Annotated in this window: 258 protein-coding genes, 2 tRNA genes, 8 pseudogenes and 1 riboswitch (2 of these 269 running past the window's edge); of the genes and pseudogenes, 130 read left to right on the top strand and 138 right to left on the bottom strand. The window is 59.9% G+C overall.

Annotated elements, in window-relative coordinates:
- A protein-coding gene (locus tag JFT91_RS09600; RefSeq protein ID WP_053116963.1) for a CoA-acylating methylmalonate-semialdehyde dehydrogenase crosses the window boundary here: on the bottom strand, positions 1 to 1,480 show its 5' portion. 14 nt of this gene lie to the left of the window's left edge; the window shows 1,480 of its 1,494 coding nt (coding positions 1-1,480); its start codon is at positions 1,478 to 1,480; the stop codon falls past the left edge of the window.
- A gap of 77 nt (positions 1,481 to 1,557) precedes the next feature.
- On the bottom strand, positions 1,558 to 2,907 hold the full coding sequence (gene aptA, locus JFT91_RS09595; protein WP_201230559.1) for an omega-aminotransferase AptA: 1,350 nt from the start codon (positions 2,905 to 2,907) through the stop codon (positions 1,558 to 1,560).
- A 138-nt stretch (positions 2,908 to 3,045) separates the two neighbouring features.
- On the opposite strand from aptA, the gene JFT91_RS09590 reads away from it, so the two are divergent.
- The 7 genes from JFT91_RS09590 (at position 3,046) to JFT91_RS09560 (ending at position 11,022) form a co-directional block, all read left to right on the top strand.
- Positions 3,046 to 3,966 carry a LysR family transcriptional regulator gene (locus JFT91_RS09590; RefSeq protein ID WP_201232219.1) on the top strand — a complete coding sequence of 307 codons (921 nt, stop codon included), beginning with the start codon at positions 3,046 to 3,048 and terminating at the stop codon, positions 3,964 to 3,966.
- Between the two features lie 131 nt (positions 3,967 to 4,097).
- On the top strand, positions 4,098 to 5,486 hold the full coding sequence (locus JFT91_RS09585; RefSeq protein WP_201230557.1) for a uracil-xanthine permease family protein: 1,389 nt from the start codon (positions 4,098 to 4,100) through the stop codon (positions 5,484 to 5,486).
- 87 nt (positions 5,487 to 5,573) lie between these two features.
- The gene (locus tag JFT91_RS09580) at positions 5,574 to 6,224 is read left to right on the top strand and encodes a TetR/AcrR family transcriptional regulator (protein ID WP_201230555.1); all 651 of its coding nucleotides are present in this window, start codon (positions 5,574 to 5,576) and stop codon (positions 6,222 to 6,224) included.
- A 7-nt stretch (positions 6,225 to 6,231) separates the two neighbouring features.
- Positions 6,232 to 6,813 carry an IMPACT family protein gene (locus JFT91_RS09575; RefSeq protein WP_201230553.1) on the top strand — a complete coding sequence of 194 codons (582 nt, stop codon included), beginning with the start codon at positions 6,232 to 6,234 and terminating at the stop codon, positions 6,811 to 6,813.
- A gap of 615 nt (positions 6,814 to 7,428) precedes the next feature.
- The gene (locus JFT91_RS09570; protein ID WP_201232218.1) at positions 7,429 to 8,976 is read left to right on the top strand and encodes an ABC transporter ATP-binding protein; all 1,548 of its coding nucleotides are present in this window, start codon (positions 7,429 to 7,431) and stop codon (positions 8,974 to 8,976) included.
- A gap of 13 nt (positions 8,977 to 8,989) precedes the next feature.
- On the top strand, positions 8,990 to 10,096 hold the full coding sequence (locus tag JFT91_RS09565) for an ABC transporter permease (protein ID WP_201232217.1): 1,107 nt from the start codon (positions 8,990 to 8,992) through the stop codon (positions 10,094 to 10,096).
- Entirely contained in the window at positions 10,096 to 11,022 is a 927-nt protein-coding gene (locus JFT91_RS09560; RefSeq protein ID WP_201232216.1) for an ABC transporter permease, read from the top strand. Before JFT91_RS09565 ends, JFT91_RS09560 begins: the two co-directional genes overlap by 1 nt.
- Before the next feature lie 60 nt (positions 11,023 to 11,082).
- On the opposite strand, the gene JFT91_RS09555 is transcribed toward JFT91_RS09560, so the two are convergent.
- Positions 11,083 to 11,529, bottom strand: a complete 447-nt coding sequence (locus JFT91_RS09555; RefSeq protein WP_201232215.1) for a hypothetical protein — start codon at positions 11,527 to 11,529, stop codon at positions 11,083 to 11,085.
- 83 nt (positions 11,530 to 11,612) lie between these two features.
- Here JFT91_RS09555 and JFT91_RS09550 point away from each other — a divergent pair, with 83 nt between their 5' ends.
- The 3 genes from JFT91_RS09550 to JFT91_RS09540 all read left to right on the top strand — a co-directional run bounded on the left by JFT91_RS09550 (position 11,613) and on the right by JFT91_RS09540 (position 14,284).
- Positions 11,613 to 11,963 (top strand): MerR family transcriptional regulator, encoded by a 351-nt coding sequence (locus JFT91_RS09550; protein WP_201146629.1) that lies wholly within the window; start codon positions 11,613 to 11,615, stop codon positions 11,961 to 11,963.
- 22 nt (positions 11,964 to 11,985) lie between these two features.
- Entirely contained in the window at positions 11,986 to 12,669 is a 684-nt protein-coding gene (locus JFT91_RS09545) for an SDR family oxidoreductase (protein WP_201232257.1), read from the top strand.
- A 256-nt stretch (positions 12,670 to 12,925) separates the two neighbouring features.
- Positions 12,926 to 14,284, top strand: coding sequence for an 8-oxoguanine deaminase (locus tag JFT91_RS09540; protein WP_201232214.1), 1,359 nt, complete (start codon positions 12,926 to 12,928; stop codon positions 14,282 to 14,284).
- 125 nt (positions 14,285 to 14,409) lie between these two features.
- Here the strand turns inward: JFT91_RS09540 and JFT91_RS09535 are convergent, their stop codons facing one another.
- Positions 14,410 to 15,501 (bottom strand): calcium:cation antiporter, encoded by a 1,092-nt coding sequence (locus JFT91_RS09535; protein WP_201146630.1) that lies wholly within the window; start codon positions 15,499 to 15,501, stop codon positions 14,410 to 14,412.
- Between the two features lie 275 nt (positions 15,502 to 15,776).
- Between JFT91_RS09535 and JFT91_RS09530 the strand changes: the two genes are divergently transcribed.
- The 3 genes from JFT91_RS09530 to JFT91_RS09520 all read left to right on the top strand — a co-directional run bounded on the left by JFT91_RS09530 (position 15,777) and on the right by JFT91_RS09520 (position 18,994).
- The gene (locus JFT91_RS09530) at positions 15,777 to 16,850 is read left to right on the top strand and encodes a BMP family ABC transporter substrate-binding protein (protein ID WP_201230544.1); all 1,074 of its coding nucleotides are present in this window, start codon (positions 15,777 to 15,779) and stop codon (positions 16,848 to 16,850) included.
- A gap of 144 nt (positions 16,851 to 16,994) precedes the next feature.
- Positions 16,995 to 17,960, top strand: coding sequence for a 2-oxoglutarate and iron-dependent oxygenase domain-containing protein (locus tag JFT91_RS09525; protein WP_201232213.1), 966 nt, complete (start codon positions 16,995 to 16,997; stop codon positions 17,958 to 17,960).
- A gap of 80 nt (positions 17,961 to 18,040) precedes the next feature.
- Positions 18,041 to 18,994, top strand: a complete 954-nt coding sequence (locus tag JFT91_RS09520) for an adenosine deaminase (protein ID WP_201232212.1) — start codon at positions 18,041 to 18,043, stop codon at positions 18,992 to 18,994.
- A gap of 121 nt (positions 18,995 to 19,115) precedes the next feature.
- On the opposite strand, the gene JFT91_RS09515 is transcribed toward JFT91_RS09520, so the two are convergent.
- The 3 genes from JFT91_RS09515 to vimR form a co-directional block, all read right to left on the bottom strand.
- The gene (locus JFT91_RS09515; RefSeq protein WP_201232211.1) at positions 19,116 to 20,498 is read right to left on the bottom strand and encodes an MFS transporter; all 1,383 of its coding nucleotides are present in this window, start codon (positions 20,496 to 20,498) and stop codon (positions 19,116 to 19,118) included.
- Positions 20,499 to 20,616: 118 nt separating this feature from the next.
- Positions 20,617 to 21,351, bottom strand: a complete 735-nt coding sequence (locus JFT91_RS09510; protein ID WP_201230536.1) for an ArsR/SmtB family transcription factor — start codon at positions 21,349 to 21,351, stop codon at positions 20,617 to 20,619.
- Positions 21,352 to 21,667: 316 nt separating this feature from the next.
- Positions 21,668 to 22,597, bottom strand: a complete 930-nt coding sequence (gene vimR, locus JFT91_RS09505) for a transcription regulator VimR (RefSeq protein ID WP_201230534.1) — start codon at positions 22,595 to 22,597, stop codon at positions 21,668 to 21,670.
- Between the two features lie 120 nt (positions 22,598 to 22,717).
- Here vimR and JFT91_RS09500 point away from each other — a divergent pair, with 120 nt between their 5' ends.
- The 3 genes from JFT91_RS09500 (at position 22,718) to JFT91_RS09490 (ending at position 24,393) form a co-directional block, all read left to right on the top strand.
- The gene (locus JFT91_RS09500; protein ID WP_201232210.1) at positions 22,718 to 23,011 is read left to right on the top strand and encodes a putative quinol monooxygenase; all 294 of its coding nucleotides are present in this window, start codon (positions 22,718 to 22,720) and stop codon (positions 23,009 to 23,011) included.
- A gap of 32 nt (positions 23,012 to 23,043) precedes the next feature.
- Positions 23,044 to 24,057: a zinc-binding alcohol dehydrogenase family protein gene (locus tag JFT91_RS09495; protein ID WP_201232209.1), complete on the top strand. Its 1,014-nt coding sequence runs from the start codon at positions 23,044 to 23,046 to the stop codon at positions 24,055 to 24,057.
- Positions 24,058 to 24,219: 162 nt separating this feature from the next.
- A complete protein-coding gene (locus JFT91_RS09490) occupies positions 24,220 to 24,393 on the top strand; it encodes a hypothetical protein (RefSeq protein ID WP_201146633.1) in 174 nt (57 codons plus the stop codon).
- Between the two features lie 6 nt (positions 24,394 to 24,399).
- Here JFT91_RS09490 and JFT91_RS09485 read toward each other — a convergent pair whose 3' ends face one another.
- Complete coding sequence (locus JFT91_RS09485; RefSeq protein ID WP_201230530.1) at positions 24,400 to 25,602, bottom strand: multidrug effflux MFS transporter; 1,203 nt, start codon at positions 25,600 to 25,602, stop codon at positions 24,400 to 24,402.
- A gap of 173 nt (positions 25,603 to 25,775) precedes the next feature.
- Positions 25,776 to 25,973: a cation transporter gene (locus tag JFT91_RS09480; protein WP_201230528.1), complete on the bottom strand. Its 198-nt coding sequence runs from the start codon at positions 25,971 to 25,973 to the stop codon at positions 25,776 to 25,778.
- Between the two features lie 148 nt (positions 25,974 to 26,121).
- Between JFT91_RS09480 and JFT91_RS09475 the strand changes: the two genes are divergently transcribed.
- From JFT91_RS09475 to cueR, 3 genes are all read left to right on the top strand, one after another.
- Positions 26,122 to 26,505 carry a hypothetical protein gene (locus tag JFT91_RS09475; protein WP_201230526.1) on the top strand — a complete coding sequence of 128 codons (384 nt, stop codon included), beginning with the start codon at positions 26,122 to 26,124 and terminating at the stop codon, positions 26,503 to 26,505.
- 68 nt (positions 26,506 to 26,573) lie between these two features.
- Entirely contained in the window at positions 26,574 to 28,967 is a 2,394-nt protein-coding gene (locus JFT91_RS09470; protein ID WP_201232208.1) for a heavy metal translocating P-type ATPase, read from the top strand.
- Positions 28,964 to 29,377: a Cu(I)-responsive transcriptional regulator gene (gene cueR, locus JFT91_RS09465; RefSeq protein ID WP_201230522.1), complete on the top strand. Its 414-nt coding sequence runs from the start codon at positions 28,964 to 28,966 to the stop codon at positions 29,375 to 29,377. The genes JFT91_RS09470 and cueR overlap by 4 nt, the downstream gene beginning before the upstream one ends.
- On the opposite strand, the gene JFT91_RS09460 is transcribed toward cueR, so the two are convergent.
- The 3 genes from JFT91_RS09460 to JFT91_RS09450 form a co-directional block, all read right to left on the bottom strand.
- Entirely contained in the window at positions 29,331 to 30,584 is a 1,254-nt protein-coding gene (locus tag JFT91_RS09460; RefSeq protein WP_201232207.1) for an MFS transporter, read from the bottom strand. The genes cueR and JFT91_RS09460 overlap by 47 nt on opposite strands.
- A gap of 183 nt (positions 30,585 to 30,767) precedes the next feature.
- Positions 30,768 to 31,664: a PA4780 family RIO1-like protein kinase gene (locus tag JFT91_RS09455; protein ID WP_201146637.1), complete on the bottom strand. Its 897-nt coding sequence runs from the start codon at positions 31,662 to 31,664 to the stop codon at positions 30,768 to 30,770.
- Between the two features lie 340 nt (positions 31,665 to 32,004).
- Complete coding sequence (locus JFT91_RS09450; RefSeq protein WP_201232206.1) at positions 32,005 to 33,282, bottom strand: acetyl-CoA C-acetyltransferase; 1,278 nt, start codon at positions 33,280 to 33,282, stop codon at positions 32,005 to 32,007.
- Between the two features lie 174 nt (positions 33,283 to 33,456).
- Here JFT91_RS09450 and JFT91_RS09445 point away from each other — a divergent pair, with 174 nt between their 5' ends.
- The 4 genes from JFT91_RS09445 (at position 33,457) to JFT91_RS09430 (ending at position 39,568) form a co-directional block, all read left to right on the top strand.
- Positions 33,457 to 34,809 carry a 3-oxoacyl-ACP reductase gene (locus JFT91_RS09445; RefSeq protein WP_201232205.1) on the top strand — a complete coding sequence of 451 codons (1,353 nt, stop codon included), beginning with the start codon at positions 33,457 to 33,459 and terminating at the stop codon, positions 34,807 to 34,809.
- Between the two features lie 2 nt (positions 34,810 to 34,811).
- Positions 34,812 to 35,666, top strand: a complete 855-nt coding sequence (locus JFT91_RS09440; protein WP_201230515.1) for a MaoC family dehydratase — start codon at positions 34,812 to 34,814, stop codon at positions 35,664 to 35,666.
- Positions 35,667 to 36,180: 514 nt separating this feature from the next.
- On the top strand, positions 36,181 to 37,764 hold the full coding sequence (locus JFT91_RS09435; protein ID WP_201232204.1) for a collagen-like triple helix repeat-containing protein: 1,584 nt from the start codon (positions 36,181 to 36,183) through the stop codon (positions 37,762 to 37,764).
- 133 nt (positions 37,765 to 37,897) lie between these two features.
- Positions 37,898 to 39,568, top strand: coding sequence for a ShlB/FhaC/HecB family hemolysin secretion/activation protein (locus tag JFT91_RS09430; protein WP_201232203.1), 1,671 nt, complete (start codon positions 37,898 to 37,900; stop codon positions 39,566 to 39,568).
- Positions 39,569 to 39,686: 118 nt separating this feature from the next.
- Here the strand turns inward: JFT91_RS09430 and JFT91_RS09425 are convergent, their stop codons facing one another.
- The 4 genes from JFT91_RS09425 to JFT91_RS09410 form a co-directional block, all read right to left on the bottom strand.
- Positions 39,687 to 42,068: an autotransporter family protein gene (locus JFT91_RS09425; protein ID WP_201232202.1), complete on the bottom strand. Its 2,382-nt coding sequence runs from the start codon at positions 42,066 to 42,068 to the stop codon at positions 39,687 to 39,689.
- A gap of 331 nt (positions 42,069 to 42,399) precedes the next feature.
- The gene (locus JFT91_RS09420) at positions 42,400 to 42,801 is read right to left on the bottom strand and encodes a response regulator (protein ID WP_201232201.1); all 402 of its coding nucleotides are present in this window, start codon (positions 42,799 to 42,801) and stop codon (positions 42,400 to 42,402) included.
- A gap of 72 nt (positions 42,802 to 42,873) precedes the next feature.
- Positions 42,874 to 43,080, bottom strand: a complete 207-nt coding sequence (locus JFT91_RS09415; protein ID WP_201232200.1) for a Flp family type IVb pilin — start codon at positions 43,078 to 43,080, stop codon at positions 42,874 to 42,876.
- A 123-nt stretch (positions 43,081 to 43,203) separates the two neighbouring features.
- Positions 43,204 to 43,410, bottom strand: a complete 207-nt coding sequence (locus JFT91_RS09410) for a Flp family type IVb pilin (RefSeq protein WP_201232256.1) — start codon at positions 43,408 to 43,410, stop codon at positions 43,204 to 43,206.
- 354 nt (positions 43,411 to 43,764) lie between these two features.
- Between JFT91_RS09410 and cpaB the strand changes: the two genes are divergently transcribed.
- The 8 genes from cpaB to JFT91_RS09370 are packed head-to-tail and all read left to right on the top strand — an operon-like array spanning position 43,765 to position 51,222.
- Positions 43,765 to 44,703 carry a Flp pilus assembly protein CpaB gene (gene cpaB / locus JFT91_RS09405; RefSeq protein ID WP_201232199.1) on the top strand — a complete coding sequence of 313 codons (939 nt, stop codon included), beginning with the start codon at positions 43,765 to 43,767 and terminating at the stop codon, positions 44,701 to 44,703.
- Positions 44,704 to 44,723: 20 nt separating this feature from the next.
- Positions 44,724 to 45,941, top strand: coding sequence for a type II and III secretion system protein family protein (locus JFT91_RS09400; RefSeq protein ID WP_201232198.1), 1,218 nt, complete (start codon positions 44,724 to 44,726; stop codon positions 45,939 to 45,941).
- A complete protein-coding gene (locus JFT91_RS09395; RefSeq protein WP_201230496.1) occupies positions 45,938 to 47,128 on the top strand; it encodes a CpaE/TadZ family protein in 1,191 nt (396 codons plus the stop codon). The genes JFT91_RS09400 and JFT91_RS09395 overlap by 4 nt, the downstream gene beginning before the upstream one ends.
- On the top strand, positions 47,125 to 48,393 hold the full coding sequence (locus JFT91_RS09390; protein ID WP_201232197.1) for a TadA family conjugal transfer-associated ATPase: 1,269 nt from the start codon (positions 47,125 to 47,127) through the stop codon (positions 48,391 to 48,393). The genes JFT91_RS09395 and JFT91_RS09390 overlap by 4 nt, the downstream gene beginning before the upstream one ends.
- A gap of 18 nt (positions 48,394 to 48,411) precedes the next feature.
- On the top strand, positions 48,412 to 49,296 hold the full coding sequence (locus JFT91_RS09385) for a type II secretion system F family protein (protein ID WP_201232196.1): 885 nt from the start codon (positions 48,412 to 48,414) through the stop codon (positions 49,294 to 49,296).
- Position 49,297: 1 nt separating this feature from the next.
- Positions 49,298 to 50,182 (top strand): type II secretion system F family protein, encoded by an 885-nt coding sequence (locus JFT91_RS09380; protein WP_201232195.1) that lies wholly within the window; start codon positions 49,298 to 49,300, stop codon positions 50,180 to 50,182.
- A 22-nt stretch (positions 50,183 to 50,204) separates the two neighbouring features.
- A complete protein-coding gene (locus JFT91_RS09375; protein ID WP_201232194.1) occupies positions 50,205 to 50,939 on the top strand; it encodes a tetratricopeptide repeat protein in 735 nt (244 codons plus the stop codon).
- A gap of 10 nt (positions 50,940 to 50,949) precedes the next feature.
- Positions 50,950 to 51,222, top strand: a complete 273-nt coding sequence (locus JFT91_RS09370; RefSeq protein WP_201232193.1) for a DUF3613 domain-containing protein — start codon at positions 50,950 to 50,952, stop codon at positions 51,220 to 51,222.
- Between the two features lie 560 nt (positions 51,223 to 51,782).
- On the opposite strand, the gene JFT91_RS09365 is transcribed toward JFT91_RS09370, so the two are convergent.
- Positions 51,783 to 52,568: a response regulator gene (locus JFT91_RS09365; RefSeq protein ID WP_347340627.1), complete on the bottom strand. Its 786-nt coding sequence runs from the start codon at positions 52,566 to 52,568 to the stop codon at positions 51,783 to 51,785.
- Positions 52,569 to 52,674: 106 nt separating this feature from the next.
- Positions 52,675 to 53,145 carry an A24 family peptidase gene (locus JFT91_RS09360; protein WP_201232191.1) on the bottom strand — a complete coding sequence of 157 codons (471 nt, stop codon included), beginning with the start codon at positions 53,143 to 53,145 and terminating at the stop codon, positions 52,675 to 52,677.
- 75 nt (positions 53,146 to 53,220) lie between these two features.
- Between JFT91_RS09360 and JFT91_RS09355 the strand changes: the two genes are divergently transcribed.
- A complete protein-coding gene (locus JFT91_RS09355; RefSeq protein WP_201232190.1) occupies positions 53,221 to 53,682 on the top strand; it encodes a TadE/TadG family type IV pilus assembly protein in 462 nt (153 codons plus the stop codon).
- Positions 53,679 to 56,431, top strand: a pseudogene (locus JFT91_RS09350) (ATP-binding protein). Before JFT91_RS09355 ends, JFT91_RS09350 begins: the two are co-directional and overlap by 4 nt.
- Here the strand turns inward: JFT91_RS09350 and JFT91_RS09345 are convergent.
- The 5 genes from JFT91_RS09345 to JFT91_RS09325 form a co-directional block, all read right to left on the bottom strand.
- Positions 56,428 to 58,425 carry a pilus assembly protein TadG-related protein gene (locus JFT91_RS09345; protein ID WP_201232189.1) on the bottom strand — a complete coding sequence of 666 codons (1,998 nt, stop codon included), beginning with the start codon at positions 58,423 to 58,425 and terminating at the stop codon, positions 56,428 to 56,430. The pseudogene JFT91_RS09350 and the gene JFT91_RS09345 overlap by 4 nt on opposite strands.
- Positions 58,426 to 58,675: 250 nt before the next feature.
- Positions 58,676 to 59,233, bottom strand: a complete 558-nt coding sequence (locus JFT91_RS09340) for a DUF4136 domain-containing protein (protein WP_201232188.1) — start codon at positions 59,231 to 59,233, stop codon at positions 58,676 to 58,678.
- Between the two features lie 54 nt (positions 59,234 to 59,287).
- Positions 59,288 to 59,899, bottom strand: a complete 612-nt coding sequence (locus JFT91_RS09335) for a DUF4136 domain-containing protein (protein ID WP_201232187.1) — start codon at positions 59,897 to 59,899, stop codon at positions 59,288 to 59,290.
- Positions 59,900 to 59,911: 12 nt separating this feature from the next.
- Complete coding sequence (locus JFT91_RS09330) at positions 59,912 to 60,661, bottom strand: methyltransferase (RefSeq protein ID WP_201232186.1); 750 nt, start codon at positions 60,659 to 60,661, stop codon at positions 59,912 to 59,914.
- A complete protein-coding gene (locus JFT91_RS09325; protein ID WP_017336358.1) occupies positions 60,661 to 60,963 on the bottom strand; it encodes a MazG-like family protein in 303 nt (100 codons plus the stop codon). Before JFT91_RS09325 ends, JFT91_RS09330 begins: the two co-directional genes overlap by 1 nt.
- A 223-nt stretch (positions 60,964 to 61,186) precedes the next feature.
- Here JFT91_RS09325 and JFT91_RS09320 point away from each other — a divergent pair, with 223 nt between their 5' ends.
- Together JFT91_RS09320 and JFT91_RS09315 are read left to right on the top strand one after the other, a co-directional pair.
- Complete coding sequence (locus tag JFT91_RS09320; protein ID WP_201230464.1) at positions 61,187 to 61,480, top strand: hypothetical protein; 294 nt, start codon at positions 61,187 to 61,189, stop codon at positions 61,478 to 61,480.
- Positions 61,481 to 61,628: 148 nt separating this feature from the next.
- Positions 61,629 to 62,978, top strand: a complete 1,350-nt coding sequence (locus tag JFT91_RS09315; RefSeq protein WP_201232185.1) for an MATE family efflux transporter — start codon at positions 61,629 to 61,631, stop codon at positions 62,976 to 62,978.
- Here the strand turns inward: JFT91_RS09315 and JFT91_RS09310 are convergent.
- The 7 genes from JFT91_RS09310 to JFT91_RS09280 form a co-directional block, all read right to left on the bottom strand.
- Positions 62,972 to 63,847 carry an alpha/beta hydrolase gene (locus tag JFT91_RS09310; protein WP_201232184.1) on the bottom strand — a complete coding sequence of 292 codons (876 nt, stop codon included), beginning with the start codon at positions 63,845 to 63,847 and terminating at the stop codon, positions 62,972 to 62,974. The two genes, JFT91_RS09315 and JFT91_RS09310, sit on opposite strands and share 7 nt — an antisense overlap.
- An 18-nt stretch (positions 63,848 to 63,865) precedes the next feature.
- Positions 63,866 to 64,660, bottom strand: a complete 795-nt coding sequence (locus JFT91_RS09305; protein ID WP_201232183.1) for a DUF4123 domain-containing protein — start codon at positions 64,658 to 64,660, stop codon at positions 63,866 to 63,868.
- Positions 64,657 to 66,000 (bottom strand): type VI secretion system Vgr family protein, encoded by a 1,344-nt coding sequence (locus tag JFT91_RS09300; RefSeq protein WP_201232182.1) that lies wholly within the window; start codon positions 65,998 to 66,000, stop codon positions 64,657 to 64,659. Before JFT91_RS09300 ends, JFT91_RS09305 begins: the two co-directional genes overlap by 4 nt.
- Before the next feature lie 232 nt (positions 66,001 to 66,232).
- The gene (gene speA / locus JFT91_RS09295) at positions 66,233 to 68,146 is read right to left on the bottom strand and encodes an arginine decarboxylase (protein WP_034151560.1); all 1,914 of its coding nucleotides are present in this window, start codon (positions 68,144 to 68,146) and stop codon (positions 66,233 to 66,235) included.
- A 219-nt stretch (positions 68,147 to 68,365) separates the two neighbouring features.
- The gene (locus JFT91_RS09290; RefSeq protein WP_007914613.1) at positions 68,366 to 68,737 is read right to left on the bottom strand and encodes a translation initiation factor Sui1; all 372 of its coding nucleotides are present in this window, start codon (positions 68,735 to 68,737) and stop codon (positions 68,366 to 68,368) included.
- 187 nt (positions 68,738 to 68,924) lie between these two features.
- On the bottom strand, positions 68,925 to 69,482 hold the full coding sequence (locus tag JFT91_RS09285) for an NUDIX hydrolase (protein ID WP_201230454.1): 558 nt from the start codon (positions 69,480 to 69,482) through the stop codon (positions 68,925 to 68,927).
- A 3-nt stretch (positions 69,483 to 69,485) separates the two neighbouring features.
- Positions 69,486 to 70,553, bottom strand: coding sequence for a DUF2333 family protein (locus JFT91_RS09280; protein ID WP_201230452.1), 1,068 nt, complete (start codon positions 70,551 to 70,553; stop codon positions 69,486 to 69,488).
- 435 nt (positions 70,554 to 70,988) lie between these two features.
- Between JFT91_RS09280 and gcbA the strand changes: the two genes are divergently transcribed.
- The 13 genes and pseudogenes from gcbA (at position 70,989) to tspR (ending at position 87,868) form a co-directional block, all read left to right on the top strand.
- A complete protein-coding gene (gene gcbA / locus JFT91_RS09275) occupies positions 70,989 to 72,659 on the top strand; it encodes a diguanylate cyclase GcbA (protein ID WP_201232181.1) in 1,671 nt (556 codons plus the stop codon).
- A gap of 1,491 nt (positions 72,660 to 74,150) precedes the next feature.
- Positions 74,151 to 74,657 (top strand): annotated as a pseudogene (locus JFT91_RS30130) (methyl-accepting chemotaxis protein); the annotation flags it as partial.
- 241 nt (positions 74,658 to 74,898) lie between these two features.
- On the top strand, positions 74,899 to 75,351 hold the full coding sequence (gene aroQ, locus JFT91_RS09265) for a type II 3-dehydroquinate dehydratase (protein ID WP_201232179.1): 453 nt from the start codon (positions 74,899 to 74,901) through the stop codon (positions 75,349 to 75,351).
- Between the two features lie 48 nt (positions 75,352 to 75,399).
- Entirely contained in the window at positions 75,400 to 75,858 is a 459-nt protein-coding gene (gene accB, locus JFT91_RS09260) for an acetyl-CoA carboxylase biotin carboxyl carrier protein (RefSeq protein ID WP_201232178.1), read from the top strand.
- A gap of 17 nt (positions 75,859 to 75,875) precedes the next feature.
- Positions 75,876 to 77,234: an acetyl-CoA carboxylase biotin carboxylase subunit gene (accC, locus tag JFT91_RS09255; protein WP_159813513.1), complete on the top strand. Its 1,359-nt coding sequence runs from the start codon at positions 75,876 to 75,878 to the stop codon at positions 77,232 to 77,234.
- Between the two features lie 266 nt (positions 77,235 to 77,500).
- Positions 77,501 to 78,379: a 50S ribosomal protein L11 methyltransferase gene (gene prmA / locus JFT91_RS09250; RefSeq protein WP_201232177.1), complete on the top strand. Its 879-nt coding sequence runs from the start codon at positions 77,501 to 77,503 to the stop codon at positions 78,377 to 78,379.
- Between the two features lie 30 nt (positions 78,380 to 78,409).
- Positions 78,410 to 79,684, top strand: coding sequence for a DUF3426 domain-containing protein (locus JFT91_RS09245; protein WP_201232176.1), 1,275 nt, complete (start codon positions 78,410 to 78,412; stop codon positions 79,682 to 79,684).
- Positions 79,685 to 79,869: 185 nt separating this feature from the next.
- Positions 79,870 to 80,880 carry a tRNA dihydrouridine synthase DusB gene (gene dusB, locus JFT91_RS09240; RefSeq protein ID WP_201232175.1) on the top strand — a complete coding sequence of 337 codons (1,011 nt, stop codon included), beginning with the start codon at positions 79,870 to 79,872 and terminating at the stop codon, positions 80,878 to 80,880.
- On the top strand, positions 80,877 to 81,197 hold the full coding sequence (gene fis / locus JFT91_RS09235) for a DNA-binding transcriptional regulator Fis (RefSeq protein WP_002555375.1): 321 nt from the start codon (positions 80,877 to 80,879) through the stop codon (positions 81,195 to 81,197). The genes dusB and fis overlap by 4 nt, the downstream gene beginning before the upstream one ends.
- Before the next feature lie 83 nt (positions 81,198 to 81,280).
- On the top strand, positions 81,281 to 82,888 hold the full coding sequence (gene purH, locus JFT91_RS09230) for a bifunctional phosphoribosylaminoimidazolecarboxamide formyltransferase/IMP cyclohydrolase (RefSeq protein WP_201232174.1): 1,608 nt from the start codon (positions 81,281 to 81,283) through the stop codon (positions 82,886 to 82,888).
- A 146-nt stretch (positions 82,889 to 83,034) separates the two neighbouring features.
- Entirely contained in the window at positions 83,035 to 84,330 is a 1,296-nt protein-coding gene (purD, locus tag JFT91_RS09225) for a phosphoribosylamine--glycine ligase (protein WP_201232173.1), read from the top strand.
- Between the two features lie 99 nt (positions 84,331 to 84,429).
- Positions 84,430 to 87,207, top strand: coding sequence for a response regulator (locus JFT91_RS09220; RefSeq protein ID WP_201230428.1), 2,778 nt, complete (start codon positions 84,430 to 84,432; stop codon positions 87,205 to 87,207).
- A gap of 64 nt (positions 87,208 to 87,271) precedes the next feature.
- Positions 87,272 to 87,868, top strand: coding sequence for a type III secretion system genes modulator TspR (gene tspR / locus JFT91_RS09215; RefSeq protein ID WP_201230426.1), 597 nt, complete (start codon positions 87,272 to 87,274; stop codon positions 87,866 to 87,868).
- Between the two features lie 78 nt (positions 87,869 to 87,946).
- Here tspR and JFT91_RS29935 read toward each other — a convergent pair whose 3' ends face one another.
- The 8 genes and pseudogenes from JFT91_RS29935 to cobG form a co-directional block, all read right to left on the bottom strand.
- Positions 87,947 to 90,586, bottom strand: coding sequence for a TcdA/TcdB pore-forming domain-containing protein (locus JFT91_RS29935; protein ID WP_347340626.1), 2,640 nt, complete (start codon positions 90,584 to 90,586; stop codon positions 87,947 to 87,949).
- A gap of 113 nt (positions 90,587 to 90,699) precedes the next feature.
- Positions 90,700 to 94,803: pseudogene (locus JFT91_RS29930) on the bottom strand (TcdA/TcdB catalytic glycosyltransferase domain-containing protein); the annotation flags it as partial.
- Between the two features lie 484 nt (positions 94,804 to 95,287).
- A pseudogene (locus tag JFT91_RS30125) lies at positions 95,288 to 100,120 on the bottom strand (Mcf1 protease effector domain-containing protein); the annotation flags it as partial.
- Between the two features lie 22 nt (positions 100,121 to 100,142).
- Positions 100,143 to 102,344, bottom strand: coding sequence for a TcdA/TcdB catalytic glycosyltransferase domain-containing protein (locus tag JFT91_RS09200; RefSeq protein ID WP_201232171.1), 2,202 nt, complete (start codon positions 102,342 to 102,344; stop codon positions 100,143 to 100,145).
- A gap of 403 nt (positions 102,345 to 102,747) precedes the next feature.
- Positions 102,748 to 104,448, bottom strand: coding sequence for a precorrin-3B C(17)-methyltransferase (cobJ, locus tag JFT91_RS09195; protein WP_201232170.1), 1,701 nt, complete (start codon positions 104,446 to 104,448; stop codon positions 102,748 to 102,750).
- Entirely contained in the window at positions 104,448 to 105,182 is a 735-nt protein-coding gene (locus tag JFT91_RS09190) for a precorrin-2 C(20)-methyltransferase (RefSeq protein WP_370872600.1), read from the bottom strand. The genes cobJ and JFT91_RS09190 overlap by 1 nt, the downstream gene beginning before the upstream one ends.
- Positions 105,179 to 105,805: a precorrin-8X methylmutase gene (locus tag JFT91_RS09185; protein ID WP_201232169.1), complete on the bottom strand. Its 627-nt coding sequence runs from the start codon at positions 105,803 to 105,805 to the stop codon at positions 105,179 to 105,181. The genes JFT91_RS09190 and JFT91_RS09185 overlap by 4 nt, the downstream gene beginning before the upstream one ends.
- Positions 105,798 to 107,096 carry a precorrin-3B synthase gene (gene cobG, locus JFT91_RS09180; protein ID WP_277953318.1) on the bottom strand — a complete coding sequence of 433 codons (1,299 nt, stop codon included), beginning with the start codon at positions 107,094 to 107,096 and terminating at the stop codon, positions 105,798 to 105,800. Before cobG ends, JFT91_RS09185 begins: the two co-directional genes overlap by 8 nt.
- Positions 107,097 to 107,228: 132 nt before the next feature.
- On the opposite strand from cobG, the gene cbiE reads away from it, so the two are divergent.
- From cbiE to ureC, 25 genes and pseudogenes are all read left to right on the top strand, one after another.
- On the top strand, positions 107,229 to 108,440 hold the full coding sequence (gene cbiE / locus JFT91_RS09175) for a precorrin-6y C5,15-methyltransferase (decarboxylating) subunit CbiE (protein ID WP_201232167.1): 1,212 nt from the start codon (positions 107,229 to 107,231) through the stop codon (positions 108,438 to 108,440).
- Positions 108,433 to 109,529: pseudogene (locus JFT91_RS09170) on the top strand (cobalt-precorrin-5B (C(1))-methyltransferase). Before cbiE ends, JFT91_RS09170 begins: the two are co-directional and overlap by 8 nt.
- Complete coding sequence (locus tag JFT91_RS09165; protein ID WP_201232166.1) at positions 109,526 to 110,254, top strand: cobalt-precorrin-6A reductase; 729 nt, start codon at positions 109,526 to 109,528, stop codon at positions 110,252 to 110,254. Before JFT91_RS09170 ends, JFT91_RS09165 begins: the two are co-directional and overlap by 4 nt.
- A 159-nt stretch (positions 110,255 to 110,413) precedes the next feature.
- Positions 110,414 to 110,716 (top strand): type II toxin-antitoxin system RelE/ParE family toxin, encoded by a 303-nt coding sequence (locus JFT91_RS09160; protein WP_201200223.1) that lies wholly within the window; start codon positions 110,414 to 110,416, stop codon positions 110,714 to 110,716.
- Between the two features lie 3 nt (positions 110,717 to 110,719).
- A complete protein-coding gene (locus tag JFT91_RS09155) occupies positions 110,720 to 111,010 on the top strand; it encodes an addiction module antidote protein (protein WP_201200221.1) in 291 nt (96 codons plus the stop codon).
- A 97-nt stretch (positions 111,011 to 111,107) separates the two neighbouring features.
- Positions 111,108 to 111,506, top strand: a complete 399-nt coding sequence (locus tag JFT91_RS09150; RefSeq protein ID WP_201232165.1) for a DUF2946 domain-containing protein — start codon at positions 111,108 to 111,110, stop codon at positions 111,504 to 111,506.
- A gap of 48 nt (positions 111,507 to 111,554) precedes the next feature.
- Positions 111,555 to 112,034, top strand: coding sequence for a copper chaperone PCu(A)C (locus JFT91_RS09145; protein WP_201230406.1), 480 nt, complete (start codon positions 111,555 to 111,557; stop codon positions 112,032 to 112,034).
- 21 nt (positions 112,035 to 112,055) lie between these two features.
- Positions 112,056 to 112,502, top strand: coding sequence for a DUF2946 family protein (locus JFT91_RS09140; protein ID WP_201232164.1), 447 nt, complete (start codon positions 112,056 to 112,058; stop codon positions 112,500 to 112,502).
- A gap of 84 nt (positions 112,503 to 112,586) precedes the next feature.
- A complete protein-coding gene (locus tag JFT91_RS09135; protein WP_201232163.1) occupies positions 112,587 to 114,707 on the top strand; it encodes a TonB-dependent copper receptor in 2,121 nt (706 codons plus the stop codon).
- Between the two features lie 192 nt (positions 114,708 to 114,899).
- Positions 114,900 to 116,279 carry a PepSY-associated TM helix domain-containing protein gene (locus tag JFT91_RS09130; protein ID WP_201232162.1) on the top strand — a complete coding sequence of 460 codons (1,380 nt, stop codon included), beginning with the start codon at positions 114,900 to 114,902 and terminating at the stop codon, positions 116,277 to 116,279.
- Between the two features lie 149 nt (positions 116,280 to 116,428).
- Complete coding sequence (locus JFT91_RS09125) at positions 116,429 to 118,555, top strand: TonB-dependent receptor (protein ID WP_201232161.1); 2,127 nt, start codon at positions 116,429 to 116,431, stop codon at positions 118,553 to 118,555.
- A 171-nt stretch (positions 118,556 to 118,726) separates the two neighbouring features.
- Entirely contained in the window at positions 118,727 to 119,515 is a 789-nt protein-coding gene (locus JFT91_RS09120) for an ABC transporter ATP-binding protein (RefSeq protein ID WP_201232160.1), read from the top strand.
- Entirely contained in the window at positions 119,512 to 120,459 is a 948-nt protein-coding gene (locus JFT91_RS09115; RefSeq protein ID WP_201232159.1) for an ABC transporter substrate-binding protein, read from the top strand. The genes JFT91_RS09120 and JFT91_RS09115 overlap by 4 nt, the downstream gene beginning before the upstream one ends.
- The gene (locus tag JFT91_RS09110; RefSeq protein ID WP_201232158.1) at positions 120,456 to 121,466 is read left to right on the top strand and encodes a FecCD family ABC transporter permease; all 1,011 of its coding nucleotides are present in this window, start codon (positions 120,456 to 120,458) and stop codon (positions 121,464 to 121,466) included. Before JFT91_RS09115 ends, JFT91_RS09110 begins: the two co-directional genes overlap by 4 nt.
- A 227-nt stretch (positions 121,467 to 121,693) precedes the next feature.
- Positions 121,694 to 122,959, top strand: a complete 1,266-nt coding sequence (gene urtA / locus JFT91_RS09105) for an urea ABC transporter substrate-binding protein (RefSeq protein WP_201230385.1) — start codon at positions 121,694 to 121,696, stop codon at positions 122,957 to 122,959.
- A gap of 237 nt (positions 122,960 to 123,196) precedes the next feature.
- Positions 123,197 to 124,699, top strand: a complete 1,503-nt coding sequence (gene urtB / locus JFT91_RS09100; RefSeq protein ID WP_201232157.1) for an urea ABC transporter permease subunit UrtB — start codon at positions 123,197 to 123,199, stop codon at positions 124,697 to 124,699.
- Positions 124,699 to 125,778, top strand: coding sequence for an urea ABC transporter permease subunit UrtC (urtC, locus tag JFT91_RS09095; RefSeq protein ID WP_201232156.1), 1,080 nt, complete (start codon positions 124,699 to 124,701; stop codon positions 125,776 to 125,778). The genes urtB and urtC overlap by 1 nt, the downstream gene beginning before the upstream one ends.
- The gene (gene urtD, locus JFT91_RS09090) at positions 125,775 to 126,644 is read left to right on the top strand and encodes an urea ABC transporter ATP-binding protein UrtD (RefSeq protein ID WP_007918913.1); all 870 of its coding nucleotides are present in this window, start codon (positions 125,775 to 125,777) and stop codon (positions 126,642 to 126,644) included. Before urtC ends, urtD begins: the two co-directional genes overlap by 4 nt.
- Before the next feature lie 140 nt (positions 126,645 to 126,784).
- Positions 126,785 to 127,483 (top strand): urea ABC transporter ATP-binding subunit UrtE, encoded by a 699-nt coding sequence (gene urtE / locus JFT91_RS09085; RefSeq protein WP_053116875.1) that lies wholly within the window; start codon positions 126,785 to 126,787, stop codon positions 127,481 to 127,483.
- 43 nt (positions 127,484 to 127,526) lie between these two features.
- A complete protein-coding gene (locus JFT91_RS09080) occupies positions 127,527 to 128,366 on the top strand; it encodes an urease accessory protein UreD (protein WP_201232155.1) in 840 nt (279 codons plus the stop codon).
- Positions 128,367 to 128,513: 147 nt separating this feature from the next.
- The gene (gene ureA, locus JFT91_RS09075; protein ID WP_007915951.1) at positions 128,514 to 128,816 is read left to right on the top strand and encodes an urease subunit gamma; all 303 of its coding nucleotides are present in this window, start codon (positions 128,514 to 128,516) and stop codon (positions 128,814 to 128,816) included.
- Positions 128,817 to 128,825: 9 nt separating this feature from the next.
- Positions 128,826 to 129,359: a GNAT family N-acetyltransferase gene (locus JFT91_RS09070; protein ID WP_201232154.1), complete on the top strand. Its 534-nt coding sequence runs from the start codon at positions 128,826 to 128,828 to the stop codon at positions 129,357 to 129,359.
- A gap of 5 nt (positions 129,360 to 129,364) precedes the next feature.
- Positions 129,365 to 129,901, top strand: coding sequence for a GNAT family N-acetyltransferase (locus tag JFT91_RS09065; RefSeq protein ID WP_201232153.1), 537 nt, complete (start codon positions 129,365 to 129,367; stop codon positions 129,899 to 129,901).
- Positions 129,898 to 130,206 (top strand): urease subunit beta, encoded by a 309-nt coding sequence (locus tag JFT91_RS09060; protein ID WP_201230374.1) that lies wholly within the window; start codon positions 129,898 to 129,900, stop codon positions 130,204 to 130,206. The genes JFT91_RS09065 and JFT91_RS09060 overlap by 4 nt, the downstream gene beginning before the upstream one ends.
- 160 nt (positions 130,207 to 130,366) lie before the next feature.
- Positions 130,367 to 132,067 (top strand): urease subunit alpha, encoded by a 1,701-nt coding sequence (gene ureC, locus JFT91_RS09055; protein WP_201232152.1) that lies wholly within the window; start codon positions 130,367 to 130,369, stop codon positions 132,065 to 132,067.
- A 167-nt stretch (positions 132,068 to 132,234) separates the two neighbouring features.
- Here the strand turns inward: ureC and JFT91_RS09050 are convergent, their stop codons facing one another.
- Both JFT91_RS09050 and JFT91_RS09045 read right to left on the bottom strand, forming a co-directional pair.
- Positions 132,235 to 132,540 (bottom strand): chaperone modulator CbpM, encoded by a 306-nt coding sequence (locus JFT91_RS09050; RefSeq protein WP_201232151.1) that lies wholly within the window; start codon positions 132,538 to 132,540, stop codon positions 132,235 to 132,237.
- 23 nt (positions 132,541 to 132,563) lie between these two features.
- Positions 132,564 to 133,514: a DnaJ C-terminal domain-containing protein gene (locus JFT91_RS09045; protein WP_201230358.1), complete on the bottom strand. Its 951-nt coding sequence runs from the start codon at positions 133,512 to 133,514 to the stop codon at positions 132,564 to 132,566.
- A 290-nt stretch (positions 133,515 to 133,804) separates the two neighbouring features.
- Between JFT91_RS09045 and JFT91_RS09040 the strand changes: the two genes are divergently transcribed.
- Positions 133,805 to 135,079, top strand: a complete 1,275-nt coding sequence (locus JFT91_RS09040; protein ID WP_201232150.1) for an Hsp70 family protein — start codon at positions 133,805 to 133,807, stop codon at positions 135,077 to 135,079.
- Positions 135,080 to 135,222: 143 nt separating this feature from the next.
- Here the strand turns inward: JFT91_RS09040 and JFT91_RS09035 are convergent, their stop codons facing one another.
- The 3 genes from JFT91_RS09035 to JFT91_RS09025 form a co-directional block, all read right to left on the bottom strand.
- Positions 135,223 to 136,236 (bottom strand): AI-2E family transporter, encoded by a 1,014-nt coding sequence (locus tag JFT91_RS09035; RefSeq protein ID WP_201230346.1) that lies wholly within the window; start codon positions 136,234 to 136,236, stop codon positions 135,223 to 135,225.
- A gap of 203 nt (positions 136,237 to 136,439) precedes the next feature.
- The gene (locus JFT91_RS09030) at positions 136,440 to 136,745 is read right to left on the bottom strand and encodes a PsiF family protein (RefSeq protein ID WP_025111807.1); all 306 of its coding nucleotides are present in this window, start codon (positions 136,743 to 136,745) and stop codon (positions 136,440 to 136,442) included.
- Between the two features lie 63 nt (positions 136,746 to 136,808).
- Positions 136,809 to 137,603 carry an AraC family transcriptional regulator gene (locus JFT91_RS09025; RefSeq protein ID WP_201232149.1) on the bottom strand — a complete coding sequence of 265 codons (795 nt, stop codon included), beginning with the start codon at positions 137,601 to 137,603 and terminating at the stop codon, positions 136,809 to 136,811.
- A gap of 96 nt (positions 137,604 to 137,699) precedes the next feature.
- Here JFT91_RS09025 and JFT91_RS09020 point away from each other — a divergent pair, with 96 nt between their 5' ends.
- Positions 137,700 to 138,587 (top strand): DMT family transporter, encoded by an 888-nt coding sequence (locus tag JFT91_RS09020; protein WP_201232148.1) that lies wholly within the window; start codon positions 137,700 to 137,702, stop codon positions 138,585 to 138,587.
- A 122-nt stretch (positions 138,588 to 138,709) separates the two neighbouring features.
- Here the strand turns inward: JFT91_RS09020 and JFT91_RS09015 are convergent, their stop codons facing one another.
- The 3 genes from JFT91_RS09015 to JFT91_RS09005 all read right to left on the bottom strand — a co-directional run bounded on the left by JFT91_RS09015 (position 138,710) and on the right by JFT91_RS09005 (position 140,624).
- Positions 138,710 to 139,588, bottom strand: coding sequence for an esterase/lipase family protein (locus JFT91_RS09015; protein WP_201232147.1), 879 nt, complete (start codon positions 139,586 to 139,588; stop codon positions 138,710 to 138,712).
- A gap of 91 nt (positions 139,589 to 139,679) precedes the next feature.
- On the bottom strand, positions 139,680 to 139,985 hold the full coding sequence (locus JFT91_RS09010; protein ID WP_201232146.1) for a DMT family transporter: 306 nt from the start codon (positions 139,983 to 139,985) through the stop codon (positions 139,680 to 139,682).
- Positions 139,986 to 140,624: an FMN-dependent NADH-azoreductase gene (locus tag JFT91_RS09005; RefSeq protein WP_201232145.1), complete on the bottom strand. Its 639-nt coding sequence runs from the start codon at positions 140,622 to 140,624 to the stop codon at positions 139,986 to 139,988.
- A gap of 108 nt (positions 140,625 to 140,732) precedes the next feature.
- Here JFT91_RS09005 and JFT91_RS09000 point away from each other — a divergent pair.
- Positions 140,733 to 141,682, top strand: a pseudogene (locus JFT91_RS09000) (LysR substrate-binding domain-containing protein).
- 98 nt (positions 141,683 to 141,780) lie between these two features.
- The gene (locus JFT91_RS08995; RefSeq protein ID WP_201148480.1) at positions 141,781 to 142,314 is read left to right on the top strand and encodes a ferritin-like domain-containing protein; all 534 of its coding nucleotides are present in this window, start codon (positions 141,781 to 141,783) and stop codon (positions 142,312 to 142,314) included.
- Positions 142,315 to 142,407: 93 nt separating this feature from the next.
- On the opposite strand, the gene JFT91_RS08990 is transcribed toward JFT91_RS08995, so the two are convergent.
- Positions 142,408 to 144,483: an AsmA family protein gene (locus tag JFT91_RS08990; protein WP_201232143.1), complete on the bottom strand. Its 2,076-nt coding sequence runs from the start codon at positions 144,481 to 144,483 to the stop codon at positions 142,408 to 142,410.
- 385 nt (positions 144,484 to 144,868) lie between these two features.
- On the opposite strand from JFT91_RS08990, the gene JFT91_RS08985 reads away from it, so the two are divergent.
- The 7 genes and pseudogenes from JFT91_RS08985 (at position 144,869) to JFT91_RS08955 (ending at position 150,227) form a co-directional block, all read left to right on the top strand.
- Complete coding sequence (locus JFT91_RS08985; RefSeq protein WP_201232142.1) at positions 144,869 to 145,411, top strand: hypothetical protein; 543 nt, start codon at positions 144,869 to 144,871, stop codon at positions 145,409 to 145,411.
- A gap of 169 nt (positions 145,412 to 145,580) precedes the next feature.
- Positions 145,581 to 146,213 (top strand): TetR family transcriptional regulator, encoded by a 633-nt coding sequence (locus JFT91_RS08980; RefSeq protein WP_201230337.1) that lies wholly within the window; start codon positions 145,581 to 145,583, stop codon positions 146,211 to 146,213.
- Positions 146,214 to 146,512: 299 nt separating this feature from the next.
- Positions 146,513 to 147,013, top strand: a complete 501-nt coding sequence (ureE, locus tag JFT91_RS08975; RefSeq protein WP_201146872.1) for an urease accessory protein UreE — start codon at positions 146,513 to 146,515, stop codon at positions 147,011 to 147,013.
- Positions 147,010 to 147,681: pseudogene (locus tag JFT91_RS08970) on the top strand (urease accessory protein UreF); the annotation flags it as partial. The gene ureE and the pseudogene JFT91_RS08970, both read left to right, overlap by 4 nt.
- A gap of 18 nt (positions 147,682 to 147,699) precedes the next feature.
- A complete protein-coding gene (gene ureG / locus JFT91_RS08965; protein WP_071174254.1) occupies positions 147,700 to 148,314 on the top strand; it encodes an urease accessory protein UreG in 615 nt (204 codons plus the stop codon).
- 30 nt (positions 148,315 to 148,344) lie between these two features.
- Positions 148,345 to 148,917, top strand: a complete 573-nt coding sequence (locus JFT91_RS08960; protein ID WP_201232141.1) for a HupE/UreJ family protein — start codon at positions 148,345 to 148,347, stop codon at positions 148,915 to 148,917.
- Positions 148,918 to 149,093: 176 nt separating this feature from the next.
- A complete protein-coding gene (locus tag JFT91_RS08955; RefSeq protein ID WP_201232140.1) occupies positions 149,094 to 150,227 on the top strand; it encodes an AGE family epimerase/isomerase in 1,134 nt (377 codons plus the stop codon).
- A gap of 162 nt (positions 150,228 to 150,389) precedes the next feature.
- On the opposite strand, the gene JFT91_RS08950 is transcribed toward JFT91_RS08955, so the two are convergent.
- The 9 genes from JFT91_RS08950 to amaB form a co-directional block, all read right to left on the bottom strand.
- Positions 150,390 to 151,295 (bottom strand): cation diffusion facilitator family transporter, encoded by a 906-nt coding sequence (locus JFT91_RS08950; RefSeq protein ID WP_201232139.1) that lies wholly within the window; start codon positions 151,293 to 151,295, stop codon positions 150,390 to 150,392.
- 185 nt (positions 151,296 to 151,480) lie between these two features.
- The gene (locus JFT91_RS08945) at positions 151,481 to 152,245 is read right to left on the bottom strand and encodes an SDR family oxidoreductase (RefSeq protein WP_201232138.1); all 765 of its coding nucleotides are present in this window, start codon (positions 152,243 to 152,245) and stop codon (positions 151,481 to 151,483) included.
- Positions 152,246 to 153,103: 858 nt separating this feature from the next.
- Positions 153,104 to 153,820: an ABC transporter ATP-binding protein gene (locus tag JFT91_RS08940; RefSeq protein ID WP_201230326.1), complete on the bottom strand. Its 717-nt coding sequence runs from the start codon at positions 153,818 to 153,820 to the stop codon at positions 153,104 to 153,106.
- The gene (locus JFT91_RS08935; RefSeq protein ID WP_201230324.1) at positions 153,817 to 154,689 is read right to left on the bottom strand and encodes an ABC transporter ATP-binding protein; all 873 of its coding nucleotides are present in this window, start codon (positions 154,687 to 154,689) and stop codon (positions 153,817 to 153,819) included. The genes JFT91_RS08940 and JFT91_RS08935 overlap by 4 nt, the downstream gene beginning before the upstream one ends.
- Positions 154,686 to 155,987 (bottom strand): high-affinity branched-chain amino acid ABC transporter permease LivM, encoded by a 1,302-nt coding sequence (gene livM, locus JFT91_RS08930; protein WP_201232137.1) that lies wholly within the window; start codon positions 155,985 to 155,987, stop codon positions 154,686 to 154,688. Before livM ends, JFT91_RS08935 begins: the two co-directional genes overlap by 4 nt.
- Positions 155,988 to 155,990: 3 nt before the next feature.
- Entirely contained in the window at positions 155,991 to 156,905 is a 915-nt protein-coding gene (locus JFT91_RS08925) for an ABC transporter permease subunit (protein WP_201146864.1), read from the bottom strand.
- A gap of 242 nt (positions 156,906 to 157,147) precedes the next feature.
- Positions 157,148 to 158,281, bottom strand: a complete 1,134-nt coding sequence (locus JFT91_RS08920; RefSeq protein ID WP_201230312.1) for a branched-chain amino acid ABC transporter substrate-binding protein — start codon at positions 158,279 to 158,281, stop codon at positions 157,148 to 157,150.
- Between the two features lie 368 nt (positions 158,282 to 158,649).
- The gene (gene amaA / locus JFT91_RS08915) at positions 158,650 to 159,933 is read right to left on the bottom strand and encodes an L-pipecolate oxidase (RefSeq protein WP_201232136.1); all 1,284 of its coding nucleotides are present in this window, start codon (positions 159,931 to 159,933) and stop codon (positions 158,650 to 158,652) included.
- 222 nt (positions 159,934 to 160,155) lie between these two features.
- Positions 160,156 to 161,646, bottom strand: a complete 1,491-nt coding sequence (amaB, locus tag JFT91_RS08910) for an L-piperidine-6-carboxylate dehydrogenase (RefSeq protein ID WP_201232135.1) — start codon at positions 161,644 to 161,646, stop codon at positions 160,156 to 160,158.
- A gap of 165 nt (positions 161,647 to 161,811) precedes the next feature.
- Between amaB and JFT91_RS08905 the strand changes: the two genes are divergently transcribed.
- From JFT91_RS08905 to nadE, 3 genes are all read left to right on the top strand, one after another.
- Positions 161,812 to 162,711, top strand: coding sequence for a LysR family transcriptional regulator (locus JFT91_RS08905; RefSeq protein ID WP_201232134.1), 900 nt, complete (start codon positions 161,812 to 161,814; stop codon positions 162,709 to 162,711).
- Positions 162,712 to 162,931: 220 nt separating this feature from the next.
- On the top strand, positions 162,932 to 164,155 hold the full coding sequence (gene pncB / locus JFT91_RS08900) for a nicotinate phosphoribosyltransferase (protein WP_201230301.1): 1,224 nt from the start codon (positions 162,932 to 162,934) through the stop codon (positions 164,153 to 164,155).
- Between the two features lie 4 nt (positions 164,156 to 164,159).
- Positions 164,160 to 164,987 (top strand): NAD(+) synthase, encoded by an 828-nt coding sequence (gene nadE, locus JFT91_RS08895; RefSeq protein ID WP_201146858.1) that lies wholly within the window; start codon positions 164,160 to 164,162, stop codon positions 164,985 to 164,987.
- A 172-nt stretch (positions 164,988 to 165,159) separates the two neighbouring features.
- On the opposite strand, the gene azu is transcribed toward nadE, so the two are convergent.
- On the bottom strand, positions 165,160 to 165,603 hold the full coding sequence (gene azu, locus JFT91_RS08890; RefSeq protein ID WP_201230299.1) for an azurin: 444 nt from the start codon (positions 165,601 to 165,603) through the stop codon (positions 165,160 to 165,162).
- Positions 165,604 to 165,944: 341 nt separating this feature from the next.
- Here azu and JFT91_RS08885 point away from each other — a divergent pair, with 341 nt between their 5' ends.
- Positions 165,945 to 166,532 (top strand): cytokinin riboside 5'-monophosphate phosphoribohydrolase, encoded by a 588-nt coding sequence (locus JFT91_RS08885; RefSeq protein WP_201230297.1) that lies wholly within the window; start codon positions 165,945 to 165,947, stop codon positions 166,530 to 166,532.
- 68 nt (positions 166,533 to 166,600) lie between these two features.
- Positions 166,601 to 166,789: a hypothetical protein gene (locus JFT91_RS08880; protein ID WP_158836123.1), complete on the top strand. Its 189-nt coding sequence runs from the start codon at positions 166,601 to 166,603 to the stop codon at positions 166,787 to 166,789.
- A gap of 206 nt (positions 166,790 to 166,995) precedes the next feature.
- On the opposite strand, the gene JFT91_RS08875 is transcribed toward JFT91_RS08880, so the two are convergent.
- The 4 genes from JFT91_RS08875 to JFT91_RS08860 all read right to left on the bottom strand — a co-directional run bounded on the left by JFT91_RS08875 (position 166,996) and on the right by JFT91_RS08860 (position 176,342).
- On the bottom strand, positions 166,996 to 167,886 hold the full coding sequence (locus JFT91_RS08875; RefSeq protein WP_201232133.1) for a transglutaminase family protein: 891 nt from the start codon (positions 167,884 to 167,886) through the stop codon (positions 166,996 to 166,998).
- Positions 167,886 to 170,372: a circularly permuted type 2 ATP-grasp protein gene (locus JFT91_RS08870; RefSeq protein ID WP_201232132.1), complete on the bottom strand. Its 2,487-nt coding sequence runs from the start codon at positions 170,370 to 170,372 to the stop codon at positions 167,886 to 167,888. Before JFT91_RS08870 ends, JFT91_RS08875 begins: the two co-directional genes overlap by 1 nt.
- 70 nt (positions 170,373 to 170,442) lie before the next feature.
- Complete coding sequence (locus tag JFT91_RS08865) at positions 170,443 to 173,736, bottom strand: transglutaminase family protein (protein WP_201232131.1); 3,294 nt, start codon at positions 173,734 to 173,736, stop codon at positions 170,443 to 170,445.
- A gap of 293 nt (positions 173,737 to 174,029) precedes the next feature.
- A complete protein-coding gene (locus tag JFT91_RS08860; RefSeq protein WP_201232130.1) occupies positions 174,030 to 176,342 on the bottom strand; it encodes a YgiQ family radical SAM protein in 2,313 nt (770 codons plus the stop codon).
- A gap of 228 nt (positions 176,343 to 176,570) precedes the next feature.
- On the opposite strand from JFT91_RS08860, the gene JFT91_RS08855 reads away from it, so the two are divergent.
- The 4 genes from JFT91_RS08855 to JFT91_RS08840 all read left to right on the top strand — a co-directional run bounded on the left by JFT91_RS08855 (position 176,571) and on the right by JFT91_RS08840 (position 186,564).
- The gene (locus JFT91_RS08855; protein ID WP_201232129.1) at positions 176,571 to 179,168 is read left to right on the top strand and encodes a hypothetical protein; all 2,598 of its coding nucleotides are present in this window, start codon (positions 176,571 to 176,573) and stop codon (positions 179,166 to 179,168) included.
- Between the two features lie 36 nt (positions 179,169 to 179,204).
- Positions 179,205 to 181,781 (top strand): hypothetical protein, encoded by a 2,577-nt coding sequence (locus JFT91_RS08850; protein WP_201232128.1) that lies wholly within the window; start codon positions 179,205 to 179,207, stop codon positions 181,779 to 181,781.
- Positions 181,782 to 181,915: 134 nt separating this feature from the next.
- Positions 181,916 to 184,843 (top strand): leucine-rich repeat domain-containing protein, encoded by a 2,928-nt coding sequence (locus tag JFT91_RS08845; protein WP_201232127.1) that lies wholly within the window; start codon positions 181,916 to 181,918, stop codon positions 184,841 to 184,843.
- Positions 184,825 to 186,564, top strand: coding sequence for an NEL-type E3 ubiquitin ligase domain-containing protein (locus tag JFT91_RS08840; protein WP_201232126.1), 1,740 nt, complete (start codon positions 184,825 to 184,827; stop codon positions 186,562 to 186,564). Before JFT91_RS08845 ends, JFT91_RS08840 begins: the two co-directional genes overlap by 19 nt.
- A 42-nt stretch (positions 186,565 to 186,606) precedes the next feature.
- Here JFT91_RS08840 and dnaB read toward each other — a convergent pair whose 3' ends face one another.
- The 7 genes from dnaB to rnr all read right to left on the bottom strand — a co-directional run bounded on the left by dnaB (position 186,607) and on the right by rnr (position 193,902).
- Positions 186,607 to 188,004 (bottom strand): replicative DNA helicase, encoded by a 1,398-nt coding sequence (dnaB, locus tag JFT91_RS08835; protein WP_053116810.1) that lies wholly within the window; start codon positions 188,002 to 188,004, stop codon positions 186,607 to 186,609.
- Between the two features lie 120 nt (positions 188,005 to 188,124).
- Positions 188,125 to 188,571 (bottom strand): 50S ribosomal protein L9, encoded by a 447-nt coding sequence (gene rplI, locus JFT91_RS08830; RefSeq protein ID WP_008078307.1) that lies wholly within the window; start codon positions 188,569 to 188,571, stop codon positions 188,125 to 188,127.
- A gap of 19 nt (positions 188,572 to 188,590) precedes the next feature.
- On the bottom strand, positions 188,591 to 189,484 hold the full coding sequence (locus tag JFT91_RS08825; RefSeq protein ID WP_201232125.1) for a hypothetical protein: 894 nt from the start codon (positions 189,482 to 189,484) through the stop codon (positions 188,591 to 188,593).
- Between the two features lie 36 nt (positions 189,485 to 189,520).
- Entirely contained in the window at positions 189,521 to 189,751 is a 231-nt protein-coding gene (gene rpsR, locus JFT91_RS08820; protein WP_002551829.1) for a 30S ribosomal protein S18, read from the bottom strand.
- Between the two features lie 28 nt (positions 189,752 to 189,779).
- On the bottom strand, positions 189,780 to 190,202 hold the full coding sequence (gene rpsF / locus JFT91_RS08815) for a 30S ribosomal protein S6 (protein WP_003236224.1): 423 nt from the start codon (positions 190,200 to 190,202) through the stop codon (positions 189,780 to 189,782).
- 305 nt (positions 190,203 to 190,507) lie between these two features.
- On the bottom strand, positions 190,508 to 191,275 hold the full coding sequence (gene rlmB / locus JFT91_RS08810; RefSeq protein WP_201230287.1) for a 23S rRNA (guanosine(2251)-2'-O)-methyltransferase RlmB: 768 nt from the start codon (positions 191,273 to 191,275) through the stop codon (positions 190,508 to 190,510).
- Positions 191,272 to 193,902: a ribonuclease R gene (rnr, locus tag JFT91_RS08805; RefSeq protein WP_201232124.1), complete on the bottom strand. Its 2,631-nt coding sequence runs from the start codon at positions 193,900 to 193,902 to the stop codon at positions 191,272 to 191,274. Before rnr ends, rlmB begins: the two co-directional genes overlap by 4 nt.
- Positions 193,903 to 194,128: 226 nt before the next feature.
- Here rnr and JFT91_RS08800 point away from each other — a divergent pair.
- From JFT91_RS08800 to JFT91_RS08785, 4 genes are all read left to right on the top strand, one after another.
- A tRNA-Leu gene (locus tag JFT91_RS08800) sits at positions 194,129 to 194,215 on the top strand.
- Positions 194,216 to 194,396: 181 nt separating this feature from the next.
- Positions 194,397 to 194,483, top strand: a tRNA-Leu gene (locus JFT91_RS08795).
- A 286-nt stretch (positions 194,484 to 194,769) separates the two neighbouring features.
- Positions 194,770 to 195,780 (top strand): extracellular solute-binding protein, encoded by a 1,011-nt coding sequence (locus JFT91_RS08790; protein ID WP_201230283.1) that lies wholly within the window; start codon positions 194,770 to 194,772, stop codon positions 195,778 to 195,780.
- Entirely contained in the window at positions 195,780 to 197,345 is a 1,566-nt protein-coding gene (locus JFT91_RS08785; protein ID WP_201232123.1) for an ABC transporter permease, read from the top strand. The genes JFT91_RS08790 and JFT91_RS08785 overlap by 1 nt, the downstream gene beginning before the upstream one ends.
- Positions 197,346 to 197,436: 91 nt before the next feature.
- Here the strand turns inward: JFT91_RS08785 and JFT91_RS08780 are convergent, their stop codons facing one another.
- The 12 genes from JFT91_RS08780 to JFT91_RS08725 all read right to left on the bottom strand — a co-directional run bounded on the left by JFT91_RS08780 (position 197,437) and on the right by JFT91_RS08725 (position 212,436).
- Positions 197,437 to 199,371 carry a methyl-accepting chemotaxis protein gene (locus tag JFT91_RS08780; RefSeq protein ID WP_201230279.1) on the bottom strand — a complete coding sequence of 645 codons (1,935 nt, stop codon included), beginning with the start codon at positions 199,369 to 199,371 and terminating at the stop codon, positions 197,437 to 197,439.
- A gap of 139 nt (positions 199,372 to 199,510) precedes the next feature.
- Positions 199,511 to 200,800, bottom strand: coding sequence for an adenylosuccinate synthase (locus JFT91_RS08775; RefSeq protein ID WP_201148326.1), 1,290 nt, complete (start codon positions 200,798 to 200,800; stop codon positions 199,511 to 199,513).
- A gap of 54 nt (positions 200,801 to 200,854) precedes the next feature.
- Complete coding sequence (locus tag JFT91_RS08770; protein WP_201232122.1) at positions 200,855 to 202,042, bottom strand: ATP phosphoribosyltransferase regulatory subunit; 1,188 nt, start codon at positions 202,040 to 202,042, stop codon at positions 200,855 to 200,857.
- A gap of 313 nt (positions 202,043 to 202,355) precedes the next feature.
- On the bottom strand, positions 202,356 to 203,225 hold the full coding sequence (gene hflC, locus JFT91_RS08765; protein ID WP_008078329.1) for a protease modulator HflC: 870 nt from the start codon (positions 203,223 to 203,225) through the stop codon (positions 202,356 to 202,358).
- Positions 203,225 to 204,394: an FtsH protease activity modulator HflK gene (gene hflK / locus JFT91_RS08760; RefSeq protein ID WP_201230275.1), complete on the bottom strand. Its 1,170-nt coding sequence runs from the start codon at positions 204,392 to 204,394 to the stop codon at positions 203,225 to 203,227. The genes hflC and hflK overlap by 1 nt, the downstream gene beginning before the upstream one ends.
- Before the next feature lie 96 nt (positions 204,395 to 204,490).
- Positions 204,491 to 205,792, bottom strand: a complete 1,302-nt coding sequence (gene hflX / locus JFT91_RS08755; protein ID WP_201232121.1) for a ribosome rescue GTPase HflX — start codon at positions 205,790 to 205,792, stop codon at positions 204,491 to 204,493.
- 12 nt (positions 205,793 to 205,804) lie between these two features.
- The gene (hfq, locus tag JFT91_RS08750) at positions 205,805 to 206,065 is read right to left on the bottom strand and encodes an RNA chaperone Hfq (protein WP_007902656.1); all 261 of its coding nucleotides are present in this window, start codon (positions 206,063 to 206,065) and stop codon (positions 205,805 to 205,807) included.
- Positions 206,066 to 206,160: 95 nt separating this feature from the next.
- The gene (gene miaA / locus JFT91_RS08745) at positions 206,161 to 207,132 is read right to left on the bottom strand and encodes a tRNA (adenosine(37)-N6)-dimethylallyltransferase MiaA (RefSeq protein WP_201148322.1); all 972 of its coding nucleotides are present in this window, start codon (positions 207,130 to 207,132) and stop codon (positions 206,161 to 206,163) included.
- Positions 207,132 to 209,033 carry a DNA mismatch repair endonuclease MutL gene (mutL, locus tag JFT91_RS08740; protein ID WP_201232255.1) on the bottom strand — a complete coding sequence of 634 codons (1,902 nt, stop codon included), beginning with the start codon at positions 209,031 to 209,033 and terminating at the stop codon, positions 207,132 to 207,134. The genes miaA and mutL overlap by 1 nt, the downstream gene beginning before the upstream one ends.
- Positions 209,034 to 209,041: 8 nt before the next feature.
- The gene (locus JFT91_RS08735; protein ID WP_518524863.1) at positions 209,042 to 210,427 is read right to left on the bottom strand and encodes an N-acetylmuramoyl-L-alanine amidase; all 1,386 of its coding nucleotides are present in this window, start codon (positions 210,425 to 210,427) and stop codon (positions 209,042 to 209,044) included.
- A gap of 51 nt (positions 210,428 to 210,478) precedes the next feature.
- Positions 210,479 to 210,949 carry a tRNA (adenosine(37)-N6)-threonylcarbamoyltransferase complex ATPase subunit type 1 TsaE gene (gene tsaE / locus JFT91_RS08730; protein WP_007967425.1) on the bottom strand — a complete coding sequence of 157 codons (471 nt, stop codon included), beginning with the start codon at positions 210,947 to 210,949 and terminating at the stop codon, positions 210,479 to 210,481.
- On the bottom strand, positions 210,937 to 212,436 hold the full coding sequence (locus tag JFT91_RS08725; RefSeq protein ID WP_201232120.1) for an NAD(P)H-hydrate dehydratase: 1,500 nt from the start codon (positions 212,434 to 212,436) through the stop codon (positions 210,937 to 210,939). Before JFT91_RS08725 ends, tsaE begins: the two co-directional genes overlap by 13 nt.
- Before the next feature lie 63 nt (positions 212,437 to 212,499).
- Here JFT91_RS08725 and queG point away from each other — a divergent pair, with 63 nt between their 5' ends.
- A complete protein-coding gene (gene queG / locus JFT91_RS08720) occupies positions 212,500 to 213,573 on the top strand; it encodes a tRNA epoxyqueuosine(34) reductase QueG (protein ID WP_201232119.1) in 1,074 nt (357 codons plus the stop codon).
- Positions 213,574 to 213,765: 192 nt separating this feature from the next.
- On the opposite strand, the gene JFT91_RS08715 is transcribed toward queG, so the two are convergent.
- The 8 genes from JFT91_RS08715 to orn form a co-directional block, all read right to left on the bottom strand.
- Complete coding sequence (locus tag JFT91_RS08715; protein WP_201232118.1) at positions 213,766 to 216,819, bottom strand: RHS repeat domain-containing protein; 3,054 nt, start codon at positions 216,817 to 216,819, stop codon at positions 213,766 to 213,768.
- Positions 216,816 to 218,369 carry a hypothetical protein gene (locus tag JFT91_RS08710; RefSeq protein WP_201232117.1) on the bottom strand — a complete coding sequence of 518 codons (1,554 nt, stop codon included), beginning with the start codon at positions 218,367 to 218,369 and terminating at the stop codon, positions 216,816 to 216,818. The genes JFT91_RS08715 and JFT91_RS08710 overlap by 4 nt, the downstream gene beginning before the upstream one ends.
- Before the next feature lie 79 nt (positions 218,370 to 218,448).
- Complete coding sequence (locus tag JFT91_RS08705) at positions 218,449 to 219,435, bottom strand: hypothetical protein (protein ID WP_201232116.1); 987 nt, start codon at positions 219,433 to 219,435, stop codon at positions 218,449 to 218,451.
- Positions 219,436 to 219,776: 341 nt separating this feature from the next.
- The gene (locus tag JFT91_RS08700) at positions 219,777 to 220,376 is read right to left on the bottom strand and encodes a leucine-rich repeat domain-containing protein (RefSeq protein ID WP_201232115.1); all 600 of its coding nucleotides are present in this window, start codon (positions 220,374 to 220,376) and stop codon (positions 219,777 to 219,779) included.
- 11 nt (positions 220,377 to 220,387) lie between these two features.
- Entirely contained in the window at positions 220,388 to 222,094 is a 1,707-nt protein-coding gene (locus tag JFT91_RS08695; protein WP_201232114.1) for a DUF6543 domain-containing protein, read from the bottom strand.
- Positions 222,095 to 222,758: 664 nt separating this feature from the next.
- Positions 222,759 to 223,526 carry a hypothetical protein gene (locus JFT91_RS08690; RefSeq protein WP_201232113.1) on the bottom strand — a complete coding sequence of 256 codons (768 nt, stop codon included), beginning with the start codon at positions 223,524 to 223,526 and terminating at the stop codon, positions 222,759 to 222,761.
- 179 nt (positions 223,527 to 223,705) lie between these two features.
- Complete coding sequence (locus tag JFT91_RS08685) at positions 223,706 to 224,317, bottom strand: trimeric intracellular cation channel family protein (protein WP_038360340.1); 612 nt, start codon at positions 224,315 to 224,317, stop codon at positions 223,706 to 223,708.
- A gap of 163 nt (positions 224,318 to 224,480) precedes the next feature.
- The gene (gene orn, locus JFT91_RS08680) at positions 224,481 to 225,023 is read right to left on the bottom strand and encodes an oligoribonuclease (protein ID WP_201232112.1); all 543 of its coding nucleotides are present in this window, start codon (positions 225,021 to 225,023) and stop codon (positions 224,481 to 224,483) included.
- A gap of 107 nt (positions 225,024 to 225,130) precedes the next feature.
- Between orn and rsgA the strand changes: the two genes are divergently transcribed.
- Positions 225,131 to 226,162, top strand: coding sequence for a small ribosomal subunit biogenesis GTPase RsgA (gene rsgA, locus JFT91_RS08675; protein WP_201230259.1), 1,032 nt, complete (start codon positions 225,131 to 225,133; stop codon positions 226,160 to 226,162).
- A 169-nt stretch (positions 226,163 to 226,331) separates the two neighbouring features.
- On the opposite strand, the gene dinD is transcribed toward rsgA, so the two are convergent.
- The 4 genes from dinD to motA form a co-directional block, all read right to left on the bottom strand.
- The gene (gene dinD, locus JFT91_RS08670; protein WP_347340303.1) at positions 226,332 to 227,168 is read right to left on the bottom strand and encodes a DNA damage-inducible protein D; all 837 of its coding nucleotides are present in this window, start codon (positions 227,166 to 227,168) and stop codon (positions 226,332 to 226,334) included.
- Positions 227,169 to 227,320: 152 nt separating this feature from the next.
- Positions 227,321 to 228,454, bottom strand: a complete 1,134-nt coding sequence (locus tag JFT91_RS08665) for a sterol desaturase family protein (protein ID WP_201200113.1) — start codon at positions 228,452 to 228,454, stop codon at positions 227,321 to 227,323.
- Positions 228,455 to 228,544: 90 nt separating this feature from the next.
- Positions 228,545 to 229,621, bottom strand: coding sequence for a flagellar motor protein MotB (gene motB, locus JFT91_RS08660; RefSeq protein ID WP_201230248.1), 1,077 nt, complete (start codon positions 229,619 to 229,621; stop codon positions 228,545 to 228,547).
- A gap of 3 nt (positions 229,622 to 229,624) precedes the next feature.
- The gene (motA, locus tag JFT91_RS08655; RefSeq protein ID WP_007952169.1) at positions 229,625 to 230,476 is read right to left on the bottom strand and encodes a flagellar motor stator protein MotA; all 852 of its coding nucleotides are present in this window, start codon (positions 230,474 to 230,476) and stop codon (positions 229,625 to 229,627) included.
- 166 nt (positions 230,477 to 230,642) lie between these two features.
- Between motA and JFT91_RS08650 the strand changes: the two genes are divergently transcribed.
- The 4 genes from JFT91_RS08650 (at position 230,643) to JFT91_RS08635 (ending at position 235,823) form a co-directional block, all read left to right on the top strand.
- Positions 230,643 to 232,181, top strand: a complete 1,539-nt coding sequence (locus JFT91_RS08650; RefSeq protein ID WP_201232110.1) for an HDOD domain-containing protein — start codon at positions 230,643 to 230,645, stop codon at positions 232,179 to 232,181.
- Positions 232,182 to 232,223: 42 nt separating this feature from the next.
- Entirely contained in the window at positions 232,224 to 233,048 is an 825-nt protein-coding gene (rhdA, locus tag JFT91_RS08645) for a thiosulfate sulfurtransferase (RefSeq protein WP_201230244.1), read from the top strand.
- Between the two features lie 13 nt (positions 233,049 to 233,061).
- Complete coding sequence (gene asd, locus JFT91_RS08640) at positions 233,062 to 233,922, top strand: archaetidylserine decarboxylase (protein WP_122661074.1); 861 nt, start codon at positions 233,062 to 233,064, stop codon at positions 233,920 to 233,922.
- Between the two features lie 149 nt (positions 233,923 to 234,071).
- On the top strand, positions 234,072 to 235,823 hold the full coding sequence (locus JFT91_RS08635; RefSeq protein ID WP_242489231.1) for a cyclic-di-GMP receptor FimW-related protein: 1,752 nt from the start codon (positions 234,072 to 234,074) through the stop codon (positions 235,821 to 235,823).
- Between the two features lie 139 nt (positions 235,824 to 235,962).
- On the opposite strand, the gene serB is transcribed toward JFT91_RS08635, so the two are convergent.
- The gene (gene serB, locus JFT91_RS08630; protein WP_201232108.1) at positions 235,963 to 237,177 is read right to left on the bottom strand and encodes a phosphoserine phosphatase SerB; all 1,215 of its coding nucleotides are present in this window, start codon (positions 237,175 to 237,177) and stop codon (positions 235,963 to 235,965) included.
- 134 nt (positions 237,178 to 237,311) lie between these two features.
- On the opposite strand from serB, the gene JFT91_RS08625 reads away from it, so the two are divergent.
- Positions 237,312 to 238,826 carry an AhpA/YtjB family protein gene (locus JFT91_RS08625; RefSeq protein ID WP_201230237.1) on the top strand — a complete coding sequence of 505 codons (1,515 nt, stop codon included), beginning with the start codon at positions 237,312 to 237,314 and terminating at the stop codon, positions 238,824 to 238,826.
- A gap of 235 nt (positions 238,827 to 239,061) precedes the next feature.
- On the opposite strand, the gene JFT91_RS08620 is transcribed toward JFT91_RS08625, so the two are convergent.
- The 9 genes from JFT91_RS08620 to JFT91_RS08580 form a co-directional block, all read right to left on the bottom strand.
- Complete coding sequence (locus JFT91_RS08620; RefSeq protein WP_201230235.1) at positions 239,062 to 239,775, bottom strand: PqiC family protein; 714 nt, start codon at positions 239,773 to 239,775, stop codon at positions 239,062 to 239,064.
- Between the two features lie 177 nt (positions 239,776 to 239,952).
- Entirely contained in the window at positions 239,953 to 242,217 is a 2,265-nt protein-coding gene (parC, locus tag JFT91_RS08615; protein WP_201230227.1) for a DNA topoisomerase IV subunit A, read from the bottom strand.
- A 7-nt stretch (positions 242,218 to 242,224) separates the two neighbouring features.
- Positions 242,225 to 242,749 (bottom strand): retropepsin-like aspartic protease family protein, encoded by a 525-nt coding sequence (locus JFT91_RS08610; protein ID WP_201148307.1) that lies wholly within the window; start codon positions 242,747 to 242,749, stop codon positions 242,225 to 242,227.
- A complete protein-coding gene (locus tag JFT91_RS08605; RefSeq protein ID WP_201230217.1) occupies positions 242,746 to 243,735 on the bottom strand; it encodes an esterase-like activity of phytase family protein in 990 nt (329 codons plus the stop codon). The genes JFT91_RS08610 and JFT91_RS08605 overlap by 4 nt, the downstream gene beginning before the upstream one ends.
- Positions 243,735 to 245,642 (bottom strand): DNA topoisomerase IV subunit B, encoded by a 1,908-nt coding sequence (gene parE, locus JFT91_RS08600; RefSeq protein WP_201148305.1) that lies wholly within the window; start codon positions 245,640 to 245,642, stop codon positions 243,735 to 243,737. The genes JFT91_RS08605 and parE overlap by 1 nt, the downstream gene beginning before the upstream one ends.
- A 41-nt stretch (positions 245,643 to 245,683) precedes the next feature.
- Positions 245,684 to 246,292, bottom strand: a complete 609-nt coding sequence (locus tag JFT91_RS08595) for a YqiA/YcfP family alpha/beta fold hydrolase (RefSeq protein WP_201230215.1) — start codon at positions 246,290 to 246,292, stop codon at positions 245,684 to 245,686.
- 158 nt (positions 246,293 to 246,450) lie between these two features.
- Positions 246,451 to 247,266 carry a 3',5'-cyclic-AMP phosphodiesterase gene (gene cpdA, locus JFT91_RS08590; RefSeq protein ID WP_201232107.1) on the bottom strand — a complete coding sequence of 272 codons (816 nt, stop codon included), beginning with the start codon at positions 247,264 to 247,266 and terminating at the stop codon, positions 246,451 to 246,453.
- A gap of 99 nt (positions 247,267 to 247,365) precedes the next feature.
- Entirely contained in the window at positions 247,366 to 247,818 is a 453-nt protein-coding gene (locus JFT91_RS08585) for a DUF1249 domain-containing protein (RefSeq protein ID WP_008079245.1), read from the bottom strand.
- On the bottom strand, positions 247,809 to 248,426 hold the full coding sequence (locus JFT91_RS08580) for an NUDIX domain-containing protein (RefSeq protein ID WP_201232106.1): 618 nt from the start codon (positions 248,424 to 248,426) through the stop codon (positions 247,809 to 247,811). The genes JFT91_RS08585 and JFT91_RS08580 overlap by 10 nt, the downstream gene beginning before the upstream one ends.
- Positions 248,427 to 248,654: 228 nt before the next feature.
- Here JFT91_RS08580 and JFT91_RS08575 point away from each other — a divergent pair, with 228 nt between their 5' ends.
- A complete protein-coding gene (locus JFT91_RS08575; protein ID WP_201232105.1) occupies positions 248,655 to 249,401 on the top strand; it encodes an RsiV family protein in 747 nt (248 codons plus the stop codon).
- On the opposite strand, the gene cytX is transcribed toward JFT91_RS08575, so the two are convergent.
- Together cytX and thiC are read right to left on the bottom strand one after the other, a co-directional pair.
- Positions 249,370 to 250,662, bottom strand: a complete 1,293-nt coding sequence (gene cytX, locus JFT91_RS08570) for a putative hydroxymethylpyrimidine transporter CytX (protein ID WP_201232104.1) — start codon at positions 250,660 to 250,662, stop codon at positions 249,370 to 249,372. The genes JFT91_RS08575 and cytX overlap by 32 nt on opposite strands.
- A 214-nt stretch (positions 250,663 to 250,876) precedes the next feature.
- A complete protein-coding gene (gene thiC, locus JFT91_RS08565) occupies positions 250,877 to 252,769 on the bottom strand; it encodes a phosphomethylpyrimidine synthase ThiC (RefSeq protein WP_201232103.1) in 1,893 nt (630 codons plus the stop codon).
- A 146-nt stretch (positions 252,770 to 252,915) separates the two neighbouring features.
- A riboswitch (TPP riboswitch) is annotated at positions 252,916 to 253,021 on the bottom strand.
- Positions 253,022 to 253,227: 206 nt separating this feature from the next.
- On the opposite strand from thiC, the gene JFT91_RS08560 reads away from it, so the two are divergent.
- The gene (locus JFT91_RS08560; protein ID WP_201230204.1) at positions 253,228 to 254,661 is read left to right on the top strand and encodes a TolC family outer membrane protein; all 1,434 of its coding nucleotides are present in this window, start codon (positions 253,228 to 253,230) and stop codon (positions 254,659 to 254,661) included.
- Positions 254,662 to 254,850: 189 nt separating this feature from the next.
- On the opposite strand, the gene waaA is transcribed toward JFT91_RS08560, so the two are convergent.
- Both waaA and JFT91_RS08550 read right to left on the bottom strand, forming a co-directional pair.
- A complete protein-coding gene (gene waaA / locus JFT91_RS08555; RefSeq protein WP_201232102.1) occupies positions 254,851 to 256,125 on the bottom strand; it encodes a lipid IV(A) 3-deoxy-D-manno-octulosonic acid transferase in 1,275 nt (424 codons plus the stop codon).
- An 11-nt stretch (positions 256,126 to 256,136) separates the two neighbouring features.
- Positions 256,137 to 257,033, bottom strand: a complete 897-nt coding sequence (locus JFT91_RS08550; RefSeq protein WP_201232101.1) for a LysR family transcriptional regulator — start codon at positions 257,031 to 257,033, stop codon at positions 256,137 to 256,139.
- Positions 257,034 to 257,137: 104 nt separating this feature from the next.
- Here JFT91_RS08550 and JFT91_RS08545 point away from each other — a divergent pair, with 104 nt between their 5' ends.
- The 4 genes from JFT91_RS08545 (at position 257,138) to JFT91_RS08530 (ending at position 260,651) form a co-directional block, all read left to right on the top strand.
- Positions 257,138 to 257,470, top strand: coding sequence for a DMT family transporter (locus JFT91_RS08545; protein ID WP_201148297.1), 333 nt, complete (start codon positions 257,138 to 257,140; stop codon positions 257,468 to 257,470).
- Between the two features lie 199 nt (positions 257,471 to 257,669).
- Positions 257,670 to 258,845: an NAD(P)/FAD-dependent oxidoreductase gene (locus JFT91_RS08540; protein WP_201232100.1), complete on the top strand. Its 1,176-nt coding sequence runs from the start codon at positions 257,670 to 257,672 to the stop codon at positions 258,843 to 258,845.
- The gene (locus JFT91_RS08535) at positions 258,842 to 259,654 is read left to right on the top strand and encodes an aldo/keto reductase (protein WP_201232099.1); all 813 of its coding nucleotides are present in this window, start codon (positions 258,842 to 258,844) and stop codon (positions 259,652 to 259,654) included. The genes JFT91_RS08540 and JFT91_RS08535 overlap by 4 nt, the downstream gene beginning before the upstream one ends.
- 31 nt (positions 259,655 to 259,685) lie before the next feature.
- Positions 259,686 to 260,651, top strand: a complete 966-nt coding sequence (locus JFT91_RS08530; RefSeq protein ID WP_201232098.1) for a metal ABC transporter ATPase — start codon at positions 259,686 to 259,688, stop codon at positions 260,649 to 260,651.
- Between the two features lie 4 nt (positions 260,652 to 260,655).
- On the opposite strand, the gene JFT91_RS08525 is transcribed toward JFT91_RS08530, so the two are convergent.
- The 7 genes from JFT91_RS08525 to msbA form a co-directional block, all read right to left on the bottom strand.
- Positions 260,656 to 261,456, bottom strand: coding sequence for a hypothetical protein (locus tag JFT91_RS08525; protein WP_201232097.1), 801 nt, complete (start codon positions 261,454 to 261,456; stop codon positions 260,656 to 260,658).
- A gap of 52 nt (positions 261,457 to 261,508) precedes the next feature.
- On the bottom strand, positions 261,509 to 262,195 hold the full coding sequence (locus JFT91_RS08520; protein WP_201232096.1) for a hypothetical protein: 687 nt from the start codon (positions 262,193 to 262,195) through the stop codon (positions 261,509 to 261,511).
- A complete protein-coding gene (locus tag JFT91_RS08515; protein ID WP_201232095.1) occupies positions 262,196 to 263,170 on the bottom strand; it encodes a glycosyltransferase family protein in 975 nt (324 codons plus the stop codon).
- 130 nt (positions 263,171 to 263,300) lie between these two features.
- Positions 263,301 to 264,722, bottom strand: a complete 1,422-nt coding sequence (gene hldE, locus JFT91_RS08510; RefSeq protein WP_201232094.1) for a bifunctional D-glycero-beta-D-manno-heptose-7-phosphate kinase/D-glycero-beta-D-manno-heptose 1-phosphate adenylyltransferase HldE — start codon at positions 264,720 to 264,722, stop codon at positions 263,301 to 263,303.
- Between the two features lie 64 nt (positions 264,723 to 264,786).
- Entirely contained in the window at positions 264,787 to 266,187 is a 1,401-nt protein-coding gene (locus JFT91_RS08505) for a PIG-L deacetylase family protein (protein ID WP_201232093.1), read from the bottom strand.
- A 4-nt stretch (positions 266,188 to 266,191) separates the two neighbouring features.
- The gene (locus JFT91_RS08500) at positions 266,192 to 267,088 is read right to left on the bottom strand and encodes a GNAT family N-acetyltransferase (RefSeq protein ID WP_201232092.1); all 897 of its coding nucleotides are present in this window, start codon (positions 267,086 to 267,088) and stop codon (positions 266,192 to 266,194) included.
- Positions 267,082 to 268,902 (bottom strand): lipid A export permease/ATP-binding protein MsbA, encoded by a 1,821-nt coding sequence (gene msbA / locus JFT91_RS08495; protein WP_201232091.1) that lies wholly within the window; start codon positions 268,900 to 268,902, stop codon positions 267,082 to 267,084. Before msbA ends, JFT91_RS08500 begins: the two co-directional genes overlap by 7 nt.
- Positions 268,903 to 269,027: 125 nt before the next feature.
- On the opposite strand from msbA, the gene JFT91_RS08490 reads away from it, so the two are divergent.
- Positions 269,028 to 269,681, top strand: coding sequence for a protein kinase family protein (locus JFT91_RS08490; RefSeq protein WP_201232090.1), 654 nt, complete (start codon positions 269,028 to 269,030; stop codon positions 269,679 to 269,681).
- A 3-nt stretch (positions 269,682 to 269,684) separates the two neighbouring features.
- On the opposite strand, the gene JFT91_RS29510 is transcribed toward JFT91_RS08490, so the two are convergent.
- The 13 genes from JFT91_RS29510 to glnE form a co-directional block, all read right to left on the bottom strand.
- Positions 269,685 to 270,164 carry a hypothetical protein gene (locus tag JFT91_RS29510; protein ID WP_242489230.1) on the bottom strand — a complete coding sequence of 160 codons (480 nt, stop codon included), beginning with the start codon at positions 270,162 to 270,164 and terminating at the stop codon, positions 269,685 to 269,687.
- Positions 270,165 to 270,282: 118 nt separating this feature from the next.
- Complete coding sequence (locus tag JFT91_RS29505) at positions 270,283 to 271,143, bottom strand: hypothetical protein (protein WP_242489229.1); 861 nt, start codon at positions 271,141 to 271,143, stop codon at positions 270,283 to 270,285.
- A 54-nt stretch (positions 271,144 to 271,197) separates the two neighbouring features.
- Entirely contained in the window at positions 271,198 to 272,106 is a 909-nt protein-coding gene (locus JFT91_RS08480) for a glycosyltransferase family 2 protein (RefSeq protein ID WP_201232089.1), read from the bottom strand.
- A complete protein-coding gene (locus JFT91_RS08475; protein WP_201232088.1) occupies positions 272,099 to 273,853 on the bottom strand; it encodes a carbamoyltransferase C-terminal domain-containing protein in 1,755 nt (584 codons plus the stop codon). The genes JFT91_RS08480 and JFT91_RS08475 overlap by 8 nt, the downstream gene beginning before the upstream one ends.
- Before the next feature lie 172 nt (positions 273,854 to 274,025).
- Positions 274,026 to 274,361, bottom strand: coding sequence for a YceK/YidQ family lipoprotein (locus JFT91_RS08470; protein WP_201232254.1), 336 nt, complete (start codon positions 274,359 to 274,361; stop codon positions 274,026 to 274,028).
- A 254-nt stretch (positions 274,362 to 274,615) separates the two neighbouring features.
- Positions 274,616 to 276,067: a lipopolysaccharide kinase InaA family protein gene (locus tag JFT91_RS08465; RefSeq protein ID WP_201232087.1), complete on the bottom strand. Its 1,452-nt coding sequence runs from the start codon at positions 276,065 to 276,067 to the stop codon at positions 274,616 to 274,618.
- Entirely contained in the window at positions 276,067 to 276,819 is a 753-nt protein-coding gene (locus JFT91_RS08460) for a lipopolysaccharide kinase InaA family protein (protein ID WP_201232086.1), read from the bottom strand. The genes JFT91_RS08465 and JFT91_RS08460 overlap by 1 nt, the downstream gene beginning before the upstream one ends.
- Entirely contained in the window at positions 276,816 to 277,550 is a 735-nt protein-coding gene (locus tag JFT91_RS08455; protein ID WP_201148766.1) for a lipopolysaccharide kinase InaA family protein, read from the bottom strand. The genes JFT91_RS08460 and JFT91_RS08455 overlap by 4 nt, the downstream gene beginning before the upstream one ends.
- Positions 277,550 to 278,356: a lipopolysaccharide core heptose(I) kinase RfaP gene (rfaP, locus tag JFT91_RS08450; protein ID WP_201232085.1), complete on the bottom strand. Its 807-nt coding sequence runs from the start codon at positions 278,354 to 278,356 to the stop codon at positions 277,550 to 277,552. Before rfaP ends, JFT91_RS08455 begins: the two co-directional genes overlap by 1 nt.
- Entirely contained in the window at positions 278,356 to 279,477 is a 1,122-nt protein-coding gene (locus JFT91_RS08445) for a glycosyltransferase family 4 protein (protein ID WP_201232084.1), read from the bottom strand. The genes rfaP and JFT91_RS08445 overlap by 1 nt, the downstream gene beginning before the upstream one ends.
- Complete coding sequence (gene waaC / locus JFT91_RS08440; RefSeq protein ID WP_064117144.1) at positions 279,477 to 280,538, bottom strand: lipopolysaccharide heptosyltransferase I; 1,062 nt, start codon at positions 280,536 to 280,538, stop codon at positions 279,477 to 279,479. The genes JFT91_RS08445 and waaC overlap by 1 nt, the downstream gene beginning before the upstream one ends.
- A 1-nt stretch (position 280,539) precedes the next feature.
- Positions 280,540 to 281,574 (bottom strand): lipopolysaccharide heptosyltransferase II, encoded by a 1,035-nt coding sequence (gene waaF, locus JFT91_RS08435; RefSeq protein ID WP_201232083.1) that lies wholly within the window; start codon positions 281,572 to 281,574, stop codon positions 280,540 to 280,542.
- Between the two features lie 464 nt (positions 281,575 to 282,038).
- The gene (gene glnE / locus JFT91_RS08430) at positions 282,039 to 284,978 is read right to left on the bottom strand and encodes a bifunctional [glutamate--ammonia ligase]-adenylyl-L-tyrosine phosphorylase/[glutamate--ammonia-ligase] adenylyltransferase (protein ID WP_201232082.1); all 2,940 of its coding nucleotides are present in this window, start codon (positions 284,976 to 284,978) and stop codon (positions 282,039 to 282,041) included.
- Between the two features lie 384 nt (positions 284,979 to 285,362).
- Between glnE and aceE the strand changes: the two genes are divergently transcribed.
- The 5 genes from aceE (at position 285,363) to msrA (ending at position 295,492) form a co-directional block, all read left to right on the top strand.
- Complete coding sequence (gene aceE, locus JFT91_RS08425; protein WP_201148770.1) at positions 285,363 to 288,008, top strand: pyruvate dehydrogenase (acetyl-transferring), homodimeric type; 2,646 nt, start codon at positions 285,363 to 285,365, stop codon at positions 288,006 to 288,008.
- A gap of 11 nt (positions 288,009 to 288,019) precedes the next feature.
- Positions 288,020 to 289,981, top strand: coding sequence for a dihydrolipoyllysine-residue acetyltransferase (aceF, locus tag JFT91_RS08420; protein WP_201232081.1), 1,962 nt, complete (start codon positions 288,020 to 288,022; stop codon positions 289,979 to 289,981).
- A gap of 281 nt (positions 289,982 to 290,262) precedes the next feature.
- Positions 290,263 to 291,660, top strand: coding sequence for an alkaline phosphatase D family protein (locus tag JFT91_RS08415; protein ID WP_201232080.1), 1,398 nt, complete (start codon positions 290,263 to 290,265; stop codon positions 291,658 to 291,660).
- A 254-nt stretch (positions 291,661 to 291,914) separates the two neighbouring features.
- On the top strand, positions 291,915 to 294,611 hold the full coding sequence (locus JFT91_RS08410) for a putative bifunctional diguanylate cyclase/phosphodiesterase (RefSeq protein WP_201232079.1): 2,697 nt from the start codon (positions 291,915 to 291,917) through the stop codon (positions 294,609 to 294,611).
- Between the two features lie 215 nt (positions 294,612 to 294,826).
- Positions 294,827 to 295,492, top strand: coding sequence for a peptide-methionine (S)-S-oxide reductase MsrA (msrA, locus tag JFT91_RS08405; protein ID WP_201230170.1), 666 nt, complete (start codon positions 294,827 to 294,829; stop codon positions 295,490 to 295,492).
- Between the two features lie 128 nt (positions 295,493 to 295,620).
- Here the strand turns inward: msrA and JFT91_RS08400 are convergent, their stop codons facing one another.
- Complete coding sequence (locus tag JFT91_RS08400; RefSeq protein WP_201230168.1) at positions 295,621 to 296,460, bottom strand: 23S rRNA (adenine(2030)-N(6))-methyltransferase RlmJ; 840 nt, start codon at positions 296,458 to 296,460, stop codon at positions 295,621 to 295,623.
- A gap of 285 nt (positions 296,461 to 296,745) precedes the next feature.
- Between JFT91_RS08400 and JFT91_RS08395 the strand changes: the two genes are divergently transcribed.
- Complete coding sequence (locus tag JFT91_RS08395) at positions 296,746 to 297,162, top strand: T6SS amidase immunity protein Tai4 family protein (protein ID WP_201232078.1); 417 nt, start codon at positions 296,746 to 296,748, stop codon at positions 297,160 to 297,162.
- 99 nt (positions 297,163 to 297,261) lie between these two features.
- Here the strand turns inward: JFT91_RS08395 and JFT91_RS08390 are convergent, their stop codons facing one another.
- From JFT91_RS08390 to putP, 4 genes are all read right to left on the bottom strand, one after another.
- Positions 297,262 to 297,582 carry a hypothetical protein gene (locus JFT91_RS08390; protein ID WP_201232077.1) on the bottom strand — a complete coding sequence of 107 codons (321 nt, stop codon included), beginning with the start codon at positions 297,580 to 297,582 and terminating at the stop codon, positions 297,262 to 297,264.
- Between the two features lie 332 nt (positions 297,583 to 297,914).
- Positions 297,915 to 298,628 carry a DUF4123 domain-containing protein gene (locus JFT91_RS08385; protein ID WP_201232076.1) on the bottom strand — a complete coding sequence of 238 codons (714 nt, stop codon included), beginning with the start codon at positions 298,626 to 298,628 and terminating at the stop codon, positions 297,915 to 297,917.
- A complete protein-coding gene (locus JFT91_RS08380) occupies positions 298,618 to 300,633 on the bottom strand; it encodes a type VI secretion system Vgr family protein (protein WP_201232075.1) in 2,016 nt (671 codons plus the stop codon). The genes JFT91_RS08385 and JFT91_RS08380 overlap by 11 nt, the downstream gene beginning before the upstream one ends.
- A 351-nt stretch (positions 300,634 to 300,984) precedes the next feature.
- Entirely contained in the window at positions 300,985 to 302,469 is a 1,485-nt protein-coding gene (gene putP / locus JFT91_RS08375; protein WP_201230158.1) for a sodium/proline symporter PutP, read from the bottom strand.
- A 458-nt stretch (positions 302,470 to 302,927) separates the two neighbouring features.
- Here putP and putA point away from each other — a divergent pair, with 458 nt between their 5' ends.
- The 3 genes from putA to JFT91_RS08360 all read left to right on the top strand — a co-directional run bounded on the left by putA (position 302,928) and on the right by JFT91_RS08360 (position 309,827).
- Entirely contained in the window at positions 302,928 to 306,881 is a 3,954-nt protein-coding gene (gene putA / locus JFT91_RS08370) for a trifunctional transcriptional regulator/proline dehydrogenase/L-glutamate gamma-semialdehyde dehydrogenase (protein WP_201232074.1), read from the top strand.
- 257 nt (positions 306,882 to 307,138) lie between these two features.
- Positions 307,139 to 308,941 carry an acyl-CoA dehydrogenase gene (locus JFT91_RS08365; RefSeq protein ID WP_201232073.1) on the top strand — a complete coding sequence of 601 codons (1,803 nt, stop codon included), beginning with the start codon at positions 307,139 to 307,141 and terminating at the stop codon, positions 308,939 to 308,941.
- A 172-nt stretch (positions 308,942 to 309,113) separates the two neighbouring features.
- On the top strand, positions 309,114 to 309,827 hold the full coding sequence (locus tag JFT91_RS08360; protein WP_201232072.1) for a hypothetical protein: 714 nt from the start codon (positions 309,114 to 309,116) through the stop codon (positions 309,825 to 309,827).
- Positions 309,828 to 309,895: 68 nt separating this feature from the next.
- Here JFT91_RS08360 and JFT91_RS08355 read toward each other — a convergent pair whose 3' ends face one another.
- The 3 genes from JFT91_RS08355 to JFT91_RS08345 form a co-directional block, all read right to left on the bottom strand.
- Positions 309,896 to 311,833, bottom strand: a complete 1,938-nt coding sequence (locus JFT91_RS08355) for a methyl-accepting chemotaxis protein (protein WP_201230147.1) — start codon at positions 311,831 to 311,833, stop codon at positions 309,896 to 309,898.
- Positions 311,834 to 311,932: 99 nt separating this feature from the next.
- Positions 311,933 to 312,235 carry a cell division protein ZapA gene (locus tag JFT91_RS08350; RefSeq protein ID WP_095138056.1) on the bottom strand — a complete coding sequence of 101 codons (303 nt, stop codon included), beginning with the start codon at positions 312,233 to 312,235 and terminating at the stop codon, positions 311,933 to 311,935.
- Positions 312,232 to 312,462 (bottom strand): hypothetical protein, encoded by a 231-nt coding sequence (locus JFT91_RS08345; protein WP_201149626.1) that lies wholly within the window; start codon positions 312,460 to 312,462, stop codon positions 312,232 to 312,234. Before JFT91_RS08345 ends, JFT91_RS08350 begins: the two co-directional genes overlap by 4 nt.
- A 277-nt stretch (positions 312,463 to 312,739) precedes the next feature.
- On the opposite strand from JFT91_RS08345, the pseudogene JFT91_RS30120 reads away from it, so the two are divergent.
- The 8 genes and pseudogenes from JFT91_RS30120 to JFT91_RS08310 form a co-directional block, all read left to right on the top strand.
- A pseudogene (locus tag JFT91_RS30120) lies at positions 312,740 to 313,462 on the top strand (MCP four helix bundle domain-containing protein); the annotation flags it as partial.
- 30 nt (positions 313,463 to 313,492) lie between these two features.
- Entirely contained in the window at positions 313,493 to 314,365 is an 873-nt protein-coding gene (locus tag JFT91_RS30115; RefSeq protein WP_371042268.1) for a methyl-accepting chemotaxis protein, read from the top strand.
- Between the two features lie 297 nt (positions 314,366 to 314,662).
- Positions 314,663 to 316,405 (top strand): potassium/proton antiporter, encoded by a 1,743-nt coding sequence (locus tag JFT91_RS08335; protein ID WP_201230143.1) that lies wholly within the window; start codon positions 314,663 to 314,665, stop codon positions 316,403 to 316,405.
- Positions 316,406 to 316,439: 34 nt separating this feature from the next.
- Complete coding sequence (gene mscK, locus JFT91_RS08330; protein ID WP_201230136.1) at positions 316,440 to 319,793, top strand: mechanosensitive channel MscK; 3,354 nt, start codon at positions 316,440 to 316,442, stop codon at positions 319,791 to 319,793.
- A gap of 48 nt (positions 319,794 to 319,841) precedes the next feature.
- On the top strand, positions 319,842 to 321,305 hold the full coding sequence (gene selO, locus JFT91_RS08325) for a protein adenylyltransferase SelO (protein ID WP_201232071.1): 1,464 nt from the start codon (positions 319,842 to 319,844) through the stop codon (positions 321,303 to 321,305).
- Between the two features lie 90 nt (positions 321,306 to 321,395).
- Positions 321,396 to 322,028 carry a hypothetical protein gene (locus JFT91_RS08320; RefSeq protein WP_201232070.1) on the top strand — a complete coding sequence of 211 codons (633 nt, stop codon included), beginning with the start codon at positions 321,396 to 321,398 and terminating at the stop codon, positions 322,026 to 322,028.
- Entirely contained in the window at positions 321,992 to 322,555 is a 564-nt protein-coding gene (locus JFT91_RS08315; protein WP_201232069.1) for a hypothetical protein, read from the top strand. Before JFT91_RS08320 ends, JFT91_RS08315 begins: the two co-directional genes overlap by 37 nt.
- Complete coding sequence (locus JFT91_RS08310) at positions 322,555 to 323,079, top strand: superinfection exclusion B family protein (RefSeq protein WP_201232068.1); 525 nt, start codon at positions 322,555 to 322,557, stop codon at positions 323,077 to 323,079. Before JFT91_RS08315 ends, JFT91_RS08310 begins: the two co-directional genes overlap by 1 nt.
- 23 nt (positions 323,080 to 323,102) lie before the next feature.
- Here the strand turns inward: JFT91_RS08310 and JFT91_RS08305 are convergent, their stop codons facing one another.
- The 3 genes from JFT91_RS08305 to JFT91_RS08295 form a co-directional block, all read right to left on the bottom strand.
- Positions 323,103 to 323,297, bottom strand: coding sequence for a hypothetical protein (locus tag JFT91_RS08305; protein ID WP_201232067.1), 195 nt, complete (start codon positions 323,295 to 323,297; stop codon positions 323,103 to 323,105).
- A 17-nt stretch (positions 323,298 to 323,314) separates the two neighbouring features.
- Complete coding sequence (locus JFT91_RS08300) at positions 323,315 to 323,557, bottom strand: hypothetical protein (protein WP_201232066.1); 243 nt, start codon at positions 323,555 to 323,557, stop codon at positions 323,315 to 323,317.
- 100 nt (positions 323,558 to 323,657) lie between these two features.
- Positions 323,658 to 324,158: a helix-turn-helix domain-containing protein gene (locus JFT91_RS08295; protein ID WP_242489228.1), complete on the bottom strand. Its 501-nt coding sequence runs from the start codon at positions 324,156 to 324,158 to the stop codon at positions 323,658 to 323,660.
- 200 nt (positions 324,159 to 324,358) lie between these two features.
- Here JFT91_RS08295 and trxC point away from each other — a divergent pair, with 200 nt between their 5' ends.
- On the top strand, positions 324,359 to 324,793 hold the full coding sequence (trxC, locus tag JFT91_RS08290; protein WP_201232065.1) for a thioredoxin TrxC: 435 nt from the start codon (positions 324,359 to 324,361) through the stop codon (positions 324,791 to 324,793).
- Between the two features lie 132 nt (positions 324,794 to 324,925).
- On the opposite strand, the gene JFT91_RS08285 is transcribed toward trxC, so the two are convergent.
- The gene (locus tag JFT91_RS08285; protein WP_201232064.1) at positions 324,926 to 325,696 is read right to left on the bottom strand and encodes a ParA family protein; all 771 of its coding nucleotides are present in this window, start codon (positions 325,694 to 325,696) and stop codon (positions 324,926 to 324,928) included.
- Positions 325,697 to 326,062: 366 nt separating this feature from the next.
- Between JFT91_RS08285 and JFT91_RS08280 the strand changes: the two genes are divergently transcribed.
- A protein-coding gene (locus JFT91_RS08280; protein ID WP_201232063.1) for a beta-ketoacyl synthase chain length factor crosses the window boundary here: on the top strand, positions 326,063 to 326,320 show its 5' portion. 468 nt of this gene lie beyond the right edge of the window; 258 of the gene's 726 nt are visible here — the first part of the coding sequence; the start codon lies at positions 326,063 to 326,065; the stop codon falls past the right edge of the window.

Here is a 326,320-nt window from a genome sequence, read left to right as displayed (position 1 = left end):
AAGCGAACTGTGACGCTTCATGGCTCGCACGCTGCGGCCAACGCTGAGTGATTGCCTTGCGACGAGTGTAGAAACGCACACCATCCGGGCCGTAGGCATGCAGGTCGCCGAACAGCGAACGCTTCCAGCCGCCGAAGCTGTGATAAGCCACGGGTACCGGCAACGGCACGTTGACGCCCACCATGCCGACTTCGATCTCGTCGCAGAACAGACGCGCCGCTTCACCGTCACGGGTGAAGATGCAGGTACCGTTGCCGTATTCGTGATCGTTGATCAGTTGCATTGCCTCTTCCAGGCTGTTGACGCGAACAATGCACAGTACCGGCCCGAAGATCTCTTCTTTATAGATGCGCATCTCTGGAGTGACGTTGTCGAACAGGCAACCGCCGAGGAAGAAACCTTCTTCATGACCGGCGACGCTGAAACCACGACCGTCGACCACCAGGGTCGCGCCCGCCGCCACGCCGTCATCGACATACCCACTGACCTTGTCACGCGCCTGACCGGTCACCAGCGGCCCCATGTCCAGACCGCACGAAGTACCGGCACCGATCTTCAACGCCTGGATCTGTGGAACCAGTTTCGCCACCAACGCATCCGCAACTTGATCGCCAACACACACGGCAACCGAGATCGCCATGCAACGCTCGCCGCACGAACCGTACGCAGCGCCCATCAGTGCGCTGACTGCGTTATCCAGATCGGCATCCGGCATCAGCACCGCGTGGTTCTTCGCGCCGCCCAGCGCCTGAACGCGTTTGCCGCGCTTGGTGCCTTCGGCGTAAATGTACTCAGCAATCGGCGTCGAACCAACGAAGCTCAGTGCTTTGACTTCCGGCGCTTCGATCAGCGCGTCTACCGCAGTCTTGTCACCGTGCACCACGCTCATTACGCCTTTCGGCAGACCGGCTTCCAGCAACAACTGAGCGATCAGCAGTGTGGAGCTCGGATCACGCTCGGACGGTTTGAGGATGAAGCAGTTGCCGCAGACGATCGCCAGCGGGTACATCCACAGCGGCACCATGGCCGGGAAGTTGAACGGGGTGATACCGGCAACGATGCCCAGCGGCTGGAAGTCCGACCATGCGTCGATGTTCGGGCCGACGTTGCGGCTGTACTCACCCTTGAGGATTTCCGGGGCAGCGCAGGCGAACTCGACGTTCTCGATACCGCGTTTCAGTTCACCGGCGGCGTCTTCAAGGGTCTTGCCGTGTTCTTCGCTGATCAGTTGCGAGATGCGCGCTTCGTTCTGCTCGAGCAGTTGCTTGAAGCGGAACATCACCTGGGCACGTTTGGCCGGTGGCGTATTGCGCCAGGCCGGGAACGCAGCTTTGGCGGCGTCGATGGCTTTCTGGATGGTTTCGCGGGTGGCCAATGGCAGCTTGTGGATAGCCTGACCGGTGGACGGGTTAAACACATCAACCGCGCGACCGTTCTCGGTCACCAGTTCGCCATTGATCAAATGCGGAATAACGCTCATCGAAAACTCCTGAATTTTTGTTCAGCGGGCGCCCGTTGAGGAGTGCCCGTTTTTTTAGGTATATATAGAAGGAAAAATCAGTCGAGCTTGTTCAGCACTTCGCCGACCGCGTCGAACAGGCGATCGAGGTCTTGCGGCTTGCTGTTGAAGGTTGGGCCGAACTGCAGGGTGTCGCCGCCGAAGCGTACGTAGAACCCGGCTTTCCACAGGGCCATGCCTGCTTCGAACGGACGCACGATGGCGTCGCCGTCACGGCCGGCAATCTGGATCGCACCGGCCAGGCCGAAGTTACGGATATCGATGACGTGCTTCGAGCCTTTCAGGCCATGCAGCGCGTTTTCGAAATGCGGCGCGACTTCCGCAACGCTCTGCACCAGGTTTTCCTTTTGCAGCAGGTCGAGTGCCGCCAGGCCAGCGGCGCAAGCCACCGGGTGCGCCGAGTAGGTGTAACCGTGCGGGAATTCCACGGCGTATTCCGGCGTCGGCTGATTCATGAAGGTCTGGTAGATCTCGGAGCTCGCAATCACTGCGCCCATCGGGATCGCACCGTTTGTGACTTGCTTGGCGATGCACATCAGGTCCGGGGTGACGCCAAAGGTGTCAGCACCAAACATGTTGCCGGTACGGCCGAAACCGGTAATCACTTCGTCGAACACCAGCAGGATGCTGTGCTGATCGCAGATCTCGCGCAGACGTTTCAGGTAACCCTGTGGTGGCACCAGTACGCCAGCGGAACCGGCCATAGGTTCAACGAAGACGGCGGCGATGTTCGATGCGTCGTGCAGTTCGATCAGCTTCAGCAGCTCATCGGCCAAAGCGATACCGCCCTGCTCCGGCATGCCGCGGGAGAAGGCATTGCTCGCCAGCAGAGTGTGCGGCAGGTGATCGACATCCATCATCGACTGCCCGAACAGCTTGCGGTTGCCGTTGACGCCGCCGAGGCTGGTGCCGGCGATGTTTACGCCGTGGTAGCCACGGGCACGGCCGATCATTTTGGTTTTGGTCGCCTGGCCTTTCAGGCGCCAGTAGGCACGGACCATTTTCACCGCGGTATCAGCACACTCGGAACCGGAGTCGGTGAAGAACACGTGGTTCAGGTTGCCCGGGGTCAGCTCGGTGATTTTCTCGGCCAACTGGAACGACAGCGGGTGGCCATACTGGAAGCCCGGCGAGTAATCGAGGGTGCCCAGTTGTTTCGAGACCGCTTCCTGAATTTCCTTGCGAGTGTGCCCGGCGCCGCAAGTCCACAGACCCGACAGCGAGTCGTACACCTTGCGGCCCTTGTCATCGATCAGCCAGCTGCCTTCGGCGCCAACGATCAAACGCGGATCGCGCTGGAAGTTACGGTTGGCGGTGTACGGCATCCAGTGCGCGTCCAGCTTGAGTTGGCTGGCCAGTGGCGACTGAGCGTTTTCAGGCATATTCATCGGGCAAAACCTCGCAGGGCATAAGCGTCAGGGAGATAGAAAGCGTTGTTGCAGCTAAATTGCCACGGCGATAAAGTCGGTGAAATTCAACTCTTCTAACCTTCAGTTAGAACTTGGCTAAACAATGAGAACAATAAGATGAGCAGCCGCCGCCCCGATCCATTGGCCCAGGTCAGTGATTTTGATATTCGCTTGCTACGGATTTTTCGCAGCGTGGTGGAATGCGGAGGTTTCTCGGCGGCGGAAACGGTGCTCGGCATCGGTCGCTCGGCGATCAGCCAGCAGATGAGCGATCTGGAGCAACGCCTCGGTTTGCGTCTGTGCCAGCGTGGGCGCGCCGGGTTTTCGCTGACCGAAGAAGGCCGCGAGGTCTATCAATCGGCGCTGCAACTATTAAGTGCGTTGGAAAGTTTCCGCACCGAGGTCAACGGCCTGCATCAACATTTACGCGGCGAGCTGATCATTGGGCTGACCGACAACCTCGTCACCCTCCCCCACATGCGTATCACCCACGCCCTCGCGCAGTTAAAGGAGCGCGGGCCGGATGTGCAGATTCAGATCCGCATGATTGCGCCGAATGAAGTCGAGCAAGGCGTACTCGACGGGCGTCTGCATGTTGGCGTGGTGCCGCAGGCCAGTGCGTTGTCGGGTTTGGAATATCAGCCGTTGTACAGCGAACGTTCGCTGCTGTATTGCGCAGTCGGACATCCGCTGTTTTACGTCGATGACAAGCAACTCGATGACGAGCGCCTTAACAGTCAGGACGCGATTGCGCCGACGTTTCGGTTGCCGGCGGATATTCAGGCGCATTACCAGGCGCTCAATTGCACGGCCAGCGCTTCCGACCGTGAGGGCATGGCGTTTTTGATTCTGACCGGGCGCTATATCGGTTACCTGCCGGATCACTACGCCTGCCTTTGGGTGCAGCAGGGTCGGCTGCGTGCGCTGAAATCCCAAACACGTTTCTACGACTTGAGTCTGGCATCGGTCACGCGCAAAGGGCGGCGCCCTCATTTGGTGCTGGAAAGCTTTTTGGAAAGTCTGGCGGCGACGCGTTGAAAGCAGGATCAAAAGATCGCAGCCTCCGGCATGGCCTACATTTGCGGGGAATCCGCCGATAAAGTTGAGCAACTGGACAGCTTTTTGCAAAGCAGGATCAACCCCGATCCTTCAACAAGAAGCCCAAATCCATGCAGCCAGATTCTGAACCGTCCAGCGACCTGATCTACGGCCTCAACGACCGCCCGAAACCGCTCGCCGCGACACTCGCGGCGTTGCAACACGTGCTCGCCAGTTTCGTCGGCATCATCACCCCGCCGCTGGTGATTGGTTCGGCGCTTGGGCTGACCGCACATTTACCCTACCTGATCAGCATGGCCCTGATGGTGTCCGGCGTCGGCACCTTTATTCAGGCGCGGCGGCCGTTCGGAATTGGCGCGGGAATGATCTGCTTGCAGGGCACCAGTTTTGCCTTTCTCGGGGCAGTGTTGTCGGCAGGGTTTCTGGTCAAGCAACGCGGCGGCAGTCCGGAGGACATCTTGGCGATGATTTTCGGCGTGTGCTTTTTCGGCGCGATCGTGCAGATCGTACTCAGCCGTTTCATCGGGCAGTTGCGCAGAGTCGTTACACCGCTGGTGACCGGCATTGTCATTACCTTGATCGGCATCAGCCTGATCAAGGTCGGCATCACAGATCTGGGCGGTGGCTTCAATGCGCCGGACTTCGGAGCACCGGGTAATCTGGCGCTGGGCGTGTTTGTGTTGCTGACGATCATTCTGCTCAACCGCTCGAACACTCCGTGGGTGCGTTTGTCGGCAATCATCATCGGCCTGGTGCTCGGCAGTCTGGCGGCATGGTTCAGTGGGAAACTGGTGCCTCAGCCATTACCTGACTTGCCGCTGGTGAGTTTTCCTACGCCATTCAAGTTTGGATTCAGCTTCGACTGGACGGCTTTCCTGCCGGTCGCGCTGATTTATCTGATCAGCACCATCGAAACCGTCGGCGACCTCACCGCCAATTGCATGCTCGCTCGCCAGCCGATCAGCGGCCCTTCTTATATAAGCCGCTTGCGTGGCGGTGTATTGGGCGATGGCGTGAGCTGCATGATCGCCGCCACATTCAGCGCCTTCCCCAACACAACGTTTGCGCAAAACAACGGCGTCATCCAGTTGACCGGCGTCGCCAGCCGCTATGTCGGCTTATACATCGGCGCGATCCTGTTTTGTCTCGGCCTGTTCCCCATGATCGGTGCGGTGCTGCAGCAGATCCCGAAACCGGTGCTCGGTGGCGCCACGCTGGTGATGTTCGGCGCTGTCGCCGCAGCGGGCGTGCGGATCCTCGCGCAATCGCCACTGGACCGCCGCAGCATGTTGATCATCGCGACTTCGTTCGGCGTCGGTCTGGGTATCGCCGCGCAACCGAGCCTGCTGCACTTGCTGCCGAAACTGGTACAGAACCTGTTCGACTCGGCGATTACCAGCGGCGGGCTGACGGCAATCATCCTCTGCTTGCTGTTGCCGGAAGCAAAAACCGCAACCAGCGAAGCGCATGCGCCGCTGAACAAGATCGAACAGGCGTAACGATTTATCGTATCGGGACTTGTCGGATGACGGTGGGTGCGCTATCAACGCAATTGGTTGCACCCACAGACAAGCCCGGAAGTGCCTATGACCTTTGAAGTCCCAGCCCACGGCGGCAAACCCGCCAGCCGCATTCGTCAGAAGAACGAAGAGACCATCCTCAAAGCCGCCGAAGACGAGTTCGCCCGTCACGGGTACAAAGGCACCAGCATGAACACCATCGCCCAGAATGCCGGGTTGCCCAAGGCGAACCTGCATTACTACTTCACCAACAAGTTGGGGTTGTACGTAGCGGTACTGAGCAACATCATCGAGTTGTGGGACAGCACCTTCAACACCCTCACCGCCGAGGACGATCCCGCCGAAGCGCTGACTCGCTACATCCGCGCGAAAATGGAGTTCTCGCGCCGCCAGCCGCAAGCTTCACGAATCTTTGCGATGGAAGTAATCAGCGGCGGCGAATGCCTGACCGAGTATTTCAATCAGGATTACCGCGCCTGGTTCACCGGCCGCGCGGCGGTGTTTCAGGCCTGGATCGATGCAGGCAAAATGGATGCGGTCGATCCGGTGCATTTGATCTTCCTGTTGTGGGGCAGTACTCAGCACTACGCCGACTTCGCCACGCAAATCTGTCGCGTCAGCGGTCGCAGCAAGTTGACCAAACAGGACATGGAAGACGCCGGCAACAACCTGATCCGCATCATTCTCAAAGGCTGCGGCCTCACTCCTTCTATTTAAGACGTCTATGCCTTTCACCCTCAGCGGTTTTTGCGAGTACCGCGAAGAGATTCGCAAAAGCCGCTTTATCACCTTCGCCACGCCGATCGGCAGCCCTGCGGATGCGCAAGCGTTTTTCGACCAGCACAGCGATTTGAATGCCTCGCACAATTGCTGGGCGTGGAAGCTTGGCGATCAATATCGCAGCAATGATGACGGCGAGCCCGGCGGCACGGCTGGGCGGCCAATTCTGGCGGCGATTGAAGCGCAGGATTGCGATCAGGTCGCGGTGCTGGTAATTCGTTGGTACGGCGGGATTCAACTTGGGACTGGCGGTTTGGCCCGTGCGTATGGCGGTGGTGCGAACAAGTGTTTGCAGACGGCGGCGAAGGTTGAGTTGATCAGTCGGGTGCCGTTGAGTTGTGCTTGCGGGTTTGCCGAGTTGGCGCTGGTGAAGTTGCGGGTGGCGGATTTGGGTGGCCTGGTTGTCGAGGAAGACTTCACGGCAAACGGAGTTGAGTTGAAGTTAGCTGTGGGGGAAGCGCAGATCGATGTCTTGCAAACGCAACTTGCTGATTTGAGTCGGGGGCGGATTTTGTTGCAGCGGTGAAGCAAGGTCAAAACATCGCAGCGTGGCGCAGTTCGTCATCAGATCCCGTTATCGGAGTTCTCCCTGTAGGAGCTGCCGAAGGCTGCGATCTTTTAGGGCATCACCCATTTCGCTTATTCCATCGAGTTGCCCACATCTGCTGTGCACCCGACTGTGGATAACCTGAGCACATAACGCTGTAACCCTTCTGTCACGTGGCTTTGCGAGGTTTGTTCACTTTTCGTTCAATTCGCCCGACGAAATGTAAATTCCGCTTAAAAACAATCAGTTAACAGTGTTTATCACCATTAGAAGAAAGCATTGCAGTGCTTATGCCCGGGTTTGTCGCTTGCGCACAATAACTGTGGAGCAACCTGTGGATAACCCGTTCATGACCCGCGCAGCCGCATGTGCTGCCTAGGTCGCGAGGATTTGCTCGTTTTTTGATCAGTTACCGACGGGCAAAACTGGAGCCCGATCAACGGCTTTGCTCTGAATTGGTGCTGTGAGTCAGCATGATTTCGCCCTCAACGCTCTGGGCCAATGGCCGGGATGCAGCGGCGGCTGAGGTTCCTGACTCAATGGCCAGGAAATTGCTTTATCCACAGGCACAACTTCAAGCAAGTCGAGCCTGTCATGCTAATCGCCCCTCCCCTCCCGCGCCTGCAACTGCGCCAGATCAGCAAACGTTATCCCGGTTGTCTGGCCAACGACGCCATCGACCTGAGTATCGCGCCCGGTGAAATCCACGCCCTGCTCGGAGAGAACGGTGCGGGCAAAAGTACGTTGATGAAGATTATCTACGGCGTCACTCAGGCCGATGCCGGGGAAATATGTTGGCAAGGGCAGCGGGTCAACATCCGCAACCCGGCGCAGGCGCGACAGTTGGGCATCGGCATGGTGTTTCAGCATTTCTCGCTGTTCGAAACCCTCAGCGTGGCGCAGAACATCGCCTTGGCGATGGGTGCGGCCGCCGGTACGCCGAAACAACTGGAGCCAAAGATTCGCGAAGTGTCGCGCCGCTACGGCATGGCGCTGGAGCCGGAGCGACTTGTCCACAGCCTGTCGATCGGCGAGCGGCAACGGGTAGAGATCATTCGCTGCCTGATGCAGGACATCCGCCTGTTGATCCTCGATGAACCGACTTCGGTGCTGACGCCGCTGGAGGCTGACGAATTGTTTGTCACCCTCCGCCGCCTCGCCGCCGAAGGCTGCAGCATTCTTTTTATCAGCCACAAGCTGGGTGAAGTGCGTGCGCTGTGCCACAGCGCCACGGTTTTGCGCGGCGGAAAAGTAGCCGGGCATTGTTTGCCGGCCGAATGCTCGGATCAGCAATTGGCACAGTTGATGGTGGGCGAAGCCGCGGCGCTGATCGGCGACTATGCGAAGGCCAGCGGTGGCGCGGCGTTTTTACAGGTCGAGGGATTGAGCTGGCACAACCCGGATCCGTTTGGCTGCTCGCTGACTGACATCGACGTGGATGTACGCAGCGGTGAAATTGTCGGTATCGCCGGGGTCGCCGGCAATGGTCAGGATGAATTGCTCGCCCTGCTCAGCGGTGAGCAAACACTGCCCCGCGCGGAGGCGAAAACGATTCGCTTCGGTGATTTCGGCGTCGCCGATTTGCGCCCGGATGCGCGGCGCAAACAGGGTCTGGCGTTCGTGCCCGCCGAGCGTCTCGGTCATGGCGCGGTGCCGGAGTTGAGTCTGGCGGATAACGCTCTGCTCACCGCTTTCCAACAAGGCCTGGTCAGCCACGGTTTGATCGAACGCGGCAAAGTCGAAGCTTTCGCCCAACAGATCATTCAGCGTTTCGGGGTAAAAACCCCGGACACGCAAACCGCCGCGCGCAGCCTGTCCGGCGGCAATCTGCAGAAATTCATTCTTGGCCGCGAAATCCTCCAGCAGCCGAAACTGCTGATCGCCGCACACCCGACCTGGGGTGTAGACGTCGGCGCCGCCGCGACCATCCACCGCGCCTTGATTGCGCTGCGCGATGCTGGCGCGGCGATCCTGGTGATTTCCGAAGACCTCGACGAACTGTTCCAGATCAGCGACCGCCTCGGTGCGTTGTGCGGTGGGCGTCTGTCGGCGCTGCAAAACACCACCGACACCCAGCTCAGCGACGTCGGCAGCTGGATGGCTGGACAGTTCGACGCCCCTCAAACACACGCCACGGTTTAACGGAGTTTTCCACATGCTGCTTTCCCTCGAACCCCGTGGCCAACAATCGCGCCTGATGCTTTGGTGCTCGCCGCTGTTGGCCGCGGCGCTGACGCTGGGTTGCGGTTCGCTGCTGTTTATCGCCCTCGGCCATGATCCGCTGCAAACCTTGCACACCTTGCTGATCGCACCGGTCAGCGACTTGTATGGTGTCTCCGAACTGCTGGTCAAAGCGCTGCCGATTCTGCTCTGCGCATTGGGCTTGGCGGTGGCCTATCAGGCGCGCATCTGGAACATTGGCGCGGAAGGACAATTGCTCCTCGGTGCACTCGCCGGCAGCGCCCTGGCGGTGAACATCATCGACATGCAAAGCCGTTGGGCGCTGGTGCTGATTCTATTCACTGGCACCTTCGCCGGGGCCGCGTGGGCCGGGCTGACGGCATGGCTGCGCACGCGTTTCAACGCCAATGAAATCCTCACCAGCATCATGCTCAATTACATCGCGCTGAACCTGCTGTTGTTCTGCGTGCATGGGCCATTGAAAGACCCGGCCGGCTACAACTTTCCGGAGTCGGCGATGTTCGGCGATGCCAGTCGCCTGCCACTGCTGATGGAGGATGGTCGTGTGCACGCCGGGGTGTATTTCGCCCTGCTCGCACTGGTCGCGGTGTGGGTGCTGTTGCAGAAAAGCTTCGTCGGTTTCCAGATCAAAGTGCTCGGGCTGGACCAGCGCGCGGCGGGGTTTGTCGGTTTCCGCGAGAAGCGGTTGATCTGGCTGGCGCTGTTGATCAGCGGCGGTCTGGCGGGGCTCGCGGGTGTCTGCGAAGTCACCGGGCCGATCGGCCAATTGGTGCCGCAGGTGTCACCGGGTTACGGCTATGCGGCGATCACCGTGGCGTTTCTAGGGCGGCTGAATCCGCTCGGGATTCTGTTCTCCAGCCTATTGATGGCGTTGCTGTACATCGGTGGCGAGAGTGCACAAATGACCCTGAATCTGCCGCAGGCGATCACCCAGTTATTCCAGGGAATGATGCTGTTTTTCCTGCTGGCCTGTGACGTGCTGATCCTTTATCGGCCTCGCCTGAAATTGCGCTGGACGCGGCGCACATCAACCACCGCCGTAACCGCCGGAGCGCTGTGATGGATATCGATCTGTTGAGCAATATTTTCTACGCCATGGTGCGTTGCGGCACGCCGCTGTTGCTGGTGGCGCTGGGTGAACTGATCTGCGAAAAGAGCGGCGTGCTCAACCTCGGCCAGGAAGGGATGATGCTGTTCGGTGCAGTGATCGGTTTCATCGTCGCCCTGAACAGCGGCAACCTCTGGCTAGGCGTGCTGTTGGCAATGCTGGCCGGGATGCTCCTGTCGTCACTGTTTGCGTTGGTGGCGCTGGTGTTCAATGCCAATCAGGTGGCGACCGGGTTGGCCCTGACGATTTTTGGGGTCGGGCTTTCGACGTTTGTCGGCGCCGCCTGGGTCGGTAAACCGCTGGCGGGTTTTGAGCCATTGGCGATCCCGTATCTGAGCAAAATCCCGTTGATCGGGCGGATGCTGTTTGCCCAGGATCTGCTGGTGTACCTGTCGTTTGCGCTGTTTGCGCTGGTGGCGTGGGTGATCATCAAAAGTCGCGTCGGGCTGATCATTCAAGCAGTGGGCGAGAATCCGGATGCGGCCAGTGCGATGGGGTTGCCGGTGTTGGCTGTGCGGACGCTGGCCGTGCTTTTTGGCGGGGCAATGGCTGGGCTGGCCGGTGCCTATCTGTCACTGGCGTACACGCCGATGTGGGCCGAAAACATGACCGCCGGGCGCGGCTGGATCGCGTTGGCGCTGGTGGTGTTTGCCAGTTGGCGAGTATGGCGGTTGTTGTTGGGTGCTTATCTGTTTGGCCTCGCCAGCATCCTGCATCTGGTGGCGCAGGGGTTGGGGCTGGCGATTCCGTCGAGTTTGCTGGCGATGCTGCCGTACGTGGCGACGATTGTGGTGTTGGTGTTGTTGTCGCGCGATGCGCTGCGTACGCGGTTGTATGCGCCGGTGTCACTGGGGCAGCCTTGGCAGGCAGGGCATTAATTGTTGTTTGCGCGGGCCTCTTCGCGAGCAGGCTCGCTCCCACATTTGTCCGCGCCTGGCTCAGGAATGTGGGGTGACACCCATCTCTTGTGGGAGCGAGCCTGCTCGCGAAGACTTACTCACAGGCAACACCTGAGCAATGCCCCATGCCAGTTCGAACACGAGGAAAACCAGCAATATCAAACTGGCGCCATGGGCCAGGGCATACGCCTGCCAAGCCGCAAACAAAAACCGCGCTACCGCGTCATAGCGTCCATAAAGCGCCTGCGGATCACGAATCCGCAGCACCGCCCACACGCACACCACCGAACCCAACAGGTGCGCCATCAACATATGCACAGGCTCGAACGCCGGCAATTCGCCGGGCAGACTCAGCGTCTGGCTCAGCGCAGTCAAAAACCCGTGCAACGCGGCAAAACTCCATGGCGTGGCAAACGCCGCCGTAACGATCAAGTCATACCAGGCACTGCCGCGCACCACGTTGCGATACTGCGTTGAAGTCCACATCGTCCTTGCTCCATAAATTTGAGGAGCAACCACGGTAAAGCCTGGAGTATGCTCCAGGGTCAACAGCTGTTTTGAGATCAACCATGCGCATCGGTGAATTAGCCCAGGCCAGTGCCGTCAGCCGCGACACCCTGCGCTTCTATGAACAGCGCGGACTGATCGCGGCGCAACGCAGCGCCAACGGTTATCGCGACTATCCACCGGAGATGGTGCAACTGGTGCTCTACATCAAGACCGCCCAACGCCTGGGGTTTACCCTCGGAGAGATCGGCAACAGCGTCGCCGCGCTGTGGAATGCACCCGATCCCGACAGGGCCGTGGCCCAGTTGCTGCGCGACAAACTGCAACTGATCGAAACGCGCATGAGCGAACTCGACGCGCTGCGGCAGGAGTTGCAACTTCGGCTCGGCCAGGCCTGTCCATTGAATCCATGATCCTCATTTATCAAGGAAGCCCATCATGTCTGCAAAACACGCACTGATCATCGGCGCCTCCCGGGGCCTGGGCCTCGGTCTGGTGAAAACCCTGCTGGCCGACGGCTGGCAAGTCACTGCTACCGTGCGCAATCCGCAAAACGCCGAGGTGCTGCAAGCGCTGGGCAAAGTGCGGATCGAGAAGCTCGACATGGATGACCAGCAAGCGGTGATCGCCCTGAGCCAGCAGCTCAAGGGCGAAACCTTCGACCTGTTGTTCGTCAACGCAGGGGTCAAAGGCCCGGCAGATCAGACCCCGGGCGGCGCGACACTGGCGGAAGTCGGTCAGCTGTTTTTCACCAACGCGGTAGCACCGATCAATCTGGCGCAACGTTTTGTCGGGCAGATTCGTGACGGCAGCGGCGTGCTGGCGTTCATGAGTTCCGGGCTGGGCAGCGTGACCGTACCGGACGCGCCGGAGTTGGCGCTGTACAAGGCGAGCAAAGCTGCGCTGAACTCGATGACCAACAGCTTTATCACGCAATTGGGCGAGCAGAAGATGACGGTGTTGTCGCTGCATCCGGGTTGGGTGAAGACGGACATGGGCGGTGAAGGCGCTGACCTGGATGTGGAAACCAGCACCCGCGGGCTGGTCGATCAGGTGAATGCGTATACCGGCAAGGGCGGCCATCACTTCATCAACTACAAGGGCGAAACCATTCCCTAGTAAACGCACAAATCCCCTGTAGGAGTGAGCCTGCTCGCGATAGCGGTTTGTCAGATACAAATCATTCGACTGACACACCGCTATCGCGAGCAGGCTCACTCCTACAAGGGGATCGCGGTGTCTGGTCGGGTTGGGCTTGCCCGACACGGCAATTTGTTTGAAACTGCGCACCTCGTCCCCGCGGCGACCCTGGATCAGCAGACAGGGCATCACTGAGCTGGCAACCCTGAACCCAATTTTCAGAGGAGCCGGCAAAATGCCCGCGACCCGTACCTGGTTAAAAAATCCCCTCGCCATTTTTACGTCCAACGAGCTCGATGCCCGTGGCGGTCTTGTCGTGCAAGACGGTGCCATCGTCGAAGTCCTCGCGGCCGGTCAGCAACCGTCGTTGCCGTGCAATGAAGTGCTCGATGCCCGCGAGCATGTGATCCTGCCGGGCCTGATCAACACTCACCATCACTTCTATCAAACCCTCACCCGCGCCTGGGCGCCGGTGGTCAATCAGCCGTTGTTTCCGTGGCTGAAAACCCTGTACCCGGTGTGGGCACGCCTGACGCCGGAGAAACTCGCGCTCGCCACCAAAGTCGCTCTGGCTGAATTGCTGCTGTCGGGCTGCACCACCGCTGCCGACCATCACTACCTGTTCCCGGACGGTCTGGAAAACGCTATCGACGTGCAAGTCGAAACCGTCCGCGAATTGGGCATGCGCGCCATGCTCACCCGTGGCTCGATGAGTCTCGGCGAGAAGGACGGTGGCCTGCCGCCGCAGCAAACCGTGCAGGAGGGTCAGGTGATTCTCGACGACAGTCAGCGCCTGATTCACGAGTACCACGAGCGTGGCGATGGCGCACAAATCCAGATCGCGCTAGCGCCGTGCTCGCCGTTCTCGGTGACCCCGGAAATCATGTCCGCCAGTGCCGAGCTGGCGAACAAACTCGATGTGCGTCTGCACACCCATTTGGCCGAAACCCTCGACGAAGAAGATTTCTGCCTGCAGCGTTTCGGCCTGCGCACCGTCGATTATCTCGACAGCGTCGGCTGGCTCGGCCCGCGCACCTGGCTGGCTCACGGCATCCATTTCAACCCGGACGAAATCGCCCGCCTCGGCCAGGCCGGCACCGGTATTTGTCATTGCCCGAGTTCGAACATGCGCCTCGCTTCCGGCATCTGCCCGAGTATTGATCTGACGGATGCGGGTGCACTGTTTGGTCTGGGCGTGGATGGTTCGGCATCCAACGATGCGTCGAACATGATTCTGGAGGCGCGTCAGGCGCTGTACATCCAGCGTCTGCGTTACGGCGCCGAGAAAATCACCCCGGAGCGCGTGTTGGGCTGGGCGACCAAGGGTTCGGCGAGCTTGTTGGGCCGTACCGACATTGGTGAGATTGCCGTGGGCAAGCAGGCCGATCTGGCGTTGTTCAAGCTTGATGAGCTGCGTTTCTCCGGCAGCCATGATCCGATTTCAGCGCTGCTGTTGTGCGGTGCGGACCGTGCGGATCGGGTGATGATCGGTGGCAAGTGGCGCGTGGTTGACGGCCAGGTCGAAGGCCTTGACCTCAAAGGCCTGATCGCCGATCACAGCCAGGCAGCGCGCCAACTGATCGCCGGTACCTGATCCACCGCCGTTCAAAACTGTGGGAGCGAGCCTGCTCGCGAAGAGGGAGTGTCAGGCAACATTTTTTGTTGAATGACGCACCGCTTTCGCGAGCAGGCTCGCTCCCACATTGATTTCTGTCAGCCTCAAAGGCCCAGCAGGGACAGCATGATGAAGGTCGCAAACAGCACAAAGTGCGTCATGCCTTCGATGGCATTGGTTTCGCCGTCATTGAGGTTGATCGCGCTGACGATCAGCGTCAGAAAAATCATCACTGTCTGCACTGGCGTCATCGCCATTTGAAACGGCTGGCCAGTATACAGCGCCATCGCTTCCATCACCGGCACGGTCAGGATCACCGTCGACAGTGACGCGCCCATCGCAATGTTCACCACCGACTGCATGCGGTTGGCCAATGCTGCGCGCAAAGCAGTCAAAATCTCCGGCGCAGCGGAAATAGCCGCCACCAGAATCGCCGTGATCACGGGCGGTGCGCCTGTGCCCTCCAGGCCCAGATCCAGCGTTTTCGACATGACTTCGGCCAATGCGCCGATCACCACCACGCCAAACACCAGAATGCCGATCGACAAGCCCAGGCTGAGCGGTTTCGGTTCCTGTTCGACCGGCGCTTTCTTGCGACGTTTATCCGGGTAGCTGTAGCTGAAAAAATAACTGTGCGGGCCGACCTGCATGCGCAGAAACAGCGCGTAAAGCACCACCATCGCGCCGATGGTGAACGCTGAATAAATCTTCCAGTTGGCCTCGGGAATAAACTCCGGCACCACCATCGACACGCCCATGGCGGTGAGGATCATCACGCTGTAACTGCGCGCAGAATCGTCGTTGTAGGACTGCTCACCGTGCTTGATCCCGCCCATCAGCGCGGCGAGGCCGAGGATGCCGTTGATGTCGAGCATCACTGCGGAATAGATCGTGTCGCGCACCAGTGTGGGCGAGGCTTCGTTGCTCATCATGATCGCCAGAATCACCACTTCCACCAGCACGGCGGCGAGGGTCAGGATCATCGTGCCGTAAGGATCGCCGACTTTTTCTGCAAGCAATTCGGCGTGATGGGCGACGCGCATCGAGGCGGCGACGATGAAGGCAATCAGTACCAGACCGCCGATCAGCGCGACGATCTGGCCACTGTGCAGCAACCAGTGTTCGAGGGGATAAGCGACGCAAGCAGCAATGACTGCCAGCAGCAGAAAGCTTTCTTGCTTGAGGATCGTGAGCATGGCGGGCCTTTTTGCCGAAGAGTGCGAATGAGCTACTGACTGCGGGGCGGCGCTAACGTTTCGTTACACCTTAGCGCACCAACCGATAGCAGCTGTTTTCAGGCATGCACTTTTATTGGCCTTAACCGCCCCTTCGCGGGCAAGCCTTGCTCCTACAAACTGCGCGAACTGTAGGAGCAAGGCTTGCCCGCGAAGGCCCTCACAAGGTTTGTTGTCCTGTTGGTCAGCAATTTGCATTGACCCCGACCACACACAACAAAACGGAGCTCCAATTCATGCAAATACGTCCGCTGCACAAACTGCTGTGCGCCGCCATCGGCCTGGGGATCAGTCTGAGCGCCAGCGCTGCCGACCCGCTTAAAGTCGGTTTCGTCTACATCGGCCCGATCGGTGACCACGGCTGGACGTATCAGCATGAACAGGGGCGCAAGGCTCTCGCGGAAAAATTCGGCAGTCAGATCACCACTAACTACGTGGAAAACGTCGCCGAAGGTGCCGACGCCGAGCGGGTGATCCGCAACATGGCCAAGGACAAGTACGACCTGATCTTCACCACCTCATTCGGCTACATGAACCCGACGCTGAAAGTCGCCAAGCAGTTTCCCAAGGTGACCTTCGAACACGCCACCGGCTACAAGCAGGACAAAAACCTCGGCACCTATCTGGCGCGCACCTACGAGGGCCGTTACGTCGGCGGGTTCCTCGCGGCGAAGATGACCAAGACCAAGAAGATCGGCTACGTCGCCTCATTTCCGATCCCGGAAGTGATCCGCGACATCAACGCCATTCAACTGGCCCTGAACAAGTACAACCCTGGCACCGAGATCAAAGTGGTGTGGGTCAACTCCTGGTTCGACCCGGGCAAAGAGGCCGACGCCGCCAACGCATTGATCGATCAGGGCGTCGACGTGGTGTTCCAGCACACCGACAGCCCGGCGCCGATTCAAGCCGCCGAACGCCGAGGTGTTTACGCTGTGGGTTACGCCTCGGACATGGCGCACTTCGGGCCGAAAGCAGTGCTGACCTCCATCGTCAATGACTGGGCGCCGCACTATATTCAAGCGACGCAGAGCGTGATCGATCACACGTGGAAATCCCAGGACTACTGGGGCGGGCTGAAGGAAGGCACAGTTGAGTTGCCGATCAGCGACCTGGTACCAGCGCCGGTGAAAGCCGAGGCCGAGCAGATCATTGCCGACATCAAGAGCGGCACGTTCCAACCGTTCACCGGGCCGATCAAGGATCAGGCCGGGGTCGAAAAAATCCCCGCGGGCGTGAGTGCGACCACGGCGGAACTGGCGTCGATGAACTATTACGTGGAAGGCATGAAGGCCGAGATGCCGAAGTAATTTTCGCTAACCACACAAAACCCTTGCAGGAGCTGAGCTTGCTCGCGAAAGCGCTGTATCAGGCGAAAAATGCATCGACTGATACGACGTATTCGCGAGCAAGCTCGGCTCCTACAGGAGCGATGTACTTTTTAAGGATTGCGTATGGATCAGCTTCCGATCATCGACATCAGCCCGCTCTACTCCGACGATGAAAACGCCTGGCCCGCCGTCGCCGCGCAGATCGACCTTGCCTGCCGCGAATGGGGCTTCTTCTACATCAAGGGCCATCCGATCTCGGCGCAACGCATCGACGCCGTGCTCGATCAGACCCATCGTTTCTTCGCGCTGCCCGCAGCAGAAAAACTCAAGATCGACATCACCCAGACCCGCCACCATCGCGGCTATGGCGCCATCGCTACTGAGCAACTCGACCCGAGCAAACCCAGCGACCTGAAAGAAACCTTCGACATGGGCCTGCACCTGCCGGCCAGGCACCCCGAGGTGATGGCGGAAAAACCCTTGCGCGGGCCTAACCGGCATCCGGCGCAAGCGGGCTGGGAAACTCTGATGGAACAGCATTACCTCGACATGCAGGCCCTCGCGCAAACCCTGCTACGGGCGATGACCATTGCCCTGAACATCGAGCGCGACTTCTTCGACACACGTTTCAACGACCCCGTCAGCGTGCTGCGCATGATCCATTACCCACCGCGCCACACCGCCAGTTCCGCCGAGCAGCAAGGCGCCGGCGCGCACACCGACTACGGCTGCATCACCCTGCTCTACCAGGACAGCGCCGGCGGTTTGCAGGTCAAGAATGTGCGTGGCGAATGGATCGACGCGCCGCCCATCGACGGCACGTTCGTGGTCAACCTCGGCGACATGATGGCGCGCTGGAGCAACGACCGTTATCGCTCGACACCGCATCGGGTGATCAGCCCGCTGGGGGTGGATCGCTATTCGATGCCGTTCTTCGCCGAGCCACACCCGGACACCCGCATCGAGTGCCTGCCCGGATGTCAGGACGCACAGCATCCGGCGAAATATCCGACAACCACCTGCGCCGAATTCCTGCTGTCGCGCTTCGCCGATACCTACGCCTACCGGCGCGAGCAACAAGCGGTCTGATGGATCGCTTGGTCAGGTTTTGCCAATTGTTTCGGCGAGCATCTGTAGAATGCCGTCATTGCACCTGATGAGAAAAGAATATGTACGACTGGCTCAACGCCTTGCCCAAGGCTGAACTGCACCTGCATCTGGAAGGCTCGCTGGAGCCCGAGCTGCTGTTCGCCCTGGCCGAACGCAACAAGATCGCCCTGCCGTGGAACGACGTAGAAACCCTGCGCAAGGCTTACGCTTTCAACAACCTGCAGGAATTCCTCGACCTGTATTACCAGGGCGCCGACGTGCTGCGCACCTCGCAGGATTTCTACGACCTGACCTGGGCCTACCTGCTGCGCTGCAAGGCACAGAACGTGATTCACACCGAACCGTTCTTCGACCCGCAGACCCACACCGACCGGGGCATCCCGTTCGAAGTGGTGCTCAACGGCATCGCGGCGGCATTGAAGGATGGCGAGCAGCAACTGGGCATCACCAGCGGTTTGATCCTCAGCTTCCTGCGCCACCTGAGCGAAGCAGAAGCCGAGAAAACCCTTGATCAGGCGCTGCCGTTCCGTGACGCGTTTGTGGCTGTCGGCCTCGACAGTTCCGAGATGGGCCATCCGCCGAGCAAGTTCCAGCGCGTGTTTGATCGTGCCCGTCACGAAGGCTTCCTGACCGTTGCCCACGCTGGCGAAGAAGGCCCGCCGGAGTACATCTGGGAAGCCATCGACCTGCTGAAAATCCAGCGTATCGACCATGGCGTACGCGCCATTGAAGACGAGCGTTTGATGCAGCGGATCATCGACGAGCAGATCCCGCTGACCGTGTGCCCGCTGTCGAACACCAAGCTCTGCGTGTTCGATCACATGTCGCAGCACAATATTCTCGACATGCTCGAGCGCGGCGTGAAGGTCACGGTGAACTCCGATGACCCGGCGTACTTTGGCGGTTATGTCACCGAGAACTTCCATGCACTGTACGAGCACTTGGGCATGACCCAGGATCAGGCCAAGCGCCTGGCGCAAAACAGCCTCGATGCACGCCTGGTAAAACCATAAGCAACACCGAAGTACCCATGTGGGAGCGAGCCTGCTCGCGAAGAGGGAGTGTCAGTTAACATTTTCGTTTAATGACACTCCGCTTTCGCGAGCAGGCTCGCTCCCACAGTGGGTTTTTTGTTTAGCCTGGGATTTGGCGTTCAGTCAGCTCTTCCAGGGTTTTGCCCCGCGTCTCCATCCCGAACAGCCACACCACCGCCGCCGCAATCGCAAAGCACAGCGCCCCCAGCGCAAACACCCCGCCCTGCCCGGTAATCGGGAACACCAGCCCGGTCACCAATGGCCCGAGTAACGAACCCACGCGGCCAATCGCCGAGGCAAACCCCGAGCCGGTCGCCCGTGCCGAAGTCGGGTACAACTCTGGCGTGTAGGTGTAAAGCACCGCCCACATGCCGAACAGGAAAAACTGCATCATCAGCCCGGTGCCGATCAGCAACGCCACGTTGCCGCCAAACACCGCGCTCTGCCCATACAGAAACGCCATCACCCCGCCGCCCAGCAACGTGACGATGCACACCGGCTTACGCCCCCAGCGCTCCACAAGCCAGGCCGCCATCAGGAATCCGGGAATCCCGCCCAGCGAAATCAATACCGTGTAATACACCGACTGCGTCACGGCAAAACCCGACTGTTGCAGCAAGGCACTCAACCACGACGTCAGCCCATAGAAGCCGAGCAACGCAAAGAACCACAGACTCCAGATCATCGTCGTGCGCTGGCGGTATTGCGGCGACCAGATCTGCTTGAGCGCCGACAGGAAGTTGCCGGGTGGCGTGACCGTACGCGGCAAGCGAATCGGTTCCGGCAGCGCCGCGCCACCGAGCGACGCGCGCACCCGCGCTTCGATACCGTTCAACACCTTGTCCGCTGCCTCGTCTCGCCCGGCCTGCTCCAGCCAGCGCGGAGACTCGGGAATGAAAAAGCGGATCGCCAGGACAAACACCGCCGGCACCGCCAACACCAAAAAGATGTCGCGCCAGCCAATCAACGGCAACAGGCAATACGAGAGCACCCCAGCCGCAACAAAACCCAGCGGCCAGAAGCCGTCCATCAACGCGATATAGCGGCCACGGCGCTGGGCCGGAATCAGCTCGGAGAGCATCGACTGCGCAATCGGGAACTCCATGCCCATGCCGATCCCCAACAGGATGCGAAACAACCTCAGTGTCTCGACCGTCTGCGCCGTCGAGCACAGATAGCTGGCTACGCCCCAAAGCACGATGCTCCACTGAAACACCGGTTTGCGCCCGAAACGGTCGGCGAGCATGCCCGACAGTGATGCCCCCAGCACCATGCCGAAAAAACTCGAACTGGCGAGCAGCCCGGCCTGGGCACTGCTCAGGCCAAACTCGGCCCTAATCGAGCCAAGCAAGAAGGTCATCATCGCCAGATCCATCGAATCGAAGAAAAAGGCCAAGGCAATGATGATGAAAATGATCCGGTGATAACCACTGATCGGCAGTCGTTCCAGCCGTTCTGCTGCACTGAAGCCTTTGGTTTGCATGCCGCCCCTCCCCATCCGAAAAGTCCCCGGATCGAGTGTGCGCGATAGCGAATCGAGACTCGTGCTGGATGCGACCTGTTCGCAGTCGTGGGCGACGTGACAGTGCAGGACAAGTGCTCTACAACGCTGCTTCCAGCTCGGTCTCCTTGGCAAAACGATGGATTTCGCGTTGCCCGGTAGCCGTCAGTTGCAACGCACGGGAATCATGCGGCAAGGTCAACCAGCCGGACTGCATGAACAGCTGCAGCAACGCCGCGCCGAGGGTGCCGCCCATGTGCGGCCGTCGTTCGCTCCAGTCCGGACAGGCGCACGCCACTTGCACGTTGCGGTGGGCCAGGGCCTGGATGAACACTCCACGCTTGGCCAGTTGCGTCGAGCCCTTGAGCGTCACCACGACTCGCTGCTCGACCTGTTCGATCCAGCCGGCATCGAGCAGTCGCTGGTACAGATCGGCCGCCAGCGTGCCGCCCAGGTGGTCATCACAGAAACGCGCACGCAACAGCGACGAAGGGGCTGCCTGTGGCCTGGCCATCGGCGCGGTTCGTTTGAACACTTCGGGAATATCGCGCGGCGCGCTGGCAATGGTGGCGCTGGCCAACGCCTCGATGGCAGCCCCGACCTCGGGAGCCGAGAGACGGAAAAACCGTTTGCGGCCACGGACTTCGACTTTCAACAGGCCGCCAGTGGACAACCGCGCCAGGTGAGCACTGGCAGAGGACGGCGACAACCCCGCCAGCAGCGCCAACTCCTCGGTTTGCCGGGCCGAGCCATCCATCAATGCCCACATCATCGCGCTGCGCTTGGGGTCAGCCAGCAACGTGGCGATCTGGCTGATGCAAGGTGCATGTTCCATATATTCACTCCCTGTTGAATCGTATCGTCTACTGCTCGCAGACATCTTGACCAGTAATGAGTCGTCGGCCAAGACGCGAAATACGCCATGTACCGGGGCCGGACAGGCCACTGACGCAATCTGCTCCGGCACTGGATCGCAGCAGTTGCACACCCGTCAATCAAACCCTGGCGACTCGGCGCAAAGGTCTCCGGGCCCGAGTGTCAGTGCGGGCATGAGGCGGCCGCTAGTATAAGCGCGTTAGTCGCCGCGTCCTGCGCCGGTGCCTGCACAGGTGGTGATTGTTGCTGAGAGAAATTTCTCTTTTTACCTGCGACTAATGACCAACTCTGGAGAAAACGGGAAATTGACTACTCAATTCAGCGCATCGACTGGCGAGCATTTCCCTTAAAAGGTTCACCGGCTTACTCAATTGTGCGCGATGGGCGCACAACAAATTCAGCGGGGCGCGCTCACAAAGCAGCTCTGGCAGCAGCACTTTGAGGCGCCCGGCAAGCACATCGGCGCCGACGTCGAGCCACGACTTGTAGGCAATCCCGGCCCCCGCCACAGCCCACAGACGCACCACGTCGGCGTCATCGCTGAAACGGTCGCCGCTGACGGTCAGACCGACCTCGCGCTTGCCATCGTGAAAACTCCAGTGGTCGTGAACCCGGCTGCCGAGCATGTACAGCAGGCAATTGTGCTGAGCCAGTTGTTCGAGTTGCTGCGGTTCGCCGTGCCTGGCCAGGTACGCCGGGGATGCGCACAACACGCGCCGGTTCTGTGGAGCGATGGGCAAGGCGACCAGACTGGAGTCCTCCGGCTCGCCGTAGCGCAGAGCAATGTCCACCGGTTGGCGAAACAGGTCGGCGATGCGATCACCGAGTAACAGCCGCACGGTCAACTTTGGATGCTCGCGCTGAAACTCGTCGAGCCACGGCAGTAACAGATTGCGTCCGAAATCCGAGGGCGCGGACAGTTGCAGGATCCCGCTGACCTGATCCTGCCCGCTGGCCAGCAGGCGTCGGCCTTCATCGAGATTGCTCAGCGCCGCCCGCGCATATTCGAGGAAGCCCTCGCCCTCGGCAGTCAGGCGCAGGCTGCGTGTCGAACGGGCCAGCAAGCGCGCGCCGAGTTGCTGTTCGATGCGTTTCAACGCCGCACTGGCCACCGCCGCGGACATGTCCATCACCCGCGCCGCCGCCGACAGGCTGCCCAGATCGGCCGCGCGGACAAACAACTGCAAGTCATCGAAACGCAGCATTCTCAGCCTCGATTATCAAAAAAATATTGAAAGAGACTGCTGTTTTAGCCGGTTTTATCCGGCAGAGAAATAGCCAATCATCTCTCCCATCGAATTCATCCCGATTCTGTGGAGCCGAACATGTCCCAGCCATTCACCGCCATTGCCACCCTGATCGCCAAACCCGGCCAACAGCACATTCTCGAACACGCATTGCACGCGCTGGTTGCACCCAGCCGCGTCGAGGACGGTTGCAGTCAGTACGACTTGCATCGCGACCTAGCAGACCCGCGGGTGTTCTACGTGATTGAACACTGGGCCAGCGAAGCGATTCTGCAAACGCATAACGCCAGCGCCCATTTTCAGAACTTCCAGGCCACTGCCGGGCACTGCATCGAACACTTTGAATTGAAACGCCTGGGCGCCATCGCCTGAGCACTTCTTCTATTACCTGTACGGAGCCAACCATGAAAGCCATTGCCTATTACGCTTCCCTGCCGATCAGCGACGCAAATTCCCTGCAAGACATCGAACTGCCGGAACCGGTCGCCGGCCCGCGCGACCTGCTGGTGGAAGTCAAAGCCATCTCGGTCAACCCGGTCGACACCAAGGTGCGGCAGAACGTAGCGCCGGAAAGTGGCGCAGCGAAAGTGCTGGGCTGGGACGTCGCCGGTGTAGTCAAGGCTGTCGGCAGCGAAGTGACGCTGTTCAAGGCGGGCGATAAAGTTTTCTACGCGGGCTCCATCGCCCGTGCCGGTGGCAACAGCGAGTTGCACGTGGTCGACGAGCGCATCGTCGGCCATATGCCGAAAACCCTGGGTTTCGCCGAAGCCGCCGCGCTGCCACTGACCGCAATCACCGCGTGGGAACTGCTCTTCGAACGCCTGCAAATCCGTGAAGGCAATACAGCTGAAGGCCAGAGCCTGCTGATCGTCGGTGCTGCCGGCGGTGTCGGTTCAATTCTCACGCAACTGGCCAAGCAGTTGACCGGTCTCAAGGTGATCGGCACCGCGTCCCGCGAGCAGACCCGTGACTGGGTCAGCGAGCTGGGCGCGGATCTGGTGATCGACCATAGCCAACCGCTGAGCGAAGAACTCAAGCGCGCCGGGGTCGACCACGTGACCCACGTCGCCAGCCTGACTCAGACTGACCAGCATCTTGATCAACTGGTTGAAGCGCTGGCGCCCCAAGGCAAACTGGCGCTGATCGACGATCCGAAGTCGCTGGACGTGACCAAACTCAAGCGCAAGAGCCTGTCGCTGCACTGGGAGTTCATGTACACCCGCTCCCTCTTCGAGACGGCGGACATGATTGAGCAACACAATTTGCTTAACCGTGTCGCTGAGCTGATTGATGCGGGGACGTTGAAGACCACGGTGGGTGAGCATTTCGGTGTGATCAATGCGGCCAATCTGCGTCGGGCGCATGAGTTGCTGGAAAGTGGCAAAGCCAAGGGGAAAATTGTTTTAGAAAGTTTCTAAGATCAAACGACCGCAGCCTCCGACAGCTTCTGCAGGGGATCGCAGGGGCTGCGGGGGCTTTTTGCCGTCAGTCAGATGGCTGATCCTTGTCACAATTGCGACCGTATTCAGGACTACAATCGAAACCTCTGCGATGCGTCTTTTACACATGGGAGGTCAGCAATGAAGATCCTGATAAAAGAAGTGGCAAAGTCTCAATGGCAGGTTCGCCTCGACCAACACGCCGTGACATTCCGCAGTGAAGCCGAAGCATTGGCCTTCACCCGCACCCTTGAAGCGCGACTTTGCGCGCCCCACCAGATTCCCGAGCTCAATCAGCAGCGCGCTGCCGGCTGAGGTTTTTCAGGCCTCGGCCTGAGCTTGCGCCAGCGCTCGGGCATTTTGCAGGCGTCGAGTCAGCACAGCGACGCTCACGACCAGCACACCGCACAGGCTGATGACCATGGCCATCGGTACGGCGGTGCCATCGTGCAAGATCCCCACCAATGCCGAAGCAGCGGCGGCAACGCTGAATTGCATGCAACCGAGCAACGCTGACGCGCTGCCGGCGCGCTCGCGTTGGCCATTCATCGCACAAGCCGCCGCATTGGGACTGATGCAGCCGAGGCTGGCGACACAGATGAACAGCGGAATCAGCAAAGGCCACAGTGCCTCGGTGTGCAGGCTGCTTACCGCGAGCAGCGTCAATCCGGCGCCCAGATAGACCCAGACCGCTCGCGCCAGCAGGAAGGCCGGGCCGCGCTTGGCCAACAGCCGCGCGTTGACCTGCGCTACCAGAATGAACCCCGCCGCGTTGGTTCCGAACAACCAGCCAAAATGCTCGGCCGGCACGCCGTACAGTTTGATGAAGATGAACGGGGAGCCGGCGATATAGGCGAACATCCCGGCGATTGCGATCCCGCCCGTCAGGGCATGGCCGAGGTAGATCGGGTCTTTCAACAGACGACCATACTGACGCAGTGCCCCTGACAGCGGCTGGCGCGGCATATGCGCCGGCATACTTTCCGGCAAACCAAGTGCAACCGCGAGGCCGGCCATTGCGCTGAACCCGGTCAGCACCAAAAAGATCGACTGCCAGCCTGTGGTGTTGACCAGCAGACCGCCGAGCATCGGCGCCAGAATCGGCGCCAGGCCCATCACCAGCATCAGCTGCGAGAAGACTTTCGCCGAACCCACCGCGTCGCATTTATCGCTGACCACTGCCCGGGAAATCACCATCCCTGCGCAACCGCCCAACGCCTGGACGAAACGTGCGCCAATCAGCCATTCCAGGTTCGGTGCGTAAGCACAGGCCAGCGAGGCCAGGGTGAACAACGCCAGGCCGATCAGCAGCGGCACCCGCCGGCCGAAACGATCCGCCACCGGGCCATAAGCCAATTGGCCAATCGACAACCCGGCGAAATAAGCCGCCAGCGTCATCTGCACGTGTTTCTCGTCGGTGCCGAACGCCAGCGCCATCGACGGAAAGGCGGGTAAATAGAAATCGATCGCCAAGGGCCCGAAGGCGGTCAAGGCACCGAGAATCAGAATGGTACGGAAGTTCATCAGGCATCCAGGTAGGCAAGTCGGCAGCCCGACAGTCTAGCTGCGCCCGGACGCCTTGAACATTCCGATAGCTCGCTAACTATAAAAACAGCAAAAGATCGCAGCCTTCGGCGGCTCCTACATCTTTCCGTGTAGGCGCTGTCGCAGGCTGCGATCTCTTGCTTCGGGGGCGATCAGGCAAGTTTGACGGCGTAACCTTCTTCGCTGATGACCTCGATCACCTGCTCGGCACTCAGCGCACTTTCGACGCCGACCTCTTTCGCCGCCAGATCGATGCGCACGCTAGCCGCCGGATCTTTAGCCTGCACCGCGTTAGTGATGGCCTTGACGCAGTGACCACAAGACATGCCCTGAACATTGAACACTTGCATGGAATGACTCCTTTGAGTGAGGTTGCCGGCAGTCTCGAGCTTGCCATCATGGCAAGGTCAAGTTCTGGAATTAACTGCCGGGCTGGCAATCGGCGCCGCGCTCGGCCAAGCTGCGTGCATCAATGACCTAAATTCAGGAGATTCAGCCATGCGCTGGTCAGCTTTCAGCCTGTTTGCCTGCCTCAGCCTCTTTGCCGCCATGCCTCAGGCCAATGCGACCGGCGAGGACTACGCCGTTCTGATCATCTCGCGCGAACGCCTCGAAGTGCCGACGTCCTGCGAGATTGGCGTGTATATCCAGGATCAGTTTGCCGGGCGTCTGCTGCAGGAGCAGTCGACCTCGTTCAACCTGCAGCACGGTACGTTTTCCATACGTCTGAAGCTTGAGCCTGGTCAGGTTCCGGGGTGTCAGCCGGGCATGCTGGCACCGCCGGCGCAGGAGATCTCGCTGAAGGCCGGCGATGTGCTGAAGTACCGGATCGCAACATCGGCCAAAGGCCTGTACCTGCGACCCGCTGCCCTCGAGTATTGATTGGCGCTTGACCTTGCCCGCATGGCAAGGTTGATCCTTGTAGGCATCTACTACAGGGAGTACGACCGATGTCCGATTCCATCACGTTCGATCTGCCGATTGCCGGCATGACCTGCGCCAGTTGCGCCGGGCGTGTCGAGCGCGCCTTGAGCAAAGTCAGCGGCGCCAGTGCCGTCAGCGTCAACCTCGCCACCGAGCAGGCCCGAGTGGAAGCGCCCGGCGACAGTCTTCCGGCCTTGATGGAAGCCGTAGAGCGCGCCGGTTACAGCGTGCCGCAGCAAACGCTCGAACTGAGCATCGACGGCATGACCTGCGCGTCCTGTGTGGGTCGCGTCGAACGCGCTCTGAACAAAGTCCCCGGCGTTAAAAGCGTCAGCGTCAACCTGGCCAGCGAGCGTGCGCACCTCGAACTGCTCGGTCAGGTCGATGCGCAGGCGCTGCTCGATGCGGTGAGCAAGGCCGGCTATTCGGCCAGCGTCTGGCAAGCCGAACAGCCACACGCCGATAATCAGCAACGACGGCTGAAGCATGAGCGCTGGGCATTGATCTGCGCGATCGCTCTCTCCCTGCCCTTGGTAGCGCCGATGTTGCTGCAACCGTTCGGCATCCATTGGATGCTCCCGGCCTGGGCACAATTCGTCCTCGCCACGCCGGTGCAATTCATCTTCGGCGCACGCTTCTACGTCGCCGCGTGGAAAGCCGTACGGGCCGGGGCCGGCAACATGGACTTGCTCGTCGCCCTCGGCACCAGTGCCGGTTACGGTTTGAGTCTTTATGAGTGGGCCACCGCCGCCGGGCGCATGCCACATCTGTATTTCGAAGCGTCGGCAGTGGTCATCGCCCTGGTGTTGCTCGGTAAATACCTCGAAAGCCGCGCCAAACGCCAGACCGCCAGCGCCATCCGCGCCCTCGAAGCCTTGCGGCCGGAACGGGCAATTCAAGTGCTCGACGGCCGCGAGCAGGAGGTCGCCATCAGCGCCCTGCGCCTCAACGATCTGGTGCTGGTCAAACCCGGCGAACGCTTCCCCGTCGACGGCGAAGTGATCGAAGGCCAAAGCCACGCCGACGAAGCGCTGATCAGCGGCGAGAGCCTGCCGGTGCCGAAACAACCGGGCGACAAGGTTACCGGTGGCGCGATCAACGGCGAAGGTCGTTTGCTGGTGCGCACTCAGGCGCTGGGCGCGGAAACCGTGCTGGCGCGCATCATTCGGCTGGTCGAGGACGCACAAGCGGCGAAAGCGCCGATCCAGAAACTGGTGGATAAAGTCAGCCAGGTGTTCGTGCCGACCGTATTGGTGCTGGCCCTGGCCACCCTGATCGGCTGGTGGCTGTACGGCGCACCGCTGGAAACCGCGCTGATCAACGCTGTCGCGGTGTTGGTGATCGCCTGCCCCTGCGCCCTCGGCCTTGCCACGCCGACCGCGATCATGGCCGGTACCGGCGTGGCCGCACGTCACGGCATTCTGATCAAGGACGCCGAAGCGCTCGAGCGCGCCCATGAAGTCAGCAGCGTGGTATTCGACAAGACCGGCACGCTGACGTCCGGCACTCCTCGCATCGCCCACTTCAGTGCGGTCGATGCTGATGAAAACAACCTGCTGAGACTCGCCGGTGCCCTGCAACGTGGCAGCGAACACCCACTGGCCAAAGCGGTGCTCGATGCCGCTGCCGAGCGGGATCTGCAGGTGCCCGATATCAGTGACAGCCAATCGCTGACCGGCCGCGGCATTGCCGGCAGTCTTGATGGCCGGCGTCTGGCGCTGGGCAATCAGCGAATGCTCGAAGAAAACGGTTTGAACGCCGGCAGCCTGAGCGAATCCGCCAATGCCTGGGAGGCCGAAGGCCGCACTCTTTCATGGTTGATCGAGCAAACTCCTGAGCCGAAAGTGCTCGGTTTGTTTGCCTTCGGTGACACCTTGAAACCGGGCGCGCTGGAAGCCGTGCAGCAACTTGCCGCGCGCAACATCCACAGCCATCTGCTGACCGGAGACAACAAAGGCAGCGCCCGCGTAGTCGCTGAGGCCTTGGGCATCAGCAATGTCCACGCTGAAGTATTGCCAGCGGACAAAGCCGCCACCGTCGCCGAGCTGAAAAAAACCGGCGTGGTCGCCATGGTCGGCGACGGCATCAACGACGCCCCGGCCCTCGCCGCTGCAGACATCGGTATCGCCATGGGCGGCGGCACCGACGTCGCGATGCACGCGGCCGGTATCACCCTGATGCGCGGCGATCCACGGCTGGTGCCGGCCGCGCTGGAGATCAGCCGCAAGACCTACGCGAAGATTCGTCAGAACCTGTTCTGGGCCTTCGTCTATAACCTGATCGGCATTCCGCTGGCGGCGTTCGGCTTCCTCAACCCGGTGCTGGCCGGGGCGGCTATGGCGCTGTCGAGCGTCAGCGTAGTGAGCAATGCGCTACTGTTGAAAACCTGGAAACCCAAGGATCTGGAGGAGCACCGATGAACATCGGCGAAGCGGCCCGGCACAGTGGCCTCAGCGCAAAAATGATCCGCTATTACGAGTCGATCGGCCTGCTCAAGGCAGCCCATCGCACTGACAGCGGTTATCGGATTTACAGCGGCGATGACTTGCACACCCTGGCGTTCATCAAGCGCTCACGTGACTTGGGTTTCTCACTGGAGGAAGTCGGCAAGCTGCTGACGCTCTGGCAGGACCGGCAACGCGCCAGCGCCGATGTGAAAGCGCTGGCGCGTCAGCACATCGACGAGCTCAATCAAAAGATCCGCGAACTCGGCGAACTGCGCGACACCCTGCAAGATCTGGTCGAGCACTGCAACGGCGACCACCGCCCGGACTGCCCGATCCTCAAGGAACTGGCGTCGGGCTGCTGCGCGCAACCCGCTCGCGCTTGATGGCGAATATTTTTACCGTCAGCAATGTGCAAAGCGGAATGCCGTGGAATACCAAGACCACGGCACCCGGCGTCCACCAGGCGTAAAACGGTGCGGCGACCAGCATGCCGATGCCGAACCCGGTCATTTGCAGCAGGGTCAGAAAGCTGAAGATCGGCAAGCGCAAATGCTCCGGTTCACGTTGCAGGCGTGACATCAGGCCGACTTCGGAAAAGCCGTCACCCAATCCCGCCGGCAGGGAAAACAACAGCAATCCGTACAGGCTGTGCTGCTGGAACATCAGGATGAACCCGCAGGACATCAGCGCCACGCCGAAGAAAAACCGCCGCTCCAGATGGATGTTGTCCGAGCCTTTGAGACGACTGGCGATGCGCGCGCCGAGCAGTTTGCCACTGGCCCACACGGCGAGCATCAGGCCTAGCGTGGTGCTGGCTGAATCGGGGCTCAGCAGCTTCGAGATAATCGGGAAACCGACGTTGTGCGCCGCGCTGCCCAAGGTGTCGGCCATCGTCACCGCAAGCATCGCGGCAACCACCGGAGCACTGCGCAAGCCCTGTTTGAGCGCAGACCATTCGCCGCGTTCGGGTTCTTCGTGCAGGGTCGGTTTTTCGAAACGCAACGGCACGATCAACAGCGCCGCCAGCAAGTACGTCAGTGCGTTCAGGGCGAACACCGTTTCGAAACCAAAACCGGCCACCAGCAATCCCGAGACCAGACTGCCGCCGACCATCGCGGCCGAAGAGGCCGAGGTGATCCAGGCGTTGGCCTTGAGCAACTGCTCGGCGGGTATCAGCCGTGGTAACTGGCTGTTCAAGCCAATGGCGAACATCGAATTGCCGAAGCCCAGACCGAAGGCAATCACCGGCAGCAACAGTCCTTGCAGACTGACCGGCGTGATCAGCAGCAGGCCGAGCAAACCGGCGCGCAACAGATCGAACGCGATCAGCGGTACGCGGCCATTCCAGCGTCGGTAAAAGCGAGTGCCCACCAGACTGGCAAAAATCCCCCCGCCGACGCGACTGGCGAGGAAAATCCCGACGCTCATGGCGCTGTTGCTCAGCAGGTAGACGTAGGTGGCCAGCGCAACCATGTTGAGGAAGGCGCCGAAATCGGAAATCAGCCGAGCGGTGATGATCAAGTGGGTGTTGCGGGGGTAGTCACATTCAGTCCTTGAGTGTGCGGAGGCAGACAAGATTCCCACACACATTTCAAGAACACCACAGATCCCTGTAGGAGTGAGCCTGCTCGCGATAGCGTCGGCACCATCAACCTCTCTGTCGACTGAACCACCGCTATCGCGAGCAGGCTCACTCCTACGGGAGATTTTTGTTGTCCTTTTTAATGCGCGGGCACAAAAAACCCGGCCGAAGCCGGGTTTCTGTTTAAGCGGTTACTGCATCCACGGCGGTGGAGGCGGTTCGTCGGACTTGCCTTTCGGCTCGTCGTCCGCCGCACGGATCGCCTGTTTGCGCTCCTCATCCAGCCGCGCCGCTTCGATCTCGCGCAGCACCCCGCCAACATCGGCCAGGTCTTCCGGATCATCGAACTCGCCGGTCAGCACGCTGGCCGGGTGCAAGGTGCCGGCTTCGTACAGCGCCCACATTTCCTTGGCGTACTTGGTCTGCCTCAACTCCGGGGCGAAACGCCCGAAATAAGAAGCCATGTTGCCAACGTCTCGCTCGAGCATGCTGAACGCGTGGTTGTTGCCAGCAGCGTCGACCGCTTGCGGCAGGTCGATGATGACCGGGCCGGTCGGCGTCAGCAGCACGTTGAACTCCGAGAGGTCACCGTGCACCAGGCCGGTACACAACATCAGCACGATCTGCGAAATCAGGAACGCGTGATATTCGCGCGCCTGGTCCGGTTCGAGCACCACGTCGTTCAGACGCGGCGCAGCGTCGCCGTACTCGTCGGCCACCAGTTCCATCAACAGCACGCCGTCGAGGAAGTCATAAGGCTTGGGCACCCGCACACCCGCGCCGGCCAGACGGAACAAAGCCGCTACTTCGGCGTTCTGCCAGGCATCCTCGGTCTCTTTACGACCGAATTTTGAGCCCTTGGCCATCGCCCGCGCCTGTCGGCTGTTACGAACCTTGCGGCCTTCCTGATACTCGGCTGCCTGGCGGAAACTGCGTTTATTCGCCTCCTTGTAGACTTTTGCGCAACGTAACTGATTGCCGCAGCGCACCACATAAACAGCTGCTTCTTTGCCACTCATCAGTGGGCGCAGCACCTCGTCAACCAGACCGTCTTCGATCAGCGGTTCAATGCGTTTTGGAGTCTTCATCAGCTTTTATTGTGGGTCCTTTATTACCAAACACGCGAATGTCACTCGTTATACGGCAATCCTCGCCTCTCGGGGAGGGGTTGCCGACCTGTGAATCTGTGAATGCACACACTGTGCCGAAAATCTGACCGCGGCGAATCATAGCCGAGGCGGTGGTAAATGTTGCTGATCGGTGTTGAGGGCATTTGCGACAGAATCTGACATCCGCCTGTAAGCGTCCTTGAACATGCCCAAATAAACCTGTGGGAGCTGGCTTGCCAGCGATGGCGATATCCCGGTCAATAAAAATATTGAATCTGATGGCCTCATCGCGGGCAAGCCCGCTCCCACAGGATCCGGTTTATCTTTCGATAATGGCGGTGACGCCTTGCCCGCCTGCTGCGCAAATCGAAATCAGGCCACGGCCCTTGCCTGCCGCATCGAGCAATTTGGCCATGTTGGCGACGATCCGTCCGCCGGTTGCGGCAAACGGATGCCCTGCCGCCAGGGAACTGCCTTTGACGTTGAGTCGGCTGCGATCAATCGAACCCAAGGGCGCATCGAGTCCCAGACGGGTTTTGCAGTATTCGGGATCTTCCCAGGCTTTTAACGTACACAGCACTTGCGCGGCGAACGCCTCGTGAATTTCGTAGTAATCAAAATCCTGCAAGGTCAGGCCATTGCGGGACAGCAAGCGTGGCACCGCGTACACCGGCGCCATCAGCAAACCTTCCGCGCCGTTGACGAAATCCACCGCCGCCGCTTCGCCGTCGCGCAGGTAGGCAAGGATCGGCAGGCCACGTTCTTTCGCCCATTCCTCGCTGCCGAGCAGCACCACCGAGGCGCCATCGGTGAGCGGTGTGGAGTTGCCCGCCGTCAGTGTGCCTTTGGCGCTTTTCTCGAAGGCCGGTTTCAGCGTGGCGAGTTTTTCCAGTGTCAGATCCGGGCGCAGGTTGTTGTCGCGGGTCAGGCCGAGAAACGGCGTCATCAGATCGTTGTGCCAGCCTTCGCTGTAGGACGCAGCGAGTTTGTGGTGGCTTTCGAGGGCCAGTTGATCCTGCTCCTCGCGAGGGATGTTCCAGGTCTGTGCCATGAGCTCGCAGTGCTGGCCCATCGACAGGCCGGTGCGTGGCTCGCCGTTGCGCGGAAATTCCGGGATGAGGTGTTTGGGGCGCAATTGCAGAATGGTTTTCAGTTTGTCGCCGGTCGTCTTCGCGCGATTGGCTTGCAGTAGGATTTTGCGCAAGCCTTCGCTGACGCTGATCGGCGCATCGGAGGTGGTATCGACGCCGCCGGCAATGCCGCAATCGATCTGCCCGAGCGCAATCTTGTTGGCCACCAGCAGCGCCGCTTCCAGACCTGTGCCACAGGCTTGCTGAATGTCATACGCCGGGGTGGCCGGCGAGAGGCGCGAGCCGAGCACGCATTCACGGGTCAGGTTCATATCTCGTGACAATTTCAGCACCGCGCCTGCCACCACCTCGCCGATGCGCAGGCCGTGCAGGTTGTAACGTTCGATCAGGCCTTCGAGGGCAGCAGTGAGCATCACCTGATTGCTGGCGGTAGCGTAAGGCCCGTTGGAGCGGGCGAAAGGAATACGGTTACCGCCGATGATCGCGACGCGGCGCAGCTGACTCATGAATAACTCCTTGTTAGGTATCCAGATTTACAGACCCTGTGGGAGCTGGCTTGCCAGCTCCCACAGGGTCAGTGGTCTACTCTGCTGTTCTAGCGTAGGCCTTATTGCGTGGATCGAACGATTGATTGCCGTGGGTAGTCCACACTTTGAACCCCAACTTCTGGAGAGCGTTCCATGTCTGACCGCTATATCGACTTCGCCAACTCGTCCATCGGCCATCGTCTGGTCGGCGCACTGGGACTGCCGTCGCCGGTGCGACTGGAGCGCTGGCAGGCTGGACGCCTGCGACCGGTGGACGGCGCGCTGCTGATCGGTGGCGGGCCACTGGCCGAACGCGTCAGCGCCTTCGCCAATCGTTTGACCGATGGCATTTACCGCTACGGCGAGCAACCGGCGACGGCCACCGAATGGATTCCCGGCCACGGCCCGAAACTCAAAGCGGTGGTGTTCGATGCCAGCGAATTGCAGCACACCGACCAGCTAAAACAACTGCGCGAATTTTTTCAGCCGTTGATGAAAAATCTAGAGGCGTGCGCGCATCTGGTGATCCTTGGCCGCGCCCCGGAAACCCTGGCTGATCCGTTTGCGTCCAGTGCGCAGCGAGCACTGGAAGGATTTTCGCGCTCGTTGGCCAAGGAACTGCGCAGCGGCGGCACCCTGCAATTGATCTACGTCGGCGCCGGTGCCGAGGATCAACTGGAAGGCCCGCTGCGGTTTTTCCTTTCGCCGAAAAGTGCATTTGTATCCGGACAAGTCATCCGCCTGAGCGCGTGCGCAACGCCAGTGACTGACTGGACGCGACCGCTGGCCGGGCGCAAGGCGCTGATCACCGGTGCGGCCCGCGGTATTGGCGCATCGATCGCCGAAACCCTCGCCCGCGACGGTGCCGAAGTGATCCTGCTCGACGTACCTCCGGCAAAAACCGATCTCGACGCCCTCGCTGCACGCCTCGGCGGGCGCAGCATCACCCTCGATATCTGTGCCGAAGACGCGGGTGCACAACTGATCGAACAACTGCCCGACGGCCTCGACATTCTGGTGCACAACGCCGGAATCACCCGCGACAAAACACTGGCCAACATGACCCCGGAATTCTGGGACGCGGTATTGGCCGTCAACCTCAACGCGCCGCAAGTGCTGACCAAAGCGCTGCTCGACAGCGGTACGTTGCGTGACAACGCGCGGGTGATTTTGCTCGCCTCGATCAGCGGTATCGCCGGCAATCGCGGGCAAACCAACTACGCCGCGAGCAAGGCCGGATTGATTGGCCTGGCCCAGGCGTGGGCGCCAACCCTGCAGGAACGCGGCATCAGCATCAACGCCGTGGCGCCGGGTTTCATTGAAACCCAGATGACCGCGCACATCCCGTTCGGCCTGCGTGAAGCCGGGCGACGCATGAGTTCGCTGGGCCAGGGCGGCTTGCCGCAAGACGTCGCCGAAGCCGTTGCATGGCTGGCGCAACCGGGCACCGGCGCGTTCACCGGGCAGGCGCTGCGGGTCTGTGGACAAAGTGTTCTGGGGGCTTAGGCATGAGCATCGAATGGCACACGCTGGATCGCGAACCGAGCCTGCCCGGTCTGTACGTACGGGCAGCCACGCGACGCAAAATCACTGGCACGCAACTGCCTGACAGCGGTTTGCGCTGCTGGGTCGATGTCGATGGCAAACGCCTGGCGGCCTACCGCAAGGTCTGTGGATTTGCCGACGACGGTCTGCTGCCGCCGACTTATCCGCATATCCTCGCCTTCGCCTTGCAAATGCAATTACTCACCGCCAAGGATTTTCCCTTCCCGTTACTGGGGCTGATTCATCTGAGCAACCGCATCCGTGTCTTGCGGCCGATGGGCGCAATCAGTCGGGCGCAAGTCAGCGTGCGCGTGCACAACCTGCAGCCGCATCCGAAGGGCGCGACGTTTGACGTGCTGACCACACTGGACGATCAACTCGGGCCATTGTGGGAAGCCGAAAGCCAGATGCTCTGTCGCGGGGTCAAGCTTGAGGGTGAACCCGTCGAGCAGACGTGGGAGCCCACGCCAGCGCTGACGGAAGTGGCGCACTGGAAAGCCCCGGCAGACATTGGTCGGCAATACGCCAAGGTGTCGGGGGACTACAACCCGATTCACTTGAGCGCGGCGAGTGCCAGGTTGTTCGGCTTTCCCACGGCGATTGCCCATGGGTTGTGGAACAAGGCGCGTACTTTGGCGGCACTGGCCGATCACTTGCCCAAGGCCAACATCGAGATCGCCGTGCACTTTCGCAAACCGGTGCGGTTGCCAAGCGAGGTGACCCTGCTGGCGAGTGCGGCGGGGTCCAGTGGCGAACTGCGCCTGATCGGCGCGAATGACCTGGAACACATGGTCGGGCAGTGGCAGCCGATCGGCTGACTCCAAAGGTGGGTGGCAAACACAGCAATTGTGCGAAGGAAAACTCCGTGGCGAGGGGATTTATCCCCGTTCGGCGGCGCAGCCGTCGTAAAAGTTTTGCACCCAATGCCTCTGACCAACCCCGCTCCCAAGTTTTGGGGCGGCTTCGCCACCCATCGGGGATAAATCCCCTCACCACAAAAGCGCCCTGTCACCACAGCGTTTTCAACGCACTCGAGACTGGGGCTGACCTGTTAATTGTGTGTATATCACTTAAGTTTTTTCCGCCCTATTGCCTCGCAGTTGAAAATTCCCGGCCTTGATTTTCAAGGCTTTTTTTTGCGCCTCTATTACCTGGGTATTAGTCCTTAGGCGCTGCTTTGCGCCTTATATATAAAGGCGTTAATACCAACTTGAGAATGGTCGGAAACGCACCATCGACTGAGATTAGAGCCACGGACGAGGCATTGTCGGCGACAGATCGGCAAGCCATCGAAGGCAACGAACGTTGTGACAGGTGCAAGGAATCTCGATCATGAAAACTCAAGACGTGTGGTGCAAATCAGCAATCGCTTTGGCATTGATTCTCTCCCTCGGCCTCGCCGGTTGCAGCAGCGGCGGTGGCGGCCATCACAGCAGCTCCGGCAGTTCCTCGCCTACCAGTGGCACAAGCGGCACTGGTGGCACGGGCGGTACTGGCGGCACCGGTGATACCGCGGGTACAGGCGGAACCGGCGGTACGGGTGGTACGGGTGGTACTGGCACAACCGATCCGACCAATCCGACGAACCCTACAAATCCAACCGACCCAACCAACCCGACGAATCCAACCAATCCGACCACCACACCATTGGTGACCACTACCCTGGTGCAGGATGTCGGTAAAACCGTGGCTGGCGTCGGTGATGGCGTCGGCCAGATTGGCGACTCGCTGAGCACTGTTCCTGTGGTCGGTGGCGTGGTGCAAAGCGCGGCCAACACCGCCGGCAACGTGGTCACGACTCTTGGCGATGGTGTCGCCAATGGCATCGGCAAACTGTCAACCGATCCTAAAGGCCTGACCACCACAGTTGCCTCGGTTGGCGGCGTGGTCACGGATGTCGGCAATGGCGTGACTGACCTCAGTGGCAAACTGGTCACCGCCACCAACAGCGTTCCGGTGGTCGGCGGCGTGATCACCAAAGTGGCGCCATTGCTCGACGGTGTCGGCGCGAAAGTCACCATGCTCGGCAATACCCTCGACACCACCCTGACCAATGGCCCGACCAGCCAACTGACGGATAAAGTCGGCGCCGGTTTGGTGCCGGTGATCGCCATGGTTGAAAGCACCACCGACAAGATCGGCGATGCGACCGGTCTGGGTGATCCGCTCAAAGGAGTGATTTCGAAAGTCGGCGGTGCCGTCAACGGCCTGGGCGACAAGGTCACCGACGCTGGCAATGGTAATGCCGTGACCAACACGCTGGGCGACGCCTTGAGCAATACCGGGACAGCGGTTGGCAAGGCTGGCGGTCTGGTGTCCAACAGCAGCGGCTCCGGCACTGGCGGTGGTCTGGGTGGTGGTCTGGGTGGTGGTCTGGGCGGCGGCCTCGGTGGGACTGGTCTGCTGCAAACCGTCGGCGGCGCGGTGGTCAACGTCGGCACAGGCTTGAACGCCGGCAATACCAACGGCGTAGTGAGTGCCGGTGGCGTTACCGCAGGCGGACTGGGTAACACCGTCGCCTCGCTGAACACCGTGCTGGGCGGCTCGGGCTCACCGATTACCGCAACGACCTCGCCACTGGCCACCGTTGGCGCCACCTTGGGCGCAGGCCTGAACCCGGTCACCAGCGCGGTCACCAACGTCACGCAACAAGTCGGCGCAGCCACAGGTTTAGGCTCGCCAGTCGCCGGACTCACCGGCCAGATCGGCGGCGCGGTCAGCGGTATCGGCAACAGCATTGCCGCCACCAACAACCCGGTGACCACAGCAGTCGGTGGTCTGGTCAACAACGTCGGCGGCACCGTTGCAGCGGTCGGCGGTCTGGTCAACGGCGGTGCCAGCGGGGGCACCACCGGTGGCGGTCTGGGCGGCGTACTCGGTGGGTTGACCGGCGCTCTGGGAGGCAACAAACGCTAAATTGCACCTGGCCGATTCGACGGCCTCACCTACAGCGCCTACGCTTGGTTGAGGGCGGAAGATTCCCACGAGTCTTCCGCTTTTTTCTTAGGAAAAAACAGCCTTGAGCTGCGATCTGACCATGGAGTGTCCTATGCGCGTTATGGCGTCCCTGTTGTTCCTCAGTCTCAGTTCCGCTGCCCTCGCCGACACCCTGCCCAGCTTCCTCAATAGCAACGAAACCATTCGCAACCTGCCCGTGCCCAACTTGCCGGCCGATGCCTATCGCCCGAGCGCCGCGCCGGTGCAAGTGCCGGATGCCGGTGCGACCGCCGCGCAGCCATTGATGATGAGCACCAAGGTGAACCTGAAAACAGTGCAGATCGAAGGCGGCACCCTCTATCCGCTGACCGAACTCGCCGAGAATTACAAAGGCCTGATCGGCCGGCAAACCAGCCTCGCCGACCTGATCGAAGCCACGCGCAACATCACTCGTCGCTATCAGCAGGGCGGTTACCTGCTGTCCTACGCGTTTTTGCCGCAACAGAGTTTTGATGACGGTGTAGCGCGCGTGGTGCTGGTGGAAGGCTATGTCCGCGATATCCAGATGCAAGGCGACGTCGGCCGGGTCAAAGACCTGATCGACAAACTGGCCGCGAAAATTCAGGCCGAACGGCCGCTGACGCGCAAGACCTTCGAGCGTTACACCACCCTGATGACGCGCATTCCCGGCGTGACCATTCAGGCGCAGGTGCCGCCACCGGGCACTACCGACGGCGCGACCACGCTGGTGGCCGAAGCCAGCCGCAAGCCGTTCACCAGCTCGCTGAGCACCACTGAAGACAACCGCAACGGTACGCAGGCGCTGCTCGGAGTCAGTAGCAATTCGCAGACCTCGATGGGCGAGCAATTGTCCCTCAGCGGCCTCTTCCCACCGGGTGACGACAAAGAGCATTACTACCGTGTGGACTACAACCAGTTCCTCAACGCCGAAGGCGCGCAACTCGCCCTGTCTGCCTCACGCTACCGCGCCGATCCGGGCACCAACGTACAGCTCGACAACGGCCTGGAACTCAAACCGCATCGCGAGAATGACCGTTACTCGGTCGGTTTCACTTTCCCGCTGATCGCCGCCTCCAACGAGTTGTTGACCGCCGGTTCGCGGTTATATGCGGTCAACGACAAAACCCGCTACAACGTCGTCGGCTACCCGCTGAGCGTCGAAGAACGCACCGACATCCGCGCCCTCGCCTTCGAAAGTGACTGGCGCAAGGCTGATGCGCGGCAGCTGCGAATCCTCAGCGGCGGTGTCTATCAAGGCCTCGACAGCATGGGCGCGAAGACCAACAACAGCGCCATCGACCTGAACTTCTTCCGCGTGCGCCTTTCCGGAGTGCAGAGCGACAAGTTCTTCGATAACTGGCAAGGCGTGCTTTCGGCGGCGCTGTACTGGAGCGACGACACCTTGCCCGACAGCGAACGCGCGGTGTTCGGCGGGCAGAATTTCGGCCGTGGTTATCCCGACGATCAGGCGTCCGGCGACAAAGGCTGGGGGGTGGCGTACGAGGTCAACTACAGCTTCAACCGCGACGGCAATTGGGTGCGGATTCTGCAACCGTATGTGGTGCTGGACCGCTCGCGCAGCTGGTTCAATCAACTGCCGGTGCAAGCCAACAGTCTGTCGTCGGCGGCGATCGGTTTACGATTCGGCGATGCCAAGTACTACAACATTGCGCTGGAGGCGGCGAAGGCAATGTCCGACGAAGCACTGGACACCTTCAACCGCCGACCGCGTTACAGCATCAGCTTCAGTTATCAGTTGTAGAAGGTGCGGCGCTTGTCAGACCGTTTTCGCGAGCAAGCTCGCTCCTACATTTGAAATGCATTCCCACTGTAGGAGCGAGCCTGCTCGCGATGAACGATGACGCGGTGCCGAGGCTGGATCAGAATGCGTAGCGCACTTTCGCGGTGAAGCCGTCGGAGTCAAAACCGCTGGCGGTCACGTAATTGTACGAACCGCCGACACTCCAGGCGCCCATCCGGTAGTTGGCACCCAGCCCCAGTTCATAACTGTCACGTACCGGTGTGGTGCCACGGCTGGTGAACGAATCACCACCCAACACAAACGATGATGTGGTGCCGACCTTGTCGCCGATGAAGTCATGCCACGCCATGACCTTCGCCTCAGGTTCAAGACTGCCGGTGCCGATCGCGAACGCGGCGGCCAGACGCGCGCCCACGCCCATTTCACCCACTTCGTAACGCTGGCTGCCGACATTCAACGAGGCCGAACTGCCCTTCTCGTGATACGCGTCCATGCTCACGTTGGCGTAACGTGCGCCGACTTGCGGCTCCAACACGACATCCGGCATCAGGCGCAGGCTGTAACCGGCCAATGCACTCACACCGAACACGTCACTGTCGTAGTCACCCTTGGCACGAGTACCGGCGATATAGCGTTTGGACTCGTTATCGTTCCAGCCGACCATCAACGACGAATCGACAAACCAGTTGTCGTGTACCCAATTGCTGTACACGGTCAGCGCGTGCCCGGTCACTTTGGTTTTGCTGCCAAGGTCGGATTTCACATCGCTGTCGAGGTAGCTGTACGCCAGACCCAACGTCGTGTCGGCGTTCAACTGGCCGTCGGCACCCACAGCGATGCCGTGGCTGTCGGCGTCGTAACCGGCAACGCCACGGCGCGCGTCCTGGTTGGCATCGCTGCTCAAGGCTTGCAGCCAGACGCCCTTTTCGCTCGAGCCGGCGGCTGTGCGGGCACGACTGGAGCGATCATTGATCACCCCCGAAACCAGCGTCTGGCTGTTGGTGGTGGCGTGAAGCACCCCACGGCTGACGTCCGGGCTGAGTGCCTCGGACAACCGCGCCAGCTCGGCATCGGTGCTGGCATTGGCGAACGCCTGAAACACCGGGTCCTGCTCATCGATACGTGACATCACACTGGCAAGACGCCCCACCGCCGTTGCCGCGTTACGACTGCCGCCCGCGGCCAGCGTGTTGACCGCCAGGGTTTCATCCGACTTGGTGGTCACCACGCTGGTGATGTCATTGCCTTCGACACCGAAGCTTTTCACGTCCAGCAACGCCGAGCTGGAGCTGACCGTCAGGTTGCTGCCACCGACCAGATTGCCCGAGCTGATCAAGGTGTAACGCGTGCCACCGGGAGTGACGCGGAAGTCGCTGGAGCGAGCCAGCAAACGCAACTGCCCGCCTGGCGCGATCTCGGTAGTCCCGGTGACTTTCAAAACCGGCAGCGCCGGATTGGTGTCATTGCCCAGGTACAGCTCCAGCACCGAATTGGCTTCTTCCATGTCGAAGTCGCCGATGATCGTGGTGTGCGGTCGCACCAGGGTCAGCGTGCCTTCTTCGATGGTGACGTAACCTGACTTGATCGTCGAACCATCGAACGTTGCGTCGCCGTCGACCCGCACGCCGGCCAGCCCGAGCAGATCACCCTTGACCGTACCGCCGAAGAAGTCGAAATACGTTTGCCCATCATCAACCTGGATCGCCGCCGAACCGCCCTCGATCGAGCCGCTCAGCTGATAAATTCTGAACAGGTTGCTGCCTGCTGTCTGGTCACTGATGTGAATGCCGATGGACTCACCGGAAATCGTGCCGCTGTTGTTCAACAGTAATTTCCCGGAGCCTGATGAACTGACACCCTCCAGCACCAGAGCCTCTGCGTTGGTCCCAGAGGCGCGGATAGTGCCGGAATTGTTTATCCCGCTGTTGAGCGTGGCACCGTCGAGAAACAAACCCAGTGCATCGCTGCCACTGGCGCTGATCATGCCGGAGTTGCTGAATCCGGCAAGACTGGTTTGCACCAGCATCACTCCGGTGGACGTCGCCCCGCTGACGTCGATGCTGCCGCTATTAATCAGGTAGTTACCCAATTCGCTATTAATCACGGAGATGCCCGTTGAAGTTCCCACCCCGGTCAATCCGTGCACAGCAATCGAGCCATCGTTGATCAGCGCGAACTGAATTTTGCTTTTTACGGCCCCGGAGTCACCGAGACTGATACCGACGCCTTGGGTGGCGCCGTCAATGCGGATGCTGTCGTTGTTGCGCAACTGCATGGCTCTGAGCCCCTGGAACCGAGCGCCGAAAGTCAGGCCCGGCGCAGCCACGGGCGTGGCATTGAGGTTGCCGTGCAAATTGACCAATCCAGTGGTGTTGAGCAGATTGCTATCCAACGGGGCGCTGCTGATGTCGTAATCAATATCGGCGACAGCGGTACCCGAGTGCAAAGTGGCGGTAATGGACAGCGCCAATAACGAGCGGCGCAGGCAAGAAGTGTTCAAGCGAGATTCCCTTCCAAAACATTAAAAACAGTTTCAGCAGGGTTCATACATTCACTTTGGCATCCCTACCGGCCCACCAGCTCATCTGATCCGGGCGCGGCGCAATCTACACGAGCCATCATTTCGACACCATCGAAATGTCAACGCGATGACGTCAGATTTCAGATGCCCCATCTGCGGCAGCTTTTACGCAGAACGTGCAGGCAACATGTAATGGCTTGGCTGGAAGGACCTCATCGCTGGCAAGCCAGCTCCCACAAGGAAAAATGAGCACACCCCGACGTGGGCCGAATGTCAGGGCACGAACGGATACACACCCCCAACCAGGTCCTCACCCCACCCGAACCTTGGGAAACAAGTTATCCAACGTCTCCAGCAGCCGAACGTGATAAATCGGCTTGCGAAACAGATCCAGCACCTGCAACCGCAGCATGTCGCTGACATCCTCCATGTCGGCATGCCCGGACGTCACGATCACCGGCAGATGCTGGCGTGAAGTGTGTTCGCGCAGGCGCTTGATCAGCGACATGCCGCTTTCTTCCGGCATGCGCAGATCAGTAATCACCAGGGCGATATCGGGATGGCGAGTGAGATGGTGCAGGGCAAGTTTTACCGACGTCGCGGTATGGCAAGTGAAGCCTTCGCCCTCCAGCAACTCCGCTAACTCCAGCAGTGCGTCCTCTTCATCGTCGACGAGGAGCAACTGCTGGCGGGGCAACGAGGAAGCAGTCATGAGCAGTCCCTGAAAAACTGAAAGAGAAACCGAGTGTAGCGTGTCATTCAGCCAACGCGACGGTCGATACGATCAGGGTGTCGGAGCCGTTTGCGCCGTACCACCCAGAGACACCAGAACGCTATTGAAAATGGCGAGCACCTTGGTGCCTATCGGTGTAACGAAAACGACGACCACCACCGCCACCATCGCCACCACAATCGCGTACTCGATGGCCGAGGCCGCTTCAGTGCTCGCCAAAAACGAGCGTACGCGCGCTATCAAATATTCAAGAACCATGGAAATTCTCCTTCGTACCGGCGACTCGCCAAATACTGGAAATCCAATGACACCTCAGCAATGCCCGGGCTTGCTGTAAATCACGGCGCGCACGAGCATTGCAAAAGCAGAGCGTGGGTTCGATCAAGGCGTCGGCCGGACCTGCGCCGTTCCGTTGAGCTTGGTCAGTATCACGTTGAAAATGGCCAGGACCTTATCGCCGATAGGTGTCACAAACACCACGACAACCACGGCCACCATCGCCACGACGATCGCGTATTCGATAGCCGACGCCGCTTCGTCACTTTTGCAGAATGTCCGGGCTCTGGCCCGCAGATAGTCGAGAGTCATACGAAACATACGTCCACTCCTTCGCGCCCATGGCGCCGATGTCACACTACAGCGGCAAGGTTCCACCGTGCCATTTGAGCATTGTCAACAAACCCGCGCCCAACAACTGTAAGAACGGATTAATCACAAAGAATTAATACCCTCGCGCCGATACCTTTTTCTGCTGTTAATTGGCCAAGACTCATACTTTAGTGGGTTATTTTCCTGTCAGTAATGGCGCTTTCGCTTGGATCAGCTAGCGTGGAAATAGCGAAATAGTTACTTGTTCATAGCTGCCTGATTGCGAATTTATCTCGTTGCAAGTAACGGGTCATTGCATAAGACAGAACGCGCAGCGGGAAAGGGAGAGCCGTCATGAACAGTCGCGTCACTCTGGGCCTGGCAGCCGTCCTTTTGCTCGGAGCGATCTTCGTCGGCTACTGGGGACTGGTGCTCAGTCGCCAACCGGCTCCCGTCGCCGAGGCGCCCGCTGCTCCCTCTGCGACTGTTGAAAAAACTGTCGCGATTGCCGAAGACCAGACCCGCCAACCGGTGGTGGTATTGCTCCACGACGTACCGCCATTCACACCTCTGACAGCTGCCGATGTGACGGTGGAAAAACTGCGCAGCGCACCGGCCGGCAGCCTGAACAATGTCGATCAGGCCGTTGGCCGCACGCCGTGGCGGCACCTGAGCGCGGGCACCTGGCTCAATGACGAAAGCTTCGCTGCCGGCGGCTCGCTCGCGCGGATGATCCACAGCGATGAGCGCGCGCTCACCGTGGCCGTCGATGAAGTGATCGGCGCGGCCGGGCAATTGATTCCTGGCGATTACGTCGATGTATTGCTCTACCTGCGCCAGGACGCGAGCAACCTGCAGCAGTCGGCACAGATCGTCGTGCCAGCCATGCGCGTACTCGGCGTGGGCGATCAGTACGGCCTGACCAACGACGGCCAACCCGCCTCCCCGGCCCTGAGCGCCGACGAAAAAATCAAACAGGATCAACGCAGGATCGCCGCTCGCACCGTGGTGCTGGCGGTGCCTGAACAGCTGCTCAGCCGAATGATGCTCGCCACGCAGGTCGGCACGTTGCGTCTGGCCGTGCGCAGCAGCGAAGAACAACGACTGGCCAAATACTGGGCTGGCGAAAACCAGTCTCCGGCGCACCTCGACAATGCCAACAGCCAGCTCTTTCAGTTCACTCAACTGGCCTTGGGCGCCGCACCAAAAGTGCCGGCGAGCGGCGGTTCCGGCAACGCGCGGCCTGCGGTGGAAATCATTCGCGGCAATCAGATCACCCAACAAACCCAATGACTGAGCAAGGATTCCAGTGCATGCAGAGTCGTTTTAGGTCGACATTGAAACCTGTGCTCCGCGTCTTGTTACTGATGGGACTGTCGACGGATGCGGCGTTCGCGGCAGTCGGCAATTGCTCGGCGCTGGGGCGTCTGCCACCGGTGATCGAGATCGGCGAAGGCTTTCAACAGGATGTGCAGTCGCCGGTAGCGATCACGCGTCTGGCCGTTGGCGATCCGAAAATCGCCGACGTGCACGCCAACGGCAGTTCGTCCTTTCTGCTCACGGGTGTAGCACCCGGCGCCACCAGCCTGATGGTCTGGACCTCGTGCTCCAGCGAACCGCGCCAGAGCATGGTATTCGTACAGGGCTCGGCCACCGCCGCATTGACCAGCAACCTGCCTTCGGATGATCCAAGCCTGCCGTCACAAGTGCAGACCGATATCCGTTTCGTCGAAGTCAGCCGCACCAAACTCAAGCAAGCCACCGCATCACTGATCGGCACGCGCGGCAACTTCCTGTTCGGCTCTCCCGGCACCCTGCCGCCCATCGATGGCGTACCGCAACCGCGCCTGCCGGTGGATAACTCACTGTTCAACTTCTCATGGGTCGGCGGCAAAACCATGGCAATCATTAACGCCCTGGAAGGCAGCGGTTTCGCCTACACCCTGGCGCGGCCGAGTCTGGTGGCGTTGAGCGGGCAGAGCGCAAGCTTCCTTGCCGGCGGTGAGATTCCGATCCCGGTGCCCAGCGCCAACAGCAACAGCTACTCCATCGAATACAAGGAATTCGGCATCCGCCTGACCCTGACGCCGACCGTCGTCGGCCGTGACCGCATCGCCCTCAAGGTCGCGCCGGAAGTCAGCGAGTTGGACTACAACAACGGTGTGACCATCGGCGGCACCACCGTGCCGGCGTTCACCATCCGCCGCACCGATACCAGCATCTCGCTGGCCGATGGCGAGAGCTTCGTGATCAGCGGTTTGATCAGCACGCAAAACGCTTCCCAGGTGAACAAGTTTCCCGGGCTTGGCGACATCCCGGTGCTCGGCGCGTTTTTCCGCAACTCGTCAATCAATCGCGAAGAGCGCGAATTGCTGATGATTGTTACCCCGCACCTGGTGCAGCCGCTGGCCGTCAACGCGCCATTGCCTTCGCTGCCGGGTGAAAAACTGCGCAACTACGACCCTAACTGGTATCGCCTGTACTTCCTCGAAAACGGCAACTTCGATAAACGCAGCGGGTTATCGCAATGAGCCAGAGCCTGAGTCAGACCTTCCTTGCCATCACCCGCAACGACACCGATCTGGAGTGGTTGCAGGGTGCGCTGGCGCCGCTCGGCCAAGTGGTCAGCGCCGGTGGCGGCAGCCTTGACGAGTTGCTCGCGCTGGTCGACGTGACCTTCGCCAACCTGGTGTTCGTCGGGCTTGATCGCGATCATCTGGTGGCGCAGAGCGCGTTGATCGAAGGCGTGCTCGAAGCCAAACCGATGCTTGCCATCGTCGCCCTCGGTGACGGCATGGACAATCAACTGGTGCTGAATGCGATGCGTGCCGGCGCGCGGGATTTCGTCGCTTACGGCTCACGCTCCAGCGAGGTCGCCGGGCTGGTGCGGCGCTTGAGCAAGCGCTTGCCAGCGGTGACGCCGAACACTCAGCTCGGCGGGTTGACCGTGCTCTACGGTGTGCAAAGCAACGCCGACGGCGCACTGTTGGCCAACCACATGGCACTGGTGGTACAGAAGAGCGGCCAGCAAACCTTGTTGCTCGACTTGGGCTTGCCACGCGGGGATAGCCTGGCCTTGCTCGGCCTGGAGAGCTCATTCCATTTCGGTGACGCGTTGCGCCACTTGCGGCGGCTCGATACGACCCTGATCGACAGCGCCTTCACCAGCGCCGAAGCGGGGTTGCGCATTCTTGCTTACGCCGGCTCCGACGAGCCGCTGGAGCGCACCAGCGCCGCCGAGTTGTACATGCTGCTCAGTGCTCTGCGCCAACACTTTCAGCACATCGTCGTGAACCTCACCGGTCAGCCCGACAGCGAAGCGCTGCGCACCTTTGTCAGCCATTGCGACAAGCTGTTGTGGTACACCGACCAGAACGTGCTCGACTGCCGGCGCAACCTTGCCGTGCTCAATCTGTGGCGCGAAAAAGGCATGAAACTCGATCATGGGCGGCTGCTGGTCGACCGCTATTTGCGCAACGTCGCGCCGGATTCCGACACCTTGGGCAAGACCTTCGGCCTGGAAGTGATCGCGGTATTGGCGTTCAGTCCGGAGATCCGCCTCAACGCTAAAAATCAGGGCGTCAGCCTGTTCGAACTGGCCCCGCGCGAACCCATCAGCCAAAGCCTGCGCACCCTCGGCGAACGCCTGGCGAAACGCTCCGAGGGTCTGGCCAAACCCAAGGCCAACTGGTTCAACCGCTTGCGAGGCACTTCATGAGCAGTGAGCAGCTGTTCGGCGGCCCGCAGCGCTCCGCGCCCGGCAACACCGATCATGATGGCCTGAAACTGGTGCTGCACCGCTACATCATCGACGCCATCGAAGAGTCGGGGAAAAACCTGCTGGAAGGTTCGCGGCAGGTGCTCGCGCAATTTGTCATCGACAAGGTCGCGGAATACATCGCACGCCTGCACCTGGCGATTTCGCGTTATGAAATGGAGCGGCTGGCCGAAGAAATCGTCGACGAGCTGACCGGTTTCGGCCCATTGGAGGTGTTGCTGCGCGACAGCGCCGTCACCGAAATTCTGGTCAACGGCCCGCACCGGGTGTTCATCGAACGCGATGGCGTGCTGCACTTGAGTGACTTGCGTTTTATCGATGCGCACCACGTTGAACGGGTCATGCAACGCATCCTTGCGCCCCTCGGGCGGCGCCTCGACGAGTCTTCGCCGATGGTCGATGCGCGTCTGCCCGATGGCAGCCGGGTCAACGCGATCATCCCGCCGATCGCCCTCGACGGGCCGTGCCTGTCGATCCGAAAATTTCGCAAGGACATGCTCAAGAGCACCGACCTGATGGCGATGCAAACCATCGATCAGGCGATCTATGACTTCATTGAAGAGGCGGTGAGCAAGCGCTGCAACATTCTCATCAGCGGCGGCACCGGCACCGGCAAGACCACGCTGTTGAACATCCTCAGCCAGTTGATCAACCCCCATGAACGCTTGGTGACCATCGAAGACGTCGCCGAATTGCAACTCGGCCACCCGCACGTTGTACGCCTGGAAACCCGCCCGCCGAATGCCGAGGGCCACGGCGAAGTGAAGGCCAGCGACCTGATCCGCAACGCCCTGCGCATGCGCCCCGACCGGATCATCCTCGGTGAGATTCGCGGCGTTGAAGTGGTCGATGTGTTGACCGCAATGAACACTGGCCACGACGGATCGATGAGCACCGTGCACGCCAACAACGCGCAGGACGCCTTGTTGCGTCTGGAAACCCTGGTTGGCCTGACCGGCCGCACCATCGCCGAACGCACGCTGCGCCAGATGATCTGCGCTGCGCTGGATGTGGTGATTCAGCTGACACGCATGCCTGACGGTCGACGCTGCGTCAGCGAAGTGGTGGAAGTGGTGGGCGTGCGTGATGACGTCTACGTCACCAACACGCTGTTTCGCCTTGATCGGCGTACAGGCTTCGGCTTCCTGCGGGAGGCGGTGAATCCGGCCGGCGACAAGTTGCGCCGCGAGGCCCATCTGGGCTGACAGCAAGGAGCGCGGAGCATGCTGGGACCGATCATTCTCATCACCACTTGCCTGATCCTTCTCGGACTGTCGATCCGCCTGTTTCTGCATGGCATGCGCAAGACAGCCACAGAAAAAGTACTCAACCGACTGGCCGCCGGCCAACCGCAATTGGCCACCGAAAAACCCACGTGGGTGGGTCTGGAACGGATGTTTTTGCGTGCTGGGCTGGGCCGTCCGACCGAGCGCTTCGGATTGTGGCTGAGCGTGTGGCTGGCAGGAATGGGACTTGGTTATCTGCTGTTCGACTGGTTCGGTCTGCTGGTCATGGTGCTCGCCCCGCCGCTGGTGTTGCGGCTGTACATTGCCTTTCTGTACCGCCGTCGACTCAAGCGCATGATCGAGCAACTGCCGCAACTGCTTGACCACACCGTGCGCAGTTTGAAGTCCGGGCGCACCCTCGCCGATGCGGTGTTGGGCGGCATCGAGGCCAGCGAAGATCCGCTGAAAAATGCCATGGGCCGGGTACAGCGCAACGTGCAGTTAGGCGTGAGCCTGCCCGATGCCGCGTCGGACTTGGCGGAGTTATACGAACGTGATGAGTTTCGCCTGTTCGCCCTCGGCCTCAAGGTCAATCACCGCTACGGCGGCAACGCCAGCGAGCTGTTGGAAAACCTCATCAAGATGATCCGCGAGCGTGATCAGGCGTCGCGCCAGTTGCGCGCCATGACCGGCGAAACTCGCCTCACCGCCTGGGTCCTCGGCTCACTGCCGGTGTTGCTGGTGAGTTACTTCATGCTGACCAACCCGGGCTACATGCTGGGCATGTGGCACGACTCGGGTGGCCAGACAATGTTGATCATCGCAGCGGTGTTGCAAGTGGTCGGTTGCCTGACGCTGTGGCGCATGTTGCGGAGCGTTTGACATGGTCTATCTTGCCGCTCTGATGTTGCTGCTCGGCGCCCTGTTGCTGGCAGTCAATCACTTGCTCACCGAACGCCGCCGCGTGCGCCAGGTGAACCAGCGCCTGCAAGGTCATCTGGTGCGCGAGAGCCGCTTCGGTAACTGGTTGCGTGTCTTGGGTAACAGCCGGTTTGGCCAGCGTTCGGTGAGCATCGACAGCGAAACCCAGACACTGCTCAGCCGCCTCGGTTGGCGTCGCGCCAACGAACGCGCTCTGTACGCCGCCTGCCAGATCGGCACGCCGCTGTTGACGTTGGGGTTGGCGATCTTTTTGCAGGAAGTGTTTTTCCCGCGCGCGGCAAATGTCTGGATCATGCCGATGCTCGCCGCCGGCGCCGGTTATCTACTGCCCAAACGCCTGCTCGCCTACGCCGCCGGACGGCGGCAGAAAATCATCGCCGTGGAAATTTCGACATTCATTCCGCTGCTGCGCATCCTCTTCGAATCCGGCATGGCGGTGGAGCAGGCGCTGCGCGTACTGAGTCAAGAAGGTCAGGCGTTGTTGCCGGTGCTGACCTACGAGTTGCGCCTGATATTGAGCCGCGTCGACTCCGGCCTTGAGCTGGGCGAAGAACTCAACAAAGCCACGCAGTTGCTCAGCGTCGACGAGTTCACCGACACCTGCGTGATTCTCCAGCAGTTGTTGTACCAGGGCGGCGGGGCGATGAAGTCGCTGCTGGCACTCAAGCAACTGCTCGATGACCGGCGCCTGACGCGCCTGCAGGAATACATCTCCAAGATGTCCGCAAAAATGTCCGTCGTGATGATGCTGTTTCTCTTCCCGGCGTTATTGATTGTCCTGGCCGGCCCGGGCTTCACCGCGATTACCCGGGCATTTGCGTCCTGACCTGGCTCATGGAGAGCGTTTGATGAAAGTACTGATAGTCATGGCAAGTCTGTTGATGCTCGGCGGTTGCGCCACCGACGGCCAAGCGCCGTGGACGACGCTGCTGTCACCGACCAGTTGCAGCAAACTGACGTCGGAACAGGAACTGTCGCTGAACCTGGCCGATGACATGGCCAATGACGGCAAACTGCACGCCAGCCTCGCCAATCTGCAAAGCCTGCCGGATAACCTCGCCGATGTGCGGCTGCGCAAGGCCAAGGTTTATCGCTTGCTCGGTCGCAGTGAGGCCGAGCCGTTGTATCGCAGTTTGCTCGGCGGCTGCATGACCGCCGAAGCCGAGCACGGCCTCGGCCAACTCTACGCCGCGCGTGGCGACAACGGCCAGGCTCAGGCCCACTTGCAACGCGCCGCGCGCCTGGCGCCCACCGACGAAAAAATCCGCAACGATCTGGGCGTGGTCTACCTCAATCAACTGCGCCTCAACGACGCCCGTTTCGAGTTCCTCACCGCCATCGAACTCAAGCAGAACAACCAACTCGCGGCGGCGAACATGGTCACTTTGCTGCTCTATCAAAACAACTGGCCACAAGCCGCCGAAATCGTCAGTCGCGCCAAACTGACCCCGGAACAATTCACCGAAGCCCAGCAACGCGCGGAACAACTCAAGGCCCCCGTGAAAGCGCCAGCCAAGGATAAAACAGCAACCGACAATCAAGTCGCGGCAGTCGCCGACCCGCTGCCGTCGTCGATCAAATAAGGAGACCGCCATGAACGCCTTCAAAGGCCTGTGCTACCTGACACTCCTCAGCCTGCCCCTCAGCGCCCTCGCCATCGACGCCGGCCCGGCCTCGGCACAACAACAGGAAACCGAAGGCTGGCTGGTACTGCAAAGCCGCAACAAGGCTGCCTCTGCCAAACCCCAACCGGCCACTGCGACCGAGCGGGAGTTGGCCATGCAGCGCTGGTTGAAAAAGTACAAATACGAAATCCCGGACTTCTATGATCCGGATGCGGGCGGGAAGATCGAGACCAAGAATTAAGATTTCCTGCCACGTCACTGCAGGAATTGCCGAACCGAAAGAAAGATCAAAAGATCGCAACCTTCGGCAGCTCCTACAGTTGGAATAGCGGCGGTCAGATAGAAACTGGTCGGCTATCAGGCCGCCATCGCGAGCAGGCTCACTCCTACAGTCTGAACCGAGTCCAGCAGTCAGAGTCTGGTCGGCTGTCAGACAAAAAATCAGCATACCCCCGCACGCGGCGCATGCCGCCCCACTCAAAACAATGAGCGCAAGCTCGAGTACAGCTCTTGATCTTGCTCTACCTGCCCGTCGGCAGGCTGAGTGGAGGGGTTCATCCGGGGAAGACATCGAAAGGAGGTGCAGCGCAGCAAACCGGAGGCGATGCCCCGGATGGACCCCGGAGCGAAGGAACCCGAGCCCCGCGAGGGCCGAACGTCAGGGCAAAGCCTTTTGGTTACTTTTTCGGCGTCTGGAAAAAGTGACCCGCCGTCAGGGCGGAACCAAAAGAAGCCATCACCGCAGCAACGGATATACACCCAAAACCAAAACCCAAAACCCAAATCCCAACCACTAAAAACTCAGTGCGCCGTAACCCGCTGCCGCCCCGCCGCCCCAGGCGACAAAGCCAACGCCAACTGCGTCCGGTTATGCATATGCGTCAACCTCAAAACCTGCGAAACATAAAGCTTCACCGTGTTCTCGGTAATCCCCAACTCACAAGCAATCTGATAATTGGTCTGCCCCTTACCCACCAGACGCGCCACATCCAACTGACGTGGCGACAACTGATTAAAAATCTCCGGCATCTCCGGCATCTCCGCCTCCGCCGACTCGCCGCCCATCACATCGCGAACAACCGTCGCAGGGCTGCGCCGCACCTTATCCAGATCCTGATAAAGGTCATCAATCGACTCGGAAAGATACTGCAACTTCTGATTCAAATGCCCCAACTGCAAGTTCTTCTGCCGCTCTTGCAACGCAATCTCCTGACGCTGCACGCCTTCGAGCAACTCATCCAGATCAACCGGTTTCTGGTAATAGTCGGCAATCCCCGCGCGCAGCGCCTTGATCACGTCCTGCTTGTCGGCGCGCCCGGTGAGCATGATGGCTTCGAAAATCCGCTGTTTGCCCGCCAGCCGCTGCAGCTCCTGCACCAGTTGAATGCCGTCCATGTCCGGCATGTGCAGATCGCACAGCACCAGGCCGATGGCCGGGTCTTCACTGAATTGTTCGATCGCCTGTTTGCTCGATTCGCACGGCACGCAGCGATAGCCGCTGCTCTCGATGAACTCGCAGAGTTCTTCAACAATCAGTGGCTGATCGTCGACCACCAGCACCTTCACAGCAGACGTAAGCTTGTTCACTTGCCACTCCATGCCCAGGTCAAAGGCTGACCGTTCCTGTAATAACGCTGATTTGAAAGTAGACCCACTTTCCGACTATGTACATAGGACTAGTGGCGTGGGGCGACTAATGGATCCAAGTCAAAGTCAGGATTGTTCCGATCAGCACGAACGGTGCAAATGGCAGCTTTTTTGACTTTTCCACGGCCATAAACCGAAGATCTTCCCTAAGCCGTTGACTCATATGCAGCCAGAGTTTTGGCGCAATCACTAACCAGAAGACACTGGCGAGTGCCGCGCCGATAAACACGCCGAGCAGGTGAGTACCGTCCGTCGCAAGGCCTAAAGCTGTCATTAATTTCACATCGCCGGCACCCATTCGGCCCATGAAATAACCCGGCAGGGTCAGCGCCAGCGCAATCAGACAGGCCCAGCCGCCCTGCCCCGCGTCGGCGCCAAGCCAAGTGCTCCCGGTCCACAGCAAATAGGCCAATGCCAATGCCGCTGCACCGAAGGTCATCGCGTTGGAAATGCGTCGCTGGCGGGCATCTTGCGCCGCGCACAGGACCAGCCAAATGAAGAGGATAAAACTGTGCATCCGGTAAAAACCGTCCGTTTTTGCTGAATGATTCTATGCTGATACTACGCAGTGACTGTCAGGGTAGACGCACGCATGAAAACCGGCTCTCGGAAGTCGCAAAAAGGTGCGGTGGCGATTGAGTTCGCGCTGGTGTTCGTGATCTTTTTTGCAGTGTTTTACGGCTTGGTCAGCTACAGCTTGCCGTTCGTGATGATGCAGTCGTTCAACGAAGCCACCGCCGAAGCGATACGCCGCAGTGTCGCGGTTGATCCGACGACGCCCAACTATTCAACGGTCGTGGTCAACACCGCGAACGCCGCGCTGACCCAACGCTTGCAGTGGGTGCCCCCGGCTTTCAACCTGGTGGTTGGCGTCGACACCAGCGCGGTGTTCAGCACCGGCGGCAGCAACGGCCCCAACGGCACACTGACCGTCTCGGTGAACTACCCCGTCAGCAAGTTGAATCAGGTCATGCCGTTTCTGGTGCTGCCGGGCATCGGCACGGTACCCAACCTGCCGACCAATCTGACAGCCAAGTCGAGTCTGCAATTTTGACGGCGGGGGACAAACTCTTCGGGCGACTGCTCAAACGCGCACCGACCGCCATCCATGACTTGCCCGATCCATTGGGCACTCCCACAACCGGTTTGCACCTGCACCTGAACGACAACGGTGATGTGTTGCAAATGGCCGGTCCACTGCGGCATCTGCTGGCGCAACAGAAACCCCACGATCAGCCTTTGCCACTGAGCGACTATTTACTACCGCACAGCTCATTGACCATCGAAGGTCGACCGCAGGAGTGGCAGGGACTGTTGCTTGATCTCGATTTCCCGGGCCTCGGCAAACACACCTTGCATCTGCGCGGTTGGGTGCAGCCAATGGGCGATGGCTGGCTGTTGCAGTTGATCGACATCGCAGACCTTTTGTTCGAACGCCAGCAATCGCGCCAACGCGAAGACTGCCAGTTGATTGCCGGAAAGATCAGCGAACAACTGCGTGCTTGTAGCCTGCTGCGTTTGCCAGTAGTCGTCAGCGAACAATTACAGGTGATCGCCCAACACTGGCACATCCCCTGCCTCGCGCTGGCGTTGCTTGATGATGACGAATACGGCTGGCAGATCTATCGCCAATACCGCGCCCACGATGCGCCGAGCGTGTGGCATGACGGCCAGCGACTGGGCACGCTGCTGGACAGTTTGCACGGCTCCGCGCCCCAGCGTGTGGGCGCGCATCATGGCCTTAATGAACATTCGCGGGTGCAGAGCCTGTTCGGTAACGCCGACGGTTTCGCCGTGCCCTATAGCGATGAGCGTGGCGTGGTGGCCTGGCTGCTCTGTGGCTTTTACCCGGTGGACAGCGCCGCGTCATTGCTCGCGGAGCGTGAATGGATGGCGCTGACCGGGTCACTCGCCGGGCCATTGCTCGGTCGTCTGCGCGAACAACAGCATCACTTGCAACTGGAGCGCATCGAGTCGCTGCAAACGCTGCTGGGCACCGGTTGGTGGGAGATCCTCGCCGATGACGACAGGATTCAACTGGCGCCTGCGCTGGCGGCCGCCCTGCACCTGAGCAGCGGCAGAATCGAGCTGGAGGACTGGTTGGGACAGATCCATCCCGCCGACCGCGAAGAGCTGCGCAGTCGCTTGCAAACATTGCAACAACACGGCGAAGCGTTAACGCTGAACGTCCGTCAGTACCGGGCAGCAGCCGGACGGACGCCAATGTGGTATCGCGTGCAGGGACAAGTCACCGGCACCGGCGAGCACCGGCGACTGGTCGGTTTCATGCTCGACATCAGTGACATTCAGAACCAGCAACAACTCGCCGCCGCCGCCCACGCACGACTGGACAATCTGATCGCCAGTTCGCCAGCAGTGATTTACGTCCAGCACTACAGCGAAGGCGCTTTGATTCCGGCTTTTTCAGTGCCAGCCTGCAACCGCTGCTGGGCTGGAGCCTGGCCGATTGCGGCGACGGCGCGCTGATCGAAATGATCCATCCCGAAGATCGCGACCTGTATTTCGAGCGCACCCGCCATCTACTGCGCGAAGGCTCGGTACGTGCCCGTTATCGGCTGCGTGACAGTCGCGGCGATTATCACTGGTTGCTCGACGAAGCGAAATTGCTGCGCGACGATCTCGGCTTGCCGGTCGAGGCCGTCGGCTTGTGGCTGGACGTCACTGACGCCACCCTCGCCGCCGAGCAGGTCAAGACCAGCGAGGAGCGCTACCGGATTCTGGTGGAAGATTCCCCAGCGATGATCTGCCGTTATCGCCCGGACTTGACCCTGACCTTCGGCAACCGGCCATTGGCGATGTATCTGGAGTGCGCGCCGGAGCAATTGCCGGGGGTGAATCTGGGCAGTTGGATGTCGGACGAACAGCGTGCAGCGTTCACTCAACGCTTGGCGCAACTGACCCCGGAACTGCCGGTGAGCACCGCGGAAATCAATCTGTGCCTGCCCGGCCGTGAACATGCGTGGTGGGTCTGGTCGGATCGCGGGGTGTTCGATGAACACGGCACGCTGCTCGAAGTGCAAGCGGTGGGCCGCGACAACACCGAAGTCCGGCGCACTCAACAGCAACTGACGCAAAGCGCAAAAATGGCCACCCTCGGCGAAATGGCCACCGGTCTTGCCCATGAAATCAATCAGCCGCTGAACGTGATGCGCATGGCCATCGTCAATGTGCTCAAACGCTTGAGCAATGGCGATGTGCAGATCGACTATCTGACCGACAAGCTCAACCGCATCGACGCGCAGGTGCAACGGGCCGCGCGCGTGGTCGACCACATGCGCGTGTTCGGCCGTCGCTCGGAAATCGAACAGCAACCGTTCAATCCCCTGGACGCGATTGAAGGCACGCTGTCGCTGCTGTCTGAGGGCTTGCGCGGCAAAGGCGTGGAAGTGCGAATCAAGGACGCCGGTTTCCAGGTTCAGGTGCGCGGCTACGTCGATCAACTGGAACAGGTGCTCATCAACCTGATGGTTAACGCGCGCGATGCCCTGCTCGGCAAGCGCGAAGCCAATCGCGACTTCCAGCCATGGATCGCGGTGCACGCCGAGTGCGACGAACATGTGGTACGGCTGTGGGTCGAGGATAACGGTGGCGGCATCGATCCGCGTTTGCTGGAGCGTATTTTCGAGCCGTTTTTCACCACCAAACCGGTCGGTGTCGGCACCGGTCTGGGGCTGTCGGTGAGCTACGGCATCGTCGAAAACATGGGCGGACGCCTGAGTGTGCGCAATGGCGAGGATGGCGCGCGATTCTGCATCGAGCTGCCGATTGCGCTGATCGATTAGATCGCCAGCATCGGTTGTCCCGGTGGCCGGCAACTGAGGTTGGCGCCGACATCGACCTTGTTCAGGGTGATGCCGAGGTTGGCCAGCAAGCCGTCGAGAATCGGGTCGAGGAGTGGGCTCAGCAGATTGGTGATCAGTGGTTGCAGAATGGTCGTGACATCGCTGATCAGGCTGGCCACGCCGGTGACGATCGATCCCAGCGGATTACTGCCCTGCGGTTTATAAACAATCAGATTGATCCCTGCCAATGTGTTGGCCAGGCTGTTGACGATATTGCTCGACGGCGCGGCAGTGATAACGCTCGGCGGCAGTTTGAGGTTGGCCGGCGTGGCGAATGGCGTGCTGCTCGAATACAACAGATCCTGTGTGTTCTGCACGACACTGCTGTTGACCATGATCGCGATCCCCCCGGCACCGTATTGAACATGGGTGCTTTCGTCACAACTGCCGATCCCGAGAATCTTGTGACAGGTTACGGTGCCGAGATCGACCAGCGGCAACGGCTTGACCGTCGGCTCGGCGGCCGATGAAAACGCGTTGGTCGGGTCGATCTTGCCTACTTTCAGATCTGCAACCGAAGTGATGGTGTGGGCCGTCAGACTCTTGGTGCCCGTGGTATCAGTCGGGCAGCTGTAGTCGGTGACATAACTGATCGCGCCGCCAGCATCCAGGGCAATGTCGATTTCCGGTGAAGGCAGCAACAATGGATCAAGCTGTTGGCATCCGGCGCCGAGTAGACAGCCGACGGAGTTGAGCGTAGCGACCAGATTCAGGCTCAGCAGCGCATTCAACGTCGGCGTCAATGTACCGACCAGGCCCAGCACCGCATTGACCAGCCCGGTTACCCCATTCAGCACCGGCAGATTCACCGAGATCAGGGTGCGAATCTGCGCGGTGCGCACATAAATCCGGTCAGCCCCCGTCGGGTTGGCCTTGGCCCGCGCCGGGTCGCCGATCGCGGAAAACTGCGGCGGCTCGATGACTTTGACCCGCACCGTGACATTCGCCAGACCCAGCACGCTGATCGGCAAGGTCGCCGCCACTGCACTTTTGCTGTTGGCCAGTTGCACCACGCCTTGAATCAATTGCAGCAATTGCAGATTGGCGTCCAGACCCGCAGCAGTGGTGCCGGTCTGCAGTTGCAGAATGTCGCCGAGCTTGACCGGTGCGGCGTTGATTGCGGCTATTTGCAGTTGGCCCAGCGCGGTAATCACCGTCGCGGTGGCGCCATTGAGTTGAACCACCGTCGCGGCAGCCTGAATCAGTTGGGTCACCGTCGCCTGAGTGTTGAGCAACTGCGTGTAGTTACCGGCGGCGACGTTGAGGTTGATCGCCAGTTGGTCGAGGTATTTGAGCAGGTTGATGTCGGTATTGAGCAAGCCATCCCATCCCAGCGCGGTGAGATTGACGTTGCCGCCGAGCAGCCCCGAAAACAGCGGATTGAGGATGTTCGACTGCGCAGTATCGATGCTCGCCAAGGTGCTGCGGATGTTCAGTTGAGCGACGGTCGGCTGCGGTTTTGCAGCGACGGCGGAGGCATTCAGCGTGGTATTGAGGCTGATTGGCGTATTACTGAACAAAGCCTGTACGCCGCCGGCAAAACTGGTGATGACCGTGCGACTGGCGACCACTTTGACCGCCGCCGACTGCGTCGCATCGACCGTGAACGTGCGCAGCCCGGTGGCCGCTGTCAGCAAGGTGCCGCAGGTGGTGGCAAGGGTGTTGTTGGTGTCGACCACATAGCCATTGCGCACGGCGCTTTGCCCGGCGTAAGTGGCGGCTGTCAGCCCCGGCAAGCAATTGCCACCGCGACTGACAGCTTCCAGCGCGGAGTTATCCACCACACGCTGCAGTTTGCGTTGTTCCATGTACAGCCGACCGCTATCGACCACCAACAACATCATCACCAGCGCCAGGCCGAGGGTCAGTGCTGCCATCAGACCGATCGCGCCGCGTTGCCGGGCCGGGCCTTTGAAATGCGAACGAGGCGACATGGCGCACTCCTTTGCCGGCGCACTGCCGAGCGCTACCTCCATTGGTGGATTTGAGTGTAGACGGCGCTGAATGAGACTGCTGGCAACAAGCCAGTCCACTAGCAATGAAATGCTGACTTTGATCAACCAATGAAACTGTGGGAGCGGGCTTGCCCGCGATAACGGTGTGTCAGACACATCAGTACCAAATGTGCCGCCGTCATCGCGGGCAAGCCCGCTCCCACAGGGTTCGGGTTGATTTTACGAGCAGTTAGCGTGGCGGGTAGTTGGAGAGAATGCGGGTGACGGTTTCGCGGATGGCGTTGCTGCGATCCGCAGGATTCGGCGTGCTGCTGAGCATCTGCTCATCGCTGCCGCGCCACACCAGTTTGCCGTCCTTGCCGTCGAGCAGGTCGATCTGAATGGTCGCGACCTTGTAGGTGATGTTGCGCGTTTCGTTGTACATCGGCGCGCCCCAATAGCCGTTCCACGGGCCACCCCAACCGCCGCCATAGTTGGTCGTCACTTGCTGCTGACGATCTTCGACGATCAAGTAGGTCTGCACACTCAAATCACCCTTGGCGCCGGCAGCAGCCGGGCGCAAGCCACGCTGATCGAGTTGATCGGTGACCGCCTGGCGGATGCGTTGCTCGGTCAGGTCACTCTTGATCCGTGGATCATCCGGGCGATATTGCAGGGCGGGGTCTTTCCAGCTCCAGCTGCGATAGGCGGCAAAATCGCGGCTGGCATCGAAGTCATGATTGACCTGGTTGGCGGCGCAGGCACTGAGCAGCACGGCCATAGCCATTAAAGCGAGACGGCGGAACATGGTTTTTCTCCGGTGGAAGACATGAACCTGCTAGAGCTTCTCATTTACAGGAAGCTAACTGGGAGGATACGCCGACATGGCCTTTTCCACAGCCTCGCGAATCGAATCCGTGCGATCGATATCGCTGCCCTGGTTCGCGGTTTCGGCACTGGCACTCCACACCGGCTGACCGCTGCCGGCGTCGAACAGATCGACCTGCACCACCACAACCTGCTCCGAATACGTGCGCACGATCGGCACGCTGTTGTACATGCCGTAACCGCGTCCATATCGATCATAGCCGCCGTATCCGCCGTAGTAACCGGAATCGTCCTGCACCTGGCGCAACCGGGTTTGCAGACTCAGGTGGGCGCTGACCAGAAGGTCGGCCGGACGATTGTCGTGCAATGGGCGCAGACCGCGTTGGTCGAGGGCGTTGCTCACCGCCTCGGCCACTTGCGCCGAATCCGCCCAAGCCGTACCCGGTGGCAATTGCCCGTTGAGCCAGGCCCAACTGCGGTAGCGCCCGTAATCGCGGGGCGGCGCCGGGTAAGCGCTGCGGTCAAAGGTGTTGGCTGCCTGTGCCGGCGCGGGCGGCAAGGGCAGCGACTGCGCGACGTAGGGGTTGCTGCCCTGACACGCAGCCAAGCCCAGACAGATCAGCAATAACCCGGATTGAGCTTTCATTTCACGCTCCGATCAGATCGGCCGGCAGATCCAGTGCAAGTAACGCCCAAGCCCGGCGAAGCTTGGGTGGCGACGGTGAGCGAGCTCCATCTCAAGCAAATCCACGAGCTCGGCGCGGGCCTGGAATTCCACCGGCATGTAATCGTGGAAAACCCGTATGCCGCTCTGGGTTTCGACCTGCCACAAGCCTTCGAGTTGCGTTGCCAGTTCCCGTGGGTCAAGAGGCTGCTGCGGCGTCAGGCTCTGCTTTTCGCCGGCCATGACGTTCTTGCGCATTTTCTTGAAATGGCCCTTGAGCAGGTTGCGGTAGATCAGCGCGTCGCGGTTGTAGAACGCCAGCGACAGCCAGCCGCCGGGCTTGGTCAGTTGATGCAGCACCGGCAGGATTGCGTGAGGTTCGCCCAGCCATTCCAGCACGGCGTGGCAGATCACCAGATCATAAGGTTCGGTGAGTTGCCCGAGCAGTTCCTGCCACGGCGCCTGAATGAAGGTCGCGGTTTGCCCTGCCTCGGCGAAGCGCTGACGAGCGCCTTCGAGCATCGGCTCGGCCGGTTCGGTGAAGGTTACCTCATGCCCGCGCTCGGCCAGCCACAGCGACATGTGGCCGAGACCGCCGCCGATGTCGAGCACGCGCAATGGGCGATCTGGCAGCGCTTCGGCCAGATCGGCCTGCAACACCGCGAGACGGATCGCGCCCTTGGCGCCACCGTAGATTTTTTCCGCGAAACGGGTCGCCAACTGATCGAAATGACGGTCGCTCATCAGCTGAACCGCCGTTCGCTGTCGGCGAGTTTGCTGCGCACCACTTCATTCATGTCCAACCCCAACTCGCTGCACAGCAGTAAAAGGTACAGCACGATGTCGCCGACTTCCTGCCCGGCATGGGCGAGTTTGTCAGCGGGCAACTGGCGCGACTGGTCTTCGCTCAGCCACTGGAAGATCTCCACCAGTTCAGACATCTCGACACTGGCGGCCATGGCCAGATTTTTCGGGCTGTGAAATTGCCGCCAGTCATTGCGGTCGCGAATGGCGTGCAGGCGTTCGGTCAGTTCAACAAGGTTCATCGGGCTCTCCTGAAGGCGTATAGCTTCGGGGGGAAGTCCACCAAAGGCAAGTGTGTTGTAGGAGCTGCCGCAGGCTGCGATCTTTTGATCGTGATTTTAAAAACAACAGCAAAAGATCGCAGCCTGCGGCAGCTCCTACAGGATTACGCCATACTCCCGTCACGGAACTCGACCATGGCTGCTGCGGCCAAAGGCTCAATGCCAATTTCATCAGGATGAACACATGCAGGTAGAAAGCTTTTTCGAATGGCTCGGCCAGGCGCTCGGTTCGGTCATCCGCTTTATCGTCGACGGCCTCAGTGGTCTGTTCAACATTCTGAGCCACGCCGGCGGCAACTTTGTCGACGGGCTGGCGAAGACGCTGGGCATGGACACGTCGATCATCAGCATCATCGCGCTGATCGTCGGGCTGATGCTGCTGTGGTCGGCGATTCGGGCGTTCATGAATGCATCGATCATTGCCGGGATCATCTGGTTGCTGCTGGGGTTGTGGTTGCTGAGCTGGATCATTCATTAAAACCACAAGACCTGTAGGAGTGAGCCTGCTCGCGATAGCGGTGGTTCAGTTGAAACATCTTTGGCTGACACACCGCTATCGCGAGCAGGCTCGCTCCTACATTGGATCGCATGAATCGCTACAATCCCCGCTCCCCCAAGGAGCCCGCATGTCCAACCTGATTGCCGACTGGCGCGACCGCCCGACTCACCGCAAGGTCTGGGCGCTGGCCGCGCCGATGATCCTTTCCAATATTTCCGTGCCACTGGTGGCGCTGGTCGACAGCGCCGTCATCGGCCATTTACCGCACGCCCATCAACTGGGCGCCGTGGCGGTCGGCGCCAGCCTGTACACCTTCCTGGCCTGGGCCATGGGCTTTCTGCGCATGGGCACCACCGGGTTTGCCGCGCAAGCTGCCGGGCGCAGCGATGGGGCGGCGTTGCGGCAGATTCTGTTGCAAGGCTTGCTGCTGGCGATGGGACTGGCGCTGGTGCTCGGCACTTTGGGCGTACCGCTGAGCGGTGTCGCGCTGCACTTCATGCAGCCGTCGGCGGAGCTTGATCAGCTCACGCGGGATTTTTTTCATACGCGGCTATTTGGCCTGCCGGCAGCGCTGGCCAGTTATGCCCTGGTCGGCTGGTTCCTCGGCACGCAAAACGCCCGAGCACCGCTGGCCATTCTGTTGACCACCAACCTGATCAACATCGCGCTCAACCTATGGTTCGTCATTGGCCTGGACTGGGGCGTGGTCGGTTCGGCCCGCGCCTCGGTGATCGCCGAATGGAGTGGCGCCCTGCTTGGCCTCTATATGACCCGCAAGGCTTTGCGTGCGTATCCGGGGCACATCGTCTGGGCCGCGCTGAAAGTGTGGCAGAGCTGGCGCCCGTTGCTGGCGGTCAACCGTGACATTTTCATCCGCAGCCTCGCCCTGCAATCCGTGTTTTTCATGATCACCGTTCAGGGTGCGCGGCTCGGTGACGCGACTGTCGCCGCCAATGCCTTGCTGCTCAACGGCCTGTTGCTGACTGCCCATGCGCTGGACGGTCTGGCCCACGCGGTCGAAGCCTTGTGTGGGCATGCCATCGGCGCCCGTGACCGCCTCGCTCTGCGCCGTTCTCTGGTCGTGGCCGGTGGCTGGTCACTGATCGCCAGCCTTGGTTTTGCCGCACTGTTTCTATTCGCAGGGCACTTGTTCATCGAGATGCAGACCAACATCCAGAGCGTGCGCGACACCGCGTTCATTTACCTGCCCTATCTCGCCGTGCTGCCGCTGATTGCGGTCTGGAGTTACTTGCTCGACGGTTTGTTCATCGGCGCCACCCGCGCGCGCGAAATGCGCAACGGTATGTTGATGACCGTGGTTCTGCTGCTGCCGTTTGCCTGGGCGCTGCAAGGGCTGGGCAATCACGGCTTGTGGCTATCTTTTCTGTTGTTCATGGTTCTGCGCAGCCTCACCCTCGGCGCACAAGCGTGGTGGCTCAAGCGCAACGACGGCTGGTTCAACGGCGCGGCTCACTGAGTCGGCGTGTGTTCGATGAAGCCGACGACTTGATCGAGCACCGGAGCCAGGCGCCGCAGCGGTCGCGACAGGCTCGCCACCAGCGTCACATGACTGGGGCGCGCGTAGTACAAGTCCTGCACCGGCACTCCCGACTCGCGCAGTTTGCTCGCCAGCCCGCCAGTGTTGCGCGTCGGATTGACCAGATCATCCTTGCTCGCCGCAATCAGCAAGGCCGGCGGCGCGCCCCGGCTGACGTGGTTGATCGGCTGCGATTGCGGCGGTGAGTCCGGCCAGAAGAACACCGGACGCACATCGGGATTCTTGATCGGCAGAAAGTCATAAGGTCCGGCCAACCCGATCCAGCCACTCAGATCGTGCGGTGACATCCCGACCGCACCGAGGAGGTGCCCATCCAGCGCCAGCATCGCCGCGTTGTAGGCGCCGGAGCTATGGCCCATCAGATACACACGTTGCGGGTTGCCGGCGTATTCGCCGATGTGCGTTTTGGTCCACGCCACGGCTCGCGCACTGTCTTCGAGAAACAGCGGATAACGCACTTGCGGATACAGCCGATAATCCGCCAGCACCGCGACAATCCCCCGCGATGCCAGCGCCTCACCGACAAAGGCGTAATCTTCGCGGTCGCCGCTGTTCCAACTGCCGCCGTAGAAGAACACCACCACCGGCGCGTCCTTGAGCGCATGACGCGGCACGTAGACATCGAGTTTCTGCCGCGGCTCTTCGCCATAGGCAATGCCGACTGTCCGCTCGAACGTGTCGTCGGGGGTCAGCGCATTGAGGATTTTCACCGGAGAACAACCACCAAGCCCCAATAGCAGAACGGCACCGATCAGTGCGCCAATGCATTGCCCAAGCGTACGAGCCATAGATACCGCACCTCTGTTTCAGGGTTGATCGTTCTGCCATTGGCGCCGTACATGCTCAAGACCGGCCTGCTGGGTCAGTCCCACAGGCGGCGGCACCAGCACCGCCCACGGGTGCAGCAAGCGTAGCCACAACCAGTCATCGAGCACGTGGCGATCGCTGAAACCCAGCGCCAGCCCTTGCTGAACATGGGAGGACAGCGCTGCATACTCGGTTCCAAACGATTGGCACCAACGCCAGATATGCTGCTCCAGCAAACAGGTTTGCAGGCGCTCGCGTTGCCGCCCCGTGAGGTTTTCTTCAACCGCCAGCGGTGCGACGGCCAAACCGGGATTACGCAGTTGCTGCCAGCCCTGACTGCCGATCGCCCGATCCGCCCAGGTGCCACCGTACCAGCGCAACTGGCTGATCGGTCCGAGCCAGCGGCTCAACTCCCGGGCATCACAGGCGTCGAAAAAATAGCTCGCCGTCTGCCGGTTGTAGTAGCTGAGCAAGGCCCGATGGTTCAATCCGAACGAGACCGTGAGCATGCGCTGCAAGTGGCTCAGCAACGCCGGAGCCGATGCCTCGCTGCCGAGCAACAGCCCGCGCCAGGTATCCGGATCGCTGTGACACAACGCTGCCAACGCCAAGCTGTCGCACAGCTCGACCAGCAACGGGCCGTGTTCGCTGACTGGCTCGAACTCGGTCCCCTCGAACAGCCAGAAGCGCCGTATGCCGGGGAATGCCTGGCGTAATATCGTCAATGCCCGCGCGGCATCCGGGCCGTCGAGCAGCAGCCATTGCGCCATCGGCTCAAGCGCCGCGCCGCTCATGTTGCACCGCTCTGTTCAAGCGAAGCCATCAGCCGACAACTGCACACGGCCTCTGCGCAGCGGCTGAAACTGCCGCCGCCCGGAATCAGGCATAGCAGTAACAACGGCTCGCCAGACACCAGCAACTGCTGCAAACCTTCACTGACCAATTTGTCCGGCAGCGGTAACGGTGGATCATCGGTGATGCCCGCGACAGCAATCGGCGCTTGCAAGACGCCGCTGATCATCGGTTGATCCGGGTCGCCTTCAAAGAAGCTGACCACCACCTCGACCCCATCGCCCAGTGCCGCCAATGGCGCCTCGGCCAAGGCCGGCGCGAGCGGCAGCCAACAGTGACTCGGCGCCGCGCCCTCGCCCTGATAGAGCCAGTCGAACTGCACCGCCACCGGCCGCAAACGGTCGGGCTGCGGCTCGTCGACCGTCACCACCCAGGCCCGTTGCAGGCTGTGCATGCGCAGCCGTGACGGTGCCGGAACCGTCGCAGGCGACAGCTGCGCAGCGGCAAACAGCCGGTTGGCATAAGGCAGATCGAGGGATGGATCAACGCAATGTTCAATGCGGGTCAACAACCACTGACGATTGCACTCGGCGAACGGATGACCGACCAAGCGCAACCATTGGCCGCTGCGCAACGTGGTCAGGTCACTGCGCCCTTCGGCACGTTGCGCCTGCCGCGAATCCGCCTGCAACGTTTCTTCAAATTGCCAGTGATGCACCGAGGGGGCGACGTTATGACCATCGTGTGCATCCTGATACAGCGCGGCGCCTGCCAAGGGCAACTGCGCCTGATCATCGCCGAACACCAGGCAATGGCCATCGCTGCGGTGCTCGAAGTGATAATGAATGCCGGCGCGCGCACACAAGCGCTGCAGCAGTTGCAGATCGGACTCTCGGTACTGGGTGCAAAACGTCAGCTCTGGATAGTCGGCAACCAGTTCGAAGCGGCGCTGAGCCCCGGCGATGCCGTGCTCCTTGAGCACCTGCGCGAGAATTTGCGGCACGCTGCAGGCACTGAAAACGCGCTGACTGAAACGCAGATCGAGGCAGTTCAGTTTAGGTCCGAGTCGAGCCCGGCAGAGCCTCGAACCCTGGCCATGCTCCTGCTGGACAACGCTGTGCAGTTGCCCGTGAATACCGTTGCGCGAGGCGCCGAAATGCAAAAACACCGAGCGGTGCAACAGACCGGCCAGATCCAGCTGCGCATCCTCGATCAACACATCAATGTCGAAGGCGAAGGGCTCGCTGAGGGCCTCGCTACCGGAAAACGCCAGCACTTCAAAGGCGTCGGACAGGCCCGCTACATCGAGACGAAACGTCGGCTCGTTGACTGGATCAAACATAGGCGGATCTCTACTGGAGGGGCGACCGAGGATTCTCGCCGAGAGCCATGGCCGAGTAGAGTGCTGAAGTACAACTTAGGAAATGACCTACGAGAAAAGCAGACCATATGAGTTTGCTGACTGTGATAGCCAAGGATTTTGCGGGGAATTTAAGAGATGTCCCACCGAGTTATCCGAATTTCCCACAGCTTGCGGAGAAATTTCAGACAACCCGGCGAGATCACACCTGTTCTCAGGAAGACAGGTAAGAGGAACGGGTCAGGCCCAGACGCAAGGCATCGAGGAACTGCGTGCGCTCGCTGGCACTGATGCGGGCACTGGCGCACTTGTCGCGGTAGTGAGTCATCAGTTCTTCCGGCGACAAGTGCACGTAACGCAGCATGTCTTCGATGGTGTCGTGGGTCTCGATGCCGGCGTGGTACACGCTGCCATCGGCGTTCTGGTAGATGTTCACCGAGTCGGTGTCACCGAACAGGTTGTGCATGTCGCCGAGGATCTCCTGATAGGCACCGACCAGGAACACGCCCAGCAGGTAATCTTCGCCTTCATTCAAACCGTGCACCGGCAGGCTGGTTTCGATGCTCTGCTCGTCGACGTACTGATTGATCTTGCCGTCGGAGTCGCAGGTCAGATCCTGCAGTACCGCGCGACGCAGCGGCTCTTCGTCGAGACGGTGCAGCGGGATGATCGGCAGCACCTGATCGATTGCCCAAGTGTCCGGCAGGCTCTGGAATACCGAGAAATTGCAGATGTACTTGTCGGCCAGCTTGTCGTTGAGCTCGTCGAGCACTTGACGGTGCGAACGCTGACGCGCTTTCAGGGAGTTGTGCAGGCGACGGCACACGGCAAAGTAGCACTGCTCGGCCAACGCTTTTTCAGCCAGGGTCAGTTTGCCGTCGGCGTACTGCGCGGCCACATCGCTCATGTAGTGAGTGGCGCGCCAGTAGGTTTCGGTGACCATTTCGATGTCGGTCGGGCCGAGCAGATCAACCAGCCACTGCACGGTTTCCGGCAGCGATTCCTTGTTTTCGATCTGCGGGATTTCGTCGTTGTGCTTCTCGACGTCGGTCACCTGCACCACCAGCATGGCGTGGTGTGCAGTCAGCGAGCGGCCGCTTTCCGAGAAGATGTGCGGATGCGGCAGGGCCTGCGCGTCGCAGAATTCCTTGAGCATGCCGACCACGACACCGGCGTAATCGTCCATGTCGTAGTTGATCGAACTGGCGTTGCGCGAGTGCGTGCCGTCGTAGTCGACACCGAGACCACCACCGACGTCGATGTGATCGACCGGCAGGCCCAGATTGCGCAGCTCGCCGTAGTAACGGATCGCTTCCTTGAAGCCGTGCTGATAGTCAGCCAGGTTGGCGATCTGCGAGCCCATGTGAAAGTGCAGCAGGCGAATGCCCTGATCCAGACCGGCCGCGCGGAAGCGCTCGACCACCGACAGCAGTTGCGCCGCCGACAGACCGAATTTGGATTTCTCGCCACCGGTGTCCGCCCACTTCGACGACGCCAGCGACGACAGACGCACGCGCAGGCCGACCTGTGGCTTGACCTTCAGCGAGGCGGCTTCTTCGATCACCAGACCGACTTCGGATTCTTTCTCGATGACGATGAAGACGTTGTGGCCAAGCTTCTGGCCCATCAGCGCCAGACGGATGAACTCGCGGTCCTTGTAACCGTTGCAGACGATGGTGCCGCCCTTCGGCGCCAGTGCCAGCACGGCCAGCAGCTCAGGCTTGGAGCCGGCTTCCAGACCGATGGAAACGTCCTGGGTGGCGATGATGTTCTCGATCACCGCTTCTTGCTGGTTGACCTTGATCGGGTACAACGCGGTGTATTTGCTCTGGTATTCCAGACGCTCGATGTTCGCATCGAAAGCGCCGGTCAACTGGCGTACACGGTCTTGCAGGATGTCAGGGAAACGAACCAGCAACGGCAAGGACAAACCGCTTTTGCGCAGTTGGTCGACTTGCTCGAACAGGTCGATAGGCGAGCTGCTCGGACCGTTCGGACGAACTTCGACGCGACCGGCGTCATTGATCGCGAAATACCCGGCCCCCCAATGGCGAATCCCGTAAACACTGCGGCTGTCCGCAACTGTCCATTGGCTGCCATCGTCTTTGCGTGTGCGTCGTACGGACATCGAAGTCCCCTATAAAGAAGTCATAGTGCGTCGCCTGATCTCAGGCCGGCGCAGTCTAAAGTATGAAAATGACGGTTCGTCAGCGCGGCGGTAGACCGCGCTGACCGCGTGGAGTTTAGAAACCGGTCATGAACAGGCTCTGTGAAAACCATGGAGACGACGCCGGATCTGAAGTATCTCAGCGCCGGATCAAGCCGCAGATGGATTTCACAGAGGCTGCTAGCCGCCGGACTTCTTCGCTTTGAAACCGTGCTTGATCAGCTCAGCCAAGAGTAGCTCGACATGATCGCCCTGGATTTCGATGATCCCGTCCTTCAACGCGCCGCCGGTGCCGCAACGTTTCTTCAACGTTGTCGCCAACTCTTTGAGCGCGTCTTCAGCCAGCGGCACGCCGGTGATGGTGGTCACCGTCTTGCCGCCGCGGCCCTTGCTCTCGCGACGCACGCGGGCAATGCCGTCCCCTGCCGGGATCACGGTTTGTTTGCAGATACAGGCGTCCACCGGCTTACTGCATTCCGGGCAATGACGACCTGCGTCGGTGGAAAATACCAGGCCACCAAGGGCGGCGAAGGATGCGGCTTTTTTGGCCACCGGCAATCCTCTTGGGAGGACAAAGACTGATCGCGACCTTGGGCAAGGTCATCGACCGCGAAGCCCCACTCAGGCAGGGGCAGCGCTACTGCACCGGTTCTTCAATAAAAGCAGGCCGGTACAGCTTTAAAAGGTCGCGCAGTGTAACGGCAAAAAACCCAATTGCTAAGTGCCAATCGGCGCCAATTTATGTGTTCTTTGCGACGTCGCTTTGCTGCGCCTTGAGATAGCGCTTCAAGGCTGCCAGAGAGTCCGGGCAATAAGGCTTTTGCTCGATTTCGCGCATCACCTGTTCGACCGGAATAAAGCGTGCTTCCAGCACCTCTTCCGGTTGCAGGATCAGCGGCCCGTCCCAAATGGCGGAAAACGCCGAGCACCAGAGCCGATTGCCGGTGTCTTCGAAAAAGAAATGGTCGTGCGCAGTCAGTTCCACGCCACTCACGCCCAGCTCTTCTGCCAGTTCACGGGCCGCCGACTCGGCGTAGGTTTCGTCGGCCTGCACCATGCCGCCTGCCGCGACGTCCCAGTAGCCGGGGTAAATTGCCTTGCTCAAGGTGCGCCGATGCACGCAAAGGTCACCGGCGGAATTGAACAACATGATGTAGGTGCCACGCCCGATCAGCCCGCGTTCGCGCAGATCGGCACGCACCAGAGCGCCGAGCAGGTTGTCCTGCTCGTCGACCCAGGCAATCTGTTCGGCATCGGAGGCGGCGCGATGGGCCGCCTCTTTCACGCTATCGGACATGACTCATCCCTGATTGAGCAGTTGACGCAAATCGATCACGGCGGCGTTGGCACGGGAAATATAGTTGGCCATGACCAGCGAGTGGTTGGCCAATACGCCGAAGCCGCTACCGTTAAGAATCATAGGACTCCACACCGGTTCCTGCGAGGCTTCCAGTTCACGAATGATCTGACGCACGCTGACCGTAGCGTTCTTCTTCGCCAATACATCGGCGAAGTCGACTTCAATGGCGCGCAGCAGGTGCGACAGCGCCCAGGCCTGACCGCGTGCTTCGTAGAACACGTTGTCGATCTGCATCCACGGGGTTTCGACGATTTCTTCATCGACCTGCGGTACTTCGCCCACGGCCGGGGTTTCGGTTTTCAGCGCTGTGTTGAGTTTGACCCGGCCAACACTGGCCGACAGTCGTTGCGACAGCGAACCGAGGCGGGTCCCGACATCACCCAGCCAGTTGTTGAGGTTGTCGGCACGTGCGTAGAACAACGCGTTTTTCTGCGATGGATCAGACAAGCGTGCCTGATAACGGCTCAGCGAGTTGATGCCTTCCTGATACTCAGACTCGCTGGACGGCAGGATCCAGCTCTTGTTGTCGAAGTTGAAACGCGGTTCGGCCTTGGCCAGATCGGAGTCTTCCGCCGACTGCGATTGCGAACGGGCGAAATCTTTGCGCAAGGCGCGGGTCAGGTCACGAACCTGCACCAGCACGCCGTATTCCCAGCTTGGCGTGTTGTCCATCCACAGGCCTGGCGGGAAACGATCGTTGGAAATATAACCACCCGGCTTATCGAGCAAGGTGCCAGCGACAGTCTTCAGGGTTTCGACCGTGGTATAGCCGACGACCATCTGCTTGCCTTCTTTTTCGGCTGCCGCCTGGGCATTTTGCGCCACCGGAAACAGCGCGGGCTCCTGGCTCCAGTACCAACCGAGGCCAATGGTGACCAGCAGGTAGATGCCGATCAACGTGGCCAGCGCGCGGCTGAACAACAGCCCGCCAACATAGCTGCGGGTGGCCGACTTGGGTTCAGCGGCACGTTCAGGCGCGCTGCCCGCGCGGTTTTTCCAGTCCAGCATGGCGATATCCTTTCAGTAACTTGGGTTCAACGGTTCGACCACAACCATACAACAACGTGCCAAGGCCGGGCACCTGCGAATCGAGATAAGCCGCAAATCGCAACGGCCGTTGGTGCATCTGTCAGAACTAAGGGAATCCCTGATGTCACCTCCCCTGGCACACCGCCGCAGAGCATTGATAAGCCTCATAAAGCGCATTCACGACGATGATGACAGTGCCGCGAGAAATTCAACGGCACGCCTGCCGATTCGCCATCAGAACCCCAGCATACGGGCACTTGAGCGACGAACAGGTCAAAAACAAGACCGCCCGGTCAGAAACTGAATTGTGTCGCACTGCAGATTATTGATGTACGACACTCGTCTAAGGGAAAAGAGGTGCTAGCATAGAGCCACCAGTCGATCTCAGCATGCACCCTAACTAGTAGTCAGGATATGACCGAGCCAGAAGACCCCAGCCGTGAGCGTCTCAAGCACCATTTTGCCCAGCGGGTAATTCATCAGGCACGTCAGATTCTTGAGATATGGCAGCGCCTGCAACGCAGTGAATGGTCCACCGTCGATCTCGCCGAATTGAGCGAGGCGAACTTGCGCCTGCTGCGCTTTGCCGAGCGTTTCGAACAGCCGGAACATACCCAGCTGGCGCATCACATCAGTCAGTCGCTGGAAGCGGTGGACGCCAATCGCGGACGCCTCAGCAGCGGCCTGATCACCGACCTCAATCGTTTGATGCAGCGTTTGTCGCGCACGGGCCTGCGCCATGGCGATCAGCTCGACCAGACGTTCCTGCCGCCGCTGCGCAAACCGATCTATGTGATGTTGCAGGATCACGACCGTGCCGAACGGCTGGCCAAGCAACTGGAATTCTTCGGTCTGAGCGCGCAGGCGCTGGACAGCGTGGCAGCGTTTCGCTCATCGATGGTCGAGCGTTTGCCCGCCGCCATCGTCATGGACGTCGACTTCAGCGGTGCCGGCATCGGCCTGAAACTCGCCGCCGAAGCCCAGGTCGGTCTGGAAGAGCCGCTGCCGCTGCTGTTCTTCAGCCTGCACGAAACCGACACCCCCACCCGCCTCGCCGCCGTGCGCGCCGGTGGCCAGGAATTCCTCACCGGCACCCTCGAAGCATCGAGCCTGCTGGAGAAGATCGAAGTCCTCACCTGCGTCGCCCAGTACGAACCTTATAAAGTGTTGATCATCGACGACTCGCGTGCGCAGGCCCTGCACACCGAGCGCCTGCTCAACAGTGCCGGCATCGTCACCCGCACTCTGATCGAACCGATTCAGGCGATGGCCGAGCTGGCGGACTTCCAGCCGGACTTGATCATCCTCGACATGTACATGCCGGCGTGCACCGGCACCGAACTGGCCAAGGTAATTCGCCACAACGACCGATATGTCAGTGTGCCGATCATTTACCTGTCGGCCGAGGATGATCTGGACAAGCAGCTCGACGCGATGAGCGAAGGCGGCGACGACTTCCTGACCAAGCCGATCAAGCCGCGCCACCTGATCACCACCGTGCGCAACCGCGCCGCCCGTGCGCGCAATCTCAAGGCACGCATGGTGCGTGACAGCCTCACCGGTTTGTACAACCACACGCACATCCTGCAACTGCTCGAAGATTGCTCGTTCCGCGCCCGCCGCGAAAACAAGCCGCTGAGCTTTGCCATGCTCGACATCGACCACTTCAAACGGGTCAACGACAGTCACGGTCATCCGATGGGCGACCGAGTGATCAAAAGCCTGGCGCTGTTTCTCAAACAGCGTCTGCGCAAGACCGACTTCATCGGCCGTTATGGCGGCGAAGAGTTCGCCATCGTCATGCCCGACACCGATATAGAAGCCGCGCACAAAGTGCTCGATGAGATCCGTCAGCGCTTCGCCGAAATTCATTATCCGGCGCAGCCGCAGGACTTGTGGTGCACCTTCAGCGCTGGCGTGGTGGAAATGCACGACGACTGCGACAGCTTGATGATGGCCAGTCAGGCCGACGAAGCGCTTTATCGCGCCAAGGGCGCCGGGCGCAATCGTGTGCAGACCGCGCGCGAATCAAAGCAAAGTGCCACTTTTTCATCGGATTCCACCGAATCGGTCATAACCCTGTAACAGAACCGCAATAAATTCAGGCGCTTACCATTTCTGCCGTTGGTAGCCGTCATGCGCCTGAAGTTGCTCACCAATCTCAACACTCTGCTGCTGGTCGCCGTGTGCGTGGCACTCGGCGCCACGCTGTGGTGGTCGCAAAAAGCCCTCGAACGCCCATACCTGTTGATGGAACGGTATTTGGGGTTGTCGCAGCAATTTCAGAACGAGGTGGCGCGCAATGTCGAGGATTACCTCGCCAGCGGCGACGCCCTGCGCCTGAGCAGCGCCAGCCAGGCCATCGACGGTTTGCAGAAAGACCTCGGCGAGCTGCCGCCGGCACTGGCCGATAACCTGCGCCCGAGCCTGTCGAGCCTGGAAGAATTCAGCAAAAACGATCTGCTCGCCGCCGGCAAACTGGCCGGTGATCCGCAAGCGCTGCTGTTGCAGGCCGAGCGCGAGCTGGGCGCCAGCCTCGATCAGCTCAGCACGTATGCCAATGGCAACGCGAGCTACCTCACACCACTGCTCGCCGCCTCGCAGCATTTGGGCAAACTGTCGCTGGCCCGAGACAAACTGGTCAGCAGCGGTCGCAGCGAACTCGCCGCAGATGTCGAGCGCGAAGTGACCAATATCCGCGCGCAGGCCCAGGTGATTGATGCCCTGCCCCTGCTCGGCGTGGTCACCAGCAGTGAATCCAGCAGCGATGACTTCGCCGCAATGATGGGCATCGAGAGCAAACAGACAAGCGTCGCCGAAGATGCCGGGGTCGGCCTCAAACGCGAACTCAACAGCCTGCTCGGCCGCTATCCCGCAGAGCTGGCGCGCACCCGTGAGCAGATTCAAAAGCGCACCGAATTGAGCACCGCCACCCATCGGAAAATCACTGCCGTTCAGCAAGCCATCGCCGGACTCGAGCCTGTAGTGCGCGCTCAACACGGACAAATTCAAGGCGAAGTGCGTTTGATGCAAGGCGTGATGATCGGCCTGATTCTGTTGATCGCGCTGCTCATCGACACCTTGCAGCGCCGCCTGGCCCGTACCTTGACCAACCTCGCTCCGGCGCTGTCGACCTGGGCTGAAGGCGATTTCAGCCGCGACATTCACTTGGGCAAAACCAACCGCGAGTTGCGCGACATCGAAGCCTCGCTCAATCGCTTGCGCGCCTATCTGGTGGATCTGGTCGGGACGATTCGTGGCAATGCCGAGCAAGTGGCGGGCAGCAGCCGCACCCTCGCGCAATTGAGCAATGACCTGCACAGCGGCGCCGAGCATCAGGCGGGCGATACGGCGCTGATTCGCGATTCCCTTGGTGAACTGGAGGCGACCATTCAGCAGGTGGCCGGTGATGCGCGTCAGGCCGCAGACGCCAGCCGTCATGCAGGATTGGCGGTCGAGCATGGCCAGAGCGTAATCGGCCAGAGCCTGACCGGGTTGCATGCGCTGGTCGGCGAGGTCCAGGGCAATGCGCAGATGATCGAACATCTGGCCGAAGAGTCGGCCACCATCGGCGGCGTGTTGACCGTGATTCGCTCGATTGCCGATCAGACCAATCTACTGGCACTCAACGCCGCGATTGAAGCGGCGCGTGCCGGGGAAATGGGTCGAGGGTTTGCGGTGGTTGCAGAAGAAGTACGCTCGCTGGCACAACGCACGGCCGGCGCCACGGCGGAGATTCAAACGTTGATTGCCGGCTTGCAAAGCGCCGCCCGGCAATCGGTTGAAGGCATGCGCGCACAGGTCGAACACGCCGAAGCCACGGCCAATCAGGCGCAGGCCGCAGATGGCGCACTGGATAAAATCGTCGGCGCGATCCAGACCATTTCCGACACCGCGATCCGTATTGCCGACGTCACCGCGCAGCAAAGCGGCGCAGTCAGCGAGATCCGCGATCACAGCGAGCGGATTCATCAGTTGGGTGGGGATAACCTGGTGCGTATCGGTCGCGGGCGCGAACAGGGCGAGAACCTGCTGGTATTGGGAGGCCAACTGAATACAGCCGTACAAGCCTTCCGCGTCTGACAGAGCGCTTTCGCGAGCAGGCTCGCTCCCACAGGGGTATGCATTCCAATGTGGGAGCGAGCCTGCTCGTGAAGGCGCCAGTCCAGACACCACAAATGACCGGATCCAGATGCTCGGTCACATATTTTGCGCAATCATCGGCCATCGTGCTGGCTATTGCATAGAACTGGACAGTCACAAAGTCTTTGCGGCATAGTCGCCGGGTTCTGACGACTGCTCATTCATAACAAGGACTACGCAGATGGCAACGCTACTGGTGCTGCACGGCCCCAACCTGAACCTGCTCGGCACCCGCGAACCCGGCACTTACGGTTCAACGACCCTGGCGCAGATCAATCAGGATCTGGAACGCCGCGCCCGTGAAGCCGGCCATCATCTGCAGTATCTGCAAAGCAATGCCGAGTACGAATTGATCGACCGCATCCACGCCGCGCGCGGCGAAGGTGTGGATTTCATTCTGATCAATCCAGCAGCTTTTACGCACACAAGTGTCGCATTACGTGACGCGCTGCTGGGAGTGAGCATCCCATTCATCGAAGTGCATTTGTCCAACGTGCACAAACGCGAACCTTTCCGCCATCACTCTTACTTCTCCGACGTAGCGGTGGGAGTGATCTGCGGCCTTGGCGCCAGCGGTTACCGACTGGCCCTGGAGGCTGCACTAGAACAGCTTGAAACACCGGCAACGACTTGAAATACAAGCGTTAAGCGCCCCTGACCGACCCTTGGGAGTTGATGATTCATGGATATCCGTAAAGTTAAGAAATTGATCGAATTGCTGGAAGAGTCCGGCATCGACGAGCTCGAGATCAAGGAAGGCGAAGAGTCCGTACGCATCAGCCGTCACAGCAAGACCCCGGCTCAGCAGTACTACGCGCCGGCTCCGATGCAAGCACCGGCTGCCGCACCAGTTGCAGCTGCTCCGGTTGCTGCAGCCCCGGCTGCCGCTGCTGCTCCAGCGCTGAACGGCACTGTTGCCCGTTCGCCGATGGTCGGCACGTTCTACCGTAAATCTTCGCCAACCTCGCCGTCCTTCGTTGAAGTCGGCCAGACCGTGAAGAAAGGCGACACTCTGTGCATCGTCGAAGCCATGAAGATGATGAACCACATCGAAGCTGAAACCAGCGGTGTGATCGAGTCCATCCTCGTCGAAGACGGCCAGCCGGTTGAGTACGACCAACCGCTGTTCACCATCGTTTGAACTGCGGAGAGCCTTTGATGACTGCGAAGTTGGAAAAAGTTCTGATCGCTAACCGCGGTGAGATCGCCCTGCGGATTCTGCGTGCCTGCAAAGAGATGGGCATCAAGACCGTCGCCGTTTACTCCAAGGCCGACAAAGAGCTGATGCACCTGGGCCTGGCAGACGAATCCGTCTGCATCGGCCCGGCGTCTGCCGCTCAGTCTTACCTGCACATCCCGGCCATCATCGCTGCCGCCGAAGTGACTGGCGCTACCGCCATTCACCCAGGCTACGGTTTCCTCGCGGAAAACGCCGATTTTGCCGAGCAGGTCGAGAACTCCGGCTTCGCTTTCATCGGCCCGAAAGCCGACACCATTCGCCTGATGGGCGACAAGGTATCGGCCAAGCACGCGATGATCGAAGCCGGCGTGCCAACCGTTCCAGGTTCTGACGGCCCACTGCCGGAAGACGAAGAAACGGCGCTGCGCATCGGTCGTGAAGTCGGCTACCCGGTGATCATCAAAGCCGCTGGCGGCGGTGGTGGTCGCGGTATGCGTGTGGTGCACAAAGAAGAAGACCTGATCTCCTTCGCCAAGCTCACCCGCACCGAAGCCGGCGCGGCGTTCGGCAACCCGATGGTTTATCTGGAAAAATTCCTGACCAACCCACGTCACGTGGAAGTCCAGGTGCTTTCCGACGGCCAGGGTCATGCCATCCATCTGGGCGACCGCGACTGCTCGCTGCAACGTCGTCACCAGAAGGTTCTCGAAGAAGCGCCGGCACCGGGCATCGACGAGCAGGCGCGCCAGGAAGTTCTGGCTCGTTGCGTCAAGGCATGCATCGACATCGGTTACCGTGGCGCCGGGACTTTCGAGTTCCTGTACGAGAACGGTCGTTTCTACTTCATCGAAATGAACACCCGTGTTCAGGTGGAGCACCCGGTTTCGGAAATGGTCACCGGTATCGACATCGTCAAGGAGATGCTCAGCATCGCCGCTGGCAACAAGCTGTCGTTCACTCAGGATGATGTGGTTATCCGCGGTCACTCGCTGGAATGCCGGATCAACGCTGAAGACCCGAAAACCTTCATGCCGAGCCCGGGCACGGTCAAGCATTTCCACGCACCAGGCGGCAACGGCGTTCGCGTCGATTCGCACCTGTACAGCGGTTATGCAGTTCCGCCGAACTACGACTCGCTGATCGGCAAGCTGATCACTTACGGCGCCACCCGCGACGAAGCCATGGCACGCATGCGCAATGCCCTGGACGAAATCGTGGTTGACGGGATCAAGACCAACATCCCGCTGCACCGTGATCTGGTTCGCGATGAAGGCTTCTGCAAGGGCGGTGTGAACATTCACTACCTCGAGCACAAGCTGGCTGGCGAGAAGCACTAAGCTTCAGCCCGCACCAGACAAAGCCGCCTTCGGGCGGCTTTGTTGTTTCTGCAGATTGCATAAATCCCTGTAGGAGTGAGTCTGCTCGCGATGAGGCCGGCACATCCAATACATGTATCGACATCACCATCGCCATCGCGAGCAGGCTCACTCCTACAAGGGAATGGCGTTTCAAGTCTCTCCCACAAACCGCCTGCGCTCGCGTAAACTTGCGCGCTTCTCGCCGGCCGCTAGGCTGCAATCATATTTTTTCAAAGGTGCCCGCCATGCCTTGGCTGCAAGTACGTCTCGCCATCAGCCCGGAACAAGCCGAAACCTACGAAGACGCTTTCCTTGAAGTTGGCGCCGTGTCGGTGACCTTCATGGACGCCGAAGATCAGCCGATCTTCGAGCCGGAACTCAACACTACCCCGCTGTGGGCGCACACTCACCTGCTGGCCCTGTTCGAGGGCGGCACCGAGCCTGCACCGGTACTGGCCCATCTGGAACTGCTGACCGGCAGCCCGTTGCCCGAGCATCACAGCGAAGTCATCGAAGACCAGGATTGGGAACGCAGCTGGATGGACGGCTTCCAGCCGATGCGTTTTGGCCAGCGTCTGTGGATCGTGCCGAGCTGGCACGCCGCACCAGAACCTGATGCAGTCAACCTGCTGCTCGATCCGGGCCTGGCGTTCGGCACCGGCACTCACCCGACCACCGCCCTGTGCCTGGAATGGCTCGACGGTCAGGATCTGAAAGACTGCAACGTACTCGACTTCGGCTGCGGCTCAGGGATCCTTGCGATTGCCGCCCTGTTGCTCGGTGCCAAAGAAGCGGTCGGCACCGACATCGACGTGCAGGCACTGGAAGCCTCGCGCGACAACGCCGGGCGCAACAATATTGCCGAAGAGCTGTTCCCGCTGTACCTGCCGGAAGATCTGCCGCAGGTCAAAGCCGATGTGCTGGTCGCCAACATTCTTGCCGGGCCGCTGGTTTCGCTGGCGCCGCAACTGTCCAGCCTGGTCAAGACCGGTGGTCGTCTGGCGCTGTCGGGCATCCTTGCCGAGCAAGGTGATGAAGTCGCGGCCGCTTATGCTCAGGACTTCGATCTCGATCCGATCGCCAATCGCGATGGCTGGGTGCGCATCACCGGCCGTCGGCGCTAGAATGACCGCCTGCATAATCCGGATCGCCGCATGACCGACAGCTTCGTCACTCAGTGCCCGCATTGCCAAACCAGTTTCCGTGTCAGCCATGCTCAATTGAGCGTGGCCCGCGGGGTGGTTCGCTGCGGCTCCTGCCTGCAAGTGTTCAACGCAGCCAAACAGCTGCTTGAGCAACACGCCGGCAAGGACGCGGTGACGCCGGTTGCACCTGCCATTGTCGAGCCAACGCCGGCCGCACCGCCGCCTGTGGTGGAATCGCCCACTGTCGTCGAGCCGCCCGCGCCGCGCGCCATCAGCCAAAAGCAGTGGAGCGCCTCGGAACTGGATCTCGACAGCCTAGATCTGGACGAAGAACTCGCCCGCCTCGAACAACGGGAAATCCAGCCAACCACTGAATTCGGTCGTCCGCGCGAAGATTCCCTCAGCGCACGCCGCGACAGCCCGGAACCTGATGAAACGGTCTGGCGCGATAGCTTGTTCAGCGAACGCTCCAATGAGCTCACCGTCGAGCCCGAAGAAGACGAGCCGGAAACCGTCGACATCGAGCCGGTCAAATCCGCGCGAACCGAGCCTTCGTTGTCGCTGGAGCCGGTGGATCTCGACGATGAACCACCGATCCCGCAACTGCGCCTGCATGACCCGATCGATCCGAATGCGCGGCGTGAACGCTTCTCCGCCAGCGACGAAACCGATGACGACGATCTGCCATCGATCGAACCGTTGCGCAAAAAACGCGAGCGCGCCGAGCCCGGTGTCCGCGCCGAAGTATTGCAGGACCTGACCGACGACCCACTCCAACTGGACTGGCAGAAACGCCGTTCGCCGTGGGGGCGACGTCTGATCTGGCTGTTGTTGGTGCTGGTGGCAGCAGGCGGACTGGCCGGCCAGTACATTGCTTACCATTTCGACGAACTGGCGCGACAGGATCAGTACCGGCCATGGTTCCAGCAAATCTGCCCACAGATCGGCTGCACCGTGCCGTCCAAGGTTGATATCGCCAGGATCAAGAGCAGCAATCTGGTGGTGCGCAGCCATCCCGAGTTCAGCGGCGCACTGGTAGTCGATGCCATCATTTATAACCGCGCAACGTTCTCCCAGCCGTTTCCGTTGCTGGAGCTACGCTTTGCAGACCTCAATGGTCATTTGATCGCCAGTCGTCGCTTCAAACCCGGCGAATACCTCAGTGGCGATCTCGAAGGCCTGGCGGAAATGCCGCCGCAGACGCCAATCCACATCGCCCTGGATATTCTCGACCCAGGCCCGAAAGCGGTGAATTACAGCCTGAGTTTTCACTCGCCCGAGTGAATCGCTTCACCGCTTCTTGATTGACGGCAGTTTTCTGACTGAGCCGCGGACAACCAAACCGCCGGCGATAACAGAATAACTGTTCAGATTTTGTTCAATTCAGCCTTTATCCAGTCATCGAGAGCGGGTATCATGCCAACCCTTTTTCGAACTCTCATGATCCGGCCCCACTTCAGGGAAGTCCTATGTCGGCGGTACGCATCGGCCCATACACATTGCCGAACGGTTTGATTCTCGCCCCGATGGCGGGCGTCACCGATCAGCCCTTTCGTCAGCTGTGCAAGCGTTTGGGCGCAGGGCTTGTTGTCTCGGAAATGGTCACCAGCGACATGAGCTTGTGGAACACCCGCAAGTCGCGCATGCGCATGATCCACGAAGGCGATCCCGAGCCCCGCTCGGTACAGATTGCCGGTGGCGATGCGCAAATGCTGGCAGATGCAGCCCGGGCCAACGTTGAACTGGGCGCACAGATTATTGATATCAACATGGGTTGTCCGGCGAAGAAGGTCTGCAACAAGGCCGCCGGTTCCGCGTTGTTGAAAGATGAAGCATTGGTGACCGAGATCCTGCAAGCCGTGGTGGCGGCAGTTGATGTGCCGGTCACCTTGAAGATCCGCACCGGATGGGATCGCGATAACAAGAACGGCCTGACCGTGGCGAAGATCGCCGAGCAGGCCGGGATCACCGCGCTGGCAGTGCATGGCCGCACTCGCGCCGATCTGTACAAGGGCGAAGCCGAGTACGACACGATTGCCGCGATCAAGCAGGCGGTGTCGATCCCGGTGTTTGCCAATGGCGATATCGATTCGCCGGAAAAAGCCCGGTACGTGCTCGACGCGACCGGTGCCGATGGCCTGTTGGTAGGCCGTGCCGCCCAAGGGCGGCCATGGATTTTTCGCGAGATCGAACACTTCCTGCGTACCGGCGAGAAATTGCCGGCACCGGAGCTGATCGAGGTGGAACACATTCTGCTAGAGCATCTGGCTGCACTTCACGCCTTTTATGGGGATGTGATGGGCGTGCGAATTGCTCGAAAGCATGTGGGCTGGTATCTCGCAACCTTGCCGGGCGCCAAGGAGTTTCGCGCCCACTTCAATCGTTTGGATGGTACGGAAACACAATGCGCCAACGTTCGGGAGTTCTTCGCCGAACGTTACAAGAGCCTGACAGGGGACGAAGAAGGGGTGGCCGCATGACGATGATGACCGAGACTTTAGTGAGTGGAACAACACCCGTGAGCGACAACGTGAATTTGAAACAGCACCTCAATACGCCGAGCGAAGAAGGCCAGACCCTTCGCGGGAGTGTCGAGAAGGCGCTGCACAATTATTTCGCCCACCTTGAGGGCGCGTCCGTCACGGACGTGTACAACCTGGTGCTCTCCGAAGTCGAGGCTCCCCTGCTCGAAAGCGTGATGAACTACGTCAAGGGCAACCAGACCAAGGCCAGCGAGCTGCTCGGACTGAACCGCGGCACGCTGCGCAAGAAACTCAAGCAGTACGATCTGCTGTAAGCATTCAATCAAACCAGAAAGGCGCCCGCGTAAAAAACGGTCGCCTTTTTTGCTGACTTCCTTTGCTTTTGATGGAAATTGAGATGACCGACCAGACTACCCGCCTGCCGATCCGCCGCGCCTTGATCAGCGTTTCCGACAAGACCGGGATCCTCGAGTTCGCCAAGGAGCTTGAAGCTCTGGGCGTCGAGATCCTCTCCACCGGCGGAACGTTCAAGCTGCTGCGCGATAACGGCGTTGCCGCAGTGGAAGTCGCGGATTACACCGGTTTCGCCGAGATGATGGACGGTCGGGTGAAAACCCTGCACCCGAAAATCCACGGCGGCATCCTCGGTCGTCGCGGTATCGATGACGCCATCATGAACGAACACGGCATCAAGCCGATCGATCTGGTCGCGGTCAACCTGTACCCGTTCGAAGCCACCATCAACAAGCCAGGCTGCGACCTGCCGACCGCTATCGAGAACATCGACATCGGCGGCCCGACCATGGTTCGTTCGGCAGCAAAAAACCATAAAGACGTCGCGATCGTGGTGAATGCCAGCGATTACGCCAGCGTCCTGGAAGGTCTGAAAAACGGCGGCCTGACCTACGCTCAGCGTTTCGACCTGATGCTCAAGGCCTTCGAACACACCGCCGCTTACGACGGCATGATCGCCAACTACATGGGCACCGTGAATCAGACTGCCGAGACCCTGAGCACTGAAGGCCGCAGTGAATTCCCGCGCACTTTCAACAGCCAGTTCATCAAGGCGCAGGAAATGCGTTACGGCGAGAACCCGCACCAGAGCGCGGCGTTCTACGTTGAAGCCAAGCCTGCCGAAGTCGGCATCGCCACCGCGACTCAACTGCAGGGTAAAGAGCTGTCGTACAACAACGTGGCCGATACCGACGCCGCGCTGGAATGCGTGAAGAGCTTCGTCAAGCCAGCCTGCGTGATCGTCAAGCACGCCAACCCGTGCGGCGTGGCTGTGAGCCCGGACGCCGAAGGCGGCATCCGTCAGGCCTACGAACTGGCCTACGCCACCGACACCGAATCGGCCTTTGGCGGCATCATCGCCTTCAACCGTGAACTGGACGCCGAGACCGCCAAGGCGATCGTCGAGCGTCAATTCGTTGAAGTGATCATCGCCCCAAGCGTCAGCGAAGAGGCTCGCGCCATCGTTGCCGCCAAAGCCAATGTGCGCCTGCTGGCCTGCGGCGAGTGGTCGGCTGACCGCGCTGCTGCCTGGGACTACAAGCGCGTCAACGGCGGCCTGCTGGTTCAGAGCCGCGACATCGGCATGATCGGCAGCGAAGACCTGAAAGTGGTGACCAAGCGCGCACCGACCGAGCAGGAAATCAACGACCTGATCTTCGCCTGGAAAGTCGCCAAGTACGTTAAATCCAACGCCATCGTCTACGCCAAGAACCGTCAGACCATCGGTGTCGGCGCTGGCCAGATGAGCCGCGTGAACTCCGCCCGTATCGCCGCGATCAAGGCTGAACATGCTGGTCTGCAAGTGGCGGGTTCGGTGATGGCCTCGGACGCGTTCTTCCCGTTCCGCGACGGTCTGGACAACGCAGCCAAGGTCGGTATCACGGCAGTGATCCAGCCGGGTGGCTCGATGCGTGATGCTGAAGTGATTGCTGCTGCTGACGAGGCCGGCATCGCCATGGTCTTTACGGGCATGCGCCACTTCCGTCACTGATTCCCTGGTTCAAATGTGGGAGCGAGCCTGCTCGCGAATGCAATCTGTCAGCGACGTTGACGTTGACTGACACACCGCTTTCGCGAGCAGGCTCGCTCCCACATAAAGCGCTCCAGCAGCGCCCACAGAATTTTGAGGTTTTTGAAATGAATGTTTTGATCATTGGCAGCGGTGGCCGTGAACACGCCCTGGCCTGGAAAGTGGCTCAGGATCCGCGCGTGCAGAAGGTTTTTGTCGCGCCGGGCAACGCCGGTACTGCAATTGAAGCCAAGTGCGAGAACGTCGCCATCGACGTGCTGGCCCTTGAGCAGCTTGCAGACTTCGCCGAGAAAAACGTTTCCCTGACCATCGTTGGCCCGGAAGTGCCACTGGTGGCTGGCGTCGTCGACCTGTTCCGTTCCCGTGGCCTGGACTGCTTTGGTCCGACTGCCGGTGCTGCACAGCTGGAAGGCTCGAAAGCCTTCACCAAGGATTTCCTCGCGCGCCACAAGATCCCGACCGCCGATTACCAGAACTTCACCGAGATCGAGCCGGCCCTGGCCTATCTGCGTGAAAAAGGCGCACCAATCGTGATCAAGGCTGACGGCCTGGCGGCCGGTAAAGGCGTGATTGTTGCCATGACCCTGGAAGAAGCCGAAGACGCCGTACGCGACATGCTCGCCGGCAACGCTTTCGGCGACGCCGGTTCGCGCGTGGTCATCGAAGAATTCCTCGACGGTGAAGAAGCTTCGTTCATCGTCATGGTCGACGGCAAGAATGTGCTGCCGATGGCCACCAGCCAGGACCACAAACGCGTCGGCGACGGCGACAGCGGCCCGAACACTGGCGGCATGGGTGCTTACTCTCCTGCCCCGGTCGTCACTGCCGATGTGCATCAGCGTGTGATGGATCTGGTGATCTGGCCGACCGTGCGCGGCATGGCCGAAGAAGGCAATGTCTACACTGGCTTCCTCTACGCCGGTCTGATGATCGACAAGGCCGGCAACCCGAAAGTCATCGAGTTCAACTGCCGTTTCGGCGATCCGGAGACCCAACCGGTGATGCTGCGCCTGCAATCGAGCCTGGTGCTGTTGGTTGAAGCCGCTCTGGCTCAGGCGCTGGACAAGGTCGAAGCGCAGTGGGATCCACGGCCGAGCGTCGGCATCGTGCTGGCTGCGGGCGGTTACCCTGGCGACTACGCCAAAGGCGACGCGATCAACGGTCTGGACGCAGCGGCAGCCCTGGAAGGTAAAGTCTTCCACGCCGGCACCGCGCTGAAAGAGGGTCAGGTCGTCACTGCCGGTGGTCGCGTACTCTGCGCCACTGCCATGGGCGCAAGCGTGGGCGAAGCTCAGCAGCAAGCGTACAAGCTGGCAGCGGCCATCGACTGGGAAGGCTGTTTTTACCGCAAGGACATTGGCTACCGCGCCATTGCCCGTGAACGTGGCGAAACTCAGGAATAAGCTATTGATCAAGTTTGGCGAGGGATGCAGTCCCTCGCCGGGCTGTTCCGCCGTCGCGCATCGTTATATTCTGGCATCAACCTACGAAGGGATTTCGCCGTGCGCTGGCTCAGGATTGCCATAAGCTTCACCGTCACGTTGCTGACCTTGCTCTGCATGCTCCCGGCCCAGGCCACGCAAGGCAGTGGCTGGTCGGTATTGCTTGACGATCAGGGCAATCTGCAGCTGAGCGACATCCGCTCCACACGCTACATCAATCAATTCAGCCCCATCGACCTTGACCGCCTCACCGCAGCCGAGCCCGATGGCGCCTTGTGGCTGCGTTTCAGACTGGCACCCGGCAAGCACGAACAAGTGCTGCGCATCTTCGCCCCCGACCTGTCACAGCTCAATCTATACGTGCTCGACGGCGACAAGCTGATCGAACAGCGCAACACCGGCACCGACCAGCCCCAGGCAGAACGGCCATTGCCGAGCAGCGACTTCATGTTGCCGCTGCCGCAAAGCGACAAACCCCTCGATGTTTATCTGCGGATGGTTTCCGACCATCAGTTGCGCCCGCACGTCACCCTGCAATCGGCACTGATGAGTGCGGCGAACCATAACCAGACGCTGGTCTTCGGCCTGCTTTTCGGCTGCCTCGGCATGCTGCTGTTGCACAACCTTGTGCGCTACGCCTATTCACGCTCGCGCAGCAGCCTGTGGCTGGCGGTGTGCGAAGGCCTGCTGGGCCTCAGTCTGTTGCTGCTGCTCAACCTCGCCGGCCCCTGGCTGCCGAACTGGCATGCAATACAGACGCCGGGCGCCTACCTGGCCCTGCTGCTGACGGCCCCAGCCGGGTTGATGTTTGCCTACCGTTTCTTCGCCCCGCTTGGCCCGCACCCGCTGAACAAACTGCTGCTGGGCGATATTCTGTTCATCGTCACGTGCAGCCTGTTGCTGTTGTTCGTCAATACCCTGCCGCTGAACATCATCACTTACGCACTGGTGGCACTCGCCGGTCTGAGCATGTTGTTTGTCGCGTTCTATCACTGGCAGAAAGGCTATCGCCCGGCGCGTCTGTTCGTCGCGGCCATGGTGGTGTTCAACATTGGCACGCTGATCATTCTTCCGGCGCTGCTGGGGCTGACACTGGTGTCGCCGCAAGGCTTGATCATGGCGCTGATGGCCTTCATCTGCATCAGTGGCCTGCTGATGAGCATTGCCTTGGGTGAGCGCCAGCGCAGCATCACCGAAAGCCGTTTCAGCGTCAGCCGTGACCTCGCTGCGAGCAATGCCGAGATCAACGCCAAAGCTGAGTTCCTCGCCAAGATCAGCCATGAAATCCGCACCCCGATGAACGGCGTGCTGGGCATGACTGAACTGCTGCTGGGTACGCCGCTGTCGGTCAAACAGCGCGACTACGTGCAGACCATCCACAGCGCCGGCAACGAATTGCTGACCCTGATCAACGAGATCCTCGACATATCCAAGCTCGAGTCCGGGCAGATTGAACTGGATGACGTGCAGTTCGACCTCAACGCCCTGATCGACGATTGCCTGAGCATCTACCGGGCCAAGGCCGAGCAACAGAACGTCGAGCTGATCAGTTTCATTCAGCCACAAGTACCGCGCGTGATCAGCGGTGACCCGACGCGCCTGCGTCAGACCTTGCTGAGCCTGCTGGAAAACGCCCTGAAGAAAACCGAAGAAGGTGAAGTGCTGATCGTCGTCGCCCTCGACGAGCGCAGCGCCCAGCCGCGCCTGCGCATTGCCGTGCAGGACAGCGGTGCGCCGATGGAACAGGAAGAGCGCGATGCGCTGATGCACGCCGAACTGCACAGCAAGCACTTCCTCTCGGCCAATCGCCTGGGCGGCAACCTTGGTCTGGTGATCGCACGTCAGTTGATCCGTTTGATGCAGGGCGAATTCGGCATCAAGAGCGGAGCCAATCAGGGCAGTACTTTGTGGCTGACGCTACCGCTGGACCCTGATCGCCTGGAGCATCCAACGTCTGACCTGGACAGCCCGCTGCAAGGGGCGCGAGTGCTGGTGGTCGACGACAACGACACTTGCCGCAAAGTGTTGGTGCAGCAGTGCAGCGCCTGGGGCCTCAACGTCAGTGCCGTGCCTTCGGGCAAAGAGGCGCTGGCCCTGCTGCGTACCAAAGCGCATCTGCGTGACTACTTCGACGTAGTCTTGCTTGATCAGAACATGCCCGGCATGACCGGCATGCAGCTCGCCGCGAAGATCAAGGAAGACCCGAGCCTGAACCACGACATCCTGCTGATCATGCTCACTGGCATCAGCAACGCGCCGAGCAAGATCATCGCGCGCAACTCGGGGATCAAACGCATTCTGGCCAAACCGGTGGCGGGCTACACCCTCAAGACCACGCTGGCCGATGAGCTCAATCAGCGCAACAAAGGCCAGGTGGTGTTCCAGCCGCAAGTGGTCACCGCCGCCACAGCGGCAAAAGTGCCCAGCGACTTCCGCATTCTGGTGGCCGAGGACAACACCATTTCGACCAAAGTGATTCGCGGCATGCTCGGCAAGCTCAACCTGCAGCCGGACACCGCCAGCAACGGCGAAGAAGCCCTGCAAGCAATGAAAGCCCAGCGTTACGATCTGGTGCTGATGGACTGCGAAATGCCGATTCTCGACGGGTTCTCCGCAACCCAGCAGTTGCGCGCGTGGGAAGTCAGCAACCAGCGCACGCGTACGCCCATCGTCGCCCTGACCGCGCATATCCTCGCCGAACACAAGGAACGCGCACGCCAGGCCGGGATGGATGGGCATATGTCAAAACCGGTCGAGCTGTCGCAATTGCGTGAGTTGGTCGAGCACTGGGTCGCGCAACGCGATCAGCACAACCGCGCCTCCACCCAACCGTCCTGAGCCGACAGACTCTTTGGCGCCTGATAGACTCCCCCACGACTACCCTCGCCAGTGAGCCAGCACCATGCTCCACGTGTTGTTCAGCGTTTACCTGAAGATGCTGGTGCTCTACAGCCCGTTCTTCGTATTGTCGTGCTTCATTACCCTCACCCGCGGTTATTCGCGCAAGGAACAACGACGCCTGGCCTGGAAAGTGGCGATCGCCACGCTGGTCTCCAGCGTCTTGCTGTACCTCTTCGGGCGGGTGATTTTCGATGTCTTCGGCATTACCGTTGACGCGTTCCGTATCGGCGCCGGCAGCGTGCTGTTCATCTCGGCGCTGGGCATGGCCCAGGGCAAATCAGCGGTGCAGGCCGATAACGTGCAGCAGGACGTCACCATCGTGCCGCTGACCATTCCGATCACGGTCGGCCCCGGGACCATCGGGGCGCTATTGGTGATGGGCGTGAGCCAGCCACACTGGGACGACAAACTCACCGCGATCCTGAGCATCACGCTGGCCAGCTTCACCGTCGGTGTGGTGCTGTATCTGTCGAACCGGATCGAGAGAATTCTCGGCGATCAAGGCTTGCAGATCGTCAGCCGCTTGATGGGCCTGTTTGTCTGTGCGCTGGCCGCGCAGATCATCTTTACCGGGGTCAAAGGCTATCTGGTGCCCTGAGCCGTGACGCCTTGGCAATGACCGCACAGCAAAACGCCGCGAACGCTATCGTTCGCGGCGTTTTGCTGTCGGCCTGACTTAATCGACGCTCGCTGGCTCTGCCATCAGCGCCCGCAACGTCACGTTTTTCGTGCGCACGTTGCCGGCCTGCAAGCGCTGCACCCAGGTCGATATGGCATGGGATTGGCGGTTTTTGAATGCGAGGAAGACCTCGCCGCGCAACGTCACGTCAGCGCCACAGACATCACGGAAGATCAGGCTGTGTTCACTGTCCGGGTCAACGATCAGCAAATGATCCTCAATGATCTCGAACAGCAGTTTTTCCGGCGTATCAAAATCCCAGATCAACTTGCCCGGCACCGCCGGCACTTCACCCAGCGCATGACGGCAATCGATGATCAGCGAGTCGAGCCGCAACCAGGCGGCCTTCGACAGCTTGCAGGTAACATTGCCCTGCCCCAGCCGCAGCACCATCGTCCTGACGTCATCGGGAATCAGCGGCAGCAAATCGTCCAGCCTGTTCTGCCCCTCCACGGTCACCACGTCGGCATTGCGATGCAGGTAGTCGAACGGTCCGAGACTGTGCATGCCCGGATAAACCTGCACCGTGCCGTCCCGGGGCTCGTGCAGCAACACCTTGGTGGGCGCCTCTCTCTGTGGCGGGTTTTGCGTGCCGAACAGTGCGAAGTCAGTGGGCAGGGTTTTACCGCTTATGCGCAGCAGCCTGGCGCTTTGCGCGTCATACCATTGCAGGCTCTCAGGCAAGGACTCCACGGCGACAAAATCTTCGTGATCAACGTCGCTCAACAAGGCTTGCAGTCGCTCGACCAGAGGGCCGTCCTGCGCCGTCACCCAGTGCTGATTGACCGCGCAGGCCACCTCTGGCTGCTGATAGCGCAGTTGCAGCGACACGCCATCGCGTGTTGTGCCATATAACCCGGAGCCCTCAACACGCACTTCAGCAAATTGCCAGTCGGCCCACTCCTGGCCTGGAATCGGCAGTGCGTCCGTCTGCAACAGCTGCAAGCCGTTGCCGAAGGCGCGGTCAAGGTTCTGCGGTTCAATCAGTTCCTGGATCCAGATTGCCCCACTGGACAGGTCGAACAACCAACCGGCCTTGTTATCCGGCGTCACCCCCAGCAGACGTACTTCCTTGTCGCGCCCCAGGTCACACAACAGCAGACGGTCTTTGACAAACCAGGCATTGAGATTGCCGTCACCGGCGAAGTTGCGTAACCCGACAATCGCGAAACTGTCGACGGGATAGCGTTTGGCGACCGACGCCAGCGCCAGCCACCATTGCGAGCGATTCTTCAGCCATTGCTCACCGAGGCCGCCCAGCTGCAAATCGCCCTGGGCATTCAGATTAAAGAAGCGTCCGATGTCATCGAGTACCAGATACCCGCCCTCGACGGCCACCACCTGCGTCAGCCCTTCGGGCTCGATCCAGCGGGTCGACCATTGCGCCTGGCCTTGCAGAATGGTTCGCTGCTGGCGGCAAAGGGTCTGGTCGATTCGGTTGTAGACGAAGAACACATCAGCGTCGTCTGGCATCGGCATCAGCAGCAGATCGTTGAGGTTCCTGATCGAGTCTTTCCAGCCGCGGGCATGGCGAGCCAGCGGCTGTGGGTGGATCAGCAGTCGATCCGCGCTGCGCACCCATACCATGTCGCGCTTGTCTGCAGCGAATGCCCAACTGACCGAAACATAGGCCGCCGGCTGCCAGTCCACGACTGTGAACCCTTCCTTCTCAGGTAGCACGGGCGCGGCCAGATACTGGCCGAGCAGCAATGACCAGTCGGCCAGCGTATCGCTGGCAAACACGACGGCCTGCAACTCGCGATGCAGGTCGTAAATCACCGAACTGAGCAGCAACTGACCGTCATGGATCAGATAACTCAACTCGCGTGGACCATCGACGCCGCTGATCGTTTGCACAAAATGAACCACGCCGTGGGCATCGGCCTGGAACTTGCCAATCGTGCTGTCGCCGTCACCCAACAGTAATCGGTATCGATACTTGAGCAGGCCGCTGAGCGCATCCACTTGCCAGATGTCGTAGCTGTCCGGCACGCAGAAATACGCATAGCCACCGGCGACCAGCGCCAGCTGCGCCTCCTCGGTATCCCCGACGTCCTCGGTGCGGATGTACAGGAAGCGCTCTTCGTGGGCGTCATACCAGGCGGTAACTCGACGGGGCTGCTGCGGTGATTCGAACGGGATCAGCCAGTCATGAACCGGCGTGTAGGGCAGCAACAGACGATGCTCGCTAGCCAACGCTTTGTAATGCTGGAGCAACGCCTGCTCATCGAGTCCGGCGGGTGCACTCTCTTCGAGGATGTCCAACTGACGCTTGACCTGATCAACGTGGAACAGTTGCTGACTGGCCGTGCGGATCAGCACGGCATGAGCCCCATGACCGGACAATTTCACGTGAACATCGCCGATGTACAACTCACCTCGCTCGACGCGGATATCCGCTTCGCCGGCCCAGCCCGCCTCCAGCACCCAACGGCAACTTTTAAGACTCGGCGACTGCAACTCGACGCTGGCACCACGATTGAGCACCAGCGTGCAGGAGGCGCCGGCGCTGGAAATCCTGTACGAGACCTTGCCTTTCCAGACGCTTGGCAGCGACGGCACCACCAACGTGCGCTCGACCGCGTCCAGCTGCACCTCAAGCGTCGTTTCGCGGTAATCGGCAAACAGTCGCTGCACGATGTAATCGGAAGGAAACGAATAAAACGAAAAGCGGAACAGCCATGTACCGTCCGCCTGAATTTTTCCAGACGCCGGGCCGTATCGAATCCTTTGTCGTGGCGCCAGTTGGCAAACGGCAACGCCTTGTACTCATAGCCGTAGCAAGTCTGCGGTGTGCACGGCAGTACGATGGTCTGCTCGGCGGATGGCGTAAATGCGATCTCTCCCGGCAAGTGCAGCTGCTGGCGGATATCAATCGCCCGGGCGTAGTCGACGTCATAGTCCGGTACGCCGAAGTGATCACGTAGCGGGTACAGCTTCGGGCTGTCGAGCTGCAATTTGCCGTTGCTCAGATCGATGCGTTTGACCAACAGTGAAGGCTGCACGGTCCAGACACCCAGGGTGGCATCGAAGCGGTAGCCGACCCCGCGATAAGCCTGTTCCAGATCAGCGAAAAATTTACCGACGGCCTGCGCATCGCGAGCAATGCCGGCGAAACCCTGGGCGAGTGCCGCGACACCGACGGCAAGGCCACCCACAATCACCCCGACGCCACCGAGCACCGCCGCAGCAGTCGAGGCACCGGTCAATGCCGCAGCAACCCCCGTACCCGTCAATGCCAGGCTGGCAGAGTCAAACGCCAATTGGGTGCCGAACTGGGCCTTTTCCACATCGTCCTGAGCGGTCGCCAACTGATAGATATCAAAGCCGACGTTGGCCAGCCCCAGCACAGCGCCGACACCTTCATTGGCGGCGTGGCCCAACGCTTCGCTGACCACGGGCGCCACGGTGCGAGCGATGACCTTTTCTTCATTGAGGGCCGTGCGCACCAAGCGGATCAGCCCGACCACGTCGACCACGTTGCCATGCACCAACTGTGCATAGTTGACGTATGCGTGCAGACGCACGGCAGTGGTCAGCGTGCGCCCCTCGCCTTCGCGGCTGCGCAACGCGTTCATCAACGCCTGAATGGTGAAGCCGGCGTTGAGCGTATGAACGCTGCCGGCCTCGGTCGGATCGACCACACCCGCAGTCGACTGTGGTTTGCGCGCCAGAGTGGAAAACTGCTCGGCCAACCATGTCTTTATCCGCAGCAGCCGGTGGTCTTCGCTGAGCACTTCAACCACGTGTTCAGGCTTCGCCGGATCGATCAGGCTCAATTGATACTTGCCTTCGGCCGTGACCTCAAGCGTGTCGAACAACGGCACCAGGGTGGTTGCCGAAGGGTGCAGCTCTTGCAGGGCCGTCGTCGCCTCAGCCATTTGCTGGCCCCACCAATGGCTGTCCAGCCCCAGCAGGCTTCGCCCCAGATGCGCGTTTTCGACCAGTGACCGACCATGGGCGCTGTTCAAACGCTGGCGCAGCTTTTGTGCCGGTTGTCCCGGCAATGGGTCCGCCGTCAGCACTTTGGCCACTTCATACCCGGCCGACAGCGGCAAGGCGGCGACCCGTTCACCGTCCAGTTCGATCAGATCGAACGTCGGCCGGGTACTGGCACCGTACGCGGCATAGTATTTCGCCATGCCCATCTTCAGGAAAAAATGCTCAAGCGCCGTCTTGAACATGATGGGGTCGGTGAACTCGAAGACGCCGAAGTTAGGGTCATAAAAGTGATAGGTGCTGACCTTGTCCACCACCGTTTTTGCCACCAGCATCGAATGATTGTCAGAGTTGAGCATCAGCGTACGGGTGGTCGCGTGGTTCTCCAGCGCAGTGGTGATCTGCGCCAGATCACCCCGGCTCAAGGACGTGCCGACCTCGCCCAGTGGCGTGCCACGCATTTCTTCCAACGCTTCTACAAAGGCAATCGAATCACTCTGTTGCGGCTCGAGAATGGCCAGATAACAGCGTTCGCGCAGACGATGGGATGCCTTCTGGCCCTGGGTCAGGGCGGCGCTCATCATCAACGCCAAGGGGAAGCAGCGCCCGCCGATGGTCTCGCCGAGACCGTTGCGCATCAAATCCTGCGGTACCGGCTGGACGCTGCTGGCATTCATCTGAGCAAAGACCTGATCCACCTGTTCACCGATCTGCAAGCGATGCTCGAGGGTGGCGACCTGCTGAATCTGCGCCACATAGCGGCCCCACTGCTGCAGGGTATGCGCTTTCGTCAGCGCCCCCTTCTTCAGCTCCAGCGCACTGGTCGATGGCGTTGAAGCGTCGATGAAGTCAGCGGCCAGACCGTGAAGAAAGGCAGAATCCTTGCGTTGATAAAGATGTCGCTCGATGGCCGCGTAACGACTCGATGCGCCGAGGTCGCGAACACCGTTGGCGAGGTTATCCAGAGCACCGCTGAATGTCGCGAAGTTCTGGTTATGCAGTGAGTCCATCCCCAGCAACGCACCCAGCGCCAGGCGCTGCAACGGGGTGGTCTGGACAATGTCCAGTTCTCCATGCCCCAGCCCGGCCAGCACTTCGTCCAGCCCCAATGTCTGGACTTTTGCATCGCCGGGAAACACCGGAGGCCGTGCACTGGCAGCCTGCTGCTTGATCGACTGACGATCAGCGAAGCTCAGCGGCAGTGGTTGCTCAAAGGTGATTGCACCGTTATGCCCTTCGCGCATCGCGTTGACGAAAGGCTCTCCGAGTCCGTCGACCAGACGCTGCAAGACATCGGTGAGCAATACCGAGCGCCCTTCGATCAAGGGCCAGCCGTGTTCGAACTCGAGGGTCGAGCCCTTGAGCAATTCGCCGAGAGCACCGTTGTAGCGGGTCGCGTAATCGCCGGCGCTCCAGCTTTTCTTCTCCTGCTCCAGCCAGTCCGCCTCGTTCTCCGCGTTGTCTTTCCAGGAGTGATCCTGCTCCTCTTCGGTGGACCGGTTGACCGAGGCATAACGGCCAATGGTCGACTCTTTGTTGATCATGGCGGTCTGCGAATCGCTGAAATGCACCATGGCGTAATCGGCCATACCATCAATGACCGCACCGGGTCCGGTGAGATAAATGGTGCCCTCGCTGCCAGGACGCACGCCATCACTGAAGTAAGACCCGGCGGAAAATGCCAGATATCTTGCAGGAATCTCCTGCATATCCGGCAGTGCGTCCAGTGAACCGTAGTGTTTCTCCAGAATAGACTCGGCCAGCTTCCACCTGGCCTCACTATCGGACAATGCAATACCGCGTTGCGTAGCCAACAGCATCGTTGCATCGATCAGTTGATAGTTGAACCGAATCCGTTGCAGAACCGTTTGTAACGTGGCGGAACCGGCGTGAGCCATCAGGAACGCGTTGGTGATCTTCTGGCCTTCGGATACGGCACGCAGCATGAAGGGGCGGGCCTGCAAATCGGTCGGCGCCTGAAACACCTGACTCAGTGCAGGAGAACTTTTCGCGAATGCACGTAGCGCCGGCAAATGCTCTGGCGGAATGCGCGTCAGGTGATCTTCGGAGTTTTTACGCCCCGGCATCCAGCCAGGGTTTTCATTCAGCAACAACTGCAAGACGCCAAGGCGCGCACTCGGCTCCATTGCCTGCACATCGACACCGCCCATGTGTTCCACCAAGGGCGGCAGGTTATCGACATCGGCATAACTGCCGCTCTCGGCGTACAGCGCTTCAAGACGAACGACGTCGGAGGCTGCCGCCAGATTGCCGCGCAAGCGCATTTCACGCTGGTAGATATCCTGAAGTTGCAACGGTACTTCGCGCGCGTCCAGATCACGCAAATTGAAGCCGGCCTTGGCCATCTCCTGCAGGCTGATGCGATTGCGTTCACGGAGAGCTTCGAGCCCGTCGGGATCCTGGCCATAGGCGCGAACCAGTAAATCGATTCGCGCGTCATCGGCCGTACCGCCGTTCGCAACCGCGGCATTGATGTGGGCATACATTTGTTGCTTCAGAACAATCGCCCGTGCCTCGTACTGGTCAGCCAACTCTGTTGGTGTGAGATCGCGCCCGGCGACTTGAGCCAAGGCATCGGCCTTGGCGGCCTCAACGATCAGCTTGTTGGTTTGATGCGCCAGCAACCCATCGCCGTCGTACCAGAGATTGAGGGTGTAACCGTGCTCTGCCAGCACCTGTTTCCAGATATTGAGGTAATCGCGCTGAATGGCGCCGAGGCCGCCACCCAGCCAGGCAAAATGCAGGATTTTGGGTACAGCGGTCGCCTCGGTTTTAAGCAAGGCAATGCCCGATTGAATGCGCGATTCGAACCCTTGCACCTTGTCGTAGATTTGTCCCGCCGCCGAGGACACCGGGGTTTCGTCATCGCGGCGGACGCGCCCCTTGCCGAGCATTTGTTCTAGCGTCTGCCGGAACAACCCCAACGGTTCCGGCAATTGCGAAGAGTCTGCTGCTGCCACGCAAGCGAAGTAATAACGCAACATCGCCTCATAATTTTTGTTGCCTTTATGAACGGCTAATGCCGCTTCAAGGTCCGCCAACTTGAAAAGTTTTACGAACTCAACCTCGTGATTAACGCCTTCAACATTTCGCATACCATCTACCTCGTCAGAGAAACTCGAGAGGCCACGCTAACGATTGAAAACAGCAAACTCAAACCGCAAGAAATTCAATTGTTTTCGGCTTTCTGAAAAATCAGAAACAGCAAAATAAAGTAACTTGCATAATATAGAACCTTATATTTCATTCAGGCACCAACACCACTTCAACCTCAATAAACACTGAGCACTTGCACACACTAACTCATCATTAAAAAACAAAAAAGGCCGTGAACCCATTGTTCACGACCTTGTATTTTAAGTTTGCCTCGATATGTCAGATCTTGTTATTCAAGAGTGCCTCCAGCGTGGCAACCCCATTATTGCGCCGTTTCTGTTCCAAGGCATTCAACCAATGTTCGAGCAAAAACCTTTCGTACCGGCCATCAACATTGATGCTTATTTGCACTGGCGCCCCCGATTTGCCGTCTTCGGGTTTGACGTCACGTACAATCAGCGTGTGCGCGTTGTCCGGATCGCTGAACAGCAAGTGCCCTTCGACCAGCGACACCAGCAGACTTCGGCTGTTGGCAATGTCCAGAACCAGCGTACCGATGACCGACTCCGCAGCGTCCTCTGGCTGTCGGGTATCAAGCACAATGCAGTCCAGCCGCTGCCAGGCTGCATCCGAGATCCGATAGGTCGATGCCTGCGCACCAAAGCTCAGTACCAACTTGTCGACGCCGTCCGGCAGCAGCGCCATGACATCACCGACCACGCCGTTCATTTCCAGGGTCATCACCTCTTTTTCACGCTGGGCATAGCTGTTGCCAATCCACATTTCAGGCGTCGCGCCACGGCTGAAGATCAGATCGTCCGTCGGGTCGAAGAGCATCGCCACCGATTCGTTGCGCGTCCCCAGAAACACCGCCCATTGGCCATCCGAACGCCCGGCGACATCGAACAGACGATCCAGCTGCGGCACATAGTAGGTGTGGCGTTTGCCGACGTTTTCCACGGTCAGTACCGGCGCATGGCGCTGGCCCTGCAGGAGTATTTTCAAGCGTATCCGCAACTGCGCCGAGTTCTGCCCCGGACGATGCGACCACTGATTTTTCACACCGAGAATAAGCCCAGGCTGTTGATCCAGCAGTTGCAGATTCACCCCTTCGCGGCTGCGCCCGAGCAGGCCCTGTCCTTGGGCCGTCACCTCGGCAAACGTCCATTGCGCCCAGACCTTCTGTGCCACTGGCAAACGTTCGGGATGCCGCAGTTGCGCGCCGACAAACGCCGAATGCAAGGCATCGATCCGGATTAGCGTCTGGCGGTAGAGTTGCCCGGCCGAAACATCGAGCAGCCAGGCGGCTTGTTGATCAGGGGTCAGCCCCAGCAGCGACAGTTCCTTGCCGTGTCCGATGTCCGCGAGCAGAAGCCGCTCACCCACGCACCAGGCCGCGAGCAAGCCACTGCCAGACACATTGCGCAAACCGATGATCGGAAACGGCGCTTCTTGCGGGGTCTTCATCAGCGCGGGAAGTGCCACCAGCCAGTCCGGGTGACGGGTGAGCCAGCGCTGGCCGACACCAACGAATTTCAGCGAGGCATCGCTGCCGACTTCGAACAGTCGTCCATCCGATCGGGTGGCAATGTAACGACCGCCAAGCGAAGCGACGTCAACGACATCCGTCTCAAGCATTTCATCGATAAAGCCGCCAGGATCGTTCGGATCGCCCGCACTGCGAATCAGCGCTGTCAGGTGCTTGTCGAAAAACAGCTGGCTTGATGCGTCGGGCTGATCCCACATCAGCAGAGTTCGCTCGGCCGATCCGCTGTCATCGCGAAAGAACGCGTTGTCGTGCAAACGAATCCACACCGAATACTGGAACTCGCTGAACAGATGCACACGCCCGTTTATAAACGGAGTGGGTTTCCACGGGCTGATCGATGCCGCCATGGCGGGTGTTCCGTCATCGAAGGCTTGCTCTGGCTGCAAGCGCTCGATCCACAGGCTCCAGTCCTCTTCGTCATTGGCAAACAACCGATCGTGGCGCCAGGTTTCCCATGTGTTGATGCAGACGAGTGTCAGTGTCTGCGCAGCGATCACATAATCCATGGTCATGTTGGCGCCGAACGTCGTCCCTTTATTGATGTGTTGCGTGACCCGCAGCTGCCCGTCCGCAGCTTGCTCGACACTGCTGATCGATGAGCCGCCATCCGCGTTCATCAGCCGATAGCGGTGATTGACCGTACCGGTGACGGTGTCGACCCGCCAGATTGTTGGATAGTCAGGGTGGTAGAACCAGGCGTTTTGGCCGCTGACGCCGCCGAGTAGAAGGCCTTCGTTGACCGCCTCCGGCAGATCCCGGGCATACAGCACCCGATCATTCGCGGTGTCGAAGTAAGCCGTGGTGAACACCGGTTGTGCTGCCGGGGTAAAAGGCACCTTGAACTTGTAAAGAGGAAGGTAGGCTGCGGCCAAACGCTGCGCCTTGGCCAGTTGGCGGATCCGCGCCAGGGCTTTCGGCAGGCTGCCACGGTCTTCAAGGGTCACCCCAAAGGTACCTTTGGCTGGCTGCACGCTGTTGTCCTCGACCGTGATGGATAGCAGGCTCAAGCGCTTGCGTGGGCGATCAACCTGAAACAGCTCGCCCCCGGCCAGACTGAGAAAGTCCACACGGCCGTCCAGCCGTATGCCATCGATCAGCAAAGAATCGCCCTCAAAGCGAATCTGCGTGTCTTTGACCCACGGTGCGTTGACCGCCCATTGACCGGGCCCCGCCACCTTCAGTGCAACGGTCACCAGCCCCGGGGTCAGCCATAACTGAGACACCCCGGTCGAACGGGCCGTGATTTCGTAACTGATGAATGTTTGCCATTCCGGTGGCAGTTGCGGCACCACCAACTGGCGAACCAGTGCATCCAGCGTCACGACAATTGTGGTCGGTTGGCAGACCGGCGTGAGCTTGTAAAGAATGTGCGGAATCGGCGTATTGGCAAAGAAGTAGAAACGCCGGTTGCCCTGTTTGTCGAATTCCAGCTTGTCCACGGTGCTGTTACGCAAATGGGGGTACTGGGTTTCGATACGCGGGTTCAACAAGTTCTGGATCAACACGCCGGGGGAAATAATCGATAACAGATCCGGCGAGCTGATCTCACTCGACGTCAGCGGCTCGCGCTGCAACTCTCCAGCGCTAGGCTGGTATGGGTAGCCGGCTGTGCCAACCTGATACTCATAAGCGTAAAAGCAGGCCGGTGTGCAGGGCAGAACCACGGTGTGCAGTTCATCGGGCACGGGGCGGATCAGGCCAATGACCTGCGGCAACTCCAGCGCCTCACGGATATTGATCGCCTGGTCCAGCCGTTGCGGACGTGGGTCGATCTGCGGCAGTTCGAGACCGCCGCGAACCATCGGGTAGAACTTCTGGCTGTCGAAGCGAATCTGATTGCTGCGCAAGTCGAGGTGGGTGATCACGGCTTCTGGCTCGAAAGTCAGCACGCCATCCTTGCGCGTGTAGGCGCCTTGCCCGTAAGCGTCCTGAATCTTGCGCAGATGCGCGCCCACGGCCTGAGCCTTGTCGCTGATCTGCCCGAGGTTGCTGGCGATAGCCGTCGCCCCAATGCCGATTCCCAGCAACGGCACCGCCAGAAACGACGCCGCGGCGCCTGCGGTTCCACCGGCGGCCAAGGCGAAAACATCCAGCCCCAATGCCGCGACATCAAACGCCAGTTGCGTGCCAGTCGCGAGCGCTGCTCCTGGTTTTGCGCGACGCTCAGTCCATAGATGTCGAAACCGATATTGACCAGGGAAAATCCAAACCCGGCCACCGTCGACGCACGCCCCAACAGCCGTCCGGACAGTGACGACTGACGCAGCGCCAGCGCCTGCTCACTCGCCGCCACCTGCCGCACGAGGCTGACGATCTGTGCCGCGTCGCTCAAGACGCCATAGCCCAACTGGGCATAGTTGACGTAGACCTGCACTTGCAAGGCGATCGACAAGGCCGGTACTTGCGCGTCACCGGCCAGGTAATCGCGATGACGCATTTCCGTGATCAGGGTCTGGATCGCAAAGGCAAAACTCAGACGACTGCCGCCGTCGGCTTCGTTCGCGCCGCTGTCCCTGCCGGCCAGTGTTTTTACCAGACGCTGCAGGTGCTGCTTGATCTTGCTGAAGCGCACATCGGCGGTGATGACCTTGAGGGCGTTTTTCGGCTCGTGCGCGTCAACCAGCGTCAACGAATAACCTGCTCCGGGGGTTTTCTCGACAGTCTCCAGCAAGGGCAGGTATTCACGACCCAGTTTGTACTCGTTGCGCAAACGCACAGTGGCCTGGTCGAGTGCCTGCGCCCAGTAGCGAGCATCGAGTTGCGCAAGGCTGGCGCCCATACGTGAGTTTTCACCCAGCGAGCGCGTGCGCCCGACGGCCTGTCTTTCCCAGACCGACACGCCTTGAGCATCGGCAATCACGCCGTTTTGCAGAAAACGACCGACTTGCACGTTCGACGACAGCACCTTGTTGGCGATCCTCTCGGCATTCAACTCGGTCACGTTGAACTGCGCCGTGGCGAGCTCACCCAGACCATAAAGTCTGGCCATCGCGCCGTCGCCAGCGCTCAAGTAGCGCTCCATGCCCAGTTGCAGTTCGCGTACCCCGGCAAAACCGAAGATCGCGAAGTTGGGATCATAAAAGCGATAAACAATCTCGCCCCTGAGCAGAACCTTCGCCAGCAACAGCGCATGATCACCGGTATTGAGCAGCAGTATCGCCGGTGCGGTTTGCGCTTCCAGTGTCTGCACGATACTGTCCAGCCCATGCATGCCCTGCGGTGTGCCGACCTCGCTGGTGGCGACTTCATGCAATTCATCCAGTGCCAGCAGCAATGCCCGCGAATCGGCGTCGTCCGGCGACAGGCCGGCATTGGCCACCCGACCGATCAGCGCACGCTCGGCCGACTCACTCAGCCCCAATGCCGAGGCCATCAACAACGCCAACGGATAGCAGCGTCGACCCGGGTCGCCGTCTGTACGCATCAGCAGATCCTGCGGCATCTGCCGCGCAGACACCGCGCCAGCCTTGAAAAATACGTCACGCACCTGGCCGCTGCGCTGGAGGATTTGCGTGTGATATTCGCGTTGCGCCGTGCTGTTTATCTGGCCGATACGCTCGTGCCACTGGGTCAGCGTCAGCGCTTCATTCAACGCGAGCACCTTGAGCTCTTGCGCGGTGTGCGTGTCAGGTTGAGCAAGGCGCGCAACGCCGGTTGCGAGTACCGGTGCCTGCCGCTGATGCAAGGCGGCTTCGATGGCGCGGTAACGGGCGAATACGCCAGCCTCTGTGGTGTCCCGGGCGATATTCGACACCTCCTGCCACACCCTGGCGAAGCCCTCGGCGTCCAGACTCGTGGCGCCGAACACGCCCCCAGCATGACGCGCAACAAGGGGCTCAGGTGCTCGACACCCAGCGAGCCATGAGCAACGCGGGTGAACAGTTCGTTGAGGTTGCTGGTGGACTCGGCGCCCAGCGAAATCGGGAGGGCGCTGGCAGTTTGCGCAAGGATTTGCTGACGGCTGTCAAAGCCTATGGAAAACGCTTTATCGAAGCTGATGTCACCGCTCAGTTTGTCCTTCATCGCGCGGATGAATGGTTCACCCAGATCGTCCATCAGTTGTTGCAGCACCGCCGTCAACAATACCGGCTTGCCTTCGATCACCGGCCAGCCTTGTTTGAAGGTCAGGGTCTGTCCCTTGAGCAGGTCATCGACACTGCCGACATAACGGGATTTGAGTTTGCCGGTTTGCCACTTTTCCTGTTCTTTGGCCAGCCATTGCTCGGGATCACCGTTGACCGTCCAGCCGGTGATGTTTTCTTCCTCTGTGGATAAGTTAAAGCCTTCAGTCAATTTGAGTTCTTTGCGAACGGCTTCCCACTGATCAAGCAATAGATGCGTTTCGGTGTACTTACCGACGCCTGCACTCGCCGCAGACGGCCCGGTCAGTACAATCGTGCCGCGCGCTTCAGGGCGAATCCCGTCCGAGTAATATTGCCGAATCGCGACATCCAGAAGCCCCATGTAGCGCATGTCGGCATGGGAAAGTGTGATGCCTTGCGCGCCCCTTTCATTCAATACCGTATCGATGACTTCCCCCAGTCGACGAACATCTCCCCAATCAGCACCTGCTGCAACCATCCGGTGATCAACCTCATTGAGGCAGTCATAGTTGAACCGGATGACTTCCATAATGGACCGGGTCATGCCCGCGCCGGGATGCGCCAGCATATGAGCGTTCATTTCCCCTCTTGAAGGATCGCTGTACGCCGTACCCAATCGAATTGCGCCTTGGGGAACCCGACTGGCTGGCGGGGCAACGAATATGTCGTGAAGAGCGGGCTTGCTGCGTGCAAACGCGGTTAATGCCTCTGCATGACCTTCGGGAATGCTGCCTGTTTCGTTCTTGTAACGAAGTGGATCCCGCCCTGGCATCAACCCTGGGTTGTGATCCAGCAGCTGTTTCAATACCCAGAGTCGTTCGTTTGGATGGAAGCCTCTTATATCGACGCCGCCCAACTTCTCGGCCAGCGGCGGCAAGTAATCCATGTCGCTGTAACGCCCGCCCTCCAGATACTCGGCCTGCAATCGCACGACATCACTGGCCGCCGCGAAATTGCCGCGCATGGCAACTTCACGCTGATAGACATCCTGCAAAAAGTGCCCGGCAAACTCGTGGCGAGCGTCACGCAAACGCAGGTCCGGCCCGACCATGTTCAGGTGCGTGTCCAGACACTGCTGGCGAAAGGCTTCGAGCGTTGCGCGATCCTTGCCGTAGGCGCGCACCATCAGGTCAATCCGCGCTTCGTCCGCCCTCCCGGCCCACTGTGGCTGGTTGAGATACACAAACATCTGGTGCTTGAGGACGCGGGCGCGGTCTTCGATCATTTGCGCCAGAGCACTGGGCTTCGTGACGCGATCGCCCCCGGACTCCATCGCATGCACCCTGGCGCTGTCGAGAATGACCCGGTTCATCTCGAAGGCCAGCAGCGCATCACTGTCGTACCAGAGGTTGAACGTGTAATCCTGAGGTTTCAGCACTTCGCGCCAGATGTTCATGTAGTCGCGCTGATTGACGCCGACTTCACTGCCACCCACCCAAACGAAATGCATGATGTTCGGCACCGGTGAACTGGCCCCGGACAACAGCGCTACCGTATTGGTCAACCGCGAAACATAGTGTTCCAGCCGTGTGCTGATGCGATCGATCGAGGCTGACGCCGGCGTTTTGCGGTTACGCCGTATTGATGTCATTACTTCTTGAAAGAGCTTTGTCGCCAACAGCTTTTCATCCGGCTCGACCGCTGCGATGGATGACTGGTAGTGCTGGACAAGTGCATCGTATTCCATCGAGCTCGCAGACTTCTTCACCGCCCTGGTTATCTCTGCAAACTCTTCTGGTGAAATGAACTCGGGGTGCTCTGTCTGACTTTCGTAGTTTCCCATCACTTTCCGTCCTTGAATGAATAAACAGCCATGCGCTTTGGCGGAAAGTTATTGCGCATAGACCACGTATTCAAACGTGAAGAGATTCAAGTGATGACCTTCGAAACATCAGCCGACATTCAAACTGTGCCGTCGAATACTCCGGCGACAATTGCGCCCGATGGGTGCCTGTCGCATAAACGCAAAAGGCCGCGAACCCAGAGGTTCGCGGCCTTGTTATTTACAGCAATTGTTAACACCAGAAGTCTTGACCAGATCTCACCGCAATCGAAGTTGCTTACAAATGCACGGCAGCGGTGAGCAGCGGTCAGGTATTCGGCTTGTCTGGGTACCAGCGCGGGGTGTAGACCCAGTTGCGTCCGTCGGCACGCGGGAACGTGCAGGTGGTGGATGAACCGATCAGCACCATCGTGCGCATGTCCACTTGATCCGGGGTCAATGCCCCCAGCGTGGTGGTGCGCAATGTCTGCCCCGGCCGGCCGATGTCGCGCCCCAGTACCACCGGGGTTTGCGGTGTGCGGTGTTGGCCGACGATTTCCAGCGCGCGGCCCAATTGCCACGGCCGAGCCTTGGAGATCGGGTTGTAGAAGGCCAGCGCCAGATCTGCCTCCGCCGCCAGATCCAGGCGTTTCTCGATGATCGACCATGGCTTGAGGTTGTCCGACAGCGACATCACACAGAAGTCATGGCCCAGCGGCGCACCGGCCTGTGCGGCGGTGGCCAGGGACGCTGAAACGCCCGGGAGGATTTCCAGATCGACGCTGTGCCAGGCCGGGTCATCCGACTCGTGCAGCGCTTCCAGGACCGCCGCCGCCATGGCGAAAACGCCCGGATCACCGGACGACACCACGATCACCGAACGGCCCTCGGCCGCCAGCCTGAAGGCGTGACGGGCGCGCTGCATTTCTTCGCGGTTGTCGGTGCAATGCTGCACCTGATCGTCGCGGAACGGACCGGCCATGCGTACATAGGTTTCATAACCGAGCACGTCGGTGCAGCGCGCCAGTTCGGCTTTTACCGCCGGCACCATCAATTCGGCGGCACCGGGGCCGAGGCCGATGACGGCGAGACGCCCGCGTGGACGACCGACTTTCTCGACGTCCAGTGGCTGTTCGGTGATCGCGATTGCCATGGCATTTACCAGCACGACTTTCGCCTCTGGCACCGCAGCAATCGCCAGTGCCTCAATGCCTTCTTGTGCCGTGACAAAGCGTAACGGCACAGCCAGTTCGAGGGCTGCTTCACGCAGATTCGCCGCAGCCATTTCAGTATCAGCCGCCACCAGACAGGCCAGCGCCGGCACCGCGACGTTCGCCTGTTGCAACGCTGCGCGAACGGCATTCGGCAGGTCAACCACTGTGCTGCTCACCGCCACCGCGACACTGCGCGGATAGATTAACAACTCATTGGCACTCGCTGCTCGCTCGACACTGCCGACATGAATCGAGCGCTGCGCCTGCGGATCTTCCGGCAATTGCGCTTGCTCCAGCCACGGCGCCGCACCTTCGATACGTACGCTGTGCCCGGCCAGCAGATCGGAAACAAAGCGCTTGCCCAGTTCCAGATCCGCCAGTGCGTAGCCGCTCGGTGGATTGAGCAGGCAGGTGCCAAAACGCAATTCGCCACTGGTGGTGATCGCCGCGGCAACTTGCAGCCCTGCTGCGATTTCCCGGGCCATGACATTCACGCCACCGAGGCCACCGAGCAGTGGCACCACGGCGCTGCCGTCTTCGGCAACGGCCAGTACCGGTGGTTCGGCGCCTTTCTCCAGCAGCAGCGGCGCCAGTGTCCGAATGACAATCCCGGCAGCACACATGGCAATGATCGGCGTGTCCTGCTGATACAGCTCGCGCAGGGTCACACCGAACTCCTGATACGTGCAATCAGCACCTTCGACACGCCCGGCGAGGCCGTGGATTCGGGCTGCCGGGTACAGCTGTTGAATGCGACGGGCCGTGGCCAGGCTGCCCTGACCGAGAATGACGATGGCTGGCGTAGAAAGAGTCATCAGCCTTGCCACCGTTCGCCGGGCACAATGATCAACGAGAAATACGGCGAGGACATCGGCTCGACCTGATCCATCGGCACGATCTTCTGATTGGCCATGGTCGCGCGTTCGACGTACAGCGCGCGCTCGGCCAGGCCAAGCTCTTCCAGCACCTGACGGACTTTCGGGAAGTTGCGTCCCAGCTTCATGATGACGGCGGCGTCGGCATCGGCCAGACGGCGCTTCAATTCTTCATGGGGCAACACGCCGGAGAGCACCGACAGGCTCTGATTGCGATACACCAGCGGCGCGCCCAGCACCGAAGCGCCACCGAGCATCGAGCAGACACCCGGCACCACTTGCGCTTCATAGCGCGTGGCGAGGCGATCGTGCAGATACATGTAGGAGCCATAGAAGAACGGATCGCCTTCACAGATCACCGCGACGTCGCGCCCGGCATCCAGATGCGCGGCCACAGTTTCGGCGGCTTCATCGTAGAAATCGCTGATCACCTGCTCATACGACAGCGGTGCCGGCAGCGCTTCGGTGGTCACCGGATAGACCAGCGGCAGCAGATTCTGCGCCTCCTGCAAATGCGCTTCGATGATGCCGAACGCATTGCCTTTTTTGCCCTTGGCAACGAAGTACGCCACCACCGGCGATTCGCGCAGCAGGCGCAGGGCCTTGACGGTTATCAGTTCCGGATCACCGGGGCCGACGCCCAGGCCAATCAAACGTCCCTTTGCCTGCATCATTCGATCTCCGTCGCAAGGGCATTGACCGCAGCGGCAGCCATGGCGCTACCGCCGAGCCGGCCCTGCATGATCACAAACGGCACGCCACGGCTATCGGCGGCCAGTGCGGCTTTCGATTCGGCGGCGCCGACGAAGCCCACCGGGAAGCCGAGGATCAGTGCCGGTTTCGGGGCGCCCGCGTCGAGCATTTCCAGCAGATAGAACAGTGCGGTTGGCGCGTTGCCGATGACCACCACGCTGCCTTCCAGATGCGGACGCCACAGTTCCAGCGCGACGGCGGAACGGGTGTTACCCAACTCGCGAGCCAGCTCTGGCACGCTCTCATCGCGCAGGGTGCAGATCACTTCGTTGTTGGCCGGCAGGCGTGCGCGGGTGATGCCTTCGGAAACCATCCGCGCATCGCACAGGATCGGCGCACCGGCGGCCAGCGCATCGCGCCCGGCCTTGCCTGCACCTTCGGAGAATTGCAGACCGTCGATGGCCTCGACCATGCCGCAGGCGTGAATCACCCGCACCGCGAGTTTTTCCAGGTCGGCGGGGATGCGCGCCAGATTGGCCTCGCGGCGAATGATCGCGAAGGAGTTGCGATAGATCTCCTGACCGTCGCGGATGTAATCAAGCATCAAGGGGGCTCCGAGAGCGGGCGTCGAGCAGGGTCGCGGCCGCTTCAATAGTAAGATTGCGTGCGTGCAACGCGCCGAAACCCGGCAGCGCTGCATCGCGAAAATAGAGGTCGTAATGACCGGGACTGACGGCGAGCAACGTCGTCGGGGCACAGTGGGCGGCAGCGCACGATCGCGGGCAGCCGGACAGGTGCACGCTCTGCGGCTGCGACATCATCGTGGCGAGAAGACGCGCATCCTGTTTGGTGTCAGCCAGGCCTTTGCTGCAACCGTTGGAGCCGGTGCAGGCGATCATTCGCGACAAAGGCTCCGTGGCTTCAGTCAGCAGATTGAGTGGCTTCAGACCTTCAAGCACTTGCGCAACAGCGCTCGTTTTGACATTGACCAGCAGCAGGCTCTGCCACGGTGTGAAACGCAGGCTGCCGTCACCGAACTGCCTGGCCAATTGTGCGGCACCGCGCAGCATGCTCGGATCGAGGCGACCGAGTGGCGGCACCGCACCGATATAGACCCGATTGTTGGTGTTCTGCGGATGTACACCGATGTGCAGCGCGTCCGTTGCCGCCGTGCGCTGCCAATCACTGATCGCTTGCACCGGCAGGCGCTCGCTCAATTGCTCGAGAAACGCCAGCATCGGCAGTTCGTCGAGCAGATGGCGCATCCGCGTTTGCTCGGGTCGCGCCCGTTCGAGAAACAACTCCAGCACCGCGACCACCAGCGCATGGCCGTTTTCCAGCGCCACGGCACCGACTGCAGGATCCGTCGGGCACCCGGCCAGACCAAACGCCAACAAGGTTTCGCCGTCGCGCTCACACGCAGACAACCACACATCATGCGGGTGTTCGAGCATCGCCAGCGCTTCACCGCCATCCAGTTGCACGGCGAACTTGGCGCTCAATTCGTGGAAACGTGGATGGCTTTGCAGGGTGTCGAGGATCTGCTCGGCCAACGCGCGGGTGTCGACGCACATGTGCCGGTCGATCCCGGCAGTCGGACTGAGCATCAGGTTGCGCACATCGTCGCCCGCCGCCGTGCGTGGGCCGAGGCCGGCAGCGAGGAGGCTGTCGATCAGTGCAGCGGACTGCTCGCCGATCCCGCGGATCTGCAGGTTGGCGCGGTTGGTTGCCTCGATCGCCCCGCTGGCGAACCGTTCGGCGGCATCGGCCACCGCGTCAGCCTGATCGGCGCTGATCGCGCCGCCATTGAGCTTGATCCGACAGATGCCGCCGTCCAATGCCTGGACGATACGCAACAACCCCGGACAGGCCGAGGGGCGTAAGGCGGTGGACATCGGGCGTTCGTTCAAGGGGCTGACCGGCTGCGTGGGAAAGGCGCTTCGCGGGCGAAGGCGCGGTATTATGCCTGCTTTGTCCGGCGGCATGAAAAGACTGCCCGTCGGAACGGCGTGTTTAGAGGAATATAGATGTCACCCTGGCTGACGGTAGTGGGAATCGGTGAAGACGGCTTCAAGGGCCTGGGCAAAAACGCCCGGCGAGCCCTGATGGGCGCTTCACGGATCATCGGCGGCCAGCGCCAACTGGACCTGCTGCCGGTGTGCATTCGCGGCGAGCGGCAGCTGTGGCCGAGCCCGTTTGCCCTGACGCCGGTACTTGAACGTCGTGGCGAATCTGTCTGCGTGTTGGCCAGCGGTGATCCGATGTTCTACGGCGTCGGCGCCAGCCTTTCGCGTCAGGTGCCGAGCGACGAGATGCTGATCCTGCCCGCGCCGTCCTCCTGTTCGCTGGCCGCCGCGCGTCTCGGCTGGCCGTTGCAGGAGGTTGTGACGTTGTCATTGGTCGCCCGACCGCTGGCGGCGCTCAACGCGCAACTGTTCAGCGGCGTGCGCCTGTTGTTGCTGAGCAATGATGGGCAGAGTCCGGCCGCGGTCGCTGCGCTGCTGCGCGAACGCGGATTCGGCAACAGTCGCCTGAGCGTGCTCGAACATCTGGGCGGCAGTGCCGAGCAGCGGATCGACGGCAGCGCCAATGACTGGAACGACTCGCCGCTTGCCGACCTCAACGTCATCGCCATCGAATGCCTCGCCGACGCGAACACCCCGCGCCTGTCGCGCCTGGCCGGCCTGCCCGACTCGGCGTTCCGGCATGACGGTCAACTGACCAAACGCGATGTGCGCGCCATCACCCTCGCCCGCTTGGCGCCGACTCCAGGCGAACTGCTCTGGGACGTCGGCGCCGGCAGCGGCTCGATTGGCATCGAATGGATGCGCGCACACCCGAGTTGCCGCGCATTGGCCATCGAAGCCGACGACGGTCGCCAGCAATTGATCGAACACAACCGAGATGCCTTGGGCGTGCCCGGCCTGCAATTGATACGGGGCCGCGCGCCACAGGCACTCGCCGGACTGGAGCGTCCGGATGCGATTTTCATCGGCGGCGGCGTGACCCGTGAAGGTGTCTTCGAGACCTGCTGGGAACAACTCAAACCCGGCGGCCGACTGGTCGCCAACGCGGTGACGCTGCAAAGCGAAGTCACCCTGATGAACTGGCGCGAACGCTTCGGCGGCGAACTGACGCGCATCCACGTCGCTCAGGCGCAACCGCTTGGCGAGTTCGACACCTGGCGCCAGGCGCTGCCGATCACTCTGCTCGATCTGGTCAAACCTCTCGATGCGTGACGAAACTGCCGAACAACCCGCGCCGCTGCGCAGTGGCCTGACCACTGGCAGTTGCGCCACCGCTACCAGTCTCGCGGCTGCTCGCCTGCTGCTGAGTGGAATTGCAGCGGATGCGGTGCAGATCGTCCTGCCCAAAGGCAAACAGGTGCAGATGCGTCTGGAGTTCTGTCGCCTGACCGCTGACGGCGCCGAAGCCGGGACGATCAAGGATGCCGGTGACGACCCGGACGTGACCCACGGCGCGTTGCTTTATTCGCGCGTACAGCTCAAAGACGAGCCGGGGATTCGCTTCAATGCAGGTTCTGGCGTCGGCACCGTGACCCGACCGGGATTGGTGCTGGGCGTCGGCGAACCGGCGATCAATCCAGTGCCGCGCAAGATGATCAGCGATCACCTGAGCCTGCTCGCCGCCGAAACCGGCTATGCCGGCGGCTTCGACGTCACGGTCAACGTCGAGGGTGGCGAAGAGCTGGCGCTGAAAACCATGAACCCGCGCCTGGGCATTCTCGGCGGTCTGTCGATCCTCGGCACCAGCGGCATCGTCCGACCGTTTTCCTGCGCGGCTTACATCGCGTCGATCCATCAAGGCATCGATGTGGCGAAGACCAACGGTTATTTGCACATCGCCGCGTGCACCGGCAATGCCAGCGAGGACACCATGCGCCGGGTCTACGACCTGCCGGAAATCGCGCTGATCGAAATGGGCGATTTCGTCGGCGCAGTGCTCAAGCATTTGCGCAAAGTACCTGTGGATAAACTCAGCCTGTGCGGGGGTTCGGCAAGATCAGCAAACTGGCGGCCGGGCATATGGATCTGCACTCAAGACATTCTAGCATCGACCTGCCGCAACTGGCTGAATGGGCAGCGGCGATTGGCGCTGATGAAGCATTGCAGCAAGGCATTCGTGAGGCCAATACCAGTCAGCAGGCATTGGCCATGGCCAGTGCGGCGGGAATCGCGTTGGGTGACGAGGTCTGTCGCCACGCCCTGAATTTCGCCCGCAGCGTGGTACCGGCGCAGGTTCAGGTCGAGGTGTTTGCGATTGATCGTCAGGGCGGCATCGTCGGCCAGGCCGGAGGTTTTGCATGAAGCGAGTTTTGCTGCTCGGCGGTGTCACGGAAGCGCTGGCCATCGCCCGCACGTTGGCGCCTGAACACATTTACAGCCTGGCCGGGGTTGGCCGGGTGCCCACCGACCTGACCTGTCAGGTGCGCGTCGGCGGCTATGGCGGCGCCGAAGGTCTGGCGCAATTCATTCGTGACGAAGGCATCGATCTGCTGTTCGACGCCACCCACCCCTACGCCGCGCAAATCAGCCAGAACGCCGCCACCGCCGCGCAACTGACCAACATTCCCTGCTGGGCCTTGCGTCGCCCTGCCTGGCAGCCGCAACCCGGCGATGACTGGCGCGAAGTCAGCGATTGGGCCGAACTGATCACCGCACTCAAGCCGTTTCGCCGCCCGCTGTTCACCCTCGGTCGCGAGCCGTTGCAACACCTCGACGAAATCCCTCTGGACCAGTTCTGGACCTTGCGCGCACTGGATGTTTATCCGGGCAACGAGCGCTGCGAGGTGATCGGCGCCCGCGGGCCATTTCTGCTTGAGGATGAACGCGCGTTGTTCGAGCGACGGCAGATCGATGTGCTGATCAGCAAGAACAGCGGCAGCACCGCCACCGAGCCGAAGCTGGAAGTGGCGCGCGAACGTGCGGTACCGGTGATTGTCTTGAAGCGGCCAAGGCTGGCGGGGGTTGATCGGGAGTTTGCATCAGCGTCTGAAGTCCTTAAAGCCCTGGCGGCGTCAGATTTTTCCTGACTTCGAATTTATCTGCGAATTTGCCTGCATATTTTGAAGACGCAGCCGACTTTTCTTCACTACCCCCTCACTCCAATACTTCGATTCCTTTTATCCAGACAAGCAGGCAGCCAGGAAAAGCAGCTTGTCAGCTTGTATCCCAAGGAATACGATTCCGACATGATCGCCATTAAACGATCTCGCCTATTTTCCGAATGGCTCGACGCCTTAAAAGACATCACCGGTAAAGGTCGAATCATCTCCAGGCTTAAGGCAGCCGAACATGGCAACTTCGGCGACTGCGGGTTCGTCGGTGATACCGTTTATGAAATGCGAGTTCATTACGGCCCCGGTTACAGGATGTATTTCACACGTCGAGGTGAGGTGATTTATCTGCTGCTGATTGGGGGCGACAAATCGACACAAAAGCGAGATATCAAACGCGCCGTGCAGATGGCACATAGCATCGGTAATGAGGAGTAAGTCATGACCGAAAAATTTACCCGGTTTGACGCCGCCGAGTACCTCAAAACTCCTGAGGACATGGCGGCATATCTGGACGCTTGTTTTGACGATGACGAAGGCGATGGGGTTCTGATCCGTGCCGCGCTCAATGATATCGCTCGGGCCCAAGGCATGACTCAAGTGGCGCGAGATGCCGGCCTGGGTCGGGAAAGTCTTTACAAAGCGCTGAGCAGCACTGGCAATCCCGAATTCGCAACTATCATGAAAGTCATGAAAGCATTGGGTTTGCGATTGCATGCAGTCACGATTTGATTGATCTGCGACACCAAACCGCACGACGCTTTTTTACTTATCGGCCCTGATCAGGCTAAATAGCCGCGCCTGATCGCCCACCTAACGGATCTGTCCCATGAACCGACACCGGCTAGCATTTGCCTGGATCGCCTGCTTTGCAGTGCTGTTCAACATGCTCGCCATGCCAATGACGGGAGCGATGGCGCAAGCGGCCAATTCACCGGCCGAGCAATTGCTCTGGAGCAGTTTCTGCACCGGCAGCGGGACGAAGATGGTGGCGATCAACATCGGCACCACCGATCAAAAAGCCCCGGCCGACGACACTCATTCCAACATGCAGCATTGCTGGTGTTGCTCGGGTTCAGCGCCGCTGGTTGCGCTGCCGGGGCATTCGCCGCAGCTGTATTTCGCCCGCTACGAAAGCAATCGCAGCGTCGCGCCGATCTCGCTTCAGACGCCCACCCCGCGCCAGCAATGGCCAAGTCTCAATCCTCGCGCCTCCCCTCTGGTTTGATTTGTTCCCGCATTTGACCTGCGTTTCAAATCGTTCTGGAGAACTGCCATGTTGAACAAACTCATCGTCGTTGCCGCGCTGCTGTTGCCTGCGTGCTTTGCCAATGCCCACGAATACAAGGTCGGGGAGCTGGAAATCGCTCACCCGTGGTCACAAGAGTTGCCGCCCAACGCGCCGACGGTTGCCGCCTATTTCGTCATTCACAACGCTGGTAAAACCGCTGATCGCCTGCTCAGCGTTGATTCGCCAATCGCCCCCGAAGCGCAACTGCACGAGCACGTGATGCAGGGCGATCTGATGAAGATGCAGCAAGTGCCGAGCGTCGAAATTCCTGCCGGCGGCGAGGTAACCTTCGCGCCGATGGCTTATCACGTAATGCTGCTCAACCCCACCGATCGCAGCCTGCTCAGCGACGGCAAGCACTTCCCGCTGACGATGCATTTCGAGAAGGCCGGTGACGTCACCGTCGACGTCGCGGTGCAGAAGAAACCGCCGCACGACATGCCGGAACACGCTCACGCGCAATAACCGATCCGGTTGACGTCGCCCGTGCGCCCGTTGAGCGCCAGGCCGTCCGTGCAACGTCGTCAGGCTGAACACCTGACTCGCGGCAGCTGGGTCGCCCTGTTCGCCATGTTGATGATATTCATCGGCCCACTGATTTCTCAGTCGATGCCGATGGATCAGCACGTCTCGACATCCATGCCGATGAGCATGGACGTGTCGATGGACATGCCGGGCATGGATCACTCCGCGCATGACGCCAAACCCGTCACCGAACACTGTCCGCCGCAATCCTCGCATCACGCGCTGTGGGAAAAATGCGGCTATTGCAGCCTGCTGTTCAACTGCCCGGCGCTGACCGGTGGCGGCACCTTCGCCACGTTCAGCATCGCCCACGTCAACACGTTCACCCCGCCCTCCCCGCGCCTGGGCCACGCCCGGCAAACCTTCTTCCCCGGCGCCCGCACCCGCGCCCCGCCCATCGCAGCGTAATCACCCACCACTGATTGCACACGGTTGAGAAGACAGCTTCAGGCTGCCGGCCGTGTCGTTTACGACTGTTTGATGGAAATTGTCATGTCCAGGTTTTCTGCTGTTCCACGCTCGGGCGTTGCCCAGGCGTCCTTTGCCATGAACGAATCGCGGATTCGTTTCTCGCACGCCACCGCCGTTCTTTGCGGCGTATTGCTGTCCCCGCTGGTGCTGGCCGATGAGCACGCCGGCCACGTTGAAGAGATGAGCCCGACGGTGATTACTGCCATCGCGCCGAGCTCGCCACTGACCATCGTCACCAACCCAAAAGATCCGCGCCAACCGGTGCCGGCCAGCGACGGCGGCGATTATCTGAAAACCATTCCGGGTTTCGCGCTGGTGCGTAATGGCGGCACCAACGGCGATCCCGTGCTGCGTGGCATGTTCGGTTCACGCCTGAACATCCTCACCAACGGCGGCGTGATGCTCGGCGCCTGCCCCGGCCGGATGGACGCGCCGACCTCGTACATCTCGCCGGAAACCTACGACAAACTCACCGTGATCAAAGGACCGCAAACCGTGCTCTACGGCCCGGGGGCATCGGCCGGCACCGTGCTGTTCGACCGTGAGCCGGAAAGCTTTGGCGAACTCGGTACGCGGGTCAACGCGAGCATTCTGGCCGGTTCCCACGGTCGCTTCGACAAGGTCGTCGACGCCGCAGCCGGCGGGCCATTGGGCTACGTGCGAGTGATCGGCAACACCGCACATTCGGATGATTACCGCGACGGCAACAACGACATCGTCGCCTCGCGCTACGACAAGTGGAACGGCGACGTCGCGATTGGCTGGACCCCGGACGCCGACACCTTGATCGAACTCACCGCCGGCAAGGGCGACGGCGAAGCACGCTATGCCGGGCGTGGCATGGACGGTTCGCAGTTCCTGCGCGAAAGCCTCGGCCTGCGCCTGGAGAAGTCCAACATCAACGATGTGCTGGAGAAACTCGAGGCGCAGGTTTACTACAACTACGCCGACCACGTGATGGACAACTACACCCTGCGCACACCCTCCGGCACCGGCATGATGGCCGGGCCGATGGCCTCGAACGTCGATCGCCGTACCCTTGGCGCACGCATCAAAGCCACCTGGCGCTGGGCCGACATTCAGTTGATCACCGGCCTCGATGCGCAGACCAACGAACACCGCCAGCGCAGCGGCATGGGCATCGACACCTACAAGGATCAGCCGTATACCAAGGACGCCGACTTCCATAACTACGGCGTGTTCAGCGAAATGACCTGGTACGCCGCCGACCGTGATCGTTTGATTACCGGTGCCCGAGTGGATCGCGCTGCGGCCAAGGATTATCGGCAGACCACCGGCTCGGGAATGATGTCCCGCGCGAACCCGACGGCGGACGATACCCGCGCCGACACCCTGCCGAGCGGCTTTATCCGTTACGAGCATGATCTGGCCGACAGCCCGACCACACTCTACGCCGGCCTCGGTCACGCGCAGCGCTTCCCGGATTACTGGGAACTGTTTTCGCCCAAATCCGGCCCGGTCGGTTCGGTCAACGCGTTCGATGCGATCAAGCCGGAAAAAACCACGCAGTTCGATTTCGGCGTGAACTACAAGAGCGCTGACCTCGAAGCCTGGGCCTCGGGCTACATCGGCGTGGTGCGCGATTACATTCTGTTCGACTACACGCCGACGATGATGGGCATGAGCACCTCGCGTGCCGAGAACATCGACGCACGGATCATGGGCGGCGAACTCGGTGCCGCTTACAACCTGAGCGAGAACTGGAAAGCCGATGCAACCCTGGCCTACGCCTGGGGCAAGAACAGCAGCGACGGCAAGGCCCTGCCGCAAATGCCGCCGCTGGACGCGCGTTTCGGCCTGACTTACAGCGAGGACAACTGGAGCGCCGGCGCGCTGTGGAGGGTGGTTGCCGCGCAAAACCGTATCGACCAGAACAAGGGCAACGTGGTCGGCAAGGACTACGACAAGAGCGGCGGATTTGGCGTGTTCTCGCTCAACGGCGCCTACCGGATCAGCAAGCACTGGAAGGTCAGCAGCGGCGTCGACAATCTGTTCGGCAAGGCTTACGCCGAACACCTGAACCTGGCGGGCAACGCCGGTTTCGGCTACCCGGCCAATGACCCGCAAGCCATCAATGAACCGGGGCGCACGCTCTGGACCAAGGTCGACATGAGTTTCTAAAACACCGGGTAATTTTCCCGATGTGAACACTGCCCCTGTGGCGAGGAGCTTGCTCCCGCTGGGCGCGCAGCGGCCCTTATCTTTATCTGAAGAGCAAGGGCCTGCTGCGCAGTCCAGCGGGAGCAAGCTCCTCGCCACAGGTCAGCGTTTCAACCGACAACTAGAAGATCCAAGCCAAGCGGAGCAAACGTGATGCAAAAGCCCAAACCGAATTTCTACAACCTGGCCTGGCGTTGGCATTTTTACGCCGGCCTGTTCGTCGCCCCGTTCATGGTCATGCTGGCCCTGACCGGCATCATTTACCTGTTCAAACCGCAGCTCGATTCGCTGATGTACAGCAGCCTGCTCAACGTTCCGGCCGGTCATCTCACCATTCCGGCCGACGACTTGTTGCAACGGGTGAAAAGCGCCTACCCACAAGGCCAGGTGAAGCAATATCTGCCGCCAGTGAACGCCGAACGCAGTGCACAATTTGTCGTAGCCAACGCCGGTCACGAACTGAATGTGTTCATCGACCCGTACCACGGCGACATCCTCGGCGAGCAGGATGCCAAGCAAAACCTGCAAGCCATCGCCCGCGCCATCCACGGTGAATTGATGATCGGCACCGTCGGTGACCGCCTCATCGAAATGGCCGCCGGTTGGGGCGTGGTGCTGGTGGTATCCGGGTTGTTCCTGTGGTGGCCGCGCGGCCAGGCGGCGGGGATTCTGTGGCCACGCCTGAACAGTCGCGGGCGCGTGTTATGGCGTGATCTGCACGCCGTCACCGGGTTCTGGGGCGCGACATTGCTGCTGGTCATGTTGCTCAGTGGCATGACCTGGACCGGATTCTGGGGCAAGCAATATGCCCAGGTGTGGAACGTATTCCCGGCGGCGATGTGGGACAACGTGCCGACCTCCGACGTCGAGGCCCGCAGCCTCAACAGCGCCACCCGCCAGACCGTGCCATGGGCGATGGAAAACACGCCGATGCCGATGTCCGGCGACCATGCCGAACACATGGCCCACGGCGGCGCCAACGCAGGCCCTGCGGCGCCCGGCATCAGCCTGCAAGACGCGCAGAACATCGCTACGCAGCGCAAGGTTGAACCGGGTTACAGCATCACCCTGCCAACCACCGCCACCGGCGTGTTCACCATCGCCGTGTTCGCCGATGATCCGCGTAACGACGCCACCCTGCACGTTGATCAATACACCGGCAAAGTCCTCGCCGATGTGCGTTTTGAGCAGTACGGCAGCGTGGCTCGCGCCACCGAAATCGGCGTGATGCTCCACGAAGGCAAGATGTTCGGCACCTTCAACCAGATCGTCGTGCTGCTGATCTGCCTGATGATTCTGCTCAGCGCCGTCAGCGGCGTGTTGATCTGGTGGAAGCGTCGGCCACAGGGCAAATTCGGCGTGCCACCGCTGCGTCATGACTTGCCGAAATGGAAAACCGGCGTGGTGATCATGCTGGCGCTGGCGGTGATTTTTCCGCTGGTGGGGGCTTCGCTGGTGGTGGTGTGGTTGCTGGATCGACTGCTGCTGTCGCGCTTGGGTCGGCAACCTGAATCTGCCTCAACTTCATCATGAAGCAGGCGAGATGCGCGATTTAGACAGCTCTATAAACTGCCGGGCTTATAAGCCGGTAATTTTTAGTGTTACTGTATAACTCGAATTTGCCATTCTGCCCGCAGCCAAAAGCTGCGGGCTTTCTTTTGATGAAGCGATCCACGCCCCCGATGAACAAGTACCTCTTGTCCAGCCTCTGCCTGTTCGCCCTGAACAACAGCGCCCACGCCGAAAGCACCCCGCTGACGCTGCCCACCGGCAACATCACTGCGCCGGCCGTTGACGAGGAAACCGTCAGCCTGACCACGCCGACCAGCGCCGGGTCGCGCCTGAACCTGACGGCCATGGAAACCCCGGCCAGCGTCGAAAGCCTCAGCGGCGAGCAGGTCCGCGCCCGTGGCGATCTAAGCGTGCAGGACGCCGTATCGCGCAGCACCGGCATTAGTCGCACCGGCACACCGGGCGATGGCGGCACGTCGTTGCAGGCGCGCGGTTTTACCGGGCAGAGTTCGGTGATGCAGTTGTATGACGGCAACCGACTGTACAGCGGCATGGGCACCGTCACGTTTCCGGTCGACACCTGGTCGGTGGAGCGCGTCGATGTGCTGCGCGGCCCGGCCTCGGTGCTGTACGGCGAAGGTGCGACCGGCGCGGTGGTCAACGTGATCCCGAAGAAGCCGTTCAGTGGCGAGATCGAAAACCATGTGCGCGTCGGCTACGGCTCCCATGACCGTCAGCAGCAAGCGTTCGACAGCGGCGGTTCGCTGACTGACACCCTGAGCTATCGCCTCAACCTCAATCGCCTGCGCAGCAACGGCTGGATCGATCACGGCGAATCGTCCAGCGATTTCATCAGCGCCGCCCTGCGCTGGCAGGCCACTGACGATCTGGCGTTTACCCTCGCCCACGATTACGGCGATCAGCGCCCGCAAAACTACTTCGGCACACCGCTGATCAATGGCCAACTCAAGGACAGCCTGCGCAACAAGAACTACAACGTGCGCGACGACAAGCAGCACTACAACGACCAATGGACGCGCCTGACCAGCGACTGGCAGATCAACGATGCGCTCAGCGCCAGCAACGAGCTGTATTACCTCAAGGCGCAACGGCGCTGGCAGAACGCCGAAAACTACAACTTCGATCGCGATACACAACAACTGAGCCGCAGCGGCTACTTCGGTATCGGCCATAAACAGGAACAGGTCGGCGACCGTCAGACCTTTACCTTCAAACACTCGCTGTTCGGCCTCGACAGCCAGACCGTGACCGGCGTCGACTACAACCGCATCCGCTTCCAGCTCGACAGCAACTCACCGTTCAACGACGTCTTGCCGAACGGCCAGCCGCTGGATCTGTACCACCCGCATACCGGCTATTTCGAAAGCGCCAATCGGTATCGCGATCAATTCGACAGCACCACCAAGCAGATGTCAGTGTTCGCCGAAAACCGCACGCAACTGAGCGAGCGCTGGTCGCTGGTGACCGGCGTGCGACGTGACTACGTGCATGTGGATCGCAACAATCTGGTCGACGACAGCCGGAGCGACAAGACCCTGACCGGCAACAACTGGAAGGCCGGGCTGGTGTTTGCCTTGACGCCAGAGACTTCGTTTTATGGCCAGGTGGCGACCAGCACCGACGGTATCGGTGGTTTGATTTCCCTGAGCCCGAGCCAGCAGCAGTACGATCTGTCGACGGCGCGCCAGACTGAAATCGGCATGAAGCAATTGTTCTGGGATCAGCGCGGCGAGTTCACGTTGGCGGCCTACCGCATCGTTAAAAAGAAGTTGCTGACCGATGATCCGGGCAACCCGACGCTCAAGCAGCAGGTCGGCCAGCAATCGTCCAATGGCCTGGAAGCCAGCCTTGAGCTGCAACTGCCACACGCCTGGCAACTGCAAGCCAACGCAGCCATTGTGAAGGCCAAGTACGACGATTTCTCTGCGGTGGAGAACGGTCAGACGCTGTCGTATAACGGCAACCGGCCGGTGGACGTGCCGCGTCGCACGGCGAATCTGTGGCTGAACAAAACCATCACTGAAGACCTGAGGGCCGGTGCGGGCGTACGTTACGTCGATGCGCGTTACGCCGACATGGCCAGCCGCAACGAGCTGCCGAGCTACACCGTGGTCGATGCGACGCTGTCGTGGCAAGCCTTGCGCAACACCACGCTGGGCTTGCAGGTGAACAATCTGTTTGACCGCCAATACGCGCAAAGCCAATACAATGAGGGCCAGCAGTGGATCCTCGGCGAGCCGAGGTCATTCTTCGTCACCGCTGATTACACTTTTTAAAAGCGGAAACACTCTTGTGGCGAGGGGATTTATCCCCGATGGACCGCGCAGCGGTCCCAAACCTGTAATCACGGTTTATCAGAAGACCGTATTCATCGATTTACGACGGCTTCGACGCCGATCGGGGATAAATCCCCTCGCCACAAATGATTTACTGAAATCAGGAAAGTAATGACCTCACTGACCCTCGCCAACCTCGCCTGGACGCCCTTGGGCCACGGCCACTGTCATCACCAGTTCCTGCTGCGTGACGCCTCGTTGCAGGTCGGCGCCGGTGAGTTCGTCGGGCTGATCGGCCCCAACGGCAGCGGCAAAACCAGTCTGCTGCGTTGCGCATACCGCTTCAGTCAACCGGAACACGGTGAGGTCAAACTCGATCATCACAACGTCTGGAAGCAATCCTCACGCTGGTGCGCACAGCACATTGCCGTGGTCTTGCAGGAGTTCCCCGACGCCTTCGGCCTGACCGTCGAAGAAGTCGTCGCCATGGGCCGTACGCCACACAAAAGGTTATTCGACAGCGACACGGTCGAAGACCGGCACCTGGCCACCCAAGCCCTCCAGTCGGTTGGCCTCGAAGGCTTCGAAGACCATGCGTTCGCCACCCTTTCGGGCGGTGAAAAACAGCGGGTGATCCTGGCCCGCGCCCTGACCCAGCAACCGCAACTGTTGATCCTTGACGAGCCAACCAATCACCTCGACCCGCGCTATCAGCTCGAACTGTTGCAACTGGTCAAACGCCTGAAAATCGGTACCCTCGCGAGCATCCACGACCTGAACCTGGCCGCCGCGTTCTGCGACCGTTTGTATGTCATCAATCATGGCCGCATCGTCGCCAGCGGTACGCCCCAGGAAGTCCTCACCGAAGAACTGCTGCGCGACGTCTTCGGCGTCAATGCATTGATCGATTCCCACCCCCTCCACGGCTACCCGCGAATCACCTGGATAACCCGCCCATGAATCTGCGTTCCCTGCTTTGCGTCGCTCTTCTGTTGTGCAGCGCCCAAGCCTTGGCCGAGGCCACGAAATACCCGCTGACCATTCAAAGCTGCAACCGCGAAGTGACCTTCAAGGAAGCACCGAAGCACGCGGTCAGCCACGACATCAACATGACCCAGATGATGCTCGCCCTTGGCCTCAAACCACGCATGGCCGGGTACAGCGGCGTCAGTGGCTGGAAGTCGGTGACACCCGAAATGCAATCGCTGCTCGACGGCTTGCCGGAGCTGGCGGCGAAATATCCGTCGGTGGAAACCCTGCTCAACGCCAACGTCGATTTCTTCTTCGCCGGCTGGGATTACGGCATGCGCGTCGGCGGCGACCTCACCCCGCAAACCCTGCAACCGCTGGGCATCAATGTGTATGAATTGACCGAGTCCTGCGCGTTCGTGATAAAGCGCCCGGCGGCGACGCTGGACGACACCTACAACGACCTGCGCAACCTCGGCAAAATCTTCGACGTGCAGGATCGCGCCAATGCGCTGATCGCCCGGATGCAGGCGCAAGTCACCGCAGTGCGCAAAGACCTGCCCGCCGACAAGCCGCGGGTTTTCCTCTACGACAGCGGCGAAGACCGCGCCATGACCTCCGGCCGCCTCGGCATGCCGCAGGCGCTGATCGATGCTGCTGGCGGGCGCAATATTCTCGACGACGTCGACGCGAGCTGGACCCGGGTCAACTGGGAGACCGTGGTCGAGCACAATCCGCAAGTCATCGTGATCGTCGACTACAGCGAAATCACCGCCGAACAGAAGATTGAATTTCTGCTGAAGAACAAAGCTCTGCAATCGGTGGACGCGATCAAGAACCAGCGCTTCATCGTCATTCCGTATGTGCAGGCCACACCGGGGATCGACAACGTGCTGGCGGTGGAAACACTGGCCAAAGGTTTCCACGGCGAATGATCAACCGTCGCTACACCCTGTTGCTGATCGCCCTCGGCGCCGTGTTGCTGGTGTCGTGCGTGGTGTCGCTCGGCTTCGGCCCCGCGCGGGTGCCGGTGGACGTGGTGTGGCGGATTTTACTGCACAAGGCTTTTGGCATTGGCGAGGTCGACTGGAGCGCCGGGCAGGAACACATCGTCTGGCTGATCCGCGTGCCGCGCATGTTGCTTGGCGCGCTGGTGGGCGCCGGACTGGCGCTGATCGGCGCGGTGCTGCAAGCGGTGACGCGCAATCCTCTGGCCGATCCTCATTTGCTTGGCGTGACATCAGGGGCGACATTGGGCGCGGTGATCGTGGTGTTGCACGTCGGTGAAATCATCGGCCTGCTGACCTTGCCGATTGCCGCATTCATCGGCGCCTTGCTGAGCATGTTGGTGGTGCTGGCGATTGCCAGTCGACATGGCCGGCTCGACAGTGACCGCCTGTTGCTGTGCGGTGTGGCGGTGTCGTTCGTGATGATGGCGATCGCCAATCTGCTGTTGTTCATGGGCGACCATCGCGCCAGTTCAGCGGTGATGTTCTGGATGCTCGGCGGCCTCGGGCTGGCACGCTGGGAGTTGCTGGCGGTGCCGGCAGCGAGCGTGCTGCTCGGATTGCTCTTGCTGCTGGGCATGGCCCGTCCGTTGAACGCGTTGATGGCCGGCGAGCAGACAGCCGTCACCCTCGGCCTGAATGCTCGCTCGGTGCGCTTGCGGGTCTTTGTCATCGCCTCGCTGATGACCGGTGTGCTGGTGTCGATCAGCGGTTCGATCGGTTTTGTCGGGCTGATGGTGCCGCACATTGCCCGGCGTCTGGTCGGCGCTGAACATCGGCGATTGCTGCCAGCGTGCGTATTGCTGGGCAGTGTGTTTCTGATCTGGGTCGACGTCGCCGCCCGCACAATGATCGCCCCCGAAGACCTGCCCATCGGCGTCGCCACCGCCGCCATCGGTGGTCTGTTTTTCATCGGCCTGATGCGCCGCCGCTAAGCCACACCCTCTCCCTCCTACAGGGATCGGTTGCGCCCCAATCTGGCGCGGCCACCTGCACCAACGCGCCAGCAGCGTTCCTTCATGGTGCATCGTCTACAGCCGCGACCGCTCTAAATCGACATTTTCCTGCCCATCCCCGACCGGGCACAGCCCTTGCAAAACACACCTTCAGTCGTCCGCATCTGCCAACCATAAAAAACTTTAACGTTCATGGAGATCGCACAATGAAGCGTCGCAGTTTGATCAAGGCTTTCACACTCACGGCATCCATTGCCGCGATGGGCATGACCTGGACTGTCCAGGCCGCCGAGACCATCAAGGTGGGGATTCTGCATTCGTTGTCCGGCACCATGGCGATCTCCGAAACGTCGCTCAAAGACATGGCGCTGATGACCATCGACGAGATCAACGCCAAGGGCGGTGTGAACGGCAAGATGCTCGAACCGGTGGTAGTCGACCCGGCGTCGAACTGGCCGCTGTTCGCGGAGAAGGGCCGGCAGTTGCTGACTCAGGACAAGGTTGCCGTGGTGTTCGGCTGCTGGACGTCGGTGTCGCGTAAATCGGTGCTGCCGGTGTTCGAAGAACTCAACGGCCTGCTGTTCTACCCGGTGCAATACGAAGGCGAAGAGATGTCGCCGAACGTCTTTTACACCGGCGCCGCGCCAAACCAGCAAGCGATCCCGGCGGTTGAATACCTGATGAGCGAAGAAGGTGGCAGCGCCAAACGCTACTTCCTGCTCGGCACCGACTACGTCTACCCGCGCACCACCAACAAGATTTTGCGCTCGTTCCTGCATTCCAAAGGCGTGGCCGACAAGGACATCGAAGAGGTCTACACACCGTTCGGCCACAGCGACTATCAAACCATCGTCGCCAACATCAAGAAATTCTCGGCCGGCGGCAAGACAGCCGTTATCTCCACCGTCAACGGCGACTCCAACGTGCCGTTCTATAAAGAGCTGGCCAACCAGGGCCTGAAAGCCACTGACGTTCCGGTGGTGGCGTTCTCGGTGGGTGAAGAAGAACTGCGCGGCATCGACACCAAACCGCTGGTGGGCAACCTCGCGGCGTGGAACTACTTTGAGTCGGTGGAGAACCCACAGAACAAAAAATTCGTCGCTGACTGGAAAGCCTACGCGAAGAAACACAACCTGCCGGGCGCTGACAAAGCCGTGACCAACGACCCGATGGAAGCCACGTATGTCGGCATCCACATGTGGGCGCAAGCGGTCGAGAAAGCCAAGTCGACAGACGTCGACAAAGTCCGCGAAGCCCTCGCCGGCCAGACCTTTGCCGCACCGTCGGGCTACACGCTGACCATGGACAAGACCAACCACCACCTGCACAAGCCGGTGATGATCGGCGAGATTCAGGCCGATGGTCAGTTCAACGTGGTGTGGCAGACCGAAGGGCCGATCCGTGCGCAGCCGTGGAGCCCGTTTATCGATGGCAACGACAAGAAGCCGGATTATGCAGTGAAGAGCAACTGAGCCACTGGCTGTCGGACTGATACGTTTTTTCAGTCCGACACAATCCCCTGTAGGAGCGAGCCTTTGTGGCGAGGGGATTTATCCCCGATGGGTTGCGTAGCAGCCCCAAATCCAGCAGTCGCGGTGTCTCAGATTGATCGCATCGACTGATTTTGCGACTGCTTCGCAGCCGATCGGGGATAAATCCCCTCCCCACAAAGGCTCGCTCCCACAATGTCCGCGTCAAGGCGACTGACTATGCCCACTGCCATACACCGCTTTCTCATCGCCATCGCACTGTTGCTGCCGATGGCCGTCCACGCCGGCGATGCCGAAGACTTCGTCACGGCCAATCCCGTGCAACAGGCCAAACTGCTCGAAGCCTGGGCCGCGCAGCCCGATCCGGCCCGTATCGAACTGATCAACGCCCTGCAACAAGGCGAACTGACTGTCGACGGCCAAGCCAAAACCCTGCGCCTGAACAATCGCCTGCGGGGTCTGATCGACACCGCCATGGCCAGCCACCAATTGCTCGCCGCCGACGCCAAAATCCGTCTGACTGCCGCGCAGCAATTGCAGAAAAGCGCGAAACCCGCGCAGCTGAAATTCCTCGACCAGCAACTCGCCGGTGAAAAAGATGAAAACGTCCACGCCGCGCTGAGCCTGGCCCTGGCCAATCTGCAACTGGTCGACACGGACCCGGCCGTGCGCCTCGCCGCTGTGCGTCTGCTTGGCGAAACCGGCGATCCACTGGCACGTACGCGCCTCGAAGGTTTGCTCGAACCTGGCGTCGAAACCGATACCAATGTGCGCACCGCCGCCGAGACCAGCCTCGCCCAGGTCAAACGCAAACTGCTGATCGGCGAGATCCTCGGCCAAGCCTTCAGCGGCATGTCGCTCGGTTCGATCCTGCTGCTGGCTGCGCTCGGTCTGGCGATCACCTTCGGCCTGCTCGGCGTGATCAACATGGCCCACGGCGAGATGCTGATGCTCGGCGCCTACTCGACGTACGTCGTGCAGCTGATGTTCCAGCGCTACGCACCGCAGGCCATCGAGTTCTACCCGCTGATCGCATTGCCGGTAGCGTTTTTTGTCACGGCAGCTATCGGCATGGCGCTGGAACGCACGGTGATTCGCCATCTTTACGGCCGACCACTGGAAACCCTGCTCGCCACCTGGGGCATCAGTCTGATGCTGATTCAACTGGTGCGCTTGCTGTTTGGCGCGCAGAACGTCGAAGTCGCCAACCCGGCATGGCTGTCCGGCGGCATTCAAGTGCTGCCGAATCTGGTGCTGCCGTACAACCGCATCGTCATCATCGCCTTCGCTTTGTTCGTGGTCGTGCTGACGTGGCTGTTGCTGAACAAAACCCGCTTGGGCCTCAACGTTCGCGCCGTCACCCAGAACCGCAACATGGCCGCCTGCTGCGGCGTGCCGACGGGCCGCGTGGACATGCTCGCCTTCGGCCTCGGTTCGGGCATCGCCGGCCTCGGCGGTGTGGCGCTGAGCCAGATCGGTAACGTCGGCCCGGATCTTGGCCAGAGCTACATCATCGACTCGTTTCTGGTGGTGGTGCTCGGCGGCGTCGGGCAACTGGCGGGCAGCGTGCTCGCGGCGTTTGGCCTCGGTATCGCCAACAAGATTCTCGAGCCGCAGATCGGTGCGGTGCTCGGTAAGATCCTGATCCTCGCGCTGATCATTCTGTTTATCCAGAAACGTCCGCAAGGCCTCTTCGCACTGAAAGGACGGGTGATCGACTGATGAACCAGCCTCTGTTAGTCACGGCCACGCAAAAGGCCGGGCCGAAAATCACGATGGCGGTCGGCGCGATGGTTCTCGCCCTGCTGATCGCCCTGCCATTGCTGTCAATGTTGTCGCCAGAGAGTGCGCTGCACGTCTCGGCGTACACGCTGACGCTGGTCGGCAAAATCCTGTGCTACGCCATCGTCGCCCTGGCGCTGGATCTGGTCTGGGGTTACGCCGGTCTGCTGTCCCTCGGTCACGGACTGTTCTTTGCCCTCGGCGGTTATGCGATGGGCATGTACCTGATGCGTCAGGCAGCCGGTGATGGTTTGCCAGCATTCATGACCTTCCTGTCGTGGACAGAACTGCCATGGTACTGGAGCGGCACCAGCAGCTTCGTCTGGGCGATGTGTCTGGTGGTGCTTGCACCGGGCTTGCTGGCGTTGGTGTTCGGATTCTTCGCGTTCCGTTCGCGGATCAAAGGCGTGTATTTCTCGATCATGACCCAGGCCCTGACCTTCGCCGGCATGCTCCTGTTTTTCCGCAACGAAACCGGCTTTGGCGGCAATAACGGCTTCACTAATTTCCGCACGATTCTCGGTTTCGGCATCACCGAGCCGGGCACTCGCGCCGTGCTGTTCCTGGCGACGGTACTGCTGCTGGTAGCCAGTTTGTTTATCGGCTGGCGTCTGGCGCAGAGCAAATTCGGCCGAGTGCTGACCGCGTTGCGCGATGCGGAAAACCGTTTGATGTTCTGCGGCTACGACCCGCGCGGTTTCAAGCTGTTTGTGTGGGTGTTGAGTGCAGTGCTGTGTGGCTTGGCCGGTGCGTTGTATGTGCCGCAAGTGGGCATCATCAACCCAAGCGAAATGTCGCCGACCAACTCGATCGAAGCGGCTGTGTGGGTGGCACTTGGCGGGCGCGGCACACTGATCGGGCCGTTGCTCGGTGCCGGCGTGGTCAACGGCATGAAGAGCTGGTTCACCGTGGCGTTCCCGGAATACTGGCTGTTCTTCCTCGGCGCGTTGTTCATCGTCGTGACGCTGTACTTGCCCAAAGGCGTGATCGGCCTGCTGAAGAAACGAGGTGAACAATGAGAGTCACGGCGAGCGCTGAATTCATGCTGGAGCCAGCCTTCTTCCCCGTCGAGCCGAACAAGGACGCCGGCACCAGTCGCGACTCGATCGGCCTCGGCCAACGCGTCGGCCCGGGCCTCGATACCCGCCACGGCACGATTCTGACCCTGGAAGACATCAGCGTGAGCTTCGACGGCTTCCGTGCGCTGAACAATCTCAACCTGTACATCGGCGTCGGCGAATTGCGCTGCATCATCGGCCCCAACGGCGCGGGTAAAACCACGCTGATGGATGTGATCACCGGCAAGACTCGTCCCAGCCACGGCAAAGCCTGGTTTGGCGAAACACTGGATCTGACGCAGATGAGCGAAGTGCAGATCGCCCAGGCCGGGATCGGCCGCAAGTTCCAGAAGCCGACCGTGTTTGAGGCGCTGAGCGTGTTTGAAAACCTTGAACTGGCGCAGAAGACCGACAAGTCGGTGTGGGCCAGTTTGCGTGCACGGTTGAGTGGCGAGCAGAAGGATCGCATCAGCGAAGTGCTGGAGACGATTCGCCTGACCACTTCGGTTAACCGTCAGGCGGGCTTGCTCTCTCACGGACAGAAGCAGTTTCTCGAGATCGGCATGTTGCTGATGCAGGATCCACAACTGTTGCTGCTTGATGAACCGGTGGCGGGGATGACCGATGCAGAAACCGAGTTCACCGCGGAACTGTTCAAGAGCCTGGCCGGCAAGCATTCGCTGATGGTGGTGGAGCATGACATGGGTTTTGTCGGCTCGATTGCCGACCACGTCACCGTATTGCATCAGGGCAGCGTGCTGGCGGAAGGCTCACTGGAACAGGTGCAGGAAAACGAGCGCGTGATCGAGGTCTACCTCGGCCGCTAAGGTTTGTGAATACAAAACCTGTGGGAGCGAGCCTGCTCGCGAAAGCGGTGCGTCAGGCGATGCAGAGGTTGAATGTCACTGCGCATTCGCGAGCAGGCCCGCTCCCACAGGGTTTTGCGTGCAACAGAAGGAATTTGAACATGCTGCAAGTCGACAAGCTGCACCAGTATTACGGCGGTAGCCACATCCTGCGTGGCCTGTCTTTTGATGTGAAGGTCGGTGAAGTCACCTGCCTGCTCGGCCGTAACGGCGTCGGCAAGACCACCCTGCTCAAATGCCTGATGGGCCTGCTGCCGGCCAAAGAAGGTGCGGTGAACTGGGAAGGCAAACCCATCACCACATTCAAGCCGCACCAGCGCGTTCACGCCGGAATTGCCTATGTGCCGCAGGGACGGGAAATCTTCGGCCGCCTGACCGTGGAAGAAAATCTATTGATGGGCCTGTCGCGCTTTCCCGGCAGTGAAGCCAAAGAAGTACCAAGTTTCATCTACGAATTGTTCCCGGTGCTGCTACAAATGAAGCAGCGTCGCGGCGGAGACCTCTCCGGCGGTCAGCAACAGCAGTTGGCAATCGGCCGCGCATTGGCCAGTCGTCCGCGCTTGCTGATCCTCGATGAGCCTACCGAAGGCATTCAACCCTCGGTGATCAAGGAAATTGGCGCCGTGATCAAGAAGCTCGCGGCACGCGGCGATATGGCCATTTTGCTGGTCGAGCAGTTCTACGATTTCGCCGCGGAACTGGCCGATCAGTATCTGGTGATGTCCCGGGGCGAGATCGTGCAGCAGGGCCGAGGGGAAAATATGGAAGCCGAAGGTGTACGCGGGCTGGTCACGATCTGAGGCTACGATCTAATCTGTAGCGTCCTAACGATAATTAAAAAATATGAATTTGCCTTTAACCACTGCCCTGTTTACCCCGAGCTGGCACGCCGAGCTGGAACTCGCTTACGCCCGTTTCGGCGACTGCACGCGCCCGGTCATGCGCCGGCACCTCGGCCCGCTGCGGGTGCAAAAACATTTGTACGCCGAAGGCCCCGAGGTCTGCCAGCACATCATCGTCCATCCACCGGGGGGGATTGCCGGCGGTGATCGTCTCGATATCAGTGCCCGCGTCGAACCAGGTGCATGGGCACAGATCACCAGCCCCGGCGCGGCCAAGTGGTATCGCGCCGGTGGACCGGCGTATCAGAAGCTCGACTTGAAAGTGGCGGCCGGCGCGACGCTGGAATGGCTGCCGCAGGAAACCATCGTCTACAGCGCAGCCCAGGCTGAGCTGAGCACATCGATTGATCTTGAAGGTGATGCACGCTTGTTTTACTGGGACGTGGTGGCGTTGGGTCGCCCGGCCAGTGGCGAGCGTTTTGACCTTGGGCATTTTCAGGCGCACCTGGATATTCGTCGCGATGGCCGACTGCTCTGGCATGAACGCCAGCGCATTGTCGGCGGTGACGGTTTGCTTGATTCGCCGATCGGGCTGGATGGCCATCCGGTGTTTGCGACGTTGTTGGTGACCGGTGAGATTGATGCTGAGTTGCTCGAGCGTGGTCGCTCGCTGGGCCATGACGTGCGCGGGGATTTGACCCAGTTGCCGGGGTTCTTGGTGGCTCGGTGTCTTGCCAGTGAAGCGTTGCTCGCTCGCGCCTGGCTTATTGATCTTTGGCGTTTGCTACGGCCGGTGCTGCTGGGCCGTGAGGCGGTATCTCCCAGAATATGGAGTACCTGAAATGCATTCCCCTGTAGGAGTTGCCGAAGGCTGCGATCTGTTGATCTTGCTTGTGAAAATCAACATCAAAAGATCGCAGCCTTCGGCAGCTCCTACAGTCAGTGAACGACTTGATAACTTCTGCCTGCCGACTATGGATTTCAAACGATGGACCTGACCCCACGCGAAAAAGACAAGCTGCTGATCTTCACCGCCGGCCTCGTTGCCGAGCGGCGTTTGGCGCGCGGCGTGAAACTCAATTACCCGGAGGCCATGGCCTATATCTCTGCTGCGCTGCTCGAAGGCGCGCGTGACGGCCAGACCGTCGCCGAGCTGATGCACTTCGGCACCACCCTGCTTTCGCGCGAACAAGTGATGGAAGGCATCCCGGAAATGATCCCGGAGATTCAGGTCGAAGCGACGTTCCCCGACGGCACCAAACTGGTCACCGTCCACCAACCGATCGTCTGAGGCCGCGCCATGACCTATTCCATTCGCGATGCCCTCCACGCCGACCTGCCGGCGATCCGCGACATTTACAACGACGCCGTGCTCAACACCACGGCGATCTGGAATGAACAAGCCGTCGACCTCGGCAACCGCCAGGCATGGTTCAGCGCCCGTCAGGCCCAGGCGTATCCGATTCTGGTGATCGTCGACGGCGATAACAGCGTGCTCGGCTACGCTTCTTTCGGTGACTGGCGGCCCTTCGACGGTTTTCGCCACACCGTCGAGCACTCGGTTTATGTGCGCAGCGACCAACGCGGCAACGGCCTCGGCCCACTGCTGATGACGGCGCTGATCGAGCGGGCGAAGACCTGTGGAAAACACGTGATGGTCGCCGCCATTGAAAGCGGCAACACCGCTTCGATCCGTCTGCATGAACGCGCCGGTTTCATCATCACCGGGCAAATGCCGCAAGTCGGCACCAAGTTCGGCCGCTGGCTCGACCTGACCTTCATGCAATTGCCCCTCAACCCTGGCGCGGAGCCGCCGAACGCCAACAAGGAGTGATACCGATGAACGCCGCCCAGCTGCGCCGCGTCAACGCTGAAAGTTTCGCCCACTATCGCCAGGGCCTGATCGACCTGCTGCTCGACGCGGTGGGTTATGGCGCCAGCGTCGGTTTCATGGCCGACCTCGATGCTGCGCAGGCGCGCGCGTATTTCGACGAGGTTCAGGACCACGTCAACAAAGGCAGCGTGCTGCTCTGGGTGGTGGTCAAGGACGAACAGGTGCTGGCCAGTGTGCAATTGGGTTTGTGTCAGAAAGCCAACGGCCTCAATCGTGCCGAGGTGCAGAAACTGCTGGTGCGCGAACAAGCACGGCGTCGCGGCCTCGGTCAGCAACTGATGACCGCGCTGGAGCTCGAAGCGCCCAAGCACAAGCGCGGCATGCTTTTCCTCGACACTGAAGCCGGCTCCCCGGCCGAAGACTTCTACAAGGCGCTGGGCTACACCCGCGCGGGGCAAATCCCCGATTACGCCTGCGATCCGACCGGCACGTACAGGCCGACCGCCCTCTACTACAAGATTCTGCAAGGAGCCCAGCGATGATTCCTGGCGAGTACCAGATCCAGCCCGGCGACATCGAACTCAACGTCGATCGCCGCACTATCAGCCTGAAAGTCGCCAACAGCGGCGACCGGCCGATTCAGGTGGGGTCGCACTATCACTTTTTCGAGACCAACGACGCACTGACCTTCGATCGCGCGGCCAGCCGCGGAATGCGCCTGAATATTCCGGCGGGCACGGCGGTGCGTTTCGAGCCGGGGCAGAGCCGCGAGGTTGAGCTGGTGGATTACGCCGGGCATCGGCGAGTTTTCGGCTTTGCCGGCAGGATCATGGGTGAGCTCGATTGACACCGATGTGAACCCAAAAAGATCGCAGCCTTCGGCAGCTCCTACAGAGGTCATACAGTCTTGAGCCGATCACTGACTGTAGGAGCTGTCGAGCGCAGCGAGGCTGCGATAGCGAGCTATGCGAGCGGTCTCAAAAACAATTGAATCCCAAGGCAAGCACATGAAAATCTCAAGACAAGCCTACGCCGACATGTTCGGCCCCACCGTCGGCGACAAGGTGCGCCTGGCCGACACCGAGTTGTGGATCGAAGTCGAAAAAGACTTCACCACCTACGGCGAAGAAGTGAAATTCGGGGGCGGTAAAGTGATTCGCGACGGTCAGGGCCAGAGCCAACTGCTCGCCGCCGAAGTCGTCGACACGCTGATCACCAACGCGCTGATCATCGACCACTGGGGCATCGTCAAGGCCGACGTCGGCCTCAAGGACGGCCGCATTGCCGCGATCGGCAAGGCCGGCAACCCCGACGTGCAACCGAACGTGACCATCGCCATTGGCGCCAGCACCGAAGTGATCGCCGGCGAAGGCATGATCCTCACCGCCGGCGGCATCGATACGCACATCCACTTCATCTGCCCACAGCAGATCGAAGAAGCGCTGATGAGCGGCGTCACCACCATGATCGGCGGCGGCACCGGCCCGGCCACCGGCACCAACGCCACTACCTGCACTTCCGGCCCGTGGCATCTGGCGCGCATGCTCCAGGCCGCCGATGCCTTCCCGATGAACATCGGGCTCACCGGCAAGGGCAACGCCAGCCTGCCGGAGCCATTGATCGAGCAGGTAAAGGCCGGCGCCATCGGCCTCAAGTTGCACGAAGACTGGGGCACCACCCCGGCAAGCATCGACAACTGCCTAAACGTTGCGGATCAGTTCGATGTGCAGGTAGCGATCCACACCGACACGCTCAACGAGTCCGGCTTTGTCGAAACCACCCTCGGCGCGTTCAAGGGCCGCACCATCCACACCTATCACACCGAAGGCGCCGGCGGCGGTCACGCACCGGACATCATCAAGGCCTGTGGTTTCCCCAACGTGTTGCCGAGCTCGACTAACCCGACGCGACCGTTCACCCGTAACACCATCGACGAACACCTCGACATGCTGATGGTCTGCCACCACCTCGACCCGAGCATCGCCGAAGACGTTGCGTTCGCCGAAAGCCGTATTCGCCGCGAAACGATTGCCGCTGAGGACATTCTTCACGACCTCGGCGCGTTCTCGATGATCAGCTCCGACAGCCAGGCCATGGGCCGCGTCGGCGAAGTCATCACGCGCACCTGGCAGACTGCCGACAAGATGAAAAAGCAGCGCGGCCCGCTGCCGCAGGACGGCGAAGGCAACGACAACTTCCGCGCCAAACGCTACATCGCCAAGTACACGATCAACCCGGCAATCACCCATGGCATCAGCCATGAAGTCGGTTCGATCGAAGTCGGCAAGTGGGCGGATCTGGTGCTCTGGCGTCCGGCGTTTTTTGGTGTAAAACCGACGATGATTCTCAAGGGCGGCGCCATTGCCGCCAGCCTGATGGGTGACGCCAACGCCTCGATCCCGACACCGCAACCGGTGCACTACCGCCCGATGTTCGCCAGTTACGGTGGCTCGCTGCACGCCACCAGCCTGACCTTCATCAGCCAGGCGGCAGCCGAGGCCGGGTTGCCCGAAGCGCTGGGGCTGAAAAAGAAAATCGCTGTGGTCAAAGGTTGCCGCGACGTGCAGAAAACCGATTTGATTCACAACGATTACCTGCCAAACATCGACGTCGACCCGCAGACTTATCAGGTCAAGGCCGACGGTGTATTGCTCTGGTGTGAACCCGCAGAAACACTGCCGATGGCGCAGCGGTACTTTTTGTTCTGACAACAAAAAAGGCCCCTCGGGGCCTTTTGCTTTTCTGTCTGTCATACCGCGTCAGCGTTCATCGCGAGCAGGCTCACTCCTACAAGAGCCTGCGTACGCCGATCCAGTGTAGGAGTGAGCCTGCTCGCGATAGGGCCAGATCAGCCCCCACAAAACCTTCAGACGGACTACTCAACCACCAGCCGCCCCAATCGCTGGCGCAACATGAGGTTTTCAGCACGCAGTTCGCGCACCTCTTCCAGCAAATCCAGCGCCAGCGCGACGCCTTCCCACTCCAGATCCAGATCGCGCCGCAGCTTCGCGGCGCGCTTGGCCAGGGCCAGTTCGTAATCGGTGAAACGCCATTCCCGGGGCTGCGCGCCCTGAGGTTCGAGGATGCCGTGTTCGACGATTTCGATCACGTAGACGTCCGACAAATCGGCCGCCTCACAGAATTCTGCCAAGTCCAGTTGAACGATCAGGGGGCTGCTCATGATGGGCTACTCCGTCGCCGAATTTAGAAGTTCTCTCGCGGATTGAAGGCGGCTTTTTTTGCCAGTTCCTGCCACAGCGCCTTGACCTCGTCGTCGGACGCTTTCGGCATCACGGCCTTGAGCTGCACGAACAGGTAACCACGCTCGCCAGCCTTGTTTTTCAGACCGTGCCCTTTGGCGCGCATGCGCTGGCCGTTCTGACTGCCGGCTGGCACTTTGAGGTTGATCTTGCCAGTCAGCGTCGGCACGGCCACTTCGGTGCCCAGCGCCAGCTCCCACGGTGCCAGCGGCAGCGTGATGATCAGGTTGTCGCCTTCGACGTCGAATTTCGGGTGCGGCGCAAACCGAATGGTCAGGTACAGATCGCCATTTGCCCCGCCACCCACGCCCGGTGCGCCCTGGCCTTTGAGGCGAATGCGCTCGCCGTCCGTCACGCCCGCCGGGATCTTCACGTTCAGGCTCTTGCTGGTGTTGCTGACGTGCTGGCCGTTGGCGTTGTATTGAGGCACCTGGAAGGTGACCTTCTTCGATTCGTTCGAGAGCGTTTCCTCGAGGAAGATCGGCAGTTCCATTTCCACGTCTTGCCCTCGGCGCCCTGCACTGCGTTGTTGCCGACCCTCGCCGCCACCGAAACCGGGGCCGCGATTGCCAAAGATCGAACTGAAGAAGTCCGAGAAGTCGCCGGTGTCCTGACCACCGCCACCAAAGCCGCCACGGCTCTGCCAGCCCGGAGGCCCCTGGAACGGCTGACCGTGCTGGCCATAACGACGCAGCTCGTCGTATTCGGCGCGTTTGTCGGCGCTTTTCAGCGCTTCATAGGCTTCCGACGCGTCCTTGAATTTCTCCTCGGCGTCTTTTTCCTTGCTGACGTCGGGGTGGTATTTGCGCGCCAGCTTGCGATAGGCCGCTTTGATCGCCTTATCGTCTGCTGTCGGCTCCACGCCGAGTATCTTGTAATAGTCTTTGAAGTCCATTGAAGGAATCACCATCCGTTATCGATTTCGCGCCGATGCCAGCATGCGCCGATTCGCGCGTGCCAGGTTGACCGATCTCAAGGTTGTGACCGGGTGGCGCAGCAGAAGTTTATCGGCAGTGGACGACGGTTCTTGTGACCGCCGGTGGTTCTGCCGGCCCATGCCAGCAAGTTTGGGGCGAAGCTGCGATTTTCAACCAGTTTAGTCGCGAAATAGCAGATGACCGGCCTTCGATTCTGGCGCGCACTGACATACACTGCGCGGCCGTTTTTTGACCGGAACCGAAAGACATGAAAGACGCCTCTCCAGCCCGTGCCTGCGGCATCGACTTCGGCACGTCCAACTCCACCGTCGGCTGGCTGCGCCCCGGCATGGAAACGATGATCGCGCTGGAAGACGACAAGATCACCCTGCCGTCGGTGGTCTTCTTCAACATCGAGGAACGCCGCCCGGTTTACGGTCGTCTGGCGCTGCACGAGTATCTGGAAGGCTACGAAGGCCGCCTGATGCGCTCGTTGAAAAGCCTGCTCGGTTCCAAGCTGATCAAGCACGACACCAGCGTTCTCGGTACGGCGATGCCGTTCAAGGACTTGCTCGGCCTGTTCATCGGCCAGTTGAAGAGCCGCGCCGAAACCGCCGCCGGTCGGGAATTCGAGCAAGTGGTGCTCGGTCGCCCGGTGTTCTTCGTCGATGACGATCCGCTGGCTGACCAGGAAGCCGAAGACACCTTGGTCGATGTGGCGAAGAAGATCGGTTTCAAGGAAGTCTCGTTCCAATACGAACCGATTGCGGCGGCCTTCGACTACGAGTCGACCATCGAGAAAGAAGAGCTGGTGCTGATCGTCGACATCGGCGGTGGTACGTCCGACTTCTCGCTGGTGCGCCTGTCGCCCGAGCGTCGCATGCACGACAACCGTCACGACGACATCCTCGCCACCGGCGGTGTGCACATCGGCGGGACCGACTTCGACAAGCAACTGAGCCTGCAAGGCCTGATGCCGCTGTTCGGCTACGGCAGCCGCATGAAGAGCGGCGCCTACATGCCGACCAGCCACCACATGAACCTGGCGACCTGGCACACCATCAACTCGGTGTACTCGCAGAAATCCAGCCTGGCGCTGGGCAGCATGCGTTACGACATCGAAGACACTGGCGGCATCGATCGCCTGTTCAAGTTGATCGAACAGCGTGCCGGCCACTGGCTGGCGATGGAAGTAGAAGAGACCAAAATCCAGCTGACCCACACCGACAGCCGCCATGTGCCATTGGATCGGATCGAGGCCGGCTTGAGTGTAGAACTGAGCCGAGCGCTGTTCGAATCGGCAATTGATGCGCTGCTGGAGCGGGTGCGTGGCAGCGTTACGCAACTGTTGAACGATGCCGGTGTGGCGGTCGATCAGGTCGATACGGTGTTCTTCACCGGCGGTTCGAGCGGCATTCCGGCGCTGCGTAACAGCGTCTCGGCAATGCTGCCGAATGCGCGGCATGTTGAAGGGAACATCTTCGGCAGCATTGGTAGCGGCTTGGCGATTGAAGCGATGAAACGCTACGGTTCGATGGCCTGATCACAATCTCTGTGGCGAGGGGATTTATCCCCGATGGACTGCGCAGCAGGCCCAGCCCTTTACATCAAGAGAGGGGCCGCTTCGCGACCCATCGGGGATAAATCCCCTCGCCACAGTCATGACCTGCCACACATCCCCGAGCCTTACACCATCCCGCCCAGCTTCAACTCACTCTTCAGATACGCGTAATAAATCGGCCCCGCCACCACCCCCGGCAAGCCGAACGCGGCCTCGAACACCAGCATCGCCAGCAGCAACTCCCACGACTTGGCACTGATCTGCCCGCCGACAATGCGCGCATTGAGGAAGTATTCGAGCTTGTGGATAACGATCAGATACCCCAACGCCGCCACCGCCACCCAGATCGACAGCGACAGGCCGACGATGGTGATCAGCGTGTTGGAAATCAGGTTGCCGATCACTGGCAGCAGACCGAGCAGGAAGGTCAATACGATCAGGGTTTTGGTCAACGGCAGCTTCACGCCGAACATCGGCAGGATCACCGCGAGGAAGATCCCGGTGAAGAAGGTGTTGAGCAGGGCGATCTTGATCTGCGCAAAAACGATATTGCGGAACGCTTGAACCAGCAGGTGCAAACGGTCGAACAGCGCCGCCGCCAGCGGTTTGCGCTTGGTCACGTCCGGCACGCGCTGCAGGGCGATGATTGCACCGAGCACCATGCCGATCAGCAGCGTCACGAACATGTGCGCCGCATCCTTGCCGACCAGTTGCAACTCGGAGAGATGCTTGCTCAGCCATTCGCCAATCGCGACGCGGAATTCACCGGCACTGGCCGGTAGATAAGCGTCGATGAATGGCGGCAATTGTCCGCGCGCACGATCAACCACGCCCATGAATTTATCGAGTGAGGCACCGGGATTTTCCGCTTCGTGCAAGAGGAAACTGATGGCTCCGGCAAAGATCAGCGCCAGCACACTCACCACCAGCGTACCCAGCAGCGCTACCGCCAACCAACGTGCGCGGCGACCTTCGATCAGCCGTTGCAGTTGCGGGGTGAGCATGTTGACCAGTTCGAACACCAGCAAGCCAGCCAGCAGGCTCGGCAGCAAGCGCAGCGGCAGCACCAGCAGCAAACCGCCGAAAATGATGATGCAACTGACCCAGAACACAACATGACGCTCAGAAAACGTTGGCATACAGCCTCAAAACGAACGGCGTAGAAGGATTGGCAGTCTGCCAGCGTTCCGGGGCGAGCACTAGGTATATGCAGTGTTTGAGATTGGCGGCACTCTAGCCGCCGCCATCGCGAGCAGGCTCACTCCTACACTTGAAATGCGTTCCCCTGTAGGAGTGAGCCTGCTCGCGATGAAGCCGGCAGGCTCACCACAAGATCAGGGAATCACTTTTTCTTCAGGCAATCACTCATGAAGGTTTTGCGCGCATCGCCAGTCAGGGCTTTGGTTTTCGCATCGGCGTTGCACGTTTTCATTTTCTCCTGCTGCGGAGTCAGGGTCTTGGCATCGTTGGCCGCCGGCGCTGCCTTGAGACACGTGCTCATGAAGGTTTTGCGCTCATCGCCCTTGAGGCTCTTGGCGGTCGCATCGGCATTGCAGGTAGTCATCTTGTTCTGTTGCGCCGTGGCGGCGAAACCCTGGGAACACAGGAGCAAACCAATCATCAACAAAGGCACACGCAACATCTTCATGGAGTTTTCTCCTTGTCGCCGCACCGATGGATGCGGCCTCTGCAGGAGTGTAGCCAAATCTTGTTACACCTTCCTGCCTTCGAGGTGGCTGCGGCGGTACTGCTCCGGTGTGCAGCCCGCCTGGCGTTGAAACATGGCGATAAAGGCTGAACCGCTGCTGTAACCGAGATCGAAGGCGATCTCCTGAACGCTGCGCTGACCCTCCAATGCTTCGATCGCCGCGAGATAGCGCAAACGCTGACGCCACTCGCCAAAACTCATGCCCAACTCCCGCAAAAACTGCCGTGCCAGCGTGCGTTCACTGACATGCACCTGCGCCGCCCAATGCGCCAACGGCTGATTGTTGCCCGGCTCGGCTTGCAAGGATTCAAGGATCGTCAGCAAACCCGAACTGCTCGCATAGGGCAGATAACATTCGTGCACCGGCGCCTGCTGCAATTGATCGACCAGCACCTGCGCTAATCGCTGATCGGCATCCAGTTGGGGAATCTTCACGTCGCGCGCGGCGAAATCCTTGAGAATCGCCTTGAGAATGTCGCTGATCGCCAGCGTGCAGGCGCGGGCGGGCAAATCGGCACAGACCTTGGCATCCAGACACACCGCGCGATAATTGACGGGTTGATGACTGTAGAAACTGTGTTCGATCTGTGGCGGCACCCATACCGCATATTGTGGCGGCGACATGAAGCGGCTGCCGTCGACGTCCATGTGCAACACGCCATGTGCCGCATACTCCAGCGTGCCCCACGGGTGGCGGTGCGGTGCGGCGAATTCGTGGGCGTTGAAGTCGGCGTAGCGAAAGTACACCGCCGATGGCAGTTCGCTGAAATCCAGCAGATCGATGTGTTTGCTGTTCATGCTGTCCGGTTTCAGAGGCAGGTTGTCCGGTTCGAAGTATAGGCCTGCATCCAGACAAGGGATAATTGCGCTTCATCAACGTACTGGTTCCAACGCATGCAATACGCTTTTCCGCTGCTGGCGATTTTTATCTGGGCCGGCAACACCGTGATCAACAAACTCGCGGTCGGTGCAATTTTCCCGGCCGAGATCGGCTTTTACCGCTGGCTGCTCGCCGGGTTGCTGTTTACCCCGTTCATGCTCAAAGCGGTGATCGCGCACTGGCCGCAGATTCGCCCGAATCTGGGCAGGATTTTCATTCTCGGCGTGCTCGGGATGGCGGTCTATCAAAGCCTTGCCTACTTCGCCGCAACGCTGACCACCGCCACCAACATGGGCATCATTCTGTCGCTGATGCCGTTGATGTCGCTGGCCATGGCGATCATCAGCCTCGGTCAGCGCCTGACCGCCGGGGCGCTGGTCGGCGCGGTACTGTCCTTCGCCGGAGTGCTGGTGGTGGTGTCGTCCGGCAGCCTTGGCGCATTGCTGCAACACGGCGTCAACCTGGGTGATGCGATGATGCTGATCGCGACCTTGGCCTATGCCATCTACAGCACCCTGTTGAAAAAATGGCAGCTGCGCTTGCCCCCGCTGGTGTTGCTGTATTTGCAGGTGCTGGTAGCGATTGTCGTATTGTTTCCGCTGTATGCCGCTTCGCCGAAAACCGGTTTGACCGTGCAGAATATTCCGCTGGTGTTGTACGCGTGCCTGCTGGCCTCGATGCTCGCGCCGTTGGCGTGGATGCAGGCAGTGCAGCGTTTGGGGCCGAGCCGGACAACGCTGTTCTTCAATTTGCTGCCGTTGATTACCGCGCTGATTGCCGCTGTGGTGCTTAAAGAACAACTGGCGATGTACCACCTGGTCGGCGGCTTGCTGACCTTGGGTGGGGTGATTCTTTCCGAGCGCTGGACGACCGTGTTGGGCCGCAGACCAAGCATCGCCTGATGCTGGCACTGTGGTGAGGGGATTTATCCCCGATGGGGCGCGAAGCGTCCCCCGCTGTTGAAGTTAAGAGTGGGGCTGCTGCGCAGCCCATCGGGGATAAATCCCCTCACCACAGAAGCCATTTAAAGGCCGGCAGCCTTGAGGCGCGCCGCATGCTCGACAAACAATCGCAGCGGGTCCGCCCCCCTCCCCACCAACCCCAACGATTGGTTGACGATGTCGAAGTGATCCAGCGGATAGTCATCACCGATCACGGTCCCCAGATGCGAGCTAAAACGCCCGACCATCCCGTCACACTGCCCCGGCTCACGCACAAACGTTTTCGCAAACAAGCGACAGCTGCGATTCGTCCCGTCAAACAGATTGCCGCCGCGATCCGTCTTGCCTGGCTGCAATGTCCCCGACCACGAGTAATAGCGCACGCCGCCGACCTCCTCCGGCCCGTGCCCGCCCCAGGTTTCAGGCAATCCCTGTGGATAACGCTGGTTGAACAGCGCCACGCCAGCGCTGGTCAGCGATTGGTGCGATGCATGGATATCCACCGGCAGTTTCGGCCCGTGATAACCGGTTTCGAGTAAAGCCATCAGCCACCCGACAAAACGCAACAGCGCGGCGAGAATGCGTCCTTTGGCGCTGTCCGCCGGATAATGTTTTTGCAGATAATCGGCCAGCTCCGAGCCATGATTGGGCCCGGCGACCGAAGTCACCGAAGCGATCAGATCCGGCCGTTTCGCCGCCGCATACCGCGCTGTCAGTGAGCCTTGGCTGTGGCCGAACAGATTGACCTTCTGCGCGCCGGTCTCGCGCAGAATCTCATCGATGCGCGCGAGCAATTGCTCGCCACGCACTTCAGTCGAATTGAGCGGCGACACCTGCACGGCAATCACCGTTGCACCCGCTCGGCGCAACGCCTTGATGATCCCGAACCAGTAGGGATAGAGCACCAGCCGGATAAACCCGAGCATGCCCGGCACCAGCACCAGCGGATAACGCGTCGACATGAGCAGACATCCTTAAGTTCGGTGAATAGAGGCAAGGCCTGCAAAACCCCCGCCAAGCATCCCTGCTGATGATGACAACTCGATGAGCAGCCTACTTCAGCCCCACCACCCCCGCCACAATCAGGCCGACCGACAGCAGTTTGACCAGCGTCAGGCTCTCGCCAAGCAGGGCAAAGCCGAGAAACACCGTGCCCAGCGAGCCAATGGCGGTCCAGATCGGATAAGCGATGCTAACCGGCAAATCACGCATGGCCAGGGTCAGGAACCAGATCCCGCCGACTGCCGCGATCACGGTGATCAGCGAAGGCCACGGCCGAGTGAAGCCTTCGGCGTACTTCATGCCCATCGCAAAAGTCACCTCGAACCCCGCAGCGATCAGCAGGAACAACCAGGCCATCTAGAACTCCCGGGCGAGGTCGAGCAAGCGCTGCTCGGCCTCGGCCACCGACACCGCAAAGGTGCGCTCGGCAGACTCTTCGCCCTCGGCCGCGACCACCGTAACGTCATTGATGCCGACGAAACCCAGCGCGGTACGCAGCCATGGATCGGCGTGGTTCAGCGCTTCCAGCTCACCACCCGGACCGAAACCGAAGCCGCCGCGACTGGTGACGATCAAGGCTTTCTTGCCCCGCAACAGCGGCGTGTACTGGGCGATCCCGTTGTCCAGCGTGTGATCGAAAGTCAGACCCAGCCGCACGATCTGATCGACCCAGGCCTTGAGGCCGCTGGGCACGCTGAAGTTGTACATCGGCGTGGAAATCAGCAGCAGGTCGTTGTCGAGCAATTCGTTGACCAGTTGATCGCTGAGCGCCAGATCGGCTTGCATCGACAGCGACCGGGCTTCGGGCTCCGAGTGAAACGCCGCCGCTACGAAAGCCTCGTTGACTGCCGGGATCAGCGCCCGCCCGACTTCACGGCGGGTGACTTGTGCTTGTGGATGGCGCGCCTGCCAGGCACGGAGAAAACTTTCCGCGAGGCGCCGTGAGTGCGAACGGTCACCGCGTGGGCTGGCATGGATCACAAGAATCTTGCTCATCTGAAACTCCTTGGGACTAGACTTGGGCTGCTGTGTGGCTGCAGATTGCAGCTCACCCGCCTGCGTCTCAAATGAGCAAAAATCAGTCGGGATGAGTTTATTTCATCCATGGAGTTTTCAATGTTTGCCTCGCTGCCGCTGACCGCCCTGCGCGCGTTCGAATCCGCTTCGCGCCTGCTGAGTTTCAAGGCCGCCGCCGAAGAACTGACGGTGACGCCGACGGCGATCTCCCATCAGATCCGTGCACTGGAGGACTGGCTCGGTGTCGCGCTGTTCGAACGTCTGCCGCGTCAGGTGCACCTGACCGAAGGTGGCGAGCGCTTGTTCCGCAGCCTGCATGGCGCCTTTCTCGAAGTGGCGCAAAGCGTCGATACCCTGCGCCCGCAACGCAGCGCCAGTAGCCTGACGCTGTCGACCACCGCCGCGTTCGCCGCACTGTGGCTGGTGCCGCGCCTCGGCCGTTTCTATGCGAAACACCCGAATATCAATGTGCGTCTGGATACCCATTGCGAAGTGATTGACCTGCATCAGGACGCCAGCGTCGATCTGGTGCTGCGCTACAGCCTCGACGATTATCCGAACCTGTATGGCTTGTGCCTGTTCGACGAATCTTTCGGCGTCTACGGCTCGCCCGAGCAAGTGGCGCTGGCCGCACGGCGCACGCCGGCATTGATCAGCGTGCGTTGGCACAACTCGAAGTTATATGCCCACGGCTGGGAGGCCTGGTGCGCCAAGTCCGGGGAGCACTGGTTCAACCAGCAACCGGCGATCCGTGAATACGATGAAGAGCATTACGCGCTGCAAGCGGCGATTGCCGGGCAAGGGCTGGTGTTGGCGAGCAATATTCTGGTGTCGGAGAGCGTCGCCAACGGTTTGCTGCTGCCGTACAAGGGTGATGTGCAGGTCGATGGCGCGGGCTATAGCGCGTTGTGTGTGCCCGGGCGCGAGCGGCATCCGCCGGTGCGCGCTTTTTTGCGTGGTTGCAGGAGGAGGCGGTTTTGTCAGGGCTGGCGCCTAGATCGCAGCCTTCGGCAACTCCAGCAAAGATAGGGGCGTAAATCGATAAAACTTTTTGCTTCGCTCGGGACTCACAACTTGGGTAGCGACCACGGCCGCAGAACGTGGCGCCCATCGGATTAGCCTCCAGGAGACTGAAATGAGTGACGACCTGCATCTGTCAGATGTGCAAACACTGCGCGAACGTGCGCGCCAACACGTCGAGAACGGCGCTGTGACCGAAAGTTATAGCGCCGACCGTGAGGAGGTGCTGCGCTTGCTCAATGCATCGCTGGCCACCGAACTGGTTTGCGTGCTGCGCTACAAGCGCCACTACTTCATGGCCAATGGCGTGAAAGCCCATGTAGCCGCCGAAGAATTCCTCGAACACGCGAATCAGGAAGCCGAGCACGCCGACCGTCTGGCCGAGCGCATCGTGCAATTGGGCGGGGAACCGGAGTTCAACCCTGACCTGCTGTCGAAAATGTCCCACGCGCAATACGTGGCCGGGAACAACCTCAAAGAGATGGTTTACGAAGACCTCGTGGCCGAGCGCATCGCCATCGACAGCTATCGCGAGATCATTCAGTACATCGGCGAGAAAGACCCGACAACTCGGCGCATCTTCGAAGACATCCTCGCGCAGGAAGAAGAGCACGCCGATGACATGGCCGACATCCTGAAAGACCTTTAAACCCTTTCGCGAGCAGGCTCACTCCTACATTTGGAATACGTTCCAATGTAGGAGTGAGCCTGCTCGCGATAGCGCTTTCACAGACGCTGAAAATTACCTGGATGGCTTGACGGTCACGGGTGCCTTGCCCGCCTTCATCTGCTCCAGCAATGGCGCACACTGATTCGGCTCACCGCCACTCGGCGCTACCAGCGCCAGCAACCCTGCCGCCGGTGCCGCAATCACACCCAATGCGACCATCCCCGCGCCGCGAAGCAGCAGTGGCACAGCCTTGACCCCGGCGTCGGGCTTGATGAACTTGCCGCGCACGTACAGCGGCGAGCGCAGGGAAATCAAACGCCAGCCCTTCGATTCCGGTGTCACGGTCAAATCCAGTTGCTCGGTGGCCATGTTTGCCGTGCCGTCGATATAGATGATCGCGTTCTCGGTATCGAAGACGAACAGTCGTGTCGTCGCCAATCCGGTCTTGATGTCGAAGTCCGCTGCCGCGCAATTGATCTTCACTTCCTTGTCGCCGAAGATCTTGCCGACCACGTAGTTGCCTACGTTGAGCCCAGCCAGTTCCATCAACTCACGGCTGATCGCACCGTCATTGATCAACATCTTCAACTGGCCATTGGCGCCGCCGAGCAGTTTGGCCACCGAGTTGCCGCGACCGCTGATATCGGCATCGCCATTCAGCTCACCGAAACTGGTCTTCATCGGCTCAAACGTCGGGAACAGTTCTTTCAGCTTGAACTTGCGCGCGGTCAGCTTGGCCCGGCCTTCCAGCGGTTCTGTGCGACCGTTGAGGCGAATCTGCGCGTCGAGATTGCCACCGGCAACGCCGAAACGCAGCGGTTCGAGGCTGAGTTCGCCATCATTGAGTTTCAGGTGGGTATAGAGGTCGGTGAACGGCAGTTTTTCGCTGTGGACGATGCGTTTGCCGGTGAACTCGACATCGGCGTCCATCGCGCGCCAGCGATCAGTCTTGAACTCTTCAACCGGCAGCACTTTATCCGCCGGTTGCTTGCTTTCACCGCCACGGGCCTTTTGCTTGTCGTTCGAATCGGCGCCGATCAACGGCGCGAGGTCGGCGAACAGCAATTGATTGGACAGCAGCGCGCCGCTGAGTTTGGGCCTTGGCTGGCTGGCGGCGTAGGTCAGGTCGCCGTGAATGTCGCTGTTGCCGATCTTGCCGTTGAATTGCTCATAGGTGAACTTCGCGCCGGCGGCGTCATGCAGCTTGGCGATCAGGTGGCCATCGGTGGAATACGGCGGCGTGTCCGGCAACGTGACGCCAGTCAGCGGGTAGAGATTGCCCAGGCTGGCACCGGCCAGCTTCAGGCGCAGATCGAGAGCGCCGAGATTCATCGGGTCGGTCAGGGTGCCGGCCAGTTCGATACGGGTGTCGCCGATCTTCGCCTGCGCTTGCAACGGGAACGGCTTGCTGGCGTCCTGCAAGGCCAGCAAGCCACCGATCTTGCCCTGACCGCTGAGGTTCTGGCCGTGATATTGGCCTTTGACCTTCAGCGCAAACGCGTAGTCCTGTGGTGCACCGCCCTTGTCCTGCGCAGTTTTTGCCGCTTTGTCGCCGACGATGTCGCTGTAAGGGATCGGTTTGCCCAGCGGATCGATCAACACATCGAGGTTGGTTTTCAAGCTCTGGTCATCAAGGGTGACGTGGCCCTTGTCAAAATTGATGGCGCCAATGTCGACAACCCAGTTAGACGGTTCAGCGTTCGGGTCCTTGGGATCGAACTTGAAGGTCCAGTTGGCGCGGCCGTCCGCCAGGCGCTGCAAATCGGCGTTGGGTTCAGTCAGGTCGATACGCGGAATCATCACGCGTTGTGCCAGCAGAGCCAGTGGCGAGATACGCAACTCGACGCGTTTGAGGGTGACCATCTGCGGTTTCTTCGACCAGTCCGGATTGCCCAGGCTCAAATCCTCGGCGACAACGTGCGGCCACGGCACCCAGGCACGCCAGCCACCTTCATCCGATTCGCGCTGCCAAATAACGGCGAGGTTGCCATTGATCGCAAACGGTCGGTGCAGTTCTTCCGAGACTTTGGCGTTGAGCGGCGGTTTGATCCGGTTCCAGTCGAAGAACACGATGATCAAAACCAGCACGGCCAATAACAGCACGAGGATGGCGAAGGTCCAGCTGAAGATTTTTCCAGTGCGCGTCATGCACAAAGCTCCTGATCACGACCGTTCGCCAATGTCGCGGCGAACGGCTGAAACGGCGGGCCAAAGCGGCCCCTATGAACTCTGTGACTGGCAAACGGCCCGCAGGTTTAATCGAAAGGCCGATTAAGGCGCAAAAACCTGCGTGCAATCTGACCGGTCAGTCGAACAACGTTACCGCCCCCCGCACTCTTGCGAGGCGTGAGTGAGTCGAAAATACCCACCTCGGTGCAAAACCGATGCTCCGAAAGGCCCGATCTAGAGCCTCCCGCCAGAACAATCAATTCTGTTGATTATTACCATTGCGTTTATGAACTTTTATATCGACTTATCGAGAGTAGCATTGCCCTCGTACCCACTTTATCGCCCTCCCAAGGAGCAACCCATCATGAAACGCCAATTACTGCTCAGCCTTACCCTGTCGATGCTAGCCAGCACTGCTTTCGCCCTGCCGGCTGCCGACCAAGCCACGCCACAAGTCAAAGACAACCACTCGGTGTTCAGCCAAACCCTCGCCGAAGACGGTTATGACCGCACTCCACAGGGTCAGACCCTGGCCGAAGATGGCTACGACAAAACCCCACAAGGTCAACTCGCCGAGAACGGTCGCAACCGTCTGGAAGAAAAAGGCCTGGTAGAAGACGGCTACGACAAGACTCCACAAGGCCAGGCTGTCGCCGAAGGTGGCCGTGATCGCCTGGAAGAAAAAGGTCTGGTGCAAGACGGTTCTGATCGCACCCCACAAGGCCAAACCCTTGCATCCGATGGCTCCGATCGCACCCCACAGGGTCAGACTCTGGCGTCCGACGGTTCCGATCGCACTCCACAAGGTCAAACCCTGGCTGAAGATGGCTATGACAAAACCCCACAAGGTCAGCTTGCCGAAGGTGGTGGTGACCGTGTGATCGAACGCAACAGCGCTGTGAGCTAAGCCCGTGGCGGCCTCGAAAAAAAGCCCAATCGACGGATTGGGCTTTTGACTTTTCAGGCGCTGGTAAAAGATCCCGCAAAAATCCCCGCTGCACCGTCCTGCCGTTCGACGCCGATAAAGCCGATTTGCTAGAGTGCGGCGCTTGTCCTGCCGAAGAACACACTCTGCGATGCTGCCCCGCGCCGAACAGAAACAACAGACCCGCAACGCCCTGATGGACGCTGCCCGCCACTTGATGGAAAGCGGCCGAGGATTCGGCAGCCTGAGCCTGCGCGAAGTGACGAAAACCGCCGGGATTGTGCCCACCGGTTTCTACCGGCATTTTGCCGATATGGACGAGCTCGGGCTGGTGCTGGTCAGTGAAGTCGGCCAGACCTTTCGCGAAACCATCCGCCTGGTCAGACACAACGAATTCGTCATGGGCGGCATTATTGATGCCTCGGTGCGGATCTTTCTCGATGTGGTCAGCGCCAACCGTTCGCAGTTCCTGTTTCTCGCCCGCGAGCAGTACGGCGGTTCGCAGCCGGTGCGTCAGGCCATTGGGCGCTTGCGCGAGAACATCAGCTCCGACCTGGCGGTTGACCTGACCCTGATGCCCAAGCTTCAGCATCTGGACGCGGCCGGGCTGAGCGTTATGGCCGACCTGATCGTTAAATCGGTGTTTGCCACCCTGCCCGACATCATCGACCCGCCGCCCGAAGCGTTGCCGGAGCATTTGACGCCGCAAGCGAAGATTACCCAGCAACTGCGCTTCATCTTTATCGGCCTCAAGCATTGGCAAGGCCTGGGCAGCACTGAGTAGCTCCCCTCTTCCCGCCACACCACAAATCCCCTGTAGGAGTGAGCCTGCTCGCGATAGCGGTCTATCAGTCAAATTGTTGCTGACTGACACACTGCAATCACGAGGAGGCTCACTCCTACAAAGGTGCGGCGTCACGGCCTCCATTTGGTGCATTAAAAAATCTTCACGCACCAAAACCTTCCATATTCCTGCAACATCTTGAAACATCCACTACGCTCCGACAGGGATTTCCTACATCTCGTCCGATTGGCAAGGCCCTTGCTCTAGCCTGAGCATTGTCCATAGCTGGAAGTTTTCCGATGCTGGTGATTCACCGCAGAATCGACCCCCAACCCGTCTGGGCCGCTGAATTGCACCTGACCTTCGAAGCGCGGAGTAAAAGCCGTTTGCGCTGTTTCAGTGCCGAGGGTGAAGACGTCGGGTTGTTTTTGGAGCGTGGCCAGGCGCCGCTGCATGACGGCGAATGCCTGCAAGCCGAAGATGGCCGAATCGTCCGCGTTTGCGCGCGTCCCGAACAACTGCTGCACGTCACCTGCGCCAACGCTTTCGAATTGACCCGCGCCGCGTATCACCTCGGCAATCGCCACGTGGCCCTGCAAGTTGGCGATGGTTGGCTGCGCCTGCTCGACGACTACGTGCTCAAGGCAATGCTGGAACAACTCGGTGCACAGGTCGAAGCCATTGAAGCGCCGTTCCAGCCGGAACACGGTGCCTACGGCGGCGGCCATCACCATTCACGTCACGGCGACGAAGATTTCAACTACGCGCCAAAGCTCCATCAGTTCGGCGTGCGCCTGTGAATCCGGCCTGGGCGCTGCTGCGCCTGGCCAGTCCGCAACTGCCGATTGGCGGCTACAGCTATTCACAAGGCCTGGAAATGGCGGTGGATAACGGCCGGGTGAACAGCCCCGACAGTGCGCGACGCTGGATCAGTGATCAGTTGCTGCTCAATCTGTCGCGCTTCGAAGCGCCGCTGTTGCTTGACCATTGTCAGGCGGCGGCGGATGAAAACTGGGCTGAGCTACTGCAGATCAGCGAAGGCCATCGCGCCAGCCGCGAAACCCGCGAGCTGCATCTGGAGAGCCGGCAGATGGGCTATTCGTTGCAGCAACTGCTCAACGGCTTGCCGGAACTCGACGCGCCCGCCCGCACCTTTCTCCAACAATGCAGCGAACCGCATCTGGCGCTCTGCTGGGCACTGGCCGCGCGCGCCTGGGGCATCAGCCCGCAAGACGCCCTTGCCGCATGGCTGTGGAGCTGGCTCGAAAACCAGCTCGCGGTCTTGATGAAAACCCTGCCGCTGGGCCAGCAAGCCGCCCAACGCCTGACCAGCGAACTGCTGCCGCTGTTGCAACAAGCCCAGCAGGACGCGACCCGAATCAATCCTGAACACATTGGCAGCGCCGCATTCGGGCTGTCATTGGCGTGCATGGCCCACGAGCGCCAGTACAGCCGCCTCTTCCGCTCTTATCTTGGAGAAACAAGCATGAACACACAACCTCTGCGCGTCGGCATCGGCGGCCCGGTCGGTTCCGGCAAAACCGCGTTGACCCTGGCCCTGTGTCTGGCGCTGCGCGAGCGCTACAACCTCGCCGTCGTGACCAATGACATCTACACCCGCGAAGACGCCGATTTTCTGGTGCGCAACGAAGCCCTCGCGCCAGAACGCATCATCGGCGTGGAAACCGGCGGCTGCCCGCACACCGCGATCCGTGAGGACGCCTCGATCAACCTTGAAGCGGTCGATCAACTCAACCGACGCTTTCCCGGGCTGGATCTGATTCTGGTGGAGTCCGGTGGCGACAACCTGTCGGCGACGTTCAGCCCGGAACTGTCCGACCTGACCATTTACGTGATCGACGTTTCGGCCGGCGACAAGCTGCCACGCAAGGGTGGGCCCGGTATCTGCAAGTCCGACCTGCTGGTGATCAACAAGATCGACCTGGCGCCGCTGGTGGGTGCCTCGCTGGAGATGATGGACAGCGACACCAAACGCATGCGCAACGGCAAACCGTTCGTCTTCAGCAATCAGAAAACCGGTCAGGGTCTGGAAGAGATCATCGCCTTCATCGAACGTCAGGGCCTGCTGACTGCTGCCTGATTCACGACTTATCAACAAGGAAGCTTATTCATGACACTTAAACGCATTCTTGGCGCACTGGCGCTGCTGCTGACCCCGGCGCTGGCCTTTGCTCACCCGGGACATGGCGACAGCGGTTTGATCGCCGGCATCAGTCACCCGATTGGCGGTCTCGACCATTTGCTGGCGATGGTCGCTGTTGGTTTGTGGGCGGCGCAGCAACAAGGCGCGGCGCGCTGGGCGCTGCCGTGCACGTTTGTCGGCACCATGCTGATCGGCGGCATGCTCGGCTTTGAAGGGCTGGAATTGCCGGCGCTGGAAGGCGGGATTGCCGCATCGGTGCTGGCGCTGGGTCTGGCGGTGGCGCTGGCGGTGCGTCCGCCACTGGTGATGGCGGTGGCGGCAACGGCGGTGTTTGCGCTGTTCCATGGTGTCGCGCATGGCCTTGAATTGCCTGACATGACCAGCCCGTGGGCGTATGCCGCAGGTTTCGTCGCCGCTACGGCGGTGTTGCATGCGGCGGGTTATGCGCTGGTGCGCGTCCTGCCTCAGGCTGCTGCACCGCTGGTGCGCCTTGCAGGTGCGGCCTCGGCGGTGACCGGTGCCTGGTTGCTGGCCGGCTGATCTCTATCGCCTGAACCGTCCTCATCGCTGGCAAGCCAGCTCCCACAGGTTTTGTGTACGACAATCCTGTGGGAGCTGGCTTGCCAGCGATGACGGCCGATCAGACACGGAGCCGCTAATGTCGGTCTCTCTGCTACCATGTCGCGCAATCGCCCCAGCCGTGACGACGTCCGCCCATGCCCCACGCTTCCCGCTCCACCTCCCTGCCTGAATTGACCGCCCTGTTCAGCGAAGTGCAACAGCATTTCGTCAACGTGATCGTGCCCCTCTGGCAAGGTCCGGGCTGGAATGCCGACATGGCGCTGCCTTACGAGGCGCTGGATGCTGCGCATCAACCGCTGCCAGCGCAACGCTATCGGGCAATGGCCTGCGCACGACAGCTCTATCTGTTTTCCAGTCTGATCGGGGTTGTGGATAACGCGGGCGTTCGCGCGGCGGAGCTGTTCCGCTCGCTGCAACGGCACTTCCACGATGCCGAGCACGGCGGCTGGTTCTACAGCATCGATGCGCTGGGCAAACCGCTGGATCAGCGCAAGGATCTCTATACCCACGCGTTCATCCTGTTCGCTTGCGCGCATTACTGGGAAAAGTCCCGCGAGCCGCTGGTCGAGTCGACGCTCAACGCGGCGCTGGAGATCATCGGCCGACGTTTTGCCACGGGTGACGGCTTGTACGAAGCGTGCCTTGAGCGCGACTGGATCACCTTGCAAACCGGTCCATTGCAGAATCCGCTGATGCATTTGGCCGAAGCCTTTCTCGCGACATTGTCAGTGCGTGAAGACGCGGCAACGCAACAAGCGCTGCTTGAGTTATGCACAGCCATGCACAAGCAGTTCGTCGACCCGCAACACGGCGTGCTGATGGAGAAGCCGCTCGGGGCTGTGGATAACTGGTATGAGCCGGGGCATCAGTTCGAGTGGTACTTCCTGCTGGAGTCATCAACGCTGCTGCGCGGTTCGAAACTGCATGCTGCACTTGATCGCGCCTTTGCCTTCACCGAGCAATATGGCGTGGTGCAGCCATCCGGCGCGGTGCGGGCGATGCTTGATCTGGAAACGGACGGTCGGCCGAAAGATTCGACTCAGCGGATCTGGGCGCAGGCTGAATATTTACGGGCGTTGACGTTGCGGCCAGCCAGTGAAGCGGCGGTGCTGCACCAATTGCAGGCGTTGCAGCAGCGGTTTCTGCATGCCGGTGGCTGGCATGAGTGCCGGGATGCGCTGGGGGACGTCAGCCGCAAGGACATGCCGTCGACGACGCCGTATCACCTAGCGACTTGCTACAGCGGCTTGGCTGAATACCTGCACTGATTTCATGCCAATGAGATCCACTGTGGCGAAGGGATCCACCGTGGTGAAGGGATTTATCCCCGATGGGGCGCGAAGCGGCCCTAAAAAGCAGGGCCGCTGCGCAGCCCATCGGGGATAAATCCCCTCACCACAAATCCGCTCTCACCACAGATCCGGATTACATCAGGCGATCCACTTCTTGTCTCCGGTAAAGCTGATGGTCAACCAGCGCGCCGCATCCGGTTTGCCCAGCTTCGCCGAAATCTCCTCCCGTAACACATCCAACTGGCCAACACTGCTCAGCGCATAGTCCGCCGGCAACACCACATGAATCTCGATAAACCGCGCTCGCCCGTGCTTCTGCACGTAGGACACGTAGTCGTCGAAACCATGCTCAACCTTGGCGGCCTCCATCACCAGGCGCACCTGCTCATCCAGCGTGTCCGGCGCAATCCCCAGGACATCCCGCAAAGCGGGTCCGAGGATCTTGAACGCCGGCGGCAACATGGTCAGCGCCAGCACGATCAGGATTAGCGGGTCGACGTAAACCGCCCACTGACCATAGCCCTGGGACTTGAGCAGCAGCGCCGCAAGGAAACTGATCAACAGGCCTACCGAGAGCATCGCATCCACCAGCCAACTGATGTTGTCGAACTGAATCAGCGTGGATTTGAGCTTGCGATTGCGCCGGCGAACGTAGAAGAAATAAGCGAACTCAACCACGGTAAACACCGCGGCATAAATGATCACCAGCCCCAACTCGATCTCGCGACCGCCATTGATGATGCCGAACACACCGTTGAGAAACGCGTAGATCGCGATCAACAGCAGGAAACTGCCTTCGATCAGCAGCACCATCGGCTCCAGATGCCAGAAGCCGAACTGGAAACGGTGATTGCTTTGCTTGGCGATCAACTTGGCAGTGATCAGCATCAAGACTTTGATGAACGTTGCGATCAGCGAAAAAAAACCATCGAACATGATGGATTGGGAACCCGATACAAAACCGGTGACGATCCCGGCGATCGACACCGCGAACATCAGGATGGTCGATTGCTTGAGCAGCGACTGCTCACCTCGGTTACTCACTTTAACTCCTCGAAAAACCTTGAAAACCGCAGGGTGCGGTTGGGTTGTTGCGAGAGGAGTTTACCTTATCGCCGGTTTACCCATTTTTGTGGCGAGGAGCTTGCTCCCGCTGGGGTGCGAAGCGCCCCAAAAAGGACTGCTACGCAGTCCAGCGGGAGCAAGTTCCCTCGCCACAGGATTTGATGTCAGGCCTTGTTACGCTCGATCGCAAACCCAGCCCAGGTCTGGCTCACCGGCATCAACTCAAGGCTGTTGATGTTGATGTGCGCCGGCGCATTCATGACCCAGAAAATCGTCTCGGCGATGTCTTGCGGCTGGATCGGCTCGGCACCGGCGTAGGTGGCGTTGTAACGCTCCTGATCGCCAGCGAAACGCACCAGCGAAAACTCGCTCTCGCACAGCCCCGGCTCAATGTTGCTGACCCGCACACCCGTGCCCTGCAAGTCGCAGCGCAGGTTCAGCGAAAACTGTTTAACGAACGCTTTGGTCGCGCCATACACGTGGCTGCCCGGATACGGATAGTTACCGGCAATGGAGCCGAGGTTGACGATACCGGCGCCACGACCATGGGCGATCAGGCGCGGCAGCAGCAAGCGCGTGGCGTACATCAGGCCTTTGACGTTGGTGTCGACCATGGTGTCCCAATCGTCCAGATCGCATTTCGGCGCCGGGTCCACGCCCAGCGCCAGACCGGCGTTGTTGATCAGGCCACGCAGTTTGGCGAACGATGGCGGCAGGTTGGCAATCGCCTCTTCCATCGCCTTGCGGTCACGGACATCGAGGACCAGACCGTGCACTTCAGTCTGCTTCGACAGTTCGGCGCACAGGGCATCAAGGCGTTCTTCACGACGGCCGGTCAGCACCAGTTTCCAGCCAGCCTCGGCAAAACGGCGGGCGCAGGCTTCACCAAAACCGGACGTTGCGCCGGTGATAAACAGGGTGTTGGACATCGTGTTCTCCTTGCTTCGGCCACCGGAGCAGCCCTGAAATAGAAAATCAGCCAGCAGCATGCCCGGCCCGTGAATATCGGGCAACACCTGCGGCAGCTCCTGCATGGACGCATTTCAGCTCAAAAAATGATCAATCGTCGAAACGCCATACAGGGCGTGGCCTGTAGCCATGTGCGCGCACGTTATCCACAAGCCCTTCCACAGTTTCCGGGGGCAAGTGAAAACGCGCAAAGCCGCGCCACACAAGGCTTTGCGCGGAAAATAGAAAGTTTTTTGCTTGACCCTGACGCGGCAGATGTGCGGGACATGGCATTTTGCACGACTGCACAGTCACGGCGGTGATTGCGCCGGGCCAGTAATTACGCCGCTTAGCGCAGTCTTTCCAGAGTTTAGTCACAGACTTATCCACAGGATGGTTCACACGGAATCGGCTGCTCGAACTCGACTATAAAGAGGTTGACAAAGACGTCTGCCGCTATCGCAAAAACGCCTGATCAAAAAACACTCACACACCTGCAAGCCACGTATTACAAGGGCTTCAGCCAGCTACTCCCACGTTATTCACAGCCAGCTCCACAGCAAACGGGGACAAGTCAAAACTGTGGAAAAACAGCCATTTGCAGCGTCTATATGTCGCGCTTTGGCAGGTAGCGGAATTTGTTTTCCACAATTTCGGAATCGGGCATGGATCAACTGTAGGAGTGAGCCTGCTCGCGATGGCGATGTATCAGCCACCGGTGATGGCGAATGGGAAACCGCGATCGCGAGCAGGCTCACTCCTACAGGGTTTACAGTGAGTTTGAGATATAAAAAACCCCGACATTTTCGCGTCGGGGTTTGTGGACAACTTAAGAGGAATCAGTGCCCGCCCAGATAAGCGTTACGCACCTCCTCGTTCACCAGCAACTCCTTACCCGTGCCGGTCAGGCGAATCTCGCCGTTGACCATCACATACGCCCGATCCGACAGTTTCAACGCATGGTTAGCGTTCTGCTCAACGAGGAAAATGGTCATGCCGGTTTTGGCCAACTCGCGCAGGGTCGCGAAGATCTGCTTCACCACGATCGGCGCCAGGCCCAGGCTCGGTTCATCGAGCAGCAACAACTTCGGCCGGCTCATCAAGGCGCGGGCGATGGCAAGCATTTGCTGCTCGCCGCCCGACATGGTCATCGCCCGTTGCGTGCGTCGTTCCTCAAGCCGCGGGAACAGTTCGAACATGCGCTGCATATCTTCTTTAGCGTACTTGTCACCAATTGGAATGGTGCCCATCAGCAGGTTTTCCTCGACGGTCATGTCGGGGAACACCCGCCGCCCTTCCGGCGACTGCGCAATGCCGTTGGAGGCGATGTAGTGCGAAGACTTCTGGGTAATGTCGACGCCTTGATAAAGGATCTGCCCGCCCGCAGCCCGTGGCTGGCCGAAGATCGACATCAGCAATGTCGACTTGCCGGCACCGTTGGAGCCGATGAGGCTGACGGTTTCGCCTTCGTTGATCTGCAGCGAAACGCCTTTGAGTGCCTGAATAGGGCCGTAGAACACGTCCAGGTCTTTCAGTTCGAGGATTGGTTGGGTCATACCAGCTCCTCTTCGTCGGCGCCCAGATAGGCCGCAATCACTTTCGGATCATGGCGGATGGCTTCCGGTCCTCCTTCAGCGATGACAATGCCGTGGTCCAGCACCACGATGTGGTCGGAAATGCTCATTACCATGCCCATGTCGTGCTCGATCAGCACCACGGTCAGATCGTGCTCGTCGCGCAGCAGCCGGATCATCGCGCTCAGCGCTTCTGTTTCCTGAGGATTGAGGCCGGCGGCCGGTTCGTCGAGGCAGATGATCTGCGGCCGCGTGCACATGGCCCGGGCGATTTCCAGACGGCGTTGCTGGCCATACGAAAGCTCACCGGCGAGACGGTTGGCGCAGTCCACCAGATCGACCACTTCCAGCCAGTAGAACGCGCAATCCAGCGCGTCGCTTTCGGCCTTGCGGTAACCCTTGGTGTTGAGGATGCCGGCGAGCATGTTGCGGTTGACCCACATGTGCTGCGCCACCAGCAGGTTTTCCAGCACCGACATTTCCTTGAACAGGCGAATGTTCTGGAAAGTCCGCGCCAGGCCTGCGCGGTTCACCAAGTGAGTGCCACCGAACATCTTGTAATACAGGCGGCTGAGGAAGGATTTCGGCGAAACGAAATCGGTTGGTTTGAACGACTCACCGAGCAGTTTGATGACGTTAGTCTTCTGGCCGCGCACGTTGAGTTCGATCTTGCCGCCCGAGGCCTTGTAGAAGCCGGTCAGGCAGTTGAACACCGTGGTCTTGCCCGCGCCGTTAGGGCCGATCAGGGCGAAGATCGAGTTGCGTTTGACCTTCAGGCTGACATCGCTCAAGGCCTTGATGCCACCGAAGTGCATCATCAGTTTTTCCACAGAGAGTACGACTTCACTCATGGCGCAGTCCTCTCATAGTGAATGGCACCTTTGCGTGGAGTGACCCCGGTGCGGCTGATGCGGATCAGCCCACGTGGTCGCCAGATCATCATCAACACCATCAGGATGCCGAACAGCAGCACGCGATATTCAGCAAAGCCGCGCAACAGTTCCGGGGCGACGGTCAGCACGAATGCGGCGATCACCACGCCGATGGTCGAACCCATGCCGCCGAGCACGACGATGGCCAGAATCAGCGCCGATTCGAAGAAGGTGAACGAGGTAGGGTTGACGAAGCCTTGATAGGTGGCGAAGAACACCCCGGCAAGACCGGCGGTCGATGCACCGATAGTGAATGCCGAGAGCTTGACCAGTACATGGTTGAGGCCCATTGAACGGCAGGCAATTTCATCTTCACGCAAGGCTTCCCAGGCGCGGCCGACCGGCATTTTCACCAGACGATGCTTGATGTACAGCACGGCCAGGACCACGAGGAACAACACTGCATAAATGAAGTAGTACTTCACGTCCGGGTTGTAGGCGATGCCGAAGAACTCGTGAAACGGTACCCCGCCATCCTTCGCCCGTTTGCCGAACTCCAGACCAAAGAACGTCGGCAACGGCGCCGGCATGCCGTTCGGGCCGCCGGTCAGCGACAGCCAGTTGTTGAGGATCAGTCGAATGATTTCACCGAAGCCCAACGTCACGATCGCCAGATAGTCGCCGTGCAGGCGCAGCACCGGGAAACCGAGAATGCAACCGGCCAGACCCGCCGTGATCGCCGCCAGTGGCAGCACGGTCCAGAAGCCCAGCCCCAGATACTGGTAGCCGAGCGCCAGACCGTAGGCACCGATGGCGTAGAACGCCACGTAACCGAGGTCGAGCAGACCGGCCAGCCCGACCACGATGTTCAGCCCCAGCCCCAGCAGCACGTAGATCAACCCGAGGATGACCACGCCCAGCAGGTAGGAGTTGGAGACAAATGGCACGATGACGGCCAGCACAATCATCAGCGGGATGATCCAGCGCAGGCGTGATTTGTGATCGGCAGGCAACACATGCACGCCAGAACCGGTGCTCTCGAATCCGTCGAGAATCTTCAGGCCCTTGGGCGTTTGCAGGAACAGGCTGAGGGCAAAGCGGCCAATCATGACGATGCCAATCAGCCACGCTACACGGGTCGGTTCAAGGTTGAAGCTGTAACCCTCAAGAACGACGCCGACAATCGGCCCGAATACGATCAGGGCAATCAGGCCGGCCAGAATCGCCTCAACCAGGCTTTTTTTGATATCAATGCTTTTTGGGGTGGTTGAAGACATCGCTTACACCTTCGACACAAGAGGACGGCCCAACAGGCCCTGCGGCCGGAAGACCAGAACAAGTACGAGCAGCGAGAAGCTGAACACGTCTTTGTAGTCGGAGTTGACCAGGCCGGAGAACAGCGACTCGGAGATCCCGAGAATGATCCCGCCGAGCATCGCTCCGGGCAGCGAGCCGATGCCGCCGAGCACCGCTGCAGTGAACGCTTTGATGCCGATGACGAAACCCGCGTAGAAGTCGAACGTGCCGTAGTTCATGGTGATCAGCACGCCGGCCAACGCCGCCATGGCTGCACCAATGATGAACACATAGGAAATCACTCGGTCGGTGTTGATCCCCAGGATCGAGGCCATCTTGCGGTCTTGCTGAGTGGCGCGGCACATACGGCCGAGCTTGGTGTACTTGATCACGTAGGTCAGCAGGCCCATGCCGACGAACGCGGCCACGAGGATGAAGATCTTGGTGTAGGTCAGCTGGACGAAGCCGGTGCCGATATCGATGCGCCAGGCGCCGGTGAGTAGCGTCGGAACACCCTGTTGGCGGGCGCCCTGACTGATCTGGGCATAGTTTTGCAGAATCAGGGAGATACCGATGGCACTGATCAGTGGTGCCAGCCGGGTGGAATTGCGCAGAGGTTTGTAGGCGACTCGCTCAATGACCCAGCCATACACCGCGGTGACGACGATGGTGAAGATCAGTGTGCCGAGCATCAGCAGCGGGAAGGATTCGATACCGAAGTACGCCAGCAGAGCCAGACTGATTGCCGCCAGGTAAGCGGAAATCATGTAAACCTCGCCGTGGGCGAAGTTGATCATGCCGATGATGCCGTAGACCATTGTGTAGCCGATGGCGATCAGGCCGTAGACCGACCCGAGGGTCAGGCCGTTGACCAGTTGCTGCAGGAAAATACCATCCATAACGCAATCTCACGCAATGAGAACCTGCACACCTGTGGGTGTGCGGCTCTTCCAGGAAAAATACAGATGTACGTCGGAGCAATGTCAGCCACGATCAGCCTGATCACCACCGCCCCCTGTAGGAGTGAGCCTGCTCGCGATGACGGAATCACAGACAACCTATTCGTTGAATGTTGCACCGCTATCGCGAGCAGGCTCACTCCTACAAAGGATCTGCAGGGATCAACTGATCGCGTCAGCCCTTACTTCTGTTTTTCCAGCTGGTGGTATTTGCCGGTCGCATCCCACTGGTAAACCACGTAGTCGGAGACTTTCAGGTCACCCTTGGCATCCCAGGTTTTTTCGCCCATGACGGTTTTCACCGGGTTGGCTTTCAGCCATTTTGCAGCGTCTTCGCCCTTGTTCGACTTGGCGCCGTTGAAAGCGGCGGCCAGGGTCTGAACCGAAGCGTAGGCGTACAGGGTGTAGCCTTCTGGCTCGGTGCCGGCCTTGCGGAACGCGTCCACAACGGTCTTGCTCTCTGGCAGCAGACGCGGGTCGGCGCCGAAGGTCATCAGTACGCCGTCAACGTATTGCGGGCCGCCAGCGGTGGTCACCAGTTCGTCGGTGACGATGCCGTCGTCGGACATGAATTTCACGTCTTTCAGGCCTTCGGTACGCAGTTGTTTGACCAGTGGACCGGCTTCCGGGTGCAGGCCGCCGAAGTAGACAACGTCGGCACCGGCCGCGCGGATCTTGGTCACCAGGGCGCTGAAATCTTTCTCGCCACGGGTCAGGCCTTCATAGATGACCGGCGTCACGCCGCGCTTGATCAACTGGGCCTTGGTCGCATCGGCCAGGCCTTGACCGTAGGTGTCCTTGTCGTGGATGACCGCCACTTTCTTGCCCTTGAGCACATCGACGATGTAGTCGCCGGCGACGATGCCTTGCTGGTCGTCACGCCCGCACATACGGAACATCGCGCTCAAGCCGCGCTCGGTAACTTGCGGGTTGGTGGAACCTGGAGTGATCGCAATGATGCCGGCTTCGTCGTAGATCTCGGAAGCTGGAATGGTCGAAGAGGAGCAGAAGTGACCGACCACACCGGCGACTTTCTGGTTGCTCAGGTCCTTGGCGACCGTCACGGCCTGTTTCGGCTCGCAAGCGTCATCACCCTTGACCAGCTGGATTTTCTCACCGTTGACGCCGCCCGCCGCGTTGATGGCGTCCGCTGCTGCCTGTGCACCCTTCATGTACTGCTCGCCAAATGCCGCGTTGGCGCCCGTCATTGGACCCGCTACGCCGATTTTGATATCAGCCTGAGCAAACGCAGAAACACCCAACGCAGTAGCCACTGCGAGGGCCAGAAAGCCTTTCTTGTAAAACGTCTGGGACATGAGGTGGTGCTCCAAGGTTTTTTTTAGTTGGCACTGCGACTTCACTTCACTGAATGCTCAGAGCAAGGGCCGTGCCATCGGTTTTTTATTCTTCAAAAAGTCGCTGCTTTCTTGTTATTTCGACTGTTTCGTTCCCATTTTCATTGGGCGTGCAACCGTCTAAACCGCGGAAGGTGAAACCGTTTATTTTTTCAGGCGCAACCCGCCTGCGCCATCATTGCAACCGCGGCACCAAACGACGTGCAACCAGCCTGTAACAGCCCGCGTCACCGAACTGCACACTGCTGGTGCGGGACTGCTACAACCCGCACCATTACAGGCTAGTCGCTGCATCGGAAAGCGCCGCCTCCGGCAACAAATTTCAACACTCAGATGACGATGCGCAGGCACTGGCCCGCGTGATACAGCGAGAACCCCGCCTCGTACAGGCAGCTGCGCAAGCCCACGCCGGCCAAGGGCTGCATCGGTGCAAAGGGAATCGGCAGCGCTTGCCGATTACCGTCACACAGATAATCCGCGAAGGCTTTGCCGACCACGGTGCCGGTGGTCACGCCACGGCCGTTATAGCCGGTGACGGCCACCAGGCCGGGCGCGGGTTCGAACAGACGCATGAGGTGATCGGGGGTAAACGCGATACGCCCGGTCCAGGTGCATTCCCACTCGACCGGCTTCAGATTGGGGAAGTAATGCTGCTGCACGCGATCGGCCCAGGCCTTGAGAAACCAGGCCGGTTTCTGATTGCCATTGCCGAGACTGCCGAGCAACAGGCGCCCTTCTTTATCGCGGCGAATGCTGCTCAATACCTGGCGCGTATCCCAAGAGCCCTGCCCGCCCGGAAGAATCTCCTGCGCGGCATCTTCGGTCAGCGGCACCGAGGCCACTTGATAGTAATAACCGGGGAAGAAGTTGCGCTTGAGTTCAGTCCAGTCGCCTTCGGTGTAGGCGTTTGAGGCGATGACCACCTGCTCGGCCTGCACCGAACCCTGTTCGGTCTGCACGGACCAGTTTTGGCCGATGCGTTCAAGGCGAGTGACCGAAGAATGATCAAACATCTGCCCACCGAGCCCCATCACGGCGTTAGCCAACCCGGTGACGTAAGCCATCGGATTGAGCGTGCCCGCTCGGCGATCTAACAACGCAGCGGCGATCTTCTGCGTGCCCGTGGCTTGCTCGCACGCCTTGCCGGTGAGCAATTCGACCGGAGCACCACGGCGTTTCCATTGCTCCTCACGACTGCGCAGATCGGCCTCGCCCTTGGCGTTGTGCGCCATGTGCAGGGTGCCTTCACGGCGTAACTGGCAGTCGATGTGGTACTTGTCCACAAGGCTGAAGACCAACGCGGGCGCAGCACCGAGCATGCGATTGAGCTGGCTGCCGACCGCTTCGCCGAAACCGGCTTCGATCTCGTCCGGCGCAATCCACATGCCGGCGTTGACCAGCCCGACGTTGCGTCCGGACCCGCCATGACCCGCGCGATGAGCTTCGAGTACACAGACGCTTTTGCCTTTTTCCAACAGATGCAGCGCCGCCGACAATCCGGTAAACCCGGCGCCGATAACGCAGACATCGACTTTTACCTCGCCCTTGAGCGCGGTGTTATCCGGCCTTTGTGGCGTGAGTTTTTCCCACAGACATTCTTCGCGTAACGGCATTGCCAGACTCCAACAGAAACCTGCCAAACACACTGTTGATCCTGTGGGAGCGAACCCTGTGGTGAGGGGATTTATCCCCGACGGGCTGCGTAGCGGCCCCAAAACCTGCAATCGCGTATTGCCAGACAAACCGCATACAACTGTTTTGCGGCTGCTGCGCAGCCCGACGGGGATAAATCCCCTCGCCACAAGGGTTCACTCCGACAAGGGAGTTCTCATCGATCAGTCGAACGTGATGCCCTGCGCCAGCGGCAGCTCCAGCGAATAGTTCACTGTGTTGGTCTGGCGGCGCATGTAACCGCGCCATGCATCCGAACCCGATTCACGGCCGCCGCCGGTCTCCTTCTCGCCACCAAACGCGCCGCCGATTTCCGCACCGCTCGGGCCGATATTGACGTTGGCGATGCCGCAGTCGCTGCCGACCGCCGACATGAACTGCTCGGCTTCACGCACGTCGGTAGTGAAGATGCACGACGACAGGCCCTGCGGTACCGCATTGTTCAAACGCAGCGCTTCGTGGAAATCGCTGTAGCCGACCACATACAAAATCGGCGCGAAGGTTTCACTGCACACCACATCGCTCTGCTCCGGCATTTCGACGATGGCCGGCGACACGTAGTAGGCATTGGGGAATTGATCTTCGAGTTGGCGCTTGCCACCAAACACCCGGCCGCCCTCGCTCAGCGCCTGCTCCAGCGCATCCTGCATATTTTCGAAGCTGTGCTTGTCGATCAGCGGGCCGACCAGATTGCCTTCCAGCGGGTTGCCAATGCGCACTTTCGAATACGCGGCTTTGAGGCGGGTGACGATTTCTTCTTTCACCGACTCGTGGGCAATCAAACGACGCAGCGTGGTGCAGCGTTGCCCCGCAGTGCCGACCGCGCTGAACAGAATCGCACGCACCGCCATGTCCAGATCGGCGCTTGGGCCGAGGATCATCGCGTTGTTGCCACCCAGTTCGAGAATGCTGCGAGCAAAACGTGCAGCGACTTTCGGCGCCACTTCGCGGCCCATGCGCGTACTGCCGGTGGCGCTGATCAGCGCGACACGCGGGTCATCGACCAGCGCCTCGCCTGCATCGCGACCGCCGATAATCACTTGGCACAGGTTCGCCGGCGCATCGGTAAAATTCTTCACCACACGATCAAACAGCGCCTGACAGGCCAGCGCGGTCAGCGGGGTTTTCTCCGACGGTTTCCACACCACCGGGTTGCCGCAGACCAGCGCGAGCGTGGTGTTCCACGCCCACACCGCGACCGGGAAGTTGAACGCGCTGATCACACCGACCACGCCCAGCGGATGCCAGGTTTCACGCATGTGGTGGCCCGGACGCTCGGAGGCGATGGTCAGACCGTACAGCTGACGCGACAGGCCGACGGCGAAATCGCAGATGTCGATCATCTCCTGCACTTCGCCCAAACCTTCCTGAGTGATCTTGCCCGCCTCCCAGGAAACCAGTTCGCCGAGATCATTTTTGTATTCACGCAATACTTCGCCGAACTGACGCACCAACTCACCGCGACGCGGGGCCGGCACCTTGCGCCAGGCCTCGAACGCATGATCTGCGCGACTGATGTGCTGCTCGACTTCGGCCGGGCCTTCCCAGTTCACGGCGGCAATACGGCTGCCATCGATGGGCGAATGCACCGGCACTTTGCCGTTTTGATAAAGGGCCGGGTTCACACCAAGACGGTCAAGCAATGCGGCAACCATGGGTCACTCCTCAAGCGAAAAACTGAATGTGTGCGGGCGCTTTTTCGCGACCGGGCAGGCCTTTAGTTGTAGCGTCACAATGGCGAGGCAACAAACGACCTTTACGCGAGATATCATTCCGTTTATTCATGCTGAGCATAGAAAGACAAGAAAAAGGGATCACCCATGCTGAACAAACGCCACTTGCCATCGATTACTGCGTTGCAGTGCTTCGAGGCCGTGACCCGGCACCTGAGTTTCACCCGGGCCGCCGAGGAGCTGAACCTGACCCAGAGTGCAGTCAGCAAACAAGTCGCACAGCTTGAAGAGTTGCTACAGCATTTGTTGTTCCGCCGCGTGCGCCGCCGTTTGCAGATGACGCCTGCTGGAGATTTGTACTTGGTGGAAGTACGAAAAATCCTCACGCAGGTGGAAATGTCGACCCATTACCTGCGTTCCTACGGCGGTGAGACTGAAGTCCTGCGTGTCTCTACACCGTCGACTTTTGGTGCCCGCTGGCTGGTGCCGCGCCTGAAAGGCTGGCGTTTGCGTCATCCGTCGATTCATCTGGATTTGTGCAATGAACAGGAAGCCGATGATCTGCTGCAAGGTCGCAGCGATCTGGCGTTCTATTTCGGCCAGGGTTCACGGCCGGGGACTGAATGTTTGAAGTTGTTCGGCGAAGAGTTGGTGCCGGTGTGCGCGCCCGGCAGCCTGCCCGATCAGCCGTTCACTGACCCTACGCAACTCACCGATCTGGTCCTGCTGCAAAACGCCTCGCGCCCGCAGGCCTGGCACGACTGGTTCGACAGTCAGGGCTATCACACCGAACACAGCTACCACGGCCCGCGTTTCGAAACCTTTTATATGTGCATCCGTGCCGCGCAAGTTGGCTGCGGTGTGGCGCTGTTGCCACGGTTTCTGGTGGAAGAGGAATTGGCCGACGGCAAACTGGTCATTCCATGGCAGCATGCAATGCCGAGTTCCGACGCCTATTACCTGGCCTACCCCGAGCATGCGGCGGAAGTGCCGAAGGTGCGGGATTTCGTCAAATGGATGCTCGAACAGATCGACAATCCAGGCTGACATCTGCGCCCTGTGGCGAGGGGATTTATCCCCGATGGGTCGCGCAGCGGCCCCAAAATATCAAGAGCGACAACTGCTTCGCAGCCGGTCGGGGATAAATCCCCTCACCGCAATAGACCTGACCCAGAACAGAAATTGCTGGCAATCCCCACCGCTGATATGCGCCACTAGCGCCATCGATTGAGACCGCGCCACAGCGCGGCGCACCTGGAGACCCTTTATGAGCGAGAGTGTGTTTGCCGATCGCATCGTGCAGAACCTGCTCGACACCGACTTCTACAAACTGACGATGATGCAGGCGGTGCTGCACAACTACCCCAACGTCGAAGTCGAATGGGAGTTCCGTTGCCGTAATAGCGAGGATCTGCGCCCGTATCTGGCCGAGATCCGCTATCAGATCGAGCGTCTGGCCGAGCTGAGCCTGAGCGCCGATCAACTGAGTTTTCTGGAGCGCATCAGCTTTCTGAAACCGGACTTCCTGCGCTTCCTTGGGCTGTTCCGCTTCAACCTGCGCTACGTGCACACCGGCATCGAGAACGGCGAGCTGTTTATCCGTCTGCGCGGGCCGTGGCTACATGTGATTCTCTACGAAGTGCCGTTGCTGGCCATCGTTAGCGAAGTGCGCAACCGCTATCGCTACCGCGAAACCGTGCTCGAACAGGCGCGTGAGCAGCTCTATCGCAAGTTCGACTGGCTGACCGCCAACGCCTCGGCTGACGAGTTATCGCAACTGCAAGTCGCCGACTTCGGCACTCGCCGGCGGTTTTCCTACCGGGTACAGGAAGAAGTGGTCAACGTGCTCAAGCACGATTTCCCCGGCCGTTTCGTCGGCACCAGCAACGTCCACCTGTCGCGCGAACTGGACATGAAACCGCTGGGCACCATGGCCCATGAATGGATCATGGCTCACCAGCAACTCGGCCCGCGGCTGATCGACAGTCAGATCGCCGCGCTTGATTGCTGGGTCCGCGAATACCGCGGCTTGCTGGGGATCGCCCTCACCGACTGCATCACCACCGATGCTTTTCTCGGTGATTTCGATCTGTTCTTTGCCAAGCTTTTCGACGGTCTGCGCCACGATTCCGGGGATCCTGTGGTCTGGGGCGAAAAATGCATCGCGCACTATCACAAGCTCGGTATCGACCCGATGAGCAAGACCCTGGTGTTTTCCGACAGTCTGACCTTGCCCAAGTCGCTGGAGATATTCCGCGCACTGCACGGTCGGATCAACGTCAGCTTCGGCATCGGCACCAACCTCACCTGTGACATTCCGGGTGTTGAACCGATGAGCATCGTGCTTAAAATGACCGCATGCAACGGCCAACCGGTGGCGAAGATCTCCGACGAGCCAGGCAAGTCCCACTGCAAAGACCCGAATTTCGTCGCCTACTTGCGACATGTTTTCCAGGTTCCTGCCGATTCCCGTCTATCTAGCAAGGAGTGAATTCATGCAAGCCGTACAGCGTGAGATTGCGCAGCAGCTCAAGGTGCAACCGCCGTTCGCCGACTACCAGGCCTTGCAGGCCGAAGTCGCACGGCGCATTACCTTCATTCAGGATTGCCTGGTCAACTCCGGGCTCAAAACGCTGGTGCTGGGCATCAGCGGCGGCGTCGACTCGCTGACGGCGGGCCTGCTGGCCCAGCGCGCCATGCGTGAACTGCGCGAGCAAAGCGGCGACAACAGCTACAAGTTCATCGCTGTGCGCCTGCCGTACGAAACCCAGTTCGACGAGCACGACGCCCAAGCCTCAGTGGACTTCATCGCCCCGGACGAACGCCACACCGTCAACATCGGCCCAGCGGTGAAGTCGCTGGCCAGCGAAGTCGCGGCGTTTGAAGGCAAACACGCGGTGTCGGTGGATTTCGTCCTCGGCAACACCAAGGCGCGGATGCGCATGGTCGCCCAGTACACCATTGCCGGCGCGGCGCATGGGCTGGTGATCGGCACCGATCACGCGGCGGAAGCGGTGATGGGCTTCTTCACCAAATTTGGTGATGGTGCCTGCGACCTGGCGCCGCTCAGCGGTCTGGTGAAAAACCAGGTTCGGGCGATTGCCCGCAGCTTTGGCGCGCCCGAGTCGCTGGTCGAGAAAGTCCCGACGGCCGACCTTGAGGATTTGTCCCCGGGCAAACCGGACGAAGCGTCGCATGGTGTGACGTATGCCGAGATCGATGCGTTCCTGCACGGCGAGCCGGTACGTCAGGAAGCGTTCGACATCATCGTCGCGACGTACAACAAGACCCACCACAAACGCGTGATGCCGTTTGCGCCGTAATCGGTGATGGAATGAAAAAGCCCGCTGAGGAGTGATCCTCAGCGGGCTTTTCTTTGGCCATTGCATTCACTGATGCGGATGGCCCCTTCGCGAGCAGGCTCGCTCCTACATTGACGGTGTGAACCTGTGGGAGCGAGCCTGCTCGCGAAGAACGATGACGCGAAGGTCCTGATTACTTAACAGTAATGGTGCCTTTCATCATCGAGATGTGGCCAGGGAACGAGCAGAAAAAGCCGTAGCCGCCATCTGCAATCTTCGCCACGTCGAAGGTCAACGAGTCGGTTTCCTTGGCGCCGATGATTTTGGTGTGGGCGATGATGCGAGCATCGCCTTCTTTCAGGTAATTCTTGTCGATGCCGGCGGCCAGGCCATCGGTGGCGATTGGCTGCATGTCAGCTTCTTTGCTGATCACCAGGTTATGGCCCATGACGTTCTTCGGCAGGCTGCCGGAGTGGGTCAGTTCGACGGTGAAGGTCTTGCAGCTCTTGTCGATCACGATTTCCTTGGTGTTGAAGGACATCTGATCGGTGGAGTCAACGGTGGTTTTGCACTCGGCAGCCATCAATTGGCTGCTGGCCAGCGCCAGCAGGGATACCGCAACAACTTTGGAAAACATGGTGAATCTCCAAGGCAGGGTTAACAAAAACACTAATGGTTGAAAGACTGCCTGAAATCTTCGCAAGTTCCTATGACTTGAGTCAAAAATTGTATACAACTTTCAGGCTATGACACTCATCGACACAATCTAACGGCCAGATCAACCAGCAGAACCTATGATCGGCGCATCCCCTTGAGACGGAGTGCCAGTGATGATCTTTAACGGCCTGTTGTGCAGCCTGCTTGCCGCGTATGCCTGTGGTGCCAGCGGCACCTGCGAAATGCCCAAGCGCGAAGTTTAGCCCTTGGATCAAGGCGTGCCAGCCATTACCCTGTGACGGATTGACCCAGGAGGAAGGCATGTCTCTGAAATCCGTGTGTGTATTTTGTGGTGCCAACGCTGGCACTGTTCCGGCGTATACCGAAGCGGCCGTCGCCCTTGGCCGGGCGCTCGCCGAGCGCAAGCTGACCCTAGTCTACGGCGGTGGCGCCGTGGGTTTGATGGGTATCGTTGCCGATGCGGCATTGGCCGCTGGCGGTGAAGTGATCGGCATCATTCCGCAAAGCCTGATGGACAAGGAAATCGGCCACAAAAGCCTGACACGCCTGGAAGTGGTCGATGGCATGCATGCGCGCAAGGCGCGGATGGCCGAACTCAGCGATGCGTTTATCGCGCTGCCCGGCGGCCTCGGCACGCTCGAAGAGCTGTTTGAAGTCTGGACCTGGGGCCAGCTCGGCTATCACGGCAAGCCGTTGGGCTTGCTGGAAGTGAACGGTTTCTACAGCAAACTCACTGCATTTCTCGACCATATCGTCGGCGAAGGCTTCGTTCGCGCGCCACACCGTGACATGCTGCAAGTGAGCGAATCGCCGCAAACGCTGCTCGATGCCTTGGATAACTGGAAGCCGACCGTCACGCCAAAGTGGGTCGACCAAAAACCCGGTTAACCCTCTGACGTCGATACAGGGCAGAATACGCGCCGCTCAACCTCACCTTCGACCCTAGAGGATCGCCCATGGCCAAACCCAATTACTCCTTCGCCAAACGTCAACGCGACTTGGCAAAGGAACAGAAGAAAGAGGAAAAACTTCAGCGCAAGAAACAAACCGCTGAAGAAGCAGCACTGAACCCTGAGGGTGAAGTGGCAACGGAAGACGATGTTGATGCAACTGAAGCACCGAAAGATCAGGCGCCCGACGCCTGAGCCCCACCGGGTTTGATGATCGAATCAGACCCTGCGGATTTGTGACGGGGCTGGCGGTTTCACTGCCGGCCCTCACAGCCCCCTTTCCGAACACCCCAATTCCCTTGTCGGAGTGAGCCTGCTCGCGATAGCGGCGTATCAGTCAAACATCTGCTGCCTGACACCCCGCTATCGCGAGCAGGCTCACTCCTACAGTTTGATCTGCGTTAATCCAGGGGCATCACGGTGACGCGTACTTCCGGATCGTGGTTGCCGCCGCCGAGGATCACCCCGCGTAGCGGCGACACATCGGAGAAGTCCCGGCCCCAGGCCAGCGTGATGTGCTCCAGCGCAGGTTGCACGTTGTTGGTCGGATCAAAATCCACCCAGCCCAATACCGGGCAAAACACCGACACCCACGCATGCGATGCATCGGCGCCGATCAATCGCGGCTGCCCCGGTGGCGGCTGGGTCAGCAGATAGCCGCTGACATAACGCGCGGCCAGGCCGCGGGAGCGCACACACGCCAGCATCAGATGCGCGAAGTCCTGACAGACCCCACGCCGCCGCTCCAGCACTTCTACCAGCGGCGTCGCCACCTGGGTGGCCTCGGCGTCAAAGGTGAATTCACTGAAGATCTTCTGCATCAACGCCTGCACGCCCATCAGCAACGGCTGCCCCGGCGCAAAACAACTGTGCGAGAACTCGACAAAACTGCGCTTCAAATGCACGTACGGTGACTGAAAACGATAGCGGCAAGCCTCAAGCAAATCGGCAGACAACGGCTGGCTGCTGTAGGTCAGCGCGTCGCGGGTCTGCTCCCACGCGGGGGATTGATTGAAGTCGAGCGCCGGCCGCGCCAGCACTTCGACGCTGAGCCGCGCATTGACCTGCAACTCATCATGCGGTCGCTCGAACGCGAGTCGGGTCAGCGGATTGCCGAATACATCCAGCTCATCGCGCCGCGCCGTCGGCTCCGGACTGATCAGCAGTTGCCGTTCGGTGCAACGCTGCCAGGTGCATTCACGAGGCCACAGATGCGCCAGTTGCTGCGCCAGCGAAACCGGGCTGTCGTAGTGATAACAGGTGTCGTGGAAAATCTGGTACTGAGCACTCATCAGACGGACACCGTACGCTGGCTGACATCATCGACGTGAGCAAAATGGCGCAGGGCCAGGCGATCCGAGACTTGCCCACTGGCCTCGGCAATCTCTTGCAGCAAGTCCGCCAGACCATCGAGCGCCGCACGCACGCTGGACTCACCGAACAACGGGTTTTCCAGACAGCCCAGATCGAATCGCGCCAGACGCTCGACCAGTGATGACAAACCCGCCTCCCGTGGCGCAGCGAAATCATCGTTCAAACGTTTCACCGTGCGGGTGACCAGTTTCAACTGGAACAACACCGCGTGCGGGTTCTGCTCGTCGAGCAGCAACAGGTCGAGCACTGGAATCAGCTGCGCCACCGCCAAATAGCGTGACCGATAAGTGATGCTGCTGTTGCCCAGCTCCAACAGCCATTCCAGCCCCGCCTGATCGAACGCCCCGGCGCCACGCAGAAACGCCGCGAGGCTGCTGCTGAGAAACTGCAGGCGCTCGATACGGCGGCCGATCATCAGGAAGCGCCAGCCCTCGTCGCGGGTCATGTCGTCCAGGGCAAACCCGGACAGCGCCGCCAGTGACATCACCAGACGGTTGAGGAAATCCAGCAACTCGCCGAAATCCGGCTCATCGGTGTCCAGCTCCATCGCTTCGCGCTGCAATTCCACCAACGCCTGCCAGTTCTCTCGCGAGAGCTTGCCACGCACCTGCGAAGCGGCCCATTGCAAGCGTTGCAGGTTGGAGCGCAGGCTGAACGACCAGTCTTCGCCGAGCAGCGCCGCCAACAGCCGCTCCGGCAGCTCGCCTTCATCCGGCAACAGCGTCAATCGCTCACCGAGCTCGACCGCTGCCTGCAACGCTTGCGGGTCATCACCGTCGACGTAACGCGTCAGCATGATGCGCAGCAGCCGCGCACTGTCATCGCAGCGCTCGCAATAACGACCAAACCAGAACAGGTTTTCCACCACCCGCGACGGCAGGTACGGATCGCGGCGTACCAGATCGTGCACGCCGACATTGCGCTGGGTTTTCCATTGTTCGCCACTTGGCGGCCGATCACCAAGCACCCAGGTGTCCTTGCTTGCCCCGCCGCGTTGCATCGACACCACCTCGGCATCGGCCTCAGCGGCGACCCGGGTCAACCCACCGGGCAGCACGCGATAGCCGTCACGACTGGCCACCGCGTACATACGCATACCAATAGCACGGGGTTGCAGTTGACCGTCCTCAGGCTGCCAGATCGGCGCTTGGGAGAGCTGAGCCAATTCTTGCGCGACATAGGCATAAGGCCGCGCCTGCATGCGCTCAGCCAGTTGCTGACGCTGTTTTTCACTCAAATCACGACCAAACACCGGCGCGAAGCTTTGCGAGGGGAAGGCCGGTTTGATCAGCAACTCGGGGAGTTTTTCCAACGCCTGAGCCAGCACCGGCGCCTCACCGCACCACCAGGTCGCGATGGACGGCAGGATCAACTCTTCGCCAAACAGGTATTGATTTATTTTCGGCAGAAACCCGAGCAGGCCCGGCGATTCCAGCACACCGCTGCCCAATGCGTTGGCCACCAGCACGCGGCCCTGACGAACCGCTTCAAGCAAGCCCGGAACGCCGAGCGCCGAATCGGTGCGCAGCTCCAGCGGATCGCAGAAGTCGTCGTCGAGGCGGCGCATGATCGCGTGAACCCGCCGCAAGCCGCTGAGGGTTTTCAGGTAGACCGTGGCATCGCGCACCGTCAGGTCGCCGCCTTCGACCAGCGGATAACCGAGCTGGCGGGCCAGATACAAATGTTCGAAGTAGCTTTCGTTGAAGCGTCCCGGCGTCAGCAATACCACCAGCGGCACCTCATCGCCGCTCGGCGCCTGACGCGCGAGGGTTTCCTGCAAGGTGCGGAAGAAACCGGCCAGATGCTGCACCTTCAGGTCGCGGTACAACTCGGGAAAAGCACGGGAGACGATGGTGCGGTTTTCCAGCGCATAACCGGCGCCCGACGGTGCTTGCGTGCGATCCGCGGTCACCCACCAACGGCCATCCGGCGTTCGCGCCAGATCAACCGCGTACAAATGCAGAAAAGCACCTTCCGGCGGCGCGATGCCCTGACACGGCCAAAGAAAGTTATTGTGACCAAACACCAGTTCCGCCGGCAGCAAGCCTTCGCTGATCAGCCGCTGCGGCCCATACAAATCAGCCAACACAGCGTTGAGCAGCCGCGCACGCTGGGCGATCCCGGCCGCCAATTGCTGCCATTCATCCGCCGCAATCACATGCGGCAGCAGATCCAGTTCCCACGGCCGATCCGCACCTTTCGGGTCGGCATAGACGTTATAGGTGACGCCGTTTTCCTGAATCTGCCGGGCCAGCAACGCTTGACGCTGCATCAGTTGCGCCGGGGTGCTGCGCTGTAACTGATCGAACAGTCGCTGCCAGTGCGGGCGCACTGCGCCACTGCTGTCGAGCAGTTCGTGATAAGTGCCCGCCGTCAGCGGGTAGCGGTCTAGCAGGTCAGGCATGGAAAGCTCGGCAGACAGCAGGGAACGGTCAGACTAACGCAGGCACATGACGTGCGGATAGACGAAAAATCTAAGCGTCGCGTACGATTTGGAAGCGTCGTAAATCGATTGTCATCGGTAGCTCGTCACTGATTTCCACGTTCGGTATAGGAAGTTTCCCTGGCGTGTGTCCGACGCGGAAGAATCGCGCCATACGCCGGCTCTCCGCTTCGTTGGCATTGACCGGTAGCGTCTCGTAATTACGCCCACCCGGATGCGCGACATGGTATTGGCAACCACCCAGCGAGCGGCCCATCCAGGTGTCGAGCAAGTCGAATACCAACGGCGCGTGTACAGCAATTGTTGGTTGCAAGCAGTTGGCCGGTTGCCAGGCGCGGTAACGCACCCCAGCGACAAACTCGCCAACTCGCCCGGTCGGGTGCAACGGCACCGCGACGCCATTGCAGGTCAGCAGATAGCGCTGCGGCGGCAACCCTTTGAGCTTGACCTGCAATCGCTCCAGCGACGAATCGACATAGCGCACCGTGCCGCCTGCCGTGCCCTCCTCGCCCAACACGTGCCACGGCTCAAGGGCCTGACGCAGTTCCAGCTCGATGCCATTGACGGCGTAGTCGCCGACCTTGGGAAAACGAAACTCCAGATGCGCCGCGAACCATTCCGCTCGCAACGGATAACCGGCGCTGTTGAGTTCGACGATAACGTCGGCGAAATCCTGCTCGATAAAGTGCGGCAACATAAAACGGTCGTGCAACTCGGTGCCCCAACGCGCCAGTTTCGGCGGCGCATAGGGCTCGCGCCAAAAGCGCGCAACCAGCGCACGCAGCAACAATTGCTGGGCCAGACTCATGCGTGCATGGGGCGGCATTTCAAAGGCGCGCAACTCAAGCAAGCCGAGACGCCCGGTGGCGCCGTCCGGCGAATACAGTTTGTCGATGCAGAATTCGGCGCGATGAGTGTTGCCCGTGACGTCGATCAGCAGGTTGCGCAGCAGTCGATCGACCAGCCACGGCGCGCACTCCTCGCCGGGTTCCGGCATCTGCGCAAAAGCGATTTCCAGCTCGTACAGCGCGTCATTGCGCGCCTCGTCGACGCGCGGCGCCTGAGACGTCGGGCCGATGAACAAGCCGGAAAACAGGTAGGACAGCGACGGATGATTGTGCCAATAACTGATCAGGCTGCGCAGCAGATCGGGGCGGCGCAGGAACGGCGAATCCGCCGGCGTCGCACCACCGAGAACAAAATGATTACCGCCGCCGGTGCCAGTGTGGCGGCCATCGATCATGAACTTCTCGGTGGTCAGGCGAGTTTGCCGCGCTTCTTCATAAAGAAACTCGGTGCGCTCGACCAACTCGTCCCAACTGGCGGACGGCTGCACGTTGACCTCGATCACGCCCGGATCCGGGGTGATGCGAAAGTTGCTCAGGCGCGGATCGCTCGGCGGCTCATAGCCTTCCAGCAGCACCGGGCAATGCAGTTCTGCAGCGGTGGCTTCGATGGCCGCCACCAGTTGCAGATAATCCTCGACCTGTTCCAGCGGCGGCATGAACAGATACAAACGCCCCTCGCGCGCCTCGGCGCAGAACGCCGTGCGGGTCAGCCAGTCGGCGGATTCGTTGATTTTCGGCGCGCGCTCCTCGGCGCTGGCCGGTTCGGCATGATGGTTGAGTTGCGCGGCATCCGGCAGTTCGGGAAAGTCCTGATTCGGATCCTGGGGATGAATGAACGGGTACTCCGCCGCTTTCACCCAAGGCTGCGAACCGAGCGGCAAACGATAGCCCAGCGGCGAATCTCCCGGCACCAGTCGGCAATGCTCGTCGCGCAGGTACCAGCGCCCGCTCTGCCATTGATCGCCTTTGGCATTACGCGCCAACGGCAGCACCTGACCGATGACTTTATCGAGCCCCTGACTGAAGACTTTGCGCAGGCGCGCACGCTCCAGAGGCTCTTCCAGACGCGAGTCTTCGGCGCTGACGTTGCCCGGTAACGTACCCTCACGCCAGAGGTAGTAGAAATTGTCCTCGTAGGCCGGGAACACAAAGCGTGTAGGCAATTTCAGGCGTTCGGCGACACTCGCCAGAAAGCGTCCCGCCAACTCACCATTGGCGCCATAGTCCTGCTGCTCGTCGGCAATCAACGCGTCGTTGTGCCAGATCGGCACGCCGTCCCGGCGCCAATAGCAATTCAGCGACCAGCGCGGCAATTGCTCGCCGGGATACCACTTGCCCTGCCCGAAATGCACCAGACCCTGCGGCGCGTAATGTTTGCGCATGCGCTGGAACAGCTCCGCGGAGAGCCGACGCTTGTCCTCACCTAACGCAGCGGTGTTCCACTCGGCACCGTCCGGGTCATCGATGGAAACGAAGGTCGGTTCGCCGCCCATGGTCAGGCGCACATCGCCTTCCAGCAAGTCGGCATCGATCTGCCGCCCCAGCGCCTGAATCGCCAGCCACTGCTCATCGGTGTAGGGCTTAGTGACGCGCGGCGCCTCCCAGATCCGCTCGACCGACATTTCGTGGCTGAACTGTGTTTCGCAAGGTTCGACCATCCCGCTGATCGGCGCTGCCGAAGAGGGATCAGGACTACAGGCCAGCGGAATATGCCCTTCACCAGCAAACAGCCCCGACGTAGCGTCGAGGCCAATCCAGCCGGCGCCCGGCAGATACACCTCGCACCAGGCGTGCAGGTCAGTGAAGTCGACTTCGGTGCCGGAGGGGCCGTCGAGGCTTTTCACATCGGCAGTCAGTTGAATCAGGTAGCCGGAGACGAATCGCGCCGCCAGCCCGAGGTTACGCAACAGTTGCACCAGTAACCACGCCGAATCCCGGCAGGAACCGGAGGCGTGTTCGAGGGTGTGTTCCGGCGTTTGCACGCCCGGTTCCATGCGAATCAGGTAGCCGATGTCCTCGCTCAGACGCTGATTGAGCGCCACCAGAAAGTCCACAGCAGGCAATGGTGTGCGGTCGATGGCGTCCAGATAGGCTTTGAATTTCGGTGTCAGCGGCAGCGTTTCGAGGTACGGCGACAGTTCCTTGCGCTCATCGGCAGCGTAGGCGAAGGGGATTTTCTCGGCGTACGGTTCGAGGAAAAAGTCGAACGGATTGAATACCGCCATCTCCGCCAGAAGATCGACTTCGATGCGCAGCTCGTCGGTTTTCTCGGGGAACACCAAGCGTGCGAGGTAGTTGCCCTGCGGGTCTTGCTGCCAGTTGATGAAGTGCTGCTCGGGCGAGACTTTCAGCGCGTACGAGAGAATCCGCGTGCGGCTGTGGGCGGCCGGGCGCAGGCGAACGATCTGCGGGCCGAGTTCGACAGCGCGGTCGTAGCGGTAATGCGTGACGTGATGCAATGCGACATGAATCGACACGGCGTGCCTCCTGCGAGCCTAAGCGTATTCGAAAGCGCGCAAGACTTATGCCATGCAGAGGCTTGGGCGCTTTAGTGGGATGCTCAGGGCAGTACAGCACCAAAATCGGGCGATGCGGGGAAATGGTTTAGCGAAGTTGCGCCTAAATGTGGCGGGCAGGTGTTAATGGGGTGCCTGACCTGACGCCATCGCTGGCAAGCCAGCGATGAGGACAGTGGTTACAACACAACTCCTGAACCCTGAAATGCAAAACGCCAACCCGAAGGTTGGCGTTCTGTTGAGCTTAGAGCAGCTTAGCGCGGTACCACTGGCTTACGGGTCGGCTTCGGCCCTTTGCCCTTGGCGGCGTCCTTGCGTTCCTTGGCCGCTTGCTGGTTGCGGGCGAACGCCGCAGCCTTGGCCTGCTCACGCTTGTCCCAAGGATTACCACCGTCACTGGCACGCGGCGGCAGACCGGTGTGCTGGGTGAGAATCTTGGTGGTCTTCTCTTTGCCTTCCTTCGCCACTTTATGGCTACCGGCCGGTGTCGAGTTCTTGCGACGTGCGCTCTGGTAGCTGTCGGTGGCCGGCTGATGCGTCGGGATCAGCTGATCCTTGCCCGAACCGATCAGGTCAGCGCGACCCATGCGGATCAGCGCCTCACGGAGCATCGGCCAGCCTTTCGGATCGTGATAACGCAAGAACGCCTTGTGCAAACGACGCTGCTCTTCGCTCTTGACGATGGTCACGCCGTCGCTCTTGTAAGTGACCTTACGCAGTGGGTTCTTGCCCGAGTGGTACATCGCGGTGGCAGTGGCCATCGGTGACGGGTAGAACGCCTGCACCTGGTCAGCCCGGAAGCCATTGCCCTTGAGCCACAAGGCCAGGTTCATCATGTCTTCGTCAGTGGTGCCCGGATGCGCGGCAATGAAGTACGGAATCAGGTACTGCTCTTTGCCCGCTTCCTTGGTGTACTTCTCGAACATGCGCTTGAACTTGTCATAGCTGCCAATGCCCGGTTTCATCATCTGGTTGAGCGGACCTTCCTCGGTGTGTTCCGGGGCGATCTTCAGGTAACCGCCAACGTGGTGGGTCACCAGCTCTTTGACGTATTCCGGCGACTCGACCGCGAGGTCGTAACGCAGGCCGGAGGCGATCAGGATCTTCTTCACACCCGGCAAGGCGCGGGCGCTGCGGTACAACTGAATCAGCGACGAGTGGTCGGTATTCAGGTTCGGGCAGATGCCCGGGAACACGCAGGACGGCTTGCGGCACGCGGATTCGATTTCCGGCGTTTTGCAGGCGATGCGGTACATGTTCGCGGTCGGGCCGCCAAGGTCGGAGATGACGCCGGTGAAGCCTGGCACCTTGTCGCGGATCTCTTCGATTTCGCGAATGATCGACTCTTCGGAGCGGTTCTGGATGATCCGGCCTTCGTGCTCGGTGATCGAGCAGAAGGTGCAGCCGCCAAAGCAGCCACGCATGATGTTTACCGAGAAACGGATCATGTCGTAGGCCGGGATCTTCTCCTTGCCGTACGCCGGGTGCGGAACACGGGCGTAAGGCATGCCGAACACGTAGTCCATTTCTTCAGTGGTCATCGGAATCGGCGGCGGGTTGAACCAGACGTCGACTTCGCCATGCTTCTGCACCAGCGCGCGGGCGTTGCCCGGGTTGGTTTCCAGGTGCAGCACGCGGTTGGCGTGAGCATACAGAACGGCGTCGCCACGGACCTTTTCAACCGATGGCAGACGAATCACGGTCTTGTCGCGGGTCATGCGCGGGCTGGCCAGAATCTGCACGACCTTGGCTTCCTGCGGATCTTCGACCGGCCCCTTCTCTTGCTCGATGGCGCAAGCCTGGGTGTCCTGGGTGTTGACGTACGGGTTGATGATCTTGTCGACCTTGCCCGGACGGTCGATACGCGTCGAGTCAACTTCGTACCAGCCTTGCGGCGTGTCACGACGAATGAATGCGGTGCCGCGCACGTCGGTGATGTCTTCGATCTTGTGCCCGTAGGACAGACGCTGGGCCACTTCGACAATTGCGCGTTCGGCGTTGCCGTACAGCAGAATGTCGGCGCTGGCGTCGATCAGGATCGAGTTACGCACGCGATCCTGCCAGTAGTCGTAGTGCGCGATGCGACGCAGGGAAGCTTCGATGCCGCCAAGCACGATTGGCACGTGCTTGTAGGCCTCTTTGCAGCGCTGGCTGTAAACCAGGCTCGCGCGATCCGGCCGCTTGCCGGCCATACCGCCAGGGGTGTAGGCGTCGTCGGAACGGATTTTCTTGTCGGCGGTGTAGCGGTTGATCATCGAGTCCATGTTGCCGGCCGCGACGCCGAAGAACAGGTTCGGCTCGCCGAGCTTCATCAAGTCGTCTTTCGACTGCCAGTTTGGCTGCGCGATGATCCCAACGCGGAAGCCTTGCGACTCCAGCAGCCGGCCGATGATCGCCATGCCGAACGACGGGTGATCGACGTAAGCATCACCGGTAACGATGATGATGTCGCAGGAATCCCAGCCAAGCTGATCCATCTCCTCCCTGCTCATCGGCAGGAATGGCGCTGGCCCGAAACATTCGGCCCAGTACTTTGGATAGTCAAATAACGGCTTGGCTGCTTGCATGTCGATAACCGGTGTTGGCTTTCATTGAATTTCGCGGGCGCGGAATATAGCACAAATTTTGACCAATTCCGACGGCTGTGGTCGGTTTCTCTCTGGGCCCGTGCCATTGACCAGAAAACCGCCCTACCGCGCCCATTTCCGCACTGCGACCTGCGCCAGTCGAACCCGACACACCGTTGCCCTCCGGGGCGCCGGCGCCCAGTACGACAACCCTTCAAGGATGAAGCAATGTCACCCAAACCGCCTTCCAGAGGCATTGTCACCGTAGAGATCCACGCTCGCCCCGGCGAACCGACAAGCGGATCTGCACCAAGACCCGATACGCCAACGCCTGCCGACGCCCTTCTCGCGACGGCGATAACGGCACCGCGCGTTGTACGCCCGGGCAGAACGCCGGCTGCCGTCGACCTCGATGCAATCCAGCCAGTGCCCGCCGTCACCATCCAGCCAACACCCGCGACGCTGCCCGCAGCCGTGCCCGGGCCAATGCCGCTGACGCATTACCGGATCAGCACCGATGCGCATCTTCCGCAAGCCAATGAGCAAGGCTTGCGACTCTACAAAGGTCGCCAGTACGTCGATGTGCCCGGCGGCACCGTACAAGTTGCGGCAATCGCGGAAAACGGCTTGTATCGCGCCCGGCTGGCGAGCGAGCTGAGCCCTTCGGGGCCAGTGTTGGTGCGGGCCGCCGACGGAAAACTCTGGCACCCGTCAGTGGAGCCCGCCACCGAGATGTTGTATCCGTTGACCGAGACACGCCTGCAAGGTTTTCTGACGGATCTCGACTTCACCGATGTCGAGCCCGACAGCCATGGGCTGCACAGCTTTGACGGCAAACGCTACGCGGTGATTGAACGCCGCGCCTATCAGGTTCTGCATGACCCCGAGGCCTCCACCGCGCAGTCGTCGGTGATGCGTATCGTGCGCTCCGAAGATGCCATCGCCGCAGATGGCGACAACCGCTTTGTCGCAACACGCCCGGGCAGATCCGAGCCAATCGTGTTCGATGAACAGCATGGCTGGCGGGGCATCGTCATTGCCGGAGCAGGCGGCATGCGCCGCACGAAACCCGACAAGGTGCAACGCCTTACAGCGGCTGATCTGATACTGGAATTGCAGACCCAGACCGAACTGATCAATCAGGCGGCAACGCGTACTGATGTACTGGAAGCTGCCTGGCGTGCGGTGCAAGGCAAAGAAGCCGAGAAAGGCGCGCTCGTACAACTTGAAGTGCAGCTTCATCGACAACTGGCGTCGCTGGAGAAGACCGCCAACTTCTACCTCGACGAACGGGATACTCTGCAACCCATCAAAGGCAGCACCCTTTACGCCAGCGATCTGCACAACATTCAGAAAAAACGCATTGAAGCCTATACACGGCTGATGAGTGCCGGTGATTCACGCAAACGGCTGGACATCTCTTTCTACAATGACCCTTTCCACGCCTATCGCTCGACGGTCAATTACCTGAAAAGCAAACTGGCACTGTTGGAAAAACGCCAACTGATTGCCCTCGACATAATCAAGCGAGCGCGTGCTTCGGAAAGCGAACTGCTCGACCTGGGTTTCTATCCAACGGAAATCCATGAGACCAAGGCATTCTGGGTCGATGCAAAAAGCCGCTTGCTGACCGATGTGCCGATTACCGACAACAACTTCAAACCGATCCACCTTGCCTACGCCTTTACCGAAACAACCTTCGCATTTCGCGACATCGACAGTATTCCGGTGGCGGCACGCATGGCGGTATTGAGCAATCTGGTCGACCAGTGCGCAGCGATCAGGGCCTCGTATGAAGACCTCGAACTGCCACCCGGGCCGGTGCATGCCAGCTCGCGGCAGGAAATCATCGAAGCCATTCAGGCCTTTGAAAACACCCTCGAAAACCGCATCGCTGTCGATCACCGCGACCTTGAAAGAACCACGTCGCTGCCGTCCCAGGATCAGTCTATCGATTTCGACTTCATCCCTGCCCAACGCAAAAACCAGCCGGCACCACAAGCCAAAAGAATGTTTCGCAGCAAACACCACGGTGTCTACAAGATCCGCGTCGGACAGACACGCCGCACCGCATTGGGCGAAGAACTGATCGATGTCATGGACCCGCACAACCCGGCAAAGGTCATGCAGACCTACGAGCGTCGCGAAGGCGAATGGCAACGATTGGTGGCTACACAAGAAAGGAATCTGGCGACCCTGATCACCCAGGCCGGTATTCATCTTGAACAGACCGAGACGCACCTCAATACCGCCCGCAAGGATGAGCGGGCAAAACGCAACGCCACCAACATCGTCGAGCAACTGGGCGATGCAGCCGAAGCGCTCGACGATCTCGGTCGACAGATCGAACGCGCGCCGAACCCGGCGAAAAACGACATCGCCGTGCTCGTCCAGCGCCTGCGACAAGACAGCCAGCGCTTGCGCCGCGAGGGCGAAGACATCCGGATCCGCTTGTACAAGGACAAGTCCTTTCTGAGCGCCGACCGGGTGGCGTATCTGATCAGCCAGGATCACCTGAGCGTGAACAAAACCCAGGCACGGCTGGTACAAGGCAAGGGCAAGTACAAGCACTTCCTCGATATCTATTCGCTGAACGACAGACAGACGGGCGAGCCGCTGTGGCAGGCGCATTTTCATTACGAAAAAAACAACAGCCCGGCGCTGGATTTCATGGTCAAGGGCGGTCACCTCAAGACCCTGGCACAAAGCGCAACGGGCAGTGCCGCGCAACGTCGGGATGAGCAAGCCGGGCGGCCGCATGTGGCGATCTGGCGGGAAACCCTTGATGGCCGAACCGCACAAAAAATCTTCGAACTGGCGCGCTGAAACCGCGAACCTATTTCCCTCTTCAAGGATGAAGACATGTCACCGAAACCACCCGCCAGGGGCGTCACCAGCGTGGATGTCCATACACGCCCCAATGAACCGACAACCGCCGCTGTACGGCGCCAGATCGACTCGCCCGCCGCCCACGCACTGCGAACAGCTCAACGCCCGGACAGCACGCCGGCAGACGTAGACCTGGAGGCAATCACTGCGGCGCCAGCGGTCACCATCAGCCGGCCTTTATCCGCCGCCGAAGTGCTCAATCCGGCATCGCAACAACCGCTCAGACATTACTGGATCAGCACCGAGGCCCCGCTTCCGCACGCCGACGCCGAGGGATTCAGGACGTTCAAGGGGCGTCGCTACGGCAACGTGGCGGAGGGCGGCGTCGTGCATATCGTGAGCGAACCGGAAACGGGCCGGTATCGGGCAAAACTGTCGAGCGAATTGCTGCCTTCCGGGCCGACTTTGTCATACGACATCAGCAGTCAACTCTGGCGCCCGCTGGCTGATTTTGTACCAGTCACCTACCCGTTGCCGGTCAGCCGCCTGCAGGGTTTTCGCACCGATCTGGATTTCACTGGCGTCGAGCCGGGCCCTGACAAGCTGCACCGCTACTTGGGAAAACTGTACGTGGTGATCGAAAAAAACGCGTATCAGGTTCTCCATGATCAGGATTCTTCCTCGCCGCAAACACCGGTCATGCGCATTGTCCGGCCAGAGGATGCTGTCGCCCGTGACGAGCAGAACCTGTATGTCGCGTCACGCCCGGGCCGCTCGGAACCGATTGCCCACGACGCGGTGGATGGCTGGGTGGGCATTCTGGTCGGCGGCATCAGCGGCATGCCGAGGACCAGGACCAGCAACATCGCCGCCACGGCAGTGGCCAGCCTGGAGCTGCGCCTGAAAAACGACACGGAGGCGATCAATCAGGCGGTCGTGGACTCCCGGCAACTGGAAACCGAATGGCGCGAAGCAAGAGGCAAAGAGGGTGAAAGAGGCGCCGCCGTGGCGATGGAAGTACAGATTCGCCGCTTGATGCTTCTACTGGATGACTCCGCCAGTTTTTACCTGAACCAGCGCGAGGCGCTGGCCATGGTCAAAACCAGCACCGTTTACAAAAAGGAATTACTCGAAAGGCAGATAGCGCAAGTCGCTGCCTACACCCGCCTGATGTTCGTCAGGGATGCGCGGCACATGCAGGAGCTGCGCACGCCCGTGGATATTCTTGAGGCCTATCGCACAGCTGCGAGCTATCTGGCGAACAAACTGGCGCTCATGGAAAAGCGCCAACAAATCGCGAGTGACGCCCTCAAAAGCTCGCCTTCATCACAGAGTGAGCTGACGGAAGTGGGTTTCGACCCGACCGATATTCACGCCGTGACCGCGCGCTGGATCGATGCGCGCAGCCGTCTGCTGACGGAGGTGCCGATGGGCGCAGATTTTGTTCCGGCGAAACTGGCGATCGCGTTCTCGGAGGCGACCACGGCCTTTCAAGCCATCGAGCGTATGCCGGACAACGCCCGCATCGCCGTACTGAGCACGTTGCTCGACCAGTGCGCAGCGATCCGGGCGTCTTACGAACGCTTTTCCCTGCCGCCTGATCCGGCGCATGTGAACTCGAGAAACGAAATCACCAAAGCCATACGTGCCTTCGAAAACACTCTTGAAGAACGGTTGGCACGCTACGACCAGGATCTGGAAAGAGTCATGGTGCTACCGATCCATGACCAACCCATCGACTTCGACTTCATCCCCGCACAGGACCGCACCGGGGTAACGCCGCCGCCCAAGCGCGTGTTCCGCGCCCGCCATCATGGCCATTTCAAGATCTGTATCGGCCAGTCGCGGCGAACCCCGGCGGGCGACGAAGTGATTGATGTGATGAGCGCCGACAATCCGACTCAGACGTTGCGGACCTATGAACGCAAGGAAGGCGAATGGCAAAAGATCGTCACGACGCAAGACAAGACCCTTGGCGTCCTGATGACCGAAGCCGACGAGAGCCTTGCAGCCATCGAGGCTCAATTGGCCGGCGCTCGTCAGGATGAGAGAGCGAAGGAAACCGCCAGCAACATACTCGACAGGCTTGGCGCCAAGGCAGAAGAACTCGACGAATTGCGTGTGCAGATCGAACAGTCACCCAACCCGCTCGCAACGGATGTCGAGCCGCTGATTCAGCGCCTGCGCGAAAACAGTCAGCGTTTGCGCAGCGAGGGCGAGGACATTCGGGTGCGGCTGTACAAGGACAAAACTGTTCTGAGTGCCGACCGGGTGGCGTATCTGATCAGCCACGGTCATCTGAGCGTCAAACAAACCCACAATCGGGTGGCGCGAGGTAAAGGTGAGCAGAAGGAGTTTCTCAGCATCTACTCGGTGAATGACAGGCAAACCGGTGACCCCCTGTGGCACGTCCACTTTCACTATGAAAAGCAGGACAGCCCGGCGCTGAACTTCAAGGTCAAGGGTGGCCACCTGAAAACCCTCGCGCAGAGTCGATCGGGCGTGACATCGCAACGTCTGGATGAACTGGCCGGCCGACCTCACGTGCGCATATGGCGCGAAACCATCGATGGCAGAACCGCACAAAAAATCTTCGATCTCGCGGACTGAACAATTGCACCGACCGGCACGGCAGCGCCGGTCGGCGACCCGCCGCATCCGGCACAAACCCGGCAATGACGCCGAAACTGCTCAACGACCCATTAGCGGAAGTTGAAGCAACACTCTTCAAGGACGAAACATTCATGCCTGTAAAACCGCCGACCCGCAGCACCGTCAACGTTGAGGTGCACACACGCCCCGTGCAAACGGACAACATACATTTGCCGCGACCGGACACCCTGGCACATCTGGACTTCGATATTCCGACCTTACCAAGGCCACGAAACCCGACACCTGCGGGCAGAACCCCCGCCCAGGCTGACCTGGAAGCCATTACTCCAGTGCCGGTCACTATCAGCCAGACACCCTCGGTGGACATCGTCTCGGCACCTGCGCAGCGATCGCTGGAACATTACCGGATCGCGACGAAAACGGCGCTTCCGCCGGCCGACGTAGACGGATTCATCACGTTCAAGGGACGCCGCTACGTCGATGTAATGGACGTGGGTGTCGTGTCTGTCGGGGTCGATCCCCACACCGGCCAGCAGCGCGCGAGACTGACCAGCGAACTGCAACCGTCGGGGCCGGTGCTGGTTCGCGATCCGCAGAGCAAGCTGTGGTATGAGCAGGACGACTCGCCGATCACTTTTGCGCTGAGCGACAGTCGGTTGCAGGCTTTTCGCACAGCGCTGGACTTTGCCGGCGTCGAGCCCGGCACTGATGGCCTGCACCGATTTGACGGCAAGCTCTTCGCGGTGATTGAAAATATCGCCTATCAAGCCCTGCACGATCCCGAAGCCTCCACTGCGTTGACGCCAGTGATGCGCATTGTCCGTGCCGACGATGCCGTCGCCGCCAGTACCGACAACCTTTATGTCGCGACACGCCCGGGCCGATCGGAAGCCATTGTGTTCGATTCGGAGGACGGCTGGCTCGGGGTCAATCTTCCGGGCGCAGGCGGCATGCACCGCGCCGGACAAGCCCCGCACCGGCAACTGATGGACCGTTTCACCAGCGCACTCAATCGCCTGAACAGCCCGGCGGCACGCGTGCGCAAGCTGTACCCGTCGTTGAGCGAAGAGCAAGTCAGCGCCGTAATCCAATCGCTGGGGGAGGATGTTTCGGGCGGTCTGGTACGTCGCGAAACAGATTACAAAAACCTCAAGAAAGAATTGATGGCCTGGTCTCGCACCTACACGCAATCGCCCGTGCCGGCCGCCAGCAAAGCCTGGATTGACCTCGCTGCTGTGGAGATCAAGCGCTGCTGGCGTCAGCAAACCGGGTCAACGCTGAAACTGATACCTGCCCCGGACGGAACCACTTTGCCACCGTTCAAAGCCGACTTCGGCCATGTTCGGACGCTGGAACTGGACAGGATCACCTGGTCAGACACCTCCGACACCTTTCTCAGCGGCTTTTCGGGTCTGGAACGCCTGACGTTCACCCGCTCCACCGTGGAAAAACTGCCCGACGTTGTCGCCACCCTGCATAACCTGAAAGCGCTGGACCTGAGTTCGAACCAAATTCAGCTGGATGTTCCGGCTGCCACCAATCTGAGCTCACTCTCCCGACTTGAGCGGATCGACCTGTCTGGCAATCCCCTTGGACAGACACCGGACTTCAGCGCCATGGCGGCGTTGAAAGTCGTGAACCTGAGCAATACCCGCATCGACCACTGGCCGACAGGTCTGGAACAGCAGGCTGGGCTGGAACTCGTCGATTTGCGCCAGAACCGTCTGAGTGAAGTCCCGGAGGCGATCCTCAACCCGCCGGCCGATCAGTTGCAGGCACGCGCGCGGATCAACGGCGTCACGCTGCTTCATGACAACGCGTTTGCGCCGGGCTACTGGAAAACGCTGGAAGGGTTCTGGCGACGCGTCGCCGCTGCACACCCGGAGATGGCCACCCACGCTGGTAACGGCGCATTCAGGCTTGATGGCGATACCGCCGACGTCACCATGGTGCAACGCCTTCACCCCGACAAGGATGCGCAAGCGGCCAAGGACTTCGTTCTGGAAATGGACGACACAGCACGCACCGGGCTGGCTGCACGCGCGCTGGAACTCGATCAGTTGGAGGCGCAATTGGATGAATACGTCCGGACTCACGACGACCCCGCCACCAGCACTGCGGCGACAAAACTCTGGGTGCAGCGCGTTGCCAGGACGATCAAGGGGTGCTGGCTGCGTGACTCCGGGGACGCGCTGAGATTACCGCTCGGGGCCGGCCCACTCCCGGCTTTGAGCGCGGATTTCAGTCATGTCCGGTCGCTGGACCTGCACACCATTGCCTGGTCGGACGCGGCCGACGTATTCCTGGGCAATTTTTCCAATCTGGAATATCTGGCGGTCACCCACAGCGCGATTGAAAAGTTACCGGGGAAAATTGCCGAGATGGACAAACTGAAGTACCTCGCCCTGAACAATAACCGCATTGAACTGGACGAGCAGAGTGCGGCAAAACTCAGCACGTTAAGTCACCTGGAAACGGTCAATCTTTCCGAGAACCCGGCGCTGAAACTGTCGCCTGACTTCAGTGCCATGTCTGGCCTGACCTCCCTGAACCTGAGTAATTCGGGAATCAGTCAGTGGCCGAGCGGCTTGCAGGACAAGACCGCGCTGACCGGCCTGGATCTACGCAACAACCAATTGCGTGAGGTGCCGCTGGCATTTCTCGATCCGACTCCCGAGCAGTTGCCGGCGATGGCCCGGCTCAACGGGGCCACACTGCTCGAAGGCAACGACTTTCCGCCGGCGTACGGGGAGAAATTCGATGCTTTTTGGCTGCGCGTGAACACGGCTCACCCCGAGCTGTTGAGCACTGCCCACCCCTCAGCCTTTGATAGCGACAACTCAAGAGCACAGCGCTACCGACGACTCTTTCCAAACAAGAGCATCAAGGACTGCCGGGAGTATCTCTGGGGCCTTGAGAGTGGCGCTGCGGGAAAGAAACTCAAAAGCCTCGAAAAGGAATTCGGCGTACTGAAAACTCAACTCGACGCCTGGGTGTTTTCTGGAGGAGGCAACCGCGGGGGTACATTCGCGCAGATCAATTGGCGGTCAACGCACTGACCCGCGCCGACCGGGTCCAGGCCAGTAACAGGATTATCAAGTGCTGGAGGCGGGAAACACCGCAGCGGCTGGCCAATGACCGCACGCCCATCGGCCTGGAACTGGATCTCAGTGGCCTGATGCTGCCCACCCTGCCGGACATCGATGTCGATTTCAGTCATGTCGGTTCTCTCAGATTGAGCAATATGGCGCTGAACACTTCACCGGAAGGCTTTCTGACCCGCTTCCGTCATGTGCGCTGGCTGGATCTGTCACAAAACCAATTGCGTGAGCTGCCGCCGGCCGTTGGAGAAATGAGCGGGATGACCCGACTGTTTCTGCAGAATAATCAGATTTCCCTGACAGCCGACACCGCCCGCGTGTTGTCCGAGCGCGCAACACTGCGAGCCCTGTGGTTGCACGACAATCCGCGACTGGGCATCCCGCCGGAATTCAGCCATATGCCCGACATACGCTCGGTGAATCTGGCTAACACCGGGATCGACACCTTCCCGACCGGAATAGCCGATCAACCATTGCTGGACACGTTCAATCTGAGCCACAACCAGATCACCGACATTCCGGATGTGGTCGTTGCCCCGCCGGACGATCGACTGGCGCACACGGTGCGCATCAACAACGTGACCGATATCGGCCACAATCCGCTGTCCCCGGAGACCCACTTACGGCTGGATCATTACGATGCCCGACTGATAGAGGCCGAAACGCCGCTGCGGGGCCTGCACAATTTGATCGACACGGCGCGAGGCCATGTTCCGGTCCTCAGTCGACCCGCGACAGATGATCCGATGACACGCTGGACATCAGGACTGACGGCCGATGAGGTAACCGCCAGAAGAAGTCAGTGGCGAACACTGCGTGAGCAGCCGCGTTCGGGAGGGTTGTTCGATACGCTTGAACGCTTGCTGGACATCCCGACCGGTCACCACGACCTTCAACGACGGGTCTGGAAACTCATCGACAGCATTACCGAAAACAACGCGGACTCCGAACGCCTGCGCAAAGAAGTATTTGATCGGGCGGGCGACGCAGCCTGCTGTGATCGGGCGGCGTTCACGTTCACCAATCTGGAAATCCTGACAATGGTGCACGACGCTCGCAGCCAGGCTCGAGATCACGCCCAAGGCCCGCAATTGTCTGCACTTTCCAAAGCGTTGTTCCGCTTGCATGAGGTCGACAAAATCGCCTCGGCGGACATTGCCCAGCGTGAGGCCAGAATTCTCGAATCAAGGCCGCAGGGAGCAGCGGCGCAGCCAGCACCTCACGTCCGCGAGGAAGTCGAGATCCGGCTTTTCTATCGCCACCGCCTGAAAGAACGTCTGCAACTGCCGGGACAGCCGGAGCGAATGGGTTTCGATAATTTAGTCGACGTGACCAAGGCGCAACTGGATGCTGCGTACGAAAAAGTCATCGCGCTGGACAACTCACCTGAAGAATTCAACGCGCTGGTGTCGAGGCAGTTCTGGCAGGAATTCGTCACCCACAAGTACCGTGCGCAATTCGATGAGCAGCAACAGACGTTTCAGGATCGCCAGGCGCTCCTCGATGACGCGCACGCCGCCGAGACGCTTGCATTTGCCGAATACGACGCGCAATCCAAGGCGCTGCAAACTTCGCTGGCGAACGTTGAAGAGGCGCTGATCGTAACGTTGTCCCGACAAGAGATGAACGAGCATTCCGCGCGCGACACCGGCGCGGAGGTCGCCGGCGGAACTGAATAACACGCGGGGAAGAACAGCTGACCGGTTGAAACCGGCCAGCCATTACTCGTCGTCGTCGAAGTTGTAGCTGCCCGGCGCAAGGTTTTCGAAACGTGTGTACTTGCCGATAAACGCCAGGCGGATAAAGCCGATCGGACCGTTACGCTGTTTGCCGATGATGATTTCGGCAATGCCCTTGTGCTCGGTCTCCGGGTGATACACCTCATCCCGGTACACGAACATGATCACGTCGGCATCCTGCTCGATCGCTCCGGATTCCCGGAGGTCGGAGTTGATCGGACGTTTGTTCGGTCGCTGCTCGAGGGAACGGTTGAGCTGGGACAGCGCCACCACCGGGCAATTGAATTCCTTGGCCAGGGCTTTGAGGGAACGCGAGATTTCAGAAATCTCGTTGGTCCGGTTGTCGCCGCCGGAACCTGGAATCTGCATCAATTGCAGGTAGTCGATCATGATCAGGCCGATGTCACCGTGCTCACGGGCCAGACGCCGGGTACGCGCACGCATTTCCGACGGGCTGATACCGGCGGTGTCGTCGATGAACAGCTTGCGGTCATTGAGCAGGTTGACCGCCGAGGTCAGGCGCGGCCAATCGTCATCTTCCAGTTGGCCGGAACGCACCTTGGTCTGGTCGATGCGGCCGAGGGACGAGAGCATACGCATGACCAGCGATTCGCCTGGCATCTCGAGGGAGTACACCAGAACCGCCTTGTCGCTACGCAGTACCGCGTTTTCCACGAGGTTCATCGCGAAGGTGGTTTTACCCATCGACGGACGACCGGCGACGATGATCAAGTCAGCCGGCTGCAGGCCGCTGGTCTTCTCATCAAGGTCGGTGTAGCCAGTGGACAGGCCGGTAATGGCGTTGTCCGTGTTGAACAGCGTGTCGATGCGATCGATGGCCTTGGTCAGCAAATCGTTCACGCCCACCGGGCCACCGGTTTTTGGCCGGGCCTCGGCAATCGCGAAGATCTGACGCTCGGCTTCGTCGAGAATCTCCTCGGCGGTGCGCCCTTCCGGGTTGAAGGCGCTGTCGGCGATCTCGGTGCTGATGCCGATCAGTTGGCGCAACGTCGCGCGCTGACGGACGATCTGCGCATAAGCCTTGATGTTGGCGACGGACGGCGTGTTTTTCGCCAATTCGCCAAGGTAACCGAGGCCGCCCACCTGCGACGTCTGACCTTCCTTGTCCAGTTGCTCGGCAAGGGTCACGACGTCGATCGGGGAGTTCTGATCGGCCAGTTTGGCAATCGCCCGGAAGATCAGGCGGTGGTCATGTCGATAGAAATCACCGTCGGAGACTTGATCAAGCACGCGTTCCCAGGCGTTGTTGTCCAGCATCAGACCACCGAGTACAGCCTGTTCGGCCTCGATGGAATGTGGCGGCACCTTCAGGGCAGCGGTTTGCAGATCGTATTGCTCGGGAGCGGAGATATCGTTCATGGCCACTTGAGTTTGGTTGAAAATCAGGAGTTGCAGAAAGACAAAGGGCACGACCTGTAAACAGGATCGTGCCCGATGTTAACCGCCTGACGGGCAAGCCGCCAGCCGATCAGGTGTTGCTTAAGCTGCTACCACGACAACGCGTACGGTGGCTTCAACTTCGGCGTGCAGGTGCACAGCCACGTCGAATTCACCTACGTTGCGGATGGTGCCGTTCGGCAGACGAACTTCGCTTTTCGCAACTTCAACGCCAGAGGCGGTCAGTGCGTCAGCGATGTCGTGAGTACCGATCGAACCGAACAGCTTGCCTTCGTCGCCAGCGGTGGCAGTGATAGTCACTTCCAGCTCGGCCAGTTGGGCAGCACGGCTTTCAGCCGATGCTTTACGGTCTGCAGCAGCTTTTTCCAGCTCAGCACGACGCTCTTCGAACGCAGCGATGTTCGCTGGGGTCGCGGCGGTAGCTTTGCCGTAAGGCAGCAGGTAGTTACGACCGTAACCGGCCTTAACGTTCACTTTGTCACCCAGGTTGCCCAGGTTGGTGACTTTTTCCAGAAGGATCAGTTGCATGTGAAAATCCTCTTAACTTTTAACCTTCACCGTTCGCGCTATCGGTGTCTTTCGACACATGACGACCGCGAAAATCAATCAGGCTGTCGACAATGGCCAGGACCACGAGCAACGGATAGATCAGCTGCATGAATAGCAACAGCGTGACGTACAACCCCACCAGCCAGAAACCGGCCAGTCGCTTCTGCCCGACCAGCCCGTGAATCAGGGCAAGTCCGGCGAACACCAGCGGTACACTGCACAACGGCGTCAACATGGCCATCTGTGCACCGAGATTCGGGCCCAGAAGCATCAACGCCAGCAGTAACATCGCCGGCCCCAGCGGGATCCGGATGGCGCGAAACTCGCGACCAAAACCACCCGGGTTGTACAACAACGCCTGCCAATGACGCCCGACAATCAGGCTCAGCACGCTGACGATCTGCAACAAAGCCGCAATCAGTCCGGTCAGGACTGGTGCTATCAGGGACGCAAAACGCGCTTGCTCTTCGACCGACAATTGCTTGTAAGTCTCACCGAGGAGCGCCGGCATGACCTTTATCAAGGCCTGCGCGAGCATCTCGATCTGGGCCGCAAACGCGGCCCCGAGCACCACCGAAAACACCACTCCAATCGCTACGCTGACCAGCAGCGTACGAACCCAGGATTCACTTGCGCGCAAAACCAACGCAAGTGCCGAAGAACCCAGCAGCACCAGAAGTGCCCGTGGATCATCCGCGTACAACCACCAGACCAAGGCCGGCAGCAGTCCCAGGGACAGAACGCCAAGGGCGTCCGTCAATCCGCGCCGCAGCAGCACAAGGCTCCCGGCGGCGGCACCCAACCAATACAACAACGGCAATGTTGCACACCCGGCCACTACGAGAGTGGCCTGCATGCGGCCGCGCATGATGAACTCAGCTAAGGCACGCATGCATTCAATCCTTTGCTACTTGTCGACTGCCCGGTCTCAGCGGCCGTGGCTGTCGGTGTAGGCCAGCAGGGCCAGGAAGCGGGCGCGCTTGATAGCGGTGGCCAGCTGACGCTGATAACGAGCTTTGGTACCGGTGATGCGGCTTGGAACGATTTTGCCGGTCTCGGATACATAAGCTTTCAGAGTGTTGAGATCTTTGTAATCGATCTCCTTCACGTCTTCAGCGGTGAAGCGGCAGAATTTACGACGACGGAAGAAACGTGCCATTTGATAGGCTCCTTAAAAGGTCCGTGGATTACTCGTCAGCGTTATCGCTGTTGTCGCTGTCATCACTATCAGCGCTATCAGCGCCTTCGTGCTCAGGACGGTCGCGACGCTCACGGCGCTCACTGCGGTTTTCTTCAGCCTTGAGCATCTCGGATTGGCCGGTAACGGCTTCTTCGCGACGGATGACCAGGTTACGGATCACTGCATCGTTGTAGCGGAAGTTGTCTTCCAGCTCGGCCAGGGCCTTGCCAGTGCACTCAACGTTCAGCATCACGTAGTGAGCCTTGTGAACATTGTTGATTGCGTAGGCCAGTTGACGACGGCCCCAATCTTCCAGACGGTGGATTTTGCCGCCGTCTTCTTCGATCAGCTTGGTGTAACGCTCAACCATGCCGCCGACTTGCTCGCTTTGATCCGGGTGGACCAAAAAGATGATTTCGTAATGACGCATGAATGCTCCTTACGGGTTGTAGCCTGCCGCTCAAAAACGGTCAGACAAGGAGTGAATGACACTTATGGACTTGCTGGCGCGGGGCACATGCGTGCCTGCCGTCACAGCAAGGGGCGCAATTGTAGAGAAGGGACTGAAGAGGTGCAAGGCAATTGGTGATTATTTGAACAACCGCCAATTTTCGTCACAGCCTAAACACTGTGGGAGCGAGCCTGCTCGCGATTGGGCTTCACATTCAACAATGATGCTGAATGTAACTCCGCTTTCGCGAGCAGGCTCGCTCCCACATTTGGATCGTTTTCGACTCAGGACTTCTTGGCAGCAGGCTTGGCTTTGGCGCCGCGCTGGCGCTGGGCTTCGAACAGGCAGACGCCCGTCGCAACCGACACGTTGAGGCTGCTGACGCTGCCGGCCATCGGCAGTTTCACCAGATAGTCGCAGTGTTCGCGGGTCAGGCGACGCATGCCCTTGCCTTCGGCCCCCATGATCAGAATGGTCGGGCCCGTCAGATCCTGGTCGTAAATACTGACTTCAGCTTCGCCCGCTGTGCCGACAACCCACAGACCGCGTTGCTGAAGTTTTTCCAGGGTGCGCGCAAGGTTGGTCACGGCCACCAACGGAATCACTTCCGCCGCGCCGCAGGCCACTTTACGCACGACCGGAGTCAGGGTCGCCGACTTGTCTTTCGGCACGATCACTGCCAGCGCACCAGCAGCATCGGCCGAACGCAAGCAGGCGCCGAGGTTATGCGGATCGGTCACGCCGTCGAGCACCAGCAGCAATGGCGCGCCGTCGGTGCGGTCGAGCAACTCGTCGAGCATTGCTTCGCCCCAGACCTGGCTCGGGCTCACTTCGGCGACAACGCCCTGATGGACGCCTTCAACCCAGGCGTCCATTTCGCGACGCTCGGCCTGACCGACCTGGACGCGATTTTCGTTGGCCAGCTCAACCAGCGTCTGCACGCGCGGATCGTTGCGGCTTTCCGCCAGCCAGATCTGCTTGACGCGTTTCGGGTGGTGACGCAACAACGCTTCTACCGCGTGAACGCCGTAGATTTTTTCCAACTGACTCATGACTTCGCCTTCGGTTTACGTGCCCCGCCACTTTTGGCTGGAGCAGAACCCGCTTTTGGCGGGCCTTTACGGTGTTTGCTCGGTTTCGCTGGCTTGCTGCCGGAGGCCTTTTCAGGCGCCGACCGTCCGGTCTTTCCCCCGGACGCCGCTTTACCACCGTTTTTGGCATCGGAAAGCAGGGCCTTCTTCATCTCACGGCTTTTGCGCAGCTCGGCGTTTTTCGCCACGGCATCGCTAGGGCGATAGGCTTCGGCAGCCTTTTCTTTGGCGGGACGGCGACCCGCTGTTTTCGCTGGAGCCGGCTCGGCTTTTTCCTTCGCGGCTGGCGCAGCGGTTTCAGCACCACGCTTTTTGCGACCGATCGGCGCGCTGATGGTTTTTTCGGCCATCTCGAAATCGATCTTGCGTTCGTCGAGGTCAACGCGCATCACGCGCACTTCAACGGTGTCGCCGAGACGGAAGCTGCGACCGGTGCGCTCGCCCGCCAGACGGTGATGCACAGGATCGAAGTGGTAGTAATCGCCCGGCAACGCGGTGACGTGCACCAGACCTTCGACATAGATGTCGGTCAGTTCGACGAACAGACCAAAACCGGTCACGGCGGTGATCACGCCCGGGAACGACTCGCCCACGCGATCCTTCATGAACTCGCACTTGAGCCAGTTCACTACGTCGCGGGTCGCTTCGTCGGCACGCCGTTCGCTCATCGAGCATTGCTCGCCGAGTTGCTCCAGCGCCGCTTCGTCATACGGATAAATGCGCGCCTTCGGAATGGTCATCGCACCGGCACGGCGAACGTGCGGGGTGTCCTGTTTCGAATGGATCACGCTGCGGATTGCGCGGTGCGTGAGCAAATCCGGGTAACGACGGATCGGCGAGGTGAAGTGGGTATAGGCTTCGTAATTCAGGCCGAAGTGGCCCTGATTGTCCGCGCTGTACACCGCCTGACTCAGCGAACGCAGCATCACGGTCTGGATCAGATGGAAATCCGGACGGTCCTTGATGCTTGCCAGCAGTGCCTGATAGTCCTTCGGCGACGGGCCGTCCTTGCCTTTGTGCAGGGACAGACCGAGCTCGCCGAGGAAGGCGCGCAGTTTTTCCAGACGCTCCGGTGGAGGACCGTCGTGGACGCGGTACAGCGCAGGGATTTCGTGCTTCTTGAGGAATTCGGCGGTGGCCACGTTGGCCGCCAGCATGCATTCCTCGATCAGCTTGTGCGCGTCGTTTCGGGTGGTCGGACGGATTTCGGCAATCTTGCGCTCGGTACCGAAGATGATTCGGGTTTCCTGCGTTTCGAAATCGATCGCGCCACGTACGTGACGGGCCGCCAGCAGAACCTTGTACAGCGCATACAGCTGTTTGAGGTGCGGCAGAACGTCGTTGTACTCACCGCGAAGCTGACGCGCCTCGGTGATTTTCGGCGTTTCCAGCATTGCGCTGACTTTGTTGTACGTCAGACGAGCGTGGGAATGAATCACCGCTTCATAGAAGCAGTAGTCGGTCATTTCGCCGGACTTGGAGATGGTCATCTCGCAAACCATGGCCAGACGATCGACGTGCGGGTTCAGCGAGCACAGGCCGTTGGACAGCTGCTCAGGCAGCATCGGCACCACGCGCTCAGGGAAGTACACCGAGTTGCCGCGCACCTGGGCTTCGTTGTCCAGCGCCGAACCGATTTTCACGTAGCTGGAAACGTCGGCAATCGCCACGTACAACTTCCAGCCACCGGAGAACAGGCGCAGCTTGCCCGGTTTGGCTTCGCAGTAAACCGCATCGTCGAAGTCGCGGGCATCTTCGCCATCGATGGTGACGAACGGCAGATGGCGGAGGTCGACGCGCTTCTCTTTGTCTTTTTCTTCGACTTCCGGCTTGAGCTTGGCGGCTTCTTTCAGAACCGCTTCAGGCCAGACGTGCGGAATGTCGTAGGTACGCAGGGCGACATCGATTTCCATGCCCGGCGCCATATAGTTGCCGACCACTTCGACCACATCGCCTTGCGGCTGGAAGCGCGGTGTCGGCCAATGGGTGATTTTCACCTCGACGAACTGACCGATCTGCGCGTTGGCGTTGCGGCCCGGAGTGACCAGCACTTCTTGCTGGATCTTCGGATTGTCCGCAACGACAAAGCCAATGCCGCCTTCTTCAAAGTAGCGACCCACGATGGTTTCGTGAGCACGCGAGACCACTTCAACGATCACGCCCTCGCGACGACCACGACGGTCGAGGCCGGAAACACGCGCCAATGCACGGTCGCCATCGAACACCAGACGCATTTGCGCCGGGCTCATGAACAGGTCGTCGCTGCCGTCGTCCGGCACCAGGAAGCCGAAACCGTCACGGTGACCGCTGATGCGGCCGAGGATCAGGTCGAGCTTGTCTACCGGCGCGTACGTGCCACGGCGGGTGTAGATCAGTTGTGCGTCGCGCTCCATGGCGCGCAGGCGGCGGCGCAGGGCTTCGATCTGGTCTTCTGTGGTCAGACCAAACTCTTCAACCAGTTGCTCGCGGGCAGCGGGCGAACCCCGATCGGCGAGATGCGCCAGGATCAGTTCGCGGCTAGGAATAGGGTTTTCATATTTTTCCGCTTCACGAGCGGCCTCGGGATCGAGGGACTGCCAATCGGCCATTAGAGAGTTTTCACCTTGTCTATATGCGGGTTAGTTTGGCATAGGCGCCATGAAACGGGAAATTTCCGACTCTATAAGGCTCTTCTCAAGCCCTGTAACGACGCTCGCAAGCCGTTTTGACCACCGCTGGTAAAAAAAATCATATTTTTTGCCGAGAGGGGTTTACAGTTAAAAACACGCTCCGTATAGTGCGCGCCATCGACGACGCACAAGCGCTGCCGATGCTGCCCAGATGGTGAAATTGGTAGACACGCCAGCTTCAGGTGCTGGTGACCTTACGGTCGTGGAAGTTCGAGTCTTCTTCTGGGCACCAATTTCGAGTTTGAGACTAGATCAGTTTCAAGACTCATACAAAAACCCGCGAAAGCGGGTTTTTTGCATTCTAAGGAACGCTTTTGTTAAAACTGATTTATTAAAATTAAATCAGGGGTTTACAGATCAAAAAGCGCTCCGTATAGTGCGCCACATCAACAGCGGCAACGCTAGCGATGATTGCCCAGATGGTGAAATTGGTAGACACGCCAGCTTCAGGTGCTGGTGACCTTACGGTCGTGGAAGTTCGAGTCTTCTTCTGGGCACCAATTCAAATTCAAGGTTACGACCTTGGATTTCACAAAAACCCGCGAAAGCGGGTTTTTGCGTTTCTGGCTTCCGAAAAAACACAATCCCCCTGTAGGAGCTGCCGAAGGCTGCGATCTCTTGATCTTGCTTTAAAAACAGATCAAAAGATCGCAGCCTGCGGCAGCTCCTACATTTCAGCGCATGAGCAGTACCAGACCCTGCGTCGTCCCGCAAGGCGCACTTGAGAAACAATATCGTTTATCATTGTTGCAAGTTTTTGCAATGCGACAGTGAGGAACCCTGCGAATGACGTTTCGAAATACCCTGCGCCGAGGCCTGACCTTCACCCTCCTCGGCCTGGCGCTCGCCACTCCCCTCACCCAGGCTGCCGATGCGGTTTCCCTGACTCTCTATAACGGCCAGCACAAGGAAGTCGGCGACGCGATCGCCAAAGCCTTCGAAGCCAAGACCGGCATTCATGTCAATGTCCGCAAAGGCAGCAGCAATCAACTCGCCAGCCAGATCATCGAAGAAGGCGATCGCTCCCCCGCCGACGTGATCTACACCGAAGAATCGCCACCGCTGAACAATCTCGGCGAGCTCGGCCTGCTGGCCAAGACTGATGACGCCACCTTGGCCGTCCTGCCGGAAAAATACGTGGCTGGTAACGGCACCTGGATCGGCGTGACGGCGCGGGTTCGCGTAGTCGCTTACAACCCGAAACTGGTCGATGAAAAAGACCTGCCGAAATCGGTATTGGAATTCTCCGATCCGAAATGGCAAGGCAAAGTCGGCTTCGTACCGACCAGCGGCGCGTTCCAGGAACAGGCCGTTGCGATCATCAAGGTGCACGGTCGTGATGCTGCCGAAGAATGGCTGACTGGCCTGCGTGCGTTCGGCAAGACCTATAGCAACAATATGGTCGCCCTCAAAGCCGTGGAAAACGGCGAAGTCGCCACGGTACTGGTGAACAACTACTACTGGTTCGCCCTGCAGCGCGAGAAAGGCAAGCTGGATTCGAAACTGCATTACTTCACCGGCGGCGACGTCGGCGGCTTGATCACTGTTTCCAGCGCTGCCGTGCTGAAATCCAGCAAACATCCAAAAGAAGCTCAGCAATTTCTTGCCTACATGGCCAGCGAAGAAGGTCAGCGCGTGATCACTCAGACCACTGCCGAATACCCGCTGCACAAAGGCATGGAATCGGATCGCGGGCTCAAGCCGTTCAGCGAACTGGAAGCGCCGAATGTAACGCCGGCCGATCTGGGCAACGCCGAAGAAGCGCTGGAACTGGAACGTGAAGTTGGCTTGAACTGATGGCCGCATCGTTATCCGCCCCCGCCGCGCGCGGGGGTTACGTACCAAGGCGCAAGCGCCCGTCGATCTGGCTGGTGCTACCGGTGCTATTGCTGGTGGTGATGAGCCTGTTGCCACTGGCCTACGTCGGGCTCAAAGCCTGGCAGGCCGGTTGGGCCGAGGCGCTGCACTTGTTGTGGCGCCCCTACGTGTTCGGCCTGCTGCGCAATACCCTGGCGTTGATGGTCGGCGTAACCATCACCTGTGGCGTGATTGGCCTGTCGCTGGCCTGGCTGCTGGAACGCAGCAATCTGCCGGGGCGACGTTTGTGGGGCGTGATTCTGTGCCTGCCGTTCGCGGTGCCAGCCTTTGTCAGCAGCTTTACCTGGGTTTCGCTGAGCGCACAGTTCGAAGGCCTCGGTGGTGCGATTCTGGTGATGAGCCTATCGAAATACCCGCTGATTTTTCTACCGGTCGCGGCAACCCTGCGCAACCTGGATCCCTCGCTTGAAGAATCTGCCCGCACCCTTGGGCAGAACCGCTGGGGCGTGTTCTTCCGTGTCACCCTGCCCCTGCTTTGGCCGTCGTTGCTGGCCGGCTCGCTGCTGATTGCCCTGCACATGCTGGTGGAATTCGGCGCCCTGTCGATCATCGGCCTGCAAACCTTCACCACAGCCATCTACCAACAGTTCGAATTGGAATTCAGCAACGCCAATGCGGCGATGCTCTCTGCCGTGTTGCTCGCGCTGTGCCTGGTGCTGTTGTGGCTGGAGCTGCGCGTGCGCGGCAAGGGCCGGCATGTGCGCACCGGACAAGGCGCTGCACGTCAGGCCGAACAGGTTCGACTGGGGCCGTGGGCCGCTGTCGGTCAGTTGTATTGCCTGATGCTGGCGATTGCCGGCAGCGGGATTCCGCTGGGGATGCTGGCCTACTGGCTTGCGGTCGGTTCATCGGCGGCATTCCCGGTGGCGGCGATTACCGAGGCGCTGCTGTCGTCGCTGGCGCTATCACTTGGCGGTGCGGCGCTGTGCCTGGTGCTGGCGGTGCCGGTCGGGCTGCTGGTGGTGCGTTACAAAGGCCAATTGGCGATCTGGGCGGAGCGCTTGCCGTACCTGCTGCATGCGTTGCCGGGGTTGGTGATTGCCCTGACGCTGGTGTATTTCGCGCTGCATTACGTGCCCGTGCTGTACCAGACCTCCGGGCTCTTGCTGATCGCTTATGCGCTGCTGTTTTTGCCGTTGGCTCAGGCGCCGATTCGTACGGCATTGAACAAGGCTGCGCCGCAATTGGAAGAGGCTGCGCGTACGCTGGGGGCTTCGTCGTTCACGGCGTTTTGCCGGGTGACGCTGCCGATCATCTTCCCGGCATTGGGCGCGGCGTTTGCGCTGGTGTTTCTCGATGCGATGAAGGAATTGACGGCGACGTTGCTGCTCAGCCCGACCGGGCTGAACACCTTGGCGACCGAGGTCTGGGCACATACGGCGAATGTCGAGTTTGCGGCGGCGGCGCCTTATGCGGCGTTGTTGATTGTGGTTTCCGGATTGCCTGTGTATTTGCTTACGACTCGGATGTATTTGAGCCGCTGATATAGCTTTCGCGAGCAAGCTCGCTCCCACAGGAAAAATGCATTCCAATGTGGGAGCGAGCCTGCTCGCGATGTGGCCCTACCAGACAACATCAAGCCCTGAACTGCCCCAGACTCGCCTTGAGCTGCGCCGCCAGACCATCCAGCACCTTGCCACTCGCCGTGGTTTCCACCACCGCTTGAGCCGCTTTTTCGGCCTGCGCGTGAATCGTTTCGACCCGCCCGCGCACTGCCTGTGCGCCTTGCGCCTGATGCGCGGCGGCCTGCGTCGCCAGACCAATTGCCGCATGCACCTGCTCGACCGATGCCTGCACCGACTGCTGCAACCGCGCGCTGTCACGCAACACCAGCAACCCTTCACTGGCCTGGCGACCGGCCTGACCGATGGCCTCTACCGCTTCACGCGCGCCCTGTTGCAGGGCAACGATGTGCGCCTGAATGTCGCCAGTGGAGCTTTGCGTTTTGCTCGCCAGCGCACGCACTTCGTCCGCCACTACTGCAAAACCACGCCCGGTCTCGCCGGCCCTTGCCGCTTCGATGGCCGCGTTCAATGCCAACAAGTTGGTCTGCTCGGCGATGCCATGAATCACCGTAAGCACCACTTCGATCTGCTCACTCTGTTGAGCCAGTCGCTCGATGACTTTCGCCCCGGTATCGACTTGCCCGGCCAGCGCTTCGATCAAGCCGCCAACCTTGGCTGACGTGCGGGTGTTTTCATCCGTGGCCTGGCGGATATCCACCACCTGCTTCAACGCCGCCTGCATCGCGTGGCTTTCCGACTGCGCCTCGTCAGCCATTTGCGACAGCGCGCGCAGGCTTTCGGCGACTTCGTCACGCTGCATACCCGCTGCGGCGTCGGCACCGGCATTGCGCAGGGTCATCGCGCCGATTTCCACGCCGGTACGCTGAGCCACGTCACCCGCCTCGCGCACGATCGGTTGCAACTTATCCACAAAGCGATTGACCGCAGAGGCCATGTCGCCGATCTCGTCCTTGCTGTTGATCTGCACTCGCTTGGTCAGATCGCCCTCACCGGCAGCAAGATCATCCATGGCCGCGTTGAGCATCTTCAGTCGGTTGACCACACGATGACCCAACACCACGGCCAGCAACAGCAGCACACCGAGCCCCACCAGCGCCAGGCCCATGCCGATTCTCCAGCGCAGGGTCGCGGCGGCGTCTTGCACAGTGCTGGCGGTATTGGCTTTCATCTCGGCAGCGGTGGACTGTGCCGATTGCAGGCGTGCGCGCATCGCTGTGGCGCTGTCTGCGGCTGCACCTTTGAGACTGTCGCCGACCAGTTGATCACTGCTGGCGATCAGCGCCGAAAAACGTTTATCCAGCGCAGCAAGATCGGTTTCGACCGAAGCGGTGGAAACACCCATCAACACCTTGCCGATTTCCACGCCGTTGGGATTGATCGAAGCCTCGAGGTAGTAGACCGACGGATCGTTCTTCGCCGCGTCCAGCACTTTATCCAGCGCGCGCTCACCCTGGCCCTTTTCCAGCAAGGCCTTGTTGATCGGGTTTTCGCGATTGAGATAGCGGGTCAGGTGTTGACCGGTGGCGTCGTCGTACACCACGAACAGCACGTTGGGATTGCGCTGGGCACGGCGGGCGAACTCGGAAAGCGTCGGCACATCGCTGTCCCACATGGCGCGCGGGGCGACCGAGGCCAGCAACTGCGCCATGTCATTGGCCGAATCCTTGAGATCCTTTTCCAATGTCGTACGCAGCTGCGCCTGCTCGTCCTTCAGCCGCGAGGACAGACCGGCGGTCAGACGCTGACGAGTGCTGGTGGACAAGGCATCGAGGCTCGACGTGACTTCACGTCCCGCCTGCTCCAGTTCGCCGGACAGTTTCTGACTGTCGGCACCGAGGCGCAGTGCAAGATCTGCTTCCAGCGCCGTCACGGTGCTCCGCGTCAGGGCAACCGCCACCAACACCTGCACCAAAAGGGCGATACCAAGGGTAACGAACACAGGCCGCAACAACCGGCTTTGTAACAGTGAGAGAACGGCCGACACTGTGAATACCTCTACTTCTGACGCCATTAAATTGATGGCACTCTTGTAGGAAGATTCACAGCAAAGGTCATGCCGTCCTACAGGCATAAACGACAAAGGCCCCGATTAAGGGGCCTTTGTTTTTTACATCAACAACTTATCAAGCAAACGGATGACGCAGAACGATGGTTTCGTTGCGATCCGGGCCCGTCGAAATAATGTCGATCGGCGCGCCGATCAATTCTTCAACGCGCTTGATGTAAGCACGAGCGTTAGCAGGCAGCTCTTCCAGGGTTTTGGCACCCACGGTCGATTCGGTCCAGCCTGGCACTTCTTCGTACACAGGCTGCAGGCCCACGTAGCTGTCAGCGTCAGTCGGAGCAACGGCGTTGCCTTGCGCGTCTTTGTAGCCGACGCAAATGTTGATGGTTTCCAGGCCGTCGAGTACGTCCAGCTTGGTCAGGCAGATGCCCGAGATGCTGTTCACGTCGATAGCGCGACGCAGGATAACGGCGTCGAACCAGCCGCAACGACGGGCACGGCCGGTGGTAGCACCGAACTCGTGACCTTGTTTGGCCAGGTGTGCACCGACCTCGTCGAACAGCTCAGTCGGGAACGGGCCCGAACCGACGCGAGTGGTGTAAGCCTTGGTGATGCCCAGGATGTAGTCCAGGAACATCGGGCCAACGCCCGAACCGGTCGCAACGCCGCCAGCGGTGGTGTTGGAGCTGGTCACGTACGGGTAGGTACCGTGGTCGATGTCCAGCAGGGAGCCCTGGGCGCCTTCGAACATGATGTCTTTACCGGCGCGACGCAGGTCGTGCAACTCGGCAGTCACGTCGAGCATCAGCGGCTTGAGCAGCTCAGCGTATTCTTTGCACTCGGCAAGCGTCTTGTCGTAGTCAATGGCCGGCTCTTTGTAGTAACCCACCAGCATGAAGTTGTGGTATTCCACCAGTTCACGCAGCTTGTCTTCAAAGCGCGGCATGTTGAGCAGATCGCCAACACGCAGGCCACGACGTGCAACCTTGTCTTCGTACGCCGGGCCGATGCCGCGACCGGTGGTACCGATCTTCAGCTCGCCACGGGCCTTTTCACGGGCCTGGTCCAGCGCTACGTGGAAGGACAGGATCAGCGGGCAGGACGGGCTGATACGCAGACGCTCACGCACCGGTACGCCTTTCTCTTCCAGCTTGGTGATCTCGCGCAGCAGGGCGTCTGGTGCAACCACTACACCGTTGCCGATCAGGCACTGCACGCCTTCGCGCAGCACGCCCGACGGAATCAGGTGCAAGACGGTTTTTTCGCCGTCGATCACCAGGGTGTGGCCAGCGTTGTGGCCACCTTGGTAGCGCACTACGGCGGCAGCATGTTCGGTCAGCAGATCAACGATCTTGCCTTTGCCCTCATCACCCCATTGGGTGCCCAGGACTACGACATTCTTACCCATAACACTTGTCCTCATTCGCGCAAACTTGGTGCCGGCGATGGCCGGCAGGAAAACTCAAGAAGCCAGTGGCGATACTTGCCAAAGCCCGTTCTGCTGAATCAATTGCCGGTCGCAGTCCGCATCACGGGCGGCGGCCAAAGGTTGCCCAGGCAAAGCCTGAACGACACGCTGACCCTCACTGCGCAACTGGCAAACCTGCTGCCAGAGTGCCGCATCCGTACTGTCAGGCATCCAGATACCGCCAGACGGTAGCTCGATCTCAGCACGCCCCAGGGTCACCAGGGTTTTCAAATCGGTGGAAAAACCAGTCGCCGGACGAGCGCGACCGAAGTCGGCGCCGATGTCGTCGTAACGACCGCCCTGAGCGATGGACTGGCCTACGCCCGGGACGAACACCGCGAACACCACACCGGTGTGGTAGTGGTAGCCGCGCAGTTCGCCCAGGTCAAAGTACAGCGGCAACTGCGGGAAGCGCGCCGACAAACGCTCGGCGATGGCCAGCAAATCTTCCAGTGCCGCGAGCACCGGCGCTGGCGCATTGGCCAGACGCTCGCGTGCAGCCGTCAAAACTTCACGGCCGCCACACAGGTCAACCAGCGCACGCAGCATGCCGGACAGATCGGCCGGCAAGCCTTCGGTCAAGGTAATGACCTCGTCGATGGCCTTGCGTTGCAATGCATCGAACAACTGCTGCTCGACTTCACCGGACAGACCGGCGGCACGCGCCAGGCCACGGTAAATGCCGACATGACCAAGGTCCATGTGCACGTCCGGCACGTCGGCCAGTTGCAGCATGGCCAGCATCAGACTGATGACTTCGACGTCGCTGCTCGGGCTGGCATCGCCGTACAGCTCGGCGCCTAACTGGATCGGGCTGCGCGACGACGACAGGGCACGCGGTTGAGCGTGCAGCACGCTGCCGGCGTAGCACAGACGGCTCGGGCCTTCACGACGCAGGGTGTGCGCATCGATACGCGCCACTTGCGGCGTGATGTCGGCACGAAAACCCATCTGCCGGCCCGATTGCGGGTCGATGACCTTGAAGGTACGCAGATCCAGGTCCTGGCCCGCGCCGGTCAGCAGGGATTCCAGGTACTCGATATGGGGAGTCACGACAAACTCGTAACCCCAGCTCTGGAACAGATCCAACACCTGACGACGCGCTACTTCAATGCGCGCCGCTTCCGGTGGCAGTACTTCTTCGATGCCATCTGGCAGCAGCCAGCGGTCTACCGTTGCCATTACGCCATTCCCCTTTGATCCGGGCGGCCAGCCTGCGGGCGAGCCTTGAGTGAAGCAGAAAATGACCGATCCGTTCAAAACGCACGCGCATGAACGACGCGGCGAAAGGCCTGTTATCGGCTTCGCCCATCACTTTCCTCGAAATACTCTCGGGCCATTCAACCCGATGCCTGCAACAAAAAACAGCAATCAAACGTGCAGACGCAAAAAAGCCGGGAATTTCCCGGCTGCCGCATCATACACACGTTTTCCCAAAGGATCACCCCGCCCGAGGTTTTAGCCGCCGGGCGGAATGATTCAGGTCAACGTCGTATCAAGGCTTGGACTTTTCCAGGTAACGGAAGAAGTCGCTGCTTGGGTCGAGGACCAGGACGTCGGATTTGTTCGCGAAGCTTTCACGGTAGGCGCGCAGGCTGCGGTAGAAACCGTAGAACTCCTGATCCTGACCGTAAGCCTTGGAGTAGATCGCAGCGGCCTGGGCGTCACCGTCACCGCGAATCTCTTCGGATTCACGATAGGCTTCAGCCAGCAGCACGCGGCGTTGACGATCGGCGTCGGCACGGATGCCTTCGGCCAGTTCGTTACCCTTGGCGCGATGCTCGCGAGCTTCACGCTCACGCTCGGTGCTCATACGTTCGAACACGCTGCGGTTTACTTCTTTAGGCAGATCGATGGCCTTGACCCGGACATCGACCACTTCGATACCCAGCTCTTTTTCCGCCATCTTGTTCAGCGACGCGGTGATGTCAGCCATCAGCGCATCACGCTCGCCCGACACGACTTCGTGCAGGGTGCGCTTACCGAACTGGTCACGCAGACCGGATTCCAGTCGACGCGACAGACGTTCATCGGCGATTTGCTTGAGGCCCGACGTTGCGGTGTAGAAGCGCTCGGCATCTTTCACGCGCCACTTGGCGTAGGCATCGACCATCACAGCTTTCTTTTCCAGGGTCAGGAAGCGCTGTGTCGGTGCATCCAGCGTCATCAGACGTGCGTCGAATTTACGCACCTGGTTAACGTAAGGCACTTTCACATGCAGACCCGGCTGAACATCAGCCTGAACCACACGACCGAATTGCAGCAGCACCGCACGCTCGGTCTGAGCGACGATGTAGAAGCAGTTCCAGCCAACCAGTAGCACAACGACGCCAACAATAAGGGCGATCAGCGATTTATTGCTCATCAGCGGGTCTCCCTTGTGCGCGACTGCGGCAGGTCAGTGACGTGCGGCGTGACATCCGTATTGCTGGCGGCGGCCGAACCAGTGACCGGCGCATTGCTGCCCGAGCTGTTCTGAATCATTTTGTCCAACGGCAGGTAAAGCAGGTTGCTCTGGCCGTTCTTGTTACCGGTCACGAGTACCTTGCTGGTGTTGCTGAAGACTTCCTGCATGGTGTCCAGATACAGACGCTGACGGGTGACTTCAGGAGCCTTGCGATACTCGGCAACCAGTTTGGTGAAACGATCCGCTTCACCCTTGGCACGCGAGACCGTTTCGTCGCGATAACCGTTGGCATCTTCAAGGATGCGCTGGGCCTGACCACGAGCTTCCGGCACGACGCCGTTGGCGTAGGTTTCAGCCTGGTTGCGCGAACGCTGCTCGTCTTCACGGGCGCGGATCACGTCATCGAAGGCTTCCTGCACTTCACGCGGTGCCGCTGCGCTCTGTACGTTGACCTGGGTGACGGTGATACCGGTGCGATAGGTATCGAGGAAGCGTTGCAGACGCTCCTTGATTTCGCTGGCCATCAACTCACGACCTTCGGTCAGCACCTGGTCCATGGCGGTCGAACCCACCACGTGGCGCAGGGCGCTGTCGGTCGCATGCTGCAGGCTGATCTCCGGCTGATCGACGTTCAGCACGAAGTCCTGCAGGTTGGTGATCTTGTACTGCACGGTCAGCGGCACTTCGACGATGTTCTCGTCTTCGGTAAGCATCTGGCCCTGCTTGGTGTACGCACGCTCACGCGTTACGTTTTCCATGTACTTTTTATCGATCGGCGGGAAGTAGATGTTCAGGCCCGGGCCAACGGTCTCGTAGTACTTGCCGAAGCGCAGCACCACGGCTTGCTCCTGCTCATCGACCACGTAAACCGCACTGTACAGCCAGACAGCCGCGAGCACGACCAGGCCGATGCCGAGCAGGCCGCCGAAGCCACCACCGCTCCTGCCCGAACCACCGCCGTCATCACCACGTTTTTTTCCACCACCGAACAACCCGTTCAGGCTTTCCTGCAGCTTTCGGAAGGCCTCGTCGAGATCTGGTGGCCCCTTGCGGTCGCCGTTATTGCGGCGCTTGCCACCCCAAGGATCCTGATTATTCGAGTTGCCACCCGGCTCATTCCAAGCCATAGCGCTCTCCATCTGATAAAGCAAAGACGCACCCACGGCGCGCCGACCAATGCTACAGAATGCCTGCCGTCGCGGCACAACCGCTTTTTCAGGCTTTTATTGCAAAGTGTGTTGCTCGATGAATTCCATCGGCTGCAATCCTTCGCGGCTTACCAGTCGATTCAACTCGACCCGGGGCAAACGAACGGCCAGCAAACTGATGCCTTCTTCGTCGTGTTCTTCTTTCTGCACCGCACCGAGTTCGAAAAACTGCGCACGCAGTCGAGCGAATCGTTGCGGCAAGCGCAAGGTGCCAACAAACAAATCACTGCCAAGCAACTCGGCAATGGCTTGTTCAAGCAATTCCAGACCCGAGCCGTCACGCGCCGACAGCCAGACCCGTTGGGGCTTGCCGTTTTCATCGCGCTGGATTTGTGGCTCAACGCCTTCAAGCAAATCGAGTTTGTTATAGACCTCGAGGATCGGCAAGTCCCGGGCTCCAATCTCGCCCAGCACCACCATCACCTGCTCGATCTGCAACATGCGATCCGGCTCGGCTGCATCGATCACGTGCAACAGCAGGTCGGAGTTGCTCGACTCTTCGAGCGTAGACCGAAATGCCTCGACCAGCTTGTGCGGCAAGTGACGAATGAAGCCCACCGTGTCGGCCAGAACAATCGGCCCCAGGTCGTCTATATCCAGACGGCGCAGGGTCGGATCCAGCGTGGCAAACAATTGGTCAGCCGCGTAGACGTCGGATTTCGTCACGTTGTTGAAGAGTGTGGATTTACCGGCGTTGGTATAGCCCACCAGAGACACGGTAGGGATATCCGCACGCGATCGGCCGCGTCGCGACTGTTCGCGCTGGCTGCGCACTTTTTCCAGCCGGCCCTTGATCTGGCGCAGGCGGACCCGCAGCAAACGGCGATCGGTTTCCAGCTGGGTTTCACCCGGACCGCGCATGCCGATACCGCCACCCTGACGCTCAAGGTGAGTCCAGCCACGAACCAGCCGGGTGCTCATGTGGTCAAGCTGGGCCAGTTCGACCTGGAGCTTGCCTTCATGGGTACGGGCGCGTTGGGCGAAAATATCGAGAATCAGACCGGTACGGTCGATCACGCGACACTCGAAAACACGTTCGAGGTTACGTTCCTGACTGGGCGTGAGGATGTGATTGAAAATCACCAGATCGGCTTCTTCAGCTTTGACCAGGTCGCGCAGTTCCTCGACCTTGCCGCTGCCAATCAGGTATTTGGCGGTTGGCCGATGACGCGGCACGTTAAAAAACGCAACGGTCTCGGCGCCGGCCGAATTAGCCAATTCCTGAAACTCCTGCGGATCTTCGCGCGCCTCAGGGTCCTGTCCATCCAAGTGAACGAGGATTACTCGTTCACCACCACCGTGGCGCTCAAAGAACAAAGGAGACTCCTATCAGGCGTTACCTGGCTCAGCGTCACCTGCTTCGGATTCGGTTGCGCTAGGCAGACGAATTGGACGAACCGGCACTACTGTCGAGATAGCGTGTTTGTAAACCATCTGGCTCACGGTGTTTTTCAGCAGGATCACGAACTGGTCGAACGACTCGATCGTGCCTTGCAGTTTGATACCGTTGACCAGGTAGATGGAAACCCCAACTTTCTCTTTACGTAAAGTATTCAAGTAAGGGTCTTGTAGCGAATGCCCTTTTGACATGTGCCGCACTCCTTTAAGGATTCAATAATAAAAAATAGGTAATTCAGATGGCTTTGGCCGTCACACCCCCAAGGATAGACGGCAATTGCAAGGACTCAGCTCAATATGGAGATGGTCCCAAGGTATTTCAAGGCGCGTGGCAGATTGTCGCAATCAAGACTGTCCAGCCAGTGTAAATCTTCCCAGCTGCGCAGCCAGGTGAACTGGCGTTTGGCCAATTGGCGCGTGGCGATGATGCCGCGCTCTTGCATTTCGGCCAATGTCAGCTTGCCATCCAGGTAATCCCAGACTTGGCGGTAACCTACTGCACGTATAGACGGCAACCCGGCATGCAGGTCACTTCTATTACGCAGGGCTACGACCTCGTCGATGAATCCCTGTTCCAACATATTTGTGAATCTTTGTTTAATGCGCTCGTGCAATACCTGACGATTTGCCGGGGCAATGGCCAAGTTCGCGACAGTATAGGGCAATTGTTGCAGTCCCGAAGCGGCTGCTTCAGTACTTTGCGCAGATTGTTGCTGGCGCAGAGCAGTCATGCTCTGACCGCTGACTCGATAAACTTCCAGCGCGCGACTCAAGCGTTGCGGATCGTTCGGGTGAATCCGCGCGGCCGACACCGGGTCGATGACCGCCAATTGATCGTGCAGGGCTTGCCAGCCAAGCCGTGCAGCTTCTTCTTCGATCTGCGCGCGAATCTGCGGATCGGCCGCCGGCATGTCCGCCAACCCGTCCACCAAAGCCTTGTAATAGAGCATCGTGCCGCCGACCAGCAGCGGAATTTTTCCGCGCGCGGTGATTTCCGCCATGGCTTGCAGGGCATCGCGACGGAAATCCGCAGCCGAATAGGCTTCGGCCGGGTCGAGGATGTCGATCAAACGGTGCGGATATTCGGCCAGCAGCTCTTTCGAAGGCTTGGCAGTGCCGATGTCCATACCGCGATAGACCAGCGCCGAGTCGACACTGATCAGCTCGCACGGCAGCACCTTGGTCAGCTCGATGGCCAGATCGGTCTTGCCCGCAGCGGTCGGGCCCATCAGGAAAATCGCTGGAGGGAGCTGGCTCATCAACGACCGCGCAGGAACAGTTTGTCCAGATCGTCCAGGCCCAATTGGGTCCAGGTCGGTCGGCCATGGTTGCATTGACCGCTGCGCTCGGTGTTTTCCATGTCACGCAGCAGGCCGTTCATTTCCGGCAAAGCCAGGCGCCGATTGGCGCGGATCGCGCCGTGACAGGCCATGGTGCCGAGCAACTCGTTCAGGTGCGCCTGAATCCGGTCGCTGGTGCCGTACTCCATCAAGTCGGACAGCACGTCGCCGACCAGACGATTGGCTTCGGCCTGCTTCAGCAAGGCTGGAATCTGGCGGATCGCCAGGGTTTCCGGGCCCAGGCGCTGCAGCTCGAAACCCAGACGCTGAAACCACGCCGCATGTTCTTCGGCGCAATCCGCCTCGCGCTGACTGACCGCCAGCGATTCCGGCACCAACAGCGGCTGGCCGCTGAGGCCCTCGCTGGCCATGGCGATCTTCAGGCGCTCATACATGATTCGCTCGTGGGCGGCGTGCATGTCGACCAGCACCAAGCCTTGAGCATTCTCAGACAAGATATAGATGCCCTTGAGCTGCGCCAGCGCGTAACCGAGCGGTGGAATGTCCTCCTGACCGGCGGGCAGCGCATTGGCGTTGGCTTCCGGCAGCGGTGCGAAAAACTCGCGATAAGCCGCTTGAGCCTCAGCGGCCGGGGGCATCGCCGATTGTGGACGCGGCGTGTATTGATACTGATAAGCGCCGCCAGCAGGCGCGCCAGATGCTGTGTTGAACACCGGTTGCGCCTGCGGTTGCTCCAGCAGCGCATTGGCCGCCAGACGCATTTCGCCCTGCGGGCCGAATTCGCCAGCATCCAACCCTGTCGGACGGACGATGGCGGTGGTCACTGAACCGGCAAGCTGATCCTCCGGACGCACATCGCCCAGCGCCCGGTGCAAGGTGCCGTAAAGGAAGTCATGCACCATGCGCCCGTCACGGAAGCGCACTTCGTGTTTGGTCGGGTGGACGTTGACGTCGACCGCCGCCGGATCAACCTCGAAAAACAGTGCAAACGTCGGATGGCGACCGTTGAACAGCACGTCGCGATAGGCCTGACGCACGGCGTGGGCCACCAGTTTGTCGCGCACTGCCCGGCCGTTTACAAAGAAATACTGCAAGTCCGCCTGGCTACGGTTGAAGGTCGGCAACCCGACCCAGCCCCACAGATGCAAACCGTTACGCTCGATCTCGATCGGCAGCGCCTGCTCGAGAAAACCCGAGCCGCAAATCGCCGCCACACGGCGGGCACGGGCCGCGTCATCGTGGGCTTCGTGCAGGCTGAGGATGGTCTTGCCGTTGTGGCGCAGATGGAAAGCCACGTCGAAACGCGCCAATGCCAGACGTTTGATCACTTCTTGCAGATGATCGAATTCGGTTTTTTCGGTCTTGAGGAATTTGCGCCGCGCCGGGGTATTGAAGAACAGGTCGCGAACCTCCACCGAGGTGCCGACCGGGTGCGCTGCCGGTTGCACCCGAGGCGCCATGTCGCGACCTTCAGTCTCGACCTGCCAGGCCTGATCGGCATCGCGGGTGCGCGACGTCAGGGTCAGACGTGCCACAGAGCTGATCGACGCCAACGCCTCACCACGGAAACCCAGGCTCATCACCTGCTCGAGGTCTTCGAGGTTGCGGATCTTGCTGGTGGCGTGACGGGCCAGGGCCAGCGGCAGGTCATCGGCAGAAATACCGCTGCCATCGTCACGCACGCGTAGCAGTTTGACGCCGCCCTGTTCAACGTCGACATCGATGCGTTTGGCTCCGGAGTCGAGGCTGTTTTCCAACAGTTCCTTGATCACCGAGGCCGGGCGTTCAACCACTTCACCGGCGGCAATCTGGTTCGCCAGCCGTGGGCTGAGCAGTTCGATGCGGGCGGCAGCGTTCAGCACCTCGTTCATTCTTTGGACGCCAGTTCGGTGCCAGGAATGGTCAGGTGTTGGCCGACTTTCAGCTCATCGCTTTTCAGATTGTTCGCGCTGCGCAACGTGGCCGGCGATACCTGATAACGCACACCGATCATCGCCAGGGTTTCGCCTGGGCCGACGCGGTGGTCGCGTGGGCCCTGGACGATCTTGCCGGAATCACGCAGCCAGGCGATGTAGGTGCCCGGTGGCGGGTTCTGTTGGAAGAACTGGCGCACGCCGCTGCTGATCGAGCGCGCCAGCGCTTGCTGGTGGCCCGAGGCCGAAAGCTTGTTCGCTTCGTTGGCATTGGAGATGAAGCCGGTTTCGACCAGGATCGACGGAATGTCCGGCGACTTCAGCACCATGAACCCGGCCTGTTCCACGCGCTGTTTGTGCAGCGGCGTCACGCGGCCGATATTGGTCAGCACTTTCTGACCAACGTTGAGGCTGGACGTCAGCGACGCAGTCATCGACAGGTCGAGCAGTACACCTGCGAGCATGCGGTCCTTGTCATCGAGGCTGACGTTGCCGGCACCACCGATCAAGTCAGAACGGTTTTCGCTGTCGGCCAGCCAACGGGCGGTCTCCGACGTCGCACCACGGTCAGACAAGGCGAATACCGACGCACCGAAGGCGGCCGCAGACGGCGCGGCGTCGGCGTGAATCGAGACGAACAGGTCGGCGCCCTTCTTGCGGGCGATTTCGGTACGGCCGCGCAACGGAATGAAGTAGTCGCCGGTACGCGTCAGTTCGGCGCGGAAGCCTTTCATGCCGTTGACCTGACGTTGCAGTTCGCGGGCGATCTGCAACACCACGTCTTTCTCACGCTGGCCGCGCGAGCCGGACGCACCCGGGTCTTCGCCACCGTGGCCGGCGTCGATCACCACAATGATGTCGCGCTTGCCGGCCGGGGCTGGCGGCAACTTGATTGCCGGTTCGGAAGGTGTGACCGGCACCGCAGGCATGGTCGCTACCGAAGGCGTTGGAGCAGGCACGGGCGCGGGAGCAGCGTCGGCCGGGTTATCGAACAGGTCGACCACCAGACGGTTGCCATATTGCGCGTTCGGCGCCAGCGAGAAGCTTTTCGGGGTGACGGCTTTTTTCAGATCGATGACCACCCGCAGGTCGGTCGGCGTGCGCTGAGCCGAGCGCATCGCGGTGATTGGCGTGTTCGCGGTCTGCACCTTCAGTGGCGCGCCCAGCGTGGCGCCATTGATGTCGATGACCAGCCGATCCGGCGCGGTCAGGGTGAAGACGCTGTGCTGCACCGGGCCGCTCAGGTCGAAGACCAGTCGCGTGTTGTCCGGCGCCCGCCACAGGCGCACGCTGTTGACCTTTGTATCGGCCACAGCGTTGACGGTTACTGCCATCAACATCAGTCCAGCGGCAGCCACCAACGCGCGAAAGCGCATACCTAACCCCATCATTTAATTGGATTCCAATGCCAAAGCGGCACACCAGGCTTCGCCACGCGAGCCCTGGGATAAAATTTTCAGCGAACGCCCGCTGTCTTGCGGGCTAATGGTAATGGTCAGGTCAGGCTTTGGCAAAAAGCCTGCACCTTTATCGGGCCACTCGATCAGGCACAGGGCATCGTCTTCGAAGTAGTCACGGATGCCGAGAAACTCCAGCTCTTCCGGATCGACCAAGCGATACAGGTCGAAGTGGAAGGCGCGGACGTCACCGATCTCGTAGGGCTCGACCAAGGTGAAGGTCGGACTTTTTACCGCGCCGACGTGGCCCAACCCGCGAATGATCCCTCGCGACAACGTGGTTTTGCCCATCCCCAGATTGCCTTCAAGGAAAATCAGGCCATGGCCCTGGGTCACGCGGGCGATCCGTGCGCCAAAGTCGCTCATGGCCTGTTCATCGGCCAGGTACAGGGTTACTTCAGACACGGTGCTTGCTCCTCCAACAACTGACGAATGGCTGGAATCAGATCACTGGCCGCCAGCCCACGGCCCAATTTACCTTGTTGCATTCCCGCATTGGCATGCAGCCAGACCGCCAGGCACGCAGCATCGAAAGCGTCCATGCCCTGCGCCAACAACGCTCCGGTCAAACCCGCGAGCACATCGCCGAGCCCGGCCGTGGCCATGGCAGGATGGCCCTGATGACACAGCGCCAAGCGACCATCGGGATGAGCGATCAGGCTGCCTGCGCCTTTCAACACCACGACCGCCGAGTATTTTTTACTCAATTGTGATGCTGCGCCCGGGCGATCAGCTTGTACTTGGGCATTACTGATCCCCAGTAAACGCGCTGCCTCGCCCGGATGCGGAGTGATTACGCAAACCTTGGGCAGACTGACGAAACCGCTCGCCAACAGATTCAGCGCATCGGCATCCCACACTTGCGGCAAGGGCGCATTGGCGGCGGCGGAAAGTAACGCTCGCCCCCAACTCGCCTGCCCCAGCCCTGGTCCGACGACCAATACCGAAACCTTTTCCAGCAGACTCATCAACTGATTGGCCGATGACGCACCCAGTGCCATGACTTCCGGCAAGCGGGAAAGCGCCGCCGGCACATGCTCGGGGCGTGTCGCCAGCGACACCATGCCGGCACCACTGCGTAGAGCGCTTTCGGCGCTCAGGAGAATGGCCCCGCCAAACCCGTGATCGCCACCAATCAACAGCAAATGCCCGAAACGGCCTTTGTGCGAGCTCGGCGCCCGTGGCGCCAATCGGGGAAGATTAGCCGCACCCAGGCGTTTGGCGCTGATAGGAACGTCACGATAAGTTTCGGCCGAGGCTTGTAAATCGTTAAACACCAGATGCCCGATGTGATCCGCCGCATCCCCGGTGAACAAGCCGATTTTCAAACCAATGAAGGTCACCGTCAGGTCGGCGCGAACGGCGGCACCGAGGACATGCCCGGTATCCGCTGACAACCCGGAAGGAATATCCACCGCCGTCACCGGCAAGCCGCAGGCATTGATCGCCTGGATTGCGCCGGCATAGGGCTCACGCACTTCACCGCTAAGGCCGGTGCCGAGCAAGGCATCGAGGATGACGCCGCGCAATTCGCTTTGCGCAGTCCAGTTGAGCACGCTGAGCCCTTCAGCCAGCGCCTGGGCATGGGCCAACGCCGCATCTCCCTGCAAGCGCTGCGGATCGCCAACCGCGATTATCCGCACCGACCACCCGGCCCGGTGCGCCAACGCGGCGATCAAATAACCGTCACCCGCATTGTTGCCATGCCCGGCAAGCACCGTCAGCTCATTGGCTGAAGGCCACTGTCGCACCAGCGCCCGCCAAGTCGCATGGGCGGCGCGCTGCATCAATTCGAAGCCCGGCGTGCCGGCGGCAATCAGCCGCGCGTCGAGCTCACGCACCTGTGCGGCGCCGTACAGCGCGTCGGGTAATTCATCTTTCGTGTGCGGCATGCGTCTTCGGGCTCCGATGTCTGGCAGAATTATACGCACCTCAGCTCCGGTTTCTCTCGCCTCATGTCCGCCATCACCACAGACCTGCCCGCCCTCGCCCAATCGATCAAGGATTGGGGCCGCGAGCTGGGCTTTCAGCAAGTCGGCATCAGCGGCCTCGATCTGGCCGAGCATGAGCAGCACCTGGAGCGCTGGCTCGAGGCCGGCTACCACGGCGAGATGGACTACATGGGCGCTCATGGCAGCAAACGCTCGCACCCCGAGGAACTGGTTCCCGGCACCTTGCGCGTGGTTTCTCTGCGCATGGACTACTTGCCGGGCGACACCGAAATGGCCAAACGTCTGGCGCAACCGGAAAAAGCTTACGTATCGCGTTATGCCTTGGGCCGCGATTACCACAAATTGATCCGTAAACGTGTTCAACAATTGGCCGACAAGATTCAGTCGGAGATCGGTCCTTTCGGTTTTCGCGCCTTCGTCGACAGCGCCCCGGTGCTGGAAAAAGCCATCGCAGAACAGGCCGGGCTGGGCTGGATCGGCAAGAACACCCTGGTGTTGAACCGCAAGGCCGGCAGTTATTTCTTTTTAAGCGAACTGTTCGTCGATCTGCCGCTGCCGGTGGATGATCCGCACAGTACCGAACACTGTGGTCGTTGCACCGCCTGCCTGGACATCTGCCCGACCAATGCCTTTGTTGGCCCTTATGTGCTGGACGCTCGACGCTGCATTTCTTATCTGACCATCGAACTGAAAAGCGCCATCCCCGAAGACCTGCGACCGTTGATCGGCAACCGGGTGTTCGGCTGCGATGACTGCCAGATCGTCTGTCCGTGGAACCGATTTGCCAAGCCTTCCGGAGAAAGCGACTTCAAGCCACGGCACAATCTCGACAATGCCGAATTGGCCGAGCTGTTTTTGTGGGATGAAGAGAAGTTTTTGAGTAGCACTGAAGGCTCGCCGTTGCGGCGGGCCGGGTATGAACGCTGGTTGCGCAATCTGGCGGTGGGATTAGGCAATGCGCCTTCAACGATTCCGGTATTGGAGGCGTTGAAGGCGCGACGGGATTATCCGTCGGAGTTGGTCAGGGAGCATGTGGAGTGGGCGCTGGAACAGCACTCCAGACCTTCAAACCCATAAAGGGCGAGCTAAGCACTCAGGCCGCTGGCCAGCGCGTTGTATCAATGCTTTTAGCCGTTTTCATCATTGTGTTGGTCTGCCCGTCGGACATATGGCCGCCCGCCTGCAAGACTTTGCAAACTCTCTGTTTACTGTCCTCCAGAAGGTAAATACGCTCCCCACGTCCTTTCGTCCTCGCAAAAAAAACATGCGTTACTTTTCTTCCAGCACCAACTGATCCGAACTCCTCGTACAGCATCTCGGACTCCGCGGCTGCTTGGCTGGCGGACTTGTTGCTTTCCACGAGTTCGTAGAAACCTTTAGCCCTCGTCTCATTAATTTCAGACACGAAATTGTCTTTTTTGGCCCTTTGTAATTGCCAAGGTTTGTCCGACGCTGTTTCCACAGGCGTCTTGGCTTTTTGGCCGCAGCCTTGGCGCCTTTTCCGGGCTTGTAATAATGTTTCGCCGCTTTGGCTGTATCCTCGCCAGCGGGACTGAGACCTTTGCCAAAGGCTGAAGCCATCTTCCTGCCAGCATTCACAGCGGCTTTTGCACCCGCCGCCAAGCCTGCACCGAGTGAAGCCAGTCCAAGACCGAAACTGATCCAGCCCAATATTTCTCCTGCTGGATCATCCGGTGCATACTCATCGAACCAAGAGCTGGCAATACCCGCCAGGCCTGAAGTAACACCCAGCCAAAATGCCGTCATGACCCATGGTGTTGCCACGCCAGCCGTCAGCCCGCTGATAATAATTCCGAGAACACCGAGGCCGATTCCCAGGATCGTTTCCAACGACATATGCCCGGTAGGGTCGACACGATTGACAGGGTCGCCCAGGCAATAACTGTAGGCATTCAATCCGCCCGCACCGAACGGACTCATGCTGTCGGGGGCGAGAAAACGCATCAGTGTCGGACTATAGGCTCTGTAACCGTTACCCAGCAGATACAGCCCGGTCACCGGATCCAGCTGCTCGCCGTTGAACCCCGCCAGACTGAACAAACCACCTTCGGCAGGACGATGCCCGTAAGGGCTGTAGGCGCAATCGGTGAGCTGTTCCTTGCCCAGCGTTGCCAGCACGCTTTGCTGCTGATCGGTACCAAACAACTGCGCACCGGCGTTCAAACCGAGTTGCTGTTGCCCCACAAGCGCTCCACCGTGACGCACAACACTGGATGAATTTTCACCACTCACCTCATTGGCGACCCGGCCTGCGTAGTAGTAACGCTGCGTTGTTATCTTGTCGGGTTGCGACAGTTCAACCAGATCGTCGAATCCGTCGTAATGATAGCCACGAATGACTGAACCGCCTGCGCCGGACAGTTGTTCGAGACGTCCGAATGAGTCATAGGCCAGAGTTCGTGCCAGGTCGTCCTTGATCATCCTGCCGTTGGCGTCGTATTCCAGTGTCACTGCTGGCGGATAGTCAGCATGAGAATGTTTGACTGCGCTGAGTTGTGCAGGATCAGGATTGTCATAACTGAAGGTGGTCAGATTCACGCCCAGCGGGAACTTCGTCTGCACGGTAAGAATGTTGTCCAGCACATCGAAGGTGAACGTCTGCTGGACAATTTCCTTGCCATACGGATCGCGTGGCTTTTGGGTGCCAGCACAGTCGTACTGGATCAGACGCCCGCGCACATCGTAGGTGAATTGTTCATCACGCAAAATTTGCGTGCCACGCCTGGACACTTTCTGCGCCAGTTTGCCGGCAAGCGTATAAGTCGATTCCAGCGTCTGGTCAGGCTGACCCTGAATCTCAAATGTACGGCGGGTTTCACGACCGATATCGTCATAGGCAAACCGGGTGATCATCTGACGCTTGATCGACGTCTCTTCGGTTTTCGTCCAGGCCAGCATCCCCGTCTGGATGTCGTAGTGGAATTCTGTTTTCAACGAACCCTGCGTGGTGGACAGCAGGCGGCCGTGCTTATCGTATTCGGATCTGCTTTCGGCTCCGAGTACATCGACTTGGGTGATCGGGCGTCCCTGCAGGGAATAGGTACTGGACGTTGCTTTCGTGATAGCGCCGAAGGTCGTCGTTTCGGATTTGAGGCGTCCGGAAGGGTAATAGGTAAAGCTGCGTGCCCTGCCGCTTTCGGTACAGGTCAATGGATTGCCACTGACGGGGTCGTAAGTCAGAGTCGTGACCAGCTCCCCTGCCTTGCGCTCCGTCAGTAAACCGCCCAGATCGCGCAAATATGTGAATTCGGTTTTTTTACCATCAGCACTCTTGTACCACTGCGGCTGAGTGAAGCCCGCTTCATAACCCGCCTCGGACTTTCGCCCACCCACAGTACTTTGTGTCAAACGATTCAAACCGTCATACGTTTGCTGCCCCAACACTTTTTCACCAACCTTGATGTCGGTTGGCAACTCTTCATCGGTATGCTTGGCGTAGTCGGTCACGACCTCACTGGAGTCAGGCAGAACACTGCGGATTATCCGGTCAAAAACGTCGTATTCAAATCGAGTGATATTGCCGACAGGATCTGTTTTGCTGGTTGTGCGCCCGAACCCGTCATAGGTGTAAACGGTTTTGCCCAGACTCTTGTTCTTCAGATTGAAGCTCTCGACACTGAGCGGTTTACCGAACTCATTGACGAGGGTGAGTGTCTTGCCCATCCCCTGGAGCCAATTGGTTTGCTGGCGAAGGACCGGATCCGCCTCGCTGTGTTCGATACGCCCGTCGGCATGCAGCGTCTTGCTGACCTGGCCCCAGGAATCGAATTCGTAGCGGGTGCTGACCCCATAAGGCTTGCCATCACGCCAATCGGTCAGCGTCACTTTCACCTTGCGACCGACCGAATCATGCTGGGCAGAATAAAGCGTGCGAATCTGGATGAGGCCGCCCTTGTCGGGATGGTCACAGTCCTTTTCCTGAACGGTGATCACCCGTCCCAGACCGTCATAATTCATTCTTTGCTCGCCGCCGGCCGGGTCAGTCGTCACCATTGTGGCCGGCTGCTGCCTGCTGGCGGCCATATAGACCCACTTGGTCGAGGCCGCGTAGGGGGTGCCGAAAGCCACCGTTTTGCACACTGCCCGGCCGATCGCATCGTATTCATGCTCGATGTGTTCGCCATCGACACCGACCTCTGACAATGGCAATCCCGTCAGCGTCGAGAGCACTTTCTCACTGGCCTGCAGTGTGCCATCAAATCCGCGTGTGCTGGACTTGATCCGCAACCTGTCATCCTCAAGTTCATAGGAGAATTCGGTAGAGGTTTTCTTATCATTCAGGATGATACTTTGCTTTTTCATGGCCCCGTGCCTGAGCGGGTCCTTTGGCGTATCCAGGTAACTGCGTTCGGTTTTCGAGCGCAAGACCTCAAGGCCTTCGACAACTTCGAAAAAACGCTCCTCGACCGGTACGACGCATGCCAGTTCCACCCCTCCAATCCAGGATGCAGGGCATAGTCGTAGTACGTGACAGTCGAAGCACCATCCGACGCGGCAGCGGTGACCGTCCTCTTTTTCGGGAACCTGGAGAAGCCCAGCGGATCCTCAGGGCAATTGTCTCCACCATTTGCCGGATAGAACTCCGTCGAAGTCGTTACCCCACTTGGCTCGACGTGCTTGAGCAAGTTGCCTTCGCCATCAAACTCGGTGGCGGTAGTTTCCACACGCGTCTGTCGGGTGCGCCGATCAAGGTGAGTCACCGTATGGACTTTAGGCATGCGGAACTGAGCCAACTGCTCATTGAAAGGCTTCTTGACTGAGCAGTAATACTCCGTGGCGGTGGCGATCTGTGCGTCGCCACAGGTTGTGACCTCTGCCACCAACAGATGGAACTTGTTGTAGGTGCGTTTAATGCGGGTATGTACTTTGCCGCTTACTACCAACTGCTCGTCCGAGGTGTAGACATAGTGACCGGGCGCCAGATAGAGAGGATCCAGGTCATTGTCCTTGGCCGGGAGGACGCCCTGCCCAAGGAAGTTGTGGTCGGAGTACGTGTATGCCTTGCAGAGTCGGGGTTGGCCGCGCCCAGGGTAGATATCGTGAGCGATAACAAACGGCAGTGTCCGTTCCACGCCATTTTCGAAGCGATGACCTTGGCGCTTGTAGCGAATGAATTCGACGCCGCGTAATGGATTGACGACGCGGTACAAATAGCTGGCCTCATCGATCACTTCATATTCCAGCTCCCAACCTCGGCCGACCGGAAGTTCGATTGCCGTAACCCGAGCGTTCTTCAAGATCAGCTTGTAATCAGAGCTGGATGAGGTATCGGGATATCGGGTCAGTGTTACCTGACCTGCATTGCGGGTGATTTTCAGAAGGCATCGTTTGGCGTCATGGACTTCGGCCAATCTGGGAAACTGGTTGAACAACTCGTGCTTCAACGCGATGCTCACCCCGTTTGCCGCGATTATTTTTGTCGCTACGGCGACCTGAGTGCCAGCCAGGACCTTGAGCAGTTCACGCCGACCATCCTTGTATCGAACTTCATATTGCCCTGCTCCGGTCACCAACACCTTTGCCGTTTGCAGCTTCATTTCCTTGAACTTCAGACCGGTAGACGTTTCTACGGCCTTGTAGCGCTCGCCATTGGACAGCGTCATGACTTTGCTGCGCAAATCGTAATTTGTCATGGTCAAAGACCAGCCAATGCCAAAACCGGAGTCTGCCTGATTGAGTGGATTGAAGCCCAGTGCAAGTGCAAACTCAGGGCCGTTGAGATCCGACGAGTGCAAATTGCCCAACGAAAAGGAGCACGTGTACATGCCCGTTCGGGGATCAACACCTCCGGAAACAAACTCACCGAAGTTAAAAGCATTAGAATGAACAGCGGAAGATGAATTACTCTCCATTGAAAACCGTCCTTTTATTTAAAGATGCAGATACTGACTAGTCAAGTTGGCCAGCGAAAACCGCTGGCCCCATCAGAAATCAGACAAGCTGTTTCATTGGCCGCCTGGACTCACCCAGAATAAAAGCGCGCTGCTCTTTATCACCTTCGATACAAAGCCTGTGTTCCGAACCAAACTCATCGATTACTGCAAACTCAAATGTATCTTCGCCTTTCCGCTCCGCTAGCAGATCAGCGGAAATATATTTAACAAGCGTCAATTGTCCGGGCACATTGTTGATCGGCACGGTCATGATGCCGAGGGGACTGCGCAGGGTTGCTTTCAGTCCATAAATAGGCGCCATGTAGCCGTAAAAGCTTCTGCGCCCGTCGAGGGTGCCAAGAATTAATCCGGAAGCATAGAACTGTACTGCATCTTCGGAATCATAAGGATCAAGTTTTACCTCACTGCTGTACCAGTCAAGCAGGTGAATCTGCCTGCCCTCTGCGTGTAGCCCAATGTGATAAGTGTGAACCCAGTCGTATTGCGCTCTCTGCCGCTTGCTACCATATTCTTTGAATGTAAAGCTATTCAGCGAATATTCTTTCGGCGGAATTGCTTCCAGGGTAACACTGCTGTCAAAGCCAATGCCGTTACTTCGCAATAACACACCGTCCATGAGAATTTCGGCGGCCACTTCCATGATTCCTGGCTTGGTGGCCGAAACCCAAAACTGGAAAATCTGCACCGGATCAGAGTCGTCACTTATACGGTTGTGCGTGGCACGTGGAACTTCGGTAACCCGCGGTGCACCACCAGACATTTCGTGAGCATATCGATTTTCCTGCTGCGATACGCTCCAGTTCCCCTCCAGAGGCCGCGCGCCGTTATAGGCGATCAACCGCAGTGATTGCAGTGCGGGATGCCCATACAGCGATGCGCCGTTGCCATTGGTATCAGTTCCGTGCAGAAGTACCAACACCCGCACCTGCATACGCCCATTGGCATAAAGCACTTTATGCTGGCCTGACCTTGTGGAGTCGACCTTTACCTCGATACGAGTAATACCACGTGGTTCATCAAACATTTTACAATACCTTGCTGATTAATAGATTTCGCCCTCTAAGGAGCCAGCAAACTATTGACGATCGATTTAAATAAAAACAGCCGCGAAATCAGACAAATTATGAGGAAGTAATATTTTAACACCCCCACCAACAACTCACACAAACGCTAATACATCCAAAAATCGCGAATCAGATCAAGCACATTTCAACCACGCTCTTCCTGCCCCCTTTTATTCCAGCACTGAATAATCTCTCTCCCCTCCTGATCTCAACCGCACAGAATCAAAAGGGGAGCCACCGAGCAGCTTATTCTTGTCAGGGTATATTAGAAAAACAAAGGAGCCGTTACTTCCACCAACATTCAGTCACTGTCTGAACCTGTAGAGAACCCGCTCTCTGAGGACTCACTATCGGAGTCAGATTCTAAAAATGCCTCCTCCGTCTGAATTTCCACCTTTCGATCCATACTGGAATCTTCGAGATACCGACTAATCCGTTGCCTTGACGCGTCACTCAGCGGATTATTCAACAACCCAACGAACAGATCCTGTGTATCCGGAATCTCGAACAGTTCATTTCCAACGTCGGAAATATTATTATCATGTAACGCCACAACCCTAAGTTCCCTGAGCGCATCTATGCCTGAAGGAACGCTGGAAAGACTTGCGTTGCTAAGCATCAATCGGGTCAGACCTGCCATATGACCTATATGTGGAGCGACCGCCAGAGGGTTGTTTGCCAGATTCATCACGGTGAGCGCTTCGATTCTGGACAATCCCTCAGCTGTAGCTTCCGATAGTTTCAGCGAACACCTATTCAGTGTAAGTTCGCTTAACTGGCGCATTTGAAATATTCCTGACGGGAACTCCTCCATTTTTATGCCTACGACACCCAAAAATTGAATATTGGGAAAGCTGTCAAGAAAAGCGCCTATCCGTGCGCCCGGTTTATTTGCGGTCAATGTTAACTCTGTTACATACTCAAATCTGGCGGACAGCCTTGGTAACTCACCCGAAAACTCCACATAGCAAGAAAAATAATAGTCTCCCTCCCCCACTTCGAAACCGGTTTGCGCTGCCAGATATCCTGCAGCTTTGCGCTGAACTGCTCGCGAGCCTGGCGTCGTCCAGCAAGTGTCGGCGCGCCCTCTGGTTCCGACGCCTGCGAATGAGGTGATGCCCCTTCGGCAGTCCATATCGCCAATTCATCACACAACGTTACAAGCTCTGTTTCCAGGCGAAATAAAACGCCTGATGGATCACCCTTCAAACGCTCGTTGGTAAACGCCATCACCTCCTCATCCGAAAGCTGCGGATATAGATCTCGGACACGGTCTGCGACGGACTTGGTTGATGCCGGTTGGTTGTCGCCACCACCTCGCAACTGCCCCGCTTGCCGGTATCGAGCGGTAGCAGGATCGATGGTCACCGGAATCGGTGCGAGTCCCAGCAATTCGCTCACGGACTGGTGCGGCGGTAACGCCTGTGTACGGATCAACTTCTGTAGCGCCGCACCACCGCCCTCTGTCACACCCAGCAACTGACGATGACCAGGCAACAACAGAAACCAGATGGTTGAATAAAGATCCTTCGATCCCTGAGCATATTGAGCGTCGCTGCTTTGGATGGCGTAGCGATCATCCTGACGTATCAGCAGGTGACGAATCAGCGACCGGGCATCGCCGATAGCGCCCACAACATCACCGTCCGCCCCGCCCTGACGAATCTCGATGCGAACCTTTTGCGGCCACCCCGCCAGACGCCCGATCATCTGCAACGCCAGTCGGTCACTGTCCAGGCTGGATACTGAATCAAGATATATGCCTTCACAGGCTCTTGCGATACGGATATTGCGCAGCGCCAGCAGCGCTTCTTCTGCCATTCGCCGTGGCATTCCCGATTTGTTGTGCATGTGCAGACGATCGGCGGCGCTGGCATCGCGCCACAACGCCTGAGCCAATGTCTTGGGAAGGTCAGGAAAAATTCGCCGCATCTGCAGCGTATTTTCATCACAGTCGAGCTCGAACGCGCGCTCATGATCCTGAAAGAGCACGGCACGGTCCCGATGGGCGTGGCGTCCGACAAGATCGCCTTCGCGCAAATGCAGCAGGGCCTGCAGTTGCGGATCGATCTGGACGTGCATCAACGGATCGGGATGATGCATTTGTGTGATGAGCGTCTGGATTTTCTGATCGAGGCTGAAGCGCCTGACCGTGTCATGCAATAAGGCGAAGGACCGAGAGTCAATGTGGGAGTCGCGCGCCAACACTTCATCCATCCCACTTACCGCCAGGATGCGTGCAATCGTGACATCGAAAAAGCCGTCCACTGGGTTTCCCATGCGGTGAAACAGTTCCGCAGTTCGCCCCCGTAGCGAACTGCGTCTTGCCAGGTGATTACGCGAATCGCTGCTGTCCAGCGGGAGCCAGAACCTGCCCTCGCGGTCCGGTTTCAATAGTGGGCCGGAAGGGTTGAGCTCACTGGCCAGTGCGGCGCGAAAAAGGCCGCTTTCGATATCCAGTGCCACTCGCACGCAATGGACATCGTCGACAGCCACATACTGGCGCTGCTTGAATATCCGGATACCCTGCGCATCGGCCTCGCCGAGGCTTTGGGTTGTGGGTATCCAGTAATCTGCCAGCGAGGGCATCGCAGCAAACACCGCAAACTCGTCGATCATGGACAACATCGGACTCACAGTCACACTGGCCGTCTGCGTCGCTGCGATCGGGTCTGATGGCCGGCTGGAAGGTGGCGAGGGTTCCAAGTGATGCGATAGAGGTAGATGCGGCATTGATGGTACGGAGGAAGGTGGCCGATGTATGCCATCGGTGCTGGAGTCTGGAGTTTTGTTTGGAGCGGGAACAGGTTTGACCTTTGGCGGTTTGCCAGCCATGAATACTCATCCTTGAGGTACAGCTGCGTTGGGCCCTCGTAACCGAGGAGCCAACGCCAGACATAGGTAAATGCACTTTTAACGCGAATACCGGGTGATTGAACATCAGAGCTTATGGGCAGGCGCAGTACCAGACAGAATATATATCTACTACACCCACCAATTTTTCATTAACAAAAGCCGGAATCAGCCTCGCTCAAGATATAAATTGCGCTCATAGAAATTCAAGCGAATCGCCAGTCTATGCTCCGTACCGTGCTGATCAATCGCACGAAAGTGAAACACTCCGCCGCGCTTGGTCGCGGGCGCAAGTGAGGAGTATTCGGACAGGGCTTGCACGAAGGTAAGTTCTCCGTCGCGGTCATTGACCCTTACCGAGTAAAACTTATCGTCTGCTGTAATGGCGTCAGGCAAAATAAATGCAATCCCCCTCCATTAAATGGCAAGCTCACGCCCAAAACACTACGTTCGGGGGGACAAACGTGACACGCACATAATTGGTTTTTGATTCGTTAAGTTTGTTACCGCTTGCAATAACATGGTCATCACCAACGCCAACTCCATCAGCCACCCAATCGACCAGTTTGATCTGCTGCCCCTGTGGATACAGCCCCAGATAATAATTCCAGATACGATTACCGGGTTCCTCATTGCCGCGTCGGGTCTGATACCAGCGGAACTGTTCAATGGCGTACGCCGGAGGCGTTTGCGCTTCGATCGTCACGCTACTGTCATGGACGCTGGAAAGCGTATTGCCGTTGCTGAGAACCCTCACCCCGTTGAGCGTCAAGCGTGCGCCGATCTGGGTTGTTCCGGCAACAGACGAGGAGACCCAGAAGGTGCGTACCTGAGGATGGACGCTGTCATCTTCTACATCTGCGTCGTCAACGCCTGTGGCGGGGAATGAAGTTTGCGCCTCAAGGGTAAAACGCCCCTGTTCGGTGCTCGCGGCCCAGCCGTCGCGCAAGGTTTTTCCCGTGTTGTAATGAATAAGCTCGATGCTGTCCATTATATCCGCCGGTAGGTGAATACCATCGCCACTGGTATCAACTCCAGAAACCAGAACTTGCACTTTCACCTGCATGCGACCATTACCGTACAGCGACTTGCTGCGCGAGCTATCACTGGCATCAAACTTGACTTTGAAACTGGCGAGGCCTTCGAGGACAGGCGAAATGATTGGCTGATCGACTGTTGCGTCCGTGCTTACACTCATGATGCATTCCTTTGTTGAGATTTATTTGAAGATCGCCACTGAACAATCTATCAACAAAAGAAATAACACGACTTTCAAACAAGCCGCAAAGCGAAAAATGTAAGAAACATACACTTGCAAGTCACCAACGACTTACAAGACATGTTACTCACCAAACAAATACCTGACCACAACAGATATTAATGTTCATCGTTGTAAACGAACTTGGGCATTTCCCAGTGGAAGCGGATCGCCAGCAGGCGCAGCAGAAAGCCGCCGAACAGGGTGATGAGGATGGCTTGTTCGCTCGGCACGTTCAGATACAGGCAGAGCATGTAGCACCATGCCGCGGCAAACGACACGCTGGCGTACAGTTCGCGCCTGAAGATCAGCGGGATGTCGTTGCAGAAGATGTCGCGCAAGATGCCACCGAAGACCCCAGTGATCACACCGCTGACCGAGGCCACCAGCATGCCGTGGCCCATTTCCAGGGCGGTCATGCAGCCAATCAGGGTAAACGCCACCAGACCGACGGCGTCGAGCACCAGAAACAGCGAGCGCAGGTGGCGCATCCAGCGGGCAGTGAACACTGTGAACATCGCGGCTACCGAGGTCAGCACCAGGTATTCCGGGTGTTTGACCCAGGTTAATGGGTAGTGCCCAAGCAACACATCACGAACCGAACCGCCGCCCAACGCCGTGACGCAGGCGATCAGCACCACGCCAAACCAGTCCATGCCGCGACGGCCGGCAGATAAGGCGCCAGTCATGGCTTCGGCGGTGATGGCGATCAGATAGAGCATCAGCAACATGGTGGCGATCCAGACAGGAAGGCGCGCAGTCTAGCCATTTCGGTCACGCGATCCAATGTAGGAGCTATCGAAGGCTGGGATCTTTTGACTTTGATTTTAAAAACCAGATCAAAAGATCGTCCGATCGCGGCCCGGGCCTTCGGCAGCTCCTACAAAGATCAAATCAGAACTTGATGAAGTGCTTGCGGTAGTGCTGCAGCTCGGCGATCGATTCGCGGATGTCGTCCAGCGCCAGGTGCGTGCTGCCCTTCTTGAAGCTGTCGCGCACGTCCGGCGCCCAGCGGGCAGCCAGTTCCTTGAGCGTCGAGACGTCGAGGTTGCGGTAATGGAAGTAGCTTTCCAGCGACTTCATGTGGGTATAAAGAAAGCGGCGATCCTGGCAGATGCTGTTGCCGCAGATCGGCGACTTGCCCTTCGGTACCCATTTTTCCAGGAAAGCGATGGTTTCGGCTTCGGCTTCGGCCATGCTGATGCGGCTGTCGCGCACGCGCTGGGTCAGGCCGGAGTTGCCGTGGGTGCGGGTGTTCCACTCGTCCATGCGCGCGAGCACTTCGTCGCTGTGGTGGATGGCGATCACCGGGCCTTCGGCCAAGGTGTTGAGGTCACTGTCGGTGACGATGGTGGCCATTTCGATGATGACGTCGTTATCCGGATCAAGACCGGTCATTTCGAGGTCGATCCAGATCAAGTTCTGCGGGTTTTGCATATTTCGGCTCCTGGGCAATGCTGCGCAGTTTAGCCTAGGCCGGTGCCCGGGCGTGCTAAACTCGCGGCCGTTTTACCTAATCGCAGCATTCTTCAGACGGAACACCCATGGCCAAACGCCAACTCAATCGTCGTCAAAACTGGCGCATCGAAAAGATTCAGGGCGAACGCGCTGCCCGCGCCGCCAAACGCGAGTCCTCGGCGGTCGAAGCCCTTGAGGGCGGCGACCTGGGCCCGGAACAGCATGGCCTGGTGATCGCCCACTTCGGTGTGCAGGTCGAGGTCGAGGCCAAAGACGGCGAGCTCGCCGGCCAGGTGTTCCGTTGTCACTTGCGCGCCAACCTGCCTGCGCTGGTGACCGGCGATCAGGTGGTCTGGCGTGCCGGCAATCAGGGCATTGGTGTGATCGTCGCGCAATTGCCGCGCATCACCGAACTCTGCCGCCCGGACAGCCGTGGCCAGCTGAAACCGGTCGCGGCCAACGTCGACATGATCGTCATCGTCTTCGCCCCGCTGCCCGAGCCGCATGCCAACCTGATCGACCGCTACCTCGTAGCCGCCGAACACGCCGGCATCCGTCCGCTGTTGCTGCTGAACAAGTACGACCTGATCGACGAGCAGAACGCCCCGGCGCTCAACGCCTTGCTGGCCGTTTACCGCACGCTGGGTTACCCGGTGCTGGAAGTGTCGGCGCATCACGGCAATGGCATGGAACAACTGCAACAGCAGCTCGACGGGCGCATCAGCGTGTTCGTCGGCCAGTCCGGTGTCGGCAAGTCCTCGCTGGTCAACAGCTTGCTGCCTGAGGTTGAAACCCGCGTCGGGCCGCTGTCCGAGCTGTCCGGCCAAGGCACGCACACAACCACCACCGCACGGCTGTTCCACTTCCCGGGCGGCGGCGAGCTGATCGACTCCCCGGGTATTCGTGAATTCGGTCTCGGCCACGTCAGCCGCGCCGACGTCGAGGCCGGCTTCATCGAGTTCAACGACCTGCTCGGCACCTGCCGCTTCCGCGACTGCAAGCATGATCGCGAACCGGGCTGTGCACTGCTCAAGGCCCTGGAAGATGGCCGCGTGCAGCAGCAGCGGATGAACAGCTATCGCTCGATCATCGCCAGCTTGCCGGAAAACGGCTATTAAATAGCCCGACCCGCAGCGCCCTCCGCGGCGCTGCGGGTATTCGGATCCTGCCTAACAAAAGACCGCCCCCTTAAAAATCAGACCTTTCTGAAGTCCTTTCGTATGCCTGGTCCGCTGCAAACGCGTCAGGACCAGACCGTTCCTTACACTTTCAAATGCGTCTCCCGATTCAGTCAGCGGGCAACTTAGGGGCCTGCCTTGCGATGGTTTTCTCGTGCGACTTGACGCGCCGCTCCAGCTTACGGATATCCTCTTCGGCGAGTAATTCTTCCGGTTTGATTCCTCGCTGATCCAACACATCGCGGACACTCAGGTTATTTTGCACATGCTCTCTGGCTATTTCCGACTCACCCTGCAAGTCAACCTGAAGCACATTGTGATTGGTCATCTCAGTGGCCAGGTTTTTGGCAGCGATCGTCAAGGTTGGCAGAAAATCTGCCAGCGGCCGACTCTTGATAATGCCATAGCGGTCTTTCATTGCTTGGGTGGTTTTCCCACCAAAGAGTGCAGCATCTCCTCGCGAACGGATACGAGCGAATCCCTCATCGTCCACTCCTCGCTCATATATGTTCTGCGAAAGCTCCTTTTCTGATTCCTGTAGACGATCACGGGCATCAAAGCGCGCTTGCAGGCGCATCCGATCCTCAACCAACTCCTGTTTGCGTGTTTGCAACGCAAAGTAGCTTTGGGCAAAGGCGATGGGCTGTTTACGCGGATCTCCATTCTGGGCAATCAGATAGCAGGCAAAACGGGTGAGCATGAAATCATCGACAGGACGCTGCCCACCTTTGCCTACCTCGATCAATTTCGTGACGCCACGAAAATGATCCGATGCATCTGCGCCGCTGGTTTTACAGGATGCTACCGCACGTTGGACGACAGTTAAAAAGTTTTCCCAGCGGACGTAACCCAACGGCTCCTGCAGCTCTCGGGCAAACCAGAACTCAATACCCTCTCCGGGCACGCGCTGAACCAATTCGTCGAATTGCTGCTGCAGAATGGACACAGTTTGATTTCCCACAGTGACAACTCCCTGTTAGCCGGTTGCGCTAAAAATAAGGGAGACATTATCAATGACCTCATAGCCGGAGGTGTGTCCGGCTGTCATACAGGTACAAAAAAGCCGCGATCATCGCGGCTTTTTCACCTCCACACGCCCTACTTCGGCTCAGGCGTCTTAAACGCATAAAGGTGCTGTTGCACAATCCCGCCCGGCAACTCTTTGCCAAACACGCCATAACGCACCGGCCATTCTTTCGGCGGCAGCTTGAAGGTGCCGAACAGCATGTCCACCAGCGGTGTGTGGATCGCGTAGTTCTTGTAGATGTAGTCTTTGTGCCGGGCGTGGTGCCAATGGTGGTAGCGCGGCAGGACGATCAGGTAATTCAGCCAGCCGCCGTTGATCCGCACGTTGGCGTGCGCCAGCACGGCCTGGATGCCGACCAGGATCACATAGGCATTCAACGCCTGCGGCGCGAAGCCCAGCAGCATCAGCGGCACCAGCACGCCGGTGCGGGTCAGGAGGATTTCGATGAAATGCACGCGTGATCCGGCGAGCCAGTCCATGTGCGTGCTGGAGTGATGCACGGCATGGATGCGCCACAGAAATGGCACAACATGGTAGAGCCGATGCAACCAGTACTGGCCCAGATCCGCCACCAGTATCGCCAGCAGGAACTGCACCACCAACGGCAGGCTTTGTACGCTGGCCTGCAAGCCCGGCGACACTGCCCAACCGGCGATGTAACCCGACGAGGCGGTGATGAAAATCAGGATGAACTGCACCAGCATATGGCTGACGAAAAAGTAGGTCAGGTCGGTACGCCAGTGCGGGCGCAGGATGTTCTGCTCGGGGTCTTTGGAATACAGCTTTTCCAGCGGAATAAACACGATGGCCGAGATCAGCAGCGCCAGCACAAACCAGTCCAGACCGAGCGAGTAAGGGGTCTGCCCGATCTCGCTGACCTGCACATTGGTGCCGCCGAGAACCACTGCCAGCCCTGACGCAACCAGGCCGGTGATGCCCAGGCGTTTACGTTTGTTGAGCAGGATGTTCAGGGTGCCGAGGCTGAACGACAGCACCAGTCCGAGCAACAGGGTGGTGCGCGCGAATTGCTCGTCGTAGACCTTGCGCAGCTCGGCCGTGGTCAACCATTCGGGGAACAAAAAGCAGAACACCGCCAGCAGGCTCAACAGCCCGAGCGTGGCCGAGATATAGCCACTGACCCGACCCTCGCCGAATATGAAGGGGGCGTTGCCGTGCCGCTGAAAATAGGCTTTGAGTCTTTCCATAACTGATCTTCCGTGATTGCGAATACTGCGACTGGTCAATGCGACGCAGGCAGGCACAAAAAAGCCACGGTAACCGTGGCTTTTTATGGGTCACTGTTTCGGCGCGGGGGCCGGTGCAGTAGCCGGTGGCGCTGTCGGCGTGGGCGCCGCACCTCCCGGCCCGGCCGGTTTGGGTGCAGCGTCGTCGAACAGATTCAACCGTTCGCGCAACTCATGCGCCGGCACCGGTTGCTGATCCGCCGGCAAGGCGTTCGGATCGACCGGCGTCGCCGGAGCGGCACCGTCCTGACCCTGATCAGCCGGTTTGGCCGGATCTGCACCTTGCGAACCTTCGATCGCTGCCTGAGCCTTTTTGGTCAGCACGACGATGTCGATACGGCGGTTGACCGGGTTGAACGGGTTTTCCTTGTCGAACAGCGCCGACGAGGCGTAACCGACGACCCGCGCCACTTGCGCATCCGGATAGCTACCGGCGACCAAGGCACGGCGAGCGGCGTTGGCACGGTTGGCCGACAGCTCCCAGTTGCCGAAATCGCCCGTGCCGGTGTACGGCTTGGCGTCAGTGTGGCCACTGATGCTGATCTTGTTCGGCACCGCTTTGATGGTGTCGGCCATGGCCAGCAGGATGTCTTCGAAATACGGTTTCAGACGCGCAGAACCCGAGTCGAACATCGGCCGGTTCTCGGCGTCCATGATCTGGATGCGCAAGCCGTTCGGCGTGATCTCGAAGAGGATCTGGTCCTTGAATTTCTGCAGTTGCGGGTTCTCGTCGACCTTGTTCTGCAGTTCTTGCAGAAGCAGTTCCAGACGTTCTTTCTCGACCTGCTCGGCCATGCCTTCGACCTGCTCGGTGTCGACCGTGACCTTGTCCGGTTGCGGCTGGGATTTCACCTCGGGGTTGAGGGTGTTTTCCGGCGCCAGCGTCGGCGTACCGCCGAGATCAATGATGTACGGCGTGCCGCTTTCGGAGAAGCCGACCGGGTCTTTGAAGTAACCGGCGATGGCGATCTTCTGTTCCGGTGTTGCGGTGGACAGCAGCCACAACACCAGGAAGAACGCCATCATCGCCGTGGCGAAGTCGGCGAAGGCGATTTTCCACGCCCCGCCGTGATGCCCGCCGGCTATGCGCTTGACGCGCTTGATGATAATCGGCTGATTATTTTCCATGGCTTAACGACCGCGAACGGCTTGTTCCAGCTCGGCAAAGCTTGGACGGTGGGCCGGGTACAGAACCTTGCGACCGAACTCCACCGCCAGCGATGGCGGCATGCCGGAGGCCGAAGCCACCAGAGAGGCCTTGATGGCTTCGTAAACGTTCAGCTCTTCCTTGGCATCGTGAGCCAGGGAATGCGCCAACGGGCCGAAGAAACCGTACGCCGCGAGAATACCGAAGAAGGTACCTACAAGTGCCGCACCTACGTGCAGACCGATGGACTTCTGATCGCCTTCACCCAGCGAGGCCATGGTCACCACGATACCGAGTACCGCCGCGACGATACCGAAACCCGGCATGGCGTCGGCGATGCCGTTCACTGCGTGGGACGGATGCTCGAGGTCTTCTTTGAGGCTGTAGAGCTCCATGTCGAACAGGCCTTCCAGCTCGTGCGGAGCCATGTTGCCGGAGGACATGATGCGCAGGTAGTCGCAGATGAACGCGGTCATGCGCTCGTCTTTAAGAACTGCCGGGTACTTGGCGAAGATCGGGCTCGCGGCGGCGTCTTCAATGTCGCCTTCGATGGCCATCATGCCTTCGCGGCGGCTCTTGTTGAGGATCTCGTAGATCAGCCCGAGCACTTCCAGATAGAACGTGTGGCTGAAACGCGAACTGAACATGCTCAGGGATTTCTTGAGCACGTGCATCGTCATGTAGCCGGGGTTGGCCTGGAGGAATGCACCCAGTGCCGCACCACCGATGATCATCACCTCGAAAGGCTGGATCAGGGCGGCAATCTTGCCGTGGGAGAGCACGTATCCGCCGAGCACGCTCGCGAATACGACGATGATGCCGATAATTTTAGCCATAGGTAGGAAAGTACTTACTGAGTCGGGTTCAAGGTCATATTCGGAAGTTAAAAAATCTCTTCTTCTACTTATCGGCAAAACTGCGCCAGACTATAGCCAGTTCAGGCGAAAAGCCAATTTAGCCCATGCCGGGCGCGTCTACAGTCAGTGAAGATCTCGTCCAGACATGGCTAATGAAACGAACGTCCCACACGTAAAACCGACCACACTCGATGGCTGGGTCAAGTTGTTCGATGGCGTCCGACTGCCCGTACCGCAAGAGGCTCACGATAAAGTTTGCCGGGCAATTCGTGACAATCGCAGCTCGATCCGCGACATCGCTGACTTGATGCAGGACAGCCCGGCGCTGGCCTTGAGCATCATCCGTGAGGCCAATCGTCACACCCAGGGCAACATGGGCACGCCGGCGGAAAACCTCGAAGTCGCGATCAACCGCCTCGGCCTCGCCCGCACCGAAGAATTGCTCGCGCGCCTGCCGGCCCAACCGCAGATGCAAATCCCCAAAGCCCTGCGCCAACTGCAAATGATCAGCCAGCACGCCACTCAACAGGCCAACGGTTTTTTTGCCAGCCGCCTCGCGCGGCTGTGGCAGGACATTCATTGGGGCAGCCTGCTGTTTCTCTCGCCGCTGTGGCCGCTGGCGCTGACCTATCCACAGCTGCTTGAAGAGTGGGAGCTGCGGGTTATCCACAAGGGCGAATCGGCGCGGACCGTCGAGAAGCAATTGTTTGGTGTACGTCTGCTGAGAATCGCCGATGCATTGGTGCAGGTCTGGCATCTGCCGATCTGGGTGCAGCAAGGCTATAAATTGCTCCTCAGCGAGCAGCGCGAATTGGTCAAAGTGCTGCGCATCGCCCGCGACAGCGAACATCCGCTGCGCCAGCAAAACCGTCTCGACGATGATCCGACCCTGCGCCGCTGGCTCAATCAACCGGCCAACACCGTGTTGCTGGCCAACGGTCTGGCGCTGTCGGCACAACAAGCGTGGGACAGTCCGCACAGCGAGCGTTGGCAGTACCTGACCAGCCTTTATCTACAGATTTCCATGGATGAGGTGCAGCAACAGTTGCACCAGCAAGCCGCCAACAGTGCGCGTCAGCATGCGATGCCCGACTTGTGGCACCCGGCCGTTTCATTGTTGTGGCCGTGGGGCACCCTTCGTTTGCCGGCAGGCATGTTGCCGGCGGCGGCACCGAACGCTGAAGATCTGACCCAGTGGCGCCGGCAATGCGCCGAATTGCTGGCCGAGCCGAGCCGTTTCACCAACGCGATGAGCCTGACCGTCGCCGCCCGCGATGCGCTGGTCGCCAGCGGCATGCGCCGGGTGATGATCCTGATGGCCGATCGCACCCAGTCCAATTTGCGCGTGCATCAAACCGTCGGCCTGCCGAAAGACGCTGCGGCGCTGAATTTTGTGGTCAGCCAGAGCAAAGTCCTGCAACGGCTGCTCGCGCAGCAGGCGCAGGTACGGATCAACCCCGAGAACAACGCGCAATTCTCCGCACTGCTGCCACCGAGCCTGCGCACGCTGTTCCGTGGCGAACACTTGTTCCTGCGTTCACTGGTCAACAATGGCCGGGTGATCATGATTGTGGTCGCCGATCAGGGCGGCGGGCCGTTTGCCGATATCACCGTGCAAGCCTTCGGCAAAACTGCGCAGTGCATCGAAAAAGCCCTGCACAGCTTTAGCAGCCGTGGCCGATGAGGCTGCGCTACAATCCCCCCCTTTGTGCTCTGGAGACCTCACATGTCTGACTTCTCTGGCTTGCCGCTCGTCATCGAGCCGAGCGACCTGCTCCCGCGTCTCGAGTCACCTGAACTGATTCTGGTGGACCTGACCAGCGCCGCCCGCTACACCGAGGGCCATCTGCCCGGTGCGCGGTTCGTCGATCCGAAACGCACCCAGCTCGGCCAGCCGCCGGCACCGGGACTGCTGCCAGCGAAAGCGGATCTGCAAGCGTTGTTCGGTGAGTTGGGACATCGCCAGGATGCGGTCTACGTAGTCTATGACGACGAAGGTGGCGGCTGGGCCGGGCGCTTCATCTGGCTGCTCGACGTGATCGGTCACGACAAGTATCACTATGTCGATGGCGGTCTGCCGGCGTGGCTGGCGGACGGCATGCCGATGTCGATCCAGGTTCCTGCCGCCGTCGGTGGCCCTGTGGCGCTGACCCTGCATGAAGAACCGACTGCCACGCGCGAATACCTGCAAAGCCGTCTTGGCGCTGCCGATCTGGCAATCTGGGATGCGCGCGGGCCGCTGGAGTATTCCGGTGAGAAAGTGCTGGCCGCCAAGGCCGGGCATATCCCCGGCGCGGTCAATTTCGAATGGACTGCCGGCATGGACAAGGCACGTCAACTGCGGATTCGCACAGACATGCCGCAGATCCTCGAAGACCTCGGGATCACCAAGGACAAAGAAATCATTACCCACTGCCAGACCCATCACCGGTCGGGCTTCACTTATCTGGTGGCCAAGTCCCTCGGTTACCCGCGGGTCAAGGGCTACGCCGGTTCCTGGGGCGAATGGGGCAACCACCCTGACACGCCCGTCGAGATTCAAGGTTTTTAAGGACTATTAATTAATGAAAGAGCGTCTGTTTATCCTCAGCCAGTACCTGCTGCCTCATCACCTGCTGTCGCGCCTGGCCGGCTGCGTTGCCGAGTGCCGTGTGCGCTGGTTCAAGAATGCCTTCACCCAGTGGTTCGCCAAGCGGTACCAGGTGGACATGTCGCAAGCACTGGTCGAAGACCTGACCGCTTACGAGCACTTCAATGCCTTCTTCACCCGCGCCCTGAAAGACGGCGCGCGCCCACTGGACCAGACTCCGGGCGCGATCCTCAGCCCGGCCGACGGTGCCGTCAGCCAACTCGGCCCGATCGAGCACGGTCGCGTGTTCCAGGCCAAGGGCCACAGCTTCAGCGTGCTGGAACTGCTCGGCGGTGACGCGGCCAACGCGGCGCCGTTCATGGGCGGTGACTTCGCGACTATTTACCTGTCGCCGAAGGACTACCACCGCGTGCACATGCCGCTGGCCGGCACCCTGCGCGAAATGGTCTACATCCCGGGCCGGATCTTCTCGGTCAACCAGACCACCGCTGAAAACGTCCCGGAGCTGTTCGCTCGCAACGAACGCGTAGCGTGCATCTTCGACACCGAGCGCGGCCCGATGGCTGTGGTGCTGGTCGGCGCGATGATCGTCGCTTCGATTGAAACCGTATGGGCCGGTCTGGTCACGCCGCCGAAGCGTGAGCTGAAGACCTTCCGCTACGACGAAGCCGCCCGTGCGCCGATCCACTTGGAAAAAGGCGCTGAACTGGGCCGCTTCAAGCTGGGTTCGACAGCCATCGTGCTGTTTGGCCCGGATCAAGTGAAGTGGGCTGAAGAGCTGGTTGCGGGTTCGCCAGTGCAGATGGGCCAAGGCCTGGCACTGCCAAAAGCCTGACCCCCGAAACACGCCGCTCCCCCGTAGGAGCTGCCGCAGGCTGCGATCTGTTGATCTTGTTTTTTACAATCAACATCAAAAGATCGCAGCCTTCGGCAACTCCTACAGGTTGAAAGCCAGCCTGGTCATTTGCTGCTATGGTTTTTGGCATGAGCCAAGCCATCTCCCCTACGCTTTTACGCGCCCCAACGCCAACGCAGACGCGCCTGTCATTCTGCGAAGCCACCCCGCGCGACCTCAAGCGCTGGATCGCCGGCCTACCCAAGGCCAACATTGGCGAAACCGCCCGCCAGTTGTATCAAGGCTTGGGCGAACTCAATCAACTGCTGACCTCCAGTGACAATCGCCTGCAATTGCTCGAATTGCTGCGCCCCGAGGTGTATTACGTTTGCCAGCATCTGCAGCGGCATTTCCTGCATCAGGCGATCATGCTCGACGAGCGCTCGCGCAAGATCAGCAACCTGTGTCAGGCGCTGCAAAGTCAGCTGGCCATCGGCTACAAACAGATCGTCCTGCGCATTGCGCCGAAGTACAGCAAGGATCGCGCGACGCTGCTCGCCACCGCCTTGCAACGGATCGCGCATGCACTCAAGGGTCAACTGGTGCGCGCCACGCAGTTGTATAGCCCGGCGCCGGAACATCTGTGGTTCGAGCTGCATCAGTTGTATCGCACGGCCTGTGAACTGCAGTTGCAACAGCGCCGGCTGCATGACGATCTGGCCAGTCTCACCACAGAATTGAGCCTTGAACAAACCTACATTGCCGCCCTGCTGCTGGGCAGCGCTCGCTGCAATCAGTTGCGCCAGAACCAGATCGCCCGACTGGCTGAAGTGCTCGAGCCGTGGAGTGCCCTGCTCAAACTGCATTCCGGTCGCTCGGACGCAGGCCTGTTTGCGATCAGCCCGGAAATCGACGCTGGGCCGCGCTACCGCACTATGTTTCGCAGCGAACAGCAAGCTGGACTGGTCGGTTTCGATCCGCAACCGCTGGTGAAAACCCTCGAAGCGCATTTAATCCATCAGGACACTTCAACGCCGTTGCCGATCCCGACGGGCCTCAGCTTCGACACCCTGCAACACCTTCACGCGAGCTGGGGTGAGGCCGCCGAACGCAGCTTTCAACGCACTGTAGGCGCAGGCAACCTGACCGTGTGCGTCGGCATGAGCGCCCTGCACTTCTATCTGGGTGGCGAACGTACCTTCAGCGAGTTACTCAAACACCCCGGCGCACGCGCGGCGAACTTCAGCAGCGCTGTGGCCAAGGGTGAAAAGGACAGCTGGAGCCAGGCCTTCGACGCCGCGCCGCAGAGCAACGAACAGTTTTTGCCCTACGAAGAGATTCAATACGATCACTTGGTCGAAGACGACAGCAGCACCGATAGCACGCCGCATTACCCGACTTACGCGTTGCCGGTGATTAACCACAGCCCCGGCGGTTATTGCCTGGCATGGCCTAAAGAGGTGCCGGTCGAATTGCAGGCGGGAGAAATGCTCGGGATTCAGGACAGTGTCAGTCTTGGCTGGAGCATCGCGGTGATCCGCTGGATTCGTCAGGTTCGCGGGGGCGGCACGCACATGGGCATTGAGTTGGTGGCGCCACATGCCGAGCCCTGCGGACTGCAACTGGTGCGTTCGAGCGACGATCACAGTCAGTATTTGCGCGGATTATTACTGCCGGAGATCAGCGCCATCGACTTGCCCGCGACCTTGCTCGCGCCGCGCTTGCCATTTCAGGAAGGCAATAAAGTGCTGATCAACACCCAGGGCGAAGAGCACCGCGCCGGTCTGGATCGACGGGTGGCGAGCACGCACAGTTTCAATCAGTTTGCCTATCGCTCACTGGAGGCCGCGCCGAATGGCGGGAGCGAGGAGGATTTTGATTCGCTGTGGAAGTCGCTTTAGGGGCAACCCAGAAACCTGTGGCGAGGGAGCTTGCTCCCGCTGGGTTGCGAAGCGACCCCCGCTATATCCAGAAAAAGAAGGGGCCTGCTGCGCAGTCCAGCGGGAGCAAGCTCCCTCGCCACAGAGGCCCGCAGCAGGCTCAGAGCTGCCCGTCGCGATCGCGGAAGCCCAGCAGGTACAGCACGCCATCCAGACCCAACGTCGAGATCGCCTGCTTCGCCGACTGCTTGACCAGTGGCTTGGCCCGGAACGCCACGCCCAACCCGGCAATCGCCAGCATCGGCAAATCATTCGCGCCGTCGCCGACCGCGATGGTCTGTTCCAGACGTAAACCTTCCTTGTGCGCCAGTTCTTTCAGCAGATCTGCCTTGCGCTGGGCATCGACAATCGGCTCGATCGCCACGCCGGTGCACTTGCCGTCAACCACTTCCAGCTCGTTGGCGAACACGTAGTCGATGCCAAGTTTGGCCTGCAATTGCTTGGCGAAATAAGTGAAGCCACCGGAAAGGATTGCGGTCTTGTAGCCCAGACGCTTGAGCTCGGCGAACAGCGTTTCGGCGCCCTCGGTCAGACGCAACGAGGCGCCAATCGAATCGAGCACGCTGACATCCAGACCTTTGAGCAAGGCCAGGCGCTCTTTGAAACTGGCGCGGAAGTCCAGTTCGCCGGCCATCGCCCGCTCGGTGATTTCCGAGACCTGCTCACCCACGCCGGCAGCCTTGGCCAGCTCATCGATGACTTCGGCCTCGATCAGGGTCGAGTCCATGTCGAACACCGCCAGACGACGATTGCGACGGAACAGCGAATCTTCCTGGAAGGCGATATCGACGTTCAGCTCTTGCGCAACGCTGAGGAAATCGGCACGCAACGCCTGCGGATCGGCCGCTTCGCCACGTACGGAAAACTCGATGCAGCCCTTGCCCTTGTCAGCTGGCGTGTCCAACGGCATGCGACCCGACAGACGGTCGATGTGGTCGATGTTCAGGCCGTATTTGGCGGTGATCGAACTGACGGCCTGCAATTGGCCGGCGGTCACTTTGCGGGTCAGCAAGGTGACGATGTGGCGTTTCTTGCCCTGATTGCCCACCCATTGCTGGTAATCCTCTTCGGACACCGGAGTGAAGCGCACCTGCTGATCAAGCTCGTAGCCCTTGAACAGGATGTCTTTGAGCACGGACTTGCCTTGCTCGGAGTCGGGAATTTCGACCAGGATGCCAAACGACAGGGTGTCGTGGATCACCGCCTGACCAATGTCGAGGATGTTCACACCACCTTGTGCCAGAACGCCGGTAATGGCTGCCGTCAGACCCGGACGGTCGACTCCCGTGATGTTAATCAGGACGATTTCGCGCAACGCGCACCCCCGCAACTGGAAAAAAACCGCATTCTACCCACTTTCAGTGACCATCGGGCACCGCGAGCGCTTTGCCGGTCTAGGGCCTGTCGCTATACTGCGCGTCAACTTCACGGACAAAAGAGCCGAGCTCAGTGAACCGGCCCACGCCAGTTAAAACCGATAACTTCTTCCTGCTGATCTTCCGTGCACTGCGCCATCGCCGTGTACCGATTGCATTGCGCATTGCTAGCCATAACGTGATCCTGGTCGCTCTGGCCCTGGTCATCTATGCCGGCGTGATGGGTTTGCAATTCAAGCAGGCCATGCACGAGCAGGCCGATGCGCTGGGCGAAAGCCTGACCACGCAGACCGCCACCTCCGCCACGGAGCTGTTGGTGTCCAACGACATCCTCAGCCTCAACGTGCTGCTCAATAACCTGACCAAGAACAAACTGGTGGCCCACGCGGCGATCTATAGCGTGGATAACCGCATCCTCGCCGAATCCGGTCAGCGCCCCAAGCACAGCCTGCTGGGCGAAGCCGAAGGCATGTACGAGAGCAAGATCACTTTCCAGGACGTGACCGCCGGGCAACTGCGCATCAGCCTCGACATGGATCAGTTCCAGCAGCCGATGACCATCAGCCTGCAAAGCATGGGCATCCTCAGTGCGATTCTGTTGGCTCTGTCGCTGGCCTTGAGCCTGCGCATGGGCCGTTACCTGTCAACGCCGCTGCTGCAATTGCGCGTCTGGCTGCGCAATATCGATGAATACACGCCGGGCACGGATCGTCAGGACGAGATCGGCGATCTGGCGCGGCAACTGCACGCCGACTTCGCCCCGGAACCAGCGCCACAGCCTGAGCCTGAGCCGGAACCCGAGTTCGAAGAAGACGACGAGCCTGAGTTCGAAGTGCGCAACCTGCGTGATCCGAGCTTTGACGAAAGCCGTCCGATGGCCGCACAAAAACCGGCGCCACGCCACGTGGTCAGCACCGTTGAAGACGATGAAGACGACGATGCGTTTGCCGATCTGCGCGACGAATCGCTGGACCAGCCCCCGCAACCAACCCTGCGCAAGGCCACGCCAAGTGTTCCGCAACACAGCGCAGTGCTGGCCGTGCAACTTGGCTCGCAGGAACAACTGCGCCGTCTGCCGCGCGCACGCCTGGAAGAGTTGCTGGAGCGCTATCGCGACTGCCTCGATCAGGCCGCTTCGCTGTATCAGGGCGAAATCGAAACCCTCAACGATGGCAGCACGCTGATGCTGTTCCACACCGAAGACAGCGGCGACGATTACCTGACCAATGCGATCTGCTGCGGCGAGTTGCTGCGAGCGCTGGGCCATCAGTTGCAGATTGAAGTCGCGGACAGTGGCATCACCCTGCAATTGCAGTTGGGCCTGACCCTCGGCGATGAGCTATTTGGGCTGAGCCAGATTGATCTGCTGCTGACCGATTCGGCGCAGGACGCACTGGCCTTGTCGCAGCACAGCCGCAACCTGCTGCTGGTTGAACGCAAGATCGGCGACGATGCATTGATCCGTCAGCGTGCGCGGATCCGGCCGATTGCCAGCCCTGAAGGCGCTTGCTGCGTTGAGCGGTTGATGGAGCCTTATCCGTCGATGCTGGAACGGCAACTGGCGCGGATGCATGAGCGCCGGGCTTAAGCCTCAGGCCTGAAACACAGAAGCCCGCAGACGAGTGATTGTCTGCGGGCTTTTTTGTTGCCTATCAGGGCCTCATCGCGAGCAGGCTCACTCCTACAGGGATTATGTGTCGCTCGTAAATCCCCTGTAGGAGTGAGCCTGCTCGCGATAGGGCCAGAACTGACAACGAAGATCTCCAGCCACCAGACACAACAAAGCCCGCACAAGGCGGGCTCTGTCTTGACTCGATCCAGGCTTAGAAGCGGAACACTTCCATGTCTGTCCGAATCGGCGATGCCATCGGTATCTTCGGTTGCTTCTCGGCTTCTGCCGCCGGTGCGGCCGGTTTCGGGGCCGACTTACGCGGTGCTTCAGCCACGGGTGGCTGATTGGCCAACGGTTTCAGCGCCACCGACAATTGCTCGGCCAGACGCTGCAACAAAATCCCTTGCGCCTGCACCTGCGAAGCCGTGCTACCCGCGTGCAACTCTTGCAGATGAATGATGCGGTTATCACGCACCTGACCACGACGGTCGATCAAGCGCCATTGCGCATCGAGGATTGCCGGTTGTTTCTCGCCGGAATCAAGACGCGTGATGGTCAACAATACCTGCACATCCGGAGTGAACCCGGTTGTAGCCGGCGCCAGCACGACTCGTTGGCTGTCCAGATGACCAGCCACCTGACGCATCAGCAACTGATCGATATCCGACGAAAGGCTGCCGGCCCAACGACCATCGGTCGCCGCTTGCAGGCTGCCGTCCGGTTGACGTTGCAGCAGTGTTTCACGTTGCAGGTAATCGGCTACGACTACCGGGCCCAACAAAACCGCCATACCCGCGCTTTGCGCAGGCTGAACCGGACTTCCGCTGTCCAGTTGATACAGCGACACCGGCTGGTGAACGCTGCAACCCGCCAGGCCAAGAACGCCAGCGAGCAACAAAAAAAGTGGAAGGCGCAGAGCAGTCATCATCCCGTCCAGGTGGCCGCCACAAGGCTGACCACAGTGAAAATTCTCAATAAATATGAAGAACGCTCGGCCACGCCGGCGCTTGGAAAGGCCATATCATCCGTGAATATGCGTTCCGACTCCAGCGCCAAAGCGTCGATCTACGCGTTAAATCGTAGATCGAACGCTCTAGGGCGCCTAATTGAGGTTTTCGACGAGCAGCGCATCGACCCGCTGAAAGCCCCTCGGGAGTTTATTCCCGCGACGTCCACGCTCACCTTTGTAGTGTTCGAGGTCCTCGGCTTTCAGTTTGTAAGGGCGTTTACCCGCTTGCAGGATCAACGTAGCGCCTGCGGGGATGACAGCAATGTCCGTGACAAACTCTTCACGGCTGGCGACACGGTCACCCGGAACACCGATGATCTTGTTGCCCTTGCCCTTCGCCAACTGCGGCAAATCGCTGATATTGAAGACCAGCATGCGCCCCTCGCTTGTCACTGCAGCGAGCAAATCATTCTCGCGGTCAGTTACCGGGCGAGGCGCGATAACCTTGGCGTTGTTCGGCAGACTCAACAGGGCTTTACCGGCCTTGTTCTTGGCCTGCAGGTCTTCGCCTTTGACCACGAATCCGTAACCGGCATCGGAAGCGATCACGTACAACGCATCGTCTTCAGGCATCAGCACGCATTCGAAGGTTGCGCCCGGTGGCGGTGTCAGACGACCGGTCAACGGTTCGCCCTGACCACGCGCCGACGGCAGCGTATGCGCGGCGACCGAATAGCTGCGGCCGGTGGAGTCAATAACCACGGCAGACTGGTTGGAACGCCCCGCCGCTGAGGTCTTGAAGCCATCGCCAGCCTTGTACGACAGCCCGGTGGCGTCGATCTCGTGGCCCTTGGCCGAACGAATCCAGCCCTTTTCCGACAGCACAACGGTGACTTTCTCGTTCGGCAGCAGATCGTGTTCGGTCAACGCCTTGGCTTCGGTGCGCTCGACGATTGGCGAACGGCGATCGTCGCCATAGGTTTCGGCGTCCTTGATCAGCTCGGTGCGCACCAGTTTTTTGAGCTTGGCTTCGCTGCCCAGCAGGGCTTGCAGCTTGGCTTGTTCCTTGAGCAGTTCGTCTTGCTCGTCGCGCAGCTTCATCTCTTCCAGTCGCGCCAACTGACGCAGACGGGTGTCGAGGATGTAGTCGGCCTGAATCTCGCTGAGGGCGAAACGCTCGATCAGCTTGGCTTTCGGGTGTTCCTCGGTACGGATGATATGAATCACTTCATCCAGATTGAGGTAGGCGATCAACAAACCGTCCAACAGGTGCAGGCGACGCTCGACCTTGTCGAGGCGGAATTGCAGGCGGCGACGCACGGTCTGCACGCGGAATTCCAGCCATTCGACCAGCAAGGCGCGGAGGTTTTTCAGCTGCGGCTTGCCGTCCAGACCGATGATGTTGACGTTGACCCGATAGGTCGACTCCAGCTCGGTGCTGGCGAACAGGTGCTGCATCAGCGCTTCGTGATCAACACGGCTGTTGACCGGAATGATGACGATGCGGCACGGGTTTTCGTGGTCGGATTCGTCGCGCAGGTCCGCGATCTGCGGGGCTTTCGATGGTTTCGCCTGCATCAGCGCGGCGATCTGTTCCAGCACCTTGGCGCCGGATACCTGGTGCGGCAGCGCGGTGACGATGATGTCGCCGTCCTCGACGTGGTACACGGCGCGCATGCGCACCGAGCCCTTGCCGGTTTCGTACATTTTCAGCAGATCGGCGCGCGGCGTGATGATTTCCGCTTCGGTCGGATAGTCCGGGCCCTGAATGTGTTCGCAGAGCTGCTCGACCGTGGCTTTCGGCTCATCGAGCAAGCGTACGCAAGCGGTGGCGACTTCACGCAGGTTGTGCGGCGGCACGTCGGTGGCCATGCCCACGGCAATACCGGTGGTGCCGTTGAGCAGAATGTTCGGCAGGCGCGCCGGCAGAACCAGCGGTTCCTGCAGGGTGCCGTCGAAGTTCGGGCCCCAGTCGGCGGTGCCCTGGCCCAGCTCGCTGAGCAGCACTTCGGAGTAACGCGACAAGCGCGCTTCGGTGTAACGCATGGCCGCGAAGGACTTCGGATCGTCCGGCGCACCCCAGTTACCCTGGCCGTCGACCAGCGTGTAGCGATAGCTGAATGGCTGGGCCATCAGCACCATCGCTTCGTAGCATGCCGAGTCGCCGTGCGGGTGAAACTTACCAAGCACGTCACCGACGGTACGCGCCGATTTCTTGTGCTTGGAATCGGCGTCCAGCCCCAGCTCGCTCATCGCATAAATGATGCGACGCTGTACCGGTTTCAGACCGTCGCCGATATGCGGCAGTGCACGGTCCATGATCACGTACATGGAGTAGTTGAGGTAGGCACTTTCGGTGAAGTCAGCCAGCGACCGGCGTTCTACACCGTCCAGGCTGAGATCAAGGGGATTGCTCATGCAGGCCTCATCGGTTCGTTGTCTGGCGCAGCAGCATGGTGCCACCGCGCTGAGTAAATTCAAGTTTGTTCAGGGCGCTCATGCCGAGCAGCACCTGATCGCCATGCAGCCCCGGCGCCACCAGTGCGCGGACATCCCGCAGCACGATGTCGCCCAGTTGCAGGCGGTCAATTTTTGTACGATAGCCCTGGCTCAGGCCATTGGCCGTGCTCAGGGTCACACCGAAACCTTCTTCCAGCTTCAAGCGCTTGGCCAGATCCGCCGGGATCGCTACGTCAGTCGCGCCGGTATCGAGCATGAACTCCACCGGTTCACCGTTGATCTGACCGCTGGCGACAAAATGCCCTTGGGCGTTGCCGGCCAGTTTCACTTCGATAAAACCTTCGCCCTGCTCCGAACTGACGACCACGTTCGGGTTCTGCTGGCGTTGTTCCCACTGGCCGAAAAACCGTGTAGCCAGAAACAGCGCCGCGCACCAGGCCAGGATCATGAAAACCCGACCGGCGCGTTTGCCCGGCGGTTGCTGACTCACGGTTTGGCGCTCCAGCCACCCTCAGGCGCGGCAAAGCGCCAGACGATCGGGCGCTTTTCACCGTCGGCACGCGCACCGTCGTTATTGTCGAGGCCGATCCACGCACCCTGCGCATCCACCACCAGAGCTTCCGCCAGACCATAGGCCTGTGAATAACGGCGCTGGGGCTGCAAGGCATCCTCGGCATACGACCAGCACTGCTCGACTTTGGCTGTCACCGCATCGCGGCGGCAAATCTGGAACGCATTACGTTCAAGAGTGAACAGCTTGCCATTGAACAGCGACAGGTCAGCGAAGTCGCGCGTTACGGCGCGGGCCTTGGGAAACTGCGGCGGCTGCATTTCAACGCCCGCTTCGCTCAACAGCACGCAGGCACCGTCGCAATCCCAGACCGTTTGCTGACGCTTTATCTTCAACAGGCCGCGACGCTCGCGCTCCGCAGCCAGCCATAACTGATCACCCGCCGGGTTGATCGCCAAGCCTTCGAACAGGGCGTTGAAGTGCAACAACATGCCGCTGGCGCGGGCTTCTTTCACCAGCATTGGCGAGATTTTCAGCCAGGACGCCGGCCCGCTCGGCGGCACTTGCAGTACCGCCGCGTGAGCTTCGCTGACGATGTAGCGATTGCCGGCGCTGTCGCAGCTAATGCCTTCGAAATCGAGGTCGCCGCCACGAATGAACGAAGCCGCCCAGGTGCGCGAACTCAAGCCCCACGGCAAGCCGCTGTCCGGTACTGGCGGCACATCGATGCGCACGGTTTCCGCCTGCCAAACCTGATCGCGGGTATCGAGACGGTAGATTTGATCATCATCGCGATCAGACACCGTCCACAACTCGTTACCGCAAAGCGCCAGCCCCGACAGGTTGCCGCCGCGCATGCCGTCGACCGGGTGTTCGGCCAGCAGGCGCAACTCTTGTAGCGGCTCGGCCGATACCGTCATCGCACTCAGCAGCAACGCACACGCCAAGGCCCAGCGAGACCGCATCAGGCCAGCACCTCGGCGAGGTTGCCTTTGGATTCGAGCCAGGTCTTGCGGTCACCGGCGCGTTTCTTCGCCAGCAGCATGTCCATCATTTCCGAGGTTTCGGCGAAGTCTTCGCCCAGCGTCAGTTGCACCAGACGCCGAGTGTTCGGGTCCATGGTGGTTTCACGCAACTGCGGCGGGTTCATTTCGCCCAGACCTTTGAATCGGGTGACCTGCGGTTTGCCGCGTTTCTTTTCGGCGACCAGACGGTCGAGAATCCCGTCGCGCTCGGCTTCGTCGAGGGCGTAGTAGATCTCTTTGCCAAGGTCGATACGGTACAGCGGCGGCATGGCGACGTAGACGTGACCGGCATCCACCAACGGGCGGAAATGCTGGACGAACAAGGCGCAGAGCAGCGTCGCAATGTGCAGACCGTCGGAGTCGGCGTCGGCGAGGATGCAGATTTTGCCGTAACGCAGTTGGCTCATGTCGGCTGCGCCCGGATCGACACCGATAGCCACGGCGATGTTGTGTACTTCCTGACTGGCGAGCACTTCGCTGCCGTCGACTTCCCAGGTGTTGAGGATCTTGCCGCGCAACGGCAGGATCGCCTGGAACTCTTTGTCCCGCGCTTGCTTGGCGGAACCGCCAGCGGAGTCACCTTCGACCAGGAACAGCTCGGAACGCATCGGGTCCTGCCCGGCGCAGTCAGCCAGTTTGCCCGGCAGTGCCGGCCCTTGGGTGACGCGTTTGCGCTCGACCTTTTTGCTCGCCTTGAGACGACGGCCGGCGTTGTTGATCGCCAGTTCTGCCAGCGCCAAGCCGGTTTCCGGATTGGCGTTGAGCCACAGGCTGAAAGCATCCTTGACCACACCGGAGACGAACGCCGCCGCTTCACGGGACGACAAGCGCTCTTTGGTCTGGCCGGAGAATTGCGGCTCCTGCATCTTCATCGAAAGGACGAAAGCAATGCGCTCCCAGACGTCTTCCGGCGCCAGCTTGACGCCGCGCGGCAGCAGGCTGCGGAATTCGCAGAACTCGCGCATCGCATCGAGCAAGCCCTGACGCAGACCGTTGACGTGAGTACCGCCCTGCGCCGTCGGGATCAGGTTGACGTAGCTTTCCTGCACCGCGTCGCCACCTTCCGGCAGCCACAGCAGTGCCCAGTCGACCGCTTCTTTATTACCGGCGAAGGCGCCGCAGAACGGTTCGTTCGGCAGACGCTCGAATTCGCTGACCGCATCGACCAGATAGGAACGCAGGCCATCTTCGTAATGCCATTCGATTTTCTCGCCGGTGCCTTTGTCTTCAAAACTGACCAAAAGGCCCGGGCACAGAACAGCCTTGGCCTTGAGCACGTGCTTGAGGCGGCTGATGGAAAATTTCGGTGAATCGAAATATTTAGGGTCCGGCGCAAAGTAAACGCTGGTGCCGGTGTTGCGCTTGCCGACAGTGCCGACGATTTCCAGCTCGGTGGCTTTGTAGCCATCAGCGAAAGTCATCTGGTATTCGTTGCCGTCACGCTTGACGCGCACCCGGACTTCGGTCGACAAGGCGTTGACCACCGAAATACCTACCCCGTGCAGACCGCCGGAGAACTGGTAGTTCTTGTTGGAAAACTTGCCGCCCGCATGGAGTTTGGTGAGGATCAGCTCAACGCCTGAAACACCCTCTTCCGGGTGAATGTCGACCGGCATGCCACGGCCGTCGTCGCTGACTTCCAGCGAGTGGTCGGCGTGCAGGATGACCTGCACCGATTTGGCGTGGCCGGCCAGGGCTTCGTCGACGCTGTTGTCGATGACTTCCTGGGCGAGGTGGTTCGGCCGACTGGTGTCGGTGTACATGCCGGGGCGTTTGCGCACCGGGTCGAGGCCCGAGAGGACTTCGATGGCGTCGGCGTTATAAGAGCTAGCGCTGGGAGTGGCCATAGGGTCTCGTCGTCAGTCATTCATGAAATAGGGGCAAGACTTCACAGTGCGGTGAAATCGATTGCCTGATACAAATCGGCGCCAATGCCGGCAAAACTCAGCAACGCCGGCAATTGCCCGGCAAAACCCTGAAAACCGTGATCGCCGCCGGCCTGGATGCGCAAGGCACAGGCCCGGTAGTACTGCTGGGCGTGGCGATAGTCCAGTGTTTCATCGCCGGTCTGCAACCAGACCTGATAGCGCTGGGAGTCCTGCGGCGCCGGCACTTCCAGTTCGGCCAGGGCCGTCACATGGTCGTGGGTCAATTCCCAGGTTTCATCGGTATACAGGTTTTTCTGCGGGCCCAGATAGCCGTCGAACATCCGGTGCGGGCTGACCGCAGGGTTGACCAGCAGGGCTTTCAGGCCATGGCGCTCGGCCAGGTGAGTCGCATAGTAGCCGCCGAGGGAGCTTCCCACCAGCAGCGGGCTGCCCAGCTCGGCAATCGCTTGCTCCAACTGACCGATGGCTTCGCGCGGATGGTGATGCAGGGCCGGAACCCGCAGTTGCTCGCTCAAACCCAGCCGTTCCATCACCTCGACCAGCTGGCAGGCCTTTTTCGAGGCCGGCGCGCTGTTGAAACCGTGGATATAGAGGATCGAACCGGACATTTGAGCTCCCTGAGTGTCGGCGAAAGATAGCGGAGTTTACAGGGAGTCAGGGAATTCGTGGGTGTTTGTAAGGACGCCTTCGCGAGCAGGCTCGCTCCCACAGGTGTTCGCATTCCAATGTGGGAGCGAGCCTGCTCGCGAAGGCCGCGACGCGGTATTCAATAACCGTTGGAGCCGTAATCGATAGTGAAGGCGAAGTCGGTGACGCGCTCGACGCCGGTTTCCAGCTGGCCATCCGGCAACAGCCGCAACCAGCGATAGCCCGGTGACTGCTCACCGACCTTGAAATCATCACTGCCCGGTTCGAATTGAATGCAGGTCGATGGCGAGGCGATCAGTCGTACGCCATTTCGCTCTCGGTCGATCTCCTGATGCACATGCCCCCACAGCACTGCGCGGGTCTGCGGAAAACGATCCAGCACCTCGAAAAACGCCTCGGGATTGCGCAAGCCGATCGGCTCCATCCACGCGCAACCAATCGACACCGGATGATGGTGCAAGCACACCAGATGATGACGTTCCGGCGCTTCGCTCAGCGAACGGGCCAGCAATTGCAATTGGTCGTCCTGCAAGTAACCCGGCACCGAACCTGGCACAGCCGAATCGAGCAAGGTCACCCGCCAGTTGCCGATGTCGACCACCGACTCCAGCAATGCACTCTGCACCGCCGCTTGCGCCATGATCACAGGTTCGTCGTGATTACCGGGAATCCAGCGGGACGGCGCATCGATCTGCGCGCTCATCTGGCGAAACTGCTGATACGACTCCAGCGTACCGTCCTGGGAAATATCGCCCGTGGCCAGAATCAAGTCGATCTGCGGCTGCTGCCCCAACACCAGTTCGATGACCTTTTGCAGGCTGTCGCGGGTGTTCATGCCCAGCAGCGTGCCGTCCGCTTCAGCGAACAAATGGCTGTCGGACAACTGCACCAGCAGCGCCGGATCGGCGGTGGTCAACGTGGATACGCTCGGCAAGGCGTTCTCCCAAGGCAAAAGCACGGAATCGATCAAGTGGCGCAATTATGCTGGGGGATCACTGAAAGAGGAAACCGCCGAACCGGACGCAGTTCACAACTAGCGAACGACTTCGTACTCATGCCCCAACGCCAGGCAATGGCTCAACCACTCCCCCAGGAACAGATTGAGCTGAGCCTTTTCATCGGGCTGATGCATCGCGGCGTTCGGGTAAGGATAGATGCCGCGAAAGCGTCGCGCATGTTCGGCACTGACCACTTCGGCCATGCGCGCATCGTGATAGACCTGCACTTCCAGTTGCGGCACCGGCAGCCACGGCAGGCTGTGTTCCTGACGCACTTGCAAGGTCGTGGTGTACGGGCAGGCCTGCAGCACTTCGAGGGCCAGCACGCCGAGCATCTGCTCGCCCTGGGTCACGGCAATGCGCCGCGCCTCGGGTTCGTTGCGCATGTCCGGCAACAGTCGCATCAGGCGCGCGTAGTTGGCCTCGCAGGCGGCTTGCAGCCCCACGAGGTCTACTCGATAACGATCGCGCAGCTTGTTTACAACCATAACCCCCTCACTTCGGCGCGGTTCAGCGCCAGCCATTGCAACGCGATGATGCTTGCAGCGTTGGCTATGCGTCCGTCGCGTACGGCTTGCAAGGCATCTTCGAATGCCCAGACCGTGACGCGGATATCTTCTGCCTCTTCCTCCAGCCCATGCAGGCCGCCTACACCGTCGGTGCTGCAACGCCCCAGATATAAATGCACAAACTCGTTGCTGCCGCCCGGCGACGGGAAATATTTGGTCATCGGCCACAGGGCCTTGATGTCCAGCCCAGCTTCCTCCTGCGCCTCGCGGTGAGCAACTTCTTCCGGTTGTTCATCCTTGTCGATCAGACCGGCGACCAGTTCGACCAGCCACGGGTTGTCGGTCTTGCCCATGGCGCCAACGCGAAACTGCTCGATCAGCACCACTTCGTCGCGCTGCGGATCGTAGGGCAGCATGCACACGGCATCGTGACGGACAAAGACTTCACGGTTGATCTCGCGGCTCATGCCCCCTGCGAACAGTTCATGGCGCAGGTGCAAACGGTCGAGCTTGTAAAAGCCTTCGTAGCAGCGCTCGCGTCGCACGACGTCGACGGTGGTCGGAATGGCGTTGGCAAAATCAGTCATAAGCATCCTCTTTACTGCACATCCATTACGAGGTTGTGGTCTGTGACTGGCAACCTCGACTTCGCGCCATCCTAACGCGCCCGCACCGTTTGATGCAGCCCCTTTACCGTCAGCGGGATGGACGGTGAAGGCGAAACCCACTCTAATTAGCTTAGTGGCGAACTGACTGCTTCTGCGAGAGTCGAAGCGGATATCTTTTTGCCTTCCCCTGTTTCAGAAAGGACGCCCATGTCGCTTTTCAAAATTGCCTCCGTGGCCGCCATTGCCCTGACCCTGGGCGCGTGCGCGAGCCTGTTCCAGCCCAACTACCGCTCGCCGCTGGAGACCACGCGCGATGCGTCGGAACAGCTCAAGCCTGGCTGTTCCAACCCTGATTGCCCGCTGGTGAACATCGATACGCTGCGCTTCCCGGCGGAACCTGCGCTGGACGGCATCATTGAAAAACGCCTGCTGCAAATGACCCGTACCGAGGCGAACGCACCGGTTGCGCCAACGCTGGCGGCTTATCGCGGGCAGTTTCTGGCGAGCGCCGGCCCACGCAACAGCAGTTACCTGCAAGCGAAAGTACGCGAGCAGCATGACGGCTTGGTGATCATCGAGTTGTCGAGCTACCTCGACACCGGCGGCGCCCATGGCACCCCGGGTCGCGGTTTCATCAACTATTCGCGCCAGCAGCACAAGGTGCTGAACCTGTCCGACATGCTGGTGCCGGGCCAGGAAGACGCATTCTGGAAGGCGGCGCAAGTGGCGCACAACAGCTGGTTGATCAGCACCAAGCTCGATCAGGAAGCGGAGTTCGTGTCGAGCTGGCCGTTCAAGAAAACCCCGAACGTGGCGCTGACCTACGGCGGCGTGATCCTCAAGTACGACGTGAGCACCATCGCGCCTTACGCGCTGGGCCACGTCGAACTGAAGATCCCTTACCCACGCCTGAACGGCATTCTCAAGCCCGAGCTGTTTCCCGGCCGTAACTGAAGGCCCGGCCCAGCACTAGCTGCAACAGCCCTGCCAGCACCAGCGCCGGCAGGGTCGCGCCGACATCAGGATACAAATTGGCCAGCAAGTGATAGGTGCTGACGCCACCCAGCCAGGCCAGCAGCGCCGGCCAGCGCAAGGCGGCCGATGCAACCTGGCCACTGCGTTTGCGCAGGATGAAGTGATCCACCAGCACCACGCCGAACAGCGGCGCAAACACCGAGCCGATCAGCAGCAGGAAATTCTGGTACTGCGCCAACGGCGCCAGCAATGCGATCAGCGTGCAGATCACGCCGATGGCCAAGGCCAGATGCTCGACTTTCAGGCGCAACAGAATCCCGCTGGAAACCGCTGCCGAGTGAATGTCGGCGAAAGCGTTTTCCGACTCATCCAGCAGAATCAGCAGCAGCGGAATGCCCAGACCGGCGCCGGCCAGTGCCAGCAGTAGCGCATTGACTTCACCGCTCGGCGCGAATGCCAGTGTGTAGGCAACGCCGAGGCTCATCAGCCAGAAATTGCCGATGAAGAAGCCGACGGCAGTGCCACCGAAAACGTTCTTTGCCCGTTTGCCGAATCGCGAGTAATCGGCAATCAGCGGCAACCACGACAGCGGCATGGCGATGGCAATGTCGAAGCCCACGGCGAATGGCATCGAACCGTCACCGGCGCGGGACCAGAGAGCAGCCAGATCAGCCTTGGCGAAGAGGTTCCAGGTCAGCCAGATGCAGGCGGCCAATATCAGCCAGATGCCCCATTTGCGCAGGACCTTGCGTACAAACGTCAGTGGCCCGCTAACCGCGAGCAGGGTCGCCAGTGCGCCGAAGCACAACGTCCACAGCATCGGGCTGGCCCACAGCGAACCTTCGCTGAATGCGCGGGTGCCGAGCAGGCTGGCAGCGTCGCGCATGACGATGATTTCGAACGAGCCCCAACCGATCAGTTGCAGCAAGTTGAGCAGCGCCGGCAGGCTCGCGCCTTTGCTGCCGAGGCTGAGTTTGAGTGCGGCCATGGAGGACAGGCCGGTGTCGCTGCCGATCACGCCAACAGCGGCCAGCAGCAAAACGCCGACCAGTGTGCCGAGGAAAATCGCCAGCAACGAACCCGACAGGCCCAGACCCGGCGCGAGCAATGCGCCGGTCTGCAAGACCATCAGGCCGATGCCAAGGGAGAACCACAGGGAAAACAGGTCACGACCGCCGAATACACGCTTCTCGGCGGGCACGGCGAGATCGGGGGAATAGGTGCTGGGTTGAATGCTCAAGGGTGTCATCTCAGAGGGACATTTGTTGTTGTGTTGATCAAGCTGCCCTCTTGTGGCGAGGGGATTTAGCGAAACGTCGCACCGCCCCGATCGACTGCGCAGCAGTCGCAACTTTGAGAACCGGGTCTTTCAGATGTACCGCATTCTCAGATTTTGGGGCCGCTTCGCAACCCATCGGGGATAAATCCCCTCACCACAAAAGATCAGCTAGGGATCAAACCTTTTTGTACAGCTGACTGCCTTCCTTCTTGAACCGCGCGGCCTGTTCCGCAAGGCCTTGGGCGACATCCACGTCGACCGCTTCGATCCGTTGGTTGGCCGCGTATTCGCGGACTTCCTGAGTGATCTTCATCGAGCAGAATTTCGGCCCGCACATCGAACAGAAGTGCGCGACCTTCGCCGAATCCTTCGGCAGGGTTTCATCGTGATAGGAACGGGCGGTGTCCGGATCGAGACCGAGGTTGAACTGGTCTTCCCAACGGAATTCGAAACGCGCCTTGCTCAACGCGTTGTCGCGAATCTGCGCGCCCGGATGTCCCTTCGCAAGGTCGGCGGCATGCGCGGCGATCTTGTAAGTGATGATCCCGGTTTTCACGTCATCCTTGTTCGGCAGACCCAAGTGCTCCTTCGGCGTCACGTAGCAAAGCATGGCGCAACCGAACCAGCCGATCATTGCCGCACCAATACCGGAAGTGATGTGGTCGTAGCCCGGCGCGATGTCGGTGGTCAGCGGGCCGAGGGTGTAGAACGGCGCCTCATCGCAGCACTCGAGCTGCTTGTCCATGTTCTCTTTGATCAACTGCATCGGCACGTGACCCGGGCCTTCGATCATGCACTGCACGTCATGTTTCCAGGCGATCTTGGTCAGCTCGCCGAGGGTCTCCAGTTCGCCAAATTGCGCTTCATCGTTGGCGTCGGCAATCGAGCCAGGACGCAGGCCGTCGCCCAGCGAGAAGCTGACGTCGTAGGCCTTCATGATTTCGCAGATTTCGTCGAAGTGGGTGTAGAGGAAGTTCTCTTTGTGGTGCGCCAGGCACCACTTGGCCATGATCGAACCGCCACGGGAAACGATGCCTGTCACACGCTTGGCGGTCAGCGGCACGTAGCGCAGCAACACGCCAGCATGGATGGTGAAGTAGTCGACGCCCTGCTCGGCCTGCTCGATCAGCGTGTCGCGGAACAGCTCCCAGGTCAGGTCTTCAGCGACGCCGTTGACCTTCTCCAGCGCTTGATAGATCGGCACGGTACCGATCGGCACTGGCGAGTTACGGATGATCCACTCACGGGTTTCATGGATGTGTTTACCGGTGGACAAGTCCATCACGGTGTCCGAACCCCAACGAATGCCCCAGGTCAGTTTCGCCACTTCTTCTTCGATCGAAGAACCCAGAGCACTGTTGCCGATGTTGCCGTTGATCTTCACCAGGAAGTTACGGCCGATGATCATCGGTTCCAGTTCGACGTGGTTGATGTTGGCCGGAATGATCGCACGGCCACGGGCGATTTCTTCGCGGACGAACTCGGCGGTGATTTCTTTCGGGATGCTCGCGCCGAAGCTGTGACCGGCGTGTTGCTGAGTTAACAGACCGGCAGCGCGGGCCTCTTGCAGCTTCATGTTTTCGCGGATGGCAACGTATTCCATCTCGGCGGTGATGATGCCCTGACGCGCGTAGTGCATCTGGCTGACGTTGGCCCCGGCCTTGGCGCGGCGCGGGTTGTTGACGTGGGCGAAGCGCAGTTTGGTCAGCTCGGCATCGGCCAGGCGCTGCTGGCCGAAGTTCGAGCTCAGACCGGCCAGGCGCTCGGTGTCACCACGGTCGTCGATCCACGCCGAACGCACATCGCCCAGGCCTTTGCGCACATCGATGACCACGTTCGGATCAGTGTACGGACCCGAGGTGTCGTAAACGGTGACTGGCGCGTTGATTTCGCCGCCGAAGTCGGTCGGGGTCACGTCGAGGGAGATTTCGCGCATCGGCACGCGGATGTCCGGGCGAGAGCCCTGAACGTAGACTTTTTGCGAACGTGTGAACGGCTTGACCGATTGCTCGTCGACCTTGGCCGAGTCACTCAGGTTGATCGCGTTTTTTGATTTTGTAGTGGTCATCACGGGCTCTCCAGACAGCATCCAGGCAGTGGATTGTCGGAGCAGAACCTGAAAGGCACGGACGCACCAGGACTGGTGCTGTGCATCGTCGTCGAGCGTTCGATTGTCGAACAATTTCCCGGACGAAGCACAAGAGGACTCGCCGGGTGACGAGAAATCTTGTTCCCTACGCAGGCGCTAACCTGATCAGGTTCAACGGGATCCGAAATTATTCGATCTCAGCCTCATAGCAAGGCACCCCGACAAGAACCCGGCCAGTCTAGACACAACTGGCAAAGAACGCCAACACCGCGGCAAACACCATGATGAATGGCGCAATTGGCAGGACTTGCAGGATTGTTGCCGCCGCAATGCACAACTACACTCGCCTAGCCCCGCTGCGCCTTGACGCTGCGGGGGCCGCGCCGTAGCCTTGGCGCGCACATTATTTCCATAATATTCATGCTAGGGATCGCCTCATGCTGCGCAAACTTTCACTGGCTGTTGCCGTGTCTTGTGCGTCCAACGCAATGGCCTGGGCAGCAGAAGCGCCCTTGTCGACCAAAACCGATCTGGTCAGCGTCTATCAGGAAGCGGTCGACAACAACGCCGATCTGGCCGCCGCCCGCGCCCAGTACGGCGCACAGAAAGAAGTGGTGCCGCAGGCCCGCGCAGGACTGCTGCCGAATCTGTCCGGCGGTGCCGAAACAGCCAACGTGCGTACCTCGATCGATCAGCCATCGGCCATCGCCAATCGCAGCGCTCACTCATATCAGGCGACCCTCGCTCAACCGTTGTTCCGTGCCGATCGCTGGTTCCAGTACCAGGCCGCCAAGGACGTCAACGAGCAAGCCGCGCTGCAACTCTCGGCGACGGAACAGAACCTGATCCTGCAATCGGCCGAAAATTATTTCAACGTCCTGCGCAGCCAAGACAACTTGGCCTCGACCAAGGCTGAAGAAGCCGCGTTCAAGCGCCAGCTCGACCAGTCCAACGAGCGCTTCGATGTCGGCCTGTCGGACAAGACCGACGTCCTGCAATCGCAAGCCAGTTACGACACCGCACGGGCCAACCGCATCGTCGCTCAGCGTCAGGTCGACGACGCCTTCGAAGCGCTGATCACCCTGACCAACCGTCAGTACAACTCGATTCAGGGCATCGTCCACACCCTGCCGATCCTGCCGCCGGCGCCGAACGACGCCAAGGCCTGGGTCGATACCGCGGCGAAACAGAACCTGAATCTGCTCGCCAGCAACTTTGCCGTCAGCTCGGCCGAAGAAACCTTGAAACAGCGAAAGGCCGGCCACCTGCCGACCCTGGATGCCGTAGCGAAATACGAAAAAGGCGACAACGATGCTCTCGGTTTCGCCAACCCGAACGCCTTCGGCGCGCCGTACGGTGGCAACGTCGAGCAAACCACGCTGGCCCTGCAACTGAACATCCCGATCTACAGCGGCGGGCTGACCAGTTCGCAGGTGCGCCAGTCGTATGCGCAACTGGATCAGAGCGAGCAACAGCGTGAGTCCCTGCGCCGGCAAGTGGTGGAAAACACCCGCAACCTGCACCGAGCGGTGAACACCGACGTCGAGCAGGTACAGGCACGCAAGCAATCGATCATCTCCAACCAGAGCGCGGTGGAAGCCACGGAAATCGGTTATCAGGTGGGTACGCGCAACATCGTTGATGTGCTCGATGCGCAACGTCAGCTGTACACCTCGGTGCGCAACTACAACAACACGCGTTATGACTACATCCTCGACAACCTGCGTTTGAAGCAGGCGGCGGGGACGTTGAATCCTGGGGATCTGGAAGATCTGCGGCGTTATCTGAAGGCCGACTACAACCCGGACAAGGACTTCCTGCCACCGGATCTGGCCAAGGCAGCCGAGGCACAGCTCAAGGCAAGGCCTTAAAAGCAAAAACCCGCAGCCTTTGGCAGTGCCTACATGGATATGTAGATGCTGCCAGATGTGGTGAGGGGATTTATCCCCGACCGACTGCGCAGCGGTCGTAAATCCGGTAATGGTAACGCGGTGAATGAGTTTGGGGCCGCTTCGCAGCCCATCGGGGATAAATCCCCTCGCCACAGGGTTGAGTGCTCCTCAGTTGATCAGTCTGCCCAAGCCATCCAGCAAGCGCTGCAAAGCCCCCTGATTGCGGCGCATCACCGCCAGCCCGGCCTCGGCCATGCGTTGCGCATCACGCGGTAACTCGAACAAGCGCTGTACTTCCACCGCCAGTCCTTCGGCATCATCCACTTCGGCCAACGCCCCGGCTTCGCGCAGTTGCGCGGCGATGTCGAGGAAGTTGAACAGGTGCGGGCCGCAGATAACCGGCTTCGCCAGCGCTGCCGGTTCCAGCAGGTTGTGACCACCGTTCGCCACCAGACTGCCGCCGACGAATGCGCTGTCAGCCAAGGCATAGAGAAACAGCAATTCGCCCATGGTGTCGCCGAGCAGCACTGACGTCTGCGCATCGACGTTAGTCCCGGTCGAACGTCGCACCGTGGCAAAACCTTCACGCTGGCACAGTTCGAACACCGAGTTGAACCGCTCGGGATGACGCGGCACCAGAATCAGCAGCGCATCCGGGTGATTGGCCAGCAAACGACGATGGGCGTTGAGCACCACTTCGTCCTCGCCTTCATGGGTACTGGCGGCGATCCACACCGGACGTTCAAGCGCCTGCCACTGATTGCGCAGTTCGGCGGCACGTTGCAGCAGTTGCGGGTCGATGGTCAGGTCGAATTTGATCGAACCGGTGACCTCGACAGTCTCCGGGCGCGCGCCGAGATCACGGAAGCGCTGGGCTTCAGCTTCGGTCTGTACGGCAAACAGGCTCATCTCGGCGAGCATCGGCGCAGTCAGTTTGCTGAAGCGGCCGTAACCGCGCGCCGAGCGCTCGGACAAACGCCCATTGGCCAGCGCCACTGCAATCCCACGCTTGGCGCATTGGTGAATGTGGTTGGGCCACAGCTCGGTTTCCATGATCACCGCGAGTTTCGGTTGCGCCCGATCAAGAAACCGCGCCGCTGCGCACGGCAAGTCATACGGCAGGTAGCAATGCTGAATGCGCGGTTCGTTGGCGAACAGCGCCTGAATGCGCTCCGAACCGGTTGGCGTCATGCAGGTGACGGTGATCGGCAGCGTCGGATAACGTTGCAGCAAGGCGCGGATCATCGGCGCCGCAGCGATACTTTCGCCCACCGACACCGCGTGCACCCAGATGCCGCCGGGTTGCAGCGTCGGCATCCCGTAAGAGAAGCGTTCGCCAATCCGCTTGGCATACGCCGGCGCCTTGCGCGCGCGCAGCCACAGCCGAATCGCCACCAATGGCAGCCCCAGATAAAACAGCGCGGTGTACAGAGTTCTATTCATGGCGGCGGAGTTTATCGACTTTTGTCGCCGATCGCCCGCAAGCGCACGGCAAAACGTTCGGCCAGCCAGCGCGCGGCCGGCCCGAGGGGTTCGTCGCGGCGCCAGACCAGTTCCACCACCAGCGCCGGCGGGGTCCATTCGCTGTCGAGTTCGACCATCAGGCCCTGATACGCCGAGTACTGCACGACGTGCCGCGGCAACCACGCCCAGCCAAGATCGCGCACCAGCCATTCGGCCATCACGTAAAAACTGTCGGCGCGCCAGACTCGCGGGCTGGCCGGCTCATTCCCGGGATAGACGCTGGTTTGCGTCGACATGAGTAACTGGCGGTGTTGCGCCAGTTGCTGACAGGTGACGTAGGACTGTGTCGCCAACGGATGATTGATCCCGCAGACCGTGACCATTTCCACGCTGCCGAGCACCCGACGCTCCAGCGCTTCGGGGATTTCGTCGTGATAAAACAGCAGTCCGAGATCGGCACGACGCTCGACCAGTTTGCGCGCGACTTCGCCTTGCGCGGCGCTGGTCAGCTGCACTTCGAGGCTGGGAAACTGCTCGCCCAGCTCGCCAAAACTTTCCACCAGCGCCTGATAGGGCATCGCTTCATCCTGCGCCACTCGCAGTTGCGCTTCCTGCCCACGCATCATGGCCATCGCCCGGCCGTTGAGGCGCTCGCATTGGCGCAGCACTTCGCGCGCTTCTTCCAGCAGCGCCTCGCCGGCTTCAGTGAGGCTAGGCTGGCGGCCGCTGCTACGCTCAAACAGGCTGACGCCCAGATCATCTTCGAGCATGGCGATGGCACTGCTGATCGCCGACTGCGCCTTGCGTTGCTGGCGCGCCACGGCAGAAAACGAGCGTTGCTCGGCGACGTTGACGAATATGCGTAGCTGATCGAGATTCCATTGCATGCCTGTCGACCTATCTCCAATACAGATAGGTAATGACTTTACCGCATCTGAGGAATCACTAAAATGCCGCCCTGGAAAGTAACGTTTCACATTGAGGATTGAACATGAACGCCTACGTCTATCTGGCCATTGCCATCTGTGCCGAAGTGATAGCCACCGTGTCGATGAAAGCGGTCAAGGGCTTCAGCACTCCCCTGCCGCTGATTCTGGTTATCGTCGGCTACGCAATTGCATTCTGGATGCTGACGTTGGTGGTGCGCTCGGTGCCAGTGGGTGTCGCCTATGCGGTGTGGGCCGGCATGGGCATCGTGATGGTCAGCGTGGCCGCGCTGTTCATTTATGGGCAGAAACTCGATGTGCCGGCGATGCTGGGGATGGCGTTGATCGTGCTCGGTGTCGTCGTCATCCAGCTATTCTCGAAAACCGCCGGCCATTAAAGCCAACCCCAATCCCTGTAGGAGCGAGCCTGCTCGCGAAGAGGGCGTGTCAATCGACAACAATGTTGCCTGACACACTGCATTCGCGAGCAGGCTCGCTCCCACATCGGTTTTGCGTCAGCCCTGTTGATCATCGACAAATCCGCCTCTTTCCCGAGTCTGTATACTGCGCCCTCGTCTTGAACACTGAGGTCGTTGCATGCCATCCGTTATTTCCACCGACGTTCTGATTGTCGGCGCTGGTGTCGCTGGCCTCTGGCTGAACGCGCGTCTGCGCCGTCAGGGTTTTTCGACCGTGCTGGTGGAAAGCGCCAGCCTCGGCGGCGGGCAGAGTGTGAAGTCCCAGGGCATCATCCACGGTGGCGCCAAGTACGCGCTGCACGGTGCGCTGACCGGCGCCTCGGAAGCCATCGCCGACATGCCGCGACGCTGGCGTGAAGCATTGGCCGGCAACGGCGAATTGGACCTGACCGGCGTGCGCCTGCTGTCCGAGGCCCACTATCTGTGGTCGCCGGGCACCCTCGCCGGCAACCTCACCAGTTTCTTCGCCAGCAAAGCCGTACGCGGCCGTGTCGATCAGGTCAAGGGCGAGCAGTTACCGCCGGCTCTGCAAGACAAACGCTTCAAGGGCAAGGTCTACCGCCTCGCCGAACTGGTGGTCGATGTGCCAAGCCTGATCCAGCGCCTGGCAGAGCTGGCTGGTGATGGCCTGCTCGCCGGGCAAACCATCGCACCGCTGCTGGAGGCGGGCGTGCTAGTCGGTTTGAAAGTCGACGGCCGCGAGATTCGTGCGCAGCGCATCGTCCTCAGCGCCGGGGCTGGCACCGCGCAATTGCTCGAAGACCTCGGCCTGACCCAGCCGGCCATGCAACGCCGCCCACTGCACATGATCATCGCCAAAGGCCCGGGCCTGAAACCGCTGTACGCACATTGCCTGGGCGGCGGCACCAAACCGCGCATTACCGTGACCACCCATCCGGCCGCTGACGGTCAGTGGGTCTGGTACATGGGCGGCGACATCGCCGAGAGCGAGGGTGTGCACCGCGAACCGGCCGAGCAAATCGCCACCGCGAAAAAAGAGATTGCGCAGTTGCTGCCATGGATCGACCTCAGTACCACGCAATGGGCAACCCTGCGTGTCGACCGCGCCGAGCCACTGCAAACCGGGCTGACACGCCCCGACAACGCCTTTCTCGCCGAACAGGGTCGCTTGCTGGTCGGCTGGCCAACCAAACTGGCGCTCGCGCCGGACTTCGCTGACCGGGTGATCGCTTCTCTTGAGCGTGACGGCATCCAGCCGCAAGCCACTGAACCGTTGCCGGCGCTGCCGAAACCACCGATGGGCGTTCCAGCCTGGGAGCAACTGTTGCCATGACCATCGCCAACCTGCACGACCTGCATCGCCCTCTGGGCAGCACCGGCCTGATGGTTTCGCCGTTAGGCCTGGGCACGGTCAAACTCGGCCGCGACCAAGGCGTGAAATACCCCAACGGTTTTCAGATCCCCGGTGACGACGAAGCGCGAATGCTGCTCCGCCAGGCGCGCGAACTGGGCATCAACCTGATCGACACCGCGCCAGCCTATGGTCGCAGCGAAGAACGCCTCGGCCCACTGTTGCGCGGCCAGCGTCAGGACTGGGTGATTGTCAGCAAGGTCGGCGAGGAATTTGCCGATGGTCTGTCGCTCCACGACTTCAGTGCGACTCACACGCGGATGTCCGTCGAGCGCAGCCTGCAACGTCTTGAAACCGATTTTATCGATCTGGTACTGGTGCATTCCGACGGCAACGACGTGGCGATTCTCGAGCACGAAGAGGTTTACGCGACACTCGCGGCGCTCAAGGCCGAGGGCAAGATCCGCGGCTTCGGCTTCTCCGGCAAAACCGTCGAAGGTGGCCTGAAAGCATTGGAGCAAGGGGACTGCGCGATGGTCACCTACAATCTGAACGAACAAAACGAGAAAGCTGTCATTGACTATGCTGCTGCCCACGGCAAAGCCATTCTGGTGAAAAAAGCCTTGGCCAGCGGCCATGTTTGCCTGAGCCCGGGCGTGGATCCGGTGCGCGCCAGTTTCGAGTTGCTGTTCGCGCAGCCTGGCGTGGCCAGTGCTATTGTCGGCACGATCAATCCGCTGCACCTCGCCCACAACGTTGCGACCGTAGCCCAGGTCCTACGTGGTCACTGACGCCGCTTCGCGGCCTTAAGCAGGAGCCGATATGCCGCGCACGCTCATCAGAAAGAACCCGAGCAACTTCAAAACCCTGCCACTGTTCGTCGAAGCCACGCCCGAGGGCCTGAGTTATCAGAGCGTCGGCATGCCGCTGAATTTTGCCCAGACCTTGCAGCGGCGCAAACCGGTGAGCGTCGCCGATGCCGAGCGGTTCGCGGTGGAGTTGGCCAACCTTGGCGTGTCGGTGCGACTGACCCTGCATTGGCAAAATCGCGACTACTGGGTGCTGGTGCGCCAGCGGCGCCAGGATCGCGGCGACGTAGTGCTCAAATTGATTTCCGGTTATGTACCGGCGCACGAACTGAACATTCCGCTGCACACGGCCATTCAAGAGATCGCCGAAGAATGTTTGCTGGAAACCCCTGAAGGCTGGCTTGGCGGTCGTTTCAATGACACCTGGCTGCCTGCGCCTTACGCCACGGCCCTGCACTATCGCGAAGCGCTGCCGTTTCGCTTGACGCCATTGTCCGGCTCGGCTCGGCCAGTACGCTGCGCCAACCTGCAATTGCTCGAACGACCACGGGCCTATGTGCACTTGCCGACGGCGTCGCTGCAATTGATCTATGACCTGCGACTGGAAGTGCCCAAGGAAGCAAAATCCTTGAGCCTGTTTCATGTCGATGAGCGTCTGGAGGGTGATCAACTGGTGGCACGGCTCGACCGTAAACGCCCTGACCTCTACCTGATGCCACTCAAAGACGGCGCACCACTGGCCGAGCTCTATACCCTCAAGCGCGACAAACTCGTGCCGGCCAGCACCCGCGGACTTTACCTCGCAGAGAGCTTCGCGACCCAGCAGGGCTGGGTGGTGCGCGAAGAACGGATTCGCTGGAAAGACTGGCTGGTGCAACAGGGCCTGCAACCGGCAAAGGCCCCACGCCAGGGGCTCAAGCAATTGAGCATCAAGGCGTTACGCCTGGTCGGCATTGGCAAACAACGTGCGAGCAAATAGCCGCCTAGCGGCGACGATCCAGCCACGTGCGCAAAGTCGCGAAGAAATGGAAATAACGGTTTTCGCGCTTGCCCATGCCGCGCTTGGGCGAGAACGACTCTTCGGCAAATGCACCGGTAATGCGCACCCGTGATGCTTGAGTCGGCAGTGTGCAAATTCTCGCATCGACTTGCTGCAATACATATTTGAGCAAACGCTCGGAATGCAGCTTTCTTCCCGTCGCCTTGCAGAACTCGAAGATGCGCTCGATCCGCTTGCCGTAGGCGACGTAAGTGTCGCGCCCGCAAATGGCAAAGCGGTCATTCAGCCCGCCCCACCACTGCCAGTCCGGAATGTAGGCATTGTGCCGCCGGGCCTCTGGATGATTGAACACATAAGCAGGCAGCGGGTTGTGGAAGAAGTTGTCCGGCCGCACGAACACCACGAAATCCGGATCGAAGGCCTCGATCATCGTGGTCACGGTGTGCAGCGAATTGAGCTGATAGATCAGGTTACGCAGCGACGCGAAGTCATCGGCCCAGGTGTCGCCCTGTGCCTTGACCTGCTCGAAATCCCAGCGCTCCAGCACGCCTTCGGTTGACGTCAGCGTCCCGGTCATCGATTCGAACGGCTGATAGTTGTCCGCCGCCAGCTCGCCTTTTTCGCCGGAGCGCGAGTTCTGCACTTCATCGATTTTGTACAGGTGATAAAAGCACTGTACTTCGCTGCCCGCAGGCAACTGCGCCAAGACGTTCTGTTCGATGGAGGGAAAGCAAATCGGCGAGTTTCTCGGAATCCCGAAAAATGCCACGGCAATTTTCAACACTCAACAGCACCTTTTGAAAGTAGTTCGGGCCTGGCCGGCAACACGTTATCGCTTATTTCTGGCGGAACAGCTTTTGCCACCAGCGACGGGGTTGCAGAGGCACCACGATAACGTCCGACTGCTGCAGCCAGTTGCGCTCGTAATCCCAGGCGTGACCACCCCACAGCTTGCCGGCTTCGTTGGAAAAACCCAGGGTCAGCAGTTGATAGGTATAACCGGGTTGGGCGCGCAACCAGTCGAGCAACACCAGCGTGTTGAAACCGGTCGTGGGCCCGACGTAACGCTTGCCACCCGGCCGGTCGACCGGATAGTTCCACAGCGGCGGCAACGGGATGCGATCCCAGTACATCGCCACCCTTGGTAACGGGCACATCGGTGCTGCGCAACCGACCAGCAGAGTGAAACAACGCTCGCTCGCCTGATTGATCAGTCGCTGTACGTCTGCCCCGTAAGGCAGACCGAAAAAATACGCATCCGGGGCGTTGTAGCCGTGCACAAAGACATTGACGCTTTGCGCGTTGAGCAGCGGAGCCTTGATGCAGGTATTGAAGCTGACGACGACGTCATCAACGCCAATGTTCAGCGCCTGAACATCTGCCGCCGTGATGGCCGGATTGTTGGCAATCAGGATGACCCGCACTGCGCGACTCAGGCACTCGCGCAACGCCTCGGGCAACGCGCCCAACACAGACTGGTCACCACCGGGCAGCGCATCCAGCGCCATGTGTTCGTCCATCATTCAGACCGGTACCTTCATCCCGTGACGCAGCTTCACCCAGAACCGCGTGAACGCCGATGGCGGCTGCCATGGGCGCATCTCGCGCTGGATTTCAGTGGCGAGGGCCTGGCCAACCCGAGCGAATGAATAGCGGCTCTGTGCAAAGGCCTGACCATTGCTGGCGATGCGATCTGCCAACTCAGGGTTGTCCTGCAACAGTTTGATCTTTTCCACCGCCTCGTCTTCGCTGCGATAAAACACGGTGTTGTGCATGTCTTCGAAACCGAGCAACCGGTCTTCTTCGCCCTGGCTCCAGGCCAGCAGCACACAGCCGCAGGCCATGGCTTCGAAGTTCTTGATCATGAACTCGTTCATGCCGATATCGGCACTGACAAAGATCCTGATGCGATTGAGCGTTTCGAGATACTCCGAGCCCGACTTCGTGCGCGTCACCAGCATCCCCGTTCGCTTCGACAGCGATTCGAGCAGAGCCTTGCGTTCGGCATACTCGGTACTTTTCAGGCTGCCGAGAAAACCGATAGGGATGTCCCGCTCGGCGCCGGTATTGCGCAGCATTTGCTCGTCGTAACCCTTGGAGACGAACACCGTGTCGATGCCTTCGGCGAGCATCTTGCGCGCGACCACCGCACCGGAGACCAGCGCCCGGCAGCTCGGCAGACGGCTGTAGAGGCGCGAATACACGCCCCGATACTTACTCGCAGGCATGTAGTTCTGGTAGGCGTCGTGTTCGAGGAAGATCAGCCCGGGAATGCACTTGAGCACCCGCAATTGCGGGGCCAGGCGCTTGACCCGGGAGAAGATCACCACGCGGTCGAAAGCCTGGTAATCGACCGAGGCCAGAAATGGCCCGAGGTTCATCTGTTGCTGTTTGCTCAGACGGTAGATGACACATTCATCACAGTTCTGCTGCACGATGTCGTAGAGCCGGTCGAGAATGACCCGCTGCTCGTCCATCACCAGGAGCATGACTTTCATAGGTTAATTGACCACGCGACGTAGGCAGGCAAGCGCATCGGATTCAAACCTGCCAACATCAACGGAAACGGTTAGATCCCCAAGGCAAAATCCGTTCACACGCAGTACACAACGGTAAAAATTCATCTGATCAACGACTGCGGATTTTCTCGACAATCGCCGTGGTCGAGCTGTTTTCCACCAGCCCCAGCACCTTCACCGTACCGCCGTAAGCAGTGACGATATCGGCGCCGACAACCTGATCGATGCCGTAATCCCCACCTTTGACCAACACATCCGGTTTGACCTCGCGCAGCAGGTTTTCCGGCGTGCCTTCAGGGAAGCTGATCACCCAGTCCACTGCGCCGAGACCGGCCAGTACTGCCATGCGGCGGTCGACACTGTTGATCGGACGACCCGGCCCTTTCAGTCGGCTGACCGAGGCATCATCGTTGATCGCCACGATCAGACGATCGCCCTGAGCGCGAGCCTGTTCCAGATAGGTCACATGGCCGGCATGAAGGATATCGAAGCAGCCATTGGTAAAGACGATCCGCTCGTTGTGCGCACGGGCATCGGCAACCGCCAGCAGCAATTGCTCCAGCCCCAACACGCCACGTTCTGAACCTTCTTCGCGCTGAATGGCGCGGCGCAGTTCCGGCGCGCTGATCGCCGCCGTACCAAGCTTGCCAACGACGATGCCCGCCGCCAGATTGGCCAGGGCGACAGCGTGAGGCAGCTCCTCGCCAGCGGCAATCGCCGCCGCCAAGGTAGAAATAACGGTATCGCCGGCACCGGTCACGTCGAACACTTCACGGGCACGTGCCGGCAAGTGCAACGCCGGATGATCCGGGCGCAACAGGGTCATGCCGTGTTCGCCACGCGTCACCAGCAGCGCGCCGAGTTCGAGGTCGTGCATCAGGGCGGCGCCCTTGCTCACCAACTCGTGTTCATCGGCGCAACCGCCGACGATGGTTTCGAACTCGCTGAGGTTCGGCGTGATCAGGCTGGCACCCCGATAAATCGAGAAGTCCTTGCCCTTTGGATCGGCCAGCACCGGAATGCCTTTGGCGCGAGCCGCCTGAATCAGGGTTTGATGGTTCTTCAGTGCACCTTTGCCGTAATCCGACAACACCAGCACCTTGATGCCTTCGAGCAGGTCATCGACCTGCGAGGCCAGGGCCAGGGCATCGGTGGCGAACGGTTCTTCAAAGTCGATTCGCAGCAATTGCTGGTGTCGGCTCATGACCCGCAGTTTGACGATGGTCGGCTGATGCGCGATGCGCTGGAACAGAGCTCGCACGCCCGCGCCCTTGAGACTGTTGCTCAGGCTGTCGGCGGCTTCGTCATCGCCGGTCACACCGACCAGAGATGCCGGCGCACCCAGCGCAGCAATGTTCAAGGCAACGTTGGCAGCACCGCCCGGACGGTCTTCGATTTGCTCGACTTTTACGACCGGAACCGGCGCCTCAGGGGAAATCCGTGAGGTACCACCATGCCAGTAACGGTCGAGCATGACATCGCCGACCACCAAGACAGGGGCTTGATCGAATCGCGGCATGGACAACTTCATGGAGCAACCCACATACAAAATGAACAGGGGCGCGATATTAACACAGGGTAAAGCGCCGTCCGCCTCAATCTGAAAGGTCGCGCACCCAGAACAATTCGTGGCGTCGGACAGCCTTGCGGAAAAATTCGTTACTACCCGTGACAGGCCAGCGGCGCCCCGCCAGTCCCTGCTGGATCCAGCGGCGCAATTGCCGCTTGAACACTTGCCCGCCCTGCAAGTCGTGCTCCATGGCCAGCGCCATGGCCTTGTCCAGTTGCACGTCGGCTGACAGCAGCGGGCTCCACAAACGATCGGCCGGCAAAGGTTCGATGGCCGGCGGCAGCGCGATGCCGGCACCGGCCGGCCCCATCGGCCAGCGGTCGTTGTCATGCAGATGATTGGCGTACATCAACAGAGTCGTCGGCTTCCAGCTGCTGCGGCCAACGGCCTCAAGCAGCGCCTGAGTAGCGGCGACGTGATCACTATGCGGGTCCAGTTCCGGGTGCGGTGTCACCAGCACTTCTGGACGATAGTGCTCCAGCAGGGCCGTCAGGTCGCCGATCAGATTCTGCCAGGTCGGCTGCCCGTCAATGTCACCAGGCAAGGTCAGCGGGTTGTGGCGGCGCACGCTGCGCACATCGTTTTCCAGCGACTCGCGTGAGCCAAACGCCTGGGTCGGCTCGGCGGCCATTGCCGGCAATTGCAGGCAGTAGTAACCCAACTGCACGCAACACTCTGCCGGCACACCACCCCACAGGGGAATCACCAGACTGTCCCAACTGCGCAGGCGCCCCTTCAAGCGCGCGGCTGCGGCTTGATCGAGGCCCAGACGCTGGAAGTCTTCGGCCTCGATCTCACCCTGGGTGAGAGTGACGATACTGGCGTCTTCGCTACGGCTGTAAAGACCGAATGCCGCAAGCTCCGCATCATCGGCGTGAGGCGCAATGACCATCACGCGCTGGCGGCTGTAGTCAGGGTTGGCCATCACCCACAAAGTGCCCGTGCGCGCCGTCGTGCAGTATCCGCCACGCAGCGCCAGTGCGCCTTGAGCCAATGCGTCTGCCTGCCCGGAAAGATTAAGGAAGCGCCGACCTTTGACCCCACGTTCGAAGTCCTGACGATCATCGCCCACCTGAACATGGGGATCGAGCCAGCGCCCCAGCCAATTGGCCTTCAACTCAAGTTCGAGTACCAGCGTCTCGCCCGGCGCCAGCGGTTCGCTCAAACGCACCACGTCGCCATCCAGACTCACGGCTTGACGCGCCGCGTCCGCAGGAAACACGTATTGATAATCGTCGCCGGGCCGATAGAACAGATGATCGGCAAACCACGCTTCGTGGGCGACCCAGGCCAGCACCAGCAACAACGGCAGCAACCACCAGCCAATCAACACCCCGATCAGCAACAGCGCCAGCAGAAAGGCAACGAGGAAAAGACGCTTACTGCGGCGATGGGCCTTGAGAAGTTGTTGCTTGCGAGCGCTCATGGGGTCAGACCTTGTAGACCGGCACAGGATTGCACCAGCGATCCTTGTATTCACGGTCGGCGCGACCGAAGGAGAAACGCAGCGGTTTGTCCAGCGCCCGCGCATGCTCCCAGGCGCTTTGCGTATTGAGAAAACTCAACACGCTGCCGGGGCTGAACTCGCGGGTTTCAGGGTCGACGCCGCCGTTGATGTACTCCAGCGACACCCATTGCGGCGCCTCGACACGGTACAGAACCTGAATCGCCACCGGCGCCGACTCAAGCATGGCAACAGAACCGGTCATGAACTCGCGCAACAACGTGAAGACCTCGACGAGCCCGGCCTTGCCTGGCACCGCAAAGCCCCAGCGACGCTCGAACAGATCGGCATATGCCTGCGCTTGCTCTGCCGGAGAAAACTCCGCCATCGGCACCAGCGCCCCACCCGCCTCCTCCAGCAAACGCTGTTCGCGGCGCTGGTTGTAGCGAAACTTCTTCGAATACTCTTCCGGCAGCCGGGCCAGGGCCAGGCCCTCCGGTTGCGGTTTCAGGGTGCTGATCTGCTCGGCATTGAGCTGGGAAACATAGGCCATGCGCTGGCGAACCGGCACGACGACATCCGGCGCGATCGGCAGGATGATTTCCGCATTGCCCATGTCGAGCAAGCCGCGCTTGCCTTCGCGCTTGAGGACTTCCTTGGACAAGGCCACGTGCCGCCCCCAGCAAGGGATCGCGGCAACCACCTCACCATCAACGATCCAGCCCAGATAGCGCAGCTCGATCCCGACGAATGTCGACAGTCGCTCAACCACCTCGGGATGCGTCGCAAAGCTGCCACCGAAACGCCGCCAGGCTTGAGCGTAGGCGTCCCGGTCAATTTCGGTCCAGCCACGTTCACGAAAGCTGCGAAACACCGTCAGCATACGTTGGTCACGTGGGCCGGCTGCAGCTCGTCACCCTCTTCAAACTCTTTGGCATTGAGGCGTGCGTAGTAACCGTTCTGCGCCAGCAACTGGTCGTGCGTACCACGCTCGACGATGCGGCCCTGATCCATGACCAGAATCAGATCGGCTTTCTCGATGGTCGACAGACGATGCGCGATCACCAGCGTGGTGCGCCCCTTCATGACTTGATCCAGAGCCGCCTGAATGTGCCGCTCGGACTCGGTGTCGAGTGCCGAGGTAGCCTCGTCGAGAATCAGCAAAGGCGAGTTCTTGAGCAATGCCCGGGCAATCGCCAGCCGCTGACGCTGGCCGCCAGAGAGCAGCACGCCATTTTCGCCGACTTGCGTATCGAGGCCCTCAGGCAATTGCTCGATGAAGTCCATCGCATACGCATCACGCGCCGCTTTTTCGATGTCTTCACGCGGCGCGCCGGCCAGGTCGCCATAAGCGATGTTGTTGGCCACGGTGTCGCTGAACAACGTGACGTGCTGGGTCACTTGGGAAATGTGACGACGCAGATTGAGCAGTTTGTATTGCTCGACTTCCACACCGTCGATAAGGATTTCGCCCTTGTTATGGTGATAGAAGCGCGGAATCAGGTTGGCCAGCGTCGACTTGCCGCTGCCCGAACGACCGACCAGTGCAACCATCTGCCCGGGCTCGGCCGTGAAGCTGATGCCGTCGAGCACCTGACGCTCGGTGCCTGGGTAGGTGAAGCTCAGATTGCGCACGTCCAGACGACCGGTCACTGAGTCGCGCTCGACGGTACCGGTATCGACTTCTGGCTCAACGTCCAGTTGCTCGAAAATACTTTCAGCACCGGCCACGCCTTTCTGGATGGTCGAGCTGACTTCGGACAATTGGCGGATCGGCTTCGGCAGCAGGCCGGCCAGGGTGATGTAGGCGACCATGTCGCCCGCCGAGGAATCGCCACGCAGGTACAGCACGAGGAACATCAGCACTGCCATGGCGCTGTAGATCACCAGTTGCAGCATTGGCGTGTAGATCGCGCCGGTGCGGGTCATGCGCAGCTGTTTGTCGGTGTTGCTCTGGCTGGCCTTGAGGAAGCGTTTCTGTTCGTAGACTTCGCCGCCGAAGCTGCGCACCACGCGATAGCCCTGGATGGTTTCCGACGCCACGTGAGTGACATCGCCCATGGCCAACTGGATCTTCTTGCTCTGCTTGCGGAATTTCTTGCTCGCGGTACGCACCATCACAGCGATCAGCGGCAGGATCGCCACCATCACCAGCGTCAGCTTCCAGTTCATGAACAGCAGGGAGGCGAACAGGAAGATGACCGTCATGCCTTCACGGATTACGACCTTGATCGCATCTGTTGCCGCCCCTGTGACCATGGTCACGTTGAAGGTGATACGCGAAATCAGATGACCGGAGTTATGCTTGTCGAAGTAGCGGTTAGGCAGTACCAGCAGGTTATTGAACAACTGCACCCGCAGGTCATGCACCAGACCGAGGGAAACCTTGGCCAGAAAGTAGTTGCCCAGATAAGATCCCAGGCCTTGCCACGCGGCGATCAGGATGATCAGCAGCGGTACGGCCTGCAGCAGTTGCAGGTCACGCAGGTAAGGCACGGACGGAAACAGCACCGCTTCAGGGTTCGACAGGCCGTCGACGAAATACTTGAGAATGTAACCAAGCATCGGCTGGGTCGAGGCGAAAATCAGAAAGCCGACGATGCTGATCAGAAACAGACTGATGTACGGCCGGACGTAGCCGAGCAGGCGGAAGTAGATCGCCAGCGTTGACTGGGCTTTCGGTTCAGGACTGCTCATGGTGATCCGCACAATTCAGTGAGGCGGGGATGATATCACACGCGTTTTTCCCCCGATAAACATGACTGCAAGCCAGCCTTTGACCAAGTCGGTTAAGATACCCCGCTAATGATGGGGAGCCAGACATGCAATCGATTGACCACAGCACTTACGAGGCACTGCGCGAAGGTGCACACGTATTGGAAGCCGACGGTTCCGGCGACAAGGTGCTCAGATTGGCCGATGGACGCATGCTCAAGCTGTTCCGTCGCAAGCGGCTGCTCAGTTCGGCGCTGTTCTACCCCTATGCGCAGCGCTTTGCCGACAACACCCGGGCACTGGAGCAGCGCGGCATTCTCTGTCCGACCGTCATCGCGGTGTATCGCATTCCGAGCATCGAGCGCGATGGCGTCTATTACAGCCCGCTGGCCGGCGATACCGTGCGCCAGTTGCAAGACAGCAGCAAAGGGAATGATTCGTTGAGGTTCCAACTGGGCGGATATTTCGCTCAACTGCACGAAAAAGGCGTGTATTTTCGATCACTGCACTTTGGCAACGTCGTGCTCACCCCCGATAACCAACTGGGCCTGATCGACATCGCCGACCTGCGCTGCCAGAGGCGCGCACTCAGCGACAGCAAACGCCTGCGCAACTTCGCTCACTTGCTGCGCTATAAAGAAGATCGTCAATGGTTGCTGGGCCAGGACGCTGGCGACACCTTTATCGAAGGCTACCGGCAGGCCCTGCCGAGCAACCGGCAAGCGCCACTGATCTCGCGCCTGCGTCCGCTGTTGGGTTGAACCTTAGCGGCCGATGACCACCACCGTCGCACCTTTGCGATTGGAAAAGTGCTCGAGGATGCGCAACTTGTGCGCCTCCAGCCATCCCTTCAGCCAGGGTTCGTCACCCTTTGCCTCAACCACGAAATAGCGATAGTCGCCGGCATGGGCCGCAGACATCGCCTCTTCCTGGGTCAGAACGGGCAACACGTATCCGCGACCGGCGTAATAGCTGATCCGCCCGTCCCCGAAGTACGTCGGTGCACCCGGCTCGACATGGGAGGACATCCAGCGCCCGGCCTCGACATAGTGGGTCTTGCCAGCCCCGGTGGAGATGACGTTCGACAGCATCACCAATAAGCCCACGATAACCAGCCACTTGCCCCAGCGCGGGAACTCGCGAACAAACGCCGCCAGCCCCAGCGCCAGCACAGGCACAACCAACAGGTTCAAGAAACTCAGATACCGGGCATTCATGAACTGTTGCTTGAGAAAGAACAGCACCAACACCACCAGATACAGCAGCGCCGCCCAGGCAAAGGGACGATAGTCGCGCCAGTAGATGCCCAGTACCCCCAGTTCCGGCGCAGGATGAACGGCACCGCAAAAGGCCCCATCAATTTCACAAAGCTGATGGCAATGGCCGCCAGGATGCCGAAAAAATGATCCTGCCAGCCTCATCCTGGGAGTATTTATTGATGAGCGAATTGGCAAATTGATCGCACAGCATCTGAAACGAGGACAGCACGCTATGGGGCGCAATCATGTCCAGATAAAGCATCACGCGCGCAGACAGAAGCACACCTGACACCGAGACGATCAACAAACCCAGAATCGGCAGTAACGAGAACTGAAGGAATTGCACGCGCCGGGTCGATGACCACAGGCTAGGCAATTGCCACAGTGCCAGGGCCGGCACCAGCAGCAAGGCCTCCAGTCGGAACAACGCCGCCGCTACAATAGCCAGATGGATCAGCGCTGCACGCAACCAGCCGCCGCGAGCCTGCCAGCGCAACGCGAGCCACAGCGTTAGCGTGCAGAAAAACCAGAAACCGCATTCACGGATGATGTCATTTCGAAAGGCATTGACCGCTGGCATTGCCAGCACCACCAGACACGCCCAGCGGGTGACGTGCGCAGAACGCTGACGTACGCAGTCCACCATCAATGCACTGGTACCGGCGAAGAAGAGACCACACCAAAGATAGGCGCTCAGTTCCAAGGGCAGATGCAGGATCAGATGCGTGCCGGCGAGCAGAAAGGAAAACCACGGCCAGTCGAAGGAAGCCCAGGCTACATTGGGCCCATGCTCGGTGACTTGTTGTGCAATATCGATATACAGCGCGGCATCTCGCCCGACTGTCGCGGTACCCATGACCGCAATCAGCGATAACAGCACACTGCCCAGGAAAGCCAGCCATACCGGGTATTCATCGATGATTCTGGAGACTCGAGTTGCCACTTTAACGCCCGTACCTTTCACTCAGCCACCTCAATGACACCCGTTACGTGGTACGCGCATGCTTTCGCGAACCGCTTACCGAAACAACAACCGCAAAGCCTTGCGAGTGTAAGACCAGCGCGAAAACGTGCGCCAGTCTGCACGCAACGCCTGAAAATAAAAGCCTTTAGCCAACGCGTATTCGCCGTGGGAATAGCAATCGCGAAACAGCGACAGGCAGCGCTGCGCCAGAAATGCCTGACGCAAATCCTGCATCTCTGCCGGCATGCGCCGACTGGAAAACACTTCGCTGACGACCTGCTCCGTGCCCGCAGCAAGACTTTGGCGCAAATCGTGGCGCATGCTGTCGGCATGCTTGTAGATCAATGCCAGAGGCTGATCGAGAACGGTGCAAGGGAAACGCGCCAGCACCTGGGCAAACACCGGCAGGTCTTCGACGTTGCGTAGATGTTCCGGGTAATTACCCGCAGCGAATACATCGCGATGCATCGCGCAGGCACCATTGGAAATCGATACGGTCTTGTCCAGCAGATAACCCTGCAAACGCTGACGGGGAGTCGAATGCAACGGCTTGGCTGCCTGCAAGCTGCGTCTGCCGTCAGCGAACACTGACCAGTGCGCACCGATGACCATCAGGCTCTGAGGATTGCTGGCAATGTGTTGCGACAACGCAGCCAAAGCACCGGGGGCCATTTCGTCATCGGAATCGAGAAATATCAGGTACTGCCCCGTCGTCTCTTCAAGCCCCCAATTTCGAACTGAAGACAGCCCGCCATTGCTTTTGCGCAATGCACGAAAACGCCCGCCGTGCTTGAGCAGAAGTTTCTCTACTACCTCGGGCGTTTCGTCCGTCGACCCATCGTCGATGACCAAAAGATCTGCCGTCGCATCATCCAGCTGCGCCAATACCGACTCCACTGCACGAGGCAAGGTTCGCGCATAGTTGTAAGCGGGAATCACGACGCTGATCAGTGTTTCAGTCAAGTCCGTATCCTTTTACACCCTCTTTGACCACCAGAATGTCTTCCATGATCAGGTACTGCAGATCGGAGCCAAAGAACATGTTCAGCGCGTCGGTCGGCGAGCAGATCATCGGTTCGCCACGACGGTTGAGCGAGGTGTTCAGCGACACGCCGTTGCCGGTCAGCACTTCCAGCGCCTTCATCATGTCGTAGTAGCGCGGGTTGTATTCGCGCTTGAGCACTTGGGCACGCGAGGTACCGTCTTCGTGGACGACTTCCGGCACGCGGGTTTTCCACTCGTCCGCCACTTCGAAAGTGAAGGTCATGAACGGCGCCGGGTGATCGATCTTGATCATCTGTGGCGCAACGGTGTCGAGCATCGACGGGCAGAAAGGCCTCCAGCGCTCGCGGAACTTGATCTGATGGTTGATGCGGTCAGCAACGCCGGGAATGCTCGGGCAACCGATGATCGAGCGACCGCCCAAGGCACGCGGGCCGAACTCCATGCGGCCCTGGAACCAGGCCACCGGGTTGCCATCGACCATGATCTTGGCGATCTGCTCAGGCATGTTGTCGAGCTTGCGCCATGTCGGCTTGTTCTCGTGACGGGCGCACGCGGCGATCACGTCTTCGTTGCTGTACGACGGGCCGAGGTAGACGTGTTCCATCTTCTCGACCGGTACACCACGGGCGTGCGACACGTACGCGGCGGCGCCAACAGCGGTGCCGGCATCGCCGGACGCCGGCTGCACGAACAGCTCTTTGACGTCATCGCGGGCGATGATCTTCTGGTTCAGCTTGACGTTCAACGCACAGCCGCCGGCGAACGCGAGCTTGCCGGTTTCCTTGAGGATGTCGCCCAGATAGTGGTCGATCATCTGCAGCGAGATCTTCTCGAACAGCGCTTGCATGCTCGCGGCGTAGTGGATGTACGGTTCGTCAGCGATGTCGCCTTCGCGTTTCGGGCCCAGCCATTCGATCAGCTTCGGCGAGAAGTAGAAACCTTTGCCTTTTTCTTTGTAGCGACGCAGGCCGATCACGTTGGCGTAGTCGGTGTTGATCACCAACTCGCCGTTCTCGAACGAGGCCAGACGCGAGAAGTCGTATTTGCTGGCGTCGCCATATGGCGCCATGCCCATGACCTTGAACTCACCGTCGAGCATCTCGAAACCGAGGAACTCGGTGATCGCGCCGTAGAGGCCGCCGAGGGAGTCCGGATCGAAGAATTCCTTGATCTTGTGGATCTTGCCGTTTTCGCCATAACCGAAGAAGGTGGTGGCGTACTCACCCTTGCCGTCGATGCCGAGGATCGCGGTTTTCTCTTTGAAACCGGAGCAGTGATAGGCGCTGGAGGCGTGAGCCAGATGGTGCTCAACCGGCTCGATCTTGATCTTTTTCGGATCAAAACCCAGTTGTTCAAGGCACCAGACGATCTTGTTGCGATAGCGCTTGTAGCGACGGTTGCCCATCAGGATCGCATCGAGGGCGCGATCCGGTGCGTACCAGTAGCGCTTGGCGTAGTGCCAGCGAGCCTCACCGAACAGGCTGATCGGCGCGAACGGAATGGCTACTACGTCAACGTCGGACGGCTTGATGCCAGCCTGCTCAAGGCAGAATTTCGCCGACTCGTAGGGCATGCGGTTCTTTGCATGCTTATCGCGTACGAAGCGCTCTTCTTCAGCAGCTGCCACCAACTTGCCGTCGATGTACAAGGCTGCTGAAGGATCATGGCTAAGGGCGCCGGACAGGCCAAGAATCGTCAATGCCACAGGGGTCTAGCCTCTTTAGTCTGCATGCAGGCGCGATGCGCCTTGAAAATTGATGTGCCCTCGCACCGGGCGAGAGACAGCTAAAGGGCGGGATTATAGCGTAAACGTGATGGGAATTACCCTGTGCGAATTGCCCCAGGGCGAATGGATCCGATAAACCTTGCCTGCGGGTTCAATAACCGCTCTTGCGCCAGTAAATACCGAGATTGCCGTCAGTCGCCTGACGATAAATCGAATAGGGCAGCACAATCGTGTCGGCCACACCTGACAATGGCAGATCAAGCAAGACGAACGGCACCAGGAATCCACTGGGATCTGGCGGTGCGTTCAGTACGCAGAAGTCGTAGGCCAGACCGCTGTAAACACGCGGAATGGATTGGCAGTAGGTTTTTTGCTTGCGCATGTCCCGGGCGACATCGGCATCATCCTGCAACACAGTCAGGACACTGCCACAGCCTGATAAACCCCATGAAAAAACGCCCAGCATCACAGCCTTTTTGATCATCAAAAGTTGCCCTCCATTGTCGTCAGGCAAACTAGCACCGGGACTGAAGCGGGCACAGTTCATGGCTTCTGATGAAGCTGTAGGACAATTCAGTGGATCTTGTCCTCTATTTACAAGGCAGGGAGTTCTCATCGCTAAATGCCGCACAGCATCCATGTAGAAGCTGCGGCACGCTGCGATCTTTTGATCTCGAAAAACAGAATCAAAAGATCGCAGCCTCGTTTCACTCGACAGCTCCTACAGAGGGGCTGAAGAGTTCAGGCAGCGCTGGAGATGTCTTTCGGCAAACGCTGATCAATCACTTGATACAGCGCGCTGTTTTCTGGCCAGTTGCGCATGAACCGCGCGCGATCCCGGGCGTAGGCCGGGGCGAAGCTGCCGAGGGAGCCGTGTTGGCACATCGAGTCGAGGTCGATCAGCGCCCAGCGATCGTCCTGCCAAAAGAGGTTATGGCCCTTGAAATCACCATGGCTGATGCGCTCGGCGATCAAGCGCGCGAACAGCTGATCCAGCGCCTGCAACTCGGATTCCGGCGCGGCGCCGCTTTCAACGTACGGTGCAAAGCGCTCGATGATGTCCGGCCCCGGTAGAAACTCAGTGACCAGGTAAGCGCGGCTGCGCAGCCACAGGAAACGTTTTTCCAGCACGGCCAGCGGTTTCGGCGTGGCGATGCCGAGGAACGCCAGACGATTGCCTTCGCGCCACGAATGCCACGCGCGGCTCGGGCGCCAGAAGCGCTTGAGCCAATGCGCAAAGTTCTTGATGTTGTAGCGCTTAATCACCAGCGTGCGCCCGGCCACGTCAACCTTGCCAACGCTCGCCGCGCCGCCGGTCTTGTACAAGTGCCCCTGATCGAGCAGCGCATCGGCCTGTTCCAGCACCGGCACCATCGCCGCTTCTTCCTCGCGACGAATAGCGCGCAAAGCGAACGCACCGCGCTGTACCGCAAACAGCGTGCACTCGCGGCCAACCTTGATCAGGTAATCGCGCAGGCGCCAGGCGCGCACTTTGTCGATCTGCTTCTGCAAGGCTTCCAGCGGCAGCGCGTGCTCGGCGTTGCTCAGCAGGTAATACACCAGCAACTCTTCGGTGAACGGTTCCAGCGACTTGGGCAACTGGGCAAAAAATACCCCTAGGTTTTCCAGCACTTTCTGCCGCGACAACGGCTGGCCGGCGGTTTCCACACAGATTCCGGCGCCGTCGATCAAGTACAAATGACCGCCGTGACGCAGCAGATTGTCGAGGTGCAGATCTGCCTGCCACAAGCCTTTGCCATGCAGTTGAGCGATGGCGCCGAGCGCCTCGGCCAATACCGCCGATTGATCATCGGCGAGTACGGGCAACGACTCGACCTGTTGCCACGCATCGCCAAGACTTTCCGCGCCTTCGAGGAATTCGAACAGCAGCCAGCCGCCCTCGCCCTCTTTCAAGCCATCCGCCAACAGCAGCGGCGTGGTCAAGTGTTGAGCGGCGAGCAATTTCACGCCGTCCAGTTCGCGCTGGAAATGCCGCGCAGCCTTGCTGCCGACCAGCAGCTTGGCCAGCACCGGACGCCCACGCCAGACGCCGGCACCGACATAGCGCTGGCCGGGCAACACGCGTAACAGCGTCAGCAACTGCAAATCCGCCGGGCCTGCGGCATCGGCCAGCGAGATCGTCATTGGCAGGCTCGGCGTACGCCCGGCGTTTTTCAGGTCGGACAACCGCATCAGCGCGTCTCCTTGCGACTGCGTCGTGCGGTCAGACGAGTGACCCAACTGTCGACCAGTGAGCTGTCACTCGGCTGATCAACATACGCCGCCAGCAATTCACGCAACTGCGCCTCGCTCCATTCAGGGGCGCGGCGCAGCAAAGGCTCCAGATCCTTGACCCGATCACGCAGGCCGAACAGCAAGGGCCGGGTTTTTTCCAGATCGATCAACTGCGCCTGATAACCGCTGCCGTCAGCCTGCAAAAAGATGTGCTTGGGATAAAAACAGCCGTGCACCTGACGCAAGCCGTGCAGACGGCGCGCCAGTTGTCCGCAAGCCTTGAGAATCGCCGATTGCTGCACAGTGGTCAGTTCAGACCAACGCTGCAATAACGAATCGAGATCGTCCCAGCCATCGAGGGCGCGGGTCAGCAAGATTGCGCGGACCTCGCCGTTGACCTTGCGCTGCCCGAAAAACGCCGCTTGCAGCGCCGGAATACCGAGCTTGTTGTAGCGGCTGATGTTGCGAAACTCACGGGCAAAACTCGGCTCGCCGAACGGCGCGTGCAAGGTGCGGGTCAAGTAGTTGCTCTGGCGCTTGAGGTAGTAGGCGTGGCCTTCCAGCTCCAGGCGAAACACGCTGCTCCAGCCGCCGCCGTCGGTGTTCGGTTCGTCCACCGCTTCAAGCTGCTTGGCCCACAGGGCGTCGAAGGTGCCGAGGCCATTGCGCTCAAGTAGCGCACGGTCTTCGGCGGCCAGAAAATCAGTCATTCGCGTCCCTCGAAAAATCTCACCACGTGGCGAATGCGCTTCTTGTCAGCGGCATTCAGGCGATCACGCCCACGGTATTGCAGATAGAAGCGCAGGCGCTGGGTGTTCGACAGGTGATATTTGGCCACCTTGTCGAGGCAGGCCAGATCCTTGGTGATGCGGTATTTGAGCCAGAAGCCGCGCCAGAAATCGCCATTCGGGCAATCGATCAGAAACAGTCGCGCCTGATCGTCGATCAGCAGGTTGCGCCACTTCAGATCGTTATGGGTAAAGCGGTGGTCGTGCATGGTTCGGGTGTAACCGGCCAATTGACGGCTGACACCATCGACCCAGGCGCGGTCCTTGAGCTTCGGATCGTTGCGCTCGGCCAGCGCCGAGAGGTCTTCGGTGCGCGGCAATTCGCGGGTGATCATCGCGCCACGATCGTACGCCGCGCCACGGCGCTCCAGCCCCCAGGCCACCACTTCGGCAGTGGGAATGCCCCACTTGGCGAAGCGCTTGAGGTTCTGCCACTCCATCTTCACGCGCGGCTTGCCGAGGTAACGGCGCAAGCCTTTACCGGCGCCGACGTAGCGTTTGACGTAATAGTTGATGCCGCTGCGCTCGACGCGAACGACTTCGGACAGCGGATCGCGGGTCAGGCGTTCGCCTTGCAAGGCAAATACCGCTTCGAGGCTGCCAAAGTCTTCGGCGAGATCACTGTATTCAGGTTCAAGCGTCCAACCCGCCATCAGAGCGCATCTCCGTAGCGCTGTTTACGCGCGTAGAGCTTGTTGGCCTTGCCTTCCAGCCAGTTCAGCAACGGCGCTTCTTCAGCCAGAATCTGCCGTAGCGGTTGCTGGAAATAGCCCTTGAGGAAGCGCAGCTTGTCGCGGCGGGTCAGGCCGATGTCCAGCGCCGAAAAGTACAGCGCGGCCAAATCCTTATTGCGCCAGCGCTGAGTGATTTTCGCGCGGGTCTGAGCGCGGTGCAGGTCGATCACCGACAGTTTGAAATCTTCCGCCGTCACCGGTTTGTCGGTGTGCAGCAGGAAGTGACAGATGTAGCAGTCGCGGTGATTGACCCCGGCGCGGTGCATCATGCCGGTCATGCGTGCGACTTCGGCGATCAGCGCACGCTTGAGTGTCGGCTCGGGCGGCTGCTTGAGCCAGTCGATGCTGAAGTCTTCGAGGCTGACGGTCGGCGCCAGCTCTTCGGTGACGATGAACGAGTGCTGATCCGCCGGGTTGCTGCCCTTTTCGCCGTACGCGACAGCGGTCATGGTCGGCACACCGACTTCCTGCAAACGCTGGATGGCCTTCCACTCCTGACCCGCACCGAGTACCGGCAGCTTGGCAGTCAGCAGGTTCTTGAAGATTTCGCCCCAGCCGATGCCACGGTGAATCTTCACGAAAAATCCGTTGCCGTCGACTTCCGTGCGTAGCGTGCGGCGAGCTTCCAGCTCGCGGTAAACCTCGCCCTGCAAGCCTTCGACTTCGGCGAACGGGTCGCGTCCGGCCCAAAGGCTTTTGAACGGTTCAGCCAGCATCAACTTCATTAAGCGTGCTCCGCCAGAATCACATCGGCCGCGTGCTGCGGCATGCTGTAGAGGTCGGCCGTCTCGGCGAACGCCAGACCATTGCGGCTCCACGCCGCGCGTGCAGCGTCGTCATGCAACATGTCCGTCAGGAATTGCGTCAGCTGCGCCTGATCGAACGGCTCGTCCAGCACTCGCCCGGCATCCGCCTCGGCAATGTAATGGGCGTAACCGCAGACCGCGCTGACCAGCACCGGCAAGCCAGCGACCAGCGCTTCAAGCAATACGGTACCGGTGTTTTCGTTGTACGCCGGGTGGATCAACAGATCGGCACCGAGCAGGAAACGCGGGATATCGCTGCGTCCTTTAAGGAACGTCACGTTATCGCCCAAGCCCAATGTGGCGCTCTGCATCTGGAATAATTTGGGGTCATCCTGGCCGATTACAAACAGCCGGGTGCGTTTCTTCAGCTCGGCGGGCAATGCGGCCAGTGCCTTGAGGCTGCGATCAACACCTTTGGTCTTGAACCCGGAGCCGATCTGCACCAGCAGCAGTTCGTCGTCCTTGAGGTTGAATTCGGCGCGGAAAGCGGCGCGGATTTCGTCGGCATCTGCCGGGCGACGACGATCCTGGGCAATGCCCGGCGGCAGCAGATGGAAGCGCTCGATCGGCGTGTCGTAATGCTTGATGAACAGCGGTTGCTGCACTTCGGAAATCATCAGCACTTCGGTCTTCGCATCTTTGGCGAACACCGCGCGCTCGTACTCGGCGAAGTGGCGATAACGGCCCCAGCGGCGGTACAGCGAATGGCGCAGGTTTTGCGCCTTGTCTTCGAAGCAGCCGTCGGCGGCGTAATAGACGTCGAGCCCCGGCATCTTGTTGAAACCAATCAGACGATCGACCGGGCGCTTCGCCAGGTCCGCCTCCATCCACGCGCTGAGTTTTTCATTGCGACGATGATTGAAGAACGCCTTGACCGGCGCCACCAGCACTTCAAAACCGGGCGGCACATCGCCTTCCCAGATCAGCGTGTAGACACGGATCTGATGGCCGCGCTTCTGACATTCGAGGGCGATGCGCATGAAGTCGCGCTGCAAGCCACCAAACGGGAAATATTTGTACAGGACGAATGCCAATTGCATCAGCGCAGCTCCTCAGCCATTAACAACGTGCTCAGTCGGCTGGCGACACGCTCGGGGTTCAGACGCGTGAAGCACAGAGGCTGCTCACGCTTCAGGTCAAACTGACGGGCATCCTGCGCGGTCGGTTGATAGGTACATTTCTTTTGCAGGCACGGCGCGCACGGGAAGTCGCTGGCCAGGTGAATCTGCAATTTGCCGTAAGCGCCGGTCAGGCCCGGGTTGGTCGGACCAAACAGCGAAATGGTCGGCACGTCCAGCGCCGCAGCCAAATGGCCGAGACCGGTGTCCACCGCGACGCAGGCTTGCGCGCCGGCAAGGACTTTACCGACGCCGGCCAGATTGAGTTTTGGCAGAACTTCGGCGTGTTTGAAACCGGCGGCGATGCGTTCGGCGCGGGCCTTTTCCTGCGGATTGCCCCACGGCAGTTTGACGCCGACGCCGAGGTAACCGACGCGTTCGGTCAGTTCACGCCAGTAACTTTCCGGCCAGTGTTTGGTGTCCCACGTGGTGCCGTGGAGGAACACTACGAATGCGTTTTTGCGTGGCAACTCGACCAGGCGTTCGACGTTGAGGCCGTAATCGCCGAGGCCTTTTGGCAGGTCGTAACCGAGGGCGATGGCGAACAACTGCCGCACCCGCTCGACGGCGTGCTGACCACGGGCCACGGCCAGTTTACGGTCGTAGAATCGCGCCGCCATCGGCTCGCGGGCCGAGCCCTTGTCGAGGCCGGCCACCGGGGCTTTGACGTAACGGGTCAGCCAGGCGCTTTTCAGCAGGCCCTGGGCGTCGATCACCAAGTCGTATTTGTTCGCGCGCACGCTTTGTTTGAAGCGTTTCCACTCGCCGCTGGTAATGGTCTTCCAGAGGTTTTTGCGCCAGCGGCGGATCGCCACCGGAATCACCTTGCCGACGGCCGGGTGCCAGGTCGGAATCTCGGCGAAGCCTTCTTCCACGACCCAGTCGAACTTGATCCCGGGGATGGCCCTGGCGGCGTCGGTCAACGCTGGCAACGCATGAATCACGTCGCCCAGCGATGAAGTCTTGATCAGCAGTACCCGCAACTTAATGAACCTCGACCACGGAGCCCTGCAATTTCTGCAAGGCATCGTTGACCGCGTCCGGCATCAGCTGGCGCAGGCAGTTGTAATGGCCGAAGCGGCAGGTTCGGTCGAAGCACGGGCTGCAATCGAGGCCCAGACGGACGATTTCGACGTGTTCGGCCAACGGCGGCGTGAAGCCCGGCGATGTTGAGCCGTAAACTGCCACCAATGGGCGGTTAAGCGCGGCCGCGACGTGCATCAACCCAGAATCGTTGGACACTACCGAATCAGCGCAGGACAGCAGGTCAATGGCTTCGGCCAATGAGGTGTCGCCGCTGAGGTTGACGGACTCTTCACGCAGGCCCGGGATCAGGCGCGCACGGATGTCTTCGCCCACCGCATGATCGTTTTTGGAGCCGAACAGCCACACCTGCCAGCCTTCGCGAATGCGTGCTTCGGCGACTTTGGCGTAATGCTCGGACGGCCAGCGCTTGGATTCGCCGAACTCGGCGCCTGGGCACAGGGCCAACACCGGGCGGTCGAGGGCCAGGCCGAACTTGGCCAGCGCCGCTTCGCGGGTGACCGGATCGATTTGCAGGCTTGAGCGCGGATAGGGTTTCGGCAACTCGGCGTTTGGCTCGTAAGCCAGCGCCATGAAGCGCTCGATCATCAGCGGATAGCGCTCTTTGTCGAGCGTGCGCACGTCGTTGAGCAGGCCGTAGCGGAATTCGCCGCGCCAGCCGGTGCGCTTCTTGATGCCGGCAAAGAACGGCACCAGTGCCGACTTCAGCGAGTTGGGCAGCAGGATCGCCTGATCGTACTGGCCGGCCAGGGATTTACCGATGCGTCGGCGTGTCGCCAATTCCAGCGCGCCGTGACCGAGCGGAAAGCTCAAGGCCTTGCGCACTTCGGGCATGCGCTCAAGGATCGGCCGGCTCCACTCGGGGGCCAGCACGTCGATTTCGCATTGCGGGTGGCGCTGTTTGAGACACTGAAACAGTGTCTGCGCCATCACCATGTCACCGACCCAACTGGGCCCAACGATCAGAATATTCATGTGGTTTCCAAAAACGAACCGGGGAGGCATTTACGCCTCCCCGCCTCGAGAATTCTACAAACACTGTAGATCTACTGTGGGAGCGAGCCTGCTCGCGATGGGGTCTTCACATTCAACATTATTGTCGCCTGATACTCCGCTATCGCTGGCAAGCCAGCTCCCACAGGGTTTTGCATCCGTTCCAACATCTGCATTTCAGCGCAGATCACTGTGGGAGCGAGCCTGCTCGCGATGGGGCCGGCACATCCAAAATCAATGTCGCCTGATACTCCGCTATCGCTGGCAAGCCAGCTCCCACAGGGTTTTGCATCCGTTCCAACATCTGCATTTCACCGCAGATCACTGTGGGAGCGGGCTTGCCCGCGAAGGGGCCGACACATTCAACATTGATGTTGACTGACACTCCGCATTCGCGAGCAGGCTCGCTCCCACCTTTTGAATCTCACTGCCTTCATTGGCGTGTTTCAGCTTAGCCCCATCTCTTTCCAGATCCGCAACACCTGCCGGCGTTCTTCGACAAACTGGTCGCCTGCAATCACTCCGGCGTCCTTCTGCAAGGCCTGCCGGTGAGCGGCGGAGCGGTAGGCTTTATAGGCCTCGCGCAACAGGCTGGCGTCTTCGGCAGGCATCAGCCCTTCGTGTTCCAGCTCTTCCAGAATGCGGATGTTATCGGTCCAGCGCAGCAATGGCGGGTGGCTTTGCGACCACGCCAGAGCCGCGTATTGCACCATAAATTCAATATCGACGATACCTCCGGCGTCCTGCTTGAGGTCGAACGGTGCCGTGGCGTCGAAGGCATTTGCCGCGGTTCCGGCCGCAGTGCTCTTGGTGCCGAGGTTATCGCGCATCTTCGCGCGCATCTCGCTGACTTCCTGCTGCAGCGTAGCCAGCTCCCGTGCTTTGCCCAATACCTGCGCGCGGACGCCTTCGAACGCCCGACCGACATCCTGACTGCCAACCAGTACCCGTGCCCGCACCAGGGCCTGATGCTCCCACGTCCATGCTTCATTTTCTTGATAGCGGGCAAACGCGCCCAGCGAGCTCACCAGCAGCCCCGAGGCACCGGACGGCCGCAAGCGCATATCCACTTCATATAACTGGCCCGAGTTGGTTTGCGCCGTCAGCAAGTGAATGATCCGCTGGCCAAGCCGGGTGAAGAATTGCGCGCCATCGATCGGCTTCGCCCCGTCGGTTTCTGCCTGTGGATCACCGTCATGGATGAATACCAGATCCAGATCGGAACCATGCCCCAGTTCCAGACCACCGACTTTCCCGTAACCGACAATGATGAAGCCGGGATCGCACAACGTCCCGTCGGTACGCAACGGCGTGCCGTACTTGGCGACCGTCTGACGCCAGGCCAAGGCCAGCACTTGTTCGAGAATCGCCTCAGCCAGCCAGGTCAGATAATCGCTGACTTTCATCAATGGCAGGCTGCCGGCGATTTCCGAGGCGGCAACGCGCAAGCGATGCGCCAGCTTGAAATGGCGCAGAGCCTCCATTTGTTGTTCAAGGTCTTCTTCGGGAATCCGCGTCAGTCGCTCGCGCAATTCGGCAGCCAACTCGGGCGCCAGCGGCGGCTTGAACAGCCGGCCTTCGTTAAGCAACTCGTCGAGCAGTAGCGGGAAGCGGGTGATCTGCTCGGCAATCCACGGACTCGCCGCGCACAGGGTAAGCAAGCGGCGCAACGCGCCGGGGTTTTCCGTCAGCAACACTAAATAAGCCGAACGCCGGGCAACCGCTTCAACCAGCGGCAGCACCCGTTCAAGCACCAGATCAGGGTTGGCATGCTCGACCGCCTGCGCCAACAGACGCGGAATAAACGCATCGAGACGCTCACGCCCCAGCCGCTGCATCGCCCGCAACTGCGGGCTGCCGCGCAAACCGGCGAGCGCTCGCAGGGCTTTGCTCGCATCGGCAAAACCGCCCTCCTCCAGCTGACGGCACGCCGCCTCCTCGTCCTGTTCCTCTTCCCACAGCGGCAGCCATTCACCACCGACCACCACTTCGCTTTCGGTGCCTTCGTCCTCGTCGGGGTCAGCGATCACCTGGGCAAAATGCCAAGCGACGCGACCGCGCCAGAACATCAGTTTTTCGTGGAACGCCTCCCAGTCGGCGAAACCGAGCATGAACGCAATACGCGCCTGATCCTGCGCGCCGTCCGGCAGCATCTGGGTCTGGCGGTCGGCAATCGCCTGAATCGCGTGCTCGGTGTACCGCAAGAATTCGTAGCCTTCGCGCAGCTCACTGATCACCGCCGGCGGCAGATAACCCTGGCCCTCCAGCGTGCTCAATACTTTTAATAGAGGCCGCTGCTGCAGACTCAAGTCGCGGCCACCGTGGATCAGCTGGAAGGCCTGAGCAATAAACTCGACCTCACGGATCCCGCCGGAGCCCAACTTTATATTGTCGGCCATGCCCTTGCGCCGCACTTCCTGCTGGATCAACTGCTTCATCGTGCGCAGCGCTTCGATCGCCGAGAAGTCCAGGTAACGCCGATAAACGAACGGGCGCAGCATGTCGAGCAACTGCGCGCCGGCCACTTGATCGCCCGCGACCACACGCGCCTTGATCATCGCGTAACGTTCCCAGTCGCGGCCCTGATCCTGGTAATACTGCTCCAGCGCATTGAAGCTCAGTACCAGCGCGCCGGACGAACCGTACGGGCGCAAGCGCATGTCGACGCGGAACACGAAGCCATCGACCGTCATCGGGTCCAGCGCCTTAATGAGGCGCTGGCCGAGGCGGATAAAAAATTCCTGGTTATCCAGCGCGCGTTTCACGCCGACGGTTTCACCGCCCTCGGGGTAGGCGAAAATCAGGTCGATGTCCGAAGACAGGTTCAACTCCACCGCACCGAGCTTGCCCATGCCGAGGATGACCATCTGCTGCGGCAGACCGCTACGGCGGCCGGTCGGCGTGCCGAACTGCTGACAATGGCGGCTGTACAACCATTGATAGGCCTGGTCGATGGTCGCGTCAGCCATGTCCGAGAGGTCGCGGCAGGTCTGCACCAGATCGGCCTGGCGGTTCAGGTCACGCCAGATGATCCGCACCTGATGGCGCGCACGTTGGCGGCGCAGGACACGACCGAGCTCATCTTCGCTCTGTGCGGCATTCACCGCAGCTGCAATCTGCGCGCACAGCTCACCAGCGGCATACGGGCGATCGAGCTCGCCGGACTGCACCAGCGACAGCAACATCAAAGGGTCACGAACGCTCTGTTCAATGACAAACTCGCTGGCGGCACTGACGCGAGCGAATTGCGCCCAGCGTTCTGGCGTCCAGGTCGCGAAGCCGTGATCGTCTTCAAGCGAGGCGACAGCCGTACGGAACGACTGCTCGGAACGAGTGACCAACGGCAGGAGAATGGCAGGCAGTTCGGCAAGCACGGGCAGGGTCATGGTCTATCCTTGATCGGCGTGTAAATGGCCGCTTGTAGTGAATGGTGAAAACCCGCTACGCGATGGACTGTCGAACAAAAGTTAGAAATAGCTGAAAATTCTTTTTCTTTGGCAGTGAACATCAAACTTTCACCTTTTTCGGATGGCAAAAGACCAACCTTAACGATTATTCTCACAACGCGGCCGGAGGCCACAAGCCATTCTTCTGTAGTTTTACTACTCGTCTATACATTCGAAAGGCTGAAATGCCGGAAGATTTGTAGTAAAACTACACGCCGCCGGAACAACCTGTCGGCAATCCAAGAATTTTAAATCGTCTGCCCACAAGGCCAGTCGCAAACTCAGGCAACCGATTCTGGAAGCCTTTCCGCCCTGGAGCAAGCCATGCAAGACCTCGATCCCGTCGAAACCCAGGAATGGCTGGACGCCCTGGAATCGGTTCTCGACAAAGAAGGCGAAGACCGTGCTCACTATCTGATGACCCGTATGGGCGAACTCGCGACCCGCAGCGGCTCGCAACTCCCTTACGCCATCACCACGCCTTACCGCAACACCATCCCGGTTACCCACGAAGCACGCATGCCTGGCGACCTGTTCATGGAACGCCGCATTCGCTCGCTGGTACGCTGGAACGCGATGGCCATGGTAATGCGTACGAACCTGAAAGATTCTGACCTGGGTGGTCACATCTCCAGCTTCGCTTCCAGCGCGACCCTGTATGACATCGGCTTCAACTACTTCTTCCAGGCCCCTACCGATGAACACGGCGGCGACCTGATCTACTTCCAGGGCCACACCTCGCCAGGCGTTTACGCCCGTGCGTTCATGGAAGGCCGCATCACCGAAGACCAGATGAACAACTTCCGCCAGGAAGTCGACGGTCAGGGCCTGTCGTCCTACCCGCACCCTTGGCTGATGCCTGACTTCTGGCAGTTCCCGACCGTATCCATGGGTCTGGGTCCGATTCAAGCGATCTACCAGGCACGCTTCATGAAGTACCTGGAGCACCGCGGGTTCATCCAGCCGGGCAAACAGAAAGTCTGGTGCTTCCTGGGCGACGGCGAGTGCGACGAGCCGGAATCCCTGGGCGCAATCTCCCTGGCCGGCCGCGAGAAGCTGGACAACCTGATCTTCGTCATCAACTGCAACCTGCAGCGCCTCGACGGCCCGGTTCGCGGCAACGGCAAGATCATCCAGGAACTCGAAGGCGTGTTCCGCGGTGCTCAGTGGAACGTGACCAAAGTCATCTGGGGCCGTTTCTGGGACCCACTGCTGGCCAAAGACGTCGACGGCATCCTGCAACGTCGCATGGACGAAGTCATCGACGGCGAGTACCAGAACTACAAAGCCAAAGACGGCGCGTTCGTCCGTGAACACTTCTTCAACTCGCCAGAACTCAAGGCGATGGTTGCTGATCTGTCTGACGACGAGATCTGGAAACTCAACCGTGGCGGCCACGACCCGTACAAGGTCTATGCGGCGTACCACGAAGCGGTCAACCACAAAGAACAACCAACCGTCATCCTCGCCAAGACCATCAAGGGTTATGGCACCGGTGCCGGCGAAGCGAAAAACACTGCGCACAACACCAAGAAAGTCGATGTCGACAGCCTGAAGTTGTTCCGCGATCGTTTCGACATTCCGGTCAAGGACGAAGAGCTGGAGAACCTGCCGTTCTTCAAGCCAGAGCCAAACAGCGCCGAAGCCCGCTACCTCAGCGAGCGTCGCACTGCACTGGGCGGTTTCGTGCCTCAGCGCCGCGCACAGAGCTTCAGCGTGCCGACGCCGGATCTGGACACCCTCAAGGCCATCCTTGACGGTTCCGGCGACCGTGAAATTTCCACCACCATGGCTTTCGTGCGGATCCTCGCGCAACTGGTCAAGGACAAGGAAATCGGCCCGCGCATCGTGCCGATCATCCCGGACGAAGCCCGTACCTTCGGTATGGAAGGCATGTTCCGTCAGCTCGGCATCTACTCGTCCGTCGGCCAGCTCTACGAGCCAGTCGATAAAGACCAGGTGATGTTCTACAAGGAAGACCAGAAAGGTCAGATCCTTGAAGAAGGCATCAACGAAGCAGGCGCCATGAGCTCCTTCATCGCTGCCGGTACTTCGTACTCCAGCCACAACCAGCCGATGCTGCCGTTCTACATCTTCTACTCGATGTTCGGCTTCCAGCGTATTGGTGACCTGGCCTGGGCCGCTGGCGACAGCCGCACCCGTGGCTTCCTGATCGGCGGCACCGCCGGCCGGACCACCCTGAACGGTGAAGGTCTGCAACACGAAGACGGTCATAGCCACCTGTTGGCCGCGACCATCCCGAACTGCCGCACCTACGATCCAACCTACGGCTACGAGCTGGCGGTGATCATTCAGGACGGCATGAAGAAGATGACCGAAGAGCAACAGGACATCTTCTACTACATCACCGTGATGAACGAGTCGTACCAGCAGCCAGCCATGCCGGCCGGTGCCGAAGAAGGCATCAAGAAAGGCATGTACCTGCTCGAAGAAGACACCCGCGATGCGGCGCACCACGTACAGCTGATGGGCTCCGGCACCATCCTGCGTGAAGTCCGTGAGGCGGCGAAGATTCTGCGTGAAGAGTTCAACGTTGGCGCTGATGTATGGAGCGTTACCAGCTTCAACGAACTGCGTCGCGACGGCCTCGCTGTAGAGCGCAGCAACCGTCTGAAGCCGGGCCAGAAGCCTAAGCTGAGCTACGTCGAAGAGTGCCTGAACGGCCGTAAAGGTCCGGTCATCGCCTCTACCGACTACATGAAACTGTTCGCCGAGCAGATCCGTCAGTGGGTACCGTCCAAGGAATTCAAAGTCCTGGGCACCGACGGTTTCGGCCGCAGCGACAGCCGCAAGAAACTGCGTCATTTCTTCGAAGTTGACCGTCATTTCGTGGTGTTGGCAGCCCTGGAAGCACTGGCTGACCGTGGTGATATCGAACCTAAGGTGGTGGCTGAAGCCATCGTCAAGTTCGGCATCGACCCGGAAAAACGCAACCCACTGGACTGCTGAGGAGACATTTTGTGAGCGAACTCATTCGCGTACCTGACATCGGCAGCGGTGAAGGTGAAGTAATTGAACTGTTTGTGAAGGTCGGCGACCGTATCGAAGCCGACCAGAGCATCCTGACCCTGGAATCGGACAAGGCCAGCATGGAAGTGCCGGCCCCGAAAGCCGGCGTCATCAAAAGCCTGAAAGTGAAGCTGGGCGACCGTCTGAAAGAAGGCGACGAACTGCTTGAGCTGGAAGTCGAGGGCGCCGCTGAAGCGGCCCCTGCTCCTGCCGCTGCGCCTGCTGCAAAAGCTGAAGCCAAACCGGCTGCCGCTCCTGCTGCTGCCGCGCCAGCCGCTGCCCCTGCTGCCGCTTCGGTTCAGCAAGTGCACGTGCCGGACATCGGCTCGTCGGGCAAGGCGCAGATCATCGAGATCCAGGTCAAGGTCGGCGACACCGTCGAAGCTGATCAATCGTTGATCACCCTCGAATCCGACAAGGCGAGCATGGAAATCCCGTCGCCTGCCGCTGGCGTGGTCAAAGCCATCAGCGTCAAGCTCAACGACGAAGTCGGCACTGGCGACCTGATTCTGGATCTGGAAGTGGCGGGTGCTGCGGCCCCTGCTGCTGCCGCTCCGGCTCAGGCTGCTGCACCAGCCGCTGCGGCTGCGCCTGCTCCGGCAGCTGCTCCAGCGGCGCCGGTAGCCGACAGCGTTCAGGACATCCACGTTCCGGACATCGGTTCGGCTGGCAAAGCCAAGATCATCGAAGTGTTGGTCAAGGCTGGCGACAGCGTTGAAGCCGATCAGTCGCTGATCACCCTGGAATCCGACAAGGCGAGCATGGAAATCCCATCGCCTGCCGCTGGCGTGGTGGAAAGCATTTCCATCAAGCTGGATGACGAAGTCGGTACTGGCGACCTGATTCTCAAGCTGAAAGTCAAAGGCGCAGCGCCTGCTGCTGCACCGGCTCCAGCTGCCGCTGCTGCTCCAAGCGCTCCAGCACCTGCCGCTGCTGCTCCGGCCGCCGCTGCACCTGCTGCCGCTCCAGCCGCCGCACCGGCCAAGCCGGGCGCGAAAGTTCACGCCGGCCCTGCCGTGCGTCAACTGGCCCGTGAGTTCGGCGTCGAGCTGAACGCTGTCGGCGCCAGCGGCCCGCACGGTCGTATCCTCAAAGAAGACGTGCAGGTTTACGTCAAAGCGATGATGCAGAAGGCCAAGGAAGCACCGGCCGCTGCTGCTGGCGCAACCGGTGGCGCGGGCATTCCGCCGATTCCGGTCGTCGACTTCAGCCGTTTCGGCGAAATCGAAGAAGTGCCGATGACTCGCCTGATGCAGATCGGCGCGTCGAGCCTGCATCGCAGCTGGCTGAACATCCCGCACGTGACTCAGTTCGATTCGGCTGATATCACCGAGCTGGAAGCGTTCCGCGTGGCGCAGAAAGCCGTTGCAGAGAAGGCCGGCGTCAAGCTGACCATCCTGCCGCTGCTGCTCAAGTCGTGCGCACACATGCTCAAGGAGCTGCCGGACTTCAACAGTTCGCTGGCGCCAAGCGGCAAAGCGATCATCCGCAAGAAGTACATCAATATCGGCTTCGCCGTCGACACCCCAGATGGCCTGCTGGTACCGGTCATCAAGAACGTCGACCAGAAGAGCCTGTTGCAACTGGCAGCCGAAGCCGCTGCGCTGGCCGCCAAGGCCCGCGACAAGAAGCTCACCGCTGACGACATGCAAGGCGCCTGCTTCACCATTTCCAGCCTCGGCCACATTGGCGGCACCGGCTTCACGCCGATCGTCAACGCGCCGGAAGTGGCGATCCTCGGTGTTTCCAAGGCAACCATCCAGCCAGTCTGGGACGGCAAAGCCTTCCAGCCGAAACTGATGCTGCCGCTGTCGTTGTCCTACGATCACCGTGTGATCAACGGCGCCGCCGCTGCACGCTTCACCCAGCGCCTGGGCAGCCTGCTGGCGGACATCCGCACCATCCTGCTGTAATCCCCAGCGGCCCTCCGGAAACGGAGGGTCGCTGGTGCTTCACGTTTTCGAGCGCCACACGCTCGTACCTCAACCCCGTCAGTTTGACGGGGCTTTTTTTGTCCGAAATAAACCTGCCTGCGTATTTTTCCTACAAGTAGCGCTGATTTCAGCCACAACTCCAGTCAACTTCGTACCGACTTTTTTACTCGCCATGCAACTAACCTTGGCACAGCAAAGTTAATTATCCGAACTTTGCACAAACCACTTACTTACGCAGCACTCACTCGAATGGATTCGACATGTTGAAACCGACTATCGGCCCGATCATCGGCCACATCACAACTAACCACGCACGCATATTTATTCGCGGCAACCGACAAAACAACGCCCCTGTATTTGGCGGAATACGCTATCGCATTTCCGGAACACAACAATGGTCAAAAGCCATCTTCGCCAGACTGAGCGAATTGCGCGACATGTCGGAAGTTCTTGTACTTAATAATTTGAGTACGGACACCGAGTATGAATATCAGGCCGGCTGGTTCAGCCCTATGAACCCCGTGCACACCACAGACTCTATCGCCGAGTTGCCACTGCAATGGCCACGGGAGATCTACCGCCTGCGCACGCGCTCCAGCAAAGCCATGCAGCCCAAGGCTTACATCGTCGGGTCTTGCCGCTACTTGCGCATGACCGCCGGTATTGCATCGTTACCGCATTTGGGCGACCGGATCTTTGCGTCCATCAGTCAATTGATTGAAGGCGCACAACCCGCAATCAGTGCAACACTCATGACCGGTGATCAAATCTATGTCGACGACCTCAATCTGATAGCACCGGATCGCGAATACAAAGACATACTCAGCAAATACCGCGCGGCCTTCTCCCAACCCAACATCAAACATTTAATGTCCGGCACTTCGACTTACATGATTCTCGATGATCACGAGATAGAAGATAACTGGCCCGCCAACGCCGGAAAGTCCGATGGCGAGTTATACCGCAACGCCATGGCTGCCTATGAGTTGTATCAAGTCAGTCACAGCCCGGCACATGAACTGACAGATAACGGCCAAGTCAACCGTTCTAAACTTGAACATTACTGGTATCAATTCAGCGACGGCGATCTGGAATGGTTCGTGACCGACAGCCGTACCCGCCGCAACTTGTCGGCTTATGATCGACGCATCCTCGACGAAGAGCAGGAACACGCGTTGCTGGACTGGTTGATCAACAGCAGCGCGCGGGTCAAGTTCGTGGTCACCAGCGTGATGTTCTATCCAGATCGCAAACAGCTCGGCGACGATGCCTGGAAAGCCTTCCCGGAGCAGCGGCTGCGTCTGCTGGAAACCATTCGCACGCAGCGGATCAAGAATGTCGTGTTCATTTCCGGCGACGTGCACGGCTCATTGACGTCGTGTCTGCGCCATAGCGAAGATCCGGACTTTGAAGTTCACACCATCGTCTCCTCGCCGCTGTGCAACAGCAAACTGCTGCCGTACGCCACGGCATCCACTTTCATTCTTGACCAGCCGTTGGCAATGACGGCAGCGGGCGATTATCGGCATGAGTTGACCAGTGCCGTGATCAGTGAAGACAACTTTGCCCATGTGGTGGTTGAGACTGATCAAATTCTGGTCAATTACCACGATCGGGATGGGAAAAAATTGCAGTCGATCATCATTAAACTGCGCTAAGCCTTTAAAGATCGCCGCCTGCGGCAGCTCCTGCAGAAGACCGTAATCCCCTGCTGGAGCTGCCGCAGGCTGCGATCTTCGGCTCTTTTCAACCACGCGCTGGAGAAATGCCCAACGCAGCCGACACATTCTTATAGCACTTGGCCTTCATCTCTCTTGTCAGTCAGTGCCGCAATGATGCAACCTTGCCGCAGGCAACAGTAAAGAGGGCGAGAGCCCGGCGCGTTCAGCATATTTCCAAGCGAGTTCCCTTCATGAAGAGCCAACCCGATGCCGCCAGCCGTATGGCGGCCGAGGTAGTGACGCAGTTGCCTGTGCCCTCGCGGCTCGGCATGCTGCGTTTCGAGCGCTTGAATGAAGCCAGTTGGGCGATGTTGTTTCTTGATCCCAACTGCGAACGCCAATTCGGTCAACCGGCTGTCGAGCTCTGCGCTCTGGTCGGTGCGCCCTACGCCAGCCTGATGGAGCCGGAAGCGCGCTATCAGCTGCACGACGCGATCCAGCAACAACTCGGCGCCAGCCCGCATTATCTGGTGCGCTACACCCTGCACACCGCGGCCGGGGCGCTGAGCATCCTTGAACTGGGCGAGGCCTATAAGCAGCACAACCGGCATCTGCTGCGTGGCTATCTGCTGGCGGTCGGCGAAGCGTTCAGTGAAGCGCCGCCGTTGCCCTGCGTCGACCTCGAAACCCAGAATTCACGCCTGCAAATCGCCCTCGAGCTGAACCAGCGCGCCCAGCAGGAACAACTGCAACACCTGGAACGTGTGCGTGCCCAGCAGGACTTGATTCTGCTGCTCGCGCGCCAGCGCTACAGCACGCACAACTCCTTGCAAGAAGCCGCCGAGCTGATCACTCGCTGCGCCTGCGATATCTATGAAATCGACTGCGCCAGCCTGTGGAACCTCGAAGGCCAGCAACTGCTGCCGATCTCCGCTTATCACCGCGCCACGCAGGAATACATCCTGCCGGACGTGATCGACGTCAGCAGCTTCCCCGACTACATGGACGCGCTGCACAGCAGTCGCGCGATCGACGCACATAATGCGATGCGCGATCCGCGCACCCGCGAGATGGCCGAAGCCCTGCGCCCGCGCGACGTCAACGCGATGCTCGATGCGAGCATCCGTGTCGATGGCCAGGTGGTCGGCGTCCTGTGCCTGGAACAGACCGGCGTCACCCGCGCCTGGCAGTCCGACGAAATCGCCTTTGCCGGTGAGCTGGCCGACCAGTTCGCGCAAGTCATCAACAACCACAACCGTCGCACCGCCACCAGCGCCCTGCACCTGTTCCAGCGTGCGGTCGAGCAAAGCGCCAACGCCTTTTTGCTGGTCAATTGCGACGGCGTGGTCGAATACGTCAACCCGAGCTTCACCGCGATCACCCAGTACACCACCGAGGAAGTCCACGGCCAGCGCTTGTCCGAGCTGCCGGCCCTGGAAAACCTCAGTGAATTGTTGTTCGACGCCCCCTCGGCGCTGGCCAAGAGCAACAGTTGGCAGGGCGAATTCAAAAGCCGCCGCAAGAACCTCGAACCGTACTGGGGCCAGTTGTCGATCTCCAAGGTTTACAGCGACAACCGCGAGCTGACGCATTACATCGGCATCTACGAAGACATCACCCAGACCAAGCTCGCGCAGCAGCGCATCGAGCGTCTGGCGTACACCGACAACCTGACCAACCTCGGTAACCGCCCGGCGTTCATCCGCAATCTGGACGAACGCTTCGACCGAGATAGCGATACCCCGATCAGCCTGTTGCTGGTCGACATCGACAACTTCAAGCGGATCAACGACAGCCTCGGCCACCAGACCGGCGACAAACTGCTGATCAGCCTCGCCCGGCGCCTGCGCAACAGCCTGAGCCCGAGCGGTAGCCTCGCGCGGTTTGCCAGTAACGAGTTTGCCGTGTTGCTCGACGACACTGACCTTGCGACCGGCCAGCAGATCGCCAACCAATTGTTGGCGACGCTGGATAAACCGATGTTCGTCGATAACCAGTTGATCAGCGTCACAGGGTCTGTAGGCCTGGCCTGCTCACCGCTGCACGGACGCGACCCGCAGACCTTGATGCGTAACGCCGGTCTGGCGCTGCACAAGGCCAAGGCCAACGGCAAACACCAGGTACAGGTCTTCACCGAGGCCCTGAACGCCGAGGCCAGCTATAAATTGTTCGTTGAGAACAACCTGCGCCGCGCCCTGACGCAAAACGAGCTGGACGTGTTCTACCAGCCCAAGCTGTGCCTGCGCAGCGGACGTTTGCTGGGCATGGAAGCACTGTTGCGCTGGAATCACCCGGAACGCGGGATGATCCGCCCCGACCAGTTCATCAGCGTTGCCGAAGAGACCGGCCTGATCATTCCGATCGGCAAATGGATCGCCCGTCAGGCCTGCCGCATGAGCAAAGCGCTGACCGCCGCGGGCCTGGGCAATCTGCAGGTGGCGATCAACCTCTCGCCCAAGCAGTTCTCCGACCCGGATCTGGTCGCCTCCATCGCCAACATCCTCAAGGAAGAAGCGCTGCCGGCCAATCTGCTCGAACTGGAGCTGACCGAAGGCCTGTTGCTGGAAGCCACCGAAGACACGCACTTGCAGCTTGATCAGCTCAAGCGTCTGGGCCTGACCCTGGCCATGGACGACTTCGGCACTGGTTATTCGTCGCTCAGTTACTTGAAGAAATTCCCGATCGACATCATCAAGATCGATCGCAGCTTCATTCACGAAATCCCCGACAACCAGGACGACATGGAAATCACCTCCGCGGTGATCGCCATGGCGCATAACCTGAAACTCAAGGTCGTGGCCGAAGGCATCGAGACGGCTGAACAACTGGCATTCCTGCGCCGCCACCGTTGCGACGTCGGCCAGGGCTACCTGTTTGACCGGCCAATTCCCGGCGCCGAGTTGATCCAGGCGCTCAAGCGCTACCCGCGCGGCCCGCTCTGCCTCTAAATCCCACCTGTCGAAGATCCCCTGTGGGAGCGAGCCTGCTCGCGATAGCGGTGTGTCAGCAACAAATCCTCTGACTGACCCAGCGCTATCGCGAGCAGGCTCACTCCTACAATGTGTGCGAGTACCCGCACATTTTGGGGAGTGATTAACTCGGCATCATTGGGCACACTGGCGGTCTACTTTTTTACATCCCATCCTGACTGAGAGGAACGATCATGGTTCTGCGCTCGGAAATTCTGGTGAACAAAAACGTGCTCCCGACTAAAGATCAAGCTCTACCCGGTCGCGAAACCGCGATGACCCTGCCTGAAAAGCACTTCGTCTTTGAAGAAACCCCGCTGCTTGGCCCGTTTTTCCAGGACGTCGACTTTGCGATTTTCGGTCTGGGTTGCTTCTGGGGTGCGGAACGCCGCTTCTGGCAGCGCGAAGGCGTGGTCAGCACCGTGGTCGGTTACGCTGGCGGCTATACGCCGAACCCGACCTACGAAGAAGTCTGCTCGGGCCTGACCGGCCACGCCGAAGTGGTGCTGGTGGTGTATGACAAGGCCAAAGTCAGCTACGAAGAGCTGCTGGCGATGTTCTGGGAACTGCACAACCCGACGCAGGGCATGCGCCAGGGCAACGACATCGGCACGCAGTACCGTTCGGTGATCTACGCCACCTCGCCAGCGCATCTGGACGCGGCGCTGAAGAGCAAAGCCGCGTATCAGGCTGAACTGTCGAAGGCCGGCCTGGGCGAAATCAGCACCGAAATCGAACAGGCACCCACCGTGTACTTCGCCGAGACGTATCACCAGCAGTACCTGGCGAAAAACCCGGAAGGCTATTGCGGGATCGGCGGCACTGGCGTGTGCATGCCACCGAGTCTGGCGGGTAACTAAACCCCGAAGGCAAAAGATCGCAGCCTTCGGCAGCTCCTACAGGGTTCGGAGACGTCCACCCCTATGTGAACGGTCACTAATCCCTGTAGGAGCTGCCGCAGGCTGCGATCTTTTGATCTTGCCGTAGATCAGCTCTCGGCGATCAACCAGTCCATCTGCCACCCGCCCTGGGTCTGGCCCAATTTCTTCGACAACCACGGCAGCAGCTCACGCAATTCTTCCTCCAGCCCCCACGGCGGATTGGCAATCGCCATGCCCGAGCCGTTCAGACTGTTCGGCGTGTCCAGCGGATGCACCAGCAGCTCAACCCGCAATAACTTCGGCGCCCCGGTGCCAGCCAGATCCTGATAGAACCGACGCAACGCACGCTGATCCTTCACCGGATACCAGATCGCCGCCACGGTTTGACGCATACGGCCAATCGCCTCTTTCAACGACGCTGCGCAACGCTGCATCTCGTCGAGCTGCTCGAACGGAGGATCAATCAACATCACCGCACGCTTCTCCTGCACCGGCAACATCGCCCGCGCGACATGCCAACCCTCGCCCAGATGTACTTTCACCCGACGATCACCGGCCATGTTGTCCTTGAGCATCACGCCATCTTCCGGGTGCTTCTCGTTGAGCATCACCCGATCCTGCGGGCGAGTCAGACGCCGCGCCAATTCCGGCGAGCCCGGGTAATAGCGCAACTGGCCATCCGGATTCATCTCGTGCAGCACTTTCATGTAATCGGCTGTCAGCGCCGGCAGATCCGGCTGATCCCACAAACGCGCAATGCCTTCCAGGTACTCGCCGGTGCGATTGGCCTGATCGCCCTGCAAGTCATACAGACCAATGCCGGCATGTGTGTCGAGATAGGCAAACGGCTGCTCCTTGCGCGACATCAGGGCGATGAGGCGGGTCAAGGTCAGGTGTTTGAACACATCGGCGTGATTGCCGGCATGGAAGGCGTGACGATAATTCATGGCTGCTCCTGCGAAGGGCGCAAAGTTTACCTTTTACCGCGCGGCAAGTCAGGGGTTGGCGGCTGAGTGGCCTCTTACTCGTTAAGAATCTGGCCCAATACCCGTGGCGAGGGGATTTATCCCCGATGGGCTGCGCAGCGGCCCCGATTCTGCCGACGCGGTGTGTCTGGTGCATCGCGATGACAGGTCTTGGGGCCGCTTCGCTGCCCATCGGGGATAAATCCCCTCGCCACAGGTCATTTATCTCGCTTAACTGGCAAGTAACCTCGACAGGAAGTCAAACCCATGCGTCGCACACTTATTTTCTCTCTGTGCCTGACCTGCTCAATGCACGCCGTTTCGGGCGAAAGTCACAGAGCGCAAGCCCGCCAAACACTCAAGAACTATGGCCTGAGCCACTGCATCCTGAAGTCATTCAATGAAGATTCGGCACTGAAAAAAGACATCGAACTCTCCGCCGGCACCTACTCATTCATGGGCAGAGGCCTGCACACCGTCCTGCAAAACGAAGACACGCTGCAGGTGCTGCACGATCCCTATAAAGACACCAGAAACCATGTATCCAAGGCGTTTAACCTGACCGCTGCCAACAGCAAATACTCGGATGAAAAAATGGTCTTCCATGCTTGCCTGCAGGTTTACAACTCAGAGGCGTTCGACCGTTTCATCCGGACTCAGGATGCTTACATCGTTGTTGATTGACCCTTTTTGAGAGTCAAAAGATCGCAGCCTTCGGCAGCTCCTACAGATGACCCCGTGTAGGAGCTGCCGCAGGCTGCGATCTTTTGATCTTGAGCCGCGTCAGGATGGCATGCCGCCCATCCTCCGCCCAATTACATCCAGCACATCACAGCCATCACGCAACGAAATAGCGCAGAGCTGGGCGAAGTCGCTGAGGATGACGGAGTCGCATTCGACCGATCCGCGCATGCACATGTTTTCCAGCACTTGAACCACGGCGCGAAGACGGTAGTTGGCGGCGTCCAGAAGGATGTCGAGGGGCGCGTGGGTGTCGACGAACAGGGTGGGCATGTCGCTGCAATTGCTGGTCAGGGCCATGAAGCGGTTGTCGGGGTGAGGGATATGTTTTACGTAGGGTGGATCGGGATGCAAAGTCGTCATTTGATTATCTCCATGATTGATAAACGTAAGCCGCCAACGCACCTTCCTACAGGTTTGGGTGGCAGCTGTGCGCAGGAGTAGGAACCGAGCAATCATGGACCTCGGTCACGCCGAAGCGTGTCCCGCGCACAGCCGCCGCGAACGATTTTACGGACTTGAATCAAGTGCCGCAAAAAGCCAACTAACTGTAACGCCATGAAAGCGAGGGTTCCTACACCCTGCCACCACTCTCGCAGTGACAACGAAAAGACTATCCCTGCAACCCACCGCCCACCAGTTCATGAAAACCGCCGCGACTCGAAGGAAACGTCCGAGGCCTTCGCCCGGAAACCTCACTCCGCCTCTGTCAGCAAAAACGCTAATAAGGCCGATTGCGTCGAATCTTCCGACGCTGAAACTTGAAAAAACTGGCTGACCTTGCAGCGCAAAACCGGCTCGGGAAATGCCTCGAACAACGCCGGATATTCCTCGCTCAGCCACTGCACAGCGTTACTGACCTGAACATCAGCTCCGTCCGCTGCCAACACCGATTCCGGCACTTTCCACCATGGAAACACCTGCCCGGAAACCTGCGCCTTCCCCCCGATATCAATGTCCTGACCATTAATCAGTCCACGCGAGATCACCGGCAACAGTTGCGCCGCGCTGACCGCCTCGGACTGCAAGATCGGCGACAAAAACCGCCCATCCCAAAAACGGAAAAACACCGCTTTGCCGTCCGGCATCAACACCTGGGTCAAACTGCGAAAATGCTCAACCACCCCTTCAAGGCTCGCCGAAGAAACCGCCAGCCAGCCCCAATCAAGAGACTCAGTAGTCGCCACCCAATCGAGAAACTCACTGCCTGCCGGGACAATTCCCACGAAGGGCATCACCGCATCCCACTCGGCGTAAATAGTGTCGGCCCAGATTGGGCTCGACGCCCCTTGCCAAGCCCTGGATGGATTGGCGTCGCTGGTTTTGCTGAAAATCGCGAACAATTGTTCCGACGGTTTCAGCGGTACGTTCGCCAGCCACGCCGACGGCGCTAGACATTCAGAAGGCACAAACACCCTCCTTACACCGCTCGCACTCTTCGCAGAACGGCGCATCGCTTTTCAGGCTCATGATCTGTGCCGGCGAGAGGATGGCGGCGGGCGCTGCCGCCAGTTTCTCCGGTAATCCCGGCACAACTGGCGCGGCACTCATGGCCACCATCGGCGCACCACCGACCATGATCGGCACGCTGCTGAAAATCCCGCCGGGGCCGATGTTGATCCACTGCCCGCCCGCCTGAATCGTCGCGCTCGCACCGCCATCGATGACCACTTGCTGGCCGGCACTGACATGAAATTGCGCACTGGCATTGAGCGCCTGACTGCTCACGCGGATATGCCGGTCACCGACCACCGTCAGGTGATCGTCCTGTTTCACTTCGGTCTGTCGCTGGCCGTGGGTGATGCGTTGTTCATCGGCCTTCAATTCATGCCGCGCGGTGCCGGTGACGACAATGCTGCGCTGGTTATCGACCTGCACCTGTTGGTCGTGCAACACGTGCTGCGTCCAGTTGCGCTGGGCACGCAGGTAAATTTCCTCGGCGCCTTTGCGGTCCTCGATGCGCAGTTCGTTATAGCCCCCGCCGCCGGGACTGCTCTGGCTGCGGAAAATGCTGCGGGTCTTGTCCGCCGGCAGATCCAGCGGCACTGGCGTCGCGGCGTTCGGCAGGCAACCCATGACCAGCGGTTTGTCGGCATCGGCGTCGATGAAACCGACCAGCACCTCCATGCCGACCCGTGGGATCAGCACACTGCCGTAACGATCAAGGGCCCAGCCACTGGCAACACGCAGCCAGCAACTGGAATGCTCGTTCAACTCGCCATCGCGATCCCAAGCCAGTTGCACCTTGACCCGGCCGAACTCATCGCAATGGATCTCGGTGTCTTTCGGGCCGGTGACAACCGCCGGTTGATAACCGAGCATTCGCGGTTTTTCCGGGCCCAGCGGCGGGCGAAAGAACACTGCCCACGGCGTGGCGAGAAAGGTATTACGGTAACCCTGGAATTCTTCCCCGTCGCTGGTGACCGATTCCTCCAGCACTTGCGGCTGTCGGCCATGGTGTTCAACGGCGGTGAGTAGCCACAGATCATTCCAGTCCTGGCGCGGATGCTCGGTAAGTTGCAGGAAATGTCCGCAAACCAGCGAGGATTCATCGCTGATGCCCTCGGCCTGACGATAATCGGCGACATGTCGCTCAAGTGCGCGCTGGGCGAGGTGCTTGCCCGTTTCACGATCGTTGAATTGGCCAGGAAAGTGATAGTCCTCAAGTACCGGCCGCTTTTCCCCGTCGATGCGGCTTTCCAGTTGCAAGCGCGGTTTGATGAAGTTGTAGTCGCGCCGGGTAACCACGCTGGTACGCGTTTCCACGCGCACGTTGAAACGCTTGATGGCCGGGGCACCACCGGCCATGCCACTGCCGGGCAGATAGAGCGTTGGTTCGGCCAGTCGGGGAAACACGGTCTGGTCATCGCCGAACACCAGGCGATGCCCCTCGGGGCTGTGCTGAAAGTGGTAGTGGATGCCGACTTCGGCGCACAAGCGCTGGATGAACGCCAGATCGCTCTCGGCGTACTGCACACAATAATCACGCGGCGGGTAGTCGCTGCCGAGCTGGAATTCGAAGGCATCGCGCAGGATCGCGTGATCCTTGAGGATCCTCTCAACGATTTGCGGAACGCTGAGGTGCTGAAAAATCCGCTGATTGATCCGATGCCCAAGGTACGTCAGACGCGGGACCAAACTAACGTGATAACGCGTCAGACGTTTCCCGGAGTCGCCCTGCCCGACCTGATAAATCTGACCGTGGACGCCGGAACCGTCCGCATCAAAACTCAGAAACGCCTGACAGTGCAGCAGGCTTTCGAGGTCCAGATCCGGTCGTTCACTGACCAGCTCCAGCTCGAAGCGAAAGGGTTGGCTGATGGCTTCCTTGCCCGTGAACTCAAGGACTTTGAGGTCGTGTTGGGCGCCTTCGAGGGTCAACGTGAAGCGCGGTTGATTGGCAGGCGCGAACATCCGATGTTTCTCTGCAGAGTGAGGGCGGGCGATTCTGCATGAGGCGCAAGGGTGATTGAGCGGACGACGGGGAAATCAGATTTGCCCTACTTTCATTACTGAAAGCCCCTGCAAAAATTGGCGCCTTCAACTACAGACAAATCCCCAAAACCACCGCCGAACCCTGTGGGAGCGAGCCTGCTCGCGAAGGCGGTACACCAGTCAACACATTCAGTGCATGAACAACCGCATTCGCGAGCAGGCTCGCTCCCACAATGGATATCCACCGGATTCGAGAAATCACAGGCAATAAAAAACGGCCCGTTCCTTGTAGGAATCGGGCCGTTTTCAGGTGAGCCGAAGCTCAGTGCATCACTTGTTCAGGTTGAAATCTTTTTCCGCCGCTTCGAAGCGCATCACCATGCCTTTGCTTGGCGAACCGAGCTTGCTGACGATGAAGATCGCCAGGCTGGCGAAGATGAAGCCCGGGATGATTTCGTACAGACCCATCACCTCGAAATGCTTCCACACCACCACGGTGATCGCGCCGACCAGGATACCGGCCAGTGCGCCGTCGCGGGTCATGCCTTTCCAGATCACCGAGATCAGGACAACCGGACCGAACGCAGCACCGAAACCGGCCCAGGCGTAGGACACCAGGCCCAGTACACGGTTCTCCGGGTTGGCGGCCAGAGCGATCGCGATCAGTGCAACCAGCAATACCATCGCGCGGCCGACCCAGACCAGTTCAACCTGGGAAGCGGATTTGCGCAGGAAGGTTTTGTAGAAGTCTTCGGTCAGGGCACTCGAGCACACCAGCAACTGGCAGCTCAGGGTGCTCATCACAGCAGCCAGAATGGCCGACAGCAGTACACCGGCAATCCATGGGTTGAAGAGGATTTTCGCCAGTTCAATGAACACACGTTCGTGGTTCTCGGTCACGGGACCGGCCAGCTCAGGGTGCGCCGAGAAGTAAGCGATACCGAAGAAACCAACGGCCACGGTGCCGCCCAGGCACAGGATCATCCAGGTCATGGAAATGCGACGCGCCTTGGCGATCGATTTCACCGAATCCGCTGCCATGAAACGCGCGAGGATGTGCGGCTGACCGAAATAGCCCAGACCCCAGCCCATCAGCGAGATGATGCCGATGAAGGTGGTGCCTTTGAGCATGTCGAAATTGCTTGGATCCTGGGCTTCGATCGCCAGGAACGTGGTATCGACGCCGCCAGTGGCCAGCAGGACGATGATCGGCGTGAGGATCAGCGCGAAGATCATCAGCGTGGCTTGCACGGTGTCAGTCCAGCTCACCGCGAGGAAACCACCGATAAAGGTGTAGGCAATCGTCGCCGCAGCACCGGCCCACAGCGCAGTCTCGTAGGACATGCCGAAGGTGCTTTCGAACAGACGGGCACCGGCCACGATGCCGGAAGCGCAGTAGATAGTGAAGAACACCAGGATCACGATCGCCGAGATGATCCGCAGCAGGCCGCTATTGTCTTCAAAACGGCTGGCGAAATAGTCCGGCAGGGTCAGGGCATCGCCGTTGTGCTCGGTCTGTACACGCAGACGGCCGGCAACGAAAAGCCAGTTCAGGTAGGCACCGATGATCAGACCGATGGCGATCCAGCTTTCGGACAGACCGGACATATAGATGGCGCCCGGCAGGCCCATCAGCAACCAGCCACTCATGTCGGAAGCACCGGCAGACAGCGCGGTGACGACGCTGCCCAGGCTGCGACCACCGAGAATATAGTCAGAAAGGTTGTTGGTGGAGCGATAGGCCATCAAGCCGATCAGCACCATTGCTGCGATGTAGATCACGAACGTGATCAGGGTTGGATTGCTTACGCTCATTGAGTTACGCCCTGGCTTTGTTTTTATGTAGCGGCGGTGGTGAACCGCTCGCAAACGACGACGTTTGGCAGACGATCCGGGATCCGGCGCATTTAGGACTGATGTTTCCCCAGGAAAGCCATCAGCCGGTACACCGGGTTATTCCCGGTTGCACCTAGGGCGCGAATGCTATGCAACAAAGCAAAACAGGTGCAACCAGTTTTTTGAGAATAAGTTGCACCTAGTCGGAATTATCGGCAATCACCCTGTTTTTGCTCCCTTTTAGCGCAGTCACGGCCCTTTGCTAGAAGCAAAAGCACCAACCAGGAGCAGCACTTTCGTACCAGAAAATAATTCCTGACGAGCTGCCTATTATTCCGACAAAAAAAGGGTTGCACCCGGTTGCACCTCTTTCAGCGCACGGCTAATCTTGCCGCCAGCTGATGCCACGCAACTGTGGCAACCATGAGGATAAAAATATGGCTACCACCACCCTTGGGGTCAAACTCGATGACCCGACCCGCGAGCGCCTGAAGGCGGCCGCGACCTCGATTGATCGCACACCGCACTGGCTGATCAAGCAGGCAATTTTCAATTACCTGGAAAAACTCGAGGGTGGTGCAACCCTGACCGAGCTGAACGGTTTGACCGCCAAGGACGCCGATGAGGCGGGCGAAGTCCACACCGATCACGCCCACCAATGCTTCCTCGAATTCGCTGAAAGCATCCTGCCGCAATCGGTACTGCGCGCATCGATCACTGCCGCTTACCGTCGCCCCGAGCCGGAAGTCGTGCCAATGCTGATCGAGCAGGCGCGCCTGCCGGCTCCGATGGCCGAAGCCACCAACAAGCTCGCCGCCTCCATCGCCGAAAAACTGCGTAACCAGAAAAGTGCCGGCGGTCGTGCAGGCATTGTTCAGGGCTTGCTGCAGGAATTTTCCCTGTCGTCCCAGGAAGGCGTGGCGCTGATGTGCCTGGCCGAAGCGCTGCTGCGCATCCCGGACAAGGGCACTCGCGATGCGCTGATCCGCGACAAGATCAGCACCGGCAACTGGCACCCGCACTTGGGCAACAGCCCTTCGCTGTTCGTCAACGCCGCCACTTGGGGCCTGCTGCTGACCGGCAAACTGGTCTCGACGCACAACGAAGCCGGCCTGACTTCGTCGCTGAGCCGCATCATCGGCAAGAGCGGCGAGCCGATGATCCGCAAGGGCGTCGACATGGCCATGCGCCTGATGGGCGAGCAGTTCGTCACCGGCGAAACCATCGCCGAAGCACTGGCCAATGCGAGCAAGTTCGAAGCCAAGGGCTTCCGTTATTCCTACGACATGCTCGGTGAAGCGGCACTGACCGAACACGACGCACAGAAGTACCTGGCGTCGTACGAACAAGCCATTCACTCGATCGGCAAAGCCTCCCACGGTCGTGGGATTTATGAAGGCCCGGGCATTTCCATCAAGCTCTCGGCCCTGCACCCGCGTTACAGCCGTGCGCAGTACGAGCGTGTGATGGACGAGCTGTATCCGCGTCTGTTGTCGCTGACCCTGCTGGCCAAGCAATACGACATCGGCCTGAACATCGACGCCGAAGAAGCCGACCGTCTCGAGCTGTCGCTGGATCTGCTTGAGCGTCTGTGCTTCGAACCGCAGCTGACTGGCTGGAACGGCATCGGCTTCGTGATCCAGGCTTACCAGAAGCGTTGCCCGTACGTGATCGACTACGTGATCGACTTGGCTCGCCGCAGCCGTCATCGCCTGATGATTCGTCTGGTGAAGGGCGCGTACTGGGACAGCGAAATCAAGCGCGCTCAGGTCGAAGGCCTGGAAGGCTATCCGGTCTACACCCGCAAGGTGTACACCGACGTTTCCTACATCGCCTGCGCACGCAAACTGCTGTCGGTGCCGGAAGTCATCTACCCGCAGTTCGCCACGCATAACGCCCATACGCTGTCGGCCATTTACCACATTGCCGGTCAGAACTATTACCCCGGCCAGTACGAATTCCAGTGCCTGCACGGCATGGGCGAACCTTTGTACGAGCAGGTTGTAGGCAAAGTTTCCGAAGGCAAGCTGAATCGTCCGTGCCGCGTGTACGCGCCGGTCGGCACCCACGAAACCCTGCTGGCGTACCTCGTACGTCGCTTGCTGGAAAACGGCGCGAACACTTCGTTCGTCAACCGCATCGCCGACCAGTCGATTTCGATTCAGGAATTGGTGGCCGATCCGGTAGCGCAGATCGAGCAGATGGCGACCGTGGAAGGTGGTTTCGGCCTGCCGCACCCGCGCATTCCGCTGCCGCGTGACTTGTACGGTTCTGAACGCGCCAACTCCAGCGGCATCGACATGGCCAACGAACATCGTCTGGCCTCGTTGTCCTGCGCATTGCTCGCCACCGCGCACAACGACTGGAAAGCCGCGCCGATGCTCGGTTGCGCTTCCAGCACCGAAACACCTGCACCTGTGCTGAACCCGGCAGACCACCGTGATGTGGTCGGCCACGTTCAAGAAGCCACGGTTGAAGACGTCGACAACGCCATTCAATGCGCCCTCAACGCTGCACCGATCTGGCAGGCCACCCCGCCGGCCGAACGTGCGGCGATTCTGGAACGCGCCGCTGATTTGATGGAAGGCGAGATCCAGCCGCTGATGGGCCTGCTGGCTCGCGAAGCCGGCAAGACCTTCGCCAACGCCATCGCCGAAGTCCGCGAAGCCGTCGACTTCCTGCGTTATTACGCGGTGCAGGCACGCAACGATTTCAGCAACGACGCCCACCGCCCACTGGGTCCGGTGGTATGCATCAGCCCGTGGAACTTCCCGCTGGCAATCTTCAGCGGCCAAGTCGCTGCTGCATTGGCTGCCGGTAACCCGGTTTTGGCCAAACCTGCAGAGCAAACTCCGCTGGTTGCCGCTCAAGCCGTGCGTTTGCTGCTCGAAGCCGGGATTCCGGAAGGCGTGCTGCAACTACTGCCGGGGCGCGGTGAAACCGTCGGTGCCGGTCTGGTTGGTGATGAGCGCGTCAAAGGCGTGATGTTCACCGGTTCCACCGAAGTCGCGCGTCTGCTGCAGCGCAACATCGCTGGCCGTCTCGACAGCCAGGGCCGCCCGATTCCGCTGATCGCCGAAACCGGTGGCCAGAACGCGATGATCGTCGACTCCTCGGCACTCACCGAACAAGTGGTGATCGACGTGGTGTCCTCGGCCTTCGACAGCGCTGGTCAGCGTTGCTCGGCACTGCGCGTACTGTGCTTGCAGGAAGATTCCGCGGATCGCGTCATCGAAATGCTCAAAGGTGCCATGGCTGAAAGCCGTCTCGGCAACCCTGAGCGTCTGTCCGTGGACATTGGCCCGGTGATCGACGCCGAAGCCAAGGCTGGCATCGACAAGCACATCCAGGGCATGCGCGACAAAGGTCGCAACGTGTACCAGGTGGCGATTGCCGACACCGAAGAAGTCAAACGCGGCACCTTCGTCATGCCGACCCTGATCGAACTGGAAAGCTTCGACGAACTGCAACGCGAGATCTTCGGTCCGGTGCTGCACGTGGTCCGCTACAAGCGTAAAGAAATCGATCAACTGATCGGCCAGATCAACGCTTCCGGTTACGGCCTGACCCTCGGCGTGCACACCCGCATCGACGAGACCATCGCCAAGGTGATCGACAACGTCAACGCCGGTAACGTCTACGTTAACCGCAACATCGTTGGTGCTGTGGTCGGCGTGCAGCCATTCGGCGGCGAAGGCTTGTCGGGCACTGGCCCGAAAGCTGGCGGCCCGCTGTATCTGTACCGTTTGCTGGCGACGCGTCCTACCGATGCGATCGAACAATCCTTCGCTCGCGGTGATGCTGCCGTCGCGCCGGATGTTCGCCTGCGTGATGCCATGAGCAAGCCGCTGAATGCCCTGAAAGCCTGGGCTGACAGCAACAAGTTTGCTGACCTGAGCAGCCTGTGCGCGCAGTACGCTGCGCAGTCGCAAAGCGGCATCACCCGCGTGCTGGCCGGCCCGACCGGTGAGAAGAACAGCTACGCGATCCTGCCGCGTGAGCACGTGCTGTGCCTGGCGGAGGTTGAAGGTGATTTGCTGACGCAACTGGCAGCGGTGCTGGCGGTAGGCGGTTCGGCGGTATGGCCGGAGTCCGACATCAGCAAGGCATTGTTCGCACGCCTGCCGAAGGAAATTCAGGCGCGGATCAAGCTGGTTTCTGACTGGAACAAGGATGAGGTGGTGTTTGATGCGGTTCTGCATCACGGCCATTCCGACCAGTTGCGCGGCGTTTGCCAGCAGATTGCCAAGCGTGCCGGTGCGATTGTCGGAGTTCAGGGCTTGTCCCAAGGCGAGACCAACATTGCGTTGGAGCGACTGGTGATCGAGCGCGCGTTGAGCGTTAACACCGCTGCGGCGGGTGGTAATGCCAGCCTGATGACCATCGGCTAATACCGATAAACCGGGCAGCCGCAATGGCTGCCCGGTGATCAATACCCCCTGTGGGAGCGAGCCTGCTCGCGAAGACGGAGTGTCAGTCGACATCAATATCGGCTGACGGACCGCCTTCGCGAGCAGGCTCGCTCCCACAGTGTTTTGTGGTGTTTGTTAAGTCGGCGCTCTGGCCCAACATCACGCTTATCAATCATCCTGTTCAGCCTTTATCAGCACGCCTAGACTCGGCCCAATCCAAAAAAAGGTAAGCCGCCATGTCCGAGACGCTGCTCAGTTCCCGCAATCTGGCTTTCGAGCTGTATGAAGTCCTTGATGCCGAGGGCCTGACCCGGCGCGAGCGCTTTGCCGAGCACAACCGCGAGACCTTCGATGCCGCCATCGGCACTGCGCGCAACATCGCCGAAAAGTACTTCGCGCCGCACAACCGCAAGGGCGACGAGAACGAGCCGCGCTATGAAGATGGCAAAGCGATTCTGATCCCCGAAGTAAAACCGGCAGTCGATGCCTTCCTCGAAGCCGGATTCCTCAACGCTGCGCGAAGTTTCGACGCTGGTGGCATGCAACTGCCTACGCTGCTGTCGCAAGCCTGTTTCGCTCACTTCCAATCGGCTAACGCCGCCTCGACCTCGTACCCGTTCCTGACCATGGGTGCGGCCAACCTGATCGAAAGCTTCGGCACCGAAGAGCAAAAACAGCGCTTCCTGCAACCGATGATCGACGGTCGTTTCTTCGGCACCATGGCCCTGACCGAACCGCACGCCGGTTCATCGCTGTCGGATATTCGTACGCGCGCCGAGCCGGCGTCCGACGGCACGTATCGGCTCAAGGGCAACAAGATCTTCATTTCCGGCGGCGATCACCCGCTCTCGGAAAACATCGTGCACATGGTCCTGGCCAAGCTGCCGGACGCGCCGCCGGGGGTGAAAGGTATTTCGCTGTTCATCGTGCCGAAGTTTCTGGTCAACGATGACGGCAGCCTCGGCCAACGCAATGACGTACTGCTCGCCGGACTGTTCCACAAGATGGGTTGGCGCGGCACCACTTCCACAGCGCTGAACTTCGGCGATAACGGTGAATGCGTCGGCTATCTGGTGGGCAAGGCGCATCACGGTTTGAGCTACATGTTCCAGATGATGAACGAGGCGCGGATCGGCGTTGGCATGGGCGCAGTCATGCTCGGTTACGCCGGGTATCTGTACTCGCTGGAATACGCCCGCGAGCGCCCGCAAGGTCGCGTGCCGGACAGCAAAGACCCAAGCACCGCGCCGGTGGCAATCATTCAGCACGCGGACGTCAGACGCATGCTGCTGACGCAAAAATCCTACGTCGAAGGGGCGTTCGACCTCGGCTTGTATGCGGCGAGGTTGTTCGACGACACCACCACGTTGGAGACCGAAGCCGAGCGCAAACAGGCGCATGAGTTGCTGGATTTGCTGACGCCCATCGTCAAATCCTGGCCGTCTGAGTTTTGCCTCAAGGCCAACGAACTGGCGATCCAGATTCTTGGCGGCCACGGTTACACCCGCGAATACCCGGTTGAGCAGTATTACCGCGACAACCGGTTGAACCCGATCCACGAGGGCACTCACGGCATTCAGTCGCTGGACTTGCTCGGGCGCAAACTGGCGCAGAACGGTGGCGCGGGACTGAAGCAATTGATTCGTCTGATCGCCAACACCGCAGAGCGCGCAACCGCGTACGAATCGCTGACCGCATTGCGTGAGCCACTGGAGAAACTGGTAGCTCGCCTGCAAACGGTGACCCTTGGCTTGCTGACCGATCTGGCACAGGGCAAGGTCAACAGCAGCCTGGCGAATTCGGCGTTGTACCTGAAAGTGTTCGGGCACACGGTGATTGGCTGGCGCTGGCTGGAGCAGGCGATTCGTGCGGAGGAAGGGTTGGCCAAGGGCAAAGCGGCGGACGTCGACTTCTATAAAGGCAAGTTGCAGGCGGCGCGCTATTTCCTGACGTGGGAAGTGCCGGGTTGCCACCATGAGCTGGCGTTGCTGGAGGCGCGGGATGATACGTGTCTGGCGATGCAGGATGCGTGGTTCTGACTCATCGCCCATGTAGCGCCCCAACACACTTCAACGGTCTTCGCACCTGTCAGGTTTTACAGGTGTGGAGATCAGAAACTGACGATAGGCTATCTTCGCCCGACATGTAGTTTGCAGTTGCCCGGCAGGTACGGACACACGTCCGCCCCCTTACCTCATCCGAGTAAAAGCCATGAGCGAACATGTTCTCGAAGACCGATCCATCAAACTTTCAGGTCTTGTGACCCTGGACTATTGCGTTCTCGCCTCTATCTCTCAAATACCTGCGCGCAGCGGTACAGTCTGGACGAACAAGGATTCCAGCGAATCTATTGTCATCAGCAAAAACCATCACCGCACCTCTGACGAAGAGTCGCAGATCACCCTGACGACTTCCCCCGCCAATGGAGCGCCGACCGTTACTACGACGGCGGCAGGAATGTTTGAGATTATTTGCGCCGAAGACCGATACGAAACCAGCAACCGGGTTGCTTACAAAGAACATGCCCGTATCAGCTCCAATCAATGGCGGTCAGTGGTCTATGGCGGTGCAGATTTGAGCGACGAGATGTCAGTCACCAACATCGATCCGTATGTGAATCTCACTGAAGACCAGTTTCTGCTTTCCGCCAGAATCAATGATTACGTGATAGACCCACAGGCAGTGCGGGTCACCGCAAAGCGTTACACCCGCAGAGGCGACCGCTATCAGGTCACCGTCATCGTGCCGAACAACAGCTATGGCAGCGTCACGGATTTCAGCCAGAACGACATGTTCCGAACACTGGCAATCGGCGACAGCTATGCCGTCGATCAAACCATGCGCATCGTGAAAGAAAAACGAGTGTTCTACCTGGAGACGATTGGTGGCATCGAATTTTATGGGCGGGAAATTCTTCTGGCATGAAATACCTGATCCGCCGTCGCGCCGATGCGCCACTTATGGCGCGTCGACTGATCTGAAAACCGTAGAACTTAGCTCAGCTTGAACCCACCCATCTGCCGCGCTAGATCATCCGCTAGTCGCTGCAACATCTGACAATCCTCACGACACGCCCGAACCTCCCCCGCCGTCGCCCGCGCCAGATCGGAAATGCCCTGCACGTTGCGGTTGATCTCTTCAGTCACCGCCGACTGTTCTTCCGTCGCCGTCGCCACCTGATGGTTCATGTCACTGATGCGCTCGACCTGCCCGGTAATCGCCGTCAGCGAAGCTCCGGTACGCTGGCTCGACTCAACCCCGGTGCCCGTCGCCGCCTGCCCCGTGCGCATCGATGACACGGCGTTTTCCGCCCCCTGCTTGAGGCTGCCGATCATCTGCTGAATCTCGTCAGTGGACGCCTGAGTCCGCCGTGCCAACGTCCGGACTTCATCAGCAACAACTGCAAAACCACGCCCCATATCTCCGGCACGCGCGGCTTCGATAGCTGCGTTCAAAGCCAGCAAATTCGTCTGTTCGGACACCCCGCGAATCACCGCCAACACCGAATCAATCGACGCCACTTGATGCGCCAGTTCACCCACCGCGCCCGCTGCCAAGCCAATCTCATCGGACATGCTTTCAATGTGCCGAATCGAACCGCCGACCACTTCCCGTGCCTGCATGGCCTCATCCCGCGCGGTTTGCGAGGCGAGCGCCGCGTTGCCGGCGTTCTGCGCGATTTCCTGCACGGTCAGGCCCATTTCATGAACGGCCGTGGCAACCATGTCGGTCATTTCCTGCTGACGGCCGGAGCGCTCGGCAGTGTTATCGACAACCTTGGCCACTTGCCCGACAGCCGTGCGCAAACGCTCGCTGGTGGTCAGCACTTCGGCAATCATCCCGCGCTGGCTATCGAGGAAGCGGTTGAAGCCCCGCGCCAGATCGCCCAGTTCATCAGCGCGACTGGAATCTAACCGATGGGTCAAATCTCCCCCACCGCTACCGATTGCTACCAGCGCGGCTGTTACCTGACGAATCGGCCGCACCAAACCCTGCGCCAGCCAGACCACCAACGCCAGGCACACCAGCGCCACGGCCAGACCGATGCCGCCGCTCATCCACATCGCTTTGCGGGCTTCGGCATAGATTTGCGACTGCGGCACTTCGGCCACCAGGGTCCAGCCCAGATCACGCAAGGGCAGGCTGAAGGCGAGGAAATCCTCTCCCGCTCTTTGGAAGCTGCTGCTTACGGCAGTTTTTTGACCCATGACGGCCTGCGCGGCCGAGGCACCGATCTGCTCTGTAAGGGTGCGTTTACCGCTGAACTGCGCCTCGGGATGCACCTGGATCAAACCATCGGAACGCACGAGATAGACCTTGCCGCGCTCGCCGAAGCTGAAGTTGTGGATCAGCTCGGACAGCTCTTTCATGCTCAAGCCGAGTCCGGCAACGCCGACAACTTTGCCAGCCTGCTCGACCTTCAAGTCAATGAACAGCGCCAACTCGCCGGTCGCGCCATCGTTGTCGATATTGAGGGTGCGCGGCTGCTGACTGTCGAGGAAAGAGTAGAACCAGGCATCGGCAGGTTTGGCGCGACTGAGGGTGCGATCCAGGCCTTTTTCGGTGATGTAATGATTGGATTCGGTGCCGATGATCAACGCCGTAAAAGCTTTGTGTTCGGCGCGAATGCCTTCCAGATACTGCGCAAAGGCTGCTGTTTTGCCGCTGTCTTCACCCGACGCGAGCCAGTCGCGAACCATGGTGTTGCTGGCAATGTCTTTGGCCGCCGTCAGCGGTTGCACGAGGATGCGTTCGATGTCGTTGCGCGTCGCTTCGATGCTCGACGGCAATGCTTGCTCGACCAGATAGCTCTGGGCGAGGCGGTTGACCACCAGGGTATAAATGCCAACCACGATCAGGATGCTGACCAGCAGGGCGGTGCCCATGCTGAGGATCAGCTGCCATTGAATACTGCGTCGCCACAACTGCATGGAGCACCCCCAAAGAATAAGTGGCCGAAACGATGCAACAGCCGTGCCGATTGTATACAACTCAATCAACAATCTATTCTTTGGTTGTGCGCAAACCCATCAGCCCTGATTGATGGTCTTGGCGATGGTGTCGACCGTGGCGCTGACTTGCTCTTGGTAACGGTCGAGTTCTTCCTGGTGCTGCTTCTTCATTTCGATCTGCTGCGAGCACAGATTCATCGCTGCCAGCACCAGCAAGCGGTCACCGATCAGCGTCGGGTATTTGCGTTTGGTGTCGGCCAAAGCGGCCTTGAGCATCAATGCCGCGTCCAGCAGGGTCTGTTCTTCCCCGGCCGGTGCCTTGATCGAATAGTCCTCCCCAAGAATGGAGATGACCTTTACCCCTGCTGTGCCGTGGTTCATGCGCTGACAGGACCTGCGTTGACGCGATCAACCAGGGCCTGAATGCGCGCGGCGGTGGCGCCGTGCTTTTCTTCCTGTTCCATCAGGTTCAGTTGCAGGCTTTCGTTTTCATCCTTGGCCTGGGCCAGTTCCGTGGTCAGGGTCTGGTTGGTGTGTGCCAGGGTCTGGTTCTGTTGCACCAGGTCGCTGACGAGCTGTTCCAATTGGCTGAGGGATGCTTCCAACATTTTGATCTTCCAAGCGTTTTTCAAAGGGCGCGTACGATAAAGAAAAGTCACCACAGATGCCAGGGTTAAACCGGCGCAAAGCCTTGATTTTCCTGGCGGGCGAGCGTTCCCGCGAGCTTTAAAGACTGTGATTTGCCGATCTTGTTCCTGCACTTCGTCGCTCAGGCCCGTCTGCGACAAATACGCACACCGACTCAAGACTTTAGTCGTAGGACCGATAAGTCACCCATACAGCAGTTTCAGCCCGCATGGATGCGGCCCTTTTCGGTACCCGCCCATGTCCCTTCGCAATATGAATATCGCCCCTCGGGCGTTCACCGGTTTCGCCCTGATCGGCGGCCTGATGTTGATTCTTGGCGTGTTCGCCTTGAACCAGATGAGCAAAATCCGCGGCGCCGCCGAGGATATCTCGTCCAGCAGCGTGCCGAGCATCAAGAACCTCGACGAGTTCACCCAACTGACCCTGCGCCTGCGAGTGTTGTCGTACCGCTTGCTGGTCAACCGCGAACCGGACGTACAGCAGAAAACCATGGAACTGCTGGACATGCGCAATCAGCAGATCCGCGCCGCTCAAACGGCTTACGAGCCATTGATCGGCAGCCCTGAGGAACGCACGGCGTATGACCAATACGTGCAACTGCTCGGTCAGTACCGCCAGATCGAAGACCGCATGAAAACCCTGTCACGCAACAATCAGGTCGATGAGCTGCGCACCCTGCTCAACACCGAGTTGCTGAACAACTCCGAAGCGGTGAACGGTGTGCTCAACCGTCTGATGCAGATCAACGGCGAGCAGATCAGCGAGACTAACGAGCAAGCCGCTAATCAGTATTCTTCGGCTTTCGATCTGGTGGTGACCCTGCTGGTGATTGCCACCGGCCTGACGCTGCTGTTCGCCTGGCTGCTGACCACCAGCATCACCAAGCCGATTTCCAAGGCACTGGAAGCGGCGGAAACCATCGCAGAAGGCAACCTGACCCAGCCGATCCATGTCGACGGTTCCGACGAAGCCGGGCGCCTGCTGGCGGCCATGGCAAAGATGCAGTCGAAACTGCGTGACACCCTGCAGCGGATTTCCGGCTCGGCCACGCAGCTTGCATCGGCAGCGGAAGAGCTGAACAGCGTCACCGACGAAAGCGCCCGTGGCCTGACTCAGCAGAACAATGAAATCGAGCAGGCGGCCACGGCGGTCAACGAGATGACCAGCGCCGTGGAAGAAGTGGCGCGCAACGCGGTGAGCACTTCGGAAGCCTCGAAGAACGCCACCACATCGGCCGGCGACGGTCGTGATCTGGTCCAGGAAACGGTGAGCGCCATCGAACGCATGAGCGCCGATGTGCAGAGCACTGCCTCGTTGATCGGTGATCTGGCCAATGAATCCCGTGACATCGGCAAGGTGCTGGACGTGATTCGTGGTCTGGCCGATCAGACCAATCTGCTGGCGCTGAACGCGGCGATTGAAGCGGCGCGTGCCGGTGAGGCCGGTCGTGGTTTTGCGGTAGTGGCGGATGAAGTTCGCGCATTGGCGCATCGCACTCAACAGTCGACCAGCGAAATCGAGCGGATGATCGGCAGCATTCAGAGCGGCACCGAACACGCCGTGGATTCGATGCGTAACAGCACCGAGCGCGCCGAGTCGACGCTGAACATTGCCCGTGGCGCCGGGATGTCGCTGGACACCATCAACACGGCGATCGTCGAGATCAACGAGCGCAACCTGGTGATCGCCAGTGCGGCGGAAGAACAGGCGCAAGTGGCGCGCGAAGTTGACCGCAACCTGGTGAACATCCGTGATCTGTCGGTGCAATCGGCGACTGGGGCGAATCAGACCAGTGCAGCGAGTAATGAACTGTCACGCCTGGCGCTGGATCTGAACAACATGGTTGGGCGCTTCAGCCTTTAATCCACCCATGCAGTGGCTGGTGAAACTCCTTTGTGGTGAGGGGATTTATCCCCGTTGGGTTGCGCAGCAGCCCCAGGATCTCAGGCGTTTCAGATAGATCGAGTTCACCGGTCTTACGACGGCTGCGCCGCCGAACGGGGATAAATCCCCTCGCCACAGTTTTCAGTTGGCGCACATTCAATGTGATGCCAATGCAAAAACCTTTTTGACAGCATCACATTTCAACAGGTTAGAATCGCTGGCACGCAGACTGCATGGTCAGTTTGTGCCCGTCTTTACGTCCCTGGAGTACTGCCTTTGAATGCGACGACCATCAACAGCCTGTTCTTGATCGGCGCGTTGCTGGTAGGTGCGAGCATTCTTGTCAGTTCACTTTCCTCCCGTCTCGGCATTCCGATTCTGGTCATTATCCTTGCCGTCGGCATGGCCGCCGGGGTCGATGGCGGCGGGATCATTTTCGATAACTACCCAACGGCCTATCTGGTCGGCAACCTCGCACTTGCGGTGATCCTCCTCGACGGTGGTTTGCGCACACGGGTGTCGAGTTTCCGCGTGGCGTTATGGCCGGCGTTGTCGTTGGCCACGGTCGGGGTGTTGATCACCACCGGGCTGACCGGCATGGCGGCGGCGTGGCTGTTCGACCTCAACATGATTCAGGGCCTGCTGATCGGCGCCATCGTCGGTTCGACAGACGCCGCTGCGGTGTTCTCACTGCTCGGCGGCAAAGGCCTCAACGAACGGGTCACCGCCAGCCTGGAAATCGAATCCGGCAGCAACGACCCGATGGCGGTGTTTCTCACCGTGACCCTGATCGACATGCTCGCCAGCGGCCAGACCGGACTGCACTGGAGCCTGCTGACGCACCTGATCCGCGAATTCGGTATCGGTGGCGTGATCGGTCTCGGCGGCGGCTGGCTGATGCTGCAGTTGGTCAACCGGATCAATCTCGCTGCCGGTCTCTATCCGATTCTGGTGATTGCCGGCGGTCTGCTGGTGTTTGCCCTGACCAACGCCCTGCATGGCAGTGGCTTCCTCGCGGTGTACCTATGCGGTCTGGTGATCGGCAACCGTCCGGTGCGCAGCCGCCACGGCATTCTGCACATGCTCGACGGCATGGCCTGGCTGGCGCAGATCGGCATGTTCCTGGTGTTGGGGCTGCTGGTCACGCCGCACGATTTGCTGCCAATCGCCCTGCCCGCCCTCGGTCTGGCGCTGTGGATGATTCTGTTCGCGCGGCCGCTGTCGGTAATCGTCGGTTTGCTGCCATTCAAGGCATTCCACGGCCGTGAAAAAGCCTTCATCTCCTGGGTGGGTCTGCGTGGTGCGGTACCGATCATTCTCGCGGTGTTCCCGCTGATGGCCGGGCTGCCGAATGCGCAGCTGTACTTCAACCTCGCCTTCTTCATTGTGTTGGTCTCGTTGCTGGTGCAGGGCACAAGCCTGCCGTGGGTCGCCAAACTGTTGAAGGTGACGGTGCCGCCGGAGCCCGCGCCGATCTCCCGATCCGCGCTGGAAGTGCACATCACCAGTGAGTGGGAGCTGTTCGTTTACAAGCTCGGCGCAGAGAAATGGTGCATCGGTTCACCCCTGCGCGAGTTGAAAATGCCCGAAGGCACACGCATCGCCGCGCTGTTTCGTGGCCAACAATTGCTCCATCCGTCGGGTAGTACCGTATTGGAAGTCGATGATTTGCTGTGTGTTATCGGCCATGAACACAACTTGCCGGCCCTCGGAAAACTCTTCAGCCAGGCACCGCAACGCGGCCTCGATCTGCGTTTCTTCGGCGACTTCGTACTCGAAGGAGACGCCCAGCTTAAAGCGGTTGCGGCGCTTTATGGCTTGCCGACCGAGGGCATTGATCCAGACACGACGCTGGGCGCCTTTATCGCCCACAAGGTCGGTGGTGCACCGATCGTTGGTGACCAGGTCGAGTGGAACAACACCCACTGGACGGTCGCGGTCATGGACGGGAACAAGATCGGCAAAGTCGGCGTCAGATTCCCCGAAGGAAGTCGCCCGGGCCCCGGACTCTTCCTCTAAACTGCGTCCACTCTCACTTGCTCGACCGGTCTCTATGCCTACCCTGCGCTCCTTTTTTGCTGCGGCCCTGCTGGGCCTGAGTCTTACTGTCGGCCCGCTTTACGCCGCCGAACCACCGTCCAGCGAAGCCGTGCAGGCCAGTCTGGACAAACTCGCCGACAGCAAACTGCCGGACGCTGATAAAAAGACCCTGCAAACCGTTCTGCAGAACACGCTCAACCAGCTCAACAACAAGAATGATTACGAGCAGAAGCTGGTCGACCTCAAGCAGCAACTGGCCACCGCACCCAAGCAGACGATTGAAAACGCCCGCGAGCTGACGCGCCTCAAGGCCAGCAGCGTGGTGCCGGTGGCGCAGCGTTTCCCCAGGGAATCAATCCAGCAACTGGAGCAAATCCTCACCGATCGCTCCACTCAGCAAAGTGACCTGCAAAAGGCCCTGGCCGACGCCAACAGCCTGATCATCACCGCGCAGACGCGCCCCGAGCGCGCCCAGGCGGAGATTTCCGCCAGCCAGACGCGCATCCAGCAGATCAACAACATCCTCAAGTCCGGCAAGGACGCGGGCAAGACCGTCAGCGCCGAGCAACGCGACCAGTTGAACGCCGAACTGGCGGCACTGAACGCGCTGATCCCGCTGCGCCGTCAGGAACTGGCCGGCAACAGCCAGTTGCAGGATCTGGGCAACTCCCAGCATGACGTGCTCTCGGAGAAATCCGACCGCCTCGACCGCGAGATTCAGGAACTGCAAACGCTGATCAACCAGAAGCGTCTGGCGCAGTCGCAGGAAACCGTTACCCAGCAGTCGATCGAAGCGCAAAAGGCCGGCGGCAGCAGCCTGCTCGCCAGCGAAAGCACGGCCAACCTCAAGCTCTCCGACTACCTGCTGAAAAGCACTGACCGGCTCAACGAAGTCACCCAGCAGAACCTGCAAACCAAACAACAACTCGACAGCCTGACCCAAAGCGATTCCGCTCTGGACGAACAGATCAACGTGCTCAAGGGCAGCCTGCTGCTGTCGAAGATTCTCTACAAACAGAAACAAGCCCTGCCGCGCCTCAAGGTCGACCGCGACCTGGCGGACCAGATCGCCGACATTCGTCTGTATCAGTTCGAAGTCAGCCAGCAGCGTGAATTGCTCAGCAATCCTTCGACCTACGTCGATAACCTGCTCGCTACACAGCCGCCGGAACAAGTCACCCCGCAACTGCGCAAAAGCCTGCTGGATCTGGCCAATACCCGCGCTGACTTGCTTGAGCGGCTGAACCGCGAGCTGAGCGCGGTACTCAACGAATCGATCACCCTGCAACTGAACCAGAAGCAACTGCTGAGCACTGCGCAAAGTCTGCGCGCGACCCTCGATGAGCAGATGTTCTGGATTCCCAGCAACAAGCCGCTGGACATCGAATGGATGCGCGGTGTGCCGGAGCGCCTCAAGCGTCAGGTCGACACCCTGCCGTGGGCCTCGAGCCTGAGCGAACTGACCGACGGCCTGATCCAGCGACCGCTGCTGTTCCTGCCACTGGCACTGCTGATCGGTGCACTGCTGTGGCGGCGCAAAAGTCTCTACGGGAAACTCAACAAGGTTCACCAGGACATCGGTCACTTCAAGCGTGACAGCCAGTGGCACACGCCGCAGGCGATCCTGATCAACATTCTGCTGGCGATGCCGGTGGCGCTGGGTCTGGCGCTGTGTGGTCTGGCCTTGCAGATCGACGCCCGAGGGCAGAACGCCAACATGGGCGCGGCACTGCTGCAAATGGGGCAGGCGTGGCTGGTGTTCTACACCGCCTACCGGATTCTGGCGCCGGGTGGCGTGGCAGAACTGCACTTCCGCTGGGAAAAACCTCAGGTCGAATTCCTCCAGGGCTGGGTGCGTCGACTGGGGCTGGTGGTTCTGGCGCTGGTGGCCGTGGTCGCAGTGGCCGAATTGCAACCGGCGGCATTGGCCGACGACGTATTGGGCATGCCGGTGGTGCTGATTTGCTACGCCCTGATGGCATGGCTGCTCAGTCGCCTACTGATCAGCAGCCCGGCCCACGAAAACGCCTCGCTGTTCCGTAAGGCGGTGGGAGTGATGTTCACCTTGTTGCCCATCGCGCTGTTCGTTGCCGTGTGCTTCGGCTACTACTACACGGCACTGAAACTCAGCGACCGCTTGATCAACACCCTGTACCTGCTGATGTTCTGGCTGGTGATCGAAGCCACTTTCGTCCGCGGTCTCGCGGTCGCGGCACGGCGCTTGGCCTATCAGCGCGCCCTGGCCAAACGCCAGGCGGCAAAAGAGGCCGGCGATGGCGAAGCGGTGATCGAAGAACCGACGCTCGACATCGAAAAGGTCAATGAGCAGTCCCTGCGCCTGATCCGTCTGGCCTTGCTCGGCGGTTTCATCGCCGCGCTGTACTGGGTCTGGTCGGATCTGATTTCAGTGTTCTCCTACCTCGACAACATTACCCTCTACGAATACACCAGCGGCACCGGCGCCAACATGAGCATGGTGCCGATCAGCATTGGCGACATGCTCGGCGCGCTGATCATCATCGGCATCACCTTCGCCCTCGCACGCAACTTGCCGGGCCTGCTTGAAGTGTTTGTGCTGTCCAAGCTCAATCTGGCGCAAGGCAGTGCCTATGCGACCACGACGTTGCTGTCCTATGTGATCGCCGGTGTCGGTTTCGTCTCGACCCTGTCGACCCTCGGCGTCAGTTGGGACAAGTTGCAATGGCTGGTGGCGGCGCTGTCGGTCGGCCTCGGTTTCGGTATGCAGGAGATCTTCGCCAACTTCATCTCCGGCATCATGATTCTCTTCGAGCGCCCGGTACGCATCGGCGACACCATCACCATCGGCAACCTCTCGGGCACGGTGAGCAAGATCCGCATCCGCGCGACGACCATCACCGACTTCGACCGCAAGGACATCATTGTTCCGAACAAGACGTTCATTACCGGGCAACTGATCAACTGGTCGCTGACCGACACCATTACCCGCGTGACGCTGAAACTGGGGGTCGACTACGGTTCGGATCTCGATCTGGTCAAAGAGCTGCTGCTCAAGGCCGCCCGCGAGAACCCGCGCGTGCTCAAGGAACCCGAGCCGCACGTGTACTTCCTCAACTTCGGTGAAAGCACCCTCGACCATGAATTGCGCATGCACGTGCGCGACCTCGGTGACCGCAACCCGGTGATCGACGAGGTCAACCGCTTCATCAACCGTGAGTTCAAGAAGCAGCACATCAACATCTCCTTCCGCCAGATGGAGGTTTACCTGAAGAACCTGCACGGCCAGGAATACAAGTTGGTGCCGGTCGAAGCAGAGACGAAAACCATCGTCGCGGTGCCCGACGAGCAAAAACCGCCGCAAGAACCGCCGCCGGCCAAACTCGACTAACCGACCTATACCCAGCAGAATGCTCGGACATTCTGCTGGAGCCGGCCCGTGAAAGCCCTCGACGAACTGACCTTCGATAATCGCTTCGCCCGCCTCGGCGATGCGTTCTCCGCTCACGTGCTGCCCGAGCCGATCGACAACCCGCGTCTGGTAGTGGCAAGCCCGGCGGCCATGGCTTTGCTCGATCTCGACCCGGCAACCGCCGAAACCCGGGAATTCGCCGAACTGTTCGGTGGCCACAAGCTGTGGGCCGATGCCGAGCCACGGGCGATGGTCTATTCCGGGCATCAGTTCGGCGGCTATACACCGCAACTGGGCGATGGCCGCGGTTTGCTGCTGGGCGAGGTGTACAACGCGGCTGGCGAGCATTGGGACCTGCATCTCAAAGGCGCCGGGCAGACGCCTTTTTCGCGCATGGGCGATGGCCGTGCGGTGCTGCGTTCGTCGATCCGTGAGTTCCTCGCCTCCGAAGCTTTGTACGGACTGAACATTCCCTCCTCGCGCGCCGCCTGCGTGATCGGCTCCGACACCCCGGTCTGGCGCGAAAAACAGGAACGCGCGGCGATGGTGCTGCGCCTGGCGCCGAGCCACATCCGTTTCGGCCACTTCGAATATTTCTACTACACCAAGCGCCCCGAGCAGCAGAAAGCACTCGGCGAGCACGTGCTGGCGATGCACTTCCCGGAATGCCTGGAGCAGCCGGAACCGTATCTGGCGATGTTCCGCGAGATCGTCGAGCGCAATGCCGAGCTGATCGCCAAGTGGCAGGCCTACGGCTTCTGCCACGGCGTGATGAACACCGACAACATGTCGATCCTCGGCATCACCTTCGACTTCGGACCATTCGCCTTCCTCGACGACTTCGACGCCAACTTCATCTGTAACCATTCGGATGATCAGGGCCGCTACTCGTTCAGCAATCAGGTGCCGATCGGTCAGTGGAACCTCAGCGCGCTGGCCCAGGCGCTGACACCGTTCATCAGTGTTGAAGCGCTGCGCGAAACGCTGGGTTTGTACTTGCCACTGTTCCAAGCGCATTACCTCGACCTGATGCGCCGGCGCTTCGGTTTCACCACCGCAGAAGACGATGACCAGAAACTGCTGGAAGACTTGCTGCAACTGATGCAGAACAGCGGCGTCGACTACACGCTGTTTTTCCGCCGACTCGGAGAGGAATCAGCAGAAAAATCCGTCGCCCGTTTGCGTGACGACTTCGTCGACATCAAGGGTTTTGATGCCTGGGGCGAACGCTACGTTGCCCGGGTTGCCCGCGATGGTGATGCTGATCAGGAACAGCGCCGAGCGCGGATGCATGCGGTCAATCCGCTGTACATCCTGCGCAATTATCTGGCGCAAAAAGCCATCGATGCGGCTGAGCAGGGGGATTATTCGGAGGTGCGTCGGCTGCATGCGGTGCTGAGCAAACCGTTTGAGGAGCAGCCGGGGATGGAGAGTTATGCCGAGCGACCACCGGAGTGGGGCAAGCATCTGGAGATCAGTTGCTCTTCGTGAGGCGAGCGATGTGACACTGCCAGACCCTTTTGCTTCATAGAACACCGCCGCGTACCGGACAGCGCGGCATTACAGGACAAGGACGTTGCAGTGCTCGGCTATCTTTCCGTTGGCATCACGCTGTTTCAAACGCTTTCAATGCTTATTTACGTCGGCGGCATCTGGGCGTGTCAGTTCAGACTCAACGCTCTGCGCCGCGACGAGCCATCCCGCTGCGCGACGATCGAAGAACACCGGTTGCTCGCCCTCTATTACCCCAAGGAAACATTCGAGCGCGATGTTCACCTGATCAGCGGCGCCTATCGAAAAACCGGCACCATGAAAGACTGGTCCGGCATGCACCGCATCGCTGAACTCCCGGTATTGCTGCCTGCACTGGCCCTGCCGTTTCTGAACAAGGAAGGCAACAACGAGGCCGAAATCATCTGCGGCAAAAAACGCGCTTATGTGATCCGCCTGAATGACGGCTACCACATCGAGGCGTTCGCCCAGCGTGTCGAGACCGACGAGCGGGCTGACGTTCAATGGACGTTCGGTATCCCCGGCCCCTGTATCGACGACGAAGAGACACTGATCCTCGGGCAACGCCCTGCCCGCAAGAAAGAGCGTCGACGCCTCGCGTATGAAATGAACGGGCACGCGCCGTGTCTGCGGCGCTTTTGGGGTGCTGTGCAGTTGTGGCAAGCGTGTTGCTGTTCTGGGCGATGGCCTTTGAGTGGCTGACCGCCAAGGAATGGTTTGTCCCTTTCTTCTTCGTGACCATGGCAGGCTTCCTGCCCATGGCGCTGGAAAAGCATCAGCCGCGCAGCGTGGTCAACCGTATTCAAGGCGTTTATCGCTGGGTTCCTGAGGAGGGAATGACCATCGGTAAAAAACGTGTGTCCGTCGAGTCTCCGCTCCGGCAACAAATTGAAAATCACATCAAGGAAGGCCAGACCGTTATTGCTCATATCGACGTGGATCCGGAGAGAGGCTGGTATGACTGGCTGCTCAAGATCGAAGGCCTGCCCGATGCCTGTGCCGACTGGCGCCATCAGGAGCACGAAGCCTGGCTCGGCAACGCGGTGATGATGGGGCTGTTCGGGATTTCCTGGCTGGTGGCGCACGTGTGCTACCCCGACGTTGATCGCAGCAACGCGCAGGCATGGGTGGAATACGTCAGCGGCGGACTGTGCGTCGCCTACGGCGTCAATCTGGCCAGGCGTCTGTGGGAGCGCCGGCCTGTGTCGAACAGCGTCAGCGCGTCCTGATGAGCCAGCCAGCGTTTGAAGTTCTCGCATTCGTGGTCATCGTCGCCCTGCTCATTTCTCCGGCAGTGTTCTTCGTCTGGAAACTCGTGGCCCTGTCCTGGTCGACTCGCCGCTTCATCGCCAAGGCGCAACCCCTTCGCCAACTGAACGACGCGGAACGAGCCGCACTGGCATTCATGGACAGTCGGGCGATCGGCTTTATTCATCTGGTGGGGACTACCATTCTGCCGTTCAGGGAACTGGAGACCGCGCAAGGCAAAGCAGCGGCGGTCTATCGGTTGTGCGGGCCGCTGAAGATTTCCGGATATGGTTCGCAATGGGGCGGGGAAGTGCATTACGCGATTCAAAACGTCGAAGTGTTCATGGCGGTGGATCGACTGACCGATTTCACCCGCGATCAGAACATTGTCGACGTGGTGTTCTGCAAGAACGTCGGCATCGTATTGAACTGCAACGACGGTTACTCGCTGGTCGATGCCAGCGCTGCGTGGAAGCAGCGCATCTTCGGCCCGGAAGCACAATAACGCTCGCGAGACCGCAGCATCAGTTATGCGGCCTGCGCCTCGACAGCAGGCCCCTCGCCCTGATTGAACAGTACGAAATCACGTTCTTCGCTGTCCGTGGCGGCGCTCTTTAGGAGGAATCCGATTACTAACCCACCGCCAACCAACACGCCCGAGAACCCGGAAAACGGCGGCTCGGCGAAGAACATGAAATAGAGCGTCGCGAGCATGCTGATCAAGAAGTACGGCCCCAGAATCAGCAACGCCAGCTTGCCGATACGGGTGGCTGTCTGCAGTTTTTGTCCAGCACCTGACGGTCGGCTTCATCCAGCAACAGATCCGAACTGCACTGATAGCAGTTGATGGGCTGCAACCGAACCAGCTCGAACGCTTGGTGATAGGTCGGCTTGAGCGTGTAGTTGCAGTGCCCGCAGCTCATGCTCGCGTCTTTGTAAGGCGTGGAATCGGTAGGCGCTGTGACCTCTTGGGTAGAGCTCATGACAGTTAATTCCCTTTAGATGAAAGCGCGGCTGAAAAAGCCGCGCGACATGCTATCAGAGTGCAACAGCCCTAGGGTTTGGATGGCTCAGCAACGCCCTTCAGATGAATACATCTACCGGCAGTTTGAAGTGATCGGCCAGCCAGCGGACCTGCCGTAAGTTGAGCTGGCGCTTGCCGCTCAGAATTTCCGAAACCACTGACTGAGGGCCGACACCGGGCAAATCGCTCTGGGTCAAACCATGTTCGCGCATCAGATATCCCAGCACTTCGTAACCAGGCGGTTTGGGCATTGGGTGATGAGTGTGATCCCACTCCTCAATCCAGTCACCGATGATATCCACCAGACTCATTAAAGGATGGGACTCGTCATCGCCTGTAATCTCAAGTATTTCGTCGGCTGCCCGCACCAACGCGTCGTATTCCTCTTCATTTCCTGGCCGCCGCAGCGAATGAGAATAGAGAACTCTATTTTGTCCCGTGCTGGAATCAAGCCAGACACTCTCAAAGCCAACAAAGCCCCCGGTCGGCGTCCAAGCCGTCCCAACCTTCAAGGCGTTTCCATACATGAGTGAAAGGCGTTTGAGCGTCTTGATGGTCATTGGAATACGGGTCCAAGAAATACTTCATTCAGGACTGCGAAGGATTACCGACTGGATCAAATACAGATAGTCAGCCGAAGCATCGATACGTGTAGTCCCTCTCCTCAAACAAAGAAGGTAATGCCCTACAGATCAATTCCTTGATAATCACGACTTTGCCCTCAGAACAGTCTTATAGACTTCCTGTCCGAGAACCGCTCATGACCGACCCACTCCTCATCCCCTGCCCCTCCTGCAACGGCCTCAACCGCATTCCCGCCGAGCGCCTCGCCGATCAACCCAAGTGCGGACGCTGCAAATCTGCTGTGCTGCTGAACAAACCCTTCGAACTCAAGCAAGGCGACTACGCCAGCCAGATCAAGGGGGATTTGCCGTTGCTGGTGGATGTCTGGGCGGATTGGTGTGGGCCGTGCAAGTCGTTTGCGCCGGTGTTCGAGCAGGCGGCGGCGCAACTGGCGGGCAAGTGTCGGTTGGCCAAGCTCGACAGCGAGGCCAATCAGCAGTTGTCGGCGCAGTTGGGGATTCGCTCGATTCCGAGTCTGATTCTGTTCGCGAACGGTCGGGAGGTAGCGCGGCAGAGTGGCGCGTTTCCGTTGCCGCAGTTGATGGCGTGGCTGCGTAGCCAGGGCATTTGACCCAACACAAATCCAATTGTGGGAGCGAGCCTGCTCGCGAAGGCGTCCGGTCAGTCAACTCAGGTGTTGAATCTACCGGCCTCTTCGCGAGCAGGCTCGCTCCCACAGGTAGGTTGGGTGCAATCCGGGGGATCAGTGGTCTTCGAGCAGGTTGTGCAGCTCGACGAATTGCTGGGTCAACTTGTGTCGCGGATCAAGGTGAATCAACGGCGTATTGGCCTGGTGCGATTCACGCATGCGCACCGAACTGGTCAGGTACACCGGCAGCACCGGCAAACCTTCGGCAATCAACTCATCAAGAATTTGCTGCGGCAGACTGGCGCGGGCCTGGAATTGGTTGACCACGATGCCTTCGACTTCCAGACCTTCGTTGTGGTCTTCTTTCAATTCTTCGATTTCCGCAAGCAAGCCGTACAAGGCTTGGCGCGAGAAGCTGTCGCAATCGAAGGGAATGAGCACACGATCAGCGGCAATCAGCGCTGATACCGCATAGAAATTCAGCGCCGGCGGCGTATCGAGGTAAATTCGGTCGTAGTCTTCGGACAGCTCATCAAGCAACTTCCGCAACTTGTTGATCTTGTGCTTGGCCTCAAGCTTGGGCTGCAAGTCGGCCAACTCGGCGGTCGCCGTGATGATGTGCAGGTTGTCGAACGGTGTTTCGTAGATGTCTGCCTGATTCTTCTTCGAGAACGGCCCCGAGGACAGCGTCTGCTTGAAAAAATCGGCAATCCCCATCGGGATGTCGTCGCCAGTGAGCCCGGTCAGATACTGAGTGGAGTTGGCCTGCGCATCGAGATCCACCAACAGCGTGCGATAACCCTGGCTGGCGCTGACCGCCGCCAGATTGCAGGCAATGCTGGATTTACCTACGCCACCTTTCTGATTGAACACCACGCGCCGCATGACAAAACCTCCGTGTATCAAAGAATGACCGAGTGTAGATGCGCGCGACCTCGCTTCGCTACCTTCACGGACATGGACTACAAGGTCAGGTGTAAATATCCCCAGGCCGACGGCGTAAAAACTGCCATTGATCAGCGAGACGGCCGACAGACAAGCCTCTGGCAATCTGGATAATGGCCATATGACAGCTTTTCCACGAACCACTCAGTACATTTCACTGCACAAAATGTAACCAACATTTGCTACACACCCGTCTCACCGGGATAATGCGCGCCACTCAGCGCCAAGCGCGACGCTACGTTCAGCAAAGTCAGCCCAGCTCTGGCGACTCCATAGCGTCAATGAAAGCCCGCAGGGGCGGGATGAATGTCCGTGATCAACTTCAACATCGCCCAATGGCGCGCGTGGGCCCCTGGGCTCGACAGCGTGGACGACTGGCAGGCCTGGAGCCGACAGCCAGTCGTGCTCCAGAGCAGTGATGCCGCGCCCGATGTGTCGTTCTTGCCGGCCATGCAACGCCGCCGCCTCAGTCGACTGGCACGCATGGCGTTCAGTGTTGGCTGGCCGCTGGCCGACGGACGGGAAAACCTGCCGCTGGTGTTCGTCTCTCGCCATGGCGAAACC

Origin of the sequence: Pseudomonas sp. TH08, from assembly GCF_016651275.1 — a bacterium.
Taxonomy (GTDB): domain Bacteria; phylum Pseudomonadota; class Gammaproteobacteria; order Pseudomonadales; family Pseudomonadaceae; genus Aquipseudomonas.
This window is presented reverse-complemented; position numbering and strand designations above follow the sequence as displayed.

Excerpts from the sequence above, each read along its gene's own strand:
- aptA (WP_201230559.1), bottom strand. The coding sequence starts at position 2,907 with ATGAATATGCCTGAAAACGCTCAGTCGCCACTGGCCAGCCAACTCAAG.
- JFT91_RS09590 (WP_201232219.1), top strand. The coding sequence starts at position 3,046 with ATGAGCAGCCGCCGCCCCGATCCATTGGCCCAGGTCAGTGATTTTGAT.
- JFT91_RS09585 (WP_201230557.1), top strand. The coding sequence starts at position 4,098 with ATGCAGCCAGATTCTGAACCGTCCAGCGACCTGATCTACGGCCTCAAC.
- JFT91_RS09580 (WP_201230555.1), top strand. The coding sequence starts at position 5,574 with ATGACCTTTGAAGTCCCAGCCCACGGCGGCAAACCCGCCAGCCGCATT.
- JFT91_RS09575 (WP_201230553.1), top strand. The coding sequence starts at position 6,232 with ATGCCTTTCACCCTCAGCGGTTTTTGCGAGTACCGCGAAGAGATTCGC.
- JFT91_RS09570 (WP_201232218.1), top strand. The coding sequence starts at position 7,429 with ATGCTAATCGCCCCTCCCCTCCCGCGCCTGCAACTGCGCCAGATCAGC.
- JFT91_RS09565 (WP_201232217.1), top strand. The coding sequence starts at position 8,990 with ATGCTGCTTTCCCTCGAACCCCGTGGCCAACAATCGCGCCTGATGCTT.
- JFT91_RS09560 (WP_201232216.1), top strand. The coding sequence starts at position 10,096 with ATGGATATCGATCTGTTGAGCAATATTTTCTACGCCATGGTGCGTTGC.
- JFT91_RS09555 (WP_201232215.1), bottom strand. The coding sequence starts at position 11,529 with ATGTGGACTTCAACGCAGTATCGCAACGTGGTGCGCGGCAGTGCCTGG.
- JFT91_RS09550 (WP_201146629.1), top strand. The coding sequence starts at position 11,613 with ATGCGCATCGGTGAATTAGCCCAGGCCAGTGCCGTCAGCCGCGACACC.
- JFT91_RS09540 (WP_201232214.1), top strand. The coding sequence starts at position 12,926 with ATGCCCGCGACCCGTACCTGGTTAAAAAATCCCCTCGCCATTTTTACG.
- JFT91_RS09535 (WP_201146630.1), bottom strand. The coding sequence starts at position 15,501 with ATGCTCACGATCCTCAAGCAAGAAAGCTTTCTGCTGCTGGCAGTCATT.
- JFT91_RS09530 (WP_201230544.1), top strand. The coding sequence starts at position 15,777 with ATGCAAATACGTCCGCTGCACAAACTGCTGTGCGCCGCCATCGGCCTG.
- JFT91_RS09525 (WP_201232213.1), top strand. The coding sequence starts at position 16,995 with ATGGATCAGCTTCCGATCATCGACATCAGCCCGCTCTACTCCGACGAT.
- JFT91_RS09520 (WP_201232212.1), top strand. The coding sequence starts at position 18,041 with ATGTACGACTGGCTCAACGCCTTGCCCAAGGCTGAACTGCACCTGCAT.
- JFT91_RS09515 (WP_201232211.1), bottom strand. The coding sequence starts at position 20,498 with ATGCAAACCAAAGGCTTCAGTGCAGCAGAACGGCTGGAACGACTGCCG.
- JFT91_RS09510 (WP_201230536.1), bottom strand. The coding sequence starts at position 21,351 with ATGGAACATGCACCTTGCATCAGCCAGATCGCCACGTTGCTGGCTGAC.
- vimR (WP_201230534.1), bottom strand. The coding sequence starts at position 22,597 with ATGCTGCGTTTCGATGACTTGCAGTTGTTTGTCCGCGCGGCCGATCTG.
- JFT91_RS09500 (WP_201232210.1), top strand. The coding sequence starts at position 22,718 with ATGTCCCAGCCATTCACCGCCATTGCCACCCTGATCGCCAAACCCGGC.
- JFT91_RS09495 (WP_201232209.1), top strand. The coding sequence starts at position 23,044 with ATGAAAGCCATTGCCTATTACGCTTCCCTGCCGATCAGCGACGCAAAT.
- JFT91_RS09490 (WP_201146633.1), top strand. The coding sequence starts at position 24,220 with ATGAAGATCCTGATAAAAGAAGTGGCAAAGTCTCAATGGCAGGTTCGC.
- JFT91_RS09485 (WP_201230530.1), bottom strand. The coding sequence starts at position 25,602 with ATGAACTTCCGTACCATTCTGATTCTCGGTGCCTTGACCGCCTTCGGG.
- JFT91_RS09480 (WP_201230528.1), bottom strand. The coding sequence starts at position 25,973 with ATGCAAGTGTTCAATGTTCAGGGCATGTCTTGTGGTCACTGCGTCAAG.
- JFT91_RS09475 (WP_201230526.1), top strand. The coding sequence starts at position 26,122 with ATGCGCTGGTCAGCTTTCAGCCTGTTTGCCTGCCTCAGCCTCTTTGCC.
- JFT91_RS09470 (WP_201232208.1), top strand. The coding sequence starts at position 26,574 with ATGTCCGATTCCATCACGTTCGATCTGCCGATTGCCGGCATGACCTGC.
- cueR (WP_201230522.1), top strand. The coding sequence starts at position 28,964 with ATGAACATCGGCGAAGCGGCCCGGCACAGTGGCCTCAGCGCAAAAATG.
- JFT91_RS09460 (WP_201232207.1), bottom strand. The coding sequence starts at position 30,584 with ATGTGTGTGGGAATCTTGTCTGCCTCCGCACACTCAAGGACTGAATGT.
- JFT91_RS09455 (WP_201146637.1), bottom strand. The coding sequence starts at position 31,664 with ATGAAGACTCCAAAACGCATTGAACCGCTGATCGAAGACGGTCTGGTT.
- JFT91_RS09450 (WP_201232206.1), bottom strand. The coding sequence starts at position 33,282 with ATGAGTCAGCTGCGCCGCGTCGCGATCATCGGCGGTAACCGTATTCCT.
- JFT91_RS09445 (WP_201232205.1), top strand. The coding sequence starts at position 33,457 with ATGTCTGACCGCTATATCGACTTCGCCAACTCGTCCATCGGCCATCGT.
- JFT91_RS09440 (WP_201230515.1), top strand. The coding sequence starts at position 34,812 with ATGAGCATCGAATGGCACACGCTGGATCGCGAACCGAGCCTGCCCGGT.
- JFT91_RS09435 (WP_201232204.1), top strand. The coding sequence starts at position 36,181 with ATGAAAACTCAAGACGTGTGGTGCAAATCAGCAATCGCTTTGGCATTG.
- JFT91_RS09430 (WP_201232203.1), top strand. The coding sequence starts at position 37,898 with ATGCGCGTTATGGCGTCCCTGTTGTTCCTCAGTCTCAGTTCCGCTGCC.
- JFT91_RS09420 (WP_201232201.1), bottom strand. The coding sequence starts at position 42,801 with ATGACTGCTTCCTCGTTGCCCCGCCAGCAGTTGCTCCTCGTCGACGAT.
- JFT91_RS09415 (WP_201232200.1), bottom strand. The coding sequence starts at position 43,080 with ATGGTTCTTGAATATTTGATAGCGCGCGTACGCTCGTTTTTGGCGAGC.
- JFT91_RS09410 (WP_201232256.1), bottom strand. The coding sequence starts at position 43,410 with ATGACTCTCGACTATCTGCGGGCCAGAGCCCGGACATTCTGCAAAAGT.
- cpaB (WP_201232199.1), top strand. The coding sequence starts at position 43,765 with ATGAACAGTCGCGTCACTCTGGGCCTGGCAGCCGTCCTTTTGCTCGGA.
- JFT91_RS09400 (WP_201232198.1), top strand. The coding sequence starts at position 44,724 with ATGCAGAGTCGTTTTAGGTCGACATTGAAACCTGTGCTCCGCGTCTTG.
- JFT91_RS09395 (WP_201230496.1), top strand. The coding sequence starts at position 45,938 with ATGAGCCAGAGCCTGAGTCAGACCTTCCTTGCCATCACCCGCAACGAC.
- JFT91_RS09390 (WP_201232197.1), top strand. The coding sequence starts at position 47,125 with ATGAGCAGTGAGCAGCTGTTCGGCGGCCCGCAGCGCTCCGCGCCCGGC.
- JFT91_RS09385 (WP_201232196.1), top strand. The coding sequence starts at position 48,412 with ATGCTGGGACCGATCATTCTCATCACCACTTGCCTGATCCTTCTCGGA.
- JFT91_RS09380 (WP_201232195.1), top strand. The coding sequence starts at position 49,298 with ATGGTCTATCTTGCCGCTCTGATGTTGCTGCTCGGCGCCCTGTTGCTG.
- JFT91_RS09375 (WP_201232194.1), top strand. The coding sequence starts at position 50,205 with ATGAAAGTACTGATAGTCATGGCAAGTCTGTTGATGCTCGGCGGTTGC.
- JFT91_RS09370 (WP_201232193.1), top strand. The coding sequence starts at position 50,950 with ATGAACGCCTTCAAAGGCCTGTGCTACCTGACACTCCTCAGCCTGCCC.
- JFT91_RS09360 (WP_201232191.1), bottom strand. The coding sequence starts at position 53,145 with ATGCACAGTTTTATCCTCTTCATTTGGCTGGTCCTGTGCGCGGCGCAA.
- JFT91_RS09355 (WP_201232190.1), top strand. The coding sequence starts at position 53,221 with ATGAAAACCGGCTCTCGGAAGTCGCAAAAAGGTGCGGTGGCGATTGAG.
- JFT91_RS09345 (WP_201232189.1), bottom strand. The coding sequence starts at position 58,425 with ATGTCGCCTCGTTCGCATTTCAAAGGCCCGGCCCGGCAACGCGGCGCG.
- JFT91_RS09340 (WP_201232188.1), bottom strand. The coding sequence starts at position 59,233 with ATGTTCCGCCGTCTCGCTTTAATGGCTATGGCCGTGCTGCTCAGTGCC.
- JFT91_RS09335 (WP_201232187.1), bottom strand. The coding sequence starts at position 59,899 with ATGAAAGCTCAATCCGGGTTATTGCTGATCTGTCTGGGCTTGGCTGCG.
- JFT91_RS09330 (WP_201232186.1), bottom strand. The coding sequence starts at position 60,661 with ATGAGCGACCGTCATTTCGATCAGTTGGCGACCCGTTTCGCGGAAAAA.
- JFT91_RS09325 (WP_017336358.1), bottom strand. The coding sequence starts at position 60,963 with ATGAACCTTGTTGAACTGACCGAACGCCTGCACGCCATTCGCGACCGC.
- JFT91_RS09320 (WP_201230464.1), top strand. The coding sequence starts at position 61,187 with ATGCAGGTAGAAAGCTTTTTCGAATGGCTCGGCCAGGCGCTCGGTTCG.
- JFT91_RS09315 (WP_201232185.1), top strand. The coding sequence starts at position 61,629 with ATGTCCAACCTGATTGCCGACTGGCGCGACCGCCCGACTCACCGCAAG.
- JFT91_RS09310 (WP_201232184.1), bottom strand. The coding sequence starts at position 63,847 with ATGGCTCGTACGCTTGGGCAATGCATTGGCGCACTGATCGGTGCCGTT.
- JFT91_RS09305 (WP_201232183.1), bottom strand. The coding sequence starts at position 64,660 with ATGAGCGGCGCGGCGCTTGAGCCGATGGCGCAATGGCTGCTGCTCGAC.
- JFT91_RS09300 (WP_201232182.1), bottom strand. The coding sequence starts at position 66,000 with ATGTTTGATCCAGTCAACGAGCCGACGTTTCGTCTCGATGTAGCGGGC.
- speA (WP_034151560.1), bottom strand. The coding sequence starts at position 68,146 with ATGTCCGTACGACGCACACGCAAAGACGATGGCAGCCAATGGACAGTT.
- JFT91_RS09285 (WP_201230454.1), bottom strand. The coding sequence starts at position 69,482 with ATGTCCGATAGCGTGAAAGAGGCGGCCCATCGCGCCGCCTCCGATGCC.
- JFT91_RS09280 (WP_201230452.1), bottom strand. The coding sequence starts at position 70,553 with ATGCTGGACTGGAAAAACCGCGCGGGCAGCGCGCCTGAACGTGCCGCT.
- gcbA (WP_201232181.1), top strand. The coding sequence starts at position 70,989 with ATGACCGAGCCAGAAGACCCCAGCCGTGAGCGTCTCAAGCACCATTTT.
- aroQ (WP_201232179.1), top strand. The coding sequence starts at position 74,899 with ATGGCAACGCTACTGGTGCTGCACGGCCCCAACCTGAACCTGCTCGGC.
- accB (WP_201232178.1), top strand. The coding sequence starts at position 75,400 with ATGGATATCCGTAAAGTTAAGAAATTGATCGAATTGCTGGAAGAGTCC.
- accC (WP_159813513.1), top strand. The coding sequence starts at position 75,876 with ATGACTGCGAAGTTGGAAAAAGTTCTGATCGCTAACCGCGGTGAGATC.
- prmA (WP_201232177.1), top strand. The coding sequence starts at position 77,501 with ATGCCTTGGCTGCAAGTACGTCTCGCCATCAGCCCGGAACAAGCCGAA.
- JFT91_RS09245 (WP_201232176.1), top strand. The coding sequence starts at position 78,410 with ATGACCGACAGCTTCGTCACTCAGTGCCCGCATTGCCAAACCAGTTTC.
- dusB (WP_201232175.1), top strand. The coding sequence starts at position 79,870 with ATGTCGGCGGTACGCATCGGCCCATACACATTGCCGAACGGTTTGATT.
- fis (WP_002555375.1), top strand. The coding sequence starts at position 80,877 with ATGACGATGATGACCGAGACTTTAGTGAGTGGAACAACACCCGTGAGC.
- purH (WP_201232174.1), top strand. The coding sequence starts at position 81,281 with ATGACCGACCAGACTACCCGCCTGCCGATCCGCCGCGCCTTGATCAGC.
- purD (WP_201232173.1), top strand. The coding sequence starts at position 83,035 with ATGAATGTTTTGATCATTGGCAGCGGTGGCCGTGAACACGCCCTGGCC.
- tspR (WP_201230426.1), top strand. The coding sequence starts at position 87,272 with ATGCTCCACGTGTTGTTCAGCGTTTACCTGAAGATGCTGGTGCTCTAC.
- JFT91_RS09200 (WP_201232171.1), bottom strand. The coding sequence starts at position 102,344 with ATGGAATACGATGCACTTGTCCAGCACTACCAGTCATCCATCGCAGCG.
- cobJ (WP_201232170.1), bottom strand. The coding sequence starts at position 104,448 with ATGACTCTTTCTACGCCAGCCATCGTCATTCTCGGTCAGGGCAGCCTG.
- JFT91_RS09190 (WP_370872600.1), bottom strand. The coding sequence starts at position 105,182 with ATGATGCAGGCAAAGGGACGTTTGATTGGCCTGGGCGTCGGCCCCGGT.
- JFT91_RS09185 (WP_201232169.1), bottom strand. The coding sequence starts at position 105,805 with ATGCTTGATTACATCCGCGACGGTCAGGAGATCTATCGCAACTCCTTC.
- cobG (WP_277953318.1), bottom strand. The coding sequence starts at position 107,096 with ATGTCCACCGCCTTACGCCCCTCGGCCTGTCCGGGGTTGTTGCGTATC.
- cbiE (WP_201232167.1), top strand. The coding sequence starts at position 107,229 with ATGTCACCCTGGCTGACGGTAGTGGGAATCGGTGAAGACGGCTTCAAG.
- JFT91_RS09165 (WP_201232166.1), top strand. The coding sequence starts at position 109,526 with ATGAAGCGAGTTTTGCTGCTCGGCGGTGTCACGGAAGCGCTGGCCATC.
- JFT91_RS09160 (WP_201200223.1), top strand. The coding sequence starts at position 110,414 with ATGATCGCCATTAAACGATCTCGCCTATTTTCCGAATGGCTCGACGCC.
- JFT91_RS09155 (WP_201200221.1), top strand. The coding sequence starts at position 110,720 with ATGACCGAAAAATTTACCCGGTTTGACGCCGCCGAGTACCTCAAAACT.
- JFT91_RS09150 (WP_201232165.1), top strand. The coding sequence starts at position 111,108 with ATGAACCGACACCGGCTAGCATTTGCCTGGATCGCCTGCTTTGCAGTG.
- JFT91_RS09145 (WP_201230406.1), top strand. The coding sequence starts at position 111,555 with ATGTTGAACAAACTCATCGTCGTTGCCGCGCTGCTGTTGCCTGCGTGC.
- JFT91_RS09135 (WP_201232163.1), top strand. The coding sequence starts at position 112,587 with ATGTCCAGGTTTTCTGCTGTTCCACGCTCGGGCGTTGCCCAGGCGTCC.
- JFT91_RS09130 (WP_201232162.1), top strand. The coding sequence starts at position 114,900 with ATGCAAAAGCCCAAACCGAATTTCTACAACCTGGCCTGGCGTTGGCAT.
- JFT91_RS09125 (WP_201232161.1), top strand. The coding sequence starts at position 116,429 with ATGAACAAGTACCTCTTGTCCAGCCTCTGCCTGTTCGCCCTGAACAAC.
- JFT91_RS09120 (WP_201232160.1), top strand. The coding sequence starts at position 118,727 with ATGACCTCACTGACCCTCGCCAACCTCGCCTGGACGCCCTTGGGCCAC.
- JFT91_RS09115 (WP_201232159.1), top strand. The coding sequence starts at position 119,512 with ATGAATCTGCGTTCCCTGCTTTGCGTCGCTCTTCTGTTGTGCAGCGCC.
- JFT91_RS09110 (WP_201232158.1), top strand. The coding sequence starts at position 120,456 with ATGATCAACCGTCGCTACACCCTGTTGCTGATCGCCCTCGGCGCCGTG.
- urtA (WP_201230385.1), top strand. The coding sequence starts at position 121,694 with ATGAAGCGTCGCAGTTTGATCAAGGCTTTCACACTCACGGCATCCATT.
- urtB (WP_201232157.1), top strand. The coding sequence starts at position 123,197 with ATGCCCACTGCCATACACCGCTTTCTCATCGCCATCGCACTGTTGCTG.
- urtC (WP_201232156.1), top strand. The coding sequence starts at position 124,699 with ATGAACCAGCCTCTGTTAGTCACGGCCACGCAAAAGGCCGGGCCGAAA.
- urtD (WP_007918913.1), top strand. The coding sequence starts at position 125,775 with ATGAGAGTCACGGCGAGCGCTGAATTCATGCTGGAGCCAGCCTTCTTC.
- urtE (WP_053116875.1), top strand. The coding sequence starts at position 126,785 with ATGCTGCAAGTCGACAAGCTGCACCAGTATTACGGCGGTAGCCACATC.
- JFT91_RS09080 (WP_201232155.1), top strand. The coding sequence starts at position 127,527 with ATGAATTTGCCTTTAACCACTGCCCTGTTTACCCCGAGCTGGCACGCC.
- ureA (WP_007915951.1), top strand. The coding sequence starts at position 128,514 with ATGGACCTGACCCCACGCGAAAAAGACAAGCTGCTGATCTTCACCGCC.
- JFT91_RS09070 (WP_201232154.1), top strand. The coding sequence starts at position 128,826 with ATGACCTATTCCATTCGCGATGCCCTCCACGCCGACCTGCCGGCGATC.
- JFT91_RS09065 (WP_201232153.1), top strand. The coding sequence starts at position 129,365 with ATGAACGCCGCCCAGCTGCGCCGCGTCAACGCTGAAAGTTTCGCCCAC.
- JFT91_RS09060 (WP_201230374.1), top strand. The coding sequence starts at position 129,898 with ATGATTCCTGGCGAGTACCAGATCCAGCCCGGCGACATCGAACTCAAC.
- ureC (WP_201232152.1), top strand. The coding sequence starts at position 130,367 with ATGAAAATCTCAAGACAAGCCTACGCCGACATGTTCGGCCCCACCGTC.
- JFT91_RS09050 (WP_201232151.1), bottom strand. The coding sequence starts at position 132,540 with ATGAGCAGCCCCCTGATCGTTCAACTGGACTTGGCAGAATTCTGTGAG.
- JFT91_RS09045 (WP_201230358.1), bottom strand. The coding sequence starts at position 133,514 with ATGGACTTCAAAGACTATTACAAGATACTCGGCGTGGAGCCGACAGCA.
- JFT91_RS09040 (WP_201232150.1), top strand. The coding sequence starts at position 133,805 with ATGAAAGACGCCTCTCCAGCCCGTGCCTGCGGCATCGACTTCGGCACG.
- JFT91_RS09035 (WP_201230346.1), bottom strand. The coding sequence starts at position 136,236 with ATGCCAACGTTTTCTGAGCGTCATGTTGTGTTCTGGGTCAGTTGCATC.
- JFT91_RS09030 (WP_025111807.1), bottom strand. The coding sequence starts at position 136,745 with ATGAAGATGTTGCGTGTGCCTTTGTTGATGATTGGTTTGCTCCTGTGT.
- JFT91_RS09025 (WP_201232149.1), bottom strand. The coding sequence starts at position 137,603 with ATGAACAGCAAACACATCGATCTGCTGGATTTCAGCGAACTGCCATCG.
- JFT91_RS09020 (WP_201232148.1), top strand. The coding sequence starts at position 137,700 with ATGCAATACGCTTTTCCGCTGCTGGCGATTTTTATCTGGGCCGGCAAC.
- JFT91_RS09015 (WP_201232147.1), bottom strand. The coding sequence starts at position 139,588 with ATGTCGACGCGTTATCCGCTGGTGCTGGTGCCGGGCATGCTCGGGTTT.
- JFT91_RS09010 (WP_201232146.1), bottom strand. The coding sequence starts at position 139,985 with ATGGCCTGGTTGTTCCTGCTGATCGCTGCGGGGTTCGAGGTGACTTTT.
- JFT91_RS09005 (WP_201232145.1), bottom strand. The coding sequence starts at position 140,624 with ATGAGCAAGATTCTTGTGATCCATGCCAGCCCACGCGGTGACCGTTCG.
- JFT91_RS08995 (WP_201148480.1), top strand. The coding sequence starts at position 141,781 with ATGAGTGACGACCTGCATCTGTCAGATGTGCAAACACTGCGCGAACGT.
- JFT91_RS08990 (WP_201232143.1), bottom strand. The coding sequence starts at position 144,483 with ATGACGCGCACTGGAAAAATCTTCAGCTGGACCTTCGCCATCCTCGTG.
- JFT91_RS08985 (WP_201232142.1), top strand. The coding sequence starts at position 144,869 with ATGAAACGCCAATTACTGCTCAGCCTTACCCTGTCGATGCTAGCCAGC.
- JFT91_RS08980 (WP_201230337.1), top strand. The coding sequence starts at position 145,581 with ATGCTGCCCCGCGCCGAACAGAAACAACAGACCCGCAACGCCCTGATG.
- ureE (WP_201146872.1), top strand. The coding sequence starts at position 146,513 with ATGCTGGTGATTCACCGCAGAATCGACCCCCAACCCGTCTGGGCCGCT.
- ureG (WP_071174254.1), top strand. The coding sequence starts at position 147,700 with ATGAACACACAACCTCTGCGCGTCGGCATCGGCGGCCCGGTCGGTTCC.
- JFT91_RS08960 (WP_201232141.1), top strand. The coding sequence starts at position 148,345 with ATGACACTTAAACGCATTCTTGGCGCACTGGCGCTGCTGCTGACCCCG.
- JFT91_RS08955 (WP_201232140.1), top strand. The coding sequence starts at position 149,094 with ATGCCCCACGCTTCCCGCTCCACCTCCCTGCCTGAATTGACCGCCCTG.
- JFT91_RS08945 (WP_201232138.1), bottom strand. The coding sequence starts at position 152,245 with ATGTCCAACACCCTGTTTATCACCGGCGCAACGTCCGGTTTTGGTGAA.
- JFT91_RS08940 (WP_201230326.1), bottom strand. The coding sequence starts at position 153,820 with ATGACCCAACCAATCCTCGAACTGAAAGACCTGGACGTGTTCTACGGC.
- JFT91_RS08935 (WP_201230324.1), bottom strand. The coding sequence starts at position 154,689 with ATGAGTGAAGTCGTACTCTCTGTGGAAAAACTGATGATGCACTTCGGT.
- livM (WP_201232137.1), bottom strand. The coding sequence starts at position 155,987 with ATGTCTTCAACCACCCCAAAAAGCATTGATATCAAAAAAAGCCTGGTT.
- JFT91_RS08925 (WP_201146864.1), bottom strand. The coding sequence starts at position 156,905 with ATGGATGGTATTTTCCTGCAGCAACTGGTCAACGGCCTGACCCTCGGG.
- JFT91_RS08920 (WP_201230312.1), bottom strand. The coding sequence starts at position 158,281 with ATGTCCCAGACGTTTTACAAGAAAGGCTTTCTGGCCCTCGCAGTGGCT.
- amaA (WP_201232136.1), bottom strand. The coding sequence starts at position 159,933 with ATGCCGTTACGCGAAGAATGTCTGTGGGAAAAACTCACGCCACAAAGG.
- amaB (WP_201232135.1), bottom strand. The coding sequence starts at position 161,646 with ATGGTTGCCGCATTGCTTGACCGTCTTGGTGTGAACCCGGCCCTTTAT.
- JFT91_RS08905 (WP_201232134.1), top strand. The coding sequence starts at position 161,812 with ATGCTGAACAAACGCCACTTGCCATCGATTACTGCGTTGCAGTGCTTC.
- pncB (WP_201230301.1), top strand. The coding sequence starts at position 162,932 with ATGAGCGAGAGTGTGTTTGCCGATCGCATCGTGCAGAACCTGCTCGAC.
- nadE (WP_201146858.1), top strand. The coding sequence starts at position 164,160 with ATGCAAGCCGTACAGCGTGAGATTGCGCAGCAGCTCAAGGTGCAACCG.
- azu (WP_201230299.1), bottom strand. The coding sequence starts at position 165,603 with ATGTTTTCCAAAGTTGTTGCGGTATCCCTGCTGGCGCTGGCCAGCAGC.
- JFT91_RS08885 (WP_201230297.1), top strand. The coding sequence starts at position 165,945 with ATGTCTCTGAAATCCGTGTGTGTATTTTGTGGTGCCAACGCTGGCACT.
- JFT91_RS08880 (WP_158836123.1), top strand. The coding sequence starts at position 166,601 with ATGGCCAAACCCAATTACTCCTTCGCCAAACGTCAACGCGACTTGGCA.
- JFT91_RS08875 (WP_201232133.1), bottom strand. The coding sequence starts at position 167,886 with ATGAGTGCTCAGTACCAGATTTTCCACGACACCTGTTATCACTACGAC.
- JFT91_RS08870 (WP_201232132.1), bottom strand. The coding sequence starts at position 170,372 with ATGCCTGACCTGCTAGACCGCTACCCGCTGACGGCGGGCACTTATCAC.
- JFT91_RS08860 (WP_201232130.1), bottom strand. The coding sequence starts at position 176,342 with ATGCAAGCAGCCAAGCCGTTATTTGACTATCCAAAGTACTGGGCCGAA.
- JFT91_RS08855 (WP_201232129.1), top strand. The coding sequence starts at position 176,571 with ATGTCACCCAAACCGCCTTCCAGAGGCATTGTCACCGTAGAGATCCAC.
- JFT91_RS08850 (WP_201232128.1), top strand. The coding sequence starts at position 179,205 with ATGTCACCGAAACCACCCGCCAGGGGCGTCACCAGCGTGGATGTCCAT.
- JFT91_RS08845 (WP_201232127.1), top strand. The coding sequence starts at position 181,916 with ATGCCTGTAAAACCGCCGACCCGCAGCACCGTCAACGTTGAGGTGCAC.
- dnaB (WP_053116810.1), bottom strand. The coding sequence starts at position 188,004 with ATGAACGATATCTCCGCTCCCGAGCAATACGATCTGCAAACCGCTGCC.
- rplI (WP_008078307.1), bottom strand. The coding sequence starts at position 188,571 with ATGCAACTGATCCTTCTGGAAAAAGTCACCAACCTGGGCAACCTGGGT.
- JFT91_RS08825 (WP_201232125.1), bottom strand. The coding sequence starts at position 189,484 with ATGCGTGCCTTAGCTGAGTTCATCATGCGCGGCCGCATGCAGGCCACT.
- rpsR (WP_002551829.1), bottom strand. The coding sequence starts at position 189,751 with ATGGCACGTTTCTTCCGTCGTCGTAAATTCTGCCGCTTCACCGCTGAA.
- rpsF (WP_003236224.1), bottom strand. The coding sequence starts at position 190,202 with ATGCGTCATTACGAAATCATCTTTTTGGTCCACCCGGATCAAAGCGAG.
- rlmB (WP_201230287.1), bottom strand. The coding sequence starts at position 191,275 with ATGAGTCAGTTGGAAAAAATCTACGGCGTTCACGCGGTAGAAGCGTTG.
- rnr (WP_201232124.1), bottom strand. The coding sequence starts at position 193,902 with ATGGCCGATTGGCAGTCCCTCGATCCCGAGGCCGCTCGTGAAGCGGAA.
- JFT91_RS08790 (WP_201230283.1), top strand. The coding sequence starts at position 194,770 with ATGACGTTTCGAAATACCCTGCGCCGAGGCCTGACCTTCACCCTCCTC.
- JFT91_RS08785 (WP_201232123.1), top strand. The coding sequence starts at position 195,780 with ATGGCCGCATCGTTATCCGCCCCCGCCGCGCGCGGGGGTTACGTACCA.
- JFT91_RS08775 (WP_201148326.1), bottom strand. The coding sequence starts at position 200,800 with ATGGGTAAGAATGTCGTAGTCCTGGGCACCCAATGGGGTGATGAGGGC.
- JFT91_RS08770 (WP_201232122.1), bottom strand. The coding sequence starts at position 202,042 with ATGGCAACGGTAGACCGCTGGCTGCTGCCAGATGGCATCGAAGAAGTA.
- hflC (WP_008078329.1), bottom strand. The coding sequence starts at position 203,225 with ATGAGCAATAAATCGCTGATCGCCCTTATTGTTGGCGTCGTTGTGCTA.
- hflK (WP_201230275.1), bottom strand. The coding sequence starts at position 204,394 with ATGGCTTGGAATGAGCCGGGTGGCAACTCGAATAATCAGGATCCTTGG.
- hfq (WP_007902656.1), bottom strand. The coding sequence starts at position 206,065 with ATGTCAAAAGGGCATTCGCTACAAGACCCTTACTTGAATACTTTACGT.
- miaA (WP_201148322.1), bottom strand. The coding sequence starts at position 207,132 with ATGAGCCAGCTCCCTCCAGCGATTTTCCTGATGGGCCCGACCGCTGCG.
- JFT91_RS08735 (WP_518524863.1), bottom strand. The coding sequence starts at position 210,427 with ATGTTGATGGCAGTAACCGTCAACGCTGTGGCCGATACAAAGGTCAAC.
- JFT91_RS08725 (WP_201232120.1), bottom strand. The coding sequence starts at position 212,436 with ATGCCGCACACGAAAGATGAATTACCCGACGCGCTGTACGGCGCCGCA.
- queG (WP_201232119.1), top strand. The coding sequence starts at position 212,500 with ATGTCCGCCATCACCACAGACCTGCCCGCCCTCGCCCAATCGATCAAG.
- JFT91_RS08715 (WP_201232118.1), bottom strand. The coding sequence starts at position 216,819 with ATGAAAAAGCAAAGTATCATCCTGAATGATAAGAAAACCTCTACCGAA.
- JFT91_RS08710 (WP_201232117.1), bottom strand. The coding sequence starts at position 218,369 with ATGGAGAGTAATTCATCTTCCGCTGTTCATTCTAATGCTTTTAACTTC.
- JFT91_RS08705 (WP_201232116.1), bottom strand. The coding sequence starts at position 219,435 with ATGTTTGATGAACCACGTGGTATTACTCGTATCGAGGTAAAGGTCGAC.
- JFT91_RS08695 (WP_201232114.1), bottom strand. The coding sequence starts at position 222,094 with ATGATCGACGAGTTTGCGGTGTTTGCTGCGATGCCCTCGCTGGCAGAT.
- JFT91_RS08690 (WP_201232113.1), bottom strand. The coding sequence starts at position 223,526 with ATGAGTGTAAGCACGGACGCAACAGTCGATCAGCCAATCATTTCGCCT.
- JFT91_RS08685 (WP_038360340.1), bottom strand. The coding sequence starts at position 224,317 with ATGTTGCTGATGCTCTATCTGATCGCCATCACCGCCGAAGCCATGACT.
- orn (WP_201232112.1), bottom strand. The coding sequence starts at position 225,023 with ATGCAAAACCCGCAGAACTTGATCTGGATCGACCTCGAAATGACCGGT.
- rsgA (WP_201230259.1), top strand. The coding sequence starts at position 225,131 with ATGGCCAAACGCCAACTCAATCGTCGTCAAAACTGGCGCATCGAAAAG.
- JFT91_RS08665 (WP_201200113.1), bottom strand. The coding sequence starts at position 228,454 with ATGGAAAGACTCAAAGCCTATTTTCAGCGGCACGGCAACGCCCCCTTC.
- motB (WP_201230248.1), bottom strand. The coding sequence starts at position 229,621 with ATGGAAAATAATCAGCCGATTATCATCAAGCGCGTCAAGCGCATAGCC.
- motA (WP_007952169.1), bottom strand. The coding sequence starts at position 230,476 with ATGGCTAAAATTATCGGCATCATCGTCGTATTCGCGAGCGTGCTCGGC.
- JFT91_RS08650 (WP_201232110.1), top strand. The coding sequence starts at position 230,643 with ATGGCTAATGAAACGAACGTCCCACACGTAAAACCGACCACACTCGAT.
- rhdA (WP_201230244.1), top strand. The coding sequence starts at position 232,224 with ATGTCTGACTTCTCTGGCTTGCCGCTCGTCATCGAGCCGAGCGACCTG.
- asd (WP_122661074.1), top strand. The coding sequence starts at position 233,062 with ATGAAAGAGCGTCTGTTTATCCTCAGCCAGTACCTGCTGCCTCATCAC.
- JFT91_RS08635 (WP_242489231.1), top strand. The coding sequence starts at position 234,072 with ATGAGCCAAGCCATCTCCCCTACGCTTTTACGCGCCCCAACGCCAACG.
- JFT91_RS08620 (WP_201230235.1), bottom strand. The coding sequence starts at position 239,775 with ATGACTGCTCTGCGCCTTCCACTTTTTTTGTTGCTCGCTGGCGTTCTT.
- parC (WP_201230227.1), bottom strand. The coding sequence starts at position 242,217 with ATGAGCAATCCCCTTGATCTCAGCCTGGACGGTGTAGAACGCCGGTCG.
- JFT91_RS08605 (WP_201230217.1), bottom strand. The coding sequence starts at position 243,735 with ATGCGGTCTCGCTGGGCCTTGGCGTGTGCGTTGCTGCTGAGTGCGATG.
- parE (WP_201148305.1), bottom strand. The coding sequence starts at position 245,642 with ATGGCCACTCCCAGCGCTAGCTCTTATAACGCCGACGCCATCGAAGTC.
- JFT91_RS08595 (WP_201230215.1), bottom strand. The coding sequence starts at position 246,292 with ATGTCCGGTTCGATCCTCTATATCCACGGTTTCAACAGCGCGCCGGCC.
- JFT91_RS08585 (WP_008079245.1), bottom strand. The coding sequence starts at position 247,818 with ATGGTTGTAAACAAGCTGCGCGATCGTTATCGAGTAGACCTCGTGGGG.
- JFT91_RS08580 (WP_201232106.1), bottom strand. The coding sequence starts at position 248,426 with ATGACTGATTTTGCCAACGCCATTCCGACCACCGTCGACGTCGTGCGA.
- JFT91_RS08575 (WP_201232105.1), top strand. The coding sequence starts at position 248,655 with ATGTCGCTTTTCAAAATTGCCTCCGTGGCCGCCATTGCCCTGACCCTG.
- thiC (WP_201232103.1), bottom strand. The coding sequence starts at position 252,769 with ATGACCACTACAAAATCAAAAAACGCGATCAACCTGAGTGACTCGGCC.
- JFT91_RS08560 (WP_201230204.1), top strand. The coding sequence starts at position 253,228 with ATGCTGCGCAAACTTTCACTGGCTGTTGCCGTGTCTTGTGCGTCCAAC.
- waaA (WP_201232102.1), bottom strand. The coding sequence starts at position 256,125 with ATGAATAGAACTCTGTACACCGCGCTGTTTTATCTGGGGCTGCCATTG.
- JFT91_RS08550 (WP_201232101.1), bottom strand. The coding sequence starts at position 257,033 with ATGCAATGGAATCTCGATCAGCTACGCATATTCGTCAACGTCGCCGAG.
- JFT91_RS08545 (WP_201148297.1), top strand. The coding sequence starts at position 257,138 with ATGAACGCCTACGTCTATCTGGCCATTGCCATCTGTGCCGAAGTGATA.
- JFT91_RS08540 (WP_201232100.1), top strand. The coding sequence starts at position 257,670 with ATGCCATCCGTTATTTCCACCGACGTTCTGATTGTCGGCGCTGGTGTC.
- JFT91_RS08535 (WP_201232099.1), top strand. The coding sequence starts at position 258,842 with ATGACCATCGCCAACCTGCACGACCTGCATCGCCCTCTGGGCAGCACC.
- JFT91_RS08530 (WP_201232098.1), top strand. The coding sequence starts at position 259,686 with ATGCCGCGCACGCTCATCAGAAAGAACCCGAGCAACTTCAAAACCCTG.
- JFT91_RS08520 (WP_201232096.1), bottom strand. The coding sequence starts at position 262,195 with ATGATGGACGAACACATGGCGCTGGATGCGCTGCCCGGTGGTGACCAG.
- JFT91_RS08515 (WP_201232095.1), bottom strand. The coding sequence starts at position 263,170 with ATGAAAGTCATGCTCCTGGTGATGGACGAGCAGCGGGTCATTCTCGAC.
- hldE (WP_201232094.1), bottom strand. The coding sequence starts at position 264,722 with ATGAAGTTGTCCATGCCGCGATTCGATCAAGCCCCTGTCTTGGTGGTC.
- JFT91_RS08505 (WP_201232093.1), bottom strand. The coding sequence starts at position 266,187 with ATGAGCGCTCGCAAGCAACAACTTCTCAAGGCCCATCGCCGCAGTAAG.
- JFT91_RS08500 (WP_201232092.1), bottom strand. The coding sequence starts at position 267,088 with ATGCTGACGGTGTTTCGCAGCTTTCGTGAACGTGGCTGGACCGAAATT.
- msbA (WP_201232091.1), bottom strand. The coding sequence starts at position 268,902 with ATGAGCAGTCCTGAACCGAAAGCCCAGTCAACGCTGGCGATCTACTTC.
- JFT91_RS08490 (WP_201232090.1), top strand. The coding sequence starts at position 269,028 with ATGCAATCGATTGACCACAGCACTTACGAGGCACTGCGCGAAGGTGCA.
- JFT91_RS08465 (WP_201232087.1), bottom strand. The coding sequence starts at position 276,067 with ATGCGGTTGTCCGACCTGAAAAACGCCGGGCGTACGCCGAGCCTGCCA.
- JFT91_RS08460 (WP_201232086.1), bottom strand. The coding sequence starts at position 276,819 with ATGACTGATTTTCTGGCCGCCGAAGACCGTGCGCTACTTGAGCGCAAT.
- JFT91_RS08455 (WP_201148766.1), bottom strand. The coding sequence starts at position 277,550 with ATGGCGGGTTGGACGCTTGAACCTGAATACAGTGATCTCGCCGAAGAC.
- rfaP (WP_201232085.1), bottom strand. The coding sequence starts at position 278,356 with ATGAAGTTGATGCTGGCTGAACCGTTCAAAAGCCTTTGGGCCGGACGC.
- JFT91_RS08445 (WP_201232084.1), bottom strand. The coding sequence starts at position 279,477 with ATGCAATTGGCATTCGTCCTGTACAAATATTTCCCGTTTGGTGGCTTG.
- waaF (WP_201232083.1), bottom strand. The coding sequence starts at position 281,574 with ATGAATATTCTGATCGTTGGGCCCAGTTGGGTCGGTGACATGGTGATG.
- glnE (WP_201232082.1), bottom strand. The coding sequence starts at position 284,978 with ATGACCCTGCCCGTGCTTGCCGAACTGCCTGCCATTCTCCTGCCGTTG.
- aceE (WP_201148770.1), top strand. The coding sequence starts at position 285,363 with ATGCAAGACCTCGATCCCGTCGAAACCCAGGAATGGCTGGACGCCCTG.
- JFT91_RS08415 (WP_201232080.1), top strand. The coding sequence starts at position 290,263 with ATGTTGAAACCGACTATCGGCCCGATCATCGGCCACATCACAACTAAC.
- JFT91_RS08410 (WP_201232079.1), top strand. The coding sequence starts at position 291,915 with ATGAAGAGCCAACCCGATGCCGCCAGCCGTATGGCGGCCGAGGTAGTG.
- msrA (WP_201230170.1), top strand. The coding sequence starts at position 294,827 with ATGGTTCTGCGCTCGGAAATTCTGGTGAACAAAAACGTGCTCCCGACT.
- JFT91_RS08400 (WP_201230168.1), bottom strand. The coding sequence starts at position 296,460 with ATGAATTATCGTCACGCCTTCCATGCCGGCAATCACGCCGATGTGTTC.
- JFT91_RS08395 (WP_201232078.1), top strand. The coding sequence starts at position 296,746 with ATGCGTCGCACACTTATTTTCTCTCTGTGCCTGACCTGCTCAATGCAC.
- JFT91_RS08390 (WP_201232077.1), bottom strand. The coding sequence starts at position 297,582 with ATGACGACTTTGCATCCCGATCCACCCTACGTAAAACATATCCCTCAC.
- JFT91_RS08380 (WP_201232075.1), bottom strand. The coding sequence starts at position 300,633 with ATGTTCGCGCCTGCCAATCAACCGCGCTTCACGTTGACCCTCGAAGGC.
- putP (WP_201230158.1), bottom strand. The coding sequence starts at position 302,469 with ATGAGCGTAAGCAATCCAACCCTGATCACGTTCGTGATCTACATCGCA.
- putA (WP_201232074.1), top strand. The coding sequence starts at position 302,928 with ATGGCTACCACCACCCTTGGGGTCAAACTCGATGACCCGACCCGCGAG.
- JFT91_RS08365 (WP_201232073.1), top strand. The coding sequence starts at position 307,139 with ATGTCCGAGACGCTGCTCAGTTCCCGCAATCTGGCTTTCGAGCTGTAT.
- JFT91_RS08360 (WP_201232072.1), top strand. The coding sequence starts at position 309,114 with ATGAGCGAACATGTTCTCGAAGACCGATCCATCAAACTTTCAGGTCTT.
- JFT91_RS08355 (WP_201230147.1), bottom strand. The coding sequence starts at position 311,833 with ATGCAGTTGTGGCGACGCAGTATTCAATGGCAGCTGATCCTCAGCATG.
- JFT91_RS08350 (WP_095138056.1), bottom strand. The coding sequence starts at position 312,235 with ATGAACCACGGCACAGCAGGGGTAAAGGTCATCTCCATTCTTGGGGAG.
- JFT91_RS08345 (WP_201149626.1), bottom strand. The coding sequence starts at position 312,462 with ATGTTGGAAGCATCCCTCAGCCAATTGGAACAGCTCGTCAGCGACCTG.
- JFT91_RS30115 (WP_371042268.1), top strand. The coding sequence starts at position 313,493 with ATGGCAAAGATGCAGTCGAAACTGCGTGACACCCTGCAGCGGATTTCC.
- mscK (WP_201230136.1), top strand. The coding sequence starts at position 316,440 with ATGCCTACCCTGCGCTCCTTTTTTGCTGCGGCCCTGCTGGGCCTGAGT.
- JFT91_RS08310 (WP_201232068.1), top strand. The coding sequence starts at position 322,555 with ATGAGCCAGCCAGCGTTTGAAGTTCTCGCATTCGTGGTCATCGTCGCC.
- JFT91_RS08300 (WP_201232066.1), bottom strand. The coding sequence starts at position 323,557 with ATGAGCTCTACCCAAGAGGTCACAGCGCCTACCGATTCCACGCCTTAC.
- JFT91_RS08295 (WP_242489228.1), bottom strand. The coding sequence starts at position 324,158 with ATGACCATCAAGACGCTCAAACGCCTTTCACTCATGTATGGAAACGCC.
- trxC (WP_201232065.1), top strand. The coding sequence starts at position 324,359 with ATGACCGACCCACTCCTCATCCCCTGCCCCTCCTGCAACGGCCTCAAC.
- JFT91_RS08285 (WP_201232064.1), bottom strand. The coding sequence starts at position 325,696 with ATGCGGCGCGTGGTGTTCAATCAGAAAGGTGGCGTAGGTAAATCCAGC.